The organism is Streptomyces sp. NPDC087310 (assembly GCF_044744405.1).
Classification (GTDB): domain Bacteria; phylum Actinomycetota; class Actinomycetes; order Streptomycetales; family Streptomycetaceae; genus Streptomyces.
The window spans coordinates 453267-914639 of the sequence record NZ_JBIUYF010000003.1 but is presented as its reverse complement, the minus strand read 5'-3'; the positions used below and the strand labels follow the sequence as shown (position 1 = coordinate 914639).

The window sequence follows — 461373 nt, the reverse complement described above, 5'->3', positions numbered from 1 at the left end:
GGCGACGGAGTCCACGGTCAGCACCGGCATCCCGGACGCGTCCGTGACCAGCAGCGACGTCACGCCGTCCACCACCGTCGTCCGCACCCGGACGACCGAGGCGCCCGCCGCCCGCAGGTCCACACCGGTGAAGGTGACGGGCGCCCCGAAGGGCCGCAGCACCGGGTCGAGCAGGGTCGGATGGAGGGCGAACGCCTCCGCTTCCCGGTCCTCGGCCGCCTCCACCACGACGCCCTCGTCGTCGTCCGGTACGGGCACCTCGGCGCGCCCCGTGCCGGTGCTCAGCACACCGGAGGCGCCCCGGACCCAGCCGGGGCCCTGCCGGAGGTGCACGACGACGGCGCTGCGGCCCTCGCCGTCCGGGTCCACGGTGACATGTACGTCGGCCGGGCCGCCCGCCTCGACGGCGAGCGGTGTCCCGACCGTCAGCTCGTCGATCCGGTCGCACCCCGCCCGGTCCCCGGCGGCGATCACCAGCTCCAGCAGGACGGCAGCGCCACCGCAGTCGGCCAGCCAGGGGTGCGCGGACGGCGAGAGCCGCCCGGTCATCGTCCAGCCCGCGCCGTCCGGGCGCGGGATGACCGTGTCGAGCAGCGGGTGGCCGTCGCCGTACCGCCCGGTGGCCCGTGGCGCGGGCCGCGTCCAGAACGACCGGTGCTGGAAGGCATAGGTGGGCAGTTCCGTCGCCCGCGCGCCCGGCAGCAGCGCGGACCAGTCGACGGCGCCGCCCGCGACATGGAGACCGGCGGCGGCCGACAGGAACTGGCGCAGCGATCCGTGGTCGCGGCGCAGCGTGCCGGTGACGGTGGCCTCGGCCCCGGCCGACGCCGCGATGTCGCGGACGGCGCTGCCCAGCATCAGATGCGCGGACGGCTCGACGAAGACGTCGTACCCGGCGTCGAGCAGCAGCCGGACGGCCGGATCGAAACGGACCGGCTCGCGCATGTTGCGGTACCAGTACGCGGCGTCGAGCCCGGTGCCGTCCACGGCGGCGACGTCCACGGTGGAGTAGAAGGGGATGTCCGCCGCGCGCGGGGTGATGCCCGCCAGCGCCTCCAGCAGCGGTTCGCGCAGCTCCTCCACGCGCGGCGAGTGCGAGGCGTACGCGGCGGAGAAGGTACGGAAGTCGATCCCCTCCCGGCCGCACCACGCGGCGAGTTCCTCCAGCGCCGGGGCGTCCCCCGTGACGACCGTCGACTCCGGGCCGTTCATCACCGCGACCCACAGCCGCCCCGGCCACCGCCGGAGCAGCGCTTCGGCCCGCTCGGCGGAGAGCGGCAGCCACAGTCCGCCGCCCTTGCCCGCCAGCCGGGCGGCGATCCTGCTGCGCAGCGCCGCCACCTTCGCGCCGTCCTCCAGGCTGAGCGCCCCTGCGACGCAGGCGGCGGCGATCTCGCCCTGGGAGTGGCCGAGCACCGCCGCGGGCCGTACCCCGGCGGACTTCCACAGTTCGGCGAGTCCGAGCATGACCGCCCACAGCACGGGCTGGACGACGTCCACCCGGTCGAGCGACGCGGCGTCGCCGCCGCTCAGCACGTCGAGCAACGACCAGTCCACGTACGGTTCCAGCGCGTCGGCGCACTCCTGGACGCGCGCGGCGAACACGGGCGAGGAGACGAGCAGTTCCTTCGCCATGCCGGCCCACTGCGCGCCCTGGCCGGGGAAGACGAAGACGGTCGCGCCGACGTCGTCGCGGGCCCGGCCGGTCACCACGTCGGCGCTCGTGGCGCCCTCGGCCAGCGCGCGCAGCCCGGCGAGCAGTTCGGCGGTGTCCGTACCGAGCACGACCGCCCGCTGTTCGAACGACGACCGGTGCGCGGCGAGGGAGAAGGCCACGTCCCGGTCCGGCCGCGGCCGGGCGGCGACGGACTCCCGCAGCCGGTCCGCCTGGGCGCGCAGCGCCTCCGGCGTCCGCCCCGAGACCGGCCACGCCAGCGGCACCGGCGGCACCGGCGATCCTGCGGTCCCGGCCGGCTCGGCGCCTGTGTCGGGCGCCTCCTCCAGGATGACGTGGGCGTTGGTGCCGCTGATCCCGAACGACGAGACCCCGGCGCGGCGCGGGCCGGCGTCCCCGGCCCCGTTCCCGTCCCACGTACGGCCGGACTCCAGCACCCGTACGCCGCCGGCCGCCCAGTCGACGTACTCCGAGGGTGCGTCGACGTGCAGCGTCCTCGGCAGCCACCGGTTGCGCAGCGCCTCGACCATCTTGATCACCCCGGCCACGCCCGCCGCCGCCTGGGTGTGCCCGAGGTTGGACTTGACCGAGCCGAGCCACAGCGGGTTCTCCGGCGACCGGCCCCGGCCGTACGTCGCCAGCAGCGCCTGCGCCTCGATCGGGTCGCCCAGCCGGGTGCCGGTGCCGTGGCCCTCCACGGCGTCGACGTCGCCGGGGCCGAGCCCCGCGTCGGCCAGCGCGGCGCGGATCACCCGTTCCTGGGCGGGGCCGTGCGGCGCCGACAGGCCGTTGCTGGCCCCGTCCTGGTTGACCGCGCTGCCCCGGATCACCGCCAGCACCGGATGTCCGGCGCTCCGCGCCCGCGACAGCGGCTCCAGTACGAGCATCCCGGCGCCCTCGGCGAACCCGGCGCCGTCGGCGGCGGCTGCGTACGACTTGCACCGGCCGTCCGCGGAGAGGACCTGCTGACGGGACATCTCGATCAGGTTGTTCGGCGTCGACATGACCGTCGACCCGCCGGCCAGCGCGACCGAGCACTCCCCCTGCCGCAGCGCGCGCACCGCGAGGTGCAGGGCCACCAGCGACGACGAGCACGCCGTGTCGACGGTGAGCGCCGGGCCCTCCAGGCCGAGCAGGTAGGAGAGCCTGCCGGACACGACGCTCAGCGCGTTCCCGGTCAGCACCTGCCCTTCGAGCTCCTCGGGTATCTCGCGCGGCGCGTAGTCGCCGACGCTCGCGCCGACGAACACCCCGGTCGGTGTGGACCGCAGCTCGCCCGGCCGGATCCCGGCGGTCTCCAGGGCCTCCCAGGCGGTCTCCAGGACGAGCCGCTGCTGCGGATCCATCGCCGCCGCCTCCAGCGGGCTGATCCCGAAGAACGCCGCGTCGAACGCGTCGGCCGCGTCGAGGAACCCGCCGCCCCGCGCATGGCACCGGCCCGGCTCGTACGGGTCGGGGTGGTACAGCTCGTCCAGGTCCCAGCCCCGCCCGGCGGGCATGCCGGTGATCACGTCCCGTTCCTCGGCGACGATCCGCCAGAGGTCCCGCGCGTCGGCGACACCGCCGGGGTAGCGGCAGCCGGTGCCGACGATCGCGATCGGTTCGTCCGTCCCGGCGGTCAGCTCCCGGTTGCGCACGCGGAGCCGTTCGTTCTCCTTCAGCGCGGCCCGCAGGCCCTCCACCAACTGGTCGGCAGACGCGGTCATGTACGCAGCTCCTCAGTCGGAAAGTCCGGCGTCCAGCGCCATGCGCACCAGGCTCATGGCGTCCATCCCGTCGATCGGGTCCTCTTCGTCCCTGGTCCCGTTCCCGGCCCGGTCCCCGGTCCCGGCCCCGGTCCCGTCCGCCGGCGCGATCAGCTTCCGGAGGCACCGCACCACCGCGGCGGGAGACGGATGGTCGTACACGAGCGTGGCAGGTACGGGCAGTCCGGTCGCGGCGGTCAGCCTGCCGCGCAGGTGTACGGCGGCCAGCGAACCGAACCCGAGGTCCTTGAAGGCCGTGTCGAGCGGGATACGGGCCGGGTCGTCCCGGCCCAGCACGGAGGCGGTGTGTCCGCGCACCAGCTTCGTCAGTTCCCGTTCGAGCTCCCCGGCGGGCAGCGACCGCAGGCCGTCGGCCGGACCGGGGTCCGCCGCCGGCTCACCGGTGTCCCCGGCGGGCTCCGCCGTGAGACCGCGCAGCGGTGCGGGCAGCCAGCTCCCCGCGCGCAGCCGGGCCGGGTCGAGCGCGACCGGCGCCAGGCACGCCTCGCCCGAGGCCACCGCCGTGTCGAACAGCGTGAGCGCGCGGCCCGGGGACAGCGGGCTGATCCCCCACCGGCCCAGCCGCTCCAGATCCGCGTCGGCCAGATGCCCGGTCAGCGCGCTCCCGGTCGCCCAGAGCCCCCAGGCCAGCGACGTCGCGGGCAGGCCACGGGCGTGCCGGTGGCGGGCCAGCGTGTCCAGGAACGCGTTGGCCGCCGCGTAGTTCGCCATGCCCTCGTGGCCCAGCAGCCCGGCAGTCGAGGAGAACAGCACGAACGCGGCGAGGTCGAGCCCCGCGGTGAGCTCGTGGAGGTGCCAGGCGCCGCGGACCTTCGGGTCGAGCACCGGACCGAGCCGATCGGACGTCAGATCCGTTACCAGCGCGTTGTCCAGGACGCCCGCCGCGTGGACGACCGCGCTCAGCGGCCGGTCGGACGGGACGCTGTCGAGCACCGCAGCGAGCCCGGCGCGATCCGCGACATCGCACGCCTCGACGCGGACCTCGGCGCCGAGCGCGGCGAGTTCGTCGCGGAGCGCGGCGGCGCCCGGGGCCGCCGCGCCGCTCCTGCCGGTGAGCAGCAGATGCCGTACGCCGTGCGCGGTGACGAGGTGGCGGGCCAGCAGCGAACCGAGCGCGCCGGTACCGCCGGTGATCAGTACGGTGCCCGTGCCGAACGACGGCGGGCGGCTCGGTCCGGTGGCTGCTCGCGCCAGCCGGGGCACGAGGATCCGGCCGCCGCGCAGGGCGAGTTGGGGTTCGCCGGTGGCCAGCGCGCGCCCCAGCGCCTCGGACGTCGCCGCAGGACCGGAGCCGAGGCCGATATCCGCCTCCGTGTCCGTGCCCGCGTCCGCGTCCGCCTCCCCGTCGAGGTCGGCCAGGACGAACCGGCCGGGGAACTCCGCCTGGGCCGACCGCAGCAGGCCCCACACCGGCGCCTGCGCCGGGTCGACGTCCTCGTCCGCGACGGCGACCGCGCCCCGGGTGAGGACGACGAGCCTGCCCGGCTCGTCACCGGCCGCCCGTGCCCGTACCAGCTCCAGCGCCCGGTGGACCCGCTCGTACGCGTCCTCCACCACCCCGTCCCCGCCGGAACTGCCGGACCCGCCGGACCCATTGACCCCACTGGACCCGCCGCCCCCGACCCGTACCACCGAGACGGCTCCGTCGGGTTCCGCCGCCGCGGGCACCTCGGTCCAGTCGAGCCGGAACAGCGATCCCCCCGTACGCGCCGGACCGTCCCGCCAGAACCGGCGGCGCTGGAAGGGGTACGTGGGCAGCTCCACCCGGTGCCCGCCGGGGAACACCGTCGCCGGGTCGAGGGAGGCGCCGCCGAGCAGCAGATGCCCGAGCGCCTCGGTCACGTCGGTGCCCCCGCGCCGCAGCACCGGCGCGCACGCCACGTCCGGCAGCATCGAGGTCAGCGTCGCGTCCGGGCCGATTTCGAGGAACGTCCCGACGCCCCGCCCGCCGAGCGTGGCGACCGCGTCCGCGAACCGCACGGGCAGGCGGAGCTGGTCGGCCCAGTACTCCGGCGAGGCGAGCTGGGCGGGCGTCGCCGGCCGGCCGGTCACCGTGGACACGATCGGGATCTCGGGCTCCTGGAAGGACAGCTCGCCGAGGACGTCCAGAAGGCCCTCCCGTGCCCGGTCCATGTGGTGCGAGTGGAAGGCGTGGCTGACCCGGAGCCGCTTGACGTCCCGGCCCCGGGCGGCGAAGTACTCGCCCAGCAGGCCGATCGCGGCCGGGTCGCCGGAGACGACCACCGACTCGGGTCCGTTCACCGCCGCCAGGCACGCCCCGTCCGGGGCCAGCGCGGCGATCACGGCCAGCACCTCGTCCTCGCCCGCCCGGACGGCGGCCATCCGCCCGCCGGTCCTGGCCGCCTGCATCAGCCGTCCGCGCGCCGCGACCAGCGCGCACGCGTCCGGCAGGGAGAGCACCCCGGCGACATGCGCCGCGGTGATCTCGCCGACCGAGTGCCCCGCCAGCGCGTCGGGCCGCGCCCCGTACTGTTCGAGCAGCCGGAACAGCGCCGTCTCCAGCGCGAACAACGCGGGCTGGGCGAACTCCGTACGGTCGAGCAGCGCGGCGTCGGCGCCGAGGACGACCTCGCGCACCGGCTTCGGCAGCAGCCCGTCCAGATGCGCGCACACCTCGTCGAGGGCCGAGGCGAACACCGGGGAGCACGCGGCGAGTTCGCGGCCCATGCCCAGGTACTGGGCGCCCTGGCCGGTGAAGAGGAAGGCGAGCCCGCCGTCCGGGCGCCGCCGCGGCGGTTCCTCGCCGGACTCCACCGCGGCGAGCCCGGCGAGCAGGGCGCCGCGGTCCGCGCCGGTGACGACGGCCCGGCAGGCGAGCCGGGCCCGGGTGGTCGCCAGCGACAGCCCGATGTCGGCGATGCCGGCGATGCCTGCGATGCCCCCGGCCCGTTTCCCGCCGTCGGTCCCCTCGTCCGTACGTCCCTCTGCCGTACCGCCCTCCTCCGTACCGCCCTCCGCGGCGAACGCGCGCAGCCTCTTCGCCTGGGCCCGCAGGGCCTCCGGGGTCGCGGCCGAGAGCAGCCAGGGCACGGGGCCGGGAACGGGTCCGGGAACGGCGCTCTCCCGCCGGTCCTCGCCGTCGCCCTCTTCGAGGATCAGATGCGCGTTGGTCCCGCTGATCCCGAACGACGACACCGCGGCACGGCGCGGGCGTCCGCCGGGCCACTCCCGGCCCTCGGTCAGCAGCCGGAGCCCGCCGGCCGCCCAGTCCACGTGCGACGACGGGGCGTCGATGTGCAGGCTCGCCGGGAGCCGCCGGTACCGCAGGGCCTGGACCATCTTGATCACCCCGGCCGCCCCGGCCGCCGCCTGCGTGTGGCCGAGGTTGGACTTCAGCGACCCGAGCCACACCGGCTCCTCGCCGCTGTGCGCGCGCCCGTAGGTGGCCAGCAGCGCCCGCGCCTCGACGGGATCGCCGAGCGCGGTCCCGGTGCCGTGGCCCTCCACCGCGTCGACCTCGGCGGCGGTGAGCCCGGCGTCGGCCAGCGCGCTGGTGATCACACGCTGCTGGGCAAGCCCGTTGGGCGCGGTGATGCCGTTGCTCGCGCCGTCTGAGTTGACCGCCGAGCCGCGGATCACCGCCAGCACCCGGTGCCCGTTCCGGCGCGCGTCCGACAGCCGTTCGACCAGGAGCACCCCCGCGCCCTCGGCCCAGCTCGTGCCGTCGGCCGCCGCTGCGTACGCCTTCGACCGGCCGTCCGGGGCGAGCCCGCGCTGCCTGCTGAACTCGACGAAGATCCCTGGCGTGGGCATCAGCGTCACCCCGCCGGCCAGCGCGAGGTCGCACTCCCCGCTCCGCAGCGCGCGTACGGCCAGATGGATCGCCACCAGCGACGAGGAACAGGCCGTGTCGACGGTGAGCGCGGGGCCCTCCAGCCCGAGGGTGTAGGCGACCCGGCCGGACACGACGCTGGGTACGGTGCCGGTCAGCAGATACCCGGAGTCGTCCTCGCCGCCCTCGTGCAGCCGGGGCCCGTAGTCCCCCGCCCCGGCCCCGACGAACACCCCGACCGGCGCGCCCCGCAGCGCCCGCGGATCGACACCCGCGTGTTCCAGGGCCTCCCACGCGGTCTCCAGGACGACCCGCTGCTGCGGATCCATCGCCAGCGCCTCGCGCGGCGCGATGGAGAAGAACTCGGGGTCGAACCCGGCGATGTCGTCGAGGAACCCGCCGGACCGGGTGTAACTGCTGCCGGGGCGGTCGGGATCGGGGTCGTACAGGACGCCGAGGTCCCACCCGCGGTCCTCCGGGAACGGGCCGATGACATCCCGCCCCTGCCGCACCAGGTCCCACAGCGCGTCCGGCGAATCGGCGCCGCCCGGCAGGCGGCAGGCCATCCCGACGATCGCGACGGCCTCGCCGTCGACGGGCCGGGCGGGCGCGGCCTCGACGCGGGCAGGCGCGCCCAGCGATCCGGCGAGGAGTTCCGGCGTCGGGTGGTCGAACACGGCCGCGGGCGACAGCGCCCGGCCGAGCGCCCCGCTCAGCCGGGCCGCGAGATCGGCGACCGAGACGGAGTCGAAGCCGAGCGCCTTGAAGGTCGCCGCCGGGTCGACGGCGGCCGCGTCGGGATGGCCGAGCACGGCGGCGGCGGTGGCACGGACCAGCCCGAGCGCGTCCCTGGCCGACGGTTCCTCCGTAACCGGAACGTCCGCCCCCGGGTCCGCCCCGAGCCAGTGCCGGCGCCGCTGGAAGGCGTAGCGCGGCAGCGGGACCCGGCGGGCGTCGCCCCGGTCCCGGTCCCGGTCCGCCGACCAGTCCACGTCCACGCCGCGTACGTACAGTTCGGCCAGCGACATCAGCAGCCTGCGCCGCCCGCCGTCCCCGCGCCGCAGCGTGCCGGTGACGGCGACCGGCGGACCGGCGGCGAGGGTCTGCTGCACCGGCACCGTCAGCACCGGGTGCGCGCTGACCTCCACGTACGTCCGGAACCCGTGTGCCGCCAGCAGTTCGGTCGCCGGGCGCAGCAGCACCGGCTGCCGGAGACTGCGGAACCAGTACGCCGCGTCCAGCCCCGTGGTGTCGAGCACGGTGCCGGTGACGGTGGAGTAGAACGGGATCTCGGACGGCCTCGCCCGCACCCCGGCCAGTTCGCCGAGCAGCCGCTCGCGCAGGACGTCGACGGCCTCGGTGTGCGAGGCGTACCCGACCGGGATCAGCCGCGCCCGCACCCCCCGTTCGGCGCACGCGTCGACGAACCGGCGCACCTGGTCGGGCGGTCCGGCGATCACGGTCGAGGAGGGCCCGTTCTCCGCCGCGACGGTGACGGAGCCGGCTGCGGCGGAGCCGTCCACGACGGAGCTGTCTACGGCGGCGCGCACATCGGCGGCGGGCAGGTCGACCCCGGCCATCGCGCCGGTGCCGTCGATCGCGGCCAGCGCCCGCGCCCGGAGCGCCACGATCTTCGCGGAGTCCTCCAGCGACAGCGCGCCCGCGAGGTGCGCGGCGGCGATCTCGCCCTGCGAATGGCCGACGACGGCCTCGGGGCACACACCGAACGCGCGCCACTGCGCGGCCAGTCCGATCATCATGGCCCACAGCGCGGGCTGGACGACCTCGACCCGGTCGAGCGCGGCCCCGCCGTCCCGCAGCACGTCCGTGAGCGAGAAGTCCACGTACGGTTCCAGCGCGGCGGCGCAGCGCTCGATCCGCTCGGCGAACACCGGTGAGGTGGCCAGCAGTTCGGCGGCCATCCCGGCCCACTGCGCACCCTGGCCGGGGAAGACGAACGCCGTCCGTCCGGGGTCGCCCGCCACACCGGTGACCACCGAGGGGTGGGGCTGTCCCTTCTCCACGGCGGCGAGCGCGTCGGAGAACCCGGCCAGGTCCTCGGCGATCAGCACGGCGCGTACGGGCAGCGGGGTGCGGGCGGTGGCCAGCGAGAACGCGACATCGCGCGGGTCGTCGGCCACACCCCCGTCGGCCACGGCCTCGCCCAGCCGCCCCGCCTGTGCCCGCAGCGCCTGGGCGGAGGCGGCCGACACCACCCACGCCATGGGGCCCACGGGGGCGCGCGGGGCGGGGTACGGCTCCGGGGTGCGGGCCTCGTCCGTCAGGACGACGTGGCAGTTCGTACCGCCGACGCCGAAGGAGCTGACGCCGGCGACGCGCTCGCCGTCCGGCGCGTCCCACACGGCCGTCTCGGTGCAGACCCGCAGGTTGAGCGCGTCGAGGGGGATGTCCGGGGGCGGGGCGGTGAAGTGGAGGCTGGGCACCAGCCGCCGGTTCTTCAGGCAGAGCGCGGTCTTCAGCAGTCCGGCGATCCCGGCCGCGGCCTCCAGGTGCCCGATGTTGGTCTTGACCGAGCCGACCCGCAGCGGGGCCCCCGGGCGGCCGAGCGCCGCGCCGAGCGCCGCCGCCTCGATCCGGTCGCCGACCTTCGTCCCGGTGCCGTGCAGTTCCACGTATCCCGCACGGTCCGGCGTCAGCCCGGCCCGCTCGTACGCGAGCCGCAGGACCTCGCGCTGCGCGGCGCCGTCCGGTACGGCGAAGGCGTCGCCGCCACCGTCGTTGTTGACGGCGCTGCCGCGCAGCACGCAGTACACCGGATCGCCGTCGGCGAGCGCCCGCGACAGCGGTTTGAGCAACACCAGCCCGCCGCCCTCCCCGCGTACGAAGCCGTCGGCGGCGGCGTCGAAGGTACGGCAGCGGCCGGTGGGCGACAGCGCGCCGAACCGGGCGGCGGCGAAGGCGTTCTCGGTCAGGAGGTTCAACTGGACGCCGCCGGCGAGCGCCAGTGCGCATTCGCCGCGCCGAAGGCTCTCGGCGGCCAGGTGCACGGCGACCAGCGAGGACGACTGGCCCGCGTCCACGGTGTAACTCGGCCCGGTCAGGCCGAGGAAGTAGGAGAGCCGGTTCGCGATCGCGCCGCGCTGGGTGCCGGTGAAGGTGTACGCGGTCCTGGCCGCGGCGCCGAGCCGGTCGAGCAGGACGGCGTAGTCCCCGGAGGCCGCGCCGACGAACACCCCGGTGGTCCCGCCCCGCGCGGCGGCGCCGAGCCCCGCGTCCTCCAGCGCCTCCCAGCCCAGCTCCAGCGCGAGCCGCTGCTGCGGGTCCATCGCCGCCGCCTCGCGCGGGGAGATGGAGAAGAATCCCGCGTCGAACTCGTCGACCCGGTCGAGAAAAGAACCGTGGCGTACGGCGTTCGTCTGCGCCGCGGTCAGTCCGGAACCGGCGAGTGAACTCTCGGAGAACCTTTCCCGCGGAGCCGTACGGACCACGTCCGTACCCTCACTCAGCAAGCGCCACAATTCCGCGGGTCCCGACGCTCCGGGAAATCGGCAGGAAATTCCCACGAGGGCGACTGGATCATGGTCGTGGACATTCGCCGACGTAGGCGCTAATACATCACCGCGCACAGGAATGGCGGGCTCTTCTCCCCGCCGGACATTACCCCGCTGCTGGACAGGCAAACGCTTGCTGTACATCGATTTTTCCCACCCCCGTAGGCCCCTGCCGCACCACAGCCCCCGACGATAGGCACAAGACACAGGTCACGACAACCGCACCGAGATCGCCAAAGTTCACGATCATGGCTTGAAATCGCAGTCACGCCCTTGACCGCCGGGAGGGGAAAAGTTAAGGAACAGAACCGATTTCCGGACCTCGACCGATCCGTCGGACTTTCGCTACACTCTCGGCCGTGTCATATCCCTGATCGGAGGCCGGCCGTGCGCGGGAAAGACCGAAATTACACACTCAATGCCATTCCGGGATCCTGGGGCGGCCTCGGGCACATCATCCGGCTGTGGCGTGATCCGCTGGGATTTCTGGAAAGCCTGCCGAAACACGGCGACCTCGTCCGTTTGCAATTGGGCACGGTGCGCGTGTGGATGCTCTGCGACCCCGAGTTGACCCACCATGTCCTCCAGGACGGACGCACCTTCGACAAGGGCGGCACCTTCGACGAGGCCACCCGGCTCATCGTCCAGGACGGCCTGGTGGTCGCCCCGCACGAACCGCACAAACGGCAGCGCAGGCTCGTCCAGCCGGTCTTCCACCACGAGCGCCTCAACCAGTACGCCACGCTGATGGACACCGAGATCCGCGCGGTGTCGGACTCCTGGCCGGCCGAGCGGATCCTCGACGGCGTCGGCGAGATGCAGCGGCTGGCGATGCGGGTCACCGCGCGCACGATGTTCAGCTCGGCGCTGGGCGAGCACACCGTCGGGCAGGTGCGCGAGGACCTCACGAACATCATGGACGGCGCCCGCCACAAACTGTTCGCGCGGATGTCCGGGCTCGGCTGGGTGCCCACGGCGACGGGCCGGCGGTTCGACGCCTCGATCGCCCGGATGAACCGGACCGTCACCGATCTGATCGCCGACTACCGCCGCAGCGGCCGGGACCACGGCGACATGCTCTCCATGCTGCTGGAGAGCACCGACGAACACGGCGACGCGCTCACCGACGAGGAGGTTCACGCCCAGGTGCTGACGGTCTTCATGGCCGGCACCGAGACCACGGCCAGCCTGCTGGCCTGGGCGCTCCACCTGGTCTCGCTCGACGAGGACCTCCAGGACCGTATCCGCGAGGAGGCCAGGGAGCTGCCCGACGAAGGGGTCGGCCTCGCCGATGTCGGCAAGCTCAAGCTGACCCGCCGGGTGCTCACCGAGACCCTGCGCATGTACCCGCCGGTGTGGATCTTCCACCGGCGGCTGCGCACCCAGTCCAAGCTGCTGGACACGCGCCTCCCCGAGGGCTCGAACCTGTTCTACAGCCCGTACGTCATCCACCACCGGCCCGATCTCTACCCCGAGCCGCACGTGTTCCGGCCGGACCGCTGGCTGCCCGGCGCCGCCGACCATCTGCCCAAGGGCGGCTACGTGCCCTTCGGCGGCGGCAGCCGCAAGTGCATCGGCGACGAGTTCGCGCACACGGAGTCGGCCATCGCGCTCGCCCGCATCCTCGGCACCTGGCGGCTGCGCCCGGAGCCCGGCGTGGTCGTACGGCCGGCGGTCAAAGCCTCGCTGCGGCCGGACGCGGTCCCGCTGCGGCTGAGCCGCCACGTACGCCAAGAGACGTGAACCCCACCAGGGAACGGAAAACGGAGAACACCATGACCACCATCCCGGAACCCGCCTTCTCCTTGATGGGACCGGAATTCCAGGCCGATCCGTACACCACGACGGCCCGGCTCCGCGAGGCGGGCCCCGCGGTGCGGGGGACCTTCATCGACGGTGAGCCGTGCTGGATGTTCCTCCGGGACGCCGAGGTCCGCACGATCCTCGACGACCCGCGCTTCGTGGTGAACCCGGCGTCGGTGCCCGGCGGCGCCGTCCCCGACCGCCGGGCCGAGGGCATGGTCGCGATCGGCATCGACGAGGAGATCGCCCGCCCCTACCTCGCGGCGAGCATGGCGGAGCTGGACGCGCCGGGCCACCCCCGGCTGCGCAAGCTGGCGTCGCGGGCGTTCACCGCGCGGCGCATCGCGGAGCTGCGGCCCCGGATGGAGAAGGTCACCCAGGAACTCCTCGACGCGCTCCCCGGCCACGCCGAGAACGGCGTGGTCGACCTCATCGAGCACTTCGCGCATCCGCTGCCGCTGACCGTGATCTGCGATCTGATCGGCGTACCGGAGGAGGACCGTCCGCTCTGGCTCGAATGGAGCCACGCCGCGATGTGGCACGTCAGGCCCGGCGCGATGACGCTCCCCGAGGCGATGCGCGCCATGGTGACGCAGATACGGGACCTCATCGCGCGGCGGCGGGCCGAGCCGGCCGACGACCTCATCGACGCGCTGATCCGGGTCCAGGACGAGGACGGCGACCGGCTCAGCGACACCGAGCTGGTGATGCTGCTGCTCGACCTCGGCGTCGCCGGGCACGAGACGACGTCGTACCTGATCGGCACGGGAACGGCCGCCCTGCTCACCCACCCCGACCAGCTCTCCCTGCTGCGCTCGGACCTCTCGCTGCTGCCGAAGGCGATCCACGAGCTGATGCGCTGGTGCACCCCCGTCATGCTGACCCGGCCCCGGCACGCCACCGTCGACCTGGACCTCGGCGGGGTGCCGATCGCCGCGGGCGAGCGGGTGATGGCGATCCTCATCGGCGCCAACCGCGACCCGCGGCGGTTCCCCGACGCGGACCGGCTCGACATCACGCGCACGTACGAGTTCCGCGGCGAGCAGCATGTCGGCTTCAGCCACGGCCCGCACTACTGCCTCGGCGCCGGACTGGCCAAGGAGGAGGGCGAGATCGCCTTCGGCGCGCTGCTGCGGAAGTACCCGGGGCTGACGCTCGCGGTCGACGAGTCGGCGTTCACCTGGCAGCAGCCGCACCCGGGCATGCGCAGGCTGGCCGAACTGCCGGTACGCCTCTGACCGTACGACCGTCCCGAAGGGCGAAGGCGCTGTCGGGCACGGCCCGTCGTACGGCACCATATGGAGGGATGAGCAACAGCCCGGCGCCTCCCGCCGCCCCGCCTCCCGCGTCCGCCCCCGTCGCCGCCGTCGCCCCTGTCGCCGTCGCCGTCGCCGTCGCCGTCGCCGTCGCCGGGGAGCGCGCCACCCCGTTCCGGGCCGCCCGGGCGACGCTCGTCGACATTCCCTTCGAGCGCGTTGAGGTGATCGTGCACCCCCAGTCGTATGTCCACTCGATGGCTGAGTTCACGGACGGACGGACACCGGCACAGGCGGCGCCCCCGGACCTACGCGGGCCCGAGGCCACCTCGACCGGGCGGACCCACGCGGAGGCGCGCGCATGACCACCTTGATGACGATTCTCGGCATGGTCGTCTTCGTGATCGGCCTGCTGCTCTCGTTCGCCTGGCACGAGCTGGGGCACCTGTCGACCGCCAAGCTCTTCGGTATCAGGGTGCCCCAGTACATGGTGGGCTTCGGCCCGACCATCTGGTCGCGCAAGAGGGGGGAGACCGAGTACGGCCTCAAGGCGATCCCGCTCGGCGGCTACATCCGCATGATCGGCATGATCCCGCCCGGCCCCGACGGCCGTCTGGAGGCCCGCTCGACCTCCCCGCTGGGCGGAATGATCGACGACGCCCGGGCGGCCGCCTTCGAAGAGCTGAAGCCCGGCGACGAACGCCGCCTCTTCTACACGCGCAAGCCGTGGAAACGCGTCATCGTGATGTTCGCGGGCCCGTTCATGAATCTGATCCTCGCGGTCGCGATCTTCCTCACCGTGATGATGTCGTTCGGGATCAACACACAGACCACCACGGTCGGCAAGGTCTCCGCCTGCGTCATCCAGGCCGACGAGAAACGCTCCACGTGCGAGAAGGGCGACCCGGCCGCCCCCGCCAAGGCGGCGGGCCTCCGGGCGGGCGACAAGATCGTCGCGTTCGACGGGCAGCCCGTGAAGGACTGGTCGACCCTCCAGGCCGACATCCGCGACAACCCCGGCAAGGACATCACCCTCACTGTCGACCGCAAGGGCCAGGAGGTCGACCTCACGGCCCACCTGATCAAGAACCAGGTCAGCAGGACCGACGGCGACGGCGCCTACGTCAAGGACGAGTACGTGTACGCCGGCTTCCTCGGCTTCACCCCCGCCTCCGGCATCGTCCCGCAGACCTTCGGGCAGTCCGTGGACCGCATGGGCGACATGATGGTCCACGGCGTCGAGTCGCTGTTCGCCCTGCCCTCCAAGATCCCCGCCCTGTGGGACGCGGCGTTCGGCGGCGGCGAACGCGACCCCGAATCCCCCATGGGCGTGGTCGGCGCGGCCCGCGTGGGCGGCGAGATCGCCACCCTGGACATCCCCGCGTCCCAGCAGATCGCCACGTTCCTCATGCTCGTGGCGGGCTTCAACCTCTCCCTGTTCCTGTTCAACATGGTCCCGCTGCTCCCCCTGGACGGCGGCCACATCGCGGGCGCCCTGTGGGAATCACTCCGCCGCAACCTGGCCAAACTCCTGCGCCGCCCCGACCCGGGCCCCTTCGACGTGGCGAAACTTATGCCGGTCGCCTATGTGGTGGCGGGCATCTTCATCGCCTTCACCGCCCTCGTCCTGATCGCGGACGTCGTCAACCCGGTCAGGATCAGCTAGGCCCTGTCCGACGCCCCCTGGGAACCCACCGGAGCCCCGCCCTTCCCCTCCCCGTAAATCCATCCGAGGGAAAGGGCGGGGCTCTCCCCCAAAGAGAACCGAACAAAACAAAACGGCCCGCAGAATGACGGGCAGTCCGGCGGCGTCTTCAGCGCGGCGACCGCCTCACGCTCCGGCGGCGGTGCGGCGGTCGTGTTCCTCCTGGGCGGCAAGCACGGTGAGGGCATTGCGCCGTACCCACGCGAGCATCGACTCCAGCGGCTCGGCCGCGGCCTTCCCCAACGGCGTCAGGTCGTAACGCACGCTCGGCGGCACCGTGGGCAGCACCTCGCGCGAGAGCAGTCCGTCCCGTACGAGGGTGCGCAGTGTCTGCGCCAGCATCTTCTCGCTGATGCCGTCGATGAAAGTACGCAGCTCGTAGAAGCGCAGGGGCCCGCCCCGGAGCGCCACGAGGACCAACAGGCCCCAACGGCTGGTGAGATGGTTGAGGACTTCCCGCCCGGGACAGTCGCTGTTGAACGCGTCACAGGGGTCGCGCGGCTTGCCCGCCATGAGCTGAGAACTGTCCGACACGCACTGAGCTTACCTTCAGGTATGCCCTATCCGATAGTTAGCCATGGACTCTAGCGTCGCCCCCATGAGCTCTCCGCCCCTCAGCACCCACACGCCCACCCCCCGGACGATCGGCCTCGACCTGTGGTCCGACTTCGTCTGCGCGCACTGCTACTACGGCACCCGCCGCGTGGTCGACGCGATCGCCCAGCAGCCCGACCCCGGCCTCTTCCGGCTGCGCTGGCGCAGCTTCGAACTGGACCCGCGGCCCGCTGAGGAGCGTCCCGCCGGTGACCTGTACGACTACCTCGCACGCTTCAACGGCAGCCGGGAGGCCGGAAGCGCGGCCATGGAGACGATCGGGGCCATCGCCACCGCGGACGGCCTCCCCTTCCACGCCGACAAGGCCCACCCTGGCAACACCGCCGACGCCCACCGCCTGATCCACCTGGCCGCGACCGAGGCCCGGCAGACCGAGCTCGCGCAGCGCCTCTACACCGCCTACTGGACCGAGGGGCTCCGGATCGCCGACCCCGACGAACTCACCGAAACGGCCAGGAGGACGGGCCTGGACACCGACCGCGTACAGGAAGTCCTCTCCGGCACCGAGTTCACCACCCAGGTGGCACAGGACCAACAACTGGCCCTGCGGATGGGCCTCATGGGCGTCCCCACCCTCGTGGTGAACCACCGGTGGTCCCTGAGCGCCACGATGCCCATGGAGACCCTCTCGGCCCAACTCCACCACCTGACCGCCGAAGCCGGGCAGCCGTCGCGCGGGTGAGGAACCCTTGCCCTTGAGCCGGCCGCCCCGGCTACGTCACCGGTGTGGGTGACTGATGAAGTCGAGGATGAGTGCGATCCCTTGCAACGTGGTGGTTCGGTGTGTGGCCGGCGCCCTTCACCTCGACAAACGTGGCGTGCGGGAACTGTGCTGCGGCCTGTCGGCCCCAGGCCGTGGCGGTGTTGGCATCCAGGTCTCCGCTGAGGGCGAGGACCGGCACGTCGGGCAGTTTCGCCCCGACCGGGAACGGCGCTCCGGCCGTCTTGTCGTCAGGCCCCCGCAGACACATACCGCCGTCGTAATCGGCCCGCGTCACCCATGCTTCGGGAGAGAACAGCGCGAACGTGCGGGGGTCCAGAGCCGCGACCGATGAGTTGTACTCCGCTGTACGCCTCGCCACGCTGTCCCCGTAGTCGAAGGTGCGCGGATAGTCGTGGCAGGTCGTCGCGAAGGAGACGGCATCCGAGAAGGCTCCGGAGCCGGCCGCGTAGATCTCTGCCCGGTGCGTGAGGGACTCGGCGACGAGGGCCTTCACCGGAGCGAGATCCCCGGTCCGCGCCGCGGCGGCCGCCCGAGCCAGTGCGAGTTCCGTGTCGGTGTCGGCGGCACCTGAATAGAAGTTCGACACCGTCCCGGCCCACTGGCGCTCGTCCAGGACCACCTGGTACTTGGCCGACCGCCAGGTCAGGGTGAACGAGGTCGGGTGGGCGCGCAGCGATGCGGAAAGGTGCGCGATGTCGCTGCGGACCGTTGAGGCCGTGCACTTTCCGGTTCGGGCGCACACCAGCCCTATCGCCCGATTCACCGCGGCGTTCGCGAGTTGGCCGGACCCGTCGGTGTGGACGGCATAGGCACCGGAGAGCACGACCGACTGCCCCCGCCGGGGGTGTCGCCGGGCGTAGGTGGTCATCAGGAAGGTGCCGTACGAATCTCCGAGCAGATCGAGTTTGTCGAGGTGAAGCGCAGCACGGATGTCGTCCAGGTCGTCGGCCACGGCAGCGGTTCCGTAGTCGGAGACCCTCGCGCCGAGCTGGTGGCCACTCTCGCCGACGATCTTCCGCTGAGCTTCCCTGGTTCCGAACGCGCGGGCCGGATCCGGCAATGCCGGACAGGTCAGGGCGTCCGACCGGCCGACACCTCGCGGGTCCATGAGGAGAACGTCACGGCGCTTCATGAGCGGGGCCAGACCGGCGGCGTATTCAGGTCCGGCGATGTCGATGGTCGACACTCCGGGACCGCCGGGATTGGGCACGACCGTACCCAGCGAAGGTTTTGACCGGTCGGTGCGAGGGATGACCACGAACACGACCTTCGTCCTTCCCGCGGACGGACGCTTGCGGTCGCGGTCCACAAGAACAGACCCGCATTGTGCGGTCGGGAGAGCCGGCAGGTCCGTGCAGGGGGTCAAGGACGCGGAGGAAACGAGGTAGTACGCCAGCGTCCACCCGTTGTCCGCTCCGTGAAAGAGCGCGAACGCAACGGATGCGGCCACACCGGCGACGCCGAGGCTGACAAGGGGCCTGCGAAAGGGGGCACCGATGGCCCGGAACAGCAGCCCCCGGAACAGGAACTCCTCTCCCGCGGACTGGAGCGGCACCGTGATGACCGCCACCGCGACAAGGATGATGTGCTGCCTGGTGAACAGGGAGTCCCCGGCCGGGCGGAAGAGTTGCAGTACGACCGTGACGACGGCCCAGACCGGCAGGACCACGACCGCGATCCGCAGGAGCAGTCGCCACCGGAAGTGTCCGGCCACCGACGACAGCGATCCGTGAGGAACGCCGTGGACGACGCGCTGAACAAGCATGCAGATCGGGATCATCATCGCGAGCAGAAGATTGCCGCCGACCCAGAACCCGATGGTGAACGAAGGATGCAAGGGGTCGAACGGTGTGACGCCGAGCAGCCTGTCGAGTGCGATTCCGAGCGGAATCGCAGCGCCGAAGACGACAGCCGCGAAGGCGGTCAGACCCGCAACCACCGCAACGACGCTTCGCCAGGCTTCGGGATGTCCTCGAAGACCCTGGACGTACGACGGCGTACCGAGATCCGGCGGATGAACCGTATTGATGGATACATGCGCCTTGAGTGAGCTTTGGGCGACCAGGTCATACAGTCCAGGGACCCTGATGCCGCACATCGGCTCATCCAAAACCATGACGTGACGTCAAGGTCAACCCGCACCAGAGGGGAAAGGGGGCGACGCCCGTCATCTCGCAGACTTCCTTCGCGCGAAGCCCGCGCCCGGCTGCACGCTGGTCCACCGGGGCTACCCACGGCGGCGACCGTCAGGCCGCTCAAGCACCACGACAAAGAGCCAAGGAAAAGCAAAAGCCCCAGGTCACGGCGAGTGAGTCCTGAGGCTTCTACAGAGCCGCCTTCGGGATTCGAACCCGAGACCTACGCATTACGAGTGCGTTGCTCTGGCCAACTGAGCTAAGGCGGCGTGCCGTCCGGACCATGTTGCGGTCTGCGGCGCCGCCAAGTCTACACAGTTTCGAGGGGTGCTCCGTACACCCCCGGTGTGGAGAGGTTCTCGCAGGTCAGGGCGGTCAGGAGCACTTCTTGCCCCGGGCCGGGGGCGTGCCCTCCAGGAGGTAGGTGTTGATCGCCGTGTCGATGCAGTCGCTGCCGCGGCCGTACGCCGTGTGGCCGTCGCCGTTGTAGGTGAGGAGCGTGCCGGAGGAGAGCTGGTCCGCGAGGGACCGGGCCCACTTGTAGGGGGTGGCCGGGTCGCGGGTGGTGCCGACGACGACGATCGGGGCCGCGCCCTTCGCCTCGATGCGGTGGGGGGCGCCGGTGGCCTCGGTCGGCCAGTACGTGCAGTTCAGGGCGGCCCAGGCGAGGCCCCTGCCGAAGACCGGGGACGCCTGTTCGAAGGAGGGGAGCGCCTTGGTGACCTCGTCGGGGCCGGTGAAGGAGGGCGGGAGGTCCAGGCAGTTCACGGCGGAGTTGGCGAACATCAGGTTGGCGTACGTGCCGTCGCTCTCGCGCTCGTAGTACGAGTCGGCCAGGGCGAGCAGCGCCGCCCCGTCGCCGTCCATCGCGCCCGCGAGGGCCTCGCGGAGCTGGGGCCAGGCGGACTCGTCGTACATCGCGGCGATCACGCCGGTCGTGGCAAGGGATTCGCTGAGCTCACGGCCTCCGCCGGCCGGGACGGGCCGCGCGTCCAGCTCCGTGAAGAATGCCTTCATCCGGTTCGAGACATCGGTCGCGGACTTCCGGCCGAGGGGGCAGTCCGCCTGTTTCACACAGTCCTCGGCGAAGGACCGGAAGGCCGTCTCGAAGCCGGCCGTCTGGTCGCGGTTCAGTTCGCGGGCCGGGAGGGACGGGTCCATCGCGCCGTCGAGGACGAGGCGGCCGGTGCGCTTCGGGAAGAGTTCCGCGTAGGTCGCCCCGAGGAAGGTGCCGTACGAGGCGCCGACGTACGACAGTTTCAGGTCACCCAGGACCGCGCGGAAGACGTCCATGTCACGTGCGGCCTCGACCGTGGAGACATGCGGGAGGACCGTTCCCGAGCGCCTCTCGCAGCCCTGGGCGAACTTCTTGAAGGCCGCGGTCAGCTTGGTGACCTCCGCCTGGTCGTCGGGGGTCTGGTCGACCTGCGTGTACGCGTCCATCTCCTTGCCGCTGAGGCATTCGACGGGCTCGCTGCGGGCCACCCCGCGGGGGTCGATGGCCACCATGTCGTACTGGGCGCGGACGGGGGCCGGGTAGCCGATGCCCGCGTACGCCTGGAGGTAGCCGACGGCCGAGCCGCCGGGGCCGCCCGGGTTGACCATGAGGGAGCCGAGGCGCTTGCCCGGGCCTGTGGCCTTCTTGCGGGCGACGGCCAGGTCGATCTCGGTGCCGTTCGGCTTCGTGTAGTCGAGCGGCGCCTTCATCGTGGCGCACCGGAAGTCGGGGACACCGCAGTCGCGCCACGTGAGCTTCTGCTCGTAGTACCTCTTCAGCGCGGCCGGGCCGGCGGACCCCGACCCGGAGGACGAAGAGGACGAATCCGACGCTGACGCCTCCGACGGCGAGCCGCCCGAGCTGCAGCCGGAGACCAGCAGACCGGCAGCGGCCAGCGCGGTGGCGGAGATACGGAACAGGCGCCTGGTGTCCATCCACGGATGCTAGCCGTCCGGCCACGCCGAGGCTCCGGCCACGCTCGTACGGGTGAATCACGGCCCGTACGGGTGACCTTCCGGCCGTACGGACGAGTCCGCCCCTGGTCAGCCCGTTCTGAGCGACACGGCCATCGCCTCCACCGCGAGGAGCGGCGCCACGTTACGGTCCAGGGCCTGGCGGCAGGCGACGATCGCCTCGATACGGCGCAGGGTCCGCTCCGGGGTGGAGGCGCGGGCGACCCGGTCCAGCGCGTCCCGTACGTCGGCGTTGGCGAGCGCGACCCGTGATCTCATCTGGAGCGCGAGCACATCGCGGTAGAACCCCGTCAGGTCGGTGAGGGCCAGATCGAGGCTGTCGCGCTGCGTACGGGTGGAACGGCGCTTCTGCCGGTCGGCCAGCTCCTTCATCACCCCGGCCGTGCCCCGGGGCATCCTGCCGCCCGCCGAGGCACCGAGGGCGGCCTTCATCTCGTCGGTCTCCTTGACGTCGACCTCCTCGGCGACCTGCTTGGCGTCCTCGGTGGCGGCGTCGATCAGCTCCTGCGCCGCCTTGAGACACCCGCCGATGTCGTCCACGCGCAGGGGCATCTTGAGGACGGTGGCGCGACGGGCCCGGGCACGCGGGTCGGTGGCCAGGCGGCGGGCCCGCCCGATGTGGCCCTGGGTGGCCTGGGCCGCGGCGTGGGCGGCGTCCGGCTCGATGCCGTCGCGCCGGATCAGGACGTCGGCGACGGCGGACACGGGAGGGGTGCGCAGGACGAGATGGCGGCAGCGGGAGCGGATCGTGGGCAGGACGTCCTCCAGGGAGGGCGCGCAGAGCAGCCAGACCGTCCGGGGCGCCGGCTCCTCCACCCCTTTCAGCAGGACGTTGCCCGCGCCTTCGGTGAGGCGGTCGGCGTCCTCCAGCACATTGACCTGCCAGCGCCCGCCGGCCGGCGAGAGCTGGGCGCGGCGCACCAGTTCGCGGGTCTCCTTGACGCCGATGGAGAGCAGGTCCGTACGGATGACGTCCACATCGGCGTGCGTACCGATCAGGCTCGTGTGGCAGCCGTCGCAGAACCCGCACCCCGGCTCCCCGCCGAGGGCGCGGTCCGGGCTGGTGCACTGAAGGGCCGCGGCGAAGGCGCGGGCCGCCGTGGACCGGCCCGACCCCGGTGGTCCCGTGAACAGCCAGGCGTGCGTCATCTTCGACGCCTCGGGCGGGGTGCCGCCCGAAGCCTCGGCCGTGACCAGCGCGTCGGCGTCACGGGCGGCGGCGGCCAGCGTCTCCCGGACGCGGTCCTGCCCGACCAGCTCGTCCCATACGGTCATGCGCTGTCACCCCCTTCTCGCCGCGCGGCCCCCTGGTCCGCGGCTCCGTGCCGTGGGCCGTCCCCGACGGGACGGACGCGCTCGGAATCCATTGTGGGGCCGGGGTCTGACAATCCGGCCCCACACGGTCCTCCGGTCCGGTCGCCCGGACTAACGACGGCGCCTGCCGTCGGTGTCGTCACCGTCGTCGTCACGCCCGCCGAGCAGCTCGTCCGCCAGGGTCGGCAGATCGTCCAGCGGGGTCTCCTCCGCCCAGTCCGAGCGGCGGCGCGGGCGCTCCGGCGGGCGCTGGAGGCGGGCCTCCGGAGCGGCGTCCGGGTCGATCACCGGCAGCTCCCTCGTGCGCTCGTTCTCCCGCTCCCCCGACGACGGCGCCGGGTCGTCCTTGCGGAAGAAGTCCCGCGGCACCCGGTCCGCCGGATCGCTGTTGCGCGCGGGCGCCGCGTCACCGTTGCGTACCGGCGGCAGGACAGCGGTCTCGTCGGCCGCGCGCGCCTCACGTGAAGCATCGTTGCGCCCGTCGCGCGGCCCCCGCGGCTCGTCAGGCACCTGCGGCAGGACGGCCGTCTCGTCGGCCGCGCCGGGCCTGTCCTGTCCGGCGCGCGGACGGTCGCCCTCGGGCCGCCGGGTGCCCGGGCGTACCGCCGGAACCTCCTGCGTCACGTCCTCCGGGGTGATGTCCGGCTTCCTGAGGTTCGGCTTGACCACCGGTGTGGGCACCGTGATCTCGTTCGGCGAGACCTGGTCCGAGGCCGCGGCGGCCGCGGCCTCCTCCGCGCGACGGCGTGCCTCCTCGGCCCGGAGCAGCGCCTCCTCCGCCTTGCGCTGCTTCTCCAGACGCCGCTCCTCCGCCTCCGCGCGGAGCCTGGCTTCCTCCTGGGCCTGCCGCCTGAGACGCGCCTGCTCCGCCTCGTACGCCCGCTCCTCGGCCTCGCGCCGCTCGCGCTCCTGCTCGGCGACCCGGCGCTCCTCCTCGGCGCGCGCCCTGGCCTCCTCCGCCCGGCGCTCCTCCTCCAGCCGGCGTGCTTCCTCCAGCTCGCGGCGCTTGCGCTCCTCCTCCTCGGCACGGAGCTTGGCGAGCTGTGCCTGACGCTCACGCTCCAGCCGCTCCTCCTCCGCCTTGCGCGCGGCTTCTTCCTCGGCCTTGCGGCGGGCCTCCTCGATGGCGGCCTTGCGCGCCTCCTCCCGGGCCTCGATCTCGGCCTCGGAGAGCGGCAGAAGCTGGTCGAGCCGGTGCCGTACGACCTTGGTGACCGCTTCCGGCTCCTGGCCCGCGTCCACGACGAGGTAGCGCGTCGGGTCGGCCGCGGCCAGGGTGAGGAAGCCGGACCGTACCCGCTGGTGGAACTCGGCGGGCTCGGACTCCAGGCGGTCCGGTGCCTCCGTGAAGCGCTCGCGCGCCGCCTCCGGGGAGACGTCGAGCAGCACCGTGAGGTGCGGTACGAGACCGTCCGTCGCCCAGCGCGAGATACGGGCGATCTCGGTCGGGGAGAGGTCGCGGCCCGCGCCCTGGTAGGCCACGGACGAGTCGATGTAGCGGTCGGAGATGACGATCGCGCCACGCTCCAGGGCGGGGCGGACCACCGAGTCGACGTGCTCGGCGCGGTCCGCCGCGTACAGCAGTGCCTCGGCGCGGCTGGAGAGTCCGGCGCTGGACACGTCGAGCAGGATCGACCGGAGCCGCTTGCCGACCGGGGTGGCGCCCGGCTCGCGCGTGACCACCACTTCGTGGCCCTTGGCCCGGATCCAGTTGGCCAGCGCCTCGACCTGCGTGGACTTCCCGGCACCGTCCCCGCCTTCCACGGCGAGGAAGAAGCCGGTCGCGACCGGGGCCTGTACGGGGTCGGCCCCGCCGCGCAGCGCGTCGCGGAGGTCATGCCGGAGTGGCACGCCGGACCGGTCGTCCGTCTTGGCCAGGACGACCGCCGCGACGGGCAGCAGCAGCGCGCCGACCAGCATCAGGGTGAACGCGGCGCCGTCGTGCGCGAAGACGAAGGTGCCGCCGGCGAGGCGGTGCGGGCCGATGGCCGCGGCGACGAGGGGGGCGACGACGACGCCGAGCGCGACAAAGACCCTGACTACAGCTTGCAGGTGTTCGGTGACTCGCTGTCGACGATACTCCTCGATCTCCACATCGATAAGGGCGTGGCCGGTATACGCCACGACCCCCGCGGTGAAGCCGGCGAACAGGGCGAGGAGCAGCACCGTCGCCGTGTCCGGTACGAGTCCCATGGCGAGCAGCGCGACGCCGGTGACCGCGATGCCCAGCGCGAACAGCCGGCGCCGGGACAGGGCGGGGAGCACCTTCGCGCCGCCGCGGATGCCCAGCGCCGTACCGCCGGTCAGCGCGAGGACCAGCAGGGCGAAGGTGACAGGGCCGCCGCCGAGGTCCTTGGCCTGGAGGACGGAGACGCCCACGGCCGCCGCGACGGCCCCGGCGATCGCGCCGCAGGCGAGGACGAGCAGCGGCACCGCGCCCGTACGGCCCCGGTCCCCGCCACCGGAGCTGGAGCCGCCGGGGCGGCGCAGCCCTTCGAGCGGGGAGCGCGGGCGGGGCGTCGGCCCGTCGGGCAGCTCCAGGAAGTAGAGCGCGGAGACGGACGCGGAGAACAGCCCGGCCGCGACGTACGAGCCGAGCGCCGCCTGATGCAGCGAGAACCACTCGATGCCCGTGCCCAGCAGGTTGCCGATCAGCGTGGCGACGAGCAGGACCGCCGCGGCGGCGGGGACGGACAGGAACGTCGTACGGAGCGAGAGCCGGCGCAGCGCGTCGAGATGGTCGGGCAGCGGGCGCACGGCGGCGCCCTCCAGCGGCGGGGGCGGCAGCAGGGACGGGGCGGCGCTCTCCTTGGCCACCGTCCAGAAGCGCTCGGCCACGCCCACGACGAAGACGGTGCTGAGAAGGATCGGAAGGGCGCGGTCGGGGGTCCAGTCGAGCCACAGCGGCGCGACGATCAGCAGACCGAGGCGGAGGACGTCCGCGACGATCATCGTCCAGCGTCGGTCCAGCGGCCCGCCGTCCCGCTCCGGCTTGGCCGGCTTGGCGGGCTTCGCGGCGGTCGCGCCGGACTCGGCCCCGTCGGGCGCCGTGTCCGCGGCCACGGACGTCCCTGCCGCCCCCGGCTTCCCGGCGGCTCCGGACGACCTCCCGGCGGCTCCGGGCGCTCCCGTACGGGGCGCGACCAGGGCCGTCAGCGGCCCCAGCAGCACCGCGCCGAACAGCAGCGTGGCCAGGATCCGGGCGCCGAACACGGCGGCGACGGCGAACGCCGCTCCCCGGTATCCCGTACCGAACGAACCCTCGGCGATCGCCGCTTGCAACGACAGCAGCAGAAGCACGAGAACGGCGAGTGCGTCGCCGACCCCGCCGACGAACTGGGCGCCCCACAACCGCCGCAGCGGAGGAAGGCGCAACAGAGATCGAACGGCGCGCTCTCGTGAGTCTGCGGCAAGTGCGTCGGAGTCGGAGGGGGCGCTCACGACCGTTGGCTGCTCGGCTCGCGTCATCCGCCCAGCCTATCCGGAGCCACCGACAACCCTGGAGCCCCGTCCGAACAAACGACCACGTGGCCGCCCTCGCCGGCGCTCGCCACTCGCGCCCGGACGCCCCGACCCGCCTGTTAGGGGGGTCGGGGCGTCCGGGTATCCGGGCCGGGCGTCCAGGCGTCCGTTACGTGTCCGCCCGCTACGCGTCCGTCTTCGCCGAGCCCGAGCCCGAGGAAGAGGCCGAAGCCGAGGCCGACGACTTCTTGGCGGCCGTCTTCTTCGCCGCGGTCGTCGTACCGGCTCCGGCGGCCTTCTTGGCCGTCGTCTTCTTGGCGGCGGTCTTCTTCGCCGTCGTCGCCTTCTTGGCAGGCGCCTTCTTGGCCGGAGCCTTCTTCGCCGCCTTCTTGGCGGTCTTCTTGGCCGGGCCCTTCGCGCGCTTCTCCGCGAGCAGCTCGTACCCGCGCTCCGGGGTGATCCCCTCGACGCTGTCGTCCGTCCGCAGGGTCGCGTTCGTCTCGCCGTCCGTGACGTACGGGCCGAACCGCCCGTCCTTCACGACCACGGGACGCTCGCTCACCGGGTCCGTGCCCAGTTCCTTCAGCGGGGGCTTGGCCGCGGCCCGGCCCCGCTGCTTGGGCTGGGCGTAGATCGCCAGCGCCTCTTCGACCGTGATGTCGAAGAGCTGGTCCTCGCTGGTCAGCGACCGCGAGTCGGTGCCCTTCTTCAGATACGGGCCGTACCGGCCGTTCTGCGCGGTGATCTCGACACCTTCGGCGTCCGTCCCGACCACTCGCGGCAGCGACATCAGCTTGAGCGCGTCGTCGATGGTGACCGTGTCGAGCGACATGGACTTGAAGAGCGAGGCGGTACGGGGCTTGACCGCGTTCTTGCCGGTCTTCGGCGTGCCGTCCGGCAGGATCTCGGTGACGTACGGGCCGTAGCGGCCGTCCTTCGCCACGATCTGGTTCCCGGAGACCGGGTCGGCGCCCAGCTCGAAGTCGCCGCTCGGCTTGGCCAGCAGCTCCTCCGCGTACTCGACCGTCAGCTCGTCGGGCGCCATCTCCTCGGGCACATCGGCGCGCTGGTGGCCCTCCGCGTCCTTCTCGCCGCGCTCCACGTACGGCCCGTACCGGCCGACGCGCAGCATGATGCCGTCGCCGACGGGGAACGAGGAGATCTCCTTGGCGTCGATCGCGCCGAGGTCGGTGACGAGTTCCTTGAGACCGCCGAGGTGGTCCCCGTCGCCGTTGCCCGCGCTGGAGGCGGCGCCGGCGTTGTCGTCACCCTCGCCGAAGTAGAAGCGCCTGAGCCACGGCACGGCCTGGGCCTCGCCCTGCGCGATGCGGTCGAGGTCGTCCTCCATCTTGGCCGTGAAGTCGTAGTCGACCAGTCGGCCGAAGTGCGTCTCCAGCAGGTTGACGACAGCGAAGGACAAGAAGGACGGCACCAGCGCCGTGCCCTTCTTGAAGACGTAACCGCGGTCGAGAATGGTGCCGATGATGGAGGCGTACGTCGAAGGGCGGCCGATCTCGCGCTCTTCCAGCTCCTTGACCAGCGAGGCTTCGGTGTAGCGGGCCGGAGGCTTGGTGGCGTGGCCGTCGACCGAGATCTCCTCGGAGGAGAGCGCGTCGCCCTCGGCGACCTGCGGCAGCCTGCGCTCACGGTCGTCCAGCTCCGCGTTCGGGTCGTCCGCGCCCTCGACGTACGCCTTCATGAAGCCGTGGAAGGTGATCGTCTTGCCGGAGGCGGAGAATTCCGCGTCCCGGCCGTCGCTCGACGTTCCGCCGATCTTGACGGTGACGCTGTTGCCGACCGCGTCCTTCATCTGGGAGGCGACGGTCCGCTTCCAGATCAGCTCGTAGAGCCGGAACTGGTCGCCGCTCAGCCCGGTCTCCGCCGGGGTGCGGAAACGGTCGCCCGAGGGACGGATCGCCTCGTGCGCCTCCTGCGCGTTCTTGACCTTCCCGGCGTACGTACGCGGCTTGTCCGGCAGATAGCTCGCCCCGTACAACTGCGTGACCTGGGCGCGGGCCGCCGAGACCGCGGTGTCCGAGAGGGTGGTGGAGTCCGTACGCATGTAGGTGATGAAGCCGTTCTCGTACAGCTTCTGCGCGACCTGCATCGTGGACTTCGCCCCGAAGCCGAGCTTGCGCGATGCCTCCTGCTGGAGCGTCGTCGTACGGAAGGGCGCGTACGGGGAGCGGCGGTACGGCTTGGACTCGACCGAGCGCACGGCGAAGGACGACTCCGCCAGCGCGGCGGCCAGCGCCCGCGCGTTCGCCTCGTCGAGGTGCAGCACCTGGTCGGACTTGAGGCGGCCGTCCGGGCCGAAGTCGCGGCCCTGGGCGACGCGCCGGCCGTCGACCGAGTTCAACCGGGCGACCAGCGACGACGGGTCGGAGGGGTCACCCGGGCGGCCGGTGGAGAACGTGCCGGTCAGGTCCCAGTACTCGGCGGAGCGGAAGGCGATGCGCTCGCGCTCGCGCTCGACGACGAGCCGGGTGGCGACGGACTGGACGCGGCCCGCGGAGAGGCCACGCATGACCTTCTTCCACAGGACCGGCGAGACCTCGTAGCCGTACAGGCGGTCGAGGATGCGGCGGGTCTCCTGGGCGTCGACCATGCGCTGGTTCAGTTCGCGCGGGTTGGCGACGGCGGCCCGGATCGCGTCCTTGGTGATCTCGTGGAAGACCATCCGGTGGACGGGGACCTTGGGCTTGAGGACTTCCTGGAGGTGCCACGCGATGGCTTCGCCCTCGCGGTCCTCATCGGTGGCGAGGTAGAGCTCGTCGGATTCGGCCAGCAGCTCCTTGAGCTTCCTGACCTGCGACTTCTTGTCCGCGTTGACGACGTAGATCGGCTGGAAGTCATGTTCGACGTCCACACCGAGGCGGCGCACCTCGCCGGTGTACTTCTCGGGCACCTCGGCGGCGCCGTTCGGGAGGTCGCGGATGTGCCCGACGCTCGCCTCGACGACATAGCCAGGGCCGAGGTAGCCCTTGATCGTCTTCGCCTTGGCAGGCGACTCGACGATGACGAGTCGGCGGCCGCCGTCTGCGGTCTCGCTGGTCGGGGACAACTTCGCTCTTCTCTCCGGTCGACGCTGGGTGGGCCCGTACGGCAGTACGGCAGAACGGCACGGCGGGGCGCGGGACCGCCCAGCGATGACGCTGCTTCGCTGCGGAGTGTGACGGTACAACCCGCCCCCGTGTCAAACGACGAAAGACCGCAACGGCCACTCGAACGGTAACCCGACTCCAGCCATTCCTGCCGCCCGGACCCCCGTGCCCGCCGCGTCGGGCCGCTTCGGCGGCGTCCGCGCCGGGGCGCCTGGGGCCGGTCGGGCAGGGGTGCCTCGTGAGGCCCGGGGCATCGGCCCGGCCCAGGTCCTGCCCGGGTCCCGCCCAGGTCCCGGCGCAGGTCCGGCACGCTTCCGCGGCAGGTCCGGGGGACGGCGGCGGAGCACGGCGGGCCCGGACGATCACGGCCCGGCGGTCACGGCAAGGTGGTGGAACGCTTGGATCAGATACGACCGAAGCACCACACGCCGAGAGCGAGAAAGACCACGCCCGAGAGTGTCGCGAGCGTGATGGACGCCGCAGGCCGGACGCCGTGCGCGACCGGCGCCCGGTGCAGGACACGAGCGCCCGTCCACAGCAGCAGCCCGGCCCCGAACAGCGTGAACACCACTCCCGCGAAGATCGCCGGCTCGCTCTCCATGCCCGCCCCCCGTTGCTCCGTGGCGCCTGTTCCGTGGCGCCGGGAATCCAGTAGGCGGATGCTGGCAGCCCGGGACGTACCGGGCGCGAACTCCGGGTGAACGCGGTACGTCGTGCCCTTCCGGGCTGCTCACCCTGGCCCGGGAGGGCTCATCCCCGCGAGGCCGGTTCGATGAAGCCCTCCTCCACCAGCAGCCGGATCGACTGCGGGGTCCGGTCCCGGAGCAGGACCGGATCCTCCCCCATGAGCTGGGCGATCGCGTCCAGGATCCGCCCGGCGCTCAGGGAGCCGTCGCAGACCCCCGCGAACCCGGCGCCGACCGTGTCGACCTTGGTGGCCCGGCGCATTCCGCGGTTCTGCCGGAGCACCACATGCTCGGGGTCCTCGGCCCCCGGCAGCCCGACCTGCTCCTGGACGACCTCGGCCGCGAGGACGAAGTGGTCGGCGAGCAGCGCGGCGTCGTCGCGCGCCCGCAGGTAGTCCTGGCGCTCGAAGTGGGCCCGTACGCTCTCGCCGAGCGGCTGCTCCACCGAGTGCGGCCACTCCTCCACGACGATCGACGGCTGTGCGGCGCCCGACTTCCTGAGCGAGATCCAGCCGAAACCGACGGCCTTCGTCCCACGGGCCTCGAACTCGTCCAGCCAGGCGTCGTAACGCGCCGCGTACGCCTGCGGATCGCTGCGGTGGTCGCCGCTGTCGCGCAGCCACAGCTCGGCGTACTGCGTCACGTCCTGGACCTCGCGCTGCACGATCCAGGCGTCGCAGCCTCGCGGCACCCAGGAGCGCAGCCGCTCCTGCCATTCCTCTCCCTCCACGTGCTGCCAGTTGGCGAGGAAGTGCGCGTATCCCCCCTCGTTCAGCCGGTCCCCCGTCTGCTGAACGAGGGTGCGGCACAGATCGTCCCCGCCCATCCCGCCGTCCCGGTAGGTCAGCCGGGCGCCGGGCGAGATCACGAACGGCGGGTTGGAGACGATCAGGTCGTACGTCTCGTCCCCGACCGGTTCGAAGAGCGAGCCCTCGCGCAGTTCGGCGGCGGGCGCGCCGGAGAGCGCCAGTGTCAGGCGGGTGAAGCCGAGCGCCCGCGGGTTGAGATCGGTGGCGGTGACGCGGGTGGCGTGCTGAGCGGCGTGCAGCGCCTGGATGCCGGAGCCCGTGCCCACGTCCAGCGCGCTGCCCACAGGCGTACGGACCGTGAGTCCGGCCAGGGTCGTCGAGGCGCCGCCGACGCCGAGCACCACGCCCTCTCCGTGGCCGCTCGCCCCGGAGGCACCGCCGACGGAGCAGCCCAGGTCGGAGACGATGAACCAGTCCTGCCCCTCGGGTCCGCCGTACGGCCGTACGTCCACGGCGGCGGCGATCAGCTCGCCGTCCTGTACGACCCAGCCGTCCTTCAGGGCGGCCTCCAGCGGAAGCGCGGCTTCCGCGCGCTCCCGGGGGACGGGGCGCTGGAGCAGGAAGAGCCGGACGAGGGTTTCGAGCGGCGTGTCGCCGCGGGTGGCGCGCAGGGCGGGCACGGTCTCGCTGCGGGCCAGGGCGGCGTAGGCGGGGGCGCCGAGCAGCTCCAGGAGGCCGTCGGCGGTGAAGTCGGCGGCGAGCAGGGCCGCACGGAGTCGGGGCGAGTGGTCGGGCGCGGGAAGGCTGGTCGTACTCACCCGCCCATTGTGGCGTCTCCCACTGACAACGGCCTGCGGCCCGGCCCCTGGACGCGTGGGTCCGGGCCGGGCCGCGTGTGCCGCGTTCGAGAGCGCGAGCCGCGCCCCGCGGCCCGTGGACCGCGGGCGGACACCGCCGCGCCGGTCAGGACTGGCTGCCCGCCGTGGTGGGAGAGGCGGTCGCGCCGCCGGCCGTGGGCTTCTGGCAGCCGGGCTGCTTCGCCATCGCCTTGCCGACATCGCCGGACTGGAGCTTCTGGAGCGCCTTGTCACCGCTCTTGCTGAGGGTGGCCAGTTCGTCGGCGACGCCCTTGAGGCCGTCGGCGAACTTCGCCTGGTCCTTGGTGTCCAGCTCGTCGACCTTGGTCTTGAGGCCCCCGTAGGACGTCGCGGTGGAGTTGAGCTCCTTGACGGCCTCCTGCTGGGTCTTCTCGCCGTCGGTGACGGGCGGGGCGCCCGCGCTGTTCACGGCGGCACCCAGCGACTTGTACGCCTGGGAGATGGACTGGAAGGCGGCGGAGTCCGTCGTCTGGACGTCAGCGGGCTTGCTGCTGTCCGAGGTCGCCTGCTGGATGGACGTGTTGGCGTCCGCGATCTTCTTTAGCTGTGGCTGGACCTGGTCGCAGACCTTCTTGGCCCAGTCGTTCACCTTGCTGTCGTTGTCCTCGCCACTGCAACCGGACAGCGCCATGAGCAGTACCGCACCGCCGGACAGCGCGGCCACAAGCTTCTTGTTCACCGGATGGGTCCCTTCCAAGGCTCTCGGCCCCGGAACATACACGCCGACGGGGCGGCAGCCACGCGCCGTACGTCCGGTACGTAGGCTATTGCAGCCATTTGCACCAAGGGAGAGACACCTCACGCACCCGGCCCGCGGCGGGACGGCCCGTACCTCGCCCCGCGTGTCGGCCTGGGCCCGGCCGCGTACGGACGGCGCGTCAATCCGCGCCGTCCGTACGTTTCTTGACCGGCTCCGATCAGCTAGGCGACGGGAAGTGAGAAGAAGCGGCCGTTCGATGATCGGTGGATGATCGGCGGAGGACCGGCTGTCATGAGGCCGCCACCGGATCGGGCGACTTCTCGCTGCCGCCGCCGCTGCCTTCCCCGCCGTCCCCGCCCGCGTCGTCCACGGTGACCGAGCGCCGCTTGGAGACGTAGACCGCGCCCACGATGACGGCCAGGGCGAGCACCGCGACCAGCGTGCGGACCCCCGCGCTGGCGTCGGCCCCGTAACTGAACTGCACGACCGCCGGGGCGATCAGCAGCGCGACCAGGTTCATCACCTTCAGCAGCGGGTTGATGGCGGGCCCCGCCGTGTCCTTGAACGGGTCGCCCACGGTGTCGCCGATGACCGTCGCGGCGTGCGCCTCGCTGCCCTTGCCGCCGTGGTGGCCGTCCTCGACCAGCTTCTTCGCGTTGTCCCAGGCGCCGCCGGAGTTGGCGAGGAAGACGGCCATCAGGGTGCCGGTGCCGATCGCGCCGGCCAGGAACGATCCGAGCGCCCCGACGCCGAGCGAGAAGCCCACGGCGATCGGGGTGAGCACCGCGAGCAGCCCGGGTGTGGCCAGCTCGCGCAGCGCGTCCTTGGTGCAGATGTCGACGACGCGCCCGTACTCCGGCTTCTCCGTGTAGTCCATGATCCCGGGGTGCTCGCGGAACTGCCGCCGCACCTCGTAGACCACCGAGCCGGCCGACCGGGACACCGCGTTGATCGCCAGCCCGGAGAAGAGGAAGACGACCGCGGCGCCGAGGATCAGCCCGACCAGGTTGTTGGGCTGGGAGATGTCCAGGCTGAGCGTCAGTTCGCCGGCTCTGGCCCCGACGTCCGCGACGGCCGTCGCGATGGCGTCCCGGTAGGAGCCGAAGAGCGCCGCCGCGGCGAGTACGGCCGTGGCGATGGCGATGCCCTTCGTGATCGCCTTGGTGGTGTTGCCGACGGCGTCGAGGTCGGTGAGCACCTGGGCGCCCGCGCCCGTCACGTCGCCGGACATCTCGGCGATGCCCTGGGCGTTGTCGGAGACCGGCCCGAAGGTGTCCATGGCGACGATGACGCCGACGGTGGTGAGCAGCCCGGTGCCGGCCAGGGCCACCGCGAAGAGGGCGAGCATGATCGACGTACCGCCGAGCAGGAACGCCCCGTACACCGCGAGACCGATCAGCAGCGCCGTGTAGACGGCGGACTCCAGGCCGATGGCGATGCCCGCGAGCACGACCGTGGCGGGGCCGGTCAGGGCGGACTTGCCGATGTCCTTGACCGGGCGCCGGGTGGTCTCGGTGAAGTAGCCGGTGAGCTGCTGGATCAGGGCCGCGAGGACGATCCCGATGGCGACCGCGACCAGGGCCAGGACCCTCGGGTCGCCGCCGTGCGTGAGGATCGACCGGTCGGTGACACCGTCCAGCTCCGCGTACGAGGACGGCAGGTAGACGAAGACCGCCACGGCCACGAGGGCGAGCGAGATCACCGCGGAGATGAAGAAGCCGCGGTTGATGGCGCTCATGCCGCTGCGGTCGGCACGGCGCGGGGCGACCGCGAAGATGCCGATCATCGCGGTCACCACGCCGATCGCGGGGACGATCAGCGGGAAGGCGAGGCCGAAGTCCCCGAAGGCCGCCTTGCCGAGGATCAGCGCGGCGACGAGCGTCACGGCGTACGACTCGAAGAGGTCGGCGGCCATGCCCGCGCAGTCGCCGACGTTGTCGCCCACGTTGTCGGCGATGGTGGCGGCGTTGCGCGGATCGTCCTCGGGGATGCCCTTCTCGACCTTGCCGACCAGGTCGGCGCCGACATCGGCGGCCTTGGTGAAGATGCCGCCGCCGACCCTCATGAACATGGCGATCAGCGCGGCGCCGAGGCCGAAGCCCTCCAGGACCTTGGGGGCGTCGGCCGCGTAGACGAGGACCACGCAGGAGGCGCCGAGCAGCCCGAGCCCCACCGTGAACATGCCGACCACGCCGCCGGTGCGGAATGCGATCTTCATGGCTTTGTGCGAGACGGCCGTCAGATCCTTTTCCGGTTCACCCTCCGCCGGAGTCGCCTCACGCGCCGCGGCCGCCACCCGCACATTGCTGCGTACGGCGAGACGCATGCCGATGTAACCGGTGGCCGCCGAGAATCCCGCACCCACCAGGAAGAACAGCGAACGTCCCGCACGCTGCGACCAGTTGTCGGCCGGCAGCACCAGGAGCAGAAAGAAAACCACCGCGGCGAAAACGCCGAGGGTGCGCAACTGCCTGGCCAGATAGGCATTCGCGCCTTCCTGTACAGCGGCCGCGATCTCCTTCATGGAATCGGTGCCCTCACCGGCCGCCAGGACCTGACGCACCAGCAACTGGGCGACGAACAGTGCGGCCAGCGCGACGACCGCGATGACGATCACGATCAGCCGATTGCCGTCCGTGAGTATCGCGGCCGCGAGAGAAGTGGGGTGCTCGGACAGTTGTGGTTGGAAGTGTCCCGCCATTCGTCCTCCTTGACGCTCAGCGTTCAAGATGGACGGATTGTAGGGAGCGGAACCTGATCAAAACAGAGCGCGCCACAGCGTAATTGACCTTGACATAAGGAATCACCCGGGAAACGAGTAATGGGATAAAAGCGTTTACGAAGCCGGGTGGAAATAAGAAAGGCCCTGCTCAGCAGGGCCTTTCTCGGGACGGCCGGAAGGGGTCGGCCGACAGAATGATCAGGACGTCGCGACAGGTGGTGTCGTGGGCCAGCTCATCCGGATGACGCCGCCGTCGTCGCCCGAAGTTACCTCGACGTCGTCGACGAGGCCGCTGATGACCGCGAGGCCCATCTCGTCCTCGCCCTCGGCATCACCCTCGTAGTCGCCCGAGGACGCGCCCTCGCCCGCCTCCGAGGCCCCGGCACCGGCGCTGCCCGTACCGGACACCCCGTCGCCGACCTCGATGGAGAAAACCTTCTCCTCCTCGGTGAGCACGACGCGCACCGGATCGGTGATGCCATGACTGCGGTGCAGCCCGACCGCACGGCTGCATGCCTCACCGACCGCGAGTCTGACCTCGTCCAACACAGCTTCGTCGACGCCTGCCCGGCGAGCCACGGCAGCCGCCACCAGACGGGCCGTTCTGACATGTTCGGGCTGGGCGCTGAAGCGGAGTTCAACGGTGGCCATGCGATCCCCCTCGAACGTACGGGCGTGCAAACTCACGGGCGCGGGCATCCGGGCGCGACGCCCGGTGCCTCTGCCCACTCCTCCGGAAAGCGGCGTCCGACCTCAGTCGGTGGCCGCCACGGCCTCGTCGACCGTGGTGTGGATGGGGAACACCTTGGTCAGACCGGTGATCCGGAAGATCTTGAGAATGCGCTCCTGGTTGCAGACCAGGCGCAGCGAGCCCTCATGGGCACGCACACGCTTCAGTCCGCCCACGAGCACGCCGAGACCGGTCGAGTCCAGGAAGTCCACGCCCTCCATGTCGACAACCAGGTGGTAGCTGCCGTCGTTCACCAACTCGACCAACTGCTCGCGCAGCTTGGGCGCGGTATACACATCAATCTCGCCACCGACCTCGACGACCGTACGGTCGCCACCAGGGCCGGACACATTGCGAGTCGACAGGGACAGGTCCACGGATCCTCCAGCACCTTGCTATCGAGCGGTCGCCCCTCGGGTCTCCCCGACGGAGCCAGGGGACGTATCGCCAGCCGCGATGGCATTCAATCACTTACCGGCAGTCATGCACGACGCCTTGGGCCCATTGTCCGTCATGCCAGTGACACACTCGGTGCCGATGGCCAGGAAACATCGCCCCAGTGGACCCCCGCAGAGCGGGGGCGAACGCCCCTCTCCCGGTATGGTCCTCGACCGGCTCGCCGCAGGGGCGGGCCGTGCTGCGCGCATCACCCATACGGAGCACCTGCCCCCACGTGAGGGGCGTCATGCCGTCTGGCCCGATCGCATCCGCGGGGAAGTGATCAACGCCATTCAGCAGGCGGGCATCGACCATCCGTGGACGCACCAGGCCCAGGCCGCCGAGCACGCCCTGGACGGCGAGTCCGTCGTGATCGCCACCGGAACGGCCTCCGGCAAGTCGCTCGCCTACCTCGCCCCCGTGCTGACCACGCTCCTCGACGGCTCCGAGGCGCCCAACGGCCGGGGCACCACGGCGCTCTACCTCGCCCCGACGAAGGCCCTCGCCGCCGACCAGAGGCGCGCCGTGAAGGCCCTCGCGGCCCCGCTCGGCAACAGCGTGCGCCCCGCCGTCTACGACGGCGACACCCCGGTGGAGGAGCGCGAATGGGTCCGGCAGTACGCGAACTACGTGCTGACCAATCCGGACATGCTGCACCGGGGCATCCTCCCGTCCCACCCCCGCTGGGCCTCCTTCCTGCGCTCGCTGCGCTATGTCGTCATCGACGAGTGCCACACCTACCGCGGCGTCTTCGGCTCCCACGTGGCCCAAGTGCTGCGCCGACTGCGCCGCGTCTGCGCCCGCTACGGCGCGAACCCGGTCTTCCTGCTCGCCTCGGCCACCGCCGCCGAGCCCGCCCAGGCCGCGGGCCGGCTCACCGGTCTGCCCGTGCACGAGGTCGCCGACGACGCCTCACCCCGGGGCGAAATGGTCTTCGCCCTGTGGGAGCCCCCGCTCACGGAGCTCCACGGCGAGCGGGGCGCGCCCGTACGCCGTACCGCCACCGCCGAGACCGCCGACCTCCTCACCGATCTGACCCTCCAGGGCGTCCGCACGGTCGCCTTCGTACGCTCCCGGCGCGGCGCCGAACTGATCTCCGTCATCGCCCAGGAACGCCTCGCCGAGGTGGACCGCTCACTGACCCGCCGGGTCGCCGCCTACCGGGGCGGCTACCTCCCTGAGGAGCGCCGCGCGCTGGAGAACGCCCTGCACTCCGGCGAGCTCCTCGGCCTCGCCGCCACCACCGCCCTGGAGCTGGGCATCGACGTCTCCGGCCTGGACGCCGTCGTGATCTCCGGCTACCCGGGCACCCGGGCCTCGCTCTGGCAGCAGGCGGGCCGGGCGGGCAGGTCGGGACAGGGCGCGCTGGCCGTTCTCGTCGCCCGGGACGACCCGCTGGACACCTTCCTGGTCCACCACCCCGAGGCGCTGTTCCAGCAGCCGGTGGAGTCCACCGTCCTCGATCCGGACAATCCGTACGTCCTCGCCCCCCATCTCTGCGCCGCCGCCGCCGAACTCCCCCTCACCGAGGAGGACCTGACGCTCTTCGGCCCGGCCGCGCCCGCCCTGCTGCCGCAACTGGAGTCCGCGGGGCTGCTGCGCCGCCGCGCCTCCGGCTGGTACTGGACCCGCCGCGAGCGGGCCGCCGATCTCGCCGACATCCGGGGCGAGGGCGGCCGTCCCGTCCAGATCGTCGAAGGCTCGACCGGGCGGCTGCTCGGCACCGTCGACGAGGCGGCCAGCCACACCGCTGTCCACGACGGCGCCGTCCACCTCCACCAGGGCCGCACCTACCTGGTGAAACAGCTCGACCTGTCGGAGTCGGTCGCCCTGGTCGAGGAGGCCAACCCGCCGTACTCCACCACCGCCCGCGACACCACCGCCATCTCCGTCCTCGAAACCGACACCGAGATCCCCTGGGGCACCGGACGCCTGTGCTACGGCTCCGTCGAAGTCACCAACCAGGTCGTCTCCTTCCTGCGCCGCCGGCTCATCACCGGCGAAGTGCTCGGCGAGAGCAAGCTCGATCTGCCACCACGGACCCTGCGCACCCGGGCCGTGTGGTGGACGGTCACCGAGGACCAGCTCGACGCGGCCCGGATCAACCCCGAGCAGCTCGGCGGCGCGCTGCACGCCGCCGAACACGCCTCCATCGGCATGCTGCCGCTCTTCGCGACCTGTGACCGCCGTGACATCGGCGGTGTCTCCGTACCGCTGCACCCGGACACCCTGCTGCCGACCGTCTTCGTGTACGACGGCCATCCCGGCGGCGCGGGATTCGCGGAGCGCGCCTTCCGCACGGCCCACGCGTGGCTCACCGCCACGCGTGAGGCCATCGCCTCGTGCGAGTGCGAGGCGGGCTGCCCGTCCTGCATCCAGTCGCCCAAATGCGGCAACGGCAACGACCCGCTGCACAAACGGGGCGCCGTACGGCTGCTGACCGAACTCCTCAGGGCGGCGCCGGCGGATCAGCCGGACCCGGCGGATCCGGGTACGGCGGATCCGGTGGAGGCAGCGGGTCCGGCGGGTACGCCGATCGGGGCGGACCGGCCCGCGCCCTGACCGTGGGCGCGTACGGACCGAGGCGCGCCACGGCCGTCACCTCCGCGATCTCCCCGCTCAGCACGCACCGCACCACCCGCGCGCCCTGCGCCGCCGCCACGTCGGCCGCCCGGCGGCAGGCGACGGCCGGACCGCTCGGCGCGCGGTCGGCCGCGGCGAGAGCCGCCAGGTCGGCGGCGGCCCCGGCACGGTGGCTCGCGACGACCGCCTGGCCCAGGGCGAGCACCGCCGCGAAGACCACGCACATCGTGGTCGCCGCCATGGCCGCCCACACCGTCGCCGCACCACGGTCCCGGCTCATGGAGTCACCTCCACCGGTCCCGGGCCCCCTGGGGCCCCTCCAGGCCCGTCCTGGGCATCCTCCGCCGACGCGACGGCCTCGGAGGTGAGCGTCAGAGCCAGCGCGCCGGGTCCTGGCGTCGGTGCCTCCACCCGGACCCGCCACAGATCGCCCGTACGGCCCAGGGTGACCCGGGCGCCCTTCGGGGCGGCCGACCGGGCGGCGGCCAGCGCCACGGCCCGGGGCTCGGACCTGGCCGCCGCCCGCACCCCCGCTCTGGCGGCGTCCACGCACTGGATCTGCGCGGCGGCCGCCGTCAGCCCCCAGACCAGCGACAAGGCGAAGACCACCAGCGCGGGCACCGCCACGGCCGCCTCCGCCGTCACCGAGCCCCGGTCCGCCGTCACCGGGCCCCGCTCCGTACGGACCGGTTCAGAACTGCGCATCGAGCGCCCGGCCGATCAGCCCCTGCAGCGTGCCCGAGACGGCCCCGCTCGTGACCACCCGGTAGAGCACCGCCGCGAAGGCGCAGGCGGCGATCGTCCCCACCGCGTACTCGGACGTCGTCATCCCCGTGTCGGCCCGTGCCCGCCGCAGCCAGGTCCGGCGCAGCCTGTCCGCTCGCCGTGTCCATCGTGTCCACATATGACTCTCCCCGTGTTCCCCGTGACGCATTGTCGGAATTCGTTGACGGAAAAGATCAGTTGCCGCTCAGCAGCCCGCTCGCCAGGCCGATGACCACCGGGGCCACCCCCACCGCCAGGAAGGCGGGCAGGAAGCACAGCCCCACCGGCGCGGTGATCAGCACCTGGGCACGCTGGGCCCGGGCCACCGCGTCCCGGGAGCGGGCCGCCCGGAAGCCGTCGGCCAGCCGGGACACCGGCTCCGCCGCCGGTGCTCCGGTGGCGCCCGCCCGCTCCAGACAGCGGGCCAGCCCGGCGGCGCCCGGTATCGCGCCGAACCTCCCCCACGCCTCGGCCGGTTCACCGCCGAGCCGGATCTCGGCCGCCGTACGCGCCAGCCGGTCCCCGACGGGACCGCCCAGCGACTCCCCGACGGCCTCGGCGGCCTCGCGCGGACCGGCCCCGGCCGCGACGCAGGCGGCCAGCAGGTCGGCCGCGAGCGGAAGCTGTCCCGCCGTCGCGTCGGCCAGGGACCGGTCGTCCGGCCGGTGGGTACGCAGCCATCTCCGGACCCCGTACGCCCCGGCCAGCCCGACCGCCACTCCCGTCGCCCCACCGATCAGGGCCCAGCCGATGATCACCACGCCGATCGGCGGTCCCCAGCGCCCGGCCCGTTCCGTCCGCCACGGACGCGCCCGGACAGGCCGCGGTCCGTGCCCGGTGCCCTGGAGCACCGCCAGCCGCCCGCGCACCCGCCGTTCACGCCGCCCGGCCGCTACGGCGAAAGCCAGGCACCCGACGGCGGCCGGCACCGCGACGGCCGTCCACAGCCCGTGGACGAAGGCGGCGCTCATGGCGCCTCCCCGGTCCGTACGATCCGAGCCGCCCACCACAGCCCCACCGCCTCCAGCAGGCCGCCCACCGCCAGACACCCCAGACCGGCCGGGGTGTGCAGCAGCACACGCAGGGGGTCAGCGCCCAGCGCCCAGCCCATCGCCAGCCCCACGACCGGCAGCAGCGCGAGCACCACAACCGTCGAACAGGCGCCCGCCAACTGCGCGCGCAGCCCCTCCCGCTGGTCCCTCTCCGCCCGGAGGGCCGCCTCCAGCCGGTCCAGCCCGGCGGCCAGTCCCGCACCGCCGTCCACGGCCACCCGCCAGCACGCCGCGAGCCCCACCAGGCCCTCGGCCCCCGGCTCGCGCGCCGCCCGCCGCAACGCGTCCGGCACATCACCGCCGAAGCGCGCGGCGGCCAGTACGGCGGGCTCGGCGTCACCCAGCCCGCCGGTGAAGGCCGCCGCGCTCAGCAGGGCCTGTACGGGCTGGAGACCCGCCCGCAGCTCGCCGGCGGCCGCACCGCAGAGCACCAGGATCCCGTCGGCCCGCCGCTCCCGCTCCTTGCGCTGCTCTACGGCCCGCAGCCGTCGCCTCACCAGCGGCACCGCCAGCGCGCCTCCGAGCAGCGGCAGCACCGACTCGCCCAGCAGGGCGAGCAGCGCCGCGGGAGGCACGCACAGCCACTCCCGGGGCAGCCCACGCACCCGCTCACGGGCCCTCGGCAGCAGGCGCTCCCACGGTGGCTCCCCGGGCGCCGGCCCCCGGGGCGTGCCGTCGGGCGCCAGCAGCAGCCCGGCCCGGCGCAGCCCCTTCTCCTGGCGGACCGCCAGCCTTACGGCGGCCACCGCGCACGGCACCGCCGTACACGCGACGGCCGTCATGGACACCGCTCTCATGGACGCCGTCACAGCGCACCCCCGAGCAGCGTCCGCAGCCGCGGCCAGCCCCGCTCGTACGCGAAGGCGTCAACGCCCCAGCGCAGCGCGGGCACCGGCACCACGAGCCCGGAACCGTCCCGCTCCAGCACATGCACCTCGGCGAGTCTCCGGCGCCCGTCACGGTCCCGTACGAGATGGATCACGACGGACAGCGCCGCCGCCAACTGGCTGTGCAGCGCGGTCCGGTCCAGCCCCGCCGCCGTCCCGAGGGCTTCCAGTCGCGCGGGCACGTCCGCCGCCGTATTGGCGTGCACCGTGCCGCCGCCCTCATGTCCCGTGTTCAGCGCGGCCAGCAATTCCGTGACCTCGGGGCCGCGGACCTCACCGACGACCAGCCGGTCCGGCCGCATCCGCAGCGCCTGCCGGACCAGATCCCGCAGGGTCACCAGGCCGGCGCCCTCCTGGTTCGCCGGGCGGCCCTCCAGCCGCACCACATGCGGATGGTCGGGCCTCAACTCCGCGGAGTCCTCGGCCAGTACGATCCGCTCGCGCGGCCCGACCAGGCCGAGCAGGGTGGACAGGAGCGTCGTCTTCCCCGTGCCCGTACCGCCACTGATCAGGAACGAGAGCCGGGCGTCCATCAGCGCGCGGAGCAGCCGCTCGCCGCCCGGCGGGACCGTCCCTGCCGCGGTCAGCTCCGCGAGCGAGAACGCCTTGGGGCGCACCACCCGCAGCGACAGACAGGTCGAGCCGACGGCGACCGGTGGCAGCACCGCGTGCATCCGTGTCCCGCCGGGCAGCCGTGCGTCGACCCAGGGCCTGGCATCGTCGAGTCTGCGGCCGGCCGCGGCGGCGAGCCGCTGCGCGAGCCTCCGTACGGAAGCCGCGTCCGCGAACGACACCGCCGTGCGTTCGAGACCCCCTCCCCGGTCCACCCAGACCCGGTCCGGTGCGGAGACCAGCACATCTGTCACGGACGGGTCGGCGAGCAGCGGCTCCAGCGGACCCGTGCCCACCAGCTCGCACCGTAACTCCTCGGCGGCTCCGAGCACTTCCGAGTCGCCCAGCAGCCGCCCCTGCGCCCGCAGGGCGGCGGCCACCCTGGCCGGTGTCGGCTCGGCCCCGCTCTCCGCGAGCCGCTGCCGTACGGCGTCCAGCAGTCCGCCGGCCGTGGAGGCGGGCCTGGACGTCAGAGGCGTCGTGACCGTCATGCCGTCACGCTCCCGTCCCCGGCGAGGGCCTGGTCCCAGAAAGCCGCGCAGAAGGCCGCGAGCGGGCCGCGCACCCGGGATCCCGGCGGCGCTCCGCTCTCCTGGGCCTCCGACAGTCCTGGTTCCAGAGGAAGTTCGCCCACCAGTGGGAGGCGGAGCGCGTCGGCGATCCACTGCTCGTCGAGACCGGCGGCGTACGGGCCGCGGACCACCGCGCGCAGATCGTGAAGGACCATGCCCACCGTCGAGGCCACCCGTCCGGCCGCCGCGACGGCCCGCAGCTCGGCCGGGACCACCAGCAGCCCCAGGTCCACCTGGGCGAGCGCCTCGGCCATGGCCTCGTCCACGCGGCGCGGAAGGTCCACGACGACCACACCGCCACGCCTGCGGGCGGCCGCGAGCACCGATCTCATGGCCTCCGGCCGGACCACCACGGAATCCCCACGATCCCAACTGAGCACCCGCAGCTCATGCAGGAACGGCAGCGACTCCTCCAGGGCGCCGCCCGCCACCCTCCCTTTGGAAGCCGCGAAATCCGGCCACCTCCGGCCCTCGGCCTGTTCGCCGCCGAGCAGCACATCGAGCCCCCCGCCGAGCGGATCGCCGTCGACGAGCATCGTGCGCCGGCCGGCGCGCGCCGCCGTAACGGCCAGGGCGCAGGCGAGAGTCGAGGCCCCGGCGCCGCCCCGGCCGCCGATCACTCCCACGGTCAGCGCGGGACGGCCCACGCCCTCGACGGCGTCCGCGATGCGGTCGACCAGCCAACTCTCCGCGTCGGGCAGCCGCAGTACGCAGTCGGCGCCGATCTCCACCGCCCGCCGCCATACGCCCGGGTCGTCCTGGTCCTTCCCGACGAGCATCACTCCGCGCCTGCGCGTGGCGCCCCGGCAGCGGGCCGCCGCGTCGTCCCCGACGAGGACCATCGGCGCGTCCTCCCAGGAGCCCTTCCGCTCCGGCACCGCGTGGTGCACCTCCGGCTCGGCGCCGGCCGCCGCGCACAGGCGCAGCAGGTCGTCGAGCAACTCCACGTCCTCGGTGAGGATCAGCGGTCCGGCCCGGTGCCCGCCCGGCCCGTGCGAGCGATCGGATGTCATGGATCCAGCCACGATCTCCGCCCCCTATCTCTGACGTGATCCGGTATCCGCGAGCGCTTCTCTCCGCGATCTCGCACTGATCCGGTATCCCTGATTCCGGCTTCCGCGAAGTTCGCGGTCGGAATCACCGTGCAGGACAACAAGAAATCGTGTGGATCTTGCTGGAAAACTGTGGACAACTCACCAGTTGTGAATATCCCGGTAGCTCATACCGGTGACTTCCGGAGCGGAGTGCATCGACTACGCACGGTGACGGGCATGCTGATGGCGAGATCGCCGCGCGTAGAGATCAAAGAGAGGGGGACGCCGTGGCACGAGGGCCAAAAACGCGTCCGGACATGCGACGACCCCCGCCGGGGGGGAGAGCGGGGGTCGTCCCCACGGCCGACTCGGGGGGGGAGGAGCCGGACCGGGTTAGCACGGTCGCGAACGATCCGTGACTTCCATGGTGTACCCGAGAGCCTTCTCAGGCAAACCCACGCGCCGCACCTTACGCCGAATGGTGGGCGCATATGCTCGACCTCGTGGAAAACCACTCCTTGCCGCGCACAGCAGCCTTCTTTGACCTGGACAAGACGGTCATTGCGAAGTCCTCGACGTTGACCTTCAGCAAGTCCTTCTACCAAGGCGGCCTGATCAACCGCCGCGCCGTGCTGCGCACCGCGTACGCACAGTTTGTCTTCCTCGCCGGGGGCGCGGATCACGACCAGATGGAGCGGATGCGGGAGTACCTTTCCGCGCTCTGCAAAGGCTGGAACGTCCAGCAGGTCAAGGAGATCGTCGCGGAGACCCTGCACGATCTGATCGACCCGATCATCTACGACGAGGCGGCGTCCCTCATCGAGGAGCATCACACCGCCGGACGCGACGTGGTGATCGTCTCCACCTCGGGCGCGGAGGTCGTCGAGCCCATCGGCGAACTGCTGGGCGCCGACCGGGTCGTGGCCACCCGGATGGTCGTCGGCGCCGACGGATGCTTCACCGGCGAGGTGGAGTACTACGCGTACGGGCCGACCAAGGCGGAGGCGGTCAAGGCGCTGGCCGCGTCCGAGGGGTACGACCTGGCCCGCTGTTACGCGTACAGCGATTCCATCACCGATGTGCCGATGCTCGAGTCGGTCGGCCACCCCTTCGCCGTCAACCCGGACCGGGCGCTGCGGCGCGAGGCGGCGGGTCGCGAATGGCCGGTTCTCGTCTTCAACCGGCCCGTCCGGCTGAAGCAGCGGCTGCCCGCGTTCTCGATGCCTCCCCGCCCCGCGCTGGTCGCGGCGGCAGCGGTGGGCGCGGCGGCGGCGACGGCCGGACTGGTCTGGTACGCCAGCCGCCGCAGGCAGTCCACTCCCTTTGCCCGTGTTTGAACCTAAAAGTAAAGAAGTGGGGCCTGGGGTTCCGCATCCTGGCGGACAGGAGTAGAAAGGACTCAACGGCCCGCGAGACCAAGGACATCCGAGAGGATCACCTTTTTACGCACCAGGCCCCACGGACCGAGCATGGAAACCGAGCACCCACGCGACGTCGACCCGTCGATTACGGGCCAGCCGCACCAGGTCACGGGCAAAGCACCCGACCTGATGGGCAACATTACGAGGACGCTTGGTAACTCGGCGGACGTGCCAGCGGCGGTGCCCCTACGGCACCGCCGCAACTTCGTCCGGGACCGGCCTCAGGCCGCGCCCCGCTGGAGCGCCTCGCAGACGGCCGTCGACTCCCGTACCCCCAGCTCGACCGCGCGACCGCAGTGCGTGATCCACGCCGCCATGCCCTCCGGGGTTCCGGACAGATAGCCGTCGAAGGCAGCCGCGTACGCGGCGCGCCCCAGCTCCGCGTGGCCGACCTCCGCAGGACAGATCGCCTTGGGGTCGAGCCCGCTGCCGATCAGCACGACGCGCTCGGCCGCCCGCGCCACCAGGCCGTTGTACGAGCCGAACGGGCGCAGCGCCAGCAGTTCGCCGTGCACCACCGCCGCGGTCACCAGCGCGGGCGCCGCGCTGGTCGCGATCACCAGCCGAGCCAGTCCGTCCAGCCGTGCGGCCACCTCGTCGGCGTCCGGCAGCGGCGTCCCGGCCAGCGGCACCTGGACAGGCGCCTCCTCGACCGACGGCGCTCCGGCCGACGGCGCTCCGGACGACGGCGCTCCGGACGAAGACGCTCCGGACGAAGACGCTCCGGCGCCCAGGGCCGTAGCGCCGGAGCCGGGCGCCTCCACGACCGGTTCACCCGCCAGCCGGGGCCGTCCCACGGTGCGGTCGGACACCCCGGCGCCACCGGCCGCCACCAGGTGCAGCCGGGCCAGCACCCGGAGCGGCGACTGCGACCAGACGGAGAGCAGTTGGCCGGCCTCGGCGTTCAGCCGCAGGGCGGCGCCGACCGTACGGGCCTCGGCGTCGGAGCCGAAGTCACTGCGCCGGCGCACTTCTTCGAGCGCCCAGTCCGCCCCGGACAGCGCGGCGGACCCCCGCGCCGCCCGCAGGGCCGCCTCGGCCGTGACCGCGTTGCCGCGGCGCCGCATCACACGGTGCCCGTAGACCCGGTCGACGGCCTTGCGTACGGATTCCACCGCGCCGGGAACGCCCGGCAGGGCGGCCAGTGTGGCCAGGGGGTCCTCCGGCCGTGGCGCGGAGGAGGCGTCAGAGGCTGTCGTACTCATAAGTAGCGAGGCTACGCGCCCCGCGCCCGCGTCCCACCTTGGAGTGGTCTTCCCGACACGGACCCCTCACCAGGAGCGAGATTGCCGCTACCCTACGTGAACATGAAGATCGCTTTCGTGGGGAAGGGCGGCAGCGGCAAGACGACGCTGTCCTCGCTCTTCATCCGCCACCTGACCGCCAATGAGGCCCCCGTCGTCGCGGTGGACGCCGATATCAACCAGCACCTCGGGGCCGCGCTCGGCCTCGACGAGACAACAGCCGCGACGCTGCCCGCGATGGGGGCGCATCTCCCACTGATCAAGGAGTATCTGCGGGGCACCAACCCGCGGATCCCCTCGGTGGACGCGATGATCAAGACGACACCGCCGGGCGAGGGATCGCGGCTGCTGCGGGTCTGCGAGAACAACCCGGTGTACGACGCGTGCGCCCGCCCCGTGGCTCTCGACGACGGCGAGATCCGGCTGATGGCCACCGGCCCGTTCTCGGAATCCGACCTCGGGGTGGCCTGCTACCACTCGAAGGTCGGCGCGGTCGAGCTGTGCCTGAACCATCTCGTCGACGGGCCCCACGAGTACGTGGTCGTCGACATGACGGCCGGTTCCGACTCGTTCGCCTCCGGGATGTTCACCCGGTTCGACATGACGTTCCTGGTGGTCGAGCCGACCCGCAAGGGTGTGTCGGTGTACCGCCAGTACAAGGAGTACGCGCGGGACTTCGGCGTCTCGCTGAAGGTCGTCGGCAACAAGGTCCAGGGCCGGGACGACGTGGAGTTCCTCCGCGACGAGGTGGGCGAGGACCTGCTCGTCACGGTCGGCCACTCCGAGTGGGTGCGGGCGATGGAGAAGGGCCGGCCCTCCCGGTTCGAGTTGCTGGAGGCGGACAACCGCTGCGCCCTCCAGACACTGCAGGACACGGCGGAGGATTCGTACGAGCTGCGCGACTGGGAGCGCTACACACGGCAGATGGTCCATTTCCACCTCAGGAACGCCGAGAGCTGGGGCAACGCGAAGACGGGCGTCGACCTCGCGTCTCAGGTCGACCCCGCCTTCGTACTCAGCGAAGCGCTCGCCCTGCCCCAGCCGTCCTGACGGAAGTCAGGACGGCCGTCCCGGGGTCCACAGGGCCGCTCAGTGCTTCGCGGCCACCGCCGGGGAGGCCGAGGTGGCCGGGGAGGCGGAGTTCAGCGGGGGCGTGGCCCTCGTGTAGGCATCCCAGCCGCCCTTGGGGGCCTCGCCCACGCCGAGGCCCCGCAGCTTCTCCAGGGTCGCCGGGTCCTGCGCGTCCAGCCAGTCCACAAGCTGGCGGAAGGTCACGCACTGCACGTCCTTCTGGGGGCAGACCGTCTCGATGGTCTCCTCGATGGCGCGCATGTACGTGCCGCCGTTCCAGGACTCGAAGTGGTTGCCGATGATCAGCGGGGCGCGGTTGCCCTTGTGGGCGCGGTCGAACGCCTGGAGCAGGCCGTCACGCATCTGGTTGCCCCAGTACGTGTGCTGCGACTCGTCGCCGCTCGACTCCCCCGACTGGTTGTACATGAAGTTGTAGTCCATCGAGAGCGTCTCGAATTCGCGGCCCGGCACCGGGACGAGCTGGAGCGGGATGTCCCACAGCCCCTCCTTCTTCTTCGGCCAGACCTGGTTGCCGATGCCGCTGGAGTCGTAGCGGAAGCCCATCGCCTTGCCCGCGCGCATCGCGTTCTTCTGCCCCTCCAGGCACGGGGTACGGGCGCCGATCAGCTCCTTGTCGTAGTCGAAGGGCAGCGGAGCCTCGTCCTGGAGGCCCGAGTTGGTCTTCCAGCCCTTCACGAACGACTTGGCCTGGTTGATCTCACTCTTCCACTCGTCGACGGACCAGGTGCCGACGCCGCCGTTCTTGCCGCAGAAGTGTCCGTTGAAGTGGGTGCCGATCTCGTTGCCCTCGCGCCAGGCGGCCCGCACCTCCCGCAAGGTGTCCTTGATCCCCTTGGTGTCGTTGAAGCCGATGTCGGAGGTGCCGATCGTGTGCTGCGGCGGGTCGTACTGCTTGGCCTTCTCCTCGGGGAGCAGGTAGACGCCGCTCAGGAAGTACGTCATCTTCGCGCCGTACTTCTTGGACACCTCCCGGAAGTACGAGAAGAGCTGTTGGCTGTCCTCGCCGGCGCCGTCCCAGGAGAACACCACGAACTGCGGGGGCTGCTGTCCGGGCTTCAGCCGCTGCGGCTTGCCGAGTTGCGGCTGAGCCCCGGTGAACGCGGTCGAACCGTCACCGATGAGCCGTACGGCGCCGGGCGCCCCGTGCGCCTGCTTCGCCGCCTGGGAGCCCTTCGACGTTTCCTCCTTGGCGCCCTGAGCACCGGAGCATCCGGCGAGGCCGACGGCGAGCGCCATGACAGCAGCGCCGAAGGAGATTCGTTTTGTGGCGGCCAGCATCCGCCCACCTCTTCCTTCAGATTCAGTACCGAAGTGCCGAGCGGCGACTGCCGGCGCGGCGTCGAGCGCCGACAACCTCGCACTGAGACTGATTAGAAGAAGAAACGACAAGCCGTACAAAATGACTAATCATCACTCTGGGTGAATGACTAGACCATTTGCCCGAAATGTCATGCCTTAATCTTTACCCTCCATTACGATCCGTTTACCAAGAGTTGAGTTGAGGCATCCGCCAGCCGCCTGGAGGGGACGGGACATATGACTGCCGGCGTTTCCACGCACACCGACCGACCGGCCCGCCCCACGCCGCCGGGCGGCCGCGGGTTCCGGATCGCGGGGGCCGATCTCTCCGCCTCCATCGCCGTCTTCCTGATCGCGCTGCCGCTGTCGTTGGGCATCGCGCTCGCCACCGGCGCACCCCTTCAGGCGGGCCTGGTGGCCGCCGCGGTCGGCGGCCTGGTCGTCGGACGGCTGGGCGGCGCCCCGCTCCAGGTCAGCGGGCCCGCGGCCGGACTCACCGTCGTCACGGCCGACCTGATCCAGCGATACGGCTGGCGCACCACCTGCGCCATCACCGTCTGCGCCGGCCTCGCCCAACTCGGCCTCGCGGCGCTGCGGGTGGCCCGCTCCGCGCTCGCCGTCAGCCCGGCGATCGTGCACGGCATGCTCGCGGGCATCGGCGTCACGATCGCCCTGGCCCAGCTCCACATCGTGCTCGGCGGTTCGCCGCAGAGCTCCGCCGTCGCCAATGTGCGCGGCCTGCCTGCCCAGTTGGCCCATCCGCACCCGGGCGCCCTCTCCGTGAGCGCCCTGACCATCGCGGTGCTGCTCCTCTGGCCGCGAGCCCCAGGGCGCGCGGGCCGGGCCCTACGGAAGATCCCGGCCGCTCTCGCCGCGGTGGCCCTCTCCACGACGGCGGCGGCTCTCGTCGGGCTGCGCCTGGAGCGGGTCGACCTGCCGTCCTGGAGCAGCCACGCCATGCCCGAGCTGCCCGAGGGGCCGGTGCTCGGACTGCTCGCCGCCGTCCTCACGATCACTCTGGTCGGCAGCGTCGAATCGCTCCTGTCCGCGGTCGCCGTGGACAAACTGGTGGCCGCGCGTAAGACACCGGGCGTCCGGATCCCGCGCGCCCGGCTCGACCGGGAGCTGGCCGGACAGGGCGCGGGGAACGTGGTCTCCGGCGCGCTCGGCGGGCTCCCCGTCACCGGGGTCGCCGTGCGCAGCGCCGCCAATGTCGCCGCCGGCAGTGTGAGCCGGAACTCGACGATGCTGCACGGCCTGTGGATCACGGTGGCGGCCCTGCTGCTCGTACCGGTGCTCGATCTGATCCCGCTGGCGGCCCTGGCGGCGCTGGTGATGGTCGTCGGGGTCCAGATGGTGAACATCACGCACCTGCGCAGCGTCCGACGCAACCGCGAACTGCTGGTGTACGCGGTGACGCTCACCGCCGTGGTGTTCACCGGCGTCCTGGAAGGCGTCGTGATCGGCATCGCGGTGGCCGTGGCGGTCGCGCTGCACCGGCTGACGAGGACACGGATCACCGTGGAGGAGCGGGACGGCGTCCACCGCGTACGTGCCCGGGGCCAGTTGACCTTCCTCGCCGTGCCGAGACTCAGCCGGATACTGCATCAGATCCCGCAGGAGGCCCGGTGCGTGGTGGAGCTGGACGGATCCTTCATGGACCACGCGGCGTACGAGGCCCTGCACGACTGGCGGACCGCGCACATCGCCCAGGGCGGTACGGCGCAGTTCACCGGCCGGACCGGCGGCAGCATCGCGGAACCGCCCTCCGACGAGCCGCATGCGCGCTGCCGCCCCTGGGCCCCCTGGCGCAACCACCACCACGTCGCACCGGCCGCCCCCCGGCCGGATGCCGCGGCCACCGTGCCGGGCGCGGGCCCTGGAGACGGCGGTACGGTCCGGTCGCCGGGCGGGCGCCAACTGGCCAGCGGGCTCGGCTCCTTCCAGCGCGACACGGCCCCACTGGTGCGCGGCGAGCTGGCCCGGCTGGCGCGCGAGGGCCAGCGCCCCTCCCAGCTCTTCCTCACCTGCGCCGACTCCCGGCTGGTCACGAGCATGATCACGTCCAGCGGTCCGGGCGACCTCTTCACCGTACGGAACGTGGGGAATCTGGTGCCGCCACCGGGGGCGGACGGTGTGGACGACTCGGTGGCCGCGGCGATCGAGTACGCCGTGGACGTGCTGCGCGTCGAGTCGATCACCGTATGCGGTCATTCGGGATGCGGGGCGATGCAGGCCCTGCTCAACACGCCCGAGCCGGACGCCGGGTCCGCCCACCCGCTGCCGACCCCGCTGGCGCGCTGGCTACGCCACGGGCAGCCCAGCCTGGCGCGGATGAGAAGCCGTCAGCACGCCTGGGCCAGAATCTCCGGGCGGCTGCCGGCCGACGCGGTCGAGCAGCTCTGTCTGACCAATGTGGTCCAGCAGTTGGAGCATCTCCGGGCCCATGAAGCGGTCGCGCGTGGGCTCGCCGAGGGACGGCTGGAGCTGCACGGCATGTACTTCCATGTCGGCGAGGCCCAGGCGTATCTGCTGGCGGACGGCGTCGGGACCGGCGCCGTCGCCGCCCTGGACGAAGAAGTCTTCAACCGGGTGGCGCCCACCGCGCGGGAGGGGTCGCGCGCCTGAACCGTCCGCGTACCGCATCCGTGAGAGTGTGTGGCCCCTTCCCCCCTCTTCCCACCCACCCGTCCGGGGGAAGCGGGCCACTCCCGCCCGGCAGGGCACCGGGCGGGAGACCGGGCGGGAGACCGGGTGCCGGAGGGGAAGCCCCTTGTCACCAGGACATCCGCCTGATGAGCTAGCCCCGGGACACATAGGACGCTAGGACGCCCTGGGAAAGGGAGATGTCGTGAGCAACGAAAGCCTGGCCAATCTTCTCAAGGAGGGGACGGGGCGATGAGCGAGACTTCTTCCCTCTCCAACCTGCTCAAGGAGGAGCGGCGGTTCACCCCGCCGGCCGAGCTGGCCGCGCACGCCAATGTGACGGCGGAGGCGTACGAGCGGGCCGAGGCGGACAGGCTTGGCTTCTGGGCCGAGCAGGCGAGGCGGCTCACCTGGGTCACCGAGCCGACCGAGACACTCGACTGGTCGAACCCCCCGTTCGCGAAGTGGTTCGCGGACGGCGAGCTGAATGTCGCCTACAACTGTGTCGACCGCCATGTCGAGGCCGGTCACGGCGACCGCGTGGCGATCCACTTCGAGGGCGAGCCCGGTGACAGCCGGACGCTGACCTACGCCGAGCTGAAGGACGAGGTGTCGCGGGCCGCGAACGCCCTCACCGAGCTGGGCGTCCGCAAGGGGGACCGGGTCGCCGTCTATCTGCCGATGATCCCCGAGGCCGCGGTCGCCATGCTGGCCTGCGCCCGGATCGGAGCCGCGCACTCCGTGGTCTTCGGCGGCTTCTCCGCCGACGCGGTCGCCTCCCGGATCCAGGACGCCGACGCCAAGCTGGTCATCACCTCCGACGGCGGCTACCGCCGCGGCAAGCCGTCAGCGCTCAAGCCGGCCATCGACGAGGCCGTCGCCAAGTGCCCGCAGGTCGAGCACGTCCTCGTGGTGCGCCGTACCGGACAGGACACCACGTTCGACGCCTCCCGGGACGTGTGGTGGCACGAGATCGTGGGCCGTCAGTCCACCGAGCACACCCCTGAGGCGTTCGGCGCGGAGCACCCGCTCTTCATCCTCTACACGTCCGGTACGACGGGTAAGCCGAAGGGCATCCTGCACACCTCGGGCGGCTATCTCACGCAGGCGGCCTACACCCACCACGCCGTCTTCGACCTGAAGCCCGAGACGGACGTGTACTGGTGCACGGCCGACATCGGCTGGGTGACCGGCCACTCGTACATCGTGTACGGGCCGCTCGCCAACGGCGCCACACAGGTGATGTACGAGGGCACGCCCGACACCCCGCACCAGGGGCGGTTCTGGGAGATCGTCCAGAAGTACGGGGTGACGATCCTCTACACCGCGCCGACCGCGATCCGTACGTTCATGAAGTGGGGCGACGACATCCCCGCCAAGTTCGACCTGTCGTCCCTGCGCGTGCTGGGTTCGGTCGGCGAGCCGATCAACCCTGAGGCGTGGATCTGGTACCGCGAGCACATCGGCGCGGGCACGACCCCGATCGTGGACACCTGGTGGCAGACCGAGACCGGCGCCATGATGATCTCGCCGCTCCCCGGCGTGACCGCGACGAAACCGGGCTCCGCGCAGCGCGCCCTGCCCGGCATCTCCGCCACGGTCGTGGACGACGAGGCGCGCGAGGTGCCCGACGGGGGCGGCGGCTATCTCGTCCTCACCGAGCCGTGGCCGTCGATGCTGCGCACCATCTGGGGCGACGACCAGCGGTTCATCGACACGTACTGGTCCCGCTTCGAGGGCATGTACTTCGCCGGGGACGGCGCCAAGAAGGACGACGACGGCGACATCTGGCTGCTGGGCCGCGTCGACGACGTCATGCTGGTCTCCGGCCACAACATCTCGACGACCGAGGTCGAGTCCGCGCTCGTCTCCCACCCCAAGGTCGCCGAGGCGGCGGTCGTCGGCGCCGCCGACCCGACCACCGGTCAGGCCATCGTCGCCTTTGTGATCCTGCGCGGCACCGCCTCCGTGGACGACGGCCTGGTGGCCGAGTTGCGGAGCCATGTCAGCGGGGTGCTCGGCCCGATCGCCAAGCCCCAGCGGATCCTTCCGGTGGCCGAACTGCCGAAGACCCGCTCCGGCAAGATCATGCGGCGCCTCCTGCGGGACGTCGCGGAGGACCGCCAGCTCGGCGATGTCACCACCCTCACCGACTCGTCCGTCATGGAGCTGATCCAGACCCAGCTCCCCGGCGCGACCAGCGAGGACTGAGCACCGGCACACGCGCCCGGTGGACGGGGCGCCCGGCGGAGATCCGCACGCGGGCGCCCCGTTCCGCGCATCCGGGTAGGGTGAGGAACGCGTCAACAAATGAACACGAAGTCCATAGGGGAGCCGGGAAGTCTGGTCGGCATGTGATACGCCATGCCCCCGACCGGAGGATGCCGGATGCCCGCGCCTGCCCCCACCCCCGCACGCAAGTTCCTCGGACGGCTCCCGCTCCCCGAGCGGAACTATGTCGCGGAGGCGCTGCGCGCCGAGACCGTCGGCGGCGTGCTGCTGCTCGTCGCCGCCGTCGCCGCCCTCGTCTGGGCGAACACCCCGATCAGCGGGGCCTACGCCGCCGTACGCGACTTCCATTTCGGGCCGGGCGCGCTCGGTCTCGACCTCTCCGTGCAGCACTGGGCGGCCGACGGTCTGCTCGCCGTCTTCTTCTTCGTCGCCGGTATCGAGCTCAAGCGCGAACTGGTGGCCGGGGAGCTGCGCGACCCGAAGGCCGCGGCCCTCCCCGTCATCGCCGCGCTCTCCGGTATGGCCGCACCCGCGCTGGTGTATGTGCTGGTCAACACGGTGGGCGGCGGGTCGCTCGGCGGCTGGGCGGTGCCCGTCGCCACCGACATCGCCTTCGCCCTCGCCGTTCTCGCGGTCCTCGGCACGTCCCTGCCGTCCGCGCTCCGCGCCTTCCTCCTCACCCTCGCCGTCGTCGACGACCTCTTCGCGATCCTGATCATCGCCGTCTTCTTCACCCGCGACCTGAACTTCCTGGCGCTCGGCGGCGCGTTCGCGGGCCTCGTCGTCTTCTGGCTGCTGGTGCGCAAGGGGGTGCGCGGCTGGTACGTGTACGTTCCGCTGGCCCTGGTCGTCTGGGGGCTGATGTACAACAGCGGCGTCCACGCCACCATCGCCGGGGTCGCGATGGGTCTGATGCTGCGCTGCACCCGGCGCGAGGGCGAGGAGCGCTCCCCCGGCGAGCGCATCGAGCATCTTGTCCGCCCTCTCTCGGCGGGCCTGGCCGTGCCGCTGTTCGCCCTCTTCGCCGCGGGTGTCTCGGTCTCGGGCGACGCGCTCGGCCGGGTCTTCACCGAGCCGGAGACCCTCGGGGTGGTCCTGGGGCTGGTGGTCGGCAAGGCCGTCGGCATCTTCGGCGGTACGTGGCTGGCCGTACGGTTCACCCGCGCCGAGCTGAACGAGGACCTGGCCTGGCCCGATGTCTTCGCCCTCGCCACGCTCGCCGGGATCGGCTTCACGGTCTCGCTGCTCATCGGCGAGCTGGCCTTCGCCACCGATCCGGGGCTCACCGACGAGGTGAAGGCCGCGGTGCTCACGGGCTCCCTGATCGCCGCCGTGCTGGCGGGCGCGCTGCTCAAGATGCGGGTCCGTACGTACCGTGCGCTGTACGAGGCGGAGGAGCGCGACGAGGACCTCGACGGCATCCCTGACATCTATGAGCAGGATGATCCGGGGTACCACTTGCGCATGGCCGCGCTGTACGAGGCGAAGGCCGCGGAACACCGCCGGCTGGCGGAACACGCGGGGGCGGCGCGCGATGACGGCCCCGGTCCGGCATGATCGGACATCCGACGGACCTGCGATCGCGCAGACGGACCGACCTGCGATCCGCAGACGAGAAGAGCGAGAAGGTAGGGAGTCACCGATGAGCGACCCCGGCATGCACGTCGCCGACGCTGTCACGACCGGCACCGTTGTCGAGGCCGGCAGTGTGGACCGCAGTATCGGTCAGCTTGTCGCCTCGGCGACCGCCGAGATGTCCGCACTGGTGCACGATGAGATCGCCCTGGTCAAGGCGGAGGTCCGGCAGGACGTCAAGCGCGGCGTCGTCGGCGGCGCCGCCATCGCCGTCGCTGCGGTGTTCGCGCTGTTCGCGCTGCCGGTGCTGAGCTTCGCCGCCGCGTACGGAATCCACAATCTGGGCCTGGGCCTCGCCTGGTCGTTCCTGATCGTGGGCGCCGCGTTCCTGTTGATCGCCGGGCTGCTGGCGCTTCTGGCGATCAGGAAGTTCAAGAAGGTCAAGCCGCCGGAGAAGTCCATCGCCTCGGCCAAGCAGACCGCCGCCGTGCTCCAGAACGTGAAGCCGCACCCGCGCGAGGTCGGGGAAGGCGCCAAGTCTGTGGCACGCTCGACCGTATGACCGCCCCTGATTCCGAGCCCGGCGCCACCCCCGGTACGACCCCGGCGAGTTCGCCCGCCCCGGCCCACCGGGCCGCGCCGGCGCCGGGCTCCCCCGTACGCCTCGACGGGCCCTGGACCCATCGCGACGTGGCGGCCAACGGCGCGCGCTTCCATATCGCCGAGATGGGCGACGGGCCGCTGGTGCTGCTGCTGCACGGCTTCCCGCAGTTCTGGTGGACGTGGCGGCACCAGCTCCCGGCGCTCGCGGACGCCGGGTACCGGGCGGTCGCGATGGATCTACGGGGGGTGGGCGGCAGCGACCGTACGCCGCGCGGTTACGACCCGGCGAACCTGGCCCTCGACATCACCGGCGTGGTGCGCTCCCTCGGCGAGCCCGACGCCGCGCTCGTCGGCCACGATCTGGGCGGCTATCTCGCCTGGACGGCGGCCGTGATGCGGCCGAAGCTGGTGCGCCGGCTGGCGGTCTCCTCGATGCCACATCCGCGCCGCTGGCGCTCGGCGATGCTCTCCGACTTCTCGCAGAGCCGGGCCGGCTCGTACATCTGGGGCTTCCAGCGGCCGTGGCTGCCGGAGCGTCAACTCCTCGCCGACGACGCGGCGCTGGTGGGGCGGCTGATCCAGGAGTGGTCGGGGCCCCGGCTGCCCGACGACGAGGCGATCGGGGTCTACCGGCGCGCGATGGCCATTCCGTCCACGGCGCACTGTTCGATCGAGCCGTACCGCTGGATGGTCCGGTCGATGGCGCGCCCGGACGGCATCCAGTTCAACCGGCGGATGAAACGGCCCGTGCGGGTGCCGACGCTTCAGCTCCACGGGTCACTCGATCCGGCGATGCGTACGCGCAGCACGGCCGGGTCGGCCGCGTACGTGGAGGCGCCGTACCGCTGGCGGTTGTTCGACGGTCTGGGACACTTCCCGCACGAAGAGGATCCGGCGGCGTTCTCGTCGGAGCTCATCAACTGGCTCAAGGACCCCGAACCGGACCGTTGAAGGTCCGGCGGACCGCAAACGTGAGCGGCGTACACACCATCGGGCGAACGTCACGAACGCTTGTCCTACGAACAGCCAAATGCCGGACGCATAGGCCGATTGGCCGCCTCCAGGGCGGTTACCGACCATGGGGCAGGGGCAGACGTCGGGGTATGGGCTGGACGCACGACTACGGTGACGCAGCACGCAACCGCCGCTCGGCCTCGGGGCCGATCACCCACAGAAGGGGCGGCTCCGATGATCAGCGCCATGATGCCCGGCTCGGCATTTCGCTGATTCTCCGCCGCAGGGCACGCTGGGTCTCGGCCCGGCTGCGTCATCAACGCACCTGACACCGCCCGGCGCCCGTCGCGGTACCGGCTCCGGCTTCGGCTCCCGCTCCGGCTTCGCGCCAACGGCGGCTAGAGCGCGCATCCCTGGGTGTCGACCTGCTGGTTCGCGGTCCGGCCGAGGGTGATGTCGTCGCGGATCTCGTCGACCGTCAGGGCGTAGCCGGTCTCGGGGTCGTCGAGCGACCTGGCGAAGATCACTCCGTACACCTTGCCCTCGGGGGTGAGGAGCGGGCCGCCGGAGTTGCCCTGGCGCACGGTCGCGAAGACCGAGTAGACACGGCGCTGGACCTCACCGCGGCGGTAGATGTCGGGGCCGTTGGCGTCGATACGGCCGCGGACGCGCGCGGAGCGGACGTCGTACGCGCCGTTCTCCGGGAAGCCGGCGACGATCGCGTCGTCCCCGCTGGACGCGCCCTCGTCGGTGAACTGGAGCGGCGTCGCCGGAAGGTCGGGCACGTCCAGTACGGCGATGTCGCGCCGCCAGTCGTAGAGGACGACCTTGGCGTCGTACAGCTTGCCCTCGCCGCCGATCTGAACCGTCGGCTCGCTCACGCCGCCGACCACGTGCGCGTTGGTCATGACCCGGCGGTCGGCGAAGACGAAGCCGGAGCCTTCGAGGACCTTGCCGCAGCTCGGGGCCGTACCGACGACCTTGACGATGGACCTCTGCGCGCGGGCCGCGACCGGGCTGCCGGCGAGCGCCGGGTCCGGCGCCTTGACCGGGGTGATGGGCTCGCGGGCGAACGGGCTGAAGACCTGCGGGAAGCCGTTCTGCGCGAGGACGGACGAGAAGTCCGTGAACCAGGTCGACGCGTCCGAGGGCATCACCTGGGAGACGCCCGTGAGCACCTTGGAGCTGCGGACCTCCTTACCGAGCGTCGGCAGCGACGTACCGGCGAGGGCGGAGCCGATCAGCCACGCGACCAGCAGCATCGCCACGACGTTGACCAGCGCGCCGCCGGTGGCGTCCAGGGCCCGGGCCGGGGACCAGGTGATGTAACGGCGGAGTTTGTTGCCGAGGTGTGTGGTGAACGCCTGCCCCACGGAGGCGCAGACGATCACTATGACGACCGCGACGACGGCGGCCGTCGTGGAGACCTCGGAGTCCTGCGTGAGCTTCGCCCAGACCACGGGGAGGAGATAGACCGCGACGAGGCCGCCGCCGAGAAAGCCGACCACCGACAGGATGCCGACGACGAACCCCTGGCGGTAGCCCACGACGGCGAACCAGACGGCGGCGAGCAGCAGCAGGATGTCCAGCACGTTCACCGTCAGTAGCCTCGCTTGCCTCGCGGATATGTCTCCGGTGGCCCCGACCAGGGCACCGGGTCAGCCTTTCATGCACGCCAGTCGAGCGGGACCTGCCGGGAGCGGTCCCACGGCCGCTCCCATCCCGCGTGGTGCAGGATCCCGTCGATCACTCCGGCGGTGAACCCCCACACCAGGGCGGACTCGACCAGGAAGGCCGGGCCCTGGTGGCCTCTCGGGTGGCGGGCGGTCGCGCGGTTGGCCGGGTCCGTCAGCTCGGCCACCGGGACCGTGAAGACCCGGGCCGTCTCCGCGGGGTCGACGACACCGACCGGGGTCGGGGTCCGCCACCAGCCGAGGACGGGCGTCACCACGAAGCCGCTCACCGGGATGTAGAGCCGGGGCAGCACGCCGAAGAGCTGGACGCCCGCCGGATCGAGGCCGGTCTCCTCCTGGGCCTCCCGCAGGGCCGCGCGCAGCGGGCCGGTGGTCGCCGGGTCGCCGTCCTCGGGGTCGAGGGAGCCGCCGGGGAACGCGGGCTGCCCCGGATGCGAGCGGAGGTTGCTGGCGCGCTCCATGAGGAGCAGCTCGGGCCCGCGGTCGCCCTCGCCGAAGAGGATCAGCACCGCGGACTGACGGCCGCCCTCGCTCTCCGGCGGCAGGAAGCGGCTGAGCTGCTCGCCCTCGACGGTCCTGACGGCACCGACGACGGGCGCCAGCCAGTCGGGCAGCCCTTCGGTGGTGACGGCGACGCCGTCCGCCGATGGGTCGTAGGTCTCTCTAGCGCGCGTCATGGGCACCCCCGTCGTACAACGCCTGCCGTCGGCCGGATCGTTCCGCGCCCGTCCGGCCCCACCCGATCGTGCGGCCCGCTCGGCCGCCCCGGCCCGCCGTGCCCCGGACCTTCATACGGCGCACCTCCTCCACCTGCTCAATTCCGCCGCTCACTCCCGTCGCTCAGTCCGGCCGGTCAGTGCCGCCGCTCAGTCCGGCTGCTCACTTCCGCGACGTGCCCGCGGGCGGGGCCGGCTCGCCCGGGTAGTCGGCGGGCGGGCTCAGGCGCTGGCCCGGGTATCCGCCCATCTCGTACTTGAGGAGCTTGCGCGCCTTCTCCGGGTCCGTCTCGCCCTCTCCGTACGAGGGGCAGAGCGGCGCGATCGGGCAGGCGCCGCAGGCGGGCTTGCGGGAGTGGCAGACCCGGCGGCCGTGGAAGATCACCCGGTGCGAGAGCATCGTCCACTCGCTCTTGGGGAAGATCTCGGCGATCTCCGCCTCGACCTTCTCCGGGTCCTCCTGCTCCGTCCACTTCCAGCGGCGGACCAGCCGGCCGAAGTGTGTGTCCACGGTCAAGCCAGGGACATTGAAGGCGTTGCCGAGCACCACGTTGGCCGTCTTGCGGCCGACACCCGGCAGCGACACCAGATCGGCCAGCCGGCCCGGCACCTCGCCGTCGAACCGGTCGCGCAGCGCGGTGGAGAGCCCGATGAGGGACTTGGTCTTGGCGCGGAAGAAGCCCGTCGGCCTGATGACCTCCTCCAGCTCCTCCGGCACGGCCGCCGCCATGTCCTCGGGCGTCGGGTACGTGGCGAAGAGCGCGGGCGTCGTCTGGTTGACCCGGAGGTCGGTCGTCTGGGCGGACAGGACCGTCGCCACGAGCAGCTCGAACGGGTTCCGGAAATCCAGCTCGGGATGGGCGTACGGATAGACCTCGGCCAGTTCACGGTTTATCCGGCGGGCCCGGCGGACCATCGCCAGTCTCGATTCCGGTTTGGTCTTGGCCCCGGCGGCGGGGGTCGCCGCCTTGGCCTTTGACCCTTTTGCGGCTTTTTTCGGTTTCGCCGAAGGCTGTTCGCCCACAGCGGAATTACGCTCCGCGGACACTCTTCCAGCCCCCTTGGCCTGCGCTGTCACCGGCGAGTTGGACACCCGGCCAGCGTAAAGCCCCCCACTGACATCCGCCCCGACCATGGCGGATCACCACTCGAATCGGCCCTACGGGCACGGTGGGGCACGTACGTACGTCAAACTTGTGACTGATCGCACGGTTTCGAACAACCAGTTCGAACAACCGGAGCTCGGCGGAGGGCGGAGAAAGCCCAGGATGCCGAGCCACCCGAGAAGAAGCAGCACGTACGGCATCATGGGGACCACGGTCCTCTGAGCAGGTGGGGACCACGGTTCCCTGAGCAGGTCGACAAGGAGAGAACACGTGGACGACGTTCTGCGGCGTGCCCCGCTCTTCGCGGCGCTCGATGACGAGCAGGCAGCGGAGCTCCGCGCCTCGATGAGTGAAGCGACGCTGGCGCGCGGTGACGCGCTGTTCCACGAGGGCGACCCCGGCGACCGCCTCTACGTGGTCACCGAAGGCAAGGTCAAGCTCCACCGCACCTCCCCCGACGGCCGGGAGAACATGCTGGCGGTACTCGGCCCCGGCGAGCTGATCGGCGAGCTGTCCCTCTTCGACCCGGGCCCGCGCACCGCCACCGCGACCGCGCTCACCGAGGTCAAGCTCCTCGGCCTCGGCCACGGCGACCTCCAGCCCTGGCTGAACGCCCGCCCCGAGGTGGCCACGGCGCTGCTGCGCGCCGTCGCGCGACGGCTCCGCAAGACGAACGACCAGATGTCCGACCTGGTCTTCTCCGACGTTCCCGGCCGTGTGGCACGGGCGCTCCTGGACCTGTCGCGCCGCTTCGGCGTGCAGTCCGAGGAGGGCATCCACGTCGTCCACGACCTGACCCAGGAGGAGCTGGCCCAGCTCGTCGGCGCCTCCCGCGAGACGGTCAACAAGGCGCTCGCCGACTTCGCCCAGCGCGGCTGGCTGCGACTGGAGGCGCGTGCGGTGATCCTCCTGGACGTGGAGCGCCTCGCGAAGCGCTCGCGCTGAGCGCGGGACGCGCCGCTCACCCCTGTTTACGCATGATGGGCCCCGCCGGACGACGGCGGGGCCCATCGGCGTGTGCGCGGGCGCTCGGTGCGCCGCCTACTCCGGGATGAGGCCGTGCTCGCGCAGATAGTCGAGCTGTGCGCGTACGGACAACTCGGCTGCGGGCCACAGCGAGCGGTCCACCCCCGCGTACACGTGCGCCACGACCTCCTCGGGCGTGCGGTGGCCGTTCTCGACCGCCGTCTCGATCTGGGCGAGCCGGTTGGCGCGGTGGGCGAGATAGAACTCGACGGCGCCCTGTGCGTCGCCCAGGACCGGGCCGTGGCCTGGCAGGACGGTGTCGACCCCGTCGTCGACGGTGAGCGAGCGCAGCCTGCGCAGCGAGTCGAGGTAGTCGCCGAGCCTGCCGTCCGGGTGCGCGACGAGCGTGGTGCCGCGCCCCAGGACGGTGTCTCCCGTCAACACCGCGCGGTCGGCCGGCAGGTGGAAGCAGAGCGAGTCGGAGGTGTGGCCCGGGGTGGGCACGACCCGCAGCTCCAGGCCGCCGGTGGTGATGACGTCCCCGGCCGCCAGGCCCTCGTCCCCGAGCCGCAGGGCCGGGTCCAGGGCGCGTACGTCGGTACGGGTCAGGGCGGCGAAGCGCGCCGCGCCGTCCGCGTGGTCCGGATGGCCATGGGTGAGCAGGGTCAGCGCGACCCTCTTCCCGGCCTTCTCGGCGGCATTGATGACCGCCTTGAGGTGGACGTCGTCCAGCGGCCCCGGGTCGATCACGACCGCCAGGTCGGAGCCGGGCTCCGAGACGATCCAGGTGTTGGTGCCGTCGAGCGTCATCGGGGAGGGGTTCGGGGCGAGGACGTTCACGGCGCGGGCGGTGGCGGGGCCGGAGAGCACCCCGCCGCGCGGCTGGCCGGGGAGGGCTGCGGCATCACTCATCGGGGGCCTCCGTTCGGGCTCTGCGGGGGAGGCGCCGGTTCGACCCGCTTGGTGAACTCGTCGTGCCCCGGCCAGCTCAGGACCAGCTCCTCGCCCTCCAGCCGGGCCGTGGCCAGTACGGGCGCCAGATCCCGCCCCTCGGCCCCGGCGAGCGCGTCGGCGGCCGTACCGTACGACTGGAGCTGACGCAGCGTCGCGACGGTCGGCGGCATCATCAGCAGCTCGCCCTTGTCGTACGCCTCCGTCGCCTCGGAGGGCCTGATCCACACCGTACGGTCGGCCTCGGTCGAGGCGTTCCTGGTCCGCTGTCCGGCCGGCAGGGCGGCCACGAAGAACCAGGTGTCGTAGCGGCGCGGCTCGAACTCCGGGGTGATCCAGCGGGCCCAGGCGCCGAGCAGGTCGCTGCGCAGGACCAGCCCGCGCCGGTGCAGGAAGTCCGCGAAGGACAGCTCGCGGGCGACGAGGGCGGCGCGATCGGCCTCCCAGCCGTCGCGGTCGCCGTCACCATCACCATCGCCGGATCCGCCTATGTCCCCCACGACGGTGTCCGCGGTCTTCCCCGCGAGCAGGACTCCCGCCTCCTCGTACGTCTCCCTTACCGCCGCGCAGACGATGGCCTGCGCGGACGCCGGGTCGACGCCGAGCCGCCGCGCCCATACGTCGCGGCCCGGCCCTGCCCAGCCGACGAGGCGGTCGTCGTCCCGGGGGTCGACTCCACCGCCCGGGTAGGCGTACGCGCCCGCGGCGAAGGGCATGGAGGTGCGGCGGCGCAGCATGTGGACGGCGGGGCCGCCCGGCTCGTCGCGCAGGAGCATCACGGTCGCGGCCCGCCGGGGGGTCACCGCGGTGATCTCGCCGGCGGCGAGGGCACGGATCCGCTCGGGCCATTCGGGCGGGTACCACTGACCATTGGACATGGCCGGATGCTATGCGCTGGCGCGAGGATGTTCGAGAGGCACTTGGCCACGCGCCGGGGCGCGTAGGCGCGTACTGCGTCCCGGGCGGCGTCCGGGCGGCGTCCGGGTCCTTCACGTACGCGGAAAGGCCCCGCCCGGTACGTGCCGTACGCACGCACCGGGCGGGGCCTCTCGGGGTCGGGCGAAGACTCCCGGGTCCGGGAATCGCGCCGCTCAGTCGTCGGTCAGCTCCACCAGGATCTCGACCTCGACCGGCGCGTCCAGCGGGAGCACCGCCACGCCGACGGCGCTGCGCGCGTGCACGCCCTTGTCTCCGAGAACCTGGCCCAGCAGCTCGCTCGCGCCGTTGACGACGCCCGGCTGGCCGGTGAAGTCCGCGGCCGAGGCGACGAAGCCGGTGACCTTCACCACGCGCGCGATCCGGTCCAGGTCACCGACGACCGATTTCACGGCGGCCAGGGCGTTGAGCGCGCAGGTGCGGGCCAGTTCCTTGGCCTCGTCCGCGGTGACCTCGGCGCCCACCTTGCCGGTGACCGGAAGCTTGCCGTCCACCATCGGGAGCTGGCCCGAGGTGTAGACGTACGCCCCGGACCGTACGGCCGGCTGATAGGCGGCCAGCGGCGGTACGACCTCGGGCAGCGTCAGCCCGAGCTCGGCGAGGGTGGCGTCGACGGTCCCGCTCATACGCCCTTCTCCCGCTTGAGGTAGGCCACCAACTGTTCGGGGTTGTTCGGTCCGGGAACGACCTGGACGAGCTCCCAGCCGTCCTCGCCCCAGGTGTCCAGAATCTGCTTGGTCGCGTGCACGAGAAGGGGCACGGTCGCGTATTCCCACTTGGTCATGGGGCGACTGTAGTCGTACCGCGTGGCAGCCTCGTGCGTAGCCCGCGGCCTTACTGGTTAGGCTCGAATACGTGAGCAGGCTCCAGGTCGTCAGCGGCAAGGGCGGTACCGGTAAGACGACGGTCGCCGCCGCCCTCGCGCTCGCCCTCGCGACCGAGGGCAAGCGCACTCTTCTCGTCGAGGTCGAGGGCAGACAAGGGATCGCACAGCTATTCGAGACCGAAGCCCTTCCTTACGAAGAGCGGAAGATCGCCGTCGCCTCGGGCGGCGGTGAGGTGTACGCGCTGGCCATCGACGCCGAGCGCGCCCTCCTCGACTACCTCCAGATGTTCTACAAGCTCGGCAGCGCGGGCCGGGCGCTCAAGAAGATCGGCGCGATCGACTTCGCGACGACGATCGCGCCCGGCGTCCGGGACGTGCTGCTGACCGGCAAGGCGTGCGAGGCCGTACGGCGGCGGGACAAGCAGGGACGTTTCGCTTACGACTACGTCGTGATGGACGCGCCGCCCACCGGCCGCATCACCCGCTTCCTCAATGTGAACGACGAGGTGGCGGGGCTGGCCAAGATCGGCCCGATACACAATCAGGCGCAGGCGGTGATGCGTGTCCTGAAGTCGCCGGAGACGGCGGTGCACCTCGTGACGCTGCTGGAGGAGATGCCCGTCCAGGAGACCGCGGACGGCATCGCCGAGCTGAAGGGCGCCGAGCTGCGGGTCGGCAAGGTGATCGTGAACATGGTGCGTCCGCACCTCCTGGACGAGGCCGCCGTACGCGCCGCCGCGGGCGACCGCCGCAAGGAGGTGGCCAAGGCGCTCGCCTCGGCCGGGGTGGCCACGCCCACGAAGCTGGTCGGGCCGCTGCTGGAACAGGCCGCCGAGCACGCGCAGCGTGTGGAGCTGGAGCGCGAACAGCGGGCCGTGCTCGCCAAGCTGGGACTGCCCGCGTACGAGCTTCCCCTCATCGGGGAGGGGATGGACCTCGCCGGTCTCTACCGGCTGGCGGGAGAGCTACGGGAACTTGGTGAGGTCTTCGCATGACCCTGGACTCCGCGGCCGCCCCGCTCGACATCGATCCGCTGCTCGACGACCGGGACACACGGATCATCGTGTGCTGCGGCTCCGGCGGGGTCGGCAAGACGACGACCGCGGCGGCCCTCGGCGTACGGGCCGCGGAGCGCGGTCGCAAGGTCGTCGTCCTGACCATCGACCCGGCGCGCCGGCTGGCCCAGTCCATGGGGATCGACTCGCTGGACAACACGCCGCGGCAGGTCAAGGGCGTCGAGGGGCCCGGCGAGCTGCACGCGATGATGCTCGACATGAAGCGGACCTTCGACGAGATCGTCGAGGCGCACGCGGATCCGGACCGGGCCCGCGCCATTCTGGAGAACCCGTTCTACCAGTCCCTGTCGGCCGGTTTCGCGGGCACGCAGGAGTACATGGCGATGGAGAAGCTGGGGCAGCTACGGGCCCGCGACTCCTGGGACCTGATCATCGTCGACACCCCTCCCTCCCGCTCGGCGCTGGATTTCCTGGACGCGCCGAAGCGGCTGGGGTCCTTCCTCGACGGGAAGTTCATCCGGCTGCTGATGGCCCCGGCGAAGATGGGCGGCCGGGCCGGGATGAAGTTCCTGAATGTCGGTATGTCGATGATGACCGGGACGCTGGGGAAGCTGCTGGGCGGTCAGTTCCTCCGTGACGTACAGACGTTCGTGACGGCGATGGACACGATGTTCGGCGGCTTCCGCACCCGCGCGGACGCGACGTACCGGCTGCTCCAGGCCCCGGGCACGGCGTTTCTGGTGGTGGCGGCGCCGGAGCGGGACGCGCTGCGCGAGGCCGCGTACTTCGTGCAGCGGCTGGCGGCCGAGGAGATGCCGCTGGCGGGGCTGGTCCTCAACCGGGTCCACGGGAGCGGGGCGGCGCGGCTGTCGGCGGAGCGGGCGCGGGCCGCGGCGGAAAATCTTGAGGAGGGGCGCATGGCGGATCGGATACGGGGGAATGCTGGCAGTGGCGCTACCGCCACGGACAGCTCCTCTCCCGAAGCGTCCGAGCCGCACGGACTTCATGAAGCCGTCGAGCCCCCCGTAGCCGCCGAGCCAGCTTCCGACGCGGACAAGACCGAGAAGACCCCGGACACACCAGGCACACCGGACAGTCGAGAGACTCCACAGGCCCTGCAGACTCCAGAGACCTCAGACGAGCCGATCTCAGCGGCTCCAGACTCAGAGGCTCCAGGTTCAGAGTCCCCAGAAGGTTCAGAGTCCCCAGAGGAGATTGCGGCGGATGTGTCCGTTTCCGCCGCCGGTGACGCAGCCGCTTCTGTCACAACTGTGGAACAGCTCACGGCCGGTCTGCTGTATCTGCACGCCGAGCGCATGCAGGTTCTAGAGCGTGAGCAGCGCACCCGTGACCGCTTCACCGCGCTCCACCCCGAGGTGGCGGTGGTCGAGGTGGGAGCCCTGCCAGGAGATGTGCACGACCTGGCCGGACTCAGGACGATCGGCGAGCGTCTCGCCTCAGGGACACGCCGAGAGCGCGACTGATCGAGCCGAAATGGCATACGGGTCCGAATGGCAGTAGACGGACCGGGACATGAATCTGTCGTCGCGAGTCGTGAGTCGTCAGGCATGAACGAACGTGGGCCTGGGAGCGCAGAGGCCGGGAGCACAGAGGTGTGCCTGAGAGCTGGAGCTGGGGGTACGTAGACGACATTGCGAGGCCACGGGGATGTATGGCCCCCACAATGCGCGACACGAGGATCACTCCTGCCTCGCAACCGCTCGTCCACGCCACACCCAGCGCGCTCCCGGCAGGCTCCCGGCCAGGGCGGAGTCCGTTTCGGTATCGGTGGGACCGAAACGCATCCGCCCCAGCACCGGGACGGTCCGGGATCTACCCGACCGCCGCGTAGGTCTCGTACGTCTCGTCATCCTCCAAGCCCACGGGTAGCAGGCCCGCGCTGCGCTCGTACTCCGTACGCGCCGTCTCCAGCAGGCGGCGCCACGAAGTGACGGTCGGACGCCTGCGCAGCAATGCGCGGCGCTCCCGCTCCGTCATCCCGCCCCACACGCCGAATTCGACGCGGTTGTCCAGCGCATCGGCCAGGCACTCGGTCCGCACCGGGCATCCGGTGCACACCGCCTTGGCCCTGTTCTGCGCCGCACCCTGTACGAACAGTTCATCTGGATCGGTAGTGCGGCAAGCTGCCTGCGCACTCCAGTCGGTTACCCAGCCCATGCCGGCGCCGTCCTCTCCCGAATCGAGGCTCCCCCACGGCGGCAGCGGCATATTCACCGTTGCCAGTTGAGGACGTTACGGAAGGCGGGCACAGCGCAACACCCCCTTCGGGCCCAATCTTGAATGGCCCGAACGGACTATGCGTACGCGGCAGATCACCCAGGGGAGTGACCCAAGGGCATAAAGGAACAATCCAAAAGAGTCAGGTTATTTCAGTCGAGCCACAACGGACATACGGCGGTGGATCAGGGTGATTGGGACATCGCTTCTCGCGTTTCGGGTTCACGGGAAGTTCATCGGGAGACCTTGATGCATGACCGCACTGCTGTGACAGTTGGGGACAGCTTAGGCCAGAGCCTTGACGCGTGTCCGGCGATTGAGAACGTAGGCTGCCCTCATGCCAAAGAAGCGCTCGGGCGGGGGTCTGACCGGGACCCAGCAGGCCGCCAAGTTCCTCGGTGTGAGTGTGCTCGCGGGAGCGGTGCTCGCCGGAATCGCACTGCCCGCCTTCGGCGCGCTGGGGCTCGCCGCGAAGGGGACGGTCGAGGGGTTCGACGAGATCCCCGCCAACCTCAAGACGCCGCCGCTGAGTCAGCGCACCACGATCCTGGACTCCCAGGGTGGCCGGATCGCCACCGTCTATTTCCGCGACCGTACGGTCGTGCCGCTCAAGAAGATCTCCCCGTACATGCAGAAGGCGATCGTCGCGATCGAGGACTCGCGCTTCTACGAGCACGGGGCCATCGACCTCAAGGGTGTGCTGCGCGCGGTCAACCGCAACGCACAGTCGGGCGGCGTCGCGCAGGGCGCCTCGACCCTGACACAGCAGTACGTGAAGAACGTGTTCGTCGAGGAGGCCGGCGACGACCCGGACAAGGTCGCCCAGGCCACCCAGCAGACCCTGGGCCGCAAGATCCAGGAATTGAAGTTCGCGATCCAGGTCGAGGAGGAACTGGGCAAGAAGAAGATCCTGGAGAACTACCTGAACATCACGTTCTTCGGGCAGCAGGCGTACGGGATCGAGGCGGCGTCGCAGCGCTACTTCTCGAAGTCGGCCGAGGACCTGAAGCTGGAGGAGGCGGCGATGCTCGCGGGCATCGTCCAGTCGCCGAGCCGTTACGACCCCGTCAACGACGAGGAAGAAGCGACCAAGCGACGCAACACCGTGCTCCAGCGGATGGCCACCATCGGCGACATCTCGCAGCCGGAGGCCGACCGCGCCAAGGCCGCGCCGATCGAGCTCAAGGTGAGCCGTCCGAAGAACGGCTGCATCACGGCGGTCAGCGGAGCGGGCTTCTTCTGCGACTACGTGCGCGAGGTATTCCTGACCAACCCGGTCTTCGGCAAGAGCCGCGAGGAGCGCGCCGGGGTCTGGAGCCAGGGCGGTCTGACGATCCGTACGACGCTGGACCCGCAGGCCCAGTCCTCGGTGCAGACGTCGATCAAGGACCACGTCAACCAGAGCGACAAGGTCGCGACGGCCGTGACGCTGGTCGAGCCCGGCACCGGCAAGATCCTCGGCATGGGCCAGTCGAAGCCGTACGGCTTCGGGAAGAACGAGACGCAGATCAACCTCTCGGTCGACCACGGGATGGGCGGCTCGAACTACGGCTTCCCGACCGGTTCGACCTTCAAGCCGTTCCTCGCGACGGCGGCGATCGAGCGCGGCGTACCGCCGACGCAGTCCTACCCGTCGCCGTACGACATGCCGTACCCGGCGTCGATCCAGACGTGCAGCGGCAAGCCGTGGGTCAACACCGGCGGGGACACGGCCGAGAACGAGAACGAGTCCGAGGTCGGTCCGTACGCGCTGAAGGAGGCGATGGCCAAGTCGGTCAACACCTACTTCGTGCAGATGATAGGGCAAATCGGGCTCTGCCCGGTGACGGAGACGATCTCCAAGCTGGGCGTCGTCCAGGGTGACGGCAAGAAGCTTCCCGAGTCGCCGTCCGCCCTGACCCTGGGCTCCCAGGGCATCTCGCCGCTGCGGATGGCCAGCGCGTACGCCGCTTTCGCGAACCGGGGCACGTACTGCACGCCGATCGCCATCTCCTCCATCAAGACGGTGGCCGGCGGAAGCCTCAAGGTCCCGAAGTCGAGCTGCTCGCGGGCGATGACCGAGAAGACGGCCGACACGATCAACACCCTGCTCAAGGGTGTGGTGGACTCCGGTACCGGTGAGTCGGCCGGTCTGACCAGCCGCGACAACGCGGGCAAGACGGGTACGACGGACCTCAGGAAGAACGCCTGGTTCGTCGGCTACACCCCGAACCTGTCCGGCGCGGTCTGGGTCGGCAGCCCCTCCCAGCAGGTCCAGATGGAGAACATCACCATCGGCGGCGCCTACCACGACAAGGTGTTCGGTGGTCAGGTGCCGGGACCGATCTGGAAGGACGCGGTCACCGGGGCGCTGGACGGCAAGGAAGCGCCGACCTTCAACACCATCGACATCCCGGACGCGCCGAAGACCAAGGACCCGGACCGCGACAACCCGGGCGGCGGCGACGGCGGCCGGGACAATGGCGGCTCCGACAACGGCGGCTCCGACAACGGTGGTTCGAACAATGGCGGTTCGAACAACGGTGGCAACGGAAACGGCGGCTCGGGCGACGGGAAGCCGGGCGGCGGCTTCGAGTTCCCGTTCGGCGGCGGCCGTAACGGCGGTGGCAACGGAAACGGCGGCGGGAACTTCCCGTAACCGCGCACCCGCGCTTCTGACCGCGTAACCGACCGGAGGGTGGCCCGCACACATGCGGGCCACCCTCCGGTCCGTTCCGAGCCGCCGTTCCGCCCGTCCCGGCTCAGCCCTGGCCGACTGCTCGGCGCCGACCGGCGAACGGAGAGCGGCGGCTCAGCCCTGGGCGGTGAGCGACCGCTTCACCAGGGCCGCGACCCGGCCGCCCTCGGCGAGACCGGCCACCTTCGGGTTCACGATCTTCATGACGGCGCCCATCGCCCGGGGCCCCTCGGCACCGGCGGCCTTCGCCTCCGCGACGGCCTGCGCCACGATCCCGGCCAGCTCCTCGTCGGTGAGCTGCTTCGGCAGATACGTGTCGAGCAGCTCGCCCTCGGCCTTCTCGCGCTCGGCCTGCTCGTCGCGCCCGCCCTGGGCGAACGCCTCGGCCGCCTCGCGACGCTTCTTCGCCTCCTTCGCGATCACCTTCAGCACCTCGTCGTCGGACAGCTCGCGCGCCGACGTGCCCGAGACCTCCTCCTTGGTGATCGCGGTGAGGGTGAGCCGGAGCGTGGCCGAGCGGAGCTCGTCCCGCGCCCTGATGGCCTCGGTGAGGTCTTCCTTCAGTCTGGACTTAAGGCTGGTCATGGGGCCAAGTGTGGCAGGTGGGCCCAGGTGGCCGCCTGCGGATATCCCCACCTGTGGACAACCGTCCCGTGAAGGCCCCCGTACACGCCCCGTGGATCTCTCGCACCCGGCGCGTCTGCGACGATGGGCACATGCGTGCACGCTATGGGGTTCCCCTCAAAGTCACCGCCGGTATCGCGGCAGTAGGGGCGGCGGGCCTCGCCTACGCCGCCGGATTCGAAGCCCGCTCGTTCCGGCTGCGGAGGATCTCCGTACCGGTGCTGCCGCGCGGAATGCGCGATCTTCGCGTCCTCCAGGTCTCCGACATCCACATGGTGAGCGGACAGCGCAAGAAACAGCGCTGGCTCCAGTCGCTGGCCGGGCTGCGCCCCGACTTCGTCGTCAACACCGGCGACAACCTCTCGGACCCGGAGGCCGTGCCGGAGGTGCTGGACGCGCTGGGCCCGCTGATGGAGCTCCCCGGCGTCTACGTCTTCGGCTCGAACGACTACTACGGCCCGAAACTCCGCAACCCGGCCCGCTACCTCTTCGAGAAGGCCCAGGGCCGCCACGGCCTGAACGGCAACGCCCCGGCCGTCGCCGCGGTGCACAACCCGTGGGAGCCCATGCGTGACGCCTTCGACGAGGCGGGCTGGGTGGGCCTGAACAACGCGCGCGGCCGGCTCAAGATCGACGGCCACGAGATCGCCTTCACCGGCGTCGACGACCCGCACATCAAGCGGGACAGGTACGCACACGTCGCGGGCGGCCCCGCCCAGGACGCGGACCTCTCGATCGGCGTGGTCCACGCCCCGTACCTGCGCTCCCTGGACGCCTTCACGGCCGACGGCTACCCCCTGATCCTCGCGGGCCACACGCACGGCGGCCAGCTCTGCATCCCCTTCTACGGCGCGCTGATCACCAACTGCGACCTCGACACGGACCGCGTCAAGGGCCTCTCCACCCACCGCACCCCGGAGCACACCGCATACCTCCACGTCTCAGCAGGCTGCGGCACCAACCGCTACACCCCCCTCCGCTTCGCCTGCCCGCCGGAAGCGACCTTGCTGACCTTGACGGCCAAGCGCGCCTGACGGGACCGGGCCGGGGGCGCCCGGGGCGCCCGAAACAGCCCCGGTGGGAAGCCACCGGGTGCTCCAGACCGTCTCCGGACCCGCTAAACCGGATTTCGTCTCCGGCCAGCGGTGGGCTAAAGTAATCGATGTCGCCAGCACAAGGGCGACATCGGGGTGTAGCGCAGCTTGGCAGCGCGCTTCGTTCGGGACGAAGAGGTCGTGGGTTCAAATCCCGCCACCCCGACAGTGAAGTACCAGGTCAGGGGCCTGATCCGCTTAGCGGGTCGGGCCCCTGAGTGGTTCGGGGGCCACTCTGGGAGCCATCTGGGAGCCGAGTTCGGGAACCGGCTCCCGGGCAGCTCCCGGGTTCCTCGCGCCGAGCCCGTCGATCTACCTCCATGCCCGTGAACTCCTCGCCGGTTCGCGCGACATTGAAGGTGTGGACAGCGAGCTTCTCGTTCTCGTGATGCCCGGTCTTAGTACTGGTGGGTACGGCAGTTATCGGCGAGATTGATCTTGTTCGGCTAGCACAGTGATCCAGGGCTGCCATCTTGATCCGCCAGACGGGCCCGGCAGCATCCAGATGCCGCCTGGACCATTGAATGCATATGAAGCCGGTCTCAGTCGCTCGAACGGCACAATCGCATCCATGCCTGACTGGATGCCCTCGTGGGGCACGACCGCGCTGATCTCGATCGTGACGTCCCTGCTCACCTTGATCGTCGCAGGTCGATACTTCTTGCCCCTGCTCGAAGTCCGCAACCGACGTTTCCAGGCGAAGATGCAGGCCCGTGAGAAGTACCAGGCGAACATGCTGGACGTCCTGTCCGCGGTTACTCACCTGCTCGCCGCACCCGTTGCGCCGGAGGCAACCGACACAGTGCGGACCGCGCTACGGGAAGAACGCGCCCGCTGGCGCGCTCAGGTCGACGAGGCGACCAAGTACCTTACCGACCATGCCGTGCAGCTCCTTTTCGCGTATAAGGGGACGCGGCTCCCGGAGTTGGCGGTGCGCTACTCAAGCAACGCGCGCGGGGTTTGGATCTCGGACCGCAGCGAGGATCGAAAGCTGACTGACCTTCGGGACATCACTCAGCACTGCCACTCGCTGTTCTTCGACAGTCCCGTGTACGCACGTCGGCGGGTCCGCTCTTGGACAGAGTTGGAACGGCTGCTGGACGAACTGGAGGCACTAGAGACCCCGAGCAGCAGGTGAGAACAGGAAGTCTCCCGTGAGCGTCGGCGCGCAGGCTCTCTTTCCCTCCGCGAACGCGCGAGAGCCTCGGAGGACTCTCAGTGCCGGCACTGTGCACGATGTGGCGCGCATGCTGCTTTTAGACTCTGTGTGTGGTCGACAGCTCTAGGGCAAGACGTGGGAGCGTTGCAGGAGCTTCCGGCGATGCTGGAACCGAGTACCGCCGCGGCGTCGCAGCATTCGCGGTGGCATGTGGGCTCGCAGGAGTTCCACTGCCGAGAATCGAGATCCCTCCCGCACACGCCCGAGTGGCGTCCGTGTCACTGGAGACCGACGACGCGGTCGACGACATCAGGATCGATTTCGAATCAGGATGGCGTGCGCTCGTGCAGGCCAAGCGGAGCTTGACTGCCGGTAAGCCCCTGCAGGACGCCGTGGCCCAGTGGGTGCACGCTGTGAGGGCCGGTCTCGATCCCGCAAAGGATCGCCTGGTGATCGTCTCAGGAACCCTGAGCGGCACCATGAAAGATCTGCAGCAGGTCCTGGATCGCGGACGTACTGACCATCCTGGCTCACCCACAGAAGACGAGAAGCGCATCCTGAAGCGTGTCGAAGATCTCCTGAGTGACTTGGACAGGTCCGAACGCGCCATCGCCCTGAAGTGCGCGGTGATCTGGGAGCTCCAGGTAGAGGAGCCGGACGGTCCTGAGGCACAGTTGGCCATCGGCCACTTACGCCATGTTGTGGCCCATTACCAGGACGACGCAGCGCGCGAGGCGTGGGCAGCGCTGATAAGAGTCTCGGGCCGCGCAGCCCGGCTCCGGGGTGGACACAGGCTCGCTGGCTGGCTGGCTGCTCTATGCGGTGAAGGCATCGAAATCAGCAACGCCAACGGAACCCCTGCGGCCGTACTGGAGACCCAGCGGCTGGCACTGGAACGGTACAGGGCACGCCTTGCCTGGGAGGGCGAGGCAATCGACCTACGCTCACTGGGTGCCGAGTTGCCCAGTCTCCCTCTCGCTCAGGCGGACGCAGGAATCAAGGTCGGCACAAACCCGGACGATAGCCGGGCCGAGAGTGAGCTGATCTGGGCATTCCTCCGCCGTGGCCGCGTAGTTCTGACCGGCTTGCCCGGAGGCGGGAAGACCACTGCGTTGAAGCGCCTGGCCGCGCAACTGGCTTCGGATCAAACACTGCCTCTCCCTGTGCAGGCATCGCTGCGCGAGGTCAACATGGGAGGTTCGCAAGCCAGTTTTCGGGATCGACTCATCGCTGTCGTCGTACGCGACGACAGGCCAGCAGACCGGAGTGTGCTCGCCACCGAGATCAATAAGCGCCTGGACGAGGATGGCGGCATCGCTCTGCTCCTCGACTCGCTCGACGAGACCTACGATCAGCGGTCGAAGGTGGTGAGCGAGCTATCGAAGCTGGTTGCCACGCTGCCTGAAGGAGTCTGCATCCTGCTGGCTACCCGCGATGTCGCCTACGGCCAGGCTGCCACGCTCGGATGGCCAAGCTTGCGCTTGCGATCACCAGCCGCAGCGGAGAGCACAGTGACCGCAGTCCTGGAGGCTGCTGCGGCCCAAGCACTTCCCGAGGCAGCAGAAAGGCCAGGCTGGGTTGGCGAGCGTGCGACATGGGTGCACTCAGCACTGGCGCAGAACGACCTACTGAGTGAGACGCCGCTCATCCCGGTGCTGCTGGCCCTGCTCGCCGCACGGCGAGCGACCGAGCTGCTCCCGAAGCAGCGTGCGACGGTCCTCGCAGCTGTCGTGAAGGACGTCGTGGCCGACCGTGAGGTACGGCGCGGCGATGGCCGCGTTCTGGGACCGTTGTCGGGCAGCGATCTGCACACAGCGACCATGGACGCGTTCACCAGCGAGGCCGCCGAAATCCTCAACAGCCAGGGGCGAGCCGTGAAGGAGTCGGTCGTCGCCGCCATCGCCGCCGATCTCCGTGAGCCCTGGGGACTACCGCCGGCCCGGGCGGCGACTGCGGCGCGGGACGCGGTCCACCTCTTCGACGAAACCGGCATCTTCGTACTGTCCGGCGCCGAGGAAACCGTCGCCCCACGGATTGCGCTGTTCGCTGAAATCGGAGACGCCATGCGGATCGTCTCCCGTCCGAACGAAATTCCGGAATGGGTCGATGCGCGGATCGCAGGCCAGCAGCTCGAACCGCTCGTCCTCGCGTGCACCCTCGACGTGGCCGTAGCCGGCGCCGCCTCCACCGCACTGCATCGGAAGCCAGGTGATGTCAGGCTGGCGAGGTCGCTTGCCCAGGCTGCCAAGGAAGGAGCCATACTCGACGACGCCACGATCCGACAGGTCTGCGAATGCTTGATCGCACATGTCGCCGACGGAACCCAGGAGGGTTGGCAGAGCTGGAAGGACCTCCTCTGGTTGCCTGTCCCGGCTGAGCTTCGTACGTCCGCGGAAGCGGCCGCAATGGAGCACGGTCCCGAGCACGCCCTGGTCGCGCGTGCCTCACTGGAGCTTTGCTTCCGCCCGGATTCCTCGGGCGTGGAGAACCCGCAGGTGCTGAGGGACGTACTTGCCCTGCGCTCATTGCCACACCGGCCGCCGTCGGACGGGAGTACGACACTCGACTTCACAGCTTGGCTCACAGACGACAGCTTGAGCAGGACACAGGCCGACGCGGCTGAGGTGCTCTTGGACCATATCCCGCACACCGCCCACTTGGTGGCCGCTTGCGCCGTAGAAGCTCCGGGCGGCCTCCAGAAGACCCTCATTCGGCTTCTCGCCGAGCGGGGGTTCGACGATGACGTTCAAGCCATTCACGACACGACGGCACAGAAGATGGGCGAGCTCACGAGGCCCTGGCTTTCGAACTATGACGGCTCCTTCCACGCGCACTTTCTGTGGCTGGTCGCCGACCACGTGACGGCCGACCTATCAACCGCACAGGCAACCCTTCTCGATGAGCTGGCCGACTTCGTCGAGACGATGGAAATGAACGCGGGCGGAGCGACACGCCTCGGTCGCCAACCAAACGACACGCTCCGAGAACTCATCGAACTCACAACATCGTTGTACGGGTTCGACCGCACAGTTCTCGCTTCTCAGGCGAAAATCGCCCTGTCGCGAACGGAACGATCGCAGGGCAACGACCCATACTTCGCGCTCTTCTACAACGCACAAAAGCGGCACGCTGCTGATTGGTCCGCGGTGAACGATCCCGAGGCGGCCGTGCAATTGTTGATACGCCTGCTGACACTCGGCCCCGGTCAGGCGACGTTCGCGGCGAAGTCATTGTGGGAGGCGCCCATCGCCGAGCAGGCAGCACCGCGGTTGCGGGACCTGTTGCCCAGGCTAACCCCAAGCACGAGACACCAGCGCCTCGCGGCTGCGACCTTGGCATCGCTTTCGTCAGGACCTGAACCCGACTGCTGGGTGCACAGCGAAGATCCCGTTCTGCGTGCCGTTGCAGCCTCCATGGTCATGCCCACGGGTGGGGAGTCGCTTACCGACCAGTTCCGACACCTTCTGGACGACCCTGATGGTTGCGTTCAAGAGGCAGCCATCAGAAACATCGTCAGGGCCCAGCCGCCAGATCTGATCGAGATCCTGACCAGGTTCACCACTCGGCCGACGCCGGGCTGGATGTGCTTGAGTTGCCGAACCGTGAATCCCCCTCCAGGGCGCACCTCGTGCTCGAAGGACAACTGCTCAATTGTTGGCGCCAATCCAGCCAAGCTCGCGAGTGCATCTCTGCAGGAAGCGGTGCAACGTGCGGGGAGAACGTGACGTATGCAGACCCGCCGCGTTCCACATTGGCCAGCGGCCCCGTTTGCACCGGCCCGGCGACCGGCGGGCCCAACGCGAGCGCATCACTTTCCACGACTGGCAGCCCGGCCCGTCGGCCGACAGTTCTGCGTCTGAGGTGCGCTACCCACGCCCAGCGGAGTTTGGCCTACGGCGGATGCGCCGTCTGGCTCGTTCAAGGATGTCGTCATAGGCAACGAGCGTGAGCCCTGGAACGTCAGACTCTGCCTCTCGTAGCTGGATCGGGTCGACGGCCTTACGCTGTCCAATCACAATGATCACGCGCGGCCGAAAGAAGCGAAGGCCATACATCTCGTGCACGGCCTGACGCCGCCGCTCATCGTTGAAGTAGTTCTGGTAAGTGCGCATCTGGCCAACCGCGTCCATGACCTTCGCAGAGAGGTGGATGCGGCTGTCGATGCCCGCCAGTAGTCGATGTTGGGGAAGCTTCAGGTCCAAAAGATCGCAGAGGTCGGCAGGGTTGGAGGGGGCGAGTGCAAAGTCCGGCCGGAGCGATCTGCCATCGCTGAGCGGCAGAACCAGTTGCGGAACGGCTCCCTCGTAGGCATCGCCTAGCAGGAAGTCCGGGTGTTGCTCGAAGAATCGCTGGAGATCGGCTTCGCGTACTCGCGGGTAATTGATCAATTCTTCCAGTTGGCGGGTGAGGGCCGCCAGGCTTGATGTAATCGAGGCGCTGCCGAAGCCCAGCAGGTCATGGGCGGTATTGAGCCCGGAGGGCAGCCGCACCGAACCATCCACGTGGAGGGAGGCAAGCCTAAGTCGGCCATTCACCATCGAGATCGCCACGGTCTCGCTCGTCGAGTCTAGCGCCCCACTAATACTGACCAATTCGATGGTCAGCTCTCGGGACGCGTCACTGACGTAGCGGTCCACCCAGTCGATCACTGAATGACCGTCATCGATATCCACGAGTACATGGAGATCGCCAGGTTGGATGGGCTGCAGCAGGTGGACCCGTTTCCTGGGGGCGAGGCGAACGGAGAGCATAGGTTGGACCCGCCCACCGTCTCCGAGAAGCGGCTTCGCCACCCATCCAGGACGACTGAGGGTCTCAGCAGCACCTTCCGCCATGAATGAACGGCAGAAGGCCACCACACGCTGACGCTCAGGGAGACTCAGGCGGGGGAAGTGCCAGGTCAGGAAGGACTCAGTCAAGGCGAGACGCTCCAACTGATCTCCCATTCCGGATGGTTGCCGTGACGTTGTGTCCTTGGGGGAGGGCTTCCCCACCCACCCGCAAGCCATACTCTCAAGAACCACTGACACGGCCGACATTCGGGCGCCTCCTGGGTCATTCGATGACGTCGACGCCGTACCTGCGGGCCAGGTCGGCCAGGCCGTGGTCGTAGCCCTGCCCGACGGCGCGCAGCCGCCAGCCGTCGCCTCGGCGGTAGATCTCGGCAAGGATCATGGTGCGCTCGGTGGTGGCGGCGTCTAGGGTGGCCCGGGCGGTCGTGGCCGCGCCGATCCCGCAGGTGACGGTGATCTCGATGGCGCCGATGTCGGAGAACGTCGCGGAGCCGTCGATCGCGGCGGCGATGACGACCTTGCTGACCTCCAGGGGCAGCCGCTCAAGGTCGGCGGTGACAGCCTGCTCCGTCGGACCGTCCGTGGCGAACCGTACGGTGCCGTCCGGGTGCTCGGGCGCGTTGTAGAAGACGAAGTCCTCATCTCCTGCCACCTGCTCGTGCGCGTCGAGCGTGAAAGCGACGACATCCACGTCGCAGGCGGTGTGCTGACCCCACGTGGCGGCCACCGTCCAGGCCGCGTCGAGGTCGGGCAGGTCAATGACGGCGCCTCGGACCAGTACCTCTGCTGTGTCCGGCTGATCCCTGGTCATGCTCTGCCCCGGTACGGGCGTAGCCGCAGGGACGGGCGTGGCGAGCCAGTCGGCGTCGTGCACGCGCAGGCCGAGGGAGGCGATGCGGCTCATGCGCCGGTCCGCTTCACCGCCGCGCAGCACCACGACGTCGGTCACTCTGGCCGAGAGGTTGACCGCTGCGGAGGCGCCGAGATCGGCAACGCGGGAACGTGCCGCCGCAGCCTCCTCGTGGGTGCCGCCCAGCACCAGGACCCTACGCCCGGCCAGTGACCGATCCGCGGCGGCAGTGGGCGTGGTCGGTGCAGTGGTGCGCTGTGCCGGAATGCTCGGCGCGATGGTGGGCCGTGCGGTCGTAGCGTGCCCGGGCGCTTCGGCCATGTGGCGTTGCCCGGCGGTGCCGGTGCGGGCGGTGCCCTTGGCCTGGCCGGGCTGCACGTTCTCCAGCAGCCCCAGGTAGGTGGGCTCGTCCACGAGAGGGATGCCCTCGGCTGAGGCGCGGCGCAGTTTGGTCGACGCCGCGCTGGGATCGTTGGTGACGACAACGCTGGTCTGGCGGCTGACCGAGGTCATCAGGTTCAGCCCGGCTACCACCGAGCGGGCGACCAGTTCCTCGCGGGAGACCTGGGTGTCCCCCGTGATGGTGACCTTCATCCCTTGCACCAGTGGCCCGCCCGCGTCCAGACGGCCCGGGTTGCGGTAGGCGCAGGGGGTCTTGGGAACGTAGGGCTTGTAGTCCTGGCGGGGCGGGCAGGCCAGCAGTGGCAACGGCAGGCCCAGCCGCTCGGCGGCGCCCAGAGAGCCGCGAAGGACGCCGGAAAGTACCCGTACGTCGTCCCGGGCGTCGTGGGCCCGCTCTTGGCGCACGCCGTAATGCGCGGCGAGAGTGCCCAGCTTGAAGTCGGGGGTCGCGGGCCCGACCAGGCGGTTGAGGGCCAGAGTGCACAGGCGTCTGCTGACCGGGACCCAGGAACGAACGCGGGCGAACTCATGGGCCAGGAAGTCGTAGTCGAACTGCGCGTTGTGGGCGACCAGGACGCGGCTGCGGAGCAGTGCCCCTACCTGCGGCGCTACGTCCTCGAAGGTGGGCGCGCCCGCAAGACGGGCGGTGGTGAGACCGTGGATGTGTACCGGGCCCGGGTCGCAGCCCGGGTTGAGGAGGGTGGAGAACTCTCCTGTCTGCCGGCCGTGTCCGTCCAACGTGATTACCGCCAAGGACAGGACGCGATCCCGGCCGGGCCTCAGACCCGAGGTCTCCACGTCCACCAGCGCCCAGTCGTGGAAGTAGTCGGGCAGGGTGGGCCACTTCGGGCTCGACGACAGCACGGCCATGCTGGAGCTCCCCTCCCGGGTGCGGCAGACGGCACGAAGTCTGCCCGCGGTAATGGTCGACCGGGTGGGATTTTTGCACGGGCGTAGCGCTGTTCGTGGTGGAACCGTCACGGAGAGCCAGACCATCTGCTAGGCCGCTTCGAGCTTCCCATGGCGAACGGGGCCAACGTCTACACCGCGGAGACTCGGGCCCGCCGGGATTCAAACGGCGCTCTGGTATGTCGCTGGCCTGCGGTGGTATGGCGAAAGCCGCGCTACTTGTTCACCGACGGTCCCCTTGTCCGACATAGGGAAGCCCGCCATCTCCCTGCTGAGTCCGCTCGACTTTGTGCTACCGATGCGCTGCCGGTCGCGCTCGCAGAAGTCCATCGAGGACGCGCACCGGTGACGTGGAGTGCATCGCAAGCCGGGCGTCGAGCGCCGCCTCCCACTGCTCGGTCAGCCCGACCATAAGGCGCTTACGCATGCCAGGGGTGACATGGGCGTAGCGCGCCGAGACGGAGCCGTCGATGTGGCCCATGCGCTCGTCCATGAGCACCTTTTCCGTGCCGAGGTCCTCCATCGCGGTCCGGTGGGTGTGGCGGAGGCCGTGGGGTGTGAGGCCCTTGGCGATCGGGAGCCAGCAGGCGTCGGCCCGGTCGCCGGCGCCGCGTCCTCGGGCCGGGACCCCGGGCCATGGCTCGCCGAGCAGCGGTACGGGTCGGGCCTCCTGTGGCGCCTTCTTCGGGTACCAGCCCGAGACCGCCGGGGTGAACAGCCACGTCGCGAAGCCGTTTCGGCGCCAGTGGGCGGCGTGCTGCGGCACCGCGCCGCCCCGTACGAACCCCAAGTCCGCGATGGCCTGCTTCACCCGCGCCCTCTTGGCTTCCGTGACACGGTCAGGGTGGTTGAGGACGTTGGACACCGTGCCGGTGGAGACCTCGGCGCGGCGCGCGACGTCGACGAGTTTCGCGCCTTGGTGGCCACCGGTGCGGGCAGCGCCCTGTCCCCGGAAGACATAGGTCTTGCCGTGGCATGGGCAGGGCGCAGGCTTCGTACGTGCGACATGGTTGGCGACCAGGGCTGACAGCCAGTCCATCGCGTAGATGGTGCGGTAGCTGTCGTCCTTGGGCGGGCAGCGCACCAGCTCGCCCGTGTCGAGTTCGTACAGCTGCCACTCGACGCGCACCGAGCCCGGACGGGCGAACTCCGTCTCCAGGCCGACGACTTCACCCCAGCGCATGCCGGTATATCCCTTGAGGACCACGGCGACGAACTCGTCGTCGCGGCCGGAGAGGAGAGCGGCGCGTTCGGCGGTCAGCAGGATGCCGAGCGGGTCGGTGACGACCTTCTCCGGGCCGCGGTCGCGGGAGCGGCCGGCGCGCTTGCCGCGTCCGCGCCGCCTGGTGGCCGGGTTGGACGTGATCAGGCCCTCGTCGATCGCGTCCTCGAAGATCAGGTGGAGCGTCGAGCGCCAGGTTTTGACGCTGGAGGCCGCGTAGACGGCCTTCTCCTTCTTCTCCCAGAGGTCGACATCCGTGCGAAGGATGCCGGCGAGCGCCTTGTCCTCGAAGTCGGGGAGCAGGTGCTCCTCAATGTGGCGCTTGTAGTTCTGCATGGTCGAGGCGGCGAGGTCCTGGGCCTCGTACCAGCGGTTCGCGTACTCGCCGAAGGTCTCCTGCCCGAGTGCCGGGTCGCGCCAGTCACCTCGCCGGTATTTGTTCTCCGCCTCGCTCGCGGCGCGCTGGGCCTCGCCTTTGGTGGCGAAGCGGATGGCCTTGCCGTTGTCGTCGATGACCGTGAGGTGCTTGCCGGGCGCCGTCTTGTACCGGCCGCGCCAGTAGTTCCCACGCTTCTCCGCGAAGCCCAACTTCTCTCTTTCTGTCCGCTCTTGGATCGTGGCTGGGCGCGGGCGCGCTACACGACGGGCTCGTACTGGGTGCGGCGCGGTGGCCGGGCCCGCAGACGCGCCGTCGTCGCGGCCGTAGTCGGCCGAGAAGACTGGGTGGAACGAGTTCGGGCAGCGGGAGGACCTGTTACCGCTGGGTCGGCCGGCGCGGCGCTGATGAATCGTTTCGGACGCTCTTCGTGGAGGCGGATGATCTCGGCGAGGTGTGGGGCGGTGAAGCGGTAGGAGCGACCGACGCGGGTGTGCGGGATGAGTCGGCGCCGGGCACGGTCCTTGACCCACCAGGCGGAGCAGCCGAGGGCTTGGGCGATCTCCTCGGGGCGGTAGAGACGGGGCAAAGGGGCGTCACCCTCGTTGGCAGGAAGGTGGCGCACGAGGGCGGGCGGCATCTCGGAGTCGCGCAAGAAGGGCGGGTCCTCACTCGGTTGGGGGACTGCTCGGTCGGTGTCGCTGGACGGCACTCGTCACGTGGCGGTCGGCCTCTGCGGGAGCACGAGAGGCGAGACGAGGAGGGCGTCGGCGATCACGACGGGGTCGTCGACGTCGTCGAGGTCGCAGCGTCGTTGGACGGGTTCGACGCGGGACAACGTGGTGTTGGACATCGGGTGGCCTGGAGCGGTCACCCGACAGGCCGACCGGCGTTGCGAAAGGACGATTTCACTGCGGAGGATTTCGATGGATCGGGCGGCCTTTATTTCTGCCGGGCCGATTTCCGATGAACGTGTGGACATAACTTCAATTGAAGGGCCGGTTCGCCGGTTTGGGTAACCGGCGATCGTGGTCTATATTGCGCTCGCGTGGCTCCCTGCGCAGTGATTCGAGAAGGTTGAGACGGGCCATCGACGACGCTCCAAGGGTGTTCTGACGTGGGGTGTTGTGTTGTAGCTTCCCCGTCGGCGACACGTCAACGGCTTCCCACTGTGACGCTTCTGGCTCGGCGTCCGGGGCAACTATTTCGTCAGCCGCCGATCGTGCCCTACAATTTTGAGACCGCCTTTTACCGCCTGTCTTTTCGGCAGCCTTTCTGCCGTGAGAGATTTCGCGGGATTGGGCTGGACTTGCGCGGCCTGGGTGTGGCTGTGTTGATGACACCCCCGGGGAGCGCGAGCGGCTATCAGCGCGCCACGCGTCGTCGACCGGTCCCCCTGACGCCCGTACCGCCACGATCGACGGTGATCCGTGGGCGCCCGCCCACCTGCAACCGAGTGAGGAACCGCCCCTCTTGGCACGAATCCGCACCATCAAGCCCGAAGCCTTCGTCTCCGAGTCCCTGGCCGCCGTCTCCCTGGCCACGGAGCGGACCTTCCTCGGCCTGCTCACCCAGGCCGACGACCAAGGCCGGCACCGCGACCACGCCGCGATCATCGCGGGCCAGCTGTGGGTCCTGCGACCGGAGCACACCCCGTCCGATGTCGAGACGGACCTCGCCCAGCTGGCTGACGCCGGACTGATCTGCCGCTACAAGAGCCCGGACGAGAAGCGCTACTTGCATATCGTGACCTGGCACCTGCATCAGAAGATCAACCGGCCGAGCAAGAGCCGCCTCCCTGCCTGCCCTCATCACAGCGCCTCGGCCGGAGACCCTCCGAACACCGCGAGGGTCAGCGTCACGGAGCCCTCCCTGCCGCCTCACGGAGGATTCCATGAGGACGCACAGGCTGCGCGCGAGACTGCGCCAAATCGGCGCGTCAATGGAGAATCCGCAGGTCAGGACAGTTTCATGGAGTCCTCCGTGAGGGCTCACGCAGAACACCCGGAGCCGTCGGTGAAGCCTCACCGCCCGGATCTAGGACCTAGGATCATGGATCTAGGAAGTACCCCTCCGGGGGCGCGAGCGCCCCCGCGCCCGACACCGTCTCGGCCAAGCAGCTCCTTCGCGAGTACGTCGCGGCGTGCAACCACCGCCCGCCGGACGCCTTCCTCAACCAACTGGGCGGACAGGTGCGCAAGCTGCTCGACGAGGGCATCGCCCCCGCTCACCTACGAGGCGCCCTCGAACGCCATCGCGCCAAGGGGCTGTCCCCGAGCGTCCTGCCCAGCCTCGTCCACGAGGTCATGAACGCCGCTTCCCCGGCCGTACCCGCCACCCACCGGACGTGGACGAACCCCACCGATGTCGTCGCCGCGTACGGAGATGAGCTCTGACCGCCACCCTCGCACGAGAGCCCCGCCCAGTCGGTCCGCTTACCGACCGGCTCACCACGATCCTGGCCGGCCGGGGCATCGCCCCCGGTGTCATGGCGGAGGAGCCTCCGGCTGAGCCCGTCACAGCCCTGGAACTCGCGGATGCCCGTGTCCCCGCCCGCTACCGTCGCGCCTTGGCCGATCACCCGCGGATCACCACTTGGGCCGACCAAATCGCCCGAGCTGGACGCCCCGGTCCCAGCGGACCCGGCATCGCCGAGGGTCCGTCGCTGCTGATCGCCGGTCCCACCGGCACGGGCAAGACCTATCAGGCATACGGCGCCGTCCGCGCCCTCCTCACCCGGGGCGTCCGCCTGCGCTGGGAGGCCACCACCTCCGCCGACCTGCACGCACGGCTTCGCCCCCGCGCCGGCCACGACGGCGAACGGGACCTGCGGACGCTGGCCCGCTGCCCGCTGCTGCTCCTGGACGACCTCGGCGCGGCCAAGACCAGCGAGTGGACCGAGGAGCTGACCTACCGGCTGATCAACCACCGGTACGAGCACATGCTCCCCACCCTCATCACCACCAACCTCCCCACAGCCGAGCTGCGCACCGCGCTCGGCGACCGCGTCGCCTCACGCCTGGCCGAGATGACCGAGCGCGTCGTCCTCACCGGTCCCGATCGACGCCGTAACGCGCCCGCCTCCTGACATCAGCCGCGCGTCCCCCCTTGCCACCCTCACCGCATCCCGCCCGCGCACCGGCATGCCCCGCTCGCGCGAGCCTTTGGAGAGCCTCTGCATGACTTCCGGCGACATCGTGCCCACAAGTGCCGCAGAGACAACCGCAGCGTCCCTCGCTCACTGGATCACCCCGACCGCGGCAGCGGTAATCGTGCTCGTCGCCCTTGCCTTGACCGCTGGATGGCTGTGGCAGCGCGCCCGTAAGCGCGACACCGAAGGGCCGCGCCATGGCACTGCCGCGGTCCGGGTCGCCGCCGTCGCCGCGATCGGCTGCACCGCCTACAGCGCGGACACCAGCTGGCGGTTCGCCGCCGACTACCTGGACATGGGCGGCACCGTCGAGCGCGCGGCGATGTTCGCCGCCGCCGAGCTCGCCCTGTTCGCCACCGCCCTGCTCGCCCGGCAGAACCTCAACGGCCCGAAGCAGGCACCCGGCCTGCCCGGCACCCTCACCTGGGTGATCACCGCCGTGCAGATCCTGCCCGCCTATGCCGAGTCCGGGCCAGTGGGCGGAACCGTGCGGGCCTTCGTCGGCCCGGTCCTGGCGGCGATGCTGTGGCACCTGGCCATGGGCATCGAACTACGCCACCGCAGCCCGCACGCCGACTCCCGCGGCTTCGCCGCCGTCCTCGCCCGGCAATCACGCGAACGGCTGCTGGCCCGGCTCTCGATCGCCGATCGGGACGCGGACGCTGCCCGGATCATCCGCGAGCGCGCTCTCGACCGGGCCGTCACCCTGATACTCCAGGCGGAGGCCATGACGCCCGAACGGCGCGCCAAGCGGCGCGGGCGGCGCCTCACCCGCCGTCTGCACCAGGCACTGGAGCGGGCCGACGTCGACCGTGACGAGCGCCAGGACGAGCTGCTGCTGCGCAAGCTCGCCACCCGCCAGCAGGCTCTCGCCCTGGCCTCCGTCTCCCTGCCTGCCCGTTGGCCCAGCCCGGACGCGGGCCCGACGGGCAGCGCCGCGACTGCCCGCCAGCGAGCCGCAGTGGCGACGCGGGCGGAAGTTCCGGGCGGCCCGCTCTCCAAGGTCACGGGCGGTGACGCCCTCGACCGGGCAGACCGCCCGCTACAGCCCGCCCGCGCCGCTGTCGGCCCGGAACCGGAACCGGGCGAGGCAGCGCCGCACGTCGATCCGGGCAAGGCCGCACGGGCGAAGTCGAATCGCCCTGGCAGAAAGCCACGGGCGACACCGGACCTGCTCACCACGTACGCAAAGCGCCTCCACCACGAGACCGGGCGCCTCTCCCGTGACCTGCTGGAGGAGGCCGTACGCGCGGACGGCCACAGCGTCGGCAGCGACATCGCCGGAGAAGTCGTCCGCAGCGTCAAAGCCGACCTGGGGACCAGGCCCGCCGACCAGCCGTACTGAGACCACACCTACCTCCAGCACTCAAGGAAGGCCGCTCGATGCACGACTCCCACCACGAACTGCACCACGCCCAGACGAAGATCACCAACCCCGCCCCAACGAGAGCAAGTTGGAGGTTCGGACACTCCCCCGCGGGGGGAGCGCCCGAACCCGACCCCGCCCCAGGGGTGGCGGGGCCCGTCCGGCGCCAGGGGGCGTCGGACGGGGAGGCTGCGACCGAGGGCGGATCGCAGTCGGGCAAGGCCAGCCGCCCGCGCAAGGCCGGGAAGGGGAAGTCGCGTCCGCGCGACAAGAAGCAGCGCCCCGCGCACAGCGTCCGTCTCAACGGGCAAGAACTCGACATCATCCAGTCCGGCGCCGACCACGTCGGCATGAGCGTGGCAGGCTTCCTGGCCCACTCCGCCCTGGCCGCCGCCCGTGACCAGTCCCGCACCGCGGCGATGATCGCGACTGAACGGGACATCCTGGCGGCCCTGTTCGGCGTGCGCCGTCAGCTGGGCTGGGCCGGCAGCAACGTCAACCAGGCCGTCAAGGCTCTCAACGCCGGCGCCGACGCGCCGCATTTCGCCGCCGCCCTCACCGACCTGCAACGCGCCGCGCGGGCCGTGCAACGGGCGGCCGACAGGATCACCGACCGACAGGAGGAGCAGGCGGCTTGATCCCCCGGATCCACCAGCAGGGCAGCCGTACGCTCGGGCTCCTGCACTACCTGTACGGCAAGGGCACCCACGAGGAGCACATCGACCCGCACCTGGTCGCTTCCTTCGACGGCATGGCCCCCGATCCCGGTCGCGACCCTTCGGTGACGAAGAAGGACCTCCAGCACCTCCTCGACCAGCCTCTGTCGCTACTCGACGCGGGCCATCGTCCCGACCAACACGTCTGGCACTGCTCCGTACGCGCCGCCCCCGACGACCCGATCCTGTCCGACGAGCAGTGGGGCGACATCGCCCGCCGTACGGTCGCCGCCACCGGCATCGATCCCGGCGACGGCGCCGGCTGCCGGTGGGCCGCTGTCCGGCACGCCGACGACCACATCCACATCATCGCCACCCTGGTCCGCGAGGACGGCCGCCGCCCGGACCACCACCGCTCCGGCAAGCGCGCCCAAGCAGAGTGCCGGCTGATCGAGAAGGAACTCGGCCTGCACCAGGTCGCATCCGGGGACGGCACCGCGGCCAAGCGGTCCACCAGTGCCGAGCGGCACAAGGCCGAACGCGAGGGCAGGTCACGACCTGCTCGCGAGGAGCTGCGGGAGACGGTACGGCGCGCGGTGGCCGGCGCGACGAGCGAGGAGGAGTTCTTCGACCGGTTGGCCGCAGCCGGGCTGCTGATTCGCAAGCGCGTCGCACCCTCCAGCGACCTCCTCGGCTACAAGGTCGCTCTCCCCGTCGACCGCAACAAGGACGGTGAGCCGGTCTTCTACGCCGGTTCCACGCTCGCTCCCGATCTGTCCCTGCCCCGCGCCCGCGAACGCTGGGCCCGTCCTGCGGAGGCTGCCCCGTCGGGGGACAGCGCCCGGCCGGAACAACCCGCCCTGCCGGATGTGACTGGGCCCGCGTTCGCGCGGCGCCGGGCCTCCGCCGCCACCTGGCAGGCCCTCCTGATCATCGACCAGGACGACGACGGTGCGGCAGCGGCCCAGATCGCTGCGGCGGGGGAGATCCTGGACGCGATCGCCAAGACCTCCGCCGCCCACACCCGCGCCGAACTCCAGCAGGCTGCGCTCGGGTTCGAGCGGGCCAGCCGCTCCCACGTGAAGGCCGTACGCGGGCACGACCGCGCCCTGCGCCAAGCGGCCCGCGATCTCATCCACAGCGGTCCCGCCCTCGGTCGCGGGGAAGACGGCGCCACCACCGCCATGCTCATCGACATGGCCTTCTTCCTCGCCATCGCCGCGGCGAACTGGCATGCCAAAAGGCACCACGGCCAGCAGGCCGCCGCCGCCCGACAAACCGCCGGACACCTGCGCGCCGCCTACCAAGCCGCCGCGGGTGAACCTATGGCCGCCCTCCGCTATCGGGGCCAACATCTGGCCCCGCGAGTCCGGCAGCGGCAAGCCGACCTTCTCCACCAGGTGCTGCCGACCCTGGCCACACGGGTCCAGGCCGAACCCGGCTGGCCCGCCCTGGCAACCACCCTCGATGAAGCCCGCAGAGCCGGTCACGATCCGGCGGCTCTGCTGATCGAAGCCGCCCGGCGGCGCGAGCTGGGCACCGTCACCTCCATCAGTGACGTCCTCGTCTGGCGCCTGCGGCGCGGCGCCCATCTGCCCGCCCTGGCCGAAACCCGCCACGACACACCCGCCCGAGGCAACCGGCGCAAAGAGTCCTCGGTGTCCAGCGCCCTGCCGTCGCTGAGTACTGTGAACGATCCCAACCGGCGACGCTGACCGGGAGCCCACGCAACACACCGACGATCGCCGGTTGGGCTGAGCGGCCCGGGATGCGCCTCCGGACAGGACACATCGCAAAGCCGGGCCTCCCCTCGGGCGGCCCGGCTCACGCGTTGGATGGCCTTCAGTGGGCTGGGGCGCGCAGGAGCCGATCGCGTGTGCTCTCCGGCAGCACCCGGCGCAGGACCGGTGCGCGGGAACAGAGGCCATCGGCGAAGGCCGCGACGAGGTCATGCGGCACGCCGGGGCTGAACGAAGCCGCAAACAGGTATCCAGCGCCGAGCATCGGCTCGGACCACGCCTGCCAACCGGCCAGGACCGCGTCGTCCGCCTCGGCCACAAGCGCCAGGGGGTCACCATCCTGAATGAGGGGCGGCACTTCACCGAGGCGGACGTGCGAGGCGAACGTCGGATCCACCGCACCCGCACCGGGCTGACCGGTGTCACGCGGCCAACCGTGCGCCGCGACCGCGTCGAGGACCAGCTCGGGGCCACCGAGCGGCACGGTGGGCTGATCGCGGGCGTCGAGTGCGGCGAGGAAGGCGGAGAGGACCTCGCCGGGCACATCAGGAGTGAAGTAGGCCGACCACCGCGCGAGCGGGCTGCTCGGCTCCGCGCGAGCGGACACCTGCCAGGCAATCGGCAGATTCCCCAGGCGGAACGGCTCGTCCGGCAGGACCCACTGCGCCCACCGCCGCGAGTCGGGACTGATGTGAAGGACGGTGCTGCGTAGGACCTGACGGGCCTCGGCCGCCTCGTCCGGCTCCTGGCGCCCGCGGACGATCGTCAGACTCGTCCAGTCCAGATCGTCGAGCGTATCGGCCACAGCCTCGTACAGGCGCCCGTCATCACCGGCCAAGTGCCGGGGACCGACCCAGTACGCGAGTGGGGCGCTGGCCGGGACAGGCAGGCCGAACGGAAAATCGGAATGCAGGTACGCCTCCAAAGGCTGGAAGTCTTTTACGGTTCTTTGAGCGGACGTGCACGTCCGCTCGGTCGTCAACGACCAGGTGCACATCGTCGGCGGAGAACCGATCCATCACGAGCGTGTCCTGGCCCGGAGCGAACAGCCAGGCACGCAGCCGAAGGACCTCGAAGGTGGTGGGGAATCCGGACTCCAGGGGACGCCGCGGTCTCCGGCAATCACCTCTATGACCTGGTGCTGTGAAGGAACGTCGTCCACGTTGACATGCCGCTGCAACGTTGGCCAGTCATTCGTGGCTCCTGTCTGTCTGCCTCCGGCGAACTGCGATATGGAGCCCGAGACATCACGGTCGAACCGAGAAAGGAAGTGCGCGTGACGCGGCCAGTACTGATAGTTGCTCCATGGATGCGATCGAGTCCGCACGCGCCGTCGTAGATGAACATCACGCTGACGCGCGAGCCGCCCTCCTGGGAGGCAGCGTGGTGACAGGCCGCCGCACAGCCACGTCTGACCTCGACATCGTGGTGCTGCTCCACGGAGCCCCGGCCCCGTACCGCGCGAGCGTCCAGTACGCCGACTGGCCGGTGGAGATGTTCGTACACACCGAAGCGACGTGGCACGCCTACGTCGAACGGGAACTACGCAGGCGCCGGTCACCGCTGCTGTGGATGTGTGCCGACGGGCTGCTGCTCTTCGACACCGACGGACTTGGAGCACGCATCGCCGCGGAAGCCCGGAGGCTGACCGCCTCGGGACCGTCCCCGGAGTCTGCGGAAGAGATCGACGATCGCCGCTACGCGATCACCGACCTCCTGGACGACCTCGCGGGAAGCAACGACCAGAGCGAGCGTCTCTTCGTCGCGACCGAACTGGTCCGACGGACCGGTGAGCTGGCGTTGGCCGTCGGCGGTTCGTGGGGTGGTGGGGGGAAGTGGCTGGCACGCCGTCTTGAGACGACCGCGCCAGAGCTCAGCACGCGCCTCCACCACGGCCTGCAAGAAGTACTGAGCGGGAGAGTCGAGCCCCTTGTGGCCGTCGTGGAGGATGTGCTCGGACAGGCCGGCGGCCGGTTGTGGGTCGGCTACAAGCGCGCCGGAACTCCCTGAACGATCTCGCCCCGCACGGGACCGACGCCCCGCCAAGCCTCGCTGTCTCGGGCCTGCGTGGGCGCCCCTACGTCAGTTCGTCGGCAATACGCGGTCAGCCTTTCGCCGACGTCGACTCTCAGGAGGCAAGAACCTCATCGAGGTACGCCTGCACAGGCTCGAACAGCCCATGTGGAACGTATTGAGGAATCTCGCCCTGGCTTCGTCCACGAGAACAGGCAGCAGATGTTCACCACTTCGGTAGGCACCCCGCGTACCGAGGATTCGAACGGTGACGCTGCACACCGTGATGTTGCACGGTCTCGTGCAGCGGATGAAAAACGTGTTGGCTGGTCCGTCGCTGAGCTGTGACGATGCTTCTGTTCCCTTACGGAGGATGTTTGTTCGTTTTCGTGTGCGCCGGCTGTGGGGGCAGGCTGACCGTCCCGTTGTCCCAGGTCGCGCTGCCGGCCCACGCTCATCAGAAGTACGGGAACGGGATCCAGCTCCCGGTGCTCATGGAGTCGGGCACGTTCGCGGTGGACCCGGAGCCCTGGGGGCCACCGTGGCGGGGGTGGGAGGAGATCCGGCCGGACGAGGCGGCCGCCCGCGGTGTCTACGCTCCGGTGTACGCCCTTTCCGACGGCGCGCCCGGCGCGATCGTCATCGCGCCGGGCGATGCCAGCGGCACGGTGCTGATCCCGGGAAATCGTGGCGGCGGCTACTGCTGCGGCCTTGACGGTGCCGACGGACCCAACGTGGCCTGCGCGCAGTGTTCCCTGCCCGTGGCGAGCCGGATCGACGACTGCTCGCTCTGGCAGGCGCTGTGGCTCACCCCGAACGCCGTACGCCGCCTTCCCGTCGACGGCGCCGACGCCGCGCCGCTTTCCTGGTCCCAGCTGATGGCCGAAGGCAAGGGCACACCCCTGTTCGAGCCGATCGCCACCTGGGGGCGGACGGCGGCAGGCCACTGGTCGAACTACTGGTGGTCGTGGAGCCCGCAGTGGGAGGCGGCGGCCGGCCGGGCGCTCGCCCACCTGCTGGCGGCTTCGGAGGGCCACCCGGTGATGGTCCCAGGCGGCTTGGTCGGGCAGGTCTTCCAACGCGCGCTCGACGCCCTGTTGCCCGCGGGCCCGCGGGCTTGTTGTGCCGTCCTGGCGGGACCTGGACTGCCGGCCTCCAGCGAAGACGCCTCCATCCTCCTCGTGCCGTCCCATCCTCAAACAGGGGAGACCTGGGCCCCGGCCGACCCGGCGCCGTACCTGGTACCGCTGCCGTTCGGGGTGTGGCTGTGGCTGGCCTTTCCCGGGCCGGACCTGCCCGTCCCCGCGTCGGGGACCCTGCCCGCCGGTACCCTCCGCGACGACTTCGACCCGCCCGCGCCACGCCCCGGTCGCCTGTTCCGGGCCGACCCGGAAGCGCTCCGGCACACCCTGGTCCGGCTTCCGGCCGTCCGCAGCCCGTGGCTGCGCGAGATCCTGGAGAACCTCACGCACCACATGCGCGCCGGCCTCTTCTAGCCGACTAAGACCGTGTCCTATGTGGGGCTGGCTCGTTGGGCTCGTCATGGGGCGGGGTACGTGGAGTTGGATTGTTCCGGATGGGCTGTGGGAGATCGCGGAGCCGCTGATCCCGCCGTCGAGGGTGCGGCCGCAGGGCGGTGGGACGCAGGACACGCCTGATGAGACGCTGTTCGCCGCGATCATCTACGTCCTGGTCAGCGGATGCGCCTGGAGGGCACTGCCGCCGTGCTTCGGGATATCGAAGTCGACGGCCCACCGCAGGTTCCTGATCTGGTCAAGAGCCGGTGTCTGGGGCCGGCTCCACGAGGAGATCCTGCACCGTCTGGACGACGCCGGCCTGCTCGACCTGTCCCGGGCGGTTCTGGACTCCGCCCACGTGAGGGCCAAAAAAGGGGCGAACTCACGGGTCCGAGCCCCGTGGACCGGGGCAAGCCGGGTTCCAAGATGCACGTCCTGTCGGACGCGAACGGACTGCCCCTCCTCGTCGGCCTCTCCGCGGCGAACACCCACGACAGCCTCGCGCTGAAGCCCATGATGACGGGGCACCAAACGAGACACGACCCCCACCGAGGCCGGTACTTCAAGCCTCAGCGTCTCCACGCGGACAAGGCATACGACGTCCCTCACCTGCGAAAATGGCTTTGGGGCAGGCACATTGGCGTGCGCATCGCCCGCAAGGGAGTCGAGTCCAGCGAACGATTAGGGCGCCGCCGATGGGTCATCGAACGAACCATGTCCTGGCTCACCGGCTACCGCAGACTCAACCACCGATACGAACGTCATCCCCGCAACTACCTGGCCTTCCTCGGCCTAGCCGCCGCCCTCTGCTGCTACAAACGACTCCGCCGACTCACCACATAGGACATGGTCTAACAGGGGCAGCACGTCACTCTCCGGAACCGCCGCAATCAAACAGCACCAGATCCTGGTGCCTCCCGAAGTGTCGTGGACAAAGCCACTCGCCCCGCGTCACCCAGCAAGATCGGCCGCGCACGACGTCGAGTCGGTCAATGGCGATCTGACAGGGCGGACAAGCTGGGCGTGAGCCGCCCCAGGACCTCCTGTCTCACGACGTGAGTCAGGCCCAGTGCCAGGTGCGCGGCTGGGGCCGCAGCCCCAGCCGCGCCTCGTCGAGAGCTCGACGGCGCCGCGCCCTACGGGCGAGCGGCTTCCCGCCTGCGTGTACGTTCGCGGTCTGGCCGGGAATTGCGGGGATGGGTGGGGTTGAGGAACCACTTGCGGGCCGAGGCGAGCCACCAGATTCCGCAGAAGGCGACCACGACGCCGACCGCGATCGGGGCGTAGTTGAAGGTCTTCGCCGTGACTGGTGCGCTCTGCGGCAGCATGAACAGCACTGTGATCACCAAGACCCACATGACGGCGATCGTGCCGACGATGGTGGACCAGGAACCGAGGTGCCAGGGGCCGCGCTCGAACCGGTCCCCCTGGCGCAGCCGGAGAAACGTGGGAATCACGTACGCGATGTAGAGGCCGATGGTCGCGATGGAGGTGACGGCCGCGTAGGCGGTGCTGTTCCACAGGTAGGGCAGGCCGAGGGCGAAGGCGCCGCCCGTGGCGAGCCAGACGGCGTTGGTGGGAGTACGCGTGGCGGGGTTGAGCTTGTGCCACGTCGAGGAGAAGGGCAGAGCGCCGTCACGGGAGAACGCGTAGATCATGCGGGAGTTGGCGGTCACGGACGCCATCCCGCAGAAGAGCTGGGCGACGATGATCACGAGCAGCAGCCACTTGCCGGCCACTGTGCCGAGGGTGTCCATGAGGATCTGTGCCGGGGGCACGCCGGTGCCTGATTCGAGGGCTCCTTCGTAGGACTGGATGGCGTACGTGAACCCGAAGAGGAGGACGAACCCGGCTACGAGGGAGACGAGGATCGAGCGGACGATGCCCTGGGGGCCGGCGGTGGAGGCGTCGATGGTCTCTTCCGTCATGTGGGCCGAGGCGTCGTAGCCGGTGAAGGTGTACTGCGCCATCAGCAGCCCGATCAGCACCACGTAGACGCTGGACGAGAAGCCGGTGTTGTTGACGAACTCGCCGAACACGAAGCGCGTCGACTGGTGGTGATCCGGGACGAGGACCAGGGCGCCGCAGATCACGACGACGCCCAGGATGTGCCACCAGATGGACACCTCGTTGAGGAAGGCGACGACGTGCACGCCGAAGGTGTTCAGGACGCCGTGCAGGACGAGGATGATCCCGAACAGCGTGATCGTGTGACCGGGCGTGACGGCAAAGCCGAATTGGAGTTCGAGAAGGGCGTTGAGGAAGTTCGCGGCACCGAAGTCGATGCCCGCGGTGACCGCTATCTGCCCGAGCGTGTTGAACCAGCCGGTGAACCACGCCCAGGCCGCCGCCGTGCGCTGGGGGGCCATACGGTGCGCCCAGAAGTACAGGCCCGCGCTGGTCGGGTAGGAGGAGCAGACCTCGGCCATCGACAGGCCCACGAACAGCGTCATCAGGCCGACGAACAGCCAGCCCCACATGATCACCGCGGGCCCGCCGGTGTTCATGCCGTAGCCGTACAGCGTCATACAGCCGGACAGGATGGAGATGATCGTGAAGCTGACGCCGAAGTTGGCGCGGCCGGACATCGAGCGGGAGAGCGTCTGCTGGTAGCCGAGTTGCTTGAGGCGTTCCTCGTCGGAGACGCGGGAGACGTCAAGAGGCATAGGGGTGCCGTCCTTCGTACGGTCGGAGGGTGTGTCGAGTGCTCAGTGATGCCGACGCCGCGGCGGGCTGTAGGCCCAGGCGCGGTGCCGCAGGAACAGTTCGTTGGCCTGGCCGCAGTAGGACCAGGGAACCCGCGTGGCGTAGGAACCGATCGCGTCGAAGACCTCCAGGGCCTCCTGGTGGCGGTTCGCGAACGACAGCGCGTGAGCGAGATAGTTGGCGTCATCGGCGAAACAGGCATGCGGACGCGGTGCGCGGTAACGCCACCAACGCTCCAGCACCGGGTCGACCTGCGGACACTCGATCCAGGGGTGGATTGTCAGCCCGTAGGCTTTCGGGTCCTGTTCCTGGCGGGACCGGTGCGCTTCCGCGAGGACGACGAGGGGCAGGACCGCGATGGGCAGCCCTCTGGGGGCGATGGATGCCTGCTCGTCAGCCCACCACGCCGCCTCACCCTGCGCGCCGTGGTGGCCGGAGAGCAGGTAGGTGACCACCTCATGATGTGCCTCCCGGTTCCAGGGGTCACGCTGCTTGATCTCCTCCCACACACGGTCGAGCGTGTTCCGATTGGGAGCGTGCGTACGCAGCAGCGCGAGCATGACGACCAGTGGAGCGACATCCTGCGGCCATACGTTCAGCGCGGCGCGGCACGTAGCCCAGGCGTCCTCCATCAGCGTCCGGCCGCTGTCGCGTCCGGCGATCATCGCGCGCAGGGCCTGCACATTCGCGAGCAGCGCGAGGGCGTGCGGGGAGCGCGGCTCAGCTTTCGCCCAGGTGTCGGCGCACCTGAGCCGCGCCCCGGCTTCGGCGAGAACCTGGAGACGGAAGATCCGGCGATCCCAGTCCGGCCCGGTCGAGGTCAGCAGGTCGCGCGGACCCTCCCACCGCCCCATAGCGGCGTCATCGAGCGCCCGCCGCAAGGGCTCGTCGCCCCTCGCCGGGTGAGTGTCAAGAAGTCGCGGCGCTCTCATCCTTTCTCACCGCCTTGTCCGTTCTCGGCCGCGTGACCGCCGTGCCGCCGGGCGTCGTGCTCCTGCCTTCCTGGCCCCGCAATTCGAACTCGTACGGACCGACTGGCTCGCGGCCTCGGGAGGAAAGCGCGCTACGGTCGTCGCGCGTTTCCCGATTGCGGACGGGCTCGCGGTGTCCGTATCCTTCCGGGCAACGCGCTGACGGAGATGAGTAGCCAGGGATCACGCGAGCCGAGAGAACCGCCGGAAGCTGGGAAGGCGGTCTCGCGCCCCGAGGTGAAGACCCTCCCGAGCGCGGGGAGGAACGACCCCATCTGGTGGTCCAATGCCCCGCCGGCCGGCCCCCGTCACCGGGCTCGAATGAGGCCGTCACTCTGTGGCGGCGAAAGTGCGGTGGTACCGCGAGTTGCCCTTCTCGCCCGCACTCCCAAGGGATCATGACGACGTCCTCCGGAGGACCGAAATGATCCACAGCCGCGTACACGTCTCCGACCTGCGAGAACACGTGGGCCGTACCGTCTCCGTCTGCGGGTGGGTGAACACCCTGCGCCTGCAGCGCAAGATGCAGTTCGTCATCGTGCGGGACGGCACCGGCCTGGTGCAGGTGACCCACAAGCGCGACGACGGGCCGCTGGAAGCCCAGCTCGAATCCCTCACCGCCGAGTCCGCCGTCCGTATCACCGGCCGCGTCGTCGACGCCGCACAGGTCAACCTGGGCGGCCTGGAGATCGTCCCCGCAGCGGTCGAGATCCTGAACCTGGCCGCCGCCCCGCTGCCGATCGACGAGCACACCGGCCTGGAGCAACGGTTGGACTGGCGGTTCCTGGACGTGCGCCGACGTCCCGCCACCCAGTTGATGTTCGCCGTGCAGACCACCCTGGAGCAGGGGATGCGCGAGTACGCCTACGCGCAAGGCGCCACGGAAATGCACACCCCCAAGCTCATGGGCACCGCCTCGGAGTCCGGCGCGGAGGTCTTCGAACTCGGCTACTTCGACCGCAGCGCCTACCTGGCTCAATCGCCCCAGTTCTACAAGCAGATGGCGATCTCGGCCGGGATCGACAAGGTCTTCGAGATCGGACCGGTCTTCCGCGCCGAGCCGTCGTTCACCTCCCGGCACGCCACCGAGTTCACGGGAGTCGACGTGGAGCTGGCCTGGATCGACGACGTCGAGGAGGTCATGTCGTTCGAGGAACAGATGCTCGCCCACGCGATCACCAAGGTCGCCGACACGCACGGGCAGGCGATCAACGAGCTCTTCGGCGTCGAGGTCACCGTCCCCACCACACCCTTCCCGCGCATCACCATGGCCGAGGCGCACGAGATCCTGCGCAAGGGCGGCTGGGACCCTCAGGAGGCCAAGGAGGACCTGGACCCGGAGGGCGAGCGGAACATCTCCGCTCACATCAAGAAGGCCACCGGGCATGACTTCGTGTTCATCACGCACTACCCGGTCGGCATTCGGCCCTTCTACCACATGCGGTCGGCCGCCGACCCGGCCGTGACCTTGAGTTTCGACCTGCTGTGGAAGGGACTGGAGGTCACCACCGGCGCCCAGCGTGAGCACCGCTACGACGTGCTGCTGAAGCAGGCCGCTGAGAAGGACATGAGCCCCGAGCCGATGCGGGACTACTTCAACGCGTTCCGGTACGGATGCCCGCCGCACGGCGGGCTCGGCATGGGCCTCGGACGGGTGTTGATGGTGCTGCTCGGCCTGGACTCCATCCGCGAGGCCACCTTCCTCTTCCGCGGGCCCAACCGGCTCACTCCGTAGCCGGCTGTGGGGTGCGTCCCACGACACGGGCCAGCGCCTCGTGTCGTGGGACGCGGTCTCAGTAGCGGACATTGCGCAGGTCATGTGTCCACGCCTCGCTCGGGTTCTTGTCCCAGTAGGCCCGCAGCGCCAGCTCCCTCTCGGAGAAGTGACCCTGGTGGCACAGCCCGCCGTGAGACAGGGTGACGCTCATCGCGAGCGCCGACTCGGTGGTGACCCAGTGCGGTGTCAGCGCGTGGCTCCAGAGCTGCTCTCCGGGCCGCATGGTGACGGATTGACGGTCGGCCGCATCGTGATCGGGCGGATCCTCGCCGGTGGTCTCGCCGATGACCGCCGCTTCGGCCGGAAGGTGCTTGTCCGGGTCCTGGTAACTATGGAAGGTCTTGATGCCATGGACCTGCCAGACCAGGCCGTGGGAGTTGTCGTTGTGGTACGTCGAGGCCGCGCCCTCTGTGGACAGGAACAAGATGGGCGCCAGGCGCTGCCAGGTGAATCCTCGGGCGGACAGCTGGGCGCGCCAGGGGATCATGACCTCTTCCTGGAAGCCGTCCAGGAGATCGGCGTAGAAGCGGCTGAGGTTGAAGTGCACCAGCCGGAACGGCCAGGTGACGATCTCCTCCACCGGCGCGGTACGAAACGCGGCGGTGCGGTCCATACGCACCTGCCAGTCCTCGTCGCCCAGGATCGTGAACCGGACCTCCGGGTCTTTCCGGAGGAGGTCGAGGACATCGACGGCGGGCAGAAACGTGTAGTCGAAGAGGATGTCGATCGGAAAGTTCGGCGGCTGCCGCCACCGCTGGATGAAGTCGTCGGGTGTGCTGATCGTCATGGAGCGGTCCATTGGGTTGTGTGGTCGTGCCGCCCTCGCGCCGGCGCCGAGCACGACGCACTCTGGTCGTCGCACGTGGCCGGGGAGCGGCAGATGGCCGCGCAGTCCGGGGTCACCCGGTCCTGCGGCGGAGCGGTCAGGAACTGTTTGATGGCGGCACGGGGCGCGTCAACGCTGATTGACGCCTGGCCGTAGGGGCAGCGCCGTATCTGACCGTCGGCGGATACATACGCGGTCGCCGAGCGGCACGGCCACCGCTCGGCTCCGGCGGAGGGAAGCTGCAGATCCCGCAGCTCCCCGAGATACCTCCGGTACCGGTCGGACAGAGCGAAGTAGCGGCTCAGAACGTTGGCGTCGAGGTGCTGCTGCGCCAGATAGTCCTGCACCGACCTGCTGTCCCTGCGCAGGGCACGCTCATCGAGGACGACGGGGCTGAACTGGATCTCCACCCCTGACTCGGACACGAGGTCGGCCAGGTCCCGGCACTCATCGTCTCCCAGACGCCAGCAGGCGACGTGAAGGATCTTGATCTCGGTGCTGATGGCACGCAAGGTCGCGATGCCCGATGCCGCCGTACGGTTGGTGCGCCCCAGCAGCATCGCGCCCCGCGAATCGGCGGAGACGCTTACGTTCGCCAGCAGAGGCGACACCTCGAAGAGGTTGATGACCTCGGTCACTGTGCGAGCCGATGTCACCATCGACACCGACATGCCGAACTGATGGGCCAGCCGAACGAACTGCCTGAGCTGCGGGTGGTGGGTCGGTTCCCCGCCGGTCAGACAGATCCCCTCCACGCCCGTCTCCTTCAGCCGCGACAGAGCGCGGGTGTACGTCGCTGTGCTGAGGAAGCCATGAGCGCGGTCAGCCCGGAAACAGAACCCACAGGCCACCTTGCAGTGGCCGGCCGTAGAGATCAGCGCCGTACGGACATCGGTGTTCATTGCACCCCCGTGTGGTCCCACACCGCGATCTCCACGGTGCTCGTGTAGAAGGCGCACATCTCAGGATCCGGGGTGCTGCCACCGATGAGGGCCTGCTCGTTGCGCGCCGGTCCGCCGCAGACGGCGAGGGCCGGGCAGTCCCCGCACTCGGGGATGGGCGCGACCTTCTTCGCCACGCCGGCCAGCAGGCCGGGGTCGGCTCGTAGCTCGTCGAGAGTGTGCAAGAACGACGGCTCGGTGAAGTTGATGTCGCAGAGGCTCACCAGGTTTCCGGGGAGCAGGGCGGCGTTCAGACTGCGATCGCCTTGCATGTGGTCGAACAGCATCGGACGCCGGGTATCCAGAGCCTGGTAGGCGCGGTCCAGCACGGAGAACAGCATTCCGCCCCGTCCCAGAGCGGCCATACGGGCCTCGTACAGCTCACGGGCCAGGTCAACGCCTTCGACCTGCCATCGGCCCGAGGTCGGTATGGGCGTGTTGACGTAGATGAAGCCCAGACCGAGATCGTCGATGATCCACCGGACGGTCTCGGCCAGGCGGCCGATGTTCGCGGCCGTCGGCGTGAGGTTGCAGCCCACGTGCAGGCCCTCGGCTTCGGTGAACCGGGCGATGTTACGGCGAATCCGGTCGTCCGCGGGCTGCCCGCCGAGCAGAAGGCGGTGAGCGGAGTTGATGCCCGGCGGGCCGTCGATGGAGATGCCGACGCCGTACTCGTACGCGACGAAGTGGTCGAGAGCCTCGTCCGTCAGGCGGGCGCCGTTGGTGACCACCGTGCGGCGCACTCTCGCCACGTCATAGCGGTCGGCGAGGATGTCGGCGAGCTGGTCGCCGTACCGCATGAGGTCAAACCGAATGGTCGGCTCACCACCGAACCACTGTATGGACACCTCCTCCTGCCCGGCGTTCTGCTCGAACAGGAACTCCAGCCCCTCATCGAGCTCTTCCTCCGTCATGTCCGGCTCGCCGGTGTTCGTATCGACGAAGCAGTAGGTGCAGGCCATGTTGCAGCGGTTGGTGAGGACCACGCGCAGACCGCTGATGCGGCTGGGGGCCCGGTCGAGACCGAGGAGTCGAAGACGGATACGGAGCGCTTCGCGCCGATCGGCCACGGGGCCTTCGGGGGTGAAGCCGAGCCCTGCGAGGGCTTCATGAGTCGCGGTCGGGGGGACCCCGGCGAGGTCGTGGACCTCGCCGGGTTCGATGAACACACTGTCCAGTGCGACCGGGTCGAGGAGAACCGCTTCCCCGTCCCGCTCGTACTGGAAGTACTTCCCCCACAGCATCCGGGGGACGGCCATGGTGGTCAGGCCGCCGTTTCCTCTTCGGCGATACCGAGTTCGGCCATGACAGTCCGGACCTTCTCCTCGGCGGCGGCCTGCAGCTTCGCGGACGTGGCCGGGGATCCGCCGTCGGAGAGGACGATCACGCCGGGCAGTGTGGGGTTCGGCGCGATGACCGTGATCCCGGCCGGGTCGCTGCCTATGACCATGATCGCGTCTTTCAGTTCGACCCAGTCGGTCCCCTCCTTGAGCGCTTCGATGATGCGGCCTTGGTTTTCCTGGAAGGAGGCGCGCTCGCCCATCCACACGCCCGCCTTGGACTTGGAGTCCACGACGTCCGCGTAGATCAAGTGGTCGTTCTTCTCTCGCCTGGCTTGAGGCATGGCTGATCCTCTCTGTGTGCTGGATGTACTGGAACGCCCCCTTGCGTCCGCCGGGGGCCGGCGGGGACCGCTCCGCTCGGGGAGTTCCGGGCGGAGCGGCACTTGATTGCCCTGCGGCAACCGAGCACGGTGATCCGGCGCCGGGATCGGTGGGCCCCGGGCCGCAGAGCAAGTTCTAGAGGGGGCCTTCGCGCTCTCTGCGCGCATTGACCAGGGCACGGTGCAGCCCATCGGGCGGGTTGAGGGCGCGAGGCCCGGCCGGCAGCCGGTACCAGTACAGTCCGGGGCCTGTGGTGCGATCTGCTTGCGGCACCACTACGTGGCAGCTCAGCCCCAGCGCCACCGTTCCCGGTTCGTCCCACCGCGCCGCAGTGCCCAGCGGCGTCAGGAAGTACATCCGCGGCTCACGGCCACCGTCGTCGAGAATGACCGGCCCGACGGGCCGTCCTTGCTCCTCGATGAGCGTTACGGCCCGGCGCCCTACATGTTCAGGCGCACGAATGGCATCCCACCACCTGCTGGCGGGACACAACTCCGGCTCCCTGCCCACGGGCATCCACCTCGGCATCCGTGCGGCCGGGATCGCGTCCGGCATAGGAAAGGCCCCCTCACAACTGGGTGTGAGAGGACCATTCCAGTCTCAAGGCAGGTGTGCGCGGACAAACTGTCCGCACCCGAATCGAGCCAACTCCACTCTTGCTAGGGCGGGTTGTGCTAAGCGACACCTGCCCAGGCACCGAACGCCGACAGCTCGGCAGACGGGTGCGCGTCCATACGCAGCAAGGAGCCGGTGGTTTCGCGTACTGATGGGTGGAATCGGGTGTGGTTCGGAGCAATCCTCCGTGCCTGCTTCAGCTCGACGAACGCGCCGCCACGGTCGCCTTCCGCGAGACGCGCGGAGGCCACATCGATGTGGTGGTGGCTGGATCGCTCGCCAACCGTCGCAGCCGGCGGCGCCCACTCGGCTCCGCCTTGGCCCCATTCGGCGAGCCGAGCCAGGGCCTGCTCGCTGTCACCGGTGTCGATCAGGGCGTGCACCATGTGAATCCTGATGTTCGTCGGTCCGAAGCTCATCTCGTAGGCGAGGCTGTCCCGGTTACCCGCCATGCGCGCGACCTGCGTGGCCTCCCTCAGGAGCTCTTCCGCTCCGTCGGGGTTGTTCTCCCGCGATTCGACCACCGCGAGCTTCAGCAGGAGTGCCCCGTCGACCGACAGCGTGTCGTCGGTGTACGAGCGCTCCGGCTGGAGCCTCTCCAGCTCCCCGCGCAGCCCCTTGAGCTTGCGGCGGGCCGACTCGGTCGCACCCTGGCGCAGCATCGCCCCCGCCACCAGGAAGGCGGCCGTGACCTGCATGAGCGGATCACCGCTTCGGTCAGCGGCCCACCGCACCCGCTCCAACGCCGTGTTGCCGAGGTCGTGGTGCCCCATCTTGTGGGCGAGGCTGTTGACCGCGCGGTAGGCGCGGGCCAGGTGCCAGAAAGCCTTCTGCTGTTCGTCACCACGCGAGCCGAGAGCCACGTGGGACAGCTCCGTGATCACCGCGGGCAGCAGCGGGCCCATCGGCACATACCGTGCGTCACGCCGGAGAGCCGCGATCTGGTCAACCTCGGAGGCCAGGACCGGCAGAGCTCGCGGGCGGGTCTCCAACTCATCGGGCGTATCGAAGCACAGCATGATGCGCCGCAGCTCCGGGATAACGGCGTGGACACCGTCCTCGGCCTCCGGGGCCCCGTAGTACGGCTGACCGGTCAGCACATCCGGGCCGAAGTGCAGTGCCCGCGCCAGAGCCAATATCAGGCTCGGCGTCGCCTTTCGTGCGCCCGACTCCAGCTTCTGGATCAGGCTGGCGGAGACCGCGACCCGCTGGGCAAGCTGCGCGGCGGACAACCCCCGCGTCTTACGTGCCACCCGGAGCCGGTCCCCCAGCATCAAGCTCTCACCCATGTCGAGATCCCCTCGCTGATTGGAGCAATACGGCCAGAGTACGGACTGTGCCCCTGCTCCCAGAAGGCCCGTCACTAAGAGTTAATGGGCCGTCCTTCCTATGCCGAGTCTGTCAAACAAGCGGTGTAACAAGGGGGTTGGGGCTACTGGCAGGCTGCTGAGAGGCGGCCGTCGAAGGTGATGTCGAAGGCGTTCAGGGCAGTCTTCCAGCGCATCGTCCAGCGGGCCTGGCCCTTGCCGGTGGGGTCCAGCGACATGATGGCCATGTAGACGCATTTCAAGGCGGCGGTCTCGTTCGGGAAGTGGCCGCGGGCCTTGACTGCCCGCCGAATCCTGGCGTTCACCGACTCGATGGCGTTCGTGGTGCAGACGATGCGGCGGATCTCGGTGTCGAACCGGAGGAACGGCGTGAACTCCTCCCACGCGTTCTCCCAGAGCCTGACGATCGCCGGATACTTCTTGCCCCACGCGTCGACGAACTCCGCGAACCGCTCGAGTGCGGCTTCCTCGGCCGCGGCGGTGTAGACGGGCTTGAGGAGCTTGGCGATCTTGTCCCAGTCCTGGTGGGCGGCATAGCGGAAGGAGTTCCGCAGCAGGTGGACCACGCAGGTCTGGACGGTGGTGCGGGGCCAGACGGTCTCCACCGCGTCGGGCAGGCCCTTGAGACCGTCGCAGACGAGCATGAGGACGTCGTTCACGCCGCGGTTCTTGATCTCGGTGAGGATGTGCATCCAGTGCTTGGCGCCCTCGCCGCCGTCGCCTGCCCACAGGCCCAGGATGTCCCGCCGGCCCTCGACGGTGACGGCCAGGGCCACGTAGATCGGCCGGTTCGCCACGGCACCGTCGCGGATCTTCACGTGGATCGCGTCGATGAAGATCACCGGATAGATGGCGTCGAGGGGCCGGTTCTGCCACTCGGCCATGCCGTCCATGACCTTGTCGGTGATCGTGGAGATGGTCTGGCGGGAGACTTCGGCGCCATAGACCTCGGCCAGATGGGCCTGGACCTCACCGGTCGTCAGGCCCTTCGCGGACAGCGAGATCACCATCTCGTCCACACCGGACAGGCGCTTCTGCCGCTTCTTGACGATCTTCGGCTCGAAGCTGCCCTCGCGGTCGCGGGGCACGGCTATCTCGACCGGGCCGACGTCCGTCAGCACGGTCTTGGCCCGGGTCCCGTTGCGGATGTTGCCGCCGTTCTTCCCGGCAGAGTCGTGCTTGTCATAGCCGAGGTGGTCAGTAATCTCGCCTTCGAGGGCGGACTCCAGGAGCCGCTTGGTCGGCTGCTGGAGCAGCCCGCCCTCGCCGGTCAGTTGCAGGCCCTCGGCCTGGGCGCGGCCGACCAACTCGTCGATGAGCTGGTCGTCCACCTTCTTCACCGGCTGCGGCTCAGCAGAGTTGACGGACTCGGCCTCGGTCACGTTGTCGCTGGTCATCGATGCATCTTCCTTGATCAGGAGTTACACCGATCGTTTTACAGTCCCCCGCGTAGAGGCGGAGACGGTCCTTTTATCGGGGTTGCGCAGGTGCCTACAGACGGAAGCCCCCCAAGTGCCCAGAGTTCGAGGTCCTGGTCGGCCACTCGCGAGGAAGGGCAGCCGACGACGTCGCCGACACCTGCTCGGCCATGCGACCGCAGGCGCTCGGCACGACCGACATCGGGAGATCGTCGCTATCCCTGTCCGAGGTTCCGGAGAACCGAGCCGCAGAAACCGTCGTTCGATGGCCGGACCAGACAGATCAGACGCCCCACGTGCAGCAGCCTCCTCGACTACGCTCTCCGGTGTCATTGAGAAGAGACATCACGTGTGGACCTCCGTAGAGTCCGTACGGTCGGGGAGAGACGGTTACAGGGTGTACAGCGCGCAGCAGAGTCGCATCGAGAGTTTCATTTGGGGGATCGCAGACGACGTTCTCCGCGATGTGTACGTACGCGGTAAGTACCGCGATGTCATCCTCCCTATGCTCGTCCTCCGGCGGTTCGATGCAGTGCTGGAGAAGACCAAGGACGACGTCCTACGTACGTATCAAGACCTCAAGAGTCGCGGGCTACTCGACCCCGGATTGCTAGACCTCCCCCTGCGAGAGGTGGCTGGAGAAGCCTTCTACAACACCTCTCCCTTCACCCTCCAGAAGCTGGCCAAGCGGACCACTGCGGAACAGCTCCGCATCGACTTCGTGGCATACCTGGACGGGTTTTCTCCGAACGTCAAGGAGATTCTCAACAACTTCGAGTTTACTAACCAGATCCCCAAGCTAACCCGTAACGGCACCTTGGGCATGCTGATCAACAAGCTGCTGTCGTCGGAGATTAACCTCTCCCCCGAGCCCATGCTCGATGCCTACGGTCACATCCGTCTGCCGGGTCTCGACAACCACGCCATGGGCACGATCTTCGAGAACCTCGTACGACGATTTAACGAAGAAAATAACGAGGAGGCTGGCGAGCACTGGACCCCTCGTGACGTCGTCAAGCTAATGACGCGATTGATGTTCCTCCCAGTCGCAGACAAGATCAAAGGCGGCACCTACCTTCTATACGACGGCGCGTGTGGCACTGGCGGCATGCTAACGGTCGCCGAGGAGACCCTCCGCGACCTCTCGTCCGCGCACGGTGACAATCATGTCGTCACCCGACTATACGGCCAAGAGATCAACTCCGAGACGTATGCCATCTGTAAAGCCGACATGCTCCTGAAGGGTGACGGCGAGGCAGCCGACAACATCAAGGGCGGCCCCGAGTGGTCCACCCTCTCGAACGATGCGTTCCCTCTCCTCCACTTCGACTTTATGCTCGCCAACCCTCCTTACGGCAAGAGCTGGAAAGCCGACCAGGAGCGTCTCGGCGGGAAGGACAACATCTCCGACCCCCGCTTCAACGTAGTTTTCGCCGGCGACACGATGTCGTCCTCCTTGGTCACCAGCTCCAGCGACGGTCAGATGATGTTCCTCGCGAACATGGTGTCGAAGATGAAGCCCGAGGGGCAGCAAGGCAGTCGCATCGCCGAAATCCACAACGGCTCGTCCCTCTTCACAGGGGACGCTGGCAGCGGCGAAAGCAATATCCGACGCTGGATCATCGAGAACGACTGGCTCGAAGCGATCATCGCGCTCCCGCTGAACATGTTCTACAACACGGGTATCGCCACCTATATCTGGGTAATCACCAACCGCAAGTCCGAAGCCCGGAAGGGGAAGGTGCAGTTGATCGACGCCACAGGCCGGTCGACTCCGCTGCGCAAGAACCTGGGCAGTAAGAATTGCGAACTATCCCCGGCCGACGCTGGGCACGTGACTCAGGCTTTCCAGAACTTCACACAGACAGAGCACTCGAAGATCTTCCCGAACGATGAGTTCGGCTACTGGAAGGTCACGGTGGAGCGACCGCTGCGGCTGCGCAGCCAGTTCACGAAGGACCGAGTGCAGGCCATGCGCTTTGCCTCTGGTGATGCGGCGGCGAGGGAGTTGCTCTACGAGAAGCTCGGTAATGACCTATACACGGACTTCAAGAGCATGGCGAAGCAAGTTCGTGAACAGCTGAACCTGTGGGCCCGCGCGACCGGCCCTGACGAGGACGAAGTGGACGCTGATGTGCCGGTCCTCAAGGAGGCTGCACACAAGAAGCTACTGAACCCTGCGACGTGGGAGCGCGACGGACAGCTGGTCACGGTAGGCACCGCCCTACTCGGTGAACTGGGTGAGCAGGTCTTCGACGACTACAACGAGTTCGACCGTCAGGCTGGCGAGGCGATGAGCCGACTCGGCTGCAAGCTCAGCGCGGCGGACCGCAAGGCGTTGCTCCGCGGCGTGAGCTGGCGCGACGAGACTGCCAAGCCAGTGATCCTCAAGCGCCACAAGGCCCAGACGGCCCCTCGCCCTCTGTATGGCCTGTATGAGATCGAGGATCCGAAGTCGGGGAGGTCGCAGCCTCGTGTCGTCGAGTACGAGCCTGATAGCGAACTGCGCGACACGGAGCAGGTGTCACTCCTGGAGGACGGCGGGATCGAGACATTCTTTCGCCGCGAGGTCCTACCCTACGTGGAAGATGCGTGGATCAAGGAGAGCGCGACAAAGAAGGGCTACGAAGTCAGCTTCTCTCGGTACTTTTACAAGCTACCGGTTTTGCGTAGCCTAGAGGATATCCGGGCGGATATCGTGGCACTGGAGAAGGAAACCGAGGGGCTGCTCGGCGACCTGTTTGACGAGGGGTCCGAGTGAAGGCAAAAATCTCCGCATACCTGCACTACTCAGATGCCGCGCAGCCATGGGTGGGCTACATTCCTGCACATTGGAAAACGTCTCGCGGAAAAAACCTGTTCACACTCATGTCGCGCAGCACCAGGCCTGGCGACGAAGTTGTGACTTGCTTCCGAGACGGAACCGTCACTCTGCGAAAGAATCGACGCACGACAGGATTTACTGAATCCGTCAAGGAAATTGGATACCAGGGGGTCCGCAGGGGCGACTTGGTTATTCATTCCATGGATGCGTTCGCCGGCGCGGTTGGAGTATCCGACTCCGATGGAAAATCCACCCCAGTATATGCGGCATGCAAGCCGCGCCCTGGCGTGGTAGCCGAATATTATGCTCTACTCATCAGGCATATGGCCCTCTCTGGCTGGATCACCGCCTTGGCCAAAGGAATCCGCGAGCGTTCCACGGACTTCCGGTTCAGCCAGTTTGGCTCACAGCACCTTCCGGTACCTCCCCTTGAAGAACAGCAAGCAATTGTGAAGTACGTGCGTCACATCGAGCGAGAGGTCGGAGCGGCAGTAATTATCAAGAGGAAACTTATCGCCCTCCTGGACGAACAGCGCACGTCGGTCATCGAAGACGCCGTGAAACGCGGAGCACCTGGTGCCATTACAGAGCCAGATCTATGGAATCACCTGGAAGTCAAGCGGGTCGCGAGCCTCGTCACATCAGGTTCTCGCGGATGGGCAACGTACTACTCCGATACGGGAGACTGGTTCCTGCAGAGCGGAAACATCGGAAAGCGACTAAACCTCAAACTTGACAAGGTCCAGTGTGTAAAAATCCCCGACAGTGCTGAAGGGATTCGCACTCGCGCCAGAGAGGGCGATCTACTCGTCTGCATTACAGGCGCAATGACGGGAAACATTGGAGTCGTCCAGTATGAACTTCCATACCCTTCTTATGTAAACCAGCACGTGGCGCTCGTCAGACCCCGTCCAGAGCTCATCAATTCCGAGTACCTCGCCCTAGCCCTACACTCACAATCGGGGCAGCAGCAATTTAAGATGAGCGAGTACGGCGGCACCAAACAAGGCCTTGGACTTGCGGAGGTGAAGTCGGCCAGAGTTCCCGTTCCACCCTTGGATGCACAGGTCGAGATTGTGCAGTACGTGGCACGCGAGGCACGGAATATCGAATTTGCAATTTCGCGCACTGAGCGCGAAATCTCTCTTCTGCGCGAATACCAGAACCGTCTGACCGCCGACGTGGTCACCGGAAAGCTCGACGTACGCGCCGCCTCAGCCGCGCTGCCTGACCTGGACCCGCACAACCCCAGCCTCGCAGCGGCGTGCGCCGGCGCCGAAGATGGGCTGGATGCCAACGCCCTAGACGGTGACGATACGACCGAGGAGTCGACGTGAGCAGCGCAGCAAGGCTGTACGGCGGTACGGACATGAGCGAGGGAGCCCTCGAACGCGACATGGTCTCGGACATGACGTCACTCTCGGGTGGGTGGATGGAAGGTTCTTCCGCCTCCTACGACCGCAGGCTCGCCATCGATACCGAGCAGCTCCGGGCGTTCCTGGAAGAGACGCAGCCGGAGGCCGCCGCGGCATTCGAGCTCGGCAACCGCCAGTCCGACATCCGCACCCAATTCCTCGACCGCGTCCATCGCTATGTCACCACATACGGCGTCGTGGATCTCTTGCGGAAGGGAATGAGCCACTCAACCAGCACGGGCTCCTTCGAGGTGTTCTTCTATGGAGCAACGCCCTCGCAGGGCAATACCATCGCCGAGCATCGCCACCGCGCCAATCGTTGGAGCGTGACCCGTCAGCTGCACTACAGCCAGGACAACTCACAGCTGGCCCTGGATCTGGCCCTCTTCGTCAACGGTCTGCCGCTGACGACGTTCGAGCTGAAGAACCACCAGACGAAGCAGACCGTCGAGGACGCCGTTGAGCAGTACAAGAACTCACGTGACGCGCGCGAGCCACTCTTCGCCGACGGCCGCTGTTTGGCTCACTTCGCCCTAGACGAGCACTCGGTGCGGTTCTGCACACAGCTGGCGGGTGATAAGTCATGGTTCCTCCCCTTCGACAAGGGGTGGGAGGGCGGCGCCGGCAACCCGCCCAATCCGGATGGCTACCGGACCGCCTATCTCTGGCAGGACATCCTGTCGCCCACGAGTCTCTCGGACATCATCGAGCACTACGCGGCCCGTCTAGTCGAGAAGGATCCGAAGACCAAGAAGACGAAACGACGGCAGATCTTCCCCCGGTACCACCAGCTGGACTCCGTCCGCGCCCTGCTCAAGGACAGCGCGGCGAACGGCGCGGGGCAGCGGTATCTAATCCAGCACTCGGCCGGCAGCGGCAAGTCCAACTCCATTGCGTGGCTGGCGCTCCAGCTGGTCGGCTTGGGTGGCGACGACTCGTCTGTGTTCGACGCGGTGATCGTGGTGACCGACCGCATCAATCTGGATACGCAGATCGAGCGTACGGTCAAGTCATTTACCCAGGTCCGGTCTACCGTCAAGCATGCCGACAAGTCCAAGGACCTACGCCAGGCCCTCGCTGATGGTACGAAGATCATCATCTCCACCGTCCAAAAATTCCCGGTGATCCTCGAGGACATAGGCCACACGCATCGGGACCGACGGTTCGCTGTCATCATCGACGAAGCACACTCTGGACAGGGTGGAAAGACGACGCACGCCATGAGCAGCGCGCTCGGTGCTGCTGACGATGCCGCCGAGGAGGAGGAGGAGGAGGAGACAACCGAGGACAAGATCAACAAGATCATCGAGAGTCAGAAGCTTCTCGGCAACGCAAGCTACTACGCCTTCACCGCCACACCCAAGCCCAAGACCCTCGGCTACTTCGGCCGTACCGGGGCGGATGGCCAGAAGCACCCCTTCCACGTCTACACGATGAAGCAGGCAATCGAGGAAGGCTTCATCCTTGATGTGCTGAAGACTTACCAGACGGTCGACAGCTACTACAGACTCGTCAAGTCAGTCGAGGACGACCCCGAGTTCGACGCGAAGAAGGCCGCGAAGACACTGCGGCGCTACGTCGAGGGCGACCGCGCCGCGATTCAGGCCAAGGCGTCGATCATTGTCGATCACCTCCTGGACCACGTGATCCGGCCTCGGAAAATCGGGGGGAAGGCCCGTACGATGCTGGTCGCCGACGGAGTCGATAGGACGCTGGACTACCACTCCGCCATCGAGGAGCGCCTGAAGCAGCTGGGCAGCCCATACCGCGCCGTTGTCGCCTTCGCGGGAGAGCACCAGCACGGCGGAAAGAACGTCACGGAAGCCAGTATCAACGGGTTCCCGAGCAGTGCCATCGAGGAGACATTCCGCGAGGATCCGTACCGCATTCTGGTCTGCGCAGACAAATTCCAGACAGGCTACGACGAGCCACTTCTGCACACCATGTACGTCGACAAGCCTCTGTCTGGTGTCCGGGCCGTCCAGACCCTTTCTCGACTCAACCGCGCCCGCCCAGACAAGCGCGATGTCGCGGTTCTGGATTTCTACAACAAGCCCGAAGGTATCCAGAAGTCCTTCGAGAAGTGGTACCGCACGACGACGCTCGCCGATGAGATCGATCCCAACAAGCTCCACGACCTGCGGGTGTTTCTCGACGGAACCGGGGTCTACGGCCAAGAGGACATAGATGTGTTCGTCAGGATGTTCCTGGCCAAGGAAGACCGGGCACATCTTGAGGCGTTCCTCGACCAACTCGTCCTCGCATACCGGGAACTCGACAGCGAGGACCAACAGGTCGAGTTCAAGGGGACAGCCAAAGCGTTCGTGCGCACCTACGACTACCTGGCTGGAATCCTCCCCTACCGCAACCCCGAGTGGCTGAAGCTATCGATCTTGCTGACGTTCCTCATCCCGAAACTGCCCGCGCCGATCGAAGAGGATCTGTCCAGAGGCATCCTGGAGACGGTCGACCTGGACAGCTACCGGGCCGAGCAACAGACCGCGATCAGTATCAGCCTGGGCGACGAGGACGCCGCGTTGACGGTCGCCTCGCCCACCGGGACGGGTCGGCGGGCGGAGCCCGAAATGAAGCCCGCCTCCGTCATCGCCGATGACTTCAACCGAGCCTTCGGCAACATCCCATGGACCGACAAGGACCGGATTCTCCGTCTGATCGCGGTCGAGATCCCAGCGAAGGTCCGTGAGGACAAGCAGTACCTCAACGCCCAGAAGTACAACGACGAGCAGAACGCCAGGGTCGAGGGCGCCGCCGCTGTCCAGCGAGCAATCCTGGAGTTTGTGACGTCTGACACCGAACTGTTCCGCCAGTTCGCGAGCAACCCCTCATTCAATCGCTGGTTGAACGAGACGGTCTTTCGGCAGACCTACGACCCGTCGGCCGGTGAGGAAGGTAATCCCGGCGGGCCGCCGTCTTCGACGAACGACGACGACTCTGCTGCCTGACGGCTCTCGTCACACTTCGATGGCCACCGGGACGGGAATCCTAGCCTCGATCTCACTGCGGATCGGAGTGAGGAGGTCCGTCTCGGTGTCCCTCGTCCGAATACTGACCAGGAGTGCATACCTGACAGGAAGCTCGGCCCGATCCAGCGCGTTCTGCCGGTTCCACCAGCCGCCTCCGGGATACACGGCGATATGAGCCCGTTCGGCGAGATCACGTGCCGTGCCCTCCCACAGGTCCGAGCACAGGCTGCCGCGCTGCCTCTGCTGAGAGCCGATTAGCCAGCCAGGGTCCGTCTTCGACTTCTTCTTCCGCGCGCCAACGCCGTACCCCACTTCGGCCGCGGCCGCGTCACGGGACACTCTCAGTTGGAACTCCTCCGCACCCTCGTCCGGACGAGGTAGGTCGAAGCGGAGCTCGTGCGAGGGGTACGAGAAGCGATCACGCCATCCCTGGCCTCCGACCCAGGGCTCCACGAAATACGAAAGGGTGACGCGCATGCGGACCCGCTCGTCGCCAAGAGCATGCAGTTCCCTGACCGGCCAAGGCAGTTCGTGGATCTGCATCTGGGCGAACCCTAGCTGCCTCCGTCTAGTACGGAAGGGCAAGAACTCCTCTTCCGCAATGAGCGTTAGATCGTGAAAGGAGCTGTCCAGGAGGCGCTCCTCACCGGGCACCCCCCATCCGTACCGTCTCAGCAGCGCCCCGAGAATCTGCTTGTTCCCCTTGGTTTTGAAGGCGCCCGCGACCTTGAAGTGCTCCCACATCGTCGGAGTCCACTCCGCAGAGTGCACCAGCAGTCCCCGCACCGCTTCGGGGCCCAGATGGGGATAGCGCTCCATCACTAGCGCGGCGAGGCGTGCGGCCTGGGCGGTCGCGGGGCTCGTAGCGTGGACCGCATCGACCAACTGATGGGCGCTCCGAGAGGTCGTCAGCAGGCCATGACTGGGCACGGCTGCTGTGTCGAGTCCACCTCCCGGTGCTGGCTGCCACAGTAGGTTGCCGCCCTCCATAACGATGTCGGGCTTGTTGGGCCATCTGCTGTCCAGTGATACCCCCGTACGGCTGAGAGGCGAGAGCTCACCTTCCCGGGCCATGGGCCTCCACCCAGCGTGGGACGATCCTTGTTCGGGCACTTGGGCCATCCGGGTGTACGCGCCCACAGTGACCGCGTTCCAGCTCTGCGCCGGATCTTCCACCGGCATAAGGTCACAGCGGGACAGATGTTCCTGGTCGTACCCCTCTCGCACATTCCCAGCTGAGATGAGGACTAGACGCGCCGGCCCGGGCCGACCCGACGTCAGCAGGGAGATGTCCCCGTCCGCGGAGACTGCCACGTCATGGCCATAGGCAAGGGCATCAACCGTCGTAGACCAGGCCGAAGGTTGGCCGGCTTCGGGAGATGGCACCCGCGTGTGGTCGGTGACAGACATGGAGTAGACGCGCCGCGTCAGCGGAGCCTCAATCTCGGTCAGCGCGACAGCCTCCGCCATGACGGTTCCGTAGTCCCCTGCGCACCGCGGCTCGCCGTCTAGCCCAAGAATCCGCACAGACTCGATGCGATGACGCAGGTGTATGGGCAGGTTACTGCCGAGCGCACCGGATAGGTCCCCGTACAGCGCGAGGCCAGCCATGGCGGTGCCGTGGCCATCCACGTCGCCTGCGAGCCCTTCCGTATGGAGGGTCAAATTCCGGGTCAGGGAGTGCTTCAGGAGGGGGTGCCGAGCAAGGACGCCTCCATCGAGAATCGTGACCGCCGGTGCATCCGTGCGCTGTGCGGGTACGGTCCGGGCCTGGAGGTCAGCAACGAGGTCCTCTCGGAGGGAGAGGGGGGCCTCGACGAAGGCTCTGGTCGCTACGGACGGACGTACCTCAACAGGGAGGGCATTTGTCCCTACCAAGCTGGCAAGCTGTGCAGCAGTGCCCTGCACATGGACGATCGTGCGCCTCGCGAACGTCAGACTGTAGCCGCTCAAAGCCAAACCGAGGACGGGGACAAGTCGCCTCAGGACGTCCAGTGGCTCCTCTTCGCGCGTGGTCGACCGCTCCAGCCAGACCTGCCACCAGCGCACATCCGCGGGTGGGATCCCCTCCCCACGCCACAGGTCGCTGATCGAGGCCAGAGCGATGCCCTCGACGTTGCCGACCAGATCGGATTCGCCGATGGCGTCGGAAGGCGGCTCCCCCTCGGTGGAAGGGGACGCTGACTCCGCATAGGAATCGATGCGTCGGTGGAGTCGCTCCGTGCCTTGCCTGCCCACTGCGACGAGAGCAACCTCAGACCTCGTCGCTCCGGGCGGTGAGGTCATGGCCACCAGACGGCAACCGACCGAATCGAGCTTAGAGATCGGAAGCGGGTAACCGGGGGCCGATGTGAAGGCGAGTAGTGTTTCATCGGCCGCCTCGCCGGACGGAATACGAGCCCGTCGGGCTTCTCCCGCGTCCAGGGCCGCGCCGAGATCTACCTTGAGTCGGCTCGCGTGGGCAAGAGGATCTGTGAGAGGGCGAATCTTTCCCCCACTCCCGCCACTGGGAGCCTTGAACGACCGGTCGTACGCCGGCGGCAGCCCCAAGTGACGGGAGCTCCGCCCGCCTTCCTGCTCAGGCATCGGAAGCCGCACGGCGGTCGGCCAGAGCCCTATCGAGCGCGGCGGAGTCGATCACGTCACTGCCTCCCAGGATCGCGTTCTTCGCAGCCGACTCCGCTGCGGCCACTAGTTCCGCATGGCTGAGTCCGACAGCGCCTGACGCTACCTCAGTCCACGGCACTCGCGATGTGTTCATGATCGACAGCCGGCGCCGGAGGATCTCTACGGCCTCGCTCGGACTCGGCCTGTCGTACCCCACAACGAGATCAAACCTGCGGAACAGCGCACGGTCCAGGATGGTCTCGTGGTTGGTTGCCGCGATCACCAAGCTGTGCGAATCCAGCTCGTCGAGAAACAGGAGGAACGAGTTCAGGATGCGCCTGGCCTCGCCAACGTCATTGCCCGCGATCCGCTCCGCCCCCAGGGCGTCGAACTCGTCGAAGAGGTACACCGCGCGCGTGCGCCCGACCGCATCGAAGACCGTGCGTAGTTTCGCCGCCGTCTCTCCCATGAAACGGCTGATGAGTCCGTCAAGCCGGATCGTGTAAAGCGGCAGACCCAGCTCGTGGGCTATTGCCGACGCAGACATGCTCTTGCCAGTCCCAGGCGGGCCGGTCAGCAGCATCCGATGAACGGGGGAGAAACCGAAGTCCGCCAGCTTCCCCCTCTGTCGCTGTTCGGATAGGACCCGATCCAGATGCGCCCGCACATTGGGGTCGAGGGTCATCTGGTCCAGGCCGTACTCAGGGTGGCTGTGGTTAAGTATCCCGGCTAGCTCGCCGTCTGAAGAGGGCGACCCCACCGGTTCTAGACGGCGGACTCTCGTCCTTCTGGCAGCATCGATGAAGTCCCGGAGCGAAGCAGCTGCACGGGTGTGCCCTTGTCGCGCTTCTCGCGCCGCCACCTGCAGAGCAACCGAGTAGAAGCCCCGGTCGTCACCCGCCGCATGGGCCTCCACCAGCGCCCTGACATGTTCAGCAGACGCAGCCATGAGACTCGGGCACTCCTTCCTTGGTCATCGGCCCGCCCTCACAGACCCCCGGAGAGCAACTTCAGGGTGCCACCAATCCAGACGGTAGTGCAGACCACTGACGACGCCCGTCCAGGCGATTCCCACCCTTGGCTCAGTCATCGTCTCAGGTGGCCTCCGGGCCCATGACTTCCCATGGGAAACCTCGCCGTTCCCGAGTGCGAGCAGTCATGGATCACCGATCACCGTGCCCGCCGCCCAAGCCCCAATCCTCTTGGGAGCCGCTGGGGAGCCGATTCGCTCCCGGAGGCCAGTCGGCACCACACGAATCCGATCGAGCCCATGACTCTGACCAGGGGAAACACCGTTCGGGCTGGTGGGGATCTTGGGTGGACCTCGTTCGGGACGAAGAGGTCGTGGGTTCAAATCCCGCCACCCCGACAGCCAGAAAGACCAGGTCAGGGCCGGTCTCCTTTATGGGAGACCGGCCCTGTCTCGTTGTGGGACGGGCAGCGCACGTGGCTAGGGTGTCGCCCGGCCTCCGTGACGCCGTCGGAACCGATCCGGCGCGGCCCCTTCCTGCCCCTGATGAGGTGACCGCTCGATGACGCGATGGTTCCGCAGTTACTGGGGCGAGGAGGACATCTGGTTCTACTTCGAGGTCGGTGATGACGGCTGGGTGGTCCGGCAGGTGGAGCTTCGAGGGGCCGATCTGCGGCCTGTCGCCGCCGCGTGCGATACGGACCTCGACACCCGGTACGGGATGACCGCCGAGTCGCCGGTGTCCGAGTGGGAAGGGTATGAGCCGGAACCGCTGACGGCCGAGGAGTTCGAGGGTGTCTGGGGTGCTGCGCGGGGGTGGCTCTCAGGGGGTTCGGTGGAGCAGGCGGCGGATTCCGTATGCCCCCGCGTGGACCCCGAGGATGCCCGCCGGGAAGAGGGCGGCGCTCGTCAGGGCCCTTCGGGTGTCGACTTCCCCGAGGACGCCGGCGCGGCGCAGTTCGCGCCAGGACCAGAGTGAGAACGGGGCGACCACCAGCGGGGCCGTGACCACTCCGGGGGTGTATCCGCGCAGGGCGGCGCTCTGTGCCAGGTGGGTGGCCGCGTGGAGGCCGAATCCGGCCAGTACCGTCTGGAAGTAGGGCGACCGGCCGCCGGTTCTGGCTCCGTCGGCTGCCGCCGCGCCGATCACCAGGCCCATCAGGCCGATGGCCGTGGCCGCGTGTCCGGGCGTCACCCGTAGCGCGGACCAGACGCGTTCGGGGACCTGCGGGTGAGCCTCCCGCAATCGGTCGACCTGGGCGTCGGCCCAGCCGGGCATGGTAACCAGTTCCTCCAGGTCGTGCACCACGAAGGCGGCCAGCAGCCCCCAGGTGACCGCCCGCGACGCGCCCATTCCGCCCCCGCTCGTCCGTCGTGCCTCCGGGACATCATGACGCGCCGCGACCCCCCGGGTCACGTCGTCGCGGCCAGGCGCAGGGCTTCTTCGACCGCGTGCGGGATGTCCTCGACCGGGAACAGCGCGTGCCGCACCGTCCGTTCCCGGTCGACGACCAGGATCAGCCGCTTGAGGCGCAGGCGGCCCGCGCCGCGGAAGGTGCGTAGGCGCAGGGCCGCGGTCAGGCGGTGCTGGGTGTCGGAGAGGAGCGGGTACGGGATCGCCTCCGTACGGGCAAAAAACGCTTGTTCGTATGGGAGTTGGGTGCTGATGCCGTGCACTGCCACGTCCGCGCGCCGGAATTCGGGCCAGGCGTCGCGGAACAGCCGGTTCTCCAGGGTGCATCCGGCGGCGCCGGGGATCGAGGCGTCGTCCAGGTCCAGGTCCGCGCCGGGGTACGTGAACAGTACGGTCGCCGCGGCGTCCGGGGCGACGACCGGGTGAACCGCGTTGTCACCGACGGGTAGTTCGAGGGCGGGCAGCCGCGTCCCGGTGAGGGCGTCGATCGAGGACCCGATGGCCGAGGACGACCACGACGGATGGCGGCTGCTCACCGCCCGGCTCGGGGAGCGCTGCCAGCTCACCGGCGACGACGTCTTCTGCACCAACGAGACTGCTGCGCGGGGGGATCCGCGACGGCGTCGCCAACTCGATCCTGGTGAAGGTCAACCAGATCGGCACGCTCACGGAGACCCTCGCCACCATCGCCACCGCCCATCGCGCCGGCTACACCGTGGTCATGTCGCACCGCTCCGGCGAGACCGAGGACACCACGATCGCCGACCTCGCCGTGGCCACGGGCTGCGGCCAGATCAAGACGGGCTCGCTCTCCCGCTCGGACCGCACCGCCAAGTACAACCAGCTCATCCGTATCGAGGAGGAGTTGGGCGGCCAGGCGCGTTACGCGGGACGGGATGCCCTCGGGCTGCGTCGCTGAGGCGGCGTACGTCTCGGCGAGCCGCCGGCGCCTCAGCCGCGTACGCCGGCCACGAGGCCCGTACGCCTCAGCCGGCCCGGACCGCGCGGGCCAGGAAGTACGGGTCGGCGTCCTCGTAGCGCTCCAGCCGCCAGCCGGCACCGGTCAGCAGGGGCCGCAGGTTCGGCTCGCCCAGCGGGTCGTCGGGGCTCAGCGGGCGGCCGTGGCGGGCGGCGCGTTCGACGCGGCCGGAGGGGTGGAAGAGGAGCAGGGCGCCGCTCGGCGCGGTGACCCGGGCCCATTCGCGCAGCGCGGCGGCCGGGTCGGGGAGGTGGTCGAGCAGCCCGGCGGTGAAGATTCCGTCCACCGTGCCCGGCGGCAACGGCAGTTGGCAGCAGTCCGCGAGCAGCAGGCCCGCCGGCCCGCCGCGCCCTTCCCTGGCCGCCGCCAGGAGCATGGCCGAGGTGACGTCCACGCCCAGGACCGCCCCCCTGTCCCCTACCTCGGCGCGCAGCGCGGGCAGGGCACGCCCGGTGCCGCAGCCCAGGTCGAGCGCCGTCTGACCGGGGCGCAGCCCCAGGCGGGCGACGGCCTCGGCGTAGCGCGGCCCGTCGGCGGCGAAACGTGTCTCCCAGGAGTCGGCCTTCGGGGTGAAGAAGGTACGGGTCGCGGTGCGCCCGGCCCGCGCGGCCACCAGCGCCGCGAACCGCCCGAGCACCAGGTCCCGGTACGGTGCCGGCGCGGCCAGTTCGTCCGGCGCGGCCTCCCGCAGGCCGGGCGCGGTGGCCGCCTCCGCCGGGAACGCCGCCACGAACGCGTCCACCGCGGCCTTGTCGGCCTCCAGGTGGAACTGGAGCCCCCACGCGGCGCCGCCCACCCGGAACGCCTGCACCGGGTACCGCTCGCAGGAGGCCAGCGGCACCGCCCCGGCGGGCAGGGTCATGGTGTCGCCGTGCCAGTGCAGCACGCGCAGCCGCTCGGGCGTACCGGCGAGGAGCGGGTCCCTGGCCGCCGCCGGGCTCGTACGGACGTCGCCCCACCCCACCTGCGGCCCGGCCCCCGGGTGGGCCGTGCCGCCGGCGGCGACCGCCAGCAGTTGCGCGCCCAGGCAGACCCCGAGCACCGGCACTTCGGCGGCCAGCGCCCGGCGCAGCAGGGCCAGTTCGGCACGGCGGGTGGGGAAGCCGTCGTCGCGGTACGCCGCCGCCGGGCCGCCCATGACCACCAGCGCCTCGACGCCGGCCAGGCTCTCCGGCAGCGGATCCCCGGCCCACACCCGGCACAGCCGCACGGGCAGCCCGGCCGCGGCCAGGGCCTCGCCGATCGCGTACGGGCCTTCCCCTCGCGCGTGCTGCACCACCAGGACGCCCACAGCCCTCACCCCAGCCTCACCCAGTCGGCGGAAGCCGCATGTACGGCTCAGACCAGGGTGAGCGCACCGCACATGCCAGTCAATGAGGCGTCACGGCTCGCATACGCGGTCAGGACCAGCGGGCAGCCCTGGCCGTACGGCCCCTCTCCCGCGTCAGCCCGCCTTGGCCTGCGCCGAGATCCCCCCGTCGACGGGCATCGCGGCGCCCGTGACGAACGAGGAGCGGTCGCTGCACAGCCAGACGGCCGCCTCCGCGATCTCCTGCGGTGCGGCCATACGCTTCTGGATCTGCGGGGCGATGAACGCCTCCTCCAGCCCCGGGACCTGCCGTACCGCCTCGTCGATCATCTCGCTGCGGGTGGTGCCGACGACGAGCGCGTTGACGCGGATGCCCCGCTCTCCGTACTCGGCCGCGGCGGCGCGCGTGATGCCGAGGATCGCGTGCTTGGAGGCGACGTACGGCACGGAGGCGCCGGTGGCGTAACGGCCTGCCGTACTGCTGGTGTTGACGATGGAGCCGCCCCGTCCCGAGGCCAGCATGACCGGCAGTTGGTGCTTCATGCAGTTCCACACACCCCGCACGTTGACGTCCATCGTGCGCTCGTACACCTCGTCGTCCGTCTCGTGCAGACAGGATTCGATGGTGGCGTAACCGGCGTTGTTGAAGGCGCAGTCGAGACCGCCGAACCGTTCCACGGCCGCCTCGACCGTACGCCGGACGTCGCCGGAGTCGCTGACGTCGCCGGGGGCGGCCAGCGCGCGGCCGCCCCCAGCGGTGATCTCCTCCACCAGGGCCTGGAGCCGGTCGGCGCGGCGCGCCATCAGGACGACCGCCGCGCCCTCCCGCGCGAAGAGTTTCGCGGCTGCCGCGCCTATGCCGCTGGACGCCCCCGTGATCATCGCGACGCGACCCGTCAGCAGGCCCCCGCGAGGTCCGTGTCCACTGTCACCGTGTGTGCTCTCCCGTGTGGTCATCGGCCGAGCATAGGAGCCGGTCCTCCGGCGGATCCATCGGTAATTCACCGATGGGCACTGGCATAGTGCCCGCATGCTCCGACGAATACGCAAACGGATGCGGATACGCAAACGGATACGGATAGGGATACGGATACGGGTCGCCCGACGCCCGGCCGCCCTCGCGGCAGGCGTCCTCACCCTCCTTGCCGCCGCCTCGTCACCCGCGTCGGCCGAGGGCTCCCGCGAGCGCGAGGTCGCGCTCCGGTTCGACACCCCCGCGGCCTTCTCGATGTACCACGCCGACGAGGGCGCCGAGGCCGAGAACAGCGACTTCGCCGTGCCCGTAGCCGTCGCGCCCAGCGACGGCGGCCCGGCCCGCAACGTCCGGGTCGTCGTGGACGCGTCGGGACTGGCGGGCGTCGCCCACGCGGTGAAGGGCGGTTACGGGAACTGCACCGGCGGCGGCCCCGTGTTCACCTGCGTCTACGGCGACGTGCAGAACGGCGACGGGGAGGCCAACGCGCCCTTCACCCTGCGCGGCGTGGACGGCGTACGGCCGGGCGACAGCGGGACGGTGACGTACACCGCCACCGCCGACAACGCGGCCCCGGTCACCGGCACGACCCGTATGACCGTGGGCGGCCCCACCCTGCACACGCCCGAGGAGGAGAAGACGGTCAAGGGCCTGGCCCCGGGCACGTCCGCGCCGCTGACCCCCAGGTTCGCCAACCACAGCCGGTTCACCACGGAGCGCGGCGTCGCCCTGCACCTCACCGCGCGGGACGGTCTGCTGTTGACGTCACGCCCGCGCAACTGCTCCTTCGACACCACGTTCACCTCGGCGTGGTGCACGTTCCCGACCCGGGCCGCGGCGCGGACCGCGTACCGCGTCAGCTCCCCGATCAGTTACACGGCCGCCCCCGGCAAGCTGGCGGGCACGCTGTCCTACTCCTGGTCGTCCGAACCCCAGAAGCCCGACGGCCTGACGGTGCGCGGTACGGGCGCCCCGCTGACGCTGATCAGAACGGCCGCCCGGGGCCTCACGCAGGGCAGCAGCGAGGTCAAGGTCGAGACCACCGTGCAGGCCGACTACGAACCGGTGACCGCGACCGTACGGGGCCGGGTGGGCGACACGGTGAAGGTCCGGCTCGGTCTGCGCGACCACGGCCCCGGCCGGCTGACCGGCTCCGAGACGCAGGGCGGCTTCGAGGTCGTCCCGCCGGAGGGAACCACCGTCACCTCCATCCCGTACGTCTTCGAGGGCTCGGACAGTTCGTGGGCGTGCGCACGGCCGGAGAAATCGGGCAAGGCGTTCGTCTGCGACATCGGTGCGGACGGCTTCTACGACACGCGGCACGAAGAGGGCCCGACCACGATCGACTTCCACATCCGCATCGACCGCCAGGTCCCGGGCGCGCGCGGCACCATCCGCACGTTCAACCCCTACGACCGCACCCCCGCCAACGACACGGCCACCATCCCCCTCGACGCCTCCCCCGCCCCGCCGTACCGGAACCCGGCCCTGTGGGCGACGGGCGCGGGCGCGGCCGTGGCGGCCGGGATCCTGGTGGCCCTGTACCGGCGTCGACGGCGAGCCTCCTGACGCCGTATGGCGCCCCGTCAAGCGGCCCAGCTCCGAGGCGTGTCCACCAGGGTCGCCCACGTCCACGTACCGGCCCCCGGACACTCGGCGGCACGGAAACCCCACGCGCCCCGGTGGGCCGCCACCACGTCGGGGGTGCGCGAGAGGGCGGAGCGGCGCCGCTCGTCGCAGAGGGCGGCGAGGCAGGGCTGCGGGTGGGCCGCGTGAGTGTCGTACACGGTGACGCGCAGGGTGCCCTCCCGCTGCCGCAGGGCGAGGTGGACGTCCGCGCCGTCCCCGGAGAACCGGCAGGCGTACGCAACCAGTTCACGGACGACCACCAGCGCCGGATCGATCAGGCGCTCCATCTCGTGCACGTCCAGGACGAGTTCGGCGACCTCCCGCGCGACCGCGGGGCTGGCCAGTCCGGCGGGGAGGGTGAGGCCGTACACGAGACTCCCGGGCGACGGCTCCCCGAGGCCGGGCAGCGGCGGCGGACACTCCGGTACGCCGGGGATGGTGACGGCGACGGCTGTGGTTTCGCTCTCAGGCATGACAACTCCACTCGCTGATGCGCTGGTTGTTGTGGCAGGAGGAGGCAGGCGGGCTCGCGCGATGCACTTCTGATTTGCTGTAAGCGAGCATCGCGTCACTGAAGGTAGGGCATCGGGGGCCCCAAGTTCCACCCATCGGTGAAACTTGGGGCCCCAATAGACCTATAGGGTGACGCCCGGCACACTGAGCACCGGCCGAAAGGAAGGGTCTTCATGGCCGCACGGACAGCACCAACGCAGCGCCAGAAGAGACTTGGCGCAGAAGTCCGCAAGTTGCGCACCGGCGCGGGCATGTCGATCGAGTACGCCGCCGGGCTGCTCGGTGTCGATCGCAGCAAGATCTCGCACATCGAATCGGGCATCCGCCACATCAGTACGGACCGGCTCCGGACGTTGGCGACGCACTGTGAATGCACGGATGAGGAGTACGTGTCCGCGCTGTTCGAACTCGCCACGCCCTCGGGGCGGAACTGGTGGGACCAGTACCGGGGCCGCCTTTCACCGGGGCTATTGGACATCGCGGAACTGGAGTGGCACGCGGTCGGCATTCAGACGACGCAGACCGCCCATGTGCCCGGCCTGCTCCAGACCGAGGATTACGCCCGCAGCATCTTCGCGGCGGTCCTGCCAGCGCTCTCGCGCCTCGAAGTCGAACTTCGCGTGGCCCACCGCATGGAACGGCAACAAGTACTGGGCCGGGAACAGCCTCCGGGCTTCGTGGGTTACGTACACGAAGCGGCGCTGCGCATGCGCTTCGGCGGTCGCGAAGCGGCACGTAGTCAGCTCAACGCGCTGATCGCGGCATCCGATAGGGACAACGTCACCATCCGCATAGTGCCCTTCGAACGCGGCAGCTTCCCGGGCGCGGGACACGCCCTGCTCTACGCGGAGGGAGCCGTGTCCCAACTCGACACCGCGCAGGTGGATTCGGCCCACGGTCCGGACTTCCTGCACACCGAGCCGCACCTCGCCAAGTACCGAGCCCACTTGGAGTGGATGGACAAGGAATGCTTGTCAGCAAGCGCCTCACGCGATTTCATCCACGGCCTCGCCCGCGAGCTATGAGGGGAACACCATGACCGAGATCACCTGGGAAGAACCATTCTGCGGGGAAGGAAACAACTGCTTCCGCATCGGCACCGACGCGAACGGCAACGCCTACATCGCCGTCGCGGGCCAGGAAGACACCTACCTCACGGACACCCGCGAAGCCCTCACCACCCTCATCCGCGACATCAAAGCCGGCAAGGCCGACCACCTGCTCTAGGGATTGCTGGAGAAGAAATGCCAACGGACGAGGCAGGAGAGGTCCAGCAGGCGTGGGGCCGGGTGACCGCTTGGCTGGAGCGGCACGCCCCTGCTGTTTTCGCTGAGCTCGGTGGCCCGGGGAGCCCAGCGGCTGTCGCCGAAGCGGAAAGCCGCATGGGCCTGGAATTGCCGAGGGAGATGCGGCAGTGGCTCCTGGTGAACGACATCGATGCCGGCAGACAGCCCGCCCGATCGAGTCTGGTGGCGCTGGGGTGCCAGGGAGCCATCCCCAGTGGCGGGCTCCTTCTCGGCCTCACGGACATCGAGCGGGTCTACCTCCACAAGATGACCATGGAGGAGATGGAACGGTCCGAAGACGCTGACTGCCCTTCCTGGCGCAGGGAATGGGTGCCGATCGCCGCGGAAGCCGACGGCTTCTACGGGAAGTTCCTGAACACGCGCACCGGAAGCGTCGGATCCTGGGCCGAGGGGTCCTCCCCCGAGGACGGCGCATACCCGTCGTTGTCCGCCTTCTTCCAGGATGTGGCGGACCGGCTGGAAGGAGTCTCCCCCAGAAGTACGGACCAGACCGCCAAGCACGGTGTGAGTAGTCGCAGGCCGGAGGGCGAGGCGATACGCCTCTGGGCCCGCGCGAACGGCTACCTCGTCAACGACCACGGGCGTATCCCTTCGACCATCCGCGAAGCGTACGAGGCATCACGGTGAGCGCCGGATCTGCCATACCATTCAATGGCACTCAGCCGACACGGCAAGGAGCCAAGATGCCCGTCATCGCATGGGAGCGGCCCTTCTGTGGGGAAGGCAGCACCTGCTTCCGCATCGGCACCGATGGAGAAGGCAACGCATACATCGCCGTCGCGGGCCAGGAAGACACCTACCTCACGGACACCCGCGAAGCCCTCACCGCCCTCATCCGCGACATCAAAGCCGGCAAGGCCGACCACCTGCTGTAGCCGCCCCGGGCATGGACCCGGGTGGAGCGGCAAGCTCCACCCGGGCCTCCATCGTCAAATCCCGACGATACGGCTGGACGGCGGGGCTGTCAGTGCCGTGTGCTAGGCATGGCGGCATGCACCTCACAAGCCCCCTGCCCCACGCAGACCTCACCGGCTCACAGAGGCAGTTACTCGCACAGGTAGCGTCCGCCCCCCTGCCTGACCCCGACGACGGTACGAACTCCGCGGAAGCGGTGGTCGCTCATGGGCTGGATCCCGACCAGGTCCGTGCCGATCTTCCGTCCCTGACCTGGCTGAAGCTGATCACCCGGACCCACGGCTCGCTCGTCGCCACGGACCTCGGAACAGCCGTTCATTTTCATGCCCTGTACGAGTCCTCGGAGGAGCGGCTGAGTCAGGTCGCGCAGCTTGTGTCGGCCCACCAGACGCGGGCGCCCGAGTTGGCTCGGTGCGTTCGTCGGCTGGCCGAGGGATCCCTCACCTTCGAAGAGGCAGCCATCAGGCTGCGCGACTCCGGCTGAGCGGCTTCCGATCAGATGGCCTCGCCCTGAGCGAAGAGCCCGTCTGCCGGACTCCGCCGCGCCTTGCGGCTCGCCTTCGTGACCGGCAGGACGCCGACGACTGTCAACTCCGTGTGCGTAAGCACGGGTTGGGCGAGTATCTCGACGAGCAGCTCGTTCTGGGCAGGAGCCAGGTCTGTGAGACGGCGCAGTACGGAGAGCAGTTCGATCAGTTCCCTGGTCCATTCCTGTGGCCATTGCTCGACGTGGATGTCGTCCAGGGGACTTGTCTTCTTGCTGCTGGGGCTGGCCTTGCGGTAGCCGAACCACTTGTTGACCACGCGCATGCCACCGACGTCGTACGCCCAAACGACTTCGGGCACCGGCGCAAAACTTCCCTCGCCGATGTGGAGAGTCCGTGTGTCGCCGTCGTAGTGGATACGGTCCGGGACTCCGTCGCCGATGCGGGTGAGGTAGCGGACCTGCCGCTCGTCTCCCACCGGAAATTCGATCCGGCCGTCGGGTCTTCCCCCGGCAGCGTCCGTGCACCGTTCGCCGTATGTCGAGGCCCACAGAACCTCGTTGCCGAGTGCGACTGCCCGATCCCATAACGCCCGGTTACGGGTCAGGGGCAGACGGACGCCCGGGGTGAGCAGCTCTTCGCAGAATCGCTCGGTGAAGGCACTGTGTCCGGCAACGGCGACTGTGTACGCGGCCAGCTCGGTCACGGTGATCCGTTCCGTACCCAGCACGCGAGCGAGGAAGGTGAGCAGTCCGGGGGGAACGTTGGGAGAGCCGTCAGTGTGCAGGGCGGGCATGAACCGCCCGCCCCGACCGTTGAAATGGTCCGTGTTCGGTATGAGGTGAGTCGCCACCACGGCCGGCCCTGAATCTATCTCGTGTGACGACTGCTGATTCAGGAAGAGCTGGCCGTCCTGAAGCGATGCCCATAGTTCGGAGCGTGGATAGTCGAGCACTCGGTTGTCGGCGATCAGCCATTGCCGGTCAAAGCTGCGTAATGCCGTGCGAATCAGTTCGGGGCGGACAGAAACTTCCTGGCCAATGGGGCAAGGATGGGCCTGCTGTCCGGGCAGCGGGGCTTTCTTGGTATTCAGTGTGCGGTCACGGGTCTCCTTGAGCAGCTTGCCCTTGTCTGCCAGGTCGGTCTCCCGTACGAGGGTTACCCAACGGCGGCGCAGAGTCTCAGCGGAAGGAGAACTGACCCAGGCGCGGTTCGACGTGGTGCCAAGACTGCCCCAAGGAAAGAGGGAGTCCAGGGCCGGGAACTCCTCCCAACCGGACTCGGTCAGCGGGGTGAAGGGCCGTACTCGCTGAACATGGGTGCCTCGCCAGCCGTCGTCGTCCAGTCCGATCTCACGAAGTTGCTGGAATTTCTCGGCGCGTCTGCCCGCAAGCGCACGATAGTGCACCCGCGCGCGGTGGTCCTTGCTGCGCTCGACACCTGCCTTGCGGACGAAAACGCAGATGGCGAGCGGTTGGGCCACCATGGGGAAAACACGAGTCGCGATGTCCGAACGTTGCCCTTCGGGGGAAAGGTTGATGATCCAGCCCTCATCACACGTACGCCGCAGGTAGTCACGCATCCCCCGGCCGCCGGGGCCGGTCGCCCATCCGGATGGGGTGATGAAACAGACCACGCCGTGGCGGTCGTCCTCATGAGCGTCGAAAACCTTCCAGGCAGCCCATCGCCAGAAGTACACGTACATGTTCTTGAGCATGTGCTCGTAACGGCCGTTATCCGGATACCGAAAGCTGTCGAGCAAGGGCACATCATGCTCCCCGCTCCCTCTCTCCACCCATCCGCCTCTGTTCTCCGCCTTGGCGTCATAGGGAGGATTCCCGATGACGACCGTGACGGGGATATTCGCCTTCAGAGCGTTGGCACGCCTTCGGGATTCGGAGAGCGGGCCTACTGTGGATGGAAGGTACTCGTCCTCCACGAAGGGATTGTCGAGCGTGTCGGTGACGAAGAGGTTGAGGCCGCCACCGGGCAAGGGCGCGTCGTAGCGCTTGAGGAGATCCGACGTGCGTAACTCCGCGACGGCGAATGGTCCCATCTGCAATTCGAAGCCGCTGAGGCGTGATGCAAGCCGGGAGATGGCGTCGGGTGCCATGGCCTCGCCATGCCGCTCGACGGCCTGCTCCGCGACTCGTTCGATGATCGTGTGAAGGTAAGTCCCCGTGCCCATCGCCGGATCCACGATCTGTACCTCGTCCGCGCCGAAGCCATCTGGCTGTCCCAGTCGCGTACGCAGCACCTCCTCGGTGAGGCGGACCATCTCCTCCACGACCTCACGCGGCGTGTAGTAGGAGCCGCTCCTTTGCCTCAGCTCAGGGTCGTACACCGTCAGGAAGTTTTCGTACAGATGGAGATAAGCGTCGCGGTTGCCGGCGCGTATGGCCGGCCAGTTCACGCGGACGATGGTGCGCTGGAGCAGTTCGAGGGTGACGCTGAAGCGGTCGTTGACATGGTCGGTGAGCAACTGCAGTGCTCTGCCCATCAGCGCGTGGTCCGCGTCCAGCAGTCGGCCGACCTCATGCAGGCTCGTGTCTTCGCTCAGAAGGTCCTCCGAGCAGGCCAGTAAGAGAGCGAAAGTGACTGCCTGGGCGTAGCCGTCCGCGAACGTGGCGTCGTCGGCGGTGGGGAACAGCAGTTTGCGCCAGTCGTTCTTCAAGCCGGTGAAAGGCCGGGCACGTACATCGTCGTCCGGGCTGGAGGACTTGGCCTCTACGGCCAACTGTTCGAGGACAGCGGACCGTAACAGACGGCACAGCGGCGCAACATGTTGGACGAGACGGGCCACTCGGAGAATTGGGGCGGGCTTCCACAGGAGAAAGGTCTTCAGCAAGGCGTCAAATGCCCCTGGATCAACAGGAGCAAGCTTGTCTCCCGCGCTCTTCAGTGAGCCGGTGAAGTGGACCGTCTCCCCCCACTGCCGTCCGTCCCGGAACAGCCTCCACTCCGTCCCGTTGGAGTAGAGCAGGTTGGGAAGGTTCCGCAGCTTCTGCCACTGCTCCTTGTTGGCCTTGCTGAAAGAGTCGGGGTCAACGGAAAGACCGGGTCGCTTGAGCTCGATGTAGCCGGTCAGCTCACCGCCGGCGCGGACGGCGTAATCGGGCCGCACCCCGAGATCGGCGAGACGGAACTCGTCATGCCAGGTGACTTCGGGCTGCTGGTGGCGCTCGCCCACCGCTTGGAGCAGCGTCTCAAGTGGCCCGCGAATGGCGGCTTCCGCGCTGCCGCCGCCGGACAACTTGAGCTTGGACATCCGCCCGAACTCTGCCACGGCGGCGAGCAGCCAGTCGTACATCCCCCCTGACATCTTTCCCCCCGTGGATCGCGTCAGAGCACAGAGACTAACTACATGACGTCAACAAGGGAAGACAGAACGTTATATCGAGGGAACGTCACGGGCCTCAACGTCAACCGTTAGCGGGCTCCGGCAGACGCCAACGCCTTCAGCGCGATGTTGAGCTCCAGGACGTTGACCCGCGGCTCCCCGATGAAGCCCAGCGTGCGCCCCGTCGTGTGCGTGTCCACCAGGGCGCGTACCCGGGCTGCGGGGAGGTGGTTGCGTTCCGCTACGCGGTTGGTCTGGAGGTGGGCGTATGCCGGGGAGATGTCGGGGTCGAGGCCCGAGCCGGATGACGTGACCGCGTCCGGGGGGACGGCGTCGGGGGTGATCGGGTGGCCCGGGGTGGAGTTGTCCTTGATGACGGCGGCCTTGGCGGCCTTCACCCAGGCGATCAGTTCCTTGTTGTCGCCGGAACGGTTGGTCGCGCCCGAGAGCAGCAGTTTGTACTGGGTGTTGACGGTGTTGGTGCCCAGGCCGTTGGACGGGCGCGGCTGGAACCAGCGCAGGTCGGGGCGGGCCGGTTCGGTGGGGTCGGAGGGGTTCTTCTTCGGCAGGAGGTAGGTCTGGCCGATGAGTTCCGAGCCGACGACCTTGCCGCCGGAGGTGACCTCCGAGCCGTTGGCCCGGTGGGCGAAGAGGCCCTGGGCGACGCCGGTGACGGCCAGGGGGTAGATGACCCCGCAGACCACGGTCAGGACGAGCAGGGCGCGCAGCCCGGCCCACAGCAGGCGTCCGGTGTTGCGTACGGAGGTGTTCATGACGGTCAGCCGATTCCGGGGATGAGGGAGATGAGCAGGTCGATGATCTTGATGCCGATGAAGGGCGCGACGAGGCCGCCGAGGCCGTAGATCCCGAGGTTGCGCCGGAGCATCCGGTCCGCGCTGGTCGGCCGGTACCGTACGCCCCTCAGGGCCAGCGGTACGAGCACGATGATGATCAGGGCGTTGAAGACGACCGCCGAGAGGATCGCGGACTCGGGCGACGACAGCCGCATGATGTTGAGCTTGTCCAGGCCCGGATAGACGACGGCGAACATCGCCGGGATGATCGCGAAGTACTTGGCGACGTCGTTGGCGATGGAGAACGTCGTCAGCGCGCCCCGCGTGATCAGGAGCTGCTTGCCGATCTCCACGATCTCGATCAGCTTGGTGGGATTGGAGTCCAGGTCCACCATGTTCCCGGCCTCCTTGGCGGCCGAGGTCCCGGTGTTCATGGCGACGCCGACGTCCGCCTGGGCGAGCGCGGGCGCGTCGTTGGTGCCGTCGCCGGTCATCGCGACGAGTTTGCCGCCCGCCTGTTCCCGTTTGATCAGGGCCATCTTGTCCTCGGGTGTGGCCTCGGCGAGGAAGTCGTCCACGCCCGCCTCCTCCGCGATCGCCTTCGCGGTGAGCGGGTTGTCGCCGGTGATCATGACGGTCCTGATGCCCATGCGGCGCAGCTCGTCGAACCGTTCCCGCATGCCGTCCTTGACGACGTCCTTGAGGTGGATGACGCCCAGCACGCGCGCGCCCGCGCCGTCCTCGACGGCCACCAGCAGCGGCGTACCGCCCGCCTGGGAGATCGCGTCGGTGAGTTCGCGGGTGTCCGCCGACACCTGGCCGCCGTGTTCGGTGACCCAGGCGGTCACCGAACCGGCCGCGCCCTTGCGCACCTTGCGCGCGGCGCCGTCCTCGGTGATGTCGACGCCCGACATCCGGGTCTGCGCCGTGAAGGCGATCCACTCAGCGCCGGCCAGCTCGCCCTGGTGGCGTTCGCGCAGCCCGTACCGTTCCTTGGCGAGGACGACGACGGAGCGGCCCTCGGGCGTCTCGTCGGCCAGGGAGGAGAGCTGGGCGGCGTCGGCCAGTTCGGCCTGGTCCGTGCCGCGTACGGGGACCAGTTCGGCGGCCTGCCGGTTGCCGAGCGTGATGGTGCCGGTCTTGTCGAGCAGCAGCGTGGACACGTCGCCGGCCGCCTCGACCGCGCGCCCCGACATGGCCAGGACGTTGCGCTGGACGAGCCGGTCCATCCCGGCGATGCCGATCGCGGAGAGCAGCGCGCCGATGGTGGTCGGGATCAGACAGACCAGCAGCGCCGCCAGTACGATCATCGACTGCTCGGCGTGGGCGTACTTCGCGAACGGCTGGAGGGTGACGACCGCCAGCAGGAAGACGATCGTGAGGGACGCGAGGAGGATGTTCAGCGCGATCTCGTTGGGCGTCTTCTGCCGGGCAGCGCCCTCGACCAGGGCGATCATCCGGTCGATGAAGGTCTCGCCGGGCCTGGTCGTGATCTTGACGACGATCCGGTCGGAGAGCACCTTCGTACCGCCGGTGACGGCCGAGCGGTCGCCGCCCGACTCGCGGATGACGGGCGCGGACTCGCCGGTGATCGCGGACTCGTCCACGGAGGCGACGCCGTCGGTCACATCGCCGTCACCGGGAATGATGTCGCCCGCCTCGCACACCACCAGGTCGCCGATGCGCAGCTCCGTACCCGGGACGCGCTCCTCGCCCGCGTCAGGACCGCGTCCGGTGAGCCGGCGCGCGACCGTGTCCGTCTTGGCCCGGCGCAGGGTGTCGGCCTGCGCCTTGCCGCGGCCCTCCGCGACCGCCTCCGCCAGGTTGGCGAAGACCACGGTCAGCCAGAGCCAGGCGGCGATGGCCCAGCCGAACCATGCGCCCGGGTCCAGGATGGCCAGTACGGTCGTGAGGACCGAGCCGACCTCGACCACGAACATCACCGGGGACGCGATCATCACCCGGGGGTCGAGCTTCCTGAGCGCGTCCGGGAGCGAGCTGATCAACTGCTTGGGGTCGAAGAACCCCACGCCGACCCGTCCGGCGGTTCCGGCGGATCCGCCGATTCCGCCGGAGAGGTCGTCGTGCGGCGCGCGGGCCGAGTTGGGGGTGGGGGTGGGAGTTGGGGTGGGAGTGGACATCTCGTCCTCTTGCCTCTTCGTACGGTCGGTCATGACGCCAGCCCCTCGGCCAGCGGCCCCAGCGCCAGCGCGGGGAAGTACGTCAGCCCGGTGACGATCAGGATCGCGCCGACGAGCAGGCCGGTGAACAGGGGTTTGTCGGTCCGCAGGGTGCCCGCGGTCGAGGGCACGGGCCGCTGCTCGGCCAGCGATCCGGCCAGCGCGAGGACGAACACCATCGGGACGAAGCGGCCGAGCAGCATCACGATCCCGAGGCTCGTGTTGAACCACTGGGTGTCGGCGTTGAGCCCGGCGAACGCGGAGCCGTTGTTGTTGGCGGCCGAGGTGTACGCGTACAGGATCTCGGAGAAGCCGTGCGGCCCCGAGTTGGTCATCGAGTGGCCCGGGGTGGGCAGCGCCATGGCGACGGCCGTGAAGCAGAGGACCAGCGCCGGGGTGATGAGGATGTAGCACGCGGCGAACTTGATCTCGCGGGTGCCGATCTTCTTGCCCAGGTACTCGGGCGTACGTCCGACCATCAGACCGGCGAGGAACACCGCGATGACGGCCATGATCAGCATCCCGTACAGCCCGGAGCCGACCCCGCCGGGCGCGATCTCGCCGAGCTGCATGCCCAGCAGCGCGATCCCGCCGCCGAATCCGGTGAAGGAGGAGAGGAAGGCGTTGACCGCGCCGGTGGAGGTGAGCGTGGTGGCGACCGCGAAGATCGACGAGCCGCCGACCCCGAACCGGGTCTCCTTGCCCTCCATCGCACCGCGCGCGATGTCGAAGGCGGGGGCGCCGTGGTGGAACTCGGTCCACAGCATCAGCGCCGTGAAGCCGATCCAGATCGTCACCATCGCGGCGAGGATCGCGTACCCCTGCTTGACGGAACCGACCATCCTGCCGAAGGTCCGGGTCATCGCGAACGGGATGAGCAGGATCAGGAAGATCTCGAAGAGGTTGGAGATCCCGTTGGGGTTCTCGAAGGGGTGGGAGGAGTTGGCGTTGAAGTAACCACCGCCGTTGGTCCCCAGCTCCTTGATGGCCTCCTGGGAGGCGACCGCGCCGCCGTTCCACTGCTGCGGTCCGCCGAGGAACTGTCCGACCTCGTGGATACCGGCGAAGTTCTGGATCGCGCCGCAGGCGACGAGGACGACGGCGCCGATGACGGAGACCGGCAGCAGGATCCGTACGGTCCCGCGTACCAGGTCGGCCCAGAAGTTCCCCAGCTCGCCGGTACGGGAGCGGGCGAAGCCCCGTACGAGCGCCACCGCGACGGCCATGCCGACGGCGGCGGAGAGGAAGTTCTGCACGGCGAGCCCGCCGGTCTGGACGACCGGGCCCATGGACTGCTCGCCGTAGTACGACTGCCAATTGGTGTTGGAGACGAACGACGCGGCGGTGTTGAACGCCTGGTCGGGGTCGATCGAGGAGAAGCCGAGCGAGCCGGGGAGTCCGCCCTGGACCCGCTGGAGCAGGTAGAGGAAGAGGACGCTCACCACGGAGAAGGCGAGGACACCGCGCAGATAGGCGGGCCAGCGCATCTCGGTGGCGGGGTTGGCGCCGATGGCCCGGTAGATCCACTTCTCGACCCGCAGATGGCGGACGGCTCCGGCTCCGGAGCCGGCTCCGGAGCCTGCCCCGGGGGACGCGTACACGCGGGCCATGTAGTCGCCGAGCGGACGGTACGCCAGTCCCAGCGCCACGATAAGCGCGAGCAACTGGAGCGTACTGGCGAGGACAGAACTCATGACGGGCTCAGAACCTCTCCGGGAACAGCAGGGCGAGGACGAGATATCCCAGCAGGGCGACGGCCACGACCAGGCCGACGATGTTCTCGGCGGTCACAGCTTCGTCACCCCCTTGGCGACGAGGGCCACCAGCGCGAAGACCGCGACCGTGGTGACGACGAAGGCCAGATCGGCCATCGTGAGCTCCTGAATGAGGTTCGGTACGGGTGAGGTACGGAAGGAATCGGACGTCCTGAGGAAACCCCCTCATTCAGGGCTTCCGTCTTCCGTTGACGGTGTCCATACGGCTCCGGTCGCCGGCTTGACGGCTCTCTTACGCCCTGCGGGGATCGCGGGTTGACGGCGACGCGGGCTGGATACGATGAAGGGCGGCTCCACGCGCTGACGCTGCTGATATGAGCGAGGAAAGGAATCCTTGGATATGACGACCGAGACGTTCGAGTTTCAGGTGGAAGCACGCCAGCTCCTCCAGATGATGATCCATTCGATCTACTCGAACAAGGATGTATTTCTTCGTGAGCTGGTCTCCAACGCGTCCGACGCACTGGACAAATTGCGACTGGAAGTTCTCCGGAGCGAACTGCAGGAAGACGTGTCGGACCTCCATATCGACATCGAGGTCGACAAGGAACAGCGCACCCTGACTGTACGTGACAACGGCATCGGAATGTCGCACGACGACGTGGTGGACCTCATCGGCACCATCGCGAATTCCGGTACGGCGAAGTTCCTGAAGGAGATGAAGGAAGCCAAGGAGGCGCAGGACGCCACGGCTTCCGAGGAACTCATCGGGCAGTTCGGTGTCGGCTTCTACTCAAGCTTCATGGTGGCCGACGAGGTCACCCTGCTGACCCGGCGCGCGGGCGAGAGCAAGGGGACCCGCTGGCAGTCCACCGGCGAGGGCACGTACACGGTCGACACCGTGGACGACGCGGCGCGGGGTACGGCGGTGACGCTGCGGCTGAAGCCGGAGGACGCCGAGGACCAGCTCTTCGACTACACGTCCACGTGGAAGATCAAGGAGATCGTCAAGCGGTACTCGGACTTCATCACCTGGCCGATCCGCATGGCCGCCGAGGCGAAGCCCGCCGTGGCCGAGGCGGACTCCGGCGCGGACGGAACGGCCGCCAGCGACGCCGACGCCGCTGACGCGACGCCCGAGCCCGAGACGATCAACTCCATGAAGGCGCTGTGGGCCCGGTCCAGGAACGAGGTGACCGACGAGGAGTACAGCGAGCTGTACAAGCACGTCAGCCACGACTGGACCGACCCGCTCGAAACCATCCGTATGCAGGCGGAAGGCACCTTCGAATATCAGGCGCTGCTCTTCCTCCCGTCCCACGCTCCGCAGGACCTGTTCACGCAGGGGAGCAAGCGCGGAGTCCAGCTCTATGTGAAGCGCGTCTTCATCATGGACAACTGCGAAGCGCTGATGCCCGATTATCTGCGCTTCGTCAAGGGTGTGGTCGACGCCCAGGACCTTTCGCTGAACGTGTCGCGCGAGATTCTTCAGCAGGACCGGCAGATCCAGTTGATGCACCGGCGCCTGGTCAAGAAGGTGCTGTCGACGGTGAAGGAGATGATGGCCGACCGCCCGGAGCGTTACACGACGTTCTGGAAGGAATTCGGCCGGGTTCTCAAGGAAGGGCTGCTCAGCGACTTCGAGAACCGCGACGCGATTCTCGGCGTCTCGTCGTTCGCCTCGACCCACGACGAGGAGGGGGTGACCACCCTCCAGCAGTACGTGGAGCGCATGAAGGAGGGACAGCAGCACATCTTCTACATGACGGGCGAGTCCCGTACGGCGATCGAGAACTCGCCGCACATGGAGGCCCTGCGCGCCAAGGGCTTCGAGGTGCTGCTCCTGACCGACCCCGTCGACGAGGTGTGGGTCCAGTCCGTCCCTGAGTTCGACGGCAAGCCGCTGCAGTCGATCGCCAAGGGCGAGGTCGACCTCGACACCGAGGAGGAGAAGAAGGAGGTCGAGGCCGAGCGCGAGAAGCAGCAGCAGGACTTCGCCGGGCTGCTGACCTGGATGTCCGGCAAGCTGAGTGAGCACGTGAAGGAGGTACGGCTCTCCTCGCGCCTCACGGTGTCGCCCGCCTGCATCGTCGGGGACACCTTCGACGTGACGCCGGCGCTGGAGAACATGTACCGGGCCATGGGCCAGGACGTGCCCCACATCAAGCGGATCCTCGAACTCAACCCGACGCACCCGCTGGTCGTCGGCATGCGCACCGCCCACACCTCCCACACCGGCCGGAAGGCGGACGCGGCGGGCACCGGACCGGACGACGCGGCAGACGCGGGAACGGACGACGCCGGTCTCGCCGAGGCCGCCGAGCTGGTCTACGGGATGGCGCTCCTCGCGGACGGCGGCGAGCTGGCCGACCCGTCGCGCTTCGTCAAGCTGATGGCCGACCGGCTGGAGCGCACCCTGTAGTCCCCGGCTTCCGGATTCCCGGGCCCTCCGGCCGCGAGATACGGAACACTCTGGAGGGCGGTCACTGGCATCGGTGGCCGCCCTCCGGCGTACGTACGCTCCTCCGGATGCTCCGGAGCGCACCCCGTGCACCATGGTTCAAAGATTGCGCAACCTCTAAAGTATTGCCATGGATGATCACGGCAGAACGGAATGGGAAGTCGCGGTCCTCGACGGAGGACCCGCGAACGGGGTACGGATGCGGGTCGCCGACCGGCCGTCCGTGGTGCAGGTGACGTACCCCTGCGAACTGGACGGCCCGTCGGGCGGCGCCCACGTGGACGCGCTCTTCGTCTACCGGCGCGACCCGCGCGTACAGGGCGAGCCCCTGCGGTACGGCTTCGACCTGGCCAGCCCGTGAGGACCTGACGGGGACGGGACCGGACGCACCCCTCAGCGACCCGAAGAGGCGGAGGAGGGCGAAGAGGGCGAGGGGGAAGGCGAAGGGGAAGGGGAGGAGGAAGGCGACGAGGGAGGGGGAGGCGAGAAGGAAGAGGCGGGCGGGGCGGGCGGGGCGGCGGCGTCCGCCGGGGCGCCGCCCTCCTCCCTCATCGCCTTCGTCTCGCTCTTGAGGATGCGCAGGGACTTGCCCACGGCCCGTGCGGTGTCCGGCAGCTTCTTCGAGCCGAACAGGGCGATGAACACGATGGCCACGATCAGCAGGTGCCAAGGCTCCAACCCGTTACGCAACATGCCGCCCCGCCTTCCTCTCGTCGCATCCCGAACCGGCCGGGAATCCCGAATCGTCCGGCACCCCGCGTCACTCACGCACCCGGGGCCCGCACCTCTCACTAAAGTTGCTACATTGCGCAACTGTACAACCAAGAGGCCGGCCAGAGGGATGAGGGCGCACACATGGCAGGCAGCCGCCGGCACACTCCAGCCGCGCGTACGACTCCAGCCGCGCGTACGACTCCAGCGGCGCGCACGAGCCGTCGCGCCGCCCCCGCCCGCTCCCGGCGGCGCCAGCGGAGCGGGCTGCGCACGTCGTTCGTCGTCGCCCTGTCCCTGCTCGTGCTCGCCTCCGCCGGGATCGGCTGGATCTACCTCAAGCTCAGCGGGAACATCAACACCTTCAGCGCGGGCGGCCTCTCCGACAACCGGCCCGTAGGCACCTCCAAGGGCCAGAACGTGCTGGTCATCGGCTCGGACGCGCGGACGGACGGCAACAGCTCGCTGGGCGGCGGCGACCAGGACGACATCGGCCGCTCCGACACCGCGTTCCTGCTGCACATCTACGCCGACCACCAGCACGCGGTCGCCGTCTCCATACCCCGCGACACGCTCCTCGACATCCCGCCCTGTCGGCTGCCCGACGGTACGTGGACGAAGACGCAGGTCAACGCCATGTTCAACGCGGCCTTCTCCGTGGGGCAGAGCGCCCAGGGCAACCCCGCCTGCACCCAGAACACCGTCGAGCACCTCACCGGGCTGCGCGTCGACCACACCGTGGTCGTCGACTTCAAGGGGTTCGCGAAGCTGACCGAGGTCGTCGGCGGGGTGCAGGTGTGCCTGCCCCAGGACATCTACCAGAAGGATCTCAACCCCAACCGCGCCACCCGGGGCGAGCGCCTCTTCACCCAGGGCGCCCAGACCGTCTCCGGCCGGCAGGCGCTGGACTACGTACGGATCCGGCACGGCATAGGCGACGGCTCCGACATCGGCCGGATCAAGCGCCAGCAGGCATTCGTCGCCGCTCTGCTCAAGAAGGTGAAGAGCGACGGGCTCACCCCCACCAAGCTGCTGCCGCTCGCGAACGCGGCGACCCGGTCGATGACCGTGGATCCTGGGCTCGGCTCCGCCGACAAGCTGATCAGCTTCATGATGTCGCTCAAGGACATCGACCTGCACAACACCAAGTTCGTCACCATCCCCTGGCGGTACGAAGGGGCGCGCGTCGCGATCGTCGAGCCGGACGCCTCCGAGCTGTGGGCGGCGCTGAAGGCGGACCGTACCGTCGACGGCAAGGACGCCAGCGGCACGAAGGACACGGGGACCGAGGAGGCCACCGGCTCCCCCGCCTCCCCCACGCCGAGCGCCACCGCCGAGGGCTCCGGCGGCGCCACAGGCGAGGTCTCCGGAGGCGGCATCAGCGTCGCCGTCTACAACGGCACCACCGTCACCGGGCTGGCCGCGCGCGCCTCCCGTACCCTCACGGACCACGACTTCGTCGTCACCGGCACCGCGACGGCGAGCAGCCAGGACCACACCACCACCGTGATCGAGTACGGCGTCGGTCTGGAGGACCGGGCCAGGACCGTCGCGCGGCTCTTCCCGGGGGCGGAGGTCACGCCCGTGTCCACCACCTCGGGCATCGATGTCGTCCTCGGCACGTCGTACGCGGACGCCCCGGCCCCCGGCTCCGTACCGTCCGCCATGACCGACGACGCCCGTTCGGCGGACGACGACCCCTGCTCGAACCTCTCCTACGGCTGAGCCCTACGGCTGAACGGCGACGCTCGCGCCGTCCGGTACGTGCCGCCGCTCGTGGCGTCCCCTCGCCACCGCGAGACCGGCGGCGTACAGCGCGAGGACCAGGGCGAGCAGCACGTAGTACAGCGCGGGCAGCGCCGGCATCCCGAGGGCCGGGCCGAGCGGGGAGAGCGGCAGCAGCAGCCCGGTCACGGCGAGCCCGGCGGCGGCCCAGCGGACCGGTCCCCCTCCGGTACGGCTCGTACGCAGCAGGAGCATCACCAGCGCCTGGGTGAGCAGGTTCTCCGTGAACCACCCGGAGTGGAAGGCCGCCTGGGTGGTCCCGTCCGCCGTCGTGCGCAGGGCGAGGGCGAGCACCGCGAAGGTCGCCAGGTCGGCGGTGGCGTTGATCAGCCCGAACCCCGTGATGAACCGGAGGAACGCGCGCGAACGCAGCTCCGTCGGCCGGCGCAGCGCCTCGGGCCCCGGCCGGTCGTACGCGAAGGCGAGCTGCGCCGCGTCGAAACAGAGGTTCTGCACCAGGACCTGGGCCGGGAGCATCGGCAGGAAGGGCAGCAGCAGGCCGGCGACGAGCATCGCGATGACGTTGCCGAGGTTCGAGGAGAGAGTGATCCGCAGATAGGTGGCGATGTTGCCGCTGGAGTGGCGTCCGGCGCTGATCGCGTGGTCGATCGCGGTGAGGTCCTTCTTGGCCAGGACGACATCGCTGGACTCGCGTACGACGTCGACGGCGTCGCGCGGGCAGATCCCGACGTCGGCGGCGTGCAGCGCGGGCAGGTCGTTGACGCCGTCGCCGAGGAAGCCGGTGGTGTGGCCGTCGGCGCGTACGGCGGCGACGACACGGGCCTTGTGCTCGGGTGTGCAGCGCGCGAAGACGGTGGTGTGCCGGGCGACCTCGGCGAGTTCGGCGTCGGTGAGGCCGTCGACACGGTCGGCGGTGACCACCTCCCCCTCGCCCGGCGGCCCCAGCGGGATCCCGAGGTCCTGGCAGGCGCGGGCCGCCGTTCCGGGGTGGTCGCCCGTGAGGATCCTGACGGTGACGCCACGGGCCGCGAAGACCTCCAGCGCGTCGGCCGCCGTCGGGGCGAGCGCGTCGCGGAGGGCGACGAACCCCCGGAAGTCGAGGCCGCGTTCGTCGGCGGGGGTGTAGTCACGGCGCCGGGCCGGCCGCTCGGCGGTGGCGACGGCCAGGAGCCGCAGCCCGCTCTCCGCCTCGCGGGCGGCGAGGGCGGTGAGCCGGGCGCGTTCGGCGTCGTCGAGCGCGCACCGCTGGAGGACGTCGGCGACGGCGCCCTTGACGACGAGGGTGTGGGTGCCCAGGCGTCCCGGCCGCCGTACGACGGCGGTGGAGAGACGGCGTACGGGATCGAACGGCAGGGCGGCGACGCCTTCGTACCCATGCCCTCCGATGTCCTCGCCTTCCGTCGCACCTTCCGCCGCCTCCGCCGCCTCCGCCGCGTCGAGAATCGCCTCGTCGAGCGCGTCGGGAGCGGGTAGATCGGCCAGTTGCAATGTCCACCAGGCGTTGACGGCGGCCCAGTGCAGTACGTCCGGGTCGGGGTCGCCGTGCGCGTCCGTCGCCCGGTCCAGGACCGGGCGGTCCTGGGTGAGGGTGCCCGTCTTGTCCAGGAACAGTACGTCGACGGCGCCCAGGTCGTGCAGCGCGGGCAGCCGCTTGACGATGACGCTGTGGTGGCGCGCGAGGAGCGACGCGCCCCGGGCGAGCGCCGTGGTGACGATGACCGGCAGCATCTCCGGCGTCAGCCCGACCGCCACCGCGACGGCGAACGGCAGCGTCTCCAGACCCCGGCCGCGCAGCGCCGCGTTGGCCATCAGGACCAGCGGTGGCGTCAGCAGCATGAACCGGATCAGGACCCAGGAGATCCCGTGCACCGAGCGGTCGAAGGCGCTGGCGGGGCGCCGTCCCGGGCGGCTGCGCGCCGTGCCCCACCGCGTACGGGTCCCGGTCGCGACGACGACCGCCGTACCGCTCCCGGAGGCCACGCTGCTGCCCTGGAAGCAGAGGTGCGGCCGCCCGAACACCCCCGGCCCCTCGGCCGACCCCTCGCCGGGCGCGTCGACCGCGTACTTGGCGACCGGGGCCGACTCTCCGGTCAGCGGCGCCTGATGGACGGTCAGACCACTCGCGCGCAGCAGCCGTACGTCGGCGGGCACCAGGTCGCCGGGGCCCAGGCGGATCACGTCACCGGGCACGAGCTGGTCGACGGGGATCTCCCGGGGCCGCGGCTGCGGATCGCTCTCACCGCCGCTGTCGGTACGCCGCAGTACGGTGGCGGTCGTGGCCACCAGGTCCCGCAGCGCGGCCATGGACCGGTCGGCGCGGTGCTCCCCCGACGAGCGCAGCAGACAGCTCACGGCGACGAGCGAGAGGATCACGCACGCGGTGCCCCAGGCGGCGACGGTCGCGGACACCAGACCGAGGCAGAGCAGTACGGCCGTGAACGGATCCCGCAGGCTCCGTACGAAAAGGCGTGGCCAGGAGGCCGTACTCCACTCAGGGACGGCGTTCTCGCCGTACCGGAGCAGGCGTTCCTCGGCCTGCGCGTCGGTCAGCCCGCGCGGTCCGCTGTCGAGCCGGCGCAGTACTTGGAGAGAGGTGAGCGGGGATGCCCGGCCCCGCGGATCCCGGTGCCCGGCCGTGCCCGTTTCCGGGTCGGTGTCCGCGCCCGCGTCCGCCGGGGCGCCCCAGGCGGCGGGCCCCGGCACCACGGACTCGGACATGACGGTCTCAGGCGCCGACGTCGCTGATACGCCGTGGCCCCGGCGCGAGCGCCGCCCGGTCGGTGAGCTGGCCGACCATCAGCCGTACGACGGTCACGACATCGGGGTCGTCGACGAAGTAGACCTGTCGCCGGCCCTCCCGGCGGGACCGTACGAGACCGGCGAGCTTCAGCTTGGTGAGGTGCTGGCTCACGGCGGGCAGCGCGCCGCCGACCCGCTCCGCGAGCCCCGTCACATCGCTCTCGCCCTGGGCCAGCACCCAGACGATGTGCAACCGCGCCGATGACGCCAGCAGCCCGAACGCGGCGGCGGCGTCCGCCAGCACCTCGGCGGAAGGATCCCCGAAGCCGCCGACACCTGCCGTCACGATCGCTCTCCTGTCCCACGCGGGCCGTCCACCCGCGTACCCGTGCCCGATCCCCCGTCCGAATCCCCCTGCCGGAACCCAACGGCTCAGTCTAGGGGCTCCCCCTACGGAGGGGTCGCAGGCGAAAGGAGGCTCGCGTCAGGGCTCGCGTCAGGGACGCTTCGGGGGTTCGTTCGGCTCGACGATGGTGCCGGTGACGATACGGCGCCCACCCTGCGCGTTGTCCTGCGCACCGCCCGGGGAGCCGCTCTGGGCTCCGTCCTGGGGCGCGGTGCCCGGGGCGGCGCTGTCCGCCTTCCCCTCCTCCTTGAGCGCATTCGTCTCGCTCTTGAGGATGCGGGCCGCCTTGCCCGCGGAGCGGGCCAGCTCAGGGAGTTTCTTCACCCCGACAACCACGGCGATGATGATGAGGATCACGGCCAGTTCGCTCAAGCCGAACATCAGGTCTGCTCTCTCCCGGGAACGTCCGCGGCCGTCCTGCCGCCGTGTCGCCGCAACATCTACAGCGCTGTAGAAGTATCCCGCATCAACCACACACGCAACAAGGCCAGGGCCACCCTCGCACGGACTCCTGTGGGGACGTCAGTGGCACCTCCTGTGCAGGTGGTCACAGAGGCACCCCGAGCGCCCGCTTGGTGGAGCGGTACCGCGCCAGGAACACCGGGCGCAGCCAGCGCACCGACGCCGGGAAATTACCCAGCAGCGCCGTGTGCCCCGGGACCCGGTCGGGGTCCTCCAGCAGGCCGAACACGAGATGCGGCCCCGTACGCGGGCCGCCGTGGACGATCGCGGTCCGCAGCCGGGGGACCTCGCGGTCCGGCACCCGGGGGAACAGCTCCAGCAGGACCGGCTCCTCCTCGTCGAGGTTCCTGTTCAGGATGGACTGGACGCGGATCGCGGACGGCAGCCCCGTCATCGCCGCCTCACCGACGACCACCAGGACCTCGCCGCGCCCGCCGGTCACCTCGCGGGCCGCGATCGCGTCGACCGCGCGGGCGAGGGTGTACAGCTCGGCGTCGAGCGCCTCGCGGTCGACGGCCATGCCTTCCAGCTCCGCGACGGGCCCGGGGAAGAGCTCGCGCAGCACCGGCCAGAGGAGCTCGGACTCGCTCGCGCGCTGGCCGTGGACGAACTCGATCAGCCACCGGGCCGTGCCGACCAGCGTGCGCACATCGACGGGTCGGCCGTCCGCGAGGGCCGAGAGCGACGCGGTGACGAGCGTCGCGCCCCGGCGCATGAGGGTGTGCTCGGCGAGGAGTTCGTCGTGGATGCGCGTGCGTTCAGCGCGGAGCGCGGGTGAAACAGCCATCTTCCGTCCGTCCCCCTTCTTTCACCGCGGGCGCCCGGGACGACTCGATCCGCCGGCCCACGGGCGCACCTGCTGAGGCGCTCCGGGACGAGAGCACCTCTCGCAGATGAGATGCCCGTCACACAGACCCCTCACACCTCGCACCCCCTCACCCGACCCCATCTATACGCCTTCCTTACTATTACCCCCATCTCCCCTCATTTCGCCTCATCCGAAAGTTATCCACAGGCTGAGGGGGATCTCGACGGGATGTCAGCGGCCAAGCGCAGAATGGGGTCATGACTGAGATCAACGGTTCGAAGCCGGACTCGACGCGGGACTCCATGCCGGAGTGGGAGAAGCGCTTCCGGGCCCCTCGGGTCTCCCTGCCCGACTGGGCGGAGGACGCCCCGGAGCGGGCGCTGTTCGTGTCCAACGCGACAGGGACGTATGAGCTGTACGCGTGGGATCGCTCGACCGGCGCGCAGCGTCAGGTGACGGACCGGCCGAACGGGACGACGGACGGGGTGCTCTCGCTGGACGGCGAGTGGATCTGGTGGTTCTCGGACACGGACGGGGACGAGTTCGGGGTCTGGATGCGCCAGCCGTTCTCGGGCGCACGGGAGAAGGGCGCCGGGGCCGAGGCCGGGGCGGGTGCGGGAACGGGGACCGGGGGCGACGAGCCGGCGGCGCCGGGGCTCGATCCCTCCTATCCCGCCGGTCTGGCGCTGGGGCGCGACGGGACGGCGGTCGTCGGGCGGTCGACCGACGAGGACGGCTCGACGGTCCATGTCGTACGGCCGGGCGAGGCGCCGGCCGAGATCTACCGCCACCGGGAGTCGGCCGGGGTCGGGGATCTCTCGCACGACGGCACGCTGCTCGCGATCGAGCACACCGAGCACGGGGACGCGATGCACTCGGCGGTGCGGGTGCTGCGGCTGGACGGCTCGGTCGTCGCCGACCTGGACGACACCGAGGGGGGCACGCGCGAGCTGGGCCTCGATGTGCTGGGCTTCGCCCCGGTGGCCGGGGACAACCGGCTGCTCATCGGCCATCAGCGGCGGAGCCGCTGGGAGCCGATCGTCTGGGATCCCCTGACGGGCGAGGAGACGGATCTCGCGATCGAGCTGCCCGGCGATGTCCACGCCGAGTGGTATCCGGACGGCTCGGGGCTGCTCATCGCGCACAGCTTCGAGGCGCGCGACGAGCTGTGGCGTTACGACTTCGCCAAGAGCGCGCTGATCCAGGTGGAGACCCCGGCCGGGACGGTCTCGGGGGCGACGGCGCGGCCGGACGGCAGTGTGGAGTACCTCTGGTCGTCGGCCGCCCGACCGCCGGTGGTGCGGTCCACCGCGGGCGGGGTGGTGCTGGATGCGCCGGGCATGACGGCGCCCGCCTCGGTGCCGGTGGAGGACGCGTGGGTCGAGGGCCCCGGCGGCCGGGTCCACGCGCTGGTGCAGCGGCCGCCGGGCGAGGGCCCCTTCCCCACGGTCTTCGAGATCCACGGCGGCCCGACGTGGCACGACAGCGACGCGTTCGCCGCGGGCCCGGCCGCCTGGGTCGACCACGGCTTCGCGGTCGTACGGGTCAACTACCGCGGATCGACGGGGTACGGGCGGGAGTGGACGGACGCGCTCAAGCACCGGGTCGGACTGATCGAGCTGGAGGACATCGCGGCGGTCCGCGAGTGGGCGGTCACCTCGGGGCTGGCCGACCCGGCGCGGCTGGTCCTGGCGGGCGGCTCGTGGGGCGGCTATCTGACCCTGCTCGGCCTCGGCACCCAGCCGGACGCCTGGGCCGTGGGCCTCGCGGCCGTACCGGTCGCGGATTACGTGACGGCGTACCACGACGAGATGGAGGCCCTGAAGGCGATGGACCGCACCCTGCTGGGCGGTACGCCGGAGGAGGTGCCCGAGCGGTTCGAGGCGTCGTCCCCGCTGACGTACGTCGACGCGGTCCGGGCCCCGGTCTACATCTCGGCGGGGGTGAACGATCCGCGCTGCCCGATCCGTCAGGTGGAGAACTACGTGGACCGGCTGGCGGCGCGCGACGCGGTCCATGAGGTGTACCGGTACGACGCGGGGCACGGTTCGCTGGTGGTGGAGGAGCGGATCAAGCAGGTACGGCTGGAACTGGACTTCGCGAGGAGGCACCTGGGCATCGGATAGACCGGACGGACCGGGCCGGGGCACCGGGGAAGCGGGCCCCGGGACCCGGGGGCGGGGCGGCGTTCCGTACCGTGGAGGGGTGTACCGGTTCCTGGTGACTCCGCGATGGTGGGGGATCAACGTCTTCGTCGTACTGGCGATCCCCTTTTGTATCTTCATGGGAATGTGGCAGCTCGGGCGCTTCGAGGACCGGGTGGACACACACCGGGCGGCCGAGGCCAGGCCCGATCCCGGGAAGCGGCCCGCCGTGGCGGTGACGTCCCTGCTGCCGGTCGACCAGGAGACGTCGGGACGCCATGTCACGGCGACCGGACGGTACGCGGACCAGTTCGTGGTGCCGGGCCGGAAGCTGGACGGCAGGACCGGTTCGTACGTCCTGACCATGCTCCGTACCGACGACGGCAAGGCGCTGCCCGTCGTCCGCGGCTGGCTGGCCGACGGCGGGAAGACGCCCGCGCCGCCGACGGGCGAGGTGACCGTGACCGGGTCGCTCCAGGCGTCCGAGGCGGTCGGGTCCGACGGGGTGCGGTCGGGCGGTCTGCCGCGGGGACAGCTCGGCATGATCAGCGCGGCCTCGCTGGTCAACCTCGTGCCGTACGGGGTGTACGACGCCTGGGTCACCGTGGGTCAGGCGTCGGACGGGCTGCTGCCCGTGCCCGCAGCCGCGCCGCAGAACACCGGGCTCGACCTGAAGGCGTTCCAGAACCTGGGGTACACCGGCGAGTGGTTCGTGTTCGCCGGGTTCGTGGTCTTCATGTGGTTCCGGCTGGCCCGGCGCGAGGTGGAGACCGCCAAGGACGAGGCGCTGGGGCTGGGCACCGCGGCCTGACCGCCCCGGGGAGCGATCAGGCACCGCAGGGGATCAGGCCCTGGTCACGCCCTGGTGCCCCTCACGGCGGACATGGCCTCTCCCCGCCCTAGAAGCCGCTGAGGAGTCCGGTCCAGTAGACCGTGCCCGCGCAGGCGTTGGGGATCGTCGCCGATACGGTCGTGCCCGCCGCCGCGGTGTAGGAGACGGAGACGCTGCCGTCCTCGATGCCCCCGTCGTTGAGGAGCTGGGGCTCCGCGCCGGTCGTGCCGTCGCCCGAGCCGGTCTCGCCGGTGCCGGCCGTGGAGCCGGTGGTCGTGCCGGCCGAGCCGTCGTCCGTGGGCGAGGGGTCGGGCGAGGGGCCGCCCGGGGTCGGACAGGTCTCCGACGGCACCCAGGCGAACTTCACCTGGTACGTGCCGTTCGGCGGCAGCGTCAGCGTCGCCATCTCCTGGGAGGGGTCGGGCAGCCCGGTCGCCGCGTCGCCCGCGAAGTGCGTCGACGTACTGATCTTGGAGCCGTCGGCCGCGCCCGTGGTGCCGAAGCCGATCGAGCCGCGGCCGGTGACCGTACAGGCGGAGGAGGAGACATTGGCGAGGCGGAACGTGCCGTACACCTTGCCCGTGGCATCGGCGACGCCCACCTCCGCGGTGGGCTGCCGGAGCTGGCCCGCCGTACAGACCTGCGAGGACGTGACGCTGCTGGAGCCGCCGGACGCGTCGGACGCGCCGCCCTTGCCGCCGTCGGCCGCGTCCGACGCGTCGGGGTCGGGCTTCTCCTGCTTGTCGGGCTCGTCCTCGTCGGCGGACACCTTGTCCGAGGGGCCGTCCGGGTTCGTCGTCCGGCTCTTGTCGGTCCGGTCCGTGTCCTCGCCGCTCCGCGACTTCTCCCCGTGCCCGGCGGCGACGGAGTGGTCGTCGGACATGGTGCCGGTGTTCGCGACGTGCACGAAGGCGGGCACCGCCGTACCGACGAGCAGCGCCGCGGCGGCCACCCCCACGACGGCCTGCCGCTTTCTGGCCCGCCGGGTGGGGACCGCCTTGCGCAGGTGGTCCAGCGCGCCGTCGGACGGCCGGAGCTCACCCACGGCACCGTGCATGAGCCGGCGCAGCGCCAACTCGTCGCCGTCCAGGGCCCCGGCCAGATCGCCGCTCAGGTCCGTGCCCGCGTCATCGGGCTCCTCGGACTGCCCGGACCTCTCGGGCTTCTCGGACTTCGCGGGCTCATCAGGCTCCTCGGCCTGCTCGGTCTCCGCGGTGACCTCGGCGGCCTCTCCGTCGGTGCGGCCGCTCAGCTCGTTCTCCGGCCCGTTGCTCACAGTTCCGTTTCCAGTCAGGTCGTTCAACGGCACGTCCGGGGCTTCCCGCCCGTCCTTCTCTCGCCCCCGTGCGCGCTCCTGCCCTCGTGCGTGATCCTGGCCCTCTACGTGATTCCGCCCCCGCGAGTGGTCCTCTCCGTGCCCGTGCCCGTGCTCCCGCTCACGGCCGGGGCCGTGCCGGTCCTTGCGCCACGCGCTCATACCGACGCCTCCATGGCGACCCGCAGCGCCGCGATCCCACGTGAGCCGTACGCCTTCACCGAGCCCAGGGATATCCCCAGCGTCTCGGCGACCTGCGCCTCGGTCATGTCGGCGAAGTACCGCAGCGAGAGCACTTCACGCTGTCTGCGCTGCAACCCGCGCATCGCCTTGATCAGCGCGTCCCGCTCCAGCAGGTCGTACGCGCCCTCCTCGGCGCTCGCCATGTCGGGCATCGGCTTCGAGAGAAGCTTCAGGCCGAGGATGCGGCGGCGCAGCGCGGAACGGGACAGGTTCACGACCGTCTGCCGCAGATAGGCGAGCGTCTTCTCCGGCTCCCGGACCCGGTTGCGCGCGGAGTGCACGCGGATGAACGCCTCCTGGACGACGTCCTCGCAGGAGGCCGTGTCGTCCAGCAGGAGGGCGGCGAGACCGAGCAGCGACCGGTAGTGGGCGCGGTAGGTCTCGGTGAGGTGGTCGACGGTGGTACCCGCCGCCATCGCCTCCTCAGCGCCCTCGCGCTGGGACGGGATACGGGCGGGCCGCGCGGCCGGCATGGGGGCGATCACCGGCATGCCGCCGGGCATGCGGGGCCGCCGGAGCGGACGCACTGCCGCGCCGCGCACCGGGACAACCGCTGTGATGTCGAGAACCTCTGCTGCCACGCCTGTTGGACACGCTTCCCCCCGTCAGGGTTGTACGCGCACGCCGCCGCATTTGACGCTGCACTGAATACCCTCATGCGTACCCGATCTCCCCCTATGCCCCAATTCCGCGGCACCACACGGGGGGCGACCACAGAGACGCTTCCCAGCCATCCGGCGGTTGCAGTACTCGCGCGGCGCTCGCGCGGAAACTCGCGGAAGGGAGGGAGGAGTAGCGTCCGACATGGCAACGCCCCAGTTCAAGAGGCACAGCCGGTCAGCCTGCCCATGGGGCGTTCACAGATCCTACAAACTTTTGAGCGGTCACGGCGTACTGATTCACGCCGACTACCAGGCAGTTGTCGGCGGACAACCGGGCGGCTACCGCTACGGCTTCGCCAGTTCGGCGGCGACGGCCTCGGCGATCTGCGCGGTGTTCAGGGCGGCGCCCTTGCGCAGGTTGTCGCCGCAGACGAACAGCTCCAGCGCCCTGGGGTCGTCCAGCGAGCGCCGTACGCGCCCCACCCAGGTCGGATCCGTCCCCACCACATCGGCGGGCGTGGGGAAATCGCCCGCCTCCGGGTTGTCGAAGAGCACCACGCCGGGCGAGGTCGCCAGGATCTCGTGCGCCCGGTCGACCGTGACCTCCTTCTCGAAGCGCGCGTGCACGGAGAGGGAGTGCCCGGTGATCACGGGTACGCGGACACAGGTCGCCGCGACCCGCAGCGCGGGCAGGTCCAGGATCTTCCGGGTCTCGTCCCGGATCGCCGTCTCCTCCGAGGACCAGCCGTCGCCGGTGGCGGCCGGGGAGCCGGCCCAGGGCACGACGTTGAGGGCCAGCGGCGCGGGGAACGGGCCGGTGGCGTCGCCGACCGCGCGCCGTACGTCGCCCGGGTGCGTGCCCAGTTCCGTACCGGCGACCAGGGAGAGCTGGTCGCGCAGGGCGTCCACGCCGCCCTGACCCGCGGCGCTGACCGCCTGGTACGAGGAGACGACCAGTTCGCGCAGGCCGAACTCGGCGTGCAGCGCGCCCACCGCGACGATCATCGTGAGCGTGGCGCAGCCGGGCCCGGCGATGATGGAGCGCGGCCGGGTCCGTACGCCGCGGGAGTTCACCTCGGGGACGACCAGGGGGACGTCGGGGTCCATCCGGAAGGCCGCGGAGTGGTCCACGACGACGGCGCCCTTGGCCGCGGCGACGGGCGCCCAGAAGGCGGACACCTCGTCCGGCACGAGGAACACCGCGACGTCGACGCCGTCCAGCGCCTCCTCGGAGAGCGGGACGACCTCGGTCGTCGCGCCTCGTACGGACAGCTTGCGGCCGTTCGTACGAGGCGAGGCGAGCAGCCGGATGTCGCCCCAGATGTCGGCGTGCTGCGACAGGATCTGGAGCATGACGGCGCCGACGGCCCCGGTCGCACCCACGACCGCGAGCGTCGGCCGCCCGTTCATCGCGCGGCGCTCCGGAGCAGCGTGCGCCAGGGCGTCGTGCTCCGGAGCATCACGCCCCGGGGCACGGCGCGCGGCGCCCCGCCGGACGGGGTCATCGCCCGGTGCCGCCGTAGACGACGGCCTCGTCGGAGTCGCTGTCGAGACCGAAGGCGGTGTGCACGGCCTGCACGGCCTCGACGACCGACTCCTCCCGCATGACCACCGAGATCCGGATCTCGGATGTCGAGATCAGCTCGATGTTGACGCCCACGTTGGAGAGCGCTTCGAAGAACCCGGCGGTGACGCCCGGGTTGGTCTTCATTCCGGCGCCGACGAGGGAGACCTTGCCGATCTGGTCGTCGTAGCGCAGCGACTCGAAGCCGATCTTCTCCTTCGTCTTCTCCAGCGCGTCGATGGCCTTGCGGCCCTCGGTCTTCGGCAGCGTGAACGAGATGTCGGTCAGACCGGTCGACGCGGCGGAGACGTTCTGCACCACCATGTCGAGGTTGATCTCGTTGTCCGCGATGACGCGGAAGATCGTCGCCGCCTCGCCGGGCTTGTCGGGGACACCGACGACCGTGATCTTCGCCTCGGAGGTGTCATGGGCGACACCGGAGATGATGGCCTGCTCCACCTTGCGGTCCCCTTGCGGTTCGTTGCTGACCCATGTGCCCTGAAGCCCCGAGAAGGAGGAGCGGACATGGATCGGGATGTTGTATCGGCGCGCGTACTCGACGCAGCGGTGCAGCAGCACCTTGGAACCGGAGCTGGCCAGCTCCAGCATGTCCTCGAAGGAGATCCAGTCGATCTTCCGGGCCTTCGAGACGACCCGGGGGTCGGCGGTGAAGACACCGTCCACATCGGTGTAGATCTCACACACCTCGGCGTCCAGCGCCGCGGCGAGCGCGACGGCCGTGGTGTCCGAGCCGCCCCGCCCCAGGGTCGTGATGTCCTTCTTGTCCTGGGACACCCCCTGGAAACCGGCGACGATGGCGATGTTGCCCTCGTCGACGGCGGTTCGGATCCGGCCCGGCGTGACATCGATGATGCGCGCTTTGTTGTGGACCGAGTCGGTGATGACGCCTGCCTGGCTGCCGGTGAACGACTGGGCCTCGTGGCCCAGGTTTTTGATCGCCATCGCCAGCAGGGCCATGGAGATCCGCTCTCCGGCGGTCAGCAGCATGTCGAACTCACGCCCGGCAGGGATCGGGGATACCTGCCCGGCGAGATCGATCAACTCGTCCGTCGTGTCACCCATCGCCGACACCACGACGACCACTTGGTGGCCGTTCTTCTTGGCGTCGACGATCCTCTTGGCGACCCGCTTGATGCCCTCGGCATCGGCTACGGAGGAGCCTCCGTACTTCTGCACGACAAGGCCCACGTGCGCTCCTCGCTCAGTCCATCGCTACAGCACCGCGCGTCGCGGCACATCGCTGCTGTCGGCTCAGTTTAACGAGCGGCCGCAGGACGACCCGTCTATACCACATCGTGAGATGTCCCGCTCACTCCGTGATCACCCCGAGACGTCCACGGCCACTCGATGAGGAAACATGCCCGGGATCGGCCGAGGCACGCAGAACGTGGCCCACGTCACGCGTATGCGCGTCTCCCTGTGCGGCCCGTCGCTCGTCGCATGCCTCCCCTGACCCACTCCTCCTGACCCACTCCTCCTGACCCACTCCTCCTGACCCACTCCGCCTGACCCACTCCGCGTAGTCCTTGAGCTTCTCCGTTTCGAGCGTGATACCGACCGGGTCGGGGAGCTCGACAACGGCTCCGAACGGGCGCGTGGTCACGGCCCGGTACACGCCGCCCTCCGGCTCCGCATGGACTGTGAGGCAGCAGGCGTCGCGATCCACGAGGAGATGGACAGGGATGCCGGCCGCCGCGTAACCGTCGGGCTTCTCGACGCGGTCCCGCCGTGTGGTGTCCGCGTCCTTCGACGTGACCTGCACGGTCATCAGGACGCCCTTGGGGTCCGACCACTCACCCGCGCCGACGAAGCACTCCTCCGGCGCGAGAACCCCGTCAGGACGAGCCCGTCCCTTCCTGTAGGACTCGACTGCCAGCCCCTGCTCAGGGAAGAGCGACCATTCCGGGCGCTGCTGCATGCATCGCTTGAGCAGCCACATGACGATCTGGCCATGATTGCCGTCCGGCACCGCCTTGACCTGGACCTTCCCGTTGATGAACTCCAGCCGCACCATCTCCGGCGCACGGCGGGCAAGCTCTTCGAACTCTTCGATCGACATCTGGGGCTGGGGCCGGTCAGCAGTCCTGGGGGTCATGGTGTCGCCTCCTTCCCTCCACGGTGCCCCGGCCAGGATCTCCCGCAGGCTCATTCGCCCGCCCGAACCGGCGTACCGCCACCGCCGCTGCTGCCGCCGCTGCTGCCGCTGCTGCTGCCGCTGCTGCCGCTGCTGCCGCTGCCGAGCGCCGTGGCCTGCGCGCGGACGTGTTCGCTGTGTACCGGCTCGGGGATCGGCCGGGCCTTCAGGCCGGCGGCGGCACGCAGTTCGTCGGCGCGGCGGGCCACGTCGACCTGGGCGGGGACCGCGCGGAACGTGTCGGGGATCGCGTCGATGACCAGGCCGGTCTCCTCGGCCGCGTCGTACGCCGTCATCTCCTCCCGGCACTCGACGCAGACGCCCCCGACCAGCAGCGTCATCGACTCGTCGTTCTCGCAGGTGATGCAGGTCATCAGCGCACGGGTGACGTAGGCCGGCGCGCTCGCTTTGCTCGGCTCGGGCGGCATTTTGTTCTCCAGTCGGGTACGGGCGATCGCGACCGGGCTGTGCAGGGGCTGCGGCAGCCCGGCGGTCAGGGATCGGGTGATGTGGTCCGGGGTGGCGCCGCGCGCCAGCCACTCGGCGGCGAGCGCTTCGAGCGCGGCGCAGTCGGCGGCGGACAGCGTCATACGGGGCTCGGTACGGCCCAGGCGCGCGAGGGTGCGGTACGCCACGGAGGCGGGGACGGCAGTGGATTCGGGCGCCGGAGCGGGCCCCGGAGCGGAGGCCGAAACGGCGGCCGGAGCGGGCGCCGGAGCGGGGGTCGGTTCCGGTTCGGGGACCGGCGCGGGATCGCTCCCCGCCCCCTCCCGCAACCGCCGCTCCAGTTCGGTGAGATCGATCCCGCGCAGACCCGCGACGTACGCCTGCCACCACTCGTCGTCCCTGGCCGTACGGGAGAAGTACGTGTGTGTCACCCAGCGGAAGCTGTTGTCCTCCAGCGCCAAGTGCTCCTTGACCCGGCGCAGATGACCGGCGTCCGAGAGGAAGCGCAGCGCCTTGCCGCATGCCTGCTGGCCGTAGTCGGCGACGTTCGCGGCGAGCGCCTTGTAGCCGATGGCTGAACCCTCGGGCAGACGATCGATGTATGCGGCAATCGCCACTTCCCTCGTGCGCAGATGTGCGAAGTCGGCCTCGCCACGCGGGCGTTGGTCGGGCGCCGAGCGCTTGCCGTAACCGGGGTTGGCAAAGGGGTGCCCGGACGCGGGCAGGGCGGCACTAGAGTGGGCGTAAGCCACGATCGAAACTCGCATTCGACTCGCTGGTCAGGCTCCGGAATGGTGTTGGCGCACCGCCGGAGCCGCTTTACGTGGCGAACCTAAACGCTCAACACGCTCTGACGCAACCCGAACACAGATAGTCATATTCGCTCGTCAGTGGAGGGCCAGGGAGGGTCAGGGGAGGGAGGTGGGGTTTACCTCAACCACCCAAACCCTGGGTAGGAGCTCGAAGCCCGGGGCCTGGAACCCGAGGCTCAAGCCCCGGGACGACCTGCGGTGATTCCCTCACGATCCCCCGGACCGAAGGACGCCCGCACCGCGTCGTCCGCCTCGCCCACGTCCCTGGCGACCCCCAGCAGCGCCCCGGCCAAGTGGTCGCAAGTGCCGCGTACCGCCGCCAGGCGCTCCTCCCACGACTTCAGGACGCCCGCCAGTTCCGCCACCGCGGCCAGGCCGGCGGCACCGGTCGCCACGCTCGCGTGCGAGGAACGCAGGCGGCGCCGGCTCTTCTCCGTGTCCGTCCGGAGCGTGGCGGCGGTGTGGGAGGCCGCTGTCCAGGGGGCGGTGGTGTGCCCCAGGCGTCCCCTGGCGCCCGGCTGCCGCTCCGGGCGTTCCGCCAGGTCGAAGAGTTCCTGCCACTTCTGTGCGTACGGCACAGGACCGCCCCCGCTCCCACGGACCATGAACGCGCTGCGTTACGTCACAGTGACGTTAGGTCCATCGCGGGGCGGGGGGCAAACGCGGTCATCCGACCGTACGGAGTCGTCCGGCCGTACGGAGTCGTCCGGCCGTACGGAATCACCTGACCGTACGGAGTCCCAGCGGGCCCGCGATCTCCTCCGCCATGACGCGGCCCGCCTCTTCCGCGAGGGCTTCCTCCGCGGCTTCCGTGAGTTCCTGGTCGGTGTCGAGGCCGTCCAGGGCCGGGAGGGGCTGGTCCAGGCGGACGTGGGCGACCAGGGACTGGAGGGCGCGGAGGGTGGCGGAGGCGGTGGAGCCCCAGTTGGAGAAGTACGAGAACTGCCACCACCAGAGCGCCTCGGTCGTGCGGCCCGCGCGGTAGTGGGCCAGTCCGTGGCGGAGGTCGGTGACCACGTCGGCGATGTCGTCGGAGATCCGGTGCGCCACCGGCGCCTTGCGCGGCTCGTACGGGTCGAAGACCTCGGAGTAGACGTCGATCGGCTCCAGGATCACGGCGAAGCGCTCGCGCAGGTCGTCCACGTCCGGCTCGGGGCCCAGGTCCGGTTCGTACCGCTCGTCGGGGAGGATGTCCTCGTGCGCGCCCAGCCGGCCGCCGGCCAGCATGAGCTGCGAGAACTCCAGCAGCAGGAAGGGTACGGCGCTGTCCGGCTCGTCGCCCTTCGCCACTTCCGTGACGGCGACGATGAAGCTCTCGATCTGGTCGGCGATCTGGACCGCGAAGTCGTCCGGATCCTGGTTGACGGCGTGCAGCGTTGCGTCAGACATCGAGAAGTCGTCTCCCCTCGAAGGCACGCCCGAGCGTGACCTCGTCGGCATATTCCAGGTCGCCCCCGACGGGCAGACCGCTGGCCAGACGTGTGACCCTGAGGCCCATCGGCTTGATCATGCGGGCGAGGTACGTCGCCGTGGCCTCACCCTCCAGGTTGGGGTCGGTCGCCAGGATCAGCTCGGTGACCGTACCGTCGGCGAGGCGGGTCAGCAGTTCACGGATGCGCAGGTCGTCGGGGCCGACCCCCTCGATGGGGCTGATCGCGCCACCGAGCACGTGGTACTTCCCGCGGAACTCGCGGGTGCGCTCGATCGCGACGACGTCCTTCGGCTCCTCCACCACGCAGATCACCGTCACGTCCCGGCGGGCGTCGCGGCAGATCCCGCAGCGCTCCTCCTGGGCGACGTTGCCGCACACGGCGCAGAACCGCACCTTGTCCTTGACTTCGAGCAGCGCGTGCGCGAGGCGGCGGACGTCGGTCGGTTCCGCCTGGAGGACGTGGAAGGCGATCCGCTGCGCGCTCTTGGGGCCGACGCCGGGCAGCCTGCCCAGTTCGTCGATGAGCTCCTGAACCACGCCTTCGTACAACGGATTGCCTTTCCTGCCACGAACGCGTACGTGTCACGTGGTTACGTGTCCACGTGGTACGTGTCCACCTGTGTACGTACGCTAGTTGGTACCGGCGAGTCTTAGAAGGGCAGGCCCGGCATACCGCCGAGGCCCTGGGCCAGCGGGCCCAGCTTGTCCTGCTGGAGCTGCTGCGCGTTGTCGTTCGCCGCGTGGACCGCCGCGACGACCAGATCCGCCAGCGTCTCGGTGTCCTCCGGGTCCACCGCCTTCGGGTCGATGACGAGGCCGCGCAGCTCACCGGAGCCGTTGACGGTGGCCTTCACGAGGCCCCCGCCCGCCTGGCCTTCGACCAGGGTCGCCGCCAGCTCCTCCTGCGCACGCGCGAGGTCCTGCTGCATCTTCTGGGCCTGCTGGAGCAGCTCTTGCATGTTGGGCTGACCACCACCGGGAATCACGGTCACTCCTGGCATTTCGACGACGATGTACCTGTAAGCCGAGCCTACGTGGTCCCCGCGTACCGCGCCCCACCCCACCGGGACCAACTCTTTCGAGTGAGTACCTTCGGCTCCTCTACCTGTTCACACCCCTGACGTGGGTGAAAAAGCCGGGATTTCGGCCGCGGCGCCCACCATTTGGCGGTAGGAATTGCGAGCACATCATCATGCGCGGATCGTCCTGTTCGCCTCGTATTCACCTCGCACGCATGTGCGCATACGTACGCGTACCTACGTGCTCGGTCCATCGCCGCGAGTGATGCGCGTCACTCAGTGTCACAGCAGACCGTAGAGGAGTGCCTCGGTGAGCCAGCCGGAGATGCAGCCCGGAGGCCCCGCCCGGGAGGAGGGCGCCTCACCCGGTGCGGACGCGAGTACCGGCGGGGGTACGGGTCCGGGCCCCGCGGAGTCCCTCGCCGACACCGACACCGGAAGCGGCCCGCCGTACGGCGATCTGATCAGCGGGCCCTTCCCCCAGGGCGACTGGGGCGAGCCGGCCGAGCGCCTCGACGAGCTGTACCGCTGGGTCGAGACGGGCGCGCTGCGCACGGTCGACTGGTACCTCTCCGACCGGGTGCGCAAGCGCCGCTTCGCCCGCGTCCTGCGCGCCGCCACCGCGCTCGGGGTGACGGCGGGCGCGACGCTGCCGCTGGTGGATCTGACGGGGGCGCTGGCGGGGGCGGCGGGATGGGGGTACTTCTCGCTGCTGCTGGGCGCGGCGTGCGTGGGGTGCGACCGGTACTTCGGGCTGACGTCCGGGTGGATGCGGGCGGTGGCCACGGCGCAGGCGGTGCAGCGCCGGTTGCAGACGCTCCAGTTCGACTGGGCGTCGGAGTGCGTACGGGAGGTGCTGGGCCCGACGGAGGGCACGGCCAGCGAGGCGGCGGAACGGTGCCTCGGGGTGCTGCGGCGGTTCACGGAGGACGTGACGGAGCTGGTACGGGCGGAGACGGCGGACTGGATGGTCGAGTTCCGCTCCGGGCCCGCGCCGCTGGTGATGCAGTCGATGCCGATGGGCGGAGCCCGCGGCGAGGGCCCCGTCCCGCCCCTGGGCCGCTTCCCGCTGCCCCCGGGCGCCCGGCCGAACATGCCCAGGCAGCGGCCGCCCGAGACCCGCTGAACCTTGGGGTTACGGGGCCGCGCCCGCCGTTGCGTTACGGCGCCGCCACCAGGCCGGCCAGCAGGTCCGCGTGCGTGTGGCCCAGGTTCTTCGCCGCCGTCAGGAGGGTGAGCGGTTGGCCGGAGCGGGCCAGCTCCCGGAGGCGCCGCAGGGCCTGCGCGGGCTCGGGGGCGGTCAGTTCGGCCTCGTAACGGGCACGGAACTCCTCGTACCGCTCCTCCATCCGCTCGTGGTACCAGGCGCGCAGCTCGGCCGAGGGGGTGGCCGACTTGGCCCATTCGTCGAGCCGTACGTCCTCCTTGCTGAGGCCGCGCGGCCAGAGCCGGTCCACCAGCACGCGGGTGCCGTCCTCGGGGGCCCACTCCTCGTACACCCGCTTGACCCTGACCCTGACCCGGACCGTCGCTCCGGTCGCGGCCGACGTGTCTTCTTCTCTCCGCTCCATCTTCCGAGCATGCCCGGGGGCGGGTGCCCTTGCGACTTCTGTCCGCCGAGTGTCGAGAACTCGACAGAAGGGACAATTCAGGGGCCGGCTGGTTTGCCGGCCCCTGAATCGGTTCCTGGATCCACTCCCTCGGCCCGGCCGGACCGTCAGCTAAAGATGATCATGGAGCCTTGTCCCAGGCTCCTGGTGGCCGCCGCGTGCAGCCCCAGCCACACATGGCGCTCCCGGGCGAACGGGCTGTCGTCGTACGGGATCGAGGCCGCCGGTTCCTCCAGCGACGTGGGGCGGTCCGGCGGGGTCGGGGCCGACGGGGGGTTGGCCGGGTCGATGCCGATCGCCGGGCCGACGATCTCCAGCTCGCGCAGCAGGCCCTGCGTCGATCCCAACGGGCCGCCGCCCGCGAGGAGTTCCTCGTTCGAGAGGGGGAGGTCGAAGTCCACGGGGACGTACGCGCCCGCGTGGTCGTAGTGCCAGACGAGATGCGACTGCTGAGCCGTCGACTCGAACATCTCCAGCAACTGCTCGTAGTCACCGCCCAGTTCACCGACCGGCGTCACCGCCAGGCCGCAGAGCTGGAGCAGGTACACGCGTCGCAGGAAATGCAGCGCGTCGTAGTCGAATCCGGCGACCGGGGCGACATCGCCCGCGAGGCCCGGCATGTAGGCGAAGATGGGGACGGACGGCAGCCCGGCCTCGCCGAGCGCCTTGTCGTACACGGCGATCTCTTCGGCGAAGGGATTGTCGGGGCTGTGGCACAGCACATCGACGAGGGGGACCAACCACAGGTCACAGGCCAAGGGAGGCTCGCTCTCCAACGGGTTCGTACGCGTGCGCGCGATGGTCGGGACAGCGTAATGCGGCGGGCACGTCGGGCGAAGGGGCCCGGCGCCCCCCGTCGGCCCGGCGAGCCCTCGCCGGTCCGAAAGCCACCGGCGGCCCGGCGGCCTCCTCCCGTACCTCCAGGGCCCGTCGGCCCCGCATCATCGCGTCCCCATCATCCGGTATCGATCGATACCCAGGAACCGGGGCCGGTCACCTTCTGGCCGGAAGGTCCCAGATCCAGACCCCGCCGATCCGCTTCCCCGGCCGCTGGAACAGCTTCTCCAGTGTCTCGTAGAGCGCCCCGTCGTTGGGCTGCGGCGTCAGCACCACCACGCCGCCCTTCCAGAAGTCCAGATCGAAGCGGGCCTGCGCGCGCCACCGGTCGTCGATCTCCTGGGCCTGGCCGCTGTAGCGGACGTCACGCAGCATGGAGGAGGTGTAGCGGGCGGGGGCGCCGTAGATGCCCATACGGTTCTCGCCCCAGGGCCCGTTGAAGTAGCCGCCCGGCACGGAGAATCCGAACCTGGTCGCGGACTGCCAGTGCAGCGCCTCGGCGCTCCCCGGGTCCGGGAGCGGTACGGGGACCACGGACTCCCCCTCGGTGACGTACGCGCGGTACATCTTCTCCGTGAAGAACTCCGGGATCTCGGAGCGCTCCCGTACCGGCAACGGCGTCGGCACGATCGGGATCAGGGCCAGCGCCACCACCGCGAAGCCGACGAGACGGTGGAGCCGCTCCTGCCGCGTGTTCCGTACCGGCCCCACGGCCGCCCGTACGTCCCGGGCGTCCGCCAGGTGCGCCACCGCCAGCGCCACCAGCGCGCCCAGCGCCGGCGCGCAGATCATCGCCACCCGTGACTCGATGACCGACTCGAAGAGCGGCTGGTGTGCCAGCGCCCGCCAGGGGCCCGGCAGCACCACATCGGTGTACGGGATACGGATCTTCTGCCCCAGCGACAGCACCGCCGCCGCCACCGCCGTGCACGCCAGCGCCCTGACCACCGAGAGCCGCCACAGCCACACCACGATCCCCAGCGTGAGGGAGATCAGCGGCCAGCCGTAGAACGCGTTCTGCTCGGTGCGGTTCATCGCCAGGGCGTCGGCCGTCGCCTCGTCGCCGAAGAGCGCCCGCCCGGAGAACTCCAGGAAGGAGAGCGGGCTGTTGCCGGCGCTGTCGCCGTGCAGCACGCTGTGGTAGCTCTGCGGGCCGAGGAACTGCCAGTACAGCGGGAACGCCACCAGCGGCAGACAGACCAGCAGCGCCATCCCGACCCCGCGCAGCAGGGGGCCCAGCGCCGCCCGCGCGACATCGCGGCGTACGACGGCGTACGAGAGCGCGAAGAGCAGCGTGCCCATCACGGCGAGCAGCAGCGGCTCCTCGCCCAGGAAGATCTGGTACGTCGCGAAGAGGCCCAGCAGGACCCCGTCCCGTATCGTCCTCCGTTTGCCGTCCTTCCCGTTACCGTCCTTGCCGTTACCGTCCTTGCCGGCCGGTGCGCACAGGCGCAGCGCCCGGTCGATGATCACCGGGATCATGAACAGCACGAGGAAGTTCGGGTGCGCGTTGGCGTGCGAGATCATCGGCGGCCCGAAGGCCGCGAGCGCACCGCCGAGCGCCGCGGCCCGGCGGTTCTCGGTGAGCCAGCGCGCGAACAGCCAGTACCAGGCGAACCCCGTGGCGGCCAGCCCGAGCGTCAGGACGAGCGCCCAGGTGACGACCGGGCCGAGGGTGAGCGTGATGGGCGTGAGCGGTACGGAGAGCCCGAGCATGACGGTGTTCGCCATCAGGTTCACGCCGTCGGGGAAGTTCTGGATCGTGGTGAAGAGCGGATTGCGCAGATGGACGACGTTGTCCGCGGTGACCGCGAAGAACCACTCCCACTGGTTCTGGTCGGACCCCGCGTCGGCGAGGTACGCGCGGTCGAGGTCGGCCCACAGCCCCTTGTAGAGGAAGAAGGAGGCGAGGACGAAGAGTCCGGCGACGGCCAGGTCCGTACGGTGCCTGCGCCCCCAACGGCGGACGGCCCCCTGGACGCCTCCCCGCTCGCCGGCTCCCCGCTCGCCGCCTTCGCGTGGCGGGCGGGAGGTCCGCAGCCGGGTCAGCTCCAGCAGCACCCTGCCGTAGTCCAGCGGCCGTACCTTCGAGCCCGGCTGGTGCGACCAGCGCACCGGCACCTCCGTCACCGGCCACCCGGAGCGCCGGAAGAAGCGCAGTATCTCGACGTCTATGCCCCAGCCGTCCAGCCGCGAGGCGGCGAAGGCGGCGCGCGCCCGCTCGCCGTCGAAGAGCTTGAAGCCGCACTGGGTGTCGCTGATGCCGTCGACCGCGACGCGCTGTATGAGCCGGTTGCCGAGCCGGCCCAGCCACTCGCGCACCGCGAGCTGCCGTACCTCTATACGCGCGTCGGGATGGGCGCGCGAACCGATCGCCGCGCCGCCGCCCCCGTCCGCCGAGAGCCGCTCGTCGAGCAGGTCGAGTTCGGAGATCGGGGTCGCGAGGTCCGCGTCGGTCACGAGGACGCGCCGGCCGTACGAGGCGAGCACACCCTGCCGCAGGGCGTGACCCTTGCCGTGGTTGCCGTCGCTCCTGACGACCTGGATGCGCGGCTCACCGGCGGCCGCCTCGGCGGCGACCTCGGCCGTACGGTCGGTGGAGCCGTCGTCCACGACGATCAGCTCCCACTCGCCCCAGCGGTCGGGGTCCGCGCGCAGGTGGTCGCGGATGGCGTCGAGGGTGGGGCGCAGGCGGTGTTCCTCGTTGTACGCGGGGACGACGACGGTCAGGTCCACGAGGCCGCCGGCGCCCGCGCCGAGGTCCGCGATATCCGCGACACCCGTGATGTCCGTGTCCGGGGTCGCGTCCGTGTCCGTGTCTGCGCTCGCGCTCGCGTCCGCGACCGCGTCCGGGGTCGCGTCCGTGTCCGTGCCGGGGGTTTCTTCCGTCGTCATTTCTGCGGGCGCTCCAGCCGGTCCGCCCACCTCAGGGAGTGGGCGTCGTAGTCACCGATGACGGTCCGCACCGCCACCGCGTCGCCGAGGGTCAGGGCGTCGACCAGCGGCTCGTAGCCGTTCCAGAGCCACGTGGCGCGGGCCTTCGCCCCGCCTTCCGCCCGCAGGAACGGTACGGAGAACACCCACGCCTGCACACGCAGCCGGTGCAGGAAGTCCGCGACGTAACGGTTGGCGACCAGGGCACACAGCTCGCGCCAGAACCGCAGGTCGTAGCCGATGAGGATGTTCAGGTCACCGGCCCCGGCCGCGCGCGCGGCCTCCTCGGCCCGGCGCCGTACGGAGACGAGCGCGGTGCCCTGCGCCCTGGCGGCGAGATGCTCATCGCCCAGCTCGCGGAAGACCGCGTCGACTATCAGCGCGCGCGCCTCGGCCATGCCGCGGAAGTCCGCCACGGAGAACTGGTGGACCCGGAAGCCCCGGTGCTGGTCGGAGTCGAGCAGATCCTGCGCGGAGAGGTCGACCAGCGCCTCTCTGACCGGGGTCGCGGAGACCCCGTACTGCTCGGCGATCTGCTTGACAGTGAATTCCTGCCCCGGCAGTAAACGCCCCGCGAGCACCTCGTCACGCAGCGCGTCCGCGATCTGCTGCCGCAAAGTATTGCGGGTCACAGCTCCGCTGGCGGGCATGGTTTTCCGTCCCCTCATCCGGCTTCCGACACCTTAGACCGACCGGCAATTGGGGCGCGGCGTCACGGGGGCGGGCCTGACCAGGCCCGAGGCCGGATCCGGCCCCGGCGCCTGTCCGGATTTCGCGACTCCGGGAGCCCCGTGAGCGTACGAGGGCACAGGTCCCGCGCTACGCCGCCGTGTGCTCGTCCGCCACGGACAGCGCCGCGTCCAGGATCGCCAGCCCCTCCTTCGCCTCCGCCTCGGAGACGTTGCAGGCCGGCACCGCGTGCGTACGGTTCATGTTCACGAAGGGCCACAGGCCGCCCTTCTTGCACGCGGCGGCGAAGGCGGCCATCGGCGCGTTCGCCTCGCCCGACGCGTTGTACGGCACCAGCGGCTCGCGCGTCTCCCGGTCCCGTACGAGGTCGAGCGCCCAGAAGACACCCGTACCCCGCACCTCGCCCACCGAGGGATGGCGCGCCGCCAGGTCGCGCAGGCCGGGGCCGAGGACCGTCTCGCCGATGTGCGCCGCGTGCTCCACGATCCGCTCCTCCGCCATGACCTGGATCGTCGCGACGGCGGCGGCGCAGGCCAGCGGGTGGCCGGAATAGGTGAGCCCGCCGGGGTAGGGGCGGGTGGCGAAGGTCTCCGCGACGGCGGCGGAGATGGCGACGCCCCCGAGCGGTACGTACCCCGAGTTGACGCCCTTGGCGAAGGTCAGCAGATCGGGGACGACGTCATGGTGCTCGGCGGCGAACCACTTGCCCGTACGGCCGAACCCCGCCATCACCTCGTCCAGTACGAACACGATCCCGTGCCGGTCGCAGATCTCCCGTACGCCCGCGAGATAGCCGGGCGGCGGCGTCATCACGCCCGCCGTGCCCGGGATGGTCTCCAGGATGATCGCCGCGATCGTCGCCGGGCCCTCGAAGGCGAGGGTCGCCTCCAGGTGCTCCAGCGCGCGGGCGCACTCCTCGGCCTCGTCGGAGGCGTAGAAGGCGGAGCGGTAGAGGAAGGGACCGTGGAAGTGGACGACGCCGGCCGTGCCGCTGTCGGAGGCCCAGCGGCGCGGGTCGCCGGTCAGGTTGATCGCGGTGGAGGTGCCACCGTGGTACGAGCGGTACGCGGAGAGCACCTTGGGACGGCCGGTGTGGAGGCGGGCCATCCGGATGGCGTTCTCGACGGCCTCGGCGCCGCCGTTCGTGAAGAAGATCTTGTCGAGGTCGCCGGGCGTGCGCTCGGCGATGAGGCGCGCGGCCTCGGAGCGTACGTCCACGGCGAAGGCGGGCGCGAAGGTGGTGAGGCGGCCGGCCTGCTCCTGGATCGCGGCGACGACGGTGGGGTGCTGATAGCCGATGTTGGTGAAGACGAGACCGCTGGTGAAGTCGAGGTAACGGTTGCCGTCGTAGTCCCAGAAGTAGGACCCCTCGGCCCCGGCGACGGCGAGCGGGTCGATCAGGTCCTGCGCGGACCAGGAGTGGAACACGTGCGCGCGGTCGGCGGCCTTCACGGCGGCGCCGATGTGCGGGGCCGCGGCGTGCGGGTCTTCGTACGAGGTGGGGTGCGGGGCGGCATGTGCGGTCATGGCACCAGCGTAGGGAGGTACGGGAAGGAACGGACAAGGCCCGGGTGTACGGACGGGGCCGCACCGATCGGCACGGCGGCGGGTCCCCGCCGCGCGCCCCCGTCCTCTCCCCTTCCTCGATGCTTCCCTTCACCTTCTCTCCCCTCGATCCGTTCCCCTCGATGCGAGATGATCCGGGCGCGACACCGACAATGGGTGACACCCGACAATGGGTGTCAACCGGGTATGGGCACGGGGTATGGGGAGGGGCCGCGCGGCGATGGAGAGACTGGTAGCAGGAGATCCCACACACATCGGCGCCTACCGGCTGCTCGCCCGCCTCGGCGCCGGCGGAATGGGCCAGGTCTATCTGGCGCGCTCCGACCGGGGCCGTACGGTCGCGGTCAAGCTCGTCCGGCCGGAACTGGCCGAGCAGGAACAGTTCCGCGGCCGGTTCCGGCAGGAGGTGGCGGCGGCGCGGCGCGTCGGCGGGATGTGGACGGCGCCGGTCCTCGACGCCGACACGGAGGCGGACGTGCCGTGGCTGGCCACGGGCTATGTCGCCGGACCCTCGCTCCAGACAGTGGTGTCGGGGCGGCACGGACCGCTGCCGGAGCGTTCCGTCCGTATCCTCGCGTCCGGCCTCGCCCACGCCCTCCAGGACATCCACGCGGCGGGGCTGATCCACCGCGACCTCAAGCCGTCCAACGTGCTGGTGACGATCGAGGGGCCGCGCGTCATCGACTTCGGGATAGCCCGCGCACTGGAGACGGTCGCGGAAGAGAGCCTGACCCGCACCGGCGCCCTGGTGGGCTCGCCCGGCTTCATGGCGCCCGAGCAGGTGCGCGGGGACCGGGTGACGGCGGCGTGCGACATTTTTTGCCTCGGCTCGGTCCTGGCGTACGCGACGACGGGACGGCTGCCGTTCGGCGGGGCTGACACCGCGGTGCACGTCCTGATGTTCCGCATCGCACAGGAGGAACCGGACCTGTCGGGGCTGCCCGAGGGCCTCTCCGAGCTGGTACGCGACTGCCTGCGCAAGGACCCGGCGCAGCGGCCGACCACGCGGGACATCCTGGCCCGGGTGGGCGAGGCGGAGGACTCGGGGGCGGGCCCCGGCGGGGAACCCTGGCTGCCGGGCGGGCTGCTGGCACAACTGGGGCAGCACGCGGTGCGGTTGCTGGAACACGAGGACCCGACGGGAACGGTACGAACGCCGACGTCAGGCACGGAGCCCGGTCCGGCCGTGCCGTCCGGTCCTTCCGCACCGTCCGCGCAGTCCTCACCAGCGATGCCGACGACTCCGGCGACGCCGGGGAGCCCGATGAGCCGGATGAGCCCCCACGCCCCCGCGGCTCACCCGGCCCCTCCCGCTCCGACGACGAACGACCAGCGGACGGTGCCGCCACCGCTCGCGCCGGCACCCCCGCCCGCGTCCCCGTACGGCTACCCGGGCCCTCCCCCGCAGGCGGGCTACGGCTACCCGCACACGGGGTACGGCAGCCCGGCCCCCGCGCAGGAACCGGCGGCGCGCAGCGTCCGCGGCACGATCGCCCTGATCGCCGTCGCGGTGGTCGTCGCGATCGGCGCGGGCGGCTCGGTGTACGCCGTCATGCGCGGCGACGGGATGAAGAAGAACGACACGGCCCCGGTCACCGACACCGCGTCCCCGGGCTCGGACGTGAACACCCAGCCCCCCAACCCGGATTCCAGCACCGGCGCCGGGTCCCCCTCCTCCCCCTCGGGGACCGCCGGGAAAATCCCGGCAGAGTACCTCGGCACCTGGAACGGCAGCGCGGACAGCGGCTCCGGGGACAGCTCCCGGACCCTGGTCATACGGCAGGGCGGCCCGGGCGACAACGTCCTGACCCTGACGGTGAAGGGCCCGGCGAACGGCGCCACGTACCACTGCGTCTTCGAAGCCCCCCTGGCCACCGCCCCCGCGGCCGACGGCCCGCTGCGCATCGGCCCGTCGGAGGTGACCACCGGGGAACCGATGTCCTCCTGCACCCCGGGGGCGGCGACGGAGCTGACGATCCTCCCCGACGGGGGCCTCCGCCGCGTGACGACGACCGGGGAGTCCCTGACGTACACGAAGACGGGCTGACCGTCACTCTGGGCCCGGGGTTGGGCCCCAGGGCCCACGTACAAGGGGCATATCGGCTGTAGCCTCAGCAGTTCCGTATGCGTCCGCGTACGGACTGTCACCGGAGTCCGGGAGGCTCACCTCATGCTCCTCACCTCTGCCCGGGTCCGGCGCGCGCTGGGCGCCGTGTGTGTCGCACTGGTGCTGGGCGCCACGGCAGCCTGCGGGGAGGCGACGGACTCCGATGCCAAGGAGAGTCCGGCCAAGGAGCGTCCATCGACGAAGGAATCGCCCTCCTCGTCGCCCGCCACGTCGCCCGCAGCCGGCAAAGAGGGCTTGGAGAAGCTGATCGTCACCAAGGTCAAGGGCTTCGAGGTGACAGTGGCCGCAGCGGGTGAAGTGCGCTCCTCCGGTGCCGTAACCGCGTCGAAAGCGGCCTGCCAGCCGATCGCGGACCTGGTGGGAACCGTGGCCGCCGGCTCCCCCTCGGACACCGTCTACCGGCAGTTGGTCGCGGCCTCGGAGCCGGAGGACATGACGGCGTCGGGCGTGCTGGTGGGCCTGTCCTCCTACCCGCGAGCCGGAGCCGCTCAGGCTCTGGCCGAGGTCGGCAAGGCCGTATCCGCCTGCGGCGGTGGCTTTACGACGACGTCGGCGGACGGAGAGGACACCTACTCGGGGGTCACGGCGGAGGACGGTCCGACAGGGCTGGACGAGTCGCTGGCATTCGAACTGACCGGTTCGCTCGACGGAGAGAAGATCCCGCTGAAGTACGCGCTGGTACGCGCGGGGGACACGGTGGCGCTCTTCTACGCGATGAACCCGTTCGATCCGGCGAGCGCGGACATCGCGCCCACGGTGACCGCGGCGCAGATCGCCAGGCTCAAGTAACAGATCGTTCAACGCATCGTCCAACGCATCGTTGCTCAACGGGGGAAGAGGGCACGTCATGCCGACGCGCAAGGGGCGAAGGCGGTTCTGGTGGGTCAACCGGACCACCGGCCGGAGCGACGGGGGCCAGTCGGGGCTGGAGTATCTGGGCCTGGTGCTGGTGGTCGTGGCGATCGTCGGCGGACTTCTGGCCACCGGCATCGGCTCGGAGCTGACGCAGAAGATCAGCGCGCAGGTCTGCGCCATCGGCGGCGGTGGAGACTGCGGCTCGGGGAGCGGCTCGGGAGACAGCCGAGGCGACGGAACAGGTGACGATGCGAACGCATCCGGCACCACCGGCGGTGGGACCCAGGGCGGCACCACCGGCGGCCCCGCCGACCCCGTCGAACTCGCGGCCGACGCCCCCAAGACCCAGGCGGAGCTGGACTACGAGGCGGCCCAGCGCGAGTTGGACGACGCGAACGAGGAATACGCCCAGGCCAAGAAGGTCCTGCTGGACGCCGCCGACGCGCTCGGCCAGATCGCGGCGGACGAGCTGGGCATCACGGACGCCCTGAAGTGCTTCCAGGAAGGCGATCTGGCCGCGTGCGGCGAGACGGCCCTCAACGTGGCGATGCAGTTCATCGGCGGCATCCCCGCCAAGATCGTGAAGAAGTACGGGCTGAGCCCCTCCAAGTGGAAGAAGGCCGCCAAGCTCGGCAAGGACATCGTCAAGCACGGCAAGGATCTGTACTCCGGCACCAAGGGCATGTGGAAGGCCAAGAAGAAGGCCGACCGGCTCAAGGGCAAACTGGCGGATCTGAAGAGCAGGCTGCCCAAGCGCAAGAAGAAGCCGGTCACCTGCGCGGTGTCCCACAGCTTCCTGCCCGGCACTCCGGTCCTGCTGGCCAACGGCACCCGCCTCCCCATCGAGACCATCAGGGTCGGCGACACGGTCGTGGCGACGGACCCGGAGACGGGCCTGACGGCGGCCCGCCCTGTCCAGCGCACGATCACGACGTACGACGACAAACACTTCACCCGGCTGACCGTCGCCACCGCCTCCGGCCCCGCCGTGATCACGGCAACCGACACACACCCCTTCTGGTCGGCGGACCGGGGCGACTGGCTCGACGCGGGCGACATCGGGCGCGGCACCCGGCTGCGTACACCTGACGGAACCACGGCCGAGGTCACCGTCGTCACCCGCTACACCCACCGCCGAACCACCCACGACCTCACGGTCGCCGGGATCCACACGTATTACGTCGGCGTCGGCGGCGGCTCGGCCCTCGTACACAACTGCGACGGCGTGGACGCCGAACACGTCAAGGAGCTGGAGAAGCAGGGCGTCAAGTTCAATCCGGACGACCTGGTCCGTACCGCGAAGGACAAGGACGGCAAGGTCATCTTCCTCGAACAGGGGAACAAGAAGGCCGGCCTGACCCATGTCATGGAGCACGCCCAGGAGTTCGAGCAGAAGGGCATCGCGGCCGAGGACATCCCGGAATTCGTGATGGAGGCCGCCACGAAGGGCGAGAAGGTCGGCTATCAGGGGTCGGGGACGGGGCGGCCGATCTACGAGCTCACCTACAAGGGGAAGAAGCAACGCGTGGCCGTTACGGTGGGCAGCAACGGCTTTGTAGTGGGGGCCAACCCGAAGAGCCTCCCTTAGCCCTGACATCCGGACGGCTGAACGTCTGCACGTCTGAACGAACGGAGCTGTGTCCGTGCCCAACGAGACAACCGCGGTGCGGGTGCACCCGGATTACGACTGCTTCCCGACCTGGCTGCACCACGGGGACGACTCCGACAACGTGGCGCCGGACACGCTGCCCGTCAGCGACGGGCTCGCCCGGGATCTGGCCGCGTGGGGCGCGGAGTTCGACGCGACCCTCGACCGGGACAACCCCGTCGACTCCGGGTTTCACACCGAAGCCGACGAGCAGGACTTCGCGGCTCGGGGGGAGGGGCTGGCGCGGCGGCTCCAGGAGGAGCTGGGTGCGGGTGTGCCCGTCGTGTATTACGACATCAGGAAGTCGGAGCGGGTTCCGATGGGCCCGCCGGCTTCTGAGTGAGCGACGCCGGAAAGAGTTGACCCGCTTCCCGGTCCTTCACGACCGACCGGCACAGACGACGGGATCCCTCCAGCTCACGCAGGGCCTCGGCGATCCGCGTGCGGCCTTCCTTGCGCCGATCGGCAAGCGACCGGATCGAGGCGCGGGCGCCGGGCGGCAGGCCGAGTAAGTACGTGCGTACGCCTGCCGCGCACCACGAGATGCCGCGATCGCGCAGCAGGGCGTTGGCGAAGGTGAAGACGGAACGCGTGGGCGTTGTACGGTAAATGCGCATCTGGAGGTGCTACTCCTGGTGTCGAGCCCCCGGGTGATTGGGTCACCGCGGGGGTATTTTTCTGCCCGAGACTCGGATCCGATCGCGGATCCGCAGGCTTGCCGCGACTGTAACGCCACGCACTGTGACGAGCGCACGTGTCAACAGTGCCGCCCGGGACCGGCGTTCGATTCACTGCGGATCGTCCGCCGGAACAGCTCTGACCTGCGGAGATTCGCCTCCGCAGAATCGTTCGACCACCGCCCCCGAACCCCCGCCGCAACAGCCGGGGTTCACCCATCGGAGTGACACCCCCGGGTCGGGGCCACTCCGGGAGGGCCGCGGCGGACGCCGGGGACGGACGCCCGTAATTCCGTTTGTTTCAGCTCTATGACGCCGCGCCGTCCCGCAGTACGTTGGGAGCGCTCCCATAACCGGATCCCCCACATCCCCCCAACCCGGAAGATGGAGACCGCAGCATGGATAGTCATGAGCACTTAAGGCACACCCGCGCCGCTCGCACCACCCGCCCCCGGCACACCAAGCGCTGGATCCTGCGCGTCCTGGGGCTGCTCTCCACCGTCATGCTCTGCCTGATCGGTACGGTCGGCACCGCCTCCGCCCACGGATCGGTCATCGACCCCGCCTCCCGCAACTACGGCTGCTGGCTGCGCTGGGGCAGCGACTTCCAGAACCCGGCGATGGCCACGCAGGACCCCATGTGCTGGCAGGCGTGGCAGGACAACACGAACGCCATGTGGAACTGGAACGGCCTCTACCGCAACGGTGCCGCCGGTAACTTCCAGGCCGTCATCCCGAACGGCCAGCTCTGCAGCGCGGGCCACACCGAGGGCGGGCGCTACAACTCGATGGACGTCCCCGGCGCGTGGAAGACGACCAGCATCAAGAGCAACTTCAAGATCAACCTGTACGACCAGGCCCGGCACGGCGCCGACTACATCCTCGTCTACGTCAGCAGGCAGGGGCTCGACCCCACGACCCAGCCGCTGAACTGGAGCGACATGCAGTTGGTCAAACGGACCGCCGCGTACGCCCCGGCCGAGTACTACCCCATCGACGTGACCACGTCGGGCTACACGGGACGCCATGTCGTCTACACGATCTGGCAAGCCTCGCACATGGACCAGACGTTCTTCATGTGCAGTGACGTGACCATCTCCTGAGCCCGGCCCCACCTCGGCTCGGTCCCCCCCGCCCCCCACCGAAGGACAACGGGCGCCGCACCCCGGTGCGACGCCCGTTCGTGGCGCCCGGGAAGGCGCTCAGGAAGCCGGGGGCGAGGCCGGTCATGGAGTGGCTGAGCCGCCGAATGCGGGGTTCCCCACCAGAGCATCGCAATGGCGGACGCCATAAGGAAGAAGCAGAAACCCCACAGCACGATGGGGCCCGACGCTCCCCTGAATTCGACGATTCCGGATCTTGAGACCACCAGCAGCCCATGGCAGGCTCAGCGCCCATGATCGATGAATTCGCGAAAGACAACCTGCACGGGAGACTGCGACGGGACCGCGAGGCGCTGCTCTGGAAACTCGACGGCTTGTCCGAATACGACGCCCGCCGACCTTTGACAGCGACCGGGACCAACCTCCTCGGCCTGGTCAAACACGTGGCCACCGTCGAGGCCAGGTACTTCGGCGAGGTCTTCGACCGCCCTTCCCCGGAACCGCTGCCCCGATGGCAGGACCACGACGGCAGCGATCTGTGGGCGGCCGAGGACGAGACCCGCGATCAGATCATCGGGTTCTACCGGCGCACGTGGGAACACTCGGACGCGACGATCAACGAGCTTCCCCTCGACGCCCCCGGCCACGTGCCGTGGTGGCCGGAGCCTTTTCTCCACACGAACCTGTTCGCCATCATGGTCCATGTCCTCGGCGAGTCCATCCGGCATGCCGGGCACGCCGACATCCTCCGCGAGGGCCTCGACGGCCGGACCGGGTTGCGCGCCGAACACGAGGCGCGGATCGACGAGGAAGCCCGCGCAGCCTACTGCGCGAAGATCGAGCAGGCCGCCAGGTCGGCCGCACCGATCACGGCTCAGAGGCTGTCTCACGTGACGTGATGTTCGTGCGGCACGCCGCCGGCCGTGGGCGCTGATCCGTCGAAGCGCCCGGTTCCTGATGAACTCCGGCAGCCGGCCGCCCCGTTGCTGCCGTCGTCAGTGGTGTACACACGGAGTGGCCGCTGCCGACCGTCACTCGTGAGAGCTCCGCGCCATCGACAGGACAGCGATGGACACGGTCCCGACGACGGCGACAAGGAGCGTCGCGACGACCGCCAGTTGGACTCGCTCGGTGACGTTGCTCATCCGCAAGTACGCGTCACGGCAACCGAGTTCGAAGGTACTGGCGGGAGTGGCGGCAGCGTCGCCGCCACGCGTGTTCCTGGTCATGGACGCAGGACACCGTGTCTCGGGCAATCCGTCAAATTCCCCGATATCAAGGCACTCGAACGACTGAAGAGGCAGGGGGTGCTCGAACGTGCGCGCGGTGTCCCGCACGCTCAGGAAGCCGGGGCCAGTGGCGTGGCCGGGGCCGCTGCCGCGACGCAATAGACGTTGCCCTCCGGGTCCGCCATCACGATGTGGTGTGTGTCGACCTCCGCCACCACCGTCCCGCCCGCCGCCACCAGCCGCTCCGCCTCGGCCCTGATCCGCGCCCACCGCTCCTCGGCGCCGCCGTGCGCGGGCAGCCGGATGTCCATATGGAGGCGGTTCTTCGCCGTACGCGGCTCGGGGACCTTGAGGATCGACAGCCGTGGACCGATCCCCTCCGGATCGCACAGCCAGGCCCCGTCCTCGGCGGAGGGGTCCTCGTCCAGATCGAGACTCGCCAGCCACTCCTCGCGGGTGGTGAAGGGCGCGGGCGGCGGCTCGTCGACATAGCCGAGCGCCGTCTTCCAGAACGCGGCGAGGAGCCGCGCGTTCGTACAGTCCAGGGTCAGATCGATGCGTGCTGCCATGAACAGGACCGTACGGCCCACCACTGACAATCCGGCCCCTCCATGCGCGAACACGACCGCCCCGGCACCGTTTCCGGCGCCGGGGCGGTGTGGTGTGGCGAGGTGAGGCGTGGTGAGGCTCTGAGAGACCTACAGGAACGAGTTGATCTCGATCGTCTCCGTGCGGCCCGGACCGACGCCGATCGCCGAGATCGGGGCTCCCGACATCTCCTCCAGCGCCTTCACGTACGCCTGCGCGTTCTTCGGCAGGTCGGCGAACGTCTTCGCCTTCGTGATGTCCTCCGACCAGCCCGGCAGGTACTCGTACACCGGCTTCGCGTGGTGGAAGTCCGTCTGGCTGTACGGGAGTTCCTCGACGCGCCTGCCGTCGATCTCGTACGCCACGCACACCGGGATCTGCTCCCAGCCGGTCAGCACGTCCAGCTTGGTGAGGAAGAAGTCCGTCAGGCCGTTGACCCGCGTCGCGTAGCGCGCGATCACCGCGTCGAACCAGCCGCAGCGGCGGTCGCGGCCCGTGGTGACGCCTCGTTCGCCGCCGATACGGCGCAGGGCCTCGCCGTCCTCGTCGAAGAGTTCCGTGGGGAACGGTCCGGCGCCGACGCGCGTCGTATATGCCTTGAGGATGCCGATGACACGGTTGATCTTCGTCGGCCCGACACCCGAGCCGGTGCAGGCGCCGCCCGCCGTCGGGTTGGACGAGGTGACGAAGGGGTACGTGCCGTGGTCGACGTCGAGCAGGGTGCCCTGGCCGCCCTCGAAGAGGACGACCTTGCCCTCGTCGATCGCGTTGTTCAGGATCAGCGTCGTGTCCGCCACGTACGGCTTGAGCCGGTCCGCGAAGGTCAGCAGTTCCTCGACGACCTTGCCGGCCTCTATGGCCCGCCGGTTGAAGACCTTGGCGAGGAGCTGGTTCTTGGACTCCAGCGCCGCGTCGACCTTCTGCTCCAGGATCGACTCGTCGTAGAGGTCCTGGACGCGGATGCCGGTGCGGTTGATCTTGTCCGCGTACGTCGGGCCGATGCCGCGCCCGGTCGTACCGATCTTCCGCTTCCCGAGGAACCGTTCCGTCACCTTGTCGACCGTGACGTTGTACGGCGTGATCAAGTGCGCGTTGCCACTGATCAGCAGCTTCGACGTGTCGACACCGCGCTCGTTGAGACCGTTCAGCTCGGAGAACAGGACGGCCGGGTCGACCACCACACCGTTACCGATCACCGGGGTGCACCCCGGGGAGAGGATTCCGGAAGGGAGGAGATGCAGTGCGTACTTCTGGTCGCCCACGACGACCGTGTGACCGGCATTGTTGCCGCCCTGGTAACGCACGACATAGTCCACGGAACCACCGAGCAGGTCGGTGGCCTTTCCCTTGCCTTCGTCACCCCACTGAGCACCGAGCAGCACAAGTGCGGGCACAGGCGTACACCCCTTCCGGGCGGGGCATGTCCAAGGTCAGGGAGCGCACAAACGCCGTTCATACAGCGTGAGTACGCCGTAACCATGCGTTATCCGTGCCTGCGACATCGCACAGCGTTGTACGACACAGACCTGACCGTCGAACCGGATGCCCCGGAATAGACGAAGCCCCTGGCGCAATAGCGCAAGGGGCTCTTGCACAAAGATGCTACCCGAGGAAGGACCGAGGTGTCGGCTCCGGAGCCCGCCGAGAACGGCGCGCAGCAGCTTCTGGTGGTCATCGACCCGGTCTCCGGCCGGACCGACGGCGAATCGGTGCGGATCGCGAGAGACGTGCTCAGCGGGGGCGCGGCGGTGAAAATCTGCTTCCCCGAAGGGCCCGACGAGCTGGCGCGGGCGCTGGCCCGGCGCGGCAGCCGGCGCCCCGTGCTGGTGGGCGACGACCGGGCGCTGCTGCGGATGGTCTCGCTGCTCCACCGGGAGCGCGGGCTGACCGCGGGCGCGCTCTCGGTGGTGCCGGTGGGCGCCTCCGTGGAGCTGGCCCGCTCGCTGGGCGTGCCCACGGGCGCGGTGGCGGCGGCGCGGGCGGTGCTGGACGGCGCTGTGCGCAGACTGGACCTGCTGGTCGACGACAGCGACGGGGTGGTGCTGGGCGATCTCCGTATCCCGGCCCTCCCCTCCCTCCCCGGGCATCCAGGGGCCGGGGGCGCGGCCCAGGATCCGGGCGGCGGTACCGGGGTCGCGCCCGCGGTCGCCTCGGTCTGGCACACCTGCCGCTCCCTGGTCCGTACGCTCGTACGCCCCGTCCCGCACGCCCTCGCGGTCCACACGCACCGGCTGCGGGTGGAGGCGGACGGCGTCGTGCTGAGCGATCTGGACGAACCGGTCGAGGCCGTGACCGTACGGTCGCGGGGCGGCCGGGCGGAGGTGGTGATCCGGACGCGCGGCGCGGCCGAACCGGTCAGGGCGAGCGCCCTCTCCGTCACCGTGTCGGGCGCGGACTTCCGCTACCGCGCGGATGCCCGGGTCGCCGGCCCCGTCCGTACCAGGACCTGGACGCTGCGGCCGGGCGCCTGGGGGCTGACCCTGCCCCTCGGTGCGGGGAACGGGACGGCGGTGGCCGGGGCGTACGCGGGGCCGGGCGGCGGCCCGGGTGGCGGCCGGCCCGGCGGCTGACACCTTTCCCCGCCGGGCCGTACGGCTTCTCCCCTGGTCAGCGGGCCGGTTACCCTCAGCGTCCGAACAACGCCCGGGGGGACCGGAACACATGCACGGCACGCACGACACGGCGGCAGAGGGGCCCGGACCCGGAGACGGCTCCAGACCGGCGGACGGGTCCGGACCTGGCGGCGGAGGCCCGGACGGCGCGGTGGTGGCGGACGTCGCCCTCGGCCTCCCGGACACGGCGGAGGCCCTGGCCCACTACCGGACCCGCGCCGGAACCTGGGCGCGCGGCGGCGCTGCCCTGCTGGCCGGTGCCGCGGTCATCGCGCTGGCCGCCCGGGGCCGTGGGCTGACCTGGCCCGAGGAGCTGCTGCCGTCCCTGTGCGGACTGGCCCTCTTCGCGCTCGGGCTCGGCCTGGGCGCCCGGCGGCTCGCCCGCCGGATGAGGGACCGCCTGGCGCGGGCGCCGTGGAGGGCCTGCGCCGCCGTCTCCGTACCGCGCGGGCTGCGCGGCGGGACGGTGGTCCTGCGCGACCCGGTCACCGGTGATCTGTGGCCGCTGGCCGTGGTCGCCGTACAGCAGCGCTACCAGCTCGTCGAACCGGGCCCCGGCGGGGTGCTGTGGTGGTGCGGCGACCCCAGGACCGGCGGGGTGATCGCGCCGCCGGGCGGTGCGGAGCTGGTCTGGACGCGTGCGGTACGGGGGGAACGGCCGCGGCAGCGGAACGTACGGGAGGCCGTGGGGCGCGGGCTGCTGGAACGGCCGACTCCGCGCCAGCCCCAGCCGCAGCCGCAGCCGCAGCCCCAGGCGACGGCCGCATCCGCATCCGCATCCGCGACTACCTCTGCCTCCGCCTCCGCCTCCACTTCCGCCTCCGCCTCCGTCATGGCCACATCCGGCACTTCCGCATCGCACCTCACACCCGCATCGTCCCTCACAGATTCAGCCGTTCTTTCGCCCACGCCCACCGTCTCCGCCCGCCGGCCCGTCAGTCTCGCCAAGGCCACCGATCGCCCGGCCCGTACGGACCGCCACGCCCCGCTCACCTTCACGTACGCGGTCCTCGCCGCCGAGGCGCACCGCGCGCACGCCCCCAGGACCGAGCGCCACCGGTACCGGCGCCGGTACCGCCCCGACCTCGACATCCGCGCGGTGCCCTGGTGGCGGGTGCGGACGCTGCGCGAGCTGAGCTCGCTGACCGCCGTGTTCCAGAGCCTCGGTGTGGCGGCCGGGATCGGGGTGGTGTGGCTGATCCCGGGGGACGAGACGCCGTGGCTGACCCTGCTGATGGGCGGGATCTGCACGGCGACGGGGCTGACGGCGCTGGCCCGGCTGATCCGGCGGGGCGTGCCCACGGTGCGCACGCTCGTACGGGCGGCACTCGCCCCCGTACCCGTACCCAAGCGGTACGTCCTGCTGAACGATCCGTACGGCGCCGGGCCCGTGCTGCTGTTCTTCCCCGCCCACGGCCGGGACGACGACCTGCCGGAGGCGCTGCTCGGCGTACTGCCGCCCGGCACGGGGCGCCGGCCGTGGCTCGGGATGCCCGCCCCCACGGGGGAGGCGGAGCTGCGCGGCTGGCTGGACCCGTCCCCGGCCGTCGTGCCCTGGATCGAGGGCCGGGCGCTGTGGCCCCGGCACCCGTACGAGGAGATCAACCCGAACGACGCCGGGACCCGCGCCTATCTGGAGCTGCTGGCGCCCAATGTCACGCCCCGCTAGGCCCTGCCCGACCCTTCTCGCGCCCTCCCCGGTCGGCTCCAGCCCCCGCCCCGGCCGCCACCGCCCTGCGCTGCTCCTGGAGCGTCCGCCAGCGGTCCATCATCGTCGCCAACTCCGCCTGTACGAACTCGAAGAACTCGATCATCTCCGCCAGCCGCGCCCCCGCCGGGGTGTCGCGCCCCAGCGATTCCGCGCCCTCGCGCAGGGCGTTCTCCCAGCGCGCGAGCGTCGCGTCGCGCTGTGTGAACGTCGTGTACCAGACGTCGTCGTGCACCCGGTAGCGGTCCCGCCGCGAGCCCGGGTCGCGCTCCCGGCCGACCAGCCCGACCTGGACGAGGTAGCGGATCGCGCCCGACACCGCCGCCGGGCTGATGCCGAGCCGCTCGCTCAGCTCCGCGGAGGTCAGGGACGCGTCGTCCGAGGAGACGATGGCGGCGAAGACCCGCGAGGCCGTCCGCTGCATCCCGGACTCGGTCATCACGGCCGCGAACCGCTCGACGAAGCGGGTCGTCGCTTCCGGGCCCCGCGACGGGCTGTTCTCGTTCATCGCCTGCTCGTCTCCCCTGCTGTCCTCTGCGTGCGTGTCCAGCCTTCGTGTCCCGATCTTAACCCGACCCTTTTTACGCTTCCTTAACTTCAGAATTTTGTGAAAGTAGCGTACGTTCCAAAGCATGACGAAGGCAATCAGCGTCGCCGGACTCCACAAGTCGTTCGGCCGGACGCACGCGCTGAACGGCCTCGATCTCGCCGTCGAGACCGGCGAGGTCCACGGCTTCCTCGGCCCCAACGGAGCCGGGAAGTCCACCACCATCCGGGTCCTCCTCGGTCTCCTGCGCGCCGACTCCGGCGCGGCCCAGCTCCTCGGCCGGGACCCGTGGCGGGACGCGGTCGAGCTGCACCGGCGCGTGGCGTACGTCCCCGGTGACGTGACCCTGTGGCGCAACCTCTCCGGCGGCGAGGTCATCGACCTGTACGGACGGCTCCGCGGCGGGAACCTGGACGCGCGACGGCGGGCCTCGCTCGTCGAGCGGTTCGAACTCGACCCGACCAAGAAGGGGCGTACGTACTCCAAGGGCAACCGCCAGAAGGTCGCCCTGGTCGCGGCGTTCGCCTCGGACGTGGAGCTGCTGATCCTCGACGAGCCGACCTCGGGGCTCGACCCGCTGATGGAGGAGGTCTTCCAGAGCTGTGTCGCCGAGGAGCGCGACCGGGGCAGGACCGTCCTCCTCTCCAGCCATGTGCTGAGCGAGGTCGAGGCGCTGTGCGACCGGGTGAGCATCATCCGCAAGGGCGCGACCGTCGAGTCGGGTTCTCTGGCCGAACTGCGCCACCTCACCCGCACGAGCGTGAGCGCGGAGCTGGCGGGGCCGCCCGCCGGCCTCGACCGGCTGCCCGGGGTGCACGACCTCGACGTCCAGGGGACGCGGGTACGGCTCCAGGTCGAGGCCGACAAGCTCGACGCCGTGCTCCGATCCCTGTCCGGCGCCGGGATCCGCTCCCTGAGCAGTACGCCGCCGACGCTGGAGGAGCTGTTCCTCCGCCATTACGCGGCGGACGGAGCCGGCCCGGCGAACGGGGCCGGCGGATCCGGCGGGTCCGGCACCAACACCGGCACCGGCGAGAAGCGGGTGGCGTCATGACCGCCGGGCTCGCCACCGGCACCCCGCGTGCCCTGCCCGTGGCCCGTACGGGCGGCTCCCGGCAGCTCGCCGGTACGGGACCGCTGCTCCGGCTCGCCCTGCGCCGCGACCGGGTCATGCTCCCCGTCTGGGTGATCGTCCTCGGCGGCTCCTTCATGTCCGTCGCCCGCTCTCTCGACTCCGTGGCCGGCACGGCGGCCGAACGCGCCGATCTCGCGCGCTCCCTGGGGGCCAACAGCTCCCTGCGCGCCCTGTACGGTCCCGTCTTCAGCGACTCGGTCGGCGGGCTCACCGCCCTGCGGATGACGGCGTTCGGCACCGCGCTCGCCGCCGTGCTCAGCCTCACCCTCGTCGTACGGCACACCCGGGAGGAAGAGGAGACCGGGCGTCAGGACATGCTCTCCGCCGCGATGGTCGGGCGCCGGGCGCCGCTGACCGCCGCGCTGCTCACGGCCCTGATCGCACAGGCCGCGCTGGCGCTGGTGATCACGGCCGGGCTCGCCGGGGCGACCGGTGACACCGCGGGTTCGGCGGCGCTCGGCCTCGCGGTGGGCGGGGTCGGCATGCTCTTCGCGTGCACCGCCGCCATCGCCGCGCAGATCACCGAGAACGCGCGGCTCGCGAAGGGCCTCACGGCGGCGGTCATCGGCGCCGCGTTCGTCCTCAAGGCGGCGGGCGACGCCGCGACCGCCGACGGCTCCTCCGTCCTGACCTGGCTCTCCCCGCTGGGCTGGGCCGAGCACGTACGCGCCTACGCGGACGAGCGGTGGTGGGTGCTGCTCCTGGTGGTGGCCGCGGTCGTCGTCCAGGCGGTCCTCGCGTACGCCCTCGCCGGCCGGCGCGACATCGGGATGAGCTTCGTGCCGGCGCGGCCGGGCCCCGCGGTGGGCCGGATCGCCACGGCGGGCGGGCTGGCGTGGCGGCTCCAGCGCGGCAGTGTGTTCGGGTGGGGGGCCGGGTTCCTGCTCAGCGGGATCATGTTCGGCGGGATCACGGACGGCGCTGCCGACCTGGTCGGCGGCAACGAGCGGACCCGCGAGATCATCCAGCGGATGGGCGGCGAACAGGGGCTGACGGACGCGTTCCTCGCGACGATGGTGAGCCTGCTCGGCATGGTGGCCGCGCTGTACGCGGTCGCCTCCGTCCTGCGGCTGGGCGGCGAGGAGACCGGCGGCCGGGCCGAACCGGTCCTCGCGGGCGCGGTCGGCCGGCTGCGCTGGGCCGCCGGCCATCTGCTGATCGCCTTCGGCGGCGCCGTACTGATCATGCTGCTCGGCGCGGTGGGCCTCTTCCTGGGCTACGGCCACGACCTGCCCGGAATCCTCGGCGCCGCACTCGTCCACCTGCCCGCCATCTGGCTGCTGGGCGCGGTGGCGGTCCTGCTGTACGGGGCGTTCCCGAGGGCGACCGCGGCGGCGTGGGCGGCGAGTGGACTGGCCCTGGCCCTCGGCTGGCTCGGCCCGGCCCTCGACCTCCCCCAGGCGCTGATGAACCTGTCACCCTTCGGCCACCTCCCGAAACTGCCGGGCGCGGAGATGGCCTGGACACCGGTGCTCGTCCTGACGGGGCTGGCGATGGCGCTGGTGGCGGCGGGACTGGCGGGGCTGCGGCGGCGCGATGTGCTGAGCTGAGCCGGGCTGGACCGGGTGCGTATGTCATGACGGGCCGGTTCCGTCCACAGGATGTGGACGGAACCGGCCCGTGCACGTCAGGTGACGAAATCCGTCAGACCTTCGGTGTCGAGTTCGATGGAGACGGGTTCGGGGAGCAGAATCTTCTTGCCCAGGTCCGCCACGTGACGATGGCCGTAACCATCCACCGTCGGATCACTGTGCACGGTGACCGTGCGGTGGTCGCGATCGACCAGCAAATAGATCGGGATTCCGGCCGCGGCGTAGGCGGAGGGCTTCTCCTTACGGTCCCGCCGATCGGTGTCCCAGTCGTACGACGTCACTTCGACCACCATCAGCACACGTGACGCGTCGCTCCAGTCCCCCTGACCGAGGAAAGTCTTTCTCGGCGCGAGAATCGCATCCGGTTTGGCCCGGCCTTCACGATATGCCTCGACTTCGATACCGAGCTCGCCCCCGGCGTACAGCCACACATCGGGCCGGGCTTGAATGCAGCGCTCCTGCAACCACCGGATGATCTCACCCCGGCGTCACCTCACCCCGGCGTCACCAGCCGCGCCTCGTACGCGAACACCGCCGCCTGTGTCCGGTCGCGCAGCCCCAGCTTCACCAGGATCCGGCTCACGTGCGTCTTGATCGTGGACTCCGCGACCACCAGGTGCTCGGCGATCTCCGCGTTCGACAGGCCCTGTGCGATCAGCACCAGGACCTCCGTCTCGCGCTCCGTGAGATCCCCTATCCGGGCCATCGCCGGGCCGCGCGGTGCGTCCGAGAGTTTGGAGAACTCCGTGATCAGGCGGCGGGTGACCGTCGGGGCCAGCAGGGCCTCGCCGGAGGCCACCACCCGTACGCCGTCCGCGAGCTGCCGTGCCGAGGCGTCCTTCAGGAGGAAGCCGGAGGCGCCGGCGCGCAGCGCCTGGTAGACGTACTCGTCCAGGTCGAACGTGGTCAGGACCAGCACCTTCGCCGCGGCGTCGGCCGCGACGATCTCGCGGGTCGCCTCGATGCCGTTCATCTCGGGCATCCGGATGTCCATCAGGACGACGTCGGGGTGGAGCGCCGCGACCTGCCGGACCGCCTCGCGGCCGTTCACCGCCTCGCCGATCACCTCGATGTCCGGCATCGCGTTCAGCAGCACCGAGAAGCCCTCGCGGACCATCACCTGGTCGTCGACGATCAGCACCCTGGTGGTCATGACGCGTCCCCGTCCCGCACGGCGGCCACCGGAATGAAGGCCGCGACCTCGTAGCCGCCGTCCTCCGTGAGGTCCGCGGTCATCTCGCCGTTCAGCATCGTGACACGCTCCCGCATGCCCGTGACCCCGTGCCCCGCCCCCGGCGACGGCTTGACCAGGCCGCGCGGCGGCGTGTTGACGATGCGCAGGCCCAGGCCGCCGAGTACGTACGCGACCTCGACGCGCGCGGTCGACCCGGGCGCGTGGCGCAGCGCGTTGCTCAGCGCCTCCTGGACGATGCGGTACGCCGACAGTTCCACGCCCTGCGGCAGCTCCCGTACCGCGCCGGTGATCGTCTTCTCCACGGTGAGCCCGGCGTCCCGGACGTTGTCGATCAGGCCGTCGAGTTCGGCGAGGGTGGGCTGCGGGGCGTCGGGCGCCTCGTAGTCGTCCGCCCGTACGACACCGAGGATGCGGCGCAGCTCGGTCAGGGCGGCGACGGCGTTCTCCCGGATGGTGAGGAACGCCTGCTCCAGCTCGGGCGGCGGGTTCTCCACCCGGTACGGGGCGGCCTCGGCCTGGATGGCGACCACCGACATGTGGTGGGCGACCACGTCGTGCAGCTCGCGGGCGATGGTGGTGCGCTCCTCCAGCAGCGTGCGCCGGCCCCGCTCGACGGCGGTGACGCTCTGCTGCGCGGCGACCTCCTCGTCCGCCTTGCGACGGACCTGGAACATGCTCACGGCCAGCAGGACGAGCGCGGAGGTGAAGAGCATCATGGCGGAGGTGGAGCCGCCGTAGCTGTACCCGCGGTCGAAGAAGACCTCGGAGAACGCGGCGTACGCGGCGGTCAGCGCCCACATCCAGGCGGCGGTGCGCGGGGTGGTGCGGAGGGCCACCACCGTGATCACGAGGAGGTAGCCGACGAAGGAGGTGGGCGTCCAGGGCCAGTCGTGATTGCTGAGGACATTGGTGACCAGACTGACCCCCAGCGCGGCCCACCAGGCGAGGACGGGCCTGACCAGGGTCAGCAGGAGGGGGAACACCGAAAGGAGTCCGAGCACACCGGCGCCACCGCCGTCGATGGAGACGGTGAACATCATCAGCGCCACGGCGATGATGGAGGCGTGCGGGGCCCACCCCGCGAACTCGCGTATCCGCTCGGGCAGCCGGCGGGTGAAGCGGCCGTCCAGCCGCATGGGCTGTAGCGGGCGGTAGTCGAGAACGCTGTCGAAGAGGTCCTGGCGGAGGCCGCTGTAGGCGCCCTGGGCCATGCGGATCTCGTTGTCCTGGGGCTTCGCGGATTCGGATTCGGTTTCGGTCACTTTTCCACGGTAGGGGGACGGACCGGGCCCGGGCGTCACCAGCGAAGCGGATCCTTCGCCCTCCGTCCCAGGTACTACGAGGGTGACCACGGGACCTCTTGTGCACTATTGCGTGCTCACCACGCGAGCCGGACGCTCACCACGCGAGCTGGGCGATCTCCTCCGCCACCACCGCGCACGCGTCCGCCGACGGGTCCACGAGCGGGAAGTGCCCGACGTCCTCCAGCAGCGTCAGCCCGACCAGCTCGCCCGCCAGGCCCGCCGCCTCCACGAACGCCTCGGAGACCTCGTACGGCACGGTGAGGTCCGTACGCCCCTGCACCACCGCCGTCGCGATCCCCGTCGGCAGCAGCGCGGCCGGGTCCGCGCTCTCCCTGCGCTGCTTGAACTCCGCCTCACCGCCGAGGAGTTGGAGCACCGCCCCGCCGCACACCGCCAGCTCGACGGCGCGTGCGAGGTCCGCGATCGGCGCCAGCGCGACGACCCCGCGCAGCGGCGGCGGCTGCGGCAGCCGCCAGGGCGAGCCCTCGGGCAGCACATGGCGGGCCGCCGCCCAGAGCGCGAGGTGGCCGCCTGCGGAGTGCCCCGTCACCACCGTGCGCCGTACGTCGGCCTGCGGCAGCGCGGCGGCGGCGAGGACGGGCAGGGCGTCCAGGGCGGCGGCCACGTCGTCGAACGTCTCGGGCCAGCGCCCCGCCACCGGGTCGCCGCCGCCGTCGGGAGAGCCGGGGCCGCGCCGGTACTCGACGTTGGCGACGGCGAAGCCGCGCCGGGCCAGGAAGTCCGCGAACGGCGTGAGGTGCCACCGGTCGTACGGCGCGCGCCACGCGCCGCCGTGCAGGACGACGACGAGCGGCACGCGCTCCTGATTGCCCCGGGGAGCGTAGAAGTCGATCACCTGATCAGGGTGTTCGCCGTACGCGGCGGTGGCATCGGGCCGGACGACCGGACGGGCGAGGACCGATTCGGTCTCTGCGGCGTCACGAGCGACGGCGTCGTGCGCGGCGGGGTCCGGCATCTTGCTCCAACCTTTCGGTACGGGGGCCGAATTGACCTGATCAGCGGGGACGCTATCAGCCCCACGGGCACCCCTGTCACCGCCGACCGGGCTCCGCCTCCCCCGGCACCTCGGCCAGCACCTCGCCGAGCACCCGCGCCGCCCGCTCCGCGTCCGCGAAGCCCACGTACAGCGGGGTGAACCCGAAGCGCAGCACGTCCGGCCTGCGCAGGTCCCCGACCACCCCGCGGGCGATCAGCTCCGCCATCACCGCGGGCGCCTGCGCACACCGCAGGGCGACCTGGCTGCCGCGCTCGGCGTGCGCGGCGGGGGTCAGCGAACTCACCCGGCCCGGTGGGGCGTACGCCGCCACGCACTCCAGGAAGAAATCGGTCAGGGCCAGGCTCTTCGCCCGTACGTCCGTCATCCGCACGTCCGTCCAGACATCGAGCGCGGCGTCCAGCGCCAGCATGGAGAGGATGTCGGGGGTGCCGACCCGGCCGCGTACCGCACCGTCCGCCGCCGCGAAGCCGGGGGCCATCGCGAACGGGTCCGCGTGCCCGTTCCACCCCGGCAGCGGGGAGTCGAAGCGGGCCTGATGGCGCTCGGCGACATAGAGGAAGGCGGGCGAACCGGGCCCGCCGTTCAGGTACTTGTACGTGCAGCCCACCGCGAGGTCCACTCCGTGCGCGTCCAGGCCGACCGGCAGCGCGCCCGCGCTGTGGCACAGGTCCCAGACGGCGAGCGCCCCGGCCGCGTGCACGGCGGCGGTGATCCCGGGAAGGTCGTGGAGGCGGCCCGTACGGAAGTCGACATGATTGACGAGTACGGCGGCGGTGCGCGGACCCAGCGCGGCGGGCAGCTCCGCCGGGTCGAGAGGAACGATTCGCCTGCCGGTCATCCGGGCGGCGGACCGCGCGATGTAGCCGTCCGTGGGGAAGGTCGTGGCGTCGACCAGCACGTCCGTACGGGCGTCCCGACCGGGCGTACGGTCCTCGTCAGTCGTACGGCCCTCATCGGTCGTACGGTCCTGGTCGGTCGTACGGTCCTGGTCGGCGAGGCGTACGGCGGCCACCACCGCCTTGAAGACATTCACACTGGTCGAGTCCCCGACCACGATCTGCCCGGGTCCTGCGCCGACGAGCGGGGCGATCCGGTCGCCTGTCCTCTCGGGCGCGGTCCACCAACCCTCCTCGGTCCAGGAGCGGATACCCAGCTCGCCCCACTGACGGGTCATCACCTCCCGTACGCGCTCAGGGACATGGCGGGGCAGCGCGCCCAGCGAGTTCCCGTCGAGATAGACGGATCCCTCGTTGAGGGCGAACAGGTCGCGCAGCGGGGCGAGTTCATCGGCGCCGTCGAGCGCGGCGGCCCGCGCCACCAGTCCGGCCGGGTCGGACACCTGCAAGGGCAAGGGCGAGGGCAAGGGCAAGGGCTCAGACATGGCTGCGCGCCGTCCACAGCTCGGGGAACACGTTCTTGGCGGCCCGCTTCTCCAGCCAGGCGACGCCCGCGGAGCCGCCCGTACCGGTCTTGGAGCCCATCGCGCGCCGGGTCGCCACCAGGTGGTCGTTGCGCCAGCGCCACACCAGCTCGGCGACGTCGGTCAACGCCTCACCCAGGAGGACGAGTTCGGGGTTCCCGTCCGGATCCCCGTAGATTCCGGTCCACGCCTCCTCGACCTCGGGCACCGGCTCGTACCGCCGTGCGAGATCGCGGCCGAGCACCGCGTCCGGCACCGGCAGCCCGCGCCGGGCGAGCAGCCGCAGCACCTCGTCGTACAGGCTCGGCTCCTGGAGCGCCTTCTCCAGCTCGGCGTGGACGCGCGGCGCGCCCCGGTGCGGGACGAGCATCGACGCGGACTTCTCGCCGAGCAGGAACTCCATGCGCCGGTACATCGCTGACTGGAAGCCGGAGCCCTCGCCGAGCGCGCTCCGGTACGCGTTGAACTGCGCGGGTGTCAGGCGGGCGAGCGGCTGCCAGGAGGCGTTGAGCGCCTCCAGTTCGCGCGCGGAGCGCCGGAGCGCGTCGATCGCGACCTGGGGACGGTCCTCGCGCAGCGCGCGGGAGGCCGTCTCCCACTCGTGGACGATGACGGTGAACCACAACTCCATGACCTGGGTGGTGACGAGGAAGACCATCTCGCCGGGGTCGTCGGAGCGCGGATGCTGCAAGTGGGTGAGGACGTCCGCCTGGACGTAGTCCTCGTACGGGGTCGTCCCGGCGAAGTCCAGATTCGGGGCGTCCGAACCGGCTCCGGGGACATCGGGGGTGTACGACATCTCTGTCTCCTCGACATGTGCCGGGTAGCGGTCCGCCCCTTTCCGTCTGTGGCTACGGAGCTCCGGTCCCCTCCCGGCATCATAATCCGGGCCCCGGCCGCCGTGCCGCCCCGCTTGCTCCGCTCTCCGAGGCTCCGGACCTCTCTTTCGGAGGCCGGGGCTCTCGCTCTGGCAGAGGCCGGGGCTCTCACTGTCAGAGGCCGGGGCCGTCGACGTACGTTCCGTCCTTGTCGTACGGCCAGGCGTTGGAACGGCAGCCGTCGAGCCCCTTGATCTGCTGCATCATCACGGGGGCGAGCTTGCCGGGCCCGCCGCAGCCGAGGTGCTGCCGGAGGCCGATCTCATGGCCGACCTCGTGGTTGATGATGAGATGCCGGTACTCGGACGGCTCCCCGTCGAATTGCGGCGAGCCCAGCACCCAGCGGCGCAGATTGACCACGACACCGTCGACGGTCTCGCAGTTCAGCTCGCCGCGCGTGTTCAGCCCCTGGGCGAGGCAGAGCTTGTCGGCGGTGGCCGGGGTGGCGATACGGATGACGAAGTCGGCGCCCGAGGAGACGAGCTGGAAACTGCCCCGGCCGTGCGCGGCCCAGCCCTGCGGGTGGGCGAGGATCTTCTCGATCTCGCCGGCGGCGTCCGCGGCGGAGACGTCGACCCCGTTCTCGACCTGCACGCTGTAGCGGCGCGGCGGTCCTGAGCCGACGGGGTCGCCCTGCGACTGGGCGGTGGTGAAGGTGCCGGGGCCGGAGACCGGGACGTCGGCCGAGGTCGTGGGTTTCGGCGTGGGCTTCGGTGTGGGCTTCGTCTTCGGTTCCTCGGGGCTCCGCGTCGTCCCCGGTTCCGGTTCCGCTTCCGTCCCGGTCGCCGGGGAGGCCGCCGCTCGCGAGGCGCCGCTCCTGGCGCCGTCCCCCTGCGCGTCCGCCTCCGCCTCGGGGCCCGGCCGGGAGGCGACGGCGACGGCACCGATGATCACGACGGCGAGGGCGATCCCCGCCGCCACCAGCGGGCGGATCGGCCGGCGCACGCGACCGTAACGGCCCATGCCCCCACCGTCACCGCCACCGGAGGCGGACGTCCTACGGCGTCCCGGACGGATGGCGGCGCGCTTGCCCAAAACGAATGTCTCCCTGATCGAACCCGGTCGCAGTTGATACCGGTAGCGACATTCGCTCACCTATGCGAAGGCCACGCCCTGAGAGACGGGCGGGGCCTTCGAAGGGTTCCTTCACAAGACACTCATCGCGGGGTTCAGGACACGAGGTGGCTCAAAAGGCACCATCAGGGTGAGACCAGCACCCTGAGACACCCTGAGATACGCACCACGACCTGCTCCGACTCAGTCCGGGAGCCTCCGACCCGCTCCAGAAAGCGGCCGGACCCCGTACGTTTTCAGCCGAGGGTGCCCGCGGCTTCAGCCGAGGGTGTCCGCGGCGAGCGGTGAGGAGTCGCGCAGGAACGACGCGCAGCGCTCGTACTCCGCCTCCTCGCCGATCGACTGCGCGGCGCGCGCGAGCGCGTGCAGGGCGCGCAGGAAGCCGCGGTTCGGCTCGTGCTCCCACGGCACCGGGCCGTGGCCCTTCCAGCCGCTGCGCCGCAGGGCGTCGAGCCCGCGGTGGTAGCCGGTCCTGGCGTACGCGTACGACTCGACGACGCGCCCGTTCTCGTACGCACCGTCGGCGAGCTGCGCCCAGGCCAGCGACGACGTCGGGTACTTCGCGGCGACGTCGGCGGGCGGCGTGCCGTTCGCGAGCAGCTCACGCGGCTCGGGATCGTCGGGCAGTTCGGTGGGGGGCGGTCCCCCCAGAAGGTTTTCGTGGATACCCATGCCTACAGTCTGCCTTGCCGCACCCGGCCCCCGGCCACCGGAACCGGGCCCTTCGGCCCATCCCCATCGAGGCCGCCCCCCATGAGCTCGTCCCGCTCAGCCGGTTCCGCTCAGCCCACCCCGCCCCGCTCCCCGGGCCGGTCCGTCTCCACCGGCGGGGTCAGCCCGCAGTTGACCCGGCACTCGGGCTCCGGCCGCCCGGCCGCCTCGCGCCCCGGCGACCGTACCGTCGCCCAGGCGATCAGCGCGCCCACCACCAGCACCCCCGCGAGCATCGGCATCGCCCGCCGGAACGAGGCGTCGAACTGCGTCGCCGAGCGGTACACCTCCGGCCCCATGCCCGCCAGCAGCGGCAGCGCGGCCACCGCGACCAGGCCAGCCGCGCGGGCCGCCGCGTTGTTGATGCCGCTGGCCAGCCCGGCCCGCGCGATGTCGACCGAGGCGAGAACCGTCGACGTCAGGGGCGCGACCAGCGTCACCATGCCCATCCCCAGCACCACCAGGGCCGGCAGCACATCCGTCAGATAGTCGGCGTGCGGTCCCACGCGCAGCATCAGCCCCATGCCCGCGGCGCACAGCAGCGGCCCCACCGTGAGCGGCAGCCGGGGCCCGATCCGCTGCGCCAGGGCGCCGGAGCGCGCGGAGAGCAGCAGCATCAGCACCGTCGTCGGCAGCAGGGCCGCGCCCGCGCGCAGCGCCGAGTACCCGGAGACGACCTGGAGCTGGAGCGCGGCGAGGAAGAAGAAGCCGCCGAACGCCGCGTACACGCACAGCGTCACCACGTTCACCGAGGCGAACAGCCGGGACCGGAAGATCGACAGCGGCAGCATCGGCTCGGGCCTGCGCCGCTCGGCCCGTACGAAGGCCGCCGCGACCAGCACCCCCGCCACCCCCGGCCAGACCGTCCTGGCGATGAGCGCGTACGTGACCAGCGCCAGCGCCGCCGCGCCGAGCACCGCGCCCAGCACGTCGAACTTCCCGTGCGCCGCCGGGTCACGGGTCTCCGGTACGTGGCGCAGCGCCACCGGTACACACACGGCGGCCAGCGGCACATTGATCAGGAACACCCAGCGCCAGCCGGGCCCGTCCACCAGCCAGCCGCCCAGGAACGGCCCGATCGCCGCCCCCACGCCGCCGAGCCCCGACCACAGGCCGACGGCCCGCGCCCGGTCGTCCGGGTGGAAGCTCGCCTGGATGATCGCGAGCGAGCCGGGTACGAGCAGCGCGCCGCCCACGCCCTGGAGGGCGCGCGCCGTGATCAGGATGGCCACGTTCGGCGCGATCCCGCACAGCAGCGACCCGAGCGCGAACCACACCACCCCGATGACGAAGACGCGCCGCCGCCCGTACCGGTCGCCGAGCGAGCCACCGAGCAGGATCAGCCCGGCCAGCGTGACCATGTAGGCGTTGACGGTCCACTGGAGTGCCGCGAGGTCCGCGTTGAGCGAGTCCCCGATGTGCGGCAGCGCGACATTGACGACGGTGGAGTCGAGCAGAGCCATGCTCGAACCGAGCACCGTCGTCAGAACGACCCAGCGTCCCCGGGTCGAGGACAGCCTGATGTCCATACGGGGATCATCCCCGCACCGCCCCCGGAAGGCGACCCGGCGGCGGCGACTGTTTCGTATTCCGTAGGTACGCGTCGGGCCCGGCACCGCGAGAACGGTGCCGGGCCCGACGCGTACACCCGACGCGTACCTACGTCTCGACCGGGCTACGTGAGCTTGGTGCCCGTGGAGCGCACTACTTGAGCTTGGTGCCCGTGGAGCGCAGCGCGGCGCACGCCTCGGTGACGCGCTTGGCCATGCCGGCCTCGGCCAGCTTGCCCCAGGTGCGCGGGTCGTACGTCTTCTTCGAGCCGACCTCGCCGTCGACCTTCAGCACGCCGTCGTAGTTGCGCAGCACGTGGTCCGCGACCGGCCGCGTGAAGGCGTACTGCGTGTCGGTGTCGAGGTTCATCTTCACGACGCCGTTCTCCAGCGCCGTGGCGATCTCCTCGGCCGTGGAGCCGGAACCGCCGTGGAAGACGAAGTCGAACGGCTGGCTGCCCGCGGCCTTGCCGTACTTGGCGCCGACGCCGTCCTGGAGGTCCTTGAGCAGCTCGGGACGGAGCACGACGTTGCCCGGCTTGTAGACGCCGTGGACATTGCCGAAGGACGCGGCCAGCAGGTAGCGGCCCTTCTCGCCCAGGCCCAGGGCCTCGGCCGTACGCAGCGCGTCGTCGACGGTGGTGTACAGCTCGTCGTTGATCTCGTGGGTGACGCCGTCCTCCTCGCCGCCGGTCGGGGTGATCTCGACCTCAAGGATGATCTTGGCGGCGGCGGCCTGGGCGAGCAGTTCCTCACCGATGGCCAGGTTGTCCGCCAGCGTCTCGGCGGAACCGTCCCACATGTGCGACTGGAAGAGCGGGTTACGACCGGCCTTCACGCGCTCGGCGGAGACGTCGAGCAGCGGACGGACATAGGCGTCGAGCTTGTCCTTGGGGCAGTGGTCGGTGTGGAGCGCGACGGTGATGTCGTACTTGGCGGCGACGATGTGCGCGAACTCGGCGAGGGCGACCGCACCGGTCACCATGTCCTTGTTGTACTGGCCGCCCAGGAACTCAGCGCCACCGGTCGACATCTGGATGATGCCGTCGCTCTCGGCCTCCGCGAAGCCGCGCAGCGCGGCGTGCAGGGTCTGGGACGAGGTCACATTGATGGCCGGGTAGGCGAACTTGCCTGCCTTCGCCCGGTCCAGCATCTCGGCGTAGACCTCGGGGGTTGCGATGGGCATCGGGCCGCTCCTTGTGATGTGCGGGTGTGAGGTGCTTGTCCCTGACCTGGGGGCGACATCGTCGTCGGCCCCATCTTTCCAGACTCTGCCGTGAGGTCCACGGTGAGTACCGCGGTGAGTACGGCACGGGCCTCCGCCGGCCGTTTCACGTGAAACGCCCGGCAGCCCCGCCGACAGCCCCCGGAGTCGGCGGAAAACGCCAGGTCAGAGCCCCAGCTCGTCGAGTGCGTAGACGTTGAGGTAGGGCAGCCCGGCCGCCGCGACGGCCGGGGCCGCGCCGCGCTCCACGATGACGGCGACGGCGACGACCTCGCCGCCCGCCTCCCGTACCGCCTCGACGGCCGTCAGCGGGGAGCCGCCGGTGGTCGAGGTGTCCTCGACCACCAGGCAGCGCCGGCCCTTGACGTCCGTGCCCTCGATACGGCGCTGGAGGCCGTGCGCCTTCTGCGCCTTGCGGACGACGAAGGCGTCGAGCCGCTGCCCGCGCGCGGCGGAGGCGTGCAGCATCGACGTCGCCACCGGGTCGGCGCCCAGCGTCAGCCCGCCCACACAGTCGAAGTCCAGCTCGGCGGTGGCGTCCAGCATGACCTGACCGACCAGCGGTGCGGCGTGACCGTCCAGCGTGATCCGGCGCAGGTCGATGTACCAGTCGGCCTCGATCCCCGAGGAGAGGGTCACCTTGCCGTGGACCACGGCCTTGTCCTTGATCAGTTGGAGCAGCTCAGCCCGTACGTCAGTCATGCCCATGAGCTTAAGCCGTCCTCCGCCCGGTCCTCAGAGGCGTCGCCACTGCCAGGTGGTGACGATCTCCAGCGGCTCCAGGGGGGTGACCAGCCGGGGCGCGGAATTCAGCCCGTTCGGCGGTCCTGACTGCGGCTCGACGCAGACCGCCTCGGCCTGCTCGTCGTAGATCACGGCCCACTCGGCGGGGCTCGTGACCTTGAGTTCGAGCTGACCGGGCCAGGTCAGCGTGGCGGCGACCCCGTCCGGCATCCCGAAGCAGTCGTCCCAGGGGCCGGGGCGGGGCGGGATCCGGTGGCCGGTGGGGAGGTGGTCCTGGCCGCGCTCCTCCTGCCAGTCGGCGGCGAAGTCGAGCTTCACGCCGCCGCCCTCCGCCGCCGTACCGTCACCCGGTCCGCCGTCCCCGTCCCCGTCCCTGTCCCCGTCTCCGAGGGTGCGGAGGAACCACGGGTGCCAGCCCGCCTGCGCGGGGAAGGACGTCTCGTACGTCTCCACCCCGAGCCGGAGGGTCAGCGAGTCCGGGGCCAGTTCCACGACCTGCGTCACCAGCCCGCTGTACGGCCACGGCTCGGCCAGGTCGTAGGTGAACGCCGCCTCGCTCTCGCCCACCCGCGCGGTACGCCAGGCCGTGTCCCTGCCGGTGCCGTGGATGGCGTGCGGCGGGGAGTTCAGGGGCATCTGGTGAATCACCCCGCCGTTGCGGAACTGTCCGTGCTCGATCCGGCCGCACCACGGCACCATCGGGAAGCAGCCGTACCGCTCCCCTTGGCGCAGCAGTTCCGTCCCGCCGATGCGCAGACTGCTGATCCGGCAGCCGTTCGCCGGAGTGATGGTCAACTCGGCGTCGCCCGCCGCCAGTCGGATGCTCTCTTCGCTGCTACTCACACGCCGACACTACTTGCGCCGCCGCAGCGCGCGGCCGACCACCACGGCGGAGGCGAGCGCGAGTGCGGCCGCGGGCGCGATCCAGCGGAGCGCGCCACCACCCTCCGCGGCGTCGGGCGCGGGCACCGGCGCGTACCGGCCGCGCGGCGGCGCGTGGTCGACCTCCTCGGCGCTGCGCCCGATCATCGTCCGCCTGGCGTGCGCGGCCTCGGCGGGCGGCTCCTCGAAGGGGACGTCGGGGATACGGAAGTCACCCTCGCCGGAGGTCGTCGCACCGTCGAGCGAGGGCGGCTCCACCTCGACATCGAAGACGGAGGCGGCGTCATCGGCATCCGGGGTCGATGCCGCGTCCGGGTCGGCGTCCGGGTCCGAACCGGCACCCGAGTCCGATGCGGCGTCCGCGCCGGCACCGGGGTCCGAGCCGGCACCCGGGTCCGGTACGGCACCCGGGTCGGGGCCCTCACCGGGAGCGGGCTCCTCCGAAGCCGAAGCCGACTCGTCCCCCAGCATCGCGACGAACCGGTCCAGCAGCCGCTGCCCCGCCGCCGTCACCGTCCCGGCGTCCAGATCGGCCAGCCGGCCGTCCGCGCGCGCACCGCCGGTGAACGTGACGGTCGTACCGCCGGGGGCGTCCGTCAGCCCGATCGTGAGCGTGAGCTTGGCGGAGCCGGTGCCCCGGACCTCCGTGCCCACCGCCTCGGCCTCGAACCGCCCGTCCCGTTCGGCGAGCGTCAGCGCGCCGCGGTAGGTGATCGTGTGGCCGCCGATACGAACCTTGAGCCGCCCGGAGAGCGGCCCGGCCGACGCGTCGGCGTCCTGCTGAAGCCCTGGAACGCACCGCGCGACCCGAGCGGGGTCCCGCAGCGTCTGCCGAAGGGTCTCTGCCGAAACCGGAACGAACACCTCATGCTCCATGGAAGCCGAGCCTACTCAGAGGTCGCCGCCGAGGCAGCCCCTTTGCCCCACACCACGCACAACGCCCCCACACCACAACACCCACCCCTTCCCCACACCATCCCCCACGCGCTCCCCCAGCCACTCTTCCCCTCTCCCTCCCCTCCCCTCCCCTCCCCTTCCCCTCCCTCACTACCCGCCGTACCGGGGATGCACCAGAGTCGACGGCGGCAGCCCCGCCACCCGCGTACGCTCCACGCCCCGCCGACCCGCCGCCAGCAGCGCCGGTGTCGGCGACCGCAGCCTCGGCGCGTCCTCCGCCAGCCCGAGCGCGGGCCGCGCGCCCAGCCCCGCCAGCGCGAACCCCCAGTCGCTCACCTCCGGTCTGCCGTCCTTCACCCGGTCGGGCCCCGCGGCAAAGCCGGAGGGGCCTCCCGTGGCGCGGTAGGGCGTCGTACCGAACCCGGCGGCGCGCAGCGTCGCGTCCACCGTCCAGTACATACGCGGGTCGGTCGCGGGCGACCCGGCGTGCACCGCCAGCCGCCCGCCCTTCGCGAGGACGCGCGAGGCCAGCCCGTAGAACTCCTCGGAGTAGAGCTTCGTACTGGCGGTGATGCCGGGGTTGGGCAGGTCCGAGATGATCACGTCGTACCCGCCGGCCCCGGCCCGCTCCGCCCCCCGCAGCCAGGTGAACGCGTCCGCCGATACCTCCCGCAGCCGCGGGTCCTCGTACGCGTGCCCGTTCAGCTCCGCCAGCGCCGGGTCCGTACGCGCGAGCCGGACGACGCCCGGGTCCAGCTCGACCAGGGTGACCGTGTGCACGTCCTGGTAGCGCAGGACCTCGCGCGCGGCCAGTCCGTCGCCCCCGCCGAGGATCAGCACGCGCGCGTGGGGCCCGCGCATCGCGGGGTGCACCAGCGCCTCGTGGTAGCGGAACTCGTCGCGCCCGCTGACCCGCAGCCGCCCGTCCAGATACAGCTCCAGCGGCTCACCCTCACCGTCCCCTCCCGCGCCCTCCCCGTCTCCCTCCCCCTCTCCCGTGAGCACCACTTCCTGGATGTCGGTGTGCAGGGCGACCCGCACCCCGTCACCGTAGAGCGCGCGCCGCGCCGCCCGTTCGAAGTCGTCGACCTCGACGGCCGCCGTGGCCAGCACGGCGAGCACCAGCACGTTGACCGCCAGCAGCAGCCGGCGCGACCGCCGCGTCAGATCGCGCCCGAAGAGCCACAGGACGAGCGCGGCGCCCGCCACCGCGTTGACCGCGCCCGTGACCAGCGCGCCCGTGAGCTGTCCGAGCCAGGGCAGCAGCAGGAACGGGAAGGCGAGCCCGCCGACGAGCGCGCCCACGTAGTCCGCGGCGAACAGATCCGCGACCGTCCCCTCGGCGTCCTGCCGGGAGAACCGCTGGATGAGCGTCATCAGCAGCGGGATCTCGGCGCCGATGAGCACGCCGATGGCCAGCGAGAAGCCCACCAGCGCGTACCGCGACTCGCCCACCCACACGAAGCTCATGTACAGCACGAGCGCCGAACAGCCGCCCAGCAGCGCCAGCGCCGCCTCCAGCAGCCCGAAGCCGAAGGCCGCCCGGCAGCGCAGCCGCTTCGCGAGGAGCGAGCCGACGCCCATCGCGAAGACCATCACCGAGAGGACGACGGACGCCTGGGTGACGGAGTCCCCGATCAGATACGAGGCGAGCGCGACCAGCTCCAGCTCGTACACCAGTCCGCACGCGGCGCAGACGAAGACGACGGCGAGGATCATGAACCGCCCCGCCCCCGCGCGCACGGGCAGCCGTGTCTCACCCTGGGGCGGCGAGGACACGGACTGCTCGATCATGCCCGTAACGCTACGTCACGAATTCATTGCGGTTTGTCACCCACACGGCTGAATTTCCCGTACCGCAGGCATACGGACCCTGATCCGTGTCCGGGTTACCACCAGGCGCCCCTCCTGGGGGTACGCGTGCCAGGTGCGCCACCGGACATGGCTCTCGTCGCGCTGCGCCAGCATCGCGGTGAAGGCGTTGGGGGCCCCGGGGAACGTCCCCGCTAGGCCGTTCGGGTGATCGGAGACCAGGGCGAGCAGTTCCTGCGCGCGGCCGGCGAACGAATTGCGCGACAGGGTCTCGACGCGCGCGGCGAATTCGTACTCCCATTCCCCGAGGCGCTTGGACACACCGAGCGGCAGCGGTGTGCTGCTGCCCGGCATACAGGCGACGGTCTCGGAGCACGCACCGCCCCGCTCCTCGAGAATCACTTGGTGGGAGGCGCCGAGCAGCCTCAACTGGAGCCCGGCACCGGCGAGATCGAGATCCAGGACGGCCAGGGCGGGAACCGGCTCCCGGCCCAACTCCCAGGCCAGATCGGCCGCGCGGGTGTCGGTGTAGGCGGTATTGAGGGTGGTGAGCATGGGTCGGCTCCGCAAACACGCTTGACGGGTGGACCGGGGATGTCCCGGACGGAGAGCTACGGAACTCGTGGAGGAGATCGCCCGCTCGGCGCCATATCAGGTCCGAGGGCTGGAAGCTCTCAAGAGGGAGGGAATCACGAAGTACGCGACGCTCACAGCGTTTTTACCCAACTTGACGGGGTTTCCATCCCCTAGGGGGCCCAGGGGTTCAACTGTTCAACCCATAAGGTCCCGCGGAGGCGAACCCTCCGCGGGACCTGTCTTTCCCTACGGTTCAGCGGCCGATTAGCTGCCCCGTGTCAGCTACCTCCGCCGCATCCCCCGCCCCCGCCACCGCCACCGCCGCAGGAGGACCCGCCTCCGCCGCAGGACGAGTTGCCGCCGCCCCCGCACGACGAGTGCCCGCCGCCGGTGCCGCACGAGGTCGACCCGCCGCCGTCGCCCCCGGCCCACCAACTCCCCTCGGACGAGCGGCGCTTCGAACCCTTCGAACCCTTCGAGCCCTTCGCGCCGTTCGAACCCTTCGCGCCCTTCTTAGACAGCGACGGCGAAGCCGAGGACCTCCCCGTACGACGGTTCCGCGCCGCGCTCCGCGCCTTCGCCGCGCTACGAGCCTGCCCCCGCCGCCTGTCCCTGCCGCCGCGCACACTCGACACGACCCCGACGAACGCGACCGCGACCAGAACCACCACCACTCCCACGCCGAGCATGGGCCTCACCGTCCTTACTTTCCCCCGACTGTTCCCCCGAAGCGAGGCCGCACCCCCAGGGCGACCGGCCTCGCACTGACGTGCGTGCATCGGTTGTCCCCCAGGCGCTCACCGCCCAAAGCCGACTTGAGCAAGTCCAGAGGTTCGGCGCAGGATGGCCGCCATGACCAAAGAATGGCTCGGCGGCACAACGATCTTCGCGGAGATGTCGGCCCTGGCCGCCCGCACCGGGGCGATCAACCTCGGCCAGGGCTTCCCCGACACCGACGGCCCCGAGGCCATCAGAGAGGCCGCGGTACGGGCGCTGCGCGACGGCCGCGGCAACCAGTACCCGCCGGGCCCCGGAGTCCCCGAACTGCGCACCGCGGTCGCCGACCACCAGCGGCTGCGGTACGGCCTGACGTACGACCCCGACACCGAGGTCCTGGTCACCGCCGGCGCCACGGAAGCCATCGCCGCCGCCCTGCTCGCCCTGGCCGGCCCGGGCGACGAGGTGATCGCGCTGGAGCCGTACTACGACTCGTACGCCGCCTGCATCGGCATGGCGGGCGCCACCCGCGTCCCGGTCACCCTGCGCCCCCACGACGGCGCGTACCACCTGGACCTCGACGAACTGCGCGACGCGATCACCGACCGCACCCGCATCCTCCTCCTCAACACCCCGCACAACCCCACGGGCACCGTCCTCAGCCCCGCCGAACTGACCGCCGTCGCCGAACTCGCCGTGGAACGCGATCTGCTGGTCATCACCGACGAGGTCTACGAACACCTGGTCTTCGAAGGCGAACACCTGCCGATCGCCACACTCCCCGGGATGCGGGAGCGCACCCTGACGATCAGCAGCGGAGGCAAGACCTTCTCGTTCACCGGCTGGAAAGTGGGCTGGGTGACGGGCCCGCCCACGCTGATCACGGCGGTGCGTTCGGCGAAGCAGTTCCTGACGTACGTCAGCTCAGGCCCCTTCCAGTACGCGATCGCGGAAGCCCTACGCCTCCCCCAGAGCTACTTCGACGACCTGCGCACCGACCTGCGCACCAAGCGCGACCTGCTCTGCACGGGCCTGAAAGCGGCCGGCTTCGAGGTCTACCGCCCGGCGGGCACCTACTTCGTCACGACGGACATCCGCCCCCTCGGCGAAACCGACGGCTTCGCGTTCTGCCGCGCGCTCCCGGAACGGTGCGGAGTGGTCGCGGTCCCGAACGCGGTCTTCTACGACCACCAGAAGGAAGGCGCGCCCTTCGTACGCTTCGCGTTCTGCAAACGCCCCGATGTCCTCGAAGAGGCCGTCAGCCGCCTGCGACGCCTGTCGTCCTGACCGCATGGTGAACGGCCTGAGCCGGGCCCCGACTCAGGGAGTGGCGACCGGCGGCGGGAGCGGGGCGATCTCGCGGTCGAAGAAGTCGGCGTACTCCTCACCCCGTGCGTAGAGCTGGTCGAAACCGGCCGAGGTCTCCGCGATCAGCTCCGCGTCGGTGTAGTGACGGGCCCCCGCCGCGTTTCCGTCGTGGTCGTACTGCACCTCGAACATGGCGACGTCGCCGAGGATCACCACCTCGGGGACCTCGCGGTGCTTCTCGATGTCCGCGATCGTCCTGGCGTCGAGCAGCCGGATCCGGTCCCCCACCTCGACGCGCAGCCGCAGCACATGCAGTTCCCACTGCACGTAGGGCGTCACCGGGAATTCCACCACGCGGAGGCGGCGCTGAAGCACTCCGAGCCGGTCCACCTCCCCGACCTGCCGGATATAGGCGTCGCGCTTCTCCTCGATGAGCGAAAGCGCCTCGTCCCAGCGTCCGGCCGCGAATGCCTCCCAGCTCGAAAAACCGCGCTCCTTGAAATTCTGGCCGCGCTCCAGCTTGTTGAGGTGCCCGATTCCGCTCTTGAGGGTGCGGTAGTACTCCTCGTGGTAGTGGGGGCGGTCCAGGCGGGTCGACATTCCCTGGGAAAATGAATCAAACATGGGGAATGTCCCGCTTCGCAGCGACGAGCATGCTCCTGGGAATCACCACGAGTCGCTCATCGGGACCGATCGACACCCCGGCAGGCAGCTTCGCACCGAGAGAATCCGACAAGTCCCGCCCGATGACGGCGACATCACCGTTCTCCAGCTCCCACATGTCGGGGCAGTCAGGGGTGTCCGAGGTGACTCCCAACTCCTGCGGTGACTTTCCGATCCGCCGCAGGAATGTCGTCTCCGGATCTGCTTCCCATGGTCTTGCCACAGCCGCCTCCCTCTGTTCGGGCCCGAACGAAGCAACGCTAGCACCGCACGCCAACACCGCGATCGAATGTCGTACGGGCATCGAAAGCAACAGGCCATTTCGAATCATGACGCACGGGTGGACTCGTAGTCGGCCGGACCCGTGGGAAGTTTCCGTGAACCGGAATCGTGGTGTCGAAACCTGGGGGATCCCTACGTAAAGTGGTCGCCGAGCCGCCTGGTTCGGAGCTGCTGAAAGCCATTAGATCCGGCCGGTGGCAACCGCCGGTCAGAATCCCAGGTAGGTGATCTGGACGATGTAGACATGTTCGCTGCGCACGACAATCTGGTACGTGAACATGCCACCGGGAACGGGGAGATTCCCGCCTTTCGGATTGTCTCCCTCATGGCTTCGGCCATGCACGTACAGCGCCTCCGCCGCCCTGACCAGTTCATCCGCCTTCTCCTCCACTCCGGCCAGGAAGGAGCGCGGTGCGGTGCGGGCCGCTTCTTCTGCCCCGAAGGCGTACTCCCAGGCCCAGCTCAACCGCGTACTGCCGTCATCGCCTCGTCCAGGACCGCGGTCAGCTCCCGCAGCGCCTCCCGGGCGACGTCCGGATCCTCGTGCTCCAGGTCGCCGCTCGCGCGGGTATGGCGAGCGGACAGGTCGGGACGGCGGGCGATCTCGATGTCCCTGGCCCAGGCCAGGACCCAGCTCCGCACCGGGCTGAGCGACTGCCACTCGACGGCCTTGGCGAAGGCATCGTCCTTCGTCCGCTGCATCTCGGCCAGGCGGCCGGGGGCGACGACGGCGAGGGCGGCACGCAATGCGTCGGGCGTCTGCTCGGGGCGGGGGGCCAGCTCGTGTCCGTGGTCGGCCTGGATGCTCATCGTGTCCTCCTGGGAGCGCACGGGCCAGGGTAGTCGTCCGGGACGGTTGGGGCAGGTTGTCGCCAACATGGGTGTGAAGGTCCTGTTCATGAGCGGGTGGGAGCGCCGAGGCCGGCCGGGCGGCACTCTCCGCACCGCCCCGGTTCCGGGCCACGGAAGGCGCGGTCGCAGCGGTCGCAGTTCTGGAGGGGTGCCGGACGGGTTCCGGGGCCGCCGGTGGGCGGAACGGGGGGCGGGGGTGGAATCTGGGCGATCAGGCGGTACGCCACCAGGGCGGCCGGGCGGCGTGGCCCCTCGGGCGGCAGGTCGGCGGCCAGGGCGTGGCACACGGCGGCGGGCGGCACGTCACGCTCCAGCCAGGCGGCGACCCCCGGGGCCAGGTGGGCCGTGTCGCAGGCGGAGAGGAGCAGCCGGGGGTCGAGGGCGCGCAGGCCGGCCAGGACCTCCGTGGCCGCGCGGAGGAGCTCCGGGGAAGAGAAGCCGGGCTGGGGCACGGCGGGCAGGGCCCGCTTCTTCCGGGGCGGCGCCGACCGCGTGTGCTCGGGCCGCGTGCGCTCGGGGCCCGCCTCGTGCGCCGGAGGGACGGGGCCTGGCCTGGTGGTGCGTACGGGCGCGTTGGCCGTACGGTGCCGGGCCGCCGCCGGCTGGTTGCAGGAGATCGTACGGGTGACGATCCGGCCGCCAGGGGTACGTTCACGGACCCGGCGCAGATAGCCGTGCGCCTCAAGTTCCCGTAACCCGGCGGCGATACGGGTGGAGCCCTCCGCGAAACGCCCGGTCAGGGTCTTGATGTCCACGCGGGCGCCTGCGGGCAGCGACTGGATGTGCAGACCGAGGCCCATGGCGAGCAGCGAGAGCTCTCGATGCTGGGCGAGGTGGTTGCCGATCACCGTGAAGTGGGTGGTGTGGCGGGAGTTGTCGTGCTCGACTCCGGCGGGATGAGCCACCGGGGCGGCCGGGGGCCGAACACGGGGACGCGGATTAGCCCGTGCGTGGCGTTGGTCGTCGGCAACGGCTGACGGCGCGTGCGAGGGCACGCTAGTGTTTCGACTATCCATCAGGAAGTGGCTCTTCCTTGTTGGTCAGGCCCTCGATCGGGATCGCTAGTCCCGGCCGGGGGCCGACGTATGTCCGGCGGTGGTGTGTATCTCTGGCAGAGCGTAAGGCAGTCGGGGGACACGAAATCCAGCCCAGCCAGGGATGTTCACCCGCCCGAGTGAGTGTGAGCGACGGGCGGGTGGGGTGGGGCTTGGTGGGTTTCTTTCTCCTCACGTTCCTTGGGAAAGAGCACCTGCGTCACCGGAACCCGACGGAACGGGTTCCGGTCGCGTACAGCACACCTCCGCCCACACGGTCTTGCGCGGAAACAGGCCCTCGGTGACTCCCCACCGGTCGGCCAGCGCGTCCACCAGCAGCAGGCCACGCCCCGACTCGGCGTCCACAGGGGGCCTTTGGAGTACGGGCAGGCGTTCCCGGCGCGTGTCAGCGACCTCGATACGGAGAACGTCCCCGGCAAGTCGCAACGTGAGCCGGAAGTCCCGCCCGGCCACCCGGCCATGGCTCGCGGCGTTGGCCGCCAGCTCGGCCACGAGCAGCCGCCCGGGGTCCGACGGGAGCCCCCAGTCCCGGAGTTGACTCTCCGCGAGCAGACGGGCGAGGCGGGCACCCCGGCGCGTGGAGGAAAGCAGCACGCTGAAGGCGGGCACGGGCTGGTCGAGTTGAGCCGAGCTCTCGGCTTTTCCATGAATCACATCACTCAGCGTGGCCGAATCGGCCTACCCTGAGGAGTGACGGAGCGCTTGCGTACGGTCACTGTCCGGCTCTTGTCCGGTGCTGTCCTGGCTGTCCGCGCGGTTCTTACGGGTAGGGCGCAGGGCGCCGAGGGACGGCGCGGCAGGACGGAGGAGTACGGATGTCGATGGATGGCGAGGCGGCGCAACCGAGGGACGAGGCGGACGAGCCGGGGTGGGAGGTGGACCCGGACGACGAGTGGGGCGTGGCCGTCATCACCACGGTGGGGCGGCAGTTGAAGCTCCGGCGAGAGGCGGCGGGGATGCGTGCCGGGGAGTTCGGAAAGGCGGTCGGCCACGGCGAGGACATGGTCTACAAAATCGAGGGCGGCAAGCGGATCCCTCGCCAGGACTTCCTGAACGCGGCCGACGAGGTACTGGGGGCGGATGGGCTCATCGCGGCGACGTGGGAGGACGTGAAGAAGGTCCGGTACCCGAAGAAGGTTCGGGAGTTGGGCTTGCTGGAGGCCAGGGCCGTCGAGATCGGCCTGTACGAGTGCAACATCATCGCCGGGTTGTTGCAGACACCGGAGCACGCGCGAGCAGTGATCGGCGCAGCGCAGCCGCCGTACTCGCCGAGCGATGTGGAACGCATGGTGGCGGCTCGTCTCGCCCGACAGTCGATCTTCGAACGCGACCCGGCTCCAGCGCTCAGCTTCGTCCTGGAAGAGGGGGCACTGCGGCGTCCCATCGGGGGCACAATGGTCTGGCGTCAACAGCTCGCGCGTCTCCTGTAAGCAGCTCGATTGCACAACGTCGTACTTCAGGTGATGCCGACGAACTGCACGACCCACTCCGGCATGGACGGCAGGATCGAGATGCTGAAGTTCGCGGACGGTACGGCTGTGGGGCGCTCCGACGGCGCGTTCAGCGGCCGACTGATCTCCGAACCCAAACACCTGCGCATCCTTGAGCTGCGGTATGGCACCATCCGGGCTCAGGCGCTCTCACCAGGGGAGTCGCTGGCCCTCATCGAGCAACTGCTGGGAGAAAAATGATCGGCAAAACCACTGCCGGGGACGCCTCAGGGCTGGCGTGGTTCAAGAGCAGCTACAGCGGCGGCAACGACGGCGAGTCCTGCATCGAGATCGCCACCACCCCCGGCACCGTGCACGTCCGCGACTCCAAGACCGTCGAGGGCCCCCACCTGACGCTCGCACCCGGCGCCTGGGCGAGCTTCGTCACGTACGCCGTGGAAGCCTGACGCCTCGACGGGTAACCGAGGTTGCCCGGTGGTTGATAGGTCACCGGAGGGCCGCCCCCTCCCTGGTCCGATGATCGCGTAAAGAGCGCCCTCGGCAGCTCCACGCCCAGGCGTACCCCCTGGCCCGCCCCGCACACCACGACACACCACGGGCAACGGGGCCGAGCTCGTGGCCCCGGACACTGATGAGCCCGGCCCCCAACGCGGGCCGGGCTCATCGGTTCGTCAATGGCGGGGCGGGAAGCGCGGCTCAGACGTCCTCGGGCTTCTCATCCCCGGGCTCCAGGCCGAACTGCTCCACGAGCCACTTGTCGAACTCGATCGAGGCGCGCACCCAGCTCACCGTCGACGACACGAAGTGCTCCAGGCTGACCCCCATGCCGATCAGCATCTGGGCCTCGCCGATGAGCCGCACGGTGGGCGGGCCGTCGCCCTCCTCGTGGATGTGGCTGTAGACCTTGGGCCACAGCGTGCGGCGGTTCCAGTCGTCGATCGCGTCGAGGATCTTGGACTTGTCCTCGATGGGGTGCGGCCGGTCGTAGAACGTCCGCACCGAGAAGACCTGCTGGTCCTCCTCGCCGCGGAACATGAAGTAGGTGCGGAACTCCTCCCACGGCGCCGCGAGGTCACCCTCGTCGTCGACGACGTACTTCAGCTCCATCTGTTCCAGGAGCTGCTTGACCAGATCCTGGTCGGGGACGACGGGGCCCGCCGGTCCTTCACCCTGCGGTTGGGGCTGTCCCCCGAAATTCGGAATCGAGGACGGGTCGATGCTCACCGTGTATTTCCCTTCGTACGGTTCCTGCCATCCTCTCCCATCCCGGGCGGTACCTGGCAAGCCCGGCCCGCGTCCATCCGCTGTGGGCTGACACGGAACGGGCCCCACCGGAACCCGGGATCTTCCCCTACGGCGTCTTCGCCAAGGACGGCGCCTCCGCCGCGCCCCTCCCCACCATCAGGCCGTCTCCCACCCGGTCCACCCGGACCGTGTCGCCGTCCGTGATGTCGCCCGCCAGGATCTCCTTCGCGAGCTGGTCGCCGATCGCCGTCTGGACCAGGCGGCGCAGCGGGCGGGCGCCGTAGGCCGGGTCGTTGCCCTCTTCCGCGAGCCAGGTCAGGGCCTCCGGGGTGACCTCCAGGGTGAGGCGGCGTTCCGCGAGGCGTTTGGCGAGGCGGTCGATCTGGAGGCCCGCGATGTGGGCGAGCTCGTCCTGGGACAGGGCGGAGAAGACCACCAGGTCGTCCAGGCGGTTGAGGAATTCGGGCTTGAAGGAGGCCCGTACGGTCTGGAGGACCTGTTCCTTCTTGCGTTCCGGGGTGATGTTCGGGTCGACCAGGTACTGGCTGCCCAGGTTCGACGTCAGGATCAGGATGGTGTTGCGGAAGTCGACCGTCCGTCCCTGGCCGTCGGTGAGGCGGCCGTCGTCCAGGACCTGGAGCAGGATGTCGAAGACCTCGGGGTGGGCCTTCTCGACCTCGTCCAGGAGGACCACGGAGTACGGGCGCCGCCTTACCGCCTCGGTGAGCTGGCCGCCCTCCTCATAGCCGACGTAACCGGGAGGCGCGCCCACCAGGCGGGCCACGGAGTGCTTCTCGCCGTACTCGCTCATGTCGATACGGACCATGGCCCGCTCGTCGTCGAAGAGGAAGTCCGCGAGCGCCTTGGCCAGTTCGGTCTTGCCCACGCCCGTCGGGCCGAGGAAGAGGAACGATCCGGTGGGCCGGTCCGGGTCGGCGATGCCGGCGCGGGTGCGGCGTACGGCGTCGGAGACGGCCTGGACCGCCTCGCCCTGGCCGATCAGCCGCTTGCCCAGCTCCTGCTCCATACGCAGCAGCTTCTGCGTCTCGCCCTCCAGCAGGCGGCCAGCGGGGATGCCGGTCCAGGAGCCGACGACGTCGGCGATGTCGTCCGGGCCGACCTCCTCCTTGACCATCGTGTCCTTGGCGGCCTCCTGCTCGGCCTCGGCCGCCGCCTCCAGCTCCCGCTCCAGGTTGGGGATCTCGCCGTACAGCATCTTGGAGGCGGTGTCGAAGTCGCCGTCGCGCTGTGCGCGCTCGGCCTGGCCGCGCAGGTCGTCGAGGCGTTCCTTCAGCTCACCGACCCGGTTCAGGCCCTGCTTCTCCTTCTCCCAGCGGGCGGTGAGGCCGCGCAGCTCCTCCTCGCGGTCGGCGAGGTCGCGGCGCAGCTTCTCCAGGCGCTGCTTGGAGGCGGGGTCGGACTCGTTCTTGAGGGCCAGCTCCTCCATGCGGAGCCGGTCGACGGAGCGCTGGAGCTCGTCGATCTCGACCGGCGAGGAGTCGATCTCCATACGGAGCCGGGACGCGGCCTCGTCGACGAGGTCGATGGCCTTGTCGGGGAGGAAGCGGGAGGTGATGTAGCGGTCGGAGAGGGCGGCGGCGGCCACCAGGGCCGCGTCCGCGATCTGCACCTTGTGGTGGGCCTCGTAGCGGCCCTTGAGCCCGCGCAGGATCGCGATGGTGTCCTCGACGCTCGGCTCGGCGACCAGCACCTGCTGGAAGCGGCGCTCCAGGGCGGCGTCCTTCTCGATCCGCTCGCGGTACTCGTCCAGGGTGGTCGCGCCGACCATGCGCAGCTCGCCGCGGGCCAGCATCGGCTTGAGCATGTTGCCCGCGTCCATCGCGGAGTCGCCGCCGGCGCCCGCGCCGACGACGGTGTGGAGCTCGTCGATGAACGTGATGATCTGGCCGTCGCTCTCCTTGATCTCGGAGAGGACGGTCTTGAGGCGCTCCTCGAACTCGCCGCGGTACTTGGCGCCCGCGACCATCGCGCCGAGGTCCAGCGAGACCAGCCGCTTGTTCTTGAGGGACTCCGGCACATCGCCCTTGACGATGCGCTGCGCGAGCCCCTCGACCACTGCGGTCTTGCCGACGCCCGGTTCGCCGATCAGCACCGGGTTGTTCTTCGTACGGCGCGACAGCACCTGCACCACGCGCCGGATCTCCTGGTCCCGGCCGATGACCGGGTCGAGCTTGCCGTCGCGGGCCGCCGCGGTGAAATCGGTGCCGAACTTCTCCAGGGCCTTGTACTGGCCCTCCGGGTCCGGTGTGGTCACCCGGCGCCCTCCCCTTGCCTTTTCGAACGCGTCCAGGAGCCGGTCAGCCGCCGCCCCCTGCCGGGCCAGTATCTCCCCCGCCGGGCCGCCCTTGGCCGCGATGCCGATGAGCAGGTGCTCGGTGGAGAGGAAGTCGTCGCCCAGCTCCTTCGCCCGGCGGCCCGCGTCCGCGATGACGGCGAGCAGGTCGCGGTTGGGCTGCGGGGGCGCGACGGTCGACCCGGTGACGCTGGGCTGGGCGGCGAGCAGCCGCTCGGTGGCCGCCCGTACGGCCGCCTGGTCGGCCTCGACGGCGGCCAGCAGGTCGGTGACGTTCTCGTTGTCCTGGCCCTCCAGCAGCGCGAGCAGCAGATGCGCGGGGGTCAGATCGGGATGTCCCGCCTCCACCGCCCGATGGGTGGCGGCGTTGATCGCATCCCGGCTCTTGTTGGTCAGCTCGGCGTCCACGTGGGCCCTCTCCTCCTTGCACGAGTTCTGCGCGGGCTCTTGCGGGATCCCTTACGTGATCCTCACGCGATCCCTTGCGTGATCCCTTACGGGTACGGGAAAACGGCACTCCGGTCTCATCCGGGCCGCCGCATCCCTGACAGCAAGAACCTACGCAAAGTTGAGTCTATTCCACTCAAGGCTGACTCGGCTGAGTGGCGCCCGGAAAATTCCGACCCCGCTCACCTGATTTTTCTCGCGTTCCGGCGCGCGCACCACTGGTACACACCAATGGCCCGGCGCACGGGTGTCCGCACGCCGGGCCAGGAAGGGCCGGGAAGGGCCAGGAAGGATCAGGAAGGGCCAGGAGCAGTCAGGAAGGGCCCGGGAAGAATCCGGGCAGCACAACGGCGCCATCGTGTTTCAGGTCCACGATGGCGCCGTTGTGTGGGGGAAGCGCCTGAACGATTTGAAACGACGGGGGAATCGTTCAGGCACTGCGGGGGGTGGCGAGGGTGGTTTGTGGTGATCCGACGAGCTGGTGGTCACGCTGGTCGAGGTTGACGAAGATCATGTCGTAGCGGATGGCACAGCGGACCGGGCGTGGAGCCCCGCGCGGCCTGCGGAGGCAGCGGTAGGCACGTACGTCCTCGTCCTCCTCACGCACGACGACGATCGGCTCTCCGAAGAGAGTGACCATCAGCGAGTCTCCTCGGTGGGGAATGGCCGTGACCAGATCGATGAAGTGCCACCCCGATCGGTACGCCGTGGCCATCTCACGCCGGAAGACCCGATCGTCCGGCGGGACGGTCATGCCGTGATGCCGGCCGGGGTAGTGCCCCACTCGATGTCGCCGGCGTCACCCGAAGCGGCCTTCGGAGCCACCGTCCACGAGATCTCTTCCGTGCTCATCTCCCCGGCGTCCGCGGCCTGGACGACGGTTCCGGCCGGAGTGCTGGTCCAGGAGATCTCCCCCACCGCGGTGGTCTGGCCGGCCGAACCGGCCGGCGCGCTGGTCCAGGAGATCTCCCCGGCAACACCCAGCACACCGTAGGCCAGAGCCGCAGAGAAAGCAGTGGCAACCACCGCGCGAAGCATTCTCTTATACATAGTCGGCTTCGTCCTCACTTGATGGATTCCTCTCCCCCGCCATCTAGACGATGTCTCATTCGGACACGTCAACACCACCGGGACGAGGCATCATGTTCCTGCATGTTCAGGACCCTGAGGGGTGGAGATTTGACCGAAAGCATCACAAAACCGACACATCCCCATGCCGTCACTGATCTATGTGAAGACGGCAGGCGGCTTTACGCCAGCGCACTGCGCTCGGGGCGCCTCGCCCGGAGCGAGATCATCGCCGCCCCGTGTCTCATGGAGTTCCCACTCCTGCATCCGGACCCGGACGATCCGGACTGGCTGCGACCGGTTCCGCCGTCCGCCGCGCTCTCCCAACGCCTCAACCCCATCGAGCGGGAGATCCAGGAGCGGCGGCACTTCGCGGTGGCGCTCACCGACGCTTTCGAGCCGTTCATGGCCATCGCCTCGCAGGGGCCGCCGAGCGCCCACGCGATCACCGTCCTGGAGGGCAAGGGCCGCATCAACGCGGCGATCGACCTCGCCACGGCCGCGTGCAGGACCGAGGTCCTCACCGTGCAGCCAGGTGGTGTCCGCAGCGCCGACGCGCTCGAACAGGGCCTGGAGCGCGGCCGGCTCGTGGTGGACCGCGGGGTCAGCATCCGCACCCTGTACCAGCACACCGTCCGGCACGGGCAGGGCACGCTCGCGTACGCCGAACGGCTCGCCGAAGGGAACGTCGAGATCCGGACGCTGGAGGAGCTGGTCGAGCGACTGATCATCTTCGACCGCACCGTCGCGTACATCCCGGCGCGCTCCGACCGGGCGGTCGCCCTGGAACTGCGCCACCCGGCGCTCGTCGACTACCTGGCCCAGGTCTTCGAACAGCTCTGGCGCCGCGCCACGCCCCTCACCGAGCAGGTCTCGTACGAGCCGACGCCCGACGGCGTCTCCGGCGTCCAGCGGTCGATCGCGAAACTGCTCATCGAGGGGTACGTGGACGAGGCCATCGCCCGGCGACTGGGGATGAACGTACGGACCTGCCGTGCCCACATCGCCAAACTCGCCACCACGCTCGGCAGCGGCAGCAGGGCGCAGCTCGGCTATCTGATCGCGCACTCGGGAATCCTCGACCAGGAGCGCTGACCCGGCATTTCGAAACACCTCGACCTATCTCGCTCCGTACCGCCCACAACGAGAACCACCGTGAACACAGAGAGGGAACCCGCTCACTGAATCGGCCCGAATCAGCCCGAATTCCCTGAACCGGACGTCGAACTCCCGCCCCTGCACGGCGAGAACTCGGCGATGGTCTCGGTCACTCTCTGTAGAGTGCCGACACGGCCTGCCCGGATCAAGCGAAACGCGACTGCACTGATGCGCACTGCGGAACCGTGCAGCACTGCGGAACCACGCAGGAGGGACATATGACACAACCGGACGCGGTGACCCACAGAGAACCGTCGCCCGCTGTGTCGGCGGGGGCGCACACCCTGCTGCGCCGGCTCGTCAGGGGCGAGCAGGTCGGGCGGGCCGAGCCGGGCTGCACCGAGCTGATCGCCCTCGGACTGGCGGTGCACGACCCCCACTCCGACCGGTGGGGCGTGGCCGACCTGCACCATGCGGAGCAGACCGCCATGGCCGAGGAGCGCGCCGGCATCGCCCGCCACCTCCAGCGCATGCACCAGCTCGACGAGCTGTACCGCGACATCCGTACACACGAATCGCCCACCGGTAACGGAATCGAATTCCTCGACCGGGTCGAACACGTCAATGCCGCCATCATGCAGGCGGCGGATTACGCGCAATCCCACATGTATACGGCGCATCCGGTGAACAGAACCGCGAAAGGACTGGCCGCGGTCGTCCCCCGCGAGATCAAACTCCTCCAGCGCGGGATCGCCCGCCGCACGATCTATTCGGAGTCCGCCCGCACCCGTGCCGCGGAACAGGAGTGGGCCACCACCATGAGCGCGCACGGCGCGGAGATACGTACCCTCGCCTCCGATTTCGAGCGAATGATCCTTGTGGACAGACGATTCGCCATCATTTCCGACCACCGGGACGAGCCGAACAGAATGACCGCGTTCAAAGTGACGCACCCCGGCATGGTGGCTTTCCTCCACCACCTCTTCGACCAGCAGTGGGAACGGGCCGAACCCTGGATGGGCGGCCGGTTCCTGCCGAGGGAGGGGATCGTCACGACGGGCCGCTCCCGGCGCATCCTCAACAAGCTCCGCGAGGGCCGCACCCTCAAGCAGATCGCCAGCGAGCTGGATGTGAGCCTGCGGACCGTCAACACCGACCTGAACAAGCTGTACGAGGTCGTCGGCGTGGACACGCTGTTCTCGCTCGGGGTGTGGTGGGGGTCCGAGGCCGCCGCCGAGGAACGCAAGCTGGGCTGACCGCTGCACCGGGCCGACCGCGCCCGCACACGACGACGGACCGAGCCCAGGCGCTCGCCTGGGCTCGGTCCGTCGCTCGCTTGCAGCTCAGTCCGTCGCGCGCCTGAGCTCAGTCCGTCGCGCGCTTGGGCTTCGGGCGCCACACCACCAGCGCGCTCGTCTGCTGCACGTCCTGGTACGGCACCAGGTCCCGGCGGTACGAGGCGTGCACCTGCGCCTCGCGCTGCCGCATCGCCGCCGCGGCGCCGTCCACCGCGGAGGACAGCTCGGCGACCCTGGCCTGGAGCGCGGCGACCTGGTTCTCCAGCTCGATGATGCGCTTGATTCCGGCCAGATTGATGCCCTCGTCCTGCGAGAGCTGCTGCACCTGCCGGAGCAGTTCGATGTCACGGGCCGAGTAGCGGCGCCCTCGCCCCGCCGTACGGTCCGGGGAGACCAGACCGAGACGGTCGTACTGCCGGAGGGTCTGCGGGTGCAGCCCGGAGAGCTGGGCCGCCACCGAGATGACGTACACCGGCGTCTCCTCGGTCAGCGTGTACGCCCTGCCGAACGATGAGGACGGCCGCCGCCGCCCGTCCCTGTCCATCGGGTCATGCTCCCTTCGCCGCCTGGAACAGCTCCGCCCGCGGGTTCTCGTCCGCGGTCGCCTTCCGGTATGCCTCCAGCGCGTCGCGCGCCTCGCCGCCGAGGTCCTTGGGCACGACCACCTCGACGGTGACCAGCAGGTCGCCGCGGCTGCCGTCCTTGCGTACGGCGCCCTTGCCACGGGCCCGCATCGTACGGCCGTTGGGGGTGCCCGCGGGCAGTTTCAGCGTGACCGGCGGACCGCCCAGCGTGGGTACCCGCACCTCGCCGCCGAGCGCCGCCTCCGTGAAGGTGACGGGCACGGTGATGGTGAGGTTGTCGTCCTTGCGGCCGAAGACCGGGTGCGCGTCGACATGGACGACGACGTACAGGTCGCCGCCGGGGCCGCCGCGCTCGCCGGGAGCGCCCTTGCCGCGCAGCCTGATCCGCTGGCCGTCGCTGACGCCCGCCGGGATCCGGACCTGCATGGTCCGCGAGGACCTGGCACGCCCGCTGCCCTTGCACACCTCGCACGGGTCCTGGGCGATCAGCCCGCGGCCCTTGCAGTCCACACACGGGTCGGTCAGCGAGAAGCCGCCGCCCGAGCCGCGCGACACCTGTCCGGTGCCCACACAGGTCGGGCAGACCCGCGGCGAGCCGTTCTTGTCGCCGGTGCCCGAACACGCCTTGCAGGGCGCCTGGCTGGACATCCGCAGCGGGACCGTGGCCCCGTCGACGGCCTCCGTGAAGCTGAGCGTCACCTCGGTGTCGATGTCCTGGCCGCGGCGCGGCTGCGTACGGGTGCCGGGGCCGCCGCGGTTGAACAGCCCGCCGAAGACGTCCCCGAGCCCGCCGCCGAAGCCGCCGGCCCCGCCGGCGCCCGCGGGGCCGCCCTGCGGGCCGCCCTGGCCGCCGCCGAAGAGGTCGCCGAGGTCGAAGTTGAACGAGCCGTTGCCGCCCGCGCCGGGACCCGGCCGGAATCCGCCGTTGCCGAAGAGCGAGCGCGCCTCGTCGTACTCCTTGCGCCGCTTGGGGTCACCGAGGACGTCGTTCGCCTCGGAGATCTCCTTGAAGCGCTCCTCCGCCTTGGCGTCGCCCTTGTTGGCGTCCGGGTGGAACTCGCGGGCGAGCTTCCGGTACGCCTTCTTGATCTCGGCCTCGGTGGCGTCCTTGGGAACGCCGAGAACCTTGTAGTAGTCCTTCTCCACGAAGTCCTTCGTGCTCATCCTCGACGTCCCTCCTCTCCGCCCGCACCGGCACCGCCGGTCACCGCGTCATCTGTGTCCGGCACACGGCCGGCGCGTCGCGCGCCGGCCGTCTCCGGTGTGTCTGCTCCGTCAGCCCTCGTCGGGGCCACCGTTCTCCCTGTCATCGGCCGAATCCGCCTGCTCCTCCGCGGACTTGGTCTTGCCGCCCGGCTGTGGCTCGGCCACCGCGACCCGCGCGGGCCTGATCGTCCGTTCCCCGAACCGATACCCGGGCTGGAGGATCGCGACGCACGTCGTCTCCGTGACGTCCGGCGCGTACGAGTGCATCAGGGCCTCGTGGATCGTCGGGTCGAAGGGCTCGCCCTCCGTACCGAACGGCTGGAGCCCCAGCTTGACCGTGACCGCTTCGAGCGACTCGGCGACGGACTTGAAGCCGCCGACCAGCTCGTCGTGGTCGCGCGCCCGGCCGATGTCGTCGAGCACGGGCAGCAGTTCGGTCAGCAGGTTCGCGACCGCGATCTCCTTGACGGAGACACGGTCCCGCTCCACACGCCTGCGGTAGTTCTGGTACTCGGCCTGGAGCCGCTGGAGGTCCGCGGTGCGCTCACCGAGCGCGGTACGGACCTGGTCGAGCTGGGCCAGCAGAGCAGCGTCCTGGATGTCCCCGGCGGGGGCCGCCGGCCCGGACTCCTGAGGGGAGTCCGGCTCGGCGGCCTTCGGCGTGGCGTCGTCGGCGCCGGAGGGGACATCGGGCTTCTCCTCGAAGCCCGGGGTCTCCTCGGTCACGCCGCACCGTCCTTCCTGGGCTTCTCGTCGTCGACGATCTCGGCGTCCACGACGTCGTCCTCGGGCTTGGCCTGGCCTTCGCCGGCCGCACCCTCGGGACCGGCGGCGCCGGACGCCTGGGCGTCCGCGTACATCGCCTGTCCGAGCTTCTGCGAGACGGCCGCGACCTTCTCCGTGGCGGTACGGATCTCGGCGGTGTCCTCGCCCTTCAGCTTCTCCTTGAGATCGGCGATCGAAGCCTCGACCTCGGTCTTGATCTCGCCGGGAACCTTCTCCTCGTTGTCCTTGAGGAACTTCTCCGTCTGGTAGACGAGCTGCTCGGCCTGGTTGCGGGTCTCCGCGGCCTCGCGGCGGCGGTGGTCCTCGTCCGCGTACTGCTCGGCCTCTTCGCGCATCCGGTTGACCTCGTCCTTCGGCAGCGAGGAGCCACCGGTGACGGTCATCTTCTGCTCCTTGCCGGTGCCGAGGTCCTTCGCGGCCACGTGCATGATGCCGTTGGCGTCGATGTCGAAGGCGACCTCGATCTGCGGCACACCGCGCGGCGCGGGCGGCAGACCGGTCAGCTCGAACATACCGAGCTTCTTGTTGTACGCGGCGATCTCGCGCTCGCCCTGGTAGACCTGGATCTGCACGGACGGCTGGTTGTCCTCGGCCGTCGTGAAGATCTCCGAGCGCTTCGTCGGAATCGTCGTGTTCCGCTCGATGAGCTTGGTCATGATGCCGCCCTTGGTCTCGATACCCAGGGACAGCGGGGTGACGTCGAGGAGCAGGACGTCCTTGACCTCACCCTTCAGGACACCGGCCTGGAGCACGGCGCCGATGGCGACGACCTCGTCCGGGTTGACGCCCTTGTTGGCCTCGCGGCCACCGGTCAGCTCCTTGACGAGCTCGGCCACGGCGGGCATACGCGTCGAACCACCGACGAGCACCACGTGGTCGATCTCGGAGAGCTGGATGCCCGCGTCCTTGATGACGTTGTGGAACGGGGTCTTGCACCGGTCCAGCAGGTCGGCCGTGAGCTGCTGGAACTGGGAGCGCGTGACCTTCTCGTCCAGGTGCAGCGGGCCCTCGGCGGACGCCGTGATGTACGGCAGGTTGATCGTGGTCTCGGTGGAGGACGACAGCTCGATCTTCGCCTTCTCCGCGGCCTCACGGAGACGCTGGAGAGCCATCTTGTCCTTGGCCAGGTCCACGCCGTGACCGTTGGCGAACTGCTTCACCAGGAAGTCGACGAGGCGCTGGTCCCAGTCGTCACCACCGAGGTGGTTGTCACCGTTGGTGGCCTTCACCTCGACGACGCCGTCACCGATCTCCAGCAGCGAGACGTCGAACGTACCGCCACCGAGGTCGAAGACCAGGATCGTCTGGTCGTCCTTGTCGAGGCCGTAGGCCAGCGCGGCGGCCGTCGGCTCGTTGACGATACGCAGGACGTTCAGGCCCGCGATCTCGCCGGCCTCCTTGGTCGCCTGGCGCTCCGAGTCGTTGAAGTACGCCGGGACGGTGATCACCGCGTCGGTGACCTTCTCGCCCAGGTACGCCTCGGCGTCCCGCTTCAGCTTCTGCAGCACGAAGGCCGACATCTGCTGCGGGTTGAAGTCCTTGCCGTCCAGGTTGATCTTCCAGTCGGTGCCCATGTGGCGCTTGACCGACCGGATGGTCCTGTCGACGTTCGTGACCGCCTGGCGCTTCGCGACCTCGCCGACGAGCACCTCGCCGTTCTTGGCGAAGGCGACGACGGACGGCGTGGTCCTGGCGCCCTCTGCGTTGGTGATGACGGTGGGCTCGCCGCCTTCGAGAACGCTGACGACGGAGTTAGTCGTGCCCAGGTCGATGCCGACCGCACGTGCCATTTCGATTCCTCCAGGTGACTTGAGTGGAACAGGCTCAAGGATGCATGACAGACCCTGCGGAGTCAAAGGACCTGAGCCGAGGAGGCTCAATTATTGTGCGCCTGGGCCTCCACTGGAGGTTTCGCGGGCCTCGGACCGGCGGCTTTCCCGGCGGCTCCCCGGCAGCCCTCTCGGGGCGCCTACCTGACCCGTACCGCTCCAGCATGCGATCGTTCCCCAGCAAAAGCCATATATCGCTCAGAGAACGGTCAGATGTGGCCATGAAGCGACACGCATCCCGGATCTCCCCACACCTGGAACCCAAGCGGCTGCTCGACCCCGAGCGGGTGCCCGACCCCAAGCGGCTGCTGGACCTGATCCTCGGTTCGGCCCTGCTGGTGCTGGCCTCGCCCGTCCTCGCCGGCGCCGCTCTCGCCGTCGCGCTCACCCGTCCGGCCGACGGCGTCCTCGTACGCGACTACCGCACCGGGCTCAACGGAAACCCCTTCCTCCTGAGTTCCCTGCGCACCCGCCGCTTCCGCCTCGACCTGCTCTCCCGGCTGCCCCATGTCGTACGCGGCGACCTCTCGCTGGTCGGGCCCGCGCCCCTGAAGTTCGGCTCCCCCGCCGCGGCGGCGCCCTGGCGGCAGCTCGTACGGCCGGGGCTGACCGGACTCGCTCAGGTACGGCGCCGTTCGGCGCTGCCGTGGGACGAGGCACCCCTGCTCGACCAGCACTACGTGGAGCACCACTGGCTCGGTCTCGACCTGGCGATCCTCGCCCGTACGCCCGGCGCGCTCCTTCCTGCGGTCAGGGTGCCCTCAGCGACACAGATCACCGGTCCCACGGCTACATTGCGACGGAATAAGTGGGTACCCTCAGCACGAGCTGATTAAGTTACCGCTTAGTACGATCAGTATGAGTGCTGATTCACCCACCCTCGCAGGCCCGAGGAGCCCCCGAATGCAACTCGCCGCGATCATCGTGTCGCTGGTCCTGACCGTGGTCGGCGTCGCGCTCATCGGCCGCGCCGTCGCGCAGATCTACCGGTTCGTCCGACTCGGCCAACCGGTGCCCGAGGGGAGCCGCACCGGCGACCCGAAGCAGCGCAGCCTCACCCTGGCCAAGGAGTTCGTCGGCCACACCCGGATGAACCGGTGGGGGGTGGTCGGCGTCGCCCACTGGTTCGTCGCGGTCGGCTTCCTCACGCTCGGGCTGACGATCATCACCGCGTACTGCCAGCTCTTCCAGGCGGACTTCGTCCTCCCGGTGCTGGGCGGCTGGCTGCCGTACGAGATGTACACCGAGTTCATCGCCCTGGCGACGACGGTCGGCATCCTCGTCCTGATGGGCGTCCGGCTGGCCAGCCTGCCCTCGCGCGCGGGCCGCAAGTCGCGCTTCACCGGCTCCAAGCTGGGCCAGGCGTACTTCGTCGAGTACGTGATCCTGGTGATCGGCCTCGCGATCCTCACGCTGCGCGGCCTGGAGGGCGCGATCCACGGCGTCGGCCGCTACGAGGCCGCGTACTTCGTCTCGTACCCCCTGGTCGCCGCGTTCGGCGGACTGAGCCTCGCCACCCTGCAGAACCTGGTGTACCTCGCCGCCATGATCAAGCTCGGTACGACCATGGCCTGGGCGATCACCGTCGGGCTCAACACCAACATGGGCGTCGCCTGGCACCGCTTCCTCGCCTTCCCCAACATCTGGTTCAAGCGCGAGGCGGACGGCTCCACGGCGCTCGGCGCGCTGCCGCCGATGACCAGCGGCGGCGAGAAGATCGACTGGGAGGACCCGGCCGAGGACGCGGTGTTCGGGGTCAGCCAGGTCGAGCAGTTCAGTTGGAAGGGCATCCTCGACTTCTCGACGTGTACGGAGTGCGGGCGCTGCCAGTCGCAGTGCCCCGCCTGGAACACCGGCAAGCCGCTCTCCCCCAAGCTGCTGATCATGTCGCTGCGCGACCACGCGCACGCCAAGGCGCCGTATCTGCTGGCGGGCGGCGGCAAGACCGTGGAGGGCGAGGAGAAGGCGTCGGCCGAGGCCCTGAAGGACGTGCCTGCGGCCGCCCTCGCGGAGGCCGAACGCCCGCTGATCGGGACGCTGGAGGAGAACGGCGTCATCGACCCGGACGTGCTGTGGTCCTGCACCACCTGCGGTGCGTGCGTGGAGCAGTGCCCGGTCGACATCGAGCACATCGACCACATCGTCGACATGCGCCGCTACCAGGTGATGATCGAGAGCGCCTTCCCGAGCGAGGCCGGGACGATGCTCAAGAACCTGGAGAAGAAGGGCAACCCCTGGGGGCTGGCCAAGAAGCAGCGCCTGGAGTGGACGAAGGAGGTCGACTTCGAGGTTCCGGTCGTCGGTAAGGACGTCGAAGACCTCTCCGAGGTCGACTACCTCTACTGGGTCGGCTGCGCGGGCGCCCTGGAGGACCGCGCAAAGAAGACCACGAAGGCGTTCGCGGAACTACTGCACATCGCGGGCGTCAAGTTCGCCATCATGGGCGGCGACGAGAAGTGCACGGGCGACTCGGCCCGCCGCCTCGGCAACGAGCCGCTGTTCCAGCAGCTCGGCCAGGAGAACGTGGCGATGCTGAACATGGCGTACGGGGAGTCCTTCGACGAGGACGGCAACGTGGACGCCTCGACGAAGAAGCCGAAGGCGTCGAAGAAGATCGTCGCGACCTGCCCGCACTGCTTCAACACCATCGCGAACGAGTACCCGCAGCTCGGCGGCGAGTACGAGGTCATCCACCACACCCAGTTGCTCCAGCACCTCGTGGACGAGGGCAGGCTGGTGCCGGTGACACCGGTCGAGGGCCTGATCACGTACCACGACCCCTGCTACCTGGGCCGGCACAACAAGGTCTACACGCCGCCGCGCGAGATCATGTCGGCCGTCCCCGGCCTGCGTCAGCAGGAGATGCACCGTCACAAGGAGCGCGGCTTCTGCTGCGGCGCGGGCGGCGCGCGGATGTGGATGGAGGAGCGGATCGGCAAGCGCGTCAACAACGAGCGCGTGGACGAGGCCCTTTCGCTGAACCCGGACATCGTCTCGACGGCCTGCCCGTTCTGCCTGGTGATGCTGACGGACTCCGTCAACGGCAAGAAGAACGACGGCCAGGCCAAGGAGTCCCTCCAGGTGGTCGACGTCGCGCAGTTGCTGCTCGACTCCGTACGGGCGCCTGGTGACCCGGAGCCTGCGGAGGAGCACGAGAACGCGCCGGACCCGGAGCCCGAACCGGCGAAGTAGGACCTCGACCGTCGCCCTCCCCCGCCCCGAGCGCGGGGGAGGGCTCGGGGACTCGGGGCGGGCACAACCGGCCGGGCGCGCGGGCGCAACCATCCGGGGGCGGGGCGGGTCCAACTGGCCATGCGGAAACGTCCGGTGGCCGGGAGGCGCGCCCTTGCTCCCGTGGCCCCTCTGATCGGCCTCATCTGTCTGACGGGCCTGGCGACGTCGTGCGGGGGCACGGGCGCACCACCGGACGGCGGGCCGTCCGAACCGCCGACCGGCGCGCCGTCCCGCACATCGGCCGCGCCCCCTCCGTCTCCTTCCTCGCCCCCTCCTCCCCCGCCGTCCGAGCCCGCCGCGTACTCCGACTTCGACGGCGACCAGACCGGCGACCTCGTCCTGGCCGACCCCACCGCGACGGTCGACGGCCTCTACTCCGCCGGACTCGTGACCGTGGTGCCCGGCTCACCGGACGGCCCGGATCCTGGCCGCCACCGGGTGATCACCCAGAACAGCCTGAACCTCGGGAAGGCGGGCCAGGGCGGCAACTTCGGCGGCCCCGTCCGCTCGGCCGACCTCGACGCGGACGGGTACGCCGACCTGATCACCGCGGCGGGCCGCGACACCGTCTTCGTCGTCCGGGGAGGCAAGGGCGGCCTCGGGGGCGGGGCCAAGGGCGGCGCCCGGCTCTCCGGCAGCGCGCCGGTGACCGGCGACTTCGACGGGGACGGGTACGCCGACCTCGTCACCGCCGGGCAGTCGCCGTCCACGGCGACGCTGTCGTACGGCCCGTTCAGCCGGGCGGGCGTGCCCGCGGCCACGGTGCCGCTGGACCTGACGCCGAAGGACCCGGGCCCGGACCCCACGTCCGACGCCGGCTCCGGCCCGTACTACACGGCCCGCCTCGCCGCGGCGGGCGATGTGAACGGCGACGGCCGGGACGACCTCGTCGTCACCTGGACCCATGTCTTCGCGGACGAGATGCCCGTCCCGCGCGCCACCGCCGTCCACCACGGGACCGCCCGGGACGCCGGGGACGCCGGGGGCGCCGGGGGCGTGTCCGCCGCGTACAAGCGCCTCAAGGACACACGAGGCAGGGACATCTACGGCGCGGGCACGCTCACCGCCGACGTCGACAAGGACGGCGCCGCGGACGTGATCGTCGGCCCCTCCTGCGAGATCATCGGCGAGGAGCAGCTCGCGGACGACGGCAGCCGGCTGACGGTCGTGTACGGCGGCCCGGCGGGCCGTGGCCCCACCCTGAAGCCGACGACGATCGACGACCGGACGCCGGGGCTGCCCGGTGCGCCCGTCTCCACCGGCTGTGGCTTCGGGTCCGCGCCCACGGCGGGCGATGTGAACGGCGACGGGTACGCCGACGTGGCCTTCACCGCCCCGACGGAGGACGACTCGGCCGTGGTCCTCGTCCTGCGCGGTGGCAAGAAGGGCCTGACCGGAACGGGCGCCCAGCACATCGCGGGCCTCACCGGGGCGCCCCGGCTCGCGCTGCTGGACATGGACGGCGACGGGGCGGCGGAGCTGGCGATCGGCGCGACGGCCGGGGACGGAGGGGTACGGGTCCTGCACGGCGGCCCGAACGGACTGACCGGCACCGGGTCCGGGTCCGGGTCTGATTCCGGGCCCGGTGGATGGCCGCGGCGCATCGATCCGACGGATCTCGGCCTGACGACAGCGCCGGGCGACAACTCCGGCTGGGACTTCGGTCACTGAGCCCCCGCCCGGCCTGGGCACGGCCCTCCGCCACGCGCACAATAAGGCGGTGCGTCGGGGGCCGGTGAGTACGGATGGGGCGGGTGGGGACATGCGGATACGACGGGCACGGAGAACACGACGGATACGGAGGACGGCGGCGAGGACGGCGATCATCCTCTCCACCTGCGCGGCCCTGCTGCTACCGCTGACGTCCTGCACCGACACCGACAACGCCGCCTCCTCGTCGTCCGGCGGCTCGACGGAGGCGAAGAACGGCGACACCGCTCCGTACACCGACGCCCCGGGCGCCGGCACCTCGCCCGTCCCACGCCGCGCCGTCCCGCGCGGCAGGGGCAGCCGCCTCCCGGACGACCTCAACGGCGACGGCCACCCCGACCTCGTACTGAACGACCTGGTCAAGGCGGCGGGCGACACGTACGGGGACGACGCGGGCATCGGCATCGTGTACGGCACGGCGGCCGGGAGCGGCGCGGCCCGCCGCTTCGACCCGGCCGTACGCCAGACGCTCGACCCGCGGGAGCGGGGCGCGCGGGTGGACGGGGTGCTGCCTGCGGCGTTCGACGCCGAGGCGGCGTGCGACCTCGACGGCGACGGCTTCGGCGACCTGATCATCGCCACGGACCCGCCGTACAACGGCATCGGGATGCCACCCGTACCGCTCCAGATCCTGTTCGGCGGCCCGGGCGGGCCCGCCGGCCGCGCGGTCGTCCTCCGGATCCCGGCGAAGGCCCGCGCGGGCGACGAGTGGCCCGACCACCCGGTCTGCGGCGACTTCGACGGGGACGGCGAGGTCGATCTCGCGGTCACCGCGAGCGCGGGCCAGGTCAGCTTCCTGCGCGGCCCGTTCCGCCGGACCGGCGCCCCGCGTGCCGCCACCGCGCCGGTCCAGGCCGGCGGCCCGGTCCTGGCGGCGCCGGAACCGAGGAGCGATGTGAACGGGGACGGTTACGACGACCTCGTCGTCCTGCCCCGCGCCCACGCGCCCGGCACGGCCGCGCGCGGAACGCTGCTGCTGGGCGGTCCGAACGGCCCCGAGCTGCCGGGCGCGACGTACACCTTCACCGCGGTACGCAAGCCCCCGGCGCCGCGGCTCCCCGGCGTACCGGACGGCAAGGCGACGACGGAGATCCTGCGCGTGGCGGACGGTTACCTGGTGACGAGGACGCACCGGGCGGAGAGCACGGACCTGATAGCGACGTACGCGTCCGATCCCAAGGCGTCCGATCCCAAGACGTCCGGTCCCAAGGCGCCGGCCTTCCGCCCCCACCCCCTGCTCACCTTCAGCACCGCGGTCTTCCTGGACTGACGCCGACTGACGCCGACTGGGGCCGGCTTGACGTCCCCGAGCCGATTACTGGGGAGATCCCCCCAGGGTTCCCCTAAGGGATGTCACAGCTCGGCCGCAAAGGCCCCCCTGTTCCCCTCCCTCCGTCACCGCGCCCGTCGGGAGCGGGTACGTTCGATTGCGTGGCTGGATTCAGGATCGGACGCGGCCGGGACAACCGCACCTCGCAACAGCAACCGCAGCAACCGCCGTACGGACGGCAGGCGCCGCCCCCCGCATACGGGGGCGGTCAGCAGGGCGCGCCGTCGTACGGCCGGCAGCAGTGGCCCCCCGCGGGCGGTGGACAGCAAGGGGGCGGCGCGCCGTACGGAGGCGGCGGCGGGCAGGGCGAACCCGAGTACTTCGGCGACCCGTACGGGCAGCAGGGGTACGGCGGCGCTCCGCAGCGGCAGCACGGCGACCCGTACGCGAACAACCCGGGGCACACCCAGGCGTTCCGCGTCGACGAGGAGCGCTACGGCGACGGCGCCACGTACCAGTCCGGCGCGGCCCCGGCCCCGACCGGCCCCCGGCTGCGCTGGAAGGAACTGCTGAGCGGCATCGTCCTGCGCCCGGCGCAGACGTTCCTCCAGATGCGCGACCTCCCGATCTGGGGCCCGGCCCTGATCGTCACGTTCCTCTACGGCCTGCTGGCGCTGTTCGGCTTCGACACGGCCCGCGAGGAAGCGATCAACGCGACCCTCACCACGGCCATCCCATACGTCCTCACGACGGCGGTCGCCTTCGTGATCGGCGGTCTGATCCTGGGCGCGGTCACCCACACGCTCGCCCGCCAGCTCGGCGGCGACGGCGCCTGGCAGCCGACCGTGGGCCTCTCCATGCTGATCATGTCCATCACGGACGCCCCGCGCCTGCTCTTCGCGCTCTTCCTGGGCGGCGAGAACTCACTGGTGCAGATCATCGGCTGGGCGACGTGGGTCGCGGCGGGCGCGCTCTTCACGGTGATGGTGAGCAAGTCGCACGACCTGCCGTGGCCGAAGGCCCTGGGCGCGTCGGCGATCCAGCTCATCGGCCTGCTGTCGCTCCTGAAACTGGGCACGCTGTAGGAAGAAGGGCAGGGGCCGGGCCCCTGCCCTTCTCTCACCGACGCACGACGGGCGGCTCGACACTCCACGGAAAGTTGATCCAGTCCTCGGTGCGCTTCCAGACGTACTCGCACTTCACGAGCGACTGCGACTTCTCGTATATGACGGCGCTGCGCACCTCGGCGACATGGCCGACACAGAAGTCGTGGACGAGCTTCAGCGTCTTGCCGGTGTCGGCGACGTCGTCCGCGATCAGGACCTTCTTGCGGGAGAAGTCGACGACGTTGGGGACGGGCGCGAGCATGACGGGCATCGCGAGCGTGGTCCCCACACCGGTGTAGAACTCGACGTTGACCAGGTGGATGTTTTTGCAGTCCAGGGCATAGGCGAGCCCGCCGGCGACGAAGACACCACCGCGCGCGATGCTCAGCACGACATCCGGCTCGTAGCCGTCGTCCGCGACACTCTGCGCCAGCTCGCGCACGGCGCGGCCGAACTTCTCGTACGACAGGTTCTCCCGGCGCTCGGTCATGGCCGCGTCACACCTGCGTCCGGTGGAAGTTGAGATACGAACGCGAGGCGGTCGGCCCCCGCTGCCCCTGATACCGCGACCCGTACCGCTCGGACCCGTAGGGGAACTCGGCCGGCGAACTGAGCCGGAACAGACAGAGCTGCCCGATCTTCATCCCGGGCCAGAGCTTGATCGGCATGGTCGCCATGTTCGACAGTTCGAGGGTGACGTGCCCGGAGAACCCGGGGTCGATGAACCCGGCGGTGGAGTGCGTCACCAGCCCGAGCCGCCCGAGGCTGGACTTGCCCTCCAGCCGGGAGGCGATGTCGTCGGGCAGCGAGATGACCTCGTACGTCGACGCGAGCACGAACTCACCGGGGTGCAGGATGAACGGCTCGTCGCCTTCGGGCTCGACCGTACGCGTCAGATCGGCCTGCTCGACGGCGGGATCGATGTGCGGATAACGGTGGTTCTCGAACACCCGGAAGAACCGGTCGAGCCGTACATCGATGCTGGAGGGCTGCACCATCGTCTCGTCGTACGGGTCGAGGCGTACGCGGCCGGAGTCGAGCTCGGCCCGGATGTCCTTGTCTGAGAGAAGCACGCCCCGAGGATACGCAAGGCGCGCGAGCCCACCCCAATCGGGCAGCCCCACGCGCCTCACCCGCCAGGAATCAGCGCTGATCCACCCTGTTCACCGTCTCCACCGGCACGGCATGCCGCAACCGCGCACAACGCGGGCACCGAATGAGCCGCCCGGGCCCGATCCGCCCGGTGTCGAGCTGCTGCATCGGGAATGTCGCAGTACTGAACACGTGCCCTTCGGCACAGCGGACGACGGTGCGTTCCATCAAGCCCATCAGGTCCTTTCCCCAACAAACGCGGACGAACGCCCACACTAGGGGATGATCAGGACACCACAAGAAGCGGCACTCCGCCCCCGACCCTACGCCTCAACTCCCGCCCCCGCCCCCCACCCACAGCAACCGAACCCACGAGGCGACGGGCGCCCGGGGCGGGGGATGGGGTAGAGTGTCCGACGATGCGAAGCCGATCACGGGCTCGCCAAGCGGGTGTAGTTTAATGGTAGAACATGAGCTTCCCAAGCTCAGAGCGCGAGTTCGATTCTCGTCACCCGCTCTTTAATGAAGGCCCTGGTCAGAGACCAGGGCCTTTCTTGTCGTCTCGGCCACTTTCCGTTGAGTCAGCCCTTCACCAGCCCTGTTCGCCGAGAGAAGCCTGATCTCGGCGGACTCCCTCGCCGTCCCAGGGCCTTGCCGCGCCGGGTCTCTCATACAGCGGGACGTACTTTCGGTGAACAAGTGACAGGAACACCCTGACGGACACACCGGACGACACAGTCGCCGAGCGGGCCGGTGCCGCCCGCAACCGTACGGTCAACTCCGGATACCCCGCGGCCTTACATTCGAGACCGGCCTATGGGGCGGCGCCCCACTTGGGCCGCGCGAGGCGAAGAACTTCCATGTCCGGCAGGGACCCTGAGGCGGGCTCAGGGATTCGGCCTCACACGGGGAGGTTGAGCCCCGGAAGCCCTCGCCATAGGCGTTCATCTCCCTGACCTGGGAATTTACGGGGAAGGCCGTCTACGCTGACATGCCCCTGCCCGCGCCGGCCGGCCATTCCGAGATCTTTCCTGTCCGCCCCCGGCGAACCACCTTCCCTGGGACAGCCGTGGGTTCTCAATGCCCACACCGCATTCTCAGCACCGCGCGCACTTCGGCGCCATAGACGGCGCGGTGCTGGGATTCGGTTCAGCCCGCCGAGGTGGGGCCGGGGGGCAGGTGGACGGTCATGATCAGGTGGCAGGTGCCTGCGCCGGTACCCCGATAGGTGTGGGGGGCGTCACCGTCGAAGGTGGCCGTCTGGCCGGCACCGACCGGGTGCTCGGTGCCGTCGACGATCAGGATCATCCGGCCTTCGGTGACGCTGACGGTTTCGACGACCCCGGCTTGGTGGGGGTGGCTGGGGTACTCCTCACCGGGTTGGAGTTTCCAGCGCCAGACCTCCGTCGGGGCCGGGCCTGAGGTGGTCAGCATGAGCCGGGCCTCACTGCCCTGCTCGCCGGTCCACAGCGGCATCACCATGTCGGCGGAAACAACACGCACACGCCCCTCGGGCCGCCCCTCCATCAGAGCGGACACGGACACTCCGAGGGTGTCGGCAAGGCGGACCAGGGTCGCGAAGTTCGGATTGCCCTGGGCCTTCTCCAGCGCAACGAGCGCCCCCTTGCTCACTTTGGCCCGCCGCCCGAGCTCGTCCAGGGACAACCCGGCGCGCGTGCGGGCCGCTCTGACGTTGCTTGCGAGCGCCCGCAGGGCCGCCTGGGTCTCGGTCATCCGATCGCCCTCCCTCACTCATGGACCACTCCACTGGACCGCCTGGTCGTTCGGTTGACAACCAGCGGTCGGTCCGTTGTACGGTTCAGTCGTTCCATTGCATAGTAAGGGATATACCGTGACCGCTCTGCTGCTGGCCCTGGGCAGCTCCCTCGCCTACGGGTGCGCCGACTTCCTCGGCGGTCTCGGCGCCCGTAAGGCCCACGTCCTGCGCACCGTGATGATCGCGGCCCCGGCCTCGCTCGTGGTCGAGCTGCTGCTGTGGCCGGTCCTCGGAGCCTCCTTCAGTCCCGGTGCGTTGGGCTGGGGCGCGGCCTCCGGTGTCGCGTCGGCCGCCGCGTTCGCCCTGCTCTACAAGACCCTGGCCATCGGCCCCATGAACATCCTCTCCCCGGTGACCGCGCTGGTCTCGGCGATGCTGCCCGTCAGTATCGGCCTGGTCCAGGGCGAGCGCCTGGGCGCGGTCGGACTGATCGGCCTGCCGCTCGCTCTGGCAGCCGTGATACTGGTCAGCGCCGGACACGGCGCCAAAGCCACGCGCCCTTCGCGCACCGCACTGCTGCTCGCTCTCGGGGCCGGGGCGGCGATCGCCCTCCAGCTCATCTTCCTGCACCAGGCTCCCTCCGACAGCGGCATTGCCCCGCTGATCGTCGGCCGGGCGGTGTCCTCGGCCGTCACTTTGAGCGCGGCCGGGCTGATGTTCCGCCGTCTGGGCACCGAGAGGCCCGCCTACGGGATGTCGGCGGCAGCCGGTGTGCTGGACTCGGTGGCGAACCTGCTGTTCCTGCTCGCTGCCCGCAGCGGGGACCTCGCCGTCGTGGCCGTCATCACCGCCCTCTACCCCGCCGGCACCGTGCTGCTCGCACGGGGCGTGCTGGCCGAGCGCATCCACCGCGGGCAGCTCATCGGGCTCGGCATCGCCGCCGTCGCCGTCAGCCTCCTCGCCCTCACCTGACCCCCACCCCGACCACGCAGGGAGCAGCATGTTCATCCAGCCCTGGGACGCAGCCCTGGACGAAGCCGAGTGGCAGACGTGGATCTCCGCCGGGCACGACTTCGGACAGCTCGGCGTCAACGGCCTGCCCGGCCACCCGCCCGTCGTCGTCCCCACCCACTTCACCACCGACGGTGGCGACCTGCTGATCCACCTCGCCCGCCCCAACCCCGTGTGGAAGGCGATCGAGCACGATCCGAACGTCACCTTCACGGTCATCGGCGACTACGCCTTCATCCCCGGCCCCTGGCGCGCCAGGCCCGGCACCGAGCCCACCGACGGCGTCCCCACCAGCTACTACGCAGCCGTCCAGTTCACCGGCCACGCACACCTGGTCGACGACCCCGCAGCCAAGGCCGACCTGCTGCGCCGCCAACTCGCCCACTTCCAGCCCGACGGCGACCACGCCCCCGTCGCACCCGACCAGCCGCCCTACGGACGGATGCTGCCCGCCATCCGCGGCCTGCGCCTGGAAGTCACCGACGTACGGGCGAAGTTCAAGTACGACGACCACAAGAGCGTCGAGCAACGCACCGATGTCGCCGACCGCCTCACCGAACGCGGACAGTCACTCGACGTGCCCACCGCCCGCCAGCAGCGCCGCCGCCTGGACCGCATCGGCCCCTGGAACTCCTGACCCCTTTCACCCGCCAAGGAACGGAGCCACCCCTCATGACCGCCTTCCGCATCAGCACCCCGGTCGCCGAAGCCTTCCCCGACGCCCTCATCGCCCTGGTCACCGCCACCGGATTGCGCGGCCACGAACCCTGGCCCGCCACCACCACCGCCCTGGAAGATCTGGAACAGGAACTCGCCGACGGCACCTGGCAGCCCGCCGACGAGACCGACCCGAGGATCGAGACATGGCACACCGCCTACCGGTCCTTCGGCACCAACCCCCGCCGCATCCGGCCCAGCGTCGACGCCCTCGGCCGCCGCCTCACGAAGAAGGGCACCCTGCCGCGCATCAACCCGGCAGTCGACTCCTACAACGTCGTCTCCGTCCGTCACGGCCTGCCCGCCGGCGCCTTCGACCTCGACCATGTCACCGGCCATGTCGAGATCCGCCACGCCGACGGCACCGAGACGTTCACCCCGCTCGGCGAACCCGACACCACCGAGAACCCCAAGCCCGGCGAGATCATCTACACCGACACCACCAGCGTCCTGACCCGCCACTGGAACCACCGCGACGCCCACCGCACCCGCGTCACCGAGGACTCCGCCCACGTCGCCTTCGTCCTCGAAACTCTCCACGGCGACCGGGACGGCCACCAGCTCAGGACCGCCGCCCACGAACTCCAGGGCCTCCTCGCCCCCCACGCCGACCGGACCACCGTCCACTACCTCACCCCCACCCAGCCGAACTGAGATGCGGCGGCCGGGGCGCGGGCCCGCATGGTGTGCAACCGGGCCGTCGGGGCCGGGATCCCTGGGCCCTGACCGACGACGTCGAGACCCGTCTGTGCCCAGTGGGTGGGCGGCTCGGGGCGCGTCTCCGGTCTGTAGCGCCAGATGGCTGCTGCCGACGGCGATGTGGGCGGCCAGCGGCAGGTCACCGGACGTAGGGGCGGGGGGAAGCGCTCGGGCGAAGTGGCGTGCGGCGAGGTCGTCCTGACCCGAGTCATGGGCCATCCAACCGACCATCTCCGTCAGGGCCGCCGAGGCAGCGAAGATCCCCGGCCCGCTGTCGGCGTCTACCAGGCACGCGGCGACACGGTCGCCGCAGGTGCCGCACGACAGCTCCGTACAGGCGTCCTCCCGGTCAGCGGACGGCGGCGCAGGCCGGCGAGTACCGACTCGGTGACGACCGTCCGCCGGGGCGCGGCGCGCACCGCATCCCGGCGGTCTCGCGGCGCCTCCGCCTCCGCCTCCACGGTCGCACTGCCGGGCTCATGGTTTCCCCGTGTGGGTGTCGTTCTCAACGGCTGCTCCCGTCATACCCGTTGGTGGCTCGCTGCGGCCTCAGGCAGCTTGTGCCGCTCCTCCTGGGACCTGGAGCTCCGGCTCCGCCCGCAGCCCGGCGACGTCCACCCCGCTCTCGGTCAGCACACGCGCGATCTCCGCCGCGGACTCCGCGTCCGTCCCGGTCTCGTCCAACAGCGCGGCCAGCAGGTGGGTCGTGCCGACCGTGGGAGAGCCCTGGGCGGAGGCGGTGAGCTGCGTGACGTGCAGGAGCCGCCGGCGGCGCGGTTCCGGCGAGTTCGGCGGCGCGCCGGATGCCCTCGTGGGCGGCGCGGTCCGCCAACCGGCCGAGGAAGTCGGCCGCTTCCTGGGGGCCGGTGCCGTGTTCGTGCATGTAGGCCCGCATCAGGGTGCTGTTGGCGCCGAAGTCGACGTAACCGGAGTAGAGGTCGTTGTGCACGGACCAGGTCAGGGCCTGGAGCTGCCAGATCGCGCGGATCTCCGGGGCGGCGGCCTCTCCCAGGGTCAAGCGGGGGAAGGTGGCGGCGGTGTACGCCTCGACGACCGGTCCGGCGTGGGTGATGCACCGGATCCGCACGGCGTCATCCAGGCTGGGCGGGGTGCCCTTGGCCCTTGGCCCGCAACCGCATGTCCTCGAACTCCGCGACAAACCATTCGATCATGGCCGCGGCGCAGAGGGAGACCTTCCCGGGGCTGGTGTAGGCCGCGAGTTTGCGCAGGCTGTTGGCCACGGAACGCTCCAGCGGGTGGGTGATCCGTTCGTAGACCTCAGGGTCCAGGGACCGCGCCAGAAGGGCTTCGCCCTGGAGGTATTCGACGTCGGGAATCAGGACGTTGGGCATCCACTGGTCGCCCTGCGGGTTGTCGGCGAGGAAGGCCCAGGCCGCGATGACGGCGGCCTCCACGGCGCCCTCCAGGTCGCCGGCCGGGTGGCACTGTGCCACCAGCTCGCCCAGGCCCAAGGTGTCGAAGGCCGTGCGGTAGCGGGGCTCGGAGAGGGCGCCGTCGATGGTGAGTTCCTCGTCGACCCGGCGGATCAGTTCCTCCGCCCGCGGGTGACGGGCCGTGGGCAGGGGCCAGTAGGGACGGGGGAGGCGGCACTCGATGTACGCCCTCGTAGACCACTGCGCACTCGCACTCCCACCGCGATCACTCCACCCGAACCGGACCAGGCACCGGGTGATTCCCAAGCTCAGAGCGCGAGTTCGAATCTCGTCACCCGCTCCACGGCGAAGTCCCAGGTCGGACACCTGGGATTTGTTTGTTGTCCAGACCTCTTAGCGGGTGGCATGCCCTCCGAGTTTCCCAGATGCAGGCAGAACCCCCTCTGCGGGGACATTCACGCTCGTGCACCCCATCCTGCCTCCCGCTTGTCTCAGACAGCGAGGCGCAGTTCACGTAACCTGCGCCAGATCTTGCACAAACGGCGGCCAAGTTGCATACGCAATACAAGACTTGTGGGCGACCACTCGCACCTCCCCAAAGGGGACTCCGTGCGAGCTGCCTCAGGAGATCGGCCGAGGGTGGCGCCACCACGCCGGCCGGGCCGAGCGTGAAGCCTCCGGCGAGGCAGCGCGGGTGCGGGCCGAGCGAGCGGGACAGCAAGCAGAGCAGGTAAAGCGGACGATCCGCACCGGCTTCGCTCTCGTCACCCTGGCACTGCCGTCGAGGATCACGTACGCCTTCTTCTGCACGGTCGTCATGGCCTGTTCCGGCGAGGGCGCCCGAGCGGCCAAGAGGTCGAATGCTTTGCGTCCCGTCGGGCCGATTCAGCAGGACGTGGAATTCTTCGTCATTCACCCATGGATGGCACAACCAGTCGCTACACGTGAGCTAGATGTCGAGCACGATGACGGCTCCGTCCTCGCGGTTCCTCACACCTAGCCGCCAATGATCATCGGCCGGGCGACCGCACAGCGACAAGGAGCAGGAACCGGCAGGGGTGTGAATCGTGACATGACTACCGGGGGTCCAACCCGGCAGTGCGAGATCTGAGTCCGCGCCCACGTCGAGAGCCAGCACGTGACGTGCCGCGGTCCAGGTCGCTGTCACCACTACGGGAAATCTTTGCTCTGGCAAAGAGACGTCCTTGTCGAGTTCGGTGGCCCGGCTGTCGCGAATCGGGTCAGTTCAAGAAATCGGCGGAGGGATGCGACCGCGGAAAAGTTCGCAGGTACTCGAAGAAGCGAGCAAGCACGCGATCGCCGCGAGTGAGGTTTCCCGGGGTGTAATGCATACCGGCGAATGTCGAGAACGGGCCCGGCTGGAGTCAACGCATGGAGGGGGAAGGTGGCCGAGTAGTCCTGCCAGGTGACATCCGCGTACGGATCGTTGCGCAGGTCGAACTGATGCAGCTCAGTGATGTGCAGCAGATCAGGAGTGTTCGCGCAGATGACCCAGGGGTCGACGGAGAACCGATCGGGGAATGTTCCCGACCTCAGGACCAAGGATTCCTCCGGGTGATCGAAGTCCGGAATCGAGAAGCGTGGCTCCGAGCCGTTGAAGGCGAAAACAATGCCGTACCGTTCCACGGCCGGGAACCGGTAGAGCGAGGCGCGGGGCGGGACCGGGTCGCCTGACGGGAGATACGCACACTGCCCGCTTCCCCCGTCGTACTCCCAGCCGTGGAACGCGCACCGGATGTTGCCGGAGTCGGTGACCTGTCCGATGGACAGGTCCGCTCCCACGTGCAGACAGTACGCACTGAACACACGAATTTCTCCGTGTCGATCGCGCGAAACGATCACCCGTCCATCGAGGAATTCGCAGCCGTGCACGCCTCGCGCCGGGACGTCGGAACTCAGACAGACCGGAAACCAGGTCTCACTGAAAACACCTCCGTCGCCTTCCGCCGGTATCCCTCTTCCCCTGAGTCGACGCTGCGGAGCCGCATCGCGGGCTTGATTCTCCTGATTGGTCGTCACTTGTGCACCCCTGTCGGTGGTTTACGTATTCCGCGCTCAGAACGCACACCTGGTACAAGATGGGCGTGGTGGGTGTCCGCGCTCCCACTCGGACCACTCTGCGGTGAGGCGCCTGGCGCGGCCATAACGTGGAGTACGGACTTCCTTACACATCGTCCAGCGGTCAGGGCGTTGGGGTGCGCGATGCTGGAACAGGCCATGACGACCGTGTGGAAGAAGGCGTACGTGCGAAAGGCTTGGCTGGTGGGGCCGACGGAACCGGGTAACGTCTTTGTCATGTTCTTCCGGACGCCGATTTACGAGTGAGAGTGTGATGGCCCCCTGCTGACGCCCCTCGACGTCGCCACGCCCGCCCCACCGATGAATCCGTACACATCATTCCGGGAGAACTCATGACCGTGAGCAAGAACATCAACAACCCCGTGGGCATGGGGGGCGGGCAGCGCAAGAGGCTGTCCCGCGCCGAACGGCAGAACAACGGTCCGCACCGCAACCTCGACCGCAAGGGTGCCGCCGAGCAGAAGGCGGAGCTGGTACGCAAGATGCGCGAGAAGGCAGGCGCAGCCGAGGACGCCGAGCAGACGGGCGGCGACACCGCACAGAGCTGACGCATCGCCGCTGCGGGGCGGAGCCGGGGCCTGCTCAGGCTCTCGCACAGCCTGCTCCTCTGTCTGTGGCCCACACTGCCCACCCCTGCACAGGTCAGTGCTATATTCCGGCCACTCGCCTGGGGGGGGTGTCTGAACGTCATATGTGCCGCACGTCCATGACCTGCGGCTCAATGGCGTGGCACAGGTCTCTCCATGCCTTCGACTACCGTCCTTGGAGAGGTCCTGCATGGGCAGACCTGCGCTCGTACGAGGCGCCACCGCCGCCGTTGTTTCCTTCTCGCTCGCCCTCGGGCTCGGCCCGCTCTCGGCCGGCAGTGCGTACGGGAAGACGGTCACCGGAGAGGTGGTCGTGCCCGCCGCCACGGCCGTGGTTCCCCGGACGGGGCTGCTGAGCGCGGGGCCCTCGGGGTTCCTCCGGTACGAGGAGGGGCGGGGCCAGTTGTGGACGACGTACGGCGGTGTCGACACCGTCGTCGACGCCTCGGGCACGGACGGGTACGGCGTCACGAGTGCCGGCGCCGGCTCGGACGTCGTCGCCCGGCACGACGGCTCCGCCCGGACCGTGACGCTGCGGAACATGGCGTCCGGCCAGGTCAGTACGGTCGCGCTCCCCGACGGACACACGTACTTCAGCACCCTCGGGTCGACGGTCGTCACGACGGCGGGGACCCCGGGTACCAACTCCGTGTGGCATCTGCTGGACGCCCGGGCCGACGGCTCCGTCACCGACCGTACGGTCGAAGGCGTCCCCTCCGGCGTCCGTCTGTGGGCCGCCGCCGGGCTGGGTGACGCGCGCGGACAGGTCGTGCGGTACCGGAAGGGCGATGACGAAGTCACCGGATGGCTCGATGTCGAGCGGGGGCGCTTCACCGCGCTGCCGTACACCGTGCAGTCCTGGTACTCCCTGGTCGCGCTCAGCGCCACCCACCTGGTGTGGTTCTACGACGGCACCCTGCACGTCGCCTCCCGCCAGGACCCGGCCGCCGCCGTGCGGACCGTTCCGGTCGGTGACATCGCGCAGGTACTGGGGCTGGTCGGGGACACCGTCATCGTGTCCCGGTACGACTCCGCCCTGGGCCGCGACGACATCAGCCGCGCGGTCTCGCGGGTGGAGGCCGTCCCCCTCGACGGCTCCGCGCCGCGCACACTGCTGGCCAGGACGTCGCGGCAGGCCGTGCCCACCCCGGACGGCGGGCTGCTGGTCGCGGGCGGCGCCGACCCGGACCACTGGGGCGTCTCCCTCATCGAGGCCACCGCGGGCGGCGGGGTCACCGTGCGCCGGATCGCGGACGCGTACCCCCGGCGGACCGCCCGCGCGGTCTCCGATCTGACCCTCGCCCAGGGGCGGTTGACCACCTTGGAGCGGGATCCCGTGGGTGACTGGACGTATCTCCACACCCGTGAGACCGGAGTGGCCGACTCCCCCGCCGCGGGGGCACGCACCACCCGCGGCCGTATCGCGCCGGAGAACTACGCGCAGGGCCGCCCGCGTCTCATCGACACCGGCGACGGCCGGACGGTCATCTCCGGCTACGGCACGAGCGCCGCCCAGCAGCCCCAGCTCCTCGGGGCCGCCCAGTCGCTGCCCGGCAGCCGGATCGACAGCTCCCGCAGCTATCTGACCGCGACCGCGGCCAACGGCCGATTCGCCGCCCTGACCAGGCCGTACGACAGCACCAGCGCGGCGCAGGAGACCCGGATCGTCGACCTCGACTCCGGGCGCACGGTGTACACGACGACGGATACCGTACGGGCGGTGTGGGGCACCACCCTGTGGGTGATGTCGGGCAATGACAGTGTGATCCCCGTCGACCTGCTGACCGGGCAGCGGGGCGAGTCGGTGTGGTTCGGGCGCGGCTGCCTGCTGAACGACTTCCAGGCGGTCGGCCGGTGGCTGCTGTGGAACTGCGTGCTCAACTCGGAGGGGCTGGGCGTCTACGACACCGTCACCAAGCGGAACCTGACCCTCGCCGGCTCCGACTGGGAGCAGGCGCAGCTCGGCGACGGATTCGTCGCGACGGTCGCGGCCGGCCAGTTGAAGGTGATCGACGTCCGCAGCGGGACGGCCGTGTCGCACACCGCAGGGAAGTTCGAGTGGGGCTCCTGGGACGTCGACCCGTACACGGGTGTGATCGCCCAACTGCGCTCCGACCACACCGTCCGTCTGACCTCCAGCGATGTCCCCGTCTCCGCTCTCGTCCAGCGCGACGCCACCGTCGCCGCCTCGGTGGACGTCAAGGGCGGCGCCGCGCAGTGGACCCCGAAGTGGTGGCTGAACAAGCCCGCGGCCTCCTGGAAGCTCGTGATCGGCAACAGGGCCGGTGCGGCCGTGCGCACGCTCTCCGGCGGCCTGGCACGCGGTGTGGTGACCCCGGCCTGGAACGGCAAGGACGGCGCCGGCCGGCTGGTGCCCAACGGCGCCTACACGTGGAAGCTGACCGTCACCCCCGCGGACGGGCAGGGCGCGGCGCTGACGAAGACGGGCACGGTCAAGGTCACCGGAGCAGCCGCGGCCCACCGCGACGTCATCGGATCGGACGGCTTCGGCGAGCTGCTGACGCTGAACGGCTCGGGCGGGTTGACGTACCAGTACGGGACGGGGAAGGGAACGTTCACCGGGAAGCGAACGGGCTCCGGGTGGCCGACCACGGTGAAGGCGGTGCCCTTCGGCGACCTGAGCGGTGACCGGTGCAACGACGTGCTCGTCCGGTTCGGCAGCGGCGCGTTGCGCGCCTACCGGCCCGCGTGCGGGGCGGCGGTGACGCCTTCCACCGCGTACACCTCGCTGGGCAATGGCTGGAACCAGTACGACGTGCTGACCTCGCCCGGGGACATCAGCGGTGACGGCCGGGCCGATCTGATCGCCCGCCAGTCCTCGACCGGCGACGTCTACCTCTACAAGGCGACGAGCACGGGCAAGCTCTCCGCGAAGGTGAAGATCGCGTCCAAGTGGACGGGTTACAAGAAGATCCTGGGCGCGGGTGACCTCAACGGCGACGGTCACGGCGACCTGCTGGCGCAGGACAAGTCGAACGAGCTGTGGCGTTACGACTCCACCGCGGCCGGCACGTTCAAGAGCCGTGTGAAGGTCTTCGACGACTGGGGCTCGTCGTACAACGTGATCGTGGGCGTCGGCGACATCACCGGCGACGGCAGGGCCGACATCGTCTCCCGCGACACCTCCGGCGCCGTCTGGCGCAACAACGGCAACGGCAAGGGCTCCTTCGGCGGCCGTACGAAGATCGCCACCGGTTGGCAGGGGTACAAGGGCCTGTTCTGAGCCCGCCTCTGCCCCTGCCACTGCCCCGCCGGGAAGGGAAGGCGCCGGAGCGGGGAACCGGGAGTGCGCTCGTACGGGGTCCACGGCCGGGTCCCGTACGGGGGGACCCGGCGTCGGTGTGTTCCGCGTCGGGTCAGACGAGGCGCTTGCGTCCCCGGAGGATGACGAACGCCGCGATAGCGGCGGTCAGGGCCAGCAGGAGCGAGGCGCCGAGCCACTGCATGGAGGGCATCTGGGAGATCGGGATGTACTCGATCCCCCAGCCGACGACCTGCGCCTTGTCCAGGCAGGCGGCCGTGGCCTTCTCCGTCGCCTCGGCGCAGCTACCCCAGCCGATGAGGTCGCCGGACGAGGTGAGGTAGGACTGGTCCACGATGTGGGCACCCTCGGGCACGGCCGGGGCGGAGTTCTCCCCGACACCCTGGTCGCTGGTGACGGTGAGGACGTCCCCGAGAGACATCCGCGCCTGCGACCAGGCCACCTGTACGGCGACGGCGAAGCCGAAGGTGACGACCATGGACATCAGGGTGCGGCGCAACAGCATGCCGATCGCCACGCCGCCGACCACGCTGAGCAGGGTGAGTGCCGCGGGTACGGGTCCGGTGTTGTCGAAGGCGGGGCCCTCGATCCAACTGAAGATGTAGGACGAGGTCTTGATCGGCGACCACCACCAGCCGAACGCGACGGAGACCGCCGTCGTGGACACCACGACCACGAGCGCGGTCACACCGAGCTTGGTGGCGAGCCATCGGACGCGGCTGGCGGACTGCGAGTTGACCAGCTTGGCGGTGCCGCTCTCCAGGTCGCCGGCGAGCAGGGGCGCACCCACGAAGACACCGATCAGGATGGGCATGTAGCCGATCACCAGGCCGGCCATGTCGAGCGTCCGGTGGTTGAGCCGGTCCTCCCAACCGGACTTCAGGTGGTGCCAGCCGTACCCGTCGAGGTACGACATCATCTGGTGGCGTTCGTAGACGATGAACACGACGGTCACCGCGGCGGCGGCCACGAGGGTCCAGTAGGCGGCGCGGTGCTGACGCCAGACGAGCCAGTTCATGCCGCCGAGCCGGAGGCCACGGCCGGGTTCGGCCGAGGCGGAGGCGGAGTCGGCGGGGGCCGGGCTGCCGGTGCCGGTCATCGTGTTCATGCCGCCACCGCCCGCGGGCCCACGTAGGAGCTGGGGCTGATGAGGGGCGGCGCGTCGGGCGAGCGCAGATAGGCGAGCAGGAGCTCCTCCAGGTTCGGGGAATCCGCCTGCCAGGGACCGCCGACCGGCCCGTCGGGGCGGATCAGCGCGGTGAACTGCCGTCCGCTGGTTCGGGTTTCGACCACGGTGTGGGGCGTGAGGTCCGGGGCCGGCTGTCCGTCGGACCGTACCCCGGCGAGCAGGGTGTGGGCGGTGAGGAGTTCCTCGACCCCACCGGCCATACGCAGCCCGCCTTCGGCGATGACCAGCAGGTAGTCGCAGGCGCTCTCCAGCTCGGTGAGCATGTGGGTGGACATCAGTACGGTGGTGCCGTGCTCGGCCGCCTCGGCCAGCAGGGCGCCCATCATCTCGTGGCGCACCAGCGGATCCAGGTCGGACATCGGCTCGTCGAGGAGCAGCAGGTCGGGGCGCTTGCCGAAGGCGACGGCGAAGGCCACCCGGGTGCGCTGCCCGCCGGACAGGGTGCCGATCTTCGCGTGGAAGGGCACCTTGCCCGCGCGGACGATGTTCTCGGCGGCCTTCTGGTCCCAGCCCGGGTTCAGCTCGCGGCCCAGCCGCAGGGTCTCGGCGACGGTGAAGCGCCGGAACAGCGGCTTCTCCTGGGCGAGGAACGCGGTGCGCCGACCGGCCTCCGCGGACTCCGGGGCCGCCCCGAACACCCGCAGGGTGCCGGCGGTCGGCTCCAGCAGGCGGTCTCGCGGTCCCGCGGTCCCGCGGTCCCGAGTTCTCACGGTCGCGCCGGGAACAACCGATCCGGTCGGCACAGTTGCCATCGAGGGACCGGCGCCGCACGGGCGGGGAACACGGAGACCACGAGGTCGTCCGCCCCGCCAGGCCCCGGGCCCCCAGGATCGCGGTACGACCGCCGCGCACTCGGACCCAGACGTATTCCGCAGGAGGACTGTTTCCATGACCGACCGGCCCTTGACACTCATGGCAGTACACGCCCACCCCGACGACGAGGCCACCAGCACCGGCGGCGTCCTCGCGCGGTACGCGGCGGAAGGCATCCGCACGGTTCTCGTGACCTGTACCGACGGCGGTTGCGGTGACGGGCCAGGCGGTGTCAAGCCTGGCGATCCCGGGCACGATCCGGCCGCCGTCGTCTCGATGCGCCGGCAAGAGCTTGAGGCGAGCCGTGACGTCCTGAAGATCAGCGATCTGGAGATGCTGGACTACGCCGACTCCGGGATGACGGGCTGGCCGAGCAACGACGCCCCCGAATCCTTCTGGCAGACCCCCGTGGAGGAGGGCGCCGCCCGCCTTGCGGAGCTCATGCGGCACTACCGACCCGATGTGGTCGTCACCTATGACGAGAACGGCTTCTACGGCCACCCCGACCACATCCAGGCCCACCGCATCACGATGGCGGCGCTGGAGATGACCTCGCTGACACCGAAGGTGTACTGGACCACCATGCCCCACTCGACGATGCAGCGGTTCGGGGAGACCATGCGCGAGTTCCAGGAGGACATGCCGGAGCCGGATCCCGCCGAGGTCGCCGCACTGGCCGAGATCGGCCTCCCCGACGACGAGATCACCACGTGGGTGGACACCACCCCGTTCAGCGGCCAGAAGTTCGATGCGCTGGCCGCGCACGCCAGTCAGGGCGAGAACATCTTCTTCCTCAAGATGGGCAAGGAGAGGTTCGGCGAGTTGATGGGCATGGAGACCTTCGTACGGGTCAAGGACGCCACCGGCGCGGACGTACCCGAGAACGATCTCTTCGCCGGACTGCGCTGATCCACCCGTCCGGCGGGGCCGACCGTCTCCCCAGAGCTTCACCGAAGCCTTGAGTGAACGGCCGCAAACGGCCATCACCCCAGGTCAGAGGCGATTGTCCGGCCGAGTCCCGGGGTGATTCCCCAGCGCAGAGCGCGAGTTCGGTTCTCGTCATCCGCTCCATGAAGAAGGCCCAGGTCCCTGACCCGGGCCTTTTCTGCGATCCGGGCCCTTTCTGTGATCCGGGCCTTCTCTGTGCCCCGGCCACCAGGGGCGGAGCCGGGAACCGGACTTGTGAAGCACTCGTGAATACCCTGTGGAATCGATGTCAGTGGGTCCCCTTATGCTGCACCGACGATCACGCGGTTCAGGGGAGGGCGCGGCATGTTCGACAGGCTGTTCAACAGGGGTGGGGAGAGACCGGGTGCGGATCCGTACGCCCTGCCCGCCCCACGCAGGCGGAAGAACGGGATGTACACACTGCGCGCGCTCGGGGACACCCGGGTGCTCGCGCTGGTGGAGGCGGCCGACGCGGGTGACTGGGAGGCGGTCAAGGCGGCGCTGGCCCCCTTCGATCTCGGCCGCGACCACCATGTCCTGGGCCAGCTCGCCGACTTGGCCGGCGTGGAGGAGTGGATCGGCCGGGCCGTCGAGGAGGACAAGGAGCACCGGGCGACGGCCCTGCTGATATCCGGGGCCCGCCACATCATCTGGGGCTGGGAGGCGCGCACCTCCGATCGTGCCAAGAACGTCACGCAGGAGCAGTGGCGGGTCTTTCACGAGCGGCTCCGGATCGCCGAGGAGCAGTTGTTCGAGGCCGCCGAGGCGCGGCCGGAGTGGGTGACGCCGTGGCGCCGCCTCCTCACCTCCGGCCGCGGCATGTCGCTGGGGCTCGCCGTCAACGAGACCCGGCTCGACGCCGCGCTGCGCCGCGACCCGCTGGACCTGGAGACCCACATCGATTGGCTGTCGCAGTTGCAGCCCCGTTGGGGCGGCGAGCCGGGCCAGGGACTGGCGTTCGCCCGCGACGCGCTCGCCCGCGCCCCGCAGGGGCACCGGCTCGGCTGCCTGGTCGCCATGGCGCACATCGAGGACTGGGTGGAGTCCGACCTTGCGGAATGCCTCGAAACCCCGGAGATCCAGGCCGAGTTGAGGAACGCGGCCGACCACAGCATCCTCCACCCCGCTTACGTGCGGCGCCCGGGCTGGCAGCACGACTTCAACATGTTCGCCATGGCCCTGTCGCTGTCCGACGAGCGTCACACGGTCCGGCGCGTCTTCCAGGCGGTCGACGGCGCCTACACCGACTGGCCCTGGACCTACTTCGCGGAGCCCGAGGAGCAGTTCGACCGCCGCCGCCGCATCTGAGCGCACGCCGATCCCCGTTCTGCCCGTACCTGCCGCCCCTCCCACTCCGGACTGCCCATGACTCTGCCCGACACCACCGCGAACGCGGCCGTCGCCGACCACACCTTCCAGGTGGATCTGCGCGGCCTGGTCGACCTCCTCTCCCACCACCTCTACTCCAGCCCCCGCGTCTACCTGCGTGAACTCCTCCAGAACGCCGTGGACGCGCTCACCGCCTGGCGCGGCCTCGAACCGGCCGCCGCCTCCGACGCCCCCGCCGGCGCCCCCGTCGGCGCCCCCTCCGGCGCCTTCGGCATCCGCCTGTACGCCGACGGTTCGGTGGTACGCGTCGAGGACGACGGCGTCGGTCTCACCGCGGACGACGTGCACGCCTTCCTCGCCACGATCGGCCGCAGCAGCAAGCGCGCCGAACGGATCGCCGAGCAACGCGCGGACTTCATAGGCCAGTTCGGCATCGGCCTGCTCTCCTGCTTCCTGGTCGCCGACGAGATCCATGTCATGACCCGCTCCGCCCGCACCCCCGACGCGCCCGCCGTGGAGTGGCGGGGGCGCGGCGACGGCAGCTACACCGTCCGCACCCTGCCCGCCGCCGCCCGCCCCCGGCCCGGTACCACCGTCACCCTGACGCCGCGCGCCGACGCGGACGAGTGGACCCGGCCGGCGCAAGTACACGCGCTGGCCCGGCACTTCGGCTCCCTGCTGCGCCACCCGGTGACCTTCGACGACGGCACGGGCGGCCCTGCCGCGTCCGTCAACCCCGATCCCGCTCCCTGGGCGCGTACCTACCCCACGCCGGGGACACGTGCCCGCGCGCTGGCCGCGTACGGCGAGGAGGTCTTCGGGTTCACACCGCTGGACACCATCGATCTGGACCTGCCGGCCGTCGGCCTGAAGGGCATCGCGTGCGTGCTGCCCGAGGCGGTGCCGGCCGGGCGCCGCCTCGGACACCGCGTACACGTCAAGGGCATGCTCCTGTCCGAGCAGGCCGCGGAGATCCTGCCCGAGTGGGCGTTCTTCGTCCGCTGCGTGGTCGACGCCGAGAGTCTGCGCCCGACGGCGTCCCGCGAGTCCCTGTACGAGGACGACACCCTCGCCGCCGTCCGCGACACCCTCGCCGAGCGGCTGCGCGCGTGGATCGCCCGGGCCGCCGCCAGCGACCCCGACCTGCTCTCCCGCTTCCTCCAGGTCCACCACCTGGCCGTGAAGTCGCTCGCGGTGCACGACGACGAGATCCTGCGGATGCTGCTGCCCTGGCTGCCGTTCGAGACCACCGACGGCCACACCACCCTCGACGGGTTCGCGCGCACCCACCGCACGGTCCTCGTGACGTCGAGCGTGGAGGAGTTCCGGCAGGTCGCGGCGATCGCCTCGGCCGCCGGGCTCGGCGTCGTCAACGGCGGCTACACCTACGACCGTGAACTGGTCCACCGGCTGCCCGAGATCAGGCCCGAGGTCAGCGTCGCCGACCTCGACCCGGCGACCCTCACCGCCCACCTCGACCCCGTCGACCGCGAGACGGAACTGGCAGCGGCGGCCTATCTCGCCCTGGCCCGCGACGCCCTCGCCGTCTTCGACTGCGATGTCGCGCTGCGCACCTTCCAGCCCGCCTCCGCCCCCGCCCTCCTCGTCGACAGCCGCGACGCCCGGCACGAGCGCACCCGTTCCCAGCTCGCCCGTGAGCAGGAGGGCGGCCTGTGGGGCGACATCCTCGGCGCGCTGCGCCAGGAGGCCCCGCGGGCCCAACTGATCCTCAACCAGCTCAACCCGCTGGTGCGCACCGCCATCGCCATCGACGCGCCCGAACTGGCCCGCACCAGCGCCGAAGCCCTCTACGGACAGGCCGCGCTGCTGTCCCGGCGCCCGCTCAGGCCCGCCGAGTCGAGCCTCATCAACCGCTCCTTCCTCGACCTTCTCGCCCACGCCCTCCGCAAGGACATCTGACGATGCCGACCGCACCCCAGACCACCGATGAGCTGTACCGGGCGCTCCAGGAGAACGACCGGCGCCCCTACGGCCGCACCCGCACCGTCACCGCCGAGGAACTCGTCGAGGCGGCCGAGCAGTTCGACGAGCCCGTCCCGCTCGTCCACGCGCTCTTCGAACTCCAGGAGGCGTACACCTACGGCTCCGAACCCCGGAAGTCGCCCGTCGTCTTCGCCCGGCTGCTCACCCTCTTCGACGAGCAGCCCGACGTCTTCGACGAGCGCCTGCGCCACATGCTGTTCTGGCGGTTCAAATGGGTGGCCAACGCCCTGCGCGCGCTGCCCGAGATCCCGCTCGCCAGCCTGCGCCAGTGGCTCACGGAGATGAGCGACCGGTACGAGAAGGCCGGTCTCGGCCCCCAGCCCTGCTACGGACAGGCGTACCAGCTCGCCGCTCACCTCGGCGAGGACACCACCCTCGCCTACGAGCTGTGGGCGGGCCGCACCCGTACCCAGCTCAGTGACTGCGAAGCCTGCGAGATCTGCGAGCGCGCCCTGTACCACCTCACGGCGGGCGACGACGAGCGGGCGCTGCGCGCCTGGGAACCCGTCCTGGCCGGGAAGGAGTCCTGCCAGGAGGAGCCCGCCCGCTCCGTCTCGCACGCGCTGCTGCCCCTGCTGCGCACCGGTGGCGCCGACCGGGCCCGCGCACTGCACCTCGCCGGTTACCGCTCCTGCCGCCGTAACCCCGCCATGTCCGGGGAGGTCGGCCGGCACCTGGAGTTCTGCGCGCTGACCGGCAACGAGGCACGCGGCCTGGAACTGCTCGCCGAGAACCGGAGCCTGTTCGACGAGGTGGAATCGCCGCTGGACCTGCTCGACTTCTCCACCGGCGTGGAGGTCCTCCTCCAGCGCGTCGAACTCCTCGGCCACGGCGAACTGCCCGCCGCCGGATACGCGGGCCGCACCTGGACGGTGACCGGCCTGCGCGCCGAGGTACGGGGCCGCGCCGACGACCTCGCCGCCCGCTTCGACGCCCGCAACGGAACAACGGCCCACACCGACCGGCGCAGGGCCCGCCTCGACCGCGCCCCGCTCCGGGACGCGCTGGAACTGACCCTGCGCACCCGCGGCCTCGACGACGTGGCCCCGGCCGCGCCGGCCGCCGCGCCCGCCGCCACCGCCGTCCCCGCCGTCCCGGAGTCGCTGCCGGAACTCCTCGCCCGGGCACGGGCGTTGGACGAACAGGGGCACCCGGACGCGAAGGTCTGCTGGGCGCGGCTGCGCACGCTCGTCGCCGCCCGCGACTACACCCACCCCGACGACCCGGCCGTGGGCCCGCTCGTACGCCTGCGCGCGGACCTGCTGGACGACGAGGCGAGCCGGGCCCGCGAGCAGGACGAGTCCGCCGACGCCGCCGCCCTCCACGAGGAGGCGGCGGGCCTGTACGACGACGCCGGAGCGCCGGGTCACGCGGCGCTCGCCCGCGCCTGCGCGCTGCTCGCCGCCGCCGAGATCCCCGCGGAGGACGCCGACGGGACCGAGGCGAAGGCCGCCGCGCTGACCGCCGCCCACGCGTCCATGGTCCGCCTGCACGAGGAGACCCCCGGGCTCGCCCCGTACCAGGAGGCTCGGCTGCTGCGGCTGCGGGCGAGCGCGCTCGGCCTGCGCCTTCAGACCTCGCGGAGCGAGGAGCACATCGCGCCGGCCTTCGCCGAGGTGGACCTGCTGCACGCGTTCGCCACCCGGCACGACATCGCCGGGCAGATCTCCGGCGCCCGGCTGCTGCGGGCCAGTACGTACGCCGTCTCCGGTGACCTGCCGGCCGCGGTCACCGAGATCGACGCCCTCATCGACCTGCTGAAGACGCACGGCCCCGCCTGGCATCTGCCCCGCACGCTCGTCCTGCGTGGCCGGTGCCACCTCGGCCTCCAGGACGCGCGGGCGGCCCACGCGGACCTGGCCGAGGGCCTGCGGCTGGCCGCCGACTGGTCGGCCGACGTGGTCGACGTCACCCGCCTCCACGGTGATCTGGCCGAGGTGTGCATGCACCTGGGCCGCCCCGACGAGGCGCTGCGCCACCTGACCCGCTCGGCCGAGCTGGACCTTCGCCGCGGCAGCCGCACCGACGCGTTCTGCACGTACAGCAACGCGGCCCAACTCAGTCTCGACCTGGGCCGCTTCGAGGAGTGCATCGCTCTGCTCGACTCCCTCCTGGCCGACCCCGCTGTCGCCGCCGGAGAGCTGGACGACCGGCTCGTGGCCCAGTTGCGCCTGTCCCGCGCCCGCGCGCTGCACGCCGGGGAGGACCTCAAGGCCGCCACGGCGGAGTTCGTGGCCCTCGCGGCCGAGTCGGCCGGCTGGGACGACGACCCGGGGAGCCACGCCATGATCGCCGCGGAGACGGCCATGCTCCTCGGCGAGTCCGGCGATTTCGGCCGGGCCCGCGAGGTCGCGGACCAGGCCCTCGCCGCCCACGCCCGCGCCCCGCGCTACGAGCAGCTCAGCAACTGCCTGCGCGAACTCGCCCGCCTCCAGGCCCATCAGCAGGGCCCCGACGGCCTCGCCGACGCCCTCGCCCACCTCGCCGAAGCCGGCCGGATCGCCGACGAGGCCCGCGCCGCCGGGTACCAGGCCCGCGGCCGCTCCCTGGACACCGCGCTGGCCTACGAACACGGGCGGGTCCACGCCTACGTCGGCGAGTACGAGGACGCCCTCGCAGCCCTGGAGAAGGCCCTCGCCCTGCTCGGCGAGCCGACGAAGGAGGACCACCCCGACGAATGGGCCGAGTGCGTCCGCCTCGCGGGTGCCGTGGAGGGCATCTACCTGGAACGCCCCGCCCCCGCCCTCACCCGCCTCGACGCGGCGGTCTCCCACCTGACCGCCCTGGGCCACACGGCCGGGACCGAGCCGCTGACCTCCTTGGCGGCCCGGCTGCGCGACGAGGAGTGAGGCGACGGCCCGGGGTACGGGGCGACGGCCGGGGGTACGGGCCGACGGCCCGGGGTGCGGGGCGACAGACCGGTCAGCTCGGCAGGCGCCAGGTGTGGACGTGGTCCCAGGTGAGGGTGCGCCACCAGCGGCCCGACCAGTCGTCGCTGCGGGTGCGGTAGAGGGTGACCCTGTCCCCGGGGAACGTCTCGGGGAACGCCACGGGGAGCCCGGTGACGTACTCCTCGACCTCTTCGGACAGATCCGGGCGTACGTACATGTCGTGCGAGACCAGCGACAGGTGCGCCCGGAAGGTGTCCCTGTCGAAATGGTGCTGCGTGTGGTTCGGCGCCGGGGTCTGAAGCGGTGCGACGGCGCTGTCGACCCGGGCGGCGAGGTCCACGAAGGCGGGGTTCGGGGTGCTGCCGTCGGCGAGGTGGTGGACGTCGTAGACCAGTCCCACACCCTGCCGCCGGACGCCCGCGTTGTGGACGGTGAAGGCGGAGACCCCGGCCAGTCCCCCGCTCACCGCGGCGACGATCTCCTCGACGGGAGCCGTGATGTGCCGACTGCCGACCAGGGTCGCGTGCGGCGGGAAAGCGCCGGCCGAGAGGATCCCGTACTGCGCCCGCGTCTGCGCGGTCACGGCCGTCACCGCGTAGCAGGTCGCGGGGTCGGGGCGGAGGTAGACGCCGTAGCGGTACGGGTCCCCGGGAGCCTGCGCCCATCGTTCGGTCGTTTCGACCGGGGTCGCACCACGGGTAGGGGTAAGGGACGGAGTAGGGGTCGGGGTCACGTTCGCGGTCACTGCCCTGCCTGCTTCCGGTCGTCCTCGATCTTGGTGGTCGCCGCCTTCTCGGCCGCCTTCAGGGCGCTGTCGAGAGAGGTCCTGCCGCTGAACGCCTGCTGCATCGCGGGGACGACCTCGGCGCGTACGCCCGACATCGCACCGGTGAGGCAGCCGGAGGCGGCCGTCGTGGCCGGGGTGTCGGCGAACTGCTTGTCGAGCACGGCGTAGGGCTCGTTCTTCGCGAGGAACCGCTTCCAGGCGGGCGAGTTGTCGACGGCGGTGTTGATCGGGGCGTAGCCGGACGCCTCGGCGAATCGTTCCTGTGCCTCGGCGGACGCCAGGTAGCTGATCAGCTTCCAGCTCGCCACCTGCTCGGCCTCGCTGTGCCCGGCCTGGTCCACCCACATCGCGGCGCCACCGATCGCGGGCCCCGCGGTGGCCTTCGGACCCGAGAGGGGATAGGGCAGCGCGGTGTAGTCGGTCATGCCGGCCTCCTTGAGGCCGCCGATGGCACCGCTGGAGTTGAACATCATGGCGGTCTTGCCCGCGGTGAAGGCGGACAGGGCGGCGTTGCCCTCGACGCCGGTGTCGAGCGCGACGCCGTCCGTGTAGAGCTTGGCCATGGTGCCGATCGCGGCGCGCTGCGGAGCGCCGGTCAGCTTCAGCGCCGTGGCCCCGTCGCCCTCGCGGCCGTTGTCCGGCGTGCAGTAGGGCGCCCCGGCCGCGGCGGTGAGCTGCTCGAACCACCAGCCGTCCAGCGGCATGTCGATGCCCTTGACCCCGGAGACCTTGGCGTGGATCGTGCGGGCGGCGGCTGCCACGCCCTCCAGCGTGCCGAGGGTCGAGCGGTCCACGCCCGCGCGGTCCAGCATCGTGTCGTTGACGTACAGCAGGGGCATGGACGTGTTGAGCGGTACGGCGAGCAACTCACCGTCCACCGTGTAGTAGTTGCGCGCCGCCGGGCGGAGCGTGTCGAGGTCGAGGTCCTCCGGGTTGGCGGCGGCCATCGCCTGGGCGGAGACGGTCTGCTCGGTGTCGCGCAGATAGCCGGTGGTGATGTCGTTGGAGACCATGACACTCGGCGTGCCGCCGTCGCGGATCGCGGAGGTGTACTTGGCGGTGGCGTCGGCGTAGCTGCCCTGGAACGACGCCTTCACCACGATCGTGCCGGTGTTGGCCTGGTTGAACGCGTCGATCTCCTTCTGGAGCGCCTTGCCGGCCGCGCCACCGACCCCGTGCCACAGGGTCACGGTGACCGGCCCCTTCGCGGCTGCCAGCGCCGAGGGTCCCGGTGCGGCTCCGGTCGCCTCCTCACCGGAACCGCCGCAGGCGGTGAGCGTCGTCGCGGTGAGGGTCGTCAGGAGCGCGGCCAGAAGCGGCAGTCTTGTGCGGCGCGAGGTCGGTGAGGACATGGCGGGTCGTCTCTCTTCTAGGTGTGTGAGTGTGTGGCGGTATGTAGCGGTGTGTGTGGGGGGGGCGGGGTTACGTGGTGACCCGTGAGGCCAGGCCCCGGACCAGGTAGCGCTGCCCGAACAGGACGAGCAGCAGCGTCGGCAGCAGGACGAGCAGGGTGCCCGCGTAGATCACGGCCGGGGTGGATGCCTGGTCGACGGCGAGTTGGGCGAGGCCGACCTGGATGGTGCGCCGCTGGGGGGAGTCGGTGATCAGCAGCGGCCAGAAGTAGCCGTTCCACGCCGACAGGGCGCACCACATCGCCGCCGTGATCAACTGCGGTCGCGCCATGGGCAGTACGACGTGCAGCAGGGCCCGCAGTTCGCCGCAGCCGTCCAGGCGGGCGGCCTCCCAGGTCTCCCGCGGCAGCGCCAGGAACGCCTGGCGGAGCAGGAAGACCGCGTAACCGGCTGCCAGGTAGGGGATGACGATCCCGAGCAGGGTGTCGCGCAGCCCGAGCGCGGTGGCGGTCTCGAAGTTGGGGATGACCAGGCTCTCCCCGGGGAACGCCAGGGTCGCCAGCACCAGCGCGAAGGCGAGGGCCCTGCCGCGCCAGCGGGGGAAGACGAGCGCGTACGCGGCCAGTGCGGCGGTGGTCAGTTGGACGGCCGCCTGGAGGGCGGTGACGGCCACACTGACCAGGTACTGCCGGGCCAGCGGGGCGGAGTCCAGCGCCTCGCGCACGTTGTCCAGGGTCAGCCGGCCCGGCACCGGGACGAGGCGGCCGGCGGCGACGTCGCCCGACGGGAGGAGGGCGGTGACGACGGTGACGTAGACGGGGAAGGTGACGAGCACGACCACGACGCCGAGCCACGCCCAGCGCAGTACGGAACCGGCCTGGAGACGTTTCACGCCCACCTCCTCAGCACCCGGAACTGGATCGCGGTGATCAGCAGGACGAGGGCCAGCAGGACCACGGCCAGGGTGGAGGCCGTACCGACCTGGGGCAGCGCCTCGCCGAACGCGCGCTGGTACAGCTCGTACACCACCGTGGACGTGGCGCCGGCCGGGCCGCCCCGGGTGAGCACCTGGACCTGGGTGAACACCTGCAAGCCGCTGATGGTCTGGGTGACCAGGAGGAACAGCAGGCTCGGCCGGAGCATGGGGATGATCACCGACCAGGCGAGCCGGGGTCCCGAGGCGCCGTCGAGCGCCGCGGCCTCGATGACCTCCTGGTCGAGCTGGGTCAGGGCGGCCAGCAGCACGAGGAAGGCGGACCCGAACTCGTACCAGGCGGTGGCGATCGAGATGCTGAGGACGGCCCACGTCGGGGACTGCAACCACTGCGGCCCGGAGGCGCCGAGGTGGGCCAGCACCTGGTTGAGCGTCCCGACCGCCGGGGCGAACAGGCCCGCGAACACGGCGGCCGAGGCCGCCGCCGAGAAGGCGAACGGCAGGGAGAGCAGGACCGACACCACGGCGCGCGGCTTCCGGGCGGCCCGGCGCAGCGGGAGCGCGGCGGCGAGCGCGCCGCCCACGGAGAGCAGCACGCTGAGCCCGGCGATCGCCCCGGTGGCGAGCAGCGCCCGCCGCAGCTCCGGGTCGGTGACCAGGTCGACGTAGTGCGCGGCGCCGACGAACCGCGAGGGATCGCCGAGCAGATCGGTGTCGTACAGGCTGAGGACGACGCCTCGGACGACCGGCCAGTACGCGAAGACGAGCAGCAGTCCGACGCACGGCAGGACCATCAGCGGACCGGCCAGGGCGACCGGACGGGGTCCGGCCGATCCGCGTGGTCTGCCGCGTCGGCGGCGAAGTGGAACGTTCCCAATCATGAGTGGAACGTTCCCACTTCGGACCGGACCTCCAAAGGACCCGATGCGTGAACAATGCGCAAACTGCCTGCCGGCTCAGCTCGGCCCTCTTGCGCCGCCCTGCTGCCTCGGCCGTCTTGCGCTGTCCTGGCCGCCTCGGCCGGCTCAGCCGTGGGGCTGCGGCGCCGCCGCCGTCGTCCGGCCCACCACCAGCGTGCCGGGCAGCGCCCGGTGGTGGTCGGGCGGCTGCTCCCCGTCGAGCAGTTGCACCACGGCGTCCACGGCCCCGCTGCCGATCAGGTCGACCGGCTGGCGCCAGTGCGTCAGGCCGATCAGGGACGTCGCCAGGTCCCCGACGCCGTCGTAGCCGGTGACGGACAGGTGTTCCGGTACGGACACGCCCCGGAGCCGGAGTTGTTCCAGGAGGGCGATCGCGTGGCGGTCGCTGGGGGCCATCACCGCGGTGATCCCGGGATGCCGTAACACCTCGGTCACCCACGCGCCGGCCGTCTCCCGGTGCTCCCCCGGGATCTCCAGCACGCGCGCCCCGCGCTCCCGCAGGCGACGGGCCATGGCCGCCGTCCGCGGCCCCAGGGTCACGGAACTGCTCGCCGACACCGTGACCACGGCGACCTCCCGGTGGCCCAGGTCGACCAGGTGGTCCGCCAGCGCCTCGCCGCCCTCCTCCTCGTCGCAGTAGACGCTGGTGATGCTGGGATGGGTCTCCGGGCGTCCCGCCACCACGGTCGGCAACCGCGCGGACAGGGGCAGGATCTGCTCGCTCGGCAACAGCCCGCTGCACACGACCAGCGCCTCGACCCGCAGCATCGCGAGAGTCTCCAGGGCCCGGTACTCGCCGTCCACCTCGAACCGGCCGGACCCCGTCGCGGTGACCACCCGGTAGCCGTGGAAGGCGGCGCGCTCCTGCATCGCGGTGAGCAGGTGGCCGTAGAAGGGCGTCGCCGCGTCCCGCACGAACGCCCCGACCGTGTACGTACGGTGGGCCACCATGGCCCGGGCGGAGGCGTTGACGACGTAGCCCAGCTCCCGGGCGGCCTTGAGGACCCGCTGCCGGGTCTCCTCCCCCACGCTGCCGCGCCCCGAGACGACGCGGGACACCACCGACTTGGACACCCCGGCCCGCCCGGCCACATCTATGATCGTCGGGTTGCGCGGCCGGTCAGTCATCGAGCACACCCTCCCGGGCGAGCGCCTCCGCGGCCGCCTCGCCCCCGGTCCACACATGCGCGCGCCAGCCGTGCGCGCGGGCCGCCGCGACGTTCTCCGGCCGGTCGTCGAAGAACACCACCTCCGACGGTGCGCGGCCCAGCCGTTCGTCGGCGGCGCGGTAGACGAGCGGGTCCGGCTTCATCAGGCCGAGGTCAGAGGAGAAGACCAGGGTCTCGAAGCGACCGCTCCACGGCGCACGGCGGACCGCCCGCGCCAGCGAGCCCGGAGCGTTGGAGAGTATCCCCAACGGTGTTCCCCGCCGCGTGAGTCGGGCGAGCAGCGCGGCGGCGTCGGAGGCGAGGGCCGCCCAGCACTCGGTCTCGATCCGGTCGAGACGCTCGATCCACCCCCCGTCGAGCGGGCGTCCCAGCGCCTCGGCGATCCGGTGCCAGTACTCCTCCGGGGAACCCCCCAGGTCGTAGGCGTCCCGGTGGCTCCAGTACGGGTCGGCGAGTGCGGTCTCGGTGACGTCAAGGGCCTCGGCGAGGGCGGTCAGCGCGCGGCCCGACGGCGCCAGGACGCCGCCGAGGTCCCACATGACGACGGTCGGCCGGGTTTTTTGGGAACGTTCCACATCGGGGATGATAGCGGCCTTGTCCCCACCGCCTCGTACACGGGGGACGGGTGCTCACTTCTCCGGGTCGGGCCACGTCGCCACGAGTGCCCGCTCATCCGGAAAGCGGGGACCGGAGACCATCTCCCGGGTGGTCCCACCGTTGAGCCAGCACACCTGCTCGGGGCCGCCGTCGCCGGTGTCGAACAGGCAGCACACGCCGCCGCCGGCCGCGGTGAGGTCGGTGAACGCCTTCCTGACGTTGGCCGACCGCGCGAACAAGCGGCTCATCCCCGATGTCGCCGCCCAGCACCCCACCGAGGCGTAACCAGGGTGCAGGGCGGACTCGAACCGGATCGTCGCGTAGATGTACCCGATGCTCATGCGCCCGTCCGTCTCGGGGCCGGGGCCGTCCGCCGCCGCGTACGCGCGCAGGGCGTCATCGATGTCGAACATGAGGGACATGTCCAGATCGAGCGGGCTGCCCGTGGAGCAGTCGACCGGCTCGCTCTTGAAATGGGACGTGAACGGGAGGACGACCCGGTCACCGCCGGGCAGGGCGACCTCAAGCGGCGGCACACGAGGGTCCGGTGGCGCCAGCGTGGCCAGACGGGCCAGCGCCGTGGCGACGTTTCGGGGACGCAGGTAGATGTCGTAGCCGTAGGTCAGCCCCATGTGTTTCCCCCTGTGTTTCCCCCTGTGTTTCCCCCTGTGTTTCCCCCTGTGTTTCCCGCTGCGTTTCCCCTTGTGCCTGGGGCGATCCGCACCTTCTCACGACCCGCCCCTGGGGCGCCTGCCGGTTTCCGGGGGCCGCTCCACGGGAAAAGCCCCGGGCCGACGGCCCGGGGCTTCCTTGTCGGTACGGGCGAACTTCATTCAGCGCACGGGGAATCCGAAGGAGTACTCCTGCTCCCTCAGCCAGGGCAGTACCTCGCGCAGGGCGGTCATGGTCTGGGAGCGGTCCCCTCCCGCGTCGTGGAAGAGGACGGTCGGCCCGTCGGTGATCTCTTTCTTCACCGTGGCGACCATGACGTCCGCGCCGGGACGCTCGAAGTCCCTGGAGTCGACGTTCCAGCCCAGCGGGCGCATGCCCCGGGACGCGGCGAGCTGCCTGCTGTACGGGGTGAAGGCGCCGCCCGGAGCCCGGTAGTACTCGGGCCGGACGCCGCCGGACGCCTTGGTGATCATGCGTTCGGCGTCCAGGATCTCCTGGGACTGGTATGCCTCGGACTTCTGGTCCATGGCGGTGTCGTGCGAGACCGTGTGGTTGCACAGCCGGTGCCCGGCCGCCACGACCGCCTTCACCAGGTCCGGGTACGTCTGGGCCTGCGTGCCCACCATGCAGAACGTGGCCTTCACATCGCTGTCCTTGAGCAGTTGCAGCACCTGCGGCGTCCAGATCGGGTCCGGTCCGTCGTCGATGGTGATGTTGACGCCGCGGGCGCCGGCCTCCGAGGCGTGCGCGATCTCCGCCGACACCTTGGTCACCGCCTGGCCCTCGTGGCCGGAGCCCGGCGCGGAGATGGGAGCTTTCGGCTGCCGCCCTCCGGTGGGGTCGGCCTGCGCGGTCCACACCGACGTGGCAGCGGCCAGTGCCGTCACCCCGAGCGCCGCCGCCAGAAGCCGGCTGTGCCATCCCCTTCCCTTGTGCTTCGCCATGTCCGCCCGCCCCTTTGTCGTCTCCGCCGATGCCCTGCGTCCATGAAGAGGCACGAACACCCGTGAGGGATACCTCTGTTACCGATCACGGACGAACCCGCAGGGGACCGGCGACAAACGCGGGGCTTCCGCGACGGAGAGGGCGCGCTGCCCCCGGGGGGGCGTCGGCCGCCGTGGGGCCCGTCTCCCGGACTCCTGGGCTCCTGGGCTCCTGGTCTGCTCGCGGCGACTCCGGCGGCGTGCCCCGCGGCCCGGAGCGTTTTCCGTTCGCCGGATTCAGCGGATTTCCGTGCCGCTCCAGAGCTATTCCGCGCCATGCTTCTCGAATGGCGATCTTTCCGAATGGCAGGAGGCATTTCCTGCGAACCGGGGCATACGAAACGCCCGGCCGGGAGATCCCAGCCGGGCGTCCGGCACATCCGCTGACAAACGGCCACCGGCAAACAGCCGCTGGCAAACAGCCGCCGCTCATCAGGTTGTCACGGCCCCTGAATTCCCTGTCGGGAGGGGGTCAGATCGTCGGCGTTTCGTCGACGATCTCCTTGTGCGGTTCGACAATGAACTTCCAGCCCTCGCTGGGCTCCATGAAGCGCACCCGCGTCGGGTAGATGTCCAGGGCGCGGCGGTCACGGTTCTGGTTGTTCGTGTTCTTCCGCCCGCGGGCCGGCTCCTCGAACAGGTCGACCTTGACGTCCGGCACCGCGACGGCTTCCTCGCTCCAGCGCTGGACGATCCCCGCGCCGAACGCGTCCCGCGCGGCGGAGTAGAGCGCCTCCAGGGAGTCCTTGTTCCCGTTGGGCACGAAGAGGGCGAGGTTCAGGAGGACGCCGGCGCTCTGGAGGACCTCGATCTCCTCCCCCGTCTTGTCGGCGATCCAGATCCCGCGCCCTTCGGCGTCGTCCGGGAGGACATGGATTTCCTCACCGAAGATCGTCCGCGCCGCGAAGGAGCCTCCCTCGAAATTCTTACCCGGCTCCGTGAGGAAAGCCGGCGCGTAGCAGTCGAGAGAAAGGCCATCCGTCTCCGCCGAGACGAAGATTCCGTCCTGGAGGCCCAACTCTGAAACCTCTGCGGCCGTAAGACGTCGAGCCGTGACCTTCTCGGTATTCACGCCATTCCCCTTTTTTCGTGGCGTCCTGTGAATTCATCAAGACTCTACCACGGAAGCGACCGTACAGTTCAACAGTTGCCTTTACGGCATTCCCCTGCGGCCACAATAGCGCCGGTCGGCCTCCGGGGAATTTCTTCCGGTGGCGCCGCGGATGAATCCTGGCGCATTCTCCTCGTCCACTCCATGGAAAAGCCCCGGGCCGTCCGGCCCGGGGCTTTGTCGTCGTCCGTGGCGGCGCCGGTGGGCGCCGCGGTGGGTCAGTGCCGTCCGAAGATCTTCCTGCTGGAGCCGAGGTGGAGGAAGACGGTCTCCCCGGTGGCGTCGTCCAGGCCGTCGTTGTCGGTGACGGTGTAGACCTCGCCGTCGCCGGCCACGGTCAGGCCCTCCAGCTTCTCCTGGGTCCAGCCGTTCGTCGCGCGCAGGTCGGGCAGCGCGTCGTGGGCGAGCTTCTTCGGCAGGACGGGCAACTGGCCCGACGGCGCGGCGTGCTTCGGCAGGTCGACCGTGTACACCCGCTTGATCCTGGCGGCGGGGCCGTTCAGCTTGTCCCGTTCGATGACGGCGAGCTTGTCGCCGACCGCGGTGATCTCGGAGAGGCCGATCCAGTCGCCCGGCGCGGTGGTGGTGCCGGTCCGGTAGCCGTACCAGCTCCAGGTGCCGGACGTGACGTCGTAGCGGCCGAGTCGGACGATGCCGGCCGGGTCGGTCCTGACCTCGCGTTGCAGCGTGGCCCAGACCACCTCGCGGCCCGCGCGGTCGGTGGTGGCGGTGACACCCTCGAAGCCCTGTCCGCCGAGGCCGGCGGCGATGTCCGCCGGCAGGGGAACGGTCTGCCGGGTCCTGCCCGCGCTGTCGAGCCGGACCAGCTTGTTGCCCGCGCCGGTGGCGCCCTCCACCGCGAGCCAGAAGCCGCCCTGCGGCCGGGCGTGGATGCCCTCCGCGTCGTAGCCGACCGGCCGGCCGTCGGTGCCCTTGACGGTCAACGACCGGGTGATGACCGCCGGTTCGCGCGAGGCGTCGACGGTCAGGATCCTGGTGTCGGAGTAGGCGGCGTCGGTGACGCTGTAGAGCTGGTGCGACCTGCCGGGTACGGCGGAGAGCGCGCCGAGCGCGCCCCAGCCGATCGGGGCGCCGGTGGCGTCCGGGGCCGAGACGATGCCCGGGAACGCGGGGGTGCGGTTGCCCAGGCGGAAGAGGTTCACCGAGGACCGTACGCCGGCCGCGGCGTCGTCCTCCTCGCTGGAGACCGCGAGCAGGTCGCGTGACGGGATCGGCAGCAGCCCCTCGGGGCCGTTGGTGGTGGGCAGCGCCTGGCGGAAGACCGGGGCGGTCGGCCGGCTCAGGTCGTAGACGGCGACGAAGTTGCTCCGCTCCGAGCCGACGAAGGCGTACCGCACGCCCCGGTACTCGGCGATCGCCAGGCCCTCCGGCTCGGCGCCCTTCTTCCCGGCCCTGGCCTCGTTGTGCAGTCCGTGGCGCGTGGCGATCCGCTCGAAGCTGTTGCCCGCGTCCCAGGCGACCCTGCCGGTCCGGCTGTCGAAGACGGACCAGCCCCGGGAACCGCCGCGCCAGTCACCCTCGTTGGCGGTCGCGAGGTAGCGGTCGTCGACCCAGCCGACCGCGTCGGGCTCCCGCGGCACGTCGGTGATCGAGCCGGTCGGGTCGATCACGCCGTCCTCGGCCGTGTCGATGCCCTTGACCGACGCCGTACCGGCGCTGAACGCCTTGGTGATCCTGCCCGTCGGCAGATCCAGCAGGGCGACGCCGTTGTTCTCCTGCAAGGTCACCGCGAGCTGGTTGCGGCTGTTGATGGAGACGTACTCCGGCTCCGGGTCGGTCGGTTCGGTGATCCCGGCGTCGACCAGGGCGGGCAGGGCGCTGCCGTCCGGCCGCGTGAGCGGCACGGCCCGGGTACGCCACTGCTTCGGCGTGGCGCCCTTGAGGTCGACGATCTGGACGAAGCCGGCCGGAAGCTGGGGCAGGTCGCCCTTCTCGCGCCCGGACGGGGTCGCCTCCTCGTCGCGCTCGTTCTCGATCGCGACGGCGGCGTACCGGTTGTCCTTGCTGATCGCGATGGAGTCGGGCTGGCCACCGAGGTCGTAGCTGGCCACCCGGGTGCGGTCGCGCAGCGAGATGACGTCGAGCCGCCCGGACGGATCGGCGTACCCGGCGCTGGTGTTCACCACCACCAGGACGTACGGGCCGACCACGGCCACCGAGGTCGGCTCGTCCTCGGCGTCGCCGAGTTCGGTCAGCGACAGCGTTCCGAGCCCCCGCGGGCGGTCGGGGTCGCTGATGTCGAGGAAGCCGATCCGCCGGGCCAACGCGTCGGTGTGGACCAGGGTCCGGCCGTCCTCGCTGGTCGCGGAGATCTCGGCGACGGTCGGGGAGGCCGGGTCCTCGCCGGCCGGCCGGTTCTGGAAGACCGGGTACGTGGCGGTCCGGTCGAAAGCGACCGGCCGCCGCGACTCCGCGTCCGCGCTCGCCGTGCCCGTGCCGGCCAGCGCGCCGGCGGCGACGGGTACGGCCACGGCCAGGGCTGCGAGGGCGGCGTAGGTTCTCTTCGGGAGCATCGTTTCTCCGTTGCACAAAAGGGACGGAGCCAGATGATCGCTTCTACGGGCGAGCACGGAACGGCGTCGGGATGAACAGCCGACGAAAGTCGTCGGGGGCGGGCCGGGACGCTTCCGGGGCGCGGCGGGCCGAGATCGGCTGGGAGCACCTCGAAACCCTGCCGCACTCCGCGCTCGTACGGGCCGGGGCGCAGGACGAGCTGCCCGGGGAGCGCGATCCGCGCGCCCTCGCCCGCATGCTGCTCGTCCTGCTCCAGGGCGTACGGATCGTCGGCAAGGCGTCCGGCAGGCGCGGTGGTCGGCACCGACCTGGTCGTCGACAGCGGGGCGTCGGCCTGACGGTCCCTGGCGCTCAACCCTCCGGTCCGGCGGACCTCCTCACCGATCAGGTGATATCGATGGTCGGCGCGGGGTCGTCCGGTCGGGGGGGGGGAGTGGTGTCGGGTATGGCAGGCAGACGGGCGCTGGGGCGGCCGTTCGGGTGGTTGTGGGCCTCGTACGCCGTCAGCGCGTACGGCACCTCGCTCGGGTTCGGCGCGTTCCCCCTGATGGCGGTTCTCGTCCTGGACTCCGGGCCGGCGCAGGTGGCGGCGCTGGCCGCGGTGGGGCGGGCGGTGGGGGCCGTGGTGGCGGTGCCGCTCGGTCCCTGGGTGGAGTTCCGCCGTAAGCGGCCGGTCATGGTGGCGATGGACCTGACCCGGTTCGCGGCGCTGCTGAGCGTCCCCGCCGCGTACGCGCTGGGCCGGCTCGGCTTCGCCCAGCTCCTCGTCGTCTCCGTGGTCGTCGCCGCGGCCGACATCGCCTTCCGGGCGGCCAGTGGCGCGTATCTGAAGGCGCTCGTGCCACCGGAGGACCTGCTCGTCGCGAACAGCCGGTTCGAGTCCACGACATGGACCGCGACCATGGTCGGGCCGCCGGTCGGCGGCGCCGCGATCGGGGTGTTCGGCCCGGTGACGACGCTGGTCGTCGACGCGGTCAGCCATCTGCTCTCCGCGCTGGGCATCCGCGCCATCGGCGGGACCGAGCCGCGCCCCGAGCGGGCCGGTGCGCCGCGGCTGCGGGCGGGCGATCTGGCCGAGGGGTGGCGCCGTATCCTCGCCCACCCCGTGCTGCGCCCGCTGTTCTTCAACTCGATCGTGGTCAACGGCCTGATCATGGTGTCCTCGCCGCTGCTCGCCGTTCTCCTGCTCCGCGATCTCGGGTTCGCGCCCTGGCAGTACGGTCTCGTGTTCGCGGTCCCGTGTATCGGCGGCCTCATCGGCTCCCGCCTCGCGCACCGGCTCGTGGCGCGGTTCGGGCAGCACCGGGTGATGCTCATCTCCGGGGCGCTGCGCGCGTGCTGGCCCGTCGGGCTGGCCTTCGTCCAGCCGGGGGTTCCCGGGATCGTCCTCATCATCGCCGTCCAACTCGGCCTGGTGACCTGCTGCGGTGTGTTCAACCCCGTACTGGCCACCTACCGGCTCGACCACACCGACCCCGGCCGGGTCGCCCGTACCCTGACCGCCTGGTCGGTCGGCAGCAGCGCCGCCATCGCGGCCCTGACCGCCCTGTGGGGGCTGCTGGCCGCCGTCACCGGGCCGCGCACCGCGATCGCCGCCGCCGGAGTCCTCCTCCTGGCCACCCCGTTGCTGCTCCCGCGCCGCGAGAACGCGCCCCCGGACACGAAGGAAGAAGAGGCCGCGACACCCGCCTGAGTCGTCGGCAAGCTCACAGTCCCCCGCGCAAGATCAGGGTTAGACTCCACTTCATCCGAAGTTCCACATAAAAATACGCTCTCCTGTCGGCGGCGAATTTACCTGCACGGCGTACACGGAACGATAACCAGGACGTAACTCCCCGGGAACGTACCGCGCCTTGCAGTTGCAGTCGAATCGCGACCTACGAGGGAAATTTCCATCGCCATGATCAAGGGACAATTCGCTCCTTCCATATTGGCCACAGCAGCCATACGGCGAGGAGATCTCCTGGCTGCGGCCCGCCATGTCGAAACCGTCCATGACGCTATCCCGGATTCCGTCTCGCCCGATGACCTGGCACGTTACGACTGGCTGATACTCCAGTTCGCGGCTGCTTCCATAGGGGCCCGGCGCGCCGTTGAGCAATTCATCGCGGAGCAGCCGGAAAGGCTGTCGGACGGGGTCATGCTCTCGTTGGAACCGGAGGCGGCGCCCTGGCTGGTCCGGGTTCTGCTGCGCGCCGACGACCGGGCCGCCGCCGAGTCGGTGGTGCGGGCGGCCGGGCCCGAGACGCGCCCCGGTTCCCTGCACGCCCGCAGCCTGCTGGACCGGGACACCGCGGGCCTCCGCCAGGTCGTGGAACGCTACCGGGACCCGTGGGCCCGCGCGTCGGCCGTCGAGGATCTGGGGATGCTGCTCATGGCGGCCCCGGAACGGCCGTACGTGGAATCGGAATTCCGGCTGCGCCAGGCGGCCGAGATGTACCGGAAGATCGGTTCCGTCCGCGACGAGGAGCGGGCCCTGAGACGGGTGCGGAAGTTATCCGACCGGATCGCCGGGCTTCAGGCCCCCGACATACCCGCCACCGACATTTCGTCCGCCCGCTCCGCCCCGAACTCCTCCTGGTCCCGTATGACCAAGTCCGAACGGGCCGTCGCGAATCTGGCCCGGGTCGGGCTGAGCAATCATCAGATAGCGGGGCGACTCTCCATTTCGCCCCATACCGTCGATTTTCATCTGCGCCGGATCTTCCAGAAGCTGGGAGTCCGCTCGCGTGTCCAACTGGCGAATAAACTCAGCTCCCCCATGAACCGGGCACCGAACGCCGAAGGGGCTTGCTGAACCGGACGCCGGGACGGTACGGCCATTCATCCGGCGGCGTTCCGCTTCACGCGGGCGGGGCGGAGGTACGCGGGGTGAGGCGGCACCGGATCGGGCCGTTCTCCTTGAGCGTCACCGTGTCGCCGAGCGGGATCCCGGGCCCCACGGGCGCCAGTTCGTACCGCTGGAGCAGTACGGCGAGGCAGAGGACCGACTCCAGCATCGAGAAGTGCTGCCCGATACAGGCCCGGTTGCCGCCGCCGAACGGGAACCAGGTGTAGCGCGGGCGGCTCGCCTCGCCCTCCGGTGTGAAGCGTTCGGGGTCGAAGCGCTCCGGGTCCTGCCAGTACGCGGGGTGGTAGTGGGTCACCCCGCCGCAGACCATCACATCGGCCCCGGCCGGGATGCGGTGGCCGTCGACGACCGTGTCGGCCACGGCCCGGCGGGAGATGAAGGGGACCGGTGACTGGACGCGCATGGCCTCCTTGAGCACCCTCGTGAGGTAGCCCAGCGCGTCCAGGTCGGCGGCTCCCGGCCGGCGCCCCGCGAGCACCTGGTCGACCTCCTCGCGGGCGCGCGCCTGGACCTCGGGGTGCCGGGCGAGCAGGTACAGGGCCATGGCCAGCCCGGTCGAGGTGGTCTCGTGGCCGGCGACCAGGAAGATCAGGATCTGGTCGCGGAGTTCCTCGAAGCCGAGCGCGTCGCCGCTCTCGCCGGAGGCGCGGGTGAGCAGGCCCAGCAGATCGTCGCCCGCCGTACCGTCGTCGGACGCCGTGCCGTCGTGGGACGCCCGGCCCTCGGCGCCCGCCTCCGCCCCGGACCCGGCCCCCGCCGCCGCCCCGCCCGTCCGGCGCTCCGCGATGATCTGGTCGCAGAGTTCGTACAGCCCGCGCCGGGCGGCGGCGGCCCGGCGGTTGCGCGGCGTGGGCCAGTGGCGGGGAAGGGTGAGCGGGGTGTTGCCGCGCTCCAGTGTGTAGTCCAGGAGTACGGGCAGGCAGCGGCTCATCACCGGGACGGCCGCTTCGGCGTCGGCGCCGAACAGGACGCGGCACAGGGTGCGGAGCGCGAAGGCCGGCATCTCCTCGGCGAGGTCGACGGTGGCGTCGGGAGCGTCCCGCCACCGCTCGGCCAGGGACTCCGCCTGCGTGCAGGCGGCGTCGGCGTAGCCGTCGACCCGGCGGCGGGTGAACAGCGGCTGGATCAGGCGGCGTTGCCGCCGGTACTCGTCGTCCTGGCTGGTGAGCAGGCCGTTGCCGAAGGAGTGCCGGATCTCCTCGTACATGACGTTTTCCTTGCGGAAGTTCGCCGCCTGGGTGGCCAGCACCTCCCGGGCGCCCTCGGCGGAGAAGACCAGGTAGAGCTTGAGCCGCAGACCGGGCAGGCCGGCGGCGAGGCGGACGACGTCGCCGTACTCGCGCTGGGCGCGCCGGAACGTGACCAGCGGGCTCCTGCGCAACTCCACGAGGGATCTGACCAGTTGAGGGCCGGTCGGTCCTGGGACACGCGGGCCGGCCGTCGTACTCGTACTCGTACCCGTCCCCATCGTGTTCCCGTCCCTTCCGTGGTCGCCCCGGAGCCTCTTCCAGGGTCGTTGTCGAGACTGGCAGACCCGCCTTCCGACCGGCACTACGTGGATACGTAGTGCCGGTCCTACGTGTCCACGTAGTGACCTCGAAGGACGGGTTGCGCAAAGAATGTGGCCCAAAGCCGCCGGGGGCCGCGGCCGTTCGCCGACAACGGAGGCGGGCGTAAGACCGTCTCGTCCCGCGCGGCGGATACCCGCGCGGGACCCGGATCGAGAAAGAAGGACGGGATGGCGACGACGACACGTGCCAGCCGCTTCGAATCACTGGGGACCTATCTGCCCGCCGCGGTGCAGCCGACCTCCGAGCTGGTCGCCGGGATCGCCGGGGCGCCCAAGCTGCCCCTGGAGCGCATCACCGGGGTCGCGGCGCGCCGGGTCGCCGACGCGGGCGCCGGTGAGGACTCCTTCGGCCTGGCCCTGAACGCGGCCAAGGAAGCGCTGCGCACCTCCCGTTACGAGGCCGCCGAGCTGGACGTGGTGATCTCCACCTCGATCAGCCGCAGCAGGGACGGCGACACGTACCACTTCGAGCCGTCGTTCGCGCGCATGCTCGTCGAGGAGCTGGGCGCCCACCAGGCGATCCACTTCGACCTGTCCAACGCCTGCGCGGGGATGATCACCGGCGTGCACATCCTGGACCGGATGATCCGCGAGGGCATCGTCCGTAACGGCCTGGTGGTCAGCGGTGAGCGCATCACCCCGATCGCGCGGACCGCGGCGGCGGAGATGGACACCTCCCGCGACCCCCAGTTCGCCTCCCTCACGGTGGGGGACTCCGGCGCCGCGGTGATCCTCGACGAGTCCGAGGACGAGGCCGACCGGATCCACCACGTCGAGCTGATGACCGCCGCCGAGTACTCCCACCTGTGCCTGGCCATGCCGAGCGACCGGACCGGCGGCCTCGCCATGTACACGGACTCCAAGACCCAGCAGGCGGAGGGCCGCCGCAGGATCTGGTCCAGCTTCTACAGCGACTTCCTCGCCAAGGAGGGCACCGACCTCGCGGGCGAGAAGTTCGACTACGTCATCCACCACCAGGTCTCCACCCGGTTCGTCGACTTCATGCAGGAGCACGGGGAGTCGGCGTTCGGCACCGCGATGCCCGAGACGCTGACCACGACGGAGTACCTCGGCAACACCGCCAGCACCTCGCACTTCGTGACGCTCGGCGAGCACCTGCGGAACGGCACCGCCCGCCGGGGCGCCAAGTTCCTGCTGGTGCCCGCAGCTTCGGGCGTGGTCGTGGGTGGCCTGTCCGTGACGATCACCAATCTGGGAGCCTGACCGTGGGTACGATCATCAGGGCCGCCTCCGCCACCGCGCCGCAGGCCGTCCACACCTCCGACATACGGCTCGCCGCCGAGGCCGCCCAGGACTGTCTGACGCAGGCCGGGCTGGCGCCCCAGGCGGTGGGCGTGCTGGTGAACGTCGGTGTCTACCGGGAGAACAACGCCATCGAACCCGCCATGGCGGCGCTGGTGCAGAAGGAGGTGGGCATCAGCCTCGACTACACGCTCGACCGGGCGCCCGGCCTCTCCTTCGACCTGATGAACGGCGCCTGCGGCGTCCTCAACGCCGTCCAGGTCGCCCAGGCCCTGCTGGGCAGCGGCTCCACCGAACGGGTCCTGGTCACCGCCGCCGACGTGCACCCCGGCGGCAACACCCGGCTGGACCCCGACTACCCGTACGCCGACCTCGGCGCGGCCCTGCTGCTGGAGCGCTGCGCCGACGGTGCGAGCGGCTTCGGTCCGGTGCGCGCGTACAGCGCCCGGGGCGCCGTGAAGCCGACGGGCTATGTGAGCCTGGCCGGCGCGACGGGCCAGGAGCGGGGACAGATCACCGTACGGCACGAAGAGGGCTGGGCCGAGCGGCTGTTGGACCTCGCCGCCGACAGCGTCGCGGGGTACGTCCAGGAGGAGGGTCTGGCACCGGACCGTACGCTCCTGGTCTGCAACCGGCCCGCGCCCGGCTTCCCCGAGGAGCTCGCCCGGCGCCTGGGTCTGGACGCGGCGGCCGTCGTCGCCCCCGACGTACCGGACCCGGAGGGCGGCGAGCCGCACACCGCCGCCCCGGTGCTCAGCTACCTCCAGGCGGTACGGGACGGACTCCCCGACGGGTACGAGGAGTTGCTGTTCGTCGCGGCGGGCGCGGGACCGACCGTCACCTGCGTGCGCTACCGGCCGCAGGACCGGTGACGCGATGACGACGACACCGGCGGCGCCCGCCGCGGACCGGGAGGAAGGCCCGGCCGACATCCTGGAGCGCAACGCCCGTACCTTCCCCGCCAAGGCCGCGATCGTCTACCCGGACGGCCACGACGCCGACGGGACGATCCGCTACAGCGAGCTGACCTACGGCGAACTCCACGACCAGATCGAGCGGTTGGCGGCCGGCTTCCACCGGATCGGCATCACCCGGGGCACGAGGACCATCCTCATGACGCCGCCGGGCCCCGATCTGTTCGCCATCGTCTTCGCCCTGATGCGGATCGGCGCGGTCCCGGTCGTGGTGGACCCGGGCATGGGCGTCAAGCGGATGCTGCACTGCTACCGGGCGGTGGGCGCGGAGGCGTTCATCGGCCTGCCCGTCGCCCATGTCGTACGGGTCCTCGGCCGCCGCGCCTTCCGCGGCGTCCGGGCCACGGTCACCGTGGGCCGCCGCTGGTTCTGGGGCGGCGAGACCCTGGCCGCGCTGCGCGTCGGGCCCCGCGTGCAGGGGCTGCCCCGGCCGTCCGGCGACGACCTCCAGATGATCGCCTTCACCACGGGAAGTACCGGCCCCGCCAAGGGAGTCGAGTACGTCCACCGGATGAGCGCGCCCATGCTGCGGCTGCTCCAGGCCGTCCACGAGCGCGACAGCGACGACGTCTCCCTGATCACCCTGCCCGCGTACGGGATCCTCGACCTGCTCCACGGCTCGACGCTGGTGCTCGCACCGGTGTCGCCCGCCAAGGTCGCGGACGCCCGCCCCGAGCTGCTGACCGACGCCCTGACCCGCTTCGGGGTCACCAGCATGATCGCCTCGCCGGCCCTGCTGCGGGTGCTCGGGCAGCATCTGAGGCAGCACCGGACCGAACTGCCCGACCTGCGGTTCGTGGCCGCCGGCGGGGCTCCCGTACCGCCGGACGTCGTGGACACCGTACGCGGGGCGCTCGGCGAGAAGGCTGAGTTCCATGTGACCTACGGGGCCACCGAGGCGCTGCCGATCTCCTCCATCGAGTCCGCCGACGTCCTCGGCTCGGCCGAGGTGCCCGGCGGGACGGCCGCGCTGTCGGCGACCGGCGCCGGTACCTGCATCGGCCGCCCCCTGCCCGGCATGGCGGTACGGATCATCCGGATCTCCGACGACCCCGTGGCCCGGTGGGAACCCGAACTGGCCCTGGCGGACGGTGAGATCGGGGAGATCGTGCTCGCGGGCGACGCGGTCAGCCCGGGCTACCACGGCGACCCCGCCGCCAACGCCCAGTACAAGATCCCCGAGACGACCGGCGACGGCACCACGCGGCTGTGGCACCGTACCGGCGACCTCGGCTACCTGGACGCTTCGGGACGGCTGTGGTTCTGCGGCCGGCGCGCCCAGCGGGTACGGACCCCCGGCGGCGACCTGCACACCGTGCAGTGCGAAGGCGTGTTCAACGCCCACCCCTCGGTCCGGCGCGCCGCCCTCGTCGGGGTCGGGGAGCCCGGCGCCCGGCGGCCGGTGGTCTGCGTGGAGACCGAACCGGGCGTCACCGACGCCCAATGGCTCGAACTCGTGCCGGAGCTGCGGAAGTTGGCCTCGGAGCACGAGGTGACCCAGGGGCTGGAGGAGTTCCTGCGCCACCCGGCCTTCCCGGTGGACATACGGCACAACGCCAAGATCGGCAGGGAGCAGCTCTCCGTCTGGGCCGCACAGCGGCTCGCGGCGCGGGCCCGCCCCGCCACCACCCCGCGCGACTGGGCGCTGCGCGCGATCCCCCTGGCCGGCTGGGCCTATCTGCTGGCCGGGCCGGTCCTCCCGAACCATCCGGTGGTACGGGGCCTGTGGTGGGCCGACGCCTTCCTCAGCGTCGGCGTCCACGCCGCCCAGATCCCGGCGGCGCTGCCGCGCGGCCGGGCCGCCGGATACAGCGGCGCCGCGACCGCCGGCCTGACCATGCTGTACGGCGCCACCTGGTGGCGCACCCTGCCGCCCGCCGTCCAGCCCGCGGCCCGGCCCGCGGCCCGGCCCACCGTGCAGCCCACCGCCCCGTCACCGGACGAGAGCCGAGGGACATCATGAAGGTCCTGATCACCGGCGCCTCCGGATTCCTCGGCGGACACCTCGCGGAAGCCGCCCTGAACGCGGGCCACGACGTACGGGTCCTCGTCCGGGCGAGCACCGACCTCACCCGGCTGCGCGCCAACCCCGGCCTGGAACTGGCGTACGGCGACCTGGAGGACGCCGACGCGCTGTGCCGCGCCGCCCAGGGCGTGGACGTCGTCCACCACAGCGCCGCGCGGGTGGTCGAGCACGGGACCCGGCGGCAGTTCTGGAGCGCCAACGTCCTCGGCACCAGGCTGCTCATGGACGCCGCCCGCAAGGCCGGGGCGGAGCGCTTCGTCTTCATCAGCAGCCCCAGCGCGCTGATGCGGGTGGGCGAGGGGGACCGCCTCGGGATCGACGAGTCCACCCCCTACCCCAGCCGCTACTACAACCTCTACTCCGAGACCAAGGCGGCCGCGGAACGCCTGGTGCTCTCCGCGAACCGGCCGGACTTCACCACGGTCTCGCTGCGCCCGCGCGGCATCTGGGGGCCGCGCGACCGCGCCGGGTTCCTGCCCCGGATGGTCGGACGGATGGCCGCGGGACGCCTGCCCGACCTGGCGGCCGGGCGGCAGGTGCTGACCTCGCTCTGCCACTGCGACAACGCGGTCGCCGCGTCACTGCTGGCCGCGGCGGCCCCGGCCGAACGGGTCGGCGGCCGGGCCTACTTCGTCGCCGACCGGGAGCACACCGACCTCCGGGAGCTGCTCGTACGGCTGGCCGAGCTGTTCGCCGTACAGCCGCCGACCCGCCGGATCCCGCCGCTCGTCAGGGACGCCCTGGTCGAGGCCGTCGAGCTGGCCTGGCGCCTGCCCGCGCTCGCCGCCCGCCACGAACCACCCCTGACCCGCTACGCGGTGGCGCTGCTCACCCGCTCGACCACGTACAACACGGCCGCCGCGGAACGGGACTTCGGGTACGCGCCGGTGATCAGCCAGGAGGACGGGCTGAAGCAGCTCATGGCGTGGGTCGAGTCGACCGGCGGAGTGGAGGAGTTCAAGCGCGCCGTGCGGTGACGCGGCTCGGTGACGCCGTTCCCGTCCGGTGGGGGCCGTGTCGAGCCGGGGCCGTGTCGTCAGGCGAGGGTCGCGTAGACGATGAGGTTCTTCACCGGGTGGCCCTGGGCGTCGAAGTCACCGTCGCAGGTGATCAGCCGCAGGGCGCGGTCGTCGGTCGGGCCGTAGACCTTGTCGGTGGGGAAGGAGTCCTTGTCGACGCTCTCGGTGTCCGTGACGGTGAAGTGCGCCGCCTTGCCCCGCTCGTCGGTGACGGTGATGTCCGCGCCCTTGGTGATCTTCTTCAGGTCGTGGAAGACGGCCCGGCCGAAGCGGGTGTCGTTGTGGCCGATGATGACGGAGGCACCGGTCTCCCCGGGTACGGCGGCGCCGGTGTACCAGCCCGCGGTCATCCCCTTCTCGGCCGGCGGGACCTCGACGGTGCCGTCCGCGTTGAGGCCGAGGTCCATCAGGGAGCTGGTGATCCCGATCGAGGGGATGTCCACCTTGGCGGGCGCCGCGGGCCGCGTCTCGTCCGTACCGCCGGAGGGCTCCCCTGCGTCGGACTCCCCACCGGCCGACGAGGCGGTGGCGGACGGGGCGGCCACGGTGCCGGACGTGGACGCCCCGTCGCCGGAGCCGGACGAGCAGCCGGTGAGCGCCATGAGGGCGGCGACGCTGAGGGCGAGGACGAGGGCCGGCAGGGTGCCGGGGCGCCGTACCTGAGGGTGCGCGGGGGACACGACGGGCTCCAGAGGTGGGACGGGCGGGGGGGAAGACACGGTGGCGCCGCCCCTGCGAAGAGGCGGCGCCACGGTGATCGCCTGATCAGGCGGTGTTACGAGGGGGTGTACGGGTCAGCCGTTGGCGCGCGCGGTGGCGCGGCGGCGCAGGACGAAGGTGCCCGCGCCCGCGAGCAGCAGCGCGCCGGCGGCCGTACCGGCGAGGGGGGCGACACCGGAGGATCCGGCCTGGGCCTCGCCCGCGGCGACGGCACCGCGCGGGACCGTGTCCGCCCCGGCCTTCTTGGCGGCCTCGGCCTTGCGGGCCGCCGCGGCCTTCTGCACCGCGTCCTCCTTCATCTTGGCGCCCGCGGACTTGTCGCCCGGCTTCTCACTCGCCGCCGCGTGGGGCACCGATGCCTGGGCCTGGTCGGAGGCGACGGCCGCGGTGGCCGGGACGAGCATCGCACCGGCCGCGACGGCGGTCAGGACGGCGAGACGCAGGCGGAGATGGCGAGACATGTAGCGCTCCAGTTCCGGCCCGGGTGTGGGTGGTGCCTGGGTGCCGAGTCGCACCAGGTTCCGGGCATGACCACAGCCTGTCGACCACATGTGAAGAACCTGTCAGGACGACATAGTCATCGCATCAGGGCCGGGCGGTGTCTCCTCACGGGGCGCTCACGGGGCGCCGCCTACGGTTCGACGATGTGCCGCAGATAGACGTGCGGGTCGGCGAGATAGCGGCGCCAGTGATCCACGACGCCGAGCTCCCGCCAGGCGACCCTCCGCATACCGTGCTCGCCGACCTCGATGATGTCCGCGCCCGGCAGTGCGGTCAGCAGCGGCGAGTGCGTGGCACAGATGACCTGGCCGCCCTCCTTGGCCAACCGGTCGATGTGCCCGATCAGTTCGAGGCACGAGGAGAAGGAGAGCGCCGCCTCCGGCTCGTCGAGAACATAGAGCCCTGTGTGCAGGAACTTCCCGCGGAACGCCGCGAGAAAGCCCTCACCGTGGCTGACCGAGTCCGGCGAGAACCCTTCCCTGTCCAGGGCGTCCAGCGCGGTCTCGGCCCGCAGGAAGAAGCCCTTGCGGGCCGACCAGTTGGTGGCCATACGGCGCCCGCGCCCCGGGGCGGCGTCGAATTTCATCCGCTCGCCCAGCGCCGACTTGGCGCGCGGGGACGCGTAGCGCCAGTCGTGGGAGCCGCCGTAGGAATCCAGACCGAACCCCTCCGCCAGCGCCTCGACCAGGGTCGACTTCCCCGAGCCGTTCTCACCGACCAGAAAGGTCACCGGCGCGGTGAAGCGGAGCCCTTCGTCGAGGAGCTGACGGACGCAGGGCACCGACCAGGGCCACCTCTCCTCGTCGTACGAGGAGAGATGGGCGTACGCGCGTTCGACAATCACTCGACCAGTGTCACCCATGCCCCGGAGGACGTACGGGGACCGCCCCCGCCGCCTCGGCCCCCGCCGCCCCCGGCGCGGCCGGCGCGGCCGGCGCGGCCGGCAGCCGCAGGGTGAAGACCGCGCCCTCCCCCTCGGTGCTCACCACGCTCGCCGTGCCGCCGTGCGCCTCGGCGAGCTTGAGGACGATCGCCAGGCCGAGACCGCTGCCGCCGGTGGACCGGTTACGGGACTTCTCCGCCCGCCAGAAGCGGTCGAACACGTGCGGGACATCGGCGGCCGGGATACCGGTGCCGGTGTCGGAGACCTCGACGGCCACCTCGCCCTGAGCGCCCCCGGCACCGCCGGCGTCGGTGACGTACGACCGCAGCGTCACCCGCCCGCCGGCCGGGGTGTGCCGTACCGCGTTGGAGACCAGGTTGCCCACGGCCTGGCGCAGCCGCACCGGGTCGGCGTCGAGCAGCGGCGGGCGCGGGGTGCCGGGCGGCGCCGGGGCGAGTGCCAGCGTCACGCCCGCGGTCTCGGCCAGGCCCTGGTGGGCGGTGGCGACCTGGCCGAGCAGGTCGTCGATCCGTACCGGCTCCATGTGCAGCCGCAGCCCGCCCGCGTCGGCCGCCGCCAGGTCCTGGAGGTCGTTGATGATGTGCTGGAGCTGTACCGCCTCGTCGTGCAGCGAGGAGACGAACGCCGGGTCGGGTTCGGCCAGCCCGTCCTGGGCCGCCTCCAGCCAGCCCCGGATGTTGCTCAGCGGCGTACGGAGTTCATGGGCGACGTCGCTGACCATCGCCTTGCGCTGCGCCTCCAGCCGGGCGCGGTGCGCGGCCATGTCGTTGAAGGCGGCGGCCAGCCGCCCGATCTCGTTGTCCGCCCCGACCGGCACGGGCGCCGAGTCCAGGCCGTCCCGCATCCGCTGGGCGGCGCCGGTGAGCGCGTGCAGCGGGCGGACGAACCGGGTCCCGGCGATCACCGAGGCGCCGACGGTGAGGGCGAGGACGAGAGCCGCGACCCCGGCGATCCGGGCGGTGTTCGTCGGGGAGAGGTCGAACCCGGGCACGCTGACGGCGCGCGGGCCGTCGATGAACAGCAGGGCGGGCGCGGCGACATAGCCGGTGAGCTGCTCGCGGCGGGCGCTGCCGACACAGGAGGCGATGTCCCGGTCGTACTTGCTGCTCCGGGCCTCGTCCACCGGCATCTTGTACCCGTAGGCTTCCGCCGCCCGTTGCTTCTCCGCCCTCGCCCGGGCCATTTTCTCGGCCGTCTCCCGATCGGACGGGTCGGCGACGTCCGCGCCCTCCGCGTACCCCCGCTGCCAGGACAGGTCCAGGTTGAGTGTCACGCCGGTCCTGCCCTGGCGTGACAGGCAGGCGTCGGCCAGTTGGTTGAGCGCGTCGAGGGCCTTCTTCTCCGTCACGGTGGGGGCGTCCGCCTCGTCGGCCAGGCACTTCACGTCCGTGGGGCGGCCGGCGTCGCCGCTGCTGACGTAGTGGATACGGGGCCGTCCGCTCGGGCTGTCGACGATGTCCGCCGCGATGCCCACGCTGTTGAGGCACTCCACCTTCCTGGCGGCGATCCGGCGCAGGCTCGCGCGTTCGCCCGAGGGCAGCATGAACGGCCCGACGGCGCGGGGATCGACCCGGTCCGCGTCGCCGGAGGACGCGTCCGGCACCAGCACCGTGTCGACGGACAGCGGGTCGACGACCGCCGACGCCTGCGAGGGCAGCGGATCGACATCGGCGGACGGGCCCGACCCGGAGGCGCCCGACCCGGAGGCGCCCGCCCCGGAGGCGGCGGAGTCGAAGAGCGGGCGCCGGTCCTGGGTGGTGAGCGTGATCCGGCGCTCGGACTCCCGGGCCAGCTTCCGTACCGTGGCGTCGACGCCCTCCCAGCTCGGGTGCGTGGCCGCGTACCCCATCAGGGTGTTGTAGATCGCGGCGTCGGCGCTGAGGTTCTGCCCCTGCTGCTGGCGGATCGCGACGGAGGTCGTCTGGACGACGAGATAGGCGGTGGCGGCGACCGAGCCCGTGGCCACCAGCGCCGACACGGTGAGCAGCCGGCCGAGGAGGCTCTTGCGGAGCGGCAGCCGGGCGGCGCGCTTCTCACGACCGGTCATGACGTCCGTCCTTCGCGGGATCCGTCAGCTTGTAGCCGACGCCGAACACGGTGAGCAGCCGGGCCGGCCGCCGTGGGGCACGCTCGATCTTCTTGCGCAGATGCATGACGTGTACGTCGACGGTCCGCCCGCTGATGAACTTGTCGAAGCCGTGCAGCTCCTCCAGGAGCCGCTTGCGGGTGAAGACCCGGTCCGGCTCCGCCGCCATCGCGGCGAGGATCCGGAACTCGCCGGGGGTGCACACGACCGGCCTTCCCTCGACGGACACCTCGTGCCGGGCCGGATCGATCCTGAGGGAGCCCACCGCCAGCACCTCGTCCTCGTCCCTGGTCGCCTCCTCAACGGCAGGCACGGGCGCAGGCACAGGGGCGGGAGCCGGCACGGAAGCGGGAGCGGGAGCGGACACCGGTCCGGAGGAAGCCCCGGTACGGCGGTGGCGACGCAGCAGCGTACGGACCCGGGCCATCAGCTCACGCGGGCTGAACGGCTTGGTCATGTAGTCGTCGGCGCCGAGATCGAGGCCGAGCAGCAGATCGTCCTCGGTGGAGCGGGCCGTCAGCATCAGCACCGGCACCTCCCGGCCCTCGGCGCGCAGGATCCGTACGACGTCGAGACCGTCGGCCCGGGGCATCATCACATCGAGGACGAGCAGGTCGGGCTCCCGGTGCCGGACCCCCTCCAGTGCCGCACGGCCGTCCTCGACGACCGTGACCGTGTACCCCTCGTGCTCCAGGTAGCGGCGCACCAGTTCGGCCTGCTTCGCGTCGTCTTCGGCGACCATGATGTTTGCGCACACGCGGACGATCGTATGCGAGACCACAAATTCCCTCCCCTCAAAGGGAGTTGGGGGCGGGAGAGCCACGTACGGAATGAATCGGGGACGCCACGTTGTTCGGCCCGGCATGAAGCTACGGAAGCTGGGGTTCCTGACGATCGGCTTGTTCGACGGCGCCGATCCCCGCCCGGGACACGAGTCCACGCTGGAGATCATCGAACTGGGCGAGCGACTGGGGTTCGACAGCGCCTGGGTGCGCCACCGCCACCTCCAGTACGGCATCTCCTCGCCCGTCGCCCTGCTCGCGGCGGCCTCGCAGCGCACCGGCCGGATCGAGCTGGGCACGGCGGTCATCCCCCTCGGCTGGGAGAACCCGCTGCGGCTGGCCGAGGACCTGGCGACCGTCGACATCCTCTCCGGCGGCCGGCTCAACCCGGGGGTCAGCGTGGGCCCGCCGATCCACTACGACCAGGTCAAGGAAGCGCTCTACCCGGACACCGCCGACGCCGAGGAGTTCGGCCACGCACGGGTGCGGCGGCTGCTGGACTTCGTACGCGGCGAACCCGCCGGCGGTTTCAGCGGCGTCCAGGGCTTCGAGTCCTTCTCGGACCGGGTCCAGCCGCACTCCCCCGGGCTGGGCGCGCGCATGTGGTACGGCGGCGGCAGCCTGCGGTCGGCCCGGTGGGCCGGCGAGAACGGGATGAATTTTCTGACGAGCAGCGTCGTGAAGGCGGAGCCCACCGGCCCCACGTCACCCACCGGACCCACTGACGGACCCGCTGACGGACCCGCCGGAAACCCGGAAGGCCCCGAGGAGCCCCCGGACTTCGCCGAGATCCAGCTCTCGCACATCCGGGCCTTCCGCGCCCACCACCCCGACGGCGAGCGCGCCCGCGTCTCGCAGGGCCTCGTCGTCATCCCGACGGACTCCGCCTCGCCGGCGCAGCGCGCGAAGTACGAGGAGTACGCCCGGACACGTCTGCCGCGCACCACCACCCCCCAGGGTCCCGCGCGTCTGATGTTCGCGCCCGACCTGGTCGGGTCCTCGGCCGAGATCGCCGAGCGGCTGCGGGCCCATGCCGCGTTCCGTGAGGTCGACGAAGTGGCGTTCGCCCTGCCGTTCACCTTCGACCACGACGACTACGTCCAGATCCTCACCGACATCGCCACCGGACTCGGCCCGGCGCTCGGTTGGCGGCCACCAACCGCCGTCTGAGGGTACGGCCGAACACAACCGTCGCCGCGACCGAAATTCTCGGACGCCGCCACGCGCCGGTGCGGCCCGCACGGCCGGACGATCGGCGGGATCGCCCCGCGCCCCGGGCCGTAACCCGAGCCGCACCCGGTTCCCACGTATCGACACGTTCTCTGCCGCACCCCTTGCGCGTTCCGAAAGTTTTGCTTGACTTTACGAAAGAGTCAGTCATCTCGGGCCGGTTGTGGGGGCCTCCCGGGGGAGCCGCATGTCTTCGACCACCTCCAAGGAGGAAGCGTGATCGGTACGTTGCAGCACAGAGGTCTGCTCACCGTGGCACGCCCGACCGCTCTACTGGCCGCCACCCTCGTGGCCGCCGTCCTCGCCTCGGCCCCGTCCGCGAGCGCCGCGACGACGCTCGGCGCGTCGGCGGCCGAGAAGGGGCGGTACTTCGGCACCGCCGTCGCCGCCAACCACCTCGGCGAGTCGGGGTACGTGTCCACGCTGAACCAGGAGTTCAACAGCGTCACGCCCGAGAACGAGATGAAGTGGGACGCCCTCGAACCCTCCCGCAACTCGTTCAACTACGGCGCCGCCGACCAGATCGTCAGCCACGCGCAGAGCAAGGGCATGAAGATCCGGGGCCACACACTGGTGTGGCACTCGCAGCTTCCCGGCTGGGTCGGTTCGCTGGCCGCCGCGGATCTGCGGACGGCGATGAACAACCACATCACCCAGGTCGCCCAGCACTACAAGGGGAAGATCCACTCCTGGGACGTGGTGAACGAGGCTTTCCAGGACGGCAGTTCGGGCGCACGGCGCAGCTCGCCGTTCCAGGACAAGCTCGGTAACGGGTTCATCGAGGAGGCGTTCCGCACCGCTCGCGCCGCCGACCCCGCCGCCAAGCTCTGCTACAACGACTACAACACCGACGGCCAGAACGCGAAGAGCAATGCCGTCTACGCCATGGTCAGCGATTTCAAGGCGCGCGGGGTGCCCATCGACTGCGTCGGCTTCCAGTCGCACTTCAACGCCCAGTCCCCGGTGCCGGGCGACTACCAGCAGAACCTCCAGCGCTTCGCCAACCTGGGCGTCGACGTGCAGATCACCGAGCTGGACATCGAGGGTTCCGGCACGGCCCAGGCGGACAGCTACCGGCGCGTCGTCCAGGCGTGCCTGGCCGTCTCCCGCTGCACCGGCATCACGGTGTGGGGCGTGACCGACAAGTACTCGTGGCGGGCGAGCGGTACGCCGCTGCTGTTCGACGGCAACTACGCGAAGAAGCCCGCGTACACCTCGGTGCTGACGGCACTCGGCGGCTCCAGCGGTGGCGGGGGCGGCGGAGGGAGTCAGGCATGCACCGCGACGTACTCCGAGACGGAGCGGTGGGGCGACCGCTTCAACGGCAAGGTGACGGTGACGGCGGGGAGTTCGGCCATCACCAACTGGACGGTCGGGGTGACCGTACGCGCGCCGCAGAAGGTCTCCACGACCTGGAACGGCACCCCCTCCTGGGACAGCGGCGGCAACGTCATGACGATGAGGCCGAACGGCAACGGCACACTGGCGGCCGGGGCGGCGACGAGCTTCGGCTTCACGGTCATGGCGAACGGGGAGTGGTCGGCCCCCACCGTCGGGGCCTGCACTGCTTCCTGATCCGTCAGGGCGGGTCGTAGGCGCGGCGCGGTGGGCTTCCCCGTCCACCGCGCCGTCAGGCCCGTGATGTCCGTCAGGCGGTCGTACGGGCGGTACGGCGCCGGCGGGCGCGGGCCCTGGCGCGCAGGGCCGCCGTGACCAGGGCCCGTACGGGCGCGGGCGCGCGGCGTACCCGCAGTGCCGTACGCAGCGGCCGGTCCAGGAGCGAGGCGGCCACCGCCGGGGCGAGCGCGGCGAGGGGCCGGGGCAGCCGGGCCGCCAGCAGCCCCTTGCTGGTGGCCGCCCAGAGCGCGCCGCCCTCGGGGCTCGGCGCGAAGTGACGGCTCTCGTACGCGCGCATCCAGCGCTCGACACCGGCCAGCCCCGCGCCGCCCGGAGCCGTACCCTCCGTATCCGCGTCGGCGGCGTCCTCGGACAGACCGAGCGCCTCGGACAGGCTGACGTGGAAGGCGTACGCCGCGTCCCGCTCCTCGTCCGTCACCGCGCGGTGGCCGTGGTCGTCGATGAAGCGCAGCGGGCAGACGGTGAAGCAGGCCAGGACGTACCGCATCAACTCGGGTGTGATGTCGGGCCGGTCGTGGATCCGGCGCAGCCCCTCGACGATCCGCCGGCCCTCGGTGCTCGCCACCCCCTGGCCGATCAGGGCGAACATGGCCACCCCGGTCGCCTTGGCCCGGCCGCGCGGCTCGTCGGTCATCCGGCCCGTGGAGTGCAGGACCCGGGCGATGCCGGGAATGCCGAAGGTGCGGACGAAGCCCAGGGTGAGCCCGACGCGGGACTCCTCGGGCATCGTCTCCAGCACGAGCCGTGCGAAGGCGTCACCCGTACCAGGAGCATCCCCCAGCGCCCGCGTCCCGTCCGTCCCGTGGATCTCCGTCATCCTCACTCACTCACTCACTCCGTCGCCGTGGCGGCGGCCAGCGCCTCGCCGGTCAGCGGCGCGTACAGATGGCGGGCGACCCGTACGAGATGCGCCCGCTCCTCCACCGGTTCCGCGTCCAGCCCCGGCAGTGGGGCCTGGTCCTCGCGGGGGCGCGGCGGCGTCCCCGCGTTCAGCGCCTCCACGGCGCCGCGCAGGGCGGTGGCCACGATCAGCGCCGCCCGGTCGGCGTCGTCAAGACCGTCCCGCTCGGCGAGCGCGGTCGCGGCGGGGACCACGGCGGGGGTGACCCAGGGGCGCAGCGTCAACTGGCCGTCCCGTATCTCCAGTCCGCGCCGCGCGGTGCGCCACTCCAGGTCGCGTACGGCCAGCCGCTCGGTCCAGGCGGACGGCGGCGCCTCCAGGGCGAGCCGCCGGTCCGCCCGGTAGACGAGGTCCCACAGCGGGCGCAGGGCCTGGTAGTCGCGGCGCCTGCGGATCCAGGCGGCGACGGCGGGCCCGGCGAACCCGATGGTGATGAGGACGGCGCCGAGCGCGGCGAACGCCGGGCCGAGGGCGGTGCTCAGCCACTCCGTACCGGTGATCCCGGCGGCGGCGGTACCGATGGCGACGAGTTTGCAGACGCCGTATCCGCAGGCGACGAAGGCCCCGACGGCGAGTTGCCCGATCCCCCGGCGCAGCGGACCGTCCGGCAGTCCGGCGGCGTGCCGGAGGCAGACGCGGCCGATGTCGATCAGCGCGAAGCCGAACAGGCCCTGGTAGAGGACGAGGAAGAGCACGATCGACGGGTTCGTGGCGAAGGTGGTGTCGAAGGTGAGCGGGGTCTCCGGGCTCGTGGCCCCGCCCACGAAGAAGAGCACGATCATCGCGGCGACCAGGATCGCGAAGACGATGAGGCGGACCCGTACCGGACGCCAGGTCTCCACGGTGGCCTCGTCCCACACCCGCGCGTCGACGCGGTCCTCGGGCGGGGTCCACATCCGCGCCAGCACCACGGCGGCGGCGGAGAACCCCATGATGCCGAGATAGACGAAGAGCGTGGCCAGATTGGGGCGGTGCGCGAGCCGGTCGACCAGCCGGTAGACGACCGGGGCGGCGACGACGAACGCGGTCGCCGGCGAGGCGATCGACAGGGCGACGACGAGCAGTCCCGGGCTCGGGTCGCGGCGCCAGGCCCGTATCTTCAGGGCGGCGACGACCCAGGCGACCGTACCGATGCCGAGGTAGACGAGATTGAACGGCGCCTCGGGTATCGGCGGCGCCCCGAGAGCCGGTCCTGCCGCACCTATGTGGGATATGTCAGCTATGCCTGACATCCCGTGCCCGTATGTGCCCGTATGTCAGACATGCTGTCCTTTGCGGTGTTCCATCGCCGGCGCGAGTTGGGATGTCGTCCCGGCGCCGGGGGCCAGTACGAGGGTACGCGTCAGCTCGGCGCCCAGGATCTCCGCCTCCTCCTCGGCCGCCTCGTCGTAGTGCGAGCGGCCGAGGACCAGCCTGACCAGGTCGGGATCGAGGGTGGGCAGGTCCACCTCGGCCGCCTCCTCGTCGGCGGACGGCGCCTCGGCGAGGTGCCCGCACAGGAGGTGGGCGAGTTCGTGGCAGATGATGTGGGCCTGGTGCAGGGACGAGGTCTCCTGCTCGAAGTGGACGAAGTCGGCGTCGGCCCGGCGCTCCACGAACCCGGAGGGCTCCCCCACCCGCATCCGGCGCGGCACCAGCCGGACCTGGCGGCCGGTCCGGTCGGCGACCGCCGTACAGAGCTCCTCGACGGTGCGTGTCCTCGGCAGATCCAGCTCTCTGACCATGGCCCGCATGCGGCGGCGGGTTCGCCCAAGATCTCCCACGCTCTCCCCATCGGCCTCGGCGTCGGCGCCCGTTCCGGCAAGGCGCCAGTGTCCCAGAGGGGTCCGCCCGCTGTCGCTCACTCCTCGGAACGGACGTCGTGACGGATGTCGGACCGGACAGCCGACCGGCCGTCGGACCGGCCGTCGGACCGGCCGTCGGACCGGCCGTCCTGACGGTCGTCGGAGCGGACATCGGACCGAACATCCGACCGGTCGTCCTGACGATCGTCGGACCGGTCCTCCGTATGACCGTGGGGCAGCCCGACCGCCTTGCGCAGTTGCTCCACCACCGTAAGGGCCGCGTCCTGCATCGCGGGAGGCAGCCCGGCCGCCCGCATCGCGATGCGCTCCACCCGGGCGTCCCGCAACGCCTCGATCTTCCGCAGGTCACGCTCCACGGCCTGGGCGGTGGCGGAGTCGCTGAAGTAGTCCAGCGGGACGCCGAAGAACTTGGCGATCTTCACCGCGTTCTCCAGGCTGGGCTTCTGGGTGCCCTTGCGGAGGTTGCCGATGTACGTGCCGCTCAGCCCCGTCCCCTCGGCGATCTCCGAGTCGCGCCAGGGACGGCCCAGGTCCTTCGGGTATATCACCGAGATCACACGCCGGAAGCGGGCCGCGAAGTCCAGGGGCTCCGACGACGCCGTCTCCCCACCCTCGCCGGGACGGGGGGCCGACGCTTCTGAGTGTGGAGAATCGGTGGTGGCCATGGGTCGGACTATAGAACTCTTCGGCCCTCGGCGGGGATCTCACCACCCGATCGATTTACACGATCGTTGTGAAAATTCGGGGCAAAAGCCAGAAGAAACCGTGAACCTCCGCCTCCACCAGAACCGTTAATCCACGATAGTTGACTTCCGCGCGCCTCACCTACAGGATCGTCCTCGCCGGTACGACAACAACGGCCCCGGATCGCGAAAGCGCCGGGCGCCGCTGCCTCACGGGGGTGGGCAGCAGCGCCCGGCGCCGATGCGCCGTCCGGTGTGGACGTGGTGTCAGTGGCCGCCGTGACCCGGCTGGTGATGGTCGAAGACCAGCACCTCCCGGGGCATGACGGTGAACGGCCGCATCATGCCCATGTCCTCGTGCTCCAGCAGATGGCAGTGGTACATGAACCGACCGTGCGCCCCGGTGAACTGGCCCATGACCTTGACCATTTCGCCGCGCCGCACCTGGAACACGTCCTTCCAGCCCTGCTCGTTGTCCGGGACCGGGTTCGCCCCGGTGTACCGGATCGGCGAGGTGGTCGTCGCGCCCCCGGGGCTGAAGCCCGTCACGTCGTACACCTCACGCTCCAGCACCTGGAACTCGCTCAGGTGGATGTGCATGGGGTGCGTGGGGCCACCGAGGTTGAGCAGGCTCCACAGCTCGTAGTCGCCGTGCGCGACCTTGAACCCGAGCCCGTCGTCGAAGGTCCTGGAGATCCGCCGGTAGATCTTCGGCACCGACTCGTCCTCGCCGAGGAGCGCGATCACCCCGTCCTGCCCCGGCGCCGCCGAACCGTCGGTGACCTCGACCATCTCCCAGATCTCCGGGTGGCCGCCGCCGCCCTTCGTACCGGGCGCGCTGAGCACGACCAGCCGGTGGCCGTGCGGGGTGTCATGCGTCAGCCGGCGGAACGACGAGGAGATGACGGACGGCAGGACGAACCGGTCGGCGACCGGCACCGCCCCCACCCGGAACTCCATGACCTGCGGGAACAGCACGTCCCGCGCCGGGTCGGGCAGCCCCGCCGGCTGTCCGCCGACATTGACCAGGCGCACCTTCTTCCCGCGCAGCGCGCGGAAGTCGATCAGCAGGTCCATCCGCTCGGCGGGCGCGATGGACAGCCCGCGCAGCGCCGTCTCGTCGTACTCCACCGGGACCGGGCGGGGCAGCAGCCCGCCGTCGGAGCCGATCTGCCGGATCGCGCCGCGCACCGGCCGGTTCTCCTCGTCGACCAGGGCGAGGTTGTAGATCCGGGCGTTGGAGGCGTTGAGCAGCCGGAAGCGGTACCAGCGGGGCTCCACGTCGAGGTACGGCCACACCACCCCGTTGACCAGGTTGTACGGACCGGTGAACGGCAGGGTGACGTACTTCCCCGACTCCGCGTTCGGCGCGTCCGCCGCCCGGCGCACCTTGTGCAGCAACTGCCCGGTGGGCCGCCCCCGTCCGTCCGTCTCGAAGTTACGGTCGGTCAGGATCAGCGGGACCTCGTACTTCCCGCTCGGCAGATGCAGCGCCGCCTCCTCCTCGTCGCGGATCAGATACATCCCGACGAGCCCGGCGAAGACGTTCCACCGGGTGATGTTCATGCCGTGGTCGTGGTACCAGAGCGTGGTGGCGGGCTGCTCGTTCGGGTACTCGGAGAGCTGCGCGTCCTTGTACGCGACCGCGTTCTCCGCCCAGCCGTCGTTGCCGCCGCCGGTCTCGGCGCCGTGCAGATGGGTCACGGACCAGGCGGGGAGGTCGGCCACCTCCTTGATCTCCACGAACCCGTCGCCCCGGCCCGGCGGCGCGTACGGCACGGCCGACCCGTTGACGGTGGGCGCCTCCCCGGCCGCGACCGGGTACGGGGCGTTCTTGATGCGGTTGGTCCAGGCGATGTGGACCCGCTGCCCGCTGTCCACCTCGATCGTGGGACCGGGGAACTGCCCGTTGTAGGCGAAGACATGGGTCGGCGCCATCTGCGCGTGCAGCCGCACCCAGGTCGACTTCAGCTCGATCCTCTCGGGACCGCTCCCGGGCCGGAGCGTCTGCGGCACGCGCAGCCGGTCCAGGAAGGGCGTGAGCCCGCCGGATTCGGCGGCGGCGTGCGGCTGAGCGACGGTGCTGGTTCCCGTGACGGCCCCGTTTTCGGGCGCGCCGATGATGGTCTCGGACAAGGTTCAACCCCCCGTTGCATTCCCCCGTGCCGCCGGATGCTCCCGGTGGCACCTTCACGGGGTAGGACTCACCCCCATCCGTCCCGGTTGCCCGATTACGAATGATCCATAAAGGTTGCGCTCGCTTTCGGCCACTCTGGCAGGTTGTACGCACGTACGGACCGTTCGGTTCAGCACGCACCGGGGCGCGCGTACACCGTGATCACCGCCTGGGTGACCCGGCGGCCGGGACCGCACTCCTCGAAGTACGTACGGAGCGTGGCCCGCTTCATCTCCTCCTGCGCGGTGTCGTCCAGCGGTTCGCCCGCCAGATCGTGGACCGTGACGATCCGCGTCCGCGACAGGATGCGCTCCCGGATGCGCTCGGGCGGCAACTCCCGGCCGTAGAGGGTGTCCGACGCCGCCGGTGACCGTTCGAGGGCGAGATCGGTCAGCCCGCGGAACGACTCGGGACGCACGAAGGTCCACACGCGCCGCCGCGCGGGCATGAAGAGCAGCCCGTCCCCCCGCTCGGCGTCCCGCTCCACGGCGCGCGCCACGGCGACGACATCGTTCTGCCGGCTCTCCGGGGTCCGCAGATGGAGCGTTACGGGGACCAGCGCGGCCAGCGCCACCAGCGCCGCCCCCCAGGCCACCGCCCTGCGGGCCCCGGCGAGCGCCGCGCCGGCCAGCAGCGCGAGACCGACGGACGAGAAGAGGACGTACCGGTCGACATAGAGGGGACGCACCGGTGTCATCAGCATGAGCAGCACCGTGGGGAGGATGAGGAGCGGCAGCGCCAGCGCCGGCAGGCTCGGCCGATACCCGCCTCCCTCTCCGTCCCTCTTTCCGACCCCACCGCCCGTCATGTCCGCGCCGCGCGCCGGGCGGCGTGCGACGACCCGCGCCAGGACCAGCCCCAGCGCCGTCACCCCCGCGAACGCCGCCACCTCCCGCACGCCGGGCCCGCCGATCCAGTTGACCTGGGCCGCCTGTGTGGTGCTGAAGACCGCGAGAGGCAGCACCCCGGCCGTGACACAGCCCGCCGCGACGCCCCACGCGCGGGCCGTGGACCGGGGCAGCCCGGAGAACCGTACGGAGAGGAACACGGTGACGCCGTGCGCGAGCAGGACCAGGACGGCGAACTCGTGGAGCAGGCAGGCGGTCAGCGTCACCGCCGCGTACCCGGTCCACCGGGACCGCGTGGGCCGTGCCAGGCATGTCAGCAGCAGCCAGGTGGCCCAGGTCGCCAGCGCGCAGACCAGCGCGTAGGAACGGCCCTCCTGCGCGTACCGCTGGACCACGGGGAGCAGCGGGAGGACGAGCCCCGCCGGCAGCCCGGCGCGCGGCCCCGCGAGCCGGTGGCCGATCCGGGCCACGCCCGCCGCTGCCGCCGCCACGGCCAGGACGGACGGCAACCGCAGCGCGGCCGGACCGCCGTCCCAGAGGCCGAGGACGGCGTGCATGAACAGGTAGTACAGCCCGTGCACGGCGTCGATGGTCCCCGCGGTGTGCCAGATCCGCGCGGGGTCACGGTGCGCCATGTCGTACGTGACCGCCTCGTCGCCCCACAGCGTGCCCTGGCGGCCGATGCCCCAGAGCCCCAGGGCGAGCGCGACCACGAAGGGCACCGCGGTGACGGTACGGACCCGTTCCCACGGCCGCGCCACAGGAAGCGACGAAGGCGACGGGCATGGCGAGGACGACGACGGGGGCAGGGCGCGGACGAGGGAGGAAATGACGGGCTCCGTTCACCGGAAGGGGCGCGCGGAGCAGGTCGTACGGCGTCCTCCGTGCGGCGTTGTCCCCAGTCGAACGGCCGGTCGTGTTGATGGTCAGGCCCCGTTCGAAGCGCCTATCAATCCCGTTCGCCCGCGAGGCCGGCGGCCACCTACCGTGAACCGCGGGAGACGGGCCGGACGGGGGAGAGCGGATGGGGCGTCCTGAGAAGCCACTGGATCCGGCGGCCGGAGCGGTACGCCGGTTCGCGGACGAGCTGCGCGCGCTCCGCCGCGCGGCGGGCGGCCCCACCTACCGGTCGATGGCCGGGCAGGGTCCGTACTCCGCGCCGACCCTCTCGTCCGCCGCCGCGGGCGCACGGCTGCCGACGCTCCCCGTCGCCCTGGCGTACGCCGCGGCCTGCGGCGGCGACCCGGCGCACTGGGAACGCCGCTGGAACGCGGCGCGCACGGCGCTGGACGCGGAGACCACGGAGGCCGCGGAAGCCGCCGGTGGCAGCGGTGACGACGGTACGGACGGCCCCTACCCCGGGCTGGCGCGCATCGAGTCCGGCGCGCCGTTCCACGGACGGGACGAGCTGACCGCCGCACTGACCGGACTGCTCGCGGGGCGCCGCTTCGCGGCCCTCGTCGGAGCCTCCGGCAGCGGCAAGTCCTCCCTGCTGCGCGCCGGTCTCGTCCCGGCGCTCCGCACCCGTACGGCACCGGACGACCGCACCCGTACGGCGACGGACGACCCTGCCCCGGCCGTCATCCGTATCCTCACCCCGGGCGAACACCCGGCCGCCACGCACGGAAAGCTCTTCCTCCCGCCCGCCGTCGAGGGCGACGCGGTGGTCGTGGTCGACCAGTTCGAGGAGGTCTTCACCCTCTGCCACGATGCCGCCGAACGGGCCGAGTTCATCGATCTGCTGCTGACCGCCCGCGACGCCGGGTCCCGGCTGCGTGTCGTCGTCGCCGTACGCGCGGACTTCTACGGCCGGTGCGCCGAGCACCCGGCGCTCGCCGACGCGCTGCGCGCGTCCACCCTGCTGCTGGGCCCGATGTCCCCCGAGCAGCTCCGCGAGGCGATCGTGGGCCCCGCGCAGGCGCGCCGGCTGGTCGTCGAACGGGCCCTGACGGCCCGCGTCGTCGCCGATGTCGCGGGCGAGCCGGGCGGGCTGCCGCTGATGTCGCACGCGCTGTTGGAGGTGTGGCGCAGGCGGCGCGGCCGTACGCTCACGCTCGCCGCCTACGAGGCGATCGGCGGTATGCGCGGAGCCGTCGCGCACACCGCGGAGCGGGTCTTCACCGGCTTCACGCCCCGGCAGGCGGAGACGGCCCGCCGCCTGCTGCTGCGGCTCATATCCCCCGGCGACGGCACCCAGGACACCGGGCGCCCCGTCCCCCTCGCCGAACTCCGGGAATCCGCCGCCGAGGACACCGCCCCGGTGCTGGAACGGCTGGTACGGGCGCGGCTGCTGACCGCGGAGGCCGACACCGTACGGCTCTCCCACGAGGCGCTGATCACCGGCTGGCCCCGGCTGGGGGCCTGGATCGAGGAGGACCGCGAGAAGCTGCGGCTGCACCGCAGGATCGCCGAGGCCGCGCGCACGTGGGACGAGCTGGGCCGGGACGACGGCGCCCTCCTGCGGGGCAGCCAACTCACCTCGGCCCGCGAGACGTTCGTCGCGGCCGGCACCGACGGTACGCACCCCACGGCACCGGAACTCACCACGCTGGAGGGCTCGTTCCTCGCCGCCTCCCTCGCGGCCCACGACCGCGCCCGCCGCACCGCCGTCCGTACGACGCGCCGCCTGCGGGGCCTGACCGCCGGCCTGTCCGTCCTGCTCTGCCTGGCCGTCGTCGCCGGGCTGCTGGCCTGGCAGCAGAGCCGGACCGCAGGCCGCAGGGCCCAGGAGGCGGAGGCCCGGCGGATCGCCGCCGTGGCCGAGGCGGTGCGCGGCTCCGATCCGCGCACCGCCCTGCGGCTGAGCGTGGCGGCGTGGCGGATCGCGGATCTGCCGGAGACCCGCGAGGCGCTGTACGGGGCGTCGGCCCAGCGGGAGCTGGACGTCTTCCCCTCGCCCCGTGCGGAGTTCCTCCCCAACGAGGACAACACCGTCTGGCGCCGTGTCAGTTCGGACGGCCGCACCCTCACCGTGCTCGGCCCCGACCGTACGGAGCGCTGGGACGTGGCCACCCGGCGCAGGCTGCCCGCGTACCCGGGCCTGGGCGCGTACGCGGACCGCGTCGTCGAGGTCAGCCCCGACACCAGGAGCGCCGCCGTCCGGACGCGGCAGGGGGTCCGGCTGTGGGACCTGGCCGCCGGGCGGCCGACGGGCCCGGCGTTCCGTCCCTTCGCCACGGCGGAGAACCCGTACACCGGCGACTTCGAGGGAGGCTTCGCACCGGACGGCCGGAGCCTCGCCCTCCAGAGCACCCGCCACGACACCGTCCAGCTCTGGGACCTCCGTACGGGCCGGCTCCTGGCCTCGCTGCCGAGCGCCGGCGGGAGCGCGCACGGCCTCACCGTCAGCCCCGACCGCCGCCTGCTCGCCTTCTGCCCGGACACCGGCCCGCTCCAGGTGTGGGACATCCGCCAGCACCGTGCGCTGCGCACCCCCTGGACCGCCGCCCCCGGCCTGTGCGACGTGGACGCGTTCCTCTTCACCCCCGACAGCCGGGCCCTCGCCTTCGACCTCGGGACCGGGGTGCGTGCCTGGGACGTACGCACCGGCCGGGAGCGGCCCCGTATCCCCGCCGCCGGGGTGACCGAGTCCGCTTTCAGCCAGGACGGCGCGTACGTGGCCACCCTCACGCCGGACGAGGTCCTGGTCTGGCGGACCGCCGACCCGTCGTCCCCGGTGTTCCGCCGTCCGGCGGCCGGGGCAGGCCCGCACCACCTCACCCTCGACGTCCCGCGCCGGGTGCTGCGGTACGAGGAGGGCACGGAACCGGCCCTGGCCATCCGCTCGTTCTCCCTCGACGGCGCACTGGACGGCGCACTCGGCCCGGGCGACCCCGGCGGGGATGCCGCCACCACGGCCCGTTACAGCCCGGACGGCTCCACCCTCGCCACCGCGCACCCGGGGCGGCGGTACGAGGTCCGGCTCCGCTCCACCGCGACCGGCCGCCCGCTCGCCACTCTCCCGGGGCCGACGTGCGACGACTGCGACCGTGTCATGGCGTTCGGCCCGGACAGCCGCACCTTCGCGTACGCCTCCGGCCCCTCGGCCCTCACCATCCATCCGGCCGGCCGGCGGCTGCGCGTCGATGATGTGATCGGCATCGCCCTCGACGCCCGCTCCGTGACGGTCGCCCGCTCCTCCTCGACCTCCTCCACCCTCGAACGGCGGTCGCTGGCCCCGGGATCCGCCGCCTGGTCCACCCTGTACCGCGCCCGGGACAGTTCGCTCGTCGCGACGGCGCCGGACGGCCGGCTCCTCACCGACGAGGGGAATCTGATCGACCCGTCGTCGGGCCGGGCGCGGCGCGTCACACGCGGCGAGAGCCATGCCGTGGCGGCGGCCTTCAGCCCGGACGGCCGCCGTCTCGCCATGGCCGACCAGGGCGGTCGAGTCACCCTGTGGGACGGCGACGGCCGGCGACGGCTCGCCGTACTGACCCCCGGGGTGTCGGGGCTCGCCCGGACGTCGCTCGCGTTCTCGCCCGACAGCCGCACGGTCGCCGTCGGCGGCCCGGACGGCTCCCTGCGCCTCTGGGACACCTCGTCCCCCGGCTCAGGCGGCGCACCGCTCCCCCCGGCGGAAGGCCCGGTCCTGGCCCTGGCCTTCACCGGCCACGGCCCGGCCGGACGCCTCCATGTCACGACACCGCGCCGGACCCTGCGCACGTACGACCTCGGCCTGCCCCACACCGCCGAAACGGTCTGCACCCGCGCCGGGGGCGGGCTGTCCCCCGCCGCCTGGCGCACCTACCTCCCCGGCCTGCCCTTCCGTACGACCTGCTGAGCGCGGGCGAGCACTCGCGCGAGCCTCGGGCCCAGGCGGCGTTTGAGGGTGCGCAGGGCCGTTACGCGGCTCGCCGCGCGGTCGAGGCGGTAGTAGAGCGCGGGCGGGACGTAGGGAAGCAGTGGGGAGTGGCGCTGGCCGAGGAGGGCGAACATGTGCGCGGGCGGGAGGTGGATGTAGCGCGTCAGGTTCTCGTACCACCGCGCGCTGTAGCGGGCCGCGCTCTGCACGGGCAGGAGCGCGGACCGGCGTTCGCGCTCGTAGCGGGCGAGGGCGGTCGGCAGCTCCGGGTGGTCGCGCAGCGCGCCCGCCAGGGCGATGGCGTCCTCCAGCGCGAGGGTGGTGCCGGCGCCGACGGAGTAGTGCGTGGTGTGCGCGGCGTCGCCCATCAGGACGAGGCGGTCACGGGACCAGGTGCGGTGGGTGAGGGTGCGGAAGGTGCGCCACTGCGCCGGGCCGCCGCCGGAGTCGGCCCGGCCGATGAGGCCGTGTCCGTCCAGCGGTACGGCGAACAGCTTCTCCAGCAGGGCCAGGGTGGCGGCCTCGTCGGTCTCGTGGAGGCCGAGGCCCTTCCAGGTCGCCTCGGAGCACTCGACGATGCAGGTGCTGTGCCGCTCGCTGAACCCGTAGCCGTACGCCCAGATCCAGCCGTGCCCGGTCTCCGTGAAGGCGAAGGTGAAGGAGTCGAAGACCTTGGTGGTGCCGAGCCAGATGTACCTGTTCCGGCCGGGCGTGGCCTCCGTACCGAAGTGGTCGGCGTGCCGCTCGCGCAGGCCGCTGTTGACGCCGTCGCAGGCCACGACGAGGTCGGCGTCGGCCAGTTCGGGGTCGTCGGGGCCGACGGTGATCTCGTGCTCGTACGCGATGTGTACGCCCAGCTCCACGGCGCGCTCGGCGAGGATGTCCAGCAGTTCGCGGCGGCCGATGCCGAAGCCCTCGTCGCCGTGGTGGACGGTCGTGAGGTCGCCCACGTGCGCGATCCCGTCGCTCCAGCGGACCGAACGCTCGCTGATGGTACGGGCGGACTCGGGGTCGTGGGTGTGCAGCTTCTCGATGAGGCCGCCCCAGTAGGTCACCCCCCAGCCGTAGGTCGAACCGGCCGGGTTCCGTTCGTAGACGGTGATCTCGTGGGACGGATCCTGCCGCTTCATCAGGATCGAGAAGTACAGTCCGGCGGGCCCGCCGCCGACGCAGGCGACCTTCACACACACTCCCCTTGACAACGCTGCGCGATCAATTGGCAGCGAAGAGTAACAGGCGGGCGCGGGGAAAGGCCGTCACATCCACAGGCGGGCTTTCATGAGGAGCTGGCCGTGGAGCAGGGACAGGTCCGTACGGCCGAGATCCCCGTCCCGGGTGGCGAGGTAGAAGGTGTTGATGGGCGGGAGTTCGGGCTCCAGCAGCTTGACGACCTCACCGCGCACCAGCTCCTCGGCGGCCAGATAGCTGGGGAGTACGGAGATGCCCGCCGACGACTTCACCGCGGCGAGCGCCCCGCGCAGATCCGGTACGACGAGGGAGGGCGTCGCGGTCGGCCGTAACCCGAAGACCGTGAGCCAGTAGCGGCGGATGATCGGCAGGGACTCGGCGTACGCGATCAGCGGGTACTTGGCGAGGACGGCCGGACCCTCCTTCTCCGTGAGCCGGTCGAGGGGGATGTCCTTCGCCAGCTCCGGGGAGGCGAGGAGCGCGAACTCCTCGTCCACCAGCGTCGTGGCGGTGATGCCGCGCAGCCGGGGCCGTACGGTCGACAGGACGAGGTCGAAGTCCCCGCTCATCAGCCGCCCCAGCAGGTCGTCCGCGAGGCCGAAACCGAAGGTGAGGCGCAGCCCGTCGGCGACGAGGTCACTGACCGCGGGCAGGACGCGCGAGGTGATCAGCTCCACCGGCCCGCCGACGAAGAGCGGATGGCCGTCGGGGGCGCCGCCGAAGTGGCGCTCCACCACCGTGCCGAGCGCGTCGACCGGGCCCTGCACCTCGCGCAACAGGGTCTCGGCGGCGGGGGTGGGGAGGGCGCCCTGCGGGATGCGTTCGAAGAGCGACTTGCCCAGCTCCCGTTCCAGATTGCGGATCTGGTGGGTCACGGTGGGCTGGGAGAGTTCGAGCCGCTGGGCCGCCTTGGTGAAGGAGCCCAGGCGGTAGACGGTCACGAACGTCCGCAGCCAGCTCAGTTGTACCGCCATGGTCAAGGCCGTCCCCCTGTGCGCTCGCCCCGCGCGGTGCTCGGCGGGGTGGTGGTCGTACTCGTCGGTCGACAGTGCCGACACTCAGCGGGGTGGGCGGGGGAGGCCGGGTGTCTGGTGTCCATGCTGCGCGACATGTCGCGATCGCGCAGTCCGGTCGGCGGAAAACACCCGTAAGGGCGCGGCGAATACGTACGTATGGCCGCTTCTCGTGCCCGAGAGCACGAGAAGCGGCCACTTGCATGGGGGAGCGCGTGTCGACTTGCGCCCGTTCCCGGGTCCTGGGTCCTGGGTCCTGGGTTCCTGAGGTCCTGAGTTTCCTCCGGTTCCTCCGGTTCCTCCGGCCGGCGGGACGGGGCGGGTCAGACGGTGAGCGCCTCCAGTTGCTCGACCACCAGCTCGGCGACCCGCAGCGCCGAGGCCGGGTTCTGGCCGGTGACCAGCCGCTGGTCGGCGACGGCGTGCTCGGCGAAGTTGCCCGCCTTGGTGATCTTCGCGCCGCGCTCCGCGAGCCTGCTCTCCAGCAGGAACGGCACGACCTCGGCCAGCCCGACCGCCGCCTCCTCCTCGTTGGTGAACGTCGAGACCTGCTTGCCCTCCACCAGGTACGAACCGTCCCCCAGCCGGATGTTGACCAGCCCGGCAGGACCGTGGCAGACGGCGGCGACGACACCGCCCCGCTCGTACACCCCGGCGGCCAGCGCGGCCAGCTCCTCCGAGCCGGGCAGGTCCCACATCGCGCCGTGGCCGCCCGCGTAGAAGACGGCGTCGTAGTCGTCGGCGGACAGCTCACCGGGCGCGGCCGTGGTGGAGAGCGCGGCGGCGGTGTCGGGGTCGGCGAGGAAGTCGGCCTGCACCTGGTCGTCGGGGTCGACCCCGTCACGCGGCGGGGCGCCGCCCTGGACGGAGACGTAACTGATCTCGTACCCCGCCGCGCGGAACAGGGCGGCGGGGTGGGCCACCTCGGGGACGTAGAAGCCGGTGGGCCGGCCGGTGTCGCCGAGGGCGCCATGGCTCGTGAGCGCGAACAGAACCTTTTTGGCCATTACCGTTCTCCATTTCCGTGTGCGATTCCGTTCACCGAATGTAGGCACCGGGAATCCCGGCCGCCAAATAATCTGTTCGATTGCCCCCATAGAGAACTTCATGGAAGCTATTCGTTACGGTGAGCTCCCTTCGGAGAATGGAATGGATATGAAAGAGCCCGGAGAGAGCGGAGCGGGGCCGGCGAGCGGAGAGGGACCCGTGAGCGGAGCGGGGCCGGCGCGGCGCGGGCTGATCGTGGTGAGCAGCGTCGCCCGGCTGCCCAGCGGCCGTCAGGCGGGCTTCTGGCTGCCCGAGGCCGCGTACCCCTGGCGCGCCCTGCTCGCCGCCGGCTGGGACTTCGCCTTCGCGGGCACCCGCGAAGGCACCCCGCAGATCGGCGGCGTCGACCGCTCCGACCTGCCGCAACGCCTCTTCCTCGACGACGCCACGGTGCGCGAACGCCTCGCCGCGACGACGACGGCCGACCACTACGGGACCGCCGACTTCGGCATCGTGCTGATCGCGGGCGGCCACGGCGCCATGCTCGACCTCCCCGAGGACCCGCGCCTGGCCGACTTCCTGACGCGTTTCCACGCCGGGGGCGGTGTGGTGGTCGCGGTCTGCCACGGCGTGGCGGGCCTGCTGGCGGCCCGTACGCCCGAGGGTGCCCCGCTGGTCGCGGGGCGCAGGGTGACCGGTTTCTCCCGGGCCGAGGAGGAGGCGGCGGGGCTGGCCGCCACCGTGCCGTTCTTCCTGGACGAGGCGCTGCGCGAGCGGGGCGCGCATTACGAGTCGGGCGAGCCCTTCACGCCTCATGTCGTACGGGACGGAAACCTGGTCACGGGACAGAATCCGGCGTCGGCGGAGGAGGCCACGGCCCTCGGTATGCGGCTGGCACTCGGCAGGGAACTTCCCGGGAACTGGCTCATCGGGCACACCAGGAATTACGCCGGTTCCGTACGGCCGACAGCCGTCGGAAATGTCCGCTGAGGGAACGGGAAATACCCGGACGGAGAAATTCCTCTTCGCGAGCGCCGCAGTGGAGAAGCGAGCGCCGCGGTCGAGAAGAGAGTGAGCGGGTGGCGGGCGTGTCCGGGACGGCCGCGCCCGACCCGCGGAGGCCGTGGCCCGTCCGGTGCGACGCGGATCAGGTCAGCGCGGGCAGCGGCGGGGCAGTGGCGGGTCAGCGGCGGGTCAGCGGCGAGGCAGTACGCCCAGGAGCGTTGCGGTCAGGGCCTGCTTCAAGGAGCCCTTCAGCTCCAGGTGGAGGCGGGCCAGGTCGGGCTCGGCCTCGTAGGCCGCCCGCAGGCTGGGCGGGGGTGTGCTGTACACCGACAGCGCGCCGGCCATGACCACGGCCTGCAGACTGAACAGCGTCGCGTTCTCGCCCAGCTCCGGCAGGTACGTCCGGATCAGGGTGGTCATGGTGGTCAGGCGGTCCAGGGAGGCGCGCTTGAAGCGCGCCACGACCTGGACGGAGACATTGTGTTCCAGGACGCTGCCCTGTGCGCCGAAGAGATCGCACAGCACCACTTGGCCGGAGAGTGAGCGGCCGAGGATCTCCGCCACCGCCACCGCCCGCTCCTCCATGGGCAGATCCTTGTCGACGCCGGCGGCCAGCTCGCCTTCCAGCTCTGTCAGCCACTCCCGCAGGAAGCGGTCCAGCAGCTCCAGCAGCACCGCCTCGCGGGACTCGAAGTAGCGCAGCACGTTCGGCTTGGCCAGGCCCACCCGGCGGCTGAGTTCGTTGAGGGTGACCGCGGCCACGGGCATCTCGTCGAGCATCGCCGACGCCATGTCGAGGATCGCCCGCCGGCGGATCTCCCGCTGCTCTTCGGTTCGCGCCCGCTGGAAAGTCACGGTCACCAGCCTAACTTAAGTACCGCCGGTACGTTGACAACGTACCGGAAGTACTTTAACGTCGCCGACACAAGATACCTTCGGTACGTTAACTGATGGGTGGGGAGCCTGACATGGGCGAGAAGTGGACGACGGCGCATGTTCCGGACCAGCGCGGGCGGGTGGCCGTGGTGACCGGGGCCAACACCGGACTGGGGTACGAGACCGCCAAGGCGCTCGCCGAGCGCGGGGCGTCCGTGGTGCTCGCCGTGCGCGACGTCGAGAAGGGCGAGCAGGCCGCGGCCCGTATGACCGGCGACGTGACCGTGCAGGCCCTGGACCTGACCTCGCTCGACTCCGTCCGGAGCGCGGCGGCGGCGCTGCGGTCCCGGCTCGACCGGCTCGACCTGCTGATCAACAACGCGGGCGTGATGTACAACCCGAAGCAGACCACCCGGGACGGCTTCGAGATGCAGTTCGGCACCAACCACCTCGGCCACTTCGCGCTCACCGGGCTGCTGCTGGACCTGATGCTGCCGGTGCCCGGCTCGCGCGTGGTGACGGTCAGCAGCGTCGGCCACCGCATCCGGGCCGCGATCCACTTCGACGACCTCCAGTGGGAGCGGTCGTACAGCCGGTCCGCCGCCTACGGTCAGTCCAAGCTGGCCAACCTGATGTTCACGTACGAGCTCCAGCGCCGGCTCGCCACCCACGGCACCACCGTCGCGGTGGCCGCACACCCCGGCGTGTCCAGCACCGAACTCGCCCGCCACACCCCTGCGGCCTTCCGGCTTCCGCTCAACTTTCTCGCGCCGCTGATCACCCAGACGCCGGCGATGGGCGCGCTGCCGACCCTGCGCGCCGCCACCGACCCCGCCACGCTCGGCGGCCAGTACTACGGTCCCGGCGGACGCAACGAGGTCATGGGCCACCCCCGGCTGGTCACCTCCAGCCCGGAGTCGTACGAGGTAGCCGTCCAGCAGCGGCTGTGGGCCGTCTCCGAAGACCTCACCGGGGTGAAGTTCCCCGTCGTCCAGTCCAAGCAGTCCAAGCAGCTTTAGCAGAAGGCGTTTCCGTCGCTTCCGTCCCAGGGCGCTGTCTGACGAACAGCGCCGTCCGCCCGGGGTGCGATGAGTTCCGGGGCCGGGAGCGGTCAACCCCTCACACACCCGGAACACCCCCGGACGGAACAAGGGAGTCACGACATGAAGTACATGGTGCAGCTCTTCGGGAACCGCGAGACCTGGGACGCCGACATGGCCGCCTACACCCCGGACACCATGCGCGCGATGCACGCGCACATGACCGGACTCAACGACGAGCTCGTGAAGAACGGCGAGTTCGTCCAGGCCGAGGGGCTCGGCGGACCGGGCGGCGCCAAGGCCGTGCGCGCGCGGACCGGCGGCGCCCCGGAGGTGACGGACGGACCTCACTTCCGGGCCGAGAAGATCCTGGCCGGCTACTGGGTGATCGATGTGAAGGACGAGGCGCGGGCGATCGCGTTCGCCGCCCAGGTCTCCGCGGCTCCGGGCCCGGACGGGGCACCGACCAACGAGCCGGTCGAGATCCACGCGGTGCCGTCCGGACCGCCGGAGGCGTGAGCTGTACGGGTCCTGCTCACCGACGGGTGAGGGGACCCGTATCGGTGAGGAGACCCGGACCCGTATCCGCGTGGGATCGGCCGGCTCCGGCGGGGTCCGTTGCCCTAGTCCTGCTTGTCCGCGGCGAAGACATCGCCCATCGAGCCGAACTTGCCGCCCTCGGAGTACATCCCCTTCTTCTTGTTCATCGGGGAGAACGCGCTGGTCTTGCCGTCCTGCATGTACGACTTCAGGTAGGCGGACTGCCCCTGCTTCTTGGCGGTGGCCAGGTCGATCAGGGGCTGGTAGTCGGCCTGCGTGACGGCGTTCATGATGGCGAAGCGGCTGGCCGCCCCGGCTGCCGCGTGGAGCGCCCCCACGGGGCCCTCCGCCGCCTTCTTCCCGTCCGCGTCGAGCGGAAAGCGGGCGGGCACCGACATCTTCACCACGGGGCCGTCGCCACCGGTCTCGGAGATCGCCTTCCCCTCCCCGACGTTGAAGTTGACGGCGATGACCGTGTAGCCCGCCGCCCCGGCCTCGGCGAGGAAGCCCGGGGACTGCTGGTCCGCCTCGGTGATCCCGCCGGTGCCGCCGCTGGTGGGGTTGCCCCAGGCGGCCGCGGGGTTGCCGGTGCCGACGCCGATGTAGAGCAGCACCTCTTTGCCGGCGCCCTGCGCCTTCTCCATGATCTCGTGGACCCGGCCCGCGGCCTCGCCGAGCAGCCGGACATCGTCCGCGTCGAGGGCGCCACCGAAGCCCCCGGCCTCGCCCACGGGCGTGTTCTTGAGCTCCGCCCTCTGCACCGGCTGCGTCTGCGTCCGCGTCTGCGTCTGCGTCTGCGTCTGCGCGGAGCCCATCGCCCTCTGCAGGGGCGTCACGGGCCCCGCTTGCTGCCGGTCCCCCGTCTCCTGGGCGGACATCGCGCGGACCACCGACCTGTTTCCCATGGAGTTCTGCAAGGAGTGCATGGGGGACTCCGGCCCGCCGGTACGCGCCAACGGGCGGTCACCGGCCGCGTGGCCGCGCGCGCGGCCCAGGTCGTGTGAGGAGTGGGCGTCACGGCTGTGCACGGCGGTTCCTTCCGAAGGGCCGGAGGTTGCCCACCCATTGTCCGCGCCTGCGGGCATCCGGGAAGGGCGCCGGGGACCACAGAGAGGGCAGGGCGGCTGCCCTCCCGGCGCACCCGGGCCATGCCCTCCGCCACCGTCGGCCCGGCCGTGGGCCTCGCCCGCGCCGCCGTCGGCCCGGCGCGCTCACCGGTGGGTGGCCCTCACCCCCTGCCGCCCGCCGACGCCCTCGCGGTCCCCCCGGCCGCCTGCCACCCGCAGCAGCGCGGCCATCCGCTCCCCCAACTCCGCCGCCGACTGCGGGTTCTGCCCGGTGACGAGCCGGCCGCTCACCACCACGTGCGGCGACCGGTCGTAGGCGGCCGAGAACACCGCGCCACGCTCCTCCAGCTCCGACTGAAGCGAGAACGGTACGACGTCGGCCAGTCCGCGCGCGGTCTCCGACGCGTGGGAGAACGCCGTCAGTTCATGGCCGTCCACCAGGTGCGTACCGTCCGAGAGGGTCAGGTCGACCAGGGCCGCCGGGCCGTGGCAGATCGCGGCCACCACCCCGCCCGACTCGTACACCACCCGGCCGAGCGTGTGCAGCGCGCGGTGTCCCCGGAAGTCCCACATCGTGCCGTGGCCGCCGACGAAGAACACGCCCGCGTACGCCGCCGGATCCACCTCCTCGGGCCGTGGCGTACGGGCCAGCCGGCCGCCGCCCTCCGGGTCGGCCAGGAAGGCGCGCTGAGCCGGGTCGTCCGGGTCGTACCCGATGACCGGGGGGCGGCCGCCGCGTACGGAGACGAAGTCCACCGTGTGGCCGTCGGCGCGCAGCCGCTGCCAGGGGGCGACGGTCTCGCCGAGGTGGAAGCCGGTGGGCTCGCCCGTGTCGCCGAGGGTGGCGTGGCTGGTCAGCACGTACAGCACGCGCCGGGGACGGGTCGTGGTCATGACGGGCTCCTGGTCGGTTCGGAGGAAACCGTGCCTGTACGGGTACGGGTACGGGTACGGCTGCGGGTTCCGGTGGCGACGGCGAGGGCGGCGAGCAGGGTGGCGGCCACGAGTACGGCCAGCATGGGCCGGGGGCCCAGACGCGCGGCGGCGAGCTGGCCGGCCGACGCGCCGGCGAAGAGGGCGAAGGTGTTGACCGCGCCCGCCGTTCCCCGCGCGTGCGGGGCGAGTTGGTGCAGCAGGCCCACGGTCCCCGGCACGATCAGCCCCGTACCCGCGACGAAGAGCGCCCCCGCGCCGATCATCGCCCCGGGCAGGGCGGCCGTCCCCGCCGCCAGCGCCAGCAGCAGCCCCGACGCCGCCGTCAGATACCCGGCGAGCGCGAGCGCCCGGGGCCCGGCGGCGCCGAAGCGCCGGTTCACCAGCGGGCCCGCCAGCAGCCCGACCGCCCCGGCGGCCTGGGCGAGCAGCAGCCCGTTGGCGTCGAACCCGTACGTCAGGCGCAGCTCCCGTTCCAGCACGGCGTAGAAGGCGACGAAGCTGCCGAACACCGGGAGCGCCGCGGCGAACACGGCCGCCGGGCCCGGGGTACGGAGCAGGGCGAACGCCGTGGCGGCGACGGCGCGGGCGGAGCCCGGTCCGGCCGCGGCGGGGCCGGGCGTTCCGGGTGCCAGAAGCCGCCGGAAGGCCACGGCCGCCGCCGCGTACACCGGCGCCGCGGGCCAGAACGCGGCCCGCCAGTCGGCGTACTCCGTCACCAACTGGCCGAAGACCTGGCCCGCGATGCCCGCGCCGAGCAGCCCCGTGGTGAGGAGCGAGAGCGCGACGGGCCGCCGGGCGGCGGGCGCCCGCTCCGTCACGTACGCGAGGGCGACGGGTGCGAACGTCGCCGCCGCGAACCCCTGGAGCGCCCGGCCCGCCAGGAACCAGCCGAGCCCCGGCGCGGCGGCGGTGAGCGCGGTGGTCACGGCCGTCGCCAGCGCACCGCCCGCGAGGACGGGGCGGCGGCCGACGCGGTCGGACAGGGGCCCGAAGACCAGGAAGCCGAGGGCGTACGCGAAGGAGAACGCGGCCCCGGTCCAGGCGGCGGACGCCGCGTCGACCCCGAACACGGCCTGGACGCGGTCGGCGACGGGTATCGCCAGATAGAGCTGCGCGGGGATGGCGAACGCCATGGCCACCAGCAGCGCGAGCTGGACGGAGAAGGGGACGGGCGGGCGAGAGGGAGCGGAAGAGGACGAGGACGAGGAGACGTCGGGACGTCGTCGGCGCGGGGCGCCGTGTCGCGCGGCCCCGGTCGCGGCGGTGGTCATGGAACCCCCCTGGTAAGTGGTGTGAGTTGGGTACGAAAGAGGGCGTCCGGTGCCGTACCGAGTACAACCGGACGCCCTCCCCGGGGGTGGGGCTAGATGGTCAGCGGCAGCCCGGACAGGCCGGTCAGTTCGAGCCCCGTGATCCCGAACTGTGCTGCCTCCGCGCGGTGTTCAGGGGTCTGGTAACCCCACAGCGCCCACCGCGCCCGTACGCCCGCCGCCGACACCCTGCGCACATTGGTCAGGTTGTCGTCCACGAACGTGGCGGCCTCCAGCGGCACACCCCGTCGCGCGCACGCCTCCCGTACTGCTTCGGGTTTGGCGGCGCACTCCCCGTAGACCTCGGCGACCGCCGATTCCAGGCCGTGCCGGGCCAGGATGGCGCGTACCGAGGGCTCGTCCTTCGCCGTCACGATCACCACCGGCACACCGGCCCGCCGCAGCAGACCGGGCACGCCCGGGTAGAGCGTGTGCAGCCCGAGCCAGAACTCCGGCTCCGACTCCCGGAACCAGTCCCGGGCGGCGGACGCCGCTGCCACGAACCGCCGGACGCGCGACAGCGGCAGCGAGGCGTACAGCCGGTCGAACTCCGCCTGGGAGCCGATCGCGTCCGCCTCCGGGTGATGGGCCACCAGGAAGTGGTCCAGCACCCGCGCGTAGTCCCGTACCTTCCGGAACCGTGCGGTGAACTCCTCCGGCACCCGGGCCAGTTGGCCCGGCCCGGGGAGCGCCCGATCGTGCGTCTGCTCCCCGAGCCAGGTGATGAGGGCGCACTCGTCGAGGGCGTCGCAGACGACCCCGTCGAAGTCGAGCGCGAGCAGCCCCCGCCCCTGCTCGCGCCCCACCTCCGGACCTGGTGGCTCGGCCCGTGTCTTCGGGTGACGGTCCATCAGGCGGCGCTCTTCGCCGCGAGCTTCTCCGTCGTTTCGAACACGGCGCGCATGAACGCGCCCATGTAGCCGTAGTACGAGCAGGTGATGATGTTGCCGTCCACGATGACGTCGCTGTCGACGACCTCGGCACCCGCGTTGATCACGTCGTCGCGCAGTCCGATGTACGCACAGGCCCGCCGCCCCCGCAGCACCCCGGCGCTCACCATGATCCACGGACCGTGGCAGAGCCCGGCGACGACCTTGCCGGCCTCGTTCATCCCCGCGACGAAGTCCAGCACGTCGCGGTCCTGCCGCACCCGGTCCGGCGCCTCGTGGCCGCCGGTGAGGATCACGGTGTCGTACAGCTCGACGGCGAGGTCCTCGTACGCGATGAGCGGTCGCGCCGTCTTGTCCATGGGCAGCGGGACACCGTACTTGCCGGTGGTCGGATCGCCGTTCTTGGTGGCGATGTCGACCTGCCAGCCCTCCTCCAGGAGGCGGTAGTAGGTGAAGACGACGTCGTGGTCCTGGAATCCCTGACCGGTGATGATGACAGCAGTGTGAGACATGACGATCCCCCCGGATCTTTCTCTCTCGCTCTTTCTTTCCCTCTTTGCTTCTTCTTACTTCTTCGCTTTATCGTCCGAACTTCGGTCTTCTCCCACGCCGGCGCTTTCCCTCGGACGACGAGGCTTCAGGCGCGGCTGACGCAGAGATACTGCTTGTCGGCCTGCACCCGCCGGGTGTCCTCCGGCCGGCCGGTCAGGATCTCCACGTCCGCGTACACCGCGCCGGAGACGCAGAGCGGAATGTGGAAGAGGTCCTCGTCGCGCCGCCGGTAGAACAGGTCCATTCCCGTGCGGAGTTCGAAGCGGAAACGCCCGTCCGGCGTCCGCGCCCGCATCCGCGTGTTCGGGAACGCGACCACTTTCCGCATCGGGTGACGCGGGGTTTCGAGCGAGGTCGACTCGTACGCCGTTCCCGCCCGGTTGTAGTCGTCCTTGAGCCGCATCAGATCGAACTTGTTCCTCGGCGACTCGACCTCGATCAGCTCCAGCGGTTCGTCCCCCGCGTTCCGCGTGCCGTGGAACGCGCCGGGCGCGATCCGTACGACGCTGCCCTGCCTGATCGGGATCGAGACCCCGCCCAGGCCGGTCGTGACGCCCTGTCCCCCCAGACAGAGCAGATACGTCAGCTTGCGCGGGTGCACATGCACCGAGGTGCTGTGCGGGGCGTCGATGTGCAGCGCCCAGAAGTCGAAGAACTCGTCCACGAAGGCGCGGTATTCGTACCCCCACGGCTTCGGGATGACCTCGTCCAGATGCGTGTCCTCGTCGAACTGCTCGTGCGCGACGCGGGCGCCGCGCCGCAGGAGCCGCTTCAACTCGGCGATGTCCGCGGGTCCGGCGTCCAGCCGGACGGCCGGATCCAGCCGCGGACCGACCTCGATCCCTTCCGTCGTGTCCCTTGTACTGTCGAATATGTTTGTTACGGGTGTGGCCGCCATGTTTTCTTACCCCCGTTTGCGGATTGCCCATGGCCGATCAATCTCGACATGGCAACTAAAGCACCGATCGCAGTTCCGCTCAAATAGGAGATTCTGGCGGGGGTATGAAGATTCCTTGTTGAGGGGAATCTGATGTTCCGGGGCGAGCCCGGACGGGGTCCGGGACAGCCTCAATAAATCGAACGGGACAAGGAGAAACGATTTTCGCCACCCGGGTAAGGGGAATCCCCTGAGGGTTCCCCCTGAGGTTCGCCCCGGAGGTCACCCTGAGGTCCGCCCCGGAGGTCCCCCTGGGGGTCACCCTTCCTCGCCGCGGCCTCGGCGCACAGCGCGTCGTACGCCAGCTCGACCAGCACGGGCAGGCCCTCGGGGCCCTCGTCCGCGCGGCGCGCCCACAGCCGGAGCGCGGCGATCAGCACCCCGGAACCGGCGCCGACGACCACCCCGGGGCGGGGGTCCCTGTCAGGGTCCACCCCGAGCCGGTCGGCGAGGATCCGTACGGACTCCTCCTGGGCCTCGATCCGCACCCGCTCGTACGCGGCGAACAGCGCGGGCTCGCGGTCGATGAGGGCGAAGAGCTCCCGGCCGCGGGGGCGCCGGTGCACGCCGGGGCACACCTCGTCGAACACCCACTCACGGACGGCCGACCGGTAGGCCACCAGGGGCGGTTCGCCGGCCGGCCGGGCGCGCAGGGCGTCGTTGATGCGCTCGCCGTCGACCCGGGTCGACTCGACGGCGGCGTCCTCCTTGCCGCTGAAGTGGCGGCTGAACGTACGGCGGGTGACGTCGGCGCGCTCGGCGATGGCCTCGACGGTGACGTCCGCCAGGCCCCGGTCCAGCATGAGCTCGGCCGCGGCGGCCCCGAGCGCCTCCCGGGTGCGCCGCGCCTTGCGCTGCCGGCCGTCCTCGACGGGGGCGGCGGTCCTGTCGGTCTCCGGCCGGGTCACCTCATCACCTTCATACGCCCGATCGTACACGCCAAATGTCCCATTGGGACATGATTCACTTACCGCCGGATACCCGCGCAGGGCGGCCGAAAGCGAGGTATAGCCACGGTATTCGGCCCGCCCGGTACGCGACGCGGCCCGGTACGCGACGCGGCCCGGCATGGGCGTCAGCCCCAGCTCTGCGAGTACTGACTGCGGTAACTGGCCTTCTCCGACCACATCCGCTGCGCCATCGTCAGCCCCAGCAGGCTCAGGGCGATGATCACCAGCCCGGGTACGAGGGTCCGGTAGTCCACGATCGAGCTGACGGAGCCCGTCCCCGTACCGCTGCCGACCCCCGTCCCCACACCGGCTCCGGTCCCGGCCCCGGTACCGGTTCCGCCGCCGCCCGCGTCCGTGCCCGCGGGGCTGGGAACGGCCTGGTCCACCGTCCCGTCGCTGCTCCCCGTCGCCGTCTCGTTGCCGCCGCCCGCCTCGACGCCCGCGAGCCGCACCCCGAGGGCCGCCATCGCCGGCGAGACCGGCTGGAAGAACGTCGTTCCCCCGACGGTGCAGTCCCCGCTGCCGCCCGAGGTCACACCGAGCGCCAGCCCCTGCGCGAGGAGCGGGCCGCCGCTGTCCCCGGGCTCGGCGCAGACCGTGGTCTGGATCAGCCCGGTGACCGTGCCCTCGCGGTAGTTCACCGTCACGTTCAACGCCGTCACCTGCCCGGAGCGCAGTCCCGTGGTGCTGCCGCTGCGGAACACCTGCTGGCCGACGACCGGGTCGGCGGCGCCGATGATCCGTACGCCCCTGCCGTCACCGATGTCGACGGTGCTCGTGCCGTCGAACCCGGCCGGATTCTCGTACTGCACCAGGGAGAAGTCGCTCCCGGGGAAGGTCGTGGCGACCGTGGAGCCGACCAGCGTGGCGCCTCCGGAGTCCTGGAACCAGGTGGTGCCCGCGGGGCCGCAGTGCCCGGCCGTCAGGACGAAGTCGTTCTGGCCGTCCGTCACGTTGAACCCGACGGAACAGCGGTCGCTGTTGGTGAAGATCGGCGCGGCGCCGTTCACCTTCGTACGGAACTCCCCCGTGGTCCGCTCCATCTCCACGGAGTCGCCGATCCCCTCCGCGACCTCGGTCATCCGGGACCAGTCGCCGGCGGACACGGTCCGGTCGGCCTGCACCACGACCCGGTTGACGGCGTAGTCCACGGCCCACGCGGTCCCGGGCACCCGGGGCGCCTCGGCCAGCGCCTCGGTCGCGGAGGTCAGGTCGCGCATGCTGTACCGCATCACCTCGGCCCGCGCCCCCTCGCGCCGTACCTCGGCCGCCGCGTCCTCGTCCGTCACGGCGACGACCGGCCGCCCGTCGGCGGCGATCCAGGTACCGGCGGTACGCGAGGCACCGAGCTTCGTCACCAGCCCCGCCCCGACCTCGCCGACGACCACGCCGCCGGCCCCCGTCGAACGTCCGGCCGGCTCGTCGGCCACCGCGTTGGAGACCAGCAGCCCCCCGCAGACCAGCCCGCCGACGGCGGCGAGTCGCGTGATCCGCCGCAGGTGACGTCGCGCGTGCTTCATCCGTGGCCCCCAACTGTCGTACCGGTACGACGTCCACGACGTCGCCAGCGCCGGAGCCCCGGGCATCAGAGGGCCCTCCTCCCATACGTACGGGGCCGGGGCCCGGTTCAAAGCCCGCCGGATTTTCCGGTCGCGCGGAACGAAAGCCCCTACCTCCCGGGGAGTTCGACGACGGCCCGGTCGCTGACGACGGCCACCAGGATCATCGGGGCGTCGCCGTCGCACTGGTTGACGGAGACACCGACCCAGCGGGGAGCCCCGCCCACCGGGCCCCAGACCGACAGGTCGCCGTAGCACCCCTCGTCGCACAGCGCCTGGAAGAGCGGCGGCATGGGCTCGCCCGCCTGCTTCCGGAAGAGCGGCACGTGCATGGCCACCCGTCGCCCGGGGCCCCAGCGGCCCGCCAACTCCGCAGCGAGGGCGTCCAGATGCCCCTGGGCCGCCTCCCCCGCGTCGGTCCACGCCCGCTCGTACACCCCCACGAGCCCCTCGCTCTCCCAGAGCGGCACGATCACGAACCCCTCGCCCCGGGTCACGGTCCACTCCCCCGTGACCGGCTCCCCCTCCCCTGCCGTCGGCCCGGCCGCCGGTACGGGAGCGTCGAGCAGCGCGAGGACGTCGGAGACGGCGCGGGCGGTCTCGAAGGGCTCCCCGATACGCGCGGTCACGTGGTGCCCCGGTTCACCTTCGCCATGGATCGCTCCACACGTCGCATGTCACGTCGCATGTCCTGCCTCCGTCCTCGTCGTCCGTTGCCGTCCGTCGTACACCGGCCCCGCGACGCGGCACCACCCGGAACGCGGCCCGACAGGTGATCCGGCACAGGTGATCCGGCGGGCCGCGCCGGGTAGGACTGGGCCGGGCAGCGGTATCCGGCGCGGCGGAGGGAACCGAGCGGCATGAGCACTCACCACGAACTCGCCCCGGGCGAGGGCTACGACGTGGCGGCGGTGCGGGCGGCGTATCCCGCGCTGCGCGACGGCGTCGCCTACCTGGACGGTGCGGCCGGTACGCAGACGCCGGAGCCCGTGATCGAGGCGATCGCGGCGGCCTACCGCGCGGGCATCGGCAACGTCGGCGGCGCGTTCCCGGCGAGCGGGCGAGCGGGCGCCCTGGTCGACGGCTGCCGCGCCGCCGTCGCGGATCTGGTCGGCGGGCAGCCGGACGGGGTGGTCCTGGGCGCGAACACCACCACGCTCGTCTACCGGTTCGCCTCCGTCCTCGGGGCGACGTGGCGGCCCGGCGACGAGATCGTCCTCTCCCGCCTGGACCACGACGCGAACGTCCGCCCCTGGGTGCAGGCCGCGGAGCGGGCGGGTGCCGTCGTCCGGTGGGCGGAGGTGGACCCGGTCTCCGGGGAACTCCCGGCCGGTCAGTACGACGCCCTGCTCGGCGCGCGGACCCGACTGGTCGCGGTCACCGCGGCCGGCAACATCCTGGGCACGCGCCCCGACGTCGCGGCGATCACCGCGAAGGCCCACGCGGTGGGCGCGCTGACCTACGTGGACGGGGTGCACGCCACGCCCCACGGCCCGGTCGACGCGCCCGCCCTGGGCGCCGACTTCTACGCGACGAGCGCGTACAAGTGGTCGGGCCCGCACGTCGGCGCGGTCGTGGCGGACCCGGCGCTCCTGGAGACCCTGCGCCCCGACAAGCTGGCGTGCGCGCCCGACGGGGTGCCGCAGCGCTTCGAGACGGGCACCCTGCCCTTCGCCGACCTGGCCGGGGTCACGGCGGCGGTGGACCACCTGGCGTCCCTGGCCGGCGCGCGCACCGGCCCCCGGAGGCAGCGGCTGCTCGCCTCGATGGCGGCGGTGGAGACGTACGAGCAGAACCTCTTCGCCACCCTGCTCGACGGCCTCCGGGCCCTCCCCGGGGTCACCCTCTACGGCAACCCGGCGCACCGCACCCCGACGGCCTACTTCCGCGTCGCGGGCCACCCCCCGTCCACCGTGGCCGAACACCTCGCGACGCGCGGCGTGAACGTCTGGAACGGCCACAACTACGCCTGGGAACTCACCGCCTCCCTCAACCTCCGCGACACGGGCGGCGCGGTCCGCGCGGGCCTGGTCCACTACAACGACGCCTCCGACGTGGGCCGCCTCCTCGCGGGGGTGGCGGAACTGGCCTGATCCGGGTCGAGCGACCCGGGGGGACACCCAGTTGGCTTGCGACCAGCTCCGGGACAGGCATTCGTCAACGGCGTCAAGACCGACAGTCCGTAGGCTTCACAGCGTCCGATCTCCGAACGGTGAACGACCATGGGCCAGGTGGATATGGCAGAGCTTGCATGGATCAAGTCCGGCCACAGCAACGCACAGTCAGCGTGCGCAGAAGCGGCGCTCGGCGCCAACGACGGGGTCCCGGTGAGGGACAGCAAGGCAGCACACGGGCCAGTACTCCTCTTCGGGACCGCCCCGTGGTCGGCATTCGTGGCCGGAGTGAAGCAAGGCGCGAACGGGAAGGGGTGCGATGCCGCCGAGCGTGCCGCCCTTTCGTGAGCTGCTGGCCGGCACCGAACGGTCGGCCGTCCATCTGGAGTTGCGCGACACGTACTTCAGCAACCCGCGCTTCGAGGAGTGGCGGAAGGGGAGCCGGGTCGACTGGGCGGACCGGTCGTCATGGTGGCTGCCCTTCCATCAGCAGATCGCCGATGCCGTCGCCCGAGGGGTGACGGTCCGCCGGGCCCGGGTCGTTTCGGAGCCGGTGACCGAGTACATCCGCTGGGAGCACTACGTCACCCACGCCAATACGGCGGCGGGGGAGGAGGTGCGATGGTTGCCACGAAGGCAGGCGAGCGGCCTCGCACTGGCCGGGAACGACTTCTGGCTGTTCGACGGCCGACTGCTGCGGGTGCATCACTTCTCGGGCGATGGCGACCTGGTGGAGGACGAGATCACCGACGATGCCGCTACCGTCGAGGTGTGCGCCACCGCCTTCGAGACGGTGTGGCAGCACGCGATCCCACACGGGCGGTACCAGATCCGCTAACCCACGGTCGCGCCGGGGAATACGGCGCGGGCGCGGGCCATCAGGTCCGGGGCGGTCAGCAGGAACCGGCCGGTGTACAGGGCGTCGTGCCCGTACATCGTCCGGACCAGTTCGGTCGAGCCGTCCACCTCCAGCGACCAGGCGGCGCACCGCAGTTCGAGGCTCCCGGGCTTCGGTACGCTGCGCCCGCTCCACCCGACACAGATCAACCAGCACGCCTGCGCGAACCGACTGCCGTCCGCGGCCCCGTACAACCGCGTCGGCCCGTGCCGCGCCGCCACGTCCGCCAGCACCAGATCCGGCACACCCGGCACGGGTACGTACCCGACCACCGCTGTGCTCCCGTAGTGCCCGGTGGTCGTGTACGCGACGACGCCGTACCCGTCCGGCCATGTATGCAGCAGCGGCAGTACGGTCACTCTGCCCTCGCCCGCCACCATGCGCGCCAATGCTCTCTCCTTGCTCCGTCGAGTGGGGGTGCGGCTCCGGCCCGGAGATGTCCGGCGCGGAGCCGCCTTGCTCGTACGCGCCTACGCGCTCAGGCTGTCGCCGCAACCAGAAGAGGGGTTCGACCCGCCTCCGTCGCCGTCCTCGATATCGGTGTTGTCCGGGTCTCCCTGGACAACCGGGCGCCTCTGTGCGTGACTTCTGAACATGTGCCGATCCCTTCTTCTGGAGGGGTGGTGCACCGACCCGCTTCGGCCGCACTCCTGCCAGGGAATGGGCGGCTGAGGCGGGGGTTACAGGGCGCGCGGCCGGCAGAGCCGCAGGGCAGGCCGGGTGCTGCGCGTGGGCCAGACCGTAAGAGCCGGGCATCCTCCCGGTCCACCCATGTGCAGACATGTGCGGCGATGCCCGTCTTCGATGGGCAATGGCCACTTGGCGGCCCTACCCTGTGGTCGGGCGCCGGTGGCGGCGTCGCACATCACCGCACAGCCAGACGGAGGTTGACATGCCCTTACTTTTCATCGGGATCGACCCGAACACCGGCAGTGAAGAGAGCGCTACGGTCTGGGTCGACCTGGCGAATCAGGAGATCATCGTCCAAGGGCGGAAGCCGGGCCGGGAGCTCACTGCGGAGTGCGCCGCCACGGAGGTTCCCGGGCACGCGAAGGGCATCCCGGACCACGAGGCCGTCGTCCGGATCCCGGCCCGGATGGTGCACCTGATCAGGGAGGCGTGCGATGCGATCGAGCGCGACAACGTTTGATGCCCTGATCGCGTCCTGCGTACGCTCCGCCGTCCATCTGGAAATGCGCGACAGCTACGCCGTCGAGAGCGAGAAGGCCGCTTTCGCCGACTGGAAGAACGGCTTCCGCCACGACCCGTCGGACCGCGCATCCTGGTGGCGACCGTGGCACGACCTCATCCAGGGGACGGTGTCCCGGGGTGTCGTCGTGCGCCGGGCCCGTATCGTGTCCGAGCCCGTCAGCACGTACATCCGCTTCGAGCACTCCGGCACCTTCACCAACGTCGCTGCGGGAGAACAGGTGCGATGGCTTCCGCGCAGGCGTGCCTCGGACATCGCTCTGCCGGGCAACGACTTCTGGCTCTTCGACAACCAGCTCATCCGCTGGAACCATTTCACCGGTGACGGTGGCTCCGGTGGCCCGGAAGACTCCGACGACCCGGTGGCCGCGAAGCTGTGTGCCGAAGCCTTCGAGGCGGTATGGGCACGCGCCGTACCGCATGAGGTCTACGAGATCCGGTAGCGGCAAGCATCGGCCGAGGTCCAGCCCATGCCCATATCCCCGTCCTCGTCCGCGCAGGCCGCACGTGAGGCTGTCGCCAGGCGGTTGCGCGATCTGCGCAAAGGGGCGGGGCTGACCATCTCCGAGTTGGCCCGGCGATGCGCCTGGCACCACGCGAAGACCTCCCGCATCGAGAACGCCCGCACCGCTCCCTCCACCAAGGACATTCGCCTGTGGTGTCGCGCCTGTCAGGCGGACGATCAGGTGGAGGGCTTGATCGTCCAGTCCCTCAACGCCGAGTCGCTGTACGTCGAGTGGCGCGATCGGATGCGAGGTGGGCTGGAGCAGCTACAGAACCGGTCGGTGCGGCTCTTCCAGGACACCCGGCTGTTCCGCGTGTACTCCTCCACCCTCGTGCCGGGCCTGTTGCAGACCGAGGGCTACGCGGCGACGGTGCTGGGTTTCGACGCCGCCTTCCGGGAACTTCCGGTCGATGACAGCGCGGAAGCGGCGCGCGCCCGGGTCGAGCGCTCCCGGGTCATCCATGAACCAGGACACCGGTTTGTCCTGGTCGTGGAGGAGGCCGTGCTGCGCTACCGGATCGGCGACGCCGACGCGATGGCCGCGCAACTCGGCTTTCTGTTGACGGCCGGCGCGCTGCCTTCCGTCTCGCTCGGCATCGTCCCCGCAGCGGCGGACCGACAGAAGCAGTGGCCGCGCGAAACCTTTCACGTGTACGACGACACGCTCGTATCGGTCGAGTTGGCTTCCGCGCGCATTCGGATCACCCAGCCCAGCGAGATCGCCCTGTACCTCAAGGCGTTCGAGGAACTGCGCGCCATGGCCGTGTACGGGCCGGCCGCGCGGGCGCTCGTCGTGCGGGCCATCGAGGCTCTGGGGTAGGCGCCGCACCCGGGCGCCCGTTCCCGCCAGGCCAGCCACCCGGCGCGGGCCGCCCCGCGCCCGCCGCACCGCGCGGGCCGCAGCGCCCCGTACACCAATGGGTGCGATCAGTGAGGAATCGCGCATATATGACATGTAGCCTTAAGTAATGAATGCGCGGCTGGATCTGCTGGCCACCGTGGACCAAGGCGTCACGGAGAGCGAGGTCTTCCGGCTTGCCCTCCAGCACTCGGTGGCCGAGTTGGACGGCTTGGGCGGGACCGTGCATCTGCGTGGGCCGATGTCGGCGCTGCGGCTCGTGTCGTCGACCGGGTTGCCGCCGCGGCTGGTGCGGCCCTGGGAGATCCTCGACCAGGAGGGGCCGACCGCTCCCGCGCGGGCCGTGCGGCAGGGGGGTGGGGCCGGGGTGTGGGTGCCTGCCGGGGGTGGGGACGGGTGGCCCGGGGTCGGGCTCGCGGCCGTGCCCGTGTCGAGTGGGGAGCGTACGGTCGGCGCGCTCACCATCGTGATGGGCGAGCAGGGGCGGCCGACCGAGGCGCAGTGGGAGTTCCTGCGGGCCGTCGTCGCCTGGGCCGAGGAGCGGATGAGTCAGGCGCCGCCGCCGGCGCGGGCCCGGCCGCCCGGTGAGGAGATGAGCGGGCCTCGGCTGCGGCAGGCGTTGAAGGCCGTGCAGGTCGGCACCTGGGACTGGAACATCCACACCGGCGAGCTGGCCTGGGACGACGCGGCGATGGCCATCTACGGCACCGACCCGGCCGACTTCGTCCCCCTCATCGAGAGCTGGATGAAGGTCGTCCACCCCGACGACCTGGCCTGGACCCTCGCCGCCGCCGAGCGGGCGATCCGTAACGGGACCGTGTTCGAGGCCGAGTACCGGGTACGGCGCCCCGACGGAAGTTACGGCTGGACCCAGGCGCGCGGCAGAACCGTGCTCGACGACCGGGGCGAGCCGGTCCGTATGGTCGGCCGGGCCTGGGACAGCAACGAGTCGCCGTCCGCCCGCGACGCCCTCAGCCGCGCCCTGCGCCATATGAGCGACGGCTTCCTCGCCGTGGACGACGACTGGCGGATCACCTTCGTCAACCTGGCGGCGGAGCAGGCGCTCGGCTCCTCCGAGGCGGAGCTGTTCGGGCACCCGCTGTGGGAGCTGCCCTCCGTACGCAACGTGCCGGGCCTGGAGTCCCGGTGCCGGGAGGCCGCCGCCGCCGGCCGGCCCGCCGGTTTCGACGTACGGGCTCCCGACGAGGACCGCAGCTACCACCTGCGGCTCGTCCCGGTGCCCGACGGCGTCACGCTCTACTTCACCGATGTCACCGAACGCCGCCGTCACGAGGCCGAGCAGGCCGCCACCGAGGAGGCCGCCGCCGACCGCGCCGCCCGGATCGCGGAGCTGACGACCGCGCTCGCCGGGGCGACGACCTCGCGGGACGTGGTGGACGCCGTGGCGCGGCGCGTACTGCGGCCGTTCGGCGCGAGCGGGCTGATCGTGCTGGCCGTGGAGGTGGGGGGCGACCGGCTGTCGTGCATCGGGTCCGTCGGCTATCCGCCGGACTTCGTCGAGGTGATCGTCCGCTCCACGCCGGCACGCGGCGGCCCGATCTGGGAGTCGATCCTGACCGGGAATCCGCTGTTCATCTCCTCCGCCGACGAATTCGTGGCCCGCTACCCGGACATGCGGCACCGCCCGTCCGAGGCCGCCAAACGGGCCTGGGCGTTCCTGCCGCTGGTCGCGTCGGGACACACCTTCGGCGTCTGCGTGATCGCCTTCGACCGGGCGCACCGCCTCCCCGACGAGGACCGTACGCTGCTCACCGCGATCAGCGCCCTCGTCGCGCACGCCCTGGAACGGGCCCGGCTGTACGACGCCGAGCACACCCGGTCGCAGGAGCTCCAGCGCGGCCTGCTCCCCCGTACCCTCCCCGACCTGCCCGCGTGCACGGCCGCCGCCCGCTATCTGCCCGCCGGGCAGGGCATGGACGTGGGCGGCGACTGGTACGACATCATCCCGCTCTCCGCCGGGCAGGTCGCGCTGGTCATCGGCGATGTGATGGGCCACGGACTCCCCGAGGCGGCCACCATGGGGCGCGTCCGTACGGCCGTCCACACCCTGGCCGCGCTGGAGATGCCGCCCGACGAGATCATGAGCCACCTCAACGAGATCGTCGGCGACCTCGGCGAGGACTCGTTCGTCACCTGCCTGTTCGCGCTGTACGACTCGACCACCCGGATCTGCTCCTTCGCCCGCGCCGGGCACCCGCCGCCCGCCGTGGTCCACCCCGACGGCACCGTCCACTTCCCCGAACTGGCGCTCGCCCCGCCGCTCGGCGCGGCGGAGCCGCCGTTCGAGACGGCCGAGCTGACGATCCCCGAGGAGGGGCTGCTCGTCCTCTACACGGACGGCCTGGTCGAGTCGTCGGGCCGCGAGATCGACGAGGGCATGGCCACCCTCGCCCGGCTGCTCCGCAACGCCGACACCTCCCCCACCGCCGATCTGGACCAGCTCTGCGACACCCTGACGACCGGGCTGCTCCCCGCCGACCAGCCCACCTCCGACGACGCGGCGCTCCTGATCGCCCGCGTCCACGCGCTCGCCACCGACCACATGGCCTCCTGGCCGCTCCCCTCGCACCCGCAGGCGGCCGGGGAGGCCCGTAAACACGTACGCGAACAACTCGCGGCCTGGGGCCTCGACGAACTGGCGACCACCACGGAACTGCTGGTCAGCGAATTGGTGGGCAATGTCGTACGGCACGCCAAGGGCCCCGTACGGCTCCGGCTGCTGCGCAGCGCCGAACTGGTCTGCGAGGTCGGCGACGGCAGCCTGACCACCCCCCGGATCCGCCGCGCCTCGGCGACGGACGAGGGCGGGCGGGGACTCCAGCTCATCACCGCGCTCTCGCAGCGGTGGGGGACGCGCTACACGGCCACGGGGAAGTGCATCTGGACGGAGCAGGCGCTCCCGGGAGATGAGGCGTTCACGGGAGCGGAGGCGTCCCCTCCGTTCACGGGAGATGTGGGGGCGGGGTCGGCCGACGTGCCGGTACGGGATCGGTCGGATCAGACGGATCAGACGGATCAGACGGATCGGATGGATCGGGTGGATCGGACGGCGGATCGGGGCTGATCCGTCGGCGAGGTCGGCCGTCCTCGTCCGTGCCGCGTTCCGCGCGCAGCTCCGCCAGCAGCTTCCGCGTGCTCTTCGTGCACTCGTGCTCTTCTCCCCTGACCCGCAGGGCCACTTCGAGCACCTCGGTCCACTGCGCCTCCGCCTCCTCCGGACGGCCGAGCCCCCGGAGCGAGTTGCCCAGCTTCTGCCGGGTCCAGAGCGTGTTCACGTGCTCCGGGCCCTGGACGCGCAGGCGCTGCGCGAGCAGGGAGCGGAGTTCCTTCTCCCCCTCGGCGAAGTGGCCCGCCTTGTTGAGCGCGTTGCCCAGGCTGTGCCGTATCCCCAGCGTCGCCCCCGCCTCCGCGCCCTGCACCCGGGTACTCGTCTCCGCCAGAATCCGCAGGTCCCGTTCGGCCTCGTCGTAACGCTTCAGGTCGCGCACGAGCAGGGCGAGCCACCACCGGGTCGTCAGGGTGCTCGGGTGGTCCGCGCCCTGGATCCGGGTCTCCGCGGCGACCGTGGCGCGGTACTCCCCCTCCGCCTCGGCCAACCGGTCGAGCCCCGTCAGGGTCCGCGCCCGCCAGTACTGGGACAGCAGCGTCGGCCGGGCGTCGGGTCCGAGCGTGCGCTCACGTCCCCGGAGCGCCCGGGTGAACTCCGTCAGCGCCTCGTCGTAGCGCTCGGCGTCGTGCAGGGTGATCCCGAGGGAGTGGACGGTGGTGAGCGTGCTGGGGTGCTCCTCGCCCAGAAGACGGAGCTGATCGCGCAGCAACGCGCGCTGGACGGTCTCCGCCTCCTCGTACCGCTTCTGGTCCGACAGGATCTCGGCGCGGACCATGAGCGACCTGAAGTAGTCGACATGGCGTTCCCCGCGTGTCTCGACCAGCACCGGCAGCAGTGCCCGGGTCTCCGTCTCCGCCTCCTCCCACCGCCGTTGGGCGCGGAGCGAGCCGATGAACTCGTGGCGCGCGGACAGGGTCCGCCAGTCTCCCGGGCCGTGGGCCCGGTGCTCCCGGGCCACCACGTCACGCCAGACCTCCTCGGCCTCCTCGTGGCGTTCCCGGTCCTTCAGCAGGTGACCGAGTTCGATCAGGACGCCGAGGACACCGGCGTTGCTCTTCGGCAGCGCCGACTGCGCTTCCTCCAGGGCCGATCTGACCTCCGCCTCCGCCCCCTCGTAGTGCCCGCGCCGCCGCAGGGTGCCCGAGAGCCAGATACGGCTGTAGAGCGTGCTGAAGTGGGTGGGCCCGAGGAGGTCACGCCGTTCCAGGGCCACAGCCCGGAACTCGGCCTCGGCCTCCTCGAAGCGCGTCAGGCCGATGAGGAGGCGGCCCCTGCTCTGCCGCATGTCGAGGATCTCGTCACGTTCCTTGTCGGGACGCCGCCCGAGCAGCTCGATGAGTACGGCGGCCTCCTTCTCCGCGGCTCCCGGGCGCCCGGCGCCGTCCAGCAGCCCGACGAGGAACCTGCGGGCGTTGAGCGTGTAGTCGTGCGTCTCGCCGTGCGCCCTCGCCGACAGCTCGACGATCTCCCGGAGATGGGCCTCGGCCTCGTCGTGCAGGCTCAGTCGGTTCAGCGCGAGCGCGAGGTGGCCGCGCAGGCTGCGGGATTCGAGATCATCACCGGTACTGAGCCGGGCGAGCTGTACCAGGATCTCGTCGCGCAGCAGGTCGGCGTACTCCTGCCAGCCCGCGGAGACGAGTTCACCGGCCAGCCTGGCCACTTGCTGAACGCCCGTCCATCCGGACGACCCGTCCCGCATCTCGGCACCGCTGAGCAGCCGGTCGACCGCTTCGCGCACCGGCACGGGCAGAACCTCCTCCGCGTCCAGCCGCCGTACGAGGGCCATCAGCGGCGGCTGTACCTGCTCGGAGGCGTAGGAGCGGTGCGGGGCGGCGCCCGGGGGCGGGGTCTCCTCCGGCTGTCCGTCGGCCCCCTGCTGGTCGTCCGCCCTCTCCGGGGTCCGGTCCTGGTCGGTGTCGAGCAGCCCCAGCCGTTGCAGCAGCTCCGGCGAGGCCGCCGCGAACGGGCGGGCCTCCGCCGCCACCGTCGCGTCGCCGCCGTCCGTCAGGCGCGCCCGGAACTCGGGGCCGCCGCCCTGGCGGCGCAGCAGGAACTCCGTCACCCGGGCCGCCGTCTCCAGCGCGTCGGGGGTGCTGACGCCGTCCAGGAGCAGGTCGGCGACGCCGGGGTGGAACTCGTACTCGGCGGACTCCGGGGACCGCGTACCCCCACCCCCCGCACCGCTGCCCGTGCCTGTGCCTGTGCCTGTGCCCGTGGCTCCGTCGTGCGCGCGCAGCAGACCGCCCAGGAAGACCTCGGCGAGCTGCGCGGGGTGGAAGCTCTCCCCCGCCTCGCGCCGTTCCGCGCCGCCCGCCTGGTGAACCAGGCGCATCACCGGGAGCGTCAGCGGATGGATGGCGGCCAGCGAGCGCGCCAGGCGCTGGCTCTCCGGCGACGCCGCGCCCCGGAACCGGCTCAGGCGCTCCTCAGGGGCGGGGCCGGCGGTCGAGGCCGGTTCGGCGGCCGGTCCCTGCTTCTCCGCCGGTTCCTGGTCCGCCGCCGGTTCCTGGTCGCCGGTCAGCAGCATCACCGGCAGCTCCACGTCATCGGCGCGGCCCGTCCCGACGAGCGCCGCCCATGCCGCGAACCGGCCCGCCTCCGCCTCCAGTACCGGGATCGGCGTTCCCTCGTACGAGACGAGCCCCGGGGGCAGCACCGGATGGCGTACGGACAGGGCGCGGCCCGGAGCCCCCTCGCGGTCCGCCGTGACCAGCAGCCGCCGCGTCGGCATGCCGCGCTCCGGCCACATCCGCGCGGGCAGCGGCTGGATCACCGCCACGGGCGAGTGGCGTGCCCAGGCGCGCAGCATGCGCGGGATCGCGCCGCTGCGCCATGCCGGGCCCACCCCGTCGGAGAGGACGAGCATCACCGTACGGCCGGAGGAGTCGGCGAGATGGCGGGGCGTACGGCGCGGTGCGGTGGGGGCGTACGGACGGGCCCTGAGCACCGGCGCGTCGGCGGACCCGCTGTCCAGGCCGTAGGTCCGCACGCGCTGGAAGGCGCCCTGGCGTTCCAGCAACGCCCTTGTCTCACCGGCCAGTTGCTGCCACAGGGCCATGGAGGGGCCGTCGTCGACGACGAGGGCGACGCTCAGCCAGCGTTCGCGTCGCGGCCGCAGCACGGCGTCCGGCAGGCCGGTCTCGGCGATCCAGTCGGCGGTGGCCGTCTCGTCCAGGGTGAACGCGGACCGGGACGCCACGCTCCGCCGCAGCGGGCGCAGCGACCGCGCCAGGCCGCGGGCGGCGGGGAGGGCCCGTACGCCGTGTACGCCCACGGCGCGGGCCGGGCGGGTGCCGGTGGCGGCGCCGCGCCCGCCCGGCGCGTACAGCCCCGCCGGGACACCGGTCCCCGGCTCGTCGTGGTCCTCGTCCTCGTGGGCGTCCCAGAGCGCGGTGGGCCCGCCGCCCCGCGGCTGGGCGCCGTCGGCCGTCCCCGGCTCGCCCGCCTCCCCGGCCTCGCCCACGGCCGGCCCCGTACCCCGTCCCGCGCCCGCCGCCGTACCGGCGGGCGCGGTGGTGACGGCGAGCCACAGGACGTCGCGGAGCTCCTCGGCGGACAGCTCCACCCCCGCGTCCTCCAGCAGGGCGCTCAGCCGGTGGATCATTACGCGTCCGCTTCGTCCAGCGAGCGGAAGAGCTTCTCCCGGAGGGTGTCCTGGTCCAGCTTCACGCCCGAGTGCCGCAGATGGACGGCGTTGAGGAGCTGGTCGGTGGCGAGTTCGCGCTCCTCGGCGTCCCGCAGGCCGAGGAAGGTGGCGATCAGATCCTCCGCGCGGGCCCCGACCTCGGCACCCAGGTGCATGGTGACGATCTCCTGGAGCGCCTGCCCGTCCGGCTGCTTGAGGTCGAGGCGGACGCAGCGCCGCAGGAAGGCGGGCGGGAAATCGCGTTCGCCGTTGCTGGTGATGACGACGACGGGGAAGACCCGGCAGGCCACCCGGCCGCCGTCGACCGGCACGCGCTCCTCCCCTCCGGTGACACGGACCGTCACGTCCGGCCGCCGGAGGCGGGCCAGTTCGGGGATCTCGAACTCGCCCTCCTCGAAGACGGTCAGCAGATCGTTGGGGAGGTCGACATCGCCCTTGTCGAGTTCGTCGACGAGCAGGACGCGCGGCCTGTCGCGCGGCAGGAGCGCGGTGCCCAGCGGGCCGAGGCGGAGGTAGTCGCCGATGTCCGGCTCGGAGCCGTCCGCCGCGTCCGCCGAGCCGGATGTGCCCGCCGTGCCGGATGTGCCCGCCGTGTCCGCCGCATCGGATGTGCCGGATGTGCCGGATGCGGCGGATGTGTCGGACGTGTCGTGGTGGCGGTGGAGCGAGGCGTCGCGGAGCCGGCCCACCGCGTCGTACCGGTACAGGCCGTCCGAGAGGGTCGTACGGCTGTTGACCGGCCAGTGCAGCACCTCCCCGAGGCACAGTTCGCGGGCCACGGCGTGCGCCAGCGTCGACTTGCCCGTGCCGGGCCTGCCGGTCACCAGCAGCGGACGGTGCAGGTGCAGCGCCGTGTTGACGACGTCCCGGTCCTCGTCGGAGATCAGGTACGGCAGCCGCCGCCCGTCGGCTCGCCGGGGCGAGCCGTTGCCGAAGCGGCGCCACGGCGGGGCCTGCGGCCAGTCGGTCACCTCGTGGGGTGCGGCGCCGCCGCCCCGGAAGAGCCCCCAGTTCCCCGCGTCGTTCCCCGCGTCCTCCGTCATTGACCAGTTTCTCCTCGTAGGTGATGCGCGCGTGTCCGTGGTGGGTGTGTGCCCTGCCGTGGGCCTCATGGCGCCGACAGGTCGAGCTGTTCCGGGAGCGGACGGTGCGGGTCGTCCCACAGCAGCGCGAGATGCCGCCCCGGATGGTTCTCGTCGGATTCGCTCGCCGCCCGCAGCGTGCGCAGGCGTCCGGGGAAGGCGGTGAGCCGCTCCGTGCCGAGGAGGGCCTTCAGCTCGTGCTCCGCCTCCGTCAGCTCCCGCTCGTTGTGCCAGACGAGGACGGGCACGCCGAGGAACAGGCAGGCGGTGAAGACCTCCTGCCGGGCCCGCCTCGGTGTCGTCATCACCACGCCCGGGATGTCCTCCTGGTGCTGAAGGTCTCCGTAGACCTTCCTCGTCGCCTCCATGTGCCCGGGCAGCCAGTGGAGATCCCCGGTGCCGGCGGAGGCGACCCGGTCCCACTTACGCTCCCACAGATGGCGCCGCTCCTCACGGAACTCGACGCAGCGGACGACGACCGGGAAGTCCGTTCCGAGGAAGCGCCGCACCGGGCCCGCGGCCCCCAGTTCCCAGCAGTGGAAGTCGAGTTCGAGGTCCTTGGCCGCCACGAAGAACTCCACCACGGTGTCGTTCGTACGGGCATGGCCGCTCAGCAGTTCGTCAACGCCCCGCTGTATCTCGGCCAGGGAGGCGGGGGTGTCCACCTTCGCCAGCGACTCCGTACCGGCGTCCCTGCGCGCCCAGACCTCGTACCGGCGCCGCTGCCCGGAGCCGGTCGGCGGATGGAGCCGGATCTGCACCCGTTCGTCCACGGGGGCGCTCTTCGCACCGGTGCGCTCCGCCGTGTCGTCGGCGTCGCCACGCCGGTCGAGCAGCGCGGCCTCCAGCCCGATCCGTACCGCGCACCGCGACGACCAGTCGCGCAGCCGGTTGCCCACCGGCTCCCGGTGGAAGGCCGCGTACCGCTCGACCGCCCGAAGCAACTGGGGCAGTTGGTGCTCCCTGGGCAGCAGCTTCTCCAGTGCGTCGGCCAGCGCGCCGGGCTCGGTCGGCAGGGGCCCCAGGCTGGGGATCTCCGTACGGGCCGCTCCGGCGAAGTCGCCGCGCGCCCGTGCGTCCAACTCCTCCAGCAGGCCCACCAGTTCGTCGTACTCGGGCCCGGTCAGCCACTGGCCGTCCTGGAGCAGCCGGCACGCCTCCCACGCGGTGGCGGAGACCGAAGCGCCGGGAACCTGACCGGCCAGGACGTGGAGGAGGGTGGGTACGCCGTGCGGCTGGTCCAGGGCCCAGTCGACCAGGTCCGCCGCCGACGGGAGCGGGCTGGGCGGCACCGAGGCGTAGGCGTCGCACAGGACCACCGTGGCGGTGGCGGCCGCCCCGCCCTGCCCCGCCTCCAGCAGTCCGGTGGTCTCCAGGATCAGCTTGTCCCTGGCGAGGGTCCGCTCCGGCGTCCCGGGTGCGGAGGAGGCCCGGACCGGGCTGGCCGGCGGTTCCGTCGCGTCGCCCCGCCAGTTGACGGCGTAGAGGGTCGGGATCTGCCGGAAGTGCGCGTTGTCGGAGCGCCGCCGGTCGAACTCGCCCGCCACCCCGCTCCAGACCCGGTCGAGGTCCGGGCCCGCGCCGTCGTCGCCCTCGGCGGCCATGAGCTGGTCCAGCAGTACGGTCGTGAACACCCCGCCGCCGTCCTGGTTCTTGGCGACGGCACCCGCCTGCGAGGCGCGCATCACGAAGATCTGACGGTCGTGGTTGCTCTGCGTGGCCTCCGTGAGCTCCTCGGGCACCGCGGCCTGGGGGTGCGTCCTGGCGGGGAGCGCCTGGCGGCAGGCGTCGATGACGATGGTCACGCGGTCCACACCACGCCCCGGGAGACACTCCGTACGCATCAGGTGGATCAGGTTGTCCGCGTCCAGTCCGAGCAGGTCCGTGTCGCGGGTGTCGGGGTAGAGGAGGCTCCACCGGCCGCCCCTGGCCTGTACGCCGTGCCCGGCCCAGTAGACCCACAGCCAGTCGCTGTCGATACGGCGCAACTCGTCCCGGAACACCCGGCGTACGTCGGCGCGGTCGGCCGTACGGTAGCCACCGGGCACCGCCGCGTCGAGGGCCGCCCGGTTGCGCTCCAGCGGCGAGGCCAGCACGTGGATGTTCTCCGGGGGGACACCCTGGCGGGTGAGCCACCGGTGCATGCCGATCGCGTCCTGTACCGGCCCGTCGAGCTCCGAGTCCTCGCTGCCGCGGTACGACTCGACCGCCACGAGCACGGCGTGCGTACGGCGCCAGTCGTGCGGCGCCACCACCGGAGCGGGGGCGGCGGACGTGGTGGGTGCGGCGGGCGCGGTCTCCGCCGCCCTCACGGCAGCTCCGCCGCCAGCCGCTTGTACAGCGGTCTGTGGGCGAAGTAGGCGCTGTGCGCACGCGGGAAGGGCTGACGGGTGTCGACCCGGACATCGGTGACCCGGCCGGGGAACACCCGGGAGCCCACGAATCCGAGCAGGTCCCGCTCGTCGTAGAAGTTGAGCCAGCGGGGGAACGCGGCGGGCAGCGGTTCGCCCCGGCCCAGTGCGGTGAGCGCGTCCAGCTCGTAGAGGAACGGCGCCTGGGAGCCCACCGTCGCCAGCAGTGCCACCCGATCCAGCACCGGGTCCGCCCCGCCCGCCCCTTCGGCGGCTTCGGGGTTCCGGCCCGCGAACAGGTCCACGCAGGCGATACCGCCGAGGCTGTGCGCGAGCAGGACGACGGGTCCGGGGTCGGCCTCGGCCGCGGTACGGACCGCCTCGACGATCGCCGCGCGGATCGCCTCGCCGCGCGCCTGGTAGCGGAGGATGTCGCCGCCCGCCGGTACGGCCGCCCCCGTCAGCGGGCCGCGGGTACGCCGGACCGCCGAGGACATCGGCCACAGGAACGGGGTGGCGAGCCGGCCGCCGGTCCACTTGAGGGCCGTGCCCGTCGCACCGCGGTCGGTGCCGCCGAGGCGGTCGGCGAGCCGGCGTACGAGGATGTCCCGGTCCGCGCCGTCCACCGGCAGCGGTTCGTCCGCCCCGTCGCCGCCTCCGGCCGCGTCGCCCTCCGCCTCGTCGTCCTCGGCCAGGCACAGAGCGAGGGCGAGTACGGCACGGGCGGCCACGGGCTCGATCCCGGGGACGTACGGGACGCCGCCCAGGGCGAGGGAGATGGCACCGGCGACCCGGTCAGCGGCCTCGCCGGTGAACGGGGCCAGTTCGGCGGCCAGTTGGCGGGCACCCTCCAGGGCGCCCTCGCCGTCGCTGCCGTCGGTCTCGTCGCTGCCGTCACTGCCGCCCGTACCGCCGCTGCCGTCGTCGCCCTCGGCCAGCGGCTCGCGCGCCTGGTCCCGTACGTGTTCGGCGACGCCCTCCCAGGGGTCCCGGCGGCCGAGCGCGAACCCGGAGCCGCCGCCCGCCTCGTCCGCCGCCGCGGCCTCGGCGAAGGCGTGCAGTTCGGCCAGGGGGTCCGCTTCGAGCAGGGACCACAGGGCCAGGGGGTCGTCCGTGTCGTCCGCGCCGAAGCCGCGGTCCTTGCCCCGTACGGGAAGGGAGACGCCGCCGAGACCTAATCGGGCCCCGTGCGCGTCACCCCAGAAACACCGGACCACCCGTATGTCGGGTCTCACTCGGGCGAAGGCCCGGGACACGCGCGCGAACCTGCGTTCGTACGCCTTCTCCCGGACACCCGTACCGTGCACGAACACCACACTTGTCACTGGTCCCCCGATCCCCACCATGTGCCCTGTGACAGCGTCATGTTACGCGCGACAACCCCCGCACACCCAGTACTTGGCGGTGCCCGCCCGGCGGGAAGCGGCGTTCGAATCCCGCCATGTGCGGGCGATCGCGGGGCGCGCCCGTTCCTTCGGTGGCAGCATCGGCGTCCGCGGCCGGACACGGCGAAAAGCACGGGGAAAAGCACCGGGAAGAGGCGGAAGGCCCCGGACCGTCGCGCACCGGTGCGGTGCGTCGCATCGCGCCAAACCGCCCCAATTGCGTGTGGGGGATGCGATCCGGCGCCGACGACCTTTACCCAAAGGTCACGTGGTCCACTACTCTTCCACTTGTCACACCACTGACAACACACTGTATGCATTCACCACGCCACGCCCTTGGCCCCGCTCGGCCATCCGCGTCCCCCGAGACGCCCCCCTTCCTCTTGTGCCGACCGATCACAGATCCCCGATCTCGATCACGGATCCGCGTCCCCCCGTCCCCGCGGGCGACGCTGGAGGCAAGCTGCGCATGTCAGAGATGAACGGTGCCGACCCCACGCGGCCCATCGACCAGGCACCTCCCGGCACCCCCGAACCGCCACAACCGCCGCCCGCTCCGGGCAAGGAACTCGCGGTCATGGGCGCGGCCGGGGCGCCCACCGGGCCGGATCCCTCGGATCTCGAACTCTTCGCGGACGGTTCCGACCCCACCCCCGGCGACTCCACTCCCGGCGACGCCTCCGCCGGTGCCGGTGCCTCCGCCGGTGCCTCCGCCGGTGCCGCGGGACGTCTCTCCGGCACCAACCCCCGCCGTCTGCACGGACTTCCCGGCCGTCTCCCCCCGGAGGGGCTGCCCAACGGGCTCGGCTGGCCCGGCAGTTCGGTCGGGCCGCAGGCGTTGTTGCCCGTACCGCCGCCGGGGCTGCCGCCCGGTCCCGGGCCGGGGGCGCTGCCCGGCGGGCGGGCGCCGTTCGAGGAGTCAGCGCCGCGCTCGCGCTCCCTGTGGTTCACCGTGCTGGCCGGGGTGGCCGCGCTCGCCTGCGGTGCCACGCTCGTCGTCGTCGCGGGGCAGCCGGACCGGCGGGCCGAGGAGGCCGCGGCGCCGGTCACCGACGCGAGCGTCCCCGGGCTGCGCGGCTACCCGGAGCGGCCCGACGGCAATCCGGGCGACGGCGGCGACTCCGCGGGGTCCCTGTCGGACCCCGAGTCCCCCGCCTCGGGCATAGGGCACGACGAGACCGCGAACAACCAGCCCCCGCGCGCCGCCCAGAGCGACGCGCCGGGCACGCCGGACGCCTCCGCGGCAGGACCCGGCGCCGACGGGGACGGCTCAGGGGCCGAGTCCGGCACGGGCTCCCGGGACGACCCGGAGACGGGCGCGGCCGGCGGCCCCGGCAGTGGCGGGAACGGAGGCGGCGGGGACGGCGGGACGGTCGGGAAACCCACCACAGCGCCCACCCGCAAGGCGGCCCTGCAAGCCGTCAACTACCCGGACCGCTACTGGCACGTACGCGGCAACGGCCTCGGCTACCTCGACCCCGTCAGCCGGAGCGAGGCGGCCTTCACCGTCAAGGCGGGCCTGTCCGACGCGAAGTGCTACTCCTTCACCCTGAGCAACGGCCGCTATCTGCGCCACGCGCAGTTCCGGCTGCGCGCCGACTCGGACGACGGCAGCGGAACGTTCCGCAAGGACGCCACCTTCTGCCCCCGTACGGTCGGCAACGGCACGATCATGCTGGAGTCCGTCAACTACCCCGGCCGTTTCGTGCGCCACCGCGACTTCCAGCTCTTCCTCGACCCGTACCAGCACAGCGGCCTCTACCGGGCCGACACCGCCTTCCGTATGGTCGCCGGCTGACTGTGCCCCCGGCCCGCCGCCGTCGTCGGCGGGCCGATGGCATAGGGTCGTGCGCCGTCGGGACTTCGAACACCCGATCTGGGGGAGCCCGTGGGGAACGCGCGTTGGATCGTCCCGGTGATGGCCGGGGTGGTGATGACCCCTATCGCGATCGGGCTCGGCTTTCTGCTGATCTCGTCGGTCAACGACGGCGAGCCGGTCGCGGGCAGCGAACCCGCGCCGATGGGCACCGAGTTGAAGGCCGGCGACGGCGGTGTGCCTCCCGAGTACGGTCAGCTCATCCTGGACGCGGCGGCCGACTGCGACCAGAAGCTGCCCGCCACCGTGCTGGCGGCCCAGCTCAAGCAGAGCAGCAACTTCGAGCCGCGCGCGCAGTCCCTCGAATCCGGGGACCGGCCGCCGGCGCAGGGCATCGCCCAGTTCCGGCCCGCCGACTGGCAGGCCGAGGGGTACGACGCCAACGAGGACGGCAGGACGGACGTCTGGGACCCGGCCGACGCCATACCGTCACAGGGCCGGGCGATGTGCAAGTTCCTCGTGAAGGCGAAGGAGCACCCGGACTACCGCGGCAAGCCGATCGAGGTGGCCCTGGCGGCGTTCCACGCGGGCTGGGACACCGTGGAGACGTACCGCGGTGTTCCGAGGGCGAGTTGGGCGGACGGGGCGACGTACGAGTACGTCAAGGGCGTCATGAAGTCCTCCGCCTACATGGTCGTCCCGGCCGGCGGCTCGCTGCCCGGGAGCTGGACCCTCCCCGTCACGGGCCCGGCGGGCGCCCCGTACCACCAGCAGGGCTCCTCCTGGTCCACCGGACTGCACACGGGCATCGACTTCGTCGTGCCGACGGGCACCGAGGTCAGGGTGATCGGCGAGGGTGAGATCGTCACGGCGGGGCAGGGCGGGGACTACGGCAACCAGATCGTCGTCCGCCACGACGACGGCACGTACAGCCAGTACGCCCACCTCTCCGAGATACGGGTCAGCGCGGGCCAGCGCGTGCAGGGCGGCGCCGTCATCGGCCTCTCCGGCGCGACGGGCAATGTCACGGGCCCGCACCTGCACTTCGAGATCCGTACGGGCCCGGACTTCGGCTCGGACATCTCCCCGCTGCCGTACCTGCGCGGCAAGGGCCTGATCAGCTAGCGCCCCTCGTTCGGACATCGTCCAGCGCGCCTGCCGTATCTCACACGGTGACGACGGTGACGTGCTCCAACTGCCGGAAGGGCGCGAGCTGTTCGTCCGTCGCGCCGGTGTCGGTGACAAGGGTCCAGGCCCGGTCCAGGGGCGCCCAGGCCGTGAAGGGGCGGTGGCCGAACTTGCTGCTGTCCGCCAGGACGTACAGCTCAGCGCCGCGCGCCGCCATCAGTTCCTTCAGTGAGGTCTGCTGGAGGCTCGCCTCGCAGATGCCGAGCTTGGCGTCCAGGCCGTCCGCGCCGAGGAAGACCTTGTCGGCCGTGAGGCGGGACAGGGCCAGTTCGGCGAGGGGGCCGACGAAGCCGTGGCTGACGTGGCGCAGCGTTCCGGCGAGGGTGATGACCTCGACGCCGTCCGCCTCGGCCAGTTCGACCAGGGTGGTCAACCCGTTGGTGATGACAGTGAGTTCGCTCCGCCCGCGCAGATGGTGGGCGAGCCGGCCGGTGGTGGTGCCCGCGTCGAGGATGACCGTATCGCCGTGCGCGATCCGCGCAGCGGCCCAGCGTGCGATCCGGTCCTTCTCGGCGACGGCGAGCCCCGAGCGCTGGTTGAGGGAGGGCTCCGGCGTATGGCCGGGGGTGATGGCCCCGCCGTAGGTACGGGCCAGCTTGCCCTGTTCCGTGAGCTGGGCCAGGTCGCGGCGGATCGTGGAGGGGGTGACCGCGAGCGTGCGCGCCAACTCCTCGACGGCCGCCGTGCCGTCGGCGGCGACCATCCGCAGGATCAGGGCGCGGCGGTCCGCCGCGCGCAGCCGCTCGGGTCCGGCGGCCGGGCCGGGAAGGCCGGGGCCGGCTTCGTCGTACGGGTCCTGCGGGGCGTTCTGCGGATCCATCGTCGTCATCCTCTGGTCACCCGGGTCACGGGACAGGTTATCCCCGTTGCGCAGAAGACACCGTACAGACTCTTGCGCGTAACGCGCAGCCATGTCAGCGTTCTGCACGCAACACGCAGTTGCTGAGGTAGCGGTTGCCGGGTCGCGCCCAATGGCGGGCGCTGAGGCGGGAGAAGCATGACGACACAGAGCACGCCGGCGACAACGACGGCGAAAGCCGGGACCCCACAGGACACCGGGCCCGGGGCCACGCCCGAGGATCCGTACGCGCTCCACCCCTCCGACGCCCAGGACCCGCCGACCGGATTCCGCGGCACGGTCCGGCGGCTGGGCCCCGGCATGGTGCTCTCGGCGGCCGTGGTCGGCTCCGGCGAACTGATCACCACCACCGCGCTCGGCGCGAAGGCGGGCTTCGTCCTGCTGTGGCTGGTCGTCATCAGCGCCCTGGTCAAGGTCTGGGTACAGATCGAACTGGCCCGCTGGACCATCCTCACCGGCCGTACCGCGCTCTCCGGTTACGCGCAGGTCGGCCCCCGGTTCGGCGGACGTGGCCGGCCGGGCGCCGGGGTCGGCTGGATCAACGTGCTGTGGATCCTGATGGACTTCGCCAAGATGCTCCAGCGCGGCGGCCTGATCGGCGGCACCGCCGCGGCGTGCAGCATCCTCCTGCCCATCGGCGGCGCGGCCCTCTCCACCACCTCGCTGACCGTCTGGACCGTGATCATCGTCGCGGCCGTGATCGCCCTGATGTACTCGGGCCGCTACAGCGCCGTCGAGAAGAGCGCCTTCGTCGCGGTCGTCATCTTCACCCTCGTCACCGTCGGCCTCGCGCTCGGCCTGCCCTGGACCGACTTCTCGTACGGCGGCGCGGAGTTGGCCTCCGGTCTGACCTTCGCCATCCCGGCCGGGACCGTCGGTTTCGCGATCGCCATGTTCGGCATCACCGGCGTCGGCGCCGACGAGATGACCACGTACACCTACTGGTGCCTGGAGAAGGGGTACGGACGCTGGACCGGCCCCGACGACGGCACCGAGGAGCGCGCCCGGCGCGCCGAGGGGTGGATCAGGGTGATGCGGATCGACGCGCTCGTCTCCTGGGCCGTGTGCACGCTGTGCACGCTCGCCTTCTACGTCATCGGCGCGGCCGTACTGCACCCGCAGGGCCTGGTCCCGCAGGGCAACGAGATGATCACCACCCTCTCGCGCATCTACACCGACACCCTCGGCCCCTGGGCCCACTACCTCTTCCTCGCGGGCGCCATCGCCGTACTCTTCTCGACCCTCGTCGGCTCCACCGCGAGTGTCCCCAGGCTGTGGACGAACACCCTCGGCCTGCTGGGCCTGCTGGACTGGAACGACGTACGGGCCCGCCGGCGCGTGATCCGCATCCTCACGGTGGCGCTGCCGCCGCTGTGGGCCTCCTTCTACCTGTTCATCCAGTCGCCGGTGCTGATGGTCCAGATCGGCGGGGTCGCTGGCGGGATCTTCCTGCTCGCGGTGGTGATCGCGGTGTGGCACCTGCGGGCGGCGGACGTGGACGCGCGCTTCAAGCGGAGCAAGGGCCTGGGCGCGGCTCTCGTGGCGAGCAGTGCGGCCATCGGCGTCCTGGGCGTCTACTCGGTGCTGGAGGTCTTCGGCCTGGGACTGGGCTGACCCGTGGATGAGTTGACGACGAGGAAAGACCGGCAGCAGAACCACGGAACACAGGGAATGAGTACGCGATGAGTACGGCAGAACCGCACGCGAACCGGGGCCCGGAAGACGTCACCGCGCACCCCGGCCCCCTCGGCGAGATCCTCGTGACGACGCCCAGTTTCGGCCAGACTTCCCGCGCCCCCTGGGAGGTCTTCGAAGCCGCCGGTGCCCCCGCCCGTCGCAGCGCCTTCGCGCACCCGCTCGGCGAGTCCCAACTCGCCGAGGAGATAAGGGACATGGACGCCCTGGTCGTCGGCCTCGACCCGGTGACGGCGGCCGTGCTGGCCGCCGCGCCCCGGCTCAGGGTCGTCGCCAAGCACGGCGTCGGCACCGACAACATCGACCTCGAAGCCGCCCGGGAGCGGGGCGTACGCGTGGTCAACGCGCCCGGCACCAACACGGGCGCCGTCGCCGATCTGACCTTCGCCCTGCTGCTCGCCGCCGCGCGGAAGATCGTCCCGGCGCACGCGGCGGTCACCGGGGGCCGCTGGGACCGGTTCTTCGGCCCGGAGCTGGGCGGCCGTACGCTCGGCGTCATCGGCTTCGGGCGGATCGGCCAGGCCGTCGCCCGCCGCGCCCACGGCTTCGACATGGACGTCGTCGCGTACGACCCGCATCTGCCCGCCGAGGCGTTCGAGGCGGCCGGGGTCCGCTCCGTACCGTTCGACGAACTCCTCGCCGCGAGCGACGTCGTCACGCTGCACATGCCGCTGATGTCCGACCGGCCGCTGCTCGGCCGCCCGGAGCTGACGGCGCTGCGCCCCGGCGCGCTGGTGCTCAACACGGCGCGCGGCGGCCTGGTGGACGAGGACGCCCTCGCCGATCTGCTGCACAGCGGGCATCTCGGCGGGGCCGGCATCGACGTCTTCAGCAGCGAACCCCCCGTCGGCAACCGGCTCCTGGACGCGCCCGGCGTCGTCCTGACGCCGCACTGCGCGGCGTTCAGCGACCAGGCCAACCGGGCGATGGGCACCGCCGTCGCCGCGGATGTGGTGCGAGTGCTGCGCGGGGAGGCTCCTGTGAACGCGGTGGTCTGACGACACCCGCCGACCCGGCTCCGAGAGCGCGTCAAAAATCGATGCGAGGGCTCTGAGCTGGGAAAACGGACACTCTTTGGCAGGTCGGCTGTCGAACGCTCTGACAAGGTGTCATAATGGGTTGCGTAGCCCTTCGTGCATCCCCCGTCGCGAAGGGCTACACCTCTGCCCAAAGCTCTACGGCCCCGGAACGCCCCAGGCGACCGGGGCCGTTTCGCGCGCGGACGACTTCACGGGCAGGGGACTCCCCGCGTGACCCCCTGCCCGTGTTTTCTTGAGTTAACAGCGCCGCCGATTGTTTGCGCAAGCCGGTACCTGACCGTGGATCAAGACGTTCCACTTCTGATCGTCGCCGGTACCTCACCAGGTCAGGGTCGGTTACAGTACGACCCCGTTGACCCGAGCCCCTGTGGGGGCGTGGACGTGGGGGGAGGCTGGCGGAATGGACGGCGGCGAGGAGCGGGCCCCGGAACAGCGCACCGCCGACCCCACCGACCCCATCGACCCGGTGATCCCCGGGCAGCGCACCGCCGGGCAGCAGTCCCCCGAACTGCGGACGCTGCGGCAGAAGGTCGAGTACATGGTGGAGACGACCTTCCCGGGACGGCGGATCTCCGGCCGGGTCTTCTCCGATCTGGTCAAGGAGCGCGGCGGCTCCCTCTCCCACAGCTACTTCTCCAACATCCTGGCCGGGAAGGTCACCCACCCCTCGGAGGACATCCTCCGGGCGCTCGGGCTCGGCTTCGGGGTCGACTGGCGCTTCTTCAAGGAGGAGTCGGAGATCGTGGACGAGGTCGTCGCGGGCCTCCAGTTCCTGGTGAAGCGCCGTACGGGCGAGATCAGCGGGCCGGCCCCGCACGGCCTGGACGACGGCGGACTCCCGCCCGAACTGCTGAAGTTCGCGCTCTCGCTCCTGGCGGACCCGAAGGCGGCGCGGCAGCAACAGGACCGGCAGCCGGACGAGGCCGGCGGACAGCCGGACCGGCAGCCGGGATAGCCGGTCCGGCTGTCCGCCGGAGCCGCCCGGACCCTCACCGACAACCGGACGCGGCGCGTGCCGACGTCCATGGAGCAGCCGCCATGACCCCTGACGCGACTCCCGCGGACTCCGCCACGAGACGGGCCCGTACGGTCACGAACGTACTCCAGCCCCGCAACCTCATCCTGGCCGCGGCGCCCGGCATCGGCCTGGCGACGGCGGGTGACTGGACCGGCATCCCGTGGGGGCTGCTGGCGGCGCTGTGCGCGGGGCTCATACCCGCCGGCTACATCCAATGGCGCGTCAAGCACGGCGCGTGGGGCGACCGCCACGTCGCCGACCGCACCCAGCGCGCGCCGATCTTCCTCGTCATCCTGGGCTCGATCGGCACCGGCGCGGCCCTGATGCTCCTGGGCGGTGCGCCGACGGGCATCCTGGCGACGATGCTCGCCCTCTGGGTCATGACGGTGGGGCTCCTGGTCGTCAACACGGTGTGGAAGATCTCGGTGGACGCGGCGGTGGCCTCCGGCGTCGTGGCGCTGCTCGCGGCGGCGCACTCCCCGTGGTGGCTGGTGGCGTACACACTGGTGGCGGCGGTCTGCTGGTCCCGGGTGGTCCTCACGTACCACACGGTCGCGCAGACGCTCGCGGGCACGGCGCTGGGCGCGACGACGGCGGCGGCGTTCCTCTTCGTCTAGAGCGGGAGGTGGAGCGGGCTCCACCCCTCCTTGGGCAGTGCGCGGGAGTGACCCCGGTGCCCGGCTTTTGGTGTGCTGATCACACCGAAACCCGACCCTCGCACCGGAGGAGCACCGTGTCGCTTCACGAGCGCCCACCCGTCATCACGCCCCCGCCCGCCACCCCGGACACCGGGATACGGGGTGCGATCAGGCGCCGCCCCATGCTCTGGTTCTTCGCCGGGGCGATGCTGCTGAGCTGGGTCGCGTGGACGCCGTACATCCTCTCGGAGACGGGACTCGGCGTCCTGGACATCCGCTTCCCTGAACTCCTCGGCAGCTCGCAGGTCCTGGGCGTCCTGCCCGGCGCCTACCTGGGCCCGATCACGGCGGCGTTCCTCGTCACGGCGGCCACGGGCGGCCGGGCGGGGCTCAGGGCGTGGGCGGCGCGGCTGACGAAGTGGCGGGTGAGCCGGCGCTGGTACGCCGGGATCCTGCTCGGCGTACCGACCGCCCTGATCCTCGCCACGTTCGCCCTGAGCGACGGCGACATCCGCTTCCCCTCGGCGGTGGTACTGGTGGCCTACCTGCCGGTCCTGCTCTTCCAGATCATCACGACCGGCCTCTCGGAGGAACCGGGCTGGCGCGACTTCGCCCTCCCCCGCCTCCAGGAGCGGTACGGACCGCTGGTGGGCACGCTGATCCTCGGCCCGCTGTGGGGCCTGTGGCACCTGCCGCTGTTCTTCAGCGAGTGGGGCGGCTGGCCGGACGTGAACGCCCTCATGATCGCCGAGTTCATCGCGGTCGCCACGACCGTCAGCCTGGTGATGACCTGGGTCTTCAACCGGACGGGCGAGAGCCTGCCGATGGCGACACTGCTGCACGTCAGCATCAACACGTACGCCTCGGTGCTGGCGATGGACATGTTCCCGACGTTCGACTTCCAGCACGACGGCAACCGCGTCCAGCTCCTCGCCTTCGGCCTCGTGGCGACCATCCTCCTGATCACCACCCGAGGCCGCCTGGGCTACCGCCCCCGCCCTGCCGGGGATCCGGGGCCCGGTTCGTTCAGGCAGCGTGGTCGTGAGGAGTGAGGTTGATCGTCAGCTCGGCGTCGAGGGCACGGGCCAGGCGTCGCAGAAGCGGGATGGTGGGGACGGTACCGCCGCCTTCGATGCGGGAGATCTGTGGTTGCTTCATACCGCAGCGCTCGGCGAGCTCGGTCTGGGACAGAACAAGCGCGGTGCGACGGTCGTAGACCATCTGGCCGAGTTCATGGGCCAGTTCGGACTCTTCATAGAGGCGGTCGTACTCAGGGTTCTCCTCAGTCGCCTCGCCCAGGAGCTTGCGGTGGCGGCGGGTCTTCCACTCGGCGTGGTTCATCGCAGTTCCTCCTTGATGTCGCGACTGTAGACGGCGTGTTCGGAGGCCGGTTCATGGCGGGCCTCGCAAGCGGCCTGGGCGGCCCGGGCGCGTTCCACCTCCGCCGTCTCGCGCATCCTGGTCTCGCGGAAGACCGTCAGGAGCACGATGCGGCGGCCGGAACCGATCCAGTATGTGATGCGCTGGGCCTTGCCGTCGAGGTCGAAGCGCAGCTCGCGCAGCTTGCCACCGAGATGGCGGGTGTAGGGCTCACCGAGAGTCGTGGCGTACTCGGCGAGCCGGTCGACCTTCTGCTCAGCGATGACGTACTGGTGGGCGGGGATGTTCTCCAGCCAGAGGCGCACCTCCGGCTCGACCTCGATCACATACCGCTCACCGTTCATAACCTTGATGATATATGGCGCGAGTGTTATACGCGAGCGATCGTCCACGCGCTCCACTGTCGCCCGCCAGGTGAAGGCACAGGGCCGCTTCCACAGGCGCCCACCCAGGGCTGGGCCCTTCGCCTGGACGGGCCGCACCCGCACCTCGGCCATCCATCGCGACGAACCCGCCCTCCTCCAGCGGACTTCGGCACCCAGCCACCCTCCCGCCAGGCCGGGTGGTCAGTCGAGGCCCTTGCGGCCCTTCGCCCAGTAAGCCTTGCCCTGGATGGTGCGGGGCCTGGTCGGCCACTGGCGGGTGTCGCGGCGTACGGCGTGGACCGTGGCCGCGTCGCCGCTGACGACCAGGTCGAAGGGGCCCTCGTACGCCGCTGCCGCCGCCCGGACCGCGGTGAGCAGCGCGGCGCGGTCGGGGGTCTTCCCGATGACCGGCGGGGTGTCGTCGGGGTGGTCGTGGACGCCCAATCCGGTGAGTACGGTGGCGAGTTCGGCCGGGTCGGTCGCCTCGAAGACGTGCCGCACGTCGGTCGTCACCGTGCGCAGCGCACAGGCCAGGCCGACGGTGGTCTCGTCGCCCACGAAGAGCACGGGCCCGGCCAGGGCGGGCAGTCGCATCGAGCGGCGCGGGCCGATGACCTCGCAGATGTCGTCGACCGCCGCGCCCCGGAACCACGCGTCCGCGGGCCCGCCCGCCGGGCCCTCCCCGCCATGGGTGAAGACGATCAGGCGTGTCAGGCCACGCTCCGTGTCCCAGCCGACGGGGGTGTAGGCCCGGAACGTCAACATGGTCCGTACCGGCCGCATTTGGAGCAGGGTCCCCGGTGTCCAGTTCGCCGTGCGGAAGGTGTCGGAGTGCAGCTCCACGCTCAGGAACCGGGGCGAGAGGCGGCTGACCTCGCTCACCGTCGCCGGGGTGAGCATCATCGCTCCGGCGAGTTCGGCCAGTTTCTCGGTCACGCGCGCCATCGGGGTTCCTGTCGGTCGGAGGACAACGGCCGTCGAGCCCCGCGGAATCGAGGGCTCCGGACGCGTCGGCTGGTGGGTAAGGCCACGCTAAGCTGACGGCGCGGCTCAGGGTGGCCAACCAAGTCCCTCAACCGGCCACCGGGCGGCGGGACTCCGGAAGGCGGCGGCATGGCGGACCACGAGGACACCGGGACCGGCCGGTGGGCGGGGGCCGGCACACCGCCGCTGGTGGCTCTCCAGGGGGAGGGCAGGCAGGGAACCGTCCTCGAACTGCACGATCACCCTCAGCACCTCCTCGGCTGGTCGACGACCGCCACCGTCTCCCTGCGGACCGACACCCGCTGCTGGCTCGTCCCGCCGACGCACGCGCTCTGGGTGCCCGCGGGCACCGCCCACTCCGTCGAGGTCCTGCGGGCGGGACGTGTCTGTGTGGTCGTCATCGGCCCCGCCGACTGCCCGATCACCTGGACGGAGCCCACAGGTGTGCTGGTCACTCCCCTGGTCCGTGAGCTGATCCTCCACCTGGACGGGCACACGGACCCCGATCCGGTCCGGGCGCGGGCCGGGCGGCTCCTGGTCGACCTGCTGGAACCGGTGCCCAGTACGACGTTCCATGTGCCGCTCCCGGAGGACCCCCGCGCGCGGCTGATCGCCGACGCCCTGATCGCCGACCCGGGCGACCCGCGCGACCTGGCGGCCTGGGCGGACGACACGCACACCAGTGTCCGTACCATCAGCCGCCTCTTCAGCCAGGAGACCGGGCTGACCTTCGCTCAGTGGCGGACGCACGCACGGGTACGGGCCGCCGTCTCCCGGCTGGCCCGGGGAGCCTCCGTCGGTGCCACGGCCCGCGCGGTCGGCTACCGCAAGCCCGCCGCCTTCTCCGCCGCGTTCCGGCGCGTCACCGGACAGCACCCCGGGGTCTACCAGCAGGCCGGCCAGGATCAGGGGCCGCGGACCACCCTGGTGGCCCCGGACACACCGGTCGTTCGCCTGCCGTGAGGGTGGGCCGCGGGCCGCAGAAACCGGTGCCGGGCAATTTCCCGGAGATCGCTTGCGGGGGCGGGTCGGCGTGCCTAGAGTTGCGGCCGCGAGGGAAACTCGCGATCCATAAAATCGGGGGACGATGTGGATTCTTTGGAATCCTTTTGCATGCCCCCGAAAAGGGGGAAAAATGCACAAGAAGGTCGGAACGGTACTCGCCCTCGCGGCTTCCGCCGTTGCCGCAGGTGTTCTCGTGGCGCCCAGCGCCTCCGCATTGCCCGCGTACGTCTGCACCACGTCCCACTCGGGAAACACCGGCTCCGCCAAGTGCGCTGACCTGGCGACGGTCGACCGTTACCGGGCCAAGGTGATCTGCGTGGACAGCCGAGGCGTGCAGACCACGTTCTACGGCCCCTGGAAGCCAGGCCGCAGCGGGGAATGGTCGAGCTACACATGCCCCGGTTCGGGGTTCTTCTATCACGTTGGATTCAACGTCGAACTGGGCTGAGTACAGCCAGCAGATGTCATTCTCTTTTGACAACGGGGAACGGGGAAAAACAATGAGCAAGAAGAAGGCGGCCCTTGCCGTCGCGGCCATCGCCATGGGCTTCGGTCTCGCCGCGCCGCCGGCCATGGCGGCCGAATCCGGCATTCAGTCCGTGGACTGCAACACATGGAGCTCGGGAGAAACCGGCTACGTCTACTGTTCCGGACTCGGAGTGGTCGGTGCGTTCCGCGCCAAGGTGGTCTGCACGGATATCCGGGGCGTCGAGACGACGGTCTACGGCCCGTGGGTCGGAAACACCAAGACGTCGAGCCGCGCGTGCCCCGGCTCGGGCTTCCTCGTCCGTGTCGGTGCGGACATCAGGGACTGATTGAGCGGACCGCGGAGCTGAACGCGGAGTTGAACGCGCAGGTGCCCCGTACCGGGAAGGTCCGGTACGGGGCACCTGCGCGACGTGTCCCTGGCTCAGCCGCCGTCGGCTCAGCCGTCGTTCGAGCTGGAGCGGCGGAAGAACTCGATCTCCGCGATCGAGACCTGCTTGTCGGGGCCCGTGCCGTACGCCGAGCGGATGATGAAGCGGACGCTGGACACCTCGCCCACCCGGAACTTCCGGCGCTGGGGGCCGCTCACCTGGTCCAGGACGATCTGGCGGGTGAACTTCGTCCCGTCGGCCCTCGTGACCAGCGCGTCGATCCGGTGCGGCAGCGCGGCCTCCGTCAGGTCGGTGGACCGCTTGGAGATGCCCGAGGTGATCATCAGGTCCAGCAGGCGGGTGGGCTCCTGGAAGCGGGCCTCGATCCACTCGCCCTCGGCGCCCTCCGAGATCCCGGGGCCCCACCAGGAGTTGCTGATCTTGTCGAAGACCAGCTTCGCGTCGTGGTCCTTGAAGGAACGGGACGCCGCCACCGTGTCCGGGCTGACCTGGGCGCGCTTGGCGAAGTGGTCGCGTGCGGCGTTCCACGCGTTGTCGACGTTGAAGGCGGCGAACACCAGGAGCCCCAGCGCGAGCGCGCCGGCGATCCAACTGAAGATACGGCCGATACCGCGCCGCAGCCTCGGGCGGTCCCCGGCCCACGGGGCCGGGCGCTCGCCGGCGCCCCACCACATACGGCGCCACCAGGGCCGGGGCGCGTCCGCGACCTGGGTGCGGTCCGTGAGGGCCATGGCGCAGCGGCGGCAGAAGTGGCGGTCGGGGCGGTTGCCGGTGGAGCACCAGGGGCACGGGGGGCCGGTCTCGTCGGCCGGTTCCGCACCGGGGGCCTGGACGCGGGGGCGGGCGGCGGCGGGGCGACCCGGGAGGACCGGTGCCACGTCCGGTGCCGCCGGGCGCCCGTTCGGGTCGGCGACGGGGACGAGGAGGGCCCTGGCGCGCTCCGCGTCCGCGGCGGAGGACGCGGAGGACGCGGAGGACGAACTCGCCGCCGGGGCCGAGGTGGCCGACGGCGGCTGCTGGGAGCGGGTCGGGATCGTGGGCGTGGTGTCCGGCTCTTCCGTGTCCGGCTCCACGATGTCCGGTATGTGCTCACGCCGTGCCGGAGTGCTCGGCGTCCGGTCCTCCGGGGTCCCGTCCGCCGGGGTCCTGCCCCCCGGAGTCCCGCCCTCAGGAGCGTGGTTCTCCGGTGTCCGGTTCTGCGGGGTCCGGTCCTGCGGGGTCCGGTCCTGCCGCGCGTGGTCCTCCGGCGCCGCGTCGCGCGGCTCCTCGGGCTCGGCGCGGGCGGGTTCGGGCGCCGCGTCCGCGGACGCGCCCGTCGCCGCCGCGCCCGTCGGACGTCCGGCCGTGGGCGTCCAGTTCAGGACCGCACCGCAGCCGTCGCAGAACGACTCGCCCGGGTCCGGTCGCGTACCGCACTCCGCGCAGTTGCCCGCTCTGAGCCCGGACTTCCCCGGTTCTTCGGGTCCGGGCGCCGGCGAGGGTGATGGCGAGGAAGAAGTCTGGCTGGTCACCTGTCGGACGTCCTTTCGGCGACGGTCACCTGGACCGTGTAAGGCATATGGGCGGGGCGGGCCGCCGCGACCAGGCGTTCCAGCCGGTGCGCGTCGGCCGGGCCCGGGTCGGGCAGCCGTACGGTGACGTTCAGTGCGGGTCTGTGCTCGCCCGGGACCGTTCCCAGCGGGCGCGCTTCCCAGGTGGCCGCGCCGCTCTCGGTGATCTCCGGCTCCACGCCGAAGACCAGTCGGACGGCCTCCGCCAGCCCGCGCCGCGTGCCGCGGATACGGTGCAAGCGTACGGCCGCGGAGACTGCGGCGCGCAGTGCCGCCGTCGTCTCCGGATCGGGGAGGTCGCCCGACGCCAGGGCGGCATCGTAGCTCCCGGTCTCCGCTCCCACCCAACTCCCCAGCCAGCGGGTGAAGTCGGCCGGGGCCAGGGACGGGACGAAGTAGGTGTCCAGGCAGTCCAGGACGTTGTGGAACGGCGCCCACACCTCGTCCAGGCCCGCCACGAAACGCTGCGCCAGGTCGTCGTCGGCGAAGACCGCGGGCAGCCGCATCCCCAGCGGGGACGACGAGGCAAGACCGTCCACCGAGCCGCGCGTGCTCGTCCCCGCGACGCCGTCGCCGGTCACGACGCGTCGCCGATCACCCGGACGCGGTGGTCGAACGAGAAGACCAGCGCCGGGGCCTGGAGGTCGATCCGCTCCGTCGGGTCGCCGCGCTTGCCGCTGAGCGGGTCGGCCGGGTGCAGCAGCACCTCGTCCACCAGCTCGACGCCCGGCACCCGTTGCAGCACCGCGAAGATCTCGCCCGCCTGCACCGGACGCCCGAACGGCCAGCCCGTGCCGTGCGCACCGCCGGTCAGCGGATCGAGGTGGCGGTAGAGCGCGTCGTGCGCCTGGCGGCGCACCCGGTCGGTGTCGGTGCCCCGGAAGGCGTGCACCGTGGCGACGACGGTCACGCCCTGGTAGTACGGCGGGCCGACCGCCAGCCGGGTCCCGATCAGGCGCCGCTCGTCCAGGTAGCGGGTGATCCGCGCCAGCAGGGCGTCGCTCGGCACGAGTTGCTCGAACCGCAGCCGCCCGCCCAGGTCCGAGACGGCCTGCGGCACCACCAGGACCCGTACGGCGTGCGCCCCGTGCTCGTCCGGCTCCGCCTCCAGACAGGTGATACGGGCCGTCTCGGGCGCCGCGCGCCGGGCCAGTTCCTCGTAGTCCCGCAGCGTGACGGCCCGGTCCTGGGCGCTGAGCGCGATCGGTGCCCGGAGCTTCGCCTCCTCGACGCTCTCGCCGTCGACACCGCCCCGCGCGGCCTCCCGGTTGCTCACCTCGGAGACGTACGGGACGGAGTCGCGCAGCAACCGGATCGCGCCGCGCGCCACGTTGCCCGCCTTGCCGCCGCCCGTGCGGTAGCGGTTCGCCCGGATCGGGGCGCCCTTGGGCGGGACCGCACCGTACTGGCGCAGGGTGCCGTCCGCCTCGCGTACGGCCGGGCCGAAGGCGATCTCACCGGTCGTCGCGTCGAGCGTGAAGTGCCGGTCGTCGGGGCCCGATGCGGCGAAGTGGCCGACGCTCTCCCAGTCGGTCCAGCCGTCGCGCTCGGCGACCTGGAGCAGCAGCGGGGGCACATCGCCGACGACGGGCGTACGGGCCAGCCGCAGCCGCAGCCCCGGCAGCCCGGTGGCCTCGCCCAGCGCCTCGTCGCGCACCGTCTCGGCGTGCACGACGCTCGTGGTGCCGCCGATGGTGAACGCCTCGGAGGAGCGGACGGTGGGCGAGTTGGTGTAGAACGGCTGGTCCTGGAGCGGCTCCGTGACCCGGCAGCGCAGCCATCCGGCCTCGCGCCGTGCCGTACGGGAGAGCGCGTGGCCGCCGGGGACGTGCAGCACGACCTCGCCGGGGCGGTTGAGACCACCGGTGGTGTCCCGCTCGACCTCGCAGGCGACCCAGCCGTCCGCCGTCCACGCCTCCCAGACCAGCGGGGGCTGCCGGGGGTCCACACCGACACCGTCCACCTGGCTGTCGAGCTCGATGACGACCGCGCAGTCCGGTACGGCGGCGCTGAGCCCGAACAGCACGCGGTCGCCGGGGCGCGGGGACTCCCCGAAGCAGTGCACGTCGTTGGCCTCGGCGAGGTCGGAGGTGTGGTCGACCGGCTGGTCGCCCTCCCGCTGTGTGACGAGGTACGACAACTCGCACGGGACCACCGTGAGTTCACGCTCGGTGGCGAAGACGATCGATTCCTCGTCGTGGGCCCGGGACGAGGCGACCTCGGTGCCCGTCGCCACGATCAGCGGCTGCTCCTGCGGCGCCGACAGCCAGAACGTGACATCGGCGCGCGCCGCCGACGGCGGGAAGAGGGTGATCCCGATGAGGTCGAGGAACGCGAGGTGGTTCTTCTCGGGCACCCGGTTCAGCCGGTACACGATCTGGTCGGCCATGTGCGCGACCGTCTCGACCAGGGTGACCCCCGGGTCCGAGACGTTGTGGTCGGTCCACTCGGGGGCGCGCTGCTGGATGTACCGCTTGGCGTCGTCCACGAACTGCTGGAAGCGGCGGTCGTCGAGGTTCGGGGAGGGGAGGGCCATCAGCGGTCGTTTCCAATGTGTGCGTCGGACGTGCCGGACCCCTCGGGTCCGTCGTGTGAGGGGATGACATAGAACGGGAAGACCAGGCTGCGCGGGTTGTTGGTGCCCCGGATCGCGTAGCGCACGTCGATGTAGAGCACACCGTCGTCGTCCCCGGCGGTCACCGTGACGTCCTCCACCTCGATGCGCGGCTCCCAGCGGTCGAGGCTGGAGTACACCTCGTGCTGGATCCGGCCTGCGGTGGCCTCGTTGACCGGGGCGAAGACCATGTCGTGGATGGCACAGCCGAATTCGGGCCGCATCGGGCGCTCGCCCGGAGCGGTGGCGAGGACGAGCCGGATGGCCTCCTCGACCTCGCGCTCCCCGCTGACCATGGCGATGCCACCGGTGGGGCTGATGCGCATCGGGAAGGCCCAGCCGGAGCCCACGAACTGTTCGGCCATCAGACACCTCCTACGGTCAGGATCGGCTTCATCTTGGAGGTGACCAGGGGCGCGTTCAGACCGATGCTGATGCCGGAGCCGATCAGGACGGCTGCCGGAGAGTTCACGTTCACCGCGGCCGTGCCGAGGAGGGACAGCGCGGTGCCCCTGATGTTGAGAGGGCCGCCGGAGGCGATGCTCATCACCCCGCCGCTCTGGATCGACACGCTCCCGCCCGCCGACAGGGACAGATTGGTGCCCGCCCTGACGGACACCGACGTGGATCCCTTGATGGACACCTTGCCCGCGCTGTCCACGGTGATCTCGGTCTTCGTCCGGTCCAGGTTGATGACGAGCCTGTTGTTGCCGGTGGAGAGCCGCACCCCGCGCTTGCGGCCCACGCCCTGGTCGAGCAGGTCGATACGGTTGTTGCTGCGGTCGGCCAGGGTGCGCCGGGTGACCTTGCCGCGTGTCGCGTCGTACGGCGGCACGTCGACGGTGCCGGGCTTGTCCTGGCCGTTGTAGAGGCCGCCGATCACGAACGGGTGGTCGAGGGCGCCGCGGTCGAACGCGACCAGCACCTCGTCGTTGACGTCCGGGCCGATGAGGCCGCCGCCCTTCACCCCGCCGAACTGGACCGTACGGACCCAGTCGGTGGTGTACGTGTCGTCCAGCCACGGGAACTTCAGCTTGACCCGCCCCTGCTTGAGCGGGTCCTTGATGTTGGTGACCAGGGCGTTGGCGACGCTCGGTATCCGGGACGTGTCCCCGCCGCCCCCTCCCCCGCCGGAGGTGAGCCCGTACAGCGAGCGCCACTGGCGCCCGGTGACGGTCAGGTGCGTCAGGTAGTGCTCCTGGTCACCGAAGGTGTGGCGGGCCCCGGTGACCGTGTACTTGCCCTCGAAGGGCTCGCCCACGTCCGCGAGGGTGACCGGGATCCCGGGGCGCAGCTCGGGGTTGCCGCGCGCCATGACGTCCACCTCGGCGAAGGAGGAGGTGACGTCGTCGGAGAGCGACTTGGCCGCCTTGTCGGTCTCGGCCGTGCTGTCGTAGGGCTGGTCGGTCGCGACGAGCCGGGCCTTGCCGAACCGCGCCGTCACCTGGGCCGGGGTCGTACCGATCTTGAAGCCGTCGTTCTTCAGGGCGCCCTCCGTGCTCACGGCCTCCTTCTTGTCCTGGACGCTCCAGCCGCGGACCTCGACCTGGGCGACCTGGTCGGCCGAGGTGACCGCGGACCGGCAGCGCAGGATCTCCACCCCGCCGGCCAGGACGAACGGGCTCTTGTCGCTGGGAGTGCTCACCGGCGGGGCGGAGGCGGCCGGCTTCCGCTTGACGAACTGGAACTTGCCCTCCGAGTTGATGTACATCACCATCTCGGCCTCTTCCGCGAGCCGCTGGACGAACTCCCAGTCCGTGACATTGGGCTGGCTGATGAACTCGTACTTGGCGCCGGAGGACTCGACCTTGCCGAGCGGGACATTGCTCTTGCGGGCCAGTTCCTTCGCGATGTCGCTGCCGGACTTGTTGAAGTACGCCTTCACGCGCCGCTGCCGGAACATGCGGTGGCCCTTGTCGTAGCCACGGATGACCGTGAACGTACCGGAGGCGTCGTAGTCCGTCTCCAGGGCGGTGATCTCAGCGGTGATCAGCGGGTTCTGCGCGCCGTCGCCGTCCGTGACGGGCGCGATGACCACCTGCTCCCCGATCTTGGCGTTCAGATCGCCGAGGAGCTTCCTCTTCTGGTCACGGAAGGTGAGCTGGAACGCGCCGGGCACTCCGGAGCCGAAGTCGACCCAGCCGCCCACGAGTTGCTTGTCCTCGGGAGACTTGAGCTTCTTGCCCGCGATCTTCACGTAGAGGATCGAGGAGAAACCGATCTCGGGCATCAGGCTTCCTCCTCCTCACCCGCGGGAAGCATCAGTTCGGTGCCGGGGGTCAGCACCGACGGGTTGTCGATGCCGTTGGCCTCGGCGATCGTGCGCCACGCGTTGGCGTCCCCGTACTCCCGCCAGGCGAGCGACTGGAGCGAGTCGCCCGCCACCGACCGGTGCACCCGCCGGGAGGTGAGCGCGCCCGAGGTGGGGTTCTGGCCGAGCGTGTCGCTCGGGATCTCGTGCAGGCTCACCTGACAGGTGGCGCGGATCGGCATCCCCGTGGTGTTGAAGAGAGTGTACGAGGCTTCCACCGAACTCACGTACGCGTTGAAGCGCGCGGTGGAGAAGGCGCCCCACTCGAAGATCACCCACGGGGTGGAGGGCTGCTTCGCCGCGATGCTGGCGGTGGTCGTCTCGCAGCAGGAGAAGAGCGATTCGACCTTCTTGCGCACGTCGTTGCTGTCCGGGTCGTCCGAGCGGTCGAGGAAGATCTCCACCGTCATCTCCCGGGGCTCGGGCCCCATGAACTCCGGGACGGCGCCGTCGCGTACGGCGGCCGTGGGCGTGGTCTTCCAGTTCGCCCGCCGGGTCAGCGACAGTTGGGACGGGTTGAAGTCGAATTCGAACATCTTCATCAGCGCACCGGGCTTGGTGCTGCTGCCGATCGGCGGCTGATGGATGGCGAGCGTCGCCCGTACCAGGCTGTCACCGATACCGAAGCTGCTGAGGTCCATCGGTTAACCCTCTCCCCCGGCTTCCGTGAAGCCGTGATGCGCGATCTCCAGGACCTCCGTCGCCACGGCGGGACTGTTCGGGTCGAAGGACGGCCCGCGCCAGCTCACCGGAAGGACGTCGAGCAGCCCCCACTGGGCGACGATCGAACCATTGGCGCGCAGGGCGACGATCTGCGCGGTGGGCCGGGTCACCCCGGTGGTGATGGAGGAGATCCAGGCCGCGACCTTCGACGTCTCCGGGCGGAGCGGGCGCGTCAGCGTGATGTTGGAGTAGCTGATGCGGGTCGGCAACTGCCAGACGAAGCCGTTGTTGCCGCCCTCCTGGCGCTGCTCGATCTCGACCTGGGAGGCGAGACCTTCACAGCCGTTGAACGTGCCCAGGCTCTCACCGTCGATCGAGAGGTGGAAGAAGATGGTGGTGCCGGGATCGAGCTCCTGGGACATCCAGTGGGCCTTCCTGCGGTTACGCGTGCGGGAGCGGGGTCGGTGGGGGCGGATCAGGACGTCAGTGGTCGCGCAGCTTCCCGATCCGCTCACGGTCCTGCCGCAGTTCGGTACGGAGCAGCCGGGTCAGCGGCCCGATCAGCCGGTGGACCAGCTCCGCCATCTGATCCTCCTTGAGCTCACGGGGCCTGAACTGGCTGGTCACGGAGGGCGGGGTCGACGTCTTCGAGGAGTCCTGCCCCGAGGAGCCGTCGCCCGAGGACACGCTGTGCCGCGTCGACCCCCGCCCGGCGAACCCGCCGCCCTTCCCACGGGACCCGCCACGCCCGCCGACGTCCCGCTGCACCGCGACATCCCGCTGAACGGCCACGTCCCGCTGTATCGCGACGGAGGTGGCGCGGCGGGGCGCGGACGCCGTGACGGGCGCGGGCGCGGCCGCCGGAGCGGGCCGGACGGACTGCGGGACGGCCGGGGGCCCCACGGCCGGGGTCGCGGCGGCCCGCTGCACCGGGAGATCCACGGGCGGCCGGGGCGCGGCGGGGGCGAGGGACACGACCCGGTTGGGCGCGGCCGGCGTCGCGAGGGGGGCGCCACCGGGGGCGGGGGCGCTGCCGGTTGCGGGGACACCGGTCGACTGGATGCCGGTCGACTGGACGCCGGGGGCCGGGGCGCCGGGGGCGCTCATCACCGGCGTACGGACGAAGCCGCCCGGGGCGGAAGGCGCCGGCGCAGGGGCCGGAGCCGGACCGGCGGCCGGTCCGGCGGTCGGTCCGGCGGTCGGTCCCGAGGCCGCGCGCTGCACGACGGGGAAGGCCGGGGCCACACCGCTGAACCGCAGCCCGTCCGTGCTGAGTTGTACGGGCGGACCCTCCGGAGCGGGTACGGCAGCCGGGGCGGGCGCGGAGCGCTGGACGGGGGTGTGCCGACCGGGCTGCGCGGGGCGCGGGGCGGCGGCACGCTGCACGGCAGGGGGTACAGCGGGTGACACGGCCGGTTGTACGGTGGCCGACTTCACGGCGGCGCGCTGAACTGCCCCACCGGGCCCCGGAGCGGACGGGCCTGACGTGCCTGACGGGCTGGCGGCGTCGGCCGGTGCGGTACGGCGCAGCGGAACGGCCGCCGGGGCGGCCGGGGACGCGGGGGCCACGGACGTCGGAGACGCGGGAGCCGCGGGGGCCGAGGAGGTCAGCGGCCCGGAACGGGGCTGCGCGGCCAGCAACGGCCGGGCGGCGGGACCCGGGGCAGGGGCCGAGTCCGGAGCCTGGGCCGGTGTCGGGGCAGCGCCGCCGGGCGCGGCGGCCCGCTGCACGGGAGCCGCCGGGCCCCTGGAACCGGGCGCGGGGGCCACGGCCCGCTGTACGGGAGCGGCGGAGCCGCCGGAAGCGGGAGCAGCGGCCGGGGAAGAGCCGGAAGCGGAAGCTGCGGGCAGCTTTCGCAACGGTGTCCCGGCCGGACGCGGAGCCGCGGGCGCGGTACGGGACACGGGGGCCGAACCGGAGGAGCGCGCCGTCATCACCGGCCGGGCGGAGCCCACCAGCGGAGCGGCGGGCGCGGGGCCCGGCCGGAGCACCGAGGGGGCCTCCGCCGACGCGGTGGTGACGGCCGACGCGCCCTGCGACGGCGCCCGCTGGACGGACGGGGCGGACGGAGTGGACGTACTGGCCGGCGCGGCCGGAGGAGGCGCCACGGGCAGCGCGGACGGCGCGGGCGCGCTGCTCTCGGGAGCGGGCGCGGAGACCGGGACCGGCGCGGAGACGGGAGCCGCCGCAGGACGTGCCGGACGTGCCGCACTCGGTGCGGACGGAGCAGACGCGCCCGTGGCCGATCCGGAACGGGAAACGGAAGCCGACGCCGAAGGTGCGGAGGCGGAGGAAGAGGCGGGAGCTGAAGCAGGCGACGGGGCAGGGGCGTTCACGGCGAGCCGCTGCACCGGCGGAGCGCTCGTCGGCCCGCCGGACGGGCCGGCCGGACCGGGAACGCGCGGACCGGAACCCGCCGGAACCGAAGGACCGGTGGGCGCGGCCAGGCCGGGACGGACCACCGGTTCCGGTCGGGCCGGCCCCGGGCTCGTGCGCGGGGCGCCCGCAGCGCCGGTGGGCGGAGCGACGGAGCGCTGCACGGGCGCGGCGCCACCACCGGAACCGGCGACCGGCGGCACGGGGCCCGGCCCGCCGGTGGAGGCGTCAGGCGCCGCGAGTCGCTGCACCGGAGCGGTTCCACCGGTCGCGGGGGTCGGCGTTCCGCCGGAGGTACGCGGGCCCGGCGCGGCGGGAGACGGCCCGCTCGCACCAGGACGGACCGGGGCCGATCCGGTGCCGGAGGAACCGGACGCGCCCGGCGCGGTGAGCCGCTGCGCGGACGGCCGGGCGGGCGGCGGGGTCGCCGAACCGCCGGACTGCTTCTGCGGAGCGCGCTGCACTATCGGCGGCCGTCCCGAACCGGGCGTACCGGACACGGGGGCGCCCAGCAGGGAACGGCGCGGCGGCGGCGGTGTCGACGCCGACGAAGAAGGCGACGAAGAAGGCGAGGCCGAGGAAGAAGAAGAGGAAGCCCGGGAGGGCGGGGGTACGGCGGGGCCCGCGCTGGGCGCGCCCAGCGCGGTCGAACGGCTGCCGGAGCTACGGGGCGCCGCGCTGCGCTGAACAGGCGCCGGGGCTACCGGAAGAGCGGGTTCCGCCGACGGCGTGGGCCGGGCGGGGCCGCTGCGGGCGGGAGCCGGGGGCGTCGGGGCGGCCGGAGGCGTGGCCGGGCCCGTCGCGCCCCGCGGCCCCCCGGGCCGGGGCCCGGGGCCCGGCGGGACGACCGGGGCCGATCCACCGCCCGTACCGCTGCCCGAGTCGCCCTCGGGCTCGCCACCGGACCGCTTCGGACCGGGCGCGACGGCGCGCTGCACCGGAGCCACCGGAGCGGGCGACGGAGAAGCGGGCGCGGGCGCGCTCGACGGCCCCGCGACAGGGAGCGCCGGGGAGGCAGGCGCGGCCGGAGGAGGCGACACGGGCACGGGAGCCGCGCTCGTACGAGAAGCGGGCGACGGCGCGGCAGCCCCGGACGCGGAAGCCCCGGAAGCGGCCGACGACCGAGTGGGCCGAGGCGGAACAGGAGCAGGCGCGGGCGCGGGCGCGGGAGCAGGCGCGGCGACCAGCGGCGCGGAGGCTGCCGCAGAAGGAGCCGCCGCAGAAGCAGAACGAGAAGCAGAAGGAGAAGCGGAAGGAGCAGCAGCAGGAGCCGCCGTGCGCGGCGCTTCCGTACGAGGAGCGGCGGTACGGGGAGCAGCCGTGCGAGGAGCCGTCGTTCGTGGCGCGGCCACCGGAAGCACCCGGCGCTGCGCGGTGCGCGGCGCGGGAGCCCGGGTCAGGGCGCGCTGCACGGGCGCGGGGGCCGCCGTGGCCCCGGAAGCGGAAGAAGTGGTGGAAGAGGCGGCGGGACGGGGGCGTACCGGGGTGACCCGGGGGCCCGTCGCGCGCTGGATCGCGGGGGCCGCACGGAAACCGCCCGTACCGCCCGCACCAACCGCATCCGGCGCACCGGCGCCCGCGACCGTGTCGTCGACCACCGCGACCGGCAGCGAGAGCGAGGGCTCACCGAGTCCGCCGGACCTGGAGGTCGAGGCGGGTGTCAGGGCGTCCCGGATCAGGCCGGTCGGCGCGCTGTCGAGAACGGCGTGCGAGAGCGTCCCGGTGAAGGAGGGGTTCTGCCAGGTGGCCAGCGTCCCGGAGAAGGTGGCGGACGCGACCGCGTGCGAGGCCGGGGCGCGCTGGATCGGCGGCAGCGCGGCCCAGCCCCGCCCCCCGGCGGGCGCCACGGAAGCGGAACCGGAACCGGAAGAACCGGAACCGGCCCCGGACCCGGGGGCGCCGGCACCGGAGCCACCGGCGTCCGAACCCGGGACGGCCGCACCGGAGGCGTCCTGAACAGGGGCGGGGGACGGCCGTACGCCGTCCCCTTCCCCACCCACGGCACTGGCACCGGAGCCACCACGGCCCCGGCCCCGGAACCGGTCGAACATTCCCATTACCGCTCCCCCGTCGCGCGCGTCACCAGCGTGGCGATCTGTTCGGCGTACCGCCGACGCTCGCGGTGTTCGAGGTCCAGGATGTCCTCCAGGCTCCAGTGGAAGTGGTAGGCGATGTACGCGACCTCCTCATGGATGCGGTCGGTCGCGTACGTCACGATTCCCCCAGGCGGCTCCCGCCGAGTTCGACCTCGAACGGCTGCTCGCAGTGCGGGCAGTTGACCCCGGCCCTCGTGTGGCCCTCGGCATTGATCTGACGGTAGAAGTCCTGGAGGAAGGCGAGGTCGGAGGCGAACATGTTCTCCACCACGCCGTCGTGCACCATGGGCACACCGCCCAGCCGGGTGATGACCCGGCCGAGCAGGACCACGGACAGATACGCGGGGTTCTGCTGAACCCGCAGATCCGTCAGCGGGATCAGTTCGTCCCGCGCCGTCGCCAGACGCATCGTCCCGTCACGGTGCACGACGCCTTCGCTGTCCACGTATCCACGCGGCAGTTCGAACGCGAACTCCGTACGCATCCGCTCCCTTTCAGGCTCCCGCCGCACGGCGGGTTCCGGTGCCGGGGCGGGCGCGGGGGCCGGCGCCGGCGCGGGCGTCTGAGCCTGCGCCGGTGCCGGTGCCTGTGCCGGAACCTCGTCCCCCGGAGCGGACTTGGTAGGTACCCCTCGGCGCATTACTCGATTGACATTTCTTCGTAGGTGATCGTGACGGTCTCGGTGAGCGTGCCCGCCTCACCGGCCTTCAGCGCGCTGCCCTCGACGGCGCAGCACCAGGCGTTGCGCATGTTGTAGCGCCGTACCGGGTTCATCTGGTAGTCCATCACCACGATGGTGGCGTTCTTGCGCGCCGACCCCATGTCACCGCGGATCGAGTCCTTGATCCAGGTGTCGAAGGCGTCGGACATCGTCATACCGCGGACGACCGTGGCCTCGCCCGCGACCTGGACGCCGGGCGCCTTGGAGGTCGTCGGCTGGCCCTGGGCCGAGTTCGACTTGCTCTCGATGACGTCCTGCTTCATCGTCAGGCCGGTCGCCTCCTGGAGGTACTCGACCAGGACGCCGTCGATCTGCAGTCCGAAGTTGTGTGAAGTAAAAGAGTCATGAGGCTGAAGACTCATGGAGCGTGCTCCTTCTGCTACCGCTACCGCTGTCGCTACTGCTGCCGCTACCGCTTACGCCGTCGCGCTTCCTGTTACCGCTGCCACCGCTCCAGCCGCTGTCACGCCGGCCACGGCGGCTGCCGCTTCCGCCCGTCGGGCGAGCCGGCCGGCGGAGAACCGCCGGCCGGCGAAGAAGCCGCCTTCTACTCCTCCAGCTCGCTGCCGGCACCGGAGATCTGCGCCAGCCGGAAGATCACGAACTCGGCCGGCTTGACCGGCGAGACGCCGATCTCGCACATCACACGGCCGAGGTCCACCGACTCCGGCGGGTTGGTCTCCTCGTCGCACTTCACGTAGTACGCCGCTTCCGGCGTGGCGCCGAAGAGCGCGCCGCTGCGCCACTCGGTGATCAGGAACGCCGAGATGTTGCGGCGGATACGGGCCCACAGCGCGTGGTCGTTCGGCTCGAACACCACCCACTGGGTCCCGATGAGGATGGACTCCTCCAGGTAGTTGAAGTACCTGCGGACGTTGAGGTAGCGCCAGGCCGGGTCGGAGCTCAGGGTACGCGCACCCCAGACGCGGATACCGCGGCCGGGGAAGGAGCGGATGCAGTTGATGCCGAGCGGGTTGAGCAGGTCCTGCTCGCCCCGGGTGACCTGCATCTCCAGGTCGACCGCGCCGCGTACGACCTCGTTGGCGGGGGCCTTGTGCACACCGCGCTCGAAGTCGTTACGGGCCCAGATGCCCGCCACGTGACCGCTCGGCGGGATGAGCCGCGTCTTGCCGGTGGCCGGGTCGAACGCCTTGATCCACGGGTAGTACAGCGCCGCGTACTTGGAGTCGTAGTTGGACGTCTCCTGGCGCCACACCCGGATCTGGCGGGCGTTGAGGCCCGGCGGGGGGTCGATGATGGCGAGCCGGTCGCCCATCATCTCGCAGTGCGAGATCAGGCCGAGCTGGACGGCCTTGACGGACTCCAGGTCGATGTCACCGCGCTGGTAGGCGGACATCAGGTCGGGGACGGCGACCATCGAGACCTCGTCCACCGCCTCAAGACCGCCGAAGCCGGTACGGTCCGCGGAGTCGCCCAGGTAGTGGGCGACGCCCACCTCCTCGGCCTCCACCGCGTCCGGAACGGCCGGGGCCGCGGCGGGCGCGGTGGGAACGGCGAGGGCGACCGTCTGGTTCTCCGGGCGGGCGAGCTGCGAAGCAGCGGCGGCCTCCACCACGGTGATCAGCTTGGAGCGCTCCTTGACCTGGGTGACCACATAGTTGCGGGCGCTCTTCTTGGCGGAGACGTCGAAGGTCTCGACGGGCTTCGCGCCGTCCTTGACGATCAGACGGAAACGCTCGGCCGGGCCCTCGCCCTCGGCGTCCGCGACCTCGACGCTGAGCGAACCGCTCTCGCCGGGCGCGACGGCCGACACCTTGAAGGTGCCGAGCGCCGTGGGCTCCGCGGCCGTCAGGGCCAGGGGCTCCGCGCCACCGGCGCCGACGGCGGACCGGCCGCGCCGGCCGTTGACCGAGTCGGTGCCCTCCGCGGGCGCGCCCGACACTCCGCCGCGCGCACCGCCCACACGGACGACGTAGGCGGCGGCTCCGCCGTTGTTGAAGAAGCCGTACACCGAGTGCGCCAGGAAGTAGCCGTCGGTGAATTCACCGAAGGACGCGACGTACTGCGTCCAGTTGGTCACCAGCGTCGGCTCGTTGAGCGGTCCTTCCGGCGCCAGCCCGACAAAGGCCGCCACGGAGGTGCCCACACCCTCGATCGGACGCGAGCCGCTGGCCACCTCTTCCACGTATACGCCCGGCGACAGGTAAGACGGCATGCTCTGCTCTCCTCGGGGTACAAGACAAGTCGTCATCTCACTGTCACGCGCGTACCCGCAGGTTGAAACGTCCTGCGGTACCTGACCGAGGGCATGTTTTCTGCCCTCGTCGGCGGGAACCGCCCGCGCGGGGTGTGACCACGGCGGGGCGCAGGGCCATCACACCAGGGCGCCGGGCCGGAAAGCCTGCCTCTTCGGGCATCCCGACGGTCCCGCCGGACAGTTGACCGTGCCTGACCCGGCGGGCCGCGCGGGCCCCCGACGGGCACGGTCCCCGGCACGTACCGGACGGAAGGCCCCGAGGGCAGCCGCCGGAGCCCCTTCGGGCAGCGGCCGTACCCGACGGCTTCTGACCCCGTCCCGCCCGGGGCCACTAGCGTCCGGGGGGTGACCATCTGGACAGCTCTGGAGCCCGCCTCGACCACCGTCGACCCGGGCAGCAGCACCACCGTACGACTGCGTCTGCGCAACACGGGTGATGTGGTCGACGAGTACCGCTTCGAGACGGTCGGAGAGGTCGCCCCGTACGTGACGGTCGAGCCCCCTTCGGTGCGGCTCTTCCCGGGCACCACCGGGGTCGTGGAGCTGACGTTCGCCCCGCCCCGTACCCCGGACTCGGCTGCCGGACCACATCCGTTCGGGGTGCGGGTCATGCCCACCGAGCACCCGGAGGCCACCACGGTCGCCGAGGGCAACGTCACCTTCACCCCGTTCATGGAGGTACGGGCCGAACTGGTCCCGCACACCGTCAAGGGACGCTTCAAGGGCCGGCCCCGGCTGGCCGTCGACAACCTCGGCAACACCAAGCTCACCGCGTCGATCAGCGGCGGCGACACCGGCGACGAGCTCTCCTACGAGATCGTCCCCTCCAACGTCCAGATCGAGCCCGGCCGCGCGGCCTTCGTCGACGCGACGCTCAAGCCCAAGCAGATCACCTGGGCGGGGCAGAAGCAGCAGCGGCCGTACGAACTGGCGGTGCGGCGCTCGGGGACCGAACCCCTGCCGGTGAACGGGACGTACGAGCAGCGCAGCGTGCTGCCCTACTGGCTGATGACCGCGCTGAGCCTGATACTCGCGCTCACCATCGCCGGCGTCGTCCTCTGGTTCGCCTACAAGCCGCAGGTCCGCAGCGTCGCGCAGGAAGTGGCCCAGAAGCCGGTGTCGAGCGCGCTGCCGGAGGCTCCCGCGCCGAAACCGTCCGTGAAGCTGCCGGAGGACGACACGCCCGCCGAGCAGCCGAAGACGGACGACGGGGACAAGGAGGAGAAGGAGGAGGAGAAGGGCGGCGGCGGGGAGCCCAAGGAGGAGAAGACGGGCGGTCCGCTGCCCATCACCTCGGAGGACAAGCCCAATCTCTTCGTCCAGTTCGCCCAGGTACGGCTGGCGAAGGGCGCCAGCGACTGCAAGCTGACCGGCGACTACACCGTCGGCAAACTGGACCCGGCGACCCAGGCGGCGCTGGAGTGCTTCCAGAAGTCCAACGACAAGAAGTACGGCACCTTCAGCGCGCTGGAGAAGACGGACGGGCTCGGCAACCTGGGCCGCACCACGATGACCGCGCTCCTGTCCGCCCACTTCGTCGGGAAGGAGTCGCTCCCGCTGACGAAGGGCGAGGAGGACCCGGAGGTGCCGTGGGTGCGGAACATCCTGGTCTGGGGCACCCAGGCGGAGATCGACCAGGGCGACCTGGCCACCACGGTGCCGCTCACGAAGGCCAACATCGAGTACCTCCGGGGCGGTCCGGTACTCAAGCAGCCGGTGACCGACTCCCTCGCGGGGTGGATCAAGCTGTACCAGTCGCAGACCGACACCGAGCAGACCGGGGTGCTCGACGGGATCACGCTCAACCAGATGAAGGCGGGCTGGACCAAGGAACTGGACAATCCGGGCTCGGTGACGGCCGAGGACTGGCTCCCGGCGCCGATGGAGTGACGGTGAGGTGACCGGACCGGTGGGCGGAGCGGCCCCGGTGGGCGGAGCCACCCCGGTGGGCGGAGCCACCCCGGTGACCGGGGCGGCCCCATGACCGGTCCGGTCCAACTACCAGTCCACGTCGTCCAGTACCAGCCGGCCCGCCTTGCGGTACTCGCGCTGCGCGCCCGCCAGCAGGTCGGCGTTGGAGACGGACTCGCCCCGCCCCGCCGCCGCGTACGCGGCCGTGACGACCGCGCTGCGGATCGAACCGCCCGCCAGCTCGAAGTCCCTGGCGCACGCCGACGGGTCGATGCCGTCGACGCAGGGGACGTGCTTGAGGCTGTGGCGCCAGAGCGCGAGGCGCTGGGGCTGGTCGGGGAACGGGAAGTCGATCACGAGGTCCAGGCGGCGGGTGAACGCCTCGTCGATGTTGCCGCGCAGGTTCGTCGTCAGCAGCGCGATCCCGTCGAACGACTCCAGCCGCTGGAGCAGATACGCGCTCTCCATGTTCGCGTACCGGTCGTGCGCGTCCTTCACCTCGGAGCGCTTGCCGAAGACGGCGTCGGCCTCGTCGAAGAGCAGGACCGCGTCCGTACGGTCGGCCTCGGTGAAGATCCGCTCCAGGTTCTTCTCCGTCTCACCGACGTACTTGTCCACGATCGACGAGAGCTGTACGACGTAGAGATCCAGGCCGAGTTCGGCGGCGACCACCTCGGCGGAGAGCGTCTTGCCCGTACCCGACCCGCCCGCGAACAGCCCCAGCACGCCGCGCCCGCGCCCGCCGCCCGCACTGAGCCGCCAGTCACCGAGGACCCGGTCACGGTTGCGGGAGCGCACGGCCAGTTCGTGCAGTTGTTCCAGCGGCTTCTCCGGGAGGACGAGGTCGTCCCAGGTGACGTCGGGACGGATCCGGCGGGAGTGCTGTTCCAGGCCGGACGCGGACTGCTGGCGGGCGGCGAGCCGCACATGGGCCGCCGACAGCGGCGTACCGTCGAAGGCGGCCAGGTCGAGCGCCGCGCGGGCCGCGCGGTTGATGCCTTCGTCGCCGAGGCGGTACGCGGCCACGACGGGCGTCAGATCGAAGCCCAGCTCCGTACTGCCGCCCGCCGCCTCGCCGGTCTCCCGGGAGCCGCCCAGCGCCGCCGTCCATGCCTCCAGGTTGCCCGCCCGCTGCCGGGGCGCGTCCAGCACCAGCGGTTCGCCGCCCCGGGCCACGTTGTCGCACCAGTGGGGGTCGTACGGACGGGTCCCCGCCAGCAGCACCGTCACATCGGCCGCCGACAGTGCCCGTATCAGCTCCTGCGGCCTCTCGGGCAGCGAGGTGACGACGATGGCGCGCCCCGACAGCCGCGCCTCCCGGAGCACTTCGGCGTACGGGACGGGCTCCCTCGGCGGGCGTTCCCCGGGCGGCTGCTCGCCCTGCGGCCCCTCCCCCGCGGCCGGCGTGAGGTGCAGCGCTCCGATCCCCGCCGCGCCCAGGGCGGCGGTGGCGCAGCTCAGCCCGTCGCCCTCGCGGTGCTCGCGCAGGTAGACCGTGCAGGGACCGGCCGCGAGCCGCGCGGCCAGCAGGGGGACCAACGGGTCGGTCGCGGCGCCGGTTCCGGGCGCGGACTCCGTCCCGGTGTACGGGAGCGGCCTGACCGTTCCGTCCAGCACCGTGTCCGCGGTGTCGTCGCCCAGCAGATGCGCCAGCACCCGCTCGGGAACGCGCAGGCCGCGGCTGAGGAAGGGGCGTTCGGGCTCCTCCACGACGAGCAGGCCCAGCGAGACCAGCGGCGCCGACGCGTGGAACCTGGCCCGCCCCGCGGCGGAGTGCGCGGGCACGCCCGACAGGTCGAGCGCGAGCCCGGTGGTCGCCCGGCGGCGGCTGACGTCGTCGTTGAGGTAGCCGTACAGCGCCTCGAAGGTCCGGTCGAGGTCGGGCGCGAGGGCGATCAGCAGGATCCCGGTGTCGAGTTCGCTGAGGCGCAGCCGCCGCGCGAGATGGTCGAGCCGGTCGACAGGTCCTGCCGCCCCGTCCGAACCGTCTTCGGCCGCCCGGCCCGCCGGTTCCGGCGGGTCCGCCGGAACCGGGGGCGCGGAGAGCAGCCGCCAGATCGTCTCCTCCGGCAGGTAGAGCCCGCGCATGGGGTCCGTGGCCGTCGGGTCGTCGGCGCTGCGGTGTTCGACCAGCCGCGCCACGCGCTCGCGCAGCCCGGCCAGCCGGTCGAGCAGCGGAGTTGCCTCGTTCATTCCGTCATTCCTTCGTGCCCGCGCCCTTGCCCGCGCCCTTGCCCGTGCTCTTGCCCGTGCTCTTCGCCAGGTGCCGGGGCATGTGGAACCGCTCGCGGCTGTCCTCCAGCGAGCCGTCCACGGCCCGGACCCGCACGCCCGCGCCTTCGGTGACCGGCGGGCCGACGTCGTACTCGGGGAAGGACGGGAAGGGCGCGGTGATCACCACGTCGAGCGAGGGCTTGAGTTCGCCGCCGAGCGCCGACCAGATGTCGGCGAGCGAGCGCGCCTCGGTGTGCAGCCCCGCGACGGACATCGGGATGGTGAGCCCGAGTTCGGCCAGGGCGCCGGACAACTCGTGCGGCGGGAGGAGTTCGCGGGGCAGGAGCGTGGCCAGTACGGCCGAGAGCAGCCGGTGTTCGTCCTGCGGGCGTTTGGTCCAGGCGGTGACGAGGTACGCGAGCCGGAACCAGCGGGGCGCCTCACGCCGCTTGAGGACGACGCCCCGGTCGTCGCGGACGGCCGCCGCGCCGCGCTCGCGCCGCCGGGTGTCCTCACGGATGTCGTAGAGGTACGCGTCGATGATCGGGGCGTTCTGACGGGCCGCCCAGTCGCGGGTCGGGGCGTCGAAGGCGACCTCGACACCGGACCCCGCGAGGGCGCCGCTGGTCAGCAGGCGCTTGAGGACGTCGTCCACCTCGTGGATCACGGTCGCAGCCCTTCACATCGTCGCCGGCCGGTCGGTCGCTCGCAGGCGGTCGGTCACTCATCGGTGGTCTTCATGGGGGTGTTCACAGGGGGTTTCATGGGGTGGGGCCGTCGGCCGACAGCCACGTTCCGCACCGGGCCCACGGCGGTCCCGTACACCCCTCGCGCCCCTCGGCGCGCCGGTGTGACAGCACGACATACCCCGGTCGATCGTGGACCGCGGGGCATCCGCTCCACGAGGCACGGGCGGGACGATCAAGGGGCACGCTCCTCTGCCCCCGAGAACCTTGACTCAGGTCCGATCCATCAGATGTAGCCTTCCCGCAAGGCATAGGCCACGGCATGGGCGCGGTTCCGGAGTTGCAAACGGGTCGTCAGACCGTGCATGACATTTTTGACGGTGCGTTCGGAGTACGACAGTTTGCTGGCAATCTCCCCGGTATCCATCCCCTCGGCGACCAGCCGGAGCACGTCCACCTCGCGCGGCGCCAGCCCCGAGGCGGGGGCGCCCGGCACGTTCGTCGTGCCGCGCTGCAACGTTCCGACCTGGGCGATCAGTCGTCCCAGCAGGTCGGAGGGGAGGTCGCCGTCACCTCGGGAGGCCGCCAGGACCGCCTGGAGGAGCCGGTGTCCGGTGGCCTCGCGCCGCCAGACGATGGCGCCGACGCCGCACTCGATCACCTGGAGCAGTTCGGCCTCGCGGATCATGCTGGTGACGAGGACGGCCCGGGTGCCGTCCGCCCTGATCAGCCGCCTCAGCCGGGACAGGGTGGGTTCGTCCAGCGCCTCGGCGAGCAGGACCGCGACCGTTCCCGGCCGTCCGGCGGCCTCCTCGACCAGCTCTATCTCCGGCTGTCTGCGGAGTTGGCTGGCTGCTCCTGCGAGGGAGAGCGGGTCCGATGCGTGGACCTCGACCGGGATTCTGGCCGGGGTACGGAGAACCATTCCCTTACGTCCTTGCGTTAGCGGAACAATCTCTTCCCACCGTCCCTCTGTCAGTGCGGAGGCCGCAACCGTGGCCCACCACGAGACCGACCACGAGATCGGCGGGAGGTTACCCATGACCGCGGCATCGAACGCGTACCGGGGCGCCGGACCGGGCGCCTGCCCGGACCACGCCACCACCCCGTTCCCGAGGACATCGCCACCCCCACACATGCCCCCACCTCTGCTCTCCCACCCTTCTCCCTTCCCCGCGCCCTTCCCCGCGCCGCTCGAACGCGAGGCCGCGCTCGACCTGCTCGCCGTCGAGGCCGGTCGCGCGCTGGACGGTTCCGGCCGGCTCGTCGTGTTCCGCGGCCCCACCGGTACGGGGCGCAGCACGCTGCTCGAAGCCGCCGCGGACCTGGGCGCCCAGCTCGGCATGCGGGTACTGCGGGCGCACGCCTCCGCCGACGGCGCCGGGGGCCCGCTCGCCCTCGTACGCCAGCTCCTGTGTCCGCCCGCCGACTTCGGCCCCGACGACGGTATCGCGGGGGCGGCGTCCTCCGCCGGGCTGTGGCGGCGGCTCTGCGCATACGCGGAACAGCAGCCGCTGCTGGTCGCCGTGGACGACGTCCACCTCGCGGACCGGTCCTCCCGGCGCTGGCTGACGGAGGGCGCCCGCAGGATGGCCGGGCTGCGCGTGCTGATGGTGGTCACCGAACGCGGCCAGTACGACATCGCGCCCCCGTCCCCGGGTCTGGCGCACGCCCTGCCGCCCGCCGTGGTCGGCTCGCACGCGCTGGCGCCGCTGAGCCGGGCGGCGGCCGAGAAACTCATCCGCGGCGGCGCGGACGCCCCGGCCGTCTCCGCGGAGTGGGTGGAGGGCTGCGTACGGGCGGGCGCGGGCAACCCCCTGCTGCTGCGGGCCCTCCTCGACGACCTGCGGGCGGTGTTCCCGGACACCGACCAGGGCGCCGGGCACGGCGTGCGGCTGCCGGCGAGCTGCGCCGAGCTGTATCCGGGGGCGTTCGTCGCGGCGGTGTCGTGGTGGCTGGAGAGCGCGGGGCCCGGTACGGCGACGGTCGCCAGGACGCTGGCGGAACTGGAGGACGCGCAGGCCGACGCCGACACCCACCACCCCGTTCCCGAGGACGACCTCGGCAGCCTCCTGGCCGAGGTGACCTGGGCCGACCCCTCGCGCGTCGCCGGCTGGCTCACCGCCATGGTCCGGCTCGGCGTACTGCGCCGCGACCCCGTCCACGGCGGCCCGCGCTTCGCCCACCCGCTGCTGCGCGAGGCGGTACTCGACGGCTGGCCCCGCTCGCACCGCCAGGCCGTGCACCGCCGCGCCGCCGAGCTGCGCCGCCGCCGGGGCGACCGGGCCAGGGCCGTGGCCGCCCATCTGCTGCGTACCCCGCCGGACGGCACGGCGTGGGTGCCGCAGACCCTGCTGGACGCCGCGTCCGTCTCGGCCAGGGAGGGCAGGACCGCCGACGCGGTCGCCTGTCTGCGCCGGGCGCTGGACGAACCGCTGCCGCGCGAGCGCAGGGCCGCGGTACTGGCCGAACTCGGCGCGCTGGAGTTCACCACCGTACGGTCGGCGGGGATATCCCGGCTCGCCGAGGCGCTGCGCCTCCAGGAGGCGCCGAGGGAGCGCGTCCTGACGGCGGTCACGCTGGGCACGGCGCTGGCCCACCGGGGCGAGCCGCGCGCGGCGTTCGACGTCCTGGGCGGCCTCGGCACCCTGGAGGACGAACCGGTCCTGGCCCGTACCGTCCAGAGCGCGTCCGCGCTCCTCTCCGACCACGACCCGGAGATACGGCGCGAGGTCTACGCCCGGCTGCGCGAGACCGCGGCGCGCTCCCCGGAACGGATGAGTCCGGCCGTACGGACCCTCCTCATCCGGTACGAGGCGACGGCCGGGCTGATATCCGCCGACTGGGCCACGCGGCAGATCCGGCGGCTGCTGACGGCGCCGGAGGATCCGCTGCTGGTGCCGTACCTGCTGGGTACGGCGGCTGCCGTGGCCCAGTGGGCGGACGCGCCGGACGACGCGGAACGGCTGGTCAGGGCCGGGCTGACCGAGCACAGGCTGTCGTCGCTGCACCCGATCCACGGCTCCCTGCTCAACGTACGGGTGGACATCGCCGCCGGGCGCGGCCAGTACGCCCGGGTGCTGGAGGAGACCGCCGGCGCGACCCCGCCCCCGGAGGACACACCGCGCGCCGGGCCCAGCAACTTCCTGGCCCAGCGGATGCTGGCGCTCGTCGAGTTCGGCCGTACGGCGGAGGCGGGGCGCCTCGCCGAGGGCGTCGACGTCAGCGAGGCGCACGACAGTTGGGAGCTCAACCGCTTCCTGTACGCGCGCGGCGTCCTGCGCGCCGCCACCGGCGACCCGGCGGGCGCGCTGGCCGACTTCCTGGAGTGCGGCAGACGCCAGCTCGGCCGGAACGTGGAGAGCCCCATCGTCACGCCGTGGCGCTCGGCCGCCGCCGAGTGCCATCTCGCCCTGGGACAGCCGCAGGAGGCGCTGGCGCTCGCCGAGGTGGAGCACCGGTACGCAACCGTGTGGAACACCCCGCGTGTACGGGGCCGGGCGCTGCGCGTCCAGGGCGCGGCCACCGGCGGCCGGCACGGCCTGGAACTCACCGGCGAGGCCGTCGACACCCTGCGCAACACCCCGCTCGACACCGAACTCGTCCACGCCCTCGTCGCCCACGGCCGCCAGCTCACCTCGGCGGGCCGCCCCGGCCGGGCCCGCCCGCTGCTCCGCGAGGCGGCGGCGACGGCCGAACGCCTCGCGGCCCCCCGCCTGCTGGCCACGGCGGAGGCGGCGCTGCTGGCCAGCGGGGCCCGCCGCAGGAACGCCCCGCTCACCGGCACGCCCTCGCTCACCGCGAGCGAACGCCGTATCGCGGCACTGGCCGCGGACGGCAGCACGAACGCGGAGATATCCGAACTGCTGCACCTGGCCAAGCGCACCGTGGAGACCCACCTGACCAGCACGTACCGGAAGCTCGGCATCCGCAGAAGGGCGGACCTGAAGACAGCGCTGGCCCCGGTACCCGCACACCCCACGGAGACCCGATAGCCCGAACTCCCCTTACTGACAAGGCCGTTAGGCACGGCTGTTGGGCACGGCCAGCGGGCACGGCCAGCGGGCACGGCTGTCGGAGGCGGCTGGTAGAACACAGCCAGCAGTGCCCGGAGTCGGAGCGTCAGGAGCCAGACCGTGTCTTACGTGCACCACGTCGAGCAGTTCTACGGACTGCCGGCCTTCACCTTCTCGCCGGACATGAGCCCCGAGGATCTGCCCGGTCCGGCCTCCGTGGCCTGGCGTCTCCAGTGCGAGGAGATGCCCCGCGAGCACGACTTCTGGGGGCGCGCCGAAGCCTATATGGCGCGGTTCACCGAGCGGGTCGAGCCGGAGAAGGTCCGGGCGGTGGTACTCGGCTTCCCCTGGTACAACGGTGAGCGGGGGTGCGGCCACGACGAACTGATCGCCCTGGGACCCCGGTTGACCGGACTCGAAGGGCTCTTCCTCGGCGATCTGGAGGACGACGAGGACATGATCTCCACCATGTACCTGGGGGACATCGCGCCGGTCCTGGACGCGTTCCCCGGCCTCCGGGAGCTGGCCGTACGCGGCGGAGAGGGCCTGGAGTTCCCCGAGTCGGGCCACGAGAACCTGCGGGCGCTGCGCGTCGAGTCCGGTGGGCTGCCCCCGGCCGGGGTGGCACAGATCGCCGCCGCCGCGCTGCCGTCGCTGGAGCGCCTGGAGCTGTGGCTGGGCGACGAGAACTACGGCGGCGGAACCACGGTCGAGGACCTGGCGCCGCTGCTCAGGGGCGCGGGCAAGCCCGCCCTGCGCCACCTGGGGTTGCAGAACAGCCCGGTCCAGGACGAGTTGGCCGCCGCGCTGGCCGCAGCGCCCGTGGTCGCCCAGCTCACCTCGCTGAGCCTGTCGATGGGCATGCTCACCGACGAGGGCGTCGCGGCACTGCTGCACGGACAGCCCCTCACCCACCTGCGGGAGCTGGACCTCTCGCACCACTTCCTCAGCGACGCCATGATGCTGCGGATCTGGACGGAGCTGGAGCCGGAGGGGGTACGCGTGAACCTGACCGCCCGGCAGAAGGACGACGGGGGCAACCCCGAATGGGGCCAGGAGCACGGCCGGTACATCGCGGTGGCGGAATAGCCCGCGCGGCGCGTCCCGCCACGCCTCCCGCTCCCCTCCTCCCCCTCGCCACCTCCCCCTCCAAGCGAAAGGCCGCACGATGCCCCAAGCCGCCAGCTCCCCGACCTCCGGCGACCCGAACCCCATCTCTCCGGCTCCGGATCCGGACACGGACGACCGGATCGTCAAGAACGGCCTCCGCCCCCGGGCCAACCCGCTCGATCCCGAACAGCCGGTCCCGTACGGGCACGTGCTGCTCGCCGCGGTCGAGCTGAGGTGGAGCCCCGCCGCGGTCGTGGCACGGCTTACCGCCCTCGGATACGCCGACATCCAGCTCCCCGAGGCCCCCCTGCCCGATGCCGTGGGCCCCGACGACCTCCCGCTGATCAAGGACGCGAACTCCCACTACGCCATCATCTGGCTCGACATCACCGAGCCGGTGTCCCTTCAGCAGATACTCGTCTCGGCGGTCAGGACCGACCGGGGCCCCGCCGGGATCGCCCGCCGGCTGACCGCTCTCGGCTACCGGATCGGCGGCAGTGGCCATCCGCTGCCCGAATCCTTCCGCAGCGGTGACGCCGTGCTGATCAGAACGGACCCGGGCATCTACGGAAGGTGGCTCGACTGGGACGAAGAGGTGGCCGCCTCCCATGTACTGAACGTCGCCTTCCTCCTGCGGCGCAGCCCGTACGCCACCGCCCTGCGGCTGCTCTCCCTCGGCATCCGGCTGCCGTACACCCCTGTCCCGGAGGACGAGTTGCTCGTCAGCACTCCGGGAACGTTCGGGGCGGGCCGGCTGAACCGAACGGCGCCCACCGGGCACATCCTCGCTGTCGCGGAGCGGCTGGGACGCCCTCCGGCGGAGATCGCCGCCCGGCTGACGGAGCTGGGCTACCGTCACGAGGCCGTGCCCGACGCGCCGGAGGCCGACGACCTCACCCTCCTCAGCGACAACGTCGACGGCCGGGCGCCCTGGCTGGAGAAGAACACCGTCGTCGGACTCCCGATGCGGCACATCCTGCGCGCGGCCCTCGTCACGGGGCGGACCCCGGCGGACATCGCCGCGCGGCTGACCGCGCTGGGCCACTGGCTGCACGCCGACGCGGTACTGCCGGCCGTCGTGGACACCGAGGACATCCGGCTGCTGGCGGCGGTCGACCGCTCGTACCTGGACAACGTCCACCTGGAGAACGTGCTGCGCGGCGCGAGCCTGACGGGCATGAGCCCGGCGGAGGTCGCGCGACGGCTGACCGCCCTCGGCCACCAACTGCCCGACGAGGTGGACTACCCGGACGTACGGGGCTCACTGGTCACCCCGTGACCATCACGGCCGATCCACGCCTGCGCCTGCGCCTACTCCACGTCCACGTCCACGCCGAAGCGGTCGACGAGCACCTTCAGGGCGTCGTAGCCGGGCTTGGGGGTGTAGTCGTCGGTGGTGAGGCCGAACCGGTGGAACAGGCCCGGCTTCGCGCTGTCGGCGTCCCGCAGCGCGAAGTGCGTGTACCCGCTCAGGCGGAGCTCCTTCGCCCGGGCGGCGATGACCCGTACGACGGTCCCGACGACATCGGCCTGCCGGTGCGGGGGCCGGCCGGGTCCGGTGGGCCAGCCGTGCTCGGTGATGTGCAGCGGTACGTGTCCCAGCCCGGCCGGGGTCAGCACGGCGTCACGGTGGTGGCGGAGCAGCCCCTCGACGGCGCCGGCCAGCTCGGACGTGGCGACCGGCTGGAAGACGTCGGGGAAGAAGTCCAGGCCCACGTAGTCGAGATCGGCGAGGAAGCCGTCCCCTCCCCGGCTCGTCAGGTCGGTGACGAAGGAGGTGGCCGGGCCGAAGAGAGGCGTGGTGTTGAAGCCGGCGCGCAGGTGCGTGTACCCGAGTTCGCGTGCCCGCGCCGTGACGGCGGACACCCCGCGGACGATCGCCTCGCGCACCTCCGGGTAGGCGCCGTCCAGCGTCGGGACCGAGGTCACATTGGGCTCCTCCGTCACTTGCAGGGTGCGCGTGACGGCGCCGTACTGCTCGACCAGTTCGCGCAGGAACGCGCAGTAGCCGTCGACGTCCCCGGCGCCGGACCGGTACTGCGCCACCAGGTCCAGGCGGCGCCCGCGTACGGCGTACCGGCGTGCGTCGGCCGGCGTCGCGGTCGCGTGCGGCGTGCCGAGCCGGGTGGTGTCGTCGAACGCCGTGTAGGCCCGTACGAGGAACGGGCGTCCTGGCGGGCCCTGGAGCCGGTCGAGCGCGCTCAGCACCCGCCCCGGATCATCGGGCGGCCCCTCGGCCAGCCCCCCGGCGTCGTCCCCGGCGACGGAACCCGGGTAGATCCCGAAGAGCAGGCCGTCCTGTGCGGTGGGCGTCACGCGTTCGCTTCCTCTCGGTTTCCCGGCCAGTTCAGCGAGCCGGTGCGGATGTCGTCGATGACCGAGTCGATCCAGGCCAGTTCGGCGCGGGCGAGGCCCAACGCGTACTCGGCCTCGATGACATGCAGGCGCGGCACGCCGGCCTCCAGGGCCTCCGCGAGGCGGTCCTCGTCGGCGGCCACCCGCTCCCCGAGACGCCGGGCCCGCTCGGCCAGAGCGTCCACCGCCCCGCGCGGCCCGAGAGCGCCGAGGTACGACACCGCGCCCAGGAACCGGGAGAACTCCCGCTCCGGGGTACGGATCTGGGATTCCAGACGCCGGACGAGCTCGTCGCGGCCGGCCTGGGTGAGGGCGTACACGGTCCGCTCGGGCCGGTTCCCCGAACGCTCCCGGCTTTGCGTGGCCACCCATCCCGCTTCGGCCAGGGCGCCCACGGTGTTGTAGAGCGTGCCGCGCGTGATGGCGGCGGCGTGGTGGTCGCTACGTCTTCGCAGTTCGGCGAGCATCTGATGCGGATGCGAGGGCTGCTCCAGCAGGAGGCCCAGCACGGCGAGGACGATCGGATTGTCGAGAGCGCGACGCGGCATGGTCGAACTCTACCAGTCCAAATAGACTATATGGACGAGTCCTCTCACTCATCGGCGCGCGGGAGGCCACGCGCCTCCCGATCGCCCACCTCGCCCGCATCGGCATCCGGACCGGGCGGGCCCGAGCCGAGGACCAGCCCACCCGCGACCACCCCCAGCCAGACACCGGCCACCACGAAGTCCCAAGGCACAACTGTCGGCACGGACCGCCTCACGTATCGACCGCGTGATCCGCATGGGCCGCACCGTCCGTGGCCGGCGTGAACCAGATCGCCTTGTGCGTGGGCGAGCACCCGCCATGGATCGTCGCGCCCCAAGCGAGCGAGAGGCGCGCGACAAGGAACAGCCCCTGCCCGTCCTCCCGTTCCCCCTCCGCCCCGGGCCCGGGGCGCCCCGGAAGGGGCAGGGCCCAGGGATCGTCATCCGTGACGGACACGGTCACCTGCGCCGCGTCGACGGTCATGTGCACGCGGATCAGGGGCGTACGGGTGCGCCGCATCGCCTCTCACTGCTCCGCCACGGACAGACATCTCGTCGACGCCCTCGCCGATATGGCGGAGGAACGCGGAAAGGGATGGTGGGAGAAGTACAAGGGAATTCTCCCGCCGGGCTTCCTCGACCAGGCCGAGTTGGAACATCACGCCGTCTACATGCGCGCCATTCAGATGCTGTACGTCCCCGGCCTGTTCCAGACGGAGGCGTACGCTCGCGAACTGATCACGAGCGGCGTGTCCAACCTGGAGCCCGCAGAGGTCAACGCCCGTGTCGAGCACCGCATGAGACGGCGGGAGATCTTCGAACGCCTCCATCCGCCGAAGACCGAGGCGTTCATCCACGAGGCCGCTCTGCGCATGCGGTACGGCCCCACCGAGGTCATGCGCGAGCAGCTCGCCTTTCTGCATGAGGTCTCGCGGTGGCCGAGCGTCACCGTTCGCGTCGTACCGTTCGAAGCGCGGATCACCGGCTCAGTTCATTCCATCCTCTACGCGGGTGCCGCGATTCCACAACTCGACACCGTGCAGCTCGACTCCGCCTTCGACGGCGGATATCTGGACGCCGAGGCTCAGCTCACCAAGTACCGGTCCCTGCTCGACTCCGTCGAAGCGATTTCGCTCGGTTGCGACGAGTCGGGCACATTCATTCAACACATCGCACAGGGAATGTGAGTGATGCGGCATGACCGAACTCATAACATGGCAGAAGTCGTCGTACTCGGGAGCCGATGACAACCCGAACTGCGTACAACTGGCCGCTGTGAACGGACAGATCAGGGTGCGCGAGAGCGACGCCCCGGGCTTCGTACTCACGACGGACCGGGCACCGCTTCGCGCCCTCCTGGCCACCGTCAAGGCAGGGACCTTCGATCACCTGATCTGATGAAAGCGGCCCCGTGGCCCCGTAACGTCGACGGCCAGGGACCGGCCCCTCAGACCCCGGCGGCGGCCGGCTCCTCGTCGCGGTGCCACCGCAGGCCCGCGATGGTGACCGGAACCGCCGTCAGGACCCCGAGGACCACGGTCACCACCACCGCGGTCCAGGCGTCCCAGACACCGCCGACGGCGTACGCCACGACGAGCGGCAGGACCACCACGCCCACGCACTTCGCCGGGCCGAACGCCACCCGGGGCCGGACCGGGCGGCCCGCCGCGAGACGCCGGGCCCGGCGGGCGCTGCCGAACGCGGCGACGAACGCCAGGCCCGCCCCCCAGACCGCGGCCAGCGCCAGCCCGACGAGCATGGTGGCCTTCTCGTCCGGCAGCCCGGGCAGCGTCTCGGAGACGCCGTCATGGCGTACGGAGACCTGGACGTCCCGCCAGGTGGTGACGTCCATCGCGTCCCCCGGCCCGACGCGCTCCGCCAGGCCGCCGTGCCTCTCAAGATCCAGCGGCCGGTCGGCGGGGGCCGGAACGGGCCCCCGCAACCGCACACGGAAGACCGTCGCCCTGCCGCTCTTGGCCATCTCGGCGGAGAGCACCGTCCCCCGGATCGTGCGCAGACAGTCCGCCGACCCCTCGCCGCCGCACGGTTGCGCGGCCAGAAACGCCTGCTCGTCCGCGACCCGCTCGGACACCGGCCGGCCCAACGCCACGGAGACCACCAGCAACCCCACCCCGAGCAGAACCCAGCCCACCGTCCACCACCAGGCACCCCCACGCCCGTCCGCCCCGCTCCGCCCCGCCGTTCCTTCGGTTCCTGCCGTCGGTACCGTCATCCCCTTGCCCCCTTCGTCCCCGGGAGCATTGAGCCACACCTCCCCGACCAGGCAACAGGCGCGACTCCGGCAGCACCACACCGCCGCCACACTGCCGACCCCCGGCAACCTGGCAGGTACCCGGCCCCGGATCAGGACGGCTGTTCCACCCCCTGCCCCCACGGACACACACCCCGCGCCCGCCGCGCCAGCAAGTCATCCCCGAACGAGAACCGACCGACGTGGAGCCGGTCGTGCCCGTACATGTTCCGCCCGAGCTCCGTAGTCGCGGACAGCTCCAACGCCCAGGCAGCGCCGTACAGTTCGAGCCCACCAGGCTTCGGAAGGCTGCGCCCGCTCCACCCCACACAGATCAACCAGCACGCCTCGGCGAACCCGGCCCCGCCGCCGGAACCGTAGACCCGGGCGGGCTGGTGCCGCGCGGCCGTCCCCATCAGCGACAGGTCAGGCGCGGCGGGTGTGGGTACGTGGCCGATGACGGCGGTGTCGCCGACATGACCGGTGGTGGTGTACGCGAGCACGGCGTACCGGTCGGGCCAGGTATGCAGCAACGCCAGCACGGTCACCCGGCCGGTTCCCGTCATGGTCCGTGCCACGTTCTTCCTCTCCTCCTTGGCTCAACGGGCATGAGGTCAGCCGGCGTTGTCGCCGCAGCCCGAGGACGGGTTGGAGCCACCGCTGTCGCCGTCCTCGATATCGGTGTTGTCCGGGTCCGCCTGGACAAGCGGCCCACGTCGTGCGGGGATGATGGCCATGTGCCGTTCCCTTCTTCGCGACGGGTGGTGCACAGACCCGCTTCGGTCGCTGTCCTGCCAGGGAATGGGCGACCGGAGCGGGGATCGGATGACGCGCGACGCCTGCATGGCGGTCCCGGGTACGGGAGGTCGCGCGTGCCCTTGACGGACATCGCTATCCGCCACTGCTTTTTGCGTGGATATGCGCGTTCATGACCAGGAACGTAGACGCCTGGGACGCGCACCCTCAAGCAATGTGCACCAATGTGCATACACCGATCTCACGTACCGGTATGGCTACTTAGCGTCCTTGACGGTCCATCAGATCTGCTCAAGAATCGTGCACATTGGCACACACTCCAAGAGGGAGTACACGACCATGGACTTACAGTTCATCGGCATCGACCCTGAAACAGAGCACGAAGGGTCACCCACCGCATGGGTGGACAAGGACACAGCGGACATCGTGATGCAGAGCTACACGGCGGACGACGCCACGCGTCGCGAATGCGCGGAGAAAACGGCTCCTGGGCACGCGAAAGGGATCCCGTCCCACGAGACGGTCATCCGCATCCCCGTGCACCTCGTCCCCCTGCTGAGGAAGGCGTGCGATGTCGCAGAGCAAGCCAAACTTTAAGGAGCTTCTGGAGGCGGCTCAGCACTCCGCCGTCCACCTGGAGATGCGCGACGTCTACGGCGTCGGCGACGAGTCCGCGGACTTCGTCGAGTGGAAGCGTTCCGGTCGCCGGGACACGGACCCCGGCTCCTCCTACTGGGCTCCCTGGGTCGATCTGATCGGTCAGGCCACCGCCCGAGGGGTTGTCGTGCGGCGCGCTCGTGTCGTGTCCGAACCGGTCACCGACTACATCCGTTATGAGCACGCCGGGGCGGACGTCAACGTGCACGCGGGCGAGCAGGTGCGCTGGTTGCCCCGGCGCAAGGCCGCCACTCTTCTGCTTCCCGGCAGTGACCTGTGGATCTTCGACAGCGCGAAGGTCATGTTCAACCACTTTGGCGGAGAGGGAGATTGGGCCGAGCCCAGGATGGAGCTACGGTCAGAGGCAGACGTCGTCAAGCAGTGTGTCGACGCCTTCGAAGCCGTATGGGAGCGCGCTACCCCCCACGGCACCTACGAGATCCGCTGACAAACGAACACCGGTAGGCCAGCTCCGTGCCCATATCCCCGTCGTCCTCCGCCCAAGCCGCCCGCATGAACGTCGCCCGGCGGCTGCGCGACATCAGGAGGGACGCGGGGCTCACGGGCACCGAGCTGGCCTCCGCGTGCGGCTGGCACCACGCGAAGACTTCTCGCATCGAGAACGCGCGGACTCCGCCGTCACCGACCGATATCCGCCTGTGGTGCCGGACCTGCGCGGTCGAGAACCAGGCGGATGACCTGATCGCCGCGTCCCTGCACGCGGAATCGCTCTACATGGAGTGGCGGCGCCGGGCCCGTACCGGCCTCCGCCAGATCCAAGAAGCCACCACTCCGTTGTACAGGTCCACCAAAGTGTTCCGCGTGTACGCGAGAGCCCTGGTGCCCGGAGTGCTGCAGACCGAGGGGTACGCGCGCGCCCTGCTCAGCACGAACGCCCGCATCCTGGACGTCCCCGACGACGGAGCGGAGGCGGCCGCGGCCCGCGTGAAGCGGTCGCAGATCATCCATGAGGCGGGACACCGCTTCGTACTCCTCGTGGAGGAACACGTACTCCGCTTCCAACTGGGCGACAGCGACACGATGGCCGCCCAGCTCGGGCATCTTCTCAGCGCGGGCGCACTTCCCTCGGTGTCGCTGGGGGTGATCCCTATGAGCACACCACAGCGGCCCCTGTGGGTTCAGGAAACCTTCAGCGTCTTCGACGACACCCTCGTGGCCGTGGAACTGCTTTCGGCAAAGGTCAACATCACCCAGCCGTCCGAAATCACCCTCTACCTCAAGGCGTTCGAGCAGCTTCAGGGCCTCGCCGTGTACGGCGCCCAGGCGCGGGCGCTGATCGTGCGGGCGATCGAGGCCCTGGACTGAGGGACGGCCGGCCCGGTGTCGGCTACTGGGGCGGTTTCGGGCGGCCCAGGACCAGGATCTTGATGGCGAGGACCGCCGCGCCCCGGGCCCAGTCGTTGAAGTCGGAGATCTTGGTCTCCAGGGCGACCGGTTCCGCGAGGGGGTGACGGTTGGCGGTGATCGCCTCGTTGATCGCCGGGTTCGCCACCTCGACCAGGCCCACGCCCTCCCCCGCGAGCAGGATCTTCTGCGGCATGACGAAGTTGGCGATCTGCGCCACCACCGTGCCGAGCGCGCGCGCCGCCTCGTCGATCACGCGGGTCGCCATGGGGTCGCCCGCGGCGGCGAGGGTAAGGATCTCGTCGTATGTGTGGTTCCGGCCGGTGGCCGCCGCGACCTGGTGGCGGATGCTCGGGATGGAGAGCAGCGCGGTGGCGCTGCCGCGGTCGCCGTCCGGGGTGAGGGGGCCGTTCGGGTTGACGATCCAGCGGCGGCCGATGCCCCGGATGTCGTCGCCGGAGCGGACCAGTTGGCCGCCGATGACCAGGCCGTAGCCGACCCCGGCGCCGATGGTGAGGACGACGAAGCGGTCGAGGCCGCGGCCGGCGCCGAACCATGCCTCCGACTCGACCAGCGCGGCCACGTCGTTCTCGACCACGACGGGCAGGTCCGTGCGCTGTTCGAGGAGGTCGACGAAGGGGACGCCGTCCCAGCCGAGGAAGGGCGAGGTGACCGTACGGTCGGGGCCGACGACATAGCCGCCGAGGCCCACGCCGATACCGGCGAGGCGCGGGAAGTCCGCCGCGAAGTCCGTGGTCATCGCGTGCAGGAGGCCGGCCACGTCTGCCGGTTCGCGGGTCGGGAGGGGAAGGGCGCGGGCGGCGACGACATCGCTCTTGAGGGTGGTGACGACTCCGTAGACCGTGTCCTCGGTGATCTTGAACCCGGCGAAGAAGCGGGAGTCCGCGACGATGTCCAGCGGCTGGGAGGGGCGGCCCTGCCGGGTGGTGGGGGCCGGGATCCTCGCGTCGGGGGGAGGGACCTTGACCGCGGGGAACGCCGGGGCCGCTGCCGGGGCCGGACCCGGTCCCTGTACCGGTCCCGGGAGGGGGAAAGAGGCCGGGGCAGCGGCCGGGGCCGGGTCCTCCACCAGCAGGCCCGATTCGATCAGCGGTTTGGTGAGCCGGGTGAGGCTGCCCGCCGACAGGTTCAGCTTCCTCGCGATCTCGCTGCGCGACACCGGCCCGTGCGTCAGCACCTCGATCGCCACGGCCCGCTCGGCGGGGCTCAGTGGTGCCCAACTCGCGGCAGGCATACGCGCGTTCCCCTTGTTCCCGTCGCTCCCATGGGAGTCCATGGCGGTGCTCCCGGTTCATCGTAGCCAGGATCAGGGCGCCCATTTTATTTCACTGCGGAAGGAAGGCAACCCCTGTACCGATAATTTGAGCGCTTGAATTCACGTACGCAGACCCCTTGACGCGGCGATTGTTCCAGGACGAAAGTAACCCCCACCTCCGAGGACGAGTCATGGACAAGGGAGTCTCAGATGACTGTCGCCTCACACGGCGCGCCACCAGGCCCAGCGGCGCCCGGTACCAAGGTGATACCGAAGACCGCGCACGGCAAGAACACCGGCAGCAAAGGCAGCGGCAGAGGCAAGGGCACGGGCACGGGCAAGGACACCGATGGCGGTGGACGCGGGGACGGGCTCCTCGCGGGGTTCTTCATCGCTCCCGCCCTGCTCGGCTTCCTGGTCTTCCTCCTCTGGCCCACCGTGCGCGGCATCTATCTGAGCTTCACCCGCTACAACCTGCTCACCCCCGCCGAGTGGGTGGGCCTGGACAACTACCGCCGGATGATCAACGACCCCATCTTCTGGGAGTCCTTGCGCGTCACCGTCGAGTACGTCCTCATCAACATCGGTGTACAGACGGTCGCCGCCCTCTGCATCGCCGTCCTCATGCAGCGGCTGACCAACTCGTCCTTCCTGCGCTCCGTCGTGCTCACGCCCTACCTCGTCTCGAACGTCGTCGCGGGCATCGTCTTCCTCTGGATCCTCGACACGCAGATCGGCATCGGCAACGAGATCCTGGGGGCGTTCGGCTTCGACCACATCGCCTTCCTCGCGAGCGAGGAATGGGTCATCCCCAGCATCGCGATGATCAACGTATGGCGGCACGTCGGCTACACGGCCCTGCTGCTCTTCGCCGGGCTCCAGGCCATCCCCGGCGATGTGTACGAGGCCGCGCGGATGGACGGCGCCGGGGAGCTGCGGATGTTCTGGCGGATCTCCCTGCCGCTGCTGCGCCCGGTGCTCGCGGTCGTCCTGATCATGACGGTCATCGGGTCGTTCCAGGTCTTCGACACCGTTGCGGTGGCCACGCCGGGCCCCGGCGGCCCGGCCAACGCGAGCAATGTGCTCCAGCTCTACATCTACGACTCGGCGTTCGGGCGGTTCCAGTTCGGCTACGCGTCCGCCATGTCCGTGGCGCTGCTGGCGGTCCTGAGCGTGATCACGATCATCCAGTACCGGGTCACCCGGGCCGGCGAGACGGACCTCGGCTGATGCGCCCCCGCCCCGGGGCCGATGCGCCCCGTCCGCACGCGGACGCGACCTGTCCGCAGACCGACGTGGCCCCGCCCGTGCTCACGTACGCACGCGCGCACGAAGGAGTTGAGTCGTGGCTGTCCTGACCCCCGCGCCCGCCGACACGCCCGCGCCCACCCCCGTAACCCCGACCGCGAAGCCCGTACGGCGCCGCCGGCCGTCGCCCGGCCGGATCGTGGCCTGGGCGGTGATGGTCGCGATCGTGCTGATCACCCTGCTGCCCTTCTACTGGATCGCGCGGACGGCCCTCTCCACCAACTCCGCGCTCACCACCGACCCGGCCAACCCCCTTCCCGTGGACTTCGGCTGGGGCGGCTTCGAGCGGGTCTTCGGGCTCCAGAGCACCAAGGAGGCGCTGGCGCAGGGCGGTGCGGGCGGCTCGCTGAACTTCTGGCGCTACCTCTTCAACTCGACCGTGGTGGCCACGCTGGTGACGGTGTGCCAGGTGATGTTCTCCGCCATGGCCGCGTACGCCTTCGCCCGGCTGCGCTGGCGCGGCAGGGACCGGGTCTTCGGGCTCTTCCTCGCCGGGCTGATGGTGCCGACCATCTTCACCCTCCTGCCGAACTTCATCCTGATCAAGGAACTCGGCCTGGTGGACACCCTCCTCGGGATCGCCCTGCCGACGATGTTCATGACGCCGTTCGCGGTCTTCTTCCTGCGGCAGTTCTTCATGAACCTGCCCCGGGAACTGGAGGAGGCCGCGCTGCTGGACGGTGCCGGAAAGATACGGATCTTCTTCCGGCTCTCCCTGCCGATGGCGTCCGCGCCGATGGCCACCCTGGGCGTCCTCACGTACATCACGGCGTGGAACGACTACTTCTGGCCGCTGATGGTCTCGTACAGCGACAGCTCGCGCGTACTGACCGTGGCCCTGTCGATCTTCCGGTCGCAGACCCCGCAGACGGGCACGGACTGGGCCGGGCTGATGGCCGCGACGCTGGTCGCCGCCCTGCCGATGCTCGTGCTCTTCGGCGTCTTCGCGCGGCGGATCGTCAACTCCATCGGCTTCAGCGGGCTCAAGTGACCATTTTCCCGACGGCCACACGTAAAGAGGTTGGCGTTGTGCGCAGCTCTTCCCATGGACTCTCCCACCGGCTTTCCGACCGGTTCCCCCATCGGCTTTCCGACCGGCTCTCTCCTCGGCTCTCCCGGCGTTCGGCCGCTCTCGTCGGCGCCGTGTCCCTCTCGCTCCTCGCCGCCGGGTGCGGCTCCGGGTCCTCCTCGACCTCCGCCTCTCCCGACACGGTCTCGTACTGGCTCTGGGACTCCAGCCAGTTGCCCGCGTACCAGGAGTGCGCGAAGGGTTTCCAGAAGGCGAACCCGGGCGTCAGGGTCAACCTCTCCCAGATCGGCTGGGACGACTACTGGACCAAGCTCACCGCCAGCATGATCGCGGGCACGGAGCCGGACGTCTTCACCGACCACATCACCAAGTTCGCGCAATTCGCCGACCTGGACGTGCTCGCCCCGCTGGACGAACTGCCCGCCACCCGGTCCATCAAGGACTCCGACTACCAGCCCGGTCTCGCCGCCTCCTGGATCGGCCAGGACGGCCACCGCTACGGCGCGCCCAAGGACTGGGACACCGTCGCGATGTTCTACGACAAGAAGAAGACCGACGCCGCCGGGGTCTCCGCCGAGACCCTGAACACCCTCGACTGGAACCCGGTCGACGGCGGCACCTTCGAGAAGACCATCGCCCGCCTCACCGTCGACACCAAGGGCCGGCGCGGCGACCAGCCCGGCTTCGACAAGAACCACGTCAAGACGTACGGGCTGGCCAGCAACGACGCGGGAATGGCCGACGGCCAGACCCAGTGGAGCGCCTTCACCGGTTCGGCCGGGTGGAACTACACCGACAAGAAGGCGTGGGGGACGCACTACAACTACGACCAAAAGGCGTTCCAGTCCACGATCGAGTGGTACTTCGGCCTCGCCAAGAAGGGCTACCTCGCCCCGTACACGGTCTTCTCGCAGTCCAACCAGTCCGACGTACAGCTCAGTTCGGGCAAGGCGGCCATCGCGCTGCACGGTTCCTGGATGACCAAGGCCATCCACGGCTTCAAGGGGATCGAGGCGCGCACCGCCCTGACCCCCGTCGGCCCCTCCGGGAAGCGCGCCACCATGCAGAACGGGCTCGCCGACTCCCTCACCAAGCGCGGCGCGAAGAAACCGGCCGCCCAGAAGTGGGTGGCGTACCTCGCCTCCGACGCCTGTCAGACGGTGGTCGGGCAGCAGGGCATCGTCTTCCCTGCCACCAAGGCGGGTACGGAGGCGGCGATAGCCGCGTACCGGAAGCAGGGCATCGATGTCACGGCCTTCACCCGGCCGGTCGCGGACGGGACGACGTTCTCGTTCCCGATCACCAACTACGCGGCGGACGTCAGCGGCCTCATGCGGCCGGCCATGCAGGACGTGTACGCGAACGGCGCTCCGGTGGGCAGTCTCACCACGACCAACCGGCAGATCAACCTCATCCTCTCGCAGGGCGACTGAGCACGAGCACCAACACGAGCCCGACACCAACACCGGCACCAACACCGGCCTCGGGTCTCCGGTCTCCGCCCGAACATCACCACCCCCATCCCCCACCACTGTGAAAGGTGTGTCATGTCCTTCTCCCTTGGCATCGTCGGCGCCGGCCAGTTCGCAGGGCAGTTCGCGAAGCTCTGGCGCCTCCACCCCGGCGTCGGCGACATCTTCGCCACCGATCTGCTCCCCGAGCGGGCCGAGAAGCTCGTCGCGGACCACGACCTCGCCGGCACCCTGCCGTCCTTCGACGCCGTGCTCGACTCGGACGTCGACGCGGTCGCGATCTTCACCCAGCGCTGGACGCACGGCCCGCTCGTCGTCAAGGCGCTGCGCGCCGGGAAGCACGTGTACTCGGCGGTGCCGATGGCGATCTCCGAGGAGGAGATCGCCGCCATCATCGAGGCGGTACGGGAGACCGGCCTGACGTACATGATGGGCGAGACCAGCCAGTACAACCCGGCCACCGTGTACGCCCGTAACCAGGTCGCGGACGGTGCCTTCGGCCGGATCTTCCACGCCGAGGGCGACTACGTCCACGACATGGACCTGGGCTTCTACGAGGCGTACCAGTACAGCGGCGGCGAGGACTGGAAGTCGACCGCCAGCTACCCGCCCCTCCTCTACCCGACCCACTCGGTGGGCGGGGTGCTCGGCGCCTGGCGGACGCACGCGGTGAGCGTCTCCGCGATCGGGGTCAAGGACGAGCGGGGGGACGGGGTCTTCGACAAGGACGTCAGCCAGTTCGACAACGACTTCTCCAACGCCACGGCGCTCTTCGAGGTCGCGGGCGGCGGTTCGTTCCGTATCAACGAGTTCCGGCGCGTGGGCTACCCGTCGCACATCCGGGAGTCGCGCTTCCGGTTCTTCGGTACGGAGGGGAGCCTGGAGCAGCTCGCCACGGTCAGCATGTGGCAGGACAAGAAGGGGGTCCAGGACGTGACGGACCACCTCCAGCCGAAGCCCACGCTCTCCCCGGACGACCCGTCGCTGGAACACGTGTCGCCGGCGCTGCGGGACGCCTTCACGTCGGGGTCGGCGCCGGTGCACGACCGGTCGCGGCTGCCTGAGGAGTTCACCAACGTGGTCAACGGCCATGAGGGAAGCCACCACTTCCTCGCGGACGACTTCGTGACCGCCGTCAGTACGGGCACCCTCCCGCCGGTCAACGCGTGGGTCGCGGCGCGCTACACCCTGCCGGGGATCGTCGCGCACGCGTCGGCGCTCAAGGGCGGGGAACGGCTCCCGATCCCGGACTTCGGGGACGCTCCGGAGCAGTAGGAGGGGCTGTCGCCGCGCTGGTGGGGGCCGGCCGGGCGCGTACGGTCGGCTTGCCGCGTACGGTCGGTCGGCCCCCGTACGGTCAGCGGACCGCGTACGGTCGGCCGGGCGCGTACGGTCGGCCCCCACCCGTCTGGAGAACGCCTGCTCAGTCGAGGACCGCGGTGGCTTCCACCTCGACCAGATGCCCGGGTACGTCCAGGGCCGCGACGCCCACCAGCGTGCCCGGCGCCATCGGGGTGATCCCCAGTTTCTCCGCCGCCCGCGCGAGCCCCTCCAGGAACCGGGGCATCTTGTCGGGGGTCCAGTCGACGACGTACACGGTCAGCTTCGCCACGTCGTCGAAGGAACCGCCCGCCGCGGCCAGCGCGGTGCCGACGTTGAGGTAGCACCGCTCGACCTGCGCGGCGAGGTCGCCTTCGCCGACCGTGACGCCGTCGGCGTCCCAGGCGACCTGCCCGGCGATGAAGACCAGCTTCGAGCCGGTCGCGATCGCCACCTGCCGGTAGACGTCGATCTCCGGCAGTCCTTCGGGGTTCACCAGGGTGATGGCCATGCCGCCCGCCTCCTCGTCCCGACCGGGATGCCTCCGACGGCGACAACCTCGGTCTCTTGTGGTTACTCAGGAACCGTAGGAGAGTATGCGCTGACATGGAAGAACGCACTTTTCGGTAACAGAGGAACCTGATGGTGACCAAGCAGTTCAGCGGCTCGCCCGACGACGCGGACCTGAGACGCGCCGACTCGCTGGCACGGGAGATCTTCTCCGACATCGCCAACAAGTGGGCGCTCCTGATCATCGAAGCCCTGGGGGAACGCACCCTGCGCTTCGGCGAGGTGCGCAAGGAGGTCGAGGGCATCAGCCACAAGATGCTCACCCAGAACCTGCGCATGATGGAGCGCAACGGCCTGGTCGAGCGGACGGTGCACCCCACCGTGCCGCCGCGGGTCGAGTACACCCTCACCGAGCCGGGGCGGGCGCTGCGGGCGACGGTCGACGCGATGTGCGACTGGACGCACCGGTACCTCGGTCACATCGAGGCTTCCCGCGCCGAGGCGTCCCACAGCGGCACCGAAGCCTGACGGATCCTCTTCTCAGATCCTCGCCAGCCGGGCCGCGAGCGCGCGCAGCCCGTCCAGCCGGTGCGCGTCGTACGCGAACGAGAGACGGTGCCCCTTGCGCGGGATGATCGTCACGCGGGGGCGCACACCGTCGCTGAACTCCAGCCGGGGCTCCTGCCAGATGTGGTAGCGGTGGGTCTCCTCAAGCCCGAACACCTCCAGCACGCTGCCGTCGAAGACGAGCAAGGCGTTGTCGTTCGCTTGCGCCTCGTACCAAAGCATGGACGGGAGGCTAGACGAGCAAGGGCCGGTCCTGGCAAGCGGGGTGCGCCCCTCCCGGGATCCCGGGAGGGGCGCACACAGGACGGGCACCGGACAGACACGCCGACACCGGGATCAACTCGGCATCAACTCACCGTCAACTCACGTCAGCTCACCGGCTGCCGCTCCGGGGCCGCCTCCGCCTCCGCCTGCGCGGCCTTCGCCGCCTCCCGCCGGTCGGCCAGCGCGCTGCCGACGAAGACCGCCACCAGCGAGGCGAGGATCCCCACGATCACCGCGGTCTGGCCCCACCCTGCGGCGCTGCCGAGCAGGAAGCCGGAGACGCCGAAGTCCGCGTCGGAGAAGGTGGAGTTGGCCAGGCCGACATCGCCCAGGAAGGGCAGGACGAGGAGCGGCAGGAAGGTGATCATCAGGCCGTTGGCCATGGCGCCGAGCACCGCGCCGCGCCGGCCGCCGGTCGCGTTGCCGATGACGCCGGACGCGGCGCCCGTCATGAAGTGCGCGACGATGCCGGGGATGATGATCGTCCCGCCGACCGCGACCAGCACGCCCATGCCGATCAGGCCGCCGACGAAGCTGGCGAGGAAGCCGATCAGCACGGCGTTCGGGGCGAAGGTGAAGACGATCGGGACGTCGAGCGCGGGCTTGGCGTTGGGGACCAGCTTCTCGGAGATGCCCTTGAACGCGGGGATGATCTCGGCGAGTACGACCCGGACACCGGCCAGGATGATGAAGACACCGGCGGAGAACTTCCCGGCCTGCATGACCGCCCACAGCAGGTACCACTGGCCGCCGCTCAGCTTGTCCTCGACGTATCCGGCGCCCGCGATCAGGGTCACGAGCAGGTAGATGACGCCCATCGACACGGCGATGACGACCGTGGTGTCGCGCAGGAAGCCGAGGTTCTTGGGGATCTTCAGGTCCTCGGTGGACTTCTTGGTGTCCCCCAGGAACTTGCCGACCAGACCACTGGTGGCGATGCCGAAGTTGCCGGTGTGACCGAGGGCCACGTTGTCCTGCTGGGTGACCCGCCGCATCCACGGCTGCACCAGCGCGGGCGAGAGCGTGGTGACGAGGCCCTGGGCGACCGCGCCCCAGAGCACGGCCTGCCAGGTGCTGAAGCCGTTGGCGATGAGGATCACGGCGATCATCGCGGAGAGGTAGAGCGCGACATGGCCGGACATGTAGATGAACTTGAACCGGGTGAAGCGCGCCAGCAGGACGTTGACGACCATGCCGAAGAAGAAGATCAGCGCGGCCTGCGAGCCGTAGTCCGTGAGGACCTTGCCGACGATCGCCTCGTTGTTCGGTACGACGCCCTGGACGCCGAAGGCGTGCTGGAACATGTCGCCGAAGGGGGTGAGGGAGTCGGAGACGACGCCCGCGCCCGCCGCCAGCACCAGGAATCCGACGAACGCCTTGATCGTGCCCTTGAGTGTGTCGGAGAGGGACTTGCGCTGGAGCACGAGCCCCAGCAGAGCGATCAGCCCGATGATGACGGACGGCTCACGGAAGATGTCGAGCAGGGTGTTCAGAACGCTGTTCATGGGCGGAAACGCCTCTCCACGGGCACGGCGGAGCCGAGGTCGGTGTGGTGGGGTTGCTGTGGATCGCCGCGGTGGTGCACGCGGGCCACGACGGGGCAGGACGCCGGCGGTGGGTCTCCGCCGCACCGGACGCATGGCGCATGACGCCTGCCACATGACGCGCACGGCGCATGGCACATGGTCCGGTCGAGGACGTTCCTGGGACGGTGGTACGGGTTACGGAGTTACGGGGCTACCCGGGCTACCGGGCTACGGAGTTGAAGCGCTGCGGGTGGAACGCACGGAACGTACGGAACGCAGGGAACGCACGGAACGTACGGGCGGTCAGAGCAGCCCGTGCCGCCCGGCCGCGGCCTTGACCGCGTCGCGCAGCTCGTCCTTGTCGATGATGCTGTTGAGCACCACGACATCGCCGAGCCCCTGGGCGGCGTCCTCCAGGTCCTTCGCGACGAAGAACACATCGGCGCTCGAAGGTCCCGCGGAGCTGATGTCGGTGTGTTCCACCGTGACATCCGGGAGCTGGAGCTCCCGCACGATGTCCTCGATGTTCATCCGCACCATGAAACTGCTGCCGAGCCCGGTGCTGCACATGGCCAGGAACTTCGTCATTTCGAAGCACGCTCCTCGAATCGAGTGATCAGCTTGGTGACATCGGCCGCGGAACGCGCGTCGCGCAGCGCTTCGCGGGTCTCCGTGTCCGAGAGGATGCGGGCCAGTGACGCCATGGCCCGGCTGTGCGCGGCGGTGTCGGCCGCCGCGAAGCAGAAGTAGAGGTCGACCGCGTGCTCGGGCAGGTCCAGCAGGGGTGCGGGCCGCTCGGTGAGCCGCAGCATCGAGATCGCGGTCCGTACGGCACCGGCCTCGGGCCGGGCGTGGGCCAGGGCGATGCCGTACCCGAGGTTGATGTACGTACCGCCCGCCGCGATCGAGTCGATCATGGCGTCGACATAGCCGGGGGTGATGTCACCGGCGGTGAGAAGGGGTTCCGCGACCTGGGCGACGGCCTGGCGCCAGTCCAGGACCTCACTGGAGAAACGTATCTTCTCCTCGGTCAGCAGTTCGCTGAGCATGTGCAGCACACTCCGTACGTTTACTCGGCCACCCGGCGCCGGCCCGGCGCCGGTACGCTCACTCGGCGTCGGCGATGATGTCGAAGGACAGCTCCGCCGTCTCCGGCAGGAACTTCGACGTCCCGTGGATCACGGGCTTCCTGTTGAGGTCGAACACCCGTGAGGTCGCGAGCAGCAGGGGCGACCCCTCCTCGACCCCCAGCAGCTCCGCCTCGCGCCGGTCACACGTGTGCAGCCCGACGACGATCTCGTTCCGTGCGAGCAGCACGTCGTGGTGTGCCCGCAGGTGGGCGTAGAGCGAGGTGGTGGTGAAGTCCGCGGTCAGGACGTCCGCGAACCGCTCCTCCTCGACGTACGACTCCGCGAGGTGGTGCACCACACCGTTCACCCGGCGCAGCCGCTCCAACCGTACGACCGACGCGGCCGGGCTGATGTCCAGCGCCGCGGCGAGCCGCGCGCCCGCGCGCGCCCGTTTCTGGACGAGCACCTCGGAGGTGACCTCGTGGCCCTGCCGGCTCATCTGGGTGAAGAAGCCGGTGACCTCGCTGACGAACCGCTCGCGGTGCTTCAGCGCGTACCGCGGCCGGGTGACGAAGGTGCCCCGGCCGTGCTCACGGATGAGGTGTCCGTCGTTGACCAGTTCCTCGACCGCGCGGCGCAGTGTGATGCGGCTCACCGCGTACTCCTCGCAGAGTGCCGCCTCCGGGGGGAGCTGCCCGCCCACGGGGAGACCGCTCACCCGGCGCAGCAGGTGGTCCCGCACCTGTGCGTACTTGTGCTCGGCCATCCATGGTCTCCTCATCGAGTCCCTGTGTCGTCAAGACGTCATAATGACCAGAACCCCAGAAGACGTCAATAGGCAATTTTCACGTAACACGCCGGACGTCTGGAGGGAGCTTGATCAGCCCAGGAGCACGCCACCAGGGGTGGGTTACGTTGTCCGAAGTCATCATGACGACATGACCTCCAAGGAGCTGCCGTGACCGCCCTCTCCCCCTCCCCTTCCCCCGCCCCCGTGTTCGGCGCGGCGGACCGCCGGGCCGTGGCCGTGGCGCGGGCCCTCGCGATGGACGCCGTGGAGGCCGCCGGATCGGGACACCCCGGCACCGCGCTCGCCCTCGCGCCCGTCGCGCATCTGCTCTTCCAGCGGCACATACGCCACGACCCGGCGGACGCCGCGTGGGAGGGCCGGGACCGCTTCGTCCTCTCCTGCGGGCACGCCAGCATCCTTCAGTACACGCAGCTCCATCTCACCGGCTACGGACTGGAGTTGGCCGACCTCCGGCGCTTCCGCCAGCTCGGCTCGCTGACCCCGGGCCACCCCGAACTCGGCCACACCACCGGAGTCGAGACGACGACGGGACCGCTCGGCCAGGGCGTGGCCACCGCCGTGGGCATGGCGATGGCGCTCAAGCGCGACGAGTCCAGGCTGACGGGCACACGGACGGGGGCGGGCACGGACGCGGGGACGGCCAGTGGCGCGGGCACCGGTGCCGTCCCGCCCGGAGACGGGGACAGGGTCGCGCCCGACGAGATCCCGGACCGCAGGGTCTGGGTCCTGTGCTCCGACGGCGACCTCCAGGAGGGCATCTCGTACGAGGCGGGCGCGCTCGCCGGGCGGCACCGCCTGGACAACCTCGTCGTCATCTGGGACGACAACAGCATCCAGATCGAGGGCTCCACCGACCTGACGACCCGTGAGGACACCGCCGCGCGCTTCGCCGCGCAGGGCTGGTCCGTCCAGCACGTGGGGCTCGGCGCGGACGGCGACATCGACACCGACGCCCTCGACGCCGCGCTCACCGCCGCCTCGACCGGCGCGGCGCACGGCGGGCGGCCCAGCCTGATCGTGCTGACGTCGCAGATCGCCTGGCCCGCGCCGCACGCCACCAACACCCCCGCCTCGCACGGCGCACCGCTCGGCGCCGCCGAAGTCGCCGCGACGAAGGCGCTGTTGGGCGTGGCGGAGGAGCCGTTCACCGTCCCGGCGGACGTCCTGGAACACACCAGGGGCGCCCTCACCCGGGGCGCCGCGCTGCACCACGCCTGGGACAAGGCGCTGGAGCAGTGGGCCCTGGCCCACCCCGAACGCGCCGCCGCCCGCGCCCGCGCGATCCGCCCGCTCGACCCGGCCGACACCGCCGACGCGCTGCCCGCCTTCACCCCCGGCTCCGCGATCGCACCGCGCGACGCGTCGGGCACCGTCATCCAGGCGCTGGCGGAGCGCTTCCCGCGGCTCTGGGGCGGCAGCGCCGACCTGGGCGACTCGAACCGTACGACGATCACGTCCGGCGGCTCCTTCCTCCCCGCCGACGAACAGGATCCCGAAGGGAGTTCGGGCCTCTCCGGACGCAACATCCACTGGGGGGTACGGGAGCACGCGATGGCCGCCGCGCTGAACGGCATCGCCATCGTCGGCTACGACACCCCCTTCGCCGGGACGTTCCTCGTCTTCAGCGACTACGAACGCCCCTCGCTGCGCCTCGCCTCCCTCATGCGGCTGCCCGTCGTCCACGTCTGGTCGCACGACTCCGTGGCGCTCGGCGCCGACGGCCCCACCCACCAGCCGGTCGAACACCTCGCCTCGCTGCGCGCCATGCCCGGCCTCTCGGTGGTCCGCCCGGCCGACGCCAACGAGACCGCCGCCGCCTGGCACGCCGCCCTCGGCCGCCGGGGCCCGGTCGGCCTCGTCCTCGCCCGCCAGGCGCTGCCGGTGCAGTCCACCGAACCGGCGGCGGTACGGGAGGGCGTCGCGCGCGGCGCGTACGTGGTGGCCGACGCGCCCGGCACTACGGAGGTCCTGCTGCTGGCGAGCGGCAGCGAGGTCGCGCTCGCGCTGGCGGCCCGGGAGGAGTTGGCCGGCCGGGGGATCGGCGCCCGGGTGGTCTCCGTACCGTGCAAGGACTGGTTCACCGAACAGGACGCCGCGTACCGCGACGCCGTCCTGCCGCCGGCCGTACGCGCCCGGGTGGTGGTCGAGGCGGCGACGGTCTTCGGCTGGCACGACCTGATCGGGGACGCCGGACGGGCCGTCACCGTCGAGGGGTTCGGCACCTCGGCGTCCGCGTCGGACGCGATGACGGCGCTGGGCATGACCCGGGAAGCGGTCGTCGCGGCGGCCGTCGACTCGCTCGGCGCGGCGGCGGCGTCCCGGTGACACCTGGGACGTAGGCGGCGCAGGAGGCGCAGGCAGCGTGGGCGGCGTACGAGCGGGCGGGACCCCCAGCAGGAGGTCCCGCCCCACCGTCAACGGATGATCATGCAGCCATGGGTGATGCGGCCATGGGTGATGCCGTAACGGGTCGTACGGCCGGGCTCAGAAGCGGTCCGGGGCGCGCTGCGGGAGCGGGGACCCGGGGAGCAGGTCCCGCTTCTGGTTCTTCCGTGCCTCCGCGTTCGAGTCGGCCGTCGCCTCGCACGTGACGTCCTTCGCCGGGAGCTTGCCGGTGAGCAGGTAGTCGTTGACCGTACCGTCCGTGCACGCGTTGCCGTTCGGGTAGACGCCATGGCCCTCGCCGCCGAGGACGGTGAGCATCTTCGAGCCCTTCAGAACGGAGTGCAGGGCCTGACCGCTGGCCAGCGGGGTCTGCGAGTCCCACTCGTTCTGGACGACCAGGGAGCCGACCTTGTTGTTCACCTTGGTCGCCGGTTCCACGGACGTGTCCCAGAACGCACAGGGCTTGATGCTGGACGCGAAGTCACCGAAGAGCGGATAACGGGCCTTGTCCTCGATGGCGTCCCGCCGGTAGCTCTCCGGATCGCGGGACCACACGGCCGAGTTGTCGCCGCACACCACGGCCAGCATGCTCGCCGTCATGTTGTCGGACGGTATCTCGGCGGCGCGGGCGGCACCCGCGCTGCCCTCCGTACCGGCGGCGCCCGCCGTACCGGCCCCCTCGGATCCGGTGAACGCCGCGAGCTTCTCCGCGGAGGCGGGCTCACCGGCCGCGGCCTTCTTCAGCTCCACGACGCCCTCGGTGGCGTACTGCGGGGTGAAGACCGCCGCGCGGATACCGCTGCGGATGTCGTCGCCGGTGTTCGCCCAGCCGTCCATCTCGATGGGCTTCTCGTCCGCCTGCGCGACCAGGTCCCAGAAGGTCCGCTCGACCTCCTTCGGGGTGTCACCGAGGCCGTACTCCTCCGAACGCGCGGCGGCCCACTCGGTCCACCGGTCGAACGCGGGCTCGGCGCCCTCGGCCCACCACTGGATCATCCCCCGCCAGGCGCGCGCCGGATCGATCGCGCTGTCCAGCACGAACCGGTCGGCCCGGCCCGGGAACAACTGGGTGTAGACGGAGCCCAGGTAGGTGCCGTACGAGTACCCCACGTACGAGATCTTCTTCTCACCCAGGATCGCCCGGAGCAGATCCATGTCGCGCGCGGTGTTGCGCGTGGTGATGTGCGGGAGCGTGTCGCCCGCCTTCTCCTTGCACTTGTTCGCGACGTCGCGGGCCCAGGCGATGTCCTTGGCGAACGTCTCCTCCTTGTACGGCCGCAGCCAGTTCTCCTCCTCCGGCTCCAGATCGCAGGAGACCGGGCTGCTCTTCCCCACACCGCGCGGGTCGAAGCCGATGAGGTCGTACTTCTGCCGCGTGGACTCGGGGAGCCTCTCCTGCATCCCCATCGGCATGTAGAGCCCCTGTCCCCCGGGGCCGCCGGGGTTGGCGAGCAGGACACCGTGCCGCTTGTCGGGCGCGGTGCTCCTGATCCGGGATATGGCCAGGTCGATCCGCTTGCCCCCGGGTGCCCGGTAGTCCAGCGGGACCTTGATCGTGGCGCACTCGAACTCCGCCGGGGCGTCGGCGAGGCACCGCTTCCACTGCGGCTTCTGCTGCACATACCGGTCCAGCGCGCTCTTGGCGGCAGACGAGGAGGCCGGCGCGGCCGTCACGGGGGAGGCGGCCGGAGCGGCGGTGGCCGTCGAGGTGGCGAGCACGGGAGCCAGCGTCGCCGTCACACTCACGGCCAACAGGGGCGCGAGACGTCGTCTGCGCACGATTATCGATCCTTCCGGTCACACGTTCGGACAGGAAAGATCTTTCAGGAACGGGCTCCCTTCCGGATCGGCCGCCGGGCTGCACCTCCCGTACGTCCAGGGAATGACACAACAGTCGCGAGTGGTCCGGAAGTTGTAGACCCCGGACCGGGTGACGGCCGGGACAACGGCCCGGGTGACGACACCCGACGTGGTCTGTTATTCCGTAATAGCGTAACATTCACTTCATGCCTGATGACTCCCTGCTGGAGCGCTTCGCCGCGCTCGAAGAACGAGTGTCACAACTGGAGTCGGGACCGCCGACGCCCCGGGACGAGGTGTTCTGGGCGCTTGAGGGGCTGCGCCGGCGGCTCACCGGGGACGGTCAGGTGCTGTTCACCGGAGCCCTGGACCTGCCCACAGGCGAACACTACGAATGGCAGCAGGGCGCGGTGGCGGAGGAGCTGCTCGAAGCGGACTGGGCGGATCACGCCGCGCCGTACGCCGCCCTGGGGCACCCCGCGCGGCTCACCCTGCTGCGCGCGGTGCTGCGAGGAACCCGGACCGCGGCCGAGCTGCAGGAGAGCGCCGGGCTGAACACCACCGGGCAGCTCTACCACCACCTCAAACAACTCACCTCCACCGGCTGGCTCCAGGCCGAGGGGCGTGGGCACTACCAGGTGCCCGCGGGCCGAGTGGTGCCGCTTCTCGTGCTGCTGTCCGCGGTGGTGCCGGCACCGGACCCGACGACAAGGAGTGGTTCATGAACCGACGGAAGTTTCTGGGCTCGATGACAGCCGGAGCCGGCGTGTCGCTGATACCCGGGAGCGCCCTGGCGGCCGGGAACACCACAGCGGCCGGGAACGCCACGGCGACCAGCAACACCAGGACGGCCAGGGGCGACCTGGCTGCGCGAGTACGGCCGTACCTGGACCGCGCACTGACCGCCGGCAGCCCGAGCGTGGTGTGCGGAGTCATCCGCGGCACGCACCGGTACACGGCGGGCGCGGCCCAGGACGGACCCGCACCGGGCGGCAGGACGGTGTTCCAGCTCGGCTCGATCGGCAAGACCCTCACCGCCACCGCCCTCGCGCGCGCCGTGTCTGCGGGCAGGGCCCGCCTCGACACACCGCTTGTTCTGCCCCCCGGCTTCCCCGTCCCGCGCAAGGGCCCCCGGCGGATCACCCTGGCCGACCTGGCGACCCACTCCTCCGGTCTGCCCTCGCTGCCCCCGAACCTCCTGGCGGAAGCGGATCCCTACAACCCGTACGCGCACTACACGCTGGACGACCTGGCCACCGGCCTGGCCGGGACGACGCTGAGCACCGAGCCGGGCAGCACCTACCACTACTCGAACCTCGGGTTCGGCCTGCTCGGACAGTGGCTGGCCTTCGACGACGTGGACGCGATGCTGAGGCGCGCGGTGACCGCGCCACTGCGCCTGCGCGACACGACGACGACCCTAAGGCCGGACATGGCCTCCCGCAAGGCCGTCGGCCATCTCGCCGGGGAGCCCGTTCCCGACTGGAAGGATCACGTCCACACCGGCGCGGGCACCTCCATCTACAGCACCGCCGACGACATGCTCCGCTACCTCGACGCCCAACTCCGCCCGGAGCACTCGCCGTTGCGCGACGCGATCGAACTGACCCAGCGCCCCCGCTTCACCGTCGACCCGAGCCTGCGACTCGGCCTCGGCTGGCACCTCAGCACACTGCCCGACGGCCGGTCGATGACCTGGCACAACGGCAGCACCGGCGGATTCAGCACCTGCGCGGCGTTCAGCAGGAAGAGCGGGACGGCGGTGGTGATGATGACGAACACCTTCGGCGAGGCAACCGACGGCGAGCCCCGCCCGGTCGACGCCCTGACCTTCGCCCTGCTCGCCGAACTCGACGAGGTCTGACCTCTTCCGCAAGGCCACGAGGGCAGCCCGAACAACGGGGATCCCCCTGACGTACCGGGCCGCCCCACGGACGGAAGCCTGGACGGACCCTTGAGGAATCCTTGCTAGAAAGGCGGGGGCCGGTTCCGGTCACCTCAAGCGAGTCGTCGACAGGCCGGGAGCAGGCGTGACAGGGCACGGGATACCCGACGAGTACATGGAGGGGTACGCCCGCATCCTCGTGGCGGTCGCCGCCACCGGGCGCCGGCTCAGCCGGGAGGAGTTGCTGGCCCGGCGTGAGCTGGGGGAGCAGGCGGCCGAGGCCGGGTTCGCTTTGCGGGCGCTCGTCGGGGCGCATCTGTCGACGGCGCGGGAGCACTGGCCCGTCGGCCGGGGGGACGGCGGTACCGCGGACAGTGTGCTCGCCGCCGTCGAGCAGGCCGTGGACGCGTTCGCCGAGGGGTACGAGCGGGCGCAGCGGCTCGCCGTGCGCCAGGAGGCCGCCGCGCGGCGGGAGTTCATCGACGACCTGCTGTACGGGCGCAGCGATCTGGGGCGGCTGTCGGAGCGCGCCGAGCGGTTCGGGCTTCGGCTGTCGTACGAGCACGCCGTGGCGGTCGCGGAGGGGTGGGTCGCGTACGACGAGGGGGACGCCGTACCGCGCTCCGTGGAGCAGGCTCTGATCGGGCGGTTCGGGGACCGCAGTGTGCTGCTCACGACCAAGGCGGGGCGGCTGGTGTGCATCGCGCCCGGTGATCAGGGCGAGGTGCTGACGTACTTCGCCAAGCAGGCGTTCGCGGCGACGGACGGCGGCCGGGTCGCCGTCGGCCGGCCGCAGCCGGGGGTGGGCGGGGTGGTGCAGTCGTACGAGGAGGCGCTGAGCGTGCTCGACCTCGCCGAGCGGCTCGATCTGGACGGCCCCGTGCTGCGCGCCGCCGATCTGCTGGTCTATCCGGTGCTGACGCGCGACCGGCAGGCCATGACGGACCTGGTGCTGAACACGCTCGGCCCGCTGGAGGCGGCGCGCGGCGGCGCCGGGCCGCTGCTCGAAACGCTGTCCGTCTACTTCGACGCGGGGTGTGTGGCGGCGGAGGCGGCGCGGCGGCTGTCCCTGAGCGTACGGGCGCTGACGTACCGCCTGGAACGGATCCACCGGCTCACCGGGGCCGACCCGGGCGATCCGATGCACCGTTACGCCTTGCAGACGGCCGTGATCGGGGCCAGGCTCATGGACTGGCCGGCCAAATCCTTCTGAGACGTTCCGGGAACCGAACGGCGATCCGCCCGGGACCTCCGGAACGTCCGCGCGGCTACCGGCATTAAGAACGCGTTAAGACTGCCGGAAAACGGCAATGTCGAGTTCCGGTCAAACATGCGACTATGGGGCCCTGGCCGAGGACATCGCGCCAGTGGGGGAGGTTGTTCCCATGACCTTGTTTCTTGGTATCGGCATCGCGGGGATCGCGCTGCTCGTCCTGTCGCTGATCTTCGACGGGGTGCTCGAAGGGCTCTTCGACGGGGTGGGGGTCCTGGACGGACTCTTCGACGGTCTGCTCTCGCTGCCCGTGATCGCCGGATTCGTGTCGATGCTCGGCTTCGGTGGCGCGCTCGTCCTCGGCACCACTCAACTCGGTACCGGCCCGGCCGTCGCTGTGGGGGCGGCGGCCGGTGTCGGTGCCGGCTGGCTGACCTGGAAGTTCAGCAGGGCGCTGATGCGCGACCAGACGTCCGTCACCCCGCGCGGCGACGACCTCGTCGGCTCGTCGGGCACGGTGGTCACGGCGATTCCGGCCACCGGGTACGGCGAGGTGCTGCTGCGGCTCGGCGGGCAGCCGGTGAAGTTCTCCGCCAAGTGCGCGGAGCCGGTGGCGTACGGCACGGAGATCTGGGTGGAGGCGACGCTCTCGGCGAGTTCCGTCTCCGTACGCCCGGTCCAGCGCTGACCGTTCGCCGGGCCCGGCGCCTCGCCGGCACACTCCCCCACCCTTAGTACATTGCGCGGCACATAACGCACCGCCGCCGTGCGAACCGTTCCGATCTGCCGTCCCCCGGGAGGCAAGGGAGAGAGCCCCATGAGTCCAGTCGTCATCGCCGTGCTGGGGATCGTCGTACTCGTCGTTCTGCTGGCACTGGTCGTCATCACGCGCTACAAGGTCGCCGGCCCCAGCGAGGCGTTCATCGTCACCGGCCGGCGCGGCAAGAAGTCGACCGATCCCGACACAGGCCGGATCTCCATCGACAACAGCGGCCAGAAGGTCGTGGTGGGCGGCGGCGTCTTCGTCGTCCCGTTCGTCCAGCAGAAGTTCACCCTGGACCTGTCCAGCCGCCACATCCCGATCGCCGTGCGCGGCGCGGTCACCCTGCGCGGGGTGAAGGCCAACCTCGAAGGCGTCGCCATCGTCAAGGTCGGTGGTACGGAGGACTCCATCCGCGCCGCGGCCCAGCGCTTCCTCCAGCAGCAGGGCGGCATCGTCGGCTTCACCCAGGAGGTCCTCTCGGGTGCGCTGCGCTCCATCGTCGGCCGGATGTCGGTCGAGGACATCATCCGCGACCGCGCGGCCTTCGCCGGTCAGGTCGCGGAGGAGGCGGAGGCCAGCCTGTCCGGGCAGGGCCTGGTGCTGGACGCCTTCCAGATCCAGGACATCACGACCGAGGGCTCGTACCTGGAGGACCTCGGCCGCCCCGAGGCCGCCCGCGCCAAGCAGGAGGCCGACATCGCGGAGGCCGTCTCGCGGCGCGCCGCCGAACAGGCGCGGCTGAAGGCCGAGGAAGAGATCGCGATCGCCCAGCGGACCTTCCAGCTCAAGCAGGCCGAGATCAAGGCCGAGACGGACGAGGCCGTGGCGCGGGCCGCCGCGGCGGGGCCGCTGGCCCAGGCGGCGCGTGAGCAGGACGTGCTGATGGAGCAGGAGAAGGTCGCCGAGCGCCAGGCCGCGCTGACCGACCGCGAGCTGGACACGAAGGTCCGTAAGCCCGCCGACGCCGCGCGCTACCAGGCCGAGCAGGAGGCCGAGGCCCGCCGTATCGCCCTGGTCAAGCAGGCCGAGGCGGACGCCGAGCGCTCCCGCCTCACCGGTGAGGGCGAGAAGGCGCACCGCGCCGCGCTCGCCGCCGCCGTACGGATCGAGGGTGAGTCGGAGGCCGCGGCGATCGCCGCCAAGGGGTCCGCCGAGGCGGAGGCCATGCACAAGAAGGCGGACGCGTTCGCGCGGTACGGCGACGCGGCCGTCCTCCAGATGCTCGTCGAGGTGCTGCCGTCGGTGGTGGCGAAGGCGTCCGAGCCGCTGAGCGCGGTGGACAAGATGACGGTCATCTCCACGGACGGCGCGGGCCAGCTCGCCCGTACGGTCGCGGACAACGTCGCCCAGGGCGTCGAACTCCTCAGCTCCACCACGGGCGTCGACCTCGCGGAGCTGCTGAAGGGCATGGCGGCGGGGAAGTCCCTGACCACGGCCCCCGCGGCGGCGACGACGGCGACCGGGGCGGGCGCGGCTTCGGGCACGGCTGCGGGCGCGGCTGCGGGCGCGGAGTCCAACGGGACGGCGCAGGGCGGCCGTATCGAGGTCACGGACTGACCTTCCGTCCTTCTGTACGGACGAGGGGCCCGGTCGGCGGGGAAGCCGGCCGGGCCCCTTTCTTCTCGTCTCTGCCTATCGTCTCTGCCTACCGCCGGTACGGGGACTACCACTGGTACGGGAGGTACTTCCCGTCGAGCGTGATGACCACCCGGTCGCCCGCCGGGTCGGGCACACGCTTCACGTCCAGCCGGAAGTTGATGGCGCTCATGATGCCGTCGCCGCACTCCTCGTGGATCAGCTCCTTGATGGTCGGCCCGTACACCTGGATGACCTCGTAGAGCCGGTAGACGGTCGGATCGACCGGTACGGCCGCGTCGAGCGCGCCGCGCGTGGGCTGGAGGCGGAATGCCTGCACGGCGTCCTTGCCGAGATCGAGGAGCGACGCGGCGGCCTCGGCCTGCTCCGTGCTCATCGGGTGCTGGCCGAGCAGCGCGGCGGTGGTCCAGGCCACGGGCCGGCCGACCGCTTCGGCGAGCTGCGCCCAGGTCAGACCGAGTTCGGCCTTGGCGCCACGGACTGCTTCCGCTGCTTGCTGTTTGGTGAGCATGGGGAGAAACGTAGGAGTACGTCCGGGCTCACGCAACGGTGCGAAGCCCGGACGGGGCCGGACAGCGGGGCGGGGCCCGGGGAGGCCGAAACGGGGCGATGGCCCGGCCGTGGCGGTCACCGAAGTGCCGTACGGCCGGGCCACCGCCCGAGGACTCTGCACACACGACCGCCTCTGCCGAAGGGGCCGGGCCACACGCTCATCGCTTGAACGCGTCCTTGGTCTTCTCGCCCGCCTCGCGCAGGTCACCCTTGGCGCGCTCGGCCCTGCCCTCGGCGGTCAGCCGCTCGTTGCCGACCGCTCGACCGACGGTTTCCTTGATCGCGCCCTTGACCTGATCGGTCTTCGCGGAGGTTTTCTTGTCGGCGGTCATGTCGCGCTCCCTCACTGTGTCGAAATCGCTGACGCCAGCCCGTCTGCCCGAGCCCTCCAGGGGCAAACCACCCCACTTTCACGATCATCCGTTCGAGTCGGATGTCATCTGGCCGTGACCGAACGCGTTTACGGCCTCGCATCTCGGTAACACTCCGTAGCAGCGAGCCTCTGCGGCTCCATAGCTCCATAGCTCCGCAGCTCTGCGAAAGGCGGGACCCATGTCTGTGACCACACTCGCCGTCCTGGTGGTGCCGGTGGCGATCATCACCGCGCTGCTGCTCGCCCGCCCGGTCTCCGCCCGGACGGCCGACGAGGGCGGCCTCCGCAAGGATTTACGACAGCGCTTCGGCCCCGAGTTCGACCGGGTGACCGCCCGTCACCACGGCGACCCGAAGGCGGCGGAGCGTGAACTGGCCGCGCGGCTGCGGCACTTCCGCGGTCTGCGCCTCAAGGACCTGTCCGAGCCGGAGCGTGCGCAGTACAGGGCGCAGTGGGACGGCCTCCAGGAGCAGTTCGTCGACTGCCCCGGCGCGGTCGCGGCGAAGGCGAACCTGCTGCTGAACCGGCTCGCGACAAGCCGGGGTTACCCCGCCGAGTCCCGTGCCCTCCAGTTCGAGGCGCTGTCCGTGCACCACCCGGAAGAGGTGGAGGGCGCCCGGCTGCTGGACGCCGCGGCACACCAGGCCGGTACGGGTACGGGTACGGAAGCGGGGGACGCCGAGACGATGCGGCACGCCATGGTCGCGGGCCGGGCGCTCTTCGACGTACTGATCGCACCACCGGCACACACGCCGCCGTCACCGCACGCCGCGCACCACATACCCTCCTGAGCCGGAACCGGGGCCTGGGCCTGAACCGGGGCGGGTGCCGGGGCGGGTGCCGATCCTGCCCCGCCGGCTCACAGCTCCTCGCGGAAGTCGGCGAGGATCCGCAGGGTCCGCCGCGCCGACTCCGCGTGCGCGGCCATGCGGTCCATCGCCTCCTTGTGCTCCGACACCTCGCGGCGGCCGTCGAGGTAGAGCGCGCCCGTCAGATACTCGACGTAGACCATGTCGGGCATCTCGGGGACGGCGAAGCGGAAGACGACGAAGGGGCTGTACGTGCCGGGGTGGTGCCCGGCGGCGAACTCGGCCAACTGAAGGGTCACGTTCGGCAGTTCAGCCGCTTCCAGCAGCCGGTCGATCTGTGCCCGCATCGCGGCGGGCGACCCGACGCGGCGCCGTAGCACCGTCTCGTCCAGGATCGCCCAGAAGGCGGGCGCGCCGGGCTTGGTCAGCAGCGTCTGTCTCTCCATACGGAGGGCGACATGGCGGTCGATCCGGTCCGGGTCGCTGCGGCCGACCTCGCCGTTGGTCAGGATCGTCCGGGCGTACTCCTCGGTCTGGAGGAGGCCCGGCACGAAGTGCGGCTCGTAGCACCGGATGGTTCTGGCGGCCTCTTCGAGGCTGACGTGGCCGCCGAACCAGTCCGGCAGTATGTCGTGGAAGCGCTGCCACCAGCCCGGCCGGTTGGCCTCCTCGGCGAGGTGGAGGAAGGTCGCCACCTCCTCGTCGGGCACGCCGTACGCCGACAGCAGGAGCTGTACGTACGGGATCTTGAGCCCGACCTCGGCCATCTCCATCCGGCGGATGGTGGCAGGCGCGACGCGCAGCAGTCTGGCGGCCTGGTCCCGGCCGAGGCCGGCTCTCTCGCGGAGCGCCTGGAGCTGCTTGCTGAGGACGAGTTGTCCGATCGTCGGGGCAGACCGCGGCTCACTCATGCCCTACCCCCGAGCTGCGACATGCGGGCAGTGTGCCACAGGAAAGTGATCGTGGACACAGTCACACCGGATATGACGTCGGCCTGTGGTGAGGGTGTGGTCAGCCGGTGGATTCGGTGAATTTCCCGGGGTTTTCGGGCTCCTTGCGGGCGGTGATCAGCTCGTGGAGGTACGTCTTCGTGATGTGCCCGCCGTACCGGCCGTCGATCAGCGCACGAAGGTCCGCGAGCAGCCCGCGCCGCGCGACGGGTTCCAGGGCGCGGTGCCCCGAGTACGTCAGCAGCACGTCGATGTACGTGTCGGCGGAGTACGTGATCTCCCGCGTCCAGCGCGCCACGGACACCGGCCCGAACCGGTCGGAGCCGGCCTGCTCGCCGGTGTCGGTCGCGACCAGTTCCGCGCGGCGCGGCCGCAGACCGGGCGGGGTCGCCGGGTCCCAGCGTTCGTAGCACTTCTGGGCGTCCGCGAAGAAGTCGTCGTCGCTCCGGGTCGTCTCGGAGGCCACGTGGTGCGTGGTGACCAGCGCCAGCAGGCCGCCGGCGCGCAGCGCGTCCGCCGCCCTGGCCAGGCGTACCGCGGGGTCGAGCCAGTGGAAGGCGGTCGCGACGACCATCAGGTCGTACGGCTCCGGAGGCGGCGCCCACGTCTCGAACGGCGCGACCACGACCTCGGCGGCCGGGAACGGCCGCAGGTTGCGGGCCGCGACGGCCGCGAGGGACGGGCCCAGCTCCACGGCGGTGATCCGGCAGCCGTACCGGGCCAGCGGTACGGTCAATTGCCCGGTGCCAGGCCCCACTTCCAGGACCCGGCGGCCGGGCCCGAGGCGCGCCAGCGCGGCCAGTTCCCCGACCAGCGGGGCCGGGTAGGCGGGGCGGGCCCGGTCGTACCGGTCGGCGTCCTCGTCGAATGTGTCCCGTAGCACAGTGCCCTCGTCTCCCTCTCGATGCCGTCCGGTACGACGCGCCGGTCACGGGGCGTCAAGGTGAACCTTCGGGGTCCGCAGGAATATCTTCGGGTGTCCAGGGGATGGAGACCGCCGGTTAGCATCGACGGACTGCCTTCCGCGGTTTTCCGTGGTCTTCCGCTGTATTCCGCTGTCTTCCGGCTGCTTTCGCCGCCCTTCGAGTGCTGGAGTGATCTGGACGTGTCCCGACCGCGTGTGGGTGTGGCCGTGCTGACCATGGGAACCCGGCCCGTCGAGCTGCGTGCTCTGCTGGACTCCGTGGCCAAGCAGCAGGAGGCCGCCGCCCGGATCGTCGTCGTCGGCAACGGCTCCCCGCTGCCCGAGCTCCCCGAGGGCGTCATCGGGGTCGAGCTGCCGGAGAACCTCGGCGTCTCCGGCGGCCGCAACGTCGCCATGGAGAAACTCCGCGAGGCCGGTGACGTGGACATCCTCGTCGACCTGGACGACGACGGGCTGCTCATCGAGGCCGATGTGATCACCCGGATCGCCGATCTGTACGAGGCGCGGCCCCGGCTCGGCATCGTCAGCTTCCGGATCGCGGACGAGACCGGCTACACCGCGCGGCGGCACATCCCCCGGCTGCGCGCGAAGGACCCGATGCGCGGCGGCGAGGTGACGACCTTCCTCGGCGGCGGGCACGCGCTGTCCATGGCGATGCTGGCGGAGACCGGCGGCTGGCCGGACGCGTTCTTCTTCACCCACGAGGAGACCGACCTCGCGTGGCGCGCGCTGGACGCGGGCTGGACGATCCTCTACGAGCCGGAACTGGTCCTCCAGCACCCGCGCACCTCCCCCGCCCGGCACGCCGAGTTCTACCGGATGACCGCCCGCAACCGCGTCTGGCTGGCCCGCCGCCACCTCCCCGCGGTCCTCGTCCCGCTCTACCTCGGTACGTGGATCCTGCTCACGGTGGCGCGTACGCGGTCGGTGAGCGGGCTGCGCGCCTGGTTCGGCGGGTTCTCCGAGGGCGTACGCACGGCGTGCGGGACGCGCCGCCCGATCCGCTGGCGGACGGTACGGCGCATGACGGCCCTGGGCCGCCCGCCGGTGATCTAGAGCACCGACGGGCCGGGGCGGCGTCTCACTTGTGCTGGACCGGCGGGCAGGTGCCGGTGTCCTCGCCGATCGAGTTGATCTCGGCGTTCGACCGCGCATCGCCCGCGTAGTCGATCTGGTCCGTGCACTTCACGTCGGACTTCTTCGGGGTACCCGACGCCGGGCCGGCCTGCTCCGTTCCCGACGGCTCGCCGGCCTGCTCCGGCGCCGGGCAGGTGCCGGTGTCCTCACCGATCGTGTTGATCTCGGCGTTCGACCGCGAGTCCCCCGCGTAGTCGAGCTGATCCGTGCACGCGACCCCGGACTTCTTCGGGGTTCCCGACGACGTGCCGTCGGCGGAGCTGTCCTTCGACCGGGAGGAGTCACCGGCGCTGCCCGAAGAGGCGGTGCTGTCCGATGACACGGTGGTGGAGACGGACGTACCGGGCTGCGGGTCACTCGACGGGTCGCAGGCCGTGAGCGACAGGCCGACAGCCACAGCGGCGAGGGTGAGCACCGAGATCTTCCGGACGCGCATAAAACTTCTCCTCCGAAGGCGTTCTCGCTCCTGGTGAGCGGATCTTCCGCCCTGACAGACACGAGCGCCGCCGGTCCCGTTCCTGGACGCGGGGCGTTAAGACACGCCTGTGACAAGGGAACAAACCGCCGGTGACGTACGGCCCGTGGCACGGGAGGCCGGGAGGCCCTTACGCGGACTCCAACAGCTCCTTGAGCCGGGCCAGGTCGGCGGCGACCATGCCAGCGTCACGCTCGATGTCGGCGTCGCTCATCTCCGGCTGCCGGCGCAGGGTGAACACCACCTCGCACCCCGTGCCGTCGGCGATCACGCGGACCGGGTTGTGGACGGTCTCCCCGGACGGGAGGGTGACGTCGTGGTCGAGCACACCCAGCTCGTTCCGTGGGACGAAGGCCACCACGACCCGTCCCAGAGGGGAGGAGTCCGCGATCCACTGATCTCCGACCTTCTCGATGGAACCGCCCAGACCACGAGCCCACGCGGGCAGGTTGGCCGGGTCCGACGCGTAGGCGTAGACCTCGTCGACGGAGCGGTCGATATGGACGCCGATGTGGCGTGATTCCTTGCCGGTGCTGATCATGGCGGCGATGGTAGTGGCCCACCGCCACCGCCCTCTTGAACGAATCGGACGCCGCGCCCGGGAGCGGGGACTACGCTCCGGCGATCTCCCGCCGGAGCTGCTGGGTGAAGCGGCGGAGGAGGTCCAGCGTCTCTCGGTGCTCCTCCTTGCGATCGTCCCTGCCCTCGCTGGGCCGAGTGGCCCAGACCCGGCGCGCGAGAGCGTCGGCGAGTTCGACGGTGTCGCCGTCGCACAGCAGGTAGAGGGCCGACCGCGCCTCCTGCATCCGGTTCGCCAGCTCGTTGGCCCCGGCCCCGTCGTCACCCAGCCGTGTTTCCCGCAGGTGGTCGAGCAGTTGGGCCACGGCGGTGCTGAAGCCGACACCGGCCTTGAGTTTCTGTTCGCGCAGCCACATGCGGTCCTGACGGCGCGCGGTGAACCACACGCCGAACACGGCCCCTACGAGACCGAATCCGGCCCCGATGGCCACGGAAAGGATGTTCCCCACGGTCAGCTCCCCCGGTGCGTGGACGGGGCCAGGCTACAGAGATCGCCTGTCGCGGGCAGCCCTCAGGTCAGCCCTCCCACGGCGAGTCCACAATGGTCCGGACGAAGTCGCCCCGCTGGAAGCCGGGCACGAAGTGCTCCAGCACGTCGGCTTTCACGTTGCCGAACGTCGTCTCCGGCTTGGAGCGGATGCCCTCGGTGAAGGCGTCCAGGATGCGGCGCTTGAAGTCGGGGCGCGGGTGCAGGGCCACGATGGCGGCGCGGTCCTCGGCGGATACGGTCTCGTATCCGATGCCCAGGACGTCGTACTCGACGCCGGCGGTCACCAGCGCCACCTCCGGTTCCATGTACTGCGGAATCCCGGGGGTGGTGTGCAGGGCGATCGCCGTCCAGACCCGGCGGACGCTGTCCTCGGGCAGGCCGTGAAGGTGCAGGAACCGCCTGGCCTCGTCGGCGCTGTCCACCTCGAACCGCCGGCCACTGGCGCGGAACTCCTCGTTCAGGCCCACGTCGTGGAACATGGCCGCCAGATACAGCAGTTCCGCGTCGAACCCGAGGTCGCGGTTCCGGCCCTGCAAGCTGCCGAAGTAGTACACCCGACGGGAATGGTGGTAGATGAGCTCGCTGGTGGTGTCACGGATCAGCTCCGTCGCCTCCCGCACCAGCTTCGTCCCCGGCACCGTCACGCCCGCGGCCGTCACTCGGTCGATCGCCATGGTTCAGCTCCCCGGTCTGTCCGTTCCCCCATGGATGTCCCACAGATATCCCACAGATGACGACACGCACCCCGGCGACCCGCGGAAGCGGACCCCGCACGCCGACCCGGTCACGGCGGGACCCGGCGGGACCCGGCGGCCTCAGTCGGCGAGGGCCTCGGCCATGGCGTCGAGGTCGGCGAGCAGGGCGGCGAGGCGCCGCTGGGGAACGGCCTCGATCATGCGCACCTCGATGGCGTACACGCTCTCGCGGGCCACGTGCAGGCGCTGCTGTCCGGCGGGGGTGAGGTGGACGGGCAGGGCGCGGCCGTGGTCGGTGACGTCGGCCCGGGTGATGAGTCCGGCGTCCTTCAGACCGCGCAGCACGACGTTGGCCGACTGCCTGGTGACGAAGGTGCCACGCGCCAGGTCCGCGTTGGACAGGCCCGGCTGCTCGTCGAGGAGTTCGAGACAGGAGTACTGCGGGACGGTGAGGTCGTGCTCCCGCAGAGCCTTGTCCATGGCGCTGCGCAGGGCGGCCGAGGCACGTTTGAGGCGGTACCCCACGTGTTCGGTGACATCGCGGGCGGGATGGGGCGGGGGCGGACGGCGTTCCATGTCAATATTTTGACATGCGTACGGCCTGGCGCCCACCCTTCCCTCCACAAGCATTGCGCACCTCCAGGAGGGGTAGAGCTTCCGCATGAGTGGCGAAACAGGCTTCCGCAGCCTTGATGGCCTGCTGCTCCGGGGGAGCGTGGTGCGTCCCGCCGGTGCACCACGTGGCGCGGCGGTTCTGGTCCATGGCGGTGGTGCGACGCGGGAAGAGAGCGGGTTCTTCGGCCGCCTCGCCGATGGCCTCGCGGGTGCGGGAGTCGGCTCCTTGCGGTTCGACCTTCGCGGGCACGGAGAGAGCCAGGGGCGCCAGGAAGAGCTGACGATCGCGGGGATTCTCAACGACATCAGAGCGGCCACCGATCACGTCCGTACGCTCATGGAATGCGGTCCCGTGCATCTGATGGGCACCAGCTTCGGCGGAGGCATCTGCGCCTTCTTCGCGGCGAACCGGCCGCATGAGGTGAAGAGCCTCACCCTCATGAACCCTCTGCTGAACCACAAGAAGCGCTTCATCGATGACAAGCCCTACTGGAACAGCGACAGAATCGACGAGCACGAGGGTACGGAGCTGACAGCCCGCGGATTCCTGGAGCACTCACCGACCTTTCGGCTCGGGCGCGCGCTGCTCAATGAGGTCTTCCATATGGAACCGCATCGCTCACTTGAAAGAATCGAGACTCCCACGCTCATCATCCATGGAACGCAGGACACCTTCATTCCGGTGGAGAGCTCCCGGTCCGCCGTCAGTTCCCTGAAAGGGGAATCCCGGCTCCTTGAGATTGAGGGAGCACAGCACGGATTCGCCGTGCATAACGACCCTGCATATGCGCATCCACAGACCCAGGAGTGGCAGGCGTCCGTGATCGGAGCGGTGGCCGATTGGGTTTCCGTGAACCAGTAGTTTCGCTCCGCGAGCTCACCCTGCAAGGGCATCTCGCAGCTCTCTCGCAAGGGTTCGATTTTCCACGGCCCGCGAAGACCTCGTCGGCGGCTGGTGGACCACCGGCGGACGCTTCCTCCACCTCGGCCTCATCGCCTGCGGGCCCCACCCCCTGCGCCCCCACCCCTGCCCGGTCCGGCGACAGGGGTGACGTCGGCCGGTGGGGGTGGGGTGGGGGTGAGGAGGGACAGTTGGGTGGCGGTGTCGGTGGTCGGGTCCGGGTGGTAGATGACGAGGGTCTGGCCTGCCGTGCCGCCGATGGCCAGCCTTTCCCGGTTCAGGCGCAGGGGGCCGGCCCGGGGGTGGTCGAGGTGCTTGGGGGCGCCTTCGCACGCCTCTACGTCGTGGCGGGCCCAGAGGCGGCGGAAGCGGGGGCTGGCCTGGGAGAGTTCGTTGACCAGTTCGGTGAAGCGGGGGTCGTCCGTGTCGGTGCCGACGGACTCGCGGAAGCCGGCGACCATGCCCTCCGTGGCGCTCTCCCAGTCGGGGTAGAGGTCCCGCTCGGCGGGGTCGAGGAACGCGTCCCGCAGGCGGTTGGCCCCCGCCGTGAGGCGCGGTGACAGGGCGGTCGCCTGGGGGTTGGCGGCGAGGACGTCGAAGTAGCGGCTCTCGACCAGGGCGGGGAGCGGGAGCGTGGTGAGGAGCTGGGCGATGCCCGGGGGGACGGTCTCCCGCAGGGGGCGGCGCCGGGGCCCGTGCCGGTGCCGGGGGGTGTCGGCGCCGAGGCGCAGCAGGTGCGCCGTCGCGTCGTCGTCCAGGCGCAGTACGCGGGCCAGGGATTCCAGGACCTGTACGGAGGGGTTGCGGTCGCGGCCCTGTTCCAGGCGCAGGTAGTAGTCGGCGCTGATCCCGGCGAGCGTCGCGACCTCTTCCCGGCGCAGGCCCGGCACGCGCCGTACCCCCACGGCGGCGATACCGGCCTGCTCGGGGGTGACGAGTTCGCGGCGTGCGCGCACGTACTCACCCAGCAGGTTCGGTCCAGCGGTCATATCTTCACGGTAATCCACCCGGCCGCGCGCGTGCCTGGTCCTGTCACCCCCAGGATCGCGGGGGCTCTGGCCGGGGCGGGGCCCGGGAGGCAGCGTGGTCGGCGGCCCACCGGGGCCGAGATCTTCCGCCCGGCGCGGGCGGGTACAGCGTTCAAGGAGCTACGACCATGTCGACGTATCTGCTGGTACACGGTGCCTGGCACAGTGGAGAGGTCTGGGAGCGGGTGGTCCCGTTGCTGGAGTCCGCCGGGCACCGGGTGTTCGCACCGTCACTGACCGGTTACGGGGACACGGCGCATCTGGCGAGCAGCGCGACGGGGCTCGACACGCACGTCGACGACATCGTCGGGCTGATCACCGAGGAGGACCTCACGGAGGTGATCCTCGTGGGCCACAGCTACGCCGGGCTGGTCATCTCGTCCGTGGCCAACCAGGTCCCCGACCGGATCGCCCGTCTGGTCTACCTCGACGCGATGGTCCCCGAGGACGGTGAGAGCGCGGCCGATGTCCAGCCCGTGAGCCAGGCCCTGATCGACCTCGCCCTGGCGTCGGAGAGTGGCTGGCGGATTCCGCCGCTGCCCGAACTGCCGCCGCCCTCGGGTCTGTTCGGGGTCACCGATCCGGCGGACGTCGCCTGGCTGCGTACGCTGCTGTCGGACCAGCCGGTGCGCTGCCTCCAGCAGCCGGTCCGGCTGGACAACCCGGCCGTGAACGCGATCCCCCGGACACACATCCACTGCACGGTCGGCGTGCCGGAGGGCATCGCCCGGCGCCCGGTCCCCGCGACGCAGCCCAACGGTTCCCCGGCCCAGGTGTGGGAGTTGGCGACCGGCCACGACTGCATGATCACCATGCCGGTGGAGCTGGCGGAGCTCCTGCTGAAGCTCGGCTGACCCGCTCTCCCCGGACATGGCGGTGGCGGGCCGTACGTTAGGTTTGCCTTACTTGGTCCGGGGAAGAATCCGGGCTGCCGTCAGGGAGGCCCGCCACCGTGTCCACACCGTTCACCCGCCGTATCTCCGTGGCAGCCGCCGTCACCGCGCTCGCCGTCACGCTCACCTCCTGCGGCGGCGACGAACCGGCCGGCAAGGGCACGGGCCAGGGCGCCGACGGCGCGTCCGGCGGCGGCGCCACGCACACCGTCGCGACCGTCATGGGTGACGTGAAGGTGAAGGACGCGCCGAAGCGGGTCGTCGTGCTGGACACCGACGCGCTCGACTCGGCCGTCAGCCTCGGGGTCACCCCGGTCGGGGCCACCACCGTGGTCGACAAGGCACCCTTCTCCACCTACCTGCCCGCCGACCGGCTCAAGGACATCAAGCCCGTCGGGCTGATCGCGCAGCCCAACCTCGAAGCGATCGTCGCGCTGAAGCCGGACCTGATCCTGAGCAGCAAGGTCCGCGACGAGAAGAACTACGAGGCGCTCTCCGCGATCGCCCCCACCGTCTTCTCCGACACCACCGGCCCGTCCTGGCGGAAGAACTTCGCGCTGCACGCCGACGCGCTCGGCAAGAAGAACGAGGCGAAGAAGGTCGTCTCGGCGTACGAGGCGCACGCCGAGCGGGTGACCGAGGCGCTCGGCGGGCCTGCGGCGGCCAAGCGGCTCAAGGTCGGTTTCGTACGGTTCATCGAGGGCGCGGACACCCGGCTCTACCTCAACGACACCTTCGTCGGCTCCCTCTTCAAGGACCTCCAGGTCGGCCGCCCCGCCAACCAGGACAAGGACGGCTTCTCCCTCGACGTCAGCCCGGAGCAGATCGACCAGGCCAACGCGGACGTCCTCTTCTACTCCACCTACGGGGACGCGAAGAAGGCCAAGGAGACCGACACCACCGGGGGGCCGCTCTGGAAGAACCTGGACGCGGTGAAGAAGAAGACGGCCTTCAAGGTCGACGACAACCTGTGGATGCTCGGCATCGGCTACACCGGCGCCGGCCAGATCCTCGACGCCGTCGAGAAGAGTTACGAGTCCGCCGCCCGGTAGGGGGGACAGGGGGAGGGGGAGGGGGAGGGCTGGAGCGTGGTCAGTCGGCGTCCGACGCCGCCACCGGGGCCAGGGGGTTGGCGACCGTGCCGTGGAAGGCGTCGCCCCCGAGCCGTTCGCGGTTGAGGGCGGCCCGGCCGAACGACGGGGCGAGCAGCCCGAACGACGCGTAACGGTCGGCGAGTTCCGGGAAGCGCGCGTGGTAGCGCTCGATCTCGGCGCGTACGAGCGCCCAGAAGTCCCGTGCCGGCACGCCGAGTCGGGCGGCGGCCTGCGGCGCGAGGAAGCGGAAGTGCCCGGCGAAGAGCGTGCTGAGGAGTGAGTGCGCCAACTCGCCCGCCGGCCGGCGCGGCAGGCCGGCGGGGGACTCCTGGTCGCCCCGCAGGACGGTGACGCTCTCCGCGAAGTCCTTGACCGCGATCCCGATCGGGATGTCATGGCCGTCGAAGATCACGACGGTGTTCCCGCCGTGCGGGTGGAAGGCCACGCCGTACCGGTAGAGGTGGTGCAGCAGCCCCGGCAGCAGCGCCGCGAAGAACCGTTCCAGCCAGGCCCGCGCGCCGAGCCCGGAGCGCGCCACCAGCTCCTCGGCGAGGGTGCGCCCGTCCGCCCCTCCCAGCAGCAGGGACGCCACCGTACGGGCCCGCTCGCGCTCGCGCAGCAGCGTCGCGACGGGCTCGCGCCAGACCGCGCCGAGGAGTTCGTGGTAGCGGTACGGGGCGTCCCCGACCTCCCCGTACAGCGGGTGGCGGACGGTGACGGACGCGACCTCGGCCAGCGGGTGGAAGCGCAGCTCGTCCCGGAGGTACGGGTCGCCCTCGCGCACCTCCCGCAGCCACGCGCTCACTTCGGGCGCCGCCCCGGTCGGCCCGGCCGGCAGCCCGCGCCAGGCCCCGGAGTCGCGGAGGAGGAGCGGCAGCTTCACGACGCGGCGGTGCGGGCGGTCGAGGTTGGCGAGGGTACGGACGGGGCGGAGCGGGCGGTACCGGTCGGCGCTCTGGCCGAGCTGGACGATCCGGCCGTCCACCAGGTACGGCGCGAAGAGCGTGGCGACGGCCTCGTCCCACTGGTACGGGTGCACCGGCAGCCAGACGAACGCGTCCGCCTCGAACCCGCTCTCCGCGCACGCCTGGTCGAGCGTGGCGGCGAACCGTTCGCGGGTACGCGGGTCGAGTTCCTCCGCGAGCAGCCGCTCGGCGGGGAGCCCCTGAGGTCCGTCGAGCGCGCGGACGCCCGCGTACGTGGCGAGCCCGGAGTGGACGGCCGCCCACGTCAGCCGTACGGCACGGGCCGCCTCCGGCCCGTACGCGGCGGCGTCGGACGCGGAGAAGCCGACGCGGCCCTTGTCGAGCAGCACACTGGGGTGACCGTCCTGGTACGCCTCCAGGTCGAGATGGCCGAGGTCGGCGAGGTCGGCGGCGGGCAGCGCGCGCCGGACGGCCTCGGCGTCGGCGCGGCGGGTGGCGGTCAGCTCGCGGAGCGCCTCGGCGAGAGTGGGGCCGTCCCAGCCGAGGGCGGTGCGGGCGTCGAGCAACAGCCGCTCGGGGCCCGCCTCTTCGGCCGCGCCGGGGTGGCGGCGGAGGCTGTCGGGGTCGATGTGCCAGGCGTCGAAGGCGGAGCGCGTGGCGCGGAAGGTCCAGTGGACGCCGTCGTCGAAGTCGAGCCGGTAGACGTCCCCCTGGGCGCCCTCGGGGAAGGGGGCGTCGCTCTCGCACGCGACCGGGACGAGCAGTTCCTCGTACGCGAACTCCTCCACGGCCTTGACCAGCAGCCGCCGCCCTGCCTGCGCCCAGGCGTCGCGGGTGGGGTGGTTCATCAGGGGCTCCCCTCGGGGTCGGAGGCCGGTGCCTCCGGGGCGCCGAAGGTCGTCCACGCCGCCCGCTCCGGCACCCGGAGCACCGTCCGGCCCGCCACCGCGTTGAGGATCGTCGCCGCCCGCCACGCGCCCAGGGTCAGATCGGGGGCGCCGACGCCGTGCGTGTGCAGTTCGGCGTTCTGGACGTACAGCGCGCCGGATATCCGCCGGTCGAGCGCGACGCGGTAGTCGCCGTCGATGCGGTAGCGGCCCCGGTCGTCCCAGTCGACCAGCTTCGCCAGACCGTCCAGGAAGCCGGGGCGAGCCGCCGCGTACCCGGTGGCCGAGACGACCGCCGACGTCCGCACCTCGAAGAGCCGGTCCTGCTGGGTGTGGCGGCACGTCAGTACGTAGGCGTCGCCCGCACGCTCCACCGCCTCGACGGCAACGCCCGGATGGAGCGCGGCGCGCGGCTCCGTACCGCCGATCGTCCGCTCGTACAGCTCGTCGTGTATCTCGCCCAGCGTCTCCTCGCTGACGCCCTTGTAGAGCTGCCACTGCTCCCGTACGAGGCTCTCGCGGCGCGCTTCGGGCAGGGCGCGGAAGTAGCGGATGTAGTCGGGGGTGAAGTGCTCCAGGCCGATCTTGGAGTACTCCATGGGCGCGAACGCGGGCGTACGCGCCAGCCAGCGCACGTACGGGCCGCCCGCGCCGCCGCCGTCCTGGTGGCGCAGCAGGTCGAGGACGACCTCGGCGCCGGACTGGCCCGCCCCGAGCACCGTGACGTCGTCGAGGCCGGCCAGCCGGGCGCGGTGGGTGCGGTAGTCGGCGCTGTGCAGCACCCGCGCCCCGGTCCCGTTCCCGCCGCCCCTGTCGCTGTCGCTGTCGCTGTCGCTGTCGAGATAGGGGCGGAGGGGGTCCGGGACGACCGGGTTCGTCCCGACCCCCAGGACGACCTGCCGCGCCCGTACGGACGAGACGGTGCCGTCGGACGAGCGGTGGGTCACGAGGAAGGCGTCGGAGCTCTCGTCCCACGTCAGGTCGGTGACGCGCGCGTCGAAGCGGCAGGACGGCAGGTTCTCGGTGACCCAGCGGCAGTAGTGGTCGTACTCGCGGCGGGGTATGTGGAAGCGCTCCGAGAAGAAGAACGGGAACATCCGGTCGTGTTCACGGAGGTAGTTGAGGTACGACCAGCGGCTGGTCGGGTCCGCCATGGTCACCAGGTCGGCGAGGAAGGGGACCTGAAGGATCGTTCCTTCCAGCAGCAGCCCCGGATGCCAGGAGAAGGCGGGCTTGGCGTCGAGGAAGAGCGTACGCGGCCCGGCCCCGGGGACACCGTCCGCGAGGGCGGCCAGCGAGAGGTTGAACGGGCCGATCCCGACCCCGACGAGGTCATGGATGTCGTCGCGGTCGTGAGGAGTCGTCACTGCTGGTCCTCCGCAAGGGAGTGGGGACGGGAAGACGGACGGGGAGATACGGACAGGGCGGGGGCCGGCACCTCGGCGGCCCCCCGTGATGACCTCACCTCATCACACCCGTCTCTTCCGTCTCTTCCGTCTCTCCTATCCCTTCCGTCTCTTCTGTCACTGCTGCCTCTTCCGCCTGGCCGGCGGCGACCACCGCCGCCAGCAGCCGGTCCACGTCGTCGGCCGTGGCGTGCGGGTTGAGCAGGGTGAGCTTGAGGCGTACGCGACCGGGGCCCTCGCCCGGCAGCTCCGTACGGCCGACGACGGCGCGGCCCTCGCGCAGCAGCCTGCGGCGCAGCCGGGCGTTGATGTCGTCGCTCCTCTCCCCGGCCGCTGTCTCCGCGTGCGGCAGGTAGCGGAACAGGAAGGCGGTCAGCACCGGTTCGGAGTGCAGCTCCAGGCGCGGGTGTTCCCGTACGCCGCGTGCACCCGCGACCGCCAGCTCCCGGCAGGCGTCGACCAGCCGGCCGAGCCCGTCCCGGCCCAGGGAGCGCAGCGTGACCGCGATCTTGAAGGCGTCGGCGCGCCGGGTGGTACGGAGCGACAGGCCGAGCAGGCTCGGGTAGCCGGCCTCCTCGTCGTCCACCGGGTTGAGGTAGACCGCCCGGCGCGCGAGCGAGGCGTACGTCTCCGACTCGCGGACCAGGAAGATCCCGGCGGCGGCCGGCTGCCAGCCGAGCTTGTGCCAGTCCAGGGATACGGAGTCGGCGAGCGCGAGGCCGTCCAGGAGCGGCGCGAGCCGGTCGGAGAGCAGGGCGCCGCCGCCGTACGCCGCGTCGACGTGCAGCCAGGCGCCGTGCGCGGCGGCGAGGGCGGCGCAGGCGCGCAGCGGGTCGACGGCGCCGGTGTCGGTGGTGCCCGCGGTAGCCACGACGGCGACGGGGAGTTCACCGCGCCCGGCGCAGCCGTCGAGCGCGGCGGCCAACGCGTCCGGGTCCATGCGCAGTTCGTGGCCGACGGGGACGGAGAGCACCGCGTCCTCGCCGAGCCCGAGGAGGGCGGCGGCGCGCTGTACGGAGAAGTGGGCGGCGGCGGAGGCGAGGATGCGGGGCCGGCCGGCGGAACCGCTCGCGGCCACGCCGGAGAGTTCGATCTGGCGGCCGGTCGCCGCGCCGAGGACCCGGTCCCTGGCGAGCATCAGGCCCATCAGGTTCGACTCCGTACCGCCGGAGGTGAGCACCCCGGCGGCGCGCGTGTCGTCGTACCCGACGAGCCGGGCCATCTCCTGGAGCAGCAGGGTCTCCAGAGTGGTCGCCGCGGGCGCCTGGTCCCAGGAGTCCTGGGAGGGGTTGAGCGCGGAGACGGCGAGATCGGCGGCGACGGCGACCGCGAGGGGCGGGCAGTGCAGATGCGCGGCGCAGGCGGGGTCGGCGGGGTCGGCGCTGCCGTGGGCGAGGAGTTCGGTGAGCCGCGCGAGCGCGGCGGCGCCGCCGGGTCCGGTGACGCCGCCGGGGCCGGCGCCCGTACCGCTCGCGAGGGCTTCCGCGACCGAGGCGGCGATGTCCTCGGGCCGGCCGGGGGCGACGGGCCCGTCGCGGCGCTTGGCGCCCTCGGTGAGGGCGGCCAGGACGGTCGCGACCAGCGGCTCCAGGGCGTGGGAGCCGTCGGCGCCGCCGGAGAGCGACGCCGGGCCGCCCTCCGCCTGCGCCTGTGGCGGGACGACCGGTGCCTCGACGGGCGCGCCGACCGGTGACTCGTCCGGCGCCTTGGCCTGCGACGGGATCGGCAGTGTGGCCTGTGTGCGGGTTTCCGTGTTCATGCCTGTCGCCCCTGAACCGCGTCCCCGCGCTTGTCCGTGTCCTTGTCCGTGTCCTTGTCCGTGTCCGTGTCCTGGACCTGGACCTTGTGCTTGTCCTTGTCCATGGCCTTGTCCTGCGAGACCGTCGCGATCGCGTCCGCCAGCCGGTCCACCACCGACTCCGCCTGCTCGTCCGTGATGACCAGCGGTGGCAGCAGCCGTACGGTCGCGTCGAACCGTCCGCCCAGCTCCACGATCAGCCCCCGGTCGAGACAGGCCGCCCGTACCCGCACAGCCAGTTCCGCGTCGACGGGCCGGGCCCCGCAGGGATCCGACGGCCCTTCCGGGTCGACCAGTTCGACGCCGATCATCAGGCCCCGGCCCCGTACGTCGCCGATCGCCGGGAGTTCCGCGCGCAGGCCGTCGAGCCGTGCCGTCATCCGGGCGCCGACGGTCGCCGCGCGCTCGCTCAGGCCCTCGGCGCTCACGAACCGCAGCGTCGCCGCGCCCGCCGCCATGGCCAGGGTGTTGCCACGGAAGGTGCCCGTGTGGGCGCCGGGAAGCCAGCCGTCGTAACTCTCGTCGTACACGATCACGGCCATCGGCAGCCCGCCGCCGATCGCCTTCGACATGACCATCACGTCGGGGGTGATCCCGCTGTGCTCGACGGCCCAGAAGGCGCCCGTACGCCCGACGCCCGTCTGCACCTCGTCCACGATCAGCGGAATCCCGCGTTCCCGTGTGATCCGCCGCATCTCGCGCAGCCAGGGGTCGGGCGCCGGCACCGCGCCGCCCTCGCCCTGCACCACTTCGACGATCATCGCGGCGGGCGGGACGACACCGCCCGACGGATCGTCGAGCAGCCGCTCCGCGTACGTGGCCGCGAGGGCGGCCCCGCGTTCGCCGCCGACACCGAACGGGCAGCGGTACGCATACGGGTAGGGCAGCCGCGTCACCTCGGCCCCGCCGCCCGCGACCCGCTCCTTGACGGCGACGCTGCCGGTCACGCCCAGCGCGCCCGCCGTCATGCCGTGGTACGCGCCGGTGAACGCGAGCAGCCCGCCGCGCCCGGTCGCGGTCTGCGTCAGCTTCAGGGCCGCCTCGACCGCGTCCGTACCGGCGGGTCCGCAGAAGTGGACACGGGCGCGGTCGGCGAAGCCGCTCGGCAGGGTGGCGAAGAGCGCGTCCGTGAAGTCGTCCTTCTCCGGGGTCGCCAGATCGAGGACGTGCAGGGGCGCCCCGCTGTCCATCGTGCGCCGGACGGCCTCCAGCGTGACGGGGTGGTTGTGGCCGAGCGCGAGCGTGCCCGCGCCGGAGAGGCAGTCGAGATAGCGGCGGCCGTCCGCCCCTTCGATGGTCATGCCCGAGGCGCGGGCGGGGACGATCGGGAACGAGCGGGCGTAGGTGCGTGCCGAGGACTCCCGGGCGCGCTGACGCCGCAGGATGCCGTCCGCGGCGGAGGCCACGGCCGCGGTCCCGGTCCCGGTCCCGGCGGCGGCCTGGCCGGGCAGGGTGACGGGGGGCGCCGTGGAGGAGGGCGCGGCGGAGGAGGGCACGGTCGAGGGGGGCACGGTCGAGGGGGGCACGGTCATGACACGACTCCGGAGATGCGAGGAAGGACGAACTCCCGGTCGTACGAGCCCGCGTAGGGGAGAACGATCAGATCCCCCGTGCGTACCCGGTCGATCCGGACATCACGCGGAAGGGTGTCCCCGGGAAGGGGGCGGAGCGGGTCTGGCACGGCTGGCACTACCTCGGGGTGGGGGGTGCTGCGGAAGGGGCGCATGCCCAACAGCTTGCACCGCAAAGGTTTTGCTGAGGAGTCGTCAGGGACCCGACTCCCACCGAATGGTTAGGCGAGCCTAACCTAATGTCTTCCCCGAGGAGATACCAAGCGCCGTCGAACACGACAGTGCTCGGGCCACGTACGACCCGAGCACCCACAGCCGGCCCCGTCACGGCAGACCGGAAACGCTACCCGACGGCCTCGGCCCGGTCCTTCGACGTCCACTCCTCGGCGATGCGCCGGGTGACGCGCCGTCCGGGCTCGTAGACCTCCCACCCCGGATCGCCGGTACGGGCGAAGGCGACCCAGGCGGCGTGCGTGCGCCGGGCCGGCTCCGGCGGCGGGGCCGCTGTCCCCAGCAGGGCGCCGGGTCCGTGCAGTTGGGGCAGGCGGGTCGTGTCGAAGACGAACGGAAGCTCCACGGTGTGCGCCGCGCCGAGCTGCCCACCCAGGGCGTCGGAGCGCCAGGCGAACTCGTACGCGTACGTGCGCCCGCCCCTCTGCCCAGCGCGGCCGGCGCCTTCGGCGTGGGCGTCGAGAAGCCGCCGGGTGCCGTTGCCGAAGAGCGCGTCGCCCAGGATCGCGGACCGCAACGCGCCGTCCGTGGCGTCCGGTCGGCGGGCGCGGTGGGCGGCCACCAGCTCGGCCGGGGCGCGGTCGGTGCGGGCGGCGAGTTCGGCGAGATCGGCGGGGGTGGTGGAGGTCAGCAGCCCGTGCGGGGCGAGATAGAGGTTCCCCTCCTCGGAGTTGACGCCCGCCAGCAGATCGACGCCGTACGCGTGGGCGGCCAGGGTGTGGGCGGGCTGGCGCTCCCGTACGACGCTGAACGGGCTGAGGCCGACCAGGGGGTCGAGGTGGGTCGGGGTGGTGAGATCGATGCCCGCGAGCCGGGGCGTGATCTCCACGAACCGTTCGTCGGGCAGCGCGGCGAAGGCGTCGAGCCGGGGCCGTACCCCCAGCGCGCGGGCCGCCGCGTCCGTGACGCGGGCGGCCTGTTCGGGCGTGTGCGCCCCGAGACCGCTGCCGCTCTGCACGATCGCGCGCCGGAAGAGCCCGCGCGCGGCCGGGTCGGCCAGGACGGCGCCGGTGAGGGTGGCCCCCGCGGACTGGCCGAACAGGGTGACGTTGCCGGTGTCGCCGCCGAACGCGGCGATGTTCTCCCGGACCCACCGCAGTGCGGCGATGACATCGAGCAGGCCGCGGTTGGCGGGGGCGCCGGGCAGATCGAGGAAGCCCGCGATGCCCAGACGGTAGGCCACGGTGACCAGCACGACGCCGTCGTGGGCGAAGGCGGTGCCGTCGTACAGCGGCGCGCGGGGTGATCCGGCGACGAAGCCGCCGCCGTGCACGAAGACCATCACCGGCCGGGCGCCCGCGCTCCCGTCCGTAACCATGTCACCGCCCCCGTCGACGGGTGTGTGGACGGTGAGGGTGAGGTAGTCCTCGCCCCTGACCCAACCAGGGCCGAAGTACGGGGACATGTCCAGGGCACCGAACGCGTCACGCCGGGCCTGCGGGGCAGTGGGGCCCGGCTCGGTGGCGTCGCGTACCCCGGCCCAGGGGGCGTGCGGCCGGGGCGGGGCGAAGCGGGCGCGGCCCACGGGGGGTGCGGCGTAGGGGATGCCGTGGAAGACCGCCGTACCGCCGTGGCGCCGCCCCCGTACGGCGCCGCTCTCCGTGGGTACGACGATCTCGGAGGGAGGGCCGGAAGGGCCCTCGGGGTGACGGCTCACGGGCGGTCCGTCCGCAGCCGCGCGAACGGGGCCCATTCCTTGATGCCGAAGGCGCCCGCGTCGCGCCGTACCTCCAGGGCGCCGTGGCCGCCGAAGTGGGCGGGGAGGACCAGGGCGTTACGGTCGGCGGCCCAGCCCAGGATCCGGCGACGGGTGGCGCGCGCCCCGGCCGGGTCCTCGCAGAAGCAACTGTTCTGGTCGGGCTCCATGATCTGGAGCGGGGTGTGCAGCAGATCGCCGACGAACACCGCGCGGTCGCCGCCGGATTCCAGGGTGATCACGCTGGAGCCGGGCGTGTGCCCCGGCGCCGCGTCCAGCCGCAGGTGGGCGTCGATACGGTGGCTGTCCTCCCAGAGCAGCGCCTGGCCTGCGGCGTGGACGGGCGCGACGCTGTCCTCGAAGACGTTCTGGTTGCCGGGCCCGAACACCGAGGGGTTCGCGTGGGCGGGGTTCCAGAAGTCGAAGTCCGCCTTGGGCATCAGATAGGTGGCGTTGGGGAAGGTCGGCACCCAGGTCCGGTCCCGTAGAACGGTGTTCCAGCCGACGTGGTCGAGATGGAGATGCGTGTTGACGACGACGTCCACGTCCTCGGGCCGCACCCCGGCGCGGGCCAGGTTCTCCAGGTAGTCCGTTTCGAGGTGCCCCCAGACCGGCGCGTACGGCCGCTCCTTGTGGTTGCCGGCCCCGGTGTCGATCAGGATCGTCCTGCCCTCGCTGCGCAGCACCCAGGTCTGGAGGGCGGACTCGCAGATATTGGTGTCGGGGTCCAGGAAGTCGGGTGTCAGCAGGGGGCGGTGGCGCTGCCACGCCTCGTCCGTACCGCCGGGGAAGAAGACATCGGGGGTCATCCCTACGGGACCGGAGAACTCCCCGACGCGGGTGATGGTGACGTCGCCCAGGGCGAGTTCGTACACGCCCCGCCCCGGATCCCGGCTTTCACTCTGACATTGACTCTGGCTCTGGCCATGTGTCCGGCTCTGCATGATGCTTCGGTGTCCTTCACTGATTTCGGGCATGTGGCGGCGCCACGGCCTGGGCGAGCAGGGCCAGCGCCGTACGCGAGGGCGAACCGGTGTCCGTGGTGGCGAGCACGATGTTCTGGCCAGGGCCCTGGCCCAGGGTCTGCTGGGTGACGGTCACGGTTCCGACGAGCGGGTGCCGCATCTCGTGGACGCTGAAGTTGCACGTCCTGACGCGGTGGTCGGCCCACATCGACGCGAAGTCCGCGCTCTTCGAGCTGAGTTCGCCCACCAGAGCGTGCAGCGCGGTGTCGTCCGGGTACTGGCCGGCGACCAGGCGCAGGTTCCCCACCACCGACCTGGCCTTGGCCGGCCAGTCCGCGTACAGGTCGCGGGTGTGGGCGTCGAGGAACACCATCCTGACCATGTTGGGGCGCTCCGCCGCCCGGTCAGGGGCGCCGGGGTCGAGGTGTCCGGCGAACAGCGCGTGGCCCAGCCGGTTCCAGGCCAGCACGTCGTTGCGGCGGCCGAGCACCAGCGCGGGGACGTCCGGGAGCGAATCCAGGAGTTGACCGGCCGCCTCCGTCATCCGCTCCGGCGCGGGCCGCCGCCCCCGGCCACGGCGCTCGGCCGTACGGGCCAGGTCGTACAGGTGCCGTCGCTCGGCCTCGTCCAGGCGCAGGGCGCGGGCGATCGCGTCCAGCACGTCCGGCGAGGCGTTCAGCGAATGCCCCTGCTCCAGCCGCGCGTAGTAGGACGCGCTCACGCCCGCCAGCAGCGCCAGCTCCTCGCGCCGGAGCCCCGGCACACGCCGCCGCTCCCCGTAGGTGGGAACCCCGATGTCCTCGGGACGGAGCTGGGAGCGCCGCGCGTGCAGGAAGTCTCCGAGCTGAACTTTTCCGCTCATGGATCCGAGTATGGGTCGCCCCGTACGGCCTAGCCTCTCCCTGCGGGTGCTAGGCACGGGAGGGTCCGGCCGACCGGTTTTCGGGCCCGGCCGACCGGTTTTCGGGCCCGCTCGGCCGGTGGCGGGCCCGGCGGCGGCGCTGGTCAGGGGGCCGGGACCGGGCCCCGCATATGGGCGCTGATCCACTGGATCAGACCGGCGTCGACCATGTTCGGTACGTAGGTGCGCGCGTTGTGGCCGCCGCCCTGGATCACGCTGAGCCTGGTTCTGATCGGCCCTCGGGTGTACGTACGGACGAAGTCCTCGACCTTCGGTCTGGTCCGGGCGTCGGAGCCGACCGTGCCCACCTGGAAGGCGAGATAGACGTCAGGGCCCTTCGCCCTGATCAGCTCGGGTGCGAGGAAGGCCGGATCGTTCGCCCGCTCCTCCTGTTCGTGCCCGGCCCACAGCCGGGAGTCCGGCGCGAGGTCCGGGCCCGAGACGAGGGCCGCCTTGAACTGGCGGGGCTTCTGGAGGACGGACTTCAGCCCGGCGAAGCCGCCGGTGGACGAGCCCATGATCGCCCAGCCGTCGCGCGATGTCAGGGTGCGGAAGTTGGCCTTGACGAGGTCGGGGACGTCCTCGGTCAGCCACGTCCCCATCTTCGGCTGGCCGGGGATGTCACTGGCGTCCCAGTAGAGCCCGCCGGTGTCGGGGTGGGGGTTGAGTACGGGCATGGCCAGGATGAACGGCAGGCTCCTGCCCTCCTTGGACCACGCGGCGATGCTCGCCTCCAGCTTCAGATCCGTACCCATCCAGTAGTTGACGGGGTACCCGGCGCCCCCGGGCAGCGCGATCATGACCGGGAACCCGCTCCTCGCGTACGCCGGGTCCGTGTACTGCGGCGGCACCCAGACCCAGACCCGCCCCGTGAACCCGGACTTCTTCCCCGCCAGCGTCGTCACGGCGATCTTGGACCCGTCCTCGGGGACGGTGGCGGCCACGGTGAACGCGGCGGCCGGCCCGGTCGGCATCAGCACCTCGGACGCCCCTGCCACCCCGGACACCGCGGGCCGCCCGCCGCCGCCCCTCTCCGTGACGGGCGTGGGGACCGTGTCGCCGCCCTGGGCGAAGGTGATCGGGTCGCCGGTGTCGGAGAAGACCCCGGGAGCGTCGGGCACGGGCCAGGCGCCCAGCCCCAGGGGGAGGGCCACAGCCACGGCCACCCCAAGGGCCCACTTCCTACGCGTGCCCTTCTTACGCGTGCCCTCCTTACGCGTCCCCTCCTTACGCGTCCCCTTCGTGTGGCGGGTGTGCGGCATCGGCGTTCTCCTAGGGGCGTGCCTGTCTGTTCCACCTGTCGGGAGGGGCACCCGGAAGGGGCATCCGGGAGGAGCATCCGGGAGGGCACCACGGATCCAGCGGTTCCGTATTGGTACGACAAATCTATTTACAGTGACCCAAAGCCGCAGGGCGAAGAGTCCGGAATAGATTCCGCACCCGATGCCGTTGTAGGCTTCAGACGGCAAAGTTGAAGCTTCAACCATTTCGATGGAGCCGGATCAGACGCCAGTCCACCGAAGAGGCGAGAGGTGAGCTCGATGCAGTTCGGGATCTTCACAGTCGGCGATGTCACGACCGACCCGACGACCGGACGTACGCCGACCGAGCACGAGCGGATCAAGGCGATGGTCGCCATCGCGCGGAAGGCCGAGGAGGTCGGTCTCGACGTCTTCGCGACGGGCGAGCACCACAACCCGCCGTTCGTGCCGTCCTCGCCCACCACCATGCTCGGCTACATCGCGGCCACCACCGAGCGCCTCGTCCTCTCCACCTCCACCACCCTCATCACCACCAACGACCCGGTGAAGATCGCCGAGGACTTCGCGATGCTCCAGCACCTGGCCGGCGGGCGCGTCGACCTGATGATGGGGCGGGGGAACACCGGGCCCGTCTATCCCTGGTTCGGGGAGGACATCCGGCAGGGCATCCCGCTCGCCGTCGAGAAGTACGCCCTGCTGCACAAGTTGTGGCGCGAGGACGTCGTGGACTGGGAGGGCAAGTTCCGTACGCCGCTCCAGGGGTTCACCTCGACGCCCCGGCCGCTGGACGGGGTCCCGCCGTTCGTCTGGCACGGGTCGATCCGGTCGCCCGAGATCGCCGAGCAGGCCGCCTTCTACGGGGACGGCTTCTTCGCCAACAACATCTTCTGGCCCAAGGGTCACTTCCAGAAGCTGATCAACCTCTACCGCAAGCGGTACGCGCACTACGGCCACGGCACCCCCGAGCAGGCGATCGTCGGCCTCGGCGGCCAGGTGTTCATGCGGAAGAACTCGCAGGACGCGGTACGGGAGTTCCGGCCGTACTTCGACAACGCCCCGGTGTACGGGCACGGTCCCTCCCTGGAGGAGTTCACCGAGCAGACCCCGCTGACCGTGGGCAGCCCGCAGGAGGTCATCGAGAAGACGCTGTCCTTCCGCGAGACCTTCGGCGACTACCAGCGCCAGCTCTTCCTGATGGACCACGCGGGGCTGCCGCTGAAGACGGTGCTGGAACAGCTCGACCTGCTGGGCGAGGAGGTCGTCCCCGTCCTGCGCAAGGAGTTCGCGAACCGGCGGCCCGCCGGGGTCCCGGACGGCCCGCTGCACCCGGCCGTCGCCGCGAGCGGGAAGGCCGTCTCCGCGACCGGGAAGAAGGAGGTCTGAGCATGGACGCCGTGTCGGTCGACTCCGTGACACCGCTGAAGCTGGTCGCCGTGTCGGCCGGTCTCGGCAAGCCGTCCTCGACGCGCCTGCTGGCCGACCGGCTGGCGGAGGCGTCCGTACGGGCACTCGCCGCCGAGGACCGCAAGGCGGAGGTCGAGGTCGTCGAGTTGCGCGAGCTGGCCGTCGACATCGCCAACAACCTGGTCACCGGCTTCCCTTCGGCCCCGCTCGGCGCGGCGCTGGCGGCGGTGGCCGGGGCGGACGGGGTGATCGCGGTGACGCCGGTGTTCGCCGGTTCGTACAACGGGCTCTTCAAGTCGTTCTTCGACCTGGTCGAGCCCGACGCGCTCACCGGAACACCCGTCCTCCTCGCGGCCACCGGGGGGACCGCCCGCCACTCCCTCGTGGTGGAACACGCGATGCGCCCGCTGTTCTCGTACCTCCACGCGCTGACCCTGCCGACCGCCGTGTTCGCCGCGACGGACGACTGGGGCGCGGGGGCCGATACGCACGCGGGCGGACTGCCGGCCCGGATCGAACGGGCCGGCGGGGAGTTCGGCCGGCTGCTCCAGGGTCGGACGGCGCGTGAGGCGACCCGGAGGAACGACAGCAGCGGCCAAGGGAGCGCGAACGGGAACGCGAACGGAAGCGGGAACGGGAACGCGAGCGCGAGCGCGGACGAGTTCGATGAGGTCGTGCCTTTCGAGCAGCTTCTCGCGAACGTCACGCCTTGATCTGATTGACGGGAAGGTCCGTTGTCAGTGGGGTCTCCTATGGTTTGGGTATGACCCCAGCTCTCATCGGGCGTGACCACCCCATGGGTGTCCTCCGGGCGGAGATCGCCCGGACGACGGACAGCCATGGGGGCCTCGCGCTGGTCACGGGAGAGGCCGGCATCGGCAAGACCGCGCTCGTCACCCGGGCCGCGCACGAGGCGCGGCGGCTCGGTGCGCTCGTCCTGAGCGGCTCGTGCTGGGACTCGGAGAGCGCGCCGGGGTACTGGCCGTGGGTGCAGGTCCTGCGGGGGCTGCGGCGCGGGGTCGGGCAGGAGCGCTGGGCGGAGATCGAGCGCGCGGCGGGCGGGCGGCTCGCGGTGCTGCTCGGGGAACCCCGGTACGTACGGTCCACGCACCGCCCGGACGCCACGAACTCCACGAACTCCACGAACGCGCCGAAGTCCCCGAAGTCCCCGAACGCGCCGAGGTCCTCGGACCCTCCGGCCTCCCCGAACTCCCCGAACTCCCCGAACTCCCCGCAGGACGCCTTCGCGTTGTACGACGCGGTGACCTCGGCCCTGGTCGCCGTCTCGCAGGACCGCCCGGTCGTGGTCGTCCTCGACGATCTGCACGGGGCGGACCCCGCCTCCCTCCGGCTCCTCGAATTCGCCGCGCGGCAGGCTTGGTTCGAGCGGCTGCTGCTCGTCGGGGCGTACCGCGACATCGAGGTGGAGGCGCCGGACCATCCGCTCCGGGGCCTGATCCTCCCGCTGGTCGCGCGGGCGACGACGACGCTGACGCTGACGGGGCTCGGCCGGGACGAGGTGGGTGCGCTGCTCGCGCTCACCACCGGGCGGGAGCCGGAGGCGGCCGTCATGGACGAGGTCCACCGGCGGACCGGCGGCAATCCGTTCTTCGTCGAACAGACGGCCCGGCTCTGGCACAGCGGCAGCCCGCTCTCCACGGTGGCGCCCGGGGTGAGTGAGGCCGTACGGAGCAGGATCGCGCAACTCCCGTCGCCGGTGAGCGCGTTGCTGGCCTCGGCCGCCGTGCTGGGCCGGGAGTTCCACCGCCGGGTGCTGGCGGCCGTCACGGCCGCGCCCGTACCGCACGTGGACCGGCTGCTGGAGCGCGCGGTGGCGGCCCGGGTGGTGGTGACGGGACAGGCGGGCCGGTTCGCCTTCGCGCACGATCTCGTACGGGAGGCGCTGTACGCCGCGCTGCCGGAGCCGGACGTACGGCGCCGGCACGCCGAGGTCGTACGCGCGCTGGACGGCGATCCCGCGCTCGACGGTCACCTCTTCCCCGCCGAGCTGGCCCGGCACGCCTATCTGGCGGGCGACGCGCTGGAGTGCGACCGCAGGCTGGACGCGCTGCTGGCTGCGGCGCGGGACGCCGCCGGCAGGCTGGCCGGCGAGGAGACCCTGGGCCACTACCGGCGGGCGCTGCGGATCGCCGAGGGGACGGCGGACCGGCGGCCGGATGGGGACACCGACGGGCCGGAGGCCGGGCCCGGGGATCCGCGCCGGGCCGTGCTGATCGCGCTGGACCTCGGCGGCGAGTTACGGAACTACGGCGAGGAGGAGGAAGCCTGGCGGTACTTCGAGCGGGCCGCCGCCCCGGCCCGTGCGCTGCGGGACGCCGAACTGCTGGCCCGGGTGGCGATCACCCTGCACCGGCGGGGCGGGGTCCCCGGGCGCGAGGCACAGACCGCCGGGCTGCTCCGGGAGGCCCACCGCACCCTGATCGGCGGCGGCGCCGATCCGCAGCAGCTCGATCCGGCCCAGCTCGCGCGGGAACTGACCGTACGGTCCACGGCGCTGGCCCGTCGCGAGAGGGACGACGACGCGCTCGCCTTCTCGCTCTGGACGCGCCACGACACGATCTGGGGGCTGGGCACGGCGGCCGAACGGCTCACGCTCACCGACGAGATGGCCGCCATCGCCCGCCGCACGGGCGACCACGACACGGAGGTGCACGCGACGGGGATGCGCTGGGTCACGCTGCTGGAACAGGGCGATCCGCGCTTCCTCGCCGAGCTTCGCGCGTATGTCACGCTGGCCGAGCGGACGGGCAAACGCCGCTTCCAGCTCAGCAGCGCCATCGATCTGTCCATGGCCGCCTCCCTCGCCGGCCGCTTCGACGAGGCGGAGGAGCTGCTGGCCAAGGCGCTGGAACCCTGGCGGGAGCACGCGCCGTACGGATTCATCAGCGCGCATCTGGACTGGGCGCTCAAGCTGCTCCGGGGCCGGTTCGACGCGGCGCAGGCGGTGGTCGGCACGCTGGACGGTCTGGGCTATCCGTATCCCCGGCTGCCTGCGGCCCTCACGGCGCTGGAGCGCGGCGACACGGCGGACGCGGTCCGGTATCTCCGGGAGGTGGAGGCAGGCGCGGACCCGCCGTTTCCGCGCGTCTACGCCCCGCTGTGGCTGCGCTTCCGCGCCCAGACGGCCGCCGCGTCGGGCGACGAGGCGCTGATCGCCCGCGCACGGGCCGCGCTCGCGCCGTACGCGGGCCAGTGGATGGTCTCCCTGTACGGCTGCGACATCAGCGGCCCGGTCGACCTCTGGCTCGGCACGCTGGACGCCGCGAGCGGGCGGTGGGACGAGGCGGTGGCGGCGCTGACGGCGGCGCGCGACGCGGCGGACCGGCTCGGGGCGATCCCGTGGTCGCAGCGCGCCACCACGGCCCTGACGCGAGCGGAAGCCCTGCGCCGCCACCACTCCCCCACCCCGGTCCCGGCCCAGGCCCCGGCCCCCCAAGCCGATGTACACCACCCCGACTTGCAGCGGGCCGAGTCCCAGCAGGCCGCGTCTCAGCGGGCCGAGTTCCGGCGGGACGGTGCGGTCTGGGCGCTGGCCTTCGCGGGGCGGTCGGTCCATGTGCCCGACGCCAAGGGGTTACGGGACCTGCATACGCTCCTCGGCCACCCGGGCGCCGACCTGCCCGCCGTACAACTCCTCGCCCCCGAGGGCGGACGCGTCGTCACCGCGACACGGTCGCTGGGCGGCGACGCCATGCTGGACGAGCGCGCCAAGGCCGCCTACAAGCGACGGCTGGCGGAGCTGGACGAGGAGATCGACCGGGCCTGTACGCACGGGGACCCGGCCCGCGCCGCCGAGGGTGAGCGGGAGCGGCAGGCCCTGCTGGACGAGCTGCGCCGGGCGGCGGGCCTCGGCGGACGGACCCGGCGCCTCGGCGACGAGGCGGAGCGGGCCCGCAAGACGGTCACCGCCCGTATCCGCGACACCCTGCGCAGACTCGACACCCTGCACCCCGAACTCGCCGCCCATCTGCGGGCATCGGTGTCCACCGGCTCCACCTGCGCCTACCGCCCCGCCCCCACCGCCCCGCCCGTCGACTGGCGCCTCTGACCCGTCTTCCCGGGGCGGGTGGCGCGTGCCGACCGGCGAGGGCCGCGGTGGCGTCATCTGCGGTTGTACAGCCGCATCGTGACCGTACCGAAGCCGATCAGCAGGACCGCCGACCAGCCCAGGGACCAGGCGATGGCGGCCGTCGGCCAGTGGCCCGCCATCAACTCCCGCACCCCGGTCGCCACATGGCTGACCGGGCTGTTGTTGACGAATGCCTGGAGCCAGCCCGGCATCGTCTTCGGGTCGACGAAGATATTGCTCAGGAAGGTCAGCGGGAAGAGCACCATCATGCTGACGCCCATCACGGACTTCTCGCTGCGCAGCATCAGCCCGAACATCGTCCAGACCCACGAGAACGAGAACGAGAAGACCAGCAGCAGCGCCACCCCCGCCACGATCCCGGGCACCCCGCCCTGGGGGCGGTAGCCGATGAGGATGCCGACGCCGAGCATGACGGCCGAGGCGATCACATAGCGGACGACGTCGCCCAGGAGGTAGCCGACCATCGGGGCCGGGCGCCAGATGGGGAGGGTGCGGAAGCGGTCGAAGACACCTTTCTCGATATCGGTGTTGACCGCGACGCCCGTGTACATCGTGACCATCACGACGCTCATCACCAGGATCCCCGGCAGCAGGAACTGGATGTACTCCGAGGTGGAACCGGCCAGCGCGCCGCCGAAGAGGTACGAGTACAGCAGCACCATCATGATCGGGAAGGCCGTGACGTCGAAGAGCTGCTCCGGCACATGCTTGATCTTGAGCAGGGTCCGCCAGCCGAAGACGAGCGAGGCGGTGAGCCCGCTGGGCCGGGGCGGCCGGTCCTGGCCGGCCAGGAGGGCCGCCAGATCCTCCGCCGTGGGAGAGGCCGGCGCGGGATCCGCGAGATCGTGGGCGTTCTTCGTCTTCGTGACCGCGGTGCTCATGCCGCCGCCTCCTCCGTCGTCGGGGTGGTCGCCCCGCTGCCGTCCGGGCCGCCGTCAAGGCCGCTGTCCGGTGCGCCGTCAGATCCGTGGCCCGGGTTGTCGTCCGGGCTGTCGTCCGGCTTTCTTTCGGTGAGGGCGAGGAAGACCTCGTCCAGACTCGGCTGGCCCAGCGAGAAGTTGTCCACCGTGATCCCCGAGCGGGCCAGCTCCGCCAGTGCCCGCGCGGCCTGTTCGGCCACGCCCCGCTCCGTGCTGTGGCCGTTGACCGTCGCGGTCAGCGCCACCGGATCGGGGTCGAGCTGCACGGCCGCGCCGAGCTCCCGCGCCAGTACCCGCTCGGCCTCCGTCCGCTGCCCCGCGTCCCGCAGCCGCAGATGGACCGACCCGGCGCCGACCGACGCCTTCAGCTCGCCCTGCGTGCCCTCGGCGATCATCCGGCCCCGGTCGATCACCGCGATACGGGAGGCCAACTGGTCCGCCTCGTCCAGATACTGCGTCGTCAGCAGCACCGTCGTGCCGTGCGCGACGACGGCCCGCACGATGTCCCACACCTGGTTACGGCTGCGCGGGTCGAGCCCGGTCGTCGGCTCGTCGAGGAAGAGCAGGTCCGGCGTGTTGAGGAGGGAAGCGGCGATGTCGATACGGCGCCGCATCCCGCCCGAGTAGTTCTTGACCTGGCGTCCCGCCGCCTCCGCCAGCCCGAACGCCGCCAGCAGCCGCGCCGACCGCTCCCGCGCCGCCCGTCCCGAGTGGCCGAGGAGCCGTCCGAGCAGCACCAGGTTCTCCGTACCGGTCAGGTCCTCGTCCACCGACGCGTACTGCCCGGTGAGGCTCACCCGGCCGCGTACCGCGTCCGCTTCCTTCCGTACGTCCTTGCCGAAGACCCGCGCCTCGCCGCCGTCCGGCCGGAGCAGCGTCGCCAACATCCTGACGAGGGTCGTCTTCCCCGCCCCGTTCGGCCCGAGGAGCCCGTAGACGGTGCCCGCCGGCACGGCGAGATCGACGCCGTCGACGGCCCGGTTGTCACCGAAGACCTTCACCAGCCCTCGGGTCTCGATCGCCAGATCAGTGCTCATTGCTGTTCCCTTGTCCGTGGGTCAGGCCGGCACTCCCCGCGCCCCGTGCCCCCTCACCTCCCGGGCGCGAGACACGACCGCGCGGCCCGCCAGATCGGATCTGGCGGGCCGCGCGGACAGCGATACCGCTCGGACGTCAGGGTTCTCGCGTGTAGAAGCGGTAGAAGGTGGCGATGACCGTGCCCGCGCCGATCGCGAGGCCGATCCCCGAGGACAGCAGCACGCTGTGCCCGGTGAGGCTGTAGAGGAAGCCGATGGATCCGCCCACCAGCACGCCCCAGGCCGCCGCCCTGAGTTCGCGCGGCAGGGAGTGCTCCACCCTGAGCAGCCCGAAGAGGAGCAGCGCGAAGGCCGCCCCGGAGATCAGCGCCAGGGCGAGCTGCCCCCAGGTCGCCGGACCGCCGCTGCGCGCGATGGCCTGGGCGTACGCGCCGTAGGCGACGCCCAGGAAGAGCGGTACGCCGAGGACGAGCGGGGAGATGTGCCGACCGCTGCGCCCGGAGCGCGCGCCCTGAACGCCGGACCCGCCGGGCGCTCCGGGCACGCCGGGCGCGCCGGACCTTCCGGACCGGCCGGGCGCGCGGGATGGTTCGTACGTACGGTGCGCCCCTCGCGTACGGACCGGTGCGCCGCCGCCGTGCCGTCCGGGCAGAACAGGTGTGGCCATGGCCGGGAACTCCTTCCCTCACGCCCCCCTGCACCCCCACACCCCCCACTTCTCCAGAGCACACCCGCCCACCGCGCCCGTCAAGCCCGACCGGCCCCCCTCCTCACCGGGTCGGCGGCCCACCGCTCGCGCCGCCCGGCCGGTCCGCGTTCCCTTGAGGGGTGCGGACCAACCACCGGACCCGGACCTCCCTCTCCCTCGCGCTGATCCTCCTGCTGACGGTCCTCACCCCCCTCAGCGCGGTCGCCGCCTGGGCCGGTCTGGAGATCGGCGACACCCGCCGCTTCGTCGCCACGACCGCGCCGCTCGGTTCCGACCACGCCGTACGGATCGCTCTGGCGGACCGGATCACGGACCAGGTGATGTCGGAGATCAAGAGCGGCGCGTTCGATGTGGGGCCGTTCCAGGAGGACCTGCAAAGGGCGATACGCGATCTGCTGCACGACGCCGTGCTGTCCTTCACCGAGTCCGACGCGTTCAGGAACGCGTGGAGGACGGCGGTACGCGCCACCCACTCCACGGTGGAACAGGCCCTGACCAGCGGGCGGGGCAACGCCGTGACCCTTGATCTGGCGCCTGTGGTCCGGCAGGTGAAGGCTCAACTGGTCTCCGACGGGGTGCCGTTCGCCGACCGGATCCCCGTACGGGACACCCGCGTCGTCGTCCTGGAGGCGAACGGGCTCGGGGTCTGGCGCGAGGTCGCCGAAGGGCTGCGTGCCGCCGGGATCTGGCCGGCCGTGGGTACGGCGCTGCTCGCGGCGGCCGCCGTACTGACCGCCGTGGCCGGCCGCAGGCGCCGGGCGCTGACCGGGGTCGGCCTCGCGGTCGCGGCGGGCGGGGTGCTGCTGGTCGTGGTCGTCGCGGTGACGCGGGGGACCGTGCTCCAGGACCTGCCGGACAACGGGGACCGGTCGGCCGGCGCCGCGTTCTACGACGCGCTGACCGGCTCACTCCGTATCACCGGCTGGTCCCTGCTGGGCGCCGGGCTTCTGCTGGCCCTGGCCGCATGGCTGACGGGGCGCCTCACAGGCCGCCACCACAGCCGCCCCGCCTGACTTTACTAAATCTTTATGCCGATACCACCCAGCCGAATGTCCCTTTTGTTCCATTTGGAGCACCATGGGGATATGAGCCAGAACACAGCACAGCGGCCCCCCACTACGGGCATGGGCACAGGCACAGGTACTGGTACTGGAATGGGCATGGGAACCACCGGCGTAGGACACGGCACCGGAGCCCATGCGGAAAGGAAGGCCGCTTGGGCAGTTGGCGGTAGCTTCTTCGCCGGCGTGCTCCTGCTGGTGATCGGAGTGACAGACATTCTCCAGGGGATAGCGGCGATCAGGAGGAACGCGTTCCTCAACACCGCCGGCTACACCTACTCGTTCAACCTGACGTCGTGGGGCTGGATCCATCTGGCGATAGGCGTTCTGCTCGCCCTCGTCGGTATGGCACTCCTCGCACGGGCCAGGTGGGCACGGTACGCGGGTATAGGACTTGCCGCGCTGAACATGATCGCGCAGTTCATGTATCTGCCACACCAGCCGGTGTGGGCCGTCGTGGGCATGGCACTGTCGGCGTTCATCATCTGGGCGCTGGCCAACGACCGAGGCGCTCTCGATGCCGGGGCACGATCCGGGTCGGGCGCGAGAACCTGACGGTCCGGCACCCCAGCACCGGAACACCCAAACCAACCTCGCGGGAACAGCGGTTGTCGTCGCTGTTCCCGCCTTCACGTATGTGCGTCCATAAGGCGTGAGGAAGGATGGGGACCTCCATCAGGCCATGACCTCCATCAGGCCGAGCGCGAGAGGCCAACCCCGTTGACCAGAACGGACCGCACGGACAGCAGCACGGACAGTACGGACAGCGGCGACCGTACGGACCCTGCGGACGCCCCGTCACCGCCCGTCGCCCGCCCCCTCCACCAGCGCCTGCTGGTCGGGGCCACCGGCCTGTTCCTCCTCGCCGCCACCGTCCTCCTCGGCTGCCGGGCGCTCGGCAGCGACGGCGTCACCCCCGTACCGCAGCTCCTCGCGTTCCTGCCCTGGCTGCTCGTCCCCGCCGCCCTCGCCCTGCTCCTCGCCGCGCTGCTGCGCTGGCGCGCCGGGGCGGTCTGGGCGCTGGTGGTCATGGGCGCTGCGGGATGGTTTCTGCGGCCGTACGACACGGGCTCCGGCACCGGCACCGGCACGGGCTCCGGCACCAACACCGGCTCCGAGGTCAGGGCGGCGGGCGCCGCGTCCGGGGCGGGCAGCGCCGCGCCCGTCCCGCTCACGGTGCTGACGTCCAATGTCGAGTACGGGCAGGCCACACGCGGCCTGATCGAGGTGATCCGCCGCGAGAAGCCCGACCTCGTCTTCGTTCAGGAATGCGAGTTCCGCTGCGTGGAACTCCTGGCCGAACAGATACCGGACGCCGACTACCCGTACCGGAACGTCGTCAAGGCCAGCAGCGCCGAAGGGTCCTCGATCCTCTCCCGCTTCCCGCTCACCGACACCGCGCGCATCCCCGGCCTCCTCGCGATGCCCGGCTCCACGGCGCGCGTCGGCGACCGTACGGTGCGACTCCAGCTCGCCCACCCGCTGCCGCCCATCCCGGGCATGGTCGACGACTGGCATACGGAGCTGGGCCGTATCCGTACGTTCGCCGCCGCGCAGAAGGCGGCCGACGCGCCGCTGATCCTCGCGGGCGACTTCAACGCCACCCGCGACCACGCCACGTTCCGCTCCGTCCTGGACGCGGGCGGGCTGCGCGACAGCGCGCTCCTGGCGGGCGCGGGCCGTACCCCGTCCTGGCCCACCGATCTGCCCAGGCCGCTGGGCGCGCAGATCGACCACGTCCTGGTCAGCGACGACTTCTCGGTACGGAGCGCCCGCTTCCTGGACCTGGCGGACACCGACCACCGGTCGCTGCTCGTGGGCCTCGAACTCCACTGAGCGCGGTCCGACGCGGTCCGGCACGGTCCGACATGCGGGCGGGGCGGCCCGGCGTGAGGATCGGAGCATGAACGACGAACCCAATGCCGACATCCTGCGGAACATCGACGCGCTCGTCGCGGAGGAGCGCGCCCTGCGCGAGCGCTCGACCCGCCGGCTCGGCCTCGCGCCGGACGAGGAGACGCGGCTGCGCTCCGTGGAGGTCCAGCTCGACCAGTGCTGGGACCTGCTGCGCCAGCGCCGCGCCAAGTCGGAGTTCGGGGAGAACCCGGACGAGGCGCGGGTCCGGCCGGCGAGCGAGGTCGAGGGGTACCAGGCGTAGACGCACACGCGGCCGGAGCCGGCCGGACCGGGCACCGGTGTCGGCCACGGTCCGTCTCGTACGTCACCCTGGCGCCATGGGAGAACACTCCGACCCGAGCGACGCCCCGAGCGACGCCCCACGCGACGCCCCGAACGACGCTCCACGCAGCGACCCGAGCCCCAACCAGGGCAGCACGGCCGCGCCGCGCCGCCCCACCGCCCCCTCATGGCTGCTCGCGGGGTTGCGGCCCAGCTCCGCGCCCATCCCGTGGGCCGCCGTCGCCCGTGCCTCCGTCGGCATGGCCGTCCCCCTCGCGGTGGGTTTCGCCGTCGATCAGCCCGCCTATGGGGCGCTCGCCTCGATGGGCGCCCTGTACGGCGTCATCGGCGACACCGCCGACGCGTACCGGATGCGGATCTTCCACATCGCGGTCCCCCAGCTCTTCGGCGCCGTCGGCGTCACGCTCGGCGCGCTCGTCTTCGACCGGGGCTGGTGGGCCGTCGGCGTGCTCACCCTGCTCGCGCTCGTCTCCGGAATGATGTCCTCCATCGGCGCGGTCGCCTCGTCCTCGGGGCTCCAGCTCCTCCTCTTCTCCGTACTGGGCGCGGGACTGGCCATGCCCGAGCCCTGGTGGGTGGCGCCGCTCCTGTTCCTGCTCGGCGGGCTCTTCGTCCTCCTCCTGTCCCTGCTGGCCTGGCCCCTGCGCGGCATGGAACCGGAACGCGCCGCCGTCGCCGGTACGTACCGCGCGGTGGCCGACCTCCTCGCGGCGGCGGGCCGCCAGGGAACCGGCGGGCTCCCCGGGCCGGAGCGGGACGCGTACGACACGAGACGCCAGGCCGTCACCGACTCCCTCAACGAGGCGTACGACCTCGTCCTCGCCCGCCGCGCCCGCGAACACGGCCGCTCGGAACCCCTCGTACGGCTCCTCGCCCAGCTCAACGTCGTCATCCCGCTGGTGGAGGCCGCCCCCGCCGCCCATCTGCACGGCCGTCCGCTGCCTGCCGCGGTGCCCGACGCCGTAAGGAAGCTGGCGGACGCGGTGGCCGAGGGCCGTACGGACAGCGCCACCGAGCCGGACCGTCCCCTGCGGCCCGGCGCCACCTCGGCGGAGCGCGCCGTCGACGCCGCGCTCCGCCACGCCACGTCCGTCGTGCACCACTCCGAGCCCGACCCGCACAACGTCGACGACCGGCTCGGCCGCCCCGCCGCCCTCCGCGTCCGCGCGCGCCGCGCCACCCGCGACGTCCTGCTCTCCGAGGACTCCTGGCGGTACGGGCTGCGCCTCGCGCTCTGCATCGGGCTCTCCCAGGCGCTGGTGTCCCTCGTCCCCGTACCGCGCTCGTACTGGGTCGCCCTCACCGTCACCTTCATCCTCAAGCCGGACTACGGTTCGGTCTTCTCCCGGGCCGTGCTGCGCGCCCTCGGCACGGTGGCCGGGCTCGTCGTCGCGGCGGCGATCCTCTCCCACGTGGCGCGCGGCTGGTGGGACGTGGCGGTGATGCTCGTCATCGCGGGGATCGTGCCCGCGATGACGGCGAAGGGGTACGCCTTCCAGACGGCGGCCATCACCCCCGTCATCCTGCTCCTCTCCGACCTCCTCAGCCACGAGGGCTCCGGACTGCTGCTCCCGCGCTTCGTCGACTCGATGATGGGGTGCGCGATCGCCCTGATCGCGGGGTACCTGCTCTGGCCGGAGAGCTGGCACACCCGCATCGGGGACCGGCTGGCGGACGCGGTCGAGGAGACCGCGGAGTACGTACGGTGCGCCTTCGCGCCCACGCCCGGCGCCGACCGGTCGGAACGGGTGCGCACCCGCCGCCGCATCTACCGCGATCTCTCCGTCGTCCGCACCGAGTTCCAGCGCGCCCTGACCGAACCGCCGCCCACCGGCACCCGCGCCAGGGCCTGGTGGCCGCTGCTCGTCGCCGTCGAACGCGTCGTGGACGCCACGACGGCGGCCCGGGTCCGCGTCGACCACGGCGCCCCGCCGCCCGCCCCCGCCGAGATCGCCGCGATCGAGCGCCAGTTGCGCGAACTGGCGGACGGTATGCGGTCGAGCGCCGTCCTGGTGGAGGTACGGGCGGAACTCGGCGGCGACGAGGAGGGCGTCCTGGCCCCGCTGCGCCAGGAGGTACGGGGCGCACGCGCCATCGCCTCCCCGCAGCGCCGCACCGGCCTCACCGGACGCCCGACGCCTCCCCCGGCGTGACCCCCGGCCGGCCCCCGGGCCCTTCCGCCGCCCCGCCCGGCACCTTCAGCAACGCCCAGACCCGCTTCCCCGGCCCCTGCCGCGGCGCCACGCCCCAGTCGTCGGCCAGCGCCGCGACCAGCGCCAGCCCCCGCCCGCACTCGTCCTCCGCCTCCGGAACGCGCGGCCTCGGCAGAAGGTCCCCCGCGTCCTCGACCTCCACCCGGAACAGCCCCTCGGCCCGGAACAGGGTCACGGCGATCTCCCGGCCCGGCGGACTGCCGTGCCGCAGCGCGTTGGTGACGAGTTCCGACAGCAGCAGAGCCGCGGTCGCGCCCGGATCCCCGTCCAGCCCGATCCGCGCCCGCAACACATGGCGCGCCCGGCCGACGCTACGAGGGTGACTGGAGAGCCGGAAAGTGACGTATTGGCCCTGCGGATCGCGCTGTTCGTCGTCCTGCTTCGTGGGGGCGTCGTGGTTCATGGGAAGGAACTTCCCCGTAACAGGACATTTACGTTTTCCGGGCCCGCATATCTCGCCCCGAACGCCACGTTTCGCGCTCCGCTCAATGGCACGGATTGTCGGGGGTCGGTGGTTTCGCCGCCGCCAGTTCGCACCAGACGGTCTTGCCGACGGTACGGGGCTCCACGCCCCAGCGGTCCGCGACCTGCTCCACGATCAGCAGCCCCCTGCCGAAACACTCCTGGCCGGTGGCGGCCCGCACCACCGGCATCCGCTCCCCGCGCGGATCGGTGACCTCGATACGGAGCACTGCGGCCGTCAGGGCGAGCCGCACCCGGAAGAACCGGTCCCGCAGACACCCGTGCAACAGCGCGTTCGTCGCCAGCTCACTCACCAGCAGCGCCGCCGACCACGACCACTCCGGGCGCCCCCACTCCGCCACCAGACGCCCCGTATGACACCGCGCCAGCGACACACTGCCGGCCACCGGCGTGTAATCCAGCGAATCCACCTTCAACACGGGCCCGAACTCAGGCCCCGGGGCCGGAACTTCCTGCGCAGCGGTCATGAACACGCACCTCCGTGTGCGGTCGGGATCTGCCCGTACGAGGACGCGCATGGCAGTGGCGATGCCACCGGACCACACCCCTTCCAGGGCAGGGCACGGCGGTGCACTTCCACCAAGTGGCTCCGCAGTGCGAGCGATTGCGCACTGAACGTAGCGGCCGGTATGCGCAAAGCTCAAGCGTTGCGGGAACATATTCCCCGTAAGGGTGATCGGCCACCGAAGACAACAGGGGAGTGACACACTGTGAACAAGCTGACGAGGAGGGTGACATGGGGAGAGCCCCTGGTTGGACGGGCGGGAGCCGAGTTTCCACCGTGCTGGGCCGCAAGTTGGGCGGGGAGCTGTACAAGCTGCGCGTCGCGGCGGGCAAAACGCAGCAGGAGGGTGCCGCCGCGCTGAGCGCGACTCCGACGAAGGTCGTCAAGATGGAGAGCGGCTCGGTACCCATGCGGGACCCGGACATCAAGGCGCTGTGCGAGCTGTACGAGGTGGACGCCGACGTCCTGCACCGGATGCGCGAACTGGCACGGAGGGACCGGGACCGGCGCAAGGTGAAGGGGTGGTGGGACGACGAGCAATCCGTCGCCGCTCAAGTCGAGTACATCTCCACGGAGGACGCGGCATTGAGCATCCGACAGTGGCAAATGGCGCTCGTCCCCGGCCTGTTCCAGACTCCCGAATACGTCCGGGCCATGGGGGTGGCCGATCTGTCCTGGGACGACATGGACCGGATCGAGGAGGTCGTCGCCACACGGTTGAAGCGCCAGGCACGACTGCACGCCGAAGACCCTCTGCACATCCATGCGGTGATCTGGGAAGCCGCGCTCCGGCAACTGATGGGCGGCCCCAAGGTGATGAGCCGTCAGCTCAATCATCTGTGTGAGCTGTCAGAACTCCCCAACGTACGCATTCAGGTGCTGCCCTTTCGCGCCGGGGCGCACCCCTGCGTCGGTGGTCCCTTCAGCATCCTCTCCTTCGGCGAGGAGGGAGCTGTGGACGTGGTGTACCAGGACACCGCTCGGTCTACCATCTGGTACGAGGATGCGGCAGAGGGATCCGACTACGCATCTCTCTTCGCCCGGGTCGCCGGATCGAGCCTGTCGCCCTATGACTCGGTCCAGTTCATCGACAGTGTCAGCAAGGGATTGACCGAGTGATGTCCTTCCAGTTCAAGAAGTCCAGCTACAGCGGCGGCACCCCTGACTGCGTCGAAGTCGCCCGGAACATACCCGGTACCGTCGCCGTCCGCGACTCCAAGAACCAGGCCGGCCCGGTCCTCCTCCTCACCCCCGCCGCCTGGTCCGCCTTCGCCGCGACCGTCCCCGCGCCGAGGATGTCAAGGTAGGCCGATCACTCCGCTGAGCTGGAGTTTTTGCGCTGGTTGGCCTGGAAGCGCGCCTTCTTCTGGCGGTTCCCGCACGTGTTCATCTCACACCATTTGCGGGTGCGGCTCTGGCTGGTGTCGAAGAAGGCGGCTTGGCAGGTCGGTGACGCGCACAGGGCCAGTTTTCCGTCTCGTTCGCCCGCGATGATGCTGACCGCGTCGGCGGCGATCACGCTGAGGGCGTCTTCCACGCTGGAAGCCGAGCCGAGCAGCCATCGCCGCTTGCCCTCGGGCGTCAGGACGGCCGCGGCCCGACCCTGCGCGCTGAAGTCATTGATGACATGGACGGCGGACGCGGGCAGAGCCTCCTGGAGCGCGGCCGCTGTCGCGGCGGCGTGAATCGACTCCCTCAGTTCCCGGGCACGGTCGAGCTGGGCCGTGGTGCAGGACGCCACGGCGAGGCCGTTCACTTCCAGCCAGTCGACAAGTCGGTGCGGCACGGGAATGCGCTCCACAGGGATGCCACGACGCTCCGACAGGGTCCCCGTGAAGCTGGTCGCCAGCACGGTACCGAGGCGGAAGTCAGGGAAGCCGTCACGCATGGAACCACCTTAGCCGGTTGCGGCGTGCTGGGAGAACTGTTAGAACCGTCTTAGACGGTTCTCGACAGATCGGAGCCGAGCCGGTTCCGCGACGGCCAGGAGGTTTTCATGTCCCGCCCCACCAGCGACGTGCAGGCATTTGAAGCCCACGCGAGCGACGCCGACCTTGACGATCTGCGCGCGCGGCTGGCCGCCGCGCGGCTGCCGGAGGCCGAGACGGTCTATCGCCCCGCGCCCGACCCGCGCCGATGGGAGCAGGGCGTTCCGCTCGCCGACCTCGCCGATGTCGTGGACTACTGGCGCACCGGGTACGACTGGCGGCCGTTCGAGAAGCGCCTCAACCGGATCGGCCAGTTCCGCACGACCATCGACGGTCTGGGAATCCACTTCCTGCACCGCCGGTCCGCGCGCGCGGATGCCACTCCGCTGATCCTGACGCACGGCTGGCCGGGCAGCATCGCCGAGTTCGCCGACGTAATGGACGAGTTGGCGGATCCGAAGGACGCGGACGCCCCGGCGTTCCACGTCGTGGCCCCGTCGCTCCCGGGCTTCGGTTTCAGTGACAGGCCGGCCACCACCGGGTGGGGAACCGAGAAGATCGCGGCCGCCTGGGTGGAACTGATGGGGAGGCTCGGCTATCGCAGGTTCGCAGCCCACGGCGGCGACTGGGGAGGCAACATCACCACGGTTCTCGGCGGCAGGTTCCCGGAGCATGTGCTCGGCATCCACACGACGTTCGCGGAGGCGCCGCCCGGGGTGACCATGGACGGGCTGACGGCGGTCGAGCGCAGGTGGGCCGAGGAGACCCGCGATTTCTGGCGCCACCGCGCGGCGTACGCGAAGCAGCAGGCGACCCGCCCGCAGACCATCGGCTACTCGCTCGTCGACTCACCGGTCGGGCTTCTCGCCTGGATCCTCGACAAGTTCGCCGAGTGGTCGGACACCGAGGACAGCCCGTTCGAGACCATTTCCAGGGACCGCGTTCTGGACAACGTCACCCTGTACTGGCTGACGCGGACCGGCGCGTCGTCGGCCCGTATCTACTACGAGAGCCACAACTCGCTGGACCCCGAACTCCGGGTCGACGTCCCGTCGGCGATCAGCATGTATCCCGGCGACGTCGAGAAGTGTCCGCGCCCCTGGGCACAGGAGCGGTACCGCCGGATCGTCCGGTGGAGCTCACCGGAGAGCGGGGGGCACTTCCCGTCGCTGGAGGTCCCCGAGTATTTCGTCAACGATCTGCGAGAGGGCCTGGCGGCAGTGCTGGCCGCTCATCGGTGAACGCGGCTCGGCGGCGCCGGATCCGTACGGTCATGTCGGTGAGGACATGATCCGGACGAAGCCGGCGCCGCGAACGGCCTGCCTGGCCAGCCAGCCGGCCTGTCTAGCCGACCGCCGCGTTGACCGAGGCGATGATCTTCTCGCCCCATGCCTTCGTGACGCTGCCCTCGCCGTTGGCCTTGAGCATGAGGTGGCCGAACTTCGTGGCGCGGTTGGCGCGCAACTGCTGGAGCTTCATGGGGCTCAGCGAGCTCTTCTCCTCGTGCGAGACGAGGTCGAAGGTGTGGTTGTTGCTGCTGCGGGAGACGAACGAGAACTTGTGCGCGGCCGAGCCACCGCCCTTGATCACGGTGAAGCCGATGGTCATGCCCGCGCTCTGCATGTCGTCGGCTTCCATGTCCTCGACGAGGTTCGCGTACTTCTTCTTGTCCTCGACACGGCTGGAGAGCTTGCCGTGGCTGGACATGGCACCTGATGCGGCGTGCGTGGTGTATTCGGAGTACTTCTTCTTGTACACCTGCGACTTGTCCAGTATCTCCGGCGGATTGGCCGCGTCCTCCTGCTCGTGCTCCGCGACGCCCTGCCTCAGGTATTCACCGGTGCTCTGCGTCGGGAAGAGGACGATCTTGGGCTCGGTCGGTGCGCCGTTCGAGTCCTGGCCGCCGAAGCGCACCAGGCCGGTGAACGCGTGGCCGGGCTGGGCGAGGCGGAAGCCCTCCATGCCACCCTTGTGCACCTTGACCTGTCCGCCGGGGACGACCGGCCAGTGCGGCGGCGCCTTCCCGTCCCCGTTGTCGACGATGTACGCGTCCGAGTCCTTGTATCCGGGCCGGCTTCCCTCGCGGAGCGCGGCCATCTCCGGCGTCTCGACGAACGGTTGCCCGTTCACCGCCGCGTAGCGGGCCTTGATCTGGTCCACGATGTCCGTCCGGTTCACGCCGTAGTACTTCGTCAGTACCTGCTTCACCAGCGGCTTGTTCTTCAGCGGCAGCATGCCGTTCGGCACGGTGGAGCGGATCCCCTCGTGCTCGCGCGGCAGCTCGAACTCCGCGTCGGCGGCGGACCCGGCGCCCTTCGGGGGCCCCGTCCGGATGGGCATCGGCATCGGCGCCGGGGGCGGCGGGGGCGCCGGGGGGCCCGGCATGCGCTGGATGCTCGGCGCGTGCGGATCCCCGCGCAGCGCGAGGCCGACGGCGCGGTTGCCCACCTCGCCCTGGAGACGGAGGAGTTGCGCATTGCCCGGGGTCGCCGACCGGGTGGGCGCGACCGACGCCGAACGCGCGGGCACGGGCGAGGCAGGCCGGGCGGGTGCGCGCTGGACCCGTTGCCCCGCCGTGGCCGACCGGGGACGCTCCTGAGCGTGCATCACTGGCCTTTCTGTTCAGAGAAACCCGAGTGGATCGCTCCAAGCCAGTCTGGAGCAACGGGCGTTGCGCCGGTCGGCCGGGAGCGGATCCGTCCCCGCCACTCGCGGCTGAGGCGCCCCTCCCCTCGTGCTCGACCGTTCGCTGTCATGGATGGGACTCTACGAAATCCACGGGCCCATCAACCAGTCGGTCCCCTCGGTCCGCTCGGTCCCCTTGGTCCGCTCGGTCCGCTCGGTCTCCTCGGTCTCCTCGGTCCCCTCGCCCCGCCGCCGATCGCGCGGACGCCGACCGTTCAGACCTCGGTGCGCTCGACGGGGATCCACAGCTCCGCGTCCGCCTCTGCCCCGTCCGGCGACAGCCGGGTGCGCAGGATCTCGGGTCCCGGCCGGCTCCGGTACGGGTTGGACGGGAACCACTGCGTGAACACGTCCCGCCACAGATACTGGAGCGCCTGCGGGAACGGCCCGGAGTTCTCGAAGACGGCCCAGGTCCCCGCCGGGACGGTGAGCGCGTCCAGGTCCTCGGGGACCGCGGCCCGGGTCACCACGCCGTGGTAGTAGTCGAGTTCGGTCCCCTCGGCCCGGCTCGGGTCGAGGCCGTCGCTCACCGCGACGATCCCCTCGGGTTCCTGGTCGGACAGCGCGGTGATACGCCGTATCGTCTCCTGGCCGATGCTTCGGATGAAGTCGGCGATAGCGTGATTCATGCCCTCATGGACGAGGGGGACCCGGGCCTTCCGGCCCGCCACGACGAACTGCTCCTTCTCCACAACCCGGTACCGCATACCGCTGCTCCCTTCGATGACGAGGCGGAAGGACATCCGTGGCTGGGAGTGCAGAGCCGCACCGGTCCGTCTGGCCTCGCCGGGACCGACGCCGTGCACAGCGCGGAACGCGCGTGCGAACGCCTCCCCCGAGGTGTAGCCGTAGCGCACCGCGATCTCCAGCAGCGTCCGCTCCCCGGCGAGCACCTCGGCGCCCGCCACGGTGAGCCGCCTGCGCCGGATGTACTCCGACAGCGGGATCCCCGCCAGCGCGGAGAACATCCGCCGGAAGTGGTACTCCGACGTCACCGCGATCCGCGCCAAGTCGGCCACCTCGATCCGCTGATCGACCAGGTGCGCCTCGACGTGCTCCAGGGCCTGGTTCAGCCGCTCCAGCATCCCCGCCTCCTTCCCTTTCCGCTCCACCACGTTAGGAAGGGACCAGGGTGCCGGACCCGACATCCTGTGCCCGTCGCGGTCGGGTGATCAGGCGACGCGGCCCGGTACCGAAGGGGCGCTCCTCACACGGTCGTCGGGGGTGTTGCCGCCGATGGGGCGGTGACGGCGGCGACGGTCGCCGGGGTGGTGCGGATGTGCCGCATGTCAGGTCGTCGCGCAGGCTGTCACGGCCGCCGCGGTGGCGGTACCGGCCGTGGTGGAGACCGCGCAGGCCAGGGGGTCGGGCAGGTCATGGTCCACCTGCACGGGGCGCGTGGCGGGAGCGTCCGTACCGGCCCAGGCCACGGTGGTACCACCGGCCAGGAGGGAGGCGGTGGCGAGGGAGACGACAGCGATGTGGTGAAGCTTCATGGCGGGAACCCCTGTCAGGAGAGAAGGGTGGGCCCACGGGATCCGGCGCGGACGACCGGATCCCCCGGGCCCACGAAGAAGACGGGAGCCGAAGCGGCTCTCCCCCGAAGAAGAACACCCGGATCCGCCGGTGTCCCCTCGGCAACCGGCCGATCCCCCCGCCCGCGCACCTCCCGACCCGCGCACCCGACTGCTCCGTAACGCCTGATCACGTGCCGTGCTCTCGCCTCCGGCGGGCCGTTCGGCCGCCCGCTCAACGGCCCATCCGGGCCGCCTCGTACGGGCATCACCGGGGGCCCAGGCGGTCGCGCACCACATCGCCGGACCGGGCCGCGTCTCCGGCGCCGTGACCGACGAGACCCTCAGCCCCCGCGAAGCCGTCGCGCGGCTCCTCCACGGGTCGATCACCATGCAGACGGCCCCGACCCACCGCCGCGGCTGCCTCGTCGCCCTCTCGGGGACTTTGCCATCTCTTTACAACCGGTCGCCCCGCTGTCTCGTCTCTCCGCTCGATCCGTAAGGCAGCCCGCCACGTCCACCGGGCGGGCGGACCGACGAAAAGAGCGATTCATGCGCCGAACTGTCCTCAGTGCCCTGGCACTCGCGGCCACCGCCGTACTCGCGGGCGCCGTGCCCGCGTTCGCCGACGGGGCGGGCCCGGCCCCCGTCCCCGCCGCCGGCACCTCCGACTCGACCCCGGCCCCCGCCGCCGAGCCCGCACCGGCCGACGCCACCGCGGCGCCCGCCCAGGCCGAGAAGGCGACCCCGGCCCCGGCCCGCCCCGCGGCCGAGGAGCCGACCCGGGCCCCGGCCCCGGCCCGCCCCGCGGACGGGGAGCCGAGCCAGGTCCCCGTCGTACCGAAGGGCGCGCCGGACACCGGCGCTGCGCCCGCGTCCGCGGCGTCCGGGATCGGCGGCGGGCTGATCGGCGGAGGCGCCGCGGCGGCGTTCGCGGTGGGCGGCGCAACGTTTCTTCTCGTACGGCGCGGGCGGACGACCGGGGCATGACATCGCTCTCCAGGCGCGCCTTCCTGACCACGGCGACCGCGGCCACGGCATCGCTGCTCGTGGGCTGCGGCGGCAACGGCAACGGGTCGGGACAGGACGCGGGCGCGCGCTCCGGCGGTACGCGGACCCCTGCGCGGTCCTCCGCGCGTACGGCGCCGGAGGGCGGGCGTCCGATTCCGGTCGGGCTGGAGATCCCGGCCATCGGGGTCGACACCGCGGTCATGACGCTGGGACTCGCCCCGGACGGAACCGTGGAGACGCCCCCGATCTCGGCCAACGACCGGGCGGGCTGGTACCGGCACTCACCGGTGCCGGGCCGCAAGGGACCTTCGGTGATCCTCGGCCATGTCACGGTCGGCGACTACGGAGCCGGGGTCTTCCACCGGCTCGCGCGGTTGCAGCAGGACGACCGGATCGTGGCGCGCCTGGAGAACGGCACGAGGGCGACGTTCGCCGTCACCTCCGTACGGACGGTCGCCAAAGCCGCCTTCCCGACCGAGGAGGTCTACGGGAACGTCGACCGCCCCGAGCTGCGGCTCATCACCTGCGGCGGCGTCCTCACCGGTGACGGCTACCCCGACAACGTGATCGCCTTCGCCACGCTGACGTCCGCCGACTCCTGAACCGCCCCCCGACCTGCCCCCCGCTTGGTCCCCGGGCCGGTGGAACCGCGATCCACCGGCCCGGGTCCTCCCCCACGAGTGCCACCACGACCATGGAGAGCGTTGAAACGGTCCCGCGAGAAAGCAGCGTCCGAGCTGTTCGCCGCGCTCTACCCGCGCCTCTCCGGCTGGTGCCGCCGGCTGGTCGACGACGACGAGACGGCCCACGAGATCGCCTCGGAGGCGTTCACCCGGCTCTGGGCGCGCTGGACATCCGTCGCGGAGCCCCAGGGCTTCCTCTACGTCACCGCCGCCAACCTCGTCAGGGACCACTGGCGCAAACTGGAGCGCGAGCGCAGGGCCGTGCGCAGGGCCGGGGTCGAGGCGGCCGTCCGCCCGCCGGCCGAGCAGGACGACCCCTCGGTCCGTCTGCTCGTACAGTCGCTGCCGGAACGGCTGCGCGTCCCGATCCTGTTGCACTACTACGCCGACATGCCGATCCGGGAGGTGTCCGTGCTGACCGGGCGCAAGGAAGGAACCGTCAAGGCCGATCTTCACGCGGCCCGAGAACTGCTCCGCGCCCACCTGAGGAGAAGCGTTGATCACACACTCTGACGAGGGCCCGGAGTTCGAGCCCGACGACCCGCTCGCCGTCATCCTGCGACCGTCCTCCGACCATCTCGGCCCGCCGCCCGGCCGCTACGAGGCGATCCGCCGCACCGCCGCCCGCCGCCGGCTGCTCCGCGCCGCGGTCGGGGTCGGGGTGTCCTGCGCCGTCGTCACCCTCGCCGTGCTGCCCCTGAGCTTCTCGGAGGAGGTGGCACCCACATCCCCGACGGTCCCGCTCGCCCCACCGCCCGCAAGCACACCGCCGCCCACGCCGAACCCGTCGACCACGCCGAACTCGTCGACCACTCCGAGCCCGTCGACGGGGACCACCCAGCCGGAGTCACCCAGCGCCGAACCCACCGCGGTGCCCCGGTCAGGCGGTCCCCCGGCCCCGGCCGAACCGACCGCGATCCGGCCGCCCGTCGAGAGTTCGACGGCCCCGAGGACGGCCGACGGGGTCAACCCCACGCAGTCGTCCCGTTTTTAAGATCACGTGGACCCGTGCCCGTTCTGATGCCTCCGCCACCTCCCAGGCGCCTATTGCCGGTCGGCCTAAGAACATCAAGGGTCTCAAGGGCCTCAAGAGCTCCTCGGCGCCTGGCCCTGCTCGAACCCCTGCAACCGCTCCAGCTCCCTGCGGTCCCGCTTCGTCGGACGGCCCGCGCCCCGGTCCCGTACCGGGACGGACGGGGTCAGTTCGCGCGGCGGGGGCGGCGGGCTGTTGTCGACGTAGCACTCGGCCGCCACCGGCGGGCCGACCCGTTTCCGTACGACGCGGGAGACCACGACCACCCGGTCGCGGCCCGCGTGCCGCAGGCGGACCTCGTCGCCCGGCTTCAGGGTGTACGCGGGTTTGACGCGTTCGCCGTTGACGCGGACGTGGCCCGCGCGGCAGGCCGTGGCCGCCTGGGAGCGGGTCTTGGTGAGCCGTACGGACCAGATCCAGGTGTCGACCCTGGCCGTTCCCTCGCCCGATGCCGATCCCGATGCCGATGCCGATGCCGATCCCGTGCTCGTACCGGAAGCCTCAGAAGCCATGTGCCGAGCGTAGCCCGACGACGGTGAACGGTGGTCCGGTACAGCGCGCGGAAACGACGCGGAAAGGGGTGGCACCGGTCCGAGCGGCGCCACCCCTGCTTCCGTACGGCTACGCGCTCGGCGTCACACGCCGATGTCGCGGCCGTCGTTGCGCCAGACCGAGATCACCGACGGGCGGACGATCTTGCCGGGGCCGTCCGGCCAGGCGCTCGCCGGCTTCTCGACCGAGGCGCCGTCGACCTCGCCCGGGTGCTGGACCGCGACCAGGACCCGGCGGTCCTGGATGACCGGGCCGCAGGTCTCCGCGCCGTTCGGCATCGTCAGGAACTGCTTCAGCTCACCGCGCCGCTCGCCCTGCGTCGCGACGCCGAACAGCCCGTCGTGGTTGCCGAGCGCGTTGCCGTCCGTCGAGATCCACAGGTTGCCGTGCGGGTCGAAGGCGACGTTGTCCGGGCAGGAGATCGGGGAGACCTTGTCCTTCGGGAAGCCCGCGAAGTACGTGGCGGGGTCCTTCGGGTCGCCCGCGACCAGGAAGAGCCGCCAGGCGAAGCCGTCGCCCGCCGGGTCGTCCCAGTTCTCCGCCAGCTCCAGGATGTGCCCGTGCTTGTTGGCGTTGCGCGGGTTGGCCTCGTCGGCGCCCGCCTTGCCGGACTTGCCGCGGTCGGTGTTGTTCGTCAGCGCGACGTAGACGCGGCCCGTGCGCGGGGACGGCTCGACGTCCTCGGGGCGGTCCATCTTCGTGGCGCCGACCTTGTCGCCCGCGAGGCGCGTGAAGACGTACACCTCGTCCGCGGACATGCCGGGAACGTGCGAGACATCGCCGGTGGCCAGCGGGATCCACACGCCGGAACCGTCGAACTCACCGTCGTTGGGCAGCTTGCCCGTGCCGTCGAACTCGCCCGCCGGGCTGTCGCCGGTCAGCTTCGCGACGTACAGCGTGCCCTCGTCCAGCAGCGTCAGGTTGTGCTCGTGGGCGGCGCGCCCGCCGCCCTTCTTCATCTTCTTCGAGGAGACGAACTTGTAGAGGTAGTCGAAGCGCTCGTCGTCGCCCATGTAGACGACGGGCCGGCCGTCGGCGGTGAGGCGCGGCTGCGCGGCCTCGTGCTTGAAGCGGCCGAGCGCGGTGCGCTTACGCGGCGTGGAGTCCGGGTCGTACGGGTCCAGCTCGACGACCCAGCCGAAGCGGTGCGCCTCGTTGGGCTCCTGCTTGAGGTCGAAGCGCTTGTCGAACAGCTCCCACTTGCGCTCGGTCGCGCCGGTGCCGATGCCGTACCGCAGGTCGGTGGCGCTCGAAGCGTTGGCGAAGTACTGGTTGAAGTTCTCCTCGCCGTGCAGCGTGGTGCCCCACGGGGTGGTGCCGCCCGCGCAGTTGTTGAGCGTGCCGTACACCTTGCTGCCCGTACGGTCGGCGGAGGTACGCAGCAGCTCGCTGCCCGCGGCCGGCCCGGTGAGGCGGAACTCGCTCTTCACGGTGAGGCGGCGGTTGAGCTGGTGGCGGGTGACCGCGGTGAGCTTGCCGCTCCTGCGGTCCTCCTCGACCACGACGACGGAGAGGCCGTGAGCCGCCCAGGCGATCTCGACCTGCTCGCGGGTCGGCTTGGCCGGGTCGTACCCCTTGAACATCAGGATCTCGTCGGTGTACTCGTGGTTGGCCACGAGGAGCTGCCGGCCCTGCTCGCTCTTCCCCTTCATGGGGAGCAGGCTCAGGAAGTCGTTGTTGTAGCCGAACTGGCCCGCCTGGGCCTTCGCGGACTGCTTGTCCGCGTTGAAGGCCGGCGCGCCGCGCAGGATCGGGTCACCCCAGCGGATGACGACGTTCTGGCTGTGTCCCGCGGGGATGGTCACCTTGTCGGCGGTGTTCGGCGCGACGGGGTTGAAGCGCAGGCCGCGGGCGCCGTCGGCCGCGGCGGCCGAGCCGCCGCCGTTCGTACCGGCGGGGCCGTTGCCGGCGGCCGGGGCGGCGGACGCCGGGGAGTCACCGGGGCCGAGGACGACCGCGCCGCCCGCAGCGCCGACGACCGTGACGACGGCGGCGGCACGCATCATCGAACGCCGCGACAGGGCACCGGCGATGACATCACCGACGTACTCGTTGTCGCTCTTGTTGGGCACCTCGTGGAAGCAGGCGTCGCCACAGCGGTAACGGCAGGTCAGGGCCGAACGGCCGCCGGGATGCGGGGAAGAGGGGGAGCTGAGCAGCGGGAGCAGTTTGCGCACGTTCGCCTCCGGTGATGGTTCGGCGCGCGCACCGCGCCGACAGGGTGTCGGGATGTCTCGGCGGTGACGTTAAGCGCGGGCCCCAGCAGGGCGGCAGCCGGAAGGTGAACGGAGCGTGAATCCGAATCGACCGAGTGGTCCGGGGAGAGTAATCCCCGGCACGCGCGTCATCGCGAGGCAACGGGAGGTCGCGCCGATACCCTTCTGCCCGTTACGTAAACCGCCCCTGCCGTAGATCGCCGGGGACGGCCGCTAACCTTACGTATCCGCCCTGGCCAGGGATGCGCGTTTCCCCGGCGGCGGACACCGCACCCACCCCATCTGAAAGGCTCGCCCATGGGCATTCGGAGCTTGCTGCGCAAGGTGTTCGGACGCGACCGTGCGGAGGAGCGCAACGGGTCGGCATCGGCGTCGGACGCGACGCCGGACGTGACAGCCGACTCGGCCTCGGAAACCTCGGTCGCGACCGCCGACTCGAAGGCCGACTCGAAGGCCGACTCGAAGGCGGAGTCGGAGTCGAAGGCGGAGGCCACGTCGGAGGCGGCCTCGGACTCGGCGCCGGCGTCCGTCTCCGTACCGTCCCAGGCGGACCGTACGGACCGTACGGAGAAGGCGGCCCCCGCGCGGAAGTCGCCGGCGACGGCGAACGCCGGGACGGGATCGGGTACCGGGGTCGGCGCCGGCGCCGCGGACCTGGTGGCCGCGGCGTTCGACAACGCCCGCCCCAGCGAGCCGGAGCGCAGCGTGCCGTCCCAGGCGTCGCGCACGCGCGCGGCCGACGAGCCGCTGACGACCGCTCCGGAAGCCCCGGCGGCCCCGGCCACCCCGGCCACCCCGGTTGTCCCGACCGTTCCCACCGTCCCGACCGTCCCGGCGCAGGCGTCGGCCGAGCCGGAGCCGAAGGCGGAGTCGAAGCCCGAGCCCGAGCCGGAAGCGAAGGCCGCGCCCGAAGCGGTAGTTGAGCCTGAGGCGGTAGTTGAGCCCGCACCCGAGCCGGTCGCCGAACCCGAGCCCGCACCGGTCGCGGAAAGCGAAGCCGCACCCGAGCCGGTCGCAACCCCCGTGCCCGAGGCCGACGTTCAGTCCGAGCCGACCCCCCTCTCGACCACCCTCCCCGAGCCGGACGCCGAGCCCGCTGCCGCTGTCGCTGTCGCGGAGCCCGCCCCCGGCCGCCCCGCCTTCACCCTCGCCCGGGTCAAGTCCCGTGCCCCCGGGCTGGCCGAGCACTACAAGGCCGCCGGCGCCGCGCTCAAGAAGTTCGGGCTCACCGGCCGTCGCGCCACCGTCTATCTCGTCCTCGACCGCTCCGGCTCCATGCGGCCGTACTTCAAGGACGGCAGCGCCCAGCACCTCGGCGAGCAGGCGCTCGCGCTCTCCGCGCACCTGGACGAGGGCGCGACCGTCCCCGTCGTGTTCTTCTCGACGGAGATCGACGGGACCGGGGAGCTCGGGCTCGCCGCGTACGAGGGGAAGATCGACGAACTGCACGGCTCCCTCGGCCGCATGGGGCGTACGAACTACCACCGCGCCGTCGAGGAGGTCGTCGCGCACCACGAGAGGTCCGGGGCCGGCGGGCCCGCGCTGGTGATCTTCCAGACGGACGGCGCGCCCAGCGCCGTACGCGCCGCCGAGCAGGCGTTCGCCGAGGCCGCGGGCCTGCCCCTCTTCTGGCAGTTCGTGGCGTTCGGCGAGGAGGACTCCAAGGGCTTCGACTTCGCGCGGAAGCTCGGCGCGGACGAGGCCACCGCCAACGTCGGCTTCTTCCACGCGGGCCCGGCCCCGCGCGAGGTGCCCGACGCCGCGTTCTACCGCGGGCTGCTCGCCGCCTGGCGCCCCGACGCCGACCTGTAGCCCGCAGCCCGCAGCCCGTAGCCCTGGAGCAGGGCCTCCCGCACGACCCCCGGATCCCCCCGCCCGGCCGGTACGCTCGGACCATGGACCAGCAGCGGCTTGCCACCCTCGCGCACCTGCGCCGGGCGCGGGATCTGGTCGACCGGGAGTACGCGCGTCCGCTCGACGTACCCGCCATGGCCCGCCACGCGCTGATGTCGCCGGGGCACTTCTCCCGGGCGTTCCGGGCGGCGTACGGGGAGACGCCGTACAGCTATCTCATGACCCGGCGGGTCGAGCGGGCGATGGCGCTGCTGCGCGCCGGAGCGAGTGTGACCGACGCGTGCATGGAGGTCGGCTGTACCTCACTCGGCTCGTTCAGCTCGCGCTTCACCGAGCTGGTGGGGATGACGCCGAGCGCGTACCGGGCCCGGGAGCACGACGCCGTGAGGGCGATGCCCACCTGCATGGCGAAGGAACGCACCAGGCCCACGAGGGACCGACCCACCAGGGACCGGCCCACCGGCGGCCGATCCACCCGGGACCGATCCACCGGCGACGAACCGGTCAGGATTGGAGAAGCGGTCCCTGTAGCCCCCGTCTAGCGTGGGCTTCATGAACCTCTCACTCCAGTACTGCAACATCACCGTCAACGACATGGACGAGTCCCTCGCCTTCTACCGCGACGCGCTCGGCTTCGAGGTGCGCAACGACGTCGCCGCCGGCGGGTTCCGCTGGGTCACCCTCGGCAGCGCGTCCCCGTCGGACGTCGAGCTCGTCCTCTCCGAGCCGCACGCCGGCCGGTCCGAGGCCGATGGCGACGCCCTCCAGGAGCTGCTCACCAAGGGCGTCCTCCAGCAGATCATCTTCCGTACGGACGATGTCGACGCGGCCTTCGAGAAGGTGCGGGCCTCCGGCGCCGAGGTGCTTCAGGAACCCATCGACCAGCCCTGGGGCCCGCGCGACTGCGCGTTCCGGGACCCTTCGGGCAGCATGGTCCGCATCTCGCAGGCGCCCAAGGCGTAACGCGCGGGAAGGGCTCCCGGTGGCCCGGACCGGCCAGGCCAGGCCAGCCCTGCCAGCCCGGCGGGCCCGGCGGGCCCTACCGGTGGTGATCATCGCCGGACGCGCGCCTCCCGCGCCCCTCCGGCGCCGGCTCAGGACGCTGCACCGGCAGCGTCACCGTCACCACCAGCCCCCCGCCGTCGCCGCCCGGCACCGCGTCCACCGTCCCTCCGTGCGCCTCCGCGATCGACCGGACGATCGAGAGGCCGAGCCCCGCGCCACGCCCCATCCGGTCGCGGCCCTCGCCCCGCCGGAACGGTTCGAACAGCGCGGGCACATCCGCCGCGGCGACCTCGGGACCCGTGTTCCGCACCACGAGCACGGCGCCGGTCACCTCCACGTCCACCGTCCCGCCCGGCACGTTGTACGACACGGCGTTGGCCAGCAGGTTTCCCACGAGCTGGCCGAGCAGCAGCCGGTTGCCCCGTACCGTCTCGGCGTCCTTGACCGTCAGGGACACGTCGCCGCGGCACCGCACCGTCTCCTCCGCGACCGCCTCGCCGAGGTCGACCGGCTCCAGGTCGTCCACCTCGCGCTCGCTGCGCGCCAGCACCAGCAGCCCCTCGATGAGCTTCTCGCTGCGCCGGTTGTTGTCGAGCAGGGTCTCCTTCGTGCGCGCCAGCTCGTCCGGTGAGCAGAGGTCGTCCAGGCCGACCTGGATCGCGGTGCGCTGCGTCGCCAGCGGGGTGCGCAGTTCGTGCGAGGCGTTGGCGATGAAGCGGCGCTGGCTGTCGAACGCCTTCTGGAGCCGTGCCAGCAGGGCGTCCAGGGTGTCGCTCAGCTCCTTCAGCTCGTCGTTCGGGCCGCGCGCGCTGATCCGCTCGTGCAGATTGCGCTCGGAGAGCCTGCGGGCCTTGTCCGTCATCGCGTGCACGGGCCGCAGCACCCGGCCCGCCGTCCACCACCCCACGCCCACCGCGCAGGCCGCCATGACCAGCAGGGCGACCACCGACCAGAACACCATCTCGTCGGAGGCCGCGTTCGTCACGTTGTCGGCGACCTGGGTGACCGTGACGGGCGCGATCTGCTGCTCGCCGATCAGCCGCGTCACGGACTGCGGCTGGATGACGGGCGCCACCTGGGCCGGCGCCACCCGGGCGGCGATCTCCGCGGCCTCCATCTGGGTGCCCGCGTTGGAGAGGAGGTTGACGATGGTCAGCAGACAGCCGCCGAGGACGAGGAAGACGCCGCCGTAGACGAGCGCGATCCGCGTACGGATGGTGGAGCCGGTGAGCGGACGGAGCCACCGGGCCCGCGCCGAGGCCGCAGGGCTCATGGACCGGTTCGCCGGAGTCGCGGGCCTGGGGCTCACAGGGCGTACCCCGCTCCCGGCACCGTACGGATCAGCGGCGGGTCCCCGAGCTTGGACCGCAGCTTGCTCAGGCAGACCCGTACCGCCCCGGTGAACGGATCCGCGTGCGCGTCCCACGCGCGCTCCAGCAGCTCCTCGGTCGAGACGGGCGCCCCGTCCGCCTCCAGCAGGATCTGGAGGACGGAGAACTCCTTGGGCGAGAGGTCCAGCGCCACCCCGTCCCGCGACGCGGTCCGCCGTACGGAGTCGAGCCGCACCCCGTACCGCTCCAGTTGCGGCGGTACGGGCCGGGCGCTGCGCCGCCGCAGGGCGCGCACCCGCGAGACCAGCTCGGGGAAGTCGAAGGGCTTGCCCAGATAGTCGTCGGCGCCCAGGTCGAGCCCTTCGACGCGGTCCTCCAGGGAGGCGGAGGCGGTGAGCATCAGGATGCGGGTACGGGACGACTCGGCGACCAGCTTGCGCGCGACGTCGTCGCCGTGGACGCGGGGCAGGTCGCGGTCGAGGACGACGACGTCGTAGTCGTGCAGGCCCAGATAGGCGAGGGCGGCGTCCCCGCTGTACACGGTGTCGACGGCGAAGCCCGCCCGGCGCAGCCCGGTGGCCACCAGTTCGGCCAGGACCTCCTCGTCCTCGGCGACCAGTACGCGCATGCTGTCGTCCCCTGTCCCTCTCCCCGGCCCCGCTGCCGCTGCCGTCACCGGCCCCGGCCCCGCCGCTGCTCCTGGCCCCGTCTCCGCCCCGGCCCCCGTGTCCGTATCCGTATCCGCCCCCGCGTCCGTCCCACGTCTCATCCGGCGCCCCGCCTTGTACATGATGCCCATTCCCTCCCAGGATGTGCCTGTCTACCGCGACGGCTGTTTCCCCGAGGTCTCCACCGGGTAGCAACGGTGGTTTATCGATGTGAAGGCACCGGTTCCGGGCCGATACCATTTCGAGCATGGCGGCCACTGGATCCGAAGAGCAGGGTGGGAAGGCGTTCTACGTCACCACCCCCATTTACTACGTCAACGACGCTCCTCACCTGGGCCACGCCTACACGACCGTCGCAGGGGACGTGCTCACCCGCTGGCACCGCCAGCGCGGTGAGAAGGTGTGGTACCTCACCGGCACGGACGAGCACGGTCAGAAGATCATGCGCACCGCCGAAGCGAACGGGGTGACCCCGCAGGAGTGGTGCGACAAGCTCGTCGAGGAGGCGTGGAAGCCCCTCTGGGAGCACCTGAACATCGCGAACGACGACTTCATCCGGACCACGGAGAAGCGGCACACGGACCGTGTGCAGGAGTTCGTGCAGGACCTGTACGACAAGGACGAGATCTACAAGGGCGGCTACGAGGGCCCGTACTGCGTGGGCTGCGAGGAGTACAAGCTCCCCGGCGATCTGATCGAGGACGAGGACGGCGTCAAGCTGTGCGCGATCCACAAGAAGCCGGTGGAGATCCTCAAGGAGGAGAACTACTTCTTCAAGCTCAGTGAGTACGGTCCGAAGCTCCTCGCGCACTACGAGGCCAACCCCGGCTTCATCCAGCCCGAGTCCGCCCGCAACGAGGTCGTGAACTTCGTCAAGCAGGGCCTCCAGGACCTCTCGATCTCGCGCTCGACCTTCGACTGGGGCGTCCCGGTGCCGTGGGACGAGAAGCATGTGATCTACGTCTGGGTCGACGCCCTGCTGAACTACGCGACAGCGGTCGGCTACGGCGCCAACCAGGAGAAGTTCGACACGACCTTCCCCGCCGACGTGCACCTGGTCGGCAAGGACATCCTGCGCTTCCACGCGATCATCTGGCCCGCCATGCTGATGGCGCAGGGGCTGCCCGTCCCCGGCCGGGTCGCCGCCAACGGCTGGCTGATGGTCGGCGGCGAGAAGATGTCGAAGTCGAACCTGACCGGCATCAAGCCGCAGGACCTGACCTCGCACTTCGGCGTCGACGCGTACCGCTGGTACTTCCTGCGGGCCATCGCCTTCGGGCAGGACGGCTCGTTCTCCTGGGAGGACTTCAGCGCCCGCTACACCTCCGAGCTGGCCAACGACTACGGCAACCTCGCCTCGCGCGTCGCGGCCATGGTCGGCAAGTACTTCGGCGGGGCGCTGCCGGCCGACGCCGCCCCCGGCGACGCCGAGCAGGCGGTACGGGACGGGCTGGCCACGGCGGTCGCCGAGGCCGACCGGAAGATCGGCGAGGAGCTGGACTTCGCGGGCGGGATCGCCGCGATCTTCGACTTCGTCAAGCAGGTCAACGGCTATCTGACCGAGCAGGAGCCCTGGAAGGTCGCCAAGGACGACTCGGACGAGGGCCGCGCGCGGCTCGCGACGATCCTCTACACGGCCTCGGAGTCGCTGCGGGCGCTCGCCGTCCTGCTCAACGCGGTGATGCCGGAGACCTCGCAGAAGCTGTGGGACTCGCTCGGCGCCGCCGCGTCGCTGGGCGCGCTCGACGGCCAGCGGGTCCAGGACGCGGGCACGTGGGGCCTGCTGCCGGCCGGCTCGACGGTGACGAAGGGCGCGGTGCTCTTCCCGCGTCTGGAGGAGCCGGCGGCGTAACGCCGTACACACGTGCACGAGGCAGGGCCCGGAACCAGGCTGGTACGCCTGGTCCCGGGCCCTGTTTCATGGCCGGCTCAGAGGTCGACTCAGGGGTGACTCAGGGGTGGACTCAGAGGTCGGTGCCGTCGTGGGTCTCGTCCGGGTCGACGCCCATGGTGATGGTGCCGACGACACCGCGCGCCATGTCGTTCTTGCGGTACGAGAGCTTCAGCAGCCCGCCCTGGACACCGCTCTGGTCGTAGATGGTGTCCTCGGTGAGCGTCGTGCGCTCCGTCGTGCTGGTCGAGTACGGCGCGATCTTCGCGGAGTCGAGGACCGCGGCCTCCTCGAAGAAGAACTGGCCGGTGTGGCAGGTGTGCCCGCCCTCGTACCCGGCGTCGGTCATCTTCCCGCCGACGTGCACCTTGGTGTGGATGTGCACGGCGCGGCCCCGGTACCAGCCCGGGAAGACCGTCCTGAACTCGACGAAGCCGTGCTTGTCGGTGAGCGAGGTGCCCCGCAGGTACCGCTTGTCGTCGGTCGGCTCCTCGTGGCCGCCGGGACTGCCGGGACCGCCGGTCGGCGGCGTTCCGGTGGGGGTGTCCGTGGGCGCGTCGGTGGGCGGGGCGCCCGTGGGCGGCGTGCCGCCACCGGTGGAGCTGTCCTCGTAACCCGAGTAGAGGCCCAGCGCGTCGCAGTGCCAGATGTCGACGGCCGCGCCCGGCAGCGGCTTGCAGGTGTCCGAGTCGATCGCCTTGAGGCGGAGGGTCATGGGGATGCCCTCCCTGTCCTCGGTGATGTCCTTCCGGATCTTGTCGGCGTCGATGTAGTACGGACCCTCGGTGGTCTGCGAGGTGAGCCGGTAGCACAGCTCGCCGTCACCGGTCGCGGTGGCGCCGGGCGAGGTGCCGGTGGACGAGGCCGCCGTGTCCTCGCCCGCCGACGCGGTGGTGACGGCCGCCGCCGCGATACCGGTGGCGGCGATGGCCGCGCCGCCCGCGAGTACCGCCCTGCGGCGGATCAAGTCCCGTTTCCCCAAAGGCTCTTGTGTCTCTGTCATGACACGGGAGACTAGGCAGCCAAGCTGGCAGCGACCTGGGCGTGAGCTGTGAACACCACATCACCCAACGTCAGAGAGGCTCGGAGAGCTCAGAGAGGCTCGGAGAGCTCGGAAGCTCAGAGAAGCTCAGAGAGCCAGCGAGTCCGCGTCGCCCATCACCACGACCGGCTTCTTCTCCGGGTCCAGCGTGCGCAGCAGCTCCTTCATCCGGTCGAGGGGTACGGAGACACACGCCTGGGTGGGTCCGCCGTGGTCCACGTGGATCCAGATGCCGCCGCCCTTGTCGTCACCGAGCGGCCGGGTCCAGTCGAGCGGGGTGTTGCCCGGCACACGGTTGTAGTTGATCGCGACGACGTAGTCGAAGGAGCCTTCGAGCGGCTCGCCCTCGAACCCGGTGCCCGTGACGGAGAAGGCCGGGCCCTGGTCGTACGGGAGCCTCGAACCCGGATCGGCCAGCCGGCCGCCCGCGTCGGTCAGCCCGTACACGCCGATGGGCGAGCGCAGATCGCCCTGGTTGTGGTCGTCGGTCCACCCCTCCAGCGCGTTGTGCGCGGGCCAGGTGTCGGTGACGGGCTCCCAGCCGGTGACCGGGTCGCGCTCGTGGACGACGACGGAGGCGAGGTTGGAGTCACGGTTGATGCCGGTCACCACCACGGCCTGGCGGGTGTCCGAGGGGATCTGGGCGCGGGTCTCCGGGCCCAAATCGGGGATCTCCCGCGCCTCGGCGCCGCGCGCCTCCAGCGGTCCTGACGCGCCGGTGCCGGCACCGCCGCCCTTGTCGGCGCCGCCTTTGTCAGCGCCGCTCGCGGCGGCGGCGACGGAACCCGACCCCGTTCCGGCCTTGTCCGCCGTCTCCGCCCGGCCCGCGTCGCGCACGCCGCCCCCGCCCCCCGCGCAGCCGGTGAGCAGCAGACCGGTCGCCAGCAGCGCGGCGGCCAGCCGGAGTCCTCTGCGAACTGTGCGCACAGACATGTACGGGCCTCTCATTTCGTGTTCCAGGAGGAGGCGGAAGGACGGACGGGCGTGCTTCCTGCGGTGAAGTCTGCGCCGCTGATCATCGTATGGACGGCCTCCACGCTCCCCGGCGCGTCGCCCGCGACACACAGGCTGACGGTGGCGACCGGATCGACGGAGGCGGGTTCCCCGGTGCCGGGGGCGGCGGTGGGGGCTTCGGAGTGGTCCACCGCACCGCCCAGCAGGGCGCTGTACTCGCGCGTCCCGCCGATCCGCCGGCACCCAGGGGAGGTCTCCGCCAGGAGGCGCGGCTCGGACCGGTCCCGGACCGTCGTCGCCGGTGTCTCCGGTGTCTCCGCTCCCCGCACGACCAGCGTGACCAGCGCGCCGCCCGGGCCGAGCGTCCGGACCGGCGGACAGTCGGACCGCCGCTCGACCGGGCAGGTCGCGTCGTACGGCGTGAGCGGCCGGGACGAGACGAAGCCCCGGGCCGGCGCTCCGGACGGGCCGTCCGGCGGCACGTCGACCGCGTACCAGCGGGACGGCGGACGCAGCGTCAGACCCCGTAGGTGCGGGAAGCTGACGTAGGCGCCGTCCGGGGTGGGTGTTTCACCCGACCGGTCCCGTGCCGTGGACTCCGAGGAGCCGGCGGTGGGGACGGGGCCGGGCACGGTCGCGGCGGGCAGCACCTGCTCGGGCCCGCCCCGCAGAACGCCGGGCAGCACCGCGCCGGCCAGCACGAGCCCGGTCACGGCCGCCGCGGCGGCTCCGGCCGTACGGCGCCTGCGGCGGCCCCGTACGATCCGCTCCCGTACCTGCTCCAGCCGCCCTTCGGGGCTGGGCAGCCGGGGCGCGGCCCGTTCGAGGAGGACGCGCAACTCCCGCCCCTCGGCGGCCTCACGGCGATCCTGATCCGCCCCCGTGGCCCCACCCGTGTCATCGGTGTCACCCACGGCGGTCACCGCCTTCCACGGGCACGGGCAGCAGCTCCCGCAGCGTGCGCAGGGCACGGGACGACTGGCTCTTGACCGTGCCGGTGGAGCAGCCGAGGGTGGCCGCGGTGTCCTCGACGCTCAGGTCCTCGAAGTAGCGGAGCACGACGACCGCCCGCTGCCGCACCGGCAGGGACCGTACGGCCGCCGCCAGCGACTGCTCCAGGTCCACCCTCGCGTACGCGTCGGACGGCCAGGCCGTGTCCGGGAGTTCGCCGTACGGCAGCTCCCCGCGCCAGCGCCGCCGCCACCAGGAGGCGTGCAGGTGCACCATCGCCTTGCGTACGTACGCCTCCGGCCGTTCCGCCGCTATCCGGGGCCACTTGGGCCAGACCTTCGCGAGCGTGCTCTGGAGCAGGTCCTCCGCGAGATGCGCGTCCCCGGTGAGCAGCCACGCCACCCGCAGCAGCCGGGGCCCCCGGGCCGTGACGAACGCCTCGAAGTCGCCGTCGCCCGGATCCATCGGCCCGCCCTCGCCATCCTGTTCGATCCCTCACGTGAGTGGAACGCGGTGGGGGACCGATCAGGTTGCCTCCGTTCCGCTCCTCAGCCTCCGGCTGACCGTGCCGAGGCTGTCGGCGAGAGCGGCGAGCTGCTCGCGGTCGAGGACGTCGATGAGCAACTCGCGGACGAGCGCGACATGCCCGGGGGCGGAGTCGCGCAGCCGCTCACGGCCCGCGTCGGTGAGGGCGGCGACGACACCGCGTACGTCGGAGGAGCAGGCGCGGCGGCTGACGAGACCGGCCTTCTCCAGTTGCCCGACCTGGTAGGTGAGGCCGCTCTTCGAGGTGAGCAGCAGATCCGCCAGTCCGCTCATCCGCAGCTCGCCGCCGGGCGCGTCGCCGAGGCGCGACAGGATCTCGTACTGGGGATGGGAGAGGCCCGCGTCCTCCTTGAGCTGCTGGTCGAGGCGGCGCTCCAGAAGGATGCCGGCGGCGATGAACCCGCGCCACGCGGCCATCTCGTGCTCGTCCAGCCAGCGGGGTTCGTCCATGGCCGCCATCCTAGGCTCCGGCGACCCTGGTTGTTCAAATTCAAATCACTGTGTACGGTCGTAAACGCGAGCCTTTGCTTAAACTTTCAAGAATGACTCCGGGCTCATGCCCCACGGGCCCACGGCTCACCGAGCCAGGCACGGCAGGGCACGGCACGGCACGGAACGGCACGGCACGGAACGGCCTCACCGAAGCGGCCCCCACCCCCTTCACCTCCAGGAGAGAACGCACTCATGCCCTCCCCCACCAGCACCCTCGCCCCGCTGTCCCGCCCCGGCGCCGCCCCCGGAGACCGCGCCCACGCCTCCACGCCCCACGCCTACGACGTCGGCCTCCTCCTGCTCCGCGTCGTCCTCGGCCTGACGATGGCCGCGCACGGCAGCCAGAAGCTCTTCGGCTGGTTCGGCGGCGGCGGCCTGGACGGCACCGGCGCGTTCTTCTCGGCGAGCGGCTACCCCTCCGGCAAGGCGTTCGCCGTCGTCGCCGGGCTGACCGAGACCCTGGGCGGCCTCGGCCTGGCTATCGGCCTGCTCACACCGCTGATGGGCGCCGCCGTCGTCGGCACGATGGTCAACGCCCTCGCCGTCAAGGGCACCGGCAGCTTCTTCGCCCCGGCCGGCGTCGAGTACGAGATCCTGCTCACCGCGGGCGCCGCCGCCCTGGCCCTCACCGGCCCCGGCCGCATCGCCGTCGACCGCTTCCTCCCCGGCCTGAGGTCCCACCGCCTGGCCTACGGCGCATCGGCGGTGGCCCTGGGCCTGGTGGTGGCGGGCCTCACCCTGCTGCTGCGCAAGTAACCGGCCGCGACCGGCGTTCGGGCCGGGGATCTTGGGGCGCTAGGTTGGCCGCATGGTTGAGGGGGCGAAGGCCGACGTAGGCGCTGTGGTGCCCGAGCAGCGGACCAAGGGGCGGCGTGCCGTCCGGGGGAAGCAGGACAAGGACGGTCTGGCACGTTCGTCCCTGCTGATGGCCCTCGGCACGGTGGTGTCGCGGGCGACGGGCCTGATCCGTCAGGTGCTACAGGCGGCGGCGCTGGGAACGGGCCTGCTGGCCAGTACGTACAACACGGCGAACACCGTGCCGACGAGCCTGTACACGCTGTTGATCGGCGGGGCGCTCAACGCCGTACTGGTACCGCAGTTGGTGCGCGCCCGCACGACGGAGCCCGACGGCGGGCGGGCCTACGAGCAGCGTCTGGTCACGCTCGTCGTCTGCGTGCTGGGGGTGGGTACGGCCCTGGCGGTCTGGGCGGCGCCGGGGATCGTCGGGCTGTACATGCGGGACACCCCGGGCAGCCACGAGGCGTTCGAGCTGACGGTGACGTTCGCGAGGTTTCTGCTGCCGCAGATCTTCTTCTACGGCCTGTTCGGCATCTACGGGCAGGTCCTGAACGCCCGTGAGAAATTCGGCGCGATGATGTGGACGCCGGTGCTGAACAACGTCGTCCTCGTCGGCATGTTCGCCGCCTATCTGGGGCTGATGACGATCCCCGCCCGGGTCGAGGACATCACCGCCGACCAGGTCCGCCTGCTGGGGATCGGAACGACGGCAGGCATCGCCTTGCAGGCCCTGGCGCTGATCCCCTTCGCGCGAGCGGCGGGTTTCCGGTTCCGGCCGCGGTTCGACTGGCGGGGCACCGGGCTCGGCAGGAGCGTCCACGCCGCGAAGTGGACCCTGTTGTTCGTCCTGGCCAACCAGGTCGCCCTGACCGTGGTGACGAACTACGCCAACGCCGCCGACCAGAAGCTTCCCCACGCCGGAGCGGGCTACTCGGCGTACACCTACGCGCAGACCATCTGGCTTCTGCCGCAGTCGATCGTGACCGTGTCCCTGGTGACGGCGCTGCTGCCGCGCATGAGCCGGGCCGCCGCCGAAGGCCGGATGACGGATCTGCGCGCTGACCTCTCGCGGGCCCTGCGCGCCAGCGGCGTCGTCATCGTCCCCGCCGCCCTGTTCTTCCTCGCGTTCGGGCCGCAGATCGCCACTCTGGTGTTCGCGCACGGAGCGGCGGACGCCGCCTCGGTCCGCCCGATGGGTTACATGCTGCAGGCGTTCGGGCTGGGGCTCATCCCGTTCTCCGCCCAGTACCTGCTGCTGCGCGGCTTCTACGCCTTCGAGGACACGCGTACCCCGTTCCTCATGGCCACCTGGATCGCCGGGGTGAACATCGCGCTGGCCACCGCCTGCCATCTGCTGCTGCCGACACGCTGGGCCGTGGTCGGCATGGCGGGGGCCTACACCCTCTCCTACGTGGCGGGCCTCGCGCTCACCTCGGCTCTGCTGCGCAGGAGAGTGGGCGGCCGTATCGATGACGGAGCCCTGCGCCGTACCTACGGGAAACTGCTGTGCGCCGCCGTCCCGGCCGCGGGGCTGGGCTGGCTGGCCGCCCGTGCGTGCGCCGGGCCGGGAACCGGGACGTGGCCCACCGCCGTCGCGCTGGCAGCGGGGACGCTCACGACGGCGCTGGTCTACCTCCTCCTCGCCCGGTTGATGAGGATCAGCGAGCTGCGGCGCCTGCCCGGGATGCGGTAGACCGGTCGCCGGCCCACCCCACCCCCGTACACACACCGCGTCCCGCCCCTCGGCAGTGCGAAGGGCGGGACACAAGGCGGTACGCGGGGAGCGGGTCGCGGGGAGCGGGGCCCGCTGCTCCGGCCGTTACTCCGTCGGCTTCGCCGACTTCGTCACCGGCTTGCGGAGCGCGATGTTCAGCTCGCGCAGCCGCGTCTCGTCCAGCTCCGTCGGCGCGCCCATCATCAGGTCCTGCGCGTTGCCGTTGAGCGGGAAGGCGATCGTCTCGCGGATGTTCGGCTCGTCCGCCAGCAGCATGACGATCCGGTCCACGCCCGGGGCAATGCCGCCGTGCGGCGGGGCGCCGAGGCGGAACGCCTTGAGCATGCCGGCGAATTCGTGCTCCACGGTCTCGCGGTCGTAGCCCGCGATCTCGAACGCCTTGATCATCAGCTCGGGTTCGTGGTTACGGATCGCGCCGGACGACAGCTCGATGCCGTTGCAGACGATGTCGTACTGCCACGCCAGGATGTCCAGCGGGTCCTTCGACTCCAGGTCGTCCAGGCCGCCCTGGGGCATCGAGAACGGGTTGTGCGAGAAGTCGATCTTCCCGGTCTCCTCGTCCTTCTCGTACATCGGGAAGTCGACGATCCAGCAGAACCGGAAGACGCCCTCCTCGAAGTGCCCGGCGCGCTTGGCGGCCTCGACGCGCACCGCGCTCATGATCTTGGAGACCTCGTCGAAGGCGCCCGCGCCGAAGAAGACCGCGTGCCCCGGGACCAGCGCCAGCCGCTCCGTGAGGACCTTGACGTCGGTCTCCGTCAGGAACTTGGCGATCGGTCCCGCCAGCGACCCGTCCTCGCCGACCCGGACCCAGGCGAGGCCCTTCGCGCCGTGCTCGACCGCGTACTCGCCGAGGCCGTCGAAGAACTTCCGGGACTGTCCGGCCGTGTCCGGCACCGGCAGGGCGCGGACGTGCTTGCCCGCGAACGCCTTGAACTCGGAGTTCTCGAAGACGTCCGAGATGTCGACCAGTTCGAGCTGGGCGCGCAGGTCGGGCTTGTCGTTGCCGTACTTCAGCATGGACTCGCGGAACGGGATCCGCGGGAACGGCGAGGTGACGTGCCGGCCGCCGCCGAACTCCTCGAACAGCTCCGTCATGAGCTTCTCGATCGGCCGGAAGACGTCCTCCTGCTCGACGAAGCTCATCTCGACGTCGAGCTGGTAGAACTCGCCCGGCGAGCGGTCCGCGCGCGCGTCCTCGTCGCGGAAGCAGGGCGCGATCTGGAAGTAGCGGTCGAAGCCCGAGATCATCAGGAGCTGCTTGAACTGCTGCGGCGCCTGCGGCAGCGCGTAGAACCTGCCCGGGTTCAGCCGCGAGGGGACGACGAAGTCGCGCGCGCCCTCGGGGGAGGTCGCGGTGAGGATCGGGGTCGCCATCTCGTTGAAGCCGAGGGCGGTCATCTTGTGCCGGATCGCGGAGACCACGGCCGTGCGCAGCAGGATGTTGCGGTGCATGCGCTCGCGGCGCAGGTCGAGGAAGCGGTACTCCAGGCGCCGCTCCTCGTTGACGCCGTCCTCCGCGTTGACCGTGAACGGCAGGGGCCCGGCCGCGCCGAGGATCTCGACCTCGGAGACCTCGATCTCGATCTCGCCGGTCGGCAGCTCCGGGTTCACGTTCTCCGCACCGCGCGCGGAGACCTTGCCGTCGATACGGACGACGGTCTCCTTGGTGAGCTTGGACAGCTCCTCGTTGGCGGGCGTGCCGGGGCGGGCGACGAGCTGCACCAGACCGTAGTGGTCACGGAGATCGATGAAGAGGATGCCGCCCAGGTCTCGGCGATTGTGCAGCCAGCCGCTCAGCCGGACGTCGGCGCCGACGTCAGAGGCGCGGAGCTGGCCGCAGGTGTGGGACCTGTACCGGTGCATCGTCGTTTCATCCAGTCTTGGCAGTCGGAGTGGAGTGGGCGCCACCTGTTGGCCAACCCAATTTCGGGAAAACTCGTTTGGCCATAACAGGCTACCGCCCGTGTCCGACACCGCCCTCAGTGGCGTTCGCTCCGCACATATTCATAAAGTGGGACAATGCGAACCGAGGATGTCCTGACCGCGATCGGCACCGGCCTGTGGCGCTGGGACCTGATCTCCGGATCGGTCACCCTCGACGCCGAGGCCGCCCGGCTCTTCGGCTGGCCCGCCGAACCCCTGCAGACCACGAAGGCCGCCGTCCGCGCCCGGCTCCACCCCGTCGACTGGAACGAGATCGAGGGCGTCGTACGCCTCGCCGTCGCCGAGTCCACCCTCGCCGAGGTCCGGCTGCGCGTGATGGACGGCGACAGCCGGGTCGTCCGTACGGTACGCAGCCGCGCCAAGCCCGTCGTCACCAGCCGGCCGGACGGCGACGAGGAATTCGAACTGTTCGGTACGGTCCAGGAGGTCAGCGAGCCGCGCCCCGGCACCGCCGTCGAGGGCAGCTCCATCACCGGCGACTGGCGCCGCTCCCGCGAGGCGTTCCTGCTGGACGCGGGGCGCGCGCTGGCCGAGGCGCGCTCCACCGCCGAGGTCCTGCGGGTCGCCGCGTCCCTCTCCATGCCCGGGTTCTCGCCGGACGGCCTGGCGGTCTTCGGCGTCTCCGGGGGCCTCACCGGCGGCCCCTCGGGGCAGCGGCTGCGGATCATCGGGCACCACGGGCACGACGCCGGGGACGTGGGCCCCTTCGAGGAGATGTCGCTCGACACGGACTATCCGGCCGCCGAGGTCGTCAGGACCGGCCGCGCCGTCTATCTGCCGACACCTGAGGCGTACGAGCGCCAGTACCCCGCCACCTGGCAGTACGTCCAGCGCTTCGACCGCAGCTCCTGGGCGTTCGTCCCGCTGGTCGTGGCGGGCCGCACCCTCGGCACCTGGATGGCGGCCTTCAAACACCGGGTCGCCTTCTCCCCGGACGAACGCTCCGTGCTGACCACCGTCGCGCGCATGCTCGCGCAGGCCCTGGCCCGCGCGGGCGTCGCCGAGTCCGAGCGCGAGCTGTCGATCGGCCTCCAGCGCTCGATGATGCCGCGGCTGGGGCCCGAGATCCCGGGGATGACGGTGGCGGCGCGGTACGTGCCGACCGGCGGCGGCCTCCAGGTGGGCGGCGACTGGTACGACATGATCCCGCTGCCGGACGGACGGGGCGGCGACCGGTCGGGCGGACGCTTCGCGCTGGTCATCGGGGACGTGCAGGGCCATGACGTCCACGCGGCCGGCCTGATGGGCCAGCTCAGGATCGCGCTGCGGGCGTACGCCGCCGAGGGGCACCGCCCGGACGCGGTGCTCTCCCGCGCCTCCCGCTTCCTCGCCGGGCTCCAGCACCATCCGGGGCAGGACGGCGCCCCCGGCGGCAGCCCGGCCGGCGAGCCCGGCGCCCCGGCCGGGCTGTTCCCGGGGACCGCGGGCTCCGACAGCGGTCCCGACGCCCTGGCAGGGCCCCGCTTCGCGACCTGCCTCTACCTGGAGGTCGACCCGGAGACGGGCACCCTCGACATCGCCCGCGCCGGCCATCCGGACCCGGTGATCCGTACCGCCGACGGCACGGCGGTCATCCGGCAGACCGCGGGCGGGCTGCCCCTCGGGATCGAGGCCGACTCCGACTATCCGACGACCCGGCTCCAGCTCGGCCCCGGCGAGCTGCTGATGCTCTGCACGGACGGGCTGATCGAGACGGGCGGGCACGATCTCGCGACGGGCTGGGAGCGGCTGCGCCCCGTACTGGAACAGCCCGAGCGGCCCCTACGGGGCGGCGTACGACGCGCCCCGGACGGCGGCGGTTCGGGCGAGGGCGGGTCGGACGGCGGCGCGTCGGGAGAGGGCCGTACCGGGGAGGGCCGTACGGAGGCGGGCGCCCGGCTCGACGGCGCCGCCGAGCTGGAGAAGCTCGCGGACGCCCTGGTCCAGGCCGTGCACGGCCCCACCTCGTACTACACGACCGGGCCGCTCGCCGACCGCCGCGAGGACGACATCGCGCTCCTGCTGCTCTCCCGCGACCGGGACGGCGCGGCCTCCCGTACCGCCAGGACGCCCGCCCGCAGGACCGCGCTGACCATCGCGCAGGCCGAACCGGAGCGGATCGCGGGCGCCCGGCGCCAGCTCCGCGATCTGCTGCACGACTGGGCGGACCCCGAGCAGGTCGACGCGGCGGAGCTGATGGTCTCCGAGATACTGACCAACGTGCTCGTCCACACCGACGGTGACGCGCTGCTGGTCGCGGAGGCGCGGGGCGAGCACGGAGCGCGCCGGCTGCGGATCGAGGTCGCGGACACCAGCGACGACCTGCCGCACCGCCGGCGCCCCGGCGAGCTGGCGTCCAGCGGGCGGGGGCTGGTGCTGCTGGAGATCCTGGCGGACGCGTGGGGGGTGGACCCGCGGGGCGAGGGGAAGTGCACCTGGTTCGAGCTCTACGAGGACGGCGGAGGCGGGGCGGCGGTACCGTCCGGGCCGTCGGATCCGGTGGAGGAGTCCGCGGCGTAACGTTTTCTCACCTCGGAGAGCACCCCGAACGCGGCGGCCGTCAGCGGTACGGCCAGCAGCATGCCCAGGATCCCGGCGACGCTCGCGCCCGCCGTGATCGCCAGCATCACCACGGCGGGATGCATCTGCACCGTACGGCTCTGGATCATCGGCTGGAGCAGATGCCCCTCCAGCACCTGGACGGCGAGCACCACCCCGAGCGCCCAGAGCCCGATCACCCACCCCCGGTCGACCAGGGCGACCAGCACGGCGACGGCGCCGGAGATCAGGGCACCGAGGTACGGGATGTACGCGCCGACGAAGACCAGCGCCCCCAGCCCGACCGCGCCGGGCACCCGCAGGATCAGCAGGCCCACGGTGATGCAGATCGCGTCGATGAGCGCGATCAGGGTCGTCCCGCGCATGAACCCCTCGACGGCCCCGAACGCGCGGCGCCCCATCGCCTCGACGGCCCGCCCGGCGTGTCCCGGGGCGAACCCCCGGAGCGCGCGGGCCGCCCGGGACGCGTCCCGCAGGAAGAAGAAGACCAGCAGCAGCGCGAGGACGGCGGTGGCGATCAGCTCCCCGACGACGCTGATCCCGGTGAGCACCCCGGAGGCGGCGGTGGTGCCGAACTTCCCGACGAGGTCCTTGGCGTTCTTCGCCAGATCTCCCAGCGAGGTCCCGGCGGCCCCGCCGAAGTGCTTGCCCACCGCCTGGCCCGCCTGGCGCAGCGAGGCGACGATCTGGTCCCCGGTGTCGACGAGCGCGCTGACGACGATGTACCCGGCGCCGCCCACCACGCCCACGATGGCGACGCAGGTCAGCGCGGAGGCGAGCGACGCGTTGAGCCGCAGCGCGATCAGCCGGCGGTGGAGCGGGCCGAGCAGCGCGGTGCCGAGAAGGGCGAGCAGGACGGGGGTGACGGCCGTCTTGAAGGTGACACACAGCCAGATCGCGACGGCCCCGACCCCGGAGACCAGCAGCACGACCCCGCACCACGCGGCGAGGCGCCGCGCGCTCTCGGGGAGGAGGGGGTTCGGCGGCGTCTGCACGCTCCCAGCCGACCACGGCCGGGCGGCCTTGTCCTGCGCTGCCCACCGCCCGGGTGACGCACCGTCACCCGGGCGAACGGAAGAGCCTCCGCGGGTTCCCGAACGGGAGACCCTAGGCGCGTTCCCGAACGGAAGACCCTAGGCGCGTTCCCGAACGGGAGGCCCTACGCGCGCTCCCGAACGGACGACCTAGGCGCGTTCCGCCGGAACCGTGCCCAGGCGGCCCGCCTGGAAGTCCTCGAATGCCTGCTTCAGCTCGGCGTGACTGTTCATCACGAACGGGCCGTAGTGCGCCATCGGCTCCCTGATCGGCTGCCCGCCCAGGAGCACGACCTCCAGGTCCGGCGTGTGCGCGTCCTGCGTCGCGTCGGCCCGTACGGTGAGCGAGCCGCCCGCGCCGAAGACCGCTGTCTGGCCGGTGTGGACCGGACGGCGCTCCGTGCCGACCGCGCCGCGCCCGGCCAGGACGTACGCGAGACCGTTGAAGTCCTCGCGCCACGGCAGCGTCACCTCGGCGCCCGGCCGCAGCGTGGCGTGGATCATCGTGATCGGGGTGTGGGTGACGCCGGGGCCCTCGTGGCCGTCCAGGGCGCCCGCGATGACCCGCAGCAGCGCGCCGCCGTCGGGCGAGGTCAGAAGCTGGACCTGGCCGCCGCGGATGTCCTGGTAGCGCGGGTCCATCATCTTGTCGGAGGCTGGCAGGTTCACCCAGAGCTGGAGGCCGTGGAACAGCCCGCCGGAGGTGACCAGCGACTCCGGCGGCGCCTCGATGTGCAGCAGGCCCGAGCCCGCCGTCATCCACTGGGTGTCGCCGTTGGTGATGGTGCCGCCACCGCCCTGGCTGTCCTGGTGGTCGAATATCCCGTCGATGATGTACGTGACCGTCTCGAAGCCGCGGTGCGGGTGCCAGGGGGTCCCCTTCGGCTCTCCCGGCGCGTACTCCACCTCACCCATCTGATCCATCATGATGAACGGGTCGAGGCGCTTGTAGTCGATCCCCGCGAACGCGCGGCGCACCGGGAATCCCTCGCCCTCGAAGCCGCCGGGCGCGGTCGTGACGGCGAGCACGGGACGGGCCACGGCGTCGGCCGGAGCCGTCACACGGGGCAGGGTCAGCGGGTTTTCGACGGTCACTGCGGGCATGACGGCCTCCTCAGGCTCTCTTGCGTCAATTTAGTTGAACAGTGAACATCCCGCAAGGCGTGCCGTATTCCCGGACGCCTTCCAGACGCTTTCCGGACGCTTTCCGGACGGAAGAAGGGCCCGTACCGGTGCGGTACGGGCCCTCGTCAGGATCGGGGGACGGCGTGCTCAGCCGTACATGCGCCTCATCGCGAAGTCCACCATCTGCTCGACCGCCTTCGCGTCGAACACCATCCGGTGCTCGCCCTCCATGTCGAGCACGAAGCCGTACCCCGTCGGCAGCAGGTCGATCACCTCGGCCCCGGTGATCACGAAGTACTTCGACTCCTTGCCCGCGTAGCGCCGCAGCTCCTTGAGCGTGCTGAACATGGGGATCACCGGCTGCTGGGTGTTGTGCAGCGCCAGGAACCCGGGGTTGTCACCCCGCGGGCAGTAGACCTTCGACGTCGCGAAGATCTGCTGGAAGTCCTCGGCCTGGAGCGACCCCGTCGTGAACGCCCGCACGGCGTCGCCCAGCGACGGAGGCGACGGTTCCGGATACAGCGGCTGCTCGGCGTACCCGCCCGCGCCGGCGCCACCCATCGGCTGCTGCTGCGGGTGCGCGTACTGCTGCTGAGCGCCCATGTTCTGGTCGTAGCCGTACATGGACGCAAGAGTACTGAGGAATGGCGCCCCTGGGATCCCCGTCTACCACGTCACACATCGCCCGCGGGCCCCGGTGCGGGGTTGCATCTTATTACCGATGGGTAGCATCATCGGTAGCTACCAACCGGTACTGGCATACGCATGAGGGATCTGCCTCCTGCCTTTCCGCCTTCCCGATCCTTACGGAGTCGTCGCCATGGGGCACTACAAGTCGAATCTCCGCGACATCGAGTTCAACCTCTTCGAGGTCCTCGGGCGCGACAAGCTGTACGGGACGGGCCCGTTCGCGGAGATGGACGTCGAGACCGCCAGGAGCATCCTCGAAGAGGTCACCCGCCTCGCGGAGAACGATCTCGCGGAGTCGTTCGCCGAGGCCGACCGCACCCCGCCGGTCTTCGACCCGGAGACGAACACGGCGCCGGTCCCTGCCGCCTTCAAGAAGAGCTACCAGGCATACATGGACGCGGAGTACTGGCGTCTCGGCCTGCCGGAGGAGATCGGCGGCACGACCTCCCCGCGCTCCCTGATCTGGGCCTACGCGGAGCTGCTGCTCGGCGCCAACCCCGCCGTGTGGATGTACGCCTCGGGCCCGGCCTTCGCCGGCGTCCTGCACGACGAGGGCAACGACGCGCAGAAGAAGGTCGCCGCGATCGCCGTCGAGCGCCAGTGGGGCTCCACGATGGTCCTCACCGAGCCGGACGCGGGCTCGGACGTCGGCGCGGGCCGTACGAAGGCCGTCGAGCAGGAGGACGGCACCTGGCACATCGAGGGCGTGAAGCGCTTCATCACCTCGGGTGAGCACGACATGTCGGAGAACATCCTCCACTACGTCCTCGCCCGCCCCGAGGGAGCCGGACCGGGCACCAAGGGCCTCTCGCTCTTCCTCGTGCCCAAGTACGAGTTCGACTGGGAGACCGGCGAACTGGGCGAGCGCAACGGCGTCTACGCGACGAACGTCGAGCACAAGATGGGCCTCAAGGCGTCCAACACCTGCGAGCTGACCTTCGGCGACCGCCACCCCGCCAAGGGCTGGCTGATCGGCGACAAGCACGAGGGCATCCGCCAGATGTTCCGCATCATCGAGTTCGCGCGGATGATGGTCGGCACGAAGGCGATCGCCACCCTCTCCACCGGTTACCTGAACGCGCTGGAGTACGCCAAGGAGCGCGTCCAGGGCCCCGACCTGGCGCAGTTCATGGACAAGAACGCGCCCAAGGTCACCATCACCCACCACCCCGACGTACGCCGCTCGCTGATGACGCAGAAGGCGTACGCGGAAGGCATGCGCGCCCTGGTGATGTACACGGCTTCGGTGCAGGACGAGATCGCGTTCAAGGAGGCCGAGGGCGAGCCCACGAAGGCGCTGCACGGCCTCAACGACCTGCTGCTGCCCATCGTGAAGGGGTACGGCTCCGAGCGGTCGTACGAGCAGCTCGCGCAGGCGCTCCAGATCTTCGGCGGCTCCGGATACCTCCAGGAGTACCCGGTCGAGCAGTACATCCGGGACGCCAAGATCGACACCCTCTACGAGGGGACGACGGCGATCCAGGGCCAGGACTACTTCTTCCGGAAGATCGTCCGCGACCAGGGCCAGGCGCTGAACACCCTCTCCGAGGAGATCAAGACCTTCCTCGCGGTCGGCACGGGCGGTACGGAGCTGGCCCCGGCCCGCGAGGCGCTCGCCAAGGCCGCAGGTGACCTGGAGGCGATCGTCGGCGTGATGCTGACCGACCTCACGGCCACCGGCGAGGACGTCAAGAACATCTACAAGGTCGGCCTCAACACCACCCGCCTGCTGATGGCTTCGGGCGACGTGGTCGTCGGCTACCTGCTGCTGCGCGGCGCCGCCGTGGCCGCGGAGAAGCTGGAGACGGCCGCGTCCAAGGACGTGGCGTTCTACCAGGGCAAGATCGCGGCCGCGAAGTTCTTCGCCGCGAACGTGCTGCCGGGCGTCGCGACGGAGCGGGCGCTCGCCGAGTCCGTCGACAGCACGCTGATGGAGCTGGACGAAGCGGCGTTCTAAGCACGGGGCACGGGCCCGGGGTCACGGGTCCGGGGCCACGGTTCACCACGGGTCGGCAGGGCACCTCCCGCACACCACGCGGGAGGTGCCCTGCCGTACGTGCGGGAGGCGCCCCGCGCACGGCGCTCGCGGCTGCTGCGCGGCTACTGCCAGGGCCGGTGTCGGACCTCGTCGTTAGGGTTGGGCCCATGAGCACTTCCACCCGCTTCGACCGCGGCCTCACCGACGACCTCATGTCCTACCTCGCGGCCAGCCCGTCGCCGTACCACGCGGTGGCGAACGCCGCGGCGCGCCTGGAGAAGGCCGGCTTCCGGCAGGTGCGGGAGACGGACGCCTGGGACGGGTCGAAGGGCGGCCGGTACGTCGTGCGCGGCGGTGCGCTCATCGCCTGGTTCGTGCCGGAGGGCGCCGAGCCGCACACCCCGTTCCGGATCGTCGGCGCGCACACCGACTCGCCGAACCTGCGGGTGAAGCCCCTGCCGGACACCGGCTCGTACGGCTGGCGCCAGATCGCCGTCGAGGTGTACGGCGGGACGCTGCTCAACACCTGGCTCGACCGTGATCTGGGGCTCGCGGGCCGGGTCACCCTGCGCGACGGCTCGCACCGGCTGGTCAACGTCGACCGGGCGCTGCTGCGCGTCCCGCAGCTCGCCGTCCACCTCGACCGCTCGGTCAACACGGACGGCCTGAAGCTGGACAGACAGCGGCACATGCAGCCGATCTGGGGCCTCGGGGAGCCCGAGGAGGGCGATCTGATCCGCTTCGTCGCGGAGGAACTGGGCGTCGAGGCCGACGAGATCACCGGCTGGGACCTGATGCCGCACGCCATCGAGGCGCCCTCGTACCTCGGCAGGGACCGCGAGCTGGTGGCGGGCCCGCGGATGGACAACCTGCTGTCGGTGCACGCGGGTACGGCGGCGCTGGCCGCGGTCGCGACGGACTCCGGCGCGCCCCTGCCGTACATCCCGGTCCTCGCCGCCTTCGACCACGAGGAGAACGGCTCGCAGTCGGACACCGGCGCCGAAGGCCCCCTGCTCGGTACGGTCCTGGAGCGCTCGGTGCTCGCCCGCGGGGGTACGTACGAGGACCGCGCGCGGGCCTTCGCCGGCACGGTCTGCCTGTCGTCGGACACGGGACACGCCGTCCACCCCAACTACGGGGAGCGCCACGACCCGACGCACCACCCGCGTGCCAACGGCGGCCCGATCCTCAAGGTCAACGTGAACATGCGGTACGCGACGGACGGCAGCGGCCGGGCCGTGTTCGCCGAGGCATGCGAGAAGGCGGGCGTGCCGTGGCAGACGTTCGTCTCCAACAACGCGATGCCGTGCGGCACGACGATCGGCCCGATCACCGCGGCCCGGCACGGCATCCAGACCGTCGACATCGGCGTGGCCATCCTGTCCATGCACAGCGCGCGCGAGCTGTGCGGCGCGGACGACCCGTACCACCTGGCGAACGCGCTGGTGGCGTTCCTGGCGGGCTGATGCAGGAGGCGTACGTCCCGGAGCGCCCCGCGGACCGAACCGCCGCCGCCCGCATGCCTGTTCCGGTCAGGGGTACCCGGTGCATGACCGACACCCGGCACGACACGACTCCTGTGAAGAGGCGGCCCCCATGGGCATAGGCGGATGCATCACTCTCATCGCGGTAGGCGCGATCCTCACGTTCGCGACCGACTGGGAACTCGACAGCGTCAACCTCGACCTGGTCGGCGTGATCATGATGGCCGTCGGCATCATCGGCACGGCCGTCATGACCAGCATCGCGCGCCGGCGCAGGGCGATCGTCACCCCGGTCGCACCGACGGTGGTGGACCGGAACGAGCGCTTCTGACGGACGACGGACGACGTGCGCCCGTACGGCGCCCGCCCGAACGACGCCCGCCCGAACGGCCCGCGCCCGTACGCCTTCCGGCCGGCGCTACGCGTCGAGTCCGGCGAGCACGAGCCCGAGCCGGGACGTCCCCGCGTCGCCGACCACGACCGGAACGCCCCAGTCCTGCTGGTGGACATGGCAGGCCGGGTACTCGTTCAGCGGGTCGTCGTCGCACGAGGCGGCCATCGCGGACACGTGCAGCACACCCTCGGTGACATCCGGGGCCAGCACCAGATCGCGGCCGAGATCCGTACCGGCGCCGCCGCCCTCCAGCAGCAGTTCCGGCGGGGTCGCCGAGACCAGCAGCCGGGTGGACGGGCCGTACCGCGTGTCCAGCTTCTGCCCGGTCGGCGCCGTGAAGACGACGTCCAGCCGCAGCGCGCCCGGCGCGACCTCGGTCGCGGCCCGCTGCGTGCGGTGGGCGACGGACTCGACGCGCACCGCCTCCTCCGGCAGCCGCAGCCGCGTCAGCCGGTGCCGCGCGGACTCGACGACGACGATGTCCTCGCCCACCAGGACGGCGTCGCTGGGCTCGCGCAGATCGGTGGCGAGCGTGGTCACCTCGCCGGTCGCGGGGTCGTAGCGGCGCAGCGCGTGGTTGTACGTGTCGCAGACGGCGACGGAGCCGTCGGGCAGCGCGGTGACCCCCAGCGGGTGCTGGAGCAGGGCCTGGGCTGCGGGGCCGTCGCGGTGCCCGAAGTCGAAGAGCCCGGTGCCGACGGCCGTACGGATCACGAACCCGCCACCGTCCGCGCCGTCCTCGTCGGGGCCCGGCTTCCGCTCGACGTACCGCAGCGCGCTGGTCTCGGAGTCCGCGATCCACAGCCGGTCCCCGGCCGCCGCGAGCCCGGACGGCTGCGCGAACCACGCCTCGGCGGCGTCCCCGTCCACCAGCCCCTCGTTGGTCGTGCCGGCCGCGGCCTCGACGGTCCCGGTGGCCGGGTCGTACGTCCAGAGCTGGTGCACCCCGGCCATGGCGATCCACACCCGGTCCGCCCACCAGGCGACGTCCCACGGCGAGGAGAGCGCCACCTCCAGGGCGGGGCCCGAGGTCGGCGCCCCCTGCCACCACTGCCGGCCGGTCCCGGCGACGGTCTCGATCGCGCCGCTCACCGGGTCGTACGTACGCAGCGCGTGGTTCACGGTGTCCGCGACGATCACCCGCCCGTCGGGCAGCAGCGCCAGCCCCTGCGGCTCGCTGAACGCGTCGGGGCCGAAGCCGCGCTGCCCGCTGCCGATGCGCCGTACGACCGTCTCCGCGTCGGCGTCCAGCTCCACGAGCTGGTGCCGGGTCGAGTCCGAGACGAGGAGATGGCCGCCGGGCAGCTCCAGCGCCTTGCCCGGGAAGCGCAGATCGGTCGCGACGGGCTCCGGCGGCACATACGGCCCGTCCCCGCGCCGCAGCGTCCCCTTGGCCGCGTGCTCGGCCTCCAGCTCCTCGACGAGCTTCGCGAGGGCGTGCGCGTGGCCCTCACCTGCGTGCTGCGCGACGACGTACCCCTCGGGGTCGATCACGACGAGCGTGGGCCAGGCCCGTACGGCGTACTGCTTCCAGGTCGCCAGCTCGGGGTCGTCCAGGACCGGGTGATGCACCTCGTACCGCTCGACGGCGTCGACGACGGCCTGGTGCTCGGCCTCGTGCACGAACTTCGGCGAGTGGACGCCGATGATCACGACGGTGTCCCGGTGCTTCTCCTCCAGCTCCCGCAGCTCGTCCAGGACGTGCAGGCAGTTGATGCAGCAGAACGTCCAGAAGTCGAGAATGACGATGCGTCCCCGCAGGTCGGCGAGGGTGTACGAGGTGTCGCCGGTATTGAGCCAGCCGCCCTTGCCGATCAGTTCGGGGGCGCGCACGCGCGCGCGGCGGGAGGGGGCGGGGGTCGCGTCGTTCATGGTTCAAGGGTGCCACTCCCGAACCGGCCCGCACGACCCGCACACCCGCACCGCCCGGGCCACCCGCACCGCCCGGACCGGCCCGCACACCCGCGCCGCCCGCAGCCGGCGCCGACGGGCCGTCGCTCAGCGGCGCGGCGGGGACGGGGACGAGGGCGGGAGCTGGGACGGGGACGAGGGCGGGGACGGCGGCGCGAGCCCGAGCCGCCGGTCCTTCAGCGCCGGGAACTGCTCGCGCGTCCGGGCGACCTTCGCCGGGTCGACCTCCACGACCAGCACCTCCTCGCCCGTGCCCGCCTCGGCCAGCACCTCGCCCCAGGGGTCCACGACGATGCTGTGCCCCGACTGCTCCACCCCGGCGTGCGTCCCCGCGGTGGCGCAGGCCAGGACGTACGCCTGGTTCTCCACGGCGCGCGCCCGCGCCAGCACCGTCCAGTGCGCGCGCCGGCGTGCGGGCCAGCCCGCCGGTACGACGAGCACCTCGGCGCCCGCGTCGATCAGCCCGCGGAACAGCTCGGGGAAGCGGAGGTCGTAACAGGTGGCGAGGCCGAGGGTGGTCTCCGGCAGCCGTACGGTGACGAGTTCACCGCCCGCGTCCATCAGCGTCGCCTCGCCCTTGTCGAAGCCGAAGCGGTGGATCTTGCGGTACGTACGGACCAGTTCACCGGCGGGGGAGAGGACCAGCGAGGTGTTGAAGAGCGCACCCGAGGCCGCGGCCTCCACCACGGACCCGGCGTGCAGCCAGACCCCCGCGTCGCGCGCCGCCCCGGACATCGCCGCGAAGGTCGGCCCGTCCACCGGCTCCGCCGCCGCCGCGAAGGACTCGTACGCGAACGCCCCGACCGGCCAGAGCTCCGGGAGGACGACGAGATCAGCGCCACGCTGTTCCCGTACCAGGGTGGCAACGCGCCGTCTACGGGATTCGACCGATTCGTCCGGGTCTACTGCGATCTGGATCAGCGAAGCGCGCACAGTACCACCGTCCTGGCATTCGAGCCGTCAACACGGGCCTACGATCGTCACACGAAAGCACTGCCGGGGTGCCATCGGGCAGCGTAACTTAGCTGCCGAACCTCCCACGTAGCCCGCAGCCCGCAGCCGCCCGCCAGCAAGCCAGCCCGCGTACCGCAGAACCGCCGAGGGGTCCCGTGACCGTCCATCCCAGCCTTCAGAACTACGCCGATGCCTGGACCCACTCCATCGAGGCCATAGCCGAGCTGGTGCAGCCGCTCGTCGAGGGTGAATGGAACCGGCGCACCCCGTGCCCCGGCTGGTCCGTGCGGGACATCGTCTCGCATGTCATCGGTCTGGACTGCGAGATGCTCGGGGACCCGCGGCCGATCCACTCGCTGCCCCGCGATCTCTATCACGTACGGGACGACCACACCCGCTACATGGAGATGCAGGTCGATGTGCGGCGCCACCACACCGCGCCGGAGATGACCGCCGAGCTGGAGTACACGGTCATCCGCCGCAACCGGCAGTTGCGGAACGAGACGCGCGCGCCCGACACCATGGTCCGCGCGCCGCTCGGCGCCGAGCAGACCCTGGAAACCGCCATGCGGATGCGGGCGTTCGACATCTGGGTGCACGAACAGGACCTGCGCTCCGCGCTGAACAGGCCCGGGAACCTGGACTCCCCCGGCGCCCTGGTCGCCCGTGACGTGCTGCTGGCCGCGCTGCCGAAGGTCGTCGCCAAGGACGCGGGCGCGCCGCCGAGTTCGGCGGTCGTCATCGACGTGAACGGCCCGCTGGAGTTCCTCCGTACGGTACGGGTGAACGCGGAGGGACGCGGTTCGGTCGACGGCTCGCCCTCGCTCGGCCCGGTCGTCACGCTCGCGACGGACTGGGAGACGTACTTCCGGCTGGCGTGCGGACGGGTGCGGCCCGCGGCGGTGGAGGACCGGCTGAAGGTGGACGGCGACCAGGAGCTGGCGGAGGCGATCCTGCGGAACTTCGCCGTCACCCCGTAGCTCCCGGGCCCGTCAGGTCCAGACGATCAGACAGGAACGTGCACGGCTTCGTTCAGACAGGAACGTGCACAGCCTCCACCCGGCTCGCCACCAGCCGCTCCCGCTCCCGCCGCGCGGTGCGCGAGCGCAGCCGCAGGATCTGGACGATCCCGATCGTCTGGAGGACGAAGACGGACGAGAACGCGATCCGGTAGTTGTCGCCCGTCGCGTCCAGCAGGACACCGACCGCGAAGAGCGTCGTCATCGAGGCCGTGAAACCACCCATGTTGACGATTCCGGAGGCCGTGCCCTGACGCCCGGGCGGGTTCGCGGGCCGGGCGAAGTCGAAGCCGATCATCGACGCGGGCCCGCAGGCGCCGAGGACCGCGCAGAGCGTGATCAGCAGCGGCACGGGGGCGTGGTCGCCGGGGTACGTGACGATCGTCGCCCAGATCAGCGCGGTCGCCCCGACCGTACCGAGGGCGAGCGGCACCCTGGCCGCGTGGTGCCGGGCGATGACCTGGCCGTACACCAGCCCGACGACCATGTTGGAGAGCACGATCAGGGTGAGCAGCTCCCCCGCGACGGCGCGGGACAGGCCCTGCGCCTCGACGAGGAACGGCATCCCCCAGAGCAGCAGGAAGAACATCGCCGGGAACTGGGTGGTGAAGTGCACCCACATCCCCAGCCGGGTACCGGGCTCGCGCCAGGACGCGGCGATCTGCCTCCGCACGTACGCGGCTCCCGCGTGCTCGGCGGGCGGCGGCTCGTGCCCCTCCGGGTGGTCCTTGAGGAAGAGCAGCAGCAGGACGAGGACGACGACCCCGGCCAGCGCACTGCCGGCGAACGTCGCGGCCCAGCCGAGGGAGCCGAGGGCGCGGGAGATGAAGATGGTGGAGACGAGGTTGCCCGCCATCCCGAACAGGGCGGCGACCTGGGCGATCATCGGCACGCGCCGGGCCGGGAACCAGCGGGTGCCGAGCCGCAGCACGCTGATGAAGGTCATCGCGTCGCCGCAGCCGAGGAGCGCGCGGGCGGCGAGCGCCGTGCCGTACGAGGGGGAGAGCGCGAAGCCGAGCTGCCCGACCGTGAAGAGCACGACGCCGAGAGTGAGCACCTTCTTCGTGCCCAGCCGGTCGACCATCAGGCCGACGGGTATCTGCATGCCCGCGTAGACGAGCACCTGGAGGATCGAGAACGTCGACAGGGCCGAGGCGTTGATGTGGAAGCGCTCGACGGCGTCGAGACCGGCCACGCCCAGGCTCGTACGGAAGATGACGGCGACGAAGTAGACGGCGACGCCGATGCCCCACATCCAGGTGGCGCGCCGGCCGCCGGGTGGATCACCGGGCAGGGTGACGGAGACGGCGCTCACCGGTCCGTACCCCGGACCAGCACCTTGACGCGGCTGACATGGCGGCGCACACAGGCGGCGGCGCCGTCGGCGTCGCCCGCCCTGATGGCTTCGAGCATCTCGGCGTGTTCGGTGACGTTCTTGGCGATCCGGTCGGGATGCGCCTCCAGCACGGCGACGCCCATCCGCAACTGCCGGTCCCTGAGCTGGTCGTACAGCTTGGAGAGGATCTGGTTGCCCGCGTTGCGCACGATCTCGGCGTGGAAGCACCGGTCGGACACGGCGACCGCCCCGAGATCCCCCTCCTCGGCCCGCTGCCGCTGCGCCTCCAGCAGCTCCTCCAGCCGCGCGAGGAACGCCGCGGACGCGGGCACGGCCTTGCGTACGGCGAACTCCTCGACCAGCAGCCGGGTCTCGACGACATCCGCGATCTCCTGCGCGGAGACGGCGAGCACGAGCGCGCCCTTCTTCGGGTAGAGCTTGATCAGCCCCTCGACCTCCAGCTTGAGCAGCGCCTCGCGCACGGGGGTACGGGACACCCCGACGGCCTCGGCCAGCTCCCCTTCGGTGAGCAGCGTCCCGCCCTCGTAACGGCGGTCGAGTACGGCTTCCTTCACATGGCTGTAGACACGGTCGGCGGCGGGAGGCTGCTTCATGGGGAGCTTCGGAGCATGCTTCACGGGAGCGGCAGGGGCAGGGACGGGCGGCATGCACGCATCATAGATACAACAGAGGTGCAACAGAAAATCCATTCCGCCATACGGACGTACACCCCCGCGAATGGGCGGCGACGCGCCCGCCGCACGCCGGAGGAGCCCCCACGAGCGCAAGGAGAGACCACATGACCGACCACACGACCGCCGACATGACCGACGGCTCAGAGGCGACACCGGACAGCACGGCGGTACGGGTGGCCCTCTGGCGGGCGATGCACGTACAGGTGGACCCGCCGCCCCACGTGTTCGAGGACGAGATCGGCCTGCGCCTGGCCGCCCCCGACGACGAGTGGCGGCGCCGCCCGGACATGGACCCGGACGCCACCCGAGGGTTCCGGGCGGCCGTCGTGGCCCGCGCCCGCTTCATCGAGGACCTGGTCGAGGAGCAGGCCGGCCACGGCGTCACCCAGTACGTCGTCCTGGGAGCCGGCCTGGACACCTTCGCCCAGCGCAGACCGGAACTCGCCGCCCGCCTGCGCGTCTTCGAGATCGACCGGCCGGGCCCCCAGGCATGGAAGCGGCGCCGCCTGACCGAGCTGGGTCACGGGGTCCCCGAGCGGCTGCGCCTGGTGCCGGTCGACTTCGAGACGCACGAGGACTGGTGGAGCCATCTGTCCACCGCCGGCTTCGACCCCGGCCGGCCGGCGGTCGTCGTCTCCACGGGCGTCACCCAGTACCTCACCGAGGAAGCCACCACGGCCACCCTGCGCCGGCTCGCCGGACTCGCCCCCGGCTCGACGCTCGCCCTGACCTTCCTGCTGCCGGCCGAACTCCTCGACCCCGCCGACCGCCCCGCCCTGGAGGCGACCGCACCGCGGGCGCGGGCCTCCGGAACGCCGTTCATCAGCTTCTACCCCCCGCGGAGGATGCTGGCCCTGGCCCGCGACGCCGGCTTCCGTAACGTCCACCACGTACCGGGAACGGCCCTCGCCGACCGCTACTTCGCCGACCGCGCCGACGGCCTCCGCCCGTCGAGCGGCGAGGACCTGCTCGTGGCCACCGTCTGACGCGCCCGGCCGGGAGACCGCGCCCAAATGAGATGCGGCGAACATCCCGCGCTGCCAGGCTGCGCGCCATGGACCGCGAAAAGATCTCCCGCCTGTCGCACGCCGACCACCCCATCAACAGCCCCCTCGACGACGAGTCGGTGCGCCGGCTGCTCCACCGGACCGTGGACCGGGGCGACGAACGCGTACTGGACCTCGGCTGTGGTGAGGCGGCCTGGCTGCTGCGGACCCTGGCCGCCCATCCGGAGGTGACCGCCGAGGGCGTCGACACCTCGGCCCAGCTCCTGGCCAAGGCCCGGAAGGAGGCGGTGGACCGGGGAGTCGAGGACCGCCTCGTACTCCACCAGCAGGACGCCCCGGAGTTCGCGTCCCCGCGCCCCTTCGACGCGGTGCTCAGCGTCGGCGCCACCCACGCCTTCGGCGGCCTCCTGCCCACCCTCGACGCCGCCCGCGAACACCTCGCCCCCGGTGGCCGCGTCCTGGTCGGCGACGCCTACTGGGAACGCGAACCCAGCGCCGCTGCCCGCGAGATACTGGGCGAGTACGAGGACCTGGCGACCACCGTGGACCGCGTCACCGCCCACGGCTGGACCCCTGTCTTCGGGCACATCAGCACACGCCAGGAACTCGACGACTTCGAGTGGTGCTGGACCGGCTCCCTGGCGACCTGGGCCCTGGACCACCCCAAGGACCCCGACAGCGCCGAGATCCTGAACGTCGCCTCCACCCACCGCTCGCAGTGGCTGAACTCCTACCGCGACAGCTTCGGCTTCCTCACCCTGGTCCTGCGCCGAACCTCCGAGTGACCCAACCGCTCCCACGCTCCCGCGAAAACACCCACCGGACGCGGCACCCCCTCCGTAGGCTGAACGAGGCCCGGGACACGCCCCCGGCCGGAGGCCGGAGGTATGCGCATGGTGTCCACGGACCGGCTGCTGGCGTTCACGGCGATGTCCCTGCTGGTGATCGTGATCCCGGGACCGAGCGTGCTCTTCGTGATCGGCCGGGCCCTGGCCCACGGCCGACGCAGCGCGGTGGCCACCGTGCTGGGCAACGTGGCCGGCTCCTACACCCTGGTGGTGGCGGTCGCCCTGGGCATAGGGACGCTCGTCGAACGATCGGTGACCGTGTTCCTGACGGTGAAGCTCGCGGGCGCGGCCTATCTCGTCTACCTGGGCGTACATGCCTTCCGCCACCGCAAGGAGGTACGGACGTCATCCGGCGACGGCGGAACGGACCCGGGACGCGGAAGTCTGCGCACCGTGGGGGACGGCTTCGTCGTCGGCGTCACCAACCCCAAGAGCCTCGTCTTCTTCGGCGCCGTACTCCCCCAGTTCGTGAACCACTCCGCCGCCCAGGTCCCCGCACAGATGCTGCTCCTCGGACTGGTCCCGGTCGGCATCAGCCTGATCACGGACACCCTGTGGGGACTCGGCGCGGCGGCGGCCCGCGGCTGGTTCGCCCGCTCGGAGCGCCGGCTGTCGATGATGGGCGGCGCGGGCGGCTTCGCGATGATCGGCCTGGGCGTAACGGTCGCGGCGACGGGCCGCGCGGACTGAACGACGGCAGGGCGGCCCCCAGGCCAGAACCGGTCGCACACCGAAGGGGCACCCCGTTTCCGGAGCACCCCTTGTGACCAGCGCATACGCTGACCTGCTGCGGTGGGAGGGAAGTACGCGAACGATCAACGGAGATCGCTCACTCGGATACGTCCCCCTTCTCTCGACCCTCCATGGTGTGGAGGAGCAACTGTGTCAGCGCGACCGCTACGCCAGAGACTGCTGCACCGCTCAGGATCCGGTCCTGGGGCAGCCACGCGCCGAGCCCGAAGGCGGCCAGGGCAACGAGGACGGAGTTGAGTCTCCGTCTCCTGGCCCTGAGCCCCATGGGTGAGGCACTCTTGAAACGCCGGAAAGTGCGCATGCCGCTCGCTTTCAGGTCAGGACGCCGTCAGGGCACGAAGGCTTAGGTGTGCAGCCAGGAACCTTCGTGTCCGACGGTGTCCGGTGGTGTCCGACGTACTCCGTTGTACTGCATCCGCGAACTCCCAGGTCATCAAAGGCTGGTTGGGGGATAAGTTGATGACAAGAGCGGGATAAGCCGTTGACAGCACCAGGGGGAGGGCGCAATGAAGCGCCGAATCGGGAAGCCGCAGACACCCGATGGACTGCAGTACGAGTTCTTCGAACTGATGCAAAGGCACGTCCTGCATCAAGGGGACGAGTCGCTCGCAACGCTGAGCAAGGAGTCCGGATGGTCGCGCCAGACGTGGCACAAGGCCCTGCGCGGGCCGGAGCTGCCAAACCGCGACCTGGTCAAGGCACTGGTGGAGCATCTGTTTCGAGAGCCAGGCGAAGAAGAAGCTCGCCGCGTGGCGGTGCGTGAGGCGCTTGCTGCGTGGACGGCTGCCGTTGCTGAACGAACTTTTGGATCACGCGTCGACCGAGTCGAGCCATCACCAGAGAGCGACGCTGCGGCTCAGCCTGCGCTCGGCGACATGAAACCTCCACCTACGGCGGACGTGCCCGACCGGTCCATGGTCAGACATCCGCTCGCCCCTTGGCGTCCAGAGAACTTTGACTGGAACGCCGGCAAGCAACGAAGAAATCTGCCCGAGGAAGCGCGGCTCTTTGCACTGATCAGGAACTACCACGTCAGAGCGGGGAGCCCACCCATGCGATGGATCAGCGAGCGCATGCCCGAGGAGTATCCCGTAACGCGCAGCACTCTCAACGGCTGGCTCAACGGCAACAGTCTGCCTACCTACGGCGACAGACTGCTCAAGGCCCTTGAGGTGATGCGGCAGTTCCGCCCCGA

At 71.0% G+C, this 461373-nt stretch carries 393 protein-coding genes, 3 tRNA genes and 7 pseudogenes (2 of these 403 running past the window's edge); 164 read left to right on the top strand and 239 right to left on the bottom strand.

Annotated elements, in window-relative coordinates:
• Positions 1-3381 carry the beginning of an amino acid adenylation domain-containing protein gene (locus ACIO3P_RS14590; protein ID WP_401849472.1) on the bottom strand. It extends 14388 nt beyond the left edge of the window, so the window shows 3381 of its 17769 coding nt (coding positions 1-3381); it begins with the start codon at positions 3379-3381; the stop codon falls past the left edge of the window.
• A gap of 12 nt (positions 3382-3393) precedes the next feature.
• Complete coding sequence (locus ACIO3P_RS14585; protein WP_401978156.1) at positions 3394-10890, bottom strand: type I polyketide synthase; 7497 nt, start codon at positions 10888-10890, stop codon at positions 3394-3396.
• A 243-nt stretch (positions 10891-11133) separates the two neighbouring features.
• On the opposite strand from ACIO3P_RS14585, the gene ACIO3P_RS14580 reads away from it, so the two are divergent.
• From ACIO3P_RS14580 to ACIO3P_RS14565, 4 genes and pseudogenes are all read left to right on the top strand, one after another.
• Positions 11134-12489 (top strand): cytochrome P450, encoded by a 1356-nt coding sequence (locus ACIO3P_RS14580; protein WP_401849471.1) that lies wholly within the window; start codon positions 11134-11136, stop codon positions 12487-12489.
• A 32-nt stretch (positions 12490-12521) separates the two neighbouring features.
• Positions 12522-13787 carry a cytochrome P450 gene (locus ACIO3P_RS14575; protein ID WP_401849468.1) on the top strand — a complete coding sequence of 422 codons (1266 nt, stop codon included), beginning with the start codon at positions 12522-12524 and terminating at the stop codon, positions 13785-13787.
• A 212-nt stretch (positions 13788-13999) separates the two neighbouring features.
• Positions 14000-14143, top strand: a pseudogene (locus ACIO3P_RS14570) (1-deoxy-D-xylulose-5-phosphate reductoisomerase); the annotation flags it as partial.
• A gap of 23 nt (positions 14144-14166) precedes the next feature.
• A complete protein-coding gene (locus ACIO3P_RS14565) occupies positions 14167-15471 on the top strand; it encodes a M50 family metallopeptidase (protein ID WP_401849467.1) in 1305 nt (434 codons plus the stop codon).
• Between the two features lie 165 nt (positions 15472-15636).
• Here ACIO3P_RS14565 and ACIO3P_RS14560 read toward each other — a convergent pair whose 3' ends face one another.
• Complete coding sequence (locus tag ACIO3P_RS14560; protein WP_329824083.1) at positions 15637-16044, bottom strand: helix-turn-helix domain-containing protein; 408 nt, start codon at positions 16042-16044, stop codon at positions 15637-15639.
• Positions 16045-16108: 64 nt separating this feature from the next.
• On the opposite strand from ACIO3P_RS14560, the gene ACIO3P_RS14555 reads away from it, so the two are divergent.
• Positions 16109-16807, top strand: coding sequence for a DsbA family oxidoreductase (locus ACIO3P_RS14555; RefSeq protein WP_401849466.1), 699 nt, complete (start codon positions 16109-16111; stop codon positions 16805-16807).
• Between the two features lie 31 nt (positions 16808-16838).
• Here the strand turns inward: ACIO3P_RS14555 and ACIO3P_RS14550 are convergent, their stop codons facing one another.
• From ACIO3P_RS14550 to ACIO3P_RS14495, 12 genes are all read right to left on the bottom strand, one after another.
• The gene (locus ACIO3P_RS14550; protein WP_401849465.1) at positions 16839-18965 is read right to left on the bottom strand and encodes an alpha/beta fold hydrolase; all 2127 of its coding nucleotides are present in this window, start codon (positions 18963-18965) and stop codon (positions 16839-16841) included.
• Positions 18966-19179: 214 nt separating this feature from the next.
• Positions 19180-19253, bottom strand: a tRNA-Thr gene (locus ACIO3P_RS14545).
• Between the two features lie 106 nt (positions 19254-19359).
• Positions 19360-20916, bottom strand: coding sequence for an alpha/beta hydrolase (locus ACIO3P_RS14540; protein ID WP_401849463.1), 1557 nt, complete (start codon positions 20914-20916; stop codon positions 19360-19362).
• A 108-nt stretch (positions 20917-21024) separates the two neighbouring features.
• On the bottom strand, positions 21025-22230 hold the full coding sequence (locus ACIO3P_RS14535; protein ID WP_329824088.1) for a DNA polymerase III subunit delta': 1206 nt from the start codon (positions 22228-22230) through the stop codon (positions 21025-21027).
• A gap of 150 nt (positions 22231-22380) precedes the next feature.
• Positions 22381-25737 carry a dTMP kinase gene (tmk, locus tag ACIO3P_RS14530; protein WP_401849461.1) on the bottom strand — a complete coding sequence of 1119 codons (3357 nt, stop codon included), beginning with the start codon at positions 25735-25737 and terminating at the stop codon, positions 22381-22383.
• Positions 25738-25915: 178 nt separating this feature from the next.
• Complete coding sequence (gene topA / locus ACIO3P_RS14525) at positions 25916-28795, bottom strand: type I DNA topoisomerase (RefSeq protein WP_401791875.1); 2880 nt, start codon at positions 28793-28795, stop codon at positions 25916-25918.
• A gap of 443 nt (positions 28796-29238) precedes the next feature.
• Positions 29239-29436, bottom strand: coding sequence for a hypothetical protein (locus ACIO3P_RS14520; protein WP_329824091.1), 198 nt, complete (start codon positions 29434-29436; stop codon positions 29239-29241).
• A gap of 149 nt (positions 29437-29585) precedes the next feature.
• Positions 29586-31088, bottom strand: a complete 1503-nt coding sequence (locus tag ACIO3P_RS14515; protein ID WP_401849459.1) for a methyltransferase — start codon at positions 31086-31088, stop codon at positions 29586-29588.
• A 145-nt stretch (positions 31089-31233) separates the two neighbouring features.
• A complete protein-coding gene (locus tag ACIO3P_RS14510; protein WP_329824093.1) occupies positions 31234-31827 on the bottom strand; it encodes a small secreted protein in 594 nt (197 codons plus the stop codon).
• Positions 31828-32137: 310 nt separating this feature from the next.
• Positions 32138-34549, bottom strand: coding sequence for a sodium-translocating pyrophosphatase (locus ACIO3P_RS14505; RefSeq protein WP_329824094.1), 2412 nt, complete (start codon positions 34547-34549; stop codon positions 32138-32140).
• 219 nt (positions 34550-34768) lie between these two features.
• A complete protein-coding gene (locus ACIO3P_RS14500; protein ID WP_329824095.1) occupies positions 34769-35221 on the bottom strand; it encodes an ATP-binding protein in 453 nt (150 codons plus the stop codon).
• Positions 35222-35323: 102 nt separating this feature from the next.
• A complete protein-coding gene (locus tag ACIO3P_RS14495) occupies positions 35324-35677 on the bottom strand; it encodes an STAS domain-containing protein (protein WP_003967428.1) in 354 nt (117 codons plus the stop codon).
• Between the two features lie 79 nt (positions 35678-35756).
• On the opposite strand from ACIO3P_RS14495, the gene ACIO3P_RS14490 reads away from it, so the two are divergent.
• Positions 35757-38300: a DEAD/DEAH box helicase gene (locus tag ACIO3P_RS14490; RefSeq protein WP_401849455.1), complete on the top strand. Its 2544-nt coding sequence runs from the start codon at positions 35757-35759 to the stop codon at positions 38298-38300.
• On the opposite strand, the gene ACIO3P_RS14485 is transcribed toward ACIO3P_RS14490, so the two are convergent.
• The 7 genes from ACIO3P_RS14485 to ssd are packed head-to-tail and all read right to left on the bottom strand — an operon-like array spanning position 38188 to position 43222.
• Positions 38188-38601, bottom strand: a complete 414-nt coding sequence (locus ACIO3P_RS14485) for an Rv3654c family TadE-like protein (protein ID WP_329824097.1) — start codon at positions 38599-38601, stop codon at positions 38188-38190. The genes ACIO3P_RS14490 and ACIO3P_RS14485 overlap by 113 nt on opposite strands.
• Positions 38598-39026, bottom strand: a complete 429-nt coding sequence (locus ACIO3P_RS14480) for a TadE family type IV pilus minor pilin (protein ID WP_401849454.1) — start codon at positions 39024-39026, stop codon at positions 38598-38600. The genes ACIO3P_RS14485 and ACIO3P_RS14480 overlap by 4 nt, the downstream gene beginning before the upstream one ends.
• Positions 39013-39225 carry a DUF4244 domain-containing protein gene (locus ACIO3P_RS14475; RefSeq protein WP_401849453.1) on the bottom strand — a complete coding sequence of 71 codons (213 nt, stop codon included), beginning with the start codon at positions 39223-39225 and terminating at the stop codon, positions 39013-39015. Before ACIO3P_RS14475 ends, ACIO3P_RS14480 begins: the two co-directional genes overlap by 14 nt.
• Before the next feature lie 55 nt (positions 39226-39280).
• Positions 39281-40057 carry a type II secretion system F family protein gene (locus tag ACIO3P_RS14470; protein ID WP_401849452.1) on the bottom strand — a complete coding sequence of 259 codons (777 nt, stop codon included), beginning with the start codon at positions 40055-40057 and terminating at the stop codon, positions 39281-39283.
• Positions 40054-40920 (bottom strand): type II secretion system F family protein, encoded by an 867-nt coding sequence (locus tag ACIO3P_RS14465; protein ID WP_401849451.1) that lies wholly within the window; start codon positions 40918-40920, stop codon positions 40054-40056. The genes ACIO3P_RS14470 and ACIO3P_RS14465 overlap by 4 nt, the downstream gene beginning before the upstream one ends.
• A gap of 23 nt (positions 40921-40943) precedes the next feature.
• Positions 40944-42128 carry a TadA family conjugal transfer-associated ATPase gene (locus tag ACIO3P_RS14460; RefSeq protein WP_401849450.1) on the bottom strand — a complete coding sequence of 395 codons (1185 nt, stop codon included), beginning with the start codon at positions 42126-42128 and terminating at the stop codon, positions 40944-40946.
• The gene (ssd, locus tag ACIO3P_RS14455) at positions 42125-43222 is read right to left on the bottom strand and encodes a septum site-determining protein Ssd (protein WP_401849449.1); all 1098 of its coding nucleotides are present in this window, start codon (positions 43220-43222) and stop codon (positions 42125-42127) included. Before ssd ends, ACIO3P_RS14460 begins: the two co-directional genes overlap by 4 nt.
• Positions 43223-43734: 512 nt before the next feature.
• On the opposite strand from ssd, the gene ACIO3P_RS14450 reads away from it, so the two are divergent.
• Positions 43735-44580, top strand: coding sequence for an HAD-IB family hydrolase (locus ACIO3P_RS14450; RefSeq protein ID WP_329824104.1), 846 nt, complete (start codon positions 43735-43737; stop codon positions 44578-44580).
• A 305-nt stretch (positions 44581-44885) separates the two neighbouring features.
• On the opposite strand, the gene ACIO3P_RS14445 is transcribed toward ACIO3P_RS14450, so the two are convergent.
• Positions 44886-45869 carry an oxidoreductase gene (locus tag ACIO3P_RS14445; RefSeq protein WP_401849448.1) on the bottom strand — a complete coding sequence of 328 codons (984 nt, stop codon included), beginning with the start codon at positions 45867-45869 and terminating at the stop codon, positions 44886-44888.
• Between the two features lie 102 nt (positions 45870-45971).
• Here ACIO3P_RS14445 and ACIO3P_RS14440 point away from each other — a divergent pair, with 102 nt between their 5' ends.
• Positions 45972-46958, top strand: coding sequence for an ATP-binding protein (locus tag ACIO3P_RS14440; RefSeq protein WP_329824106.1), 987 nt, complete (start codon positions 45972-45974; stop codon positions 46956-46958).
• A 39-nt stretch (positions 46959-46997) separates the two neighbouring features.
• Here the strand turns inward: ACIO3P_RS14440 and ACIO3P_RS14435 are convergent, their stop codons facing one another.
• Positions 46998-48278, bottom strand: a complete 1281-nt coding sequence (locus ACIO3P_RS14435; protein ID WP_329824107.1) for a hypothetical protein — start codon at positions 48276-48278, stop codon at positions 46998-47000.
• A 258-nt stretch (positions 48279-48536) separates the two neighbouring features.
• Between ACIO3P_RS14435 and ACIO3P_RS14430 the strand changes: the two genes are divergently transcribed.
• From ACIO3P_RS14430 to ACIO3P_RS14405, 6 genes are all read left to right on the top strand, one after another.
• Entirely contained in the window at positions 48537-50927 is a 2391-nt protein-coding gene (locus ACIO3P_RS14430; protein ID WP_329824108.1) for a SulP family inorganic anion transporter, read from the top strand.
• 270 nt (positions 50928-51197) lie between these two features.
• Positions 51198-53156: an acetate--CoA ligase gene (gene acs / locus ACIO3P_RS14425; protein ID WP_401849446.1), complete on the top strand. Its 1959-nt coding sequence runs from the start codon at positions 51198-51200 to the stop codon at positions 53154-53156.
• Positions 53157-53333: 177 nt separating this feature from the next.
• Positions 53334-54734 carry a Na+/H+ antiporter NhaA gene (gene nhaA / locus ACIO3P_RS14420; protein ID WP_329824110.1) on the top strand — a complete coding sequence of 467 codons (1401 nt, stop codon included), beginning with the start codon at positions 53334-53336 and terminating at the stop codon, positions 54732-54734.
• 85 nt (positions 54735-54819) lie between these two features.
• Positions 54820-55314, top strand: coding sequence for a phage holin family protein (locus ACIO3P_RS14415; protein ID WP_399297060.1), 495 nt, complete (start codon positions 54820-54822; stop codon positions 55312-55314).
• Positions 55311-56306: an alpha/beta hydrolase gene (locus ACIO3P_RS14410; protein WP_329824111.1), complete on the top strand. Its 996-nt coding sequence runs from the start codon at positions 55311-55313 to the stop codon at positions 56304-56306. The genes ACIO3P_RS14415 and ACIO3P_RS14410 overlap by 4 nt, the downstream gene beginning before the upstream one ends.
• A gap of 152 nt (positions 56307-56458) precedes the next feature.
• Positions 56459-56638: a hypothetical protein gene (locus ACIO3P_RS14405; protein WP_329824112.1), complete on the top strand. Its 180-nt coding sequence runs from the start codon at positions 56459-56461 to the stop codon at positions 56636-56638.
• A 69-nt stretch (positions 56639-56707) separates the two neighbouring features.
• Here the strand turns inward: ACIO3P_RS14405 and ACIO3P_RS14400 are convergent, their stop codons facing one another.
• From ACIO3P_RS14400 to nth, 3 genes are all read right to left on the bottom strand, one after another.
• Positions 56708-57907 (bottom strand): MarP family serine protease, encoded by a 1200-nt coding sequence (locus ACIO3P_RS14400; RefSeq protein ID WP_329824113.1) that lies wholly within the window; start codon positions 57905-57907, stop codon positions 56708-56710.
• A 68-nt stretch (positions 57908-57975) separates the two neighbouring features.
• Complete coding sequence (locus ACIO3P_RS14395) at positions 57976-58680, bottom strand: NUDIX hydrolase (protein ID WP_401849445.1); 705 nt, start codon at positions 58678-58680, stop codon at positions 57976-57978.
• Between the two features lie 202 nt (positions 58681-58882).
• Positions 58883-59743, bottom strand: coding sequence for an endonuclease III (nth, locus tag ACIO3P_RS14390; RefSeq protein ID WP_401849444.1), 861 nt, complete (start codon positions 59741-59743; stop codon positions 58883-58885).
• A 352-nt stretch (positions 59744-60095) separates the two neighbouring features.
• Here nth and ACIO3P_RS14385 point away from each other — a divergent pair, with 352 nt between their 5' ends.
• A complete protein-coding gene (locus tag ACIO3P_RS14385) occupies positions 60096-60770 on the top strand; it encodes a Crp/Fnr family transcriptional regulator (protein WP_015034542.1) in 675 nt (224 codons plus the stop codon).
• A gap of 96 nt (positions 60771-60866) precedes the next feature.
• Here ACIO3P_RS14385 and ACIO3P_RS14380 read toward each other — a convergent pair whose 3' ends face one another.
• From ACIO3P_RS14380 to ACIO3P_RS14365, 4 genes are all read right to left on the bottom strand, one after another.
• Positions 60867-61703: an MBL fold metallo-hydrolase gene (locus ACIO3P_RS14380; protein ID WP_401849442.1), complete on the bottom strand. Its 837-nt coding sequence runs from the start codon at positions 61701-61703 to the stop codon at positions 60867-60869.
• Positions 61700-62620 carry an NUDIX hydrolase gene (locus ACIO3P_RS14375; RefSeq protein ID WP_401849440.1) on the bottom strand — a complete coding sequence of 307 codons (921 nt, stop codon included), beginning with the start codon at positions 62618-62620 and terminating at the stop codon, positions 61700-61702. Before ACIO3P_RS14375 ends, ACIO3P_RS14380 begins: the two co-directional genes overlap by 4 nt.
• A gap of 213 nt (positions 62621-62833) precedes the next feature.
• Positions 62834-63304, bottom strand: a complete 471-nt coding sequence (locus ACIO3P_RS14370) for a RidA family protein (RefSeq protein ID WP_329824118.1) — start codon at positions 63302-63304, stop codon at positions 62834-62836.
• Positions 63301-63462, bottom strand: a complete 162-nt coding sequence (locus ACIO3P_RS14365; protein WP_329824119.1) for a DUF4177 domain-containing protein — start codon at positions 63460-63462, stop codon at positions 63301-63303. The genes ACIO3P_RS14370 and ACIO3P_RS14365 overlap by 4 nt, the downstream gene beginning before the upstream one ends.
• Positions 63463-63533: 71 nt before the next feature.
• Here ACIO3P_RS14365 and ACIO3P_RS14360 point away from each other — a divergent pair, with 71 nt between their 5' ends.
• Positions 63534-64499, top strand: a complete 966-nt coding sequence (locus ACIO3P_RS14360; RefSeq protein WP_329824120.1) for an ArsA-related P-loop ATPase — start codon at positions 63534-63536, stop codon at positions 64497-64499.
• On the top strand, positions 64496-66004 hold the full coding sequence (locus tag ACIO3P_RS14355) for an ArsA-related P-loop ATPase (protein ID WP_401849438.1): 1509 nt from the start codon (positions 64496-64498) through the stop codon (positions 66002-66004). Before ACIO3P_RS14360 ends, ACIO3P_RS14355 begins: the two co-directional genes overlap by 4 nt.
• Positions 66005-66353: 349 nt before the next feature.
• Here the strand turns inward: ACIO3P_RS14355 and ACIO3P_RS14350 are convergent, their stop codons facing one another.
• Positions 66354-66698 carry a WhiB family transcriptional regulator gene (locus ACIO3P_RS14350; RefSeq protein WP_030353248.1) on the bottom strand — a complete coding sequence of 115 codons (345 nt, stop codon included), beginning with the start codon at positions 66696-66698 and terminating at the stop codon, positions 66354-66356.
• Positions 66699-67095: 397 nt separating this feature from the next.
• On the opposite strand from ACIO3P_RS14350, the gene ACIO3P_RS14345 reads away from it, so the two are divergent.
• Positions 67096-69396, top strand: a complete 2301-nt coding sequence (locus ACIO3P_RS14345) for a transglycosylase domain-containing protein (RefSeq protein ID WP_329824122.1) — start codon at positions 67096-67098, stop codon at positions 69394-69396.
• Positions 69397-69549: 153 nt separating this feature from the next.
• On the opposite strand, the gene ACIO3P_RS14340 is transcribed toward ACIO3P_RS14345, so the two are convergent.
• The gene (locus ACIO3P_RS14340) at positions 69550-70020 is read right to left on the bottom strand and encodes a GatB/YqeY domain-containing protein (RefSeq protein WP_329824123.1); all 471 of its coding nucleotides are present in this window, start codon (positions 70018-70020) and stop codon (positions 69550-69552) included.
• 131 nt (positions 70021-70151) lie between these two features.
• On the opposite strand from ACIO3P_RS14340, the gene ACIO3P_RS14335 reads away from it, so the two are divergent.
• From ACIO3P_RS14335 to ACIO3P_RS14320, 4 genes are all read left to right on the top strand, one after another.
• Positions 70152-71093 (top strand): metallophosphoesterase, encoded by a 942-nt coding sequence (locus ACIO3P_RS14335; RefSeq protein WP_329824124.1) that lies wholly within the window; start codon positions 70152-70154, stop codon positions 71091-71093.
• 152 nt (positions 71094-71245) lie between these two features.
• Positions 71246-71319 (top strand) — tRNA-Pro (locus ACIO3P_RS14330).
• A 405-nt stretch (positions 71320-71724) separates the two neighbouring features.
• The gene (locus ACIO3P_RS14325) at positions 71725-72291 is read left to right on the top strand and encodes a hypothetical protein (protein ID WP_401849435.1); all 567 of its coding nucleotides are present in this window, start codon (positions 71725-71727) and stop codon (positions 72289-72291) included.
• A 296-nt stretch (positions 72292-72587) separates the two neighbouring features.
• Entirely contained in the window at positions 72588-76037 is a 3450-nt protein-coding gene (locus ACIO3P_RS14320; protein WP_401849433.1) for an NACHT domain-containing protein, read from the top strand.
• A gap of 141 nt (positions 76038-76178) precedes the next feature.
• On the opposite strand, the gene ACIO3P_RS14315 is transcribed toward ACIO3P_RS14320, so the two are convergent.
• The 5 genes from ACIO3P_RS14315 to ACIO3P_RS14295 all read right to left on the bottom strand — a co-directional run bounded on the left by ACIO3P_RS14315 (position 76179) and on the right by ACIO3P_RS14295 (position 81717).
• A complete protein-coding gene (locus tag ACIO3P_RS14315) occupies positions 76179-76985 on the bottom strand; it encodes a Shedu anti-phage system protein SduA domain-containing protein (protein WP_401849432.1) in 807 nt (268 codons plus the stop codon).
• A gap of 382 nt (positions 76986-77367) precedes the next feature.
• Positions 77368-79227 (bottom strand): TerD family protein, encoded by a 1860-nt coding sequence (locus tag ACIO3P_RS14310; RefSeq protein WP_401849430.1) that lies wholly within the window; start codon positions 79225-79227, stop codon positions 77368-77370.
• Between the two features lie 331 nt (positions 79228-79558).
• A complete protein-coding gene (locus tag ACIO3P_RS14305) occupies positions 79559-81076 on the bottom strand; it encodes a LacI family DNA-binding transcriptional regulator (RefSeq protein ID WP_401849428.1) in 1518 nt (505 codons plus the stop codon).
• A 47-nt stretch (positions 81077-81123) separates the two neighbouring features.
• On the bottom strand, positions 81124-81504 hold the full coding sequence (locus ACIO3P_RS14300) for a helix-turn-helix domain-containing protein (RefSeq protein WP_401849550.1): 381 nt from the start codon (positions 81502-81504) through the stop codon (positions 81124-81126).
• Positions 81505-81579: 75 nt separating this feature from the next.
• Positions 81580-81717: an XRE family transcriptional regulator gene (locus tag ACIO3P_RS14295; protein ID WP_401849426.1), complete on the bottom strand. Its 138-nt coding sequence runs from the start codon at positions 81715-81717 to the stop codon at positions 81580-81582.
• A gap of 620 nt (positions 81718-82337) precedes the next feature.
• On the opposite strand from ACIO3P_RS14295, the pseudogene ACIO3P_RS14290 reads away from it, so the two are divergent.
• The 5 genes and pseudogenes from ACIO3P_RS14290 to ACIO3P_RS14270 all read left to right on the top strand — a co-directional run bounded on the left by ACIO3P_RS14290 (position 82338) and on the right by ACIO3P_RS14270 (position 87752).
• Positions 82338-83260: pseudogene (locus tag ACIO3P_RS14290) on the top strand (hypothetical protein).
• Positions 83257-83952, top strand: coding sequence for an ATP-binding protein (locus tag ACIO3P_RS14285; protein WP_401849549.1), 696 nt, complete (start codon positions 83257-83259; stop codon positions 83950-83952). The pseudogene ACIO3P_RS14290 and the gene ACIO3P_RS14285 overlap by 4 nt, the downstream one beginning before the upstream one ends.
• A gap of 91 nt (positions 83953-84043) precedes the next feature.
• Positions 84044-85360, top strand: coding sequence for a hypothetical protein (locus ACIO3P_RS14280; RefSeq protein WP_401849425.1), 1317 nt, complete (start codon positions 84044-84046; stop codon positions 85358-85360).
• Positions 85361-85398: 38 nt separating this feature from the next.
• The gene (locus ACIO3P_RS14275) at positions 85399-86019 is read left to right on the top strand and encodes a mobilization protein (protein WP_401849423.1); all 621 of its coding nucleotides are present in this window, start codon (positions 85399-85401) and stop codon (positions 86017-86019) included.
• Complete coding sequence (locus ACIO3P_RS14270) at positions 86016-87752, top strand: relaxase/mobilization nuclease domain-containing protein (protein ID WP_401849421.1); 1737 nt, start codon at positions 86016-86018, stop codon at positions 87750-87752. The genes ACIO3P_RS14275 and ACIO3P_RS14270 overlap by 4 nt, the downstream gene beginning before the upstream one ends.
• 127 nt (positions 87753-87879) lie before the next feature.
• Here ACIO3P_RS14270 and ACIO3P_RS14265 read toward each other — a convergent pair whose 3' ends face one another.
• Complete coding sequence (locus tag ACIO3P_RS14265) at positions 87880-88701, bottom strand: DUF317 domain-containing protein (RefSeq protein WP_401849419.1); 822 nt, start codon at positions 88699-88701, stop codon at positions 87880-87882.
• Between the two features lie 380 nt (positions 88702-89081).
• Here ACIO3P_RS14265 and ACIO3P_RS14260 point away from each other — a divergent pair, with 380 nt between their 5' ends.
• The 3 genes from ACIO3P_RS14260 (at position 89082) to ACIO3P_RS14250 (ending at position 92149) form a co-directional block, all read left to right on the top strand.
• Complete coding sequence (locus ACIO3P_RS14260; protein WP_401849418.1) at positions 89082-89786, top strand: nucleotidyltransferase domain-containing protein; 705 nt, start codon at positions 89082-89084, stop codon at positions 89784-89786.
• A 380-nt stretch (positions 89787-90166) separates the two neighbouring features.
• Entirely contained in the window at positions 90167-91285 is a 1119-nt protein-coding gene (locus ACIO3P_RS14255) for a hypothetical protein (protein WP_401849416.1), read from the top strand.
• A gap of 46 nt (positions 91286-91331) precedes the next feature.
• Positions 91332-92149 (top strand): IS5 family transposase gene (locus ACIO3P_RS14250; protein WP_329821322.1). Its coding sequence is split into 2 segments (ribosomal slippage): positions 91332-91680 and positions 91680-92149, totalling 819 coding nucleotides; the frame shifts between segments, so codons are not numbered across the junction.
• 293 nt (positions 92150-92442) lie between these two features.
• On the opposite strand, the gene ACIO3P_RS14245 is transcribed toward ACIO3P_RS14250, so the two are convergent.
• Positions 92443-93972, bottom strand: a complete 1530-nt coding sequence (locus ACIO3P_RS14245) for an amino acid permease (protein WP_401849414.1) — start codon at positions 93970-93972, stop codon at positions 92443-92445.
• Positions 93973-94014: 42 nt separating this feature from the next.
• The gene (locus tag ACIO3P_RS14240) at positions 94015-94866 is read right to left on the bottom strand and encodes a hypothetical protein (protein ID WP_365806326.1); all 852 of its coding nucleotides are present in this window, start codon (positions 94864-94866) and stop codon (positions 94015-94017) included.
• A gap of 541 nt (positions 94867-95407) precedes the next feature.
• Here ACIO3P_RS14240 and aspS (ACIO3P_RS14235) point away from each other — a divergent pair.
• Complete coding sequence (gene aspS, locus ACIO3P_RS14235; RefSeq protein WP_401849413.1) at positions 95408-96718, top strand: aspartate--tRNA(Asn) ligase; 1311 nt, start codon at positions 95408-95410, stop codon at positions 96716-96718.
• Between the two features lie 58 nt (positions 96719-96776).
• On the opposite strand, the gene ACIO3P_RS14230 is transcribed toward aspS (ACIO3P_RS14235), so the two are convergent.
• The 6 genes from ACIO3P_RS14230 to ACIO3P_RS14205 all read right to left on the bottom strand — a co-directional run bounded on the left by ACIO3P_RS14230 (position 96777) and on the right by ACIO3P_RS14205 (position 103531).
• Positions 96777-97547 carry a hypothetical protein gene (locus ACIO3P_RS14230; RefSeq protein WP_365806330.1) on the bottom strand — a complete coding sequence of 257 codons (771 nt, stop codon included), beginning with the start codon at positions 97545-97547 and terminating at the stop codon, positions 96777-96779.
• Complete coding sequence (locus ACIO3P_RS14225) at positions 97544-98488, bottom strand: radical SAM protein (RefSeq protein ID WP_401849411.1); 945 nt, start codon at positions 98486-98488, stop codon at positions 97544-97546. The genes ACIO3P_RS14230 and ACIO3P_RS14225 overlap by 4 nt, the downstream gene beginning before the upstream one ends.
• A complete protein-coding gene (locus ACIO3P_RS14220) occupies positions 98485-99786 on the bottom strand; it encodes a radical SAM protein (RefSeq protein WP_401849409.1) in 1302 nt (433 codons plus the stop codon). The genes ACIO3P_RS14225 and ACIO3P_RS14220 overlap by 4 nt, the downstream gene beginning before the upstream one ends.
• Positions 99787-99791: 5 nt before the next feature.
• Positions 99792-100100, bottom strand: coding sequence for a hypothetical protein (locus tag ACIO3P_RS14215; protein WP_401849408.1), 309 nt, complete (start codon positions 100098-100100; stop codon positions 99792-99794).
• A gap of 765 nt (positions 100101-100865) precedes the next feature.
• Positions 100866-102095, bottom strand: coding sequence for a helix-turn-helix domain-containing protein (locus ACIO3P_RS14210; protein ID WP_401849406.1), 1230 nt, complete (start codon positions 102093-102095; stop codon positions 100866-100868).
• A 143-nt stretch (positions 102096-102238) separates the two neighbouring features.
• A complete protein-coding gene (locus ACIO3P_RS14205) occupies positions 102239-103531 on the bottom strand; it encodes an IS256 family transposase (protein WP_401849405.1) in 1293 nt (430 codons plus the stop codon).
• Positions 103532-103817: 286 nt separating this feature from the next.
• Between ACIO3P_RS14205 and ACIO3P_RS14200 the strand changes: the two genes are divergently transcribed.
• Genes ACIO3P_RS14200 through ACIO3P_RS14190 form a run of 3 tightly spaced genes read left to right on the top strand, consistent with a single transcriptional unit; the run spans position 103818 to position 110754 of the window.
• The gene (locus tag ACIO3P_RS14200) at positions 103818-106313 is read left to right on the top strand and encodes an N-6 DNA methylase (RefSeq protein WP_401849403.1); all 2496 of its coding nucleotides are present in this window, start codon (positions 103818-103820) and stop codon (positions 106311-106313) included.
• Positions 106310-107713: a restriction endonuclease subunit S gene (locus ACIO3P_RS14195; protein WP_401849402.1), complete on the top strand. Its 1404-nt coding sequence runs from the start codon at positions 106310-106312 to the stop codon at positions 107711-107713. The genes ACIO3P_RS14200 and ACIO3P_RS14195 overlap by 4 nt, the downstream gene beginning before the upstream one ends.
• Positions 107710-110754 carry a type I restriction endonuclease subunit R gene (locus tag ACIO3P_RS14190; protein WP_401849401.1) on the top strand — a complete coding sequence of 1015 codons (3045 nt, stop codon included), beginning with the start codon at positions 107710-107712 and terminating at the stop codon, positions 110752-110754. Before ACIO3P_RS14195 ends, ACIO3P_RS14190 begins: the two co-directional genes overlap by 4 nt.
• A 9-nt stretch (positions 110755-110763) precedes the next feature.
• Here the strand turns inward: ACIO3P_RS14190 and ACIO3P_RS14185 are convergent, their stop codons facing one another.
• The 4 genes from ACIO3P_RS14185 to ACIO3P_RS14170 all read right to left on the bottom strand — a co-directional run bounded on the left by ACIO3P_RS14185 (position 110764) and on the right by ACIO3P_RS14170 (position 116302).
• Positions 110764-113325: a S8 family peptidase gene (locus ACIO3P_RS14185; protein WP_401978153.1), complete on the bottom strand. Its 2562-nt coding sequence runs from the start codon at positions 113323-113325 to the stop codon at positions 110764-110766.
• Between the two features lie 28 nt (positions 113326-113353).
• Positions 113354-114331, bottom strand: coding sequence for an AAA family ATPase (locus tag ACIO3P_RS14180; RefSeq protein ID WP_401849397.1), 978 nt, complete (start codon positions 114329-114331; stop codon positions 113354-113356).
• An 844-nt stretch (positions 114332-115175) separates the two neighbouring features.
• Entirely contained in the window at positions 115176-115706 is a 531-nt protein-coding gene (locus tag ACIO3P_RS14175) for an HXXEE domain-containing protein (protein WP_401849396.1), read from the bottom strand.
• Positions 115707-115765: 59 nt separating this feature from the next.
• Positions 115766-116302, bottom strand: a complete 537-nt coding sequence (locus ACIO3P_RS14170) for a redoxin domain-containing protein (RefSeq protein ID WP_401849393.1) — start codon at positions 116300-116302, stop codon at positions 115766-115768.
• On the opposite strand from ACIO3P_RS14170, the pseudogene eno reads away from it, so the two are divergent.
• A pseudogene (eno, locus tag ACIO3P_RS14165) lies at positions 116250-116685 on the top strand (phosphopyruvate hydratase); the annotation flags it as partial. The gene ACIO3P_RS14170 and the pseudogene eno overlap by 53 nt on opposite strands.
• Positions 116686-116752: 67 nt before the next feature.
• On the opposite strand, the gene ACIO3P_RS14160 reads toward eno, so the two are convergent.
• Positions 116753-118045, bottom strand: a complete 1293-nt coding sequence (locus tag ACIO3P_RS14160) for a methyltransferase domain-containing protein (protein WP_401849392.1) — start codon at positions 118043-118045, stop codon at positions 116753-116755.
• A 144-nt stretch (positions 118046-118189) separates the two neighbouring features.
• Positions 118190-119011, bottom strand: coding sequence for an SDR family NAD(P)-dependent oxidoreductase (locus ACIO3P_RS14155; RefSeq protein WP_401849390.1), 822 nt, complete (start codon positions 119009-119011; stop codon positions 118190-118192).
• A gap of 73 nt (positions 119012-119084) precedes the next feature.
• Between ACIO3P_RS14155 and ACIO3P_RS14150 the strand changes: the two genes are divergently transcribed.
• Complete coding sequence (locus ACIO3P_RS14150) at positions 119085-120596, top strand: hypothetical protein (RefSeq protein ID WP_401849389.1); 1512 nt, start codon at positions 119085-119087, stop codon at positions 120594-120596.
• 17 nt (positions 120597-120613) lie between these two features.
• On the opposite strand, the gene ACIO3P_RS14145 is transcribed toward ACIO3P_RS14150, so the two are convergent.
• On the bottom strand, positions 120614-121129 hold the full coding sequence (locus ACIO3P_RS14145) for an ATP-binding protein (RefSeq protein ID WP_401849387.1): 516 nt from the start codon (positions 121127-121129) through the stop codon (positions 120614-120616).
• Positions 121130-121342: 213 nt separating this feature from the next.
• Here ACIO3P_RS14145 and ACIO3P_RS14140 point away from each other — a divergent pair, with 213 nt between their 5' ends.
• The 5 genes from ACIO3P_RS14140 (at position 121343) to ACIO3P_RS14120 (ending at position 123875) form a co-directional block, all read left to right on the top strand.
• Positions 121343-122194: a helix-turn-helix domain-containing protein gene (locus ACIO3P_RS14140; RefSeq protein WP_401849386.1), complete on the top strand. Its 852-nt coding sequence runs from the start codon at positions 121343-121345 to the stop codon at positions 122192-122194.
• Between the two features lie 10 nt (positions 122195-122204).
• Positions 122205-122396 carry a hypothetical protein gene (locus tag ACIO3P_RS14135; protein WP_401849384.1) on the top strand — a complete coding sequence of 64 codons (192 nt, stop codon included), beginning with the start codon at positions 122205-122207 and terminating at the stop codon, positions 122394-122396.
• A 17-nt stretch (positions 122397-122413) separates the two neighbouring features.
• A complete protein-coding gene (locus tag ACIO3P_RS14130; protein ID WP_401849382.1) occupies positions 122414-123103 on the top strand; it encodes a histone-like nucleoid-structuring protein Lsr2 in 690 nt (229 codons plus the stop codon).
• 56 nt (positions 123104-123159) lie between these two features.
• Complete coding sequence (locus ACIO3P_RS14125) at positions 123160-123351, top strand: hypothetical protein (protein ID WP_401849381.1); 192 nt, start codon at positions 123160-123162, stop codon at positions 123349-123351.
• 236 nt (positions 123352-123587) lie between these two features.
• Positions 123588-123875 carry a hypothetical protein gene (locus ACIO3P_RS14120; RefSeq protein WP_401849380.1) on the top strand — a complete coding sequence of 96 codons (288 nt, stop codon included), beginning with the start codon at positions 123588-123590 and terminating at the stop codon, positions 123873-123875.
• 11 nt (positions 123876-123886) lie between these two features.
• Here ACIO3P_RS14120 and ACIO3P_RS14115 read toward each other — a convergent pair whose 3' ends face one another.
• From ACIO3P_RS14115 to kdpF, 5 genes are all read right to left on the bottom strand, one after another.
• A complete protein-coding gene (locus ACIO3P_RS14115; RefSeq protein WP_401849378.1) occupies positions 123887-127186 on the bottom strand; it encodes a type ISP restriction/modification enzyme in 3300 nt (1099 codons plus the stop codon).
• A 119-nt stretch (positions 127187-127305) separates the two neighbouring features.
• A complete protein-coding gene (locus ACIO3P_RS14110; protein ID WP_401849377.1) occupies positions 127306-127989 on the bottom strand; it encodes a potassium-transporting ATPase subunit C in 684 nt (227 codons plus the stop codon).
• Between the two features lie 5 nt (positions 127990-127994).
• On the bottom strand, positions 127995-130184 hold the full coding sequence (gene kdpB / locus ACIO3P_RS14105; RefSeq protein WP_329824136.1) for a potassium-transporting ATPase subunit KdpB: 2190 nt from the start codon (positions 130182-130184) through the stop codon (positions 127995-127997).
• Positions 130181-131884 carry a potassium-transporting ATPase subunit KdpA gene (kdpA, locus tag ACIO3P_RS14100; protein ID WP_329824137.1) on the bottom strand — a complete coding sequence of 568 codons (1704 nt, stop codon included), beginning with the start codon at positions 131882-131884 and terminating at the stop codon, positions 130181-130183. The genes kdpB and kdpA overlap by 4 nt, the downstream gene beginning before the upstream one ends.
• A gap of 7 nt (positions 131885-131891) precedes the next feature.
• A complete protein-coding gene (gene kdpF, locus ACIO3P_RS14095; RefSeq protein WP_037727062.1) occupies positions 131892-131981 on the bottom strand; it encodes a K(+)-transporting ATPase subunit F in 90 nt (29 codons plus the stop codon).
• Positions 131982-132305: 324 nt separating this feature from the next.
• Here kdpF and htpG point away from each other — a divergent pair, with 324 nt between their 5' ends.
• Entirely contained in the window at positions 132306-134327 is a 2022-nt protein-coding gene (gene htpG / locus ACIO3P_RS14090; RefSeq protein WP_329824138.1) for a molecular chaperone HtpG, read from the top strand.
• A 169-nt stretch (positions 134328-134496) separates the two neighbouring features.
• A complete protein-coding gene (locus ACIO3P_RS14085) occupies positions 134497-134727 on the top strand; it encodes a hypothetical protein (RefSeq protein WP_329824139.1) in 231 nt (76 codons plus the stop codon).
• A 32-nt stretch (positions 134728-134759) separates the two neighbouring features.
• Here the strand turns inward: ACIO3P_RS14085 and tatA are convergent, their stop codons facing one another.
• Positions 134760-135059, bottom strand: a complete 300-nt coding sequence (gene tatA / locus ACIO3P_RS14080; RefSeq protein ID WP_329824140.1) for a Sec-independent protein translocase subunit TatA — start codon at positions 135057-135059, stop codon at positions 134760-134762.
• A gap of 162 nt (positions 135060-135221) precedes the next feature.
• On the opposite strand from tatA, the gene ACIO3P_RS14075 reads away from it, so the two are divergent.
• Complete coding sequence (locus ACIO3P_RS14075) at positions 135222-136802, top strand: LCP family protein (RefSeq protein WP_401849376.1); 1581 nt, start codon at positions 135222-135224, stop codon at positions 136800-136802.
• Positions 136803-136805: 3 nt separating this feature from the next.
• Here ACIO3P_RS14075 and mgtA read toward each other — a convergent pair whose 3' ends face one another.
• The 4 genes from mgtA to ACIO3P_RS14055 form a co-directional block, all read right to left on the bottom strand.
• A complete protein-coding gene (mgtA, locus tag ACIO3P_RS14070) occupies positions 136806-139541 on the bottom strand; it encodes a magnesium-translocating P-type ATPase (protein ID WP_401849374.1) in 2736 nt (911 codons plus the stop codon).
• A 7-nt stretch (positions 139542-139548) separates the two neighbouring features.
• Positions 139549-139908, bottom strand: a complete 360-nt coding sequence (locus ACIO3P_RS14065) for a metalloregulator ArsR/SmtB family transcription factor (RefSeq protein WP_329824143.1) — start codon at positions 139906-139908, stop codon at positions 139549-139551.
• Between the two features lie 150 nt (positions 139909-140058).
• Positions 140059-140349 carry a twin-arginine translocase TatA/TatE family subunit gene (locus tag ACIO3P_RS14060; RefSeq protein ID WP_401849373.1) on the bottom strand — a complete coding sequence of 97 codons (291 nt, stop codon included), beginning with the start codon at positions 140347-140349 and terminating at the stop codon, positions 140059-140061.
• 166 nt (positions 140350-140515) lie between these two features.
• The gene (locus ACIO3P_RS14055; protein WP_329824145.1) at positions 140516-141217 is read right to left on the bottom strand and encodes a hemerythrin domain-containing protein; all 702 of its coding nucleotides are present in this window, start codon (positions 141215-141217) and stop codon (positions 140516-140518) included.
• Between the two features lie 278 nt (positions 141218-141495).
• Between ACIO3P_RS14055 and ACIO3P_RS14050 the strand changes: the two genes are divergently transcribed.
• The gene (locus ACIO3P_RS14050) at positions 141496-143364 is read left to right on the top strand and encodes a S9 family peptidase (RefSeq protein ID WP_401791833.1); all 1869 of its coding nucleotides are present in this window, start codon (positions 141496-141498) and stop codon (positions 143362-143364) included.
• Between the two features lie 79 nt (positions 143365-143443).
• Positions 143444-144193: an SURF1 family protein gene (locus tag ACIO3P_RS14045; protein WP_401791832.1), complete on the top strand. Its 750-nt coding sequence runs from the start codon at positions 143444-143446 to the stop codon at positions 144191-144193.
• An 88-nt stretch (positions 144194-144281) separates the two neighbouring features.
• Here ACIO3P_RS14045 and ACIO3P_RS14040 read toward each other — a convergent pair whose 3' ends face one another.
• From ACIO3P_RS14040 to ACIO3P_RS13995, 10 genes and pseudogenes are all read right to left on the bottom strand, one after another.
• On the bottom strand, positions 144282-145490 hold the full coding sequence (locus ACIO3P_RS14040) for a hypothetical protein (protein WP_401849371.1): 1209 nt from the start codon (positions 145488-145490) through the stop codon (positions 144282-144284).
• 197 nt (positions 145491-145687) lie between these two features.
• Complete coding sequence (locus tag ACIO3P_RS14035; RefSeq protein WP_401849370.1) at positions 145688-146275, bottom strand: SigE family RNA polymerase sigma factor; 588 nt, start codon at positions 146273-146275, stop codon at positions 145688-145690.
• Positions 146276-146719: 444 nt separating this feature from the next.
• Complete coding sequence (locus ACIO3P_RS14030; RefSeq protein WP_329824149.1) at positions 146720-147784, bottom strand: aspartate-semialdehyde dehydrogenase; 1065 nt, start codon at positions 147782-147784, stop codon at positions 146720-146722.
• A gap of 91 nt (positions 147785-147875) precedes the next feature.
• Positions 147876-149147 carry an aspartate kinase gene (locus ACIO3P_RS14025; RefSeq protein ID WP_329824150.1) on the bottom strand — a complete coding sequence of 424 codons (1272 nt, stop codon included), beginning with the start codon at positions 149145-149147 and terminating at the stop codon, positions 147876-147878.
• A 325-nt stretch (positions 149148-149472) separates the two neighbouring features.
• Positions 149473-150054, bottom strand: a pseudogene (locus ACIO3P_RS14020) (Uma2 family endonuclease); the annotation flags it as partial.
• 50 nt (positions 150055-150104) lie between these two features.
• A complete protein-coding gene (locus ACIO3P_RS14015) occupies positions 150105-151292 on the bottom strand; it encodes a hypothetical protein (RefSeq protein ID WP_401849369.1) in 1188 nt (395 codons plus the stop codon).
• A 236-nt stretch (positions 151293-151528) separates the two neighbouring features.
• Entirely contained in the window at positions 151529-151930 is a 402-nt protein-coding gene (locus tag ACIO3P_RS14010) for a hypothetical protein (protein WP_401849367.1), read from the bottom strand.
• A gap of 142 nt (positions 151931-152072) precedes the next feature.
• On the bottom strand, positions 152073-152741 hold the full coding sequence (locus ACIO3P_RS14005; RefSeq protein WP_329824154.1) for a DUF5063 domain-containing protein: 669 nt from the start codon (positions 152739-152741) through the stop codon (positions 152073-152075).
• Positions 152734-153333: a recombination mediator RecR gene (gene recR, locus ACIO3P_RS14000; RefSeq protein WP_399297179.1), complete on the bottom strand. Its 600-nt coding sequence runs from the start codon at positions 153331-153333 to the stop codon at positions 152734-152736. The genes ACIO3P_RS14005 and recR overlap by 8 nt, the downstream gene beginning before the upstream one ends.
• A 101-nt stretch (positions 153334-153434) precedes the next feature.
• Positions 153435-153770, bottom strand: a complete 336-nt coding sequence (locus ACIO3P_RS13995) for a YbaB/EbfC family nucleoid-associated protein (protein ID WP_329824387.1) — start codon at positions 153768-153770, stop codon at positions 153435-153437.
• A 343-nt stretch (positions 153771-154113) separates the two neighbouring features.
• On the opposite strand from ACIO3P_RS13995, the gene ACIO3P_RS13990 reads away from it, so the two are divergent.
• On the top strand, positions 154114-154929 hold the full coding sequence (locus ACIO3P_RS13990; protein WP_329824156.1) for an SLATT domain-containing protein: 816 nt from the start codon (positions 154114-154116) through the stop codon (positions 154927-154929).
• A 34-nt stretch (positions 154930-154963) separates the two neighbouring features.
• On the opposite strand, the gene ACIO3P_RS13985 is transcribed toward ACIO3P_RS13990, so the two are convergent.
• The 5 genes from ACIO3P_RS13985 to ACIO3P_RS13965 all read right to left on the bottom strand — a co-directional run bounded on the left by ACIO3P_RS13985 (position 154964) and on the right by ACIO3P_RS13965 (position 161401).
• Positions 154964-155374 (bottom strand): DUF488 family protein, encoded by a 411-nt coding sequence (locus tag ACIO3P_RS13985; RefSeq protein WP_329824157.1) that lies wholly within the window; start codon positions 155372-155374, stop codon positions 154964-154966.
• 146 nt (positions 155375-155520) lie between these two features.
• Positions 155521-156171 (bottom strand): hypothetical protein, encoded by a 651-nt coding sequence (locus ACIO3P_RS13980; RefSeq protein WP_329824158.1) that lies wholly within the window; start codon positions 156169-156171, stop codon positions 155521-155523.
• 235 nt (positions 156172-156406) lie between these two features.
• Positions 156407-159145, bottom strand: a complete 2739-nt coding sequence (locus ACIO3P_RS13975) for a dolichyl-phosphate beta-glucosyltransferase (RefSeq protein ID WP_401849366.1) — start codon at positions 159143-159145, stop codon at positions 156407-156409.
• Positions 159142-159834: a GntR family transcriptional regulator gene (locus ACIO3P_RS13970; RefSeq protein WP_329824160.1), complete on the bottom strand. Its 693-nt coding sequence runs from the start codon at positions 159832-159834 to the stop codon at positions 159142-159144. The genes ACIO3P_RS13975 and ACIO3P_RS13970 overlap by 4 nt, the downstream gene beginning before the upstream one ends.
• Positions 159835-160003: 169 nt before the next feature.
• Positions 160004-161401 carry an aspartate aminotransferase family protein gene (locus ACIO3P_RS13965; protein ID WP_329824161.1) on the bottom strand — a complete coding sequence of 466 codons (1398 nt, stop codon included), beginning with the start codon at positions 161399-161401 and terminating at the stop codon, positions 160004-160006.
• Between the two features lie 259 nt (positions 161402-161660).
• Here ACIO3P_RS13965 and ACIO3P_RS13960 point away from each other — a divergent pair, with 259 nt between their 5' ends.
• The 6 genes from ACIO3P_RS13960 to ACIO3P_RS13935 all read left to right on the top strand — a co-directional run bounded on the left by ACIO3P_RS13960 (position 161661) and on the right by ACIO3P_RS13935 (position 168750).
• Positions 161661-163487 carry a serine/threonine-protein kinase gene (locus ACIO3P_RS13960; protein ID WP_401849365.1) on the top strand — a complete coding sequence of 609 codons (1827 nt, stop codon included), beginning with the start codon at positions 161661-161663 and terminating at the stop codon, positions 163485-163487.
• 123 nt (positions 163488-163610) lie between these two features.
• A complete protein-coding gene (locus ACIO3P_RS13955) occupies positions 163611-164357 on the top strand; it encodes a hypothetical protein (RefSeq protein WP_401849363.1) in 747 nt (248 codons plus the stop codon).
• A gap of 58 nt (positions 164358-164415) precedes the next feature.
• Positions 164416-166011, top strand: coding sequence for a polymorphic toxin-type HINT domain-containing protein (locus ACIO3P_RS13950; RefSeq protein ID WP_401849362.1), 1596 nt, complete (start codon positions 164416-164418; stop codon positions 166009-166011).
• Positions 166012-166066: 55 nt separating this feature from the next.
• Entirely contained in the window at positions 166067-166414 is a 348-nt protein-coding gene (locus ACIO3P_RS13945; RefSeq protein WP_401849360.1) for a hypothetical protein, read from the top strand.
• A 732-nt stretch (positions 166415-167146) separates the two neighbouring features.
• A complete protein-coding gene (locus ACIO3P_RS13940) occupies positions 167147-167851 on the top strand; it encodes a lytic polysaccharide monooxygenase auxiliary activity family 9 protein (RefSeq protein WP_329824168.1) in 705 nt (234 codons plus the stop codon).
• A 293-nt stretch (positions 167852-168144) separates the two neighbouring features.
• Positions 168145-168750 carry a DinB family protein gene (locus tag ACIO3P_RS13935; RefSeq protein ID WP_401791819.1) on the top strand — a complete coding sequence of 202 codons (606 nt, stop codon included), beginning with the start codon at positions 168145-168147 and terminating at the stop codon, positions 168748-168750.
• 132 nt (positions 168751-168882) lie between these two features.
• Here ACIO3P_RS13935 and ACIO3P_RS13930 read toward each other — a convergent pair whose 3' ends face one another.
• From ACIO3P_RS13930 to ACIO3P_RS13920, 3 genes are all read right to left on the bottom strand, one after another.
• Positions 168883-169080 (bottom strand): hypothetical protein, encoded by a 198-nt coding sequence (locus ACIO3P_RS13930; protein ID WP_329824170.1) that lies wholly within the window; start codon positions 169078-169080, stop codon positions 168883-168885.
• 110 nt (positions 169081-169190) lie between these two features.
• Positions 169191-169649, bottom strand: coding sequence for a VOC family protein (locus tag ACIO3P_RS13925; RefSeq protein WP_329824171.1), 459 nt, complete (start codon positions 169647-169649; stop codon positions 169191-169193).
• A gap of 129 nt (positions 169650-169778) precedes the next feature.
• Entirely contained in the window at positions 169779-171062 is a 1284-nt protein-coding gene (locus ACIO3P_RS13920) for an adenylosuccinate synthase (protein WP_401791818.1), read from the bottom strand.
• Positions 171063-171290: 228 nt separating this feature from the next.
• On the opposite strand from ACIO3P_RS13920, the gene ACIO3P_RS13915 reads away from it, so the two are divergent.
• Together ACIO3P_RS13915 and ACIO3P_RS13910 are read left to right on the top strand one after the other, a co-directional pair.
• A complete protein-coding gene (locus tag ACIO3P_RS13915; protein ID WP_401849358.1) occupies positions 171291-172238 on the top strand; it encodes a diacylglycerol kinase family protein in 948 nt (315 codons plus the stop codon).
• 91 nt (positions 172239-172329) lie between these two features.
• Positions 172330-173949, top strand: a complete 1620-nt coding sequence (locus tag ACIO3P_RS13910; protein ID WP_401849357.1) for a hypothetical protein — start codon at positions 172330-172332, stop codon at positions 173947-173949.
• Here ACIO3P_RS13910 and ACIO3P_RS13905 read toward each other — a convergent pair.
• Positions 173936-174496: a GbsR/MarR family transcriptional regulator gene (locus ACIO3P_RS13905; RefSeq protein ID WP_401849356.1), complete on the bottom strand. Its 561-nt coding sequence runs from the start codon at positions 174494-174496 to the stop codon at positions 173936-173938. The two genes, ACIO3P_RS13910 and ACIO3P_RS13905, sit on opposite strands and share 14 nt — an antisense overlap.
• A 124-nt stretch (positions 174497-174620) precedes the next feature.
• Between ACIO3P_RS13905 and ACIO3P_RS13900 the strand changes: the two genes are divergently transcribed.
• Both ACIO3P_RS13900 and ACIO3P_RS13895 read left to right on the top strand, forming a co-directional pair.
• On the top strand, positions 174621-175589 hold the full coding sequence (locus ACIO3P_RS13900; RefSeq protein WP_329824176.1) for an ABC transporter ATP-binding protein: 969 nt from the start codon (positions 174621-174623) through the stop codon (positions 175587-175589).
• Positions 175586-177220, top strand: coding sequence for an ABC transporter permease (locus ACIO3P_RS13895; protein ID WP_401849354.1), 1635 nt, complete (start codon positions 175586-175588; stop codon positions 177218-177220). The genes ACIO3P_RS13900 and ACIO3P_RS13895 overlap by 4 nt, the downstream gene beginning before the upstream one ends.
• A 77-nt stretch (positions 177221-177297) precedes the next feature.
• On the opposite strand, the gene ACIO3P_RS13890 is transcribed toward ACIO3P_RS13895, so the two are convergent.
• From ACIO3P_RS13890 to ACIO3P_RS13820, 15 genes are all read right to left on the bottom strand, one after another.
• Positions 177298-177726, bottom strand: coding sequence for a Uma2 family endonuclease (locus ACIO3P_RS13890; protein ID WP_401849352.1), 429 nt, complete (start codon positions 177724-177726; stop codon positions 177298-177300).
• Between the two features lie 29 nt (positions 177727-177755).
• Complete coding sequence (locus ACIO3P_RS13885) at positions 177756-178415, bottom strand: response regulator transcription factor (protein WP_329824179.1); 660 nt, start codon at positions 178413-178415, stop codon at positions 177756-177758.
• Positions 178412-179719, bottom strand: coding sequence for a sensor histidine kinase (locus ACIO3P_RS13880; protein WP_401849348.1), 1308 nt, complete (start codon positions 179717-179719; stop codon positions 178412-178414). Before ACIO3P_RS13880 ends, ACIO3P_RS13885 begins: the two co-directional genes overlap by 4 nt.
• Before the next feature lie 136 nt (positions 179720-179855).
• Entirely contained in the window at positions 179856-180737 is an 882-nt protein-coding gene (locus ACIO3P_RS13875) for an alpha/beta hydrolase family protein (protein ID WP_401849347.1), read from the bottom strand.
• A 76-nt stretch (positions 180738-180813) separates the two neighbouring features.
• Entirely contained in the window at positions 180814-182160 is a 1347-nt protein-coding gene (gene kynU, locus ACIO3P_RS13870; RefSeq protein WP_401849345.1) for a kynureninase, read from the bottom strand.
• Complete coding sequence (locus ACIO3P_RS13865; protein ID WP_329824182.1) at positions 182153-182998, bottom strand: tryptophan 2,3-dioxygenase family protein; 846 nt, start codon at positions 182996-182998, stop codon at positions 182153-182155. The genes kynU and ACIO3P_RS13865 overlap by 8 nt, the downstream gene beginning before the upstream one ends.
• Positions 182999-183191: 193 nt before the next feature.
• Positions 183192-184040: a DUF3152 domain-containing protein gene (locus ACIO3P_RS13860; RefSeq protein ID WP_401849343.1), complete on the bottom strand. Its 849-nt coding sequence runs from the start codon at positions 184038-184040 to the stop codon at positions 183192-183194.
• Between the two features lie 369 nt (positions 184041-184409).
• Positions 184410-184823 (bottom strand): DUF3151 domain-containing protein, encoded by a 414-nt coding sequence (locus ACIO3P_RS13855; protein WP_329824184.1) that lies wholly within the window; start codon positions 184821-184823, stop codon positions 184410-184412.
• A gap of 110 nt (positions 184824-184933) precedes the next feature.
• Positions 184934-186391 carry an MFS transporter gene (locus ACIO3P_RS13850; protein ID WP_401849341.1) on the bottom strand — a complete coding sequence of 486 codons (1458 nt, stop codon included), beginning with the start codon at positions 186389-186391 and terminating at the stop codon, positions 184934-184936.
• Between the two features lie 175 nt (positions 186392-186566).
• Complete coding sequence (gene fbaA / locus ACIO3P_RS13845; RefSeq protein ID WP_329824186.1) at positions 186567-187598, bottom strand: class II fructose-bisphosphate aldolase; 1032 nt, start codon at positions 187596-187598, stop codon at positions 186567-186569.
• A 204-nt stretch (positions 187599-187802) separates the two neighbouring features.
• Positions 187803-188339, bottom strand: a complete 537-nt coding sequence (gene pyrE, locus ACIO3P_RS13840) for an orotate phosphoribosyltransferase (protein WP_329824187.1) — start codon at positions 188337-188339, stop codon at positions 187803-187805.
• A gap of 33 nt (positions 188340-188372) precedes the next feature.
• Entirely contained in the window at positions 188373-189224 is an 852-nt protein-coding gene (locus ACIO3P_RS13835; RefSeq protein ID WP_401849340.1) for an aldose 1-epimerase, read from the bottom strand.
• Positions 189225-189233: 9 nt separating this feature from the next.
• Complete coding sequence (locus ACIO3P_RS13830) at positions 189234-190139, bottom strand: SRPBCC family protein (RefSeq protein ID WP_329824189.1); 906 nt, start codon at positions 190137-190139, stop codon at positions 189234-189236.
• A 171-nt stretch (positions 190140-190310) separates the two neighbouring features.
• Positions 190311-191954, bottom strand: a complete 1644-nt coding sequence (locus ACIO3P_RS13825) for a polyamine aminopropyltransferase (RefSeq protein ID WP_401849339.1) — start codon at positions 191952-191954, stop codon at positions 190311-190313.
• A 36-nt stretch (positions 191955-191990) separates the two neighbouring features.
• The gene (locus ACIO3P_RS13820) at positions 191991-192527 is read right to left on the bottom strand and encodes a DUF2617 family protein (protein WP_329824191.1); all 537 of its coding nucleotides are present in this window, start codon (positions 192525-192527) and stop codon (positions 191991-191993) included.
• A 375-nt stretch (positions 192528-192902) separates the two neighbouring features.
• Here ACIO3P_RS13820 and ACIO3P_RS13815 point away from each other — a divergent pair, with 375 nt between their 5' ends.
• Both ACIO3P_RS13815 and ACIO3P_RS13810 read left to right on the top strand, forming a co-directional pair.
• Complete coding sequence (locus ACIO3P_RS13815; RefSeq protein ID WP_401849337.1) at positions 192903-193316, top strand: hypothetical protein; 414 nt, start codon at positions 192903-192905, stop codon at positions 193314-193316.
• Positions 193317-193400: 84 nt separating this feature from the next.
• Entirely contained in the window at positions 193401-194552 is a 1152-nt protein-coding gene (locus tag ACIO3P_RS13810; RefSeq protein ID WP_329824193.1) for a pyridoxal phosphate-dependent aminotransferase, read from the top strand.
• Positions 194553-194585: 33 nt separating this feature from the next.
• On the opposite strand, the gene ACIO3P_RS13805 is transcribed toward ACIO3P_RS13810, so the two are convergent.
• The 6 genes from ACIO3P_RS13805 to ACIO3P_RS13780 all read right to left on the bottom strand — a co-directional run bounded on the left by ACIO3P_RS13805 (position 194586) and on the right by ACIO3P_RS13780 (position 198079).
• Positions 194586-195197, bottom strand: coding sequence for a DUF6879 family protein (locus ACIO3P_RS13805; RefSeq protein ID WP_401849335.1), 612 nt, complete (start codon positions 195195-195197; stop codon positions 194586-194588).
• Complete coding sequence (locus ACIO3P_RS13800; RefSeq protein WP_401792023.1) at positions 195190-195459, bottom strand: hypothetical protein; 270 nt, start codon at positions 195457-195459, stop codon at positions 195190-195192. The genes ACIO3P_RS13805 and ACIO3P_RS13800 overlap by 8 nt, the downstream gene beginning before the upstream one ends.
• 267 nt (positions 195460-195726) lie before the next feature.
• Positions 195727-195984, bottom strand: a complete 258-nt coding sequence (locus tag ACIO3P_RS13795; protein ID WP_329824196.1) for a hypothetical protein — start codon at positions 195982-195984, stop codon at positions 195727-195729.
• Positions 195981-196328, bottom strand: a complete 348-nt coding sequence (locus ACIO3P_RS13790; RefSeq protein ID WP_329824197.1) for a hypothetical protein — start codon at positions 196326-196328, stop codon at positions 195981-195983. Before ACIO3P_RS13790 ends, ACIO3P_RS13795 begins: the two co-directional genes overlap by 4 nt.
• Positions 196329-196414: 86 nt before the next feature.
• On the bottom strand, positions 196415-197275 hold the full coding sequence (locus ACIO3P_RS13785) for a helix-turn-helix domain-containing protein (RefSeq protein WP_401849332.1): 861 nt from the start codon (positions 197273-197275) through the stop codon (positions 196415-196417).
• 321 nt (positions 197276-197596) lie between these two features.
• Positions 197597-198079 (bottom strand): ATP-binding protein, encoded by a 483-nt coding sequence (locus ACIO3P_RS13780; RefSeq protein ID WP_329824199.1) that lies wholly within the window; start codon positions 198077-198079, stop codon positions 197597-197599.
• A 161-nt stretch (positions 198080-198240) separates the two neighbouring features.
• Between ACIO3P_RS13780 and ACIO3P_RS13775 the strand changes: the two are divergent.
• Together ACIO3P_RS13775 and ACIO3P_RS13770 are read left to right on the top strand one after the other, a co-directional pair.
• Positions 198241-199116 (top strand): annotated as a pseudogene (locus ACIO3P_RS13775) (helix-turn-helix domain-containing protein).
• Positions 199113-199322, top strand: coding sequence for a DUF397 domain-containing protein (locus ACIO3P_RS13770; RefSeq protein ID WP_401849330.1), 210 nt, complete (start codon positions 199113-199115; stop codon positions 199320-199322). The pseudogene ACIO3P_RS13775 and the gene ACIO3P_RS13770 overlap by 4 nt, the downstream one beginning before the upstream one ends.
• A 250-nt stretch (positions 199323-199572) precedes the next feature.
• Here ACIO3P_RS13770 and ACIO3P_RS13765 read toward each other — a convergent pair whose 3' ends face one another.
• The 4 genes from ACIO3P_RS13765 to ACIO3P_RS13750 all read right to left on the bottom strand — a co-directional run bounded on the left by ACIO3P_RS13765 (position 199573) and on the right by ACIO3P_RS13750 (position 203908).
• Positions 199573-200100 carry a YbjN domain-containing protein gene (locus ACIO3P_RS13765; protein ID WP_329824203.1) on the bottom strand — a complete coding sequence of 176 codons (528 nt, stop codon included), beginning with the start codon at positions 200098-200100 and terminating at the stop codon, positions 199573-199575.
• Between the two features lie 127 nt (positions 200101-200227).
• Complete coding sequence (gene clpB / locus ACIO3P_RS13760) at positions 200228-202843, bottom strand: ATP-dependent chaperone ClpB (protein WP_329824206.1); 2616 nt, start codon at positions 202841-202843, stop codon at positions 200228-200230.
• Between the two features lie 469 nt (positions 202844-203312).
• Positions 203313-203636 carry a (2Fe-2S)-binding protein gene (locus tag ACIO3P_RS13755; RefSeq protein WP_329824207.1) on the bottom strand — a complete coding sequence of 108 codons (324 nt, stop codon included), beginning with the start codon at positions 203634-203636 and terminating at the stop codon, positions 203313-203315.
• On the bottom strand, positions 203633-203908 hold the full coding sequence (locus ACIO3P_RS13750; RefSeq protein WP_329824208.1) for a 5'-nucleotidase: 276 nt from the start codon (positions 203906-203908) through the stop codon (positions 203633-203635). The genes ACIO3P_RS13755 and ACIO3P_RS13750 overlap by 4 nt, the downstream gene beginning before the upstream one ends.
• Before the next feature lie 126 nt (positions 203909-204034).
• Here ACIO3P_RS13750 and ACIO3P_RS13745 point away from each other — a divergent pair, with 126 nt between their 5' ends.
• Together ACIO3P_RS13745 and ACIO3P_RS13740 are read left to right on the top strand one after the other, a co-directional pair.
• The gene (locus ACIO3P_RS13745; RefSeq protein WP_329824209.1) at positions 204035-205045 is read left to right on the top strand and encodes a helix-turn-helix transcriptional regulator; all 1011 of its coding nucleotides are present in this window, start codon (positions 204035-204037) and stop codon (positions 205043-205045) included.
• 281 nt (positions 205046-205326) lie between these two features.
• On the top strand, positions 205327-206304 hold the full coding sequence (locus tag ACIO3P_RS13740; RefSeq protein WP_329824210.1) for a LuxR C-terminal-related transcriptional regulator: 978 nt from the start codon (positions 205327-205329) through the stop codon (positions 206302-206304).
• Positions 206305-206413: 109 nt separating this feature from the next.
• Here ACIO3P_RS13740 and ACIO3P_RS13735 read toward each other — a convergent pair whose 3' ends face one another.
• The 4 genes from ACIO3P_RS13735 to dnaK all read right to left on the bottom strand — a co-directional run bounded on the left by ACIO3P_RS13735 (position 206414) and on the right by dnaK (position 210712).
• Positions 206414-206890 carry a heat shock protein transcriptional repressor HspR gene (locus ACIO3P_RS13735; protein ID WP_329824211.1) on the bottom strand — a complete coding sequence of 159 codons (477 nt, stop codon included), beginning with the start codon at positions 206888-206890 and terminating at the stop codon, positions 206414-206416.
• Positions 206891-206894: 4 nt separating this feature from the next.
• Positions 206895-208094, bottom strand: coding sequence for a molecular chaperone DnaJ (dnaJ, locus tag ACIO3P_RS13730; RefSeq protein WP_329824212.1), 1200 nt, complete (start codon positions 208092-208094; stop codon positions 206895-206897).
• A gap of 111 nt (positions 208095-208205) precedes the next feature.
• Positions 208206-208862, bottom strand: a complete 657-nt coding sequence (gene grpE / locus ACIO3P_RS13725; RefSeq protein ID WP_329824213.1) for a nucleotide exchange factor GrpE — start codon at positions 208860-208862, stop codon at positions 208206-208208.
• On the bottom strand, positions 208859-210712 hold the full coding sequence (gene dnaK, locus ACIO3P_RS13720) for a molecular chaperone DnaK (RefSeq protein WP_329824214.1): 1854 nt from the start codon (positions 210710-210712) through the stop codon (positions 208859-208861). The genes grpE and dnaK overlap by 4 nt, the downstream gene beginning before the upstream one ends.
• Before the next feature lie 260 nt (positions 210713-210972).
• Between dnaK and ACIO3P_RS13715 the strand changes: the two genes are divergently transcribed.
• The 5 genes from ACIO3P_RS13715 to ACIO3P_RS13695 all read left to right on the top strand — a co-directional run bounded on the left by ACIO3P_RS13715 (position 210973) and on the right by ACIO3P_RS13695 (position 218050).
• Positions 210973-211587 carry a sugar transferase gene (locus tag ACIO3P_RS13715; protein ID WP_329824215.1) on the top strand — a complete coding sequence of 205 codons (615 nt, stop codon included), beginning with the start codon at positions 210973-210975 and terminating at the stop codon, positions 211585-211587.
• A 67-nt stretch (positions 211588-211654) separates the two neighbouring features.
• On the top strand, positions 211655-213943 hold the full coding sequence (locus ACIO3P_RS13710; RefSeq protein ID WP_401849327.1) for a (Fe-S)-binding protein: 2289 nt from the start codon (positions 211655-211657) through the stop codon (positions 213941-213943).
• 162 nt (positions 213944-214105) lie between these two features.
• Entirely contained in the window at positions 214106-215656 is a 1551-nt protein-coding gene (locus ACIO3P_RS13705; RefSeq protein ID WP_401849324.1) for an FG-GAP and VCBS repeat-containing protein, read from the top strand.
• Between the two features lie 91 nt (positions 215657-215747).
• Complete coding sequence (locus ACIO3P_RS13700; RefSeq protein WP_401849323.1) at positions 215748-216965, top strand: FG-GAP repeat domain-containing protein; 1218 nt, start codon at positions 215748-215750, stop codon at positions 216963-216965.
• A gap of 161 nt (positions 216966-217126) precedes the next feature.
• The gene (locus ACIO3P_RS13695; protein WP_329824219.1) at positions 217127-218050 is read left to right on the top strand and encodes a Yip1 family protein; all 924 of its coding nucleotides are present in this window, start codon (positions 217127-217129) and stop codon (positions 218048-218050) included.
• Between the two features lie 34 nt (positions 218051-218084).
• Here ACIO3P_RS13695 and ACIO3P_RS13690 read toward each other — a convergent pair whose 3' ends face one another.
• The 3 genes from ACIO3P_RS13690 to ACIO3P_RS13680 form a co-directional block, all read right to left on the bottom strand.
• On the bottom strand, positions 218085-218561 hold the full coding sequence (locus tag ACIO3P_RS13690) for a phosphoribosyltransferase (protein WP_329824220.1): 477 nt from the start codon (positions 218559-218561) through the stop codon (positions 218085-218087).
• Between the two features lie 7 nt (positions 218562-218568).
• On the bottom strand, positions 218569-219144 hold the full coding sequence (dcd, locus tag ACIO3P_RS13685) for a dCTP deaminase (RefSeq protein ID WP_329824221.1): 576 nt from the start codon (positions 219142-219144) through the stop codon (positions 218569-218571).
• 70 nt (positions 219145-219214) lie between these two features.
• Entirely contained in the window at positions 219215-219400 is a 186-nt protein-coding gene (locus ACIO3P_RS13680) for a hypothetical protein (protein ID WP_401978151.1), read from the bottom strand.
• A gap of 209 nt (positions 219401-219609) precedes the next feature.
• Here ACIO3P_RS13680 and ACIO3P_RS13675 point away from each other — a divergent pair.
• Positions 219610-219680 (top strand) — tRNA-Gly (locus ACIO3P_RS13675).
• A 632-nt stretch (positions 219681-220312) separates the two neighbouring features.
• Here the strand turns inward: ACIO3P_RS13675 and ACIO3P_RS13670 are convergent.
• Positions 220313-220897: an XRE family transcriptional regulator gene (locus tag ACIO3P_RS13670; protein WP_329824223.1), complete on the bottom strand. Its 585-nt coding sequence runs from the start codon at positions 220895-220897 to the stop codon at positions 220313-220315.
• Positions 220898-221015: 118 nt separating this feature from the next.
• On the opposite strand from ACIO3P_RS13670, the gene ACIO3P_RS13665 reads away from it, so the two are divergent.
• From ACIO3P_RS13665 to ACIO3P_RS13655, 3 genes are read left to right on the top strand one after another with little or no spacing between them, the layout of a single operon-like run.
• Complete coding sequence (locus tag ACIO3P_RS13665) at positions 221016-221852, top strand: EamA family transporter (protein ID WP_401849321.1); 837 nt, start codon at positions 221016-221018, stop codon at positions 221850-221852.
• 28 nt (positions 221853-221880) lie between these two features.
• Positions 221881-222528 (top strand): FMN-binding negative transcriptional regulator, encoded by a 648-nt coding sequence (locus tag ACIO3P_RS13660; RefSeq protein ID WP_401849320.1) that lies wholly within the window; start codon positions 221881-221883, stop codon positions 222526-222528.
• A gap of 35 nt (positions 222529-222563) precedes the next feature.
• The gene (locus ACIO3P_RS13655; RefSeq protein WP_329824226.1) at positions 222564-223262 is read left to right on the top strand and encodes a phenylalanine--tRNA ligase beta subunit-related protein; all 699 of its coding nucleotides are present in this window, start codon (positions 222564-222566) and stop codon (positions 223260-223262) included.
• A gap of 594 nt (positions 223263-223856) precedes the next feature.
• On the opposite strand, the gene ACIO3P_RS13650 is transcribed toward ACIO3P_RS13655, so the two are convergent.
• From ACIO3P_RS13650 to ACIO3P_RS13635, 4 genes and pseudogenes are all read right to left on the bottom strand, one after another.
• A complete protein-coding gene (locus tag ACIO3P_RS13650) occupies positions 223857-224066 on the bottom strand; it encodes a Clp protease N-terminal domain-containing protein (RefSeq protein WP_401849547.1) in 210 nt (69 codons plus the stop codon).
• 115 nt (positions 224067-224181) lie between these two features.
• A pseudogene (locus ACIO3P_RS13645) lies at positions 224182-224394 on the bottom strand (hypothetical protein); the annotation flags it as partial.
• A gap of 4 nt (positions 224395-224398) precedes the next feature.
• Positions 224399-225007 carry a hypothetical protein gene (locus ACIO3P_RS13640; protein WP_401849319.1) on the bottom strand — a complete coding sequence of 203 codons (609 nt, stop codon included), beginning with the start codon at positions 225005-225007 and terminating at the stop codon, positions 224399-224401.
• A gap of 864 nt (positions 225008-225871) precedes the next feature.
• Positions 225872-226741 (bottom strand): aromatic ring-hydroxylating dioxygenase subunit alpha, encoded by an 870-nt coding sequence (locus tag ACIO3P_RS13635; protein ID WP_401849318.1) that lies wholly within the window; start codon positions 226739-226741, stop codon positions 225872-225874.
• 392 nt (positions 226742-227133) lie between these two features.
• On the opposite strand from ACIO3P_RS13635, the gene ACIO3P_RS13630 reads away from it, so the two are divergent.
• Positions 227134-227349, top strand: a complete 216-nt coding sequence (locus ACIO3P_RS13630) for a DUF6243 family protein (protein WP_401849317.1) — start codon at positions 227134-227136, stop codon at positions 227347-227349.
• Between the two features lie 229 nt (positions 227350-227578).
• Positions 227579-230632: an FG-GAP-like repeat-containing protein gene (locus tag ACIO3P_RS13625; protein ID WP_401849316.1), complete on the top strand. Its 3054-nt coding sequence runs from the start codon at positions 227579-227581 to the stop codon at positions 230630-230632.
• A gap of 133 nt (positions 230633-230765) precedes the next feature.
• Here ACIO3P_RS13625 and ACIO3P_RS13620 read toward each other — a convergent pair whose 3' ends face one another.
• Together ACIO3P_RS13620 and ACIO3P_RS13615 are read right to left on the bottom strand one after the other, a co-directional pair.
• The gene (locus ACIO3P_RS13620) at positions 230766-231779 is read right to left on the bottom strand and encodes an ABC transporter (protein ID WP_401849315.1); all 1014 of its coding nucleotides are present in this window, start codon (positions 231777-231779) and stop codon (positions 230766-230768) included.
• Entirely contained in the window at positions 231776-232570 is a 795-nt protein-coding gene (locus ACIO3P_RS13615) for an ATP-binding cassette domain-containing protein (protein WP_401849313.1), read from the bottom strand. Before ACIO3P_RS13615 ends, ACIO3P_RS13620 begins: the two co-directional genes overlap by 4 nt.
• 178 nt (positions 232571-232748) lie before the next feature.
• Between ACIO3P_RS13615 and ACIO3P_RS13610 the strand changes: the two genes are divergently transcribed.
• From ACIO3P_RS13610 to ACIO3P_RS13595, 4 genes are all read left to right on the top strand, one after another.
• Positions 232749-233582: a PIG-L family deacetylase gene (locus ACIO3P_RS13610; RefSeq protein WP_401849311.1), complete on the top strand. Its 834-nt coding sequence runs from the start codon at positions 232749-232751 to the stop codon at positions 233580-233582.
• 363 nt (positions 233583-233945) lie between these two features.
• On the top strand, positions 233946-234929 hold the full coding sequence (locus tag ACIO3P_RS13605) for a hypothetical protein (protein ID WP_329824236.1): 984 nt from the start codon (positions 233946-233948) through the stop codon (positions 234927-234929).
• 57 nt (positions 234930-234986) lie between these two features.
• Complete coding sequence (locus tag ACIO3P_RS13600; RefSeq protein WP_401849310.1) at positions 234987-236870, top strand: HSP90 family protein; 1884 nt, start codon at positions 234987-234989, stop codon at positions 236868-236870.
• A gap of 2 nt (positions 236871-236872) precedes the next feature.
• The gene (locus tag ACIO3P_RS13595; protein ID WP_401849308.1) at positions 236873-239803 is read left to right on the top strand and encodes a hypothetical protein; all 2931 of its coding nucleotides are present in this window, start codon (positions 236873-236875) and stop codon (positions 239801-239803) included.
• 73 nt (positions 239804-239876) lie between these two features.
• Here the strand turns inward: ACIO3P_RS13595 and ACIO3P_RS13590 are convergent, their stop codons facing one another.
• The 10 genes from ACIO3P_RS13590 to ACIO3P_RS13545 all read right to left on the bottom strand — a co-directional run bounded on the left by ACIO3P_RS13590 (position 239877) and on the right by ACIO3P_RS13545 (position 250904).
• Complete coding sequence (locus ACIO3P_RS13590) at positions 239877-240428, bottom strand: 2'-5' RNA ligase family protein (protein WP_329824239.1); 552 nt, start codon at positions 240426-240428, stop codon at positions 239877-239879.
• A gap of 158 nt (positions 240429-240586) precedes the next feature.
• Positions 240587-241984, bottom strand: a complete 1398-nt coding sequence (locus ACIO3P_RS13585; RefSeq protein ID WP_401849306.1) for an extracellular solute-binding protein — start codon at positions 241982-241984, stop codon at positions 240587-240589.
• Positions 241985-242054: 70 nt separating this feature from the next.
• The gene (locus tag ACIO3P_RS13580; protein ID WP_401849304.1) at positions 242055-242876 is read right to left on the bottom strand and encodes a carbohydrate ABC transporter permease; all 822 of its coding nucleotides are present in this window, start codon (positions 242874-242876) and stop codon (positions 242055-242057) included.
• Positions 242873-243712, bottom strand: a complete 840-nt coding sequence (locus ACIO3P_RS13575; RefSeq protein ID WP_401849302.1) for a carbohydrate ABC transporter permease — start codon at positions 243710-243712, stop codon at positions 242873-242875. The genes ACIO3P_RS13580 and ACIO3P_RS13575 overlap by 4 nt, the downstream gene beginning before the upstream one ends.
• A gap of 231 nt (positions 243713-243943) precedes the next feature.
• Positions 243944-244966 (bottom strand): LacI family DNA-binding transcriptional regulator, encoded by a 1023-nt coding sequence (locus ACIO3P_RS13570; protein WP_329824243.1) that lies wholly within the window; start codon positions 244964-244966, stop codon positions 243944-243946.
• Entirely contained in the window at positions 244959-245582 is a 624-nt protein-coding gene (locus tag ACIO3P_RS13565; RefSeq protein ID WP_401791763.1) for an HAD-IA family hydrolase, read from the bottom strand. The genes ACIO3P_RS13570 and ACIO3P_RS13565 overlap by 8 nt, the downstream gene beginning before the upstream one ends.
• Before the next feature lie 54 nt (positions 245583-245636).
• On the bottom strand, positions 245637-246236 hold the full coding sequence (locus ACIO3P_RS13560) for a hypothetical protein (RefSeq protein ID WP_401849300.1): 600 nt from the start codon (positions 246234-246236) through the stop codon (positions 245637-245639).
• Between the two features lie 201 nt (positions 246237-246437).
• A complete protein-coding gene (locus ACIO3P_RS13555) occupies positions 246438-247220 on the bottom strand; it encodes a polysaccharide deacetylase family protein (protein ID WP_329824246.1) in 783 nt (260 codons plus the stop codon).
• Positions 247221-247731: 511 nt separating this feature from the next.
• Entirely contained in the window at positions 247732-248331 is a 600-nt protein-coding gene (locus ACIO3P_RS13550; RefSeq protein WP_329824247.1) for a hypothetical protein, read from the bottom strand.
• A gap of 257 nt (positions 248332-248588) precedes the next feature.
• The gene (locus ACIO3P_RS13545; RefSeq protein ID WP_401849298.1) at positions 248589-250904 is read right to left on the bottom strand and encodes an esterase-like activity of phytase family protein; all 2316 of its coding nucleotides are present in this window, start codon (positions 250902-250904) and stop codon (positions 248589-248591) included.
• 446 nt (positions 250905-251350) lie between these two features.
• On the opposite strand from ACIO3P_RS13545, the gene ACIO3P_RS13540 reads away from it, so the two are divergent.
• Both ACIO3P_RS13540 and ACIO3P_RS13535 read left to right on the top strand, forming a co-directional pair.
• Positions 251351-252598 carry an MFS transporter gene (locus tag ACIO3P_RS13540; protein ID WP_401849545.1) on the top strand — a complete coding sequence of 416 codons (1248 nt, stop codon included), beginning with the start codon at positions 251351-251353 and terminating at the stop codon, positions 252596-252598.
• A 447-nt stretch (positions 252599-253045) separates the two neighbouring features.
• Complete coding sequence (locus ACIO3P_RS13535) at positions 253046-253702, top strand: LuxR C-terminal-related transcriptional regulator (protein WP_329824249.1); 657 nt, start codon at positions 253046-253048, stop codon at positions 253700-253702.
• A 46-nt stretch (positions 253703-253748) separates the two neighbouring features.
• Here the strand turns inward: ACIO3P_RS13535 and ACIO3P_RS13530 are convergent, their stop codons facing one another.
• Positions 253749-255224: a cytochrome P450 gene (locus tag ACIO3P_RS13530; RefSeq protein ID WP_401849296.1), complete on the bottom strand. Its 1476-nt coding sequence runs from the start codon at positions 255222-255224 to the stop codon at positions 253749-253751.
• A gap of 270 nt (positions 255225-255494) precedes the next feature.
• Here ACIO3P_RS13530 and ACIO3P_RS13525 point away from each other — a divergent pair, with 270 nt between their 5' ends.
• The 4 genes from ACIO3P_RS13525 to ACIO3P_RS13510 are packed head-to-tail and all read left to right on the top strand — an operon-like array spanning position 255495 to position 260566.
• The gene (locus tag ACIO3P_RS13525; protein WP_329824251.1) at positions 255495-256550 is read left to right on the top strand and encodes a 3-oxoacyl-[acyl-carrier-protein] synthase III C-terminal domain-containing protein; all 1056 of its coding nucleotides are present in this window, start codon (positions 255495-255497) and stop codon (positions 256548-256550) included.
• 2 nt (positions 256551-256552) lie between these two features.
• On the top strand, positions 256553-257461 hold the full coding sequence (locus tag ACIO3P_RS13520) for a hypothetical protein (protein WP_401849294.1): 909 nt from the start codon (positions 256553-256555) through the stop codon (positions 257459-257461).
• Positions 257462-257465: 4 nt separating this feature from the next.
• The gene (locus ACIO3P_RS13515; RefSeq protein ID WP_401849292.1) at positions 257466-259526 is read left to right on the top strand and encodes a fatty acid CoA ligase family protein; all 2061 of its coding nucleotides are present in this window, start codon (positions 257466-257468) and stop codon (positions 259524-259526) included.
• The gene (locus ACIO3P_RS13510) at positions 259523-260566 is read left to right on the top strand and encodes an NAD-dependent epimerase/dehydratase family protein (protein ID WP_329824254.1); all 1044 of its coding nucleotides are present in this window, start codon (positions 259523-259525) and stop codon (positions 260564-260566) included. The genes ACIO3P_RS13515 and ACIO3P_RS13510 overlap by 4 nt, the downstream gene beginning before the upstream one ends.
• A gap of 59 nt (positions 260567-260625) precedes the next feature.
• On the opposite strand, the gene ACIO3P_RS13505 is transcribed toward ACIO3P_RS13510, so the two are convergent.
• The 5 genes from ACIO3P_RS13505 to ACIO3P_RS13485 form a co-directional block, all read right to left on the bottom strand.
• Positions 260626-261210 carry a class F sortase gene (locus tag ACIO3P_RS13505; RefSeq protein ID WP_329824390.1) on the bottom strand — a complete coding sequence of 195 codons (585 nt, stop codon included), beginning with the start codon at positions 261208-261210 and terminating at the stop codon, positions 260626-260628.
• A gap of 192 nt (positions 261211-261402) precedes the next feature.
• Positions 261403-261789 (bottom strand): sortase-dependent protein, encoded by a 387-nt coding sequence (locus tag ACIO3P_RS13500; protein WP_401791752.1) that lies wholly within the window; start codon positions 261787-261789, stop codon positions 261403-261405.
• Between the two features lie 170 nt (positions 261790-261959).
• Complete coding sequence (locus tag ACIO3P_RS13495) at positions 261960-262673, bottom strand: AAA family ATPase (RefSeq protein WP_401849291.1); 714 nt, start codon at positions 262671-262673, stop codon at positions 261960-261962.
• A 10-nt stretch (positions 262674-262683) separates the two neighbouring features.
• Positions 262684-264780 carry a sensor histidine kinase gene (locus ACIO3P_RS13490; RefSeq protein ID WP_401849288.1) on the bottom strand — a complete coding sequence of 699 codons (2097 nt, stop codon included), beginning with the start codon at positions 264778-264780 and terminating at the stop codon, positions 262684-262686.
• A complete protein-coding gene (locus tag ACIO3P_RS13485; RefSeq protein ID WP_329824391.1) occupies positions 264767-265561 on the bottom strand; it encodes a response regulator transcription factor in 795 nt (264 codons plus the stop codon). Before ACIO3P_RS13485 ends, ACIO3P_RS13490 begins: the two co-directional genes overlap by 14 nt.
• 121 nt (positions 265562-265682) lie before the next feature.
• On the opposite strand from ACIO3P_RS13485, the gene ACIO3P_RS13480 reads away from it, so the two are divergent.
• Complete coding sequence (locus tag ACIO3P_RS13480; RefSeq protein ID WP_401849286.1) at positions 265683-266771, top strand: LLM class flavin-dependent oxidoreductase; 1089 nt, start codon at positions 265683-265685, stop codon at positions 266769-266771.
• A gap of 276 nt (positions 266772-267047) precedes the next feature.
• Positions 267048-268406: an endo-1,4-beta-xylanase gene (locus ACIO3P_RS13475; protein ID WP_401791748.1), complete on the top strand. Its 1359-nt coding sequence runs from the start codon at positions 267048-267050 to the stop codon at positions 268404-268406.
• Between the two features lie 73 nt (positions 268407-268479).
• On the opposite strand, the gene ACIO3P_RS13470 is transcribed toward ACIO3P_RS13475, so the two are convergent.
• The 6 genes from ACIO3P_RS13470 to ACIO3P_RS13445 all read right to left on the bottom strand — a co-directional run bounded on the left by ACIO3P_RS13470 (position 268480) and on the right by ACIO3P_RS13445 (position 275604).
• Positions 268480-269286, bottom strand: a complete 807-nt coding sequence (locus ACIO3P_RS13470) for an oxygenase MpaB family protein (RefSeq protein ID WP_401849285.1) — start codon at positions 269284-269286, stop codon at positions 268480-268482.
• Between the two features lie 14 nt (positions 269287-269300).
• Positions 269301-270602, bottom strand: a complete 1302-nt coding sequence (locus tag ACIO3P_RS13465; RefSeq protein ID WP_329824260.1) for an MAB_1171c family putative transporter — start codon at positions 270600-270602, stop codon at positions 269301-269303.
• A 24-nt stretch (positions 270603-270626) separates the two neighbouring features.
• On the bottom strand, positions 270627-271094 hold the full coding sequence (locus tag ACIO3P_RS13460) for a toxin (RefSeq protein WP_401791745.1): 468 nt from the start codon (positions 271092-271094) through the stop codon (positions 270627-270629).
• Between the two features lie 116 nt (positions 271095-271210).
• Positions 271211-271840: a helix-turn-helix domain-containing protein gene (locus tag ACIO3P_RS13455; protein WP_401849283.1), complete on the bottom strand. Its 630-nt coding sequence runs from the start codon at positions 271838-271840 to the stop codon at positions 271211-271213.
• A gap of 285 nt (positions 271841-272125) precedes the next feature.
• Positions 272126-273994 carry a multicopper oxidase domain-containing protein gene (locus tag ACIO3P_RS13450; protein WP_329824263.1) on the bottom strand — a complete coding sequence of 623 codons (1869 nt, stop codon included), beginning with the start codon at positions 273992-273994 and terminating at the stop codon, positions 272126-272128.
• Positions 273995-274164: 170 nt separating this feature from the next.
• Entirely contained in the window at positions 274165-275604 is a 1440-nt protein-coding gene (locus ACIO3P_RS13445) for a glycosyltransferase family 39 protein (protein ID WP_329824264.1), read from the bottom strand.
• Positions 275605-275906: 302 nt separating this feature from the next.
• On the opposite strand from ACIO3P_RS13445, the gene ACIO3P_RS13440 reads away from it, so the two are divergent.
• The gene (locus tag ACIO3P_RS13440) at positions 275907-279665 is read left to right on the top strand and encodes a hypothetical protein (RefSeq protein ID WP_401849282.1); all 3759 of its coding nucleotides are present in this window, start codon (positions 275907-275909) and stop codon (positions 279663-279665) included.
• Here ACIO3P_RS13440 and ACIO3P_RS13435 read toward each other — a convergent pair.
• From ACIO3P_RS13435 to ACIO3P_RS13425, 3 genes are all read right to left on the bottom strand, one after another.
• Positions 279629-280870 carry an FAD-dependent monooxygenase gene (locus ACIO3P_RS13435; RefSeq protein ID WP_401849280.1) on the bottom strand — a complete coding sequence of 414 codons (1242 nt, stop codon included), beginning with the start codon at positions 280868-280870 and terminating at the stop codon, positions 279629-279631. The genes ACIO3P_RS13440 and ACIO3P_RS13435 overlap by 37 nt on opposite strands.
• A 72-nt stretch (positions 280871-280942) precedes the next feature.
• Positions 280943-281848 (bottom strand): LysR family transcriptional regulator, encoded by a 906-nt coding sequence (locus ACIO3P_RS13430; protein ID WP_329824393.1) that lies wholly within the window; start codon positions 281846-281848, stop codon positions 280943-280945.
• 362 nt (positions 281849-282210) lie between these two features.
• A complete protein-coding gene (locus ACIO3P_RS13425; RefSeq protein WP_329824267.1) occupies positions 282211-282894 on the bottom strand; it encodes a type 1 glutamine amidotransferase domain-containing protein in 684 nt (227 codons plus the stop codon).
• A gap of 199 nt (positions 282895-283093) precedes the next feature.
• On the opposite strand from ACIO3P_RS13425, the gene ACIO3P_RS13420 reads away from it, so the two are divergent.
• Complete coding sequence (locus tag ACIO3P_RS13420) at positions 283094-283864, top strand: type 1 glutamine amidotransferase domain-containing protein (RefSeq protein ID WP_329824268.1); 771 nt, start codon at positions 283094-283096, stop codon at positions 283862-283864.
• Positions 283865-284068: 204 nt separating this feature from the next.
• On the opposite strand, the gene ACIO3P_RS13415 is transcribed toward ACIO3P_RS13420, so the two are convergent.
• On the bottom strand, positions 284069-284734 hold the full coding sequence (locus tag ACIO3P_RS13415; RefSeq protein WP_329824394.1) for a TetR/AcrR family transcriptional regulator: 666 nt from the start codon (positions 284732-284734) through the stop codon (positions 284069-284071).
• Positions 284735-284847: 113 nt separating this feature from the next.
• On the opposite strand from ACIO3P_RS13415, the gene ACIO3P_RS13410 reads away from it, so the two are divergent.
• Positions 284848-285774: an SDR family NAD(P)-dependent oxidoreductase gene (locus ACIO3P_RS13410; RefSeq protein ID WP_401849278.1), complete on the top strand. Its 927-nt coding sequence runs from the start codon at positions 284848-284850 to the stop codon at positions 285772-285774.
• 144 nt (positions 285775-285918) lie between these two features.
• Positions 285919-286314, top strand: a complete 396-nt coding sequence (locus ACIO3P_RS13405) for a YciI family protein (RefSeq protein WP_329824270.1) — start codon at positions 285919-285921, stop codon at positions 286312-286314.
• 104 nt (positions 286315-286418) lie between these two features.
• Here the strand turns inward: ACIO3P_RS13405 and ACIO3P_RS13400 are convergent, their stop codons facing one another.
• The 9 genes from ACIO3P_RS13400 to ACIO3P_RS13360 form a co-directional block, all read right to left on the bottom strand.
• On the bottom strand, positions 286419-287363 hold the full coding sequence (locus ACIO3P_RS13400; protein ID WP_401791737.1) for a hypothetical protein: 945 nt from the start codon (positions 287361-287363) through the stop codon (positions 286419-286421).
• Between the two features lie 183 nt (positions 287364-287546).
• Positions 287547-288296, bottom strand: coding sequence for a type 1 glutamine amidotransferase domain-containing protein (locus ACIO3P_RS13395; protein ID WP_401849277.1), 750 nt, complete (start codon positions 288294-288296; stop codon positions 287547-287549).
• Positions 288293-289609, bottom strand: a complete 1317-nt coding sequence (locus ACIO3P_RS13390; protein WP_401849275.1) for an MFS transporter — start codon at positions 289607-289609, stop codon at positions 288293-288295. Before ACIO3P_RS13390 ends, ACIO3P_RS13395 begins: the two co-directional genes overlap by 4 nt.
• Before the next feature lie 92 nt (positions 289610-289701).
• Entirely contained in the window at positions 289702-290499 is a 798-nt protein-coding gene (locus ACIO3P_RS13385; RefSeq protein ID WP_401849273.1) for an HAD family hydrolase, read from the bottom strand.
• Positions 290499-291050: a type 1 glutamine amidotransferase domain-containing protein gene (locus tag ACIO3P_RS13380; protein ID WP_401849271.1), complete on the bottom strand. Its 552-nt coding sequence runs from the start codon at positions 291048-291050 to the stop codon at positions 290499-290501. Before ACIO3P_RS13380 ends, ACIO3P_RS13385 begins: the two co-directional genes overlap by 1 nt.
• A gap of 125 nt (positions 291051-291175) precedes the next feature.
• Positions 291176-291988, bottom strand: coding sequence for a cupin domain-containing protein (locus ACIO3P_RS13375; RefSeq protein ID WP_329824276.1), 813 nt, complete (start codon positions 291986-291988; stop codon positions 291176-291178).
• Positions 291989-292158: 170 nt separating this feature from the next.
• The gene (locus ACIO3P_RS13370) at positions 292159-292935 is read right to left on the bottom strand and encodes a TetR/AcrR family transcriptional regulator (protein ID WP_401849269.1); all 777 of its coding nucleotides are present in this window, start codon (positions 292933-292935) and stop codon (positions 292159-292161) included.
• A gap of 167 nt (positions 292936-293102) precedes the next feature.
• Positions 293103-294497 (bottom strand): S1 family peptidase, encoded by a 1395-nt coding sequence (locus tag ACIO3P_RS13365; protein WP_401849543.1) that lies wholly within the window; start codon positions 294495-294497, stop codon positions 293103-293105.
• 149 nt (positions 294498-294646) lie between these two features.
• Complete coding sequence (locus ACIO3P_RS13360) at positions 294647-295165, bottom strand: hypothetical protein (RefSeq protein ID WP_401849268.1); 519 nt, start codon at positions 295163-295165, stop codon at positions 294647-294649.
• A gap of 231 nt (positions 295166-295396) precedes the next feature.
• On the opposite strand from ACIO3P_RS13360, the gene ACIO3P_RS13355 reads away from it, so the two are divergent.
• The 3 genes from ACIO3P_RS13355 to ACIO3P_RS13345 all read left to right on the top strand — a co-directional run bounded on the left by ACIO3P_RS13355 (position 295397) and on the right by ACIO3P_RS13345 (position 297488).
• Entirely contained in the window at positions 295397-296629 is a 1233-nt protein-coding gene (locus tag ACIO3P_RS13355; protein WP_401849267.1) for a cysteine desulfurase-like protein, read from the top strand.
• A 129-nt stretch (positions 296630-296758) separates the two neighbouring features.
• Positions 296759-296998, top strand: a complete 240-nt coding sequence (locus ACIO3P_RS13350; protein ID WP_401791730.1) for a DUF397 domain-containing protein — start codon at positions 296759-296761, stop codon at positions 296996-296998.
• Positions 296970-297488 (top strand): DUF6879 family protein, encoded by a 519-nt coding sequence (locus tag ACIO3P_RS13345; RefSeq protein ID WP_329824280.1) that lies wholly within the window; start codon positions 296970-296972, stop codon positions 297486-297488. Before ACIO3P_RS13350 ends, ACIO3P_RS13345 begins: the two co-directional genes overlap by 29 nt.
• Here the strand turns inward: ACIO3P_RS13345 and ACIO3P_RS13340 are convergent.
• Positions 297485-297928 carry a hypothetical protein gene (locus tag ACIO3P_RS13340; RefSeq protein ID WP_329824397.1) on the bottom strand — a complete coding sequence of 148 codons (444 nt, stop codon included), beginning with the start codon at positions 297926-297928 and terminating at the stop codon, positions 297485-297487. The two genes, ACIO3P_RS13345 and ACIO3P_RS13340, sit on opposite strands and share 4 nt — an antisense overlap.
• 512 nt (positions 297929-298440) lie before the next feature.
• Here ACIO3P_RS13340 and ACIO3P_RS13335 point away from each other — a divergent pair.
• The 4 genes from ACIO3P_RS13335 (at position 298441) to ACIO3P_RS13320 (ending at position 303206) form a co-directional block, all read left to right on the top strand.
• Positions 298441-298698 carry a hypothetical protein gene (locus ACIO3P_RS13335; protein WP_329824281.1) on the top strand — a complete coding sequence of 86 codons (258 nt, stop codon included), beginning with the start codon at positions 298441-298443 and terminating at the stop codon, positions 298696-298698.
• Positions 298673-299200 (top strand): DUF6879 family protein, encoded by a 528-nt coding sequence (locus ACIO3P_RS13330; RefSeq protein ID WP_329824282.1) that lies wholly within the window; start codon positions 298673-298675, stop codon positions 299198-299200. The genes ACIO3P_RS13335 and ACIO3P_RS13330 overlap by 26 nt, the downstream gene beginning before the upstream one ends.
• Before the next feature lie 27 nt (positions 299201-299227).
• The gene (locus tag ACIO3P_RS13325; RefSeq protein WP_401791729.1) at positions 299228-300082 is read left to right on the top strand and encodes a helix-turn-helix domain-containing protein; all 855 of its coding nucleotides are present in this window, start codon (positions 299228-299230) and stop codon (positions 300080-300082) included.
• Between the two features lie 148 nt (positions 300083-300230).
• Positions 300231-303206, top strand: a complete 2976-nt coding sequence (locus ACIO3P_RS13320) for a SpoIIE family protein phosphatase (protein ID WP_401849266.1) — start codon at positions 300231-300233, stop codon at positions 303204-303206.
• Positions 303207-303303: 97 nt separating this feature from the next.
• Here the strand turns inward: ACIO3P_RS13320 and ACIO3P_RS13315 are convergent.
• From ACIO3P_RS13315 to ACIO3P_RS13300, 4 genes and pseudogenes are all read right to left on the bottom strand, one after another.
• Positions 303304-306855, bottom strand: a pseudogene (locus ACIO3P_RS13315) (SAV_2336 N-terminal domain-related protein); the annotation flags it as partial.
• Positions 306855-307940, bottom strand: a complete 1086-nt coding sequence (locus ACIO3P_RS13310) for an AAA family ATPase (RefSeq protein ID WP_401849265.1) — start codon at positions 307938-307940, stop codon at positions 306855-306857. The gene ACIO3P_RS13310 and the pseudogene ACIO3P_RS13315, both read right to left, overlap by 1 nt.
• A gap of 65 nt (positions 307941-308005) precedes the next feature.
• Positions 308006-310291, bottom strand: a complete 2286-nt coding sequence (locus tag ACIO3P_RS13305; RefSeq protein ID WP_401849264.1) for a caspase family protein — start codon at positions 310289-310291, stop codon at positions 308006-308008.
• Positions 310288-311655 carry a hypothetical protein gene (locus tag ACIO3P_RS13300; protein ID WP_401849263.1) on the bottom strand — a complete coding sequence of 456 codons (1368 nt, stop codon included), beginning with the start codon at positions 311653-311655 and terminating at the stop codon, positions 310288-310290. The genes ACIO3P_RS13305 and ACIO3P_RS13300 overlap by 4 nt, the downstream gene beginning before the upstream one ends.
• 529 nt (positions 311656-312184) lie before the next feature.
• Here ACIO3P_RS13300 and ACIO3P_RS13295 point away from each other — a divergent pair.
• Together ACIO3P_RS13295 and ACIO3P_RS13290 are read left to right on the top strand one after the other, a co-directional pair.
• A complete protein-coding gene (locus ACIO3P_RS13295; RefSeq protein WP_401849262.1) occupies positions 312185-313513 on the top strand; it encodes an AbfB domain-containing protein in 1329 nt (442 codons plus the stop codon).
• 90 nt (positions 313514-313603) lie between these two features.
• Complete coding sequence (locus ACIO3P_RS13290) at positions 313604-314656, top strand: peptidoglycan DD-metalloendopeptidase family protein (protein ID WP_401849261.1); 1053 nt, start codon at positions 313604-313606, stop codon at positions 314654-314656.
• A 40-nt stretch (positions 314657-314696) separates the two neighbouring features.
• Here the strand turns inward: ACIO3P_RS13290 and ACIO3P_RS13285 are convergent, their stop codons facing one another.
• Complete coding sequence (locus ACIO3P_RS13285) at positions 314697-315539, bottom strand: DeoR/GlpR family DNA-binding transcription regulator (RefSeq protein ID WP_401791722.1); 843 nt, start codon at positions 315537-315539, stop codon at positions 314697-314699.
• A gap of 177 nt (positions 315540-315716) precedes the next feature.
• Here ACIO3P_RS13285 and ACIO3P_RS13280 point away from each other — a divergent pair, with 177 nt between their 5' ends.
• From ACIO3P_RS13280 to ACIO3P_RS13260, 5 genes are all read left to right on the top strand, one after another.
• A complete protein-coding gene (locus ACIO3P_RS13280) occupies positions 315717-317192 on the top strand; it encodes an Nramp family divalent metal transporter (RefSeq protein WP_329824290.1) in 1476 nt (491 codons plus the stop codon).
• Positions 317193-317260: 68 nt separating this feature from the next.
• On the top strand, positions 317261-318271 hold the full coding sequence (locus tag ACIO3P_RS13275; RefSeq protein ID WP_401849260.1) for a phosphoglycerate dehydrogenase: 1011 nt from the start codon (positions 317261-317263) through the stop codon (positions 318269-318271).
• 442 nt (positions 318272-318713) lie between these two features.
• On the top strand, positions 318714-319268 hold the full coding sequence (locus ACIO3P_RS13270; RefSeq protein ID WP_401791721.1) for a hypothetical protein: 555 nt from the start codon (positions 318714-318716) through the stop codon (positions 319266-319268).
• An 83-nt stretch (positions 319269-319351) separates the two neighbouring features.
• Entirely contained in the window at positions 319352-319948 is a 597-nt protein-coding gene (locus ACIO3P_RS13265) for a hypothetical protein (RefSeq protein WP_401791720.1), read from the top strand.
• Between the two features lie 116 nt (positions 319949-320064).
• Entirely contained in the window at positions 320065-321021 is a 957-nt protein-coding gene (locus ACIO3P_RS13260; RefSeq protein ID WP_329824293.1) for a type II CAAX endopeptidase family protein, read from the top strand.
• Here the strand turns inward: ACIO3P_RS13260 and ACIO3P_RS13255 are convergent.
• The 3 genes from ACIO3P_RS13255 to ACIO3P_RS13245 form a co-directional block, all read right to left on the bottom strand.
• The gene (locus ACIO3P_RS13255; RefSeq protein WP_329824294.1) at positions 320996-321310 is read right to left on the bottom strand and encodes a helix-turn-helix transcriptional regulator; all 315 of its coding nucleotides are present in this window, start codon (positions 321308-321310) and stop codon (positions 320996-320998) included. The genes ACIO3P_RS13260 and ACIO3P_RS13255 overlap by 26 nt on opposite strands.
• The gene (locus ACIO3P_RS13250; RefSeq protein WP_401791719.1) at positions 321307-321693 is read right to left on the bottom strand and encodes a type II toxin-antitoxin system RelE/ParE family toxin; all 387 of its coding nucleotides are present in this window, start codon (positions 321691-321693) and stop codon (positions 321307-321309) included. The genes ACIO3P_RS13255 and ACIO3P_RS13250 overlap by 4 nt, the downstream gene beginning before the upstream one ends.
• Before the next feature lie 222 nt (positions 321694-321915).
• Positions 321916-322659, bottom strand: coding sequence for a siderophore-interacting protein (locus ACIO3P_RS13245; RefSeq protein ID WP_401849259.1), 744 nt, complete (start codon positions 322657-322659; stop codon positions 321916-321918).
• Positions 322660-322827: 168 nt separating this feature from the next.
• Here ACIO3P_RS13245 and ACIO3P_RS13240 point away from each other — a divergent pair, with 168 nt between their 5' ends.
• The 3 genes from ACIO3P_RS13240 (at position 322828) to ACIO3P_RS13230 (ending at position 324518) form a co-directional block, all read left to right on the top strand.
• Positions 322828-323661, top strand: coding sequence for a helix-turn-helix domain-containing protein (locus ACIO3P_RS13240; RefSeq protein ID WP_401791717.1), 834 nt, complete (start codon positions 322828-322830; stop codon positions 323659-323661).
• Positions 323662-323833: 172 nt separating this feature from the next.
• On the top strand, positions 323834-324151 hold the full coding sequence (locus tag ACIO3P_RS13235; RefSeq protein WP_329824298.1) for a hypothetical protein: 318 nt from the start codon (positions 323834-323836) through the stop codon (positions 324149-324151).
• A gap of 52 nt (positions 324152-324203) precedes the next feature.
• Positions 324204-324518 carry a hypothetical protein gene (locus ACIO3P_RS13230; RefSeq protein ID WP_329824299.1) on the top strand — a complete coding sequence of 105 codons (315 nt, stop codon included), beginning with the start codon at positions 324204-324206 and terminating at the stop codon, positions 324516-324518.
• Positions 324519-324628: 110 nt separating this feature from the next.
• On the opposite strand, the gene ACIO3P_RS13225 is transcribed toward ACIO3P_RS13230, so the two are convergent.
• From ACIO3P_RS13225 to ACIO3P_RS13190, 8 genes are all read right to left on the bottom strand, one after another.
• The gene (locus ACIO3P_RS13225) at positions 324629-326092 is read right to left on the bottom strand and encodes an NADase-type glycan-binding domain-containing protein (RefSeq protein ID WP_401791716.1); all 1464 of its coding nucleotides are present in this window, start codon (positions 326090-326092) and stop codon (positions 324629-324631) included.
• On the bottom strand, positions 326089-326637 hold the full coding sequence (locus ACIO3P_RS13220) for a phage tail protein (protein WP_329824400.1): 549 nt from the start codon (positions 326635-326637) through the stop codon (positions 326089-326091). The genes ACIO3P_RS13225 and ACIO3P_RS13220 overlap by 4 nt, the downstream gene beginning before the upstream one ends.
• A gap of 71 nt (positions 326638-326708) precedes the next feature.
• On the bottom strand, positions 326709-328667 hold the full coding sequence (locus tag ACIO3P_RS13215) for a putative baseplate assembly protein (protein WP_329824301.1): 1959 nt from the start codon (positions 328665-328667) through the stop codon (positions 326709-326711).
• Complete coding sequence (locus tag ACIO3P_RS13210; RefSeq protein ID WP_329824302.1) at positions 328667-329110, bottom strand: GPW/gp25 family protein; 444 nt, start codon at positions 329108-329110, stop codon at positions 328667-328669. The genes ACIO3P_RS13215 and ACIO3P_RS13210 overlap by 1 nt, the downstream gene beginning before the upstream one ends.
• A complete protein-coding gene (locus ACIO3P_RS13205) occupies positions 329110-330975 on the bottom strand; it encodes a VgrG-related protein (RefSeq protein WP_329824303.1) in 1866 nt (621 codons plus the stop codon). The genes ACIO3P_RS13210 and ACIO3P_RS13205 overlap by 1 nt, the downstream gene beginning before the upstream one ends.
• Positions 330975-331697 (bottom strand): peptidase M23, encoded by a 723-nt coding sequence (locus ACIO3P_RS13200; protein ID WP_329824304.1) that lies wholly within the window; start codon positions 331695-331697, stop codon positions 330975-330977. The genes ACIO3P_RS13205 and ACIO3P_RS13200 overlap by 1 nt, the downstream gene beginning before the upstream one ends.
• 3 nt (positions 331698-331700) lie before the next feature.
• Positions 331701-332141, bottom strand: coding sequence for a phage tail protein (locus ACIO3P_RS13195; RefSeq protein ID WP_329824305.1), 441 nt, complete (start codon positions 332139-332141; stop codon positions 331701-331703).
• Positions 332142-332202: 61 nt separating this feature from the next.
• Positions 332203-333129: a hypothetical protein gene (locus ACIO3P_RS13190; RefSeq protein ID WP_401849257.1), complete on the bottom strand. Its 927-nt coding sequence runs from the start codon at positions 333127-333129 to the stop codon at positions 332203-332205.
• A gap of 76 nt (positions 333130-333205) precedes the next feature.
• Here ACIO3P_RS13190 and ACIO3P_RS13185 point away from each other — a divergent pair, with 76 nt between their 5' ends.
• Both ACIO3P_RS13185 and ACIO3P_RS13180 read left to right on the top strand, forming a co-directional pair.
• Positions 333206-334783, top strand: coding sequence for a hypothetical protein (locus tag ACIO3P_RS13185; protein ID WP_401849256.1), 1578 nt, complete (start codon positions 333206-333208; stop codon positions 334781-334783).
• Between the two features lie 633 nt (positions 334784-335416).
• A complete protein-coding gene (locus ACIO3P_RS13180) occupies positions 335417-336052 on the top strand; it encodes a hypothetical protein (protein ID WP_401849255.1) in 636 nt (211 codons plus the stop codon).
• A gap of 100 nt (positions 336053-336152) precedes the next feature.
• Here ACIO3P_RS13180 and ACIO3P_RS13175 read toward each other — a convergent pair whose 3' ends face one another.
• The 4 genes from ACIO3P_RS13175 to ACIO3P_RS13160 all read right to left on the bottom strand — a co-directional run bounded on the left by ACIO3P_RS13175 (position 336153) and on the right by ACIO3P_RS13160 (position 339089).
• Positions 336153-336311 (bottom strand): DUF6760 family protein, encoded by a 159-nt coding sequence (locus ACIO3P_RS13175; protein ID WP_329824309.1) that lies wholly within the window; start codon positions 336309-336311, stop codon positions 336153-336155.
• Complete coding sequence (locus ACIO3P_RS13170; RefSeq protein ID WP_329824310.1) at positions 336308-336832, bottom strand: hypothetical protein; 525 nt, start codon at positions 336830-336832, stop codon at positions 336308-336310. The genes ACIO3P_RS13175 and ACIO3P_RS13170 overlap by 4 nt, the downstream gene beginning before the upstream one ends.
• Positions 336832-337275, bottom strand: a complete 444-nt coding sequence (locus tag ACIO3P_RS13165) for a phage tail protein (RefSeq protein ID WP_329824311.1) — start codon at positions 337273-337275, stop codon at positions 336832-336834. The genes ACIO3P_RS13170 and ACIO3P_RS13165 overlap by 1 nt, the downstream gene beginning before the upstream one ends.
• A 185-nt stretch (positions 337276-337460) precedes the next feature.
• Complete coding sequence (locus ACIO3P_RS13160) at positions 337461-339089, bottom strand: phage tail sheath subtilisin-like domain-containing protein (RefSeq protein ID WP_329824312.1); 1629 nt, start codon at positions 339087-339089, stop codon at positions 337461-337463.
• 387 nt (positions 339090-339476) lie between these two features.
• Between ACIO3P_RS13160 and ACIO3P_RS13155 the strand changes: the two genes are divergently transcribed.
• Entirely contained in the window at positions 339477-341021 is a 1545-nt protein-coding gene (locus ACIO3P_RS13155; RefSeq protein WP_329824313.1) for a hypothetical protein, read from the top strand.
• 108 nt (positions 341022-341129) lie between these two features.
• On the opposite strand, the gene ACIO3P_RS13150 is transcribed toward ACIO3P_RS13155, so the two are convergent.
• The 3 genes from ACIO3P_RS13150 to ACIO3P_RS13140 form a co-directional block, all read right to left on the bottom strand.
• The gene (locus tag ACIO3P_RS13150) at positions 341130-343235 is read right to left on the bottom strand and encodes an ATP-binding protein (protein ID WP_401849253.1); all 2106 of its coding nucleotides are present in this window, start codon (positions 343233-343235) and stop codon (positions 341130-341132) included.
• Positions 343236-343239: 4 nt separating this feature from the next.
• On the bottom strand, positions 343240-343923 hold the full coding sequence (locus ACIO3P_RS13145) for a DUF4255 domain-containing protein (RefSeq protein ID WP_401849252.1): 684 nt from the start codon (positions 343921-343923) through the stop codon (positions 343240-343242).
• 305 nt (positions 343924-344228) lie between these two features.
• Positions 344229-344867, bottom strand: coding sequence for a response regulator transcription factor (locus tag ACIO3P_RS13140; RefSeq protein ID WP_329824316.1), 639 nt, complete (start codon positions 344865-344867; stop codon positions 344229-344231).
• A 211-nt stretch (positions 344868-345078) separates the two neighbouring features.
• Between ACIO3P_RS13140 and ACIO3P_RS13135 the strand changes: the two genes are divergently transcribed.
• The 3 genes from ACIO3P_RS13135 (at position 345079) to ACIO3P_RS13125 (ending at position 350347) form a co-directional block, all read left to right on the top strand.
• Complete coding sequence (locus tag ACIO3P_RS13135; RefSeq protein WP_401849542.1) at positions 345079-347937, top strand: LuxR C-terminal-related transcriptional regulator; 2859 nt, start codon at positions 345079-345081, stop codon at positions 347935-347937.
• Between the two features lie 141 nt (positions 347938-348078).
• Positions 348079-349047 (top strand): STM4015 family protein, encoded by a 969-nt coding sequence (locus tag ACIO3P_RS13130; RefSeq protein WP_401849250.1) that lies wholly within the window; start codon positions 348079-348081, stop codon positions 349045-349047.
• A 79-nt stretch (positions 349048-349126) separates the two neighbouring features.
• A complete protein-coding gene (locus tag ACIO3P_RS13125) occupies positions 349127-350347 on the top strand; it encodes a hypothetical protein (RefSeq protein ID WP_401849249.1) in 1221 nt (406 codons plus the stop codon).
• Positions 350348-350379: 32 nt separating this feature from the next.
• On the opposite strand, the gene ACIO3P_RS13120 is transcribed toward ACIO3P_RS13125, so the two are convergent.
• From ACIO3P_RS13120 to ACIO3P_RS13110, 3 genes are all read right to left on the bottom strand, one after another.
• Complete coding sequence (locus ACIO3P_RS13120; RefSeq protein WP_401849248.1) at positions 350380-351384, bottom strand: hypothetical protein; 1005 nt, start codon at positions 351382-351384, stop codon at positions 350380-350382.
• Positions 351381-351971 (bottom strand): PadR family transcriptional regulator, encoded by a 591-nt coding sequence (locus ACIO3P_RS13115; RefSeq protein ID WP_401849246.1) that lies wholly within the window; start codon positions 351969-351971, stop codon positions 351381-351383. Before ACIO3P_RS13115 ends, ACIO3P_RS13120 begins: the two co-directional genes overlap by 4 nt.
• A 211-nt stretch (positions 351972-352182) precedes the next feature.
• On the bottom strand, positions 352183-352434 hold the full coding sequence (locus ACIO3P_RS13110) for a hypothetical protein (protein ID WP_401978148.1): 252 nt from the start codon (positions 352432-352434) through the stop codon (positions 352183-352185).
• Positions 352435-352459: 25 nt separating this feature from the next.
• On the opposite strand from ACIO3P_RS13110, the gene ACIO3P_RS13105 reads away from it, so the two are divergent.
• Together ACIO3P_RS13105 and ACIO3P_RS13100 are read left to right on the top strand one after the other, a co-directional pair.
• Positions 352460-353137: a DUF5753 domain-containing protein gene (locus tag ACIO3P_RS13105; protein ID WP_401978145.1), complete on the top strand. Its 678-nt coding sequence runs from the start codon at positions 352460-352462 to the stop codon at positions 353135-353137.
• A gap of 10 nt (positions 353138-353147) precedes the next feature.
• Positions 353148-353348 carry a DUF397 domain-containing protein gene (locus tag ACIO3P_RS13100; protein WP_401791702.1) on the top strand — a complete coding sequence of 67 codons (201 nt, stop codon included), beginning with the start codon at positions 353148-353150 and terminating at the stop codon, positions 353346-353348.
• A 49-nt stretch (positions 353349-353397) separates the two neighbouring features.
• On the opposite strand, the gene ACIO3P_RS13095 is transcribed toward ACIO3P_RS13100, so the two are convergent.
• From ACIO3P_RS13095 to ACIO3P_RS13085, 3 genes are all read right to left on the bottom strand, one after another.
• A complete protein-coding gene (locus ACIO3P_RS13095; protein WP_401849243.1) occupies positions 353398-354183 on the bottom strand; it encodes a hypothetical protein in 786 nt (261 codons plus the stop codon).
• Positions 354184-354314: 131 nt separating this feature from the next.
• Complete coding sequence (locus tag ACIO3P_RS13090; protein WP_401849242.1) at positions 354315-354779, bottom strand: hypothetical protein; 465 nt, start codon at positions 354777-354779, stop codon at positions 354315-354317.
• Between the two features lie 36 nt (positions 354780-354815).
• Positions 354816-354938: a hypothetical protein gene (locus ACIO3P_RS13085; protein ID WP_401791699.1), complete on the bottom strand. Its 123-nt coding sequence runs from the start codon at positions 354936-354938 to the stop codon at positions 354816-354818.
• A gap of 358 nt (positions 354939-355296) precedes the next feature.
• Here ACIO3P_RS13085 and ACIO3P_RS13080 point away from each other — a divergent pair, with 358 nt between their 5' ends.
• Genes ACIO3P_RS13080 through ACIO3P_RS13070 form a run of 3 tightly spaced genes read left to right on the top strand, consistent with a single transcriptional unit; the run spans position 355297 to position 356940 of the window.
• Positions 355297-355554: a hypothetical protein gene (locus ACIO3P_RS13080; RefSeq protein WP_401791698.1), complete on the top strand. Its 258-nt coding sequence runs from the start codon at positions 355297-355299 to the stop codon at positions 355552-355554.
• Positions 355529-356062, top strand: a complete 534-nt coding sequence (locus tag ACIO3P_RS13075) for a DUF6879 family protein (protein WP_401791697.1) — start codon at positions 355529-355531, stop codon at positions 356060-356062. Before ACIO3P_RS13080 ends, ACIO3P_RS13075 begins: the two co-directional genes overlap by 26 nt.
• A gap of 26 nt (positions 356063-356088) precedes the next feature.
• Positions 356089-356940 carry a helix-turn-helix domain-containing protein gene (locus ACIO3P_RS13070; protein ID WP_401849240.1) on the top strand — a complete coding sequence of 284 codons (852 nt, stop codon included), beginning with the start codon at positions 356089-356091 and terminating at the stop codon, positions 356938-356940.
• 22 nt (positions 356941-356962) lie between these two features.
• Here the strand turns inward: ACIO3P_RS13070 and ACIO3P_RS13065 are convergent, their stop codons facing one another.
• The gene (locus tag ACIO3P_RS13065) at positions 356963-358234 is read right to left on the bottom strand and encodes an ROK family protein (RefSeq protein WP_401849239.1); all 1272 of its coding nucleotides are present in this window, start codon (positions 358232-358234) and stop codon (positions 356963-356965) included.
• 231 nt (positions 358235-358465) lie between these two features.
• Between ACIO3P_RS13065 and ACIO3P_RS13060 the strand changes: the two genes are divergently transcribed.
• From ACIO3P_RS13060 to ACIO3P_RS13045, 4 genes are all read left to right on the top strand, one after another.
• Positions 358466-359485 carry a sugar ABC transporter permease gene (locus ACIO3P_RS13060; protein ID WP_329824329.1) on the top strand — a complete coding sequence of 340 codons (1020 nt, stop codon included), beginning with the start codon at positions 358466-358468 and terminating at the stop codon, positions 359483-359485.
• Between the two features lie 115 nt (positions 359486-359600).
• Entirely contained in the window at positions 359601-360554 is a 954-nt protein-coding gene (locus ACIO3P_RS13055; RefSeq protein ID WP_401849238.1) for a carbohydrate ABC transporter permease, read from the top strand.
• A gap of 152 nt (positions 360555-360706) precedes the next feature.
• On the top strand, positions 360707-362026 hold the full coding sequence (locus ACIO3P_RS13050) for a sugar ABC transporter substrate-binding protein (protein WP_329824330.1): 1320 nt from the start codon (positions 360707-360709) through the stop codon (positions 362024-362026).
• A 114-nt stretch (positions 362027-362140) separates the two neighbouring features.
• Entirely contained in the window at positions 362141-363340 is a 1200-nt protein-coding gene (locus tag ACIO3P_RS13045) for a Gfo/Idh/MocA family protein (RefSeq protein ID WP_401849236.1), read from the top strand.
• Between the two features lie 148 nt (positions 363341-363488).
• On the opposite strand, the gene ACIO3P_RS13040 is transcribed toward ACIO3P_RS13045, so the two are convergent.
• Positions 363489-363896, bottom strand: coding sequence for a RidA family protein (locus ACIO3P_RS13040; protein WP_329824332.1), 408 nt, complete (start codon positions 363894-363896; stop codon positions 363489-363491).
• Between the two features lie 131 nt (positions 363897-364027).
• On the opposite strand from ACIO3P_RS13040, the gene ACIO3P_RS13035 reads away from it, so the two are divergent.
• Positions 364028-364423 (top strand): helix-turn-helix domain-containing protein, encoded by a 396-nt coding sequence (locus ACIO3P_RS13035; RefSeq protein WP_329824333.1) that lies wholly within the window; start codon positions 364028-364030, stop codon positions 364421-364423.
• Positions 364424-364435: 12 nt separating this feature from the next.
• On the opposite strand, the gene ACIO3P_RS13030 is transcribed toward ACIO3P_RS13035, so the two are convergent.
• The 5 genes from ACIO3P_RS13030 to ACIO3P_RS13010 form a co-directional block, all read right to left on the bottom strand.
• Positions 364436-364684: a hypothetical protein gene (locus ACIO3P_RS13030; protein ID WP_329824334.1), complete on the bottom strand. Its 249-nt coding sequence runs from the start codon at positions 364682-364684 to the stop codon at positions 364436-364438.
• Positions 364685-364830: 146 nt separating this feature from the next.
• On the bottom strand, positions 364831-366231 hold the full coding sequence (locus tag ACIO3P_RS13025; RefSeq protein WP_329824335.1) for a PTS ascorbate transporter subunit IIC: 1401 nt from the start codon (positions 366229-366231) through the stop codon (positions 364831-364833).
• Positions 366232-366555: 324 nt separating this feature from the next.
• Positions 366556-366840: a PTS sugar transporter subunit IIB gene (locus tag ACIO3P_RS13020; RefSeq protein WP_329824336.1), complete on the bottom strand. Its 285-nt coding sequence runs from the start codon at positions 366838-366840 to the stop codon at positions 366556-366558.
• Positions 366837-367301, bottom strand: coding sequence for a PTS sugar transporter subunit IIA (locus ACIO3P_RS13015; protein ID WP_329824337.1), 465 nt, complete (start codon positions 367299-367301; stop codon positions 366837-366839). The genes ACIO3P_RS13020 and ACIO3P_RS13015 overlap by 4 nt, the downstream gene beginning before the upstream one ends.
• 58 nt (positions 367302-367359) lie before the next feature.
• Positions 367360-368088: a GntR family transcriptional regulator gene (locus tag ACIO3P_RS13010; protein ID WP_329824338.1), complete on the bottom strand. Its 729-nt coding sequence runs from the start codon at positions 368086-368088 to the stop codon at positions 367360-367362.
• Positions 368089-368367: 279 nt separating this feature from the next.
• Here ACIO3P_RS13010 and ACIO3P_RS13005 point away from each other — a divergent pair, with 279 nt between their 5' ends.
• Positions 368368-370458 carry a transketolase family protein gene (locus ACIO3P_RS13005; RefSeq protein WP_401849541.1) on the top strand — a complete coding sequence of 697 codons (2091 nt, stop codon included), beginning with the start codon at positions 368368-368370 and terminating at the stop codon, positions 370456-370458.
• A gap of 159 nt (positions 370459-370617) precedes the next feature.
• On the opposite strand, the gene ACIO3P_RS13000 is transcribed toward ACIO3P_RS13005, so the two are convergent.
• The gene (locus ACIO3P_RS13000; RefSeq protein WP_329824339.1) at positions 370618-372297 is read right to left on the bottom strand and encodes an alpha/beta hydrolase; all 1680 of its coding nucleotides are present in this window, start codon (positions 372295-372297) and stop codon (positions 370618-370620) included.
• Positions 372298-372524: 227 nt separating this feature from the next.
• Here ACIO3P_RS13000 and ACIO3P_RS12995 point away from each other — a divergent pair, with 227 nt between their 5' ends.
• The 5 genes from ACIO3P_RS12995 to ACIO3P_RS12975 all read left to right on the top strand — a co-directional run bounded on the left by ACIO3P_RS12995 (position 372525) and on the right by ACIO3P_RS12975 (position 377736).
• Positions 372525-373043 carry a winged helix-turn-helix domain-containing protein gene (locus tag ACIO3P_RS12995; RefSeq protein WP_329824340.1) on the top strand — a complete coding sequence of 173 codons (519 nt, stop codon included), beginning with the start codon at positions 372525-372527 and terminating at the stop codon, positions 373041-373043.
• A complete protein-coding gene (locus ACIO3P_RS12990; RefSeq protein WP_401849234.1) occupies positions 373040-374182 on the top strand; it encodes a serine hydrolase domain-containing protein in 1143 nt (380 codons plus the stop codon). The genes ACIO3P_RS12995 and ACIO3P_RS12990 overlap by 4 nt, the downstream gene beginning before the upstream one ends.
• A 166-nt stretch (positions 374183-374348) precedes the next feature.
• Positions 374349-375416 carry a helix-turn-helix domain-containing protein gene (locus tag ACIO3P_RS12985; RefSeq protein ID WP_329824346.1) on the top strand — a complete coding sequence of 356 codons (1068 nt, stop codon included), beginning with the start codon at positions 374349-374351 and terminating at the stop codon, positions 375414-375416.
• A 172-nt stretch (positions 375417-375588) separates the two neighbouring features.
• Positions 375589-376104, top strand: coding sequence for a hypothetical protein (locus ACIO3P_RS12980; protein ID WP_329824347.1), 516 nt, complete (start codon positions 375589-375591; stop codon positions 376102-376104).
• Between the two features lie 129 nt (positions 376105-376233).
• Positions 376234-377736 (top strand): flotillin family protein, encoded by a 1503-nt coding sequence (locus tag ACIO3P_RS12975; RefSeq protein WP_401849232.1) that lies wholly within the window; start codon positions 376234-376236, stop codon positions 377734-377736.
• A gap of 106 nt (positions 377737-377842) precedes the next feature.
• Here the strand turns inward: ACIO3P_RS12975 and cynS are convergent, their stop codons facing one another.
• On the bottom strand, positions 377843-378286 hold the full coding sequence (gene cynS, locus ACIO3P_RS12970) for a cyanase (protein WP_329824349.1): 444 nt from the start codon (positions 378284-378286) through the stop codon (positions 377843-377845).
• Between the two features lie 199 nt (positions 378287-378485).
• Positions 378486-378659 carry a CsbD family protein gene (locus ACIO3P_RS12965; RefSeq protein WP_329824350.1) on the bottom strand — a complete coding sequence of 58 codons (174 nt, stop codon included), beginning with the start codon at positions 378657-378659 and terminating at the stop codon, positions 378486-378488.
• A 220-nt stretch (positions 378660-378879) separates the two neighbouring features.
• On the opposite strand from ACIO3P_RS12965, the gene ACIO3P_RS12960 reads away from it, so the two are divergent.
• A complete protein-coding gene (locus ACIO3P_RS12960; RefSeq protein WP_401791684.1) occupies positions 378880-379491 on the top strand; it encodes a hypothetical protein in 612 nt (203 codons plus the stop codon).
• A 68-nt stretch (positions 379492-379559) separates the two neighbouring features.
• Here the strand turns inward: ACIO3P_RS12960 and ACIO3P_RS12955 are convergent, their stop codons facing one another.
• Positions 379560-380420: a helix-turn-helix domain-containing protein gene (locus ACIO3P_RS12955; protein ID WP_401849230.1), complete on the bottom strand. Its 861-nt coding sequence runs from the start codon at positions 380418-380420 to the stop codon at positions 379560-379562.
• A 100-nt stretch (positions 380421-380520) separates the two neighbouring features.
• Entirely contained in the window at positions 380521-381342 is an 822-nt protein-coding gene (locus tag ACIO3P_RS12950; RefSeq protein ID WP_401791682.1) for a class I SAM-dependent methyltransferase, read from the bottom strand.
• Between the two features lie 222 nt (positions 381343-381564).
• On the opposite strand from ACIO3P_RS12950, the gene ACIO3P_RS12945 reads away from it, so the two are divergent.
• The gene (locus tag ACIO3P_RS12945) at positions 381565-382440 is read left to right on the top strand and encodes a glycosyltransferase family 2 protein (RefSeq protein ID WP_329824354.1); all 876 of its coding nucleotides are present in this window, start codon (positions 381565-381567) and stop codon (positions 382438-382440) included.
• A 25-nt stretch (positions 382441-382465) separates the two neighbouring features.
• On the opposite strand, the gene ACIO3P_RS12940 is transcribed toward ACIO3P_RS12945, so the two are convergent.
• The 5 genes from ACIO3P_RS12940 to ACIO3P_RS12920 all read right to left on the bottom strand — a co-directional run bounded on the left by ACIO3P_RS12940 (position 382466) and on the right by ACIO3P_RS12920 (position 385336).
• Positions 382466-382957, bottom strand: a complete 492-nt coding sequence (locus tag ACIO3P_RS12940; RefSeq protein WP_401849228.1) for a hypothetical protein — start codon at positions 382955-382957, stop codon at positions 382466-382468.
• A 169-nt stretch (positions 382958-383126) separates the two neighbouring features.
• The gene (locus ACIO3P_RS12935; RefSeq protein WP_401849227.1) at positions 383127-383537 is read right to left on the bottom strand and encodes an SRPBCC family protein; all 411 of its coding nucleotides are present in this window, start codon (positions 383535-383537) and stop codon (positions 383127-383129) included.
• 70 nt (positions 383538-383607) lie between these two features.
• A complete protein-coding gene (locus tag ACIO3P_RS12930; RefSeq protein ID WP_329824357.1) occupies positions 383608-384024 on the bottom strand; it encodes a hypothetical protein in 417 nt (138 codons plus the stop codon).
• Between the two features lie 67 nt (positions 384025-384091).
• The gene (locus ACIO3P_RS12925; protein WP_401791679.1) at positions 384092-384739 is read right to left on the bottom strand and encodes an HD domain-containing protein; all 648 of its coding nucleotides are present in this window, start codon (positions 384737-384739) and stop codon (positions 384092-384094) included.
• Between the two features lie 141 nt (positions 384740-384880).
• The gene (locus ACIO3P_RS12920) at positions 384881-385336 is read right to left on the bottom strand and encodes a MarR family winged helix-turn-helix transcriptional regulator (protein ID WP_401791678.1); all 456 of its coding nucleotides are present in this window, start codon (positions 385334-385336) and stop codon (positions 384881-384883) included.
• Positions 385337-385421: 85 nt separating this feature from the next.
• Here ACIO3P_RS12920 and ACIO3P_RS12915 point away from each other — a divergent pair, with 85 nt between their 5' ends.
• Complete coding sequence (locus tag ACIO3P_RS12915) at positions 385422-386237, top strand: alpha/beta hydrolase (RefSeq protein ID WP_401849224.1); 816 nt, start codon at positions 385422-385424, stop codon at positions 386235-386237.
• Positions 386238-386365: 128 nt separating this feature from the next.
• Here the strand turns inward: ACIO3P_RS12915 and ACIO3P_RS12910 are convergent, their stop codons facing one another.
• Entirely contained in the window at positions 386366-387265 is a 900-nt protein-coding gene (locus tag ACIO3P_RS12910) for a helix-turn-helix domain-containing protein (RefSeq protein WP_401849223.1), read from the bottom strand.
• Between the two features lie 167 nt (positions 387266-387432).
• Between ACIO3P_RS12910 and ACIO3P_RS12905 the strand changes: the two genes are divergently transcribed.
• Positions 387433-388158, top strand: a complete 726-nt coding sequence (locus ACIO3P_RS12905; RefSeq protein ID WP_401849221.1) for an alpha/beta fold hydrolase — start codon at positions 387433-387435, stop codon at positions 388156-388158.
• A 98-nt stretch (positions 388159-388256) separates the two neighbouring features.
• Positions 388257-389249 carry an ABC transporter substrate-binding protein gene (locus ACIO3P_RS12900; protein WP_401849220.1) on the top strand — a complete coding sequence of 331 codons (993 nt, stop codon included), beginning with the start codon at positions 388257-388259 and terminating at the stop codon, positions 389247-389249.
• A 40-nt stretch (positions 389250-389289) separates the two neighbouring features.
• Here ACIO3P_RS12900 and ACIO3P_RS12895 read toward each other — a convergent pair whose 3' ends face one another.
• The 8 genes from ACIO3P_RS12895 to ACIO3P_RS12860 form a co-directional block, all read right to left on the bottom strand.
• On the bottom strand, positions 389290-391065 hold the full coding sequence (locus tag ACIO3P_RS12895; RefSeq protein ID WP_401849218.1) for an IucA/IucC family protein: 1776 nt from the start codon (positions 391063-391065) through the stop codon (positions 389290-389292).
• Entirely contained in the window at positions 391065-392471 is a 1407-nt protein-coding gene (locus ACIO3P_RS12890) for a lysine N(6)-hydroxylase/L-ornithine N(5)-oxygenase family protein (RefSeq protein WP_401849216.1), read from the bottom strand. The genes ACIO3P_RS12895 and ACIO3P_RS12890 overlap by 1 nt, the downstream gene beginning before the upstream one ends.
• Before the next feature lie 94 nt (positions 392472-392565).
• Positions 392566-394269 (bottom strand): pyridoxal phosphate-dependent decarboxylase family protein, encoded by a 1704-nt coding sequence (locus ACIO3P_RS12885; protein WP_401849214.1) that lies wholly within the window; start codon positions 394267-394269, stop codon positions 392566-392568.
• Entirely contained in the window at positions 394266-395840 is a 1575-nt protein-coding gene (locus ACIO3P_RS12880; protein ID WP_401849212.1) for a diaminobutyrate--2-oxoglutarate transaminase family protein, read from the bottom strand. Before ACIO3P_RS12880 ends, ACIO3P_RS12885 begins: the two co-directional genes overlap by 4 nt.
• A gap of 382 nt (positions 395841-396222) precedes the next feature.
• A complete protein-coding gene (locus ACIO3P_RS12875; RefSeq protein ID WP_401849210.1) occupies positions 396223-397767 on the bottom strand; it encodes a carboxylesterase/lipase family protein in 1545 nt (514 codons plus the stop codon).
• Entirely contained in the window at positions 397764-398681 is a 918-nt protein-coding gene (locus tag ACIO3P_RS12870) for an MBL fold metallo-hydrolase (RefSeq protein WP_401791668.1), read from the bottom strand. Before ACIO3P_RS12870 ends, ACIO3P_RS12875 begins: the two co-directional genes overlap by 4 nt.
• Before the next feature lie 85 nt (positions 398682-398766).
• Positions 398767-399633 carry a helix-turn-helix domain-containing protein gene (locus ACIO3P_RS12865; RefSeq protein WP_401849209.1) on the bottom strand — a complete coding sequence of 289 codons (867 nt, stop codon included), beginning with the start codon at positions 399631-399633 and terminating at the stop codon, positions 398767-398769.
• Positions 399634-399776: 143 nt separating this feature from the next.
• Positions 399777-400832: an alpha/beta hydrolase-fold protein gene (locus ACIO3P_RS12860; RefSeq protein WP_329824371.1), complete on the bottom strand. Its 1056-nt coding sequence runs from the start codon at positions 400830-400832 to the stop codon at positions 399777-399779.
• Between the two features lie 381 nt (positions 400833-401213).
• On the opposite strand from ACIO3P_RS12860, the gene ACIO3P_RS12855 reads away from it, so the two are divergent.
• From ACIO3P_RS12855 to ACIO3P_RS12845, 3 genes are read left to right on the top strand one after another with little or no spacing between them, the layout of a single operon-like run.
• A complete protein-coding gene (locus ACIO3P_RS12855; RefSeq protein WP_401849207.1) occupies positions 401214-402317 on the top strand; it encodes an LLM class flavin-dependent oxidoreductase in 1104 nt (367 codons plus the stop codon).
• A gap of 2 nt (positions 402318-402319) precedes the next feature.
• Entirely contained in the window at positions 402320-403051 is a 732-nt protein-coding gene (locus ACIO3P_RS12850) for an FMN reductase (RefSeq protein WP_401849205.1), read from the top strand.
• Between the two features lie 50 nt (positions 403052-403101).
• The gene (locus ACIO3P_RS12845) at positions 403102-406407 is read left to right on the top strand and encodes an ATP-binding protein (protein ID WP_401849204.1); all 3306 of its coding nucleotides are present in this window, start codon (positions 403102-403104) and stop codon (positions 406405-406407) included.
• Positions 406408-406460: 53 nt separating this feature from the next.
• Here the strand turns inward: ACIO3P_RS12845 and ACIO3P_RS12840 are convergent, their stop codons facing one another.
• The 3 genes from ACIO3P_RS12840 to ACIO3P_RS12830 form a co-directional block, all read right to left on the bottom strand.
• Entirely contained in the window at positions 406461-407330 is an 870-nt protein-coding gene (locus tag ACIO3P_RS12840; protein ID WP_401849203.1) for an ABC transporter permease, read from the bottom strand.
• The gene (locus tag ACIO3P_RS12835; protein WP_401849201.1) at positions 407327-408406 is read right to left on the bottom strand and encodes an ATP-binding cassette domain-containing protein; all 1080 of its coding nucleotides are present in this window, start codon (positions 408404-408406) and stop codon (positions 407327-407329) included. Before ACIO3P_RS12835 ends, ACIO3P_RS12840 begins: the two co-directional genes overlap by 4 nt.
• 136 nt (positions 408407-408542) lie before the next feature.
• Entirely contained in the window at positions 408543-409073 is a 531-nt protein-coding gene (locus tag ACIO3P_RS12830; protein WP_401849200.1) for a hypothetical protein, read from the bottom strand.
• A 161-nt stretch (positions 409074-409234) separates the two neighbouring features.
• Between ACIO3P_RS12830 and ACIO3P_RS12825 the strand changes: the two genes are divergently transcribed.
• The 5 genes from ACIO3P_RS12825 to ACIO3P_RS12805 all read left to right on the top strand — a co-directional run bounded on the left by ACIO3P_RS12825 (position 409235) and on the right by ACIO3P_RS12805 (position 414528).
• Positions 409235-410128 (top strand): hypothetical protein, encoded by an 894-nt coding sequence (locus tag ACIO3P_RS12825; protein ID WP_329824378.1) that lies wholly within the window; start codon positions 409235-409237, stop codon positions 410126-410128.
• Positions 410129-410200: 72 nt separating this feature from the next.
• The gene (locus tag ACIO3P_RS12820) at positions 410201-410731 is read left to right on the top strand and encodes a hypothetical protein (RefSeq protein ID WP_329824379.1); all 531 of its coding nucleotides are present in this window, start codon (positions 410201-410203) and stop codon (positions 410729-410731) included.
• A 165-nt stretch (positions 410732-410896) separates the two neighbouring features.
• Entirely contained in the window at positions 410897-412012 is a 1116-nt protein-coding gene (locus ACIO3P_RS12815) for an endonuclease/exonuclease/phosphatase family protein (protein ID WP_401849198.1), read from the top strand.
• A 67-nt stretch (positions 412013-412079) separates the two neighbouring features.
• Entirely contained in the window at positions 412080-412334 is a 255-nt protein-coding gene (locus ACIO3P_RS12810; RefSeq protein WP_329824381.1) for a DUF2630 family protein, read from the top strand.
• 76 nt (positions 412335-412410) lie between these two features.
• Positions 412411-414528, top strand: coding sequence for an FUSC family protein (locus ACIO3P_RS12805; RefSeq protein WP_401849196.1), 2118 nt, complete (start codon positions 412411-412413; stop codon positions 414526-414528).
• Here the strand turns inward: ACIO3P_RS12805 and ACIO3P_RS12800 are convergent.
• Together ACIO3P_RS12800 and ACIO3P_RS12795 are read right to left on the bottom strand one after the other, a co-directional pair.
• Positions 414497-414991, bottom strand: coding sequence for an ATP-binding protein (locus ACIO3P_RS12800; RefSeq protein ID WP_329824383.1), 495 nt, complete (start codon positions 414989-414991; stop codon positions 414497-414499). The two genes, ACIO3P_RS12805 and ACIO3P_RS12800, sit on opposite strands and share 32 nt — an antisense overlap.
• Positions 414992-415073: 82 nt before the next feature.
• Positions 415074-415481: an ATP-binding protein gene (locus ACIO3P_RS12795; RefSeq protein ID WP_401849195.1), complete on the bottom strand. Its 408-nt coding sequence runs from the start codon at positions 415479-415481 to the stop codon at positions 415074-415076.
• A 371-nt stretch (positions 415482-415852) separates the two neighbouring features.
• Here ACIO3P_RS12795 and ACIO3P_RS12790 point away from each other — a divergent pair, with 371 nt between their 5' ends.
• Together ACIO3P_RS12790 and ACIO3P_RS12785 are read left to right on the top strand one after the other, a co-directional pair.
• Complete coding sequence (locus ACIO3P_RS12790) at positions 415853-416695, top strand: helix-turn-helix transcriptional regulator (RefSeq protein ID WP_329822936.1); 843 nt, start codon at positions 415853-415855, stop codon at positions 416693-416695.
• Positions 416695-416883, top strand: a complete 189-nt coding sequence (locus ACIO3P_RS12785) for a DUF397 domain-containing protein (RefSeq protein ID WP_401849193.1) — start codon at positions 416695-416697, stop codon at positions 416881-416883. The genes ACIO3P_RS12790 and ACIO3P_RS12785 overlap by 1 nt, the downstream gene beginning before the upstream one ends.
• Before the next feature lie 5 nt (positions 416884-416888).
• Here the strand turns inward: ACIO3P_RS12785 and ACIO3P_RS12780 are convergent, their stop codons facing one another.
• Positions 416889-417464 (bottom strand): CGNR zinc finger domain-containing protein, encoded by a 576-nt coding sequence (locus ACIO3P_RS12780; protein WP_329822934.1) that lies wholly within the window; start codon positions 417462-417464, stop codon positions 416889-416891.
• 108 nt (positions 417465-417572) lie between these two features.
• Here ACIO3P_RS12780 and ACIO3P_RS12775 point away from each other — a divergent pair, with 108 nt between their 5' ends.
• Positions 417573-418745 (top strand): epoxide hydrolase family protein, encoded by a 1173-nt coding sequence (locus ACIO3P_RS12775; protein ID WP_401849191.1) that lies wholly within the window; start codon positions 417573-417575, stop codon positions 418743-418745.
• A 103-nt stretch (positions 418746-418848) separates the two neighbouring features.
• Here the strand turns inward: ACIO3P_RS12775 and ACIO3P_RS12770 are convergent, their stop codons facing one another.
• The 3 genes from ACIO3P_RS12770 to ACIO3P_RS12760 all read right to left on the bottom strand — a co-directional run bounded on the left by ACIO3P_RS12770 (position 418849) and on the right by ACIO3P_RS12760 (position 421685).
• A complete protein-coding gene (locus ACIO3P_RS12770) occupies positions 418849-420111 on the bottom strand; it encodes a hypothetical protein (RefSeq protein WP_401849190.1) in 1263 nt (420 codons plus the stop codon).
• A gap of 293 nt (positions 420112-420404) precedes the next feature.
• The gene (locus ACIO3P_RS12765; protein WP_401849188.1) at positions 420405-421274 is read right to left on the bottom strand and encodes an effector binding domain-containing protein; all 870 of its coding nucleotides are present in this window, start codon (positions 421272-421274) and stop codon (positions 420405-420407) included.
• Positions 421275-421478: 204 nt separating this feature from the next.
• Positions 421479-421685 carry a hypothetical protein gene (locus ACIO3P_RS12760; RefSeq protein WP_401849185.1) on the bottom strand — a complete coding sequence of 69 codons (207 nt, stop codon included), beginning with the start codon at positions 421683-421685 and terminating at the stop codon, positions 421479-421481.
• A gap of 570 nt (positions 421686-422255) precedes the next feature.
• Here ACIO3P_RS12760 and ACIO3P_RS12755 point away from each other — a divergent pair.
• From ACIO3P_RS12755 to ACIO3P_RS12740, 4 genes are all read left to right on the top strand, one after another.
• Entirely contained in the window at positions 422256-422693 is a 438-nt protein-coding gene (locus ACIO3P_RS12755) for a sortase-dependent protein (protein WP_401849183.1), read from the top strand.
• Positions 422690-423316 (top strand): class F sortase, encoded by a 627-nt coding sequence (locus ACIO3P_RS12750; RefSeq protein ID WP_401849181.1) that lies wholly within the window; start codon positions 422690-422692, stop codon positions 423314-423316. Before ACIO3P_RS12755 ends, ACIO3P_RS12750 begins: the two co-directional genes overlap by 4 nt.
• Positions 423317-423418: 102 nt before the next feature.
• The gene (locus ACIO3P_RS12745) at positions 423419-423910 is read left to right on the top strand and encodes an RNA polymerase sigma factor (RefSeq protein WP_329822927.1); all 492 of its coding nucleotides are present in this window, start codon (positions 423419-423421) and stop codon (positions 423908-423910) included.
• A complete protein-coding gene (locus tag ACIO3P_RS12740; RefSeq protein WP_401849180.1) occupies positions 423894-424391 on the top strand; it encodes a hypothetical protein in 498 nt (165 codons plus the stop codon). Before ACIO3P_RS12745 ends, ACIO3P_RS12740 begins: the two co-directional genes overlap by 17 nt.
• A 92-nt stretch (positions 424392-424483) precedes the next feature.
• Here the strand turns inward: ACIO3P_RS12740 and ACIO3P_RS12735 are convergent, their stop codons facing one another.
• Together ACIO3P_RS12735 and ACIO3P_RS12730 are read right to left on the bottom strand one after the other, a co-directional pair.
• Positions 424484-424942 carry an RNA-binding S4 domain-containing protein gene (locus ACIO3P_RS12735; protein ID WP_401849178.1) on the bottom strand — a complete coding sequence of 153 codons (459 nt, stop codon included), beginning with the start codon at positions 424940-424942 and terminating at the stop codon, positions 424484-424486.
• Between the two features lie 123 nt (positions 424943-425065).
• A complete protein-coding gene (locus ACIO3P_RS12730) occupies positions 425066-427159 on the bottom strand; it encodes a PhoX family protein (protein WP_401849177.1) in 2094 nt (697 codons plus the stop codon).
• Between the two features lie 336 nt (positions 427160-427495).
• Here ACIO3P_RS12730 and ACIO3P_RS12725 point away from each other — a divergent pair, with 336 nt between their 5' ends.
• From ACIO3P_RS12725 to ACIO3P_RS12715, 3 genes are all read left to right on the top strand, one after another.
• Entirely contained in the window at positions 427496-429010 is a 1515-nt protein-coding gene (locus tag ACIO3P_RS12725) for a VWA domain-containing protein (protein ID WP_401849175.1), read from the top strand.
• Positions 429011-429093: 83 nt separating this feature from the next.
• Positions 429094-429594 carry a helix-turn-helix transcriptional regulator gene (locus ACIO3P_RS12720; RefSeq protein WP_329822920.1) on the top strand — a complete coding sequence of 167 codons (501 nt, stop codon included), beginning with the start codon at positions 429094-429096 and terminating at the stop codon, positions 429592-429594.
• Between the two features lie 10 nt (positions 429595-429604).
• Positions 429605-430015: a VOC family protein gene (locus tag ACIO3P_RS12715; RefSeq protein WP_329822919.1), complete on the top strand. Its 411-nt coding sequence runs from the start codon at positions 429605-429607 to the stop codon at positions 430013-430015.
• A gap of 76 nt (positions 430016-430091) precedes the next feature.
• On the opposite strand, the gene ACIO3P_RS12710 is transcribed toward ACIO3P_RS12715, so the two are convergent.
• The gene (locus ACIO3P_RS12710) at positions 430092-431330 is read right to left on the bottom strand and encodes a sensor histidine kinase (RefSeq protein WP_401792008.1); all 1239 of its coding nucleotides are present in this window, start codon (positions 431328-431330) and stop codon (positions 430092-430094) included.
• Positions 431331-431362: 32 nt separating this feature from the next.
• Positions 431363-432016 carry a response regulator transcription factor gene (locus ACIO3P_RS12705; protein ID WP_329822917.1) on the bottom strand — a complete coding sequence of 218 codons (654 nt, stop codon included), beginning with the start codon at positions 432014-432016 and terminating at the stop codon, positions 431363-431365.
• 287 nt (positions 432017-432303) lie between these two features.
• Between ACIO3P_RS12705 and metG the strand changes: the two genes are divergently transcribed.
• Entirely contained in the window at positions 432304-433908 is a 1605-nt protein-coding gene (gene metG / locus ACIO3P_RS12700) for a methionine--tRNA ligase (protein ID WP_329822916.1), read from the top strand.
• A gap of 112 nt (positions 433909-434020) precedes the next feature.
• Here metG and ACIO3P_RS12695 read toward each other — a convergent pair whose 3' ends face one another.
• The 5 genes from ACIO3P_RS12695 to ACIO3P_RS12675 form a co-directional block, all read right to left on the bottom strand.
• On the bottom strand, positions 434021-434950 hold the full coding sequence (locus tag ACIO3P_RS12695; protein ID WP_329822915.1) for an intradiol ring-cleavage dioxygenase: 930 nt from the start codon (positions 434948-434950) through the stop codon (positions 434021-434023).
• Positions 434951-435076: 126 nt separating this feature from the next.
• Complete coding sequence (locus tag ACIO3P_RS12690; RefSeq protein ID WP_329822914.1) at positions 435077-435922, bottom strand: hypothetical protein; 846 nt, start codon at positions 435920-435922, stop codon at positions 435077-435079.
• Between the two features lie 11 nt (positions 435923-435933).
• Positions 435934-436857 (bottom strand): hypothetical protein, encoded by a 924-nt coding sequence (locus ACIO3P_RS12685; protein ID WP_401849173.1) that lies wholly within the window; start codon positions 436855-436857, stop codon positions 435934-435936.
• Positions 436850-437359, bottom strand: a complete 510-nt coding sequence (locus ACIO3P_RS12680) for a SigE family RNA polymerase sigma factor (protein WP_329822912.1) — start codon at positions 437357-437359, stop codon at positions 436850-436852. The genes ACIO3P_RS12685 and ACIO3P_RS12680 overlap by 8 nt, the downstream gene beginning before the upstream one ends.
• A gap of 60 nt (positions 437360-437419) precedes the next feature.
• Positions 437420-437890 carry a MarR family transcriptional regulator gene (locus ACIO3P_RS12675; protein ID WP_329822911.1) on the bottom strand — a complete coding sequence of 157 codons (471 nt, stop codon included), beginning with the start codon at positions 437888-437890 and terminating at the stop codon, positions 437420-437422.
• 234 nt (positions 437891-438124) lie between these two features.
• Between ACIO3P_RS12675 and ACIO3P_RS12670 the strand changes: the two genes are divergently transcribed.
• Both ACIO3P_RS12670 and murJ read left to right on the top strand, forming a co-directional pair.
• Positions 438125-438688: a DoxX family membrane protein gene (locus ACIO3P_RS12670; protein WP_401849171.1), complete on the top strand. Its 564-nt coding sequence runs from the start codon at positions 438125-438127 to the stop codon at positions 438686-438688.
• A 52-nt stretch (positions 438689-438740) separates the two neighbouring features.
• The gene (gene murJ, locus ACIO3P_RS12665) at positions 438741-440423 is read left to right on the top strand and encodes a murein biosynthesis integral membrane protein MurJ (RefSeq protein WP_329822909.1); all 1683 of its coding nucleotides are present in this window, start codon (positions 438741-438743) and stop codon (positions 440421-440423) included.
• A 126-nt stretch (positions 440424-440549) separates the two neighbouring features.
• Here the strand turns inward: murJ and aspS (ACIO3P_RS12660) are convergent, their stop codons facing one another.
• Positions 440550-442331: an aspartate--tRNA ligase gene (aspS, locus tag ACIO3P_RS12660; RefSeq protein ID WP_401849170.1), complete on the bottom strand. Its 1782-nt coding sequence runs from the start codon at positions 442329-442331 to the stop codon at positions 440550-440552.
• Between the two features lie 156 nt (positions 442332-442487).
• On the opposite strand from aspS (ACIO3P_RS12660), the gene ACIO3P_RS12655 reads away from it, so the two are divergent.
• Entirely contained in the window at positions 442488-444911 is a 2424-nt protein-coding gene (locus ACIO3P_RS12655) for a SpoIIE family protein phosphatase (protein ID WP_401849168.1), read from the top strand.
• Here the strand turns inward: ACIO3P_RS12655 and ACIO3P_RS12650 are convergent.
• The 3 genes from ACIO3P_RS12650 to ACIO3P_RS12640 form a co-directional block, all read right to left on the bottom strand.
• Positions 444839-445945: an AI-2E family transporter gene (locus ACIO3P_RS12650; protein WP_329822906.1), complete on the bottom strand. Its 1107-nt coding sequence runs from the start codon at positions 445943-445945 to the stop codon at positions 444839-444841. The two genes, ACIO3P_RS12655 and ACIO3P_RS12650, sit on opposite strands and share 73 nt — an antisense overlap.
• Positions 445946-446134: 189 nt before the next feature.
• The gene (locus ACIO3P_RS12645) at positions 446135-447088 is read right to left on the bottom strand and encodes a pirin family protein (protein ID WP_401849167.1); all 954 of its coding nucleotides are present in this window, start codon (positions 447086-447088) and stop codon (positions 446135-446137) included.
• 168 nt (positions 447089-447256) lie between these two features.
• Complete coding sequence (locus ACIO3P_RS12640) at positions 447257-447733, bottom strand: SseB family protein (protein ID WP_329822904.1); 477 nt, start codon at positions 447731-447733, stop codon at positions 447257-447259.
• 196 nt (positions 447734-447929) lie between these two features.
• Between ACIO3P_RS12640 and ACIO3P_RS12635 the strand changes: the two genes are divergently transcribed.
• The 3 genes from ACIO3P_RS12635 (at position 447930) to ACIO3P_RS12625 (ending at position 451592) form a co-directional block, all read left to right on the top strand.
• Positions 447930-449756 (top strand): acyl-CoA dehydrogenase, encoded by a 1827-nt coding sequence (locus tag ACIO3P_RS12635; RefSeq protein ID WP_329822903.1) that lies wholly within the window; start codon positions 447930-447932, stop codon positions 449754-449756.
• A gap of 188 nt (positions 449757-449944) precedes the next feature.
• Positions 449945-451243, top strand: a complete 1299-nt coding sequence (locus ACIO3P_RS12630) for a M18 family aminopeptidase (protein ID WP_329822902.1) — start codon at positions 449945-449947, stop codon at positions 451241-451243.
• A gap of 130 nt (positions 451244-451373) precedes the next feature.
• Complete coding sequence (locus ACIO3P_RS12625) at positions 451374-451592, top strand: DUF6458 family protein (RefSeq protein ID WP_329822901.1); 219 nt, start codon at positions 451374-451376, stop codon at positions 451590-451592.
• A gap of 87 nt (positions 451593-451679) precedes the next feature.
• Here ACIO3P_RS12625 and ACIO3P_RS12620 read toward each other — a convergent pair whose 3' ends face one another.
• The gene (locus ACIO3P_RS12620; protein WP_329822900.1) at positions 451680-453527 is read right to left on the bottom strand and encodes an NHL domain-containing thioredoxin family protein; all 1848 of its coding nucleotides are present in this window, start codon (positions 453525-453527) and stop codon (positions 451680-451682) included.
• Positions 453528-453653: 126 nt separating this feature from the next.
• Entirely contained in the window at positions 453654-454499 is an 846-nt protein-coding gene (locus ACIO3P_RS12615; protein ID WP_401793406.1) for a carbon-nitrogen family hydrolase, read from the bottom strand.
• A gap of 176 nt (positions 454500-454675) precedes the next feature.
• Between ACIO3P_RS12615 and ACIO3P_RS12610 the strand changes: the two genes are divergently transcribed.
• A complete protein-coding gene (locus tag ACIO3P_RS12610) occupies positions 454676-455500 on the top strand; it encodes a maleylpyruvate isomerase family mycothiol-dependent enzyme (RefSeq protein WP_329822898.1) in 825 nt (274 codons plus the stop codon).
• 52 nt (positions 455501-455552) lie between these two features.
• Here ACIO3P_RS12610 and ACIO3P_RS12605 read toward each other — a convergent pair whose 3' ends face one another.
• Entirely contained in the window at positions 455553-456794 is a 1242-nt protein-coding gene (locus tag ACIO3P_RS12605) for a nitrate/nitrite transporter (protein ID WP_401849540.1), read from the bottom strand.
• Between the two features lie 56 nt (positions 456795-456850).
• On the bottom strand, positions 456851-457543 hold the full coding sequence (locus tag ACIO3P_RS12600; protein WP_329822897.1) for a GntR family transcriptional regulator: 693 nt from the start codon (positions 457541-457543) through the stop codon (positions 456851-456853).
• 131 nt (positions 457544-457674) lie between these two features.
• Between ACIO3P_RS12600 and ACIO3P_RS12595 the strand changes: the two genes are divergently transcribed.
• The 4 genes from ACIO3P_RS12595 to ACIO3P_RS12580 form a co-directional block, all read left to right on the top strand.
• Positions 457675-458556: a class I SAM-dependent methyltransferase gene (locus ACIO3P_RS12595; protein ID WP_329822896.1), complete on the top strand. Its 882-nt coding sequence runs from the start codon at positions 457675-457677 to the stop codon at positions 458554-458556.
• 68 nt (positions 458557-458624) lie between these two features.
• Positions 458625-459362, top strand: coding sequence for an SAM-dependent methyltransferase (locus ACIO3P_RS12590; RefSeq protein ID WP_401849164.1), 738 nt, complete (start codon positions 458625-458627; stop codon positions 459360-459362).
• Positions 459363-459470: 108 nt separating this feature from the next.
• A complete protein-coding gene (locus tag ACIO3P_RS12585; RefSeq protein WP_329822894.1) occupies positions 459471-460115 on the top strand; it encodes a LysE family translocator in 645 nt (214 codons plus the stop codon).
• A 569-nt stretch (positions 460116-460684) separates the two neighbouring features.
• On the top strand, positions 460685-461373 hold the 5' portion of the coding sequence (locus ACIO3P_RS12580; RefSeq protein WP_401849163.1) for a hypothetical protein. 88 nt of this gene lie beyond the right edge of the window; the window shows 689 of its 777 coding nt (coding positions 1-689); its start codon is at positions 460685-460687; its stop codon lies off the right edge, out of view.

Excerpts from the sequence above, each read along its gene's own strand:
- ACIO3P_RS12965 (WP_329824350.1), bottom strand. The coding sequence starts at position 378,659 with ATGACCGCCGACAAGAAAACCTCCGCGAAGACCGATCAGGTCAAGGGC.
- ACIO3P_RS13110 (WP_401978148.1), bottom strand. The coding sequence starts at position 352,434 with ATGACCGTCGACGCGGCGCAGGTGACCGTGTCCGTCACGGATGACGAT.
- kdpB (WP_329824136.1), bottom strand. The coding sequence starts at position 130,184 with ATGACCGACCGTACGAAGAGGCAAGAGGACGAGATGTCCACTCCCACC.
- ACIO3P_RS13515 (WP_401849292.1), top strand. The coding sequence starts at position 257,466 with ATGACGACGACACCGGCGGCGCCCGCCGCGGACCGGGAGGAAGGCCCG.
- ACIO3P_RS13355 (WP_401849267.1), top strand. The coding sequence starts at position 295,397 with ATGAGCACTCACCACGAACTCGCCCCGGGCGAGGGCTACGACGTGGCG.
- ACIO3P_RS14225 (WP_401849411.1), bottom strand. The coding sequence starts at position 98,488 with ATGAACACCGATGTCCGTACGGCGCTGATCTCTACGGCCGGCCACTGC.
- ACIO3P_RS12775 (WP_401849191.1), top strand. The coding sequence starts at position 417,573 with ATGTCCCGCCCCACCAGCGACGTGCAGGCATTTGAAGCCCACGCGAGC.
- ACIO3P_RS14200 (WP_401849403.1), top strand. The coding sequence starts at position 103,818 with ATGGCCGGACCAGACAGATCAGACGCCCCACGTGCAGCAGCCTCCTCG.
- ACIO3P_RS14460 (WP_401849450.1), bottom strand. The coding sequence starts at position 42,128 with ATGACGGTCACGACGCCTCTGACGTCCAGGCCCGCCTCCACGGCCGGC.
- ACIO3P_RS12995 (WP_329824340.1), top strand. The coding sequence starts at position 372,525 with ATGCCTGATGACTCCCTGCTGGAGCGCTTCGCCGCGCTCGAAGAACGA.
- ACIO3P_RS13150 (WP_401849253.1), bottom strand. The coding sequence starts at position 343,235 with ATGAACGAGGCAACTCCGCTGCTCGACCGGCTGGCCGGGCTGCGCGAG.
- kdpA (WP_329824137.1), bottom strand. The coding sequence starts at position 131,884 with ATGAGTTCTGTCCTCGCCAGTACGCTCCAGTTGCTCGCGCTTATCGTG.
- ACIO3P_RS12710 (WP_401792008.1), bottom strand. The coding sequence starts at position 431,330 with ATGAGCCCTGCGGCCTCGGCGCGGGCCCGGTGGCTCCGTCCGCTCACC.
- ACIO3P_RS13755 (WP_329824207.1), bottom strand. The coding sequence starts at position 203,636 with ATGACCGTCCCGCCGGACGATCGGGTCTTCCGGCGTGAGATGGCCACG.
- ACIO3P_RS13680 (WP_401978151.1), bottom strand. The coding sequence starts at position 219,400 with ATGGGCTTGATGGAACGCACCGTCGTCCGCTGTGCCGAAGGGCACGTG.
- ACIO3P_RS12915 (WP_401849224.1), top strand. The coding sequence starts at position 385,422 with ATGAGTGGCGAAACAGGCTTCCGCAGCCTTGATGGCCTGCTGCTCCGG.
- ACIO3P_RS13455 (WP_401849283.1), bottom strand. The coding sequence starts at position 271,840 with ATGGCCACCACCGATTCTCCACACTCAGAAGCGTCGGCCCCCCGTCCC.
- ACIO3P_RS14375 (WP_401849440.1), bottom strand. The coding sequence starts at position 62,620 with ATGTCCAATGGTCAGTGGTACCCGCCCGAATGGCCCGAGCGGATCCGT.
- ACIO3P_RS13745 (WP_329824209.1), top strand. The coding sequence starts at position 204,035 with ATGTTCAGGACCCTGAGGGGTGGAGATTTGACCGAAAGCATCACAAAA.
- dnaJ (WP_329824212.1), bottom strand. The coding sequence starts at position 208,094 with ATGAGCACGAAGGACTTCGTGGAGAAGGACTACTACAAGGTTCTCGGC.
- ACIO3P_RS14430 (WP_329824108.1), top strand. The coding sequence starts at position 48,537 with ATGACTGCCGGCGTTTCCACGCACACCGACCGACCGGCCCGCCCCACG.
- ACIO3P_RS14035 (WP_401849370.1), bottom strand. The coding sequence starts at position 146,275 with ATGCCCGGCGGCATGCCGGTGATCGCCCCCATGCCGGCCGCGCGGCCC.
- ACIO3P_RS14210 (WP_401849406.1), bottom strand. The coding sequence starts at position 102,095 with ATGGGTGAGAGCTTGATGCTGGGGGACCGGCTCCGGGTGGCACGTAAG.
- ACIO3P_RS14415 (WP_399297060.1), top strand. The coding sequence starts at position 54,820 with ATGAGCGACCCCGGCATGCACGTCGCCGACGCTGTCACGACCGGCACC.
- pyrE (WP_329824187.1), bottom strand. The coding sequence starts at position 188,339 with ATGACTGACGTACGGGCTGAGCTGCTCCAACTGATCAAGGACAAGGCC.
- ACIO3P_RS13205 (WP_329824303.1), bottom strand. The coding sequence starts at position 330,975 with ATGCCCGAGATCGGTTTCTCCTCGATCCTCTACGTGAAGATCGCGGGC.
- ACIO3P_RS14220 (WP_401849409.1), bottom strand. The coding sequence starts at position 99,786 with ATGGCCGTCCCCCGGATGCTGTGGGGGAAGTACTTCCAGTACGAGCGG.
- ACIO3P_RS14575 (WP_401849468.1), top strand. The coding sequence starts at position 12,522 with ATGACCACCATCCCGGAACCCGCCTTCTCCTTGATGGGACCGGAATTC.
- ACIO3P_RS14115 (WP_401849378.1), bottom strand. The coding sequence starts at position 127,186 with ATGTACGACTGGCTGCTCGCCGCCGTGGCAGAGTTCGGGCGGATGTCC.
- ACIO3P_RS13610 (WP_401849311.1), top strand. The coding sequence starts at position 232,749 with ATGACCGACCGGCCCTTGACACTCATGGCAGTACACGCCCACCCCGAC.
- ACIO3P_RS14030 (WP_329824149.1), bottom strand. The coding sequence starts at position 147,784 with ATGAACGGGCGGCCGACGCTCGCGGTCGTGGGTGCGACCGGGGCCGTC.
- ACIO3P_RS14370 (WP_329824118.1), bottom strand. The coding sequence starts at position 63,304 with ATGAGCGGGACCGTCGACGCCACCCTCGCCGAGCTCGGGCTGACGCTG.
- ACIO3P_RS14155 (WP_401849390.1), bottom strand. The coding sequence starts at position 119,011 with ATGACCACACGGGAGAGCACACACGGTGACAGTGGACACGGACCTCGC.
- ACIO3P_RS13020 (WP_329824336.1), bottom strand. The coding sequence starts at position 366,840 with ATGACGAAGTTCCTGGCCATGTGCAGCACCGGGCTCGGCAGCAGTTTC.
- ACIO3P_RS13160 (WP_329824312.1), bottom strand. The coding sequence starts at position 339,089 with ATGCCGTCTTACCTGTCGCCGGGCGTATACGTGGAAGAGGTGGCCAGC.
- ACIO3P_RS14140 (WP_401849386.1), top strand. The coding sequence starts at position 121,343 with ATGGCCGCACGGACAGCACCAACGCAGCGCCAGAAGAGACTTGGCGCA.
- ACIO3P_RS12655 (WP_401849168.1), top strand. The coding sequence starts at position 442,488 with ATGCGAACCGAGGATGTCCTGACCGCGATCGGCACCGGCCTGTGGCGC.
- ACIO3P_RS14405 (WP_329824112.1), top strand. The coding sequence starts at position 56,459 with ATGGGCTGGACGCACGACTACGGTGACGCAGCACGCAACCGCCGCTCG.
- ACIO3P_RS13905 (WP_401849356.1), bottom strand. The coding sequence starts at position 174,496 with ATGAACGAGAACAGCCCGTCGCGGGGCCCGGAAGCGACGACCCGCTTC.
- ACIO3P_RS14005 (WP_329824154.1), bottom strand. The coding sequence starts at position 152,741 with ATGTCTGACGCAACGCTGCACGCCGTCAACCAGGATCCGGACGACTTC.
- ACIO3P_RS13825 (WP_401849339.1), bottom strand. The coding sequence starts at position 191,954 with ATGATCGAGCAGTCCGTGTCCTCGCCGCCCCAGGGTGAGACACGGCTG.
- murJ (WP_329822909.1), top strand. The coding sequence starts at position 438,741 with ATGGTTGAGGGGGCGAAGGCCGACGTAGGCGCTGTGGTGCCCGAGCAG.
- ACIO3P_RS13410 (WP_401849278.1), top strand. The coding sequence starts at position 284,848 with ATGGGCGAGAAGTGGACGACGGCGCATGTTCCGGACCAGCGCGGGCGG.
- ACIO3P_RS14245 (WP_401849414.1), bottom strand. The coding sequence starts at position 93,972 with ATGCCTCTTGACGTCTCCCGCGTCTCCGACGAGGAACGCCTCAAGCAA.
- ACIO3P_RS14260 (WP_401849418.1), top strand. The coding sequence starts at position 89,082 with ATGGATGCGATCGAGTCCGCACGCGCCGTCGTAGATGAACATCACGCT.
- ACIO3P_RS14110 (WP_401849377.1), bottom strand. The coding sequence starts at position 127,989 with ATGAACACCTCCGTACGCAACACCGGACGCCTGCTGTGGGCCGGGCTG.
- ACIO3P_RS14150 (WP_401849389.1), top strand. The coding sequence starts at position 119,085 with ATGCTCCGACGAATACGCAAACGGATGCGGATACGCAAACGGATACGG.
- ACIO3P_RS13510 (WP_329824254.1), top strand. The coding sequence starts at position 259,523 with ATGAAGGTCCTGATCACCGGCGCCTCCGGATTCCTCGGCGGACACCTC.
- ACIO3P_RS14205 (WP_401849405.1), bottom strand. The coding sequence starts at position 103,531 with ATGACCAGCGACAACGTGACCGAGGCCGAGTCCGTCAACTCTGCTGAG.
- ACIO3P_RS14585 (WP_401978156.1), bottom strand. The coding sequence starts at position 10,890 with ATGTACAGCAAGCGTTTGCCTGTCCAGCAGCGGGGTAATGTCCGGCGG.
- ACIO3P_RS13375 (WP_329824276.1), bottom strand. The coding sequence starts at position 291,988 with ATGGCGGCCACACCCGTAACAAACATATTCGACAGTACAAGGGACACG.
- ACIO3P_RS13790 (WP_329824197.1), bottom strand. The coding sequence starts at position 196,328 with ATGAGCATCCAGGCCGACCACGGACACGAGCTGGCCCCCCGCCCCGAG.
- ACIO3P_RS13810 (WP_329824193.1), top strand. The coding sequence starts at position 193,401 with ATGACCAAAGAATGGCTCGGCGGCACAACGATCTTCGCGGAGATGTCG.
- ACIO3P_RS13625 (WP_401849316.1), top strand. The coding sequence starts at position 227,579 with ATGGGCAGACCTGCGCTCGTACGAGGCGCCACCGCCGCCGTTGTTTCC.
- ACIO3P_RS13440 (WP_401849282.1), top strand. The coding sequence starts at position 275,907 with ATGGGGCGTCCTGAGAAGCCACTGGATCCGGCGGCCGGAGCGGTACGC.
- ACIO3P_RS13250 (WP_401791719.1), bottom strand. The coding sequence starts at position 321,693 with ATGAACGGTGAGCGGTATGTGATCGAGGTCGAGCCGGAGGTGCGCCTC.
- ACIO3P_RS12840 (WP_401849203.1), bottom strand. The coding sequence starts at position 407,330 with ATGAGCACCGCGGTCACGAAGACGAAGAACGCCCACGATCTCGCGGAT.
- ACIO3P_RS13985 (WP_329824157.1), bottom strand. The coding sequence starts at position 155,374 with ATGGAGCGGAGAGAAGAAGACACGTCGGCCGCGACCGGAGCGACGGTC.
- ACIO3P_RS14500 (WP_329824095.1), bottom strand. The coding sequence starts at position 35,221 with ATGGCCACCGTTGAACTCCGCTTCAGCGCCCAGCCCGAACATGTCAGA.
- ACIO3P_RS13735 (WP_329824211.1), bottom strand. The coding sequence starts at position 206,890 with ATGGACAGGGACGGGCGGCGGCGGCCGTCCTCATCGTTCGGCAGGGCG.
- ACIO3P_RS13395 (WP_401849277.1), bottom strand. The coding sequence starts at position 288,296 with ATGACCACGACCCGTCCCCGGCGCGTGCTGTACGTGCTGACCAGCCAC.
- ACIO3P_RS13085 (WP_401791699.1), bottom strand. The coding sequence starts at position 354,938 with ATGGCCATCATCCCCGCACGACGTGGGCCGCTTGTCCAGGCGGACCCG.
- ACIO3P_RS13560 (WP_401849300.1), bottom strand. The coding sequence starts at position 246,236 with ATGGGGCTGACCTACGGCTACGACATCTACCTGCGTCCCCGAAACGTC.
- ACIO3P_RS14540 (WP_401849463.1), bottom strand. The coding sequence starts at position 20,916 with ATGGACACCAGGCGCCTGTTCCGTATCTCCGCCACCGCGCTGGCCGCT.
- ACIO3P_RS13965 (WP_329824161.1), bottom strand. The coding sequence starts at position 161,401 with ATGACCGCACATGCCGCCCCGCACCCCACCTCGTACGAAGACCCGCAC.
- ACIO3P_RS14475 (WP_401849453.1), bottom strand. The coding sequence starts at position 39,225 with ATGTGGACACGATGGACACGGCGAGCGGACAGGCTGCGCCGGACCTGG.
- ACIO3P_RS13365 (WP_401849543.1), bottom strand. The coding sequence starts at position 294,497 with ATGAAGCACGCGCGACGTCACCTGCGGCGGATCACGCGACTCGCCGCC.
- ACIO3P_RS12715 (WP_329822919.1), top strand. The coding sequence starts at position 429,605 with ATGAACCTCTCACTCCAGTACTGCAACATCACCGTCAACGACATGGAC.
- ACIO3P_RS13015 (WP_329824337.1), bottom strand. The coding sequence starts at position 367,301 with ATGCTCAGCGAACTGCTGACCGAGGAGAAGATACGTTTCTCCAGTGAG.
- ACIO3P_RS12975 (WP_401849232.1), top strand. The coding sequence starts at position 376,234 with ATGAGTCCAGTCGTCATCGCCGTGCTGGGGATCGTCGTACTCGTCGTT.
- ACIO3P_RS12645 (WP_401849167.1), bottom strand. The coding sequence starts at position 447,088 with ATGCCCGCAGTGACCGTCGAAAACCCGCTGACCCTGCCCCGTGTGACG.
- ACIO3P_RS14490 (WP_401849455.1), top strand. The coding sequence starts at position 35,757 with ATGGCATTCAATCACTTACCGGCAGTCATGCACGACGCCTTGGGCCCA.
- ACIO3P_RS13425 (WP_329824267.1), bottom strand. The coding sequence starts at position 282,894 with ATGGCCAAAAAGGTTCTGTTCGCGCTCACGAGCCATGGCGCCCTCGGC.
- ACIO3P_RS13010 (WP_329824338.1), bottom strand. The coding sequence starts at position 368,088 with ATGGCCGAGCACAAGTACGCACAGGTGCGGGACCACCTGCTGCGCCGG.
- ACIO3P_RS13900 (WP_329824176.1), top strand. The coding sequence starts at position 174,621 with ATGACGAAGGCAATCAGCGTCGCCGGACTCCACAAGTCGTTCGGCCGG.
- ACIO3P_RS12780 (WP_329822934.1), bottom strand. The coding sequence starts at position 417,464 with ATGCGTGACGGCTTCCCTGACTTCCGCCTCGGTACCGTGCTGGCGACC.
- ACIO3P_RS13540 (WP_401849545.1), top strand. The coding sequence starts at position 251,351 with ATGGCAGGCAGACGGGCGCTGGGGCGGCCGTTCGGGTGGTTGTGGGCC.
- ACIO3P_RS13320 (WP_401849266.1), top strand. The coding sequence starts at position 300,231 with ATGAATGCGCGGCTGGATCTGCTGGCCACCGTGGACCAAGGCGTCACG.
- ACIO3P_RS12920 (WP_401791678.1), bottom strand. The coding sequence starts at position 385,336 with ATGGAACGCCGTCCGCCCCCGCCCCATCCCGCCCGCGATGTCACCGAA.
- ACIO3P_RS13690 (WP_329824220.1), bottom strand. The coding sequence starts at position 218,561 with ATGACCGAGCGCCGGGAGAACCTGTCGTACGAGAAGTTCGGCCGCGCC.
- ACIO3P_RS13925 (WP_329824171.1), bottom strand. The coding sequence starts at position 169,649 with ATGGCAGCACGCATCGATCTGACCCTGGACTGTACGAACGCGCGGCTC.
- ACIO3P_RS12765 (WP_401849188.1), bottom strand. The coding sequence starts at position 421,274 with ATGCTGGAGCGGCTGAACCAGGCCCTGGAGCACGTCGAGGCGCACCTG.
- ACIO3P_RS12760 (WP_401849185.1), bottom strand. The coding sequence starts at position 421,685 with ATGAAGCTTCACCACATCGCTGTCGTCTCCCTCGCCACCGCCTCCCTC.
- ACIO3P_RS14555 (WP_401849466.1), top strand. The coding sequence starts at position 16,109 with ATGAGCTCTCCGCCCCTCAGCACCCACACGCCCACCCCCCGGACGATC.
- ACIO3P_RS12895 (WP_401849218.1), bottom strand. The coding sequence starts at position 391,065 with ATGAACCACCCCACCCGCGACGCCTGGGCGCAGGCAGGGCGGCGGCTG.
- ACIO3P_RS14295 (WP_401849426.1), bottom strand. The coding sequence starts at position 81,717 with ATGTCCAACACCACGTTGTCCCGCGTCGAACCCGTCCAACGACGCTGC.
- ACIO3P_RS13885 (WP_329824179.1), bottom strand. The coding sequence starts at position 178,415 with ATGACCACCAGGGTGCTGATCGTCGACGACCAGGTGATGGTCCGCGAG.
- ACIO3P_RS12845 (WP_401849204.1), top strand. The coding sequence starts at position 403,102 with ATGACCCCAGCTCTCATCGGGCGTGACCACCCCATGGGTGTCCTCCGG.
- ACIO3P_RS12830 (WP_401849200.1), bottom strand. The coding sequence starts at position 409,073 with ATGGCCACACCTGTTCTGCCCGGACGGCACGGCGGCGGCGCACCGGTC.
- ACIO3P_RS12880 (WP_401849212.1), bottom strand. The coding sequence starts at position 395,840 with ATGACCGTGCCCCCCTCGACCGTGCCCCCCTCGACCGTGCCCTCCTCC.
- ACIO3P_RS12960 (WP_401791684.1), top strand. The coding sequence starts at position 378,880 with ATGTCTGTGACCACACTCGCCGTCCTGGTGGTGCCGGTGGCGATCATC.
- ACIO3P_RS13245 (WP_401849259.1), bottom strand. The coding sequence starts at position 322,659 with ATGGCGCGCGTGACCGAGAAACTGGCCGAACTCGCCGGAGCGATGATG.
- ACIO3P_RS14325 (WP_401849435.1), top strand. The coding sequence starts at position 71,725 with ATGCCTGACTGGATGCCCTCGTGGGGCACGACCGCGCTGATCTCGATC.
- ACIO3P_RS14395 (WP_401849445.1), bottom strand. The coding sequence starts at position 58,680 with ATGACGCGCGCTAGAGAGACCTACGACCCATCGGCGGACGGCGTCGCC.
- ACIO3P_RS12625 (WP_329822901.1), top strand. The coding sequence starts at position 451,374 with ATGGGCATAGGCGGATGCATCACTCTCATCGCGGTAGGCGCGATCCTC.
- ACIO3P_RS13295 (WP_401849262.1), top strand. The coding sequence starts at position 312,185 with ATGTCAGAGATGAACGGTGCCGACCCCACGCGGCCCATCGACCAGGCA.
- metG (WP_329822916.1), top strand. The coding sequence starts at position 432,304 with ATGGCGGCCACTGGATCCGAAGAGCAGGGTGGGAAGGCGTTCTACGTC.
- ACIO3P_RS12905 (WP_401849221.1), top strand. The coding sequence starts at position 387,433 with ATGTCGACGTATCTGCTGGTACACGGTGCCTGGCACAGTGGAGAGGTC.
- ACIO3P_RS14535 (WP_329824088.1), bottom strand. The coding sequence starts at position 22,230 with ATGACCGTATGGGACGAGCTGGTCGGGCAGGACCGCGTCCGGGAGACG.
- ACIO3P_RS13575 (WP_401849302.1), bottom strand. The coding sequence starts at position 243,712 with ATGGTCCTGCCGTGCGTCGGACTGCTGCTCGTCTTCGCGTACTGGCCG.
- ACIO3P_RS13325 (WP_401791729.1), top strand. The coding sequence starts at position 299,228 with ATGCCCATATCCCCGTCCTCGTCCGCGCAGGCCGCACGTGAGGCTGTC.
- ACIO3P_RS13490 (WP_401849288.1), bottom strand. The coding sequence starts at position 264,780 with ATGACCGGTCGTGAGAAGCGCGCCGCCCGGCTGCCGCTCCGCAAGAGC.
- ACIO3P_RS14365 (WP_329824119.1), bottom strand. The coding sequence starts at position 63,462 with ATGACCAAGTGGGAATACGCGACCGTGCCCCTTCTCGTGCACGCGACC.
- ACIO3P_RS12755 (WP_401849183.1), top strand. The coding sequence starts at position 422,256 with ATGCGCCGAACTGTCCTCAGTGCCCTGGCACTCGCGGCCACCGCCGTA.
- ACIO3P_RS12635 (WP_329822903.1), top strand. The coding sequence starts at position 447,930 with ATGGGGCACTACAAGTCGAATCTCCGCGACATCGAGTTCAACCTCTTC.
- ACIO3P_RS14445 (WP_401849448.1), bottom strand. The coding sequence starts at position 45,869 with ATGAGTACGACAGCCTCTGACGCCTCCTCCGCGCCACGGCCGGAGGAC.
- ACIO3P_RS13670 (WP_329824223.1), bottom strand. The coding sequence starts at position 220,897 with ATGACCGAGACCCAGGCGGCCCTGCGGGCGCTCGCAAGCAACGTCAGA.
- ACIO3P_RS12885 (WP_401849214.1), bottom strand. The coding sequence starts at position 394,269 with ATGAACACGGAAACCCGCACACAGGCCACACTGCCGATCCCGTCGCAG.
- ACIO3P_RS13465 (WP_329824260.1), bottom strand. The coding sequence starts at position 270,602 with ATGTCAGGCATAGCTGACATATCCCACATAGGTGCGGCAGGACCGGCT.
- ACIO3P_RS13215 (WP_329824301.1), bottom strand. The coding sequence starts at position 328,667 with ATGGCCCTCCCCTCCCCGAACCTCGACGACCGCCGCTTCCAGCAGTTC.
- ACIO3P_RS13285 (WP_401791722.1), bottom strand. The coding sequence starts at position 315,539 with ATGGATCCGCAGAACGCCCCGCAGGACCCGTACGACGAAGCCGGCCCC.
- ACIO3P_RS13875 (WP_401849347.1), bottom strand. The coding sequence starts at position 180,737 with ATGCCGGACCCCGCCGCGCACGACGCCGTCGCTCGTGACGCCGCAGAG.
- ACIO3P_RS12980 (WP_329824347.1), top strand. The coding sequence starts at position 375,589 with ATGACCTTGTTTCTTGGTATCGGCATCGCGGGGATCGCGCTGCTCGTC.
- ACIO3P_RS13700 (WP_401849323.1), top strand. The coding sequence starts at position 215,748 with ATGCGGATACGACGGGCACGGAGAACACGACGGATACGGAGGACGGCG.
- ACIO3P_RS13865 (WP_329824182.1), bottom strand. The coding sequence starts at position 182,998 with ATGTCGTACACCCCCGATGTCCCCGGAGCCGGTTCGGACGCCCCGAAT.
- ACIO3P_RS12585 (WP_329822894.1), top strand. The coding sequence starts at position 459,471 with ATGGTGTCCACGGACCGGCTGCTGGCGTTCACGGCGATGTCCCTGCTG.
- dnaK (WP_329824214.1), bottom strand. The coding sequence starts at position 210,712 with ATGGCACGTGCGGTCGGCATCGACCTGGGCACGACTAACTCCGTCGTC.
- ACIO3P_RS13805 (WP_401849335.1), bottom strand. The coding sequence starts at position 195,197 with ATGTTTGATTCATTTTCCCAGGGAATGTCGACCCGCCTGGACCGCCCC.
- ACIO3P_RS13115 (WP_401849246.1), bottom strand. The coding sequence starts at position 351,971 with ATGCCGCGTCGCGCTCTCGACAATCCGATCGTCCTCGCCGTGCTGGGC.
- ACIO3P_RS12800 (WP_329824383.1), bottom strand. The coding sequence starts at position 414,991 with ATGAACCACGACGCCCCCACGAAGCAGGACGACGAACAGCGCGATCCG.
- ssd (WP_401849449.1), bottom strand. The coding sequence starts at position 43,222 with ATGACATCCGATCGCTCGCACGGGCCGGGCGGGCACCGGGCCGGACCG.
- fbaA (WP_329824186.1), bottom strand. The coding sequence starts at position 187,598 with ATGCCCATCGCAACCCCCGAGGTCTACGCCGAGATGCTGGACCGGGCG.
- ACIO3P_RS13605 (WP_329824236.1), top strand. The coding sequence starts at position 233,946 with ATGTTCGACAGGCTGTTCAACAGGGGTGGGGAGAGACCGGGTGCGGAT.
- ACIO3P_RS12605 (WP_401849540.1), bottom strand. The coding sequence starts at position 456,794 with ATGTGGGGCATCGGCGTCGCCGTCTACTTCGTCGCCGTCATCTTCCGT.
- ACIO3P_RS13535 (WP_329824249.1), top strand. The coding sequence starts at position 253,046 with ATGCTCTCGTTGGAACCGGAGGCGGCGCCCTGGCTGGTCCGGGTTCTG.
- ACIO3P_RS12705 (WP_329822917.1), bottom strand. The coding sequence starts at position 432,016 with ATGCGCGTACTGGTCGCCGAGGACGAGGAGGTCCTGGCCGAACTGGTG.
- tatA (WP_329824140.1), bottom strand. The coding sequence starts at position 135,059 with ATGTTGCGTAACGGGTTGGAGCCTTGGCACCTGCTGATCGTGGCCATC.
- ACIO3P_RS14300 (WP_401849550.1), bottom strand. The coding sequence starts at position 81,504 with ATGCCGCCCGCCCTCGTGCGCCACCTTCCTGCCAACGAGGGTGACGCC.
- ACIO3P_RS13310 (WP_401849265.1), bottom strand. The coding sequence starts at position 307,940 with ATGACGGAGGACGCGGGGAACGACGCGGGGAACTGGGGGCTCTTCCGG.
- ACIO3P_RS13095 (WP_401849243.1), bottom strand. The coding sequence starts at position 354,183 with ATGACGGTACCGACGGCAGGAACCGAAGGAACGGCGGGGCGGAGCGGG.
- ACIO3P_RS13585 (WP_401849306.1), bottom strand. The coding sequence starts at position 241,984 with ATGTCCTCACCGACCTCGCGCCGCACAAGACTGCCGCTTCTGGCCGCG.
- ACIO3P_RS13970 (WP_329824160.1), bottom strand. The coding sequence starts at position 159,834 with ATGCCCGCCAGCGGAGCTGTGACCCGCAATACTTTGCGGCAGCAGATC.
- ACIO3P_RS13820 (WP_329824191.1), bottom strand. The coding sequence starts at position 192,527 with ATGCTCACCACCCTCAATACCGCCTACACCGACACCCGCGCGGCCGAT.
- ACIO3P_RS12835 (WP_401849201.1), bottom strand. The coding sequence starts at position 408,406 with ATGAGCACTGATCTGGCGATCGAGACCCGAGGGCTGGTGAAGGTCTTC.
- ACIO3P_RS14335 (WP_329824124.1), top strand. The coding sequence starts at position 70,152 with ATGCGTGCACGCTATGGGGTTCCCCTCAAAGTCACCGCCGGTATCGCG.
- ACIO3P_RS13340 (WP_329824397.1), bottom strand. The coding sequence starts at position 297,928 with ATGGTGGCGGGCGAGGGCAGAGTGACCGTACTGCCGCTGCTGCATACA.
- ACIO3P_RS12695 (WP_329822915.1), bottom strand. The coding sequence starts at position 434,950 with ATGACAGAGACACAAGAGCCTTTGGGGAAACGGGACTTGATCCGCCGC.
- ACIO3P_RS13525 (WP_329824251.1), top strand. The coding sequence starts at position 255,495 with ATGGCGACGACGACACGTGCCAGCCGCTTCGAATCACTGGGGACCTAT.
- ACIO3P_RS14230 (WP_365806330.1), bottom strand. The coding sequence starts at position 97,547 with ATGACGATCAGCACACCCGACGACTTCATCCAGCGGTGGCGGCAGCCG.
- ACIO3P_RS12640 (WP_329822904.1), bottom strand. The coding sequence starts at position 447,733 with ATGTACGGCTACGACCAGAACATGGGCGCTCAGCAGCAGTACGCGCAC.
- ACIO3P_RS13040 (WP_329824332.1), bottom strand. The coding sequence starts at position 363,896 with ATGGCCATCACCCTGGTGAACCCCGAAGGACTGCCGGAGATCGACGTC.
- aspS (WP_401849413.1), top strand. The coding sequence starts at position 95,408 with ATGATCCACAGCCGCGTACACGTCTCCGACCTGCGAGAACACGTGGGC.
- ACIO3P_RS12725 (WP_401849175.1), top strand. The coding sequence starts at position 427,496 with ATGGGCATTCGGAGCTTGCTGCGCAAGGTGTTCGGACGCGACCGTGCG.
- ACIO3P_RS13955 (WP_401849363.1), top strand. The coding sequence starts at position 163,611 with ATGCTCCTCACCTCTGCCCGGGTCCGGCGCGCGCTGGGCGCCGTGTGT.
- ACIO3P_RS13025 (WP_329824335.1), bottom strand. The coding sequence starts at position 366,231 with ATGAACAGCGTTCTGAACACCCTGCTCGACATCTTCCGTGAGCCGTCC.
- ACIO3P_RS13975 (WP_401849366.1), bottom strand. The coding sequence starts at position 159,145 with ATGACGACGGAAGAAACCCCCGGCACGGACACGGACGCGACCCCGGAC.
- ACIO3P_RS12805 (WP_401849196.1), top strand. The coding sequence starts at position 412,411 with ATGGGAGAACACTCCGACCCGAGCGACGCCCCGAGCGACGCCCCACGC.
- ACIO3P_RS13655 (WP_329824226.1), top strand. The coding sequence starts at position 222,564 with ATGACCGCCTTCCGCATCAGCACCCCGGTCGCCGAAGCCTTCCCCGAC.
- ACIO3P_RS13530 (WP_401849296.1), bottom strand. The coding sequence starts at position 255,224 with ATGGGGACGGGTACGAGTACGAGTACGACGGCCGGCCCGCGTGTCCCA.
- ACIO3P_RS13060 (WP_329824329.1), top strand. The coding sequence starts at position 358,466 with ATGACTGTCGCCTCACACGGCGCGCCACCAGGCCCAGCGGCGCCCGGT.
- ACIO3P_RS12690 (WP_329822914.1), bottom strand. The coding sequence starts at position 435,922 with ATGTCTGTGCGCACAGTTCGCAGAGGACTCCGGCTGGCCGCCGCGCTG.
- tmk (WP_401849461.1), bottom strand. The coding sequence starts at position 25,737 with ATGACGCGAGCCGAGCAGCCAACGGTCGTGAGCGCCCCCTCCGACTCC.
- ACIO3P_RS14075 (WP_401849376.1), top strand. The coding sequence starts at position 135,222 with ATGGCAGGCAGCCGCCGGCACACTCCAGCCGCGCGTACGACTCCAGCC.
- ACIO3P_RS13380 (WP_401849271.1), bottom strand. The coding sequence starts at position 291,050 with ATGTCTCACACTGCTGTCATCATCACCGGTCAGGGATTCCAGGACCAC.
- ACIO3P_RS13910 (WP_401849357.1), top strand. The coding sequence starts at position 172,330 with ATGCACGGCACGCACGACACGGCGGCAGAGGGGCCCGGACCCGGAGAC.
- ACIO3P_RS13385 (WP_401849273.1), bottom strand. The coding sequence starts at position 290,499 with ATGGACCGTCACCCGAAGACACGGGCCGAGCCACCAGGTCCGGAGGTG.
- ACIO3P_RS14145 (WP_401849387.1), bottom strand. The coding sequence starts at position 121,129 with ATGCCTGAGAGCGAAACCACAGCCGTCGCCGTCACCATCCCCGGCGTA.
- ACIO3P_RS13935 (WP_401791819.1), top strand. The coding sequence starts at position 168,145 with ATGATCGATGAATTCGCGAAAGACAACCTGCACGGGAGACTGCGACGG.
- ACIO3P_RS13045 (WP_401849236.1), top strand. The coding sequence starts at position 362,141 with ATGTCCTTCTCCCTTGGCATCGTCGGCGCCGGCCAGTTCGCAGGGCAG.
- ACIO3P_RS13715 (WP_329824215.1), top strand. The coding sequence starts at position 210,973 with ATGAAGCGACACGCATCCCGGATCTCCCCACACCTGGAACCCAAGCGG.
- ACIO3P_RS14055 (WP_329824145.1), bottom strand. The coding sequence starts at position 141,217 with ATGGCTGTTTCACCCGCGCTCCGCGCTGAACGCACGCGCATCCACGAC.
- ACIO3P_RS14050 (WP_401791833.1), top strand. The coding sequence starts at position 141,496 with ATGACTGAGATCAACGGTTCGAAGCCGGACTCGACGCGGGACTCCATG.
- ACIO3P_RS14175 (WP_401849396.1), bottom strand. The coding sequence starts at position 115,706 with ATGGGCGCGTCGCGGGCGGTCACCTGGGGGCTGCTGGCCGCCTTCGTG.
- nhaA (WP_329824110.1), top strand. The coding sequence starts at position 53,334 with ATGCCCGCGCCTGCCCCCACCCCCGCACGCAAGTTCCTCGGACGGCTC.
- ACIO3P_RS14310 (WP_401849430.1), bottom strand. The coding sequence starts at position 79,227 with ATGGCCGTGCTGTCGTCGAGCCCGAAGTGGCCCACCCTGCCCGACTAC.
- ACIO3P_RS14275 (WP_401849423.1), top strand. The coding sequence starts at position 85,399 with ATGCACGACTCCCACCACGAACTGCACCACGCCCAGACGAAGATCACC.
- ACIO3P_RS13165 (WP_329824311.1), bottom strand. The coding sequence starts at position 337,275 with ATGAGTCTTCAGCCTCATGACTCTTTTACTTCACACAACTTCGGACTG.
- ACIO3P_RS12910 (WP_401849223.1), bottom strand. The coding sequence starts at position 387,265 with ATGACCGCTGGACCGAACCTGCTGGGTGAGTACGTGCGCGCACGCCGC.
- ACIO3P_RS13940 (WP_329824168.1), top strand. The coding sequence starts at position 167,147 with ATGGATAGTCATGAGCACTTAAGGCACACCCGCGCCGCTCGCACCACC.
- ACIO3P_RS14380 (WP_401849442.1), bottom strand. The coding sequence starts at position 61,703 with ATGAGTGATGCCGCAGCCCTCCCCGGCCAGCCGCGCGGCGGGGTGCTC.
- ACIO3P_RS13470 (WP_401849285.1), bottom strand. The coding sequence starts at position 269,286 with ATGACGGAGATCCACGGGACGGACGGGACGCGGGCGCTGGGGGATGCT.
- kynU (WP_401849345.1), bottom strand. The coding sequence starts at position 182,160 with ATGTCTGAGCCCTTGCCCTTGCCCTCGCCCTTGCCCTTGCAGGTGTCC.
- ACIO3P_RS13270 (WP_401791721.1), top strand. The coding sequence starts at position 318,714 with ATGGACGGCGGCGAGGAGCGGGCCCCGGAACAGCGCACCGCCGACCCC.
- ACIO3P_RS13275 (WP_401849260.1), top strand. The coding sequence starts at position 317,261 with ATGAGTACGGCAGAACCGCACGCGAACCGGGGCCCGGAAGACGTCACC.
- ACIO3P_RS13960 (WP_401849365.1), top strand. The coding sequence starts at position 161,661 with ATGGAGAGACTGGTAGCAGGAGATCCCACACACATCGGCGCCTACCGG.
- ACIO3P_RS14410 (WP_329824111.1), top strand. The coding sequence starts at position 55,311 with ATGACCGCCCCTGATTCCGAGCCCGGCGCCACCCCCGGTACGACCCCG.
- ACIO3P_RS13505 (WP_329824390.1), bottom strand. The coding sequence starts at position 261,210 with ATGGCGCTCACCGGCTGCTCGTCCGGCTCCGGCGACGGGGCGTCCACG.
- ACIO3P_RS13855 (WP_329824184.1), bottom strand. The coding sequence starts at position 184,823 with ATGGGTATCCACGAAAACCTTCTGGGGGGACCGCCCCCCACCGAACTG.
- ACIO3P_RS12680 (WP_329822912.1), bottom strand. The coding sequence starts at position 437,359 with ATGGATCCGGGCGACGGCGACTTCGAGGCGTTCGTCACGGCCCGGGGG.
- ACIO3P_RS12990 (WP_401849234.1), top strand. The coding sequence starts at position 373,040 with ATGAACCGACGGAAGTTTCTGGGCTCGATGACAGCCGGAGCCGGCGTG.
- ACIO3P_RS13235 (WP_329824298.1), top strand. The coding sequence starts at position 323,834 with ATGCACAAGAAGGTCGGAACGGTACTCGCCCTCGCGGCTTCCGCCGTT.
- ACIO3P_RS13035 (WP_329824333.1), top strand. The coding sequence starts at position 364,028 with ATGGTGACCAAGCAGTTCAGCGGCTCGCCCGACGACGCGGACCTGAGA.
- ACIO3P_RS13660 (WP_401849320.1), top strand. The coding sequence starts at position 221,881 with ATGTTCATCCAGCCCTGGGACGCAGCCCTGGACGAAGCCGAGTGGCAG.
- ACIO3P_RS14355 (WP_401849438.1), top strand. The coding sequence starts at position 64,496 with ATGACCCTGGACTCCGCGGCCGCCCCGCTCGACATCGATCCGCTGCTC.
- ACIO3P_RS12810 (WP_329824381.1), top strand. The coding sequence starts at position 412,080 with ATGAACGACGAACCCAATGCCGACATCCTGCGGAACATCGACGCGCTC.
- ACIO3P_RS14470 (WP_401849452.1), bottom strand. The coding sequence starts at position 40,057 with ATGAGCGCCGCCTTCGTCCACGGGCTGTGGACGGCCGTCGCGGTGCCG.
- ACIO3P_RS13265 (WP_401791720.1), top strand. The coding sequence starts at position 319,352 with ATGACCCCTGACGCGACTCCCGCGGACTCCGCCACGAGACGGGCCCGT.
- ACIO3P_RS13080 (WP_401791698.1), top strand. The coding sequence starts at position 355,297 with ATGGACTTACAGTTCATCGGCATCGACCCTGAAACAGAGCACGAAGGG.
- ACIO3P_RS13135 (WP_401849542.1), top strand. The coding sequence starts at position 345,079 with ATGCCCCCACCTCTGCTCTCCCACCCTTCTCCCTTCCCCGCGCCCTTC.
- ACIO3P_RS12600 (WP_329822897.1), bottom strand. The coding sequence starts at position 457,543 with ATGCCGCCCGTCCCTGCCCCTGCCGCTCCCGTGAAGCATGCTCCGAAG.
- ACIO3P_RS13330 (WP_329824282.1), top strand. The coding sequence starts at position 298,673 with ATGCGATCGAGCGCGACAACGTTTGATGCCCTGATCGCGTCCTGCGTA.
- ACIO3P_RS14060 (WP_401849373.1), bottom strand. The coding sequence starts at position 140,349 with ATGTTCGGCTTGAGCGAACTGGCCGTGATCCTCATCATCATCGCCGTG.
- ACIO3P_RS13100 (WP_401791702.1), top strand. The coding sequence starts at position 353,148 with ATGACCGAACTCATAACATGGCAGAAGTCGTCGTACTCGGGAGCCGAT.
- ACIO3P_RS13280 (WP_329824290.1), top strand. The coding sequence starts at position 315,717 with ATGACGACACAGAGCACGCCGGCGACAACGACGGCGAAAGCCGGGACC.
- ACIO3P_RS12620 (WP_329822900.1), bottom strand. The coding sequence starts at position 453,527 with ATGAACGACGCGACCCCCGCCCCCTCCCGCCGCGCGCGCGTGCGCGCC.
- ACIO3P_RS12925 (WP_401791679.1), bottom strand. The coding sequence starts at position 384,739 with ATGGCGATCGACCGAGTGACGGCCGCGGGCGTGACGGTGCCGGGGACG.
- ACIO3P_RS14345 (WP_329824122.1), top strand. The coding sequence starts at position 67,096 with ATGCCAAAGAAGCGCTCGGGCGGGGGTCTGACCGGGACCCAGCAGGCC.
- ACIO3P_RS12590 (WP_401849164.1), top strand. The coding sequence starts at position 458,625 with ATGGACCGCGAAAAGATCTCCCGCCTGTCGCACGCCGACCACCCCATC.
- ACIO3P_RS12675 (WP_329822911.1), bottom strand. The coding sequence starts at position 437,890 with ATGGACGAACCCCGCTGGCTGGACGAGCACGAGATGGCCGCGTGGCGC.
- ACIO3P_RS12820 (WP_329824379.1), top strand. The coding sequence starts at position 410,201 with ATGAGCCAGAACACAGCACAGCGGCCCCCCACTACGGGCATGGGCACA.
- ACIO3P_RS12955 (WP_401849230.1), bottom strand. The coding sequence starts at position 380,420 with ATGAGTGAGCCGCGGTCTGCCCCGACGATCGGACAACTCGTCCTCAGC.
- ACIO3P_RS14135 (WP_401849384.1), top strand. The coding sequence starts at position 122,205 with ATGACCGAGATCACCTGGGAAGAACCATTCTGCGGGGAAGGAAACAAC.
- ACIO3P_RS13895 (WP_401849354.1), top strand. The coding sequence starts at position 175,586 with ATGACCGCCGGGCTCGCCACCGGCACCCCGCGTGCCCTGCCCGTGGCC.
- ACIO3P_RS13620 (WP_401849315.1), bottom strand. The coding sequence starts at position 231,779 with ATGAACACGATGACCGGCACCGGCAGCCCGGCCCCCGCCGACTCCGCC.
- ACIO3P_RS13430 (WP_329824393.1), bottom strand. The coding sequence starts at position 281,848 with ATGGCGGTACAACTGAGCTGGCTGCGGACGTTCGTGACCGTCTACCGC.
- ACIO3P_RS14520 (WP_329824091.1), bottom strand. The coding sequence starts at position 29,436 with ATGGAGAGCGAGCCGGCGATCTTCGCGGGAGTGGTGTTCACGCTGTTC.
- ACIO3P_RS12735 (WP_401849178.1), bottom strand. The coding sequence starts at position 424,942 with ATGGCTTCTGAGGCTTCCGGTACGAGCACGGGATCGGCATCGGCATCG.
- ACIO3P_RS13570 (WP_329824243.1), bottom strand. The coding sequence starts at position 244,966 with ATGACTGACCGGCCGCGCAACCCGACGATCATAGATGTGGCCGGGCGG.
- ACIO3P_RS14280 (WP_401849425.1), top strand. The coding sequence starts at position 84,044 with ATGACTTCCGGCGACATCGTGCCCACAAGTGCCGCAGAGACAACCGCA.
- ACIO3P_RS13860 (WP_401849343.1), bottom strand. The coding sequence starts at position 184,040 with ATGGGCCGTTACGGTCGCGTGCGCCGGCCGATCCGCCCGCTGGTGGCG.
- ACIO3P_RS13255 (WP_329824294.1), bottom strand. The coding sequence starts at position 321,310 with ATGAACCACGCCGAGTGGAAGACCCGCCGCCACCGCAAGCTCCTGGGC.
- ACIO3P_RS13500 (WP_401791752.1), bottom strand. The coding sequence starts at position 261,789 with ATGTCTCGCCATCTCCGCCTGCGTCTCGCCGTCCTGACCGCCGTCGCG.
- ACIO3P_RS14435 (WP_329824107.1), bottom strand. The coding sequence starts at position 48,278 with ATGCTGGCCGCCACAAAACGAATCTCCTTCGGCGCTGCTGTCATGGCG.
- ACIO3P_RS14440 (WP_329824106.1), top strand. The coding sequence starts at position 45,972 with ATGAAGATCGCTTTCGTGGGGAAGGGCGGCAGCGGCAAGACGACGCTG.
- ACIO3P_RS13485 (WP_329824391.1), bottom strand. The coding sequence starts at position 265,561 with ATGGTCGCCGAAGACGACGCGAAGCAGGCCGAACTGGTGCGCCGCTAC.
- ACIO3P_RS13740 (WP_329824210.1), top strand. The coding sequence starts at position 205,327 with ATGACACAACCGGACGCGGTGACCCACAGAGAACCGTCGCCCGCTGTG.
- ACIO3P_RS12750 (WP_401849181.1), top strand. The coding sequence starts at position 422,690 with ATGACATCGCTCTCCAGGCGCGCCTTCCTGACCACGGCGACCGCGGCC.
- ACIO3P_RS13140 (WP_329824316.1), bottom strand. The coding sequence starts at position 344,867 with ATGGTTCTCCGTACCCCGGCCAGAATCCCGGTCGAGGTCCACGCATCG.
- ACIO3P_RS13345 (WP_329824280.1), top strand. The coding sequence starts at position 296,970 with ATGCCGCCGAGCGTGCCGCCCTTTCGTGAGCTGCTGGCCGGCACCGAA.
- ACIO3P_RS12865 (WP_401849209.1), bottom strand. The coding sequence starts at position 399,633 with ATGAGCGGAAAAGTTCAGCTCGGAGACTTCCTGCACGCGCGGCGCTCC.
- ACIO3P_RS13770 (WP_401849330.1), top strand. The coding sequence starts at position 199,113 with ATGATCGGCAAAACCACTGCCGGGGACGCCTCAGGGCTGGCGTGGTTC.
- ACIO3P_RS13230 (WP_329824299.1), top strand. The coding sequence starts at position 324,204 with ATGAGCAAGAAGAAGGCGGCCCTTGCCGTCGCGGCCATCGCCATGGGC.
- ACIO3P_RS13220 (WP_329824400.1), bottom strand. The coding sequence starts at position 326,637 with ATGCGGCTGCCCGCGGTCTTCGCCGACGACGACCTGGCGCAGCGTTTC.
- ACIO3P_RS13480 (WP_401849286.1), top strand. The coding sequence starts at position 265,683 with ATGAAGCTACGGAAGCTGGGGTTCCTGACGATCGGCTTGTTCGACGGC.
- ACIO3P_RS13075 (WP_401791697.1), top strand. The coding sequence starts at position 355,529 with ATGTCGCAGAGCAAGCCAAACTTTAAGGAGCTTCTGGAGGCGGCTCAG.
- ACIO3P_RS13555 (WP_329824246.1), bottom strand. The coding sequence starts at position 247,220 with ATGGCGAAGCACAAGGGAAGGGGATGGCACAGCCGGCTTCTGGCGGCG.
- ACIO3P_RS13600 (WP_401849310.1), top strand. The coding sequence starts at position 234,987 with ATGACTCTGCCCGACACCACCGCGAACGCGGCCGTCGCCGACCACACC.
- mgtA (WP_401849374.1), bottom strand. The coding sequence starts at position 139,541 with ATGTCCGAGTCCGTGGTGCCGGGGCCCGCCGCCTGGGGCGCCCCGGCG.
- ACIO3P_RS13350 (WP_401791730.1), top strand. The coding sequence starts at position 296,759 with ATGGGCCAGGTGGATATGGCAGAGCTTGCATGGATCAAGTCCGGCCAC.
- ACIO3P_RS13545 (WP_401849298.1), bottom strand. The coding sequence starts at position 250,904 with ATGCTCCCGAAGAGAACCTACGCCGCCCTCGCAGCCCTGGCCGTGGCC.
- ACIO3P_RS12770 (WP_401849190.1), bottom strand. The coding sequence starts at position 420,111 with ATGCACGCTCAGGAGCGTCCCCGGTCGGCCACGGCGGGGCAACGGGTC.
- ACIO3P_RS13030 (WP_329824334.1), bottom strand. The coding sequence starts at position 364,684 with ATGCTTTGGTACGAGGCGCAAGCGAACGACAACGCCTTGCTCGTCTTC.
- ACIO3P_RS13210 (WP_329824302.1), bottom strand. The coding sequence starts at position 329,110 with ATGGCCGAACAGTTCGTGGGCTCCGGCTGGGCCTTCCCGATGCGCATC.
- ACIO3P_RS12855 (WP_401849207.1), top strand. The coding sequence starts at position 401,214 with ATGCAGTTCGGGATCTTCACAGTCGGCGATGTCACGACCGACCCGACG.
- ACIO3P_RS14550 (WP_401849465.1), bottom strand. The coding sequence starts at position 18,965 with ATGGTTTTGGATGAGCCGATGTGCGGCATCAGGGTCCCTGGACTGTAT.
- ACIO3P_RS13200 (WP_329824304.1), bottom strand. The coding sequence starts at position 331,697 with ATGGACCTCAGCAGCTTCGGTATCGGTGACAGCCTGGTACGGGCGACG.
- ACIO3P_RS12595 (WP_329822896.1), top strand. The coding sequence starts at position 457,675 with ATGACCGACCACACGACCGCCGACATGACCGACGGCTCAGAGGCGACA.
- ACIO3P_RS12940 (WP_401849228.1), bottom strand. The coding sequence starts at position 382,957 with ATGCGCGTCCGGAAGATCTCGGTGCTCACCCTCGCCGCTGTGGCTGTC.
- ACIO3P_RS14240 (WP_365806326.1), bottom strand. The coding sequence starts at position 94,866 with ATGGGGCGGTGGGAGGGTCCGCGCGACCTGCTGACCTCGACCGGGCCG.
- ACIO3P_RS12785 (WP_401849193.1), top strand. The coding sequence starts at position 416,695 with ATGTCCTTCCAGTTCAAGAAGTCCAGCTACAGCGGCGGCACCCCTGAC.
- ACIO3P_RS14565 (WP_401849467.1), top strand. The coding sequence starts at position 14,167 with ATGACCACCTTGATGACGATTCTCGGCATGGTCGTCTTCGTGATCGGC.
- ACIO3P_RS14085 (WP_329824139.1), top strand. The coding sequence starts at position 134,497 with ATGGATGATCACGGCAGAACGGAATGGGAAGTCGCGGTCCTCGACGGA.
- ACIO3P_RS13195 (WP_329824305.1), bottom strand. The coding sequence starts at position 332,141 with ATGTCCCAGGAGCTCGATCCCGGCACCACCATCTTCTTCCACCTCTCG.
- ACIO3P_RS13005 (WP_401849541.1), top strand. The coding sequence starts at position 368,368 with ATGGACGCCGTGGAGGCCGCCGGATCGGGACACCCCGGCACCGCGCTC.
- acs (WP_401849446.1), top strand. The coding sequence starts at position 51,198 with ATGAGCGAGACTTCTTCCCTCTCCAACCTGCTCAAGGAGGAGCGGCGG.
- ACIO3P_RS14480 (WP_401849454.1), bottom strand. The coding sequence starts at position 39,026 with ATGCGCAGTTCTGAACCGGTCCGTACGGAGCGGGGCCCGGTGACGGCG.
- ACIO3P_RS13830 (WP_329824189.1), bottom strand. The coding sequence starts at position 190,139 with ATGGAGCATGAGGTGTTCGTTCCGGTTTCGGCAGAGACCCTTCGGCAG.
- ACIO3P_RS13125 (WP_401849249.1), top strand. The coding sequence starts at position 349,127 with ATGCCCCAAGCCGCCAGCTCCCCGACCTCCGGCGACCCGAACCCCATC.
- htpG (WP_329824138.1), top strand. The coding sequence starts at position 132,306 with ATGACGACCGAGACGTTCGAGTTTCAGGTGGAAGCACGCCAGCTCCTC.
- ACIO3P_RS14485 (WP_329824097.1), bottom strand. The coding sequence starts at position 38,601 with ATGAGCCGGGACCGTGGTGCGGCGACGGTGTGGGCGGCCATGGCGGCG.
- ACIO3P_RS13390 (WP_401849275.1), bottom strand. The coding sequence starts at position 289,609 with ATGACCACCGCCGCGACCGGGGCCGCGCGACACGGCGCCCCGCGCCGA.
- ACIO3P_RS12720 (WP_329822920.1), top strand. The coding sequence starts at position 429,094 with ATGGACCAGCAGCGGCTTGCCACCCTCGCGCACCTGCGCCGGGCGCGG.
- ACIO3P_RS14450 (WP_329824104.1), top strand. The coding sequence starts at position 43,735 with ATGCTCGACCTCGTGGAAAACCACTCCTTGCCGCGCACAGCAGCCTTC.
- ACIO3P_RS13930 (WP_329824170.1), bottom strand. The coding sequence starts at position 169,080 with ATGACCAGGAACACGCGTGGCGGCGACGCTGCCGCCACTCCCGCCAGT.
- ACIO3P_RS12670 (WP_401849171.1), top strand. The coding sequence starts at position 438,125 with ATGCCCTCCCCCACCAGCACCCTCGCCCCGCTGTCCCGCCCCGGCGCC.
- ACIO3P_RS14350 (WP_030353248.1), bottom strand. The coding sequence starts at position 66,698 with ATGGGCTGGGTAACCGACTGGAGTGCGCAGGCAGCTTGCCGCACTACC.
- ACIO3P_RS13170 (WP_329824310.1), bottom strand. The coding sequence starts at position 336,832 with ATGCGCCGAGGGGTACCTACCAAGTCCGCTCCGGGGGACGAGGTTCCG.
- ACIO3P_RS13850 (WP_401849341.1), bottom strand. The coding sequence starts at position 186,391 with ATGGACATCAGGCTGTCCTCGACCCGGGGACGCTGGGTCGTTCTGACG.
- ACIO3P_RS13240 (WP_401791717.1), top strand. The coding sequence starts at position 322,828 with ATGGCGGACCACGAGGACACCGGGACCGGCCGGTGGGCGGGGGCCGGC.
- cynS (WP_329824349.1), bottom strand. The coding sequence starts at position 378,286 with ATGCTCACCAAACAGCAAGCAGCGGAAGCAGTCCGTGGCGCCAAGGCC.
- ACIO3P_RS12850 (WP_401849205.1), top strand. The coding sequence starts at position 402,320 with ATGGACGCCGTGTCGGTCGACTCCGTGACACCGCTGAAGCTGGTCGCC.
- ACIO3P_RS14465 (WP_401849451.1), bottom strand. The coding sequence starts at position 40,920 with ATGACGGCCGTCGCGTGTACGGCGGTGCCGTGCGCGGTGGCCGCCGTA.
- ACIO3P_RS14340 (WP_329824123.1), bottom strand. The coding sequence starts at position 70,020 with ATGACCAGCCTTAAGTCCAGACTGAAGGAAGACCTCACCGAGGCCATC.
- ACIO3P_RS13710 (WP_401849327.1), top strand. The coding sequence starts at position 211,655 with ATGCAACTCGCCGCGATCATCGTGTCGCTGGTCCTGACCGTGGTCGGC.
- ACIO3P_RS13405 (WP_329824270.1), top strand. The coding sequence starts at position 285,919 with ATGAAGTACATGGTGCAGCTCTTCGGGAACCGCGAGACCTGGGACGCC.
- ACIO3P_RS13950 (WP_401849362.1), top strand. The coding sequence starts at position 164,416 with ATGCCGACGCGCAAGGGGCGAAGGCGGTTCTGGTGGGTCAACCGGACC.
- ACIO3P_RS14125 (WP_401849381.1), top strand. The coding sequence starts at position 123,160 with ATGCCCGTCATCGCATGGGAGCGGCCCTTCTGTGGGGAAGGCAGCACC.
- ACIO3P_RS13595 (WP_401849308.1), top strand. The coding sequence starts at position 236,873 with ATGCCGACCGCACCCCAGACCACCGATGAGCTGTACCGGGCGCTCCAG.
- ACIO3P_RS14180 (WP_401849397.1), bottom strand. The coding sequence starts at position 114,331 with ATGGCTGCGTCTGCTGAACATGTCAGGGCGCTGGTGGAGGCCCATGCG.
- ACIO3P_RS13630 (WP_401849317.1), top strand. The coding sequence starts at position 227,134 with ATGACCGTGAGCAAGAACATCAACAACCCCGTGGGCATGGGGGGCGGG.
- ACIO3P_RS14505 (WP_329824094.1), bottom strand. The coding sequence starts at position 34,549 with ATGGCGGGACACTTCCAACCACAACTGTCCGAGCACCCCACTTCTCTC.
- ACIO3P_RS12935 (WP_401849227.1), bottom strand. The coding sequence starts at position 383,537 with ATGATCAGCACCGGCAAGGAATCACGCCACATCGGCGTCCATATCGAC.
- ACIO3P_RS14130 (WP_401849382.1), top strand. The coding sequence starts at position 122,414 with ATGCCAACGGACGAGGCAGGAGAGGTCCAGCAGGCGTGGGGCCGGGTG.
- aspS (WP_401849170.1), bottom strand. The coding sequence starts at position 442,331 with ATGCACCGGTACAGGTCCCACACCTGCGGCCAGCTCCGCGCCTCTGAC.
- ACIO3P_RS12630 (WP_329822902.1), top strand. The coding sequence starts at position 449,945 with ATGAGCACTTCCACCCGCTTCGACCGCGGCCTCACCGACGACCTCATG.
- ACIO3P_RS13065 (WP_401849239.1), bottom strand. The coding sequence starts at position 358,234 with ATGCCTGCCGCGAGTTGGGCACCACTGAGCCCCGCCGAGCGGGCCGTG.
- ACIO3P_RS13335 (WP_329824281.1), top strand. The coding sequence starts at position 298,441 with ATGCCCTTACTTTTCATCGGGATCGACCCGAACACCGGCAGTGAAGAG.
- ACIO3P_RS13460 (WP_401791745.1), bottom strand. The coding sequence starts at position 271,094 with ATGGTCAGAGAGCTGGATCTGCCGAGGACACGCACCGTCGAGGAGCTC.